This window comes from Enterobacter cloacae complex sp. IR5402 (genome assembly GCF_049238125.1).
Taxonomy (GTDB): Bacteria; Pseudomonadota; Gammaproteobacteria; order Enterobacterales; family Enterobacteriaceae; genus Enterobacter; species Enterobacter hormaechei_C.
This window is the reverse complement of the sequence record NZ_JBMKHO010000003.1, coordinates 57,672-517,754: the sequence shown is the minus strand read 5'-3', so window position 1 is coordinate 517,754 and position 460,083 is coordinate 57,672. Positions and strand designations below refer to the sequence as shown.

General features: G+C 56.6%; 418 protein-coding genes, 14 tRNA genes, 1 other RNA gene, 6 pseudogenes, 1 riboswitch and 1 other annotated feature (2 of these 441 running past the window's edge). Of the genes and pseudogenes, 212 read left to right on the top strand and 227 right to left on the bottom strand.

Annotated features, from left to right (window positions below; all coding sequences use genetic code 11):
* Together moeA and moeB are read left to right on the top strand one after the other, a co-directional pair.
* Positions 1-1,144, top strand: partial view of a molybdopterin molybdotransferase MoeA gene (moeA, locus tag ACOTXL_RS08750; RefSeq protein WP_022650670.1) — the 3' portion only. 89 nt of this gene lie to the left of the window's left edge; only the last 1,144 of its 1,233 coding nucleotides appear in the window; its start codon lies off the left edge, out of view; the stop codon is at positions 1,142-1,144.
* 1 nt (position 1,145) lies between these two features.
* The gene (moeB, locus tag ACOTXL_RS08745) at positions 1,146-1,898 is read left to right on the top strand and encodes a molybdopterin-synthase adenylyltransferase MoeB (RefSeq protein WP_032608915.1); all 753 of its coding nucleotides are present in this window, start codon (positions 1,146-1,148) and stop codon (positions 1,896-1,898) included.
* Between the two features lie 89 nt (positions 1,899-1,987).
* Here moeB and fsa read toward each other — a convergent pair whose 3' ends face one another.
* Positions 1,988-2,650, bottom strand: coding sequence for a fructose-6-phosphate aldolase (fsa, locus tag ACOTXL_RS08740; protein WP_017384896.1), 663 nt, complete (start codon positions 2,648-2,650; stop codon positions 1,988-1,990).
* A 127-nt stretch (positions 2,651-2,777) separates the two neighbouring features.
* Between fsa and ACOTXL_RS08735 the strand changes: the two genes are divergently transcribed.
* From ACOTXL_RS08735 to ACOTXL_RS08720, 4 genes are all read left to right on the top strand, one after another.
* Positions 2,778-3,677, top strand: a complete 900-nt coding sequence (locus tag ACOTXL_RS08735; RefSeq protein WP_008501194.1) for a glycyl-radical enzyme activating protein — start codon at positions 2,778-2,780, stop codon at positions 3,675-3,677.
* A gap of 4 nt (positions 3,678-3,681) precedes the next feature.
* Positions 3,682-6,114, top strand: coding sequence for a formate C-acetyltransferase/glycerol dehydratase family glycyl radical enzyme (locus tag ACOTXL_RS08730; RefSeq protein ID WP_045350688.1), 2,433 nt, complete (start codon positions 3,682-3,684; stop codon positions 6,112-6,114).
* 155 nt (positions 6,115-6,269) lie between these two features.
* Positions 6,270-7,085, top strand: a complete 816-nt coding sequence (locus ACOTXL_RS08725; protein ID WP_023324370.1) for a Cof-type HAD-IIB family hydrolase — start codon at positions 6,270-6,272, stop codon at positions 7,083-7,085.
* Between the two features lie 151 nt (positions 7,086-7,236).
* On the top strand, positions 7,237-8,493 hold the full coding sequence (locus ACOTXL_RS08720) for a DUF1479 domain-containing protein (RefSeq protein ID WP_023324369.1): 1,257 nt from the start codon (positions 7,237-7,239) through the stop codon (positions 8,491-8,493).
* Here the strand turns inward: ACOTXL_RS08720 and ACOTXL_RS08715 are convergent.
* Positions 8,490-9,563 carry a LacI family DNA-binding transcriptional regulator gene (locus tag ACOTXL_RS08715; protein ID WP_045346767.1) on the bottom strand — a complete coding sequence of 358 codons (1,074 nt, stop codon included), beginning with the start codon at positions 9,561-9,563 and terminating at the stop codon, positions 8,490-8,492. The two genes, ACOTXL_RS08720 and ACOTXL_RS08715, sit on opposite strands and share 4 nt — an antisense overlap.
* A 288-nt stretch (positions 9,564-9,851) precedes the next feature.
* Between ACOTXL_RS08715 and ACOTXL_RS08710 the strand changes: the two genes are divergently transcribed.
* Complete coding sequence (locus ACOTXL_RS08710; protein ID WP_023324367.1) at positions 9,852-11,153, top strand: MFS transporter; 1,302 nt, start codon at positions 9,852-9,854, stop codon at positions 11,151-11,153.
* 17 nt (positions 11,154-11,170) lie between these two features.
* Positions 11,171-13,534 carry a TIM-barrel domain-containing protein gene (locus ACOTXL_RS08705; RefSeq protein ID WP_045350689.1) on the top strand — a complete coding sequence of 788 codons (2,364 nt, stop codon included), beginning with the start codon at positions 11,171-11,173 and terminating at the stop codon, positions 13,532-13,534.
* 91 nt (positions 13,535-13,625) lie between these two features.
* On the opposite strand, the gene ACOTXL_RS08700 is transcribed toward ACOTXL_RS08705, so the two are convergent.
* Positions 13,626-15,221 carry an ABC-F family ATPase gene (locus ACOTXL_RS08700; protein WP_003858434.1) on the bottom strand — a complete coding sequence of 532 codons (1,596 nt, stop codon included), beginning with the start codon at positions 15,219-15,221 and terminating at the stop codon, positions 13,626-13,628.
* 222 nt (positions 15,222-15,443) lie between these two features.
* On the opposite strand from ACOTXL_RS08700, the gene ldtB reads away from it, so the two are divergent.
* Positions 15,444-16,364 (top strand): L,D-transpeptidase, encoded by a 921-nt coding sequence (gene ldtB / locus ACOTXL_RS08695; RefSeq protein WP_003858435.1) that lies wholly within the window; start codon positions 15,444-15,446, stop codon positions 16,362-16,364.
* A gap of 41 nt (positions 16,365-16,405) precedes the next feature.
* Here the strand turns inward: ldtB and ACOTXL_RS08690 are convergent, their stop codons facing one another.
* The 10 genes from ACOTXL_RS08690 to mntR form a co-directional block, all read right to left on the bottom strand.
* Positions 16,406-17,122 (bottom strand): GntR family transcriptional regulator, encoded by a 717-nt coding sequence (locus ACOTXL_RS08690; RefSeq protein WP_015571043.1) that lies wholly within the window; start codon positions 17,120-17,122, stop codon positions 16,406-16,408.
* Positions 17,123-17,137: 15 nt separating this feature from the next.
* Positions 17,138-18,460 carry a PTS sugar transporter subunit IIC gene (locus ACOTXL_RS08685; protein ID WP_023324365.1) on the bottom strand — a complete coding sequence of 441 codons (1,323 nt, stop codon included), beginning with the start codon at positions 18,458-18,460 and terminating at the stop codon, positions 17,138-17,140.
* 51 nt (positions 18,461-18,511) lie between these two features.
* On the bottom strand, positions 18,512-19,888 hold the full coding sequence (locus tag ACOTXL_RS08680; RefSeq protein ID WP_022650662.1) for a glycoside hydrolase family 1 protein: 1,377 nt from the start codon (positions 19,886-19,888) through the stop codon (positions 18,512-18,514).
* Positions 19,889-20,038: 150 nt separating this feature from the next.
* Positions 20,039-20,545, bottom strand: coding sequence for a YbjP/YqhG family protein (locus ACOTXL_RS08675; protein WP_045336966.1), 507 nt, complete (start codon positions 20,543-20,545; stop codon positions 20,039-20,041).
* The gene (locus ACOTXL_RS08670) at positions 20,545-20,913 is read right to left on the bottom strand and encodes a hypothetical protein (RefSeq protein WP_045350690.1); all 369 of its coding nucleotides are present in this window, start codon (positions 20,911-20,913) and stop codon (positions 20,545-20,547) included. The genes ACOTXL_RS08675 and ACOTXL_RS08670 overlap by 1 nt, the downstream gene beginning before the upstream one ends.
* A 164-nt stretch (positions 20,914-21,077) precedes the next feature.
* The gene (locus tag ACOTXL_RS08665) at positions 21,078-22,601 is read right to left on the bottom strand and encodes an efflux transporter outer membrane subunit (RefSeq protein WP_045343620.1); all 1,524 of its coding nucleotides are present in this window, start codon (positions 22,599-22,601) and stop codon (positions 21,078-21,080) included.
* A complete protein-coding gene (locus ACOTXL_RS08660) occupies positions 22,601-24,172 on the bottom strand; it encodes a DHA2 family efflux MFS transporter permease subunit (protein ID WP_015571056.1) in 1,572 nt (523 codons plus the stop codon). The genes ACOTXL_RS08665 and ACOTXL_RS08660 overlap by 1 nt, the downstream gene beginning before the upstream one ends.
* Entirely contained in the window at positions 24,169-25,263 is a 1,095-nt protein-coding gene (locus tag ACOTXL_RS08655) for an HlyD family secretion protein (RefSeq protein WP_023324361.1), read from the bottom strand. Before ACOTXL_RS08655 ends, ACOTXL_RS08660 begins: the two co-directional genes overlap by 4 nt.
* 101 nt (positions 25,264-25,364) lie before the next feature.
* A complete protein-coding gene (locus ACOTXL_RS08650; RefSeq protein ID WP_045350691.1) occupies positions 25,365-26,474 on the bottom strand; it encodes an anion transporter in 1,110 nt (369 codons plus the stop codon).
* A complete protein-coding gene (gene mntR / locus ACOTXL_RS08645; protein ID WP_022650657.1) occupies positions 26,471-26,944 on the bottom strand; it encodes a manganese-binding transcriptional regulator MntR in 474 nt (157 codons plus the stop codon). Before mntR ends, ACOTXL_RS08650 begins: the two co-directional genes overlap by 4 nt.
* Before the next feature lie 183 nt (positions 26,945-27,127).
* Here mntR and mntS point away from each other — a divergent pair, with 183 nt between their 5' ends.
* A complete protein-coding gene (gene mntS, locus ACOTXL_RS08640) occupies positions 27,128-27,256 on the top strand; it encodes a manganase accumulation protein MntS (protein ID WP_017384915.1) in 129 nt (42 codons plus the stop codon).
* A 269-nt stretch (positions 27,257-27,525) separates the two neighbouring features.
* Complete coding sequence (locus ACOTXL_RS08635; protein ID WP_032608903.1) at positions 27,526-29,109, top strand: phosphoethanolamine transferase; 1,584 nt, start codon at positions 27,526-27,528, stop codon at positions 29,107-29,109.
* 115 nt (positions 29,110-29,224) lie between these two features.
* Here the strand turns inward: ACOTXL_RS08635 and ompX are convergent, their stop codons facing one another.
* Complete coding sequence (gene ompX, locus ACOTXL_RS08630) at positions 29,225-29,743, bottom strand: outer membrane protein OmpX (RefSeq protein WP_003858450.1); 519 nt, start codon at positions 29,741-29,743, stop codon at positions 29,225-29,227.
* 354 nt (positions 29,744-30,097) lie between these two features.
* Here ompX and rhtA point away from each other — a divergent pair, with 354 nt between their 5' ends.
* The 6 genes from rhtA to ybiO all read left to right on the top strand — a co-directional run bounded on the left by rhtA (position 30,098) and on the right by ybiO (position 36,695).
* Positions 30,098-30,985 (top strand): threonine/homoserine exporter RhtA, encoded by an 888-nt coding sequence (gene rhtA, locus ACOTXL_RS08625; RefSeq protein WP_022650655.1) that lies wholly within the window; start codon positions 30,098-30,100, stop codon positions 30,983-30,985.
* A 298-nt stretch (positions 30,986-31,283) separates the two neighbouring features.
* Positions 31,284-31,787 (top strand): DNA starvation/stationary phase protection protein Dps, encoded by a 504-nt coding sequence (dps, locus tag ACOTXL_RS08620; protein ID WP_000100801.1) that lies wholly within the window; start codon positions 31,284-31,286, stop codon positions 31,785-31,787.
* A 361-nt stretch (positions 31,788-32,148) separates the two neighbouring features.
* Positions 32,149-32,892: a glutamine ABC transporter substrate-binding protein GlnH gene (glnH, locus tag ACOTXL_RS08615; RefSeq protein ID WP_003858455.1), complete on the top strand. Its 744-nt coding sequence runs from the start codon at positions 32,149-32,151 to the stop codon at positions 32,890-32,892.
* Positions 32,893-32,985: 93 nt separating this feature from the next.
* A complete protein-coding gene (gene glnP, locus ACOTXL_RS08610) occupies positions 32,986-33,645 on the top strand; it encodes a glutamine ABC transporter permease GlnP (protein ID WP_003858462.1) in 660 nt (219 codons plus the stop codon).
* Complete coding sequence (glnQ, locus tag ACOTXL_RS08605; RefSeq protein ID WP_003858465.1) at positions 33,642-34,364, top strand: glutamine ABC transporter ATP-binding protein GlnQ; 723 nt, start codon at positions 33,642-33,644, stop codon at positions 34,362-34,364. Before glnP ends, glnQ begins: the two co-directional genes overlap by 4 nt.
* A gap of 120 nt (positions 34,365-34,484) precedes the next feature.
* Complete coding sequence (gene ybiO, locus ACOTXL_RS08600) at positions 34,485-36,695, top strand: mechanosensitive channel protein (RefSeq protein ID WP_045350692.1); 2,211 nt, start codon at positions 34,485-34,487, stop codon at positions 36,693-36,695.
* 43 nt (positions 36,696-36,738) lie between these two features.
* Here ybiO and rlmF read toward each other — a convergent pair whose 3' ends face one another.
* Positions 36,739-37,650, bottom strand: a complete 912-nt coding sequence (rlmF, locus tag ACOTXL_RS08595; protein ID WP_023315680.1) for a 23S rRNA (adenine(1618)-N(6))-methyltransferase RlmF — start codon at positions 37,648-37,650, stop codon at positions 36,739-36,741.
* A 242-nt stretch (positions 37,651-37,892) separates the two neighbouring features.
* Between rlmF and mcbA the strand changes: the two genes are divergently transcribed.
* The 3 genes from mcbA (at position 37,893) to ybiJ (ending at position 39,092) form a co-directional block, all read left to right on the top strand.
* Entirely contained in the window at positions 37,893-38,156 is a 264-nt protein-coding gene (mcbA, locus tag ACOTXL_RS08590) for a DUF1471 family periplasmic protein McbA (RefSeq protein ID WP_003858470.1), read from the top strand.
* A 123-nt stretch (positions 38,157-38,279) separates the two neighbouring features.
* On the top strand, positions 38,280-38,546 hold the full coding sequence (locus ACOTXL_RS08585) for a DksA/TraR family C4-type zinc finger protein (protein WP_045350694.1): 267 nt from the start codon (positions 38,280-38,282) through the stop codon (positions 38,544-38,546).
* Between the two features lie 285 nt (positions 38,547-38,831).
* Positions 38,832-39,092: a DUF1471 family protein YbiJ gene (gene ybiJ / locus ACOTXL_RS08580; protein ID WP_003858474.1), complete on the top strand. Its 261-nt coding sequence runs from the start codon at positions 38,832-38,834 to the stop codon at positions 39,090-39,092.
* A 113-nt stretch (positions 39,093-39,205) separates the two neighbouring features.
* Here the strand turns inward: ybiJ and ybiB are convergent, their stop codons facing one another.
* A complete protein-coding gene (gene ybiB, locus ACOTXL_RS08575; RefSeq protein ID WP_023324357.1) occupies positions 39,206-40,168 on the bottom strand; it encodes a DNA-binding protein YbiB in 963 nt (320 codons plus the stop codon).
* Positions 40,169-40,423: 255 nt separating this feature from the next.
* Between ybiB and ACOTXL_RS08570 the strand changes: the two genes are divergently transcribed.
* From ACOTXL_RS08570 to ACOTXL_RS08550, 5 genes are all read left to right on the top strand, one after another.
* Entirely contained in the window at positions 40,424-40,960 is a 537-nt protein-coding gene (locus ACOTXL_RS08570; protein ID WP_045350695.1) for a fimbrial protein, read from the top strand.
* A gap of 69 nt (positions 40,961-41,029) precedes the next feature.
* Positions 41,030-41,704 (top strand): fimbrial biogenesis chaperone, encoded by a 675-nt coding sequence (locus ACOTXL_RS08565; protein WP_023324355.1) that lies wholly within the window; start codon positions 41,030-41,032, stop codon positions 41,702-41,704.
* 26 nt (positions 41,705-41,730) lie between these two features.
* Positions 41,731-44,274: a fimbria/pilus outer membrane usher protein gene (locus ACOTXL_RS08560; RefSeq protein WP_072223396.1), complete on the top strand. Its 2,544-nt coding sequence runs from the start codon at positions 41,731-41,733 to the stop codon at positions 44,272-44,274.
* Between the two features lie 22 nt (positions 44,275-44,296).
* Positions 44,297-45,286 carry a fimbrial protein gene (locus ACOTXL_RS08555; protein ID WP_023324353.1) on the top strand — a complete coding sequence of 330 codons (990 nt, stop codon included), beginning with the start codon at positions 44,297-44,299 and terminating at the stop codon, positions 45,284-45,286.
* Between the two features lie 5 nt (positions 45,287-45,291).
* On the top strand, positions 45,292-45,795 hold the full coding sequence (locus ACOTXL_RS08550; protein WP_045350697.1) for a fimbrial protein: 504 nt from the start codon (positions 45,292-45,294) through the stop codon (positions 45,793-45,795).
* Here ACOTXL_RS08550 and dinG read toward each other — a convergent pair.
* Complete coding sequence (dinG, locus tag ACOTXL_RS08545; protein ID WP_086531956.1) at positions 45,782-47,959, bottom strand: ATP-dependent DNA helicase DinG; 2,178 nt, start codon at positions 47,957-47,959, stop codon at positions 45,782-45,784. The two genes, ACOTXL_RS08550 and dinG, sit on opposite strands and share 14 nt — an antisense overlap.
* A 97-nt stretch (positions 47,960-48,056) precedes the next feature.
* Positions 48,057-49,439, bottom strand: coding sequence for an ATP-dependent RNA helicase RhlE (gene rhlE / locus ACOTXL_RS08540; protein ID WP_045350698.1), 1,383 nt, complete (start codon positions 49,437-49,439; stop codon positions 48,057-48,059).
* A gap of 204 nt (positions 49,440-49,643) precedes the next feature.
* Here rhlE and cecR point away from each other — a divergent pair, with 204 nt between their 5' ends.
* From cecR to ACOTXL_RS08515, 5 genes are read left to right on the top strand one after another with little or no spacing between them, the layout of a single operon-like run.
* Positions 49,644-50,321: a transcriptional regulator CecR gene (gene cecR / locus ACOTXL_RS08535; RefSeq protein ID WP_045350699.1), complete on the top strand. Its 678-nt coding sequence runs from the start codon at positions 49,644-49,646 to the stop codon at positions 50,319-50,321.
* Positions 50,318-51,313 (top strand): secretion protein HlyD, encoded by a 996-nt coding sequence (gene hlyD, locus ACOTXL_RS08530; RefSeq protein WP_023315672.1) that lies wholly within the window; start codon positions 50,318-50,320, stop codon positions 51,311-51,313. The genes cecR and hlyD overlap by 4 nt, the downstream gene beginning before the upstream one ends.
* A complete protein-coding gene (locus ACOTXL_RS08525) occupies positions 51,306-53,045 on the top strand; it encodes an ATP-binding cassette domain-containing protein (RefSeq protein WP_045350700.1) in 1,740 nt (579 codons plus the stop codon). Before hlyD ends, ACOTXL_RS08525 begins: the two co-directional genes overlap by 8 nt.
* Positions 53,035-54,168 carry an ABC transporter permease gene (locus ACOTXL_RS08520; RefSeq protein ID WP_045350701.1) on the top strand — a complete coding sequence of 378 codons (1,134 nt, stop codon included), beginning with the start codon at positions 53,035-53,037 and terminating at the stop codon, positions 54,166-54,168. The genes ACOTXL_RS08525 and ACOTXL_RS08520 overlap by 11 nt, the downstream gene beginning before the upstream one ends.
* Positions 54,169-54,177: 9 nt before the next feature.
* The gene (locus ACOTXL_RS08515) at positions 54,178-55,284 is read left to right on the top strand and encodes an ABC transporter permease (RefSeq protein ID WP_045350702.1); all 1,107 of its coding nucleotides are present in this window, start codon (positions 54,178-54,180) and stop codon (positions 55,282-55,284) included.
* Here the strand turns inward: ACOTXL_RS08515 and ACOTXL_RS08510 are convergent.
* On the bottom strand, positions 55,246-55,656 hold the full coding sequence (locus ACOTXL_RS08510; protein ID WP_003858499.1) for a YbhQ family protein: 411 nt from the start codon (positions 55,654-55,656) through the stop codon (positions 55,246-55,248). The two genes, ACOTXL_RS08515 and ACOTXL_RS08510, sit on opposite strands and share 39 nt — an antisense overlap.
* Positions 55,657-55,789: 133 nt before the next feature.
* Here ACOTXL_RS08510 and ACOTXL_RS08505 point away from each other — a divergent pair, with 133 nt between their 5' ends.
* The 3 genes from ACOTXL_RS08505 to ACOTXL_RS08495 are packed head-to-tail and all read left to right on the top strand — an operon-like array spanning position 55,790 to position 58,748.
* Positions 55,790-56,551 carry an endonuclease/exonuclease/phosphatase family protein gene (locus ACOTXL_RS08505; protein ID WP_023315668.1) on the top strand — a complete coding sequence of 254 codons (762 nt, stop codon included), beginning with the start codon at positions 55,790-55,792 and terminating at the stop codon, positions 56,549-56,551.
* The gene (gene clsB / locus ACOTXL_RS08500) at positions 56,548-57,786 is read left to right on the top strand and encodes a cardiolipin synthase ClsB (RefSeq protein WP_003858503.1); all 1,239 of its coding nucleotides are present in this window, start codon (positions 56,548-56,550) and stop codon (positions 57,784-57,786) included. Before ACOTXL_RS08505 ends, clsB begins: the two co-directional genes overlap by 4 nt.
* Positions 57,786-58,748 (top strand): lysylphosphatidylglycerol synthase domain-containing protein, encoded by a 963-nt coding sequence (locus ACOTXL_RS08495; protein WP_003858505.1) that lies wholly within the window; start codon positions 57,786-57,788, stop codon positions 58,746-58,748. The genes clsB and ACOTXL_RS08495 overlap by 1 nt, the downstream gene beginning before the upstream one ends.
* Before the next feature lie 94 nt (positions 58,749-58,842).
* Here the strand turns inward: ACOTXL_RS08495 and ACOTXL_RS08490 are convergent, their stop codons facing one another.
* The 6 genes from ACOTXL_RS08490 to moaA form a co-directional block, all read right to left on the bottom strand.
* Positions 58,843-59,550 (bottom strand): Bax inhibitor-1/YccA family protein, encoded by a 708-nt coding sequence (locus tag ACOTXL_RS08490; protein WP_003858508.1) that lies wholly within the window; start codon positions 59,548-59,550, stop codon positions 58,843-58,845.
* A 58-nt stretch (positions 59,551-59,608) separates the two neighbouring features.
* The gene (moaE, locus tag ACOTXL_RS08485; RefSeq protein WP_003858509.1) at positions 59,609-60,061 is read right to left on the bottom strand and encodes a molybdopterin synthase catalytic subunit MoaE; all 453 of its coding nucleotides are present in this window, start codon (positions 60,059-60,061) and stop codon (positions 59,609-59,611) included.
* A 1-nt stretch (position 60,062) separates the two neighbouring features.
* On the bottom strand, positions 60,063-60,308 hold the full coding sequence (moaD, locus tag ACOTXL_RS08480; protein ID WP_003858510.1) for a molybdopterin synthase sulfur carrier subunit: 246 nt from the start codon (positions 60,306-60,308) through the stop codon (positions 60,063-60,065).
* Entirely contained in the window at positions 60,301-60,786 is a 486-nt protein-coding gene (moaC, locus tag ACOTXL_RS08475) for a cyclic pyranopterin monophosphate synthase MoaC (protein WP_003858511.1), read from the bottom strand. Before moaC ends, moaD begins: the two co-directional genes overlap by 8 nt.
* Positions 60,787-60,789: 3 nt before the next feature.
* Positions 60,790-61,302: a molybdenum cofactor biosynthesis protein B gene (gene moaB / locus ACOTXL_RS08470; protein ID WP_045350704.1), complete on the bottom strand. Its 513-nt coding sequence runs from the start codon at positions 61,300-61,302 to the stop codon at positions 60,790-60,792.
* A gap of 24 nt (positions 61,303-61,326) precedes the next feature.
* Positions 61,327-62,316 (bottom strand): GTP 3',8-cyclase MoaA, encoded by a 990-nt coding sequence (gene moaA / locus ACOTXL_RS08465; protein ID WP_003858516.1) that lies wholly within the window; start codon positions 62,314-62,316, stop codon positions 61,327-61,329.
* Positions 62,304-62,437: riboswitch (molybdenum cofactor riboswitch) on the bottom strand. (Overlaps the previous gene by 13 nt.)
* 226 nt (positions 62,438-62,663) lie before the next feature.
* Between moaA and yvcK the strand changes: the two genes are divergently transcribed.
* A complete protein-coding gene (gene yvcK / locus ACOTXL_RS08460; protein WP_023299636.1) occupies positions 62,664-63,572 on the top strand; it encodes a uridine diphosphate-N-acetylglucosamine-binding protein YvcK in 909 nt (302 codons plus the stop codon).
* Positions 63,573-63,651: 79 nt separating this feature from the next.
* Here the strand turns inward: yvcK and uvrB are convergent, their stop codons facing one another.
* Positions 63,652-65,667 carry an excinuclease ABC subunit UvrB gene (gene uvrB, locus ACOTXL_RS08455; RefSeq protein ID WP_003858519.1) on the bottom strand — a complete coding sequence of 672 codons (2,016 nt, stop codon included), beginning with the start codon at positions 65,665-65,667 and terminating at the stop codon, positions 63,652-63,654.
* A 749-nt stretch (positions 65,668-66,416) separates the two neighbouring features.
* Between uvrB and ACOTXL_RS08450 the strand changes: the two genes are divergently transcribed.
* On the top strand, positions 66,417-67,139 hold the full coding sequence (locus ACOTXL_RS08450; RefSeq protein WP_045350705.1) for an ABC transporter ATP-binding protein: 723 nt from the start codon (positions 66,417-66,419) through the stop codon (positions 67,137-67,139).
* Here ACOTXL_RS08450 and bioD read toward each other — a convergent pair.
* The 4 genes from bioD to bioB are packed head-to-tail and all read right to left on the bottom strand — an operon-like array spanning position 67,102 to position 70,729.
* A complete protein-coding gene (gene bioD, locus ACOTXL_RS08445) occupies positions 67,102-67,803 on the bottom strand; it encodes a dethiobiotin synthase (RefSeq protein WP_072223407.1) in 702 nt (233 codons plus the stop codon). The genes ACOTXL_RS08450 and bioD overlap by 38 nt on opposite strands.
* Entirely contained in the window at positions 67,796-68,551 is a 756-nt protein-coding gene (bioC, locus tag ACOTXL_RS08440) for a malonyl-ACP O-methyltransferase BioC (RefSeq protein ID WP_032608895.1), read from the bottom strand. Before bioC ends, bioD begins: the two co-directional genes overlap by 8 nt.
* Complete coding sequence (gene bioF / locus ACOTXL_RS08435; RefSeq protein WP_045350707.1) at positions 68,535-69,692, bottom strand: 8-amino-7-oxononanoate synthase; 1,158 nt, start codon at positions 69,690-69,692, stop codon at positions 68,535-68,537. The genes bioC and bioF overlap by 17 nt, the downstream gene beginning before the upstream one ends.
* On the bottom strand, positions 69,689-70,729 hold the full coding sequence (bioB, locus tag ACOTXL_RS08430; protein WP_003858529.1) for a biotin synthase BioB: 1,041 nt from the start codon (positions 70,727-70,729) through the stop codon (positions 69,689-69,691). Before bioB ends, bioF begins: the two co-directional genes overlap by 4 nt.
* A gap of 86 nt (positions 70,730-70,815) precedes the next feature.
* Here bioB and bioA point away from each other — a divergent pair, with 86 nt between their 5' ends.
* Together bioA and ACOTXL_RS08420 are read left to right on the top strand one after the other, a co-directional pair.
* The gene (bioA, locus tag ACOTXL_RS08425) at positions 70,816-72,105 is read left to right on the top strand and encodes an adenosylmethionine--8-amino-7-oxononanoate transaminase (RefSeq protein ID WP_032628176.1); all 1,290 of its coding nucleotides are present in this window, start codon (positions 70,816-70,818) and stop codon (positions 72,103-72,105) included.
* A 47-nt stretch (positions 72,106-72,152) separates the two neighbouring features.
* Positions 72,153-72,629 (top strand): kinase inhibitor, encoded by a 477-nt coding sequence (locus ACOTXL_RS08420; protein WP_003858531.1) that lies wholly within the window; start codon positions 72,153-72,155, stop codon positions 72,627-72,629.
* Between the two features lie 66 nt (positions 72,630-72,695).
* Here the strand turns inward: ACOTXL_RS08420 and hutH are convergent, their stop codons facing one another.
* From hutH to hutI, 5 genes are all read right to left on the bottom strand, one after another.
* On the bottom strand, positions 72,696-74,216 hold the full coding sequence (gene hutH, locus ACOTXL_RS08415; protein WP_023324343.1) for a histidine ammonia-lyase: 1,521 nt from the start codon (positions 74,214-74,216) through the stop codon (positions 72,696-72,698).
* Entirely contained in the window at positions 74,213-75,901 is a 1,689-nt protein-coding gene (gene hutU, locus ACOTXL_RS08410; RefSeq protein ID WP_045350709.1) for a urocanate hydratase, read from the bottom strand. The genes hutH and hutU overlap by 4 nt, the downstream gene beginning before the upstream one ends.
* A 127-nt stretch (positions 75,902-76,028) precedes the next feature.
* Positions 76,029-76,763 carry a histidine utilization repressor gene (locus tag ACOTXL_RS08405; protein ID WP_045350710.1) on the bottom strand — a complete coding sequence of 245 codons (735 nt, stop codon included), beginning with the start codon at positions 76,761-76,763 and terminating at the stop codon, positions 76,029-76,031.
* A 19-nt stretch (positions 76,764-76,782) separates the two neighbouring features.
* On the bottom strand, positions 76,783-77,721 hold the full coding sequence (gene hutG / locus ACOTXL_RS08400) for a formimidoylglutamase (protein WP_003858535.1): 939 nt from the start codon (positions 77,719-77,721) through the stop codon (positions 76,783-76,785).
* Positions 77,718-78,941, bottom strand: a complete 1,224-nt coding sequence (hutI, locus tag ACOTXL_RS08395; protein WP_032657647.1) for an imidazolonepropionase — start codon at positions 78,939-78,941, stop codon at positions 77,718-77,720. Before hutI ends, hutG begins: the two co-directional genes overlap by 4 nt.
* A gap of 223 nt (positions 78,942-79,164) precedes the next feature.
* Between hutI and ACOTXL_RS08390 the strand changes: the two genes are divergently transcribed.
* Positions 79,165-80,448 (top strand): putative acyl-CoA thioester hydrolase, encoded by a 1,284-nt coding sequence (locus ACOTXL_RS08390; protein ID WP_045350711.1) that lies wholly within the window; start codon positions 79,165-79,167, stop codon positions 80,446-80,448.
* A 103-nt stretch (positions 80,449-80,551) separates the two neighbouring features.
* Here ACOTXL_RS08390 and pgl read toward each other — a convergent pair whose 3' ends face one another.
* Positions 80,552-81,547 carry a 6-phosphogluconolactonase gene (pgl, locus tag ACOTXL_RS08385; protein WP_045350712.1) on the bottom strand — a complete coding sequence of 332 codons (996 nt, stop codon included), beginning with the start codon at positions 81,545-81,547 and terminating at the stop codon, positions 80,552-80,554.
* Positions 81,548-81,666: 119 nt separating this feature from the next.
* On the opposite strand from pgl, the gene ACOTXL_RS08380 reads away from it, so the two are divergent.
* Positions 81,667-82,485 carry a pyridoxal phosphatase gene (locus ACOTXL_RS08380; protein WP_045350713.1) on the top strand — a complete coding sequence of 273 codons (819 nt, stop codon included), beginning with the start codon at positions 81,667-81,669 and terminating at the stop codon, positions 82,483-82,485.
* On the opposite strand, the gene modC is transcribed toward ACOTXL_RS08380, so the two are convergent.
* The 4 genes from modC to ACOTXL_RS08360 form a co-directional block, all read right to left on the bottom strand.
* On the bottom strand, positions 82,486-83,544 hold the full coding sequence (gene modC / locus ACOTXL_RS08375) for a molybdenum ABC transporter ATP-binding protein ModC (RefSeq protein WP_023303318.1): 1,059 nt from the start codon (positions 83,542-83,544) through the stop codon (positions 82,486-82,488).
* A complete protein-coding gene (gene modB / locus ACOTXL_RS08370) occupies positions 83,544-84,236 on the bottom strand; it encodes a molybdate ABC transporter permease subunit (RefSeq protein ID WP_003858545.1) in 693 nt (230 codons plus the stop codon). Before modB ends, modC begins: the two co-directional genes overlap by 1 nt.
* Positions 84,233-85,009, bottom strand: a complete 777-nt coding sequence (modA, locus tag ACOTXL_RS08365; RefSeq protein ID WP_022650631.1) for a molybdate ABC transporter substrate-binding protein — start codon at positions 85,007-85,009, stop codon at positions 84,233-84,235. The genes modB and modA overlap by 4 nt, the downstream gene beginning before the upstream one ends.
* A gap of 178 nt (positions 85,010-85,187) precedes the next feature.
* Complete coding sequence (locus ACOTXL_RS08360; protein ID WP_003858549.1) at positions 85,188-85,340, bottom strand: AcrZ family multidrug efflux pump-associated protein; 153 nt, start codon at positions 85,338-85,340, stop codon at positions 85,188-85,190.
* Between the two features lie 127 nt (positions 85,341-85,467).
* On the opposite strand from ACOTXL_RS08360, the gene modE reads away from it, so the two are divergent.
* The 7 genes from modE (at position 85,468) to gpmA (ending at position 93,276) form a co-directional block, all read left to right on the top strand.
* On the top strand, positions 85,468-86,256 hold the full coding sequence (gene modE, locus ACOTXL_RS08355; protein ID WP_045350714.1) for a molybdenum-dependent transcriptional regulator: 789 nt from the start codon (positions 85,468-85,470) through the stop codon (positions 86,254-86,256).
* Positions 86,257-86,323: 67 nt separating this feature from the next.
* Entirely contained in the window at positions 86,324-87,796 is a 1,473-nt protein-coding gene (modF, locus tag ACOTXL_RS08350; protein WP_045350715.1) for a molybdate ABC transporter ATP-binding protein ModF, read from the top strand.
* Between the two features lie 201 nt (positions 87,797-87,997).
* On the top strand, positions 87,998-89,014 hold the full coding sequence (gene galE / locus ACOTXL_RS08345) for a UDP-glucose 4-epimerase GalE (RefSeq protein ID WP_045350717.1): 1,017 nt from the start codon (positions 87,998-88,000) through the stop codon (positions 89,012-89,014).
* 9 nt (positions 89,015-89,023) lie between these two features.
* Positions 89,024-90,070, top strand: coding sequence for a galactose-1-phosphate uridylyltransferase (galT, locus tag ACOTXL_RS08340; protein WP_022650627.1), 1,047 nt, complete (start codon positions 89,024-89,026; stop codon positions 90,068-90,070).
* 2 nt (positions 90,071-90,072) lie between these two features.
* Positions 90,073-91,221, top strand: a complete 1,149-nt coding sequence (gene galK, locus ACOTXL_RS08335) for a galactokinase (RefSeq protein WP_003858559.1) — start codon at positions 90,073-90,075, stop codon at positions 91,219-91,221.
* On the top strand, positions 91,215-92,258 hold the full coding sequence (gene galM / locus ACOTXL_RS08330; protein WP_003858560.1) for a galactose-1-epimerase: 1,044 nt from the start codon (positions 91,215-91,217) through the stop codon (positions 92,256-92,258). The genes galK and galM overlap by 7 nt, the downstream gene beginning before the upstream one ends.
* Before the next feature lie 265 nt (positions 92,259-92,523).
* A complete protein-coding gene (gene gpmA, locus ACOTXL_RS08325; RefSeq protein WP_003858562.1) occupies positions 92,524-93,276 on the top strand; it encodes a 2,3-diphosphoglycerate-dependent phosphoglycerate mutase in 753 nt (250 codons plus the stop codon).
* A gap of 61 nt (positions 93,277-93,337) precedes the next feature.
* Here gpmA and aroG read toward each other — a convergent pair whose 3' ends face one another.
* On the bottom strand, positions 93,338-94,390 hold the full coding sequence (gene aroG, locus ACOTXL_RS08320) for a 3-deoxy-7-phosphoheptulonate synthase AroG (protein WP_003858564.1): 1,053 nt from the start codon (positions 94,388-94,390) through the stop codon (positions 93,338-93,340).
* Between the two features lie 304 nt (positions 94,391-94,694).
* On the opposite strand from aroG, the gene ACOTXL_RS08315 reads away from it, so the two are divergent.
* The gene (locus tag ACOTXL_RS08315; RefSeq protein ID WP_045350718.1) at positions 94,695-95,054 is read left to right on the top strand and encodes a protein YbgS; all 360 of its coding nucleotides are present in this window, start codon (positions 94,695-94,697) and stop codon (positions 95,052-95,054) included.
* A gap of 99 nt (positions 95,055-95,153) precedes the next feature.
* On the top strand, positions 95,154-96,092 hold the full coding sequence (gene zitB, locus ACOTXL_RS08310) for a CDF family zinc transporter ZitB (protein WP_022650624.1): 939 nt from the start codon (positions 95,154-95,156) through the stop codon (positions 96,090-96,092).
* Here the strand turns inward: zitB and pnuC are convergent.
* The 21 genes from pnuC to mngA all read right to left on the bottom strand — a co-directional run bounded on the left by pnuC (position 96,089) and on the right by mngA (position 112,949).
* Positions 96,089-96,808: a nicotinamide riboside transporter PnuC gene (gene pnuC / locus ACOTXL_RS08305; protein WP_045350719.1), complete on the bottom strand. Its 720-nt coding sequence runs from the start codon at positions 96,806-96,808 to the stop codon at positions 96,089-96,091. The two genes, zitB and pnuC, sit on opposite strands and share 4 nt — an antisense overlap.
* Before the next feature lie 22 nt (positions 96,809-96,830).
* On the bottom strand, positions 96,831-97,874 hold the full coding sequence (nadA, locus tag ACOTXL_RS08300; RefSeq protein WP_045350720.1) for a quinolinate synthase NadA: 1,044 nt from the start codon (positions 97,872-97,874) through the stop codon (positions 96,831-96,833).
* Positions 97,875-98,104: 230 nt separating this feature from the next.
* Positions 98,105-98,180: transfer RNA gene (locus ACOTXL_RS08295), tRNA-Lys, on the bottom strand.
* Positions 98,181-98,211: 31 nt separating this feature from the next.
* Positions 98,212-98,287, bottom strand: a tRNA-Lys gene (locus ACOTXL_RS08290).
* A gap of 31 nt (positions 98,288-98,318) precedes the next feature.
* A tRNA-Lys gene (locus ACOTXL_RS08285) sits at positions 98,319-98,394 on the bottom strand.
* A 41-nt stretch (positions 98,395-98,435) separates the two neighbouring features.
* Positions 98,436-98,511: transfer RNA gene (locus ACOTXL_RS08280), tRNA-Lys, on the bottom strand.
* A gap of 3 nt (positions 98,512-98,514) precedes the next feature.
* Positions 98,515-98,590, bottom strand: a tRNA-Val gene (locus ACOTXL_RS08275).
* A gap of 27 nt (positions 98,591-98,617) precedes the next feature.
* Positions 98,618-98,693: transfer RNA gene (locus tag ACOTXL_RS08270), tRNA-Lys, on the bottom strand.
* 161 nt (positions 98,694-98,854) lie between these two features.
* On the bottom strand, positions 98,855-99,643 hold the full coding sequence (cpoB, locus tag ACOTXL_RS08265) for a cell division protein CpoB (RefSeq protein ID WP_045350538.1): 789 nt from the start codon (positions 99,641-99,643) through the stop codon (positions 98,855-98,857).
* Positions 99,644-99,652: 9 nt separating this feature from the next.
* Positions 99,653-100,174 carry a peptidoglycan-associated lipoprotein Pal gene (gene pal / locus ACOTXL_RS08260; protein ID WP_003858578.1) on the bottom strand — a complete coding sequence of 174 codons (522 nt, stop codon included), beginning with the start codon at positions 100,172-100,174 and terminating at the stop codon, positions 99,653-99,655.
* Positions 100,175-100,208: 34 nt separating this feature from the next.
* Positions 100,209-101,501, bottom strand: a complete 1,293-nt coding sequence (tolB, locus tag ACOTXL_RS08255) for a Tol-Pal system beta propeller repeat protein TolB (RefSeq protein ID WP_017384962.1) — start codon at positions 101,499-101,501, stop codon at positions 100,209-100,211.
* Between the two features lie 100 nt (positions 101,502-101,601).
* The gene (gene tolA, locus ACOTXL_RS08250) at positions 101,602-102,849 is read right to left on the bottom strand and encodes a cell envelope integrity protein TolA (protein ID WP_045350539.1); all 1,248 of its coding nucleotides are present in this window, start codon (positions 102,847-102,849) and stop codon (positions 101,602-101,604) included.
* A 28-nt stretch (positions 102,850-102,877) separates the two neighbouring features.
* The gene (tolR, locus tag ACOTXL_RS08245; protein ID WP_003858589.1) at positions 102,878-103,306 is read right to left on the bottom strand and encodes a colicin uptake protein TolR; all 429 of its coding nucleotides are present in this window, start codon (positions 103,304-103,306) and stop codon (positions 102,878-102,880) included.
* A gap of 3 nt (positions 103,307-103,309) precedes the next feature.
* Complete coding sequence (tolQ, locus tag ACOTXL_RS08240; protein WP_003858590.1) at positions 103,310-104,002, bottom strand: Tol-Pal system protein TolQ; 693 nt, start codon at positions 104,000-104,002, stop codon at positions 103,310-103,312.
* Positions 103,999-104,403 carry a tol-pal system-associated acyl-CoA thioesterase gene (gene ybgC, locus ACOTXL_RS08235; protein ID WP_003858593.1) on the bottom strand — a complete coding sequence of 135 codons (405 nt, stop codon included), beginning with the start codon at positions 104,401-104,403 and terminating at the stop codon, positions 103,999-104,001. Before ybgC ends, tolQ begins: the two co-directional genes overlap by 4 nt.
* A gap of 148 nt (positions 104,404-104,551) precedes the next feature.
* Positions 104,552-104,842, bottom strand: coding sequence for a cyd operon protein YbgE (gene ybgE / locus ACOTXL_RS08230; protein WP_003858596.1), 291 nt, complete (start codon positions 104,840-104,842; stop codon positions 104,552-104,554).
* Positions 104,842-104,955 carry a cytochrome bd-I oxidase subunit CydX gene (cydX, locus tag ACOTXL_RS08225; RefSeq protein ID WP_003858598.1) on the bottom strand — a complete coding sequence of 38 codons (114 nt, stop codon included), beginning with the start codon at positions 104,953-104,955 and terminating at the stop codon, positions 104,842-104,844. Before cydX ends, ybgE begins: the two co-directional genes overlap by 1 nt.
* A gap of 14 nt (positions 104,956-104,969) precedes the next feature.
* The gene (gene cydB, locus ACOTXL_RS08220; RefSeq protein ID WP_003858599.1) at positions 104,970-106,109 is read right to left on the bottom strand and encodes a cytochrome d ubiquinol oxidase subunit II; all 1,140 of its coding nucleotides are present in this window, start codon (positions 106,107-106,109) and stop codon (positions 104,970-104,972) included.
* Between the two features lie 15 nt (positions 106,110-106,124).
* Positions 106,125-107,693: a cytochrome ubiquinol oxidase subunit I gene (gene cydA / locus ACOTXL_RS08215; RefSeq protein ID WP_003858601.1), complete on the bottom strand. Its 1,569-nt coding sequence runs from the start codon at positions 107,691-107,693 to the stop codon at positions 106,125-106,127.
* Positions 107,694-108,372: 679 nt separating this feature from the next.
* Positions 108,373-111,009: a mannosylglycerate hydrolase gene (mngB, locus tag ACOTXL_RS08210; protein WP_045350540.1), complete on the bottom strand. Its 2,637-nt coding sequence runs from the start codon at positions 111,007-111,009 to the stop codon at positions 108,373-108,375.
* Positions 111,010-111,032: 23 nt separating this feature from the next.
* On the bottom strand, positions 111,033-112,949 hold the full coding sequence (gene mngA / locus ACOTXL_RS08205) for a PTS 2-O-a-mannosyl-D-glycerate transporter subunit IIABC (RefSeq protein WP_045350541.1): 1,917 nt from the start codon (positions 112,947-112,949) through the stop codon (positions 111,033-111,035).
* Positions 112,950-113,120: 171 nt separating this feature from the next.
* Here mngA and ACOTXL_RS08200 point away from each other — a divergent pair, with 171 nt between their 5' ends.
* Positions 113,121-113,837 carry a GntR family transcriptional regulator gene (locus ACOTXL_RS08200; RefSeq protein ID WP_003858607.1) on the top strand — a complete coding sequence of 239 codons (717 nt, stop codon included), beginning with the start codon at positions 113,121-113,123 and terminating at the stop codon, positions 113,835-113,837.
* Positions 113,838-113,922: 85 nt separating this feature from the next.
* Here ACOTXL_RS08200 and sucD read toward each other — a convergent pair whose 3' ends face one another.
* The 8 genes from sucD to sdhC all read right to left on the bottom strand — a co-directional run bounded on the left by sucD (position 113,923) and on the right by sdhC (position 123,559).
* Complete coding sequence (gene sucD / locus ACOTXL_RS08195) at positions 113,923-114,792, bottom strand: succinate--CoA ligase subunit alpha (RefSeq protein ID WP_003858609.1); 870 nt, start codon at positions 114,790-114,792, stop codon at positions 113,923-113,925.
* Complete coding sequence (gene sucC / locus ACOTXL_RS08190) at positions 114,792-115,958, bottom strand: ADP-forming succinate--CoA ligase subunit beta (RefSeq protein WP_003858611.1); 1,167 nt, start codon at positions 115,956-115,958, stop codon at positions 114,792-114,794. Before sucC ends, sucD begins: the two co-directional genes overlap by 1 nt.
* 85 nt (positions 115,959-116,043) lie before the next feature.
* A complete protein-coding gene (gene odhB / locus ACOTXL_RS08185) occupies positions 116,044-117,270 on the bottom strand; it encodes a 2-oxoglutarate dehydrogenase complex dihydrolipoyllysine-residue succinyltransferase (protein WP_003858613.1) in 1,227 nt (408 codons plus the stop codon).
* A gap of 14 nt (positions 117,271-117,284) precedes the next feature.
* Complete coding sequence (sucA, locus tag ACOTXL_RS08180; protein ID WP_003858615.1) at positions 117,285-120,092, bottom strand: 2-oxoglutarate dehydrogenase E1 component; 2,808 nt, start codon at positions 120,090-120,092, stop codon at positions 117,285-117,287.
* Positions 120,093-120,315: 223 nt separating this feature from the next.
* Positions 120,316-121,032: a succinate dehydrogenase iron-sulfur subunit SdhB gene (gene sdhB / locus ACOTXL_RS08175; RefSeq protein WP_003858617.1), complete on the bottom strand. Its 717-nt coding sequence runs from the start codon at positions 121,030-121,032 to the stop codon at positions 120,316-120,318.
* A 15-nt stretch (positions 121,033-121,047) separates the two neighbouring features.
* On the bottom strand, positions 121,048-122,814 hold the full coding sequence (gene sdhA, locus ACOTXL_RS08170; RefSeq protein ID WP_003858619.1) for a succinate dehydrogenase flavoprotein subunit: 1,767 nt from the start codon (positions 122,812-122,814) through the stop codon (positions 121,048-121,050).
* Entirely contained in the window at positions 122,814-123,161 is a 348-nt protein-coding gene (sdhD, locus tag ACOTXL_RS08165; protein ID WP_003858621.1) for a succinate dehydrogenase membrane anchor subunit, read from the bottom strand. The genes sdhA and sdhD overlap by 1 nt, the downstream gene beginning before the upstream one ends.
* Positions 123,155-123,559, bottom strand: coding sequence for a succinate dehydrogenase cytochrome b556 subunit (sdhC, locus tag ACOTXL_RS08160; RefSeq protein WP_026080740.1), 405 nt, complete (start codon positions 123,557-123,559; stop codon positions 123,155-123,157). Before sdhC ends, sdhD begins: the two co-directional genes overlap by 7 nt.
* Before the next feature lie 639 nt (positions 123,560-124,198).
* On the opposite strand from sdhC, the gene ACOTXL_RS08155 reads away from it, so the two are divergent.
* Positions 124,199-125,482: a citrate synthase gene (locus ACOTXL_RS08155; protein WP_003858624.1), complete on the top strand. Its 1,284-nt coding sequence runs from the start codon at positions 124,199-124,201 to the stop codon at positions 125,480-125,482.
* An 85-nt stretch (positions 125,483-125,567) separates the two neighbouring features.
* Here ACOTXL_RS08155 and nei read toward each other — a convergent pair whose 3' ends face one another.
* From nei to ACOTXL_RS08120, 7 genes are all read right to left on the bottom strand, one after another.
* Positions 125,568-126,359, bottom strand: a complete 792-nt coding sequence (nei, locus tag ACOTXL_RS08150; protein ID WP_032657606.1) for an endonuclease VIII — start codon at positions 126,357-126,359, stop codon at positions 125,568-125,570.
* A gap of 18 nt (positions 126,360-126,377) precedes the next feature.
* A complete protein-coding gene (pxpA, locus tag ACOTXL_RS08145) occupies positions 126,378-127,118 on the bottom strand; it encodes a 5-oxoprolinase subunit PxpA (RefSeq protein WP_045350542.1) in 741 nt (246 codons plus the stop codon).
* Complete coding sequence (gene pxpC / locus ACOTXL_RS08140; RefSeq protein WP_032657603.1) at positions 127,105-128,037, bottom strand: 5-oxoprolinase subunit PxpC; 933 nt, start codon at positions 128,035-128,037, stop codon at positions 127,105-127,107. The genes pxpA and pxpC overlap by 14 nt, the downstream gene beginning before the upstream one ends.
* A complete protein-coding gene (gene pxpB, locus ACOTXL_RS08135; protein ID WP_003858633.1) occupies positions 128,031-128,687 on the bottom strand; it encodes a 5-oxoprolinase subunit PxpB in 657 nt (218 codons plus the stop codon). The genes pxpC and pxpB overlap by 7 nt, the downstream gene beginning before the upstream one ends.
* Positions 128,688-128,701: 14 nt before the next feature.
* The gene (locus ACOTXL_RS08130; protein ID WP_003858635.1) at positions 128,702-129,445 is read right to left on the bottom strand and encodes a type 2 GTP cyclohydrolase I; all 744 of its coding nucleotides are present in this window, start codon (positions 129,443-129,445) and stop codon (positions 128,702-128,704) included.
* Positions 129,446-129,455: 10 nt separating this feature from the next.
* The gene (phrB, locus tag ACOTXL_RS08125; protein ID WP_045350543.1) at positions 129,456-130,868 is read right to left on the bottom strand and encodes a deoxyribodipyrimidine photo-lyase; all 1,413 of its coding nucleotides are present in this window, start codon (positions 130,866-130,868) and stop codon (positions 129,456-129,458) included.
* 598 nt (positions 130,869-131,466) lie between these two features.
* Positions 131,467-131,673 carry a YbfA family protein gene (locus ACOTXL_RS08120; protein ID WP_003858637.1) on the bottom strand — a complete coding sequence of 69 codons (207 nt, stop codon included), beginning with the start codon at positions 131,671-131,673 and terminating at the stop codon, positions 131,467-131,469.
* A 310-nt stretch (positions 131,674-131,983) separates the two neighbouring features.
* Between ACOTXL_RS08120 and kdpF the strand changes: the two genes are divergently transcribed.
* The 9 genes from kdpF to potE all read left to right on the top strand — a co-directional run bounded on the left by kdpF (position 131,984) and on the right by potE (position 143,915).
* Positions 131,984-132,073, top strand: coding sequence for a K(+)-transporting ATPase subunit F (gene kdpF, locus ACOTXL_RS08115; protein WP_003858638.1), 90 nt, complete (start codon positions 131,984-131,986; stop codon positions 132,071-132,073).
* Positions 132,073-133,752 (top strand): potassium-transporting ATPase subunit KdpA, encoded by a 1,680-nt coding sequence (kdpA, locus tag ACOTXL_RS08110; protein WP_045350544.1) that lies wholly within the window; start codon positions 132,073-132,075, stop codon positions 133,750-133,752. Before kdpF ends, kdpA begins: the two co-directional genes overlap by 1 nt.
* 18 nt (positions 133,753-133,770) lie before the next feature.
* Positions 133,771-135,819, top strand: coding sequence for a potassium-transporting ATPase subunit KdpB (kdpB, locus tag ACOTXL_RS08105; protein ID WP_045350545.1), 2,049 nt, complete (start codon positions 133,771-133,773; stop codon positions 135,817-135,819).
* A gap of 12 nt (positions 135,820-135,831) precedes the next feature.
* The gene (kdpC, locus tag ACOTXL_RS08100; RefSeq protein WP_045350546.1) at positions 135,832-136,407 is read left to right on the top strand and encodes a potassium-transporting ATPase subunit KdpC; all 576 of its coding nucleotides are present in this window, start codon (positions 135,832-135,834) and stop codon (positions 136,405-136,407) included.
* Positions 136,408-139,095: a two-component system sensor histidine kinase KdpD gene (gene kdpD, locus ACOTXL_RS08095; protein WP_003858642.1), complete on the top strand. Its 2,688-nt coding sequence runs from the start codon at positions 136,408-136,410 to the stop codon at positions 139,093-139,095.
* Positions 139,092-139,769, top strand: coding sequence for a two-component system response regulator KdpE (gene kdpE / locus ACOTXL_RS08090; RefSeq protein WP_003858643.1), 678 nt, complete (start codon positions 139,092-139,094; stop codon positions 139,767-139,769). Before kdpD ends, kdpE begins: the two co-directional genes overlap by 4 nt.
* Positions 139,770-140,046: 277 nt before the next feature.
* A complete protein-coding gene (gene speFL / locus ACOTXL_RS08085) occupies positions 140,047-140,151 on the top strand; it encodes a leader peptide SpeFL (RefSeq protein WP_003858645.1) in 105 nt (34 codons plus the stop codon).
* A gap of 255 nt (positions 140,152-140,406) precedes the next feature.
* Positions 140,407-142,605, top strand: a complete 2,199-nt coding sequence (gene speF / locus ACOTXL_RS08080; RefSeq protein ID WP_045350547.1) for an ornithine decarboxylase SpeF — start codon at positions 140,407-140,409, stop codon at positions 142,603-142,605.
* Complete coding sequence (gene potE, locus ACOTXL_RS08075; RefSeq protein ID WP_045350548.1) at positions 142,602-143,915, top strand: putrescine-ornithine antiporter; 1,314 nt, start codon at positions 142,602-142,604, stop codon at positions 143,913-143,915. The genes speF and potE overlap by 4 nt, the downstream gene beginning before the upstream one ends.
* A gap of 103 nt (positions 143,916-144,018) precedes the next feature.
* On the opposite strand, the gene pgm is transcribed toward potE, so the two are convergent.
* Together pgm and seqA are read right to left on the bottom strand one after the other, a co-directional pair.
* Entirely contained in the window at positions 144,019-145,659 is a 1,641-nt protein-coding gene (pgm, locus tag ACOTXL_RS08070) for a phosphoglucomutase (alpha-D-glucose-1,6-bisphosphate-dependent) (RefSeq protein WP_003858649.1), read from the bottom strand.
* Between the two features lie 24 nt (positions 145,660-145,683).
* Complete coding sequence (gene seqA / locus ACOTXL_RS08065; RefSeq protein WP_003858650.1) at positions 145,684-146,229, bottom strand: replication initiation negative regulator SeqA; 546 nt, start codon at positions 146,227-146,229, stop codon at positions 145,684-145,686.
* 183 nt (positions 146,230-146,412) lie between these two features.
* Between seqA and ybfF the strand changes: the two genes are divergently transcribed.
* From ybfF to fur, 4 genes are all read left to right on the top strand, one after another.
* Complete coding sequence (gene ybfF / locus ACOTXL_RS08060) at positions 146,413-147,186, top strand: esterase (protein ID WP_003858651.1); 774 nt, start codon at positions 146,413-146,415, stop codon at positions 147,184-147,186.
* 128 nt (positions 147,187-147,314) lie between these two features.
* Positions 147,315-147,602, top strand: coding sequence for a LexA regulated protein (gene ybfE, locus ACOTXL_RS08055; RefSeq protein ID WP_003858652.1), 288 nt, complete (start codon positions 147,315-147,317; stop codon positions 147,600-147,602).
* Between the two features lie 155 nt (positions 147,603-147,757).
* Entirely contained in the window at positions 147,758-148,288 is a 531-nt protein-coding gene (fldA, locus tag ACOTXL_RS08050) for a flavodoxin FldA (RefSeq protein WP_003858653.1), read from the top strand.
* Between the two features lie 291 nt (positions 148,289-148,579).
* Positions 148,580-149,026: a ferric iron uptake transcriptional regulator gene (fur, locus tag ACOTXL_RS08045; RefSeq protein ID WP_003858655.1), complete on the top strand. Its 447-nt coding sequence runs from the start codon at positions 148,580-148,582 to the stop codon at positions 149,024-149,026.
* A gap of 142 nt (positions 149,027-149,168) precedes the next feature.
* Here the strand turns inward: fur and chiQ are convergent, their stop codons facing one another.
* From chiQ to nagE, 4 genes are all read right to left on the bottom strand, one after another.
* Positions 149,169-149,495: a ChiQ/YbfN family lipoprotein gene (gene chiQ / locus ACOTXL_RS08040; protein WP_045350624.1), complete on the bottom strand. Its 327-nt coding sequence runs from the start codon at positions 149,493-149,495 to the stop codon at positions 149,169-149,171.
* A gap of 47 nt (positions 149,496-149,542) precedes the next feature.
* Positions 149,543-150,940 (bottom strand): chitoporin ChiP, encoded by a 1,398-nt coding sequence (chiP, locus tag ACOTXL_RS08035; protein ID WP_023315635.1) that lies wholly within the window; start codon positions 150,938-150,940, stop codon positions 149,543-149,545.
* Between the two features lie 447 nt (positions 150,941-151,387).
* Positions 151,388-153,055, bottom strand: a complete 1,668-nt coding sequence (gene glnS / locus ACOTXL_RS08030; RefSeq protein WP_023315634.1) for a glutamine--tRNA ligase — start codon at positions 153,053-153,055, stop codon at positions 151,388-151,390.
* A gap of 169 nt (positions 153,056-153,224) precedes the next feature.
* Entirely contained in the window at positions 153,225-155,174 is a 1,950-nt protein-coding gene (nagE, locus tag ACOTXL_RS08025) for a PTS N-acetyl glucosamine transporter subunit IIABC (RefSeq protein ID WP_003858662.1), read from the bottom strand.
* Positions 155,175-155,499: 325 nt separating this feature from the next.
* On the opposite strand from nagE, the gene nagB reads away from it, so the two are divergent.
* The 12 genes from nagB (at position 155,500) to ACOTXL_RS07965 (ending at position 162,365) form a co-directional block, all read left to right on the top strand.
* Positions 155,500-156,300 (top strand): glucosamine-6-phosphate deaminase, encoded by an 801-nt coding sequence (nagB, locus tag ACOTXL_RS08020; RefSeq protein WP_003858663.1) that lies wholly within the window; start codon positions 155,500-155,502, stop codon positions 156,298-156,300.
* A 55-nt stretch (positions 156,301-156,355) separates the two neighbouring features.
* Positions 156,356-157,504 (top strand): N-acetylglucosamine-6-phosphate deacetylase, encoded by a 1,149-nt coding sequence (nagA, locus tag ACOTXL_RS08015; protein ID WP_045350550.1) that lies wholly within the window; start codon positions 156,356-156,358, stop codon positions 157,502-157,504.
* An 8-nt stretch (positions 157,505-157,512) separates the two neighbouring features.
* Positions 157,513-158,733 (top strand): DNA-binding transcriptional regulator NagC, encoded by a 1,221-nt coding sequence (gene nagC / locus ACOTXL_RS08010; RefSeq protein ID WP_003858665.1) that lies wholly within the window; start codon positions 157,513-157,515, stop codon positions 158,731-158,733.
* 45 nt (positions 158,734-158,778) lie between these two features.
* The gene (gene nagD, locus ACOTXL_RS08005) at positions 158,779-159,531 is read left to right on the top strand and encodes a ribonucleotide monophosphatase NagD (protein WP_003858667.1); all 753 of its coding nucleotides are present in this window, start codon (positions 158,779-158,781) and stop codon (positions 159,529-159,531) included.
* A gap of 250 nt (positions 159,532-159,781) precedes the next feature.
* Positions 159,782-161,446, top strand: a complete 1,665-nt coding sequence (gene asnB, locus ACOTXL_RS08000) for an asparagine synthase B (RefSeq protein WP_045350551.1) — start codon at positions 159,782-159,784, stop codon at positions 161,444-161,446.
* 225 nt (positions 161,447-161,671) lie between these two features.
* Positions 161,672-161,748: transfer RNA gene (locus ACOTXL_RS07995), tRNA-Met, on the top strand.
* 8 nt (positions 161,749-161,756) lie between these two features.
* A tRNA-Leu gene (locus tag ACOTXL_RS07990) sits at positions 161,757-161,841 on the top strand.
* A 23-nt stretch (positions 161,842-161,864) separates the two neighbouring features.
* Positions 161,865-161,939: transfer RNA gene (locus ACOTXL_RS07985), tRNA-Gln, on the top strand.
* 32 nt (positions 161,940-161,971) lie between these two features.
* Positions 161,972-162,046, top strand: a tRNA-Gln gene (locus ACOTXL_RS07980).
* A gap of 17 nt (positions 162,047-162,063) precedes the next feature.
* Positions 162,064-162,140: transfer RNA gene (locus ACOTXL_RS07975), tRNA-Met, on the top strand.
* Positions 162,141-162,181: 41 nt separating this feature from the next.
* A tRNA-Gln gene (locus tag ACOTXL_RS07970) sits at positions 162,182-162,256 on the top strand.
* Positions 162,257-162,290: 34 nt separating this feature from the next.
* Positions 162,291-162,365, top strand: a tRNA-Gln gene (locus ACOTXL_RS07965).
* A 108-nt stretch (positions 162,366-162,473) separates the two neighbouring features.
* On the opposite strand, the gene ubiF is transcribed toward ACOTXL_RS07965, so the two are convergent.
* Complete coding sequence (ubiF, locus tag ACOTXL_RS07960; RefSeq protein ID WP_003858670.1) at positions 162,474-163,649, bottom strand: 3-demethoxyubiquinol 3-hydroxylase; 1,176 nt, start codon at positions 163,647-163,649, stop codon at positions 162,474-162,476.
* A 135-nt stretch (positions 163,650-163,784) separates the two neighbouring features.
* Between ubiF and miaB the strand changes: the two genes are divergently transcribed.
* From miaB to ACOTXL_RS07900, 12 genes are all read left to right on the top strand, one after another.
* Positions 163,785-165,209 carry a tRNA (N6-isopentenyl adenosine(37)-C2)-methylthiotransferase MiaB gene (gene miaB / locus ACOTXL_RS07955; RefSeq protein WP_003858672.1) on the top strand — a complete coding sequence of 475 codons (1,425 nt, stop codon included), beginning with the start codon at positions 163,785-163,787 and terminating at the stop codon, positions 165,207-165,209.
* Between the two features lie 163 nt (positions 165,210-165,372).
* Complete coding sequence (locus ACOTXL_RS07950) at positions 165,373-166,419, top strand: PhoH family protein (protein ID WP_003858674.1); 1,047 nt, start codon at positions 165,373-165,375, stop codon at positions 166,417-166,419.
* Positions 166,416-166,883 (top strand): rRNA maturation RNase YbeY, encoded by a 468-nt coding sequence (ybeY, locus tag ACOTXL_RS07945; RefSeq protein WP_003858677.1) that lies wholly within the window; start codon positions 166,416-166,418, stop codon positions 166,881-166,883. The genes ACOTXL_RS07950 and ybeY overlap by 4 nt, the downstream gene beginning before the upstream one ends.
* Before the next feature lie 84 nt (positions 166,884-166,967).
* On the top strand, positions 166,968-167,846 hold the full coding sequence (corC, locus tag ACOTXL_RS07940) for a CNNM family magnesium/cobalt transport protein CorC (RefSeq protein WP_003858679.1): 879 nt from the start codon (positions 166,968-166,970) through the stop codon (positions 167,844-167,846).
* Positions 167,847-167,851: 5 nt separating this feature from the next.
* The gene (gene lnt / locus ACOTXL_RS07935; RefSeq protein ID WP_023315631.1) at positions 167,852-169,390 is read left to right on the top strand and encodes an apolipoprotein N-acyltransferase; all 1,539 of its coding nucleotides are present in this window, start codon (positions 167,852-167,854) and stop codon (positions 169,388-169,390) included.
* Positions 169,391-169,773: 383 nt separating this feature from the next.
* Positions 169,774-170,679, top strand: a complete 906-nt coding sequence (locus ACOTXL_RS07930) for an amino acid ABC transporter substrate-binding protein (RefSeq protein WP_003858681.1) — start codon at positions 169,774-169,776, stop codon at positions 170,677-170,679.
* 155 nt (positions 170,680-170,834) lie between these two features.
* Complete coding sequence (gene gltJ, locus ACOTXL_RS07925; RefSeq protein ID WP_015571133.1) at positions 170,835-171,575, top strand: glutamate/aspartate ABC transporter permease GltJ; 741 nt, start codon at positions 170,835-170,837, stop codon at positions 171,573-171,575.
* Positions 171,576-172,250, top strand: coding sequence for a glutamate/aspartate ABC transporter permease GltK (gene gltK, locus ACOTXL_RS07920; protein ID WP_003858686.1), 675 nt, complete (start codon positions 171,576-171,578; stop codon positions 172,248-172,250).
* Positions 172,250-172,975, top strand: coding sequence for an amino acid ABC transporter ATP-binding protein (locus tag ACOTXL_RS07915; RefSeq protein WP_006809622.1), 726 nt, complete (start codon positions 172,250-172,252; stop codon positions 172,973-172,975). Before gltK ends, ACOTXL_RS07915 begins: the two co-directional genes overlap by 1 nt.
* Before the next feature lie 119 nt (positions 172,976-173,094).
* Positions 173,095-174,030, top strand: a complete 936-nt coding sequence (gene rihA, locus ACOTXL_RS07910) for a pyrimidine-specific ribonucleoside hydrolase RihA (RefSeq protein ID WP_045350552.1) — start codon at positions 173,095-173,097, stop codon at positions 174,028-174,030.
* A 218-nt stretch (positions 174,031-174,248) separates the two neighbouring features.
* Positions 174,249-174,722 (top strand): hypothetical protein, encoded by a 474-nt coding sequence (locus ACOTXL_RS07905; protein ID WP_052426652.1) that lies wholly within the window; start codon positions 174,249-174,251, stop codon positions 174,720-174,722.
* A 547-nt stretch (positions 174,723-175,269) separates the two neighbouring features.
* Entirely contained in the window at positions 175,270-175,749 is a 480-nt protein-coding gene (locus ACOTXL_RS07900; protein WP_045350554.1) for an Hcp family type VI secretion system effector, read from the top strand.
* Between the two features lie 130 nt (positions 175,750-175,879).
* Here ACOTXL_RS07900 and ACOTXL_RS07895 read toward each other — a convergent pair whose 3' ends face one another.
* The gene (locus ACOTXL_RS07895; RefSeq protein WP_003858689.1) at positions 175,880-176,362 is read right to left on the bottom strand and encodes a zinc ribbon-containing protein; all 483 of its coding nucleotides are present in this window, start codon (positions 176,360-176,362) and stop codon (positions 175,880-175,882) included.
* Between the two features lie 214 nt (positions 176,363-176,576).
* Between ACOTXL_RS07895 and leuS the strand changes: the two genes are divergently transcribed.
* From leuS to lipA, 14 genes are all read left to right on the top strand, one after another.
* Positions 176,577-179,159, top strand: a complete 2,583-nt coding sequence (gene leuS / locus ACOTXL_RS07890) for a leucine--tRNA ligase (protein WP_045350555.1) — start codon at positions 176,577-176,579, stop codon at positions 179,157-179,159.
* Between the two features lie 14 nt (positions 179,160-179,173).
* Positions 179,174-179,743 carry an LPS assembly lipoprotein LptE gene (gene lptE / locus ACOTXL_RS07885; protein ID WP_022650604.1) on the top strand — a complete coding sequence of 190 codons (570 nt, stop codon included), beginning with the start codon at positions 179,174-179,176 and terminating at the stop codon, positions 179,741-179,743.
* Positions 179,743-180,774, top strand: a complete 1,032-nt coding sequence (holA, locus tag ACOTXL_RS07880) for a DNA polymerase III subunit delta (protein WP_022650603.1) — start codon at positions 179,743-179,745, stop codon at positions 180,772-180,774. Before lptE ends, holA begins: the two co-directional genes overlap by 1 nt.
* Positions 180,767-181,432, top strand: coding sequence for a nicotinate-nucleotide adenylyltransferase (gene nadD, locus ACOTXL_RS07875; RefSeq protein ID WP_045350556.1), 666 nt, complete (start codon positions 180,767-180,769; stop codon positions 181,430-181,432). Before holA ends, nadD begins: the two co-directional genes overlap by 8 nt.
* 268 nt (positions 181,433-181,700) lie before the next feature.
* On the top strand, positions 181,701-182,018 hold the full coding sequence (gene rsfS / locus ACOTXL_RS07870) for a ribosome silencing factor (protein WP_003858696.1): 318 nt from the start codon (positions 181,701-181,703) through the stop codon (positions 182,016-182,018).
* 3 nt (positions 182,019-182,021) lie between these two features.
* A complete protein-coding gene (rlmH, locus tag ACOTXL_RS07865; protein WP_045350557.1) occupies positions 182,022-182,489 on the top strand; it encodes a 23S rRNA (pseudouridine(1915)-N(3))-methyltransferase RlmH in 468 nt (155 codons plus the stop codon).
* Between the two features lie 28 nt (positions 182,490-182,517).
* Positions 182,518-184,419 (top strand): peptidoglycan DD-transpeptidase MrdA, encoded by a 1,902-nt coding sequence (gene mrdA / locus ACOTXL_RS07860; protein ID WP_015571138.1) that lies wholly within the window; start codon positions 182,518-182,520, stop codon positions 184,417-184,419.
* Between the two features lie 2 nt (positions 184,420-184,421).
* On the top strand, positions 184,422-185,534 hold the full coding sequence (gene mrdB / locus ACOTXL_RS07855; RefSeq protein WP_015571139.1) for a peptidoglycan glycosyltransferase MrdB: 1,113 nt from the start codon (positions 184,422-184,424) through the stop codon (positions 185,532-185,534).
* 16 nt (positions 185,535-185,550) lie between these two features.
* Positions 185,551-186,657 (top strand): endolytic peptidoglycan transglycosylase RlpA, encoded by a 1,107-nt coding sequence (gene rlpA, locus ACOTXL_RS07850; protein ID WP_032608855.1) that lies wholly within the window; start codon positions 185,551-185,553, stop codon positions 186,655-186,657.
* 138 nt (positions 186,658-186,795) lie between these two features.
* Positions 186,796-188,007 (top strand): D-alanyl-D-alanine carboxypeptidase DacA, encoded by a 1,212-nt coding sequence (gene dacA, locus ACOTXL_RS07845; RefSeq protein ID WP_003858714.1) that lies wholly within the window; start codon positions 186,796-186,798, stop codon positions 188,005-188,007.
* A gap of 107 nt (positions 188,008-188,114) precedes the next feature.
* Entirely contained in the window at positions 188,115-188,378 is a 264-nt protein-coding gene (gene ybeD, locus ACOTXL_RS07840) for a DUF493 family protein YbeD (RefSeq protein WP_003858718.1), read from the top strand.
* Between the two features lie 94 nt (positions 188,379-188,472).
* A complete protein-coding gene (lipB, locus tag ACOTXL_RS07835; protein WP_022650601.1) occupies positions 188,473-189,114 on the top strand; it encodes a lipoyl(octanoyl) transferase LipB in 642 nt (213 codons plus the stop codon).
* A gap of 291 nt (positions 189,115-189,405) precedes the next feature.
* Entirely contained in the window at positions 189,406-190,359 is a 954-nt protein-coding gene (locus tag ACOTXL_RS07830; protein ID WP_023315623.1) for a YbeF family transcriptional regulator, read from the top strand.
* Positions 190,360-190,566: 207 nt separating this feature from the next.
* Positions 190,567-191,532, top strand: a complete 966-nt coding sequence (lipA, locus tag ACOTXL_RS07825; protein WP_006809637.1) for a lipoyl synthase — start codon at positions 190,567-190,569, stop codon at positions 191,530-191,532.
* An 80-nt stretch (positions 191,533-191,612) separates the two neighbouring features.
* On the opposite strand, the gene tatE is transcribed toward lipA, so the two are convergent.
* The gene (gene tatE / locus ACOTXL_RS07820; RefSeq protein ID WP_003858723.1) at positions 191,613-191,816 is read right to left on the bottom strand and encodes a twin-arginine translocase subunit TatE; all 204 of its coding nucleotides are present in this window, start codon (positions 191,814-191,816) and stop codon (positions 191,613-191,615) included.
* A 125-nt stretch (positions 191,817-191,941) separates the two neighbouring features.
* Entirely contained in the window at positions 191,942-192,730 is a 789-nt protein-coding gene (locus tag ACOTXL_RS07815) for a deaminated glutathione amidase (protein WP_032608852.1), read from the bottom strand.
* Between the two features lie 67 nt (positions 192,731-192,797).
* Between ACOTXL_RS07815 and crcB the strand changes: the two genes are divergently transcribed.
* Positions 192,798-193,181, top strand: coding sequence for a fluoride efflux transporter CrcB (gene crcB, locus ACOTXL_RS07810; protein ID WP_017382474.1), 384 nt, complete (start codon positions 192,798-192,800; stop codon positions 193,179-193,181).
* 219 nt (positions 193,182-193,400) lie between these two features.
* On the opposite strand, the gene cspE is transcribed toward crcB, so the two are convergent.
* The 7 genes from cspE to ACOTXL_RS07775 all read right to left on the bottom strand — a co-directional run bounded on the left by cspE (position 193,401) and on the right by ACOTXL_RS07775 (position 200,863).
* Positions 193,401-193,610 carry a transcription antiterminator/RNA stability regulator CspE gene (gene cspE, locus ACOTXL_RS07805; protein WP_002439184.1) on the bottom strand — a complete coding sequence of 70 codons (210 nt, stop codon included), beginning with the start codon at positions 193,608-193,610 and terminating at the stop codon, positions 193,401-193,403.
* 190 nt (positions 193,611-193,800) lie between these two features.
* Positions 193,801-194,376: a lipid IV(A) palmitoyltransferase PagP gene (gene pagP / locus ACOTXL_RS07800; RefSeq protein ID WP_045342250.1), complete on the bottom strand. Its 576-nt coding sequence runs from the start codon at positions 194,374-194,376 to the stop codon at positions 193,801-193,803.
* A 161-nt stretch (positions 194,377-194,537) separates the two neighbouring features.
* Positions 194,538-197,654 carry an efflux RND transporter permease subunit gene (locus ACOTXL_RS07795; RefSeq protein WP_045350558.1) on the bottom strand — a complete coding sequence of 1,039 codons (3,117 nt, stop codon included), beginning with the start codon at positions 197,652-197,654 and terminating at the stop codon, positions 194,538-194,540.
* Positions 197,651-198,850, bottom strand: a complete 1,200-nt coding sequence (locus ACOTXL_RS07790; RefSeq protein WP_045350559.1) for an efflux RND transporter periplasmic adaptor subunit — start codon at positions 198,848-198,850, stop codon at positions 197,651-197,653. The genes ACOTXL_RS07795 and ACOTXL_RS07790 overlap by 4 nt, the downstream gene beginning before the upstream one ends.
* Positions 198,847-200,103, bottom strand: coding sequence for a TolC family protein (locus tag ACOTXL_RS07785; RefSeq protein ID WP_045332379.1), 1,257 nt, complete (start codon positions 200,101-200,103; stop codon positions 198,847-198,849). The genes ACOTXL_RS07790 and ACOTXL_RS07785 overlap by 4 nt, the downstream gene beginning before the upstream one ends.
* Before the next feature lie 77 nt (positions 200,104-200,180).
* Entirely contained in the window at positions 200,181-200,408 is a 228-nt protein-coding gene (locus ACOTXL_RS07780; RefSeq protein WP_228041295.1) for a copper-binding protein, read from the bottom strand.
* Positions 200,409-200,461: 53 nt separating this feature from the next.
* Positions 200,462-200,863 carry a hypothetical protein gene (locus tag ACOTXL_RS07775; protein ID WP_032657570.1) on the bottom strand — a complete coding sequence of 134 codons (402 nt, stop codon included), beginning with the start codon at positions 200,861-200,863 and terminating at the stop codon, positions 200,462-200,464.
* Positions 200,864-201,202: 339 nt separating this feature from the next.
* Between ACOTXL_RS07775 and dcuC the strand changes: the two genes are divergently transcribed.
* The 7 genes from dcuC (at position 201,203) to ptsP (ending at position 209,903) form a co-directional block, all read left to right on the top strand.
* On the top strand, positions 201,203-202,570 hold the full coding sequence (gene dcuC, locus ACOTXL_RS07770) for an anaerobic C4-dicarboxylate transporter DcuC (RefSeq protein ID WP_017382481.1): 1,368 nt from the start codon (positions 201,203-201,205) through the stop codon (positions 202,568-202,570).
* A gap of 94 nt (positions 202,571-202,664) precedes the next feature.
* Positions 202,665-203,474, top strand: coding sequence for a ribonuclease I (gene rna / locus ACOTXL_RS07765; RefSeq protein ID WP_023324308.1), 810 nt, complete (start codon positions 202,665-202,667; stop codon positions 203,472-203,474).
* 172 nt (positions 203,475-203,646) lie between these two features.
* Positions 203,647-203,970 carry a PTS fructose transporter subunit IIB gene (locus tag ACOTXL_RS07760; RefSeq protein WP_017382483.1) on the top strand — a complete coding sequence of 108 codons (324 nt, stop codon included), beginning with the start codon at positions 203,647-203,649 and terminating at the stop codon, positions 203,968-203,970.
* A 27-nt stretch (positions 203,971-203,997) separates the two neighbouring features.
* Positions 203,998-205,248 carry a PTS fructose transporter subunit IIC gene (locus tag ACOTXL_RS07755; protein ID WP_023315613.1) on the top strand — a complete coding sequence of 417 codons (1,251 nt, stop codon included), beginning with the start codon at positions 203,998-204,000 and terminating at the stop codon, positions 205,246-205,248.
* Positions 205,249-205,259: 11 nt separating this feature from the next.
* Positions 205,260-206,372 (top strand): aminopeptidase, encoded by a 1,113-nt coding sequence (gene ypdF, locus ACOTXL_RS07750; RefSeq protein ID WP_045350560.1) that lies wholly within the window; start codon positions 205,260-205,262, stop codon positions 206,370-206,372.
* Entirely contained in the window at positions 206,345-207,385 is a 1,041-nt protein-coding gene (gene ypdE, locus ACOTXL_RS07745) for an aminopeptidase (protein WP_045350561.1), read from the top strand. The genes ypdF and ypdE overlap by 28 nt, the downstream gene beginning before the upstream one ends.
* A 22-nt stretch (positions 207,386-207,407) precedes the next feature.
* On the top strand, positions 207,408-209,903 hold the full coding sequence (ptsP, locus tag ACOTXL_RS07740) for a phosphoenolpyruvate--protein phosphotransferase (protein WP_045350562.1): 2,496 nt from the start codon (positions 207,408-207,410) through the stop codon (positions 209,901-209,903).
* Between the two features lie 3 nt (positions 209,904-209,906).
* On the opposite strand, the gene ACOTXL_RS07735 is transcribed toward ptsP, so the two are convergent.
* Together ACOTXL_RS07735 and ACOTXL_RS07730 are read right to left on the bottom strand one after the other, a co-directional pair.
* Complete coding sequence (locus ACOTXL_RS07735; protein ID WP_045332385.1) at positions 209,907-210,761, bottom strand: helix-turn-helix domain-containing protein; 855 nt, start codon at positions 210,759-210,761, stop codon at positions 209,907-209,909.
* A 1-nt stretch (position 210,762) separates the two neighbouring features.
* On the bottom strand, positions 210,763-211,383 hold the full coding sequence (locus tag ACOTXL_RS07730) for a flavin reductase family protein (protein ID WP_003858756.1): 621 nt from the start codon (positions 211,381-211,383) through the stop codon (positions 210,763-210,765).
* A 262-nt stretch (positions 211,384-211,645) separates the two neighbouring features.
* Here ACOTXL_RS07730 and rnk point away from each other — a divergent pair, with 262 nt between their 5' ends.
* Both rnk and yldA read left to right on the top strand, forming a co-directional pair.
* Positions 211,646-212,056 (top strand): nucleoside diphosphate kinase regulator, encoded by a 411-nt coding sequence (gene rnk, locus ACOTXL_RS07725; RefSeq protein WP_006809650.1) that lies wholly within the window; start codon positions 211,646-211,648, stop codon positions 212,054-212,056.
* A 137-nt stretch (positions 212,057-212,193) separates the two neighbouring features.
* The gene (yldA, locus tag ACOTXL_RS07720; protein ID WP_015571155.1) at positions 212,194-212,283 is read left to right on the top strand and encodes a small membrane protein YldA; all 90 of its coding nucleotides are present in this window, start codon (positions 212,194-212,196) and stop codon (positions 212,281-212,283) included.
* Between the two features lie 10 nt (positions 212,284-212,293).
* Here the strand turns inward: yldA and ACOTXL_RS07715 are convergent, their stop codons facing one another.
* On the bottom strand, positions 212,294-213,532 hold the full coding sequence (locus tag ACOTXL_RS07715; protein ID WP_015571156.1) for a zinc-dependent alcohol dehydrogenase: 1,239 nt from the start codon (positions 213,530-213,532) through the stop codon (positions 212,294-212,296).
* Positions 213,533-213,713: 181 nt separating this feature from the next.
* Here ACOTXL_RS07715 and uspG point away from each other — a divergent pair, with 181 nt between their 5' ends.
* Positions 213,714-214,142: a universal stress protein UspG gene (gene uspG, locus ACOTXL_RS07710; RefSeq protein WP_022650588.1), complete on the top strand. Its 429-nt coding sequence runs from the start codon at positions 213,714-213,716 to the stop codon at positions 214,140-214,142.
* Between the two features lie 59 nt (positions 214,143-214,201).
* On the opposite strand, the gene ahpF is transcribed toward uspG, so the two are convergent.
* Positions 214,202-215,767 (bottom strand): alkyl hydroperoxide reductase subunit F, encoded by a 1,566-nt coding sequence (gene ahpF, locus ACOTXL_RS07705; RefSeq protein WP_022650587.1) that lies wholly within the window; start codon positions 215,765-215,767, stop codon positions 214,202-214,204.
* 242 nt (positions 215,768-216,009) lie between these two features.
* Complete coding sequence (gene ahpC, locus ACOTXL_RS07700) at positions 216,010-216,573, bottom strand: alkyl hydroperoxide reductase subunit C (RefSeq protein ID WP_003858764.1); 564 nt, start codon at positions 216,571-216,573, stop codon at positions 216,010-216,012.
* A 621-nt stretch (positions 216,574-217,194) separates the two neighbouring features.
* Between ahpC and citR the strand changes: the two genes are divergently transcribed.
* The 3 genes from citR (at position 217,195) to ACOTXL_RS07685 (ending at position 220,078) form a co-directional block, all read left to right on the top strand.
* Complete coding sequence (gene citR, locus ACOTXL_RS07695; RefSeq protein WP_022650586.1) at positions 217,195-218,115, top strand: DNA-binding transcriptional repressor CitR; 921 nt, start codon at positions 217,195-217,197, stop codon at positions 218,113-218,115.
* 128 nt (positions 218,116-218,243) lie between these two features.
* Positions 218,244-219,467 carry a phosphoadenosine phosphosulfate reductase gene (locus tag ACOTXL_RS07690; RefSeq protein WP_023315608.1) on the top strand — a complete coding sequence of 408 codons (1,224 nt, stop codon included), beginning with the start codon at positions 218,244-218,246 and terminating at the stop codon, positions 219,465-219,467.
* Positions 219,452-220,078, top strand: a complete 627-nt coding sequence (locus tag ACOTXL_RS07685; protein ID WP_022650584.1) for an IbrB-like domain-containing protein — start codon at positions 219,452-219,454, stop codon at positions 220,076-220,078. The genes ACOTXL_RS07690 and ACOTXL_RS07685 overlap by 16 nt, the downstream gene beginning before the upstream one ends.
* On the opposite strand, the gene ACOTXL_RS07680 is transcribed toward ACOTXL_RS07685, so the two are convergent.
* Entirely contained in the window at positions 220,079-221,239 is a 1,161-nt protein-coding gene (locus ACOTXL_RS07680; protein WP_023315606.1) for a pyridoxal phosphate-dependent aminotransferase, read from the bottom strand.
* A 122-nt stretch (positions 221,240-221,361) separates the two neighbouring features.
* On the opposite strand from ACOTXL_RS07680, the gene ACOTXL_RS07675 reads away from it, so the two are divergent.
* Genes ACOTXL_RS07675 through ACOTXL_RS07665 form a run of 3 tightly spaced genes read left to right on the top strand, consistent with a single transcriptional unit; the run spans position 221,362 to position 223,201 of the window.
* Positions 221,362-221,976: a methylthioribulose 1-phosphate dehydratase gene (locus ACOTXL_RS07675; protein WP_003858775.1), complete on the top strand. Its 615-nt coding sequence runs from the start codon at positions 221,362-221,364 to the stop codon at positions 221,974-221,976.
* Positions 221,973-222,662, top strand: coding sequence for an acireductone synthase (gene mtnC / locus ACOTXL_RS07670; RefSeq protein ID WP_006809660.1), 690 nt, complete (start codon positions 221,973-221,975; stop codon positions 222,660-222,662). Before ACOTXL_RS07675 ends, mtnC begins: the two co-directional genes overlap by 4 nt.
* Positions 222,659-223,201 carry a 1,2-dihydroxy-3-keto-5-methylthiopentene dioxygenase gene (locus ACOTXL_RS07665; RefSeq protein WP_023315605.1) on the top strand — a complete coding sequence of 181 codons (543 nt, stop codon included), beginning with the start codon at positions 222,659-222,661 and terminating at the stop codon, positions 223,199-223,201. Before mtnC ends, ACOTXL_RS07665 begins: the two co-directional genes overlap by 4 nt.
* A 53-nt stretch (positions 223,202-223,254) precedes the next feature.
* Here the strand turns inward: ACOTXL_RS07665 and ACOTXL_RS07660 are convergent, their stop codons facing one another.
* A complete protein-coding gene (locus ACOTXL_RS07660) occupies positions 223,255-223,725 on the bottom strand; it encodes an SRPBCC family protein (protein WP_023315604.1) in 471 nt (156 codons plus the stop codon).
* A 42-nt stretch (positions 223,726-223,767) separates the two neighbouring features.
* Positions 223,768-224,784, bottom strand: a complete 1,017-nt coding sequence (mtnA, locus tag ACOTXL_RS07655) for an S-methyl-5-thioribose-1-phosphate isomerase (protein ID WP_023315603.1) — start codon at positions 224,782-224,784, stop codon at positions 223,768-223,770.
* 102 nt (positions 224,785-224,886) lie between these two features.
* On the opposite strand from mtnA, the gene mtnK reads away from it, so the two are divergent.
* Entirely contained in the window at positions 224,887-226,086 is a 1,200-nt protein-coding gene (gene mtnK, locus ACOTXL_RS07650; protein ID WP_023324300.1) for an S-methyl-5-thioribose kinase, read from the top strand.
* Between the two features lie 52 nt (positions 226,087-226,138).
* Here mtnK and ACOTXL_RS07645 read toward each other — a convergent pair whose 3' ends face one another.
* The 4 genes from ACOTXL_RS07645 to ACOTXL_RS07630 are packed head-to-tail and all read right to left on the bottom strand — an operon-like array spanning position 226,139 to position 230,955.
* Complete coding sequence (locus ACOTXL_RS07645) at positions 226,139-227,380, bottom strand: LVIVD repeat-containing protein (RefSeq protein WP_045350564.1); 1,242 nt, start codon at positions 227,378-227,380, stop codon at positions 226,139-226,141.
* Entirely contained in the window at positions 227,377-228,441 is a 1,065-nt protein-coding gene (locus tag ACOTXL_RS07640) for a sugar ABC transporter substrate-binding protein (protein WP_022650577.1), read from the bottom strand. Before ACOTXL_RS07640 ends, ACOTXL_RS07645 begins: the two co-directional genes overlap by 4 nt.
* A gap of 19 nt (positions 228,442-228,460) precedes the next feature.
* Positions 228,461-229,456, bottom strand: a complete 996-nt coding sequence (locus tag ACOTXL_RS07635; RefSeq protein WP_045350565.1) for an ABC transporter permease — start codon at positions 229,454-229,456, stop codon at positions 228,461-228,463.
* The gene (locus tag ACOTXL_RS07630) at positions 229,453-230,955 is read right to left on the bottom strand and encodes a sugar ABC transporter ATP-binding protein (protein WP_023324297.1); all 1,503 of its coding nucleotides are present in this window, start codon (positions 230,953-230,955) and stop codon (positions 229,453-229,455) included. Before ACOTXL_RS07630 ends, ACOTXL_RS07635 begins: the two co-directional genes overlap by 4 nt.
* 159 nt (positions 230,956-231,114) lie before the next feature.
* On the opposite strand from ACOTXL_RS07630, the gene ACOTXL_RS07625 reads away from it, so the two are divergent.
* The 4 genes from ACOTXL_RS07625 (at position 231,115) to ACOTXL_RS07610 (ending at position 233,869) form a co-directional block, all read left to right on the top strand.
* Complete coding sequence (locus ACOTXL_RS07625; protein WP_045350566.1) at positions 231,115-232,203, top strand: oxidoreductase; 1,089 nt, start codon at positions 231,115-231,117, stop codon at positions 232,201-232,203.
* Between the two features lie 57 nt (positions 232,204-232,260).
* Entirely contained in the window at positions 232,261-233,004 is a 744-nt protein-coding gene (locus tag ACOTXL_RS07620; protein ID WP_017382507.1) for an SDR family NAD(P)-dependent oxidoreductase, read from the top strand.
* 183 nt (positions 233,005-233,187) lie between these two features.
* Positions 233,188-233,490, top strand: coding sequence for a type II toxin-antitoxin system RelE family toxin (locus ACOTXL_RS07615; protein WP_022647393.1), 303 nt, complete (start codon positions 233,188-233,190; stop codon positions 233,488-233,490).
* The gene (locus tag ACOTXL_RS07610; protein WP_023324295.1) at positions 233,465-233,869 is read left to right on the top strand and encodes a helix-turn-helix domain-containing protein; all 405 of its coding nucleotides are present in this window, start codon (positions 233,465-233,467) and stop codon (positions 233,867-233,869) included. Before ACOTXL_RS07615 ends, ACOTXL_RS07610 begins: the two co-directional genes overlap by 26 nt.
* Here ACOTXL_RS07610 and ACOTXL_RS07605 read toward each other — a convergent pair.
* The 7 genes from ACOTXL_RS07605 to entC all read right to left on the bottom strand — a co-directional run bounded on the left by ACOTXL_RS07605 (position 233,866) and on the right by entC (position 241,258).
* Complete coding sequence (locus ACOTXL_RS07605) at positions 233,866-234,063, bottom strand: YbdD/YjiX family protein (protein ID WP_006809671.1); 198 nt, start codon at positions 234,061-234,063, stop codon at positions 233,866-233,868. The two genes, ACOTXL_RS07610 and ACOTXL_RS07605, sit on opposite strands and share 4 nt — an antisense overlap.
* Positions 234,064-234,177: 114 nt before the next feature.
* Positions 234,178-236,283, bottom strand: a complete 2,106-nt coding sequence (gene cstA, locus ACOTXL_RS07600; protein WP_015571172.1) for a pyruvate/proton symporter CstA — start codon at positions 236,281-236,283, stop codon at positions 234,178-234,180.
* 149 nt (positions 236,284-236,432) lie between these two features.
* A complete protein-coding gene (gene entH / locus ACOTXL_RS07595) occupies positions 236,433-236,846 on the bottom strand; it encodes a proofreading thioesterase EntH (protein WP_015571173.1) in 414 nt (137 codons plus the stop codon).
* The gene (entA, locus tag ACOTXL_RS07590; RefSeq protein WP_023324294.1) at positions 236,846-237,598 is read right to left on the bottom strand and encodes a 2,3-dihydro-2,3-dihydroxybenzoate dehydrogenase EntA; all 753 of its coding nucleotides are present in this window, start codon (positions 237,596-237,598) and stop codon (positions 236,846-236,848) included. Before entA ends, entH begins: the two co-directional genes overlap by 1 nt.
* Complete coding sequence (locus ACOTXL_RS07585) at positions 237,598-238,452, bottom strand: isochorismatase (protein WP_017382510.1); 855 nt, start codon at positions 238,450-238,452, stop codon at positions 237,598-237,600. Before ACOTXL_RS07585 ends, entA begins: the two co-directional genes overlap by 1 nt.
* Before the next feature lie 10 nt (positions 238,453-238,462).
* Entirely contained in the window at positions 238,463-240,073 is a 1,611-nt protein-coding gene (gene entE / locus ACOTXL_RS07580; RefSeq protein ID WP_023324293.1) for a (2,3-dihydroxybenzoyl)adenylate synthase EntE, read from the bottom strand.
* A 9-nt stretch (positions 240,074-240,082) separates the two neighbouring features.
* Positions 240,083-241,258, bottom strand: coding sequence for an isochorismate synthase EntC (gene entC, locus ACOTXL_RS07575; protein ID WP_023324292.1), 1,176 nt, complete (start codon positions 241,256-241,258; stop codon positions 240,083-240,085).
* Between the two features lie 188 nt (positions 241,259-241,446).
* Here entC and fepB point away from each other — a divergent pair, with 188 nt between their 5' ends.
* Positions 241,447-242,406 carry a Fe2+-enterobactin ABC transporter substrate-binding protein gene (gene fepB, locus ACOTXL_RS07570; RefSeq protein WP_023324291.1) on the top strand — a complete coding sequence of 320 codons (960 nt, stop codon included), beginning with the start codon at positions 241,447-241,449 and terminating at the stop codon, positions 242,404-242,406.
* A 46-nt stretch (positions 242,407-242,452) separates the two neighbouring features.
* Here fepB and entS read toward each other — a convergent pair whose 3' ends face one another.
* Positions 242,453-243,700, bottom strand: a complete 1,248-nt coding sequence (entS, locus tag ACOTXL_RS07565) for an enterobactin transporter EntS (protein ID WP_022650568.1) — start codon at positions 243,698-243,700, stop codon at positions 242,453-242,455.
* A gap of 108 nt (positions 243,701-243,808) precedes the next feature.
* On the opposite strand from entS, the gene fepD reads away from it, so the two are divergent.
* From fepD to fepC, 3 genes are read left to right on the top strand one after another with little or no spacing between them, the layout of a single operon-like run.
* Entirely contained in the window at positions 243,809-244,813 is a 1,005-nt protein-coding gene (fepD, locus tag ACOTXL_RS07560; RefSeq protein WP_022650567.1) for a Fe(3+)-siderophore ABC transporter permease, read from the top strand.
* Positions 244,813-245,802 (top strand): iron-enterobactin ABC transporter permease, encoded by a 990-nt coding sequence (fepG, locus tag ACOTXL_RS07555; protein ID WP_072139725.1) that lies wholly within the window; start codon positions 244,813-244,815, stop codon positions 245,800-245,802. Before fepD ends, fepG begins: the two co-directional genes overlap by 1 nt.
* Positions 245,799-246,599 carry an iron-enterobactin ABC transporter ATP-binding protein gene (fepC, locus tag ACOTXL_RS07550; protein ID WP_022650565.1) on the top strand — a complete coding sequence of 267 codons (801 nt, stop codon included), beginning with the start codon at positions 245,799-245,801 and terminating at the stop codon, positions 246,597-246,599. The genes fepG and fepC overlap by 4 nt, the downstream gene beginning before the upstream one ends.
* A gap of 88 nt (positions 246,600-246,687) precedes the next feature.
* Here fepC and entF read toward each other — a convergent pair whose 3' ends face one another.
* From entF to fes, 3 genes are read right to left on the bottom strand one after another with little or no spacing between them, the layout of a single operon-like run.
* A complete protein-coding gene (entF, locus tag ACOTXL_RS07545; protein WP_045350567.1) occupies positions 246,688-250,545 on the bottom strand; it encodes an enterobactin non-ribosomal peptide synthetase EntF in 3,858 nt (1,285 codons plus the stop codon).
* Positions 250,542-250,754: an MbtH family protein gene (locus tag ACOTXL_RS07540; RefSeq protein WP_003858806.1), complete on the bottom strand. Its 213-nt coding sequence runs from the start codon at positions 250,752-250,754 to the stop codon at positions 250,542-250,544. The genes entF and ACOTXL_RS07540 overlap by 4 nt, the downstream gene beginning before the upstream one ends.
* A 10-nt stretch (positions 250,755-250,764) precedes the next feature.
* The gene (gene fes, locus ACOTXL_RS07535; RefSeq protein WP_045350568.1) at positions 250,765-251,964 is read right to left on the bottom strand and encodes an enterochelin esterase; all 1,200 of its coding nucleotides are present in this window, start codon (positions 251,962-251,964) and stop codon (positions 250,765-250,767) included.
* Between the two features lie 146 nt (positions 251,965-252,110).
* On the opposite strand from fes, the gene ACOTXL_RS07530 reads away from it, so the two are divergent.
* The gene (locus tag ACOTXL_RS07530) at positions 252,111-254,351 is read left to right on the top strand and encodes a TonB-dependent siderophore receptor (protein ID WP_045335846.1); all 2,241 of its coding nucleotides are present in this window, start codon (positions 252,111-252,113) and stop codon (positions 254,349-254,351) included.
* Positions 254,352-254,513: 162 nt separating this feature from the next.
* Positions 254,514-255,203, top strand: a complete 690-nt coding sequence (gene entD / locus ACOTXL_RS07525) for an enterobactin synthase subunit EntD (protein WP_045350569.1) — start codon at positions 254,514-254,516, stop codon at positions 255,201-255,203.
* On the opposite strand, the gene ACOTXL_RS07520 is transcribed toward entD, so the two are convergent.
* The 6 genes from ACOTXL_RS07520 to betT form a co-directional block, all read right to left on the bottom strand.
* Positions 255,139-255,978 carry a metal ABC transporter permease gene (locus ACOTXL_RS07520; RefSeq protein ID WP_045335851.1) on the bottom strand — a complete coding sequence of 280 codons (840 nt, stop codon included), beginning with the start codon at positions 255,976-255,978 and terminating at the stop codon, positions 255,139-255,141. The two genes, entD and ACOTXL_RS07520, sit on opposite strands and share 65 nt — an antisense overlap.
* Positions 255,975-256,823 (bottom strand): iron/manganese ABC transporter permease subunit SitC, encoded by an 849-nt coding sequence (gene sitC, locus ACOTXL_RS07515; protein ID WP_022647369.1) that lies wholly within the window; start codon positions 256,821-256,823, stop codon positions 255,975-255,977. The genes ACOTXL_RS07520 and sitC overlap by 4 nt, the downstream gene beginning before the upstream one ends.
* A complete protein-coding gene (gene sitB / locus ACOTXL_RS07510) occupies positions 256,820-257,626 on the bottom strand; it encodes an iron/manganese ABC transporter ATP-binding protein SitB (protein ID WP_045350570.1) in 807 nt (268 codons plus the stop codon). Before sitB ends, sitC begins: the two co-directional genes overlap by 4 nt.
* 2 nt (positions 257,627-257,628) lie before the next feature.
* On the bottom strand, positions 257,629-258,540 hold the full coding sequence (gene sitA / locus ACOTXL_RS07505) for an iron/manganese ABC transporter substrate-binding protein SitA (RefSeq protein WP_003858820.1): 912 nt from the start codon (positions 258,538-258,540) through the stop codon (positions 257,629-257,631).
* Between the two features lie 211 nt (positions 258,541-258,751).
* A complete protein-coding gene (nadS, locus tag ACOTXL_RS07500; protein WP_032652913.1) occupies positions 258,752-259,036 on the bottom strand; it encodes a NadS family protein in 285 nt (94 codons plus the stop codon).
* Between the two features lie 138 nt (positions 259,037-259,174).
* Complete coding sequence (betT, locus tag ACOTXL_RS07495; protein WP_045350571.1) at positions 259,175-261,208, bottom strand: choline BCCT transporter BetT; 2,034 nt, start codon at positions 261,206-261,208, stop codon at positions 259,175-259,177.
* A 128-nt stretch (positions 261,209-261,336) separates the two neighbouring features.
* On the opposite strand from betT, the gene betI reads away from it, so the two are divergent.
* From betI to betA, 3 genes are read left to right on the top strand one after another with little or no spacing between them, the layout of a single operon-like run.
* On the top strand, positions 261,337-261,924 hold the full coding sequence (gene betI / locus ACOTXL_RS07490; protein WP_003858827.1) for a transcriptional regulator BetI: 588 nt from the start codon (positions 261,337-261,339) through the stop codon (positions 261,922-261,924).
* 13 nt (positions 261,925-261,937) lie between these two features.
* A complete protein-coding gene (betB, locus tag ACOTXL_RS07485) occupies positions 261,938-263,410 on the top strand; it encodes a betaine-aldehyde dehydrogenase (RefSeq protein WP_045350572.1) in 1,473 nt (490 codons plus the stop codon).
* A gap of 13 nt (positions 263,411-263,423) precedes the next feature.
* A complete protein-coding gene (gene betA / locus ACOTXL_RS07480; protein ID WP_045350573.1) occupies positions 263,424-265,088 on the top strand; it encodes a choline dehydrogenase in 1,665 nt (554 codons plus the stop codon).
* A gap of 102 nt (positions 265,089-265,190) precedes the next feature.
* Here betA and ACOTXL_RS07475 read toward each other — a convergent pair whose 3' ends face one another.
* Entirely contained in the window at positions 265,191-265,889 is a 699-nt protein-coding gene (locus ACOTXL_RS07475; RefSeq protein ID WP_003858833.1) for a GNAT family N-acetyltransferase, read from the bottom strand.
* Positions 265,890-266,089: 200 nt separating this feature from the next.
* On the opposite strand from ACOTXL_RS07475, the gene ACOTXL_RS07470 reads away from it, so the two are divergent.
* The 5 genes from ACOTXL_RS07470 (at position 266,090) to ACOTXL_RS07450 (ending at position 271,096) form a co-directional block, all read left to right on the top strand.
* Positions 266,090-267,658, top strand: coding sequence for an ABC transporter substrate-binding protein (locus ACOTXL_RS07470; protein WP_045350574.1), 1,569 nt, complete (start codon positions 266,090-266,092; stop codon positions 267,656-267,658).
* Between the two features lie 71 nt (positions 267,659-267,729).
* Entirely contained in the window at positions 267,730-268,743 is a 1,014-nt protein-coding gene (locus tag ACOTXL_RS07465; RefSeq protein WP_022650553.1) for an ABC transporter permease, read from the top strand.
* Positions 268,743-269,576 (top strand): ABC transporter permease, encoded by an 834-nt coding sequence (locus tag ACOTXL_RS07460; protein WP_023324282.1) that lies wholly within the window; start codon positions 268,743-268,745, stop codon positions 269,574-269,576. Before ACOTXL_RS07465 ends, ACOTXL_RS07460 begins: the two co-directional genes overlap by 1 nt.
* On the top strand, positions 269,569-270,405 hold the full coding sequence (locus ACOTXL_RS07455) for an ABC transporter ATP-binding protein (RefSeq protein ID WP_032608801.1): 837 nt from the start codon (positions 269,569-269,571) through the stop codon (positions 270,403-270,405). The genes ACOTXL_RS07460 and ACOTXL_RS07455 overlap by 8 nt, the downstream gene beginning before the upstream one ends.
* Positions 270,392-271,096: an ABC transporter ATP-binding protein gene (locus tag ACOTXL_RS07450; protein ID WP_022650552.1), complete on the top strand. Its 705-nt coding sequence runs from the start codon at positions 270,392-270,394 to the stop codon at positions 271,094-271,096. The genes ACOTXL_RS07455 and ACOTXL_RS07450 overlap by 14 nt, the downstream gene beginning before the upstream one ends.
* Positions 271,097-271,165: 69 nt before the next feature.
* Here the strand turns inward: ACOTXL_RS07450 and ACOTXL_RS07445 are convergent, their stop codons facing one another.
* From ACOTXL_RS07445 to budA, 4 genes are all read right to left on the bottom strand, one after another.
* Complete coding sequence (locus tag ACOTXL_RS07445) at positions 271,166-271,639, bottom strand: cold-shock protein (protein WP_003858845.1); 474 nt, start codon at positions 271,637-271,639, stop codon at positions 271,166-271,168.
* Between the two features lie 137 nt (positions 271,640-271,776).
* A complete protein-coding gene (locus tag ACOTXL_RS07440) occupies positions 271,777-272,547 on the bottom strand; it encodes a (S)-acetoin forming diacetyl reductase (RefSeq protein WP_003858846.1) in 771 nt (256 codons plus the stop codon).
* 20 nt (positions 272,548-272,567) lie between these two features.
* Positions 272,568-274,289 carry an acetolactate synthase AlsS gene (gene alsS / locus ACOTXL_RS07435; protein WP_198925019.1) on the bottom strand — a complete coding sequence of 574 codons (1,722 nt, stop codon included), beginning with the start codon at positions 274,287-274,289 and terminating at the stop codon, positions 272,568-272,570.
* Positions 274,261-275,040: an acetolactate decarboxylase gene (budA, locus tag ACOTXL_RS07430; RefSeq protein WP_026080550.1), complete on the bottom strand. Its 780-nt coding sequence runs from the start codon at positions 275,038-275,040 to the stop codon at positions 274,261-274,263. The genes alsS and budA overlap by 29 nt, the downstream gene beginning before the upstream one ends.
* Positions 275,041-275,145: 105 nt before the next feature.
* Between budA and ACOTXL_RS07425 the strand changes: the two genes are divergently transcribed.
* Positions 275,146-276,027: a LysR family transcriptional regulator gene (locus ACOTXL_RS07425; protein WP_045350576.1), complete on the top strand. Its 882-nt coding sequence runs from the start codon at positions 275,146-275,148 to the stop codon at positions 276,025-276,027.
* A 290-nt stretch (positions 276,028-276,317) separates the two neighbouring features.
* On the top strand, positions 276,318-276,512 hold the full coding sequence (locus ACOTXL_RS07420; RefSeq protein WP_023315576.1) for a hypothetical protein: 195 nt from the start codon (positions 276,318-276,320) through the stop codon (positions 276,510-276,512).
* A 223-nt stretch (positions 276,513-276,735) separates the two neighbouring features.
* Here the strand turns inward: ACOTXL_RS07420 and ACOTXL_RS07415 are convergent, their stop codons facing one another.
* Together ACOTXL_RS07415 and ACOTXL_RS07410 are read right to left on the bottom strand one after the other, a co-directional pair.
* Positions 276,736-277,404 carry an epoxyqueuosine reductase QueH gene (locus tag ACOTXL_RS07415; RefSeq protein ID WP_410031809.1) on the bottom strand — a complete coding sequence of 223 codons (669 nt, stop codon included), beginning with the start codon at positions 277,402-277,404 and terminating at the stop codon, positions 276,736-276,738.
* Positions 277,405-277,773: 369 nt separating this feature from the next.
* Positions 277,774-277,926, bottom strand: a pseudogene (locus ACOTXL_RS07410) (ketopantoate reductase C-terminal domain-containing protein); the annotation flags it as partial.
* On the opposite strand from ACOTXL_RS07410, the pseudogene ACOTXL_RS07405 reads away from it, so the two are divergent.
* From ACOTXL_RS07405 to ACOTXL_RS07390, 4 genes and pseudogenes are all read left to right on the top strand, one after another.
* Positions 277,922-278,145 (top strand): annotated as a pseudogene (locus ACOTXL_RS07405) (glutamate-cysteine ligase family protein); the annotation flags it as partial. The pseudogenes ACOTXL_RS07410 and ACOTXL_RS07405 overlap by 5 nt on opposite strands.
* Positions 278,146-278,488: 343 nt before the next feature.
* Complete coding sequence (locus tag ACOTXL_RS07400) at positions 278,489-278,980, top strand: Hcp family type VI secretion system effector (protein WP_003858859.1); 492 nt, start codon at positions 278,489-278,491, stop codon at positions 278,978-278,980.
* A gap of 10 nt (positions 278,981-278,990) precedes the next feature.
* Positions 278,991-279,347 (top strand): tlde1 domain-containing protein, encoded by a 357-nt coding sequence (locus tag ACOTXL_RS07395; protein ID WP_006809708.1) that lies wholly within the window; start codon positions 278,991-278,993, stop codon positions 279,345-279,347.
* A complete protein-coding gene (locus tag ACOTXL_RS07390; RefSeq protein WP_045350578.1) occupies positions 279,344-279,778 on the top strand; it encodes a hypothetical protein in 435 nt (144 codons plus the stop codon). Before ACOTXL_RS07395 ends, ACOTXL_RS07390 begins: the two co-directional genes overlap by 4 nt.
* A gap of 53 nt (positions 279,779-279,831) precedes the next feature.
* On the opposite strand, the gene ACOTXL_RS07385 is transcribed toward ACOTXL_RS07390, so the two are convergent.
* Entirely contained in the window at positions 279,832-280,722 is an 891-nt protein-coding gene (locus ACOTXL_RS07385; RefSeq protein WP_045350579.1) for an oxidoreductase, read from the bottom strand.
* A 105-nt stretch (positions 280,723-280,827) separates the two neighbouring features.
* Between ACOTXL_RS07385 and ACOTXL_RS07380 the strand changes: the two genes are divergently transcribed.
* Complete coding sequence (locus ACOTXL_RS07380; protein WP_003858868.1) at positions 280,828-281,949, top strand: YbdK family carboxylate-amine ligase; 1,122 nt, start codon at positions 280,828-280,830, stop codon at positions 281,947-281,949.
* On the opposite strand, the pseudogene ACOTXL_RS07375 reads toward ACOTXL_RS07380, so the two are convergent.
* The 3 genes and pseudogenes from ACOTXL_RS07375 to ACOTXL_RS07365 form a co-directional block, all read right to left on the bottom strand.
* Positions 281,879-285,033: pseudogene (locus tag ACOTXL_RS07375) on the bottom strand (efflux RND transporter permease subunit). The gene ACOTXL_RS07380 and the pseudogene ACOTXL_RS07375 overlap by 71 nt on opposite strands.
* A 9-nt stretch (positions 285,034-285,042) precedes the next feature.
* Positions 285,043-286,107 carry an efflux RND transporter periplasmic adaptor subunit gene (locus ACOTXL_RS07370; protein ID WP_045350580.1) on the bottom strand — a complete coding sequence of 355 codons (1,065 nt, stop codon included), beginning with the start codon at positions 286,105-286,107 and terminating at the stop codon, positions 285,043-285,045.
* Positions 286,108-286,215: 108 nt separating this feature from the next.
* Positions 286,216-288,951: pseudogene (locus ACOTXL_RS07365) on the bottom strand (cation-transporting P-type ATPase).
* A gap of 488 nt (positions 288,952-289,439) precedes the next feature.
* On the opposite strand from ACOTXL_RS07365, the gene ACOTXL_RS07360 reads away from it, so the two are divergent.
* Positions 289,440-289,688: a DUF1158 domain-containing protein gene (locus tag ACOTXL_RS07360; RefSeq protein ID WP_045350582.1), complete on the top strand. Its 249-nt coding sequence runs from the start codon at positions 289,440-289,442 to the stop codon at positions 289,686-289,688.
* Here ACOTXL_RS07360 and ACOTXL_RS07355 read toward each other — a convergent pair.
* Positions 289,674-291,242, bottom strand: a complete 1,569-nt coding sequence (locus ACOTXL_RS07355) for an alpha/beta hydrolase-fold protein (RefSeq protein WP_045617523.1) — start codon at positions 291,240-291,242, stop codon at positions 289,674-289,676. The genes ACOTXL_RS07360 and ACOTXL_RS07355 overlap by 15 nt on opposite strands.
* A gap of 123 nt (positions 291,243-291,365) precedes the next feature.
* On the opposite strand from ACOTXL_RS07355, the gene ACOTXL_RS07350 reads away from it, so the two are divergent.
* Positions 291,366-293,510 carry a TonB-dependent siderophore receptor gene (locus ACOTXL_RS07350; protein WP_022650540.1) on the top strand — a complete coding sequence of 715 codons (2,145 nt, stop codon included), beginning with the start codon at positions 291,366-291,368 and terminating at the stop codon, positions 293,508-293,510.
* Positions 293,511-293,616: 106 nt separating this feature from the next.
* Here ACOTXL_RS07350 and ACOTXL_RS07345 read toward each other — a convergent pair whose 3' ends face one another.
* Positions 293,617-293,958 carry a RamA family antibiotic efflux transcriptional regulator gene (locus tag ACOTXL_RS07345; protein WP_003858880.1) on the bottom strand — a complete coding sequence of 114 codons (342 nt, stop codon included), beginning with the start codon at positions 293,956-293,958 and terminating at the stop codon, positions 293,617-293,619.
* 32 nt (positions 293,959-293,990) lie between these two features.
* Positions 293,991-295,094, bottom strand: coding sequence for a RomA family MBL fold metallo-hydrolase (locus ACOTXL_RS07340; RefSeq protein ID WP_045350584.1), 1,104 nt, complete (start codon positions 295,092-295,094; stop codon positions 293,991-293,993).
* A gap of 191 nt (positions 295,095-295,285) precedes the next feature.
* Between ACOTXL_RS07340 and ACOTXL_RS07335 the strand changes: the two genes are divergently transcribed.
* The 3 genes and pseudogenes from ACOTXL_RS07335 (at position 295,286) to nfsB (ending at position 297,008) form a co-directional block, all read left to right on the top strand.
* Positions 295,286-295,876: a TetR/AcrR family transcriptional regulator gene (locus ACOTXL_RS07335; protein ID WP_003858882.1), complete on the top strand. Its 591-nt coding sequence runs from the start codon at positions 295,286-295,288 to the stop codon at positions 295,874-295,876.
* Positions 295,866-296,234, top strand: a complete 369-nt coding sequence (locus tag ACOTXL_RS07330; RefSeq protein ID WP_003858883.1) for an MmcQ/YjbR family DNA-binding protein — start codon at positions 295,866-295,868, stop codon at positions 296,232-296,234. Before ACOTXL_RS07335 ends, ACOTXL_RS07330 begins: the two co-directional genes overlap by 11 nt.
* Before the next feature lie 120 nt (positions 296,235-296,354).
* Positions 296,355-297,008, top strand: a pseudogene (nfsB, locus tag ACOTXL_RS07325) (oxygen-insensitive NAD(P)H nitroreductase).
* Positions 297,009-297,044: 36 nt separating this feature from the next.
* Here nfsB and ACOTXL_RS07320 read toward each other — a convergent pair.
* From ACOTXL_RS07320 to ACOTXL_RS07310, 3 genes and pseudogenes are all read right to left on the bottom strand, one after another.
* A complete protein-coding gene (locus tag ACOTXL_RS07320) occupies positions 297,045-297,332 on the bottom strand; it encodes a helix-turn-helix domain-containing protein (RefSeq protein WP_003858885.1) in 288 nt (95 codons plus the stop codon).
* Positions 297,313-297,414 (bottom strand): annotated as a pseudogene (locus ACOTXL_RS07315) (type II toxin-antitoxin system RelE/ParE family toxin); the annotation flags it as partial. The gene ACOTXL_RS07320 and the pseudogene ACOTXL_RS07315, both read right to left, overlap by 20 nt.
* 191 nt (positions 297,415-297,605) lie before the next feature.
* Positions 297,606-298,475, bottom strand: coding sequence for a helix-turn-helix transcriptional regulator (locus ACOTXL_RS07310; RefSeq protein WP_003858886.1), 870 nt, complete (start codon positions 298,473-298,475; stop codon positions 297,606-297,608).
* Positions 298,476-298,582: 107 nt separating this feature from the next.
* Here ACOTXL_RS07310 and ACOTXL_RS07305 point away from each other — a divergent pair, with 107 nt between their 5' ends.
* Together ACOTXL_RS07305 and ACOTXL_RS07300 are read left to right on the top strand one after the other, a co-directional pair.
* Positions 298,583-300,019, top strand: a complete 1,437-nt coding sequence (locus ACOTXL_RS07305; RefSeq protein ID WP_022650532.1) for an MFS transporter — start codon at positions 298,583-298,585, stop codon at positions 300,017-300,019.
* Positions 300,020-300,086: 67 nt separating this feature from the next.
* Positions 300,087-301,331, top strand: coding sequence for a mechanosensitive ion channel family protein (locus ACOTXL_RS07300; RefSeq protein ID WP_023315564.1), 1,245 nt, complete (start codon positions 300,087-300,089; stop codon positions 301,329-301,331).
* On the opposite strand, the gene ACOTXL_RS07295 is transcribed toward ACOTXL_RS07300, so the two are convergent.
* The 9 genes from ACOTXL_RS07295 to ACOTXL_RS07255 form a co-directional block, all read right to left on the bottom strand.
* The gene (locus ACOTXL_RS07295) at positions 301,332-302,303 is read right to left on the bottom strand and encodes a LacI family DNA-binding transcriptional regulator (protein ID WP_045350586.1); all 972 of its coding nucleotides are present in this window, start codon (positions 302,301-302,303) and stop codon (positions 301,332-301,334) included.
* Positions 302,304-302,378: 75 nt separating this feature from the next.
* Positions 302,379-303,521 carry a Gfo/Idh/MocA family protein gene (locus tag ACOTXL_RS07290; protein ID WP_045350587.1) on the bottom strand — a complete coding sequence of 381 codons (1,143 nt, stop codon included), beginning with the start codon at positions 303,519-303,521 and terminating at the stop codon, positions 302,379-302,381.
* Complete coding sequence (locus ACOTXL_RS07285) at positions 303,514-304,539, bottom strand: sugar phosphate isomerase/epimerase family protein (protein WP_045350588.1); 1,026 nt, start codon at positions 304,537-304,539, stop codon at positions 303,514-303,516. The genes ACOTXL_RS07290 and ACOTXL_RS07285 overlap by 8 nt, the downstream gene beginning before the upstream one ends.
* A 15-nt stretch (positions 304,540-304,554) precedes the next feature.
* A complete protein-coding gene (locus ACOTXL_RS07280; protein WP_023315560.1) occupies positions 304,555-305,790 on the bottom strand; it encodes an MFS transporter in 1,236 nt (411 codons plus the stop codon).
* Between the two features lie 252 nt (positions 305,791-306,042).
* On the bottom strand, positions 306,043-307,431 hold the full coding sequence (pheP, locus tag ACOTXL_RS07275) for a phenylalanine transporter (RefSeq protein ID WP_023315559.1): 1,389 nt from the start codon (positions 307,429-307,431) through the stop codon (positions 306,043-306,045).
* Positions 307,432-307,533: 102 nt separating this feature from the next.
* Complete coding sequence (locus ACOTXL_RS07270; protein ID WP_022650528.1) at positions 307,534-309,507, bottom strand: PhoX family protein; 1,974 nt, start codon at positions 309,505-309,507, stop codon at positions 307,534-307,536.
* Positions 309,508-309,634: 127 nt separating this feature from the next.
* Positions 309,635-311,818, bottom strand: coding sequence for a TonB-dependent receptor (locus tag ACOTXL_RS07265; protein WP_023324262.1), 2,184 nt, complete (start codon positions 311,816-311,818; stop codon positions 309,635-309,637).
* Between the two features lie 200 nt (positions 311,819-312,018).
* Entirely contained in the window at positions 312,019-312,294 is a 276-nt protein-coding gene (gene yahO / locus ACOTXL_RS07260) for a DUF1471 family periplasmic protein YahO (RefSeq protein WP_003858898.1), read from the bottom strand.
* Between the two features lie 225 nt (positions 312,295-312,519).
* Positions 312,520-312,596 (bottom strand) — tRNA-Arg (locus tag ACOTXL_RS07255).
* Between the two features lie 303 nt (positions 312,597-312,899).
* On the opposite strand from ACOTXL_RS07255, the gene ACOTXL_RS07250 reads away from it, so the two are divergent.
* The 3 genes from ACOTXL_RS07250 to fimZ all read left to right on the top strand — a co-directional run bounded on the left by ACOTXL_RS07250 (position 312,900) and on the right by fimZ (position 315,745).
* Positions 312,900-313,562, top strand: a complete 663-nt coding sequence (locus ACOTXL_RS07250) for an EAL domain-containing protein (protein WP_045330287.1) — start codon at positions 312,900-312,902, stop codon at positions 313,560-313,562.
* A 24-nt stretch (positions 313,563-313,586) separates the two neighbouring features.
* Complete coding sequence (locus ACOTXL_RS07245) at positions 313,587-314,303, top strand: helix-turn-helix transcriptional regulator (RefSeq protein WP_045330167.1); 717 nt, start codon at positions 313,587-313,589, stop codon at positions 314,301-314,303.
* Positions 314,304-315,112: 809 nt separating this feature from the next.
* Entirely contained in the window at positions 315,113-315,745 is a 633-nt protein-coding gene (gene fimZ / locus ACOTXL_RS07240) for a fimbria biosynthesis transcriptional regulator FimZ (RefSeq protein ID WP_410031810.1), read from the top strand.
* Between the two features lie 50 nt (positions 315,746-315,795).
* On the opposite strand, the gene sfmF is transcribed toward fimZ, so the two are convergent.
* The 6 genes from sfmF to fimA form a co-directional block, all read right to left on the bottom strand.
* Positions 315,796-316,317 carry a fimbria assembly protein gene (sfmF, locus tag ACOTXL_RS07235; RefSeq protein ID WP_023315556.1) on the bottom strand — a complete coding sequence of 174 codons (522 nt, stop codon included), beginning with the start codon at positions 316,315-316,317 and terminating at the stop codon, positions 315,796-315,798.
* 9 nt (positions 316,318-316,326) lie between these two features.
* Complete coding sequence (gene fimH / locus ACOTXL_RS07230; protein ID WP_003858903.1) at positions 316,327-317,334, bottom strand: type 1 fimbria D-mannose specific adhesin FimH; 1,008 nt, start codon at positions 317,332-317,334, stop codon at positions 316,327-316,329.
* Positions 317,327-319,885 (bottom strand): fimbrial biogenesis usher protein, encoded by a 2,559-nt coding sequence (locus ACOTXL_RS07225; RefSeq protein ID WP_045350589.1) that lies wholly within the window; start codon positions 319,883-319,885, stop codon positions 317,327-317,329. Before ACOTXL_RS07225 ends, fimH begins: the two co-directional genes overlap by 8 nt.
* A 14-nt stretch (positions 319,886-319,899) precedes the next feature.
* The gene (fimC, locus tag ACOTXL_RS07220; RefSeq protein ID WP_022650522.1) at positions 319,900-320,592 is read right to left on the bottom strand and encodes a type 1 fimbria chaperone FimC; all 693 of its coding nucleotides are present in this window, start codon (positions 320,590-320,592) and stop codon (positions 319,900-319,902) included.
* 34 nt (positions 320,593-320,626) lie between these two features.
* Positions 320,627-321,169 (bottom strand): type 1 fimbrial protein subunit FimI, encoded by a 543-nt coding sequence (fimI, locus tag ACOTXL_RS07215; protein ID WP_045350590.1) that lies wholly within the window; start codon positions 321,167-321,169, stop codon positions 320,627-320,629.
* Positions 321,170-321,238: 69 nt separating this feature from the next.
* Positions 321,239-321,802, bottom strand: a complete 564-nt coding sequence (fimA, locus tag ACOTXL_RS07210) for a type 1 fimbrial major subunit FimA (protein WP_003858911.1) — start codon at positions 321,800-321,802, stop codon at positions 321,239-321,241.
* 310 nt (positions 321,803-322,112) lie between these two features.
* Here fimA and folD point away from each other — a divergent pair, with 310 nt between their 5' ends.
* The 5 genes from folD to ACOTXL_RS07185 all read left to right on the top strand — a co-directional run bounded on the left by folD (position 322,113) and on the right by ACOTXL_RS07185 (position 326,628).
* Positions 322,113-322,979: a bifunctional methylenetetrahydrofolate dehydrogenase/methenyltetrahydrofolate cyclohydrolase FolD gene (gene folD / locus ACOTXL_RS07205; RefSeq protein ID WP_006809817.1), complete on the top strand. Its 867-nt coding sequence runs from the start codon at positions 322,113-322,115 to the stop codon at positions 322,977-322,979.
* Positions 322,980-322,981: 2 nt separating this feature from the next.
* Positions 322,982-323,194, top strand: coding sequence for a ribosome-associated protein YbcJ (ybcJ, locus tag ACOTXL_RS07200; protein WP_022650521.1), 213 nt, complete (start codon positions 322,982-322,984; stop codon positions 323,192-323,194).
* A 233-nt stretch (positions 323,195-323,427) separates the two neighbouring features.
* Entirely contained in the window at positions 323,428-324,927 is a 1,500-nt protein-coding gene (locus ACOTXL_RS07195) for a PTS transporter subunit EIIC (RefSeq protein WP_045337207.1), read from the top strand.
* Between the two features lie 83 nt (positions 324,928-325,010).
* Positions 325,011-326,027 carry a Mal regulon transcriptional regulator MalI gene (gene malI / locus ACOTXL_RS07190; RefSeq protein ID WP_022650520.1) on the top strand — a complete coding sequence of 339 codons (1,017 nt, stop codon included), beginning with the start codon at positions 325,011-325,013 and terminating at the stop codon, positions 326,025-326,027.
* Between the two features lie 73 nt (positions 326,028-326,100).
* Complete coding sequence (locus ACOTXL_RS07185; RefSeq protein ID WP_022650519.1) at positions 326,101-326,628, top strand: metal-dependent hydrolase; 528 nt, start codon at positions 326,101-326,103, stop codon at positions 326,626-326,628.
* Between the two features lie 89 nt (positions 326,629-326,717).
* Here ACOTXL_RS07185 and cysS read toward each other — a convergent pair whose 3' ends face one another.
* Positions 326,718-328,103 (bottom strand): cysteine--tRNA ligase, encoded by a 1,386-nt coding sequence (gene cysS, locus ACOTXL_RS07180; protein ID WP_022650518.1) that lies wholly within the window; start codon positions 328,101-328,103, stop codon positions 326,718-326,720.
* Positions 328,104-328,278: 175 nt separating this feature from the next.
* On the opposite strand from cysS, the gene ppiB reads away from it, so the two are divergent.
* The 5 genes from ppiB to mnmH all read left to right on the top strand — a co-directional run bounded on the left by ppiB (position 328,279) and on the right by mnmH (position 332,346).
* Positions 328,279-328,773 (top strand): peptidylprolyl isomerase B, encoded by a 495-nt coding sequence (gene ppiB, locus ACOTXL_RS07175; protein WP_000256009.1) that lies wholly within the window; start codon positions 328,279-328,281, stop codon positions 328,771-328,773.
* Between the two features lie 3 nt (positions 328,774-328,776).
* Positions 328,777-329,499, top strand: coding sequence for a UDP-2,3-diacylglucosamine diphosphatase (gene lpxH, locus ACOTXL_RS07170; protein ID WP_022650517.1), 723 nt, complete (start codon positions 328,777-328,779; stop codon positions 329,497-329,499).
* 118 nt (positions 329,500-329,617) lie between these two features.
* Complete coding sequence (gene purE, locus ACOTXL_RS07165) at positions 329,618-330,127, top strand: 5-(carboxyamino)imidazole ribonucleotide mutase (protein WP_003858921.1); 510 nt, start codon at positions 329,618-329,620, stop codon at positions 330,125-330,127.
* Complete coding sequence (gene purK, locus ACOTXL_RS07160; protein ID WP_045350591.1) at positions 330,124-331,191, top strand: 5-(carboxyamino)imidazole ribonucleotide synthase; 1,068 nt, start codon at positions 330,124-330,126, stop codon at positions 331,189-331,191. Before purE ends, purK begins: the two co-directional genes overlap by 4 nt.
* An 84-nt stretch (positions 331,192-331,275) precedes the next feature.
* Entirely contained in the window at positions 331,276-332,346 is a 1,071-nt protein-coding gene (mnmH, locus tag ACOTXL_RS07155) for a tRNA 2-selenouridine(34) synthase MnmH (protein ID WP_022650516.1), read from the top strand.
* 125 nt (positions 332,347-332,471) lie between these two features.
* Here mnmH and ACOTXL_RS07150 read toward each other — a convergent pair whose 3' ends face one another.
* From ACOTXL_RS07150 to ybbA, 3 genes are all read right to left on the bottom strand, one after another.
* The gene (locus ACOTXL_RS07150; protein WP_045350592.1) at positions 332,472-333,617 is read right to left on the bottom strand and encodes a porin; all 1,146 of its coding nucleotides are present in this window, start codon (positions 333,615-333,617) and stop codon (positions 332,472-332,474) included.
* A gap of 182 nt (positions 333,618-333,799) precedes the next feature.
* Positions 333,800-336,214 (bottom strand): putative ABC transporter permease subunit YbbP, encoded by a 2,415-nt coding sequence (gene ybbP, locus ACOTXL_RS07145; RefSeq protein WP_045346981.1) that lies wholly within the window; start codon positions 336,212-336,214, stop codon positions 333,800-333,802.
* The gene (gene ybbA, locus ACOTXL_RS07140; protein WP_023315548.1) at positions 336,211-336,897 is read right to left on the bottom strand and encodes a putative ABC transporter ATP-binding protein YbbA; all 687 of its coding nucleotides are present in this window, start codon (positions 336,895-336,897) and stop codon (positions 336,211-336,213) included. The genes ybbP and ybbA overlap by 4 nt, the downstream gene beginning before the upstream one ends.
* On the opposite strand from ybbA, the gene tesA reads away from it, so the two are divergent.
* The 3 genes from tesA to ACOTXL_RS07125 are packed head-to-tail and all read left to right on the top strand — an operon-like array spanning position 336,868 to position 339,203.
* On the top strand, positions 336,868-337,500 hold the full coding sequence (gene tesA, locus ACOTXL_RS07135) for a multifunctional acyl-CoA thioesterase I/protease I/lysophospholipase L1 (RefSeq protein WP_045350626.1): 633 nt from the start codon (positions 336,868-336,870) through the stop codon (positions 337,498-337,500). The genes ybbA and tesA overlap by 30 nt on opposite strands.
* Positions 337,481-338,290, top strand: a complete 810-nt coding sequence (locus ACOTXL_RS07130; RefSeq protein WP_006809829.1) for an SDR family oxidoreductase — start codon at positions 337,481-337,483, stop codon at positions 338,288-338,290. The genes tesA and ACOTXL_RS07130 overlap by 20 nt, the downstream gene beginning before the upstream one ends.
* A gap of 58 nt (positions 338,291-338,348) precedes the next feature.
* Positions 338,349-339,203 (top strand): co-chaperone YbbN, encoded by an 855-nt coding sequence (locus ACOTXL_RS07125; protein WP_003858935.1) that lies wholly within the window; start codon positions 338,349-338,351, stop codon positions 339,201-339,203.
* A gap of 51 nt (positions 339,204-339,254) precedes the next feature.
* Here the strand turns inward: ACOTXL_RS07125 and fetB are convergent, their stop codons facing one another.
* Both fetB and fetA read right to left on the bottom strand, forming a co-directional pair.
* A complete protein-coding gene (gene fetB, locus ACOTXL_RS07120) occupies positions 339,255-340,037 on the bottom strand; it encodes an iron efflux ABC transporter permease subunit FetB (protein ID WP_023324253.1) in 783 nt (260 codons plus the stop codon).
* Positions 340,030-340,701, bottom strand: a complete 672-nt coding sequence (fetA, locus tag ACOTXL_RS07115) for an iron efflux ABC transporter ATP-binding subunit FetA (protein ID WP_410031811.1) — start codon at positions 340,699-340,701, stop codon at positions 340,030-340,032. Before fetA ends, fetB begins: the two co-directional genes overlap by 8 nt.
* 142 nt (positions 340,702-340,843) lie before the next feature.
* Between fetA and ACOTXL_RS07110 the strand changes: the two genes are divergently transcribed.
* The 3 genes from ACOTXL_RS07110 to ACOTXL_RS07100 all read left to right on the top strand — a co-directional run bounded on the left by ACOTXL_RS07110 (position 340,844) and on the right by ACOTXL_RS07100 (position 343,215).
* Positions 340,844-341,698, top strand: coding sequence for a hypothetical protein (locus ACOTXL_RS07110; protein WP_023324252.1), 855 nt, complete (start codon positions 340,844-340,846; stop codon positions 341,696-341,698).
* 153 nt (positions 341,699-341,851) lie between these two features.
* The gene (locus ACOTXL_RS07105; protein ID WP_003858941.1) at positions 341,852-342,766 is read left to right on the top strand and encodes an SPFH domain-containing protein; all 915 of its coding nucleotides are present in this window, start codon (positions 341,852-341,854) and stop codon (positions 342,764-342,766) included.
* Positions 342,763-343,215: an NfeD family protein gene (locus ACOTXL_RS07100; protein WP_022650512.1), complete on the top strand. Its 453-nt coding sequence runs from the start codon at positions 342,763-342,765 to the stop codon at positions 343,213-343,215. The genes ACOTXL_RS07105 and ACOTXL_RS07100 overlap by 4 nt, the downstream gene beginning before the upstream one ends.
* On the opposite strand, the gene cueR is transcribed toward ACOTXL_RS07100, so the two are convergent.
* The gene (gene cueR, locus ACOTXL_RS07095) at positions 343,212-343,622 is read right to left on the bottom strand and encodes a Cu(I)-responsive transcriptional regulator (RefSeq protein ID WP_017383222.1); all 411 of its coding nucleotides are present in this window, start codon (positions 343,620-343,622) and stop codon (positions 343,212-343,214) included. The genes ACOTXL_RS07100 and cueR overlap by 4 nt on opposite strands.
* A gap of 108 nt (positions 343,623-343,730) precedes the next feature.
* On the opposite strand from cueR, the gene copA reads away from it, so the two are divergent.
* From copA to ybaK, 3 genes are all read left to right on the top strand, one after another.
* Positions 343,731-346,229 (top strand): copper-exporting P-type ATPase CopA, encoded by a 2,499-nt coding sequence (gene copA, locus ACOTXL_RS07090; RefSeq protein ID WP_045350593.1) that lies wholly within the window; start codon positions 343,731-343,733, stop codon positions 346,227-346,229.
* Positions 346,230-346,279: 50 nt separating this feature from the next.
* Positions 346,280-347,074 carry a TraB/GumN family protein gene (locus ACOTXL_RS07085; protein ID WP_045350594.1) on the top strand — a complete coding sequence of 265 codons (795 nt, stop codon included), beginning with the start codon at positions 346,280-346,282 and terminating at the stop codon, positions 347,072-347,074.
* 198 nt (positions 347,075-347,272) lie between these two features.
* Positions 347,273-347,752 (top strand): Cys-tRNA(Pro)/Cys-tRNA(Cys) deacylase YbaK, encoded by a 480-nt coding sequence (gene ybaK, locus ACOTXL_RS07080; RefSeq protein ID WP_003858950.1) that lies wholly within the window; start codon positions 347,273-347,275, stop codon positions 347,750-347,752.
* Positions 347,753-347,872: 120 nt separating this feature from the next.
* Here ybaK and ushA read toward each other — a convergent pair whose 3' ends face one another.
* Entirely contained in the window at positions 347,873-349,525 is a 1,653-nt protein-coding gene (gene ushA, locus ACOTXL_RS07075) for a bifunctional UDP-sugar hydrolase/5'-nucleotidase UshA (protein ID WP_022650509.1), read from the bottom strand.
* 164 nt (positions 349,526-349,689) lie between these two features.
* Between ushA and ACOTXL_RS07070 the strand changes: the two genes are divergently transcribed.
* Both ACOTXL_RS07070 and ybaL read left to right on the top strand, forming a co-directional pair.
* Positions 349,690-350,910 carry an MFS transporter gene (locus ACOTXL_RS07070; RefSeq protein ID WP_045350595.1) on the top strand — a complete coding sequence of 407 codons (1,221 nt, stop codon included), beginning with the start codon at positions 349,690-349,692 and terminating at the stop codon, positions 350,908-350,910.
* 232 nt (positions 350,911-351,142) lie between these two features.
* Complete coding sequence (gene ybaL, locus ACOTXL_RS07065) at positions 351,143-352,819, top strand: YbaL family putative K(+) efflux transporter (RefSeq protein ID WP_022650507.1); 1,677 nt, start codon at positions 351,143-351,145, stop codon at positions 352,817-352,819.
* 93 nt (positions 352,820-352,912) lie between these two features.
* Here ybaL and ACOTXL_RS07060 read toward each other — a convergent pair whose 3' ends face one another.
* From ACOTXL_RS07060 to ACOTXL_RS07020, 9 genes are all read right to left on the bottom strand, one after another.
* A complete protein-coding gene (locus ACOTXL_RS07060) occupies positions 352,913-354,217 on the bottom strand; it encodes an inosine/guanosine kinase (RefSeq protein ID WP_022650506.1) in 1,305 nt (434 codons plus the stop codon).
* A gap of 62 nt (positions 354,218-354,279) precedes the next feature.
* On the bottom strand, positions 354,280-355,242 hold the full coding sequence (hemH, locus tag ACOTXL_RS07055) for a ferrochelatase (protein WP_045350596.1): 963 nt from the start codon (positions 355,240-355,242) through the stop codon (positions 354,280-354,282).
* A gap of 124 nt (positions 355,243-355,366) precedes the next feature.
* Positions 355,367-356,011 (bottom strand): adenylate kinase, encoded by a 645-nt coding sequence (adk, locus tag ACOTXL_RS07050; protein ID WP_006809841.1) that lies wholly within the window; start codon positions 356,009-356,011, stop codon positions 355,367-355,369.
* A 217-nt stretch (positions 356,012-356,228) separates the two neighbouring features.
* Positions 356,229-358,103: a molecular chaperone HtpG gene (gene htpG, locus ACOTXL_RS07045; RefSeq protein ID WP_045350597.1), complete on the bottom strand. Its 1,875-nt coding sequence runs from the start codon at positions 358,101-358,103 to the stop codon at positions 356,229-356,231.
* 110 nt (positions 358,104-358,213) lie between these two features.
* Positions 358,214-358,819 (bottom strand): recombination mediator RecR, encoded by a 606-nt coding sequence (gene recR / locus ACOTXL_RS07040; protein ID WP_006809843.1) that lies wholly within the window; start codon positions 358,817-358,819, stop codon positions 358,214-358,216.
* Positions 358,819-359,151 (bottom strand): YbaB/EbfC family nucleoid-associated protein, encoded by a 333-nt coding sequence (locus ACOTXL_RS07035; RefSeq protein WP_003858972.1) that lies wholly within the window; start codon positions 359,149-359,151, stop codon positions 358,819-358,821. Before ACOTXL_RS07035 ends, recR begins: the two co-directional genes overlap by 1 nt.
* Positions 359,152-359,204: 53 nt before the next feature.
* On the bottom strand, positions 359,205-361,133 hold the full coding sequence (dnaX, locus tag ACOTXL_RS07030) for a DNA polymerase III subunit gamma/tau (protein ID WP_045337213.1): 1,929 nt from the start codon (positions 361,131-361,133) through the stop codon (positions 359,205-359,207).
* Positions 359,811-359,875, bottom strand: a sequence feature (DnaX frameshifting element). Its footprint overlaps the gene before it by 65 nt.
* 88 nt (positions 361,134-361,221) lie before the next feature.
* The gene (gene apt, locus ACOTXL_RS07025; RefSeq protein WP_000127359.1) at positions 361,222-361,773 is read right to left on the bottom strand and encodes an adenine phosphoribosyltransferase; all 552 of its coding nucleotides are present in this window, start codon (positions 361,771-361,773) and stop codon (positions 361,222-361,224) included.
* 151 nt (positions 361,774-361,924) lie between these two features.
* Positions 361,925-362,302, bottom strand: a complete 378-nt coding sequence (locus ACOTXL_RS07020; RefSeq protein WP_015571246.1) for a DUF454 family protein — start codon at positions 362,300-362,302, stop codon at positions 361,925-361,927.
* Positions 362,303-362,352: 50 nt separating this feature from the next.
* On the opposite strand from ACOTXL_RS07020, the gene priC reads away from it, so the two are divergent.
* Positions 362,353-362,880 (top strand): primosomal replication protein N'', encoded by a 528-nt coding sequence (gene priC, locus ACOTXL_RS07015; RefSeq protein WP_022650502.1) that lies wholly within the window; start codon positions 362,353-362,355, stop codon positions 362,878-362,880.
* Between the two features lie 12 nt (positions 362,881-362,892).
* Positions 362,893-363,069, top strand: a complete 177-nt coding sequence (gene rsmS / locus ACOTXL_RS07010; RefSeq protein ID WP_023315540.1) for a pleiotropic regulatory protein RsmS — start codon at positions 362,893-362,895, stop codon at positions 363,067-363,069.
* A gap of 1 nt (position 363,070) precedes the next feature.
* On the opposite strand, the gene mscK is transcribed toward rsmS, so the two are convergent.
* Together mscK and acrR are read right to left on the bottom strand one after the other, a co-directional pair.
* Positions 363,071-366,418, bottom strand: a complete 3,348-nt coding sequence (gene mscK / locus ACOTXL_RS07005; protein WP_045350598.1) for a mechanosensitive channel MscK — start codon at positions 366,416-366,418, stop codon at positions 363,071-363,073.
* A gap of 113 nt (positions 366,419-366,531) precedes the next feature.
* Complete coding sequence (gene acrR / locus ACOTXL_RS07000) at positions 366,532-367,185, bottom strand: multidrug efflux transporter transcriptional repressor AcrR (protein ID WP_032608669.1); 654 nt, start codon at positions 367,183-367,185, stop codon at positions 366,532-366,534.
* 141 nt (positions 367,186-367,326) lie between these two features.
* Between acrR and acrA the strand changes: the two genes are divergently transcribed.
* From acrA to ACOTXL_RS06970, 6 genes are all read left to right on the top strand, one after another.
* The gene (gene acrA, locus ACOTXL_RS06995) at positions 367,327-368,520 is read left to right on the top strand and encodes a multidrug efflux RND transporter periplasmic adaptor subunit AcrA (RefSeq protein ID WP_045350599.1); all 1,194 of its coding nucleotides are present in this window, start codon (positions 367,327-367,329) and stop codon (positions 368,518-368,520) included.
* Between the two features lie 22 nt (positions 368,521-368,542).
* Positions 368,543-371,689: a multidrug efflux RND transporter permease subunit AcrB gene (gene acrB, locus ACOTXL_RS06990; RefSeq protein ID WP_022650497.1), complete on the top strand. Its 3,147-nt coding sequence runs from the start codon at positions 368,543-368,545 to the stop codon at positions 371,687-371,689.
* 510 nt (positions 371,690-372,199) lie between these two features.
* A complete protein-coding gene (gene tomB, locus ACOTXL_RS06985; protein ID WP_006809850.1) occupies positions 372,200-372,574 on the top strand; it encodes an Hha toxicity modulator TomB in 375 nt (124 codons plus the stop codon).
* Between the two features lie 27 nt (positions 372,575-372,601).
* On the top strand, positions 372,602-372,820 hold the full coding sequence (locus ACOTXL_RS06980) for an HHA domain-containing protein (protein WP_015571250.1): 219 nt from the start codon (positions 372,602-372,604) through the stop codon (positions 372,818-372,820).
* A 208-nt stretch (positions 372,821-373,028) separates the two neighbouring features.
* Positions 373,029-373,580 carry a maltose O-acetyltransferase gene (gene maa, locus ACOTXL_RS06975; protein WP_022650496.1) on the top strand — a complete coding sequence of 184 codons (552 nt, stop codon included), beginning with the start codon at positions 373,029-373,031 and terminating at the stop codon, positions 373,578-373,580.
* A gap of 116 nt (positions 373,581-373,696) precedes the next feature.
* Positions 373,697-374,164, top strand: a complete 468-nt coding sequence (locus tag ACOTXL_RS06970; RefSeq protein ID WP_022650495.1) for a YlaC family protein — start codon at positions 373,697-373,699, stop codon at positions 374,162-374,164.
* Here ACOTXL_RS06970 and ACOTXL_RS06965 read toward each other — a convergent pair.
* On the bottom strand, positions 374,136-375,596 hold the full coding sequence (locus tag ACOTXL_RS06965; protein ID WP_032608667.1) for a PLP-dependent aminotransferase family protein: 1,461 nt from the start codon (positions 375,594-375,596) through the stop codon (positions 374,136-374,138). The two genes, ACOTXL_RS06970 and ACOTXL_RS06965, sit on opposite strands and share 29 nt — an antisense overlap.
* Before the next feature lie 101 nt (positions 375,597-375,697).
* Between ACOTXL_RS06965 and ACOTXL_RS06960 the strand changes: the two genes are divergently transcribed.
* On the top strand, positions 375,698-376,408 hold the full coding sequence (locus tag ACOTXL_RS06960; RefSeq protein ID WP_022650493.1) for a GNAT family N-acetyltransferase: 711 nt from the start codon (positions 375,698-375,700) through the stop codon (positions 376,406-376,408).
* Here ACOTXL_RS06960 and ykgO read toward each other — a convergent pair.
* A complete protein-coding gene (ykgO, locus tag ACOTXL_RS06955) occupies positions 376,405-376,545 on the bottom strand; it encodes a type B 50S ribosomal protein L36 (RefSeq protein ID WP_003859006.1) in 141 nt (46 codons plus the stop codon). The genes ACOTXL_RS06960 and ykgO overlap by 4 nt on opposite strands.
* A gap of 2 nt (positions 376,546-376,547) precedes the next feature.
* Positions 376,548-376,808 (bottom strand): type B 50S ribosomal protein L31, encoded by a 261-nt coding sequence (locus ACOTXL_RS06950; RefSeq protein WP_015571255.1) that lies wholly within the window; start codon positions 376,806-376,808, stop codon positions 376,548-376,550.
* 216 nt (positions 376,809-377,024) lie between these two features.
* Here ACOTXL_RS06950 and ACOTXL_RS06945 point away from each other — a divergent pair, with 216 nt between their 5' ends.
* Positions 377,025-378,584, top strand: coding sequence for an EAL domain-containing protein (locus ACOTXL_RS06945; protein ID WP_023315534.1), 1,560 nt, complete (start codon positions 377,025-377,027; stop codon positions 378,582-378,584).
* A gap of 51 nt (positions 378,585-378,635) precedes the next feature.
* On the opposite strand, the gene ACOTXL_RS06940 is transcribed toward ACOTXL_RS06945, so the two are convergent.
* From ACOTXL_RS06940 to ACOTXL_RS06930, 3 genes are all read right to left on the bottom strand, one after another.
* Positions 378,636-381,725 carry a beta-galactosidase gene (locus ACOTXL_RS06940; RefSeq protein ID WP_045350600.1) on the bottom strand — a complete coding sequence of 1,030 codons (3,090 nt, stop codon included), beginning with the start codon at positions 381,723-381,725 and terminating at the stop codon, positions 378,636-378,638.
* A gap of 103 nt (positions 381,726-381,828) precedes the next feature.
* Complete coding sequence (locus tag ACOTXL_RS06935; protein WP_032608661.1) at positions 381,829-382,899, bottom strand: LacI family DNA-binding transcriptional regulator; 1,071 nt, start codon at positions 382,897-382,899, stop codon at positions 381,829-381,831.
* 77 nt (positions 382,900-382,976) lie between these two features.
* Positions 382,977-383,588 (bottom strand): YczE/YyaS/YitT family protein, encoded by a 612-nt coding sequence (locus ACOTXL_RS06930; protein WP_032608660.1) that lies wholly within the window; start codon positions 383,586-383,588, stop codon positions 382,977-382,979.
* Positions 383,589-383,672: 84 nt separating this feature from the next.
* Here ACOTXL_RS06930 and ACOTXL_RS06925 point away from each other — a divergent pair, with 84 nt between their 5' ends.
* Complete coding sequence (locus tag ACOTXL_RS06925; RefSeq protein ID WP_022650488.1) at positions 383,673-385,094, top strand: PLP-dependent aminotransferase family protein; 1,422 nt, start codon at positions 383,673-383,675, stop codon at positions 385,092-385,094.
* A 70-nt stretch (positions 385,095-385,164) separates the two neighbouring features.
* Here ACOTXL_RS06925 and ACOTXL_RS06920 read toward each other — a convergent pair whose 3' ends face one another.
* The 3 genes from ACOTXL_RS06920 to ffs form a co-directional block, all read right to left on the bottom strand.
* Positions 385,165-385,380 (bottom strand): hypothetical protein, encoded by a 216-nt coding sequence (locus ACOTXL_RS06920; RefSeq protein ID WP_015571263.1) that lies wholly within the window; start codon positions 385,378-385,380, stop codon positions 385,165-385,167.
* Complete coding sequence (locus tag ACOTXL_RS06915) at positions 385,377-385,628, bottom strand: hypothetical protein (protein WP_006809862.1); 252 nt, start codon at positions 385,626-385,628, stop codon at positions 385,377-385,379. The genes ACOTXL_RS06920 and ACOTXL_RS06915 overlap by 4 nt, the downstream gene beginning before the upstream one ends.
* Positions 385,629-385,874: 246 nt before the next feature.
* Positions 385,875-385,971: signal recognition particle sRNA small type (ffs, locus tag ACOTXL_RS06910), an RNA gene on the bottom strand.
* 170 nt (positions 385,972-386,141) lie between these two features.
* Between ffs and ACOTXL_RS06905 the strand changes: the two genes are divergently transcribed.
* Positions 386,142-386,453, top strand: coding sequence for an MGMT family protein (locus ACOTXL_RS06905; RefSeq protein ID WP_003859016.1), 312 nt, complete (start codon positions 386,142-386,144; stop codon positions 386,451-386,453).
* Between the two features lie 37 nt (positions 386,454-386,490).
* On the opposite strand, the gene ACOTXL_RS06900 is transcribed toward ACOTXL_RS06905, so the two are convergent.
* Positions 386,491-387,018, bottom strand: coding sequence for a YbaY family lipoprotein (locus ACOTXL_RS06900; protein WP_045350601.1), 528 nt, complete (start codon positions 387,016-387,018; stop codon positions 386,491-386,493).
* Between the two features lie 203 nt (positions 387,019-387,221).
* On the opposite strand from ACOTXL_RS06900, the gene tesB reads away from it, so the two are divergent.
* Complete coding sequence (tesB, locus tag ACOTXL_RS06895; protein ID WP_023324238.1) at positions 387,222-388,082, top strand: acyl-CoA thioesterase II; 861 nt, start codon at positions 387,222-387,224, stop codon at positions 388,080-388,082.
* Positions 388,083-388,175: 93 nt separating this feature from the next.
* On the opposite strand, the gene amtB is transcribed toward tesB, so the two are convergent.
* From amtB to ACOTXL_RS06870, 5 genes are all read right to left on the bottom strand, one after another.
* On the bottom strand, positions 388,176-389,462 hold the full coding sequence (amtB, locus tag ACOTXL_RS06890) for an ammonium transporter AmtB (protein ID WP_022650485.1): 1,287 nt from the start codon (positions 389,460-389,462) through the stop codon (positions 388,176-388,178).
* 35 nt (positions 389,463-389,497) lie between these two features.
* Positions 389,498-389,836: a P-II family nitrogen regulator gene (gene glnK / locus ACOTXL_RS06885; RefSeq protein ID WP_006809867.1), complete on the bottom strand. Its 339-nt coding sequence runs from the start codon at positions 389,834-389,836 to the stop codon at positions 389,498-389,500.
* A 212-nt stretch (positions 389,837-390,048) separates the two neighbouring features.
* Positions 390,049-391,830 (bottom strand): SmdB family multidrug efflux ABC transporter permease/ATP-binding protein, encoded by a 1,782-nt coding sequence (locus ACOTXL_RS06880; RefSeq protein ID WP_045350602.1) that lies wholly within the window; start codon positions 391,828-391,830, stop codon positions 390,049-390,051.
* Complete coding sequence (locus ACOTXL_RS06875; RefSeq protein WP_032608655.1) at positions 391,823-393,577, bottom strand: SmdA family multidrug ABC transporter permease/ATP-binding protein; 1,755 nt, start codon at positions 393,575-393,577, stop codon at positions 391,823-391,825. Before ACOTXL_RS06875 ends, ACOTXL_RS06880 begins: the two co-directional genes overlap by 8 nt.
* 30 nt (positions 393,578-393,607) lie before the next feature.
* On the bottom strand, positions 393,608-394,066 hold the full coding sequence (locus tag ACOTXL_RS06870) for an Lrp/AsnC family transcriptional regulator (RefSeq protein ID WP_015571267.1): 459 nt from the start codon (positions 394,064-394,066) through the stop codon (positions 393,608-393,610).
* Between the two features lie 115 nt (positions 394,067-394,181).
* On the opposite strand from ACOTXL_RS06870, the gene ACOTXL_RS06865 reads away from it, so the two are divergent.
* Positions 394,182-395,228, top strand: a complete 1,047-nt coding sequence (locus ACOTXL_RS06865) for a PLP-dependent cysteine synthase family protein (RefSeq protein WP_045350603.1) — start codon at positions 394,182-394,184, stop codon at positions 395,226-395,228.
* A gap of 40 nt (positions 395,229-395,268) precedes the next feature.
* Here ACOTXL_RS06865 and cof read toward each other — a convergent pair whose 3' ends face one another.
* The gene (cof, locus tag ACOTXL_RS06860; RefSeq protein WP_003859037.1) at positions 395,269-396,087 is read right to left on the bottom strand and encodes an HMP-PP phosphatase; all 819 of its coding nucleotides are present in this window, start codon (positions 396,085-396,087) and stop codon (positions 395,269-395,271) included.
* 101 nt (positions 396,088-396,188) lie between these two features.
* Between cof and ACOTXL_RS06855 the strand changes: the two genes are divergently transcribed.
* Together ACOTXL_RS06855 and queC are read left to right on the top strand one after the other, a co-directional pair.
* Complete coding sequence (locus ACOTXL_RS06855; protein ID WP_045350604.1) at positions 396,189-397,889, top strand: SgrR family transcriptional regulator; 1,701 nt, start codon at positions 396,189-396,191, stop codon at positions 397,887-397,889.
* Positions 397,890-397,955: 66 nt separating this feature from the next.
* The gene (queC, locus tag ACOTXL_RS06850; protein ID WP_015571271.1) at positions 397,956-398,651 is read left to right on the top strand and encodes a 7-cyano-7-deazaguanine synthase QueC; all 696 of its coding nucleotides are present in this window, start codon (positions 397,956-397,958) and stop codon (positions 398,649-398,651) included.
* A gap of 3 nt (positions 398,652-398,654) precedes the next feature.
* On the opposite strand, the gene ACOTXL_RS06845 is transcribed toward queC, so the two are convergent.
* The 11 genes from ACOTXL_RS06845 to bolA form a co-directional block, all read right to left on the bottom strand.
* Positions 398,655-398,984, bottom strand: a complete 330-nt coding sequence (locus ACOTXL_RS06845; RefSeq protein WP_022650480.1) for a DNA-binding protein — start codon at positions 398,982-398,984, stop codon at positions 398,655-398,657.
* Complete coding sequence (locus tag ACOTXL_RS06840) at positions 398,971-399,321, bottom strand: type II toxin-antitoxin system RelE/ParE family toxin (protein ID WP_022650479.1); 351 nt, start codon at positions 399,319-399,321, stop codon at positions 398,971-398,973. The genes ACOTXL_RS06845 and ACOTXL_RS06840 overlap by 14 nt, the downstream gene beginning before the upstream one ends.
* Positions 399,322-399,368: 47 nt before the next feature.
* Positions 399,369-399,767, bottom strand: a complete 399-nt coding sequence (locus tag ACOTXL_RS06835) for a YbgC/FadM family acyl-CoA thioesterase (protein WP_045350605.1) — start codon at positions 399,765-399,767, stop codon at positions 399,369-399,371.
* A gap of 97 nt (positions 399,768-399,864) precedes the next feature.
* Positions 399,865-400,245, bottom strand: a complete 381-nt coding sequence (locus tag ACOTXL_RS06830; protein ID WP_003859045.1) for a helix-hairpin-helix domain-containing protein — start codon at positions 400,243-400,245, stop codon at positions 399,865-399,867.
* A gap of 148 nt (positions 400,246-400,393) precedes the next feature.
* Positions 400,394-402,265 (bottom strand): peptidylprolyl isomerase, encoded by a 1,872-nt coding sequence (ppiD, locus tag ACOTXL_RS06825; RefSeq protein WP_045350606.1) that lies wholly within the window; start codon positions 402,263-402,265, stop codon positions 400,394-400,396.
* A 212-nt stretch (positions 402,266-402,477) separates the two neighbouring features.
* A complete protein-coding gene (gene hupB, locus ACOTXL_RS06820; RefSeq protein WP_002444653.1) occupies positions 402,478-402,750 on the bottom strand; it encodes a nucleoid-associated protein HU-beta in 273 nt (90 codons plus the stop codon).
* Between the two features lie 210 nt (positions 402,751-402,960).
* Complete coding sequence (gene lon / locus ACOTXL_RS06815) at positions 402,961-405,315, bottom strand: endopeptidase La (RefSeq protein WP_006809878.1); 2,355 nt, start codon at positions 405,313-405,315, stop codon at positions 402,961-402,963.
* Positions 405,316-405,499: 184 nt separating this feature from the next.
* Positions 405,500-406,774 carry an ATP-dependent protease ATP-binding subunit ClpX gene (clpX, locus tag ACOTXL_RS06810; protein ID WP_006809879.1) on the bottom strand — a complete coding sequence of 425 codons (1,275 nt, stop codon included), beginning with the start codon at positions 406,772-406,774 and terminating at the stop codon, positions 405,500-405,502.
* Positions 406,775-406,901: 127 nt separating this feature from the next.
* The gene (gene clpP / locus ACOTXL_RS06805; RefSeq protein WP_006809880.1) at positions 406,902-407,525 is read right to left on the bottom strand and encodes an ATP-dependent Clp endopeptidase proteolytic subunit ClpP; all 624 of its coding nucleotides are present in this window, start codon (positions 407,523-407,525) and stop codon (positions 406,902-406,904) included.
* A gap of 260 nt (positions 407,526-407,785) precedes the next feature.
* On the bottom strand, positions 407,786-409,084 hold the full coding sequence (gene tig, locus ACOTXL_RS06800; RefSeq protein WP_015571277.1) for a trigger factor: 1,299 nt from the start codon (positions 409,082-409,084) through the stop codon (positions 407,786-407,788).
* A gap of 331 nt (positions 409,085-409,415) precedes the next feature.
* Positions 409,416-409,733: a transcriptional regulator BolA gene (gene bolA, locus ACOTXL_RS06795; RefSeq protein ID WP_003859051.1), complete on the bottom strand. Its 318-nt coding sequence runs from the start codon at positions 409,731-409,733 to the stop codon at positions 409,416-409,418.
* Positions 409,734-410,036: 303 nt separating this feature from the next.
* Between bolA and ACOTXL_RS06790 the strand changes: the two genes are divergently transcribed.
* The 8 genes from ACOTXL_RS06790 to ACOTXL_RS06755 all read left to right on the top strand — a co-directional run bounded on the left by ACOTXL_RS06790 (position 410,037) and on the right by ACOTXL_RS06755 (position 418,911).
* Complete coding sequence (locus tag ACOTXL_RS06790; RefSeq protein WP_003859052.1) at positions 410,037-410,615, top strand: lipoprotein; 579 nt, start codon at positions 410,037-410,039, stop codon at positions 410,613-410,615.
* Between the two features lie 45 nt (positions 410,616-410,660).
* Positions 410,661-412,136 carry a muropeptide MFS transporter AmpG gene (gene ampG, locus ACOTXL_RS06785; protein ID WP_023315521.1) on the top strand — a complete coding sequence of 492 codons (1,476 nt, stop codon included), beginning with the start codon at positions 410,661-410,663 and terminating at the stop codon, positions 412,134-412,136.
* A 478-nt stretch (positions 412,137-412,614) separates the two neighbouring features.
* The gene (gene cyoA, locus ACOTXL_RS06780; RefSeq protein ID WP_003859054.1) at positions 412,615-413,562 is read left to right on the top strand and encodes a cytochrome o ubiquinol oxidase subunit II; all 948 of its coding nucleotides are present in this window, start codon (positions 412,615-412,617) and stop codon (positions 413,560-413,562) included.
* A gap of 16 nt (positions 413,563-413,578) precedes the next feature.
* The gene (gene cyoB / locus ACOTXL_RS06775; RefSeq protein WP_022650473.1) at positions 413,579-415,570 is read left to right on the top strand and encodes a cytochrome o ubiquinol oxidase subunit I; all 1,992 of its coding nucleotides are present in this window, start codon (positions 413,579-413,581) and stop codon (positions 415,568-415,570) included.
* Positions 415,560-416,174 carry a cytochrome o ubiquinol oxidase subunit III gene (locus ACOTXL_RS06770; protein ID WP_003859057.1) on the top strand — a complete coding sequence of 205 codons (615 nt, stop codon included), beginning with the start codon at positions 415,560-415,562 and terminating at the stop codon, positions 416,172-416,174. Before cyoB ends, ACOTXL_RS06770 begins: the two co-directional genes overlap by 11 nt.
* Positions 416,174-416,500, top strand: a complete 327-nt coding sequence (locus ACOTXL_RS06765) for a cytochrome o ubiquinol oxidase subunit IV (RefSeq protein WP_006809888.1) — start codon at positions 416,174-416,176, stop codon at positions 416,498-416,500. The genes ACOTXL_RS06770 and ACOTXL_RS06765 overlap by 1 nt, the downstream gene beginning before the upstream one ends.
* An 11-nt stretch (positions 416,501-416,511) precedes the next feature.
* Positions 416,512-417,399 (top strand): heme o synthase, encoded by an 888-nt coding sequence (gene cyoE, locus ACOTXL_RS06760; protein ID WP_003859062.1) that lies wholly within the window; start codon positions 416,512-416,514, stop codon positions 417,397-417,399.
* Between the two features lie 150 nt (positions 417,400-417,549).
* The gene (locus tag ACOTXL_RS06755) at positions 417,550-418,911 is read left to right on the top strand and encodes an MFS transporter (RefSeq protein ID WP_022650465.1); all 1,362 of its coding nucleotides are present in this window, start codon (positions 417,550-417,552) and stop codon (positions 418,909-418,911) included.
* Between the two features lie 32 nt (positions 418,912-418,943).
* On the opposite strand, the gene ACOTXL_RS06750 is transcribed toward ACOTXL_RS06755, so the two are convergent.
* On the bottom strand, positions 418,944-419,435 hold the full coding sequence (locus ACOTXL_RS06750) for a YajQ family cyclic di-GMP-binding protein (protein ID WP_017383179.1): 492 nt from the start codon (positions 419,433-419,435) through the stop codon (positions 418,944-418,946).
* A gap of 125 nt (positions 419,436-419,560) precedes the next feature.
* Between ACOTXL_RS06750 and panE the strand changes: the two genes are divergently transcribed.
* Together panE and yajL are read left to right on the top strand one after the other, a co-directional pair.
* Positions 419,561-420,472, top strand: a complete 912-nt coding sequence (gene panE, locus ACOTXL_RS06745) for a 2-dehydropantoate 2-reductase (protein WP_022650464.1) — start codon at positions 419,561-419,563, stop codon at positions 420,470-420,472.
* On the top strand, positions 420,435-421,025 hold the full coding sequence (yajL, locus tag ACOTXL_RS06740; protein ID WP_003859085.1) for a protein deglycase YajL: 591 nt from the start codon (positions 420,435-420,437) through the stop codon (positions 421,023-421,025). The genes panE and yajL overlap by 38 nt, the downstream gene beginning before the upstream one ends.
* A gap of 125 nt (positions 421,026-421,150) precedes the next feature.
* Here the strand turns inward: yajL and thiI are convergent, their stop codons facing one another.
* Complete coding sequence (gene thiI / locus ACOTXL_RS06735; RefSeq protein ID WP_045350607.1) at positions 421,151-422,599, bottom strand: tRNA uracil 4-sulfurtransferase ThiI; 1,449 nt, start codon at positions 422,597-422,599, stop codon at positions 421,151-421,153.
* Positions 422,600-422,777: 178 nt separating this feature from the next.
* Here thiI and xseB point away from each other — a divergent pair, with 178 nt between their 5' ends.
* The 4 genes from xseB to ACOTXL_RS06715 all read left to right on the top strand — a co-directional run bounded on the left by xseB (position 422,778) and on the right by ACOTXL_RS06715 (position 426,844).
* Complete coding sequence (xseB, locus tag ACOTXL_RS06730) at positions 422,778-423,020, top strand: exodeoxyribonuclease VII small subunit (RefSeq protein WP_045350608.1); 243 nt, start codon at positions 422,778-422,780, stop codon at positions 423,018-423,020.
* Entirely contained in the window at positions 423,021-423,920 is a 900-nt protein-coding gene (gene ispA / locus ACOTXL_RS06725; protein WP_032608639.1) for a (2E,6E)-farnesyl diphosphate synthase, read from the top strand.
* Positions 423,921-423,944: 24 nt separating this feature from the next.
* A complete protein-coding gene (dxs, locus tag ACOTXL_RS06720) occupies positions 423,945-425,807 on the top strand; it encodes a 1-deoxy-D-xylulose-5-phosphate synthase (protein ID WP_015571294.1) in 1,863 nt (620 codons plus the stop codon).
* Between the two features lie 62 nt (positions 425,808-425,869).
* On the top strand, positions 425,870-426,844 hold the full coding sequence (locus tag ACOTXL_RS06715) for an aldo/keto reductase (RefSeq protein WP_045350609.1): 975 nt from the start codon (positions 425,870-425,872) through the stop codon (positions 426,842-426,844).
* 69 nt (positions 426,845-426,913) lie between these two features.
* On the opposite strand, the gene thiL is transcribed toward ACOTXL_RS06715, so the two are convergent.
* The 5 genes from thiL to nrdR all read right to left on the bottom strand — a co-directional run bounded on the left by thiL (position 426,914) and on the right by nrdR (position 430,519).
* A complete protein-coding gene (gene thiL, locus ACOTXL_RS06710; protein WP_022650460.1) occupies positions 426,914-427,885 on the bottom strand; it encodes a thiamine-phosphate kinase in 972 nt (323 codons plus the stop codon).
* A 77-nt stretch (positions 427,886-427,962) separates the two neighbouring features.
* The gene (gene nusB, locus ACOTXL_RS06705; RefSeq protein ID WP_006809908.1) at positions 427,963-428,382 is read right to left on the bottom strand and encodes a transcription antitermination factor NusB; all 420 of its coding nucleotides are present in this window, start codon (positions 428,380-428,382) and stop codon (positions 427,963-427,965) included.
* Positions 428,383-428,403: 21 nt separating this feature from the next.
* On the bottom strand, positions 428,404-428,874 hold the full coding sequence (gene ribE, locus ACOTXL_RS06700; protein ID WP_003859098.1) for a 6,7-dimethyl-8-ribityllumazine synthase: 471 nt from the start codon (positions 428,872-428,874) through the stop codon (positions 428,404-428,406).
* 87 nt (positions 428,875-428,961) lie between these two features.
* Positions 428,962-430,065 (bottom strand): bifunctional diaminohydroxyphosphoribosylaminopyrimidine deaminase/5-amino-6-(5-phosphoribosylamino)uracil reductase RibD, encoded by a 1,104-nt coding sequence (ribD, locus tag ACOTXL_RS06695; RefSeq protein ID WP_022650459.1) that lies wholly within the window; start codon positions 430,063-430,065, stop codon positions 428,962-428,964.
* A 4-nt stretch (positions 430,066-430,069) separates the two neighbouring features.
* Positions 430,070-430,519, bottom strand: coding sequence for a transcriptional regulator NrdR (gene nrdR, locus ACOTXL_RS06690; protein ID WP_003859099.1), 450 nt, complete (start codon positions 430,517-430,519; stop codon positions 430,070-430,072).
* A 152-nt stretch (positions 430,520-430,671) separates the two neighbouring features.
* On the opposite strand from nrdR, the gene ACOTXL_RS06685 reads away from it, so the two are divergent.
* Together ACOTXL_RS06685 and ACOTXL_RS06680 are read left to right on the top strand one after the other, a co-directional pair.
* Entirely contained in the window at positions 430,672-431,211 is a 540-nt protein-coding gene (locus ACOTXL_RS06685; protein ID WP_003859100.1) for a DUF3251 domain-containing protein, read from the top strand.
* A gap of 268 nt (positions 431,212-431,479) precedes the next feature.
* Positions 431,480-432,364: a nucleoside-specific channel-forming protein Tsx gene (locus tag ACOTXL_RS06680; RefSeq protein WP_032610182.1), complete on the top strand. Its 885-nt coding sequence runs from the start codon at positions 431,480-431,482 to the stop codon at positions 432,362-432,364.
* A gap of 118 nt (positions 432,365-432,482) precedes the next feature.
* Here the strand turns inward: ACOTXL_RS06680 and ACOTXL_RS06675 are convergent, their stop codons facing one another.
* The 7 genes from ACOTXL_RS06675 to queA form a co-directional block, all read right to left on the bottom strand.
* Entirely contained in the window at positions 432,483-433,163 is a 681-nt protein-coding gene (locus tag ACOTXL_RS06675; RefSeq protein ID WP_022650457.1) for a helix-turn-helix transcriptional regulator, read from the bottom strand.
* Positions 433,164-433,173: 10 nt separating this feature from the next.
* Entirely contained in the window at positions 433,174-433,539 is a 366-nt protein-coding gene (locus ACOTXL_RS06670) for a VOC family protein (RefSeq protein WP_023315514.1), read from the bottom strand.
* A gap of 138 nt (positions 433,540-433,677) precedes the next feature.
* Positions 433,678-434,649, bottom strand: a complete 972-nt coding sequence (gene secF / locus ACOTXL_RS06665; protein WP_045350610.1) for a protein translocase subunit SecF — start codon at positions 434,647-434,649, stop codon at positions 433,678-433,680.
* A gap of 10 nt (positions 434,650-434,659) precedes the next feature.
* Complete coding sequence (gene secD / locus ACOTXL_RS06660) at positions 434,660-436,507, bottom strand: protein translocase subunit SecD (protein WP_003859106.1); 1,848 nt, start codon at positions 436,505-436,507, stop codon at positions 434,660-434,662.
* 27 nt (positions 436,508-436,534) lie between these two features.
* Positions 436,535-436,867 (bottom strand): preprotein translocase subunit YajC, encoded by a 333-nt coding sequence (gene yajC, locus ACOTXL_RS06655; RefSeq protein ID WP_003859109.1) that lies wholly within the window; start codon positions 436,865-436,867, stop codon positions 436,535-436,537.
* Positions 436,868-436,889: 22 nt separating this feature from the next.
* Positions 436,890-438,017, bottom strand: coding sequence for a tRNA guanosine(34) transglycosylase Tgt (tgt, locus tag ACOTXL_RS06650; protein WP_045350611.1), 1,128 nt, complete (start codon positions 438,015-438,017; stop codon positions 436,890-436,892).
* A 53-nt stretch (positions 438,018-438,070) separates the two neighbouring features.
* A complete protein-coding gene (gene queA, locus ACOTXL_RS06645) occupies positions 438,071-439,141 on the bottom strand; it encodes a tRNA preQ1(34) S-adenosylmethionine ribosyltransferase-isomerase QueA (protein ID WP_003859111.1) in 1,071 nt (356 codons plus the stop codon).
* A gap of 92 nt (positions 439,142-439,233) precedes the next feature.
* Here queA and acpH point away from each other — a divergent pair, with 92 nt between their 5' ends.
* Both acpH and ACOTXL_RS06635 read left to right on the top strand, forming a co-directional pair.
* Positions 439,234-439,815, top strand: coding sequence for an ACP phosphodiesterase (acpH, locus tag ACOTXL_RS06640; protein ID WP_022650455.1), 582 nt, complete (start codon positions 439,234-439,236; stop codon positions 439,813-439,815).
* A gap of 127 nt (positions 439,816-439,942) precedes the next feature.
* The gene (locus tag ACOTXL_RS06635) at positions 439,943-440,545 is read left to right on the top strand and encodes a peroxiredoxin C (protein WP_003859113.1); all 603 of its coding nucleotides are present in this window, start codon (positions 439,943-439,945) and stop codon (positions 440,543-440,545) included.
* 49 nt (positions 440,546-440,594) lie between these two features.
* On the opposite strand, the gene ACOTXL_RS06630 is transcribed toward ACOTXL_RS06635, so the two are convergent.
* The 7 genes from ACOTXL_RS06630 to phoB form a co-directional block, all read right to left on the bottom strand.
* Positions 440,595-441,974, bottom strand: a complete 1,380-nt coding sequence (locus tag ACOTXL_RS06630; protein WP_045350612.1) for a DUF3999 domain-containing protein — start codon at positions 441,972-441,974, stop codon at positions 440,595-440,597.
* Positions 441,971-444,580: a DUF2339 domain-containing protein gene (locus tag ACOTXL_RS06625; protein WP_003859115.1), complete on the bottom strand. Its 2,610-nt coding sequence runs from the start codon at positions 444,578-444,580 to the stop codon at positions 441,971-441,973. Before ACOTXL_RS06625 ends, ACOTXL_RS06630 begins: the two co-directional genes overlap by 4 nt.
* 91 nt (positions 444,581-444,671) lie before the next feature.
* On the bottom strand, positions 444,672-446,489 hold the full coding sequence (gene malZ / locus ACOTXL_RS06620) for a maltodextrin glucosidase (protein ID WP_023315506.1): 1,818 nt from the start codon (positions 446,487-446,489) through the stop codon (positions 444,672-444,674).
* Positions 446,490-446,651: 162 nt separating this feature from the next.
* Positions 446,652-448,025: a proline-specific permease ProY gene (gene proY / locus ACOTXL_RS06615; protein ID WP_003859117.1), complete on the bottom strand. Its 1,374-nt coding sequence runs from the start codon at positions 448,023-448,025 to the stop codon at positions 446,652-446,654.
* 81 nt (positions 448,026-448,106) lie between these two features.
* The gene (gene brnQ / locus ACOTXL_RS06610) at positions 448,107-449,426 is read right to left on the bottom strand and encodes a branched-chain amino acid transporter carrier protein BrnQ (RefSeq protein WP_003859118.1); all 1,320 of its coding nucleotides are present in this window, start codon (positions 449,424-449,426) and stop codon (positions 448,107-448,109) included.
* Between the two features lie 408 nt (positions 449,427-449,834).
* On the bottom strand, positions 449,835-451,130 hold the full coding sequence (gene phoR / locus ACOTXL_RS06605; protein ID WP_032657349.1) for a phosphate regulon sensor histidine kinase PhoR: 1,296 nt from the start codon (positions 451,128-451,130) through the stop codon (positions 449,835-449,837).
* Positions 451,131-451,151: 21 nt separating this feature from the next.
* Positions 451,152-451,841, bottom strand: a complete 690-nt coding sequence (phoB, locus tag ACOTXL_RS06600; RefSeq protein WP_003859122.1) for a phosphate response regulator transcription factor PhoB — start codon at positions 451,839-451,841, stop codon at positions 451,152-451,154.
* Between the two features lie 187 nt (positions 451,842-452,028).
* On the opposite strand from phoB, the gene sbcD reads away from it, so the two are divergent.
* A complete protein-coding gene (gene sbcD / locus ACOTXL_RS06595; protein WP_045350613.1) occupies positions 452,029-453,234 on the top strand; it encodes an exonuclease subunit SbcD in 1,206 nt (401 codons plus the stop codon).
* Positions 453,231-456,356 (top strand): exonuclease subunit SbcC, encoded by a 3,126-nt coding sequence (gene sbcC / locus ACOTXL_RS06590; protein WP_045350614.1) that lies wholly within the window; start codon positions 453,231-453,233, stop codon positions 456,354-456,356. The genes sbcD and sbcC overlap by 4 nt, the downstream gene beginning before the upstream one ends.
* 97 nt (positions 456,357-456,453) lie before the next feature.
* Here sbcC and mak read toward each other — a convergent pair whose 3' ends face one another.
* The gene (gene mak / locus ACOTXL_RS06585; RefSeq protein WP_045350615.1) at positions 456,454-457,359 is read right to left on the bottom strand and encodes a fructokinase; all 906 of its coding nucleotides are present in this window, start codon (positions 457,357-457,359) and stop codon (positions 456,454-456,456) included.
* A gap of 123 nt (positions 457,360-457,482) precedes the next feature.
* Here mak and rdgC point away from each other — a divergent pair, with 123 nt between their 5' ends.
* The gene (rdgC, locus tag ACOTXL_RS06580) at positions 457,483-458,397 is read left to right on the top strand and encodes a recombination-associated protein RdgC (protein ID WP_003859129.1); all 915 of its coding nucleotides are present in this window, start codon (positions 457,483-457,485) and stop codon (positions 458,395-458,397) included.
* A 47-nt stretch (positions 458,398-458,444) separates the two neighbouring features.
* On the opposite strand, the gene ppnP is transcribed toward rdgC, so the two are convergent.
* The 4 genes from ppnP to aroL form a co-directional block, all read right to left on the bottom strand.
* Positions 458,445-458,732, bottom strand: coding sequence for a pyrimidine/purine nucleoside phosphorylase (ppnP, locus tag ACOTXL_RS06575; protein WP_003859131.1), 288 nt, complete (start codon positions 458,730-458,732; stop codon positions 458,445-458,447).
* Positions 458,733-458,803: 71 nt separating this feature from the next.
* Positions 458,804-459,481 carry an AroM family protein gene (locus ACOTXL_RS06570; protein WP_003859133.1) on the bottom strand — a complete coding sequence of 226 codons (678 nt, stop codon included), beginning with the start codon at positions 459,479-459,481 and terminating at the stop codon, positions 458,804-458,806.
* Positions 459,482-459,717: 236 nt separating this feature from the next.
* Entirely contained in the window at positions 459,718-459,909 is a 192-nt protein-coding gene (gene yaiA / locus ACOTXL_RS06565) for a protein YaiA (RefSeq protein WP_003859135.1), read from the bottom strand.
* 44 nt (positions 459,910-459,953) lie between these two features.
* On the bottom strand, positions 459,954-460,083 hold the 3' end of the coding sequence (aroL, locus tag ACOTXL_RS06560) for a shikimate kinase AroL (protein WP_023315502.1). It continues 395 nt past the right edge of the window; 130 of the gene's 525 nt are visible here — the last part of the coding sequence; the start codon falls outside the window, past its right edge; the stop codon is at positions 459,954-459,956.

The following is a 460,083-nucleotide window of genomic DNA, read 5'->3' as shown; positions in this document are numbered from 1 at the left end:
GCCGCTTGTGCGCTGTTTTGGCCGTATTGCCGCGCGCGATATCGTCTCGCCGCTGAACGTGCCGGGGTTCGATAACGCGGCGATGGACGGCTATGCCGTACGTCTGGCGGATCTGCAAACGGGTCAGCCGCTGCCGGTGGCAGGTAAAGCGTTTGCCGGGCAGCCGTTCAACGGTGAGTGGCCAGCGGGCACCTGCGTGCGTATTATGACCGGCGCGCCGGTGCCAAAGGGCTGTGAAGCCGTGGTGATGCAGGAAGAGACCGAACAAACGGACGACGGCGTGCGCTTTACCGCCAGCGTCAAAGCGGGACAAAATATCCGCCACATCGGGGAAGATATTACCCTGGGCGCAACGGTCTTTGCCGCCGGGCAAAAGCTGACGGTCGCCGAACTGCCGGTGCTGGCATCGCTTGGCATCGCGGAGATTGACGTGGTCCGCAAAGTGCGCGTGGCGGTGTTCTCCACGGGAGACGAGCTACAGCTTCCGGGTCAGCCGCTGAACGAGGGGCAGATTTACGACACCAACCGTCTGGCGGTGCACCTGATGCTTGAGCAGCTGGGCTGCGAGGTGATTAACCTCGGTATCATTCCTGACGATCCGCAAAAACTGCGCGCGGCGTTTATCGACGCTGACGCCTCTGCCGACGTGGTGATCAGCTCCGGCGGCGTTTCGGTTGGCGAAGCGGATTACACCAAAACCTTGCTTGAAGAGCTGGGTGAAATCGCCTTCTGGAAGCTGGCGATTAAGCCGGGCAAACCGTTCGCGTTTGGTAAACTTCCGCACAGCTGGTTCTGTGGCCTGCCGGGTAACCCGGTCTCTGCCGCGCTGACCTTCTACCAGCTGGTGATCCCGCTGCTGGCTAAGCTTTCAGGCAACAATGCCAGCCCGCTGCCGGAACGTGTGCGCGTGCGGGCGGCAACGCGCCTCAAAAAATCACCGGGCCGTCTCGATTTCCAGCGCGGCATTCTGGCGCGCAACGCCGACGGCGAGCTGGAGGTGAGCACCACCGGGCATCAGGGTTCGCACATCTTTAGCTCCTTCAGTCAGGGTAACTGCTTTATCGTGCTGGAGCGCGATCGCGGCCACGTTGAGGCGGGCGAATGGGTTGAAGTGGAACGCTTTAACCACCTGTTCGGAGGCTGACATGACGGTGGAACTGAGCGACCCGGAGATGATGCGCTATAACCGCCAGATCGTGCTGCGCGGGTTTGATTTCGAGGGCCAGGAAGCGCTCAAGGCGGCCAGCGTGCTGGTTGTGGGTCTGGGCGGGCTGGGCTGCGCGGCAGCGCAATACCTGGCTGCGGCGGGCGTCGGCAGCATGACGCTGCTGGATTTCGACACCGTGTCGGTGTCCAACCTGCAACGCCAGACGCTGCACAGCGACGCGACGGTCGGTCAGCCTAAAGTGGAATCAGCACGCACGGCACTGGCGCGCATTAACCCCAACGTTCAGTTCACCCTGATTGACGCGATGCTGGATGACGACGCGCTGTTTGCGCAGATTGCACGGCATGACCTGGTGCTGGACTGCACCGATAACGTCGCCATTCGCAACCAGCTCAATGCGGGTTGCTTTGCCCATAAAACGCCGCTGATTTCCGGCGCGGCCATCCGCATGGAGGGGCAAATCACCGTCTTCACCTACGCTGAAGGAGAGCCCTGCTACCGCTGCCTGAGCCGTCTGTTTGGCGAGAATGCCCTCACCTGCGTCGAGGCGGGCGTAATGGCGCCGCTGGTTGGCGTTATCGGTTCCTTGCAGGCCATGGAGGCGATCAAAGTGCTGGCGCACTATGGCACGCCCGCCGCGGGTAAAATCGTGATGTATGACGCGATGACCTGCCAGTTTCGCGAGATGAAGCTAATGCGTAATCCCGGGTGTGAGGTGTGCGAAGGTTAAAGCAAACGGCAACCTTCAGGTTGCCGTTTTAGTGTTTGCTCCCTCTCCCTATGGGAGAGGGTTGGGGTGAGGGCATCAGGCCACACCCATCAAATAGACGTCCGCCCAAACGCCCCCTGCCAGTCCTGCTCAAACTTCACAATTGCCGCATCCACCGCCGGAGAGGTAATAAACTGCTGCGCCACGTCCAGCGGCAGCGTGATGGACTCGCACCCTGCCAGCAGGCAGTCCAGCGCCTGGCGCGGGGTTTTAAAGCTCGCCGCCAGCACTTTTGACTGCGGCGCGTGCAGGGTCAGCAACTGTTGCAGTTCGACCACCGTCTGGATCCCGTCCCCGCCCTGCGCGTCCACGCGGTTCACGTAAGGGGCCACATACTCAGCCCCCGCCAGTGCGGACAACATCCCCTGCGCGGCACCGTACACCGCCGTACCCAGCGTCGGGATCCCTTCCGCTTTCAGCATCTTGATCGCCGCCAGCCCTTCAGCGGTCACGGGCACTTTCACCACCAGGTCATTGATTATCGCGCGCAGCTTACGCGCGTCTTCCACCATCCCCTCGGCAGTCTTCGCCATCACCTGAGCGAACAGCCGGCCCTTGCCGCCCAGCGCGTCGTGCAGCGCGGGCAGCAGCTCTTCCAGGGGGGTTTTACCCGCCGCCACAATGCTTGGGTTAGTGGTCACGCCCGCCAGCGGGAAGATACGCGCCAGCTTTTTGACTGCCGCAACGTCAGATGTGTCGAGATAAAGTTCCATGATGTCACCCTCAAATTTAGCCTGCACTTACCCTATCACAGCAAAACCTGCTCAGGAATTGACCCATATCAAGATAACTTTCATTCGAAAGTAATTTAATCTTCATATGTAATCCGAGGGCAAAAAAATGATCTTCAATATACAGCGTTACTCCACCCACGACGGCCCAGGTATTCGAACCGTGGTATTCCTGAAAGGCTGCTCGCTGGGCTGTCGCTGGTGTCAGAACCCGGAAAGCCGCTCCCGCAGCCGGGACGTGCTGTTTGATGCGCGTCTGTGCCTGGACGGCTGCGACCTGTGCCAGCAGGCGGCACCGGGCTGCATCGAACGCGCGCTGAATGGCCTGGTCATCCACCGCGAAAAGCTGAGTGAAGAGACGCTTGATGCCCTCACCGACTGCTGCCCGACGCAGGCGCTGACCGTTTGCGGCGAAGAACAGCAGGTCGAAGAGATCATGGCGACCGTATTGCGCGATAAACCCTTCTACGACCGCAGCGGCGGCGGGATCACCCTTTCCGGCGGCGAGCCGTTTATGAATCCGGAGCTGGCGCACGCGCTGTTTAAAGCCAGCCACGACCAGGGTATCCACACCGCCGTCGAAACCTGCCTTCACGTGCCGTGGCACTATATTGAGCCGTCATTACCGTACGTCGATCTGTTCCTCGCCGACCTGAAGCATGTCGACGGAGACGTTTTCAAGCAGTGGACGGACGGTTCGGCTAAGCGCATCCTGGACAACCTGAAACGCCTGGCCGCCGCCGGGAAAACGATCACCATCCGCGTGCCGCTGATCCAGGGCTTCAACGCGGATGAAGCCTCCATCACCGCCATTACCAACTTCGCTGCCGATGAACTCGGCGTCCACGATATTCATTTTCTGCCGTATCACACGCTGGGCATGAACAAATACACCCTGCTCGGCCAACCCTACTCTGCCCCTGACAAACCGCTGGATAACCCTGCCCTGCTGGACTTCGCACAGCAGTATGCCTGCCAGAAAGGGTTAACCGCGACCTTACGAGGATAAACTTATGACCACCCTGAATCTCAACACCCTCAGCGAGCGCATCAAGGCGCACAAAACGGCTCTGGTGCATATCGTTAAGCCGCCGGTCTGTACCGAACGCGCGCAGCACTATACCGAAATGTATCAGCAGCATCTGGACAAGCCGATCCCGGTGCGCCGCGCCCTGGCGCTGGCGCATCACCTGGCCAAGCGTACCATCTGGATCAAGCACGACGAGCTGATCATCGGTAACCAGGCCAGCGAAGTGCGTGCCGCGCCGATCTTCCCGGAATATACCGTCTCCTGGATTGAGAAAGAGATTGACGATCTGGCGAACCGTCCGGGCGCGGGCTTTGCGGTGAGCGAAGAGAACAAGCGCGTGCTGCATGCGATCTGCCCGTGGTGGCGCGGCCAGACGGTGCAGGATCGCTGCTACGGCATGTTCACCGACGAGCAGAAAGGCCTGCTGGAAACCGGCATCATCAAAGCCGAAGGCAACATGACCTCCGGCGACGCGCACCTGGCGGTGAACTTCCCGCTGGTGCTGGAGAAAGGTCTCGACGGCCTGCGCGCCAAAGTGGCCGAGCGCCGCTCACGCATCAACCTGACGGTGCTGGAAGACCTGCACGGCGATCAGTTCCTGAAGGCGATCGATATCGTGCTGGAAGCGGTGAGCCTGCACATCAAACGCTTTGCCGAACTGGCGCGTGAAATGGCCTCCACCGAAACCCGCGTAAGCCGCCGCGACGAGCTGCTGGCGATGGCAGAAAACTGCGACGTGATTGCTCACGAGCCGCCAAAAACCTTCTGGCAGGCGCTACAGCTGTGCTACTTCATTCAGCTAATCCTGCAAATTGAGTCCAACGGCCACTCCGTTTCCTTCGCCCGTATGGACCAGTACCTTTACCCGTACTATCGCCGCGACGTGGAGCTGGACCAGAGCCTGGATCGCGAGCACGCCATCGAGCTGCTGCACAGCTGCTGGCTGAAGCTGCTGGAGGTGAACAAAATCCGCTCCGGCTCGCACTCTAAAGCTTCCGCCGGTAGCCCGCTGTACCAGAACGTCACCATCGGCGGCCAGAAGCTGGTTAACGGTGAGCCTATGGACGCGGTGAACCCGCTCTCCTACGCGATTCTGGAATCCTGCGGTCGCCTGCGATCCACCCAGCCTAACCTGAGCGTGCGCTACCACGCGGGCATGAGCAACGACTTCCTCGACGCCTGCGTGCAGGTGATCCGCTGCGGCTTCGGGATGCCGGCGTTCAACAACGATGAAATCGTCATTCCGGAATTCATCAAGCTCGGCGTTGAACGCGACGACGCCTACGACTACGCGGCCATTGGCTGTATCGAAACCGCGGTGGGCGGCAAATGGGGCTACCGCTGCACCGGTATGAGCTTTATCAACTTCGCCCGCGTGATGCTGGCCGCGCTGGAAGGCGGCCGCGACGCCACCAGCGGCAAGGTGTTCCTGCCGCAGGAGAAAGCCCTCTCTGCCGGTAACTTCGATAACTTCGAGGAGGTGATGGCGGCGTGGGACACCCAGATCCGCTACTACACCCGCAAATCCATCGAAATTGAATACGTGGTGGACACTATGCTGGAAGAGAACGTCCACGATATTCTCTGCTCGGCGCTGGTTGACGACTGCATCGAGCGCGCGAAAAGCATTAAGCAAGGCGGCGCGAAGTATGACTGGGTTTCCGGCCTACAGGTGGGGATCGCCAACCTCGGCAACAGCCTGGCGGCGGTGAAGAAGCTGGTGTTTGACCAGGGCGTCATCGGTCAGCAACAGCTGGCGGCGGCGCTGGCGGATGACTTCGAGGGGCTAACCCACGAGCAGCTGCGCCAGCGCCTGATCAACGGCGCGCCGAAGTACGGCAACGACGACGACAGCGTGGACCTGCTGCTGACCCGCGCCTACGAAACCTACATTGAAGAGCTGAAGCAGTATCACAACCCACGCTACGGCCGCGGCCCGATTGGGGGTAACTACTACGCGGGCACGTCGTCTATCTCAGCAAACGTGCCGTTTGGCGCAGCGACCATGGCGACGCCGGACGGGCGTAAGGCGTATACCCCTCTGGCGGAAGGGGCCAGCCCGGCTTCCGGTACCGACCACCTCGGGCCGACGGCGGTGATTGGCTCCGTGGGTAAACTGCCGACGGAAGCGATTCTTGGCGGCGTGCTGCTTAACCAGAAGCTGAACCCGTCGACGCTGGAAAACGACAGCGATCGCCAGAAGCTGATGGTGCTGCTGCGCACCTTCTTCGAGGTGCATAAGGGCTGGCATATTCAGTACAACATCGTCTCGCGCGAAACGCTGCTGGAAGCGAAGAAACACCCGGACCAGTACCGCGACCTGGTAGTGCGCGTCGCGGGCTACTCGGCGTTCTTCACCGCCCTGTCACCGGATGCGCAGGACGATATTATCGCCCGTACTGAGCATACGCTGTAATAGTGTATCCCCTCTCCCTTGAGGGAGAGGGAGAAAACACTAAAAACGGCAACCTCGGTTGCCGTTTTGCTTTTACTTTCGAATGAAATTAAATTTGTGCTCCCCGTCACCTTGTTATTAGAATGTTTCAAAACGCAGTGACCCAGGAGCATAGTATGACCGTAAAAGTTATCGTCACCGATATGGACGGAACTTTCCTTGATGATGCCAAGCAGTACGATCGTGACCGCTTCCAGGCACAGTTTAAACAGCTTAAAGCCCGCAACATTGAATTTGTTGTCGCCAGCGGCAACCAGTATTACCAGCTCATCTCGTTTTTCCCGGAACTGAAGGATCAAATCTCCTTCGTGGCGGAAAACGGCGCGCTGGTCTTCGATCACGGCGAACAGATTTTCCACGGCGAACTGACCCGCCATGAGTCGCAGATCGTGATTGGCGAACTGCTGAAAGACAAAGGGCTGAACTTCGTGGCCTGCGGGCTGGAGAGCGCCTACGTCAGCGATAAAGCGCCGGACGCGTTCGTGGCGCTAATGTCAAAGCACTACCACCGCTTAAAGCGCATCAGCGATTACCGCGACATTGACGACGTGCTGTTTAAGTTCTCCCTGAACCTGCCGGACAGCGATATTCCTAATCTGGTGGATAAACTCCACGTCTCCCTGGACGGCATCATGAAGCCGGTCACCAGCGGCTTTGGCTTTGTCGATTTAATTATCCCCGGCCTGCACAAAGCCAACGGCATCAGCCGCCTGCTGAAGCGCTGGAAAATCTCTCCGCAAGAGTGCGTGGCCATTGGCGACAGCGGCAACGATGCCGAGATGCTGAAGCTGGTGAAATATTCCTTTGCGATGGGCAACGCGGCGGAAAGCATCAAAGAAATCAGCCGCTACAGCACTGACGACAACAACCATCAGGGCGCGCTGAACGTCATTCAGGCCGTGCTCGACAACCACGCTCCTTTCGACGTCTGATCCTTTCCTCGCCGGAGTCCTGCTCCGGCACCCTCACTCATTTTCCCGTCCTGTGGCGCAGGTCAAGTTTTTAAACTTGCATTAACTTATTTTTAACTTAAAGTATCGCTTGTAGACACTTTTACTTTCGAATGAAAGATGCGAGGCAGTTATGACCTTTACCAGTGAAACCTTGCCGGCGGATCACAAAGCGGCAATCCGTCAGTTGAAACGTGAGTTACGCGCGCAGATCGGCGACGTGCAGGCGGTGTTCGACAAGCTCAGCGACAGCATTGCCACCCGCGTGGCGGAAATTAACGCCCTCAAAAATAAAGGTGAATCCGTCTGGCCGGTAATTCCGTTTAACGATGTGAAAAACGGCACGATTACCGACGCGCAGCGCGAGGCCGTTAAGCGCCGCGGCTGCGCGGTGATTAAAGGTCACTTCCCGCGCGAGCAGGCGCTGGCGTGGGATCAGTCGATGCTCGACTACCTCGATCTGAACAAGTTTGACGAGGTGTACAAAGGGCCAGGCGATAACTTCTTCGGCACCCTGACCGCCTCCCGTCCGGAGATTTACCCGATCTACTGGTCGCAGGCGCAAATGCAGGCGCGCCAGAGCGAAGAAATGGCGCAGGTGCAGTCGTTCCTGAACCGCTTATGGACGTTCGAGAGCAACGGCAAGCAGTGGTTCGACCCGGACGTGAGCGTGATTTACCCGGATCGTATCCGCCGCCGTCCGCCGGGAACCACCTCGAAGGGACTCGGCGCGCATACCGACTCCGGCGCGCTGGAGCGCTGGCTGCTGCCTGCCTACCAGCAGGTCTTTGCCCGCGTGTTTGACGGCAACGTTGAGAAATACGATCCGTGGAACGCCGCGCATCGTACCGAAGTGGAAGAGTATACCGTCGATAACACCACCAAATGCTCGGTGTTCCGCACCTTCCAGGGCTGGACGGCGCTGTCGGACATGATCCCCGGTCAGGGGCTGCTGCACGTGGTGCCGATCCCGGAAGCAATGGCCTATATTCTGCTGCGTCCGCTGCTGGACGACGTGCCGGAGGACGAGCTGTGCGGCGTGGCGCCGGGGCGCGTGCTGCCGGTTTCCGAGAAGTGGCACCCGCTGCTTATCGAGGCGCTGACCAGCATTCCTGCGCTGGAGGCGGGTGATTCGGTGTGGTGGCACTGCGATGTGATCCACTCCGTCGCGCCGGTGGATAATCAGCAGGGCTGGGGCAACGTGATGTATATCCCCGCCGCACCGATGTGCGAGAAAAACCTCGCCTACGCGAAGAAGGTCAAGGAAGCGCTGGAAACCGGCGCGTCGCCGGGAGACTTCCCGCGCGAGGATTATGAAAAAACCTGGCAGGACCGCTTTACCGTGAACGATCTCAACATCCACGGCAAACGCGCGCTGGGCATGGTCTAGCTGTCGTACAGCCCTTCCCGCTCCACGGCGGTGCGTCGTTTTCCCTGACGTATCCGCCGTACCGACTCCCGCACGGTCAGCGTGCCGTTCAGCAGCAATGTGCCTACCGGCGCGTCCGGGCGCATGAGCCGCTGCTGGAGCATGTGTACCGCTTCCGTTCCCAGCTCATCGCGGGGAACATGCACGGCCGTTAATGGAACATCCTGAATCGCCGCCAGGTTAAAGCCGTCGATGCTCATCACCGAGACGTCCTGCGGCACGCGCAGGCCGTGGTTTTTTAAGGCGCTGATGGTGCCCGCCGCCATAAAGTCGCCGCCAACCAGGAATGCCGTCGGCAGGTCTTTTCCCTGCTGCTGATTTAGCCAATCGCTCACCAGCTGCTCCGTCTCTCTGGCGCTGAAGCTTGGCACCACCAGCAGATCGCGCTTGTCGTTGAACGCCAGGTTGTGGGACTGCCACGCGTCGCGAATCCCCGACAGGCGCAGCTCCATGGTGTAGCGACGTAGGCACAGCACGTTCATCACCTCGCGGTGCCCCATCTCGAACAGGTACTCCGCCGCCCGCTCGCCGATGGCGCGGTGATCCGGCGCAACGGCAGGCAGACGCATGTGCCGGTCGCGGCAGTTAATCAGCATGCAGGGTTTGCCCACGTCCACCGCCAGATCGTGGATATGCGGATCGTCAATACCAAGAAGAATGGCCGCCTGCGTGTCCGGCTCGTTCATCCGCGCCAGAAACAGCTGGGCGTCGCTGTCGTTCTCCTCCAGCGCGCAGTAGCGCAACCGGACCTCGTGGGAGGCAAGTGCTTTGCTCACGCTCTGGATCACGCGGTAGTAAAAGATGTCGGACCGCTCGTCGAAAGCGCGCTGCGGGGCAAAAACCACCAGGCTGTTAAGCAGCAGACGCCCTGCCGCCATGCCGTCCATTACCCCCAGCTCGCGCGCGCACGCCAGCACCTTTGCACGCGCTTTTTCGCTGGTATTCGCTTTCCCCGCCAGCACCCGCGAAACGGTGCTGATGGAGAGCTGCGTACGGGCCGCGATTTCGGTGATTTTTAGCCTTTTGTCCATTTTGTGATCTGGCTCCATTTGCGAAATGAAAAAATTTTCATAGCGTGTGTGTCAGGCAATAACTGACGTGAATGCCATCATGCCAGAGTGTTTTCGTCGGTTATGAGAAATTTTGCACAAAATCCACTTTTGCCCACTCATTTTCTTCCTTAAGGTGAACTTGTCACACAGCTTCCATACTAGTTGTATAGCAACTTAAGCATTATAAGCGGATTGAAATCAAAGGCATAAAAATCTGTGTGACACCTGAACCTCCGTCCCCTTACCGTCCGTCTTGTGGAGAGTAAAATGAGTCAGGACATCAATAACACCATTGCGACAAGCAAAACCCGTCGCGTCATCAAGAACCTGCGCTGGTACGTGCTGGTGCTGTTTTTGCTGGGCGTCACCGTTAACTACATCACCCGAAATTCCTTAGGTATTCTCGCTCCGGAGCTGAAAGAGAGCCTCGGGATCACCACCGAGCAATACTCCTGGATCGTCGGCGCGTTTCAGATCGCCTATACCATTTTCCAGCCCCTGTGCGGCTGGCTGATTGACGTCATTGGCCTGAAGATTGGCTTTATGGTCTGCGCCGGGATCTGGGCGCTGATGTGTATTTTCCACGCGGGCGCCGGAAGCTGGCTGCACCTGGCCATACTGCGCTTCTTTATGGGGGCTTCAGAGGCCGCCGCCACCCCGGCGAACGCCAAAACCATCGGTGAATGGTTCCCGAAATCAGAGCGTCCCGTTGCTGCCGGCTGGGCAGGCGTGGGCTTCTCCATCGGCGCGATGCTGGCTCCGCCTATCATCTACTTTGCTCACGCCTCGTTCGGCTGGCAGGGGGCGTTCATGTTTACCGGCGTGCTGGCGCTGCTGTGGGTGATCCTCTGGTGGGCGTTCTACCACAACCCCGAGCAGCACCCGAACCTGAGCAAGGACGAGCTGGCGTTTATCAAGCAGGATAACGAACCAGCGCCGGTCAAATTGCCCTTCCTGACCGCGCTGAAAACCGTTTCAAAAAACAAACGTTTCTACGGTATCGCCATTCCGGCCTTTATGGCAGAACCCGCCTGGGCGGTGCTGAGCTTCTGGGTGCCGCTGTACCTCGCCAAAGAGCACGGCATGGACCTGAAGCAGATTGCGATGTTTGCCTGGCTGCCGTTCCTCGCCGCCGACCTCGGCAGCGTGGCGAGCGGCTACCTGACGCGTCTGTATACCCGCCTGTTCGGCTGCTCCCGCGTGAACTCGGTGGTGGCCAGCTCCGTCACAGGCGCGTTTCTGATGATTTCACTGGCGGTCGTCGCCGTAACCCGCGACCCGTATATCACCATCGTGCTGATCTCCATCGGCGGCTTCGGGCACCAGATTATCTCCTGCATGCTGAGCGCGCTGGTGGTGGAGTCCTTCGATAAGGGCCAAATGGCGACCGTCAACGGCATGCGCGGCTCGGCGGCGTGGATCGCCAGCTTCCTGTTCTCGCTGTTAATCGGGGTGACCGCCGACAAAATCGGCTTCAACCCGCTCTTTATCGCCATGGGGTTCTTTGACCTGATTGGCGCTTTCTTCCTGGTAGCATTTATTGCTGAACGTCGCGCCAAGCGCGCCTGATAGTGGATGTATTGCATATGAAAACCCTGAAAAACTGGACCCTTGATACGCAGTCGGCAAACCATCTGGAACTGCTGGTCGATAGCCAGCACCGCCTGTGCCTGTATGTGCTGGAAGAGAACCTGTTCCGCGTGCTGATCAAACGCAAGGGCGAGCTGGCGCTTGACCGCACCTGGAGCATCGCACCGGAAAAAGACGTGCCGTGGGAAGGTCGCCGTCGTGACGATATCAGCGGCTTCTCCTGCCCCGCCTGGACGCTGACGCAGCAGGACGATACGTTAACCGTGGCAACCGAGCAGCTGCGCGTCACCGTCCACCAGCCGCTGTGGCTGGAGTGGCACTACCGCAATGAGGCGGGCGAATGGCAGCCGCTGGTCAACGACCGCCCCACCAGCGCCTACCTGCTGAACGCTCACGGCGACGGCGTGGCGCACTACCTCAGCCGCCGCAAGGACGAGCGTTTCTACGGCCTGGGCGAGAAAGCGGGCGATCTGCAGCGCAACGGTAAACGCTACGAGATGCGCAACCTCGACGCCATGGGCTACAACGCCGCCAGCACCGACCCGCTCTACAAGCACATTCCGTTCACCCTTACTCGCCGCGACGACGTGAGCTACGGCCTGTTCTACGACAACCTGAGCAGCTGCTGGCTGGATCTGGGTAACGAGATCGATAACTACCACACCGCCTATCGCCGCTGGCAGGCGGAAGCGGGCGATATCGACTACTACATCTTTACCGGCAGGCGCGTGCTGGACGTCACCAAAGCCTTCGTGCGCCTGACGGGGAAAGCGCTGTTCGGACCGAAATGGAGCCTGGGCTACAGCGGCTCGACCATGCACTACACCGACGCGCCGGACGCGCAAAACCAGCTGATGAACTTCATTCGCCTGTGCGAGGAGCATGCCATTCCGTGCGACTCGTTCCAGCTCTCCTCCGGCTATACCTCGATTAACGGCAAGCGCTACGTTTTTAACTGGAACTACGACAAAGTGCCGCAGCCAAAGGTGATGAGCCAGGCGTTCCACGACGCGGGGCTGCGGCTTGCGGCCAACATCAAGCCGTGTCTGTTGCAGGATCATCCCCGCTACGGCGAAGTGGCGGAACGTGGCCTGTTCATTCGCGATTCAGAAACCGATGCGCCTGAACGTTCCAGCTTCTGGGATGACGAAGGATCGCATCTCGACTTCACCAACCCGCAGACGGTGCAGTGGTGGCAGAACGGCGTGACCACGCAGCTGCTGGAGATGGGCATCGACTCCACCTGGAACGACAACAACGAGTATGAAGTGTGGGACGGGGAAGCGCGCTGCTATGGCTTCGGCAAGGAGATAGCCATCAAGCATATTCGCCCGGTGATGCCGCTGCTGATGATGCGCGCCTCGCTGGAAGCGCAGCAGCGCTTTGCGCCGGAAAAGCGTCCGTATCTGATCTCCCGCTCCGGCTGCGCCGGGATGCAGCGCTACGTCCAGACCTGGAGCGGCGACAACCGCACCAACTGGGACACCCTGCGCTATAACATCCGCATGGGGCTGGGCATGAGCCTGTCCGGGCTGTTCAACGTCGGGCACGACGTCGGCGGTTTCTCCGGCGACAAGCCGGACGCCGAGCTGTTCGTGCGCTGGGTGCAGAACGGCGTGATGCACCCGCGCTTTACCATTCACTCGTGGAACGATGACCACACGGTGAACGAGCCGTGGATGTATCCGGGCGTCACGCCTGCCATCCGCGGCGCGATTGAGCTGCGCTACCGCCTGCTGCCGTATCTTTACACCCTGCTCTGGCAGGCGCACGCCGACGACGAACCGATGCTGCGCCCGACCTTCCTCGACCACGAGCACGATGCGCAAACCTTCAAAGAGTGCGACGACTTCCTGCTGGGCCGCGACCTGCTGGTCGCCAGCGTCGTCGAAGCCGGGCAGCGCGAGCGCCGCGTCTGGCTGCCGGATAACGAAACCGGCTGGTACGATTTTTACACCCACGCGTGGTATGCGGGCGGGCAAGCGATCGTCCTTGATGCGCCGCTGGAAAAACTGCCGCTGCTGGTGCGCGCCGGGGCCGGTCTGCCGCTCAGCGAGCGCATCCGTCACGTGAGCGCCGATAAAGACGATACCCGTGAGCTGAAGCTGTTCCCGGTGAAAGGCGTCGGCACAACCTCGGGGCTGCTGTTTGAAGACGACGGTGAAAGCTGGGGCTACCTGAACGGCAATGCGCTGTGGGTGGAATGGGAAATGGTGTGTGATGGCGCAACCATCAACCTGAAGGTGAACGCTCGCGGCGGCTATCGTCCGGCATGGAAGGCGCTGAAGGTATCATTACCGGCGGGGGAAAAACGTACGCTGCGGGTGAATGGAGTTGAAGGGGGCGAGTGGGTGGTGTAGTGCGGCCTGTAGCCCTCACCCTAACCCTCTCCCACAGGGAGAGGGGATAAAATGTAGGCCGGGTAAGGCGAAGCCGCCACCCGGCTATTTTTTAACTCTCGATACCTTTACTGCGCAGGTAATCTTCGTAGTTACCGGTGAAGTCCACCACGCGCTCTGGCGTAATTTCGATCACGCGGGTCGCCAGCGAGCTGACGAACTCACGGTCGTGAGAGACGAAGATCAGGGTGCCCTGATACATCTCCAGCGCCATGTTCAGGGATTCGATCGATTCCATATCCAGGTGGTTAGTCGGTTCGTCCATCACCAGAATATTCGGTTTTTCCATCATCAGCTTGCCGAACAACATACGGCCCTTTTCACCACCGGAGAGCACTTTGGCGGGCTTTTTGATGTCGTCCTGGCTGAACAGCAGACGCCCCAGAATGCTGCGTACCGCCTGCTCATCGTCGCCTTCCTGCTTCCACTGGCTCATCCAGTCGAAGACAGTCAGATCGTTTTCGAATTCATATTCATGGTCCTGCGCGTAGTAACCAATCTGCGCGTTTTCAGACCATTTCACGGTTCCGTTGTCCGGTTGCAGTTCACCCACCAGGGTTTTCAGCATAGTGGATTTACCCACGCCGTTGGCGCCGAGGATGGCAATCTTCTCGCCCACTTCCAGCAGCAGGTTGAAGTTTTTAAACAGCGGGCCTTCATCGAAGCCTTTGGTAAGGGCCTCCACTTCCAGCGCGTTACGGAACAGCTTCTTATCCTGCTCGAAGCGGATGAACGGGTTCTGACGGCTGGAGGCTTTAACCTCTTCCAGCTTGATTTTGTCGATCTGACGCGCACGCGAGGTCGCCTGACGCGACTTAGAGGCGTTAGCGCTGAAGCGGCTAACGAAGGACTGCAGGTCCGCAATCTGCGCTTTCTTCTTGGCGTTGTCCGCCAGCAGACGCTCGCGCGCCTGGGTGGCGGCGGTCATGTACTCGTCATAGTTGCCCGGATAGACGCGCAGCTCGCCGTAGTCCAGATCCGCCATGTGCGTACAGACCATGTTCAGGAAGTGACGGTCGTGCGAGATGATGATCATGGTGCTGTCGCGGTCGTTGAGCGTCTGCTCCAGCCAGCGGATGGTGTCGATGTCCAGGTTGTTCGTTGGTTCGTCGAGCAGCAGGATGTCCGGGTTAGAGAACAGCGCCTGAGCCAGCAGCACACGCAGCTTCCAGCCTGGCGCAACTTCGCTCATCGGGCCGTAATGCTGTTCAACCGGAATGCCGACGCCCAGCAGCAGCTCGCCCGCACGCGCTTCCGCAGAGTAGCCGTCCATTTCGCCGTATTGCGTTTCCAGGTCGGCCACTTTGTAACCGTCTTCTTCGCTCATCTCAGCGAGACCGTATATACGATCGCGCTCCTGCTTCACTTCCCACAGCTCCGCATGCCCCATGATCACGGTGTCGAGCACGGTGAACTCTTCGAAGGCGAACTGATCCTGACGCAGCTTACCGATGCGCTCGTTAGGGTCGAGCGACACGTTACCGAGCGTTGGCTCCAGGTCACCGCCGAGGATCTTCATAAAGGTGGATTTTCCGCTACCGTTGGCACCAATCAGGCCGTAACGGTTGCCGCCGCCAAATTTGACGGAAATATTTTCGAACAGCGGCTTACTGCCAAACTGCATAGTGACGTTGCTGGTAACTAACACGGAGAGATTCCTGCGAAAAGTGTGATAAACGCGGCATTATGCCACAATTCCGAATTGAGATCCCGTGTTGCGGTAATCCACTAAACTTTAACAAAATCGAAAAAAATGTGATTTCGTACACATCTGAATTCCCAGTTAACGGGAATGCACATATAATGCGCTCCCATTACTGATTCAGACTTATCAACTCATCGCCAGAATGGCTTAGATACCTCGCATAACATGAACATGAAATTAACAACGCTTTTTGCGGCGGCGTTAGCCGTAGTAGGTTTTTGTAAGACCGCGTCTGCGGTGACGTATCCCCTGCCGACAGACGGAAGCCGTCTGGTGGGTGAAAACCAGGTGGTGACGGTGCCGGAAGGTAACACTCAGCCGCTGGAATACTTCGCGGCGCAGTATCAGCTCGGCCTGTCTAACATGCTGGAAGCGAACCCGGGCGTTGACCCGTATCTGCCGAAAGCGGGTACCGTACTCAACATTCCACAGCAGCTGATCCTGCCGGATACCGTGCACGAAGGTATCGTAATTAACAGCGCCGAAATGCGTCTGTATTACTACCCGAAAGGCACCAACACCGTGATCGTTCTGCCTATCGGTATCGGTCAGCTGGGTAAAGACACCCCGCTGAACTGGACCACCAAAGTGGAGCGTAAGAAAGCGGGCCCAACCTGGACGCCGACCGCCAAAATGCACGCTGAGTACATTGCTGCCGGTGAACCGCTGCCAGCCGTTGTGCCTGCCGGCCCGGATAACCCGATGGGTCTGTACGCGCTGTACATTGGTCGTCTGTATGCCATCCACGGTACAAACGCCAACTTCGGTATCGGCCTACGCGTAAGCCACGGCTGCGTGCGTCTGCGTAATGAAGACATCAAATTCCTGTTCGATAACGTGCCGGTTGGTACGCGCGTGCAGTTCATTAACGAACCGGTGAAAGCGACGTCAGAGCCGGACGGCAGCCGTTACATTGAAGTGCATAACCCGCTGTCCACCAGCGAAGATCAGATCAACAACAACGAAATCGTACCGATTAAGCTGACCAGCGCGGTGCAATCCGTTACCTCTCAGGCGGATGTTGACACGACCATCGTTGACCAGGCGATTCAGAACCGTTCCGGTATGCCGGTGCGTTTAAACTAATCGTGATAATTAAAAAAGCGGACCTTGAAGTCCGCTTTTTTTTATCCGTTATTCACGATAACGATACCGCCATGGTCATAGCGATAGTGACAATGGGCGTACTCCAGCGGCGTACCATCTTCCAGATAGATCACCTGCTCTACCTCCAGCACCGGGTCGGTTGGCTCGCAGACAAGGTGCTGCATATCCAGCGCACTGGGCTTCAGCGCCCGCACCACCCGATACGATCCCATGATCTTCAGCCCCAGCGTCTCCTGCACATACCGGAATACCGAACTTTCAAGATGGGTTTTGTTCAGACCGGGGACCAGATTGAGCGGCATTACCGTGGCGTCCAGAGACATCGGCTCACCGTTTAGTAAACGCAGACGGATAAAGTCATAGATCGGCGTATCCGGATTTATCATCAGCGATGCCTGCTCTTTCTCGTTCGGGAAGCGCAGTTCGAAGTGCACCACCTGGCTCGTCACCGTGCCTAAATGTTCCCAGGTTTTGGTCGCCCCGAAGTAGTCGCTGCCGGAGAGATCCCACTGGGAAAGCTGGAGGAAATTTTTGCGGATGAACGTGCCCTGCCCCTGTCGGGTATAGACCAGCCCTTCAACGATCAGCTGGCGCATCGCCTGCTGAATGGTCATCCGGCTGGTGCTGAACTCCGCCGCCAGCGCGAACTGGTCCGGCAGCGGTTCATTGGCGGCGTACTGCTGGGTAATAATGCGTTTCTTAATTTCCCGCGCTATGGTGATGTACTTCGCCGCCATCTTCCTTCCTTTCAGTTAGTTTTCTATCCCGCTGTTTTTCAAGGCCACTCGCTCGGCCACCTTTAGGAAAGGCAGGTAGAAGAATACACCAAATACGATGATTGCCAACTGCACCACCACCGCCCGCCAGTCCCCCGCCGTCGCCAGCCAGGCGCTAAGGATCGGCGGGGTCGTCCACGGGATCATCACCACGCAGCGCGACATGAACCCCAGCGTGGTACAGAGCCACGCAAAGTAAATCCCGATAGCAGGCAGCAGCACAAACGGGATCATCAGCGGTAGGTTAAAGACTATCGGCAGGCCGAAAATCACCGGCTCGTTGATGTTAAACAGACCCGGCGCCAGCGACAGACGCGCCACCTGCTTCGCTGATTTCTGTCTTGAGAAGATGAAGATAGCGATCAGCAATGAGATTGTGCTGCCCGTCCCGCCCACCATGCCAAAGGTCGGCACAAAGATGTTGTTGATGATGTGCGGGATCGGCTGGCCGTTGGCGAAGGCCAGCATATTCTCATTGGTATTGATCAGCAGGAACGGCTCCAGCACCACGCTGTTGACCACCGACTGATGAATACCGAGCGTGAACAGGAAGTTACCGAAGCTGTAGATGAAAATCGTCCCGGGCAGACTGGTGTTGATCAACCGCAGCGGCTGCTGAATAAATGTCGTAATGAGATGGATCAGATCCGTGTGCAGCACGTTCGCCAGTATGGCCGCCAGCACCGCAAACAGGGAGAGCGTGAGGATCGTCGGGATCAGCGCGGTAAAGGATTTGCTCACCGCTGGCGGTACGTTCTCCCCGAGCGAAATGTGCAGCGCCTTCAGCCGTGAAATGGCGATAAACAGCTCGGTTGAGAGCAGCCCAATCAGCACCCCGGCGAAAATCCCGGTGGAGCCAATATTGGCGAACGTCAGAACCTGGGTGACGTTCACCGTGGCGTCGCTGCCGACGGGGGTAATCTGTAAGCGCATCGGCATCATGATAATGAAACTGCTGACGGCGATAACCACTGCCGAGACCGGATTGTCGAAATCTTTGTTGCGCGCCAGCGACCAGGCGATCATCGGGGCCAGCAGCAGCGCGGCGATGTTCAGCGTGCCGTTGATAATCGCCTCGCCCCACACCTTAAACTGCGTAAGCGTGTCGCCCGCAAAAATCCACGGGAACACCACGTTATTCACCAGCACCGCCAGACCGGCAAGGATGAAAATCGGCATTACCGTGGCGAAGGCATCGCGAAGGGAGCGAAGATGCACCTGGTTTGCCAGGCGCGCCGAGAACTCTACAAATTTATCGACAAAAGACTGCATGTGCGGTGTTATTTTTGTTTCAGACATAGCGGAGTGTTCCCATTAATCAGTCACAAAAACGGCCCGGCAGCGTACGGCTTACATCTCGCGTCCGTTAGTATGGATAACCTGTTTTAACCACGCGTAGCTCTTCTTCGGCACGCGCTTCAGGTCTTTCAGGTCGTGATTTTCACGGTTGACGTAGACCACGCCGTAGCGCTTGCGCATGTCACCCTGCGAGCTGAGAATGTCAATCAACCCCCAGCCGAGATAGCCCATCACCTCTGCCCCATCCTCGAATATTGCCGCTTTCATCGCCTCGATGTGCGCCCGGTGGTAGTCGATGCGGTAGGTGTCCTCAACCGGATCCACGCCATCCCAGGACTCAATCACCCCAATACCGTTCTCAATCGGGAATACCGGCATCCGCCAGTCGTTGGCGTAGCGGGTGATGATGGTGCGAAAGCCCAGCGGATCGATCTGCCAGTTCCACTCGGTGGCCTTCAGGTACGGATTGTTTTTCTCGCCGTGCAGCAGGTAATAGTTAACCGGCGTGCCTTCCGGGATGGCATCGCTGTCCAGCGTTTTGCTGGCGTAGTAGCTGAAGGCCATAAAGTCGTTCTTCGTGCGCGCAAACAGCGCGAGATCGTCTGCGCGGTAGATATCGCCGAAGCCCTCCTGCTCCACCACCGCCATTACCGCCGGGCTGTAGCCCTGGCCCGCGAAGACGCGCAGCAGGTTCTGGTTGAGGAATTCGTCGTACTGCTGGGCGCAGAAGATATCGCGCGGTTTGCAGGTGGCCGGATAAATCAGCTGGTGCGCCAGCATGCCGCCCATCAGCTTGCCCGGCTTAGTCTGGTGCAGGTATTCGGTCAGAGTCATGTGCGCCACCATCGCATGGTGCTGAAGCTCATACAGCTCGCGCAGGGTTTGCTCACCTTTCATGTAACCGGAAATGCGAAAAGCTTCCGGCATATGGAAAATGTTCTGCTCGTTGAAGGTCAGCCAGTACTTCACCCGGTCAGCGAAGCAGTCGATCATCTTTTTGCCGTAGCGGATAAAGGCGTCCACCACGCGGCGATCGTTGAAGCCGTTGTACTCCTGCGCCAGCGCCAGCGGCATATCGAAGTGGTAGAGACAGACCATCGGCTCGATACCGCGGGCGAGCAAATCGTCAATAAAGCGGTCGTAAAAGGCGATGCCCTCGTCGTTGAACTCGCCGTCACCCTGCGGGCAGATGCGGCTCCAGGAGATCTGGAAGCGGTAGCAGTTCATGCCCAGATCCTGCATCAGGTCGAAATCTTCCCGGTACCGGTGGTAGGAATCCGTGGCAACTTTCCAGTCGGAGATGTTTTCTCCCGCCTCGCGGATGTCGTAGACCGACATCCCCTTTCCGCCCTCATTCCAGGCCCCTTCCGTCTGCATGCTGGATACCGAGTTGCCCCATAAAAAGTTGGCTGGCAGTGATTTGTTCATGGTTGCTCCCTTTATGACTAGTCATTTAAATTTCATGACTAGTCATATAGGCGAAGATGAAATATCGATCAAAGGTGTGGATCGTTTTTTGTGAGGTTGATGGAAATAAAAAGCCCCGGCAGTTGCCGAGGCTAAGTTCCTGTTTAACGTTTAAAGCCCGCTTTCGGCTGCAATTTTTGCCTGGGCAATTGCTCCGGCATTGAATATGGGATGCTCGTGATTGTTCGTTAAGTCACGAACGCGGTAGATTTTCCATGCATCATCTTCACGACGAAGAAATACTTCAAGGTGAATGCTCCTCCCGCCACCTGCCCCTTCCATCACCTGGACTACTTCCCCGTTTAAAAATGGCCTTGCGTTTTCCACCCGTAACGCAGGTATCCATTCGCGGGCGTAATCCTGGGTATACGTAAAATAGTCAGACTCTATTAATTCTTGTTCCGGGATTTCCTTAATAGCACCAATGCGAGCAATAGTATCAGCAGAAACATATTTACGCAGTTCGTCGGCAGGATAGGGCCTGGCTTCATTACTGCCGAATGCACAAAGATAGGATTTATAAAATGATTCGGTAGTATCTTTCGCACTCTGATCTTGACTGGCAGCAGAACTACATCCCACCAGCAACATAGCGACTGATAAAAATATCCTTTTCATCAATGCATCCTGTAAATTTTAAATGATGGTTGCATTTTGCGGTACCCAGGCCCCGGATACATGCTTTTTTGAACAAAATCAGAAATCCACTGCGTGCCGTCATACATAGTCATGTGACCTATGCCGTTTCCTCCGGGATATGGCTGTATCACAGCCACATCGCCAGCTATTAAAGTCGAACCGGGCGGCAGCTCACGGAATCCAGCACGTAATAATTCCGCCCCATAATCTTTTGCATAATCTGTATTAGGCACCTTAACACCTCCAGCCAGAATCGCCAGACGGGTAAACTTAGCACATTCACTATAATAGTGCCTCAGCGCGTGTGAACGGAGATACGAAACAGCAACATCTTTATTCCAACTCATTCTTAGTTCCCTTAAGTAAGTAAGAACGGAATTATTGTGCCAGTCATTAACCTGATGTTGGTTAAATAATGCTTAAATTTGTCCGGCCAAAATATTACTTTCGCGCCCAATAAAAAGGCCGGATTCGCTGCGCGGATCCGGCCAGAGTCATCGCTGTTAAAAGATTATCCGCGCGGGGCGTCGCCAAAGACGCTGTAGTCTGGCAGCCGCACCTGCTGATATGGCTCCCAGCCGCCGCCGAGGGCTTTGTAGAGCGCCACCAGATCAAGCGCGCTCTGCACCTGCGCCTGCGCCCGCTGCTGTTCGGCCTGAGCGAGCTGACGCTGGGCGTCCAGCACATCAATAAAGCTGGCGATCCCCTGCCGGTAGCTGTCGCTGGCGAGATCAAAGGCGTTTTGCAGCGCGTCGATGGTTTTCGCCAGGCCCGCTTCACGCTGCTGGTCGGTGCGATAGCTCACCAGCGCGTTTTCAACGTCGCCGAGCGCCGTCAGCACCGTCTGACGATAGTCCAGCACCGCCGCCCCCTGCTGCGCGCGCGCCACCTTAACGCTGGAGACCAGCCGACCGCCCTGGAAAATCGGTATGGAAACCTGCGGGCCAAAGCTGTAGAAGTGGCTGCTCCAGTCGGTTAGCCAGTTGGATTCGCTGTTGCGCAAGCCAAACTGCCCGGAGAGGGTAAAGCTCGGGAACAGCTCTGCCACCGAGACGCCAATCTGCGCCGTGGCGGCATGGAGATTCGCCTCCGCTTCGCGCACGTCCGGGCGACGGCGCGCCAGGGTGGACGGAATACCGGTCTGCACAATATCCGGCAAGGCAGGCATCGGCTGCACGGATTGCAGTTCGGCATCCAGCGCGCCCGGCGGCTTACCAAGGAGGATCGCCAGCCCGTTCATCGCCTGGCGTTCCTGCGCCTGATACTGCGGCAACTGAGCTTCAAGATTGCCCAGCTGCGCCCGGGCGTTCTCCACGTCCATCTGCGGCGACAGCCCGCCCCGCTGGCGGCTTTCGGTCAGATCCAGCGTCTGCTGTGCGCTTTCAATTTGCGTATTAAGCGTGGCAATGATGCTCTGCGCCCCACGCAGCTGTAGCCACGCCCGCGCCACTTCGGCTTCCAGCGAGACCAGCGCATCGTTACGCTGCTCGATCGCTGCCCGCTGCTGCGCCTCGGCCGCTTCTACCTGACGGCGCACCTTGCCCCACAGGTCGATTTCCCACTGGGCGTCGAAGCTGCCCTGATAGAGGTTAATCGGCTGCGTCAGCGGGCCTAACGCGCCCCGCAGTTCAGGATCGACATTATTCAACTGGTCGTACACACCGTGGGATTTTAGCTCCCCTTCCAGCCCAAGCTGCTGGCGCGTCGCCTGCACATTGCCATTCACCGACGGGAAAAACGCCCCGCCGGCCTGGTTAATCTGTTCGCGCGCCCCGGCAATGCGTAATACGGTTTGCTGTAGCGTCAGATTTCCGGCGATGGCGCGTTCAATCAGGCTGTCGAGCTGCGGCGAGCCGAAGGTTTTCCACCAGCGCGGGTTAGTGGCGGCGGAGGAAGTTTGCGATTTCACCGCGCTGTCGCCCTTATCGTTCCAGTGCGTGGTGGCGAGCGGTGCAGGCTGTTGGTAGTCCGGCCCGACGGCGCAACCCACCAGCAGCATCATTATCATCAGGGGGTGTAAACGTCTGTGTATCATCAGTGTGCTCCTGCACTCCCCTCGCTCTTAACCGGCGAGAGCAACAAACAAAACGGAATCAGTAATAAGGCCACCGCGCTCAGAATGGTGAAGACGTCAATGTAGGCCAGAAAGCGCGACTGCTCGATCATCGTCTGGTACATCCGTCCGGTGGCAATGCCGGTCGGATCGCCCACCTGAGTGGTGAAGTTCTGGATCGCCTGGGCGCTTTCGCGAATCGCCAGCTGGAATTGCTCGTTAAACGGCGAAGCGTGGTAAGCCAGATGCGCGCTGTGCGCCTGCGAGCGCTCGGTGATCGCCGCCGTCGAGAGCGAAATCCCAATCGAGCCGGCCACGTTGCGGAACATGGTAAACAGCGCCGCCGCGTCGGCGTTAAGCCGCCTCGGGATCGAGATAAAAGCAATGGTGGTGAGGGGCACAAACAGGAACCCCAGTCCAATCGACTGAGCGCTGCGGAACAGCACCAGCGTTTCGAAATCGATATCCGGCGTCAGCGTGCGGGACCAGAAGAACGACACCGCCAGGCAGGTAAAGCCGAAGGCGATGATCCAGCGCGTCTGCACCACCGGCATCAGCTTCAGCACCAGCGGGATGGTCAGCACAATCAGCACCGCGCCGGGCGAGAGCACCAGCCCGGACCAGGTGGCGGTATAGCCCAAATCCTGCTGCGCCAGCTGCGGAATAACCACCGAACTGCCGTACAGGATCATCGCCATCCCCGCCATCAGCAGGCTGGAGATCGCAAAGTTGCGGTCCTTCATACAGTGCAGATCCACCACCGGCTTTCTGGCATACATCAGCCAGTAGATCGCGCCGATAATACCGACCAGCGTCAGTACTGCGAAGGTGCGGATAAAGTTCGAATAAAACCAGTCATCATCTTCGCCCCGGTCGAGCATCACCTGCAAACAGCCAAGACCGAGGGCGATCAGGCCGATCCCCGTCCAGTCGACGGTGAGCTTCTCTTCCGACTTTTTCTCCCACGGCGGATCTTCCAGCAGCTGATAGATGGCCAGCACCGTCACAATCCCTACCGGGATATTGATAAAGAACACCCAGCGCCAGGAGTAGTTATCGGTGATCCAGCCCCCCAGCGTGGGGCCGAGTACCGGCGCGACGATAATGGCAATGGATGAAAGGCCAAAGGCTTTGCCCCTGTCCTCCGGCTTAAAGTAGTCGAGTAGCACCGACTGCTGGGTAGGCTGCAACCCGCCGCCAAAGAACCCCTGCATCACGCGGAACAGGATGATTTGCCATAGCTCGGTGGCGATACCGCACAGGAACGAGCAGATGGTGAACATCACAATGCAGATCAGGAAGAACTGTTTGCGGCCAAACAGGCGGCTGAGAAAGGCCGAAATCGGCAGCACGATGCCGTTCGCCACCAGGTAGCTGGTGAGCACCCAGGTGGATTCGTCATAGCTGGCCGAGAGCGACCCCGCGACGTGGGGCAGCGCCACGTTGACGATGGTGGTGTCCAGAATTTCCATAAACACCGCCAGGGTGACCACAATCGCCACCGCCCACGGGTTACTGGCGGGCTTCCAGTTATCGTGGCTGTGATCCGTCATTCCACGGTGACCTTCGGTTCAACCGACAGCCCCAGCGGCAGCGGCTTGTTCGGATCCAGCCCTTTATCAATCACGATTTTCACCGGTACGCGCTGAACGATCTTCACAAAGTTACCGGTGGCGTTTTCCGACGGGAAGGCGGAGAAGCGCGAGCCGCTGCCCTGCTGGATGCTGTCGATATGGCCTTCCAGCTCCATATCCGGCCAGGCATCGACGGACACGGTCACTTTGTCGCCCGGCTTCATGCGCTCAAGCTGCGACTCCTTGAAATTCGCCACCACCCACACGTTCGGGGAAACCAGCGAGAACAGCGCCGTGCCGGCCTGCACCAGCGTACCGGGCTGGACGTTGCGTTTAGTGACGAAACCGTCGAACGGGGCGCGGACTTCGGTATAAGAGAGGTTCAGGTTGGCGGTTTCCAGCTGCGCTCTGGCCTGATCGACCTGGCGTTCGCGGGCTTCGACGTTGGTCTCCTGCTGGCGGATTTGCAGCTGGACCTGCTCCGCCACCTCCAGCTGCGCCTGGGCGCTGGCCAGCCCCGCCTGCGCGCTGCGCAGCTGAGCGTTCGCGGCATCGATACTTTGTTGCGTGGTCGCGCGCGGGTCAACGCCGCGCTGACGGCGGTACTCCGCCTGCGCGTTGGCCATATCCGCCTGGGCTTTAAGTACCTGGGCTTTGGCTTCATCACGCTGGGCGGGATATTGCACCTTCGAGAGCGCCAGCTGCGCCTGGGCCTGATGCAGCTGCGCCAGCGCCAGCCCAAGCTGGGCCTGAGCCTGATCGCGCTGGGCGGTGGTATCACGCGGATCGATCACCACCAGCACATCCCCTTTCTTCACGCGCTGGTTATCCCGTACGCGAAGTTCTGTGACGTAGCCTGCCGTTTTTGGGGCAATGGTCACTACGTCGCCGTCGGTGAAGGCGTCGTCGGTGGTCTCTTCGTTACGGGTTAAAAACCACCAGACCAGCGCCACAATCACCATCACGATGACCACGATACCAAGGATAATTAACGGTTTTTTCCCCGGGCGCTTGCGCTCGTTATTGTTTTGATCCTGCTCGTCAGCAGGTGGGTTTTGATCTTCTGCCATAGTTCAGCAACGGTCCTGTCAGTGAGCGGCATCACACTATGCCGTTCACTAAAGCTAGGACGTTGCTATACATTTGCCAGGAAAAACTGACAAATTGCGCACTATATGAGAAGGAATAGTCCGAAACCGACCGCCGCTGACCAGAGCAGCATCGGGATTGACCATAAATGGAAGCGCCACCAGATGCGGCGATCGTTGGCCATCCGCAGGGCGATGAGGTTAGCCAGCGAGCCGGGCAGCAGCCCAAAGCCGCCGACGTTGACCGCCCACGCCAGCAGTACCGTAGGGGGAACATAGTTAAGCAGCAAAATGGTGGACGGCACGTTACTGATCACCTGCGAGAGACCAATCGCCGTCAGCCATAATCCCGGCTGCGACAGACCGCCAACGCTATGGAGAACGTTCTGCAATACCGGGAGCTGGATCAGCAGATGGACGTCAATAAACATCGCCATAAACACCAGCAGCAGCGTCCAGTCAACGCTCACCAGCACCCGCCGGGCGAGGAACAGGAAGCCACACGCCACCAGCAGCGCGCCAGCCAGCGCCTGGTTTAACTCCAGCGCGATAAGAAAAACGATATACAGCCCCAGGCAGCTCCAGACGAGACGCGGCTGCCACTGGGGGCCGGTGGTGCCGCTGTGGTACTGCAACGATTTATTCGGGAAAGCAAACCAGCCCACCGCCAGCAGCGAAGCCACGATCGCCAGCGCCAACGGCGCCATCTGCCCGGTAAATGCGGTAAACGACAGGCCGGAGCGTCCCCATAGCAGAATGTTCTGCGGGTTACCGATCGGCGTGAGCAGCGAGCCCGCATTGACGGCCAGCGCTTCAAAGATAATCAGACGGGTAACCGGTATTTCACACAGCTTACGCAGCGTGAGCGTAAGCGGCACCACGATAAACAACGCCACGTCATTAGTGAGAAACGTCGACAGCAGCGCCGCCGAAAAGACCATGAACAGGGCCAGCTTGCGCTCGGTGGCGAAGCGGCGCACCATTTTGCGCCCCAGCACGTCAAAATAGCCGCTCAGCTCCACGCCTTTGGTGAGCATCATCAAACCGCTCAGGCTAATAATGGTGCGCCAGTCTATGGCCGCCGGCCAGGTGTGCGGCGTGAAGGGCACAAAGACGCTGAGCCCAACGCCAGTGATAAGTAAAAGATGGAAAAAGCGATCGCGTTTCAGGGCCTGCAAGCCGGGGATGTTCATTCAGCGGAGGGACCGTATTTGAGCGTAAATTCGCGGAACTTCACCAGCGTCTCTTCGCTGACGTGGTGTTCCATACCTTCGGCATCCCGACGGGCAATTTCCGGGCTGACGCCCAGCACCAGTAAAAAATTCTCGACGATCTGATGGCGCTCGCGGCTCTCCTGCGCCAGTTTTTCGCCTTCAGCGGTGAGAAACACCCCGCGCCAGGGGATCATCTCGATCAGCCCGACCGACGCCAGACGTTTTAACATTTTGGCAACGGTTGGCTGCGACACCCCAAGGCGTGCGGCCATATCCACCTGGCGCGCTTCTCCAACCTCACGAATCAGATCAGAGATCAGTTCGACATAATCATCAATCAGCTCCCGGCGATGCGCCTCGCGCACCTGGCGGAAGCCTTCCACATGCTCTTCAACGTTCACCAGTTGCGTCGTTTTTTTTGTTGTTGGCTTACCTGCGCGACGGTTCATTGTGCTTCCTCAATGGGGTTGACGCTTCCAGCGCCCTGTAACGGAGCGCACATTGTAAACCATAGCTCTACAAGCACAAAAAATTAACGAATTAGCCATAGCTATACAATATAGCCTGTGCTATATCTGTATGTAATGCAGTCACCCTTCACGGATCGAAGGGATCATGAATCAGGAGGTCTTATGAATGAATTCAAGAGGTGTATGAACGTGTTTACCCACTCTCCTTTTAAAGTGCGCCTGATGCTGTTGAACATGCTGTGCGATATGTTTAACGCCAAACCCCAGCAGGACGACAACTCTTCCCACTAAGCGGCGTCGCGGTACGCCGCTTCATTTTCCTGTCACACTTTCGCTGTAAGCTGGCCTGTTCCCGATTATTTTTGCGTATTTGCAGCCCCCTTCGCAAAACATCTGTTTAGCAACTGTTGACCTTAATTCACGCTCGCACTATCTTCTTGCAGCCCTGCACAATTTGCGGCTCGCTGAAGCGGACCTCTCATTCCCTTTCCACGCACTGTCCGGCAGGCTTTGACCCTTGACGCCAGGGTGAGCACATGGCGTTTTCGTGATAGTGATCTATGAACGTAACCCTGATTGATACACTTGTTACCCGCAGCCGGGGCTTAAGCCCGTGGACGGGATTCTATTTTTTGCAATCGCTGTTGATTAACTTTGCTCTTGGCTACCCCTTTAGCCTGCTTTATGCCGTCGGGTTCACCTGTATTCTTCACCTTCTCTGGCGAAGCGCACCGCGCATGCAGAAGGTGCTTATCGGGATCTGTTCTCTGGTTGCTGCCGCCTATTTCCCGTTTGGCCAGGCCTATGGCGCGCCAAACTTTAATACCCTGCTGGCGCTCCACTCCACCAATATGGAAGAGTCCACAGAGATCCTGACGATCTTTCCGTGGTACAACTACGTGGTTGGCCTTTTCATTTTTGCCCTCGGCGTGATTGCGGTTCGCCGTAAGCCCGTCGGGAAAAAGGCATGGGGTAAAATTGAAAGCCTGTGTCTGGCCTTTAGCGTGGTGACGTTTTTTGTTGCGCCGGTACAAAATCTGGCCTGGGGCGGCGTGTTTAAGCTTAAAGATACCGGGTATCCGGTGTTTCGCTTCGTCAAAGACGTGGTGGTGAATAACGAGGAAGTGCTCGACGAGCAGGCACGTATGGCCGAGCTTTCCACCATGAAAGACACCTGGAACGTGCTGGCGGTGAAACCGAAGTATCACACCTACGTGGTGGTGATCGGAGAAAGCGCGCGTCGCGATGCGCTCGGCGCGTTTGGCGGTCACTGGGATAACACGCCGTTTGCCAGCGCCGTTAACGGTACGCTGTTTACCGACTACGTGGCGGCCAGCGGCTCGACGCAGAAATCACTCGGTCTGACGCTCAACCGCGTGGTGGATGGAAAACCGCAGTTTCAGGATAATTTTGTCACCCTGGCCAACCGGGCAGGTTTTCAGACATGGTGGTTCTCTAACCAGGGACAGATCGGCGAATATGATACCGCCATCGCCAGCATCGCGAAGCGTGCCGACGAGGTACAGTTCCTGAAAAGCGGTGATTTCGAAGCCGATAAAAACACAAAAGATGAAGCGTTGCTAAAAATGACGGCGCAGGTCTTTGCCACCCAGCGCACCCAGCCGCAGCTGATTGTCCTGCACCTGATGGGGTCACACCCGCAGGCATGCGATCGTACCGGGGGAAAATATGCGGAGTTTGTGCAATCCAAAGAGACGTCCTGCTACCTCTACACCATGACGCAAACCGACGATCTGCTCAGCAAGCTGTACGGGCAGCTGCGCAACAGCGGCGACAGCTTCTCGATGGTCTATTTCTCTGACCACGGCCTGGCGTTTAAGGAGCGCGGAAAAGAGGTGCAGTATCTGGCCCACGATGACAAGTTCCAGCAGAACTTCCAGGTACCGTTTATGGTGCTGTCGAGTGATGACAAAACGCATCGCATTATAAAAGCGCGCCGTTCCGCGAACGATTTCCTGAAATTCTTCTCACAATGGACGGGGATTAAGGCGAAAGAGATAAAAAATGATTACCCGTTTATCTCCGGGAAGAAGGGCCCGCCAGTTTACATTACCAACTTTAAGTTACAGAAAGTCGACTATAACCATCTTGGGACGGATATTTTCGATATTAAGAGTAAGTAATTTCTGCCGTTTCGTGCGGGCTAATGCCCTCACCCTGGCCCTCTCCCACGGGGAGAGGGTACAAACAAAAAAATCCGCCTCAAAGGGCGGATTTTTTACTGGCTCACCGAAGTGATTAGAAGCGGTAACCTACGCCCGCGATCCAGGTGCCAACGTCAACGTTGCGGATACGGCTCTGCTCATAGGAGAAGTCCAGAGCAACGTTTTCGATTGGGTTGAACTGCATACCTGCGCCATAGGAGAAACCATAGTCGCTGTTGCTTGCAGTACGGTTCAGACCCTGGTTTTCGGTCTGCTGGAATTTACCGTAGCCAACACCTACAACACCGTAGATGCTTGCCCAGTCATTCAGGCGGTAAGCAGGACCCGCGGTGATGCCGTAGTACTGACCTTTATTGTAAGAGCCATTTTCAGTACGATCTTTCTCGGTGTAAGTGAAAGAACCGATCACACCCAGCGGGTTGTTGTCTTGCTCGTAACGGTACTTCAGGTTGAAACCGTTGGTTTTGTTCATCACGCCCTGCATATCGCTCTGAGCGTAACCACCAGTTACAGTAGAAGTTGCCGCTACAGCGGTACCTGCGGAAACAGCCAGAACAGCTGCCAGTGCTGAAAGACATGCAATTTTTTTCATAACCACCTCAAATGTGCTTCAAGTAAGTCCGTAAGTTTTAAATATATCAAAAAAATCTGTGAAACTCTTTGTCATTCACGATGTCTAATGCGACCTTTCCTGTAACAGAACATTTCCAGCACCAGCTATCTTGTTAAAATAACTCCAGATTTTCACCTTCAAACGCTAATAGTGCGCGTCATCGCCAGAAAGTTCATCCAGATTATTCCTAATCTTTCAGGCGATAAAAGCATCAACCTTTCCTCATTTTACGGATTTTCCCTGGATTTTTTTCAACAGTAGCTCAACCGTCGCAGCTTATTTCCATTACACTGCCACTTTTACCTCTTTTGACAAAAATTGACAGGAGAAAGGATGCCAGGTTTACCCCGTAAATCGTCGGTCTGGATGCCGGTGGCAGTCATACTTATCGCGATGATGTCCATACAAAGCGGCGCGTCGCTGGCAAAATCGCTGTTTCCGCTGGTTGGTGCGCCCGGCGTCACGGCGCTGCGTATCGCATTAGGCACCCTGATCCTCGTGGTTATCTTTAAACCCTGGCGGCTACGGTTTAAAAAGGAGCAGCGACTGCCTTTGCTTTTTTATGGGCTGGCACTGGGAGGGATGAACTACATGTTCTATCTCTCTATTCAGACTATCCCGCTGGGGATCGCGGTCGCGCTTGAATTTACCGGCCCGCTGGCGGTTGCCCTCTTCTCTTCTCGTCGTCCGGTAGATTTTATCTGGGTCATACTGGCCGTGCTGGGGCTATGGTTCCTGCTGCCGCTCGGGCAAAGCGTTTCACAAATCGATTTGACAGGGGCAGCTCTGGCGCTGGGCGCGGGGGCATGCTGGGCGGTGTATATTCTCACTGGCCAGCGTGCGGGCGAAGAGCACGGCCCCGCGACGGTCGCCTTAGGCTCACTAATTGCCGCCGTAATCTTTGTCCCAATCGGAATGGCACAAGCGACAGACTCAATATGGCAGTGGTCAATCCTGCCGGTTGGTCTGGCGGTTGCCATTCTCTCTACGGCCCTGCCCTACTCTCTGGAGATGATCGCCCTGACGCGCCTGCCCACGCGCATTTTTGGTACGCTCATGAGCATGGAGCCCGCGCTGGCCGCCATCTCAGGAATGATTTTCCTCGGTGAAACCCTGACCCTGGTACAAACGCTGGCGCTCTGTTCCATTATCGCGGCGTCAATGGGCTCCACCCTGACCATGCGCCCGGAACCTAAAGTGCAAAAAATCGATCTCAACTAGGCCTTAAATTCTGCATGGCTAACCCGCCATGCAGAATATACGCCTCGTCAGTACTTCAAATAATTTCTTACAAACTATCTTGTATTGCCAAAATATTTCACCTGCCCGGCTTCCCGAAGAATGAATTAAGATTGATCTGTATCAACTTTAATAAACTACTTATTTTTCAATCAGTTGATAATACAATCTTACTTTCACTATTAAACCAATAGGCAGAGCCAAACCGCAGAGAAAAAATCCGGTGCTATACTTAGTCCCGTAATTACCTGGGACACAAACATCAAGAGGATATGAGATTATGAGTACCGCTAAACTGGTGAAAACGAAAGCGTCTAATCTGCTTTATACCCGTAACGATGTATCGGATAGCGATAAAAAAGCGACCATTGAGCTGCTGAATCGCCAGGTGGTCCAGTTCATCGATCTTTCGCTGATCACCAAACAGGCTCACTGGAATATGCGCGGTGCAAACTTTATTGCCGTTCATGAAATGCTGGATGGCTTCCGCACAGCACTGGTGACTCACCTGGATACCATGGCCGAACGTGCCGTACAGCTGGGTGGCGTGGCACTGGGTACCACACAGGTGATCAACAGCAAAACGCCATTGAAAAGCTATCCGCTGGATATCCATACCGTTCAGGATCACCTGAAAGAGCTGGCGGACCGCTACGCGATTGTGGCGAATGATGTTCGTAAAGCGATTGGCGAAGCCAAAGATGAAGATACTGCTGATATCTTCACTGCCGCATCACGCGACCTGGATCAGTTCCTGTGGTTCATTGAGTCCAACATCGAATAATCCCTGCGGATTTTCCGAATAACCCTCGCCCCTGGCGGGGGTTTTGCACATTTATGGTGCGCACTTTTGCCCGCAACGGCCGCAAAAGTGAATAAAATGTAATAATCACCTCACACAACCGTTAACGGAAGATTGTTTTTTCGTCAGATTCTGCGCTAAATATCCCCCTGTCAGAAGACCTTAACGAAGCGCACCAAAACGGTGCTCCATTCTGGTGCAACCTGGCAGAATTGCCACGCTTTTCGTGCAATGCGTGACATCATCCCCTTTGCAAAACAACAGCTTGTAAAATTGGCACGATTTTTTCATTGTGCCTGAGGTTCTCGCAGGGGATCGCCCCGTGGATATAAAAGGAAATGCTATGAAGTCTGTATTAAAAGTTTCACTGGCTGCACTTACCCTGGCGTTTGCGGTGTCCTCGCAGGCTGCCGACAAACTGGTTGTGGCGACGGACACGGCGTTCGTACCGTTTGAATTTAAACAGGGTGATAAATACGTTGGTTTTGACGTGGATCTGTGGGCCGCTGTCGCAAAAGAACTCAAACTGGATTACACCCTGAAGCCAATGGACTTCAGCGGCATTATCCCGGCACTGCAAACCAAAAACGTTGACCTGGCGCTGGCAGGCATCACCATTACCGAAGAGCGTAAAAAGGCCATCGATTTCTCTGACGGCTACTACAAAAGCGGCCTGCTGGTGATGGTGAAAGCGGATAACAACGATGTGAAAAGCGTGAAAGATCTCGACGGTAAAGTGGTCGCCGTGAAGAGCGGCACTGGCTCAGTTGATTACGCGAAAGCCAACATCAAAACCAAAGACCTGCGTCAGTTCCCGAACATCGACAACGCTTACATGGAACTGGGCACCAACCGCGCGGATGCGGTGCTGCACGATACGCCTAACATCCTTTACTTCATCAAAACTGCCGGTAACGGCAAGTTCAAAGCGGTAGGTGATTCTCTGGAAGCTCAGCAGTACGGTATTGCATTCCCGAAAGGCAGCGACGACCTGCGTAACAAAGTTAACGGCGCGCTGAAAACCCTGAAAGAGAACGGCACCTATAACGAAATCTACAAAAAATGGTTCGGTACCGAGCCTAAATAATTTCACCTGACTTCAGGTTTGTAACGCCCGGTGGCGCTTACGCTTACCGGGCCTACGTTTTTCGTTTTTCACCACGGTATACAGGAATACATCATGCAGTTTGACTGGAGCGCCATCTGGCCTGCCATTCCACTCTTGCTTGAAGGCGCTAAAATGACCCTGTGGATTTCGGTCCTCGGTCTGGTTGGCGGGTTGATTATCGGTCTTGTCGCCGGTTTCGCCCGCACCTACGGTGGCTGGATTGCAAATCACATCGCACTGGTTTTCATCGAAGTGATCCGCGGCACACCCATTGTGGTGCAGGTCATGTTCATCTACTTCGCCCTGCCGATGGCCTTCACCGACCTGCGCATTGACCCGTTCAGCGCCGCCGTTGTCACCATCATGATCAACTCCGGCGCCTACATTGCGGAAATTACCCGCGGTGCGGTGCTGTCGATTCATAAAGGGTTCAGTGAAGCTGGCCTGGCGTTAGGTCTTTCCCGTCGCGAAACCATCCGTCACGTGATCCTGCCGCTGGCGCTGCGCCGCATGCTGCCGCCGCTGGGTAACCAGTGGATCATCAGCATCAAAGACACCTCGCTGTTTATTGTTATCGGCGTGGCCGAGCTGACCCGTCAGGGCCAGGAGATCATCGCGGGTAACTTCCGCGCCCTGGAAATCTGGAGTGCGGTCGCCGTTGTCTACCTGATTATCACGCTTGTCCTGAGCTTTGTTCTGCGTCGTCTTGAAAGAAGGATGAAAATCCTGTGATTGAATTTAAAAACGTTTCCAAGCACTTTGGCCCAACCCAGGTGTTGCACAATATCGATTTGAACATCAGGCAGGGCGAAGTGGTGGTGATCATCGGGCCGTCCGGTTCCGGTAAATCCACCCTGCTGCGCTGCATTAACAAGCTTGAGGAGATCACCAGCGGCGATTTGATCGTCGATGGTCTGAAGGTTAACGATCCGAAAGTGGACGAGCGCCTGATCCGCCAGGAAGCGGGCATGGTGTTCCAGCAGTTCTACCTGTTCCCGCACCTCACGGCGCTGGAAAACGTGATGTTTGGTCCTCTGCGCGTGCGCGGGGCCAGCAAAGCGGCAGCGGAAGCGCTGGCAAAAGATCTGCTGGCGAAGGTTGGTCTGGCGGAGCGTGCCCACCACTATCCTTCCGAGCTGTCCGGCGGCCAGCAGCAGCGCGTGGCCATTGCCCGTGCGCTGGCGGTGAAGCCAAAGATGATGCTGTTCGATGAGCCAACGTCGGCTCTCGACCCGGAGCTGCGTCACGAAGTGCTGAAAGTTATGCAGGATCTGGCGGAAGAAGGCATGACGATGGTCATCGTTACCCACGAAATCGGCTTTGCCGAAAAAGTGGCGTCCCGTCTGATCTTCATTGATAAGGGCCGCATCGCGGAAGACGGTAATCCGCAGACGCTGATTGCGAACCCACCAAGCCAGCGCCTTCAGGAGTTCCTGCAACACGTCTCCTGATAACCACACACAGAGCCGGGCATGCCCGGCTTTTTTATGCCGGATTGTTCCCAAAAACTCCCCTCCGCTCCGCGCGCTCTATACTTATCATTTTGCACGATATTTTTGTCGGAGGACGCCGTGCCGTGGATCCTGTTGCTCCTGTTTAGCCTGTTTAGCGCGCCATCACTTGCTGTAACCCTTCCCGGCGTCACCACCGGAGCCACCGCCAGCCAGCAAAATGCGCCGCCAGAGCCAGACGCTGAAAAGAAAAAAGCCGCTTACGGCGCGCTTGCCGACGTGCTTGAGAACGACACGTCACGGCAGGAGCTGATCGATCAGCTGAGGAAGGTGGCCGCCACGCCGCCTCAGGATCCGGTTCCTGCTATTGCGCCGCCGGAAGCCGAAGAAGAAAAAACGGTGCTGGAAAACGTCACCGACATCAGTCGCCGCTACGGGGAAGCCCTGTCGTCGCGTTTTGCCCAGCTCTATCGCAACCTGGTTGGCACCTCACATAAGCCTTTTAATCCTCACACCTTTTCCGCCGCCGCCACCCAGTTTGCTATTCTGGCTGGTGCCGTCTTCATTTTTTACTGGCTGTTGCGCCTGTCTGTCTGGCCGCTTTACCGGAAAATGGGACAGTGGGGACGCAAAAAGAATCAGCATAAAAGCAGCTGGCTGCATCTTCCGGCAATGATTACCGGGGCGTTTGTCATCGATTTGCTGCTGCTGGCCCTGACGCTGTTTGTCGGTCAGCTGCTGGCTGACCGCCTTAATACCGGAAACAAAACCATCGCGTTTCAGCAGGGACTGTTCCTCAATGCGTTTGCCCTGATTGAGTTCTTTAAAGCCCTCCTGCGGTTGATCTTCTGCCCACGCGTGCCGGACCTTCGCCCCTTCGCCATTTCGGATCAGAGCGCCAAATACTGGGCGGTGCGGCTTAGCGTGCTGAGCGGGTTGATTGGTTATGGCTTGTTGGTTGCCGTGCCGATTATTTCCAACCAGGTTAACGTGCAGTTCGGGGCGCTGGCGAACGTGCTGATCATGCTGTGCATTACCGTCTGGGCGCTGTACCTCATCTTCCACAATAAAAAAGCGATCACCGACAGCCTGCTGCACCTGGCCGATCGCTCCCTCTCCTTTTTCAGCCTCTTTATTCGCGCCTTTGCGCTGGTGTGGCACTGGCTGGCCAGCGCCTATTTTATTGTGCTCTGTTTCTTCTCCCTGTTCGACCCGGGCAATAGCCTGAAATTTATGATGGGGGCGACGTTCAAAAGCCTGGCGATTATCGGCATTGCGGCCTTTGTCTCTGGCCTGCTTTCCCGCTGGCTGTCGAAAACGATCACCCTGTCGCCGCAGGTTCAGCGTAACTACCCGGAACTGCAAAAGCGGGTGAATGGCTGGATGACCGTATCCCTGAAGATGGCGCGTATTCTGACGGTCTGCGTGGCAATTATGCTGCTGCTGAACGCGTGGGGGCTGTTTGATTTCTGGAACTGGCTGCATAACGGCGCGGGGGAAAAGACCGTTGATATTCTTATTCGTATCGCGCTGATCCTGTTTTTCTCCGCCGTCGGCTGGACGCTGCTGGCAAGCCTTATCGAAAACCGTCTGGTGTCGGATGTCCACGGCAGGCCGCTACCGAGCGCCCGCGCCCGCACGCTGCTAACCCTGTGCCGCAACGCGCTGGCGGTGATCATCAGTACCATCACCATCATGATTGTGCTGTCGGAAATCGGCGTGAATATCGCCCCGCTGCTGGCGGGTGCCGGTGCGCTGGGGCTGGCGATCTCCTTCGGTTCGCAGACGCTGGTGAAGGATATTATCACCGGCATTTTTATCCAGTTTGAGAACGGGATGAATACCGGGGATCTGGTGACCATCGGTCCGCTCACCGGCACGGTCGAGAGGATGTCCATTCGCTCCGTCGGTGTGCGTCAGGATACCGGCGCGTACCACATTATTCCGTGGTCATCGATCACCACCTTTGCCAACTTTGTGCGCGGCATTGGTTCGGTGGTGGCGAATTATGATGTCGATCGTCACGAAGATGCAGATAAGGCGAAGCAGGCGCTGCGGGATGCGGTGAACGAACTGATGGAGATGGAGGATATTCGCGGGCTGGTGATTGGTGAACCATCGTTCGCGGGCATCGTCGGGCTGACGAACACTGCCTTTACCCTGCGCGTGTCGTTCACCACCCAGCCGCTGAAGCAGTGGACGGTGCGCTTCGCCCTCGACAGCATGGTGAAAAAACACTTCGATCTGGCGAACGTGAGAGCGCCGGTGCAGACGTATCAGGTATTGTCGCCGCCCGCTTCGCCGCTCCCTCCGCAGGAGCCGACGCTGTAAACGAGCCGGGTGGCGGCTTCGCCTTACCCGGCCCGAGAAACGATTATTTGCGGCGTTTGTTATCGTCCATAAAGGACCAGGCAATAAAGCGGCTCTGCTTCTGGCCCTGCGCCATCTCTTTTTTAACCACTTTCACCGCGCCGACGTCGGTCAGCGCGCGGTAAAGTGGCGGCAGGTTATCGCCACGGGAGACCAGCGTGGTAAACCATTTCACCTGACGACCGAAGCCCTTACTCTCGGCAATCATGCGCAGAATAAATGCCACTTCCCCGCCCTCGCACCACAGCTCCTGCTGCTGGCCGCCAAAGTTCAGCGCGCCATCTTCAGCCTGGCCCAGGTTACGCCGCTTGCGTTCACTTCCCGCACGAGCAGAGGCGGCGGAGTCGTGGAATGGCGGGTTGCACAGGGTGGCATCATATTGTTCGTTCTTATGAATAATGCCGTTGAAAATAGCAGCGGCATCCTTCTGACGACGCAGACGAACGGCCCGGCTTAACCCCGGGTTAGCGTTGATAATGGCCTGCGCGCTGGCGAAGGCCTCAGCACCGATCTCGCTGCCGGTAAACCGCCACTGATATTCATGTGCGCCTATCAGGGGGTAGATCAGGTTCGCGCCCGTACCGATATCAAGCACGGTGGCCTGTTTTGGCACCACGCCGCCATTGTCATCCGCCAGCAGATCGGCAAGATGATGGACGTAATCCGCACGTCCTGGCACCGGTGGGCAGAGAAAGCCATCCGGGATGTCCCAGTGCGTAACGCCATAAAAATGGGCCAGCAGCGCTTTGTTCAGCGTCTTAACCGCCAGCGGATCGGCAAAGTTTACCGACGGTTCACCGGCTGGTGTCTGAACAATAAAATCCTGCAATTCGGGGCAGCTCAGGCACAGGGCTTTCATGTCGTAGCGGCTACGGTGGCGGTTACGCGGGTGCAATCCCGGCTTTTGGGAAGTCATGGCATTCTCCTTTAAACAGCCGCGTAAGATACCCTGTGACGGCGCGGGGGTAAATATCTGTCTGAGTCGCACAAAAAAACGACAAAAATCATCGACCTGTATGTCTATGATCTGTCAACAAATTGTCAGAATTTATCGTTCAAAAAATAAGCAGATCATCATCAAATTTTTGCGCTAAATCACACGCGTCAGGCTTCTAAACTTAAGAGGAATCACCTGTTGTTTCCCCTGAGGATGTGATTATGAAAAAATATCTGACCTTTATTATTGCGGGTGCGCTGGCAGGCGCATCTTTCTCAGCCTGGTCCGTTCAACCTCTGACCGACAGCAACGACACCAGCCAGCTACGTGCGGCGGGGACGGTCTCTGTCAGCCGGGCAAGCAACCTTGATGACCTTCAGGACAAGCTGGCCGAAAAAGCGCGTCAGGAAGGGGCTAAAGGCTTCGTGGTGAACGCTGCCGGTGGCGATAACCATATGTACGGCACCGCGACCATCTATAAATAATCGATTTCCTTCCCACACTGCATCTGCCAGGCAGATGCAGTTCTCATTCCCTTCCTTCGCCTTGACTGTGCGTTTTTTAACCCCATATTAAGATGAATGGCTTAAACAGATCAGGAGAACATGATGGCTTCCGGCTGGGCGAATGACGACGCCGTTAACGAACAGATCAACAGTACTATTGAAGATGCGGTCGCGCGTGCTCGCGGTGAAATTCCACGCGGCGAAAGTTTGACGGAATGCGAAGAGTGCGGAGATCCGATTCCTGAGGCACGGCGTAAAGCCATTCCTGGCGTACGGCTATGTATTGCCTGTCAGCAGGAGAAAGATTCGAAAAATGCGATACATTCAGGATATAATCGCAGAGGATCGAAAGACAGCCAGTTACGTTGACTTTCCTTTACCGAAGTTAACCGCGCCAGCCGTTTACTTTACGCTCACGACTTTTAGCGAAACGCGTAGCAAATCGTGCCCTTCCGATGGCTTCTGTAAAGCGCATCCACAAGAAGTGTCAATTCCGCTGCTGAATTTATTAATAATCAATAAGTTATTTGTCATTCAATTTTTTTGAGCAACCACGTCAATTCTCTTCGATTTTATCTTCCGCTAAAAACCGTGATACTTATCACATCGACGGAACATCGTCCCTTTAACAGAATAACCTGCGAGAATTGACCTATGAAAACCATCAAATATGCTGTTGCCGCTGTTGCCCTGTCCGCTCTCTCTTTCGGCGCTTTCGCCGTAGAGCCAGTCTCCTCTACTCAGGCACAGGATCTGAACAAAATCGGGGTGGTGAGTGCTGAAGGCGCGACCACGCTGGACGGTCTGGAAGCCAAACTGGCGGAAAAAGCAGCCGCTGCCGGCGCAAGTGGATACACCATCACGTCCACTAACGGTAATAACAAACTGAGCGGTACTGCGGTTATCTACAAGTAATCGAACGAATTATGCTCCACCCTCACCATACCCTCTGGTGAGATGCTCCAACCCTCATTGACCCTGTTGTTACCCTTGTTTGCCCGTCCGCCACTGGACGGGCTTTTTTTTGCTTAAAACGACTGTGCCACGCGCTGCAATCCGGCTTCCACGGATGCCACTTCCCCTGCCGCCAGCAGGCAGCAGGCCATTTGCAGCTTGATCGACTGCGGAACCGGCACCTTTCCGGCCAGACACTGTACGATCCAGTGCGCGGTGACCTGCGGATCTTTTGACTCGGGCAAGATCACATCGCAGTTCTCCTCCCCACGTTCCAGTACGACCCGCGTCCCGGCAGGCTCAATCAGCATCAGCTGTGGACAACGCTGCGGGTTGGCATAAACCTCTCCTTCCGTCCCGTGCATCAGCAGCGCCCGCCCGCCGATTTCGGCAAAAAATTGTCCGACCCGCGTCACGTACTCCGGATGGGAGACGCTGGAAAGACGTAGCGCGGCGTCTTCGGCAAACGGCGTCGCCAGCTTCGCCAGGGTGTGGGCGCTGTTACGTACTCCCATTCGCCATCGCATGTCCAGCTGCTTTTCCAGCGGCGGGCAGAGCGCGCGCACGGGAATATAGACCGGCTGGTTCCCCTCCAGTTTGGCCTGCGCCTGGCCAGCATGGAGAGTAGGTTCGATGCCTAATAATTCCAGAATGGTTTCTGTCAGCACGCGCGTTGGATCTTCGCTCACGCCATGTACCACCACCGGGAAACCGAGTTTCTGCAACAGAATAGCCAGCAGCGGCGTGAGGTTTGCCTGCTTACGCGCGCCATTGTAGGTCGGGATCACTATCGGCATCGGCTTCGTGACGGGCGGGGTTAAACGCATCGTCTGCGACTGCATGGCCTCATAAAAACCCCGCATCTCCGCCTCACCTTCCCCTTTGATGCGCAGCGCAATCAGAATGCCGCCCATTTCCAGCTCCGGCACGTCGCCATTCAGCATATGCGTGTACAACGCACGGGCCGTGTCCTGGTCCAGATCGCGAGCATGGTTTTTCCCACGCCCTACCTCTTTGATAATTTTGCGGTAATCCACGACATTTCTCCTGACAGCATCATCTTGTTAACAATATAGCCCGATGGACACGCACCCGATAGTGTTTTGTGATCATTATCAACCTGCTGTTTTCAGATAAAAAAATAAACTCAAGCATTATTTGCAATATTTGTGATTGGGACAAAAGATTCGTCTCTGTCCTTTTTTTGATTAAATAAACATCGAAAAGTCATTAAAGGTCAACGGTGAAAACGTCCAGGCAACGTTTTTGCCAGAAACATATCGGGATTTACTATGAACAAGGTTGCATTAGGGTTGTTTATCGCCGCAACGGTGGGATGTTCTGCATCTGCATTTGCGGCAACCAACGGTGAAGGGCAGATTAATTTCACCGGAGAAATTATCGATTCTGCTTGCCAGGTCGTGAATGGATTAAGTAATCCATTAGATGTTCAGTTGGGAAAAGTATCTAAAACGGTATTTACCGGTGCAGGCTCTACCAGCACATTAACGAAGTTTGATATTAAGTTAACCAATTGTCCGGAAACCGTAACCTCGGCAGCGATTAACTTCGGTGGTCCCCCGGATGCGGATAATAATGCCGCGCTGGCGTTAACGCCCGATACCGATGCGGCTACCGGTGTGGCTATTCAGCTGGTTGACACGTCCGGGCAGCCTGTCAGCCTGTATACCCCTTCGAAGCAATATCCTTTAGCCTCCGGCACGGCGGTTAACGATCTGGAGTTCGGTGCGCGTTATATTCAAACCCAGGCGGCAGTCACCGCGGGCCCTGCTAACTCTGTATCAACCTTCACCGTTATTTATAACTGATCTTATCAATCCTGAGATATTAATGCTTTTGCGAGCATTAATATCTCATCTTTTTATTGAAAAATCTTTATGCGCCACGGTTATTTACTGAGCATTCTTTTACTGGTAGCAGCCTCGGCACAGGCGGGGGTCGTGATTAATGGCACCCGGCTGGTCTATCAGGGAGATAAAAAGGAATCATCTCTCGGTCTTTCAAACCCGGATACCACGGATTATCTGGTGCAGTCCTGGGTCGATTCTGGCGGTAAAAACCAAGCCAAAGCCCCGTTCCTGATCACCCCGCCGCTTTTTCGACTGGATGCGAAAGAGGATAACGTCCTGCGCGTAGTCCGTACGGGAGGAAATTTACCGGAAGACAGGGAATCTCTGTACTGGCTGAATATTAAAGCGATCCCGTCCTCGAAGCATGTCGAAGGGGTAAATACGCTGCAAATTGCCATTAATACACGCATTAAATTGCTCTATCGCCCGTCAGCGGTAAAAGGCAGACCAGAAGATGTGGCCGATAAACTTGAATGGCATCGCGAAGGGAATGATTTAGTGGTGAATAATCCCACACCTTTCTTTATGAATTTTCAGACCGTCACCCTGAATGGACAGAAAGTCAAAAAAGCCACCTGGGCTGTGCCGAAAACTGAAACGCATTTTGCTTTACCTGGCAACGTCGGAGGTTCTACCGTCGCGTATTCCATTATTACCGATTACGGCAGCATCAGTCAGACATGGTCTAAACCCGTTCATTAATCGTATTACCCGGTAATAAAATCATCATGTACAGCCATAAAAAGCCGTTCACCTGCCGATTTTCGTCATTGCTGATGGCTATTTGTTGCCTGGCAATGGCGATCTTTGCGCAGCAGGTTTTGGCTGATGATTATTTTAACCCTGCCCTGCTGGACATTGATAACCCGCAGCAGGGAAAGACCGATCTGTCTGTCTATGAAAAAGGTCCCGGCCAGGCACCAGGTAAATATCAGGTCGCGATCTTTATCAATAACAATAAAATTGATACCCGCGACGTGACCTTCAACTTAGTTAAAGATCCACAGGGCACCAGCACGCTCCAGCCTTGTTTTACACTGGACGAATTAAAGAGCCTCGGGATCAAAACGCAAAAATATCCGCAGCTGAGAGCAGAAGGTCAGTGCGCCGATCTACACGCCATCCCTTCGGCATCCGCGACCTTTCGCGTGCGCAATCAGCAGCTGCTGCTGAGCATTCCGCAAAAGGCGCTCGGTCAGGTACCTCGCGGTTACATCGACCCGAAAGAGTTTGACGAAGGGATCAACGCGGGCCTGCTTAATTACAGCGTCAACGCCAGCCAGAGCCATGCGCGCCAGCAGGGTGAAGAGAATAGCAGCAGCCAGTACGTTAACCTGCGTCCCGGCTTCAACATCGGGGCATGGCGCGTTCGTAACTACTCCACCTGGAATCGCAGCACCACGGGTCATGAGGAGGAACAGAAATTCACCTCCGTTTATACCTATGCGCAACGCGATATTGTGGCGATGAAAAGTGACGTGACGGTGGGCCAAAGCACCTCACCTTCCGACGTTTTTGACAGCGTCCCCTATACCGGCGTGGAGCTAAAATCCGACAGCGACATGCTGCCGGACAGCGAGAAAGGCTATGCCCCTATTATTCGCGGCAGCGCCCACAGTAACGCGCAGGTGGTGGTACGCCAGAACGGTTACATCATTTATCAGAACACGGTCGCCCCCGGCGCGTTCGAAATTAACGATCTCTACCCCACCGGCAGCAGCGGCGATCTCCAGGTCACGGTGAAAGAAACAGACGGCAGCGAAAGCCACTTCGTGGTGCCGTTTGCCTCCGTGCCGGTATTGCAGCGTGAAAAAAACCTGCGCTACAGCGTAACCGCCGGGCGTTATCGCTCTTATGACAAAGACGTTGAAAAGACCCCGTTTGCCCAGGGAAGCGCCATCTACGGTTTACCCTTCGGCTTCACGGTCTACGGCGGCGTGCAGCAGAGTAACCATTATCAGTCACAGGCGATTGGCGCCGGGAAAAACATGGGCGATCTGGGGGCGTTCTCCATTGACGTAACCCGCGCCAGAGCTCTGTTGAAAAAACAGCAGTCCAGCAAGGGCCAGTCATGGCGCATCCGTTACAGCAAAGATTTCGCCGGTTCGGGCACCAACTTTACCCTTGCGGGCTATCGCTATAACAGCAAAGGGTTTTACACCCTGGACGACACCATGGAGTCATATACCCGCTCCGACAACTGGTCTGCACCGCAGCAGCGCCGCGCCCGAACCGAAGCCACCATCGACCAGACGCTGCCGGAAGGCTGGGGATCCGTCACCCTGAGCATGGTGAAAGAGACGTACTGGAGTCAGAGCCAGAACATGACCTCGATGAGCGTCAGCTACAACAATAGCTGGCACGGGGTGAGCTACAGCCTCAGCTACAGCATGAACAAAAACACCCAGGACAGCGATGAAGACGGTAACGAGGTGACAAACGACAACCAGTTCTCGCTGAGCGTCTCGGTGCCGCTGGACCGCTGGATGCATAACACCTGGGCCACCTACAACCTGAACAACACCAAAGACGGCACGACGCAGAACATCGGCCTGAACGGCACGGCGCTGAAAGAGGACAACCTGAACTGGAACATCCAGGAAGGGCTGAGCAGCACCGGCAGCGGTAACTCCACCAGCATCAACGCCGATTACAAAGCGACCTATGGCGAAGTGAGCGCAGGCGTCAGTCAGGATAAGTATCAGCAGACCCTGAACGTCGGTTTGCAGGGCGGCGTGGTTGCCCATGCGAACGGAATAACCCTGAGCCAGCCGCTCGGTGACACCATCGCGCTGGTGAAAGCGCCGGGCACGCACGGAACCCATATCACGAACCAGACGGGCGTCGAGACCGACTTCCGCGGCTACACCGTCGTGCCGTTTGTTACCGCGTATCGCCGCAACACCATCGCGCTGGATACCGAAACGCTACCGGACAACGCCGACGTCACCCACGCGGCGCAGATCGTGACGCCAACCCGCGGGGCCGTGGTGCGCGCCAGCTTTAACACCCGCGTGGGTAACCGCGTCCTGATGACGCTTACGCAAAAGGGTAAACCGCTGCCCTTCGGCGCAACGGTCACCACCGAAGATAAGGACAGCGAATTTATTGTCGGGAATGACGGCCAGACCTACCTCTCTGGTCTGCCGCAGCAAGGGCATCTCTACGTTTCCTGGGGACAGGGGGCGAACGAGCACTGCGTCGCTGACTATGCGCTAACGGATGAGAAAGAGCAAACCAGCATCATTAACGCTGCCGCGCAGTGTCACTGATCCACCGTTCAGGCTAACGATTATGCAAATGATTAAACAGTGCTTTTTCTTACTGGTTCTGGGAACCGCCGCGTTATTTATGCCGCATGCGAAGGCGACCTGCACCACGCCGGATCTGCCCAAAATGATTAACATGGCCTCCATTTCTGTCCCGACGACGCTGGCGGTTGGTGCAACCATTCCGGGTACAGAGCAGAGCGTTCATGTTGCCGGGCACTGCGATCAGAGTATCGACAGCGGACTGGAAATTGTCTCGTGTTACTACGGTACCGGAGCGGAAATTCCGGGGCTGAAGGGAGTATACGAATCCGGCGTACCGGGTGTCGGGGTCGCATTGATGAACGATCAGGGTCAGCGAATCAGCGGAGCAGGCGGAGTACAGTGCGATTCACGCGGAACGCCTGTTGGCTATGTTTCTGGCGATGGCACACAGTCGTTTAACTTTGACGTCACGCTTGAACTGGTCAAAACAAGCGACGCCGTGACCTCCGGCACGCTGGTGCAGTCTCAGACCGAATTCGGCATTGGCGTTTTCGGTCACGAAGGGATCGGCAGCCCTAACCATATTGCGTATGCAGGTAACGTCATTTTGCATCAGGTCACCTGCTCTGTTTCGCCAAAAAATCTCACCGTTAATTTGGGTGATTTTCCCGTCAGTGATTTTATGAGCGTGGGTTTTTTATCCAGCCCCGCTCAAACGTTTAATATCACCGTTAACTGTGACACAACCGTTCAGCCTGAGCTAAAAATCACCAGTGCTAACGGCTACGAGACGGCATTCGAGGGGGTGATCAAACTGACGAAGCAGACAGGCATGGCAACGGGCGTCGGGGTGAGAATGCTGTTTGATGACCGCATTGCGACCTTTGATACCTACGTCAACACTCAAAGCCAGGCCGTTGCCAATGAAACGCTGGAGATCCCCTTTCAGGTTCGCTACGAGCAGATCAGCGATGTGGTGACGCCCGGCCCCGCCAACACCGTAGCAACCATCACTCTCGCCTATAAGTGACCAACATGAAAAAGACAATCGCGTTTCTGACGATGGGCTTACTGGCCCAGGCCCACGCAGACGATATTCAGATCCAGATGACGGGAAATATTTACGCCAATACCTGCATCATTGACAGCGCCAGCCGCAACCTGACGGTGGACTTAGGCCAGACGGTGTCGGGCAGTTTTAAAGACGTGGGGGATACCGGCGAGTGGAAAGACTTTTCCCTGTCAGTATCGCACTGTCCTGCCACGCTGGCGCTTGCCACGGCCTTTTTCTATGGCCAGGCAGACAGCGTGCATCCGACCAAATTTGCCAATATCGGCAGCGCAAAGGGGCTGGCGCTTGAGCTGGCAGACCGGCAGGGCAAAATACTGATTGCCCCGCAGGCCGCCTTTAACGCCGCCATCAATCCGAGCGACCACACGGCAACCTTTCTCCTGTCCGCGCGCTACTACGCCACCTCAATGCCCGTCACTGCCGGGACGTTCAGCAGCGTGATTCAGGTGACATTCACTTACCAGTAGGACCGCGCCTCTTTGCACGGATGCTTTTTGTACGCCCGGCAGAGGGTTTTGCCGGGCGTTTTTTTACCTCCGGCACTTCTGGCTGCTCAATCGGGAAGATCGGCAGCGCATTCAGCAGCCGTTGGCCGTAGTTTTTGGTGAGCAGTCGTTTGTCATAAATCACCACCTCGCCCCAGCAGCCGTGGCTACGGATCAAGCGCCCGACCTGCTGAATAAGGTTAAACGACGCCGCAGGCAGGCTTTGCACTTCAAACGGATAACGGTTCAGGCTTTTCAGCCATTCGCCTTCGGTGATCACCACCGGGCTGTCGATGGGCGGGAAGGCAATTTTATGGATATGCACCTGCGTCAGGTAGTCACCTTTCAAATCAAGCCCTTCCGCAAAGGACTGTAACCCCACCAGCACGCTGCGCTCGCCGTTATCGATGCGTTTACGGTGGGTTTCCACCAGCCGATAGCGCGGCTGATCGCCCTGCACCAGCAGGAGCAAGCGCAGATCGGTGACGTGCTCCAGGAAGCGTTGCATCGCGCGGCCGCTGGCAAACAGCACCAGCATACCGGGGTATTTTTTACTCTCAACCTGCTCGCGGAAGTAGGCCGCCATTTCCGCAATATGCTGCTCTTCGTTATCGATAAGCGGCTCATAGTTCATGCGCGGGATCACCAGCTTGCCCTGCTCACAGTGGTTGAACGGCGAGTCCAGGGCCACAAAACGGTCCCCCGCTTTCTCTTTCAGGCAGCTCATTTCCTGCAACCTTGAGAAGCTGTTCAGTGAACGCAGGGTCGCCGATGTCACTACCACGTGCGGCACGCTGCGCCAGATCAGCTTTTCCAGCTGATCGGCCACGCGGATGCCCACGCAGTGGAAGAAAAGATGTACCTGCCCGTCTCGCACTTCGCGGGTGGCCCACTTTGTCACCGGCGCGCCGGACGCCTGCGCCATTGAGGCCAGCCGCCAGAGTTTGCTCTGCGCCTCAAACATGCCCAGCGCACGGTTCATTTGCAGCAGAATGCGGTGCAAACGCACCACGTCATGGGTACCGGTTTTCTCGCTGAGATCGTTTAAGAACATCTCCGCCAGCCCGCGCAGCTTTTCAAGGTGCTTCGCCAGCTGCTGACAAATTTCCATCACTTCCTGCGGCAACTCCCCCATCGCAAAGCGGTGTTCCGCCTCCTGTGTGGCTGGGAGATACAGGTTAAGAATATTATTCAGCGAGGCGATGAGGCCGTACACCTCTTCACAGTGCTCGCTCAACCGCTCCGGAACCGCCAGCGGCGGCGTGGTTTTCGGGCGGAACTGCTCCATGCAAGTTGCCACCAGCTTACAGAACAGATCCAGTTGCAGGCGAAACCACGGGGCGGTAATTTCCGCGCTCATCTCCAGCGCATCCCGCGCCACGTCGGGCAGATGATGACCTTCATCGAGCACCAGCAGCAGGTTTTTGGGCTCCGGCAGGACCGCTTCACTCTCCAGTGCGGCCATCACCAGCGCATGGTTGGCGACAACCACCTCCGCTTCCTGAATCTCACGCCGGGCAACAAAGAAAGGGCACTCGCGGTAGTAGTGACAGTTGCGGTTCAGGCAGCTCGCTTTATCGGTGCTGAGCCTGCGCCACAGGTCGTCGCCGATCGCCTGGCTGGTGTGATCACGCAGGCCGTCCCACCTGTAGCCGTCGAGATCGGCCTTCAGCTTTGCGCACTGCTCCTGCTCCGCCTTGTTATTTGGCGTCAGCTCGTCATCAAGAAACGCGAGCAGATCCTGCTGGGAGGGTTCACTGCTGGCCAGCGCCGCCAGATTGCGCGGGCAGACGTAGCGCCCGCGACCAAAGGCGGCGGTGAAGCGTAAATCGGGGATAATTTTGCGCAGCAGCGGCAAATCTTTGCTGAAGATCTGGTCCTGCAAGGCCACGTTGGCGGTGCTGACCACCAGCGTTTTGTCCTCCTCCCGCGCGATGGCGATGCCGGGAATGAGATACGACAGGGTTTTCCCGACGCCGGTCGGGGCTTCAATCGCCAGATGTCGCCCGTCGTCCCCGGCGAGCGTTTTTGCCACGTCGGCAATCATCTGCCGCTGCGGCGCTCGGGGGATAAAATCGGGGATCTGCTGCTGTAGCGCCTTATACCAGGCGCCTATTTGCGCTTTCAGCGCAGCGGTTAAAGCCATCGGAAAACCTGAAATACTGTATAAACAGCCACTATTGTGGCACTTTCTCTCCGCTGCCGCAAAAAGAAAAGCCCGGCTTTACGACCGGGCTTCCAGATTACTGCGGGTTAGCAGGTTTACGCGGGCGGCGTCGGCGCTGCCCCTCGCCTGCCGGTTTCCCTTCGCCGCTACGCCACGGGTTTCCACCGGCTGGTTTGCTGTCGTTATTACGACGCGGCGGTTTGCCCGAAGATTTCGGCGCGCCACCTTCTGAACGACGCGGCTGCTGACCGCGACCACCGCCGCCCTGACCGCGTCCGCCACCCTGACGACCGTTCTGAATTGGCTCGGCTTTGATCGACGGGTCCACTTCATAGCCCGGGGTTTCAATGCGCGGGATCTCTTTCTTCAGCAGGCGTTCAATGTCGCGTAGAAGCTTGTGTTCATCCACGCAAACCAGAGAGAGCGCTTCCCCGGTTGCCGCCGCACGGCCGGTACGGCCGATACGGTGAACGTAATCTTCCGGCACGTTTGGCAGCTCGTAGTTCACCACGTGCGGCAGCTCTTCGATATCCAGACCGCGTGCGGCGATGTCGGTTGCCACCAGCACGCGAATGTCGCCAGATTTAAAGTCCGCCAGCGCACGGGTACGCGCGCCCTGGCTCTTGTTGCCGTGGATCGCCGCGCTGCGGATGCCGTCTTTATTCAGCTGTTCCGCCAGGTGGTTGGCGCCGTGCTTGGTGCGGGTAAAGACCAGCACCTGCTGCCAGTTGCCCTGACCGATCATCTGGGAGAGCAGTTCCCGCTTGCGCTTCTTATCCACAAAGTGAACGTGCTGCGTCACCTGCTCGGAGGCGGTGTTGCGGCGCGCGACTTCCACTTCCAGCGGGTTATGCAGCAGCTTTTCCGCCAGCGCCTTGATCTCGTCGGAGAAGGTCGCGGAGAAGAGCAGGTTCTGACGACGCGTCGGCAGCTTCGCCAGCACGCGGCGAATGTCGTGGATGAAGCCCATGTCCAGCATACGGTCGGCTTCGTCCAGCACCAGGATTTCGATGTTATCGAGCTTCACCGCGTTCTGGTGTTCCAGATCCAGCAGACGCCCCGGTGTTGCCACCAGCACGTCCACGCCGCCGCGCAGCTTCATCATCTGCGGGTTAATGCTTACCCCGCCGAAAACTACCAGCGAACGAATGTTGAGGTAGCGGCTGTATTCACGCACGTTCTCGCCAATCTGGGCCGCCAGCTCGCGGGTTGGGGTGAGGATCAGCGCACGCACCGGACGACGGCCTTTGGCGTGCGGCTGGTTTTTTACCAACAGCTCCAGCAGCGGCAGGGTAAAGCCCGCGGTCTTACCGGTACCGGTCTGCGCGCTTGCCATCAGGTCACGGCCCTGCAAAACGGCCGGTATGGCCTGCTGCTGGATAGGGGTTGGCTCAACGTAGCCCTGCTCTGCGATGGCGCGCAGAATTTCCGGGTTCAGACCAAGGGAATCAAAAGACATAAAAACTCCGAACCGCCCCGACCATCACAGGTGTAGTTTTCAGGGAGATATAACGAATAGAAGGACAAAAACCACAATGTCGCGAAGGTGCGGAGTGTAGCAGCTTTTGTGACGTGGCGCATAAAATATCCCCGGCGATGACTCGACGTTTGCGCAAATCAGGCATAATCTTAATCAATCGATTGATTAATTTTTAATGCTGCTATGAATACAACCCCAGCGACAACCAAAGGCGAACAGGCGAAAAGTCAGCTTATCGCCGCCGCGCTGGCGCAGTTTGGCGAGTATGGTCTGCATGCCACCACGCGGGATATCGCCGCTCAGGCCGGGCAGAATATTGCGGCCATCACCTACTATTTTGGCTCAAAAGAGGATTTATACCTCGCCTGCGCCCAGTGGATCGCGGATTTTATCGGCACCAGCTTTCGCCCGCACGTGGAAGAAGCCACCGCGCTGTTCAGCCAGCCAGAGCCTGACCGGGCTGCCATCCGCCAGCTGATCCTTAACGCCTGTCACAACATGATCCGCCTGCTGACGCACGACGATACGCTGAACCTGAGCAAATTTATCTCCCGCGAGCAGCTCTCCCCCACTGCCGCGTACCAGCTGGTGCACGATCAGGTGATCGCCCCGATGCACAGCCATCTGACCCGGCTGATCGCCGCCTATACCGGACGGGACGCCAGCGATACCGACACCATTTTGCATACCCACGCCCTGCTGGGCGAAGTGCTCGCCTTCCGTCTGGGGCGTGAGACCATCCTGTTACGTACGGGCTGGACACAATTCGATGAGGATAAAGCCGCGCAAATTAGCCAGGTCATTACCTGTCACGTTGATCTGATCCTGCAAGGCTTAACGCAAAGGAGCCAGAAGTCATGAAAAAACCTGTCGCCATCATTCTGGTGGTTGTTGTCTTGCTTGCCGCGGGAACAGGCGGCTGGCTGTGGTATCAGAGCCAGCAGGATCGTGGCCTGACGCTGTATGGCAACGTGGATATCCGCACCGTGAACATGAGCTTCCGCGTTGGCGGACGGCTTGCCTCGCTGAACGTTGACGAAGGCGATGCCATCAAAGCCGGGCAGACGCTGGGGATGCTGGACAAAGCCCCGTTTGAGAACGCGCTGATGCAGGCAAAAGCAGGCGTCTCCGTCGCACAGGCGCAATACGACCTGATGCTGGCGGGCTATCGCGACGAAGAGATCTCCCAGGCGGCCGCTGCCGTTAAGCAGGCAAAAGCCGCCTATGACTATGCGCAGAATTTTTATAACCGTCAGCAAGGCTTATGGAAAAGCCGTACTATTTCCGCCAACGACCTGGAAAATGCGCGCTCATCCCGCGACCAGGCACAGGCGACGCTGAAATCTGCCCAGGATAAGCTAAGCCAGTACCGCACCGGTAACCGTGCGCAGGACATTGCCCAGGCGAAGGCCAGCCTTGAGCAGGCGCAGGCGCAGTTAGCCCAGGCGGAGCTGGATCTGCACGACACCACGTTAATCGCCCCGTCTGACGGCACGCTGATGACCCGCGCCGTGGAGCCGGGCAGCATGCTCAGCGCGGGCAGCACCGTGTTAACGCTCTCCTTAACCCGTCCGGTGTGGGTGCGCGCTTACATTGATGAGCCGAATCTTGGCCAGATGCAGCCGGGCCGCGAACTGCTGCTCTATACCGACGGTCGCCCGGACAAGCCTTATCACGGCAAAGTGGGCTTCGTCTCCCCTACCGCCGAGTTCACGCCAAAAACCGTTGAAACCCCGGACCTGCGTACCGACCTGGTGTATCGCCTGCGCATCATCGTCACCGATGCGGACGACGCGCTGCGTCAGGGCATGCCTGTTACCGTGACCTTAAACGACGGGGAACGACATGAATGACGCGATTATCCAGCTCAACAATCTGGTCAAACGCTTCCCGGGAATGGCTAAACCGGCGGTCGCACCGCTGAATTGTACGATTCAGAAAGGCTATGTGACCGGGCTGGTGGGGCCGGACGGCGCGGGTAAAACCACGCTGATGCGGATGCTGGCGGGATTGCTGAAGCCGGATGAAGGCAGTGCCAGCGTGCTTGGCCTCGATCCGATCAAAGACGACGCGGCGCTCCACGGCATGCTCGGCTATATGCCGCAGAAGTTTGGTCTGTACGAAGATCTGACGGTAATGGAAAACCTCAACCTGTACGCCGACCTGCGCAGCGTCACCGGCGAAACCCGGCAGAAAACCTTCGAGCGCCTGCTGGCGTTCACCTCCCTCGGCCCGTTCACCGAACGGCTGGCGGGCAAACTTTCCGGCGGGATGAAGCAGAAGCTGGGGCTGGCCTGCACGCTGGTGGGCGAACCGAAGGTGCTGTTGCTGGATGAACCCGGCGTCGGCGTGGACCCGATTTCCCGCCGTGAACTGTGGCAGATGGTGCACGAGCTGGCGGGTGACGGCATGCTGATCCTCTGGAGTACCTCATACCTTGATGAAGCAGAACAGTGCCGCGACGTGCTGCTGATGAATGAAGGCGAACTGCTCTATCAGGGCGAACCCACCGAGCTGACGCAAACCATGGCCGGGCGAAGTTTTCTGCTGCACAGCGCGCAGGAATCCAACCGCACGCTGCTGCAACGGGTGCTGAAGCTGCCCCAGGTGAGCGACGGGATGATTCAGGGCCGTTCGGTGCGCGTGATCCTCAAAAAAGAGGCCACCGCCGACGATATCCGGCGTGCGCAGGGGATGCCTGAGATCGACATGTCAGAGACCTCGCCGCGCTTTGAAGATGCGTTTATCGATCTGCTGGGCGGGGCGGGAACCTCAGAATCACCGCTTGGCGCCATTCTGCACACGGTGGAAGGTACGCCGGGCGAAACGGTCATTGAAGCGAAATCGCTCACCAAAAAATTCGGCGATTTCGCCGCCACCGATAACGTCAATTTTGCCGTGAAGCGCGGCGAGATATTTGGCCTGCTCGGGCCGAACGGCGCAGGAAAATCCACCACCTTTAAAATGATGTGCGGTCTGCTGGTACCGACGTCCGGCAAAGCGCTGGTGCTGAACATGGATCTCAAAGTCAGCTCCGGCAAAGCGCGCCAGCACCTGGGCTATATGGCGCAGAAGTTTTCGCTCTACGGCAACCTGACGGTGGAGCAAAATCTGCGATTTTTCTCCGGCGTCTATGGCCTGCGGGGACGGGCGCAGAACCAGAAGATCGGCCGCATGTGCGACGCCTTCGGCCTGACCGATATCGCCTCGCAGGCGACCGACGCGCTGCCGCTTGGCTTCAAACAGCGGCTGGCGCTGGCCTGCTCGTTGATGCACGAGCCGGATATCCTGTTTCTTGATGAACCGACTTCAGGCGTGGATCCCCTCACCCGCCGTGAATTCTGGTTGCATATCAATAGCATGGTGGAAAAAGGCGTGACCGTGATGGTCACCACCCACTTTATGGACGAGGCGGAGTATTGCGACCGTATCGGGCTGGTCTATCGCGGCAAGCTGATTGCCCACGGCACGCCGGATGACCTGAAAGCGCAGGCCGCCGACGACTCGCAGCCAGACCCGACCATGGAGCAGGCGTTTATCACCCTCATCCACGACTGGGATAAGGAGAATACTCATGCGCAGTAACGCCCTCTCCTGGCGCCGGGTGCGCGCCCTGTGCGTTAAAGAGACGCGTCAGATCGTGCGCGATCCCAGCAGCTGGCTGATTGCGGTGGTGATCCCCCTGCTGCTGCTGTTTATTTTCGGCTACGGGATTAACCTCGACTCCAGCAAGCTGCGGGTCGGGATTTTGCTGGAGCAGCAGAGCGAAGAGGCGCTGGACTTCACCCACGCCATGACCGGCTCGCCCTACATCGATGCCACCATCAGCGACAATCGGCAGGAACTGATCCAGAAAATGCAGGCCGGGAAGATTCGCGGTCTGATCGTCATTCCGGTGGATTTCGCGGCCAACATGGCGCGCCCGGGCGCCGATGCGCCGATCCAGGTGATTACCGACGGCAGCGAGCCGAACACCGCGAACTTTGTGCAGGGCTACGCGGAGGGGATCTGGCAGCTCTGGCAGATGCAGCGCGCCAAGGACCGGGGGGAAAAGTTTGAACCGCTGATTGACGTGCAGACACGCTACTGGTTTAACCCCGCCGCCATCAGCCAGCACTTTATTATTCCGGGCGCGGTAACGATTATTATGACGGTGATCGGCGCGATTCTGACCTCGCTGGTGATCGCCCGCGAATGGGAGCGCGGCACCATGGAGGCGCTGCTCTCGACCGAAGTGACGCGCGTCGAGCTGCTGCTCTGCAAGCTGATCCCCTACTACTTCCTCGGCATGCTGGCGATGCTGCTCTGCATGCTGGTGTCCGTCTTTATCCTCGGCGTGCCGTACCGCGGCTCGCTGGTGGTGCTGTTCTTTATCACAAGCCTGTTTTTACTCAGCACGCTGGGGATGGGGCTGCTCATCTCCACCATCACCCGCAACCAGTTTAACGCCGCGCAGGTGGCGCTGAACGCCGCTTTCCTGCCGTCAATAATGCTCTCAGGGTTTATCTTCCAGATAGACAGTATGCCTGCTGTCATCCGCGCCGTGACCTACATTATCCCGGCGCGCTACTTCGTGAGCACGCTGCAAAGCCTGTTCCTGGCGGGGAATATTCCGGTAGTGCTGATTATCAACACGCTGTTTTTAATGGCGTCGGCGGTGATGTTTATCGGGTTGACGTGGATGAAAACCAAACGGCGGTTAGATTAAGGAGCGCGCATGTTTCACCGTTTATGGACACTGATCCGCAAAGAGCTGCAATCCCTGCTGCGCGAGCCGCAGACCCGCGCCATTCTGGTGCTGCCGGTGCTGCTTCAGGTTGTACTGTTTCCGTTTGCCGCCACGCTGGAGGTCACCAACGCCACCATCGCCATTTACAACGAAGACAATGGCAAGCATTCCGTCGAGCTGACGCAGCGCTTTGCGCGTGCGAAAGCCTTTACCCACATCCTGCTGCTGCAAAGCCCGCAGGACATTCAGCCCACCATCGACACGCAAAAAGCGCTGCTGCTGGTGCGCTTCCCGGCGGATTTCTCCCGCAATCTGGATACCTTCCAGACCGCGCCGATGCAGCTGATCCTCGACGGGCGTAACTCCAACAGCGCCCAGATCGCAGCCAACTACCTCCAGCAGGTGGTGAAGGATTACCAGCAGGAGCTGATGGACGGCAAACCGAAGCCCAACAACAGCGAACTGGTGGTGCGCAACTGGTATAACCCAAATCTGGACTACAAGTGGTTTGTGGTGCCGTCGCTGATCGCCATGATCACCACCATCGGGGTGATGATCGTCACCTCCCTCTCCGTCGCTCGCGAGCGCGAACAGGGCACGCTGGATCAGCTGCTGGTCTCTCCGCTCGCCACCTGGCAAATTTTCGTCGGCAAAGCGGTGCCGGCGCTAATTGTCGCCACCTTCCAGGCCACCATCGTGCTGGGGGTGGGAATTTGGGCCTACCAGATCCCGTTCGCCGGATCGCTGGCGCTGTTTTACTTCACGATGGTGATTTACGGGCTGTCGCTGGTGGGGTTTGGGCTGCTGATCTCCGCACTATGCTCAACGCAGCAGCAGGCGTTTATTGGGGTGTTTGTCTTTATGATGCCGGCGATTTTGCTTTCTGGGTACGTTTCGCCAGTGGAGAACATGCCGGTGTGGTTACAGGATTTGACGTGGATAAACCCGATTCGTCACTTCACGGATATCACCAAGCATATCTATCTGAAGGATGCGAGTCTGGATATTGTGTGGGGAAGTTTGTGGCCGCTACTGGTCATCGCGGCCACTACGGGCTCAGTGGCCTATGCGATGTTTAGACGAAACATCGCGTAGCTTTTTCTCTTTGGTGAGCAACGACACCACCGCGGGTCCTGCGAGGATAGCCAGACCCGCCAGGGCCAGCAGCAGGTTGTTTTGCAGCACGCGTGACAACAGCCACAGGACGATCATTGCCGCACCAAAATACCAGGTGGTGGTGAGCTCTTCGAGCACATCTCCCACTTCGCGCCAGCGCGCGTCGTGATGACGCTGTAAAAACAGCATCGACAGCACGGTCACGCCGTAAACCACGCATAACCCTAAGCCAACACGCACCAGCGTGCCGCTCATCCAGCCCATCACCAGTACGGCCACGACCAGTAAATGCAACATTATCTGCCAGCAACTCAAACCGGTTGCGACACGAACGCGTTGTTGCCACTTCATGGCTTCTCTCCTGAAGGATTTTTCTCTGCTAATTCAGACTACCGCACTTTACGGAAAATTCCGTAACGCCGCATCTTTTTGTGACGCCTACTACACTTTATTTTCATCGGGATAGTCACCCAGGAAGGTGTTTATGAGCAAAAAAACGCAGCATTTCTCGCTTAAGGTGCTGACGATAAACATTCATAAGGGCTTCACAGCATTTAACCGCCGCTTCATTTTACCGGAGCTGCGCGACGCGGTGCGCACCGTCAGCGCCGATATTGTCTGCCTCCAGGAGGTCATGGGCGCGCATGAAGTGCACCCGATGCATTTCGAAAACTGGCCCGACACGCCCCACTACGAGTTTCTGGCGGATACCATGTGGAGCGATTACGCCTACGGGCGCAATGCGGTCTACCCGGAGGGGCATCACGGTAACGCGGTGCTGTCGCGTTTTCCTATCGAGCATTATGAGAACCGGGACGTCTCCGTTGGCGAGAGTGAAAAACGCGGGCTGTTATACTGTCGTATCACCCCCCCAGAGCTCGATTTTCCCATTCATGTAGGCTGTGTTCATCTTGGCCTGCGTGAAGCCCACCGTCAGGCCCAGCTACAGATGCTGGCAGACTGGACAAATGCGCTGCCGGAGGGCGAGCCCGTGGTGGTGGCCGGTGATTTCAACGACTGGCGACAGCGTGCCAACCATCCGCTGAAGGTGAATGCGGGGCTGGAGGAGATTTTTACCCGCGCACGCGGTCGTCCCGCGCGAACGTTTCCGGTGCGCTTCCCCCTGCTGCGCCTTGACCGCATCTACGTAAAAAATGCCCACGCCAGTAGCCCGACGGCGCTGGCCTTGCTCAACTGGCGACATCTCTCCGACCATGCCCCACTCAGCGCGGAGATCCACTTATGAAATGCACATGGCAGGAAGGTAACCGTATTACGCTGCTGGAAAATGGCGATAACTATTATCCGGCGGTTTTTGAGGCGATTAGCCACGCACAGCAGAAAGTCTTTCTGGAAACGTTTATCTGGTTTGAAGATGACGTGGGCAGGCAGTTGCATAGCGCACTGCTGCATGCCGCTCGTCGCGGTATAAAAATCGAGGTCCTGCTCGACGGATATGGTTCGCCGGATCTCAGCGACGAATTTGTTAACGAGCTCACCGCCGCAGGGGTGGTGTTCCGCTATTACGATCCCGGCCCGCGTCTGTTCGGCATGCGCACCAACCTGTTCCGCCGTATGCACCGCAAAATTGTGGTGGTGGATGAAACGGTGGCCTTCGTGGGCGGCATTAACTACTCCGCCGAGCATATGTCGGATTACGGTCCCGAAGCGAAACAGGACTACGCGATCCGTATCGAAGGGCCGGTAGTGCAGGACATCCAGCTGTTCGTGCTGGAAAACTTACCCGGCAAGGAGGCCGTCCGCCGCTGGTGGCGACGCCGTCACCGCCCGGAGGAGAACCGCAAGCCTGGCGAGGCGCAGGCCCTGTTCGTCTGGCGTGATAACGAGGAGCATCGGGACGATATCGAGCGTCATTACCTGAAGATGCTGGCGAACGCGAAGCGCGAGGTGATTATCGCTAACGCCTATTTCTTCCCCGGTTACCGGATTTTGCATGCCATGCGCAACGCGGCCCGACGCGGCGTGAGCGTGAAGCTTATCGTGCAGGGTGAGCCCGATATGCCGATTGTGAAGGTGGGCGCGCGTCTGCTCTATCGCTATCTGGTCAAAAGCGGCGTGCAGATCTATGAATATCGCCGCCGCCCGCTGCACGGCAAAGTCGCCGTGATGGATGACCACTGGGCGACCGTCGGCTCCAGCAACCTTGATCCGCTGAGCTTATCGCTGAATCTGGAAGCGAACCTCATCATCCACGATCGCCAGTTTAATCACACCCTGCGCGATAACCTTCAGGGTCTTATTAATAAAGACTGCGTGCGTGTGGATGAGTCCATGGTGCCGAAACGCAGCTGGTGGAACGTGGGCATCGGCGTGGTGGTGTTCCACTTCCTGCGCCACTTCCCGGCCATGGTGGGCTGGCTGCCCGCGCATACGCCGAAACTGGCGCTGGTGGATCCGCCTGTGCAACCCGAAATGGAAACCCAGGACCGCGTAGAGGCGGAAGATGGAGGGAAAACCTGATGTCAAAATCTCATCCTCGCTGGCGGCTGGCGAAAAAAATCCTGACCTGGCTGTTCTTTATTGCCGTCGCGGTCCTGCTGGTGGTGTATGCCCAGAAGGTGGACTGGGAAGAGGTGTGGAAAGTTATTCGCAACTACAACCGGACAGTCCTGCTGGGTGCCGTTGGGCTGGTGATTGTGAGCTACCTGATGTACGGCTGCTATGACCTGCTGGGACGCGCCTACTGCGGTCATAAGCTTGCCAAACGGCAGGTTATGCTGGTGTCATTCATCTGCTACGCCTTTAACCTGACGCTGAGCACCTGGGTGGGCGGGATTGGTATGCGCTATCGCCTGTACTCCCGCCTTGGCTTACCGGGCGGCACCATTACGCGTATTTTCTCCTTAAGCATCACTACCAACTGGCTGGGGTATATTCTGCTGGGCGGGGTGATTTTCACCATCGGCGTGGTGCAGCTGCCTGCGCACTGGTACATCGATGAGGCCACTCTGCGCATTCTGGGCATCGTACTGCTGCTGATCATCGCGGCCTACCTGTGGGCCTGCGCCTTTGCCAAACGTCGTCACATGACCATTAAAGGCCAGAAGCTGGTGCTGCCGTCATGGAAGTTTGCCGTCCTGCAAATGGTGGTTTCCAGCGCCAACTGGATGGCGATGGGGGCCATTATCTGGCTGTTAATTGGCGAAGATGTGAATTACTTCTTTGTGCTGGGCGTGTTGCTGGTAAGCAGTATTGCCGGGGTGATTGTGCATATTCCGGCGGGTATTGGCGTACTGGAAGCGGTGTTTATCGCGCTGCTTGCGGGGGAGCATGTGTCTCACGGGACGATTATCGCCGCCCTGCTCGCGTACCGCATGATCTACTACTTCCTGCCGCTGGCGCTGGCAACGGTCTGTTATCTGGTGCTGGAGAGTCGGGCCAAGAAGCTGCGCGCGAAGAACGAGAAGGCAATGGCAAAATAAAAGCAAAACGGCAACTTCGTTGCCGTTTTTAGGGTTTGTTCCCTCTCCCTGTGGGAGAGGGTCAGGGTGAGGGCATCAGACAGCGCCACCCTCACTAACGACGGTTGCCGAAGATACGCAGCAGCATCAGGAACAGGTTGATGAAGTCCAGATAAAGCGTCAACGCGCCCAGAATCGAGTATTTGCGCAGGTTTGAACTGTCACGAACATCAATTTGTTCACCGATGTTTTTGAGCTTCTGGGTGTCGTAGGCGGTTAAGCCCACGAAGATCACCACCCCGATATAGGTCACCGCCCACATCAGCGCGTCACTTTTCAGCCACAGGTTCACCAGCGACGCCAGCACAATCCCAATCAGCCCCATAAACAGCATGTTGCCGAAGCCGCTCAGGTCACGTTTGGTGGTGTAACCGTACAGGCTCATCACACCGAACATCCCGCCGGTCACCACAAAGGTGCTGGCGATGGAGGAGTAGGTGTAAACGATGAAAATACTGGAAAGCGTCAGCCCGGTCAGCGCCGAATAGAGCATAAACAGCGTGGTCGCCATACCCGAGCTGAGCTTGTGCACCAGCCCGGAGAGCACAAATACCAGCGCCAGTTGCGCAATAATCAGCCCAAAGAAGGTGATTTTGCTGGAGAAGATAAACATCATCAGTTCAGGCGTGTTTGCCGCATACCACGCGATAAACGCGGTAAGCAGCAGGCCAACCGTCATCCAGCCATATACCTGAGCCATGTAGGTTTGCAGCCCGCTACGGGTCTGCTGAACTATCGAATCGGAACGCGGAAATCGGTCCATGATTCACTCCTGATTAAGTAAACACACATGTTAAGACTAACACATCCACGTAAACCTGTTACCAACGGCTGGCGGCATGCTTATCGCTGTCGCGTGATTCCACCCAGCGCTCACCTTCCGGCGTCGCTTCACGTTTCCAGAACGGCGCTTTGGTTTTAAGATAATCCATGATGAACTCCCCCGCCGCAAACGCACTCCCGCGATGGGCGCTGGTGACGCCGACAAACACAATCTCTTCGCCGGGCCACATTTCGCCGATGCGATGGATAACCGTAACGCGTCCCAGCGGCCAGCGGCCTCGCGCCTCTTCGACAATGGCCGCCAGTGATTTTTCGGTCATCCCCGGATAGTGCTCCAGCGTCAGCGCTTTTACGCTGTCGCCGAGGTTGTGGTTACGCACTTTTCCGGTAAACGTCACGACCGCGCCGTCTTCATCGCGCTCTGCCAGCCAGCTGTATTCGGTACCGACGCTAAAGCGCTCAGGGCCGACCAGAATTCGGGTTTCCGTCATCTTAACCCCCTGTGACCGGCGGGAAGAAGGCCACTTCGTCCCCATCGGCCAGCGGGTGGGTCAACTCCACCAGCGTCTGATTCACGGCGGCCAGCAGTTTGCCTTCATCCAGCGCCAGCGCCCAACGGTCGCCTTGCGCCGCCAGATGCGCGCGCAGGGCGGCGACGTTTTCGAAAGAGCCGTCCAGCGTCAGGCTGTCGGTATTGACCAGCTCACGGACCTGGGCAAAAAAAAGCACCTTAATCATGGCTTTCTACCTTAAAATCGCCGGATTTGCCGCCGCTTTTTGCCAACAGACGCACCGGGCCAATCACCATATCTTTCTGCACCGCTTTACACATGTCGTAGATGGTCAGCGCCGCCACGGAGGCCGCCGTCAACGCCTCCATCTCCACGCCGGTTTTCCCGGTTAAGCGGCACAAGGACTCGATACGCACGCGATTATGCGCCGGCTGCGCCTGCAAATTTACCTCCACTTTGCTGAGCATCAGCGGATGGCAGAGCGGGATGAGGTCCCAGGTACGTTTAGCGGCCTGAATACCAGCGATACGGGCGGTGGCAAACACATCACCCTTGTGATGGCTGCCGTCGATAATCATCGCCAGCGTCTCCGGCAGCATGGTGATGAACGCTTCAGCACGCGCCTCGCGCACCGTTTCGGCTTTGGCGGAGACATCCACCATATGCGCTTCGCCAGCGGCGTTTATGTGGGTCAGTTGTGACATAGCTTATTTCTTTAAATGGGGATGGAAATTACACGGACGGGTACGAGCATCCAGCTGCGGGGCAATAATGTTTTCCCACGCGGTGCGGCAGGCTTTGGTCGACCCCGGCATGGCGAAGATCAGCGTCTTGTTCGCCACCCCCGCGACAGCACGGGACTGAAGCGTAGAGGTACCAATCTCTTCAAACGAGAGCATGCGGAACACTTCGCCGAAGCCTTCCACTTCGCGATCGAACAGCGGGAGCAGCGCTTCCGGCGCCTGGTCGCCTGCGGTAAAGCCGGTGCCGCCAGTGATCAGCACCACCTGGACGTCATCGTTCGCAATCCACTGTGAGACCTGAGCGCGAATGGCGTAACGGTTTTCTTTGACGATCGCTTTATCAACAATCTGGTGTCCGGCTTCGTGTGCCGCCTCGCGCAGCCAGTGGCCGGAGGTATCATCCTCTTCACCACGACGTTCGGAAACGGTAAGAATAGCAATGCGTGTCGGGATTAATTCCGCGCTTACTTGACTCATCTTCTGGTTCCTTCTAAAGCCTGATTACCCGCCGATATAGGACAGGTTCTGAGTAATGCCGGTGTTGCCCTGATGCAGGAAATGGGTCTGCTTTTTGTGCGTCAGCGCCTCGGAAATGCGTGCTTCAAGCGCGTCCTGTTGAGCGTCATCTTCCAGCAAATCGCGCAGATCGACGCCGCCATCCCCGAACAGGCAAAGATGGAGCTTGCCAACGGAGGAGACACGCAGGCGGTTGCAGCTGGCACAGAAGTCTTTTTCATAGGGCATGATCAGGCCGATTTCGCCTTCATAATCCGGATGACAAAAAACCTGCGCCGGGCCATCGCTGCGCTGGCGGATCTGATGGATCCAGCCGCGTTTCAGCAGCTCGTCGCGCAACACCATGCCGGAAATATGGTGACGACGGAACAGCTCGCTGCCCTCGCCCGTTTCCATCAGCTCGATAAAACGCAGTTGAATGGGACGGGATTTAATCCACGCCAGGAAGGTGTCCAACTGATGGTGGTTTACGTCGCGCATCAGCACCGTGTTGACTTTGACTTTTTCGAACCCGGCGGTAAACGCCGCATCGATGCCGTCCATCACCTGGCGGAACTTGTCCTGACCGGTAATGGCGTGAAACTGCCGGGCATCAAGGCTGTCCACGCTGACGTTGATCGCCGTCAGCCCCGCATCGCGCCAGTACGCCACGTCACGCGCCATGCGGTAACCGTTGGTGGTCACCGCGATCTGGCGGATACGTTCGTTTTCACGCACGGCGGCAATAATGTCAGGGAAATCACGACGCAGGGAGGGCTCTCCCCCGGTAAGACGCACTTTTTCCGTGCCGAGTTCCGAGAACGCACGCGTAACGCGGCGTACTTCATCCACGGAGAGAAAGCCATTATTGGTGACGCTGCCCGGCTTGTAGCCATCGGGCAGGCAGTAGGTGCAACGGAAGTTGCACACATCGGTAATCGACAGACGCAAGTAGTAAAACTTACGCGCGAAAGCATCAGTAAGTTGTGAAGCCATGTACACCTTTCCAGATCGGGAGGCACAGTCATTTCTTTCTGTACCCTGGTGGCAAATCCGCCACGGCCAGGGCGCCATATCTCTCGACACAGGCGCCAGGGCTAGAGTGTATGTTTTCAGTTTTGAAAACGTGGTTATGGCGATAGTAGCGTGGAAATCGCCACTTCGCCATTGTCGCTTTTCGCTATATAAATTTATACATAACGATGTTATCGTGCATTTTCACTACAGAATACGCAAAAACAGCGCTTTCGCATTGATATACGTCATTATGGATTGTGAGAGGCATCGTCTTTTAGGAGTAGTTGCGTTACTGTGACGCAAGCTTAACAGGATAAGGAATAGGTATGCGCAATCGCACTTTTGCGGATCTGGACCGCGTGGTCGCTCTTGGCGGAGGTCACGGGCTGGGACGGGTTATGTCGTCGTTATCGTCACTGGGCTCGCGCCTGACGGGCATCGTGACAACAACGGACAACGGCGGCTCAACCGGGCGGATCCGACGTGCTGAAGGCGGGATAGCCTGGGGCGACATGCGCAACTGCCTCAACCAGCTCATCACTGAGCCAAGCGTGGCCTCGGCGATGTTTGAGTACCGTTTTGGCGGGAATGGCGAACTTTCAGGCCATAACCTTGGAAATCTGATGTTAAAGGCGCTGGATCACCTGAGCGTGCGCCCTCTGGAAGCGATCAATTTAATTCGTAACCTGCTAAAAGTGGATGCGTTCCTGATCCCAATGTCCGAACAGCCGGTAGATTTGATGGCGATCGATGCTGACGATCACGAAGTGTATGGTGAAGTGAATATCGACCAGCTTCTTCTGCCGCCAAAAGAGCTGATGACCTACCCCAGCGTACCCGCAACGCGTGAAGCGGTAGAAGCGATTGGCGAGGCCGATCTGATCCTGATTGGGCCGGGAAGTTTTTACACCAGCCTGATGCCGATCCTGCTGGTGAAAGAGCTGGCGCAGGCGCTGCGCAGAACGCCTGCGCCCATGGTCTATATCGGTAATTTAGGCCGCGAACTCAGCCCGGCGGCGGCAAGCCTGTCGCTGGCGGATAAGCTGGACCTGATGGAACAGTACGTTGGTAAGAAAATTATCGATGGTGTCGTGGTCGGACCGAAAGTGGATGTATCAGGGATTGGCGATCGCGTGGTGGTACAGGAGCCGCTGGAAGCCAGCGATATTAAATATCGCCACGACCGCCATCTTCTACGCGAGGCGCTGGAGAAGGCGATTCAGGCATTAGGTTAGGTTCGTTTTGTGCGGCCTGATGCCCTCACCCCGGCCCTCTCCCACAGGGAGAGGGAGAAAACGCCACCGGGCAAAAAATTCACGATGCCGCAATAAACAGATCCCGCAGCTGATGCAGCTGATCGCGGATTTGCGCAGCCTCTTCGAACTCCAGGTTCTGCGCATGCTGCATCATCTGCCCTTCCAGCTCGTGGATCTTCTGCTGCAACGCTTTCGGCGTCAGCGCGACGGTATCCTCTTCCACCACTGAACGGGCCTTGCCGCGGCCTTTCGCTTTAGTCTTCGCAATGTTCTGACCCAGCGCCAGGATATCCACCACCTTCTTGTTCAACCCCTGCGGCGTGATGCCGTGCTCTTCGTTATAGCGCTGCTGCTTCTCGCGACGACGTTCCGTTTCGCCAATCGCTTTGGCCATCGACGGGGTGATTTTATCCCCGTACAGGATCGCCTTCCCGTTGACGTTACGCGCGGCGCGGCCAATGGTCTGGATCAGCGAGCGCTCGGAACGCAGGAAGCCCTCTTTGTCCGCGTCCAGAATCGCCACCAGCGACACCTCAGGCATATCCAGCCCTTCTCGCAGAAGGTTAATCCCTACCAGCACGTCGAACTCGCCCAGACGCAGATCGCGGATGATCTCCATACGCTCCACGGTATCGATATCCGAGTGCAGATACCGCACCTTCTCACCGTGTTCTTCCAGATACTCCGTCAAATCTTCCGCCATACGTTTGGTGAGCGTGGTAACCAGCACGCGCTCGTTGATGGCGGAACGGGCACGTATTTCCGAGAGCAGATCGTCCACCTGCGTCGCCACCGGACGCACCTCGATAATCGGATCCAGCAGCCCGGTCGGACGCACCACCTGGTCCACCACGTCATCACCGGATTTTTCCAGCTCGTAGTTGCCCGGCGTCGCCGATACGTAGATGGTCTGCGGAGCAAGCGCCTCAAATTCTTCAAACTTCATCGGACGGTTGTCCAGCGCTGACGGCAGTCGGAACCCGTACTCCACCAGCGTCTCTTTACGCGCGCGGTCACCGCGGTACATCCCGCCTATCTGGGGGATCGTAACGTGGGATTCGTCGATCACCAGCAGGCCGTCCGCCGGAAGGTAGTCAAACAGCGTCGGCGGCGCTTCGCCCGGCCCGCGCCCGGAGAGGTAGCGCGAGTAGTTTTCGATGCCGGAGCAGTAGCCCAGCTCGTTCATCATCTCCAGATCGAACTGGGTACGCTGGCTCAGGCGTTGCTCTTCCAGCAGCTTATTGTTCGCCAGCAGCACCTTGCGGCGGTCCGCCAGCTCAATTTTGATCTCTTCCATCGCCTGCACGATACGCTCGCGTGGCGTCACGTAGTGCGTTTTCGGGTAGATGGTGAAGCGCTGGATCACCGACTCGACGTGACCGGTCAACGGATCGAACAGCGACAGGCGTTCAACCTCTTCGTCGAACAGCTCCACGCGCAGCGCCATGTCGTCCGATTCCGCCGGGAAGATATCAATCACCTCGCCGCGCACGCGGAAGGTCCCGCGCTGGAACGCCTGATCGTTACGGGTGTACTGCAACTCCGCCAGACGGCGCAAAATCGCCCGCTGATCGATGATCATCCCCTGCGTCAGGTGCAGCATCATCTTGAGATAGAGATCCGGATCGCCCAGGCCGTAGATCGCCGACACCGAGGCCACCACCACCACATCACGACGCTCCAGCAGCGCCTTGGTCGCCGACAAACGCATCTGCTCGATATGTTCGTTCACCGAGGCATCTTTCTCGATAAACGTGTCGGAGCTGGGAACGTAGGCTTCCGGCTGGTAGTAGTCGTAGTAGGAGACGAAATACTCCACCGCGTTTTCCGGGAAGAACTCTTTCATCTCACCATACAGCTGCGCCGCCAGCGTTTTGTTCGGCGCGAGGACCATCGTCGGACGCTGGAGATCGGCAATGACGTTGGCAATGGTAAAGGTTTTGCCCGAACCGGTAACCCCCAGCAGGGTCTGGTGCGCCAGCCCGTCCTCCAGCCCCTCTTCCAGGCGACGAATAGCCTCGGGCTGATCCCCGGAAGGACGGAAAGCAGAATTCAGTTTAAACGGTTTACTCATGGGCGACGACCTGATGACAGAATAAGCGGCAGGTGAGTAATTTTACTCGTTGTGGCCAGGATTGCCAGTAAAAAACACTGGATGAAAAACCAGTAGCGTGTCAGGATATTTAGCGTAGCGCAGAGAGGATTAGTGCGTTCGCGAGCCAAATTTTGACTGTGACAAAATAAAACACCAGCCTCAGGGGGTTATCCCCAGAACTATTACTTTTTTAACATTTGTCAAGGGCGGTTATGAAAGTTTTATGGCAACAGGTGTCGCTGGCGTTGAGGGAATTGCTTTTATCTAATTCGTTAAAAAATAAAGACTAATTTATTAAGCCGCGTTTCCCATCAATTTGGTCGTAACCCGCGTATTCTCTCGCTTATCGCGTGTTTTCTAACTCTAATGCACAAGGTTATCCACAGGAATAGTGGATAACTGCCTCCAGCCCGTACAGCATGCACTTCAGCAAATTCCCGGTTTTTCCCACGAAGCGGCAGTAAAAAATTTTTATCACTCTTTTTTGCCTGGAAAACGTTCATTTTTTCATAAGCAACTGGCGAGATCTTAATCACAATTCTGTCATTTCTCCTGCACCACGATTCGACATACGCGGCACCGGGAATGTGCATTTCGTATAAACGTACAGCTTTTGATAGTGAGTTATTCCTAAAAATGGCCTTTTTTTAATCATTATGAAGTTCCTGGCAGGCGTTTTGCAGACATCACTCTGTGCATCACCCCCACACATTTTTAAGGAGAGAAAGATGTTGAGTCTGCGTGCTGTAAATCAGTTTTACGGAAGCCAACATACGCTATGGAACGTGAATATCGATTTCCCGCAAGGCATCTGTACGGGCATTGTTGGCCTGCCTGGCATGGGTAAATCCACGCTCATGAACTGCATTACCGGAAAGGTGCCCGTTGAGAGCGGCACCATCATCTGGCATGAGGCTGGCGCGCCGCCGCGTAATTTGCTCAGCCCTGCGTCAGCATTCACGGCGCCGCCGACGATAGGCTACGTCCCGCAGGATCGGCGGATATTTTCCCAGCTGACCGTCGATGAAAATCTGCATATCGCTATGCGGGCGACGGGGAAATCCGACCCGACATCAAAAAATGACGTGTACGCCCTGTTTCCGGAGCTCTATCCGCTGCGACAGAGCCGTGCCTCTGCGCTGTCCCCCGACGACCAGTATCAGCTGGCTCTCGCCAGTGCGCTGGTTAATCGCCCGCGCGTGTTGATTCTGGATGAGCCCATGTATGGCGCAGGGCACGGTTTCGCGCGCAGGCTGGGGCAGTTGCTGGTGCGGCTGAATCGGGAGCTGGGAATGACGGTGCTGTTAGCTGAGCAACAGCTGTCGTTTATCCGCCGGGTAGCGGATCGTTTCTGCATGCTCTATCGCGGGCGTAACGTGGCACAGGGCCACGTTAACGAGCTGGATGACGACCTTATTGCGCACTGGATGGCTCGGGACATAAGGCGCTAAGGTCAAGATAGCGTCCGGTTTCCGCCTGCTCTGCGCCGTCGGCAAGGCACGGGATCTCGCCGAGAAACGGCGCAGGCAGCCCCCGCTTCAGCGTCGCCAGGTACTCAGCATGACGTTTACCCGGCGCAACCACGTCATTGGCAATCCACCCTGCCAGACGCAACCCGGCCTGCTGCACGGCCTGAGCGGTCAGCATGGCGTGATTGATACAGCCAAGCTTCACGCCGACCACCAGAATGACCGGAAGCTGCTCGGCCTGCACCCAGTCAGCAAATGTCTGCTCGTCGGACAGCGGGGTAAACCAGCCGCCAGCCCCCTCCACCAGCACCCAGTCGGCCTGCGTTTCCAGGTCGCGTAACCCGGAAGAGAGCACCGAAAAATCAATCGGACGATCTTCATCGGCGCTGACGATGTGCGGCGAGGTGGGTTCAGCAAAGGTATAGGGGTTCACCGCAGAATAGGCCAGCGCAAGGCTGCTATTACGCTGTAGCGCCAGCGCATCGGTATTGCGTAAGCCTTCCGGCGTCATCTCGCTGCCGGAGGCTACGGGCTTATACCCGGCAGTTGTTTTCCCCAGCAGACGCGCCGCCTGCAACAGCGCAGCGCTGGCAACCGTTTTACCGACTTCAGTGTCCGTGCCGGTAACAAAATAACGTTCAGTCACGTTCAATAATCCCATGAAAAAGATGATAAGAGAGCGGGAACCGGCCCCGCTCCTGCGGCCAGGCCAGCTCGAGACGCTGGAGTTGGCCGCGGGTAAGGGGTTTCTTCTCCCGTCCGGCGTGCAGGTGCGTCGCGCCTATGCCCTTAAGCGATCGCATGGCGCTTAACGCATCGCTAAATTCGAGGGTGACGGTCTGGACCACGCTGCGATAGCGCCAGCCTGCCAGCGCCTGAGTGACCTGTTCGTGCGAGAGAAACCGGTTGGCATGAGGCTGTGCATCCACTGCCCTCCACGCCTGATTCAGCTCCGGCAACGAACTTTCCAGCAGGGTGGTAAAGGCCACCGCTCCGCCGGGCCGCGCCACGCGGTATAACTCGCGTAGGGCCTGCGGCAGGCTGGCGCACCACTGCACCGCCAGATGGCTCCAGACGAGGTCAAACAGCGCATCCTCCAGCGGGATGGCCTCGATATCGGCCACCAGATAACGGTCTGCTGACTGCTGCTGGCGGGCTTCATCCAGCATCTGCGCGGATAAATCCAGCGCCGTGACGTGGCTACCTGTTGCGCGCCAGTATCGGCTATTGCCGCCTGGCCCGCAGCCTGCGTCGAGCACCTGCGCAAAACGCCCGTCACCGAGCGCGGCCAGCAGCCCGCGGGCGCTCAGGCGTTGCAGCTCATCGTGCTGTGAATAGCTTTGCGCTGCCCGGCCAAACGCGGCGGCAACGGCCTGTTTATTGACGAGAGACATACAGTGCCTCCAGAAGCGTATCGATATCCTGCGGCTCATGCGCTGCCGTGAGCGTCAGACGCAAGCGCGCGGTGCCTGGTGGCACGGTGGGTGGGCGGATCGCCGTGACCCACTGCCCGCGTTCTCGTAGCGCCTGTGCCACCATCAGCGCCCGATGGTTTTCACCCACAATTACGGGCTGAATGGCGCTGTGCGAGTCGGTAAGCCGGTAAGACAGCTCGCTTATCCCCCGGCGAAAACGCTGAATATGGTCGGCCAGGCGCGCCCGGCGTTCAGCGCCGTCTTCGCCGCGGATCACCGCAAGCGACGCAGAGAGCGCCACGGCCTGCGCCGGGGGCATGCTGGTGCTGTAGATCAGGTGACGGGCGAACTGCACCAGGTAATCGGCCACCGGCTCGCTGCACAACACCGCGGCGCCGCTGACGCCGAAGCCTTTGCCGAAGGTGACCACCAGCAGTTCCGGCCTGACGCGTTGCTGGTGCGCGCTTCCGCGCCCCTCCTCGCCGGTGACGCCAATGCCGTGGGCATCGTCGACCAGCAGCCAGGCGTTCTGCTGTTTTGCGACGTCATGCAAGGTGGCAAGGGGCGCGCTGTCGCCGTCCATGCTGAATACCCCTTCCGTCACCGCCAGCTGAAGCCCAGAACAGGGTTTACCCAGCAGAACGTTCAGCTGAGAGGCATTGTTATGGGCAAAACGCCGCAGCTGCGCCGGGCTGAGACTGGCCGCTTCAAGCAGAGACGCGTGGCTCAGGCGGTCCGCGACGATGCGGTCATCTTTGCCCATCAGGGCGGCAATCACCGCCTGATTCGCGGCAAAACCGGAGATAAACAGCAGCGCCCGCGGGTAGCCCAGCCAGTCGGCCAGCTCTTCCTCCAGCGCCTGATGCGCCGTGGTGTAGCCGCTGACGAGCCCGGAGCCGCCGCTGCCCACGCCGTAACGATCCGCGCCCTGCTGCCAGGCGCGAACGATCTGCGGGTGCTGGCTCAGTCCCAGATAATCGTTGCTGGAGAAATTACAGAACCGCTCTCCTTCCCGGGTGAGAAAACGGCCTGCACCGTTTTCCACTACCCTGCGCACCCGAAACGCATCCGCCGCCCGCCGCTCGTCGAGCGCGGTCCTGATACGTGCCTGCCAGGTCATACGGCTGCCGCGTTGTAGAACTGGTCGGTGTCGGCGTTAAAAATCTGCTGCTCCAGCTGCTGCTGTTGCTCGTTATCCCCCACCTGTACCCCGGTCTGGTGTGGGTTCAGCCCCAGCTTGCGGAACAGCTGGACATCTTTGTCCTCTTCCGGGTTTGGCGTGGTCAGCAGTTTGCAGCCGTAGAAGATGGAGTTGGCCCCGGCCATGAAGCACATCGCCTGGGTCTGCTCGCTCATCTGCTCACGACCGGCAGAGAGGCGAACGTAAGAGGTCGGCATCATGATGCGCGCCACCGCGATGGTGCGGATGAAATCGAAGGCATCCACGTCCTCGTTATCCGCCAGCGGCGTGCCTTTTACCTTCACCAGCATGTTGATGGGCACGCTTTCCGGCGGGGTCGGCAGGTTTGCCAGCTGTAACAGCAGGCCGGCACGATCTTTTACCGTCTCGCCCAGTCCCACGATCCCGCCGGAACAGACCTTGATCCCCGCATCACGCACTTTATCCAGCGTGTCCAGACGCTCCTGATAGGTACGCGTGGTGATGATGTTGCCGTAGAACTCCGGCGAGGTATCAAGGTTGTGGTTGTAGTAATCCAGCCCCGCCGCCGAGAGACGCTGCGCCTGCTCTTCGTTCAGCGTACCCAGGGTCATGCAGGCTTCAAGCCCCATCTCCTTCACCCCCTTCACCATCTGCTCCAGATAGGGCATGTCGCGGTCATGCGGATTTTTCCACGCCGCGCCCATGCAGAAGCGGGTCGAGCCAGCGTTTTTGGCCTTGCGCGCGGAGTCGAGCACTTGCTCGACTTCCATCAGGCGCTCGGATTCGAGACCGGTTTTATAGCGCGCGCTTTGCGGGCAATATTTGCAGTCTTCCGGGCAAGCCCCGGTTTTGATCGACAGCAGCGTGCTGACCTGAACATGACGCGGATCGAAGTGCTGGCGGTGCACCTGTTGCGCCTCAAACATCAGCTCCAGGAAAGGTTTATTGAATAATTCAGTGACTTGCGACATCGTCCAGCGTGCGTGGTGAGCCATCGGGCTTCTCCAAAGGGTTTTGTTAATTGTCGGTTCGGTTTATACTTGTAAACCTAAAACTTTTCAAAATGGTTTACAAGTCGATTATGACCCAGGACGATCTCGCCTTCGACAAGCAGCATATCTGGCACCCTTACACCTCCACGACCCGCCCCCTTCCCGTCTATCCGGTAGCCTCTGCCCACGGCTGCGAGCTGCATCTCGCCAGCGGCGAGCGGCTTGTTGACGGGATGTCCTCCTGGTGGGCGGCGATCCATGGCTACAACCACCCGCGTCTGAACGCGGCGATGAAAGCGCAGATTGACCAGATGTCACACGTGATGTTTGGCGGGATCACGCACCAGCCCGCGGTGGATTTATGCCGTCGCCTGGTAGCGATGACGCCTGAATCGCTGGAGTGTGTTTTCCTGGCCGACTCCGGCTCGGTGGCCGTGGAAGTAGCGATGAAAATGGCGTTGCAGTACTGGCATGCGAAGGGCGAAACGCGCCAGCGGTTCCTCACCTTCCGCAACGGCTATCACGGCGACACCTTCGGGGCGATGTCGGTGTGCGATCCGGACAACTCCATGCACAGCCTGTGGAAAGGCTACCTGCCGGAAAACCTGTTTGCGCCAGCCCCGCAGAGCCGCTTCGACGGCGAATGGGACGAGATGGACATGGTGGGCTTCGCGCGGCTGATGGCGGCCCATCGCCACGAGATTGCCGCCGTTATTCTCGAACCGATTGTGCAGGGCGCGGGCGGAATGCGGATCTATCACCCCGAGTGGCTGAAGCGCATTCGGAAGATGTGCGACCGCGAAGGAATTTTGCTGATTGCCGATGAGATCGCCACCGGCTTTGGCCGTACCGGGAAGCTGTTTGCCTGCGAGCATGCGGGGATCGCGCCGGATATTCTGTGCCTGGGGAAAGCGCTCACCGGCGGCACCATGACGCTCTCCGCCACGCTTACCACGCGCCAGGTTGCCGACACCATCAGCGACGGTGACGCGGGCTGCTTTATGCACGGCCCGACGTTTATGGGCAACCCGCTGGCCTGCGCCGTGGCAAGCGAAAGCCTCGCCATTCTGGAGAGCGGCGCGTGGCAGACGCAGGTGGCGGCGATTGAGGCGCAGCTGAAGCAGCAGTTAAGCGCGGCGGCGGAGGCGGAATACGTCGCGGACGTCCGCGTACTGGGCGCCATCGGGGTAATCGAGACAACGCATCCGGTGAACATGGCCGCGTTGCAGCGCTTCTTCGTTGACCAGGGCGTGTGGGTGCGACCTTTCGGTAAGCTGATTTACCTCATGCCGCCGTACAGCATTTCTGCGGATCAGCTCCGCAAGCTGACCGGGGCAGTGGTTGAAGCCGTTAACACTTCAGCGCATTTCGCGATTTAACCCCATGCGTTACACTTTCTGAATGAGTGAGTAACGAGGAAAATCGGATGAAAATCATCAGTAAAGATTTGCGCGACGGCGAAAAGCTGCCGGAACGTCACGTGTTTAACGGGATGGGTTATCAGGGGGATAATATCTCTCCCCATCTGGCGTGGGACGATGTGCCAGCGGGAACCAAAAGTTTTGTTGTGACCTGCTACGATCCGGATGCGCCAACCGGGTCGGGCTGGTGGCACTGGATCGTGGCAAACCTGCCCGCCGACACGCGCGTATTACCGCAGGGCTCCGGTTCCGATCTGGTTGCTCTGCCTGACGGTGCGATTCAGACGCGCACTGACTTTGGCAAAGCGGGCTACGGCGGCGCGGCGCCGCCAAAAGGGGAAACGCACCGCTATATCTTCACCGTGCACGCGCTGGATGTGGACAAGATTGAGGTCGACGAAGGGGCGAGCGGCGCGATGGTAGGCTTTAACGTGCATTTCCATTCGCTGGGTAGCGCGTCGATTACGGCGATGTATTCGTAATCGTGCGGGCTGATGCCCTCACCCCGGCCCTCTCCCACAGGGAGAGGGTTAGGGTGAGGGTAAAAATCACAGCACGGAAGGCAATAACCCCACCAGCCGCCCTTCTTGCAGAAGCTGCATCGCCTTATCAATATCCGGCGCAAAGAAGCGGTCGTCATCGTAGTGCGTAACGTGCTCGCGCAGCGTATGACGCGCCTGCTCCAGCAGCGGGCTGGATGTTAGCCCTTCGCGCAAATCAATACCCTGACACGCCGCCAGCCACTCCACCGCCAGCACGCCGCGGGTGTTAGAGGCCATCTCCCACAGACGACGCCCGGCAGCCGGGGCCATCGACACGTGATCTTCCTGGTTGGCTGAGGTTGGCAGGCTGTCCACGCTGTGCGGGTGCGACAGCGCCTTGTTCTCGCTTGCCAGTGCCGCGGCGGTGACCTGGGCGATCATAAAGCCCGAGTTCACGCCGCCGTTACGCACCAGGAATGGTGGCAGCTGGGACATGTGCTTATCCATCATCAGCGCGATTCGACGCTCAGACAGCGCCCCGATTTCGGCAATCGCCAGCGCGATATTATCTGCCGCCATCGCCACCGGCTCGGCGTGGAAGTTGCCGCCAGAAACCACCTCGTTTTCCTGGGCAAACACCAGCGGGTTATCGGACACCGCATTGGCCTCCACCAGCAGCACTTCTGCCGCCTGGCGCAGCTGAGTCAGGCATGCGCCCATCACCTGCGGCTGGCAGCGCAGGGAATACGGATCCTGCACCTTCTCGCAGTTATGGTGTGATTCGGCAATGTCGCTGGTATCGGTAAGTACGTGGCGGTACATGGCAGCGGCATCAATCTGACCGCGCTGGCCGCGCACCTCGTGGATGCGGGCATCGAACGGACGACGCGAGCCGAGCACCGCCTCAGTGGTCAGTGCACCGCACACCACCGCCGAGGCGAACAGATCTTCCGCTTCAAACAGACCGCGCAGCGCGAAAGCGGTCGACGCCTGCGTGCCGTTGAGCAGCGCCAGCCCCTCTTTTGCCGCGAGGGTGATCGGCGTTAAACCGGCTTTTTTCAGCGCCTCTTTCGCAGGCAGCCACTCCCCTTGCCAGCGCGCCTGGCCTTCACCCAGCAGGAGCAGCGACATATGCGCCAGCGGCGCCAGATCGCCGGAGGCGCCGACGGAGCCCTTCGCCGGGATCCACGGATAAACTTCCGCATTGACCAGCGCCATCAGCGCCTGGATCACGCTCAGACGAATGCCGGAAAACCCACGCGCCAGGCTGTTGATTTTCAACACCATCATCAGGCGGACGATCTCATCGTCCAGCGGCTGGCCAACCCCCGCCGCGTGCGACAGCACCAGCGAACGCTGTAAATTCTCCAGATCGTGCGTGGCGATGCGGGTCTGCGCCAGCAGGCCAAACCCGGTATTGATGCCGTAGGCGGTGCGCCCCTCCGCCACAATCGCCTCCACGCAGGCCACGCTGTCGTTAATGGCACGGTGGGCGCTTTCATCAAGGGAGAGTGTCACCGGCTGACGCCAGACGTGACGCAGCTGTTTGAGCGTCAGCGAGCCGGGAGTAAGTGTTAACGCGTTCATGCAGGCTTTCCTTGTGTGGCGGGGATCATCGGCAGGTTCAGGCCCTGCTCTTTGGCACAATCAATGGCAATCTCGTAACCCGCATCCGCGTGACGCATCACGCCGGTTGCCGGGTCGTTGTGCAGCACGCGAGCGATACGCGCGGCCGCTTCATCAGTTCCGTCACAGACGATGACCATCCCGGAGTGCTGGGAGAAGCCCATCCCGACGCCGCCGCCGTGGTGCAGCGACACCCAGGTCGCGCCGCTGGCGGTGTTCAGCAGGGCATTCAGCAGCGGCCAGTCGGAGACCGCATCCGAGCCGTCGCGCATGGCTTCGGTTTCACGGTTCGGACTGGCGACAGAGCCGGAGTCCAGGTGGTCGCGGCCAATGACGACCGGCGCGGAGACTTCGCCGCTGCGCACCATTTCGTTAAAGGCGAGGCCGAGTTTTTGCCGCCACTCCAGCCCGACCCAGCAGATACGCGCCGGCAGGCCCTGGAAGTTAATGCGCTCGCGCGCCATATCCAGCCAGCGATGCAGGTGTTCGTCATCGGCGACAATCTCTTTCACTCTGGCATCGGTTTTGTAGATATCCTCCGGATCGCCGGACAGGGCAACCCAGCGGAACGGCCCAATGCCGCGGCAGAACAGAGGACGGATATAGGCGGGCACGAAGCCGGGGAAGTCAAAGGCGTTATTCACCCCCATTTCTTTCGCCATCTGGCGGATGTTATTCCCGTAATCAAAGGTCGGAATACCCATCTTACTGAAGGCCAGCATCGCGGAGACGTGTTCTGCCATGGCGCGTTTAGCCGCCAGTACCGTGCCCTCAGGATCGGTTTCTGCTTTTTGCTGGTAGTCTTCCCATGTCCAGCCTTTTGGCAGATAGCCGTGGAGCGGATCGTGAGCGCTGGTCTGGTCGGTGACCAGATCCGGACGCACGCCGCGCGCCACCAGTTCCGGCAGAATATCCGCCGCGTTGCCGCACAGGGCAACCGACACGGCTTTGCCTTCAGCGGTGTACTTTTTGATGCGCGCCAGCGCGTCATCGAGGTTGTCGGCCTGTTCATCGACATAGCGGGTACGCAGACGGAAATCGATGCGGCTCTGCTGGCACTCAATGTTTAGGGAGCACGCGCCCGCCAGCGTCGCGGCCAGCGGCTGCGCGCCGCCCATGCCGCCCAGTCCGGCGGTGAGCACCCAGCGGCCTTTCAGTGAGCCGTTATAGTGCTGACGGCCCGCTTCCACGAAGGTTTCATAGGTGCCCTGCACAATCCCCTGGCTGCCGATGTAGATCCAGCTACCGGCGGTCATCTGGCCGTACATGGCCAGCCCTTTTGCGTCCAGCTCGTTGAAGTGTTCCCACGTCGCCCAGTGCGGCACCAGGTTGGAGTTGGCAATCAGCACGCGGGGCGCATTTTTATGGGTTTTGAATACGCCAACCGGTTTGCCGGATTGCACCAGCAGCGTTTCGTCGTTTTCGAGATTCGTCAAAGACTCGACAATCGCGTCATAGCACGCCCAGTTGCGCGCGGCGCGGCCAATGCCGCCGTAGACCACCAGCTCGTGGGGATTTTCTGCTACCTCAGGATCAAGGTTGTTCATCAACATGCGCAGCGGTGCTTCGGTGAGCCAGCTTTTTGCGGTGAGCGTGGTGCCGCGCGCGGCGCGGACATCCTGCTTGCGGTATTTATCTGACGACATTGTGTGTTCCTCATAAGGGACAGATGATGCATTTAGATATACTTGTATAGACAAGCACATACAAGGTCGGATTTAACAAAAAAGATACAATTTTGCTATATTGCGTTAGCGATCACGCTTATAAAACTTATGACATAAAGTGGCCCTGCAACCGGTAGCGATTTCCCGGGAACAGCAGCTTCGCATGCGACACAATTTGCGAGGACGACCAGGTACGACGGCGGATCAGCAGGCAGGGATCGTGCTCTTTAATACGCAACAGCTCGCATTCCTGCGGCGTGGCGCGCACGGCTTCCACGATATGCTCCCCTTCCGTCAGCGGGGCGACGAGCGAGAGATACGCATGCGGTGTGGTTTGGGTGTAATCCTGATTCAGATAGTCCGGTATCCGCTCCGCATTGACGCAGCGATCTTCAATCTGGACCGGAATGTCGTTCTCATAGTGCACCATCACCGAATGGAAAATCCGGGTGCCCTCGGTAACGTTCAGCTCGATGGCCTGTTCGGCGCTGGCCTGCGTCTCTTCAAGCACCAGCACCTCGCAGTGGTGCTGATGGTTGCGGGCGGCAATTTCATCGGCAATGCTGCGGATTTCAAACAGCGCCGACTGTCCTTTTGGCTCCGCCACAAAAGTCCCGACCCCTTGCAGGCGCACCAGCAACCCTTCATCGGTCAGCTCCCGCAGCGCCCGGTTAATGGTCATTCGACTAAAGCCAAACTGCGCGACCAGTTCGGCTTCGGACGGAATGCGGTCATGCGGGCGCCAGACGCCGGCTGCGATTTTTTCGCTGATCGCCTGCTTCACCTTTTCGTAAAAAGGCGCGGGAGGGCTCGGCTTCGGCAGGGGCGAGCGTGAAAACATCATGACTCCTTGAATGTTGTTATGCCCACCAGTGAGCAATTTGCCAGGCCAGTCGGGCGGCAAGCTTCGCCCCCTGACCGTCCCGATCGTAGTGCGGATTAAATTCCACCAGATCCGCCGCCTGTAGTTTACCGCTTCGGCAGATACGCTCAATCACCGGGAACAGATCCAGCGCCGGGATCCCCAACGCCGCAGGGGCGGACACGGCGGGCATTTCTGCGGCAGGCAGCACATCGAGGTCAACGGTGAGATAAACCCGGTCTGCCTGCGTAAGCACGCTATCCAGCGCGGATAGCGCATCCCGGCGAAAATCGAGATCTTCAACCAGCGTCACGTTCAACCGCTCAGCTTCCTCCCACAGCGCCTGAGTATTCGCCGCACGGCTTACCCCCAGGCAGGCGTAGTGAAACACCCGAGACTGAGACGCGCAGTAGTGCGCCAGCTGGCGGAACGGCGTGCCGGACGTTGCCCGTTCAGCCTTGCGTAAATCGAGGTGCGCATCCAGGTTGATCACCGCAATGCGATCGTTCGGAAAGGCGTCCAGCACGCCGCGCCCGTGCGCCCAGGCGGTTTCATGTCCACCGCCGAAAACCAGAGTACGCATCCCGGATTGCTGGCACGCGGTTATGGCCTCGCTCAGCGCCTGCTGTGCCGCCTCCAGCGCGTGTCCTTCAACATAAACAGAACCCATATCCACGAGGCGCGCATGCCCCTGATGGCTCGCCATATTCGCCAGCGCGCCGCGCAACACATCGGGCGCCTGTGCAGCACCGGGCCTGCCCTGGTTACGCTTAACCCCTTCATCACATTCAAAGCCCAGCAGGGCAATGCCTGACGGCACGGGAGAAAAGTGTTCGCGCTGCTGTATGGTCTGGAAGAGACGTTTCGCGGTGCTGGACTCGGCGCTGTCGTCACGCCCCTGCCAGACCTGCGGGGAGACGGGATGCCACAGTTTCATGCTACCTGCCCCCGAAACACGCGTTGATACAAAGGATTCCGCCCCGGCTCGTAAACCATCTCAACCGGATGATTCGCCTCCCAAACGACGAAATCAGCCACATAACCGGGCTTTAACTGCCCGTGCGTCGCAGCACGTCCTAGCGCCTGCGCCGCATGCCGCGTCACGCCAGCCCAGGCCTCTTCCGGCGTGAGGCCAAACTGGACGCAGGCCATGTTCATTGCCAGATGCAGGCTGGCAAACGGACTGGTGCCCGGGTTGTAGTCGGTAGCCACCGCCATCGGCACACCCTGCTCTCTGAGCTGCGCCACCGGTGGACGCTGGCGCTCCTGAAGAAAATAGAACGCGCCGGGGAGCAATACCGCCACCGTGCCGCTTTGCGCCATCGCCTGAATACCTGCATCATCGAGATACTCAATATGATCGGCCGACAGCCCTTTATACTGGCTGACCAGCGCCGCGCCGCCAAGATTCGACAGTTGTTCTACATGCCCTTTTACCGGGATCCCGAGCGCGGCGGCGGCCCGGAACAGGCGCTCGGTTTGCGCCGGGGTAAAGCCGACATTTTCACAAAACACGTCCACCGCTTCAAATAACTCTTTTTGCCACAGCGTGGGCATGATCTGCTCACAGACCAGTGCCAGATAGGCATCCGGATCCTGTCGGTACTCGGCAGGAACGGCGTGCGCGGCCAGCAGCGTCGGGCTGATATCGACCAGATTATTCAGGCTGAGCTGGCGGGCAACCAGCAGCATTTTCTCTTCGGCTTCGGCATTCAGACCGTATCCTGATTTGATTTCAACGGTCGTTACGCCTTCATTCATCAGCCGCTGGAGTCGCTGCTGCGCCACCGTCAGGAGCGTTTCCGGCGAACTGTTGCGGGTGGCCGTGACCGTGGCGTTAATTCCGCCGCCCTGCGCGCTAATGGTCTGATATGACACGCCGTTAAGCCGTTGCTCCCATTCCGCTGCACGATCGCCGCCGAACACCAGGTGGGTGTGGCAATCGATCAGGCCGGGAGTAACCAGACGCCCGTCGAGATCGACACACTGACGATGCCCGGAGGGGATCTCGGATTCAGGAATAATGGCCAGAATCGTCTGGCCGCGCACAACGAGGGCATGTTGTTCTCTCAGGCCGTAGGGTTCCGCCTCGCCTGTCGCCAGGGTTGCCAGTCGCGCATTTCGCCATATAACATCATCGGGATTAAGCTGCTGCATGTGCCTTCCACTTGTCATGGGTTGTATAGACATTTATTTTCATCTGCCGCCTGCTGTCAACCGCATTGGGGGAAAATGTTATTTATTTGTGATGACTTTCCCGTCGCCTGCGGGCAAAAATGCAACTTTTCCGGTTTTTATCTTCCCGTTTCGCTCAACTTAGTATAAAAAAGCAGGCTATTTCGTCTATCCAGATAAGACTTGCATACCCAGGAGCATTACCTTGAATATTTCCAGGATTTCCCGTCTGGCGTTGGCACTCGCCTTTGGCGTGACTTTATCCGCTTGCAGTTCAACACCACCGGATCAGCAACCTTCTGAGCAGGTTGCTCCGGGCACCGCTTCCCGTCCGATCCTGTCAGCGGCTGAAGCGAAGAACTTCACCCGTGCGCACTATTTCTCGGCGATGGATCCCAATGCAGCCCCGTGGACGCCTTCTTCTATTAACCTGCCGAAACAGCCAGACTTCGTTGTCGGCCCGGCCGGGGCGCAGGGCGTTACACACACCTCTATTCAGGCAGCCGTTGATGCCGCAATCACCAAACACAGCGCATCTCGTCAGTACATTGCCATCCTGCCGGGTGAATACGAAGGAACCGTTTATGTTCCGGCAGCACCGGGAAGCATTACGCTTTACGGCCTGGGCGAAAAAGCGGTCGACGTAAAAATTGGCCTGGCGATTGATTCAGAGATCGACAGCACCACCTGGCGCCATCTGGTGAACCCGGCCGGTAAATACATGCCAGGTAAACCGGCGTGGTATATGTTTGATAACTGCCAGCGCAAGCGTACCGCCACCATTGGCGTGATGTGTTCGGCGGTATTCTGGTCACAAAACAATGGCCTGCAATTGCAAAACCTGACTATTCAGAACACCCTGGGCGACAGCGTTGACGCAGGTAATCATCAGGCCGTGGCGCTGCGTAGCGATGGCGACAAGGTACAGATTAACAACGTCAATATCCTGGGCCGCCAGAACACCTTCTTCGTGACCAACAGCGGCGTGCAGAATACCCTTCAGAACAACCGTCTGACGCGTACTCTGGTCACCAACAGCTACATTGAAGGCGACGTGGATATGGTCTCCGGTCGCGGCGCGGTGGTATTTGATAACACCGACTTCCGCGTGGTGAATTCACGTACGCAGCAGGAAGGTTACGTCTTTGCACCGGCCACGCAGTCTAACCTGTTCTATGGCTTCCTGACCGTGAATAGTCGCTTTACTGCTGCTGGCGATGGCGTGGCGCAGCTTGGTCGCTCTCTGGACGTGGACTCCGCCACTAACGGCCAGGTCGTTATCCGCGACAGCGTGATTAACGAAGGTTTTAACATGGCGAAACCGTGGGCGGATGCGGCTATCTCGAAACGTCCTTTCTCCGGCAACACCGGCACGGTGGATGATAAAGACAACGTGCAGCGTAACCTGAACGACGCTAACTTCAACCGCATGTGGGAATACAACAACCGCGGTCTGGGTAGCAAAGTGGTTGCTGAGCCGAAGCAGTAAAATGCCTGCTGCCGGGTGGCGGCTGCGCCTTACCCGGCCTGCCTCATGCATTAACCGCGCATAAAAAAACCTCGCATTTGCGAGGTTTTTTTTCGTCTACGGATCAGTAAGCGTTAATCACAACCCACATCGGCCCTTGTCCGACCGCATAGCGTCCTTTCTCTTCCAGTAGACCCTGCAAGCCCTGGATTTCATAGAGCGCAATGTGGTGGGATTTCTGCCCCGCCGCAATCAGGTATTTGCCGCTGTGGTCGACATTAAAGCCGCGCGGCTGGGTTTCAGTTGGCTGGAAGCCTTCAACTGCCAGAACGCTGCCGTCTTCAGAGACGCTGAAGACGGTGATCAGACTGGAGGTACGGTCACAGGCATACAGGTGACGGCCATCCGGCGTGATGTGAATGTCTGCCGCCCAGCGTGTGTCGGAGAAATCAGATGGCATCATGTCCAGCGTCTGTACGCACTCGATCTGCCCGTTAGGATCGTTCAGCTCCCACACGTCTACCGAGCTGTTCAGCTCGTTAACGACATAGGCATACTGCTGATTCGGGTGGAAGACCATGTGGCGCGGGCCTGCGCCTTCAACGGTGGTGACTTCCGCCGGGCTCTGCGCGACCAGATGGCCGTCATCGCTCAGGGTAAACAGGCAGATGCGGTCCTGCTTAAGCGCTGGCACCCACAGCGTGCGGTTATCCGGCGAAATGTTGGCTGAGTGGCAACCTTCGAGCCCTTCTACCACGTCGACGGTTTCAACGGGAATACCGTCTTCCAGGCGGGTGACGCTCACGCAGCCTGCATTGTAGGAGCCGCTGAAGATAAAGTTGCCTTTATGGTCAGTGGAAATATGGGTCGGGCTGCCCGGCAGAGGGGCTTCTGCGGTATAGGTCAGCGCGCCGTCATCCGGGGAGATGCGGTATGCCAGTACGCGGAATTCGGGGCGTACGCCGACATAAAGAAAACGTTTATCCGGGCTGACGACCATCGGCTGCACCTGGCCTGGCACATCAACAACCTGAACCAGCGTAAGCGAACCTTCTGTATTCAAACGCCAGACATGGATCTGCTGACTTTCAGGACTGGCGGTATAAACGGTTTGTTTCATGAATACTCCTGATTATTTTTAACGGTGAATGCTGAATTGTAGTCCGGGATTTTGCAGGGTTCCGCTCTCGGTGTACCATCCCGACAGACCTTAAATTCAACATTAACCCGGAAGAAAAAATGACCTCGCGAGTGATTGCCCTGGATTTAGACGGAACACTGCTTACCCCTCAGAAAACCCTGCTCCCCTCTTCTCTTGAGGCCCTCAAACGAGCCCAGGAAGCGGGGTATCAACTTCTCATCGTAACGGGTCGACATCACGTAGCCATTCATCCTTTTTATCAGGCACTGGGCTTAGATACACCTGCAATTTGTTGTAATGGCACCTATTTGTATGATTATCAGGCAAAAAAGGTTTTAGCCTCCGATCCGCTTCCCGTTACGCAGGCGCTGCAATTGATTGATTTACTGGATGAGCACGCCATTCACGGCCTGATGTATGTGGATAACGCCATGGTGTATGAACGCCCTACCGGCCATGTGATCCGCACCAGCAACTGGGCTCTGTCTCTGCCGGAAGCGCAGCGTCCGGTGTTTACTCAGGTTTCCTCCCTGCGCCAGGCGGCGGAAGACGTCGAAGCAATCTGGAAATTTGCCCTGACCGATGAAGACACCGCCAAACTGAATACCTTCGCAAAACATGTCGAGCATACGCTGGGTCTGGAATGTGAATGGTCCTGGCACGATCAGGTGGATATCGCCCGCAAAGGCAACAGCAAAGGAAGGCGTCTGACCCAGTTCGTTGAATCGCAGGGCGGATCAATGCAGGACGTAATTGCTTTCGGCGATAACTATAACGACATCAGCATGCTGGAAGCGGCCGGAACGGGCGTGGCGATGGGTAATGCCGATGACGCGGTGAAAGCGCGCGCTGACGTGGTGATTGGTGATAACACCACCGACAGCATCGCGCAGTATATCTATACCCACCTGCTGTGATCAGGCGGTTATGGAAACGCTCTTGATTTGCGCGTAAAGCCACAGGCCAGGCTTGATACCCAGCTCATCCCTGGCCCACGGGCTGATGCGCGCCCACAGCGTTCTGCTGCCCACTTCCAGCTGCACTTCCACCTGGCCGTTATCATCAAAACACTGCGCCACTTTTGCGCGCAAAATATTGCGGATACTGGTTTGCAGCGGCGGTTGCAGGACCAATGAGACATCCGACGCCTGAATGCGGATCCGTAACGTGGACTGAATCGGCGTATCGATTTTATTCACCCACAAATGCTGATCGCCCAGCGCCAGCGCGGTCATCGCGTAGTGCGGATGGTGCTCCAGCACGCTCACCTTCAGAATGCTGCTCTGCTGCTCCTTTGGCAGCCATGGATGCATAACGCTGCTGCCCCACACCTCCTCCAGATTGCCGAATGCCTTCACCCTGCCCGCTTCCAGCACCAGCACTTTGTCGGCCAGATGTAAAATCTCATCCAGCGAATGGCTGACGTAGAGCATTGGCACATTGATTTCCCGCGCCAGACGTTGCAGATACGGCAGCAGCTCGCGCTTGCGCGGAATATCCAGCGAGGCCAGCGGCTCATCCAGCAGCAGCAGTTCCGGCGCGGTTAACAGGGCGCGGCCAATCGCCACACGCTGTTTTTCACCACCCGACAGCGACGACGGCAGACGATCCAGCAGCGGTTCGATGCCCAGCAGCGCCACCAGCTTATCGAACTGTCCGGCCATGCTTTTTGCCATGCCGTAACGCAGGTTCCCGCGAACGCTGTAGTGCGGAAACAGGCGCGCATCCTGAAACACATAGCCGATACGGCGTTTGTCCGGTGACAGGCAGACCTTCTTCTCCGCGTCATTCAAGACGCGGTTATTTAACACAATACGGCCAGACTGGGGACGCGTCAGGCCGCTAATCGCATTAATCAGCGACGTTTTCCCCGCCCCGGACACGCCAAAAATGGCGGTGATACCGCTGGCAGGCAGCGTTTCGTTCAGCGTCAGGGTGTGACTGCCCAGGGTTTGCGTAAAGTTGAGTTCCAGCATCACGATTTCCCCATCCGTTCACGGCTGAGGCGCGCCAGCCATTCAGACACCAGCAGCGAGACCAGGGCGAGTACAATCGAAATAATACACAGCCGGGCCGCCGCACCTTCGCCACCCGGGGTCTGAATCAGGGTATACATGGCCGACGGGATGGTCCGCGTCTCGCCGGGAATGTTGGACACAAAGGTGATGGTCGCGCCAAACTCACCCAACGAACGGGCGAAGGCTAACACCGTACCGACGATAATGCCCGGTAACGTGAGCGGAAGCGTAATGGTCAGGAATACCCGCCAGCGGCCTGCGCCCAGCGTGCGGGCGGCCTGTTCTAACCGGATATCCACCCCTTCCAGCGCCAGGCGGATAGCGCGCACCATCAGCGGGAAGGACATTACTGCCGCGGCCAGAACCGCGCCGCGCCAGCTGAAAGCAAAGGTCAGTCCGAACCAGTCGTACAGCCATTCGCCGATAAAACCGCGTCGCCCCATGGAGATCAGCAGCAGATATCCGACCACCACAGGCGGTAAGACAAGCGGAAGATGGAGAACACTGTCGAGCAGGGCTTTGCCTGGAAACTTCACGCGAACCAGTAACCAGGCAAAGAACACCCCAAAGGGCAAACTCAGCGCAACCGCCAGGGAAGAGACTTTCAGGCTCAGCAGCACGGCCTGCCATTCAGGTTCGGTCAATATCATTCGTGAGTCGTAAATCCGTAACGTTTAAAGATAGCGGACGCTTCAGGCCCCTTCAGGTAGTCAACGAAGGCCGTCACGCTCGCATTTTTATGTCCATCAACTATCGCAACAGGATATTCCACTTTCTTATGCGAGTCTTCCGGGAAGGTGCCCACCACCTTCACACCTTTACTGGCGACGGCATCGGAGCCGTAAACGATCCCGAGTGGCGCCTCGTTACGCTCCACCAGCGCCAGCGCGCCACGCACATCTTCTGCGGGAGCCAGCTTCGGCGATAAGGTTTCCCATGCGCCAAGTTTTTGCAGCGCTTCTTTCGCATAAATCCCGGCAGGAACATGCTCCGGATCGCCCACCGCCAGACGACCACCGTTGAGCAGACGGGTCCAGTCCGTCTGTTTGTTGATGGCGATGTCGCCCTGCTTGCTGTTTGCGGGTGCAACCACCACAAGGCTATTTCCCAGCAGCGTTTCGCGGGTAGCCGTATCAACAGATTTTTTCTCCACCGCGTAATCCATCCATTTCTGATCGGCAGAGATGAACAGATCCGCGGGCGCCCCCGCTTCAATCTGGCGGGCCAGCGTGGACGAGGAGGCAAACGACGAGACCACCTCGACGTTTTTCTCTTTTTTGTATACCGCAGCAATATCCTGCATCGCGTTAGTCAGCGACGCCGCCGCAAAGACCGTGATTTTTCCTTCATCCGCCAGCGCGTGGCCGGTGAGTGAGAGAGTCAGCGTTGCCCCTGCGAAAAGGCGTACCCATGAACGTGCCATTTGAAGCTCCTGTGCGTATCGTTATATACAAACAAATATAACGATATATCGCAGGCGTTCCTAGCGCTAAATCGTACCCATTAATGCGTAAACTCAAGGAACGTTGTAAAAGATATCGGCGGGAGAGGAATAAACTTGAGAGCAAAACGCCCGGGCTGGCCGGGCGTTTTGGAGGAAATCATTGCTGCTTTTTAGGCTGGTCACGACGATGACCAATGTTCGAAAAGACGTTGAACACTTCACCCAGGCCGTAGATGGCACCGAGGATGATAGCCATCACTACTGGCACCATGATTACCGCGAATACCAGACTTTTCAACAACTCTAACATGGTTTTCTCCAGATCTTGTGAACGGCTTATTCTACCCTGAAAAGTAAGAAAAACATCCCCTTTTGTGCGGTGCGCTTTCCGCCCCCGGGCATTTGGGTCACAATAGCCTTTTTGCCGGGACACTGTTATGCAGGCCGAAATTCTCCTCACCCTACGACTTCAGCAGAAGCTTTTCGCCGATCCGCGACGTATCGCCCTGTTAAAACAAATAGAACAAACTGGCTCGATTAGCCAGGGAGCAAAAAACGCCGGCATCAGCTATAAAAGTGCCTGGGATGCGATTAACGACATGAACACCCTGAGTGAACACACGCTGGTTGAGCGCGCCACCGGCGGGAAAGGCGGCGGCGGCGCCGTGTTGACGCGTTACGGGCAACGTCTGATCCAGCTCTACGATTTACTGGCGCAGATCCAGCAAAAAGCATTTGATGTGCTGAGCGATGACGACAACCTGCCGCTGGACAGCCTGCTGGGCGCCATCTCCCGTTTCTCTTTGCAGACCAGCGCCCGTAACCAGTGGTTTGGTACGGTGACGGGGCGCGATCATTCGCAGGTGCAGGAGCATATTGAGATCCTGCTCGCGGACGGCACGACGCGCCTGAAAGCCGCCATCACCGCGCAAAGTGGTCAACGCCTTGGGCTGAACGAAGGTCAGGAGGTGCTGGTATTACTCAAAGCCCCCTGGATCGGCATCACGCTTAACCCTGAGCAGGCCGCAGAGGCCGACAACCAGCTGCGGGGACGCATCAGCCACATCGAGCGCGGCGCAGAACAGTGTGAAGTGCTGATGACCCTGCCGGATGGACAGTTGCTCTGCGCCACCGTTCCGGTGAACGACGCGACCGAATTAGACGAAGGTGCTGTGGTGACCGCATATTTCAATGCAGACAGGGTAATTATCGCCACATTGTGCTAAGCGCATTGACAACCCTGCTTACACTGAGTATCCCTGACATCTGTTGCTGCAAAAAATGGGATAACACATGTCATCATTGCATATTTCGCAAGGCACGTTTCGTCTTAGCGATACCCGTACCTTATCGCTGCCAGAGTTAACCCTTCGCGCCGGAGAAAGCTGGGCGTTTGTGGGCTCTAATGGCAGCGGAAAATCCGCGCTGGCCCGCGCTTTGGCTGGCGAAATAACCCAACTGAAGGGTGAACGTCGGTGCACCTTTACCCGGCTGACGCGCCTTTCCTTCGAACAGCTGCAAAAGCTGGTCAGCGATGAGTGGCAGCGTAACAATACCGATTTGCTCAGCCCCGGCGAAGAAGATACCGGCCGCACGACGGCGGAAATTATCCAGGATGAGATAAAAGATCCTGCCCGCTGTCAGCAGCTGGCGGAGCAATTTGGCATTACCGCCCTGCTTAACCGCCGTTTCAAATATCTTTCTACCGGCGAGACGCGCAAAACGCTGCTGTGCCAGGCGCTGATGAGCGAGCCGGAACTCTTGATCCTGGATGAACCGTTTGACGGACTGGATGTGCAGTCCCGCGCACAGCTGGCAGCGTTGCTGGCGTCGCTTAACCAGCAGGGATACACGCTTGTGCTGGTTCTTAACCGCTTTGATGAGATCCCGGATTTCGTACATTATGCAGGCGTGCTGGCGGACTGTAGCCTGACCGAAATCGGCGAGAAGGCCGTCCTGCTCCGTCAGGCGCTCATTGCACAGCTGGCCCACAGCGAGAAACTGGACGGTATTGCCCTGCCGGAGCCGGATGCGCCTTCGGCGCGCCACGGGCTGGAGCCTGACCAGCCGCGCATTGTGCTGCGCGATGGGGTGGTTGCTTACGACGATCGCCCTATTCTTAATCACCTCAGCTGGACGGTTAATCCTGGTGAGCACTGGCAGATCGTCGGCCCCAACGGGGCGGGTAAATCCACGCTGCTGAGCCTGATCACCGGGGATCACCCGCAGGGATACAGCAACGATCTCACCCTGTTCGGCCGTCGCCGCGGCAGCGGGGAAACCATCTGGGATATCAAAAAGCACATCGGCTATGTCAGCAGCAGCCTGCATCTGGACTACCGGGTGAGCACCACGGTGCGAAACGTGATCCTCTCTGGCTTCTTCGACTCCATTGGTATTTATCAGGCGGTATCCGACAAGCAGCACAAGCTGGCGCAGCAGTGGCTGGATATTCTGGGTATGGATAACCGGGTCGCCGATGCACCCTTCCACAGCCTGTCGTGGGGGCAGCAGCGGCTGGCATTGATCGTCCGCGCGCTGGTTAAGCACCCTACGCTGCTGATTCTGGATGAACCGTTGCAGGGGCTGGATCCGCTCAACCGTCAGCTGATCCGCCGCTTTGTGGATGTCCTGATTAGCGAAGGTGAAACCCAGCTGCTGTTTGTGTCCCACCATGCTGAAGATGCCCCGTCCTGCATCACCCATCGGCTGGAATTTGTGCCTGACGGCGAGCAATACCGCTACCTGCTGAACAAAATCGATTAACGCTCGGAGGGCGCTGCCCTCCGCTTTTCAGACAACCTGCAACAATACATCTCTATCTCTTTGATCTACAATGCACTCAGTCTGAGAAAAAGCGCGTGTGAAAACCAGTGTAAACGATACCACTATTTTATCCCATGTCACACTTTTCGCGTCTCTGATATGCTATGGTTAATTCATACCATAAGCCTAATGGAGCGAAATATGCGAGTTCTGGTAACAGGTGGTAGCGGTTACATAGGAAGTCATACCTGTGTGCAACTGCTGCAAAGCGGCCACGATGTTGTCATTCTTGATAACCTGTGCAACAGTAAGCGCAGCGTGCTGCCGGTCATTGAACGCCTTTCGGGTAAACAGCCGACTTTCGTTGAAGGCGATATCCGCAATGAAGCATTGATGACTGAAATCCTTCACGATCACGCGATTGAAACCGTTATCCACTTCGCGGGCCTGAAAGCGGTTGGCGAATCGGTGGCAAAACCGCTTGAGTACTATGACAACAACGTCAACGGTACCCTGCGTCTGATCTCCGCCATGCGTGCGGCCAACGTTAAAAACTTTATCTTCAGCTCTTCCGCAACCGTCTACGGCGATCAGCCAAAAATTCCTTACGTTGAAAGCTTCCCGACCGGTACGCCGCAAAGCCCGTATGGCAAAAGCAAGCTGATGGTAGAGCAGATCCTGACCGACCTGCAAAAAGCCCAGCCTGAGTGGAGCATCGCGTTGCTGCGCTACTTCAACCCGGTCGGCGCACATCCTTCAGGTGATATGGGCGAAGATCCGCAGGGCATTCCTAACAACCTGATGCCGTATATCTCGCAGGTTGCCGTAGGGCGTCGCGATTCCCTGGCGATTTTTGGTAACGATTATCCCACCGAAGATGGCACCGGCGTGCGCGATTACATTCACGTCATGGATCTGGCCGACGGCCACGTGGCGGCGATGCAGCAACTGGCGGACAAACCGGGCGTGCATATTTACAACCTCGGCGCCGGGATTGGCAGCAGCGTGCTGGATGTGGTGAATGCTTTCAGTAAAGCCTGCGGCAAGCCGGTGAAGTATCACTTCGCTCCCCGCCGTGATGGCGACCTCCCGGCTTACTGGGCCGATGCCACCAAAGCGGATAAAGAGCTCAACTGGCGTGTCACCCGCACGCTCGATGAAATGGCACAGGATACCTGGCACTGGCAATCACGCCATCCGCAGGGCTATCCGGACTAAGGATTTGTCATGACGCAATTCAATCCCGTCGATCACCCGCATCGTCGTTTTAACCCGCTCAGCGGGCAATGGATTTTAGTTTCACCGCATCGCGCCAAGCGCCCCTGGCAGGGGGCGCAAGAGACGCCTGCCAAACAGACGCTGCCGCAGCATGATCCGGACTGTTTCCTCTGCCCGGGCAATACCCGCGTGACGGGCGATAAAAACCCGGACTACAAAGGCACCTTCGTGTTTACTAACGACTTTGCCGCGCTGATGACCGATACGCCGGACGCGCCGGAAAGCCATGACCCGCTGATGCGCTGCGAAAGCGCCCGCGGCACCAGCCGCGTGATCTGCTTCTCGCCCGATCACAGCAAAACGTTGCCGGAGCTGAGCGTGGATGCCCTGAAAGAGGTGGTCAGCACCTGGCAGGTGCAAACCGCGGAGCTGGGCCAGAGCTATCCGTGGGTGCAGGTGTTTGAAAATAAAGGCGCGGCGATGGGCTGCTCCAACCCACATCCGCACGGTCAGATCTGGGCGAACAGCTTCCTGCCGAACGAAGCCGAGCGTGAGGACCGACTGCAAAAAGCGTATTTCACCCAGAACGGTTCGCCTATGCTGGTGGATTACACCCAGCGTGAGCTGGCGGATGGCAGCCGTACCGTGGTGGAAACCGAACACTGGCTTGCGGTAGTCCCTTACTGGGCGGCGTGGCCATTTGAGACGCTGCTGCTGCCGAAAGCCCATGTTCAGCGCATTACCGAACTCAGCGACGCCCAGCGTGACGACCTGGCGCTGGCGCTGAAAAAACTGACCAGCCGCTACGACAACCTCTTCCAGTGCTCCTTCCCCTACTCCATGGGCTGGCACGGCGCGCCGTTTAACGGCGAAGAGAATCAACACTGGCAGTTACATGCACACTTCTACCCGCCGCTGCTGCGCTCAGCAACGGTACGTAAATTCATGGTGGGCTATGAAATGCTGGCGGAAACCCAGCGCGACCTGACGGCGGAACAGGCGGCAGAACGTCTGCGTGCCGTTAGCGACGTCCATTACCGCGAATCAGGAGTCTAAAAATGAGTCTGAAAGATAAAACACAATCCCTGTTTGCTGAAAAATTTGGCTACCCTGCCACCCATGTTATCCAGGCGCCAGGCCGCGTTAATCTGATCGGCGAGCACACCGACTATAACGACGGTTTTGTCCTGCCGTGTGCCATCGACTACCAGACGGTGATCAGCTGTGCGAAACGCGACGATCGTCATGTGCGAGTAATCGCCGCGGATTACGGCAACGAAATTGACGAATTTTCCCTCGATGCGCCGATCGTGACCCACGACAGCCAGCAGTGGTCGAACTATGTTCGCGGCGTGGTGAAGCACTTGCAAAAGCGTAACAAGAATTTCGGCGGGGCCGATCTGGTGATCAGCGGCAACGTGCCGCAGGGGGCGGGATTAAGCTCTTCCGCATCTCTGGAAGTGGCGGTCGGCACCGTGTTCCAGCAGCTTTATCATCTGCCGCTGGACGGGGCGCAGATCGCCCTGAACGGTCAGGAAGCGGAAAACCAGTTCGTGGGCTGCAACTGCGGCATTATGGATCAGCTGATTTCCGCGCTGGGCAAGAAAGAACACGCTTTGCTGATTGACTGTCGCTCCCTCGGGACCAAAGCGGTTCCGCTGCCTAAAGGTGCGGCTGTGGTGATCATCAACAGCAACTTCAAACGCACCCTGGTGGGCAGCGAGTACAACACCCGTCGCGAACAGTGCGAAACCGGCGCGCGCTTCTTCCAGCAGCCAGCCCTGCGTGATGTCTCACTTGATGAATTTAACAAGGTCGCCCACGAGCTGGACCCGGTTGTCACGAAGCGCGTGCGCCATATACTGACCGAAAATGCCCGTACCGTAGAAGCCGCCTCCGCGCTGGCGAAAGGTGACCTGAAACGGATGGGCGAGCTGATGGCCGAATCGCATGCCTCCATGCGTGACGATTTCGAAATCACCGTGCCGCAAATCGACACCCTGGTTGAAATTGTGAAAGCCACGATTGGCGACAAAGGCGGCGTGCGTATGACCGGCGGCGGATTTGGCGGGTGCGTCGTCGCCCTCGTGCCGGAAGAGCTGGTCCCTGCCGTCCAGGACGCCGTGGCTAAGCAGTACGAAGCCAAAACGGGCATCAAAGAAACTTTCTACGTCTGTAAAGCATCACAAGGAGCCGGACAGTGCTAAACGAAATACCTACACTCGCACCGGATGGTCTGCCGTATCGCCTGTTAACCCTGCGCAACAGCGCCGGGATGGTGGTTACGCTGATGGACTGGGGCGCAACCTTACTTTCTGCCCGCGTACCGATGCCTGACGGCAGCGTGCGCGAAACCCTGCTCGGCTGCGCATCGCCGGAGCAGTATATCGAGCAGACCGCTTTTCTGGGCGCATCCATAGGCCGCTACGCTAACCGCATCGCCAGAAGCCGGTTTACGCTGGACGGCGTAACGTATTCCCTGCTTGCCAGCCAGGGCGAAAATCAGCTGCACGGCGGCCCGGAAGGGTTTGATAAACGTCGCTGGAAGATTGTGCAGCAAAATGACGGTGAGGTCTGGTTCTCTCTGGACTCCCTCGATGGAGACCAGGGTTTCCCGGGCAATCTCACCGCAACGGCGCGCTTCACCCTGACCGAAGATAATCGCATCGCCATTGAGTACCGCGCGACCGTCGATAAGCCGTGCCCGGTCAACCTGACTAACCACGCCTATTTCAACCTTGACGGTAATCAGACCGATGTCCGCAGCCACAAACTCCAGATCCTGTCGGACGAGTATCTGCCGGTCGATGAGATGGGTATCCCTTATCAGGGGCTGAAACCGGTAAGCGGTAATAGCTTTGATTTTCGTCAGCCGAAAACCATCGCCCAGGATTTCCTGAGTGATGACGATCAGCGCAAGGTGAAAGGCTACGACCACGCGTTCCTGTTGCAGGCGAAAGGCGATCTTTCTCAACCTGCCGCACAGGTCTGGTCTGCTGATGAGAAATTACAGATGACGGTCTACACCACCGCCCCCGCCCTACAGTTCTATTCCGGTAACTATCTGGAGGGTACCACGGCGCGCGAACATGACGCCTACGGCGCCTGGCAAGGCCTGGCGCTGGAGAGCGAGTTCCTGCCAGACAGTCCTAACCATCCTGAATGGCCGCAGCCGGACTGCGTGCTACGTCCGGGTGAAGAGTACGTAAGCGTCACCGAGTATCATTTCATTCCGCGCGCTTAATGTCCGGCGGCGCACGGGCCTACAAATGTAGGCCTGATAAGCGAAGCGCCATCCGGCAAAAAAGCCTGGCCCTCACCGCGAGGGCTTTTTTATCTCCGCCTTGCTGAAAATAGCGGCGATCGCAGACAAAATCATAACCCTGGATTCACATGCATCTTACACTCTCGAACTATTTTCGCTATGGTTAGGGTTAAGCGTTGCTGCTGGCACAGTCACGGCAATATAATGAGAATTGTTATCATTCAAAATGCTTGAGGAGTAAGAAATGGCTAATACTAAGCTTGTCCTGGTGCGCCACGGCGAAAGCCAGTGGAACAACGAAAACCGCTTCACCGGTTGGTATGACGTTGATCTGTCCGAGAAAGGCGTGAGCGAAGCAAAAGCGGCAGGTAAACTGCTGAAAGAAGAAGGCTTCACCTTTGACTTTGCTTACACCTCTGTGCTGAAACGTGCCATCCATACCCTGTGGAACATTCTGGACGAGCTGGATCAGGCCTGGCTGCCGGTTGAGAAATCCTGGAAACTGAACGAGCGTCACTACGGTGCGCTGCAAGGTCTGAACAAAGCGGAAACCGCAGAAAAATACGGTGACGAGCAGGTTAAGCAGTGGCGTCGTGGTTTTGCGGTTACGCCTCCAGAGCTGAGCAAAGATGACGAGCGCTACCCGGGCCACGATCCGCGTTACGCGAAGCTGACTGAGGCTGAACTGCCGCAGACCGAAAGCCTGGCGCTGACCATCGACCGCGTTGTGCCTTACTGGAACGAAACCATTCTGCCACGCCTGAAAAGCGGCGAGCGCGTCATTATCGCTGCTCACGGTAACTCCCTGCGTGCGCTGGTGAAATACCTGGACAACATGGGTGAAGATGAAATCCTCGAGCTGAACATCCCTACCGGCGTGCCGCTGGTGTACGAGTTCGACGAAAACTTCAAGCCAGTTAAACATTACTACCTAGGTAACGCCGACGAAATCGCTGCAAAAGCGGCAGCCGTGGCGAACCAGGGTAAAGCGAAGTAATATTTGCCGGACATAAAAAAAGCGTGGAGAAATCCACGCTTTTTTATTACCCGCGAAATACTTAGCCGCGACGCGCTTTAACCGCATCCGCCAGCTGACGCAGGATCGCATCGGTATCGTCCCAGCCAATGCAGGCATCCGTCACGCTCTTACCGTAGACCAGCGGCTCGCTGCCCTCCAGGTTCTGGTTGCCTTCAACCAGATGGCTCTCAATCATCACCCCAATCACTGCGCGTTCACCGCTGGCGATTTGCTGACACACATCTGCGCCGACTTCCATCTGCTTTTTGAACTGTTTGCTGGAGTTGGCATGGCTGAAATCGATCATCACCTGCGGTGCCAGACCTGCTTTCTCCAGCCCTGCTTTTACCTCCGCTACGTGTTTAGCGCTATAGTTAGGCTCTTTACCGCCGCGCAGTATGATATGGCAATCGCCATTACCGCTGGTATTCACGATAGCCGAGTGGCCCCACTTGGTCACCGACAGGAAGCAGTGCGGCGCGCCCGCCGCATTAATGGCGTCAATGGCGACCTTGATGGTGCCATCAGTGCCATTTTTGAAACCCACCGGGCATGACAGGCCAGACGCCAGCTCGCGGTGAACCTGAGATTCAGTCGTACGCGCACCAATAGCGCCCCAGCTCATCAGGTCAGCCAGATACTGCGGGGTGATCATATCGAGGAATTCTCCGGCAGCAGGCAGCCCGCTGTCGTTGATCTCCAGCAGCAGCTTACGCGCAATGCGCAGGCCGTCGTTAATCTGGAAACTGTTGTCCATATGCGGATCGTTGATTAACCCTTTCCAGCCCACGGTGGTACGCGGTTTTTCGAAATAAACGCGCATCACGATTTCCAGTTCGCCTTTCAGCTCTTCACGCAGGGCGAGCAGACGCGACGCATACTCTTTGGCCGCAGCAGGATCGTGAATGGAGCATGGCCCGATCACTACCAGAAGACGATCGTCGCTACCTTTCAGGATCTTGTGGATCGCCTTGCGGGCATGAGACACCGTGTTGGCGGCATTTTCGGTGGCGGGGAATTTTTCAAGGAGCGCTACGGGAGGTAATAACTCATTGATCTCTTTAATGCGTAAATCGTCGTTCTGATAATTCATCTTCTTTCCGGCTCTGCCATATCTTTAGTAATGAAAGCAATCCTTTCAATCTAACTTGTCGGCCACGAAGTGTAAACGGGCTTTTACACTTCGCGCAGATAATTCCTGGAATTCGCCTAAAATACGCAACAAAATAGCGAAAAATGAGATCTGGCCTAAGCTTTTTACTTGTAACGACTGTTTTTAAATATTTATACGCGATTCCATCCTGACATAATTCAGGAGTCCGGAATCTTTCGCCACTGAACAAGATGCACTGTTGGAGAATGTTATCCAGCGTAACGATAAGAACAGGAGCACCATGATGAAAATGACGAAACTGACTACGCTTTTCCTGACGGCAACCCTTACCCTGGCAAGCGGTAGCGTACTGGCTGCTGATGCAGGCTCATCCGGCAGCAACGGCGACGCGAATGCCGCTGCCGAAGCAGGCCAGGTTGCGCCGGATGCAAAACAGAATATCGCGCCAAACAATGTTGATAACAGTATTATCAACACGGGCAATACCAATACTGGCGGGACGAACACAGGCACGATGAACCATGAGGGTATGACTACCGACGAGGTGCATAAAAACTCAGTCTGTAAAGACGGGAAATGCCCGGACCCGAATGACAAAGTGGGCAGCGATGCCAATACCAAAACGGACGGTACTACCCAGTAACCTTCCATAAGGTAAAACAGGGAGAGCGAATGCTCTCCTTTTTTATTTAAGCTGTTAAAAACGCTACACTAAAAATAATAATAAATCAGGAACGATACCATGGCGCACTCCCACTCCCATTCCCACTCCACTGGCGATGAAAATGCCAAACGGCTTTTGCTGGCTTTTGGCGTCACTGCCACCTTTATGATTATTGAGGTCACAGGCGGGCTGATATCCGGATCGCTGGCGCTGCTGGCCGATGCCGGGCATATGCTGACCGACGCTGCCGCGCTCCTGTTTGCTCTGCTGGCCGTGCAGTTTGCCCGTCGCCCTCCCAATACCCGCCACACCTTTGGCTGGCTCAGACTGACCACGCTTGCCGCCTTTGTGAATGCGATTGCACTGGTGGTCATTACTATTCTTATCGTCTGGGAGGCTTTTCAGCGCTTTCGGCATCCACAACCGATAGCCGGGACGACAATGATGGTTATCGCCATTGCCGGGTTGGTCGCCAATATTCTGGCGTTCTGGATATTGCACCGCGGCAGCAGTGAAAAAAATCTGAACGTACGGGCCGCGGCGCTTCATGTGCTGGGCGATCTGCTGGGTTCTGTTGGTGCGATTGTGGCCGCGCTGATCATTATGGGCACGGGCTGGACCCCTATCGACCCGATTCTTTCCGTGCTGGTATCGTGCCTGGTATTGCGCAGCGCCTGGCGGCTACTGAAGGAGAGCGTAAATGAGCTACTGGAAGGCGCGCCCACATCACTGGATATTGGCGAACTGAAGCGCAACCTGAGTCGTTCCATTCCTGAAGTCCGTAACGTTCACCACGTTCACGTCTGGCTGGTGGGTGAGAAACCGCTGATGACGCTGCACGTTCAGGTTATTCCGCCCCACGATCACGATGCGTTGCTTGAACGTATTCGGCATTTCCTCGAGCATCACTATGAGATTGCGCACTCCACTATCCAGATGGAGTACCAGCCTTGCAGCGGGCCAGACTGCCACCTTAACGAGGCGCAGTCCGGCCACTCACACGCACATCACCATTAACGGGAAAGCGCGCGAGAGCCACGCTCACGCGCGCTGTTAATCCACATGCGGCTGCCGTTGAGAGCAATGAAGGTCAGGAGCATATACTCCAGCGACATGGCATAAACACCCTGGCGGGCAAAAATCACCACGCTAATGACATTGATGACCACCCACAGCAGCCAGTTCTCAACGTATTTACGGGTCATCAGGATCATTGCGGCAATCGACAACACCATCATGCAGGAATCCCAGAACGGGAAGGCATCCGGCTGAAGCTCAGGCATCGTCACATTTAATCCCAGACCCGACATGACCGAGACCGCCACGCGCGTCAGGAAGGCAAATACCGGATCAATAAAGACGGTCATAAAGCCGATAGCCACCACGCAGGCCGCGAACCAGGCGATGGCTTTTGGCAACGGCAGCCAGAGGATTTGCAGTTCCGCCTCCTGCTGACTGTTTTGCCGAGACCAGGCGTACCAGCCATAGATATTGGCCGCGAGGAAGAACAGCTGTAGAAGCAGGCTGGCGTAGAGCTGGATCTGGAAAAAGATGATCGCAAACAGCGTGACGTTTATCAGCCCGAACGCATAGTTGCTGATCATCTCAAGGCTGGCCAGCCAGATACAGAGTAAACCGGCCAGCGTACCCACCGCTTCAATCCACGACAGGTCATAGCCGCCCGCACCAATCGGGATATGAACCAGGATGTTCTGTGTGCTAAAAAAATCCATTTTTTCTCCGGGGCGTAATAAGTTAAGTACGTAGTGTAGCCGCAAAATCCAGCATACGGTTAAGTGGAATTAACGCGCCTTCACGCAGAGCGGCATCCACATGGATCTCATGCGCTTCGCCACCGTTCTCCAGCCCCTCCGCAATCGCTTTGAGCCCATTCATCGCCATCCACGGACAATGCGCGCAGCTTCGGCAGGTCGCCCCTTCTCCGGCGGTCGGCGCTTCGAGCAACGTTTTTTCCGGCACGGCCTGCTGCATCTTGTAGAAGATACCGCGATCGGTCGCCACAATGAGCTGCTTGTTCGGCAGGGTTTTCGCAGCATGAATAAGCTGGCTGGTTGACCCGACGGCATCCGCCATGTCGACGATGGACTGCGGGGATTCCGGGTGCACCAGAATCGCGGCGTCCGGGTATAAGCCTTTCATCCGGGTCAGCGCCTGGGTCTTGAACTCATCGTGGACGATACAGGCCCCCTGCCAGCACAGCACATCCGCACCGGTCTGTTTTTGTACGTAGTTTCCCAGGTGACGATCGGGCGCCCAGATGATTTTCTCCCCCAGGCTGTCCAGATGTTCAATCAGCTCAACGGCAATACTGGACGTCACTACCCAGTCCGCCCGGGCTTTCACCGCCGCAGACGTGTTGGCATAGACCACCACGGTACGGTCAGGGTGGGCATCACAGAAGGCGGTGAACTCATCAATCGGGCAACCGAGGTCAAGGGAGCATTCGGCATTCAGCGTCGGCATCAGTATGGTTTTTTCCGGGCTGAGAATTTTTGCCGTTTCGCCCATGAAGCGCACACCTGCAACCAGCAGCGTGGAGGCAGGATGTTTAGCACCGAAACGCGCCATGTCCAGGGAATCTGAGATACAGCCGCCCGTCTCTTCCGCCAGCTGCTGAATTTCCGGGTCGGTGTAGTAATGCGCCACCATCACCGCATCACGCTCTTTAAGCAGGCGCTTGATTTTCTCTCGATAGAACTGTTTTTCATCCCGGCTTAGCGGAGCAGGCTTTGGCGGGAAGGGATAGATTGCGGTTTCGGGATCAAACATCACACTCATTATGGCTTCTCGTTTTACTGGCTTAACAATATTGCCTTTGTTTTGCATGAGATAACAAAAATGAGGAAATGGTGTTTTGTATACTAAACAAGATAGCGAATTTGAGGGGGAATGTCATCGGGAAATGATGCCGGTAGCATCTGTCGGGTGGCGGCTTCGCCTTACCCGACCTGCAAGGCCCTGGCGAACGACAGACAGCAAAAAGGCGCCTTTAGGGCGCCTTTTTACATTGGTGGGTCGTGCAGGATTCGAACCTGCGACCAATTGATTAAAAGTCAACTGCTCTACCAACTGAGCTAACGACCCCTTACGGGATGTACTTCAAATCTATTCAGGCTGGTGGGTCGTGCAGGATTCGAACCTGCGACCAATTGATTAAAAGTCAACTGCTCTACCAACTGAGCTAACGACCCCTTACGGGATGTACTTCAAATCTATTCAGGCTGGTGGGTCGTGCAGGATTCGAACCTGCGACCAATTGATTAAAAGTCAACTGCTCTACCAACTGAGCTAACGACCCATTCGGGTGTTGCCTGAATTATCACTCGGTACCAATAAAATTGGTGGGTCGTGCAGGATTCGAACCTGCGACCAATTGATTAAAAGTCAACTGCTCTACCAACTGAGCTAACGACCCGAGTGGTGGGTGATGACGGGCTCGAACCGCCGACCCCCTCCGTGTAAAGGAGATGCTCTACCAACTGAGCTAATCACCCACTCTGTGCTGCCGGAACTGCTTTAAGTGGTGGGTCGTGCAGGATTCGAACCTGCGACCAATTGATTAAAAGTCAACTGCTCTACCAACTGAGCTAACGACCCACTTTTGCGCTGCTTTCACGTTGTTTGATATCCCGTGGCAACGGCGGCATATATTACTGATTTAAGAATTCTGCGCAACAAAAATTTCGATGAAGATCACTTAACTGCTTAGGAATCATGCTGCACGACCAGAAATAACGCGATTTCTGGTCATGCGATAATCAACCCATCGAACTCAAACGTTTTTGTGCCTGTTTGGCGCCGTCTGTACCCGGGAATTTCGCAACCACCTGCTGATAAACCGCTTTGGCTTTTGCAGTGTCGCCTTTGTCCTGCATGATCACGCCGACTTTATACATCGCATCAGGCGCTTTCGGTGATTTCGGGTAATTTTTCACCACAGAGGCAAAATAAAACGCCGCATCATCCTTTTTACCCTTGTTGTAATTCAACTGACCCAGCCAGTAGTTCGCATTTGGCTGGTAAGTGGAATCAGGGTACTTCTTAACGAAGTTCTGAAACGCAACGATAGCATCCTCCTGGCGCGATTTGTCCTGCACCAGGGCAATGGCCGCGTTGTAGTCCGTATTCGCGTCACCGCTCTGTACAGGCGCACCAGACGACGCGGAGGCATCTGCCGCAGGTGCAGGCGTCGCCGCACCGCTTTGATCGCCTGCTGCTGGCTGTGCTGCTGCTCCGCCGCTGTTCAGGCTATCCATCTGCAACAAAATTTGCTTCTGGCGCTCCACAACCTGATTAAGCTGATACTGACTCTCCTGGATCTGACCACGAAGGGAATCAATATCATTCTGGTTATCGGAAAGCTGCTGCTGGAGTTGAGTTAAAAGCTGGCTGTGAGCGTTAGAAATACGCTCGAGTTGAGTGACTCGATCTTCTACCGAGCCTGAGCCGACACTACTGATTGGTGCCTGAGCAAAAGCGGCCCAGGGGGCCGCTATTCCAACCAGTAACGACAGACTCATCAGATGATGTCTGAAGTTACTGCTCATGCAATTCTCTTAGTAAACGAGTACGGCACGACGGTTTTTGGAGTAAGCCGCTTCGTCGTGACCCAGTACTGCTGGTTTTTCTTTACCGTAAGAAACGATGGAGATCTGGTCAGCAGAAACGCCTTTACCCTGGAGGTACATTTTAACAGCGTTTGCACGACGTTCACCCAGGGAGATGTTGTACTCCGGAGTACCACGTTCGTCCGCATGACCTTCTACGGTGACTTTGTAAGACGGGTTGCTACGCAGGAAGTTTGCGTGCGCATCCAGCATTGCAGCGAAGTCAGAACGAATGTCGTATTTATCCAGATCGAAGTAAACGATGTTGTTCTGCTGTAACTGCTGCATCTGAAGACGCGCTTGCTCTTCAGAAGACATATTGCCATTGCCGTTAGCGTCCATACCGGTGCCGGCACCCATCATGCCTTCGCCGCTCTGGTCATTGCTTGCGTTCTTGTTAGAAGAACACGCTGCGATTGCCATAACAGGCAGAGCGATCATCAGCCCCTTCAGCACTTTGTTCAGTTGCATTTCTAAGATTCCTTTAGTAATCAATTAATTATTATTACAGATACGGCGACCAGGCAGGTGATTTTACCTGTCCATCAGTTGCCGGAAGACGCGCTTTGAAACGCCCATCTGTAGAAACCAGATTCAGCACGGATCCCATCCCCTGAGAAGAGCTGTAGATTACCATGGTGCCGTTAGGTGCCAGACTTGGCGTTTCATCCAGGAACGTTGACGACAGTACTTGTACGCCCCCCGTTACCAGATCTTGTTTGGCAATGTGCTGCTGACCACCCGCAGTACTGACCATTACCATTGTTTTACCATCGGCACTGACGTCAGCATCCTGGTTCTGAGAACCTTCCCAGGTAATACGCTGCGCTGCTCCGCCGTTGATATTCACTTTATAAACTTGTGGACGACCTGCCTGGTCAGACGTAAATGCCAGATTCTGGCTGTCCGGGAACCAGGTTGGCTCAGTGTTGTTGCTACGACCATCCGTGACCTGACGGATCTGACCAGAACCAATATCCATCACGTACAGGTTCAGGCTACCGGTTTTAGACAGGGCAAACGCCAGTTTGGTACCATCCGGAGAGAACGCAGGCGCACCGTTGTGACGTGGGAATGACGCAACCTGACGCACAGCACCGTTAGACAGTGTCTGGATAACCAGCGCGGAACGGCCGCTTTCGAAGGTCACGTACGCCAACTTAGAGCCATCCGGAGACCATGCCGGAGACATCAGCGGCTGTGGTGAACGGTGTACGGTGAACTGGTTGTAACCATCGTAGTCAGAGACGCGCAGCTCATAAGGGAACTGGCCGCCGTTGGTCTGTACTACGTACGCGATACGGGTACGGAACGCACCTTTAATACCGGTCAGCTTCTCAAACACTTCGTCACTCGCCGTGTGGCCTGCATAACGCAGCCACTGCTTGTTCACCTTATACGTGTTTTGAGCCAGAACGGTACCCGGCGCACCGCCAGTATCCACCAGCTGATAAGCGACGTTATAGCCGCCGTCTGGCGCAGGAGTAACCTGTCCGACAACCACGGCATCAATACCCAGTGCAGACCATGCAGCAGGTTGAACTTCCTGAGCTGTACCCGGCTGCTGCGGCAGACGAGAACGATCTAAGGGGTTAAATTTACCGCTGTTACGCAGGTCAGCTGCAACAATGCCGCCAATATCTTCAGGCGCAGCGCCCGGGCCTGCCCACTGGAACGGAACGACACCGATTGGACGCGCTGAGTCGTTCCAGTCGGTAATGTCGATGCTTACTGTGGCATGCACTGCTGACGTCAACAGTACTAAAAAACCAAAAGCTAATCGTAATGCCTGCTTCATCATATCTCCCTTATCCGAACAATAAGTCCTGGATAATTTAGCAGAAGGTTAACAAACTCAAATACACAAAACTATCAGAACCCGATAACAGCAGCTCTGCTTATGGCTTAAAGTTCAGCGAAGCGTCTTTGAACACTTCATAGACAGCCTGTGATGGAGGTTTTGGCAGTTTTGCCTGATTCACTGCCACAAGTGCAGCCTGGCATAATGCTTCATCTCCCCCTTCTGACTCAACGCTCAGCACCATACCATCCGTAGCCAGTTTAATATGCAGTCGGCACGTTTTCCCGGTATAGAGCGATTTATCGTTAAGTCTGCTGGCAATAGCCGCGGCAATCTGATTCTTATAGTCGTTGATCTCAGCGCCAGAAGCACCGTTGTTCTTAGTGTTACCACTTCCTGCCGGTGCTGCGTTACTTCCTTTCGCCCCACCGCCCGTTTTCGGTGCATTCTTACCGGAGCTCAGGTCCCCCAGCAGATCGTCAACCCCTGCGGCAGCGGCTTTTTCCGCAGCAGCGGCCTTCATAGCTGCGGCTTTTTCAGCAGCAGCTTTCTTATCAGCAGCGGCTTTCTCAGCTGCCGCTTTTTTATCAGCAGCGGCTTTTTCCGCAGCGGCGGCTTTTTCTGCCGCAGCTTTCTCGGCCGCGGCCGCTTTTTTCGCAGCATCGGCAGCCGCTTTCTTCTCTGCTTCCTGCGCAGCTTTTTTGGCGGCTTCCGCTTCGGCTTTCTTCTGTGCGTCAGCGGCAGCTTTTTTCGCCGCTTCGGCTTCTGCTTTCTTCTTCGCATCAGCAGCGGCTTTCTTCGCCGCTTCGGCTTCCGCTTTCTTCTGCGCATCAGCAGCAGCTTTCTTCGCGGCTTCTGCGGCTAACTTAGCCTGAGCATCTGCCTGCGCCTTCGCGTCTGCCGCGGCTTTGGCTGCCGCCTCTTCCGCCTGCTTCTGCTGTTCCTGAGCTTTCTTCGCTGCGGCTTCAGCCTGTTTCTGCTGCTCCGCCTGCTCTTTAGCGGCTTCCTGCGCCTGCAAACGCTCTTTCTCAAGCTGCTTCAGACGTTCCTGCTCGGCGGCCTGCTTTTCACGCAGCTCTTCCGCCTGCTGTTGCGCCTGTTTTTCACGCTGTTCTTCCGCGCGTTTTGCGCTCGCCTGCTGCTGTTGCTGGCGATTATAGTTCTGCACTACCGCACCGGGATCCACCATGACGGCGTCGATGGACGAGCCCCCATCGCCGCCTGATGCATCAAGGTGCTCATCGAACGAACTCCAGATCAGCGCTGCAAAAAGAAATACGTGCAGCACTGCGGAGACGATTATCGCTCGCTTAAGCTTGTCGTTCTGTTCGGTTGCCTTTGACACTATCGGTTCCCAAAAACTACGCAGATGATCAAATAGGCTGAGTCATTAAGCCAACTGACTTAACGCCCGCGCTATGTAGCAAGTTCAGCGCTTTGATAATTTCATCATATGGTACGTCTTTCGCACCACCGATTAAGAAGACCGTCTTCGGATTTGACTCCAGACGTCGTTGCGCTTCAGCAATAACCTGCTCTGGCGGAAGCTGATCCATACGATCTTTCTCTACCACCACGCTGTACTGCCCTACGCCGGAAACCTCAATGATGACCGGAGGATCGTCATTGGTGCTTACCGCCTGTGATTCTGTCGCATCCGGCAGATCAACTTCCACGCTCTGGGTGATGATGGGCGCTGTCGCCATAAAGATCAGCAGCAGCACCAGCAGCACGTCCAGTAACGGAACGATATTGATTTCGGACTTGAGCTCGCGACGACCTCGTCCACGCGATCTGGCCATGGTTTACCCCTTGTTGCTCTCGGTGCTGGTAAACGCCTGACGATGCAGAATCGCGGTGAACTCTTCCATAAAGTTGTCGTAGTTCAGTTCCAGTTTGTTCACGCGCTGGTTCAGACGGTTGTACGCCATTACCGCCGGAATTGCGGCGAACAGACCGATTGCGGTCGCGATCAGTGCTTCTGCGATACCCGGTGCAACCATCTGCAACGTTGCCTGCTTCACCGCCCCCAGGGCGATAAAGGCGTGCATGATCCCCCACACCGTACCAAACAGGCCGATATACGGGCTGATGGAGCCAACGGTTCCGAGGAAAGGAATATGCGTTTCAAGATTTTCCAGTTCGCGGTTCATGGAGATGCGCATCGCACGCGACGCCCCTTCTACCACGGCTTCCGGCGCATGGCTGTTAGCGCGATGTAAGCGAGCGAACTCTTTGAAACCGCTGTAGAAAATTTGTTCGGAGCCTGAAAGGTTATCACGGCGTCCCTGGCTTTCCTGGTACAGACGAGAAAGCTCAATTCCCGACCAGAACTTATCTTCAAACGCTTCGGCTTCGCGGCCGGCGGCATTAAGGATACGCGTTCTCTGGATAATGATGGCCCAGGATGCGATTGAAAAACCAATCAAAATCAACATGATAAGTTTAACCAGAAGGCTTGCCTTCAGGAACAAATCAAGGATATTCATGTCAGTCACTGCTTAAACTCCGCGACAATAGACTTAGGAAGCGCACGAGGCTTCATTATGGTTGGATCAACACAGACAATCAGGACTTCAGCTGAGTTCAGTACCGTGTTCTCTGCATTGACTATCCGCTGCGTGAAAACCAGTGAAGTTCCGCGCATTGATGTAATTTCTGTTTGAACTTCGAGCATATCGTCGAGTCTGGCAGGCGCAAAATACTCAAGCGTCATCTTGCGTACCACGAAGGCAACTCGCTCAGCCAACAGCACCTGTTGACTAAAGTGATGATGGCGCAGCATCTCTGTGCGTGCCCGTTCATAAAAAGCAACGTAGCTGGCGTGGTAGACCACACCACCGGCATCGGTATCTTCGTAATAGACACGTACCGGCCATCGAAACAGCGTTGTATTCACTTTACATCCCGGTAATACAAGAAAAGTTGGAGCTTTCAAACTTCGCTACTATACGCGCGGGAATGATGGTTTGGAATGGGGGAAAGTAAACGGAGAGTAAATTTTTATGGGCCATGGTAAGCCCATAACGTTAACGGACATTTCTTATTCAGAAGAAGAAGAAAATCAAACCGGCGAGGAGAACCAGATCGGCAATCAGTGGGCAGAAGATGCCCTGCCAGTGTAGCGCTTTCGGACGAAAGCCGACACCGTGAATCACGCCTGCGCACACCGCCCACATAATCAGGAAGCCGTGCCAGATTTCAAGCTCGCTGGTTTTCGCCGCGAAGCGCGACGGGTCCCAGAAGATACAGCCTGCCAGCAGTAATGCCATAATGAGGGAAAGCGCCCTCAGGGGGCGCTTATCCATTACCGCATATAAGGTTGCGATAATATTCATTAGTGCTTTTCTTCACCTGCTTTGGTCGCTTCTACATGCTCAAGCGCCAGGGCAGTGATGACACCAAACGCACAGGCAAGAAGCGTCCCTAAAATCCATGCGAAATACCACATATTCAGCTCCTTACTTAGTACATAGAGTGGGTGTTGCTTTCGATATGTTCTTTAGTGATGCGACCGAACATTTTCCAGTAACACCAGGTGGTGTAGAGCAGGATAATCGGTACGAACACGCAAGCAACATAGGTCATTAAGTTCAGCGTCAACTGACTGGACGTTGCATCCCACATGGTCAGGCTGGCATTCATCATGGTGCTGGATGGCATCACGAACGGGAACATCGCAATCCCCGCCGTCAGGATGATGCACGCCAGCGTCAGTGAAGAGAATACGAACGCCAGAGCGCCTTTCTCCAGACGAGACGTCAGCACGGTCAGCAGCGGCAGCAGCACACCCAGAGCCGGGATAGCCCACAGCGCAGGAGTATTGTTGAAGTTCACCAGCCATGCACCGGCCTGACGCGCCACTTCTTTGGTCAGCGGGTTAGACGGTGCAGTATGGTTGATCGCGGAGGTCACCACGTAACCATCAATACCGTACACCACCCACACGCCAGCCAGCGCGAAGCAGACCAGCGTCACCAGCGCCGCCACCTGAGCGGTAGCGCGGGAACGCAGGTGCAGTTCACCTACGGTACGCATCTGGAGATAGGTTGCGCCCTGGGTGATGATCATCGCCACGCTCACCACGCCCGCCAGCAGACCAAACGGATTCAGCAACTGGAAGAAGTTACCGGTGTAGAACAGACGCATATATTCGTCGACGTGGAACGGTACGCCCTGCAACAGGTTACCGAACGCCACACCAATGACCAGCGGTGGAACGAAGCTACCGATGAAGATGCCCCAGTCCCACATGTTACGCCAGCGGGTGTCTTCAATCTTGGAACGGTAGTCGAAACCCACCGGACGGAAGAATAAAGAGGCCAGCACCAGAATCATCGCCACATAGAAGCCGGAGAACGCAGCCGCGTAGACCATCGGCCAGGCAGCGAACAGCGCGCCGCCTGCGGTGATCAGCCACACCTGGTTACCGTCCCAGTGCGGGGCGATGGAGTTGATCATGATTCGACGCTCGGTGTCATTACGACCGAGGAAACGGGTGAGCATGCCCACGCCCATGTCGAAACCATCGGTGACCGCGAAACCAATCAGCAGAACACCGATCAGCAGCCACCAGATAAAACGCAATACTTCATAATCGATCATTTGATGACTCCTGTCTTAGCGTGCCGGCTGAGTAGTCGCAACAGACTGCTCGTAGTGATAGCGACCGGTTTTCAGGCTGCTTGGGCCAAGGCGCGCGAACTTGAACATCAGGAACAGTTCAGCCACCAGGAACAGGGTGTACAGACCGCAAATGAGCAGCATGGAGAAGATCAGGTCGCCTGCGGTCAGGGAGGAGTTCGCTACCGCTGTTGGCAGCACCTCACCGATCGCCCACGGCTGACGGCCATATTCCGCAACAAACCAGCCGGACTCGATAGCAATCCATGGCAGTGGGATACCGTAAAGCGCGGTGCGCAGCAGCCATTTTTTCTCACCGATACGGTTACGAATGACTGACCAGAACGAGGCCGCGATGATCAGCAGCATGATAATGCCGCAACCCACCATGATGCGGAACGCGAAGTACAGCGGCGCAACGCGTGGAATAGAGTCTTTGGTTGCCATCTGAATCTGCGCTTCCGTCGCGTCAGAGACGTTCGGGGTATAGCGTTTCAGCAGCAGACCGTAACCGAGGTCTTTCTTCACGTCGTTAAATTGATCGCGAACGGCCTGGTCGGTAGAGCCGGCGCGCAGCTGTTCCAGCAGCGAGTAAGCTTTCATCCCGTTACGGATACGCTCTTCATGCTGCACCATCAGATCTTTCAGGCCAGTCACCTGTTTGTCGACGGAGCGCGTGGCGATAATACCCAGAGCGTAAGGAATTTGAATGGCGAAGCGGTTTTCCTGCGCTTCCTGGTCAGGCACGCCGAACAGGGTAAACGCTGCCGGTGCCGGCTGGGTTTCCCATTCAGCTTCAATTGCGGCGAGTTTGGTTTTCTGCACGTCGCCCATTTCGTAACCGGATTCATCACCCAGAACAATAACGGACAGAATCGCGGCCATACCGAAGCTTGCTGCAATAGCAAAAGAACGCTTGGCGAACGCGAAGTCACGGCCGCGCAGCATATAGTAGGAGCTGATGCCCAGCACGAACATCGCGCCGCACACATAGCCAGACGCCACGGTGTGAACGAATTTAACCTGGGCAACCGGGTTCAGGACCAGCTCAGCGAAGCTGACCATCTCCATACGCATGGTTTCGAAGTTGAAATCAGATGCGATTGGGTTTTGCATCCAGCCGTTCGCCACCAGGATCCACAGTGCGGACAAGTTGGAGCCTAATGCCACCAGCCAGGTTACCGCCATATGCTGGACTTTACCCAGACGGTCCCAACCGAAGAAGAACAGACCTACAAAGGTGGATTCGAGGAAGAAGGCCATCAGACCTTCAATGGCCAGCGGCGCACCGAAAATATCCCCCACATAGTGGGAATAGTAAGACCAGTTTGTCCCGAACTGGAACTCCATGGTCAGACCGGTTGCCACGCCCAGCGCAAAGTTGATACCAAACAACTTGCCCCAGAACTTGGTCATATCTTTATAAATCTGTTTGCCGGAGAGGACGTAAACCGTTTCCATGATGGCCAGCAGGAACGCCATACCGAGCGTCAGCGGCACAAACAGGAAGTGGTACATCGCGGTCAAGGCAAACTGTAAGCGCGACAGTTCGACTACGTCTAACATTATGACTCCTTGCTCATCGCATGAAGACTCCGAGAGTGAACCCCGTTAGATAAGGATCCACACGCATGCCCCAATACAAAGTTATCTGCTTCCCTTCTTCGTTGCTTATTCTCTATATGAGGAAAAAGCAATGATGAAAGGTTACAAATACGTTAAGAAAAAACCAAATTGATCCCGTAAATATAATACGCTGCAAAACCCTTACAATAAACAGGTTTTTATTCAAACAGATTTACGTTTTTCGACGGCGATCAATTTATAGCAAAATTACCACTTTTCGGCCATTTTGATCGGGAACAATTTAACGCCTTTTTGAGCCTTTTTCCAAGGATTAAACATTGATTTAAATCAAAAACGGCCAGAGCTGTTAATGATGTTTCTTTGTGGTGCGGATAGTAAAAACCTTGTTAATGATATGTACATTTAAAGGCGTTGATGGTTATAAAAGCCAGAGGATAATATAAACAGTTGTGATTTTTATTAACGCGCGTGAAAAAACGCATTTTGCCGGAAGATAAACATATAATGTTATCTGCTTCACAGTATTTTTCTTTCGCTTTGCTACCTGCCGAAACGATTACATTTTATTCACTTTTAATAATCTTAAAATTAACACCCCTTCGTGACTATTTGATGAAATAAAGGCCGCAGGAATGCGGCCTTTATTTTATTTTGAGAATTACCTTTCAATTTTTATGCTGAAGGTACGTGACTGGCCTGGCCGGAAAGACCCCGTAATGGCTGAGCCCTCTTCCCCTTGCGCCTTGTACACCTCATTCATGTCCGTTTCGCAACAGGCCTGGACCTCACGGTTCACAGACAAAGCCACGTCACAGGAGCGGGTCTCCGAAGGGTTGTACAGACGAAGAATCATCTCGTCACGATCCTCCGCTTTTTTCAGCACACTGAGTACGCATCCGTTAGGCGCCAGCGTTAGCAGGCTATAGCTACGGGGTGTGGTGAAAGAGGCACGGTTAAGCTTCATCGCATCCCACGGAATTTTGTTATAACAGTGCACTGGCGTTAACCACGACTTCGCCTGCTGCGCAACGCCAGCACTGACGGGCAAACCATTAAAACTGAACAGGCTAAAGCGACAGGTTAACTGGCCCCGCATCTGCGAATCAGGCACCGGCATTTTGATCCCGGACGGTCTGCCGGGGCGCAGCAGTAAATCTTCCTTCCCAAGCACTCCCACGCCGCGAAGCAACGTCAGGGCAAACGTTTTTTGACGCTCGCCAGTCACTTCAAATTCGCGTAACCCTTCGGTAAACAGCGCCATCCCGTTACGCCGTTCCTGGAGCACCGCGTAGTTAAGCAGATTCCACACCGGCAGCGGCGCTTCCTTCCAGCCCTCCTCCTGCCAGTTCGCCATCGCTTCATCCTGTACAGGTCGCGTCAGCGAACCGAACTGGGTATCAGCTAACACCGTGTCTGTGGTGAATGGCGTCGGGATCAACACCCGAACACGGTGGTCATCCGCGTGATTTCCGAGACGCGCCTCAATGTCGATACGTCGGCTGTTATGGCTGAGCGTGACCGTGAGTTCTGCCTCAAGCGTTCCCGTCTGCTGACGCGCAGAACGTTCAGCGAGATCCGCCGGCACCGCCATGCGATGGCGGATCACCGCCCTGCTCTGCCAGACCTCGTGGATCACCTCAACCTCATGCTCGCCCTGCGCGGAAGTGAGTCTCCACTCTTCCCGTGAAGGCGAGTAGTCGTACTCATCGCCATCATCCGAGCTCTCTTCTATTTCCAGCGCGCGGTCATAGATAAGCCCGGACGCTTTATCGAGCAGACGCAGGGTGCCGTCGTCGTTTAACGTTATTTCCCAGAAAGCATTTTCCAGTAATGCCTCCGACGTTGTTTCTGGCGCCAGCAGCTTGCCAGCCACGTGCGGCTCGATATAGAGCGTGCGGTAACCCATTGATGGCAGGATCTGGTTGAGCTGGATATCAAACTCCATAAAGGGATCGTAGTTGCCGTAATGCACAATCTGCCGGTCTATTAAGCCGGGGTCGATTTCACGCGCGCTGCGCAGGCAGTAAGGGATTTCATTCCCCCTATCGTCCAGCAGGCGGAACTGGCTGGCGCGCAGACGTATCGTAGTGTTAATCACTTCCTCACGCGGCCAGGGCGTGAGGTTAAACATCACCAGTTTGTCTTCCTCGCACTGCGGCATGTTGTCGACAATCTTGCGCATATAGAAGCATGTCAGGTTATCGGCCATGTCTTCCGCCAGCTCGAAGCGTGACATCACCTCACGATGCACTTTGTCACTACAGCAGCAGCCGATACTGTCATGGGCGTGATTCTTGAGGATCTCTTTCCACATTTTTTCCAGCAAGCCGTGGTGATACTCAAAGCCCAGCGTCCAGGCAAGCGTGGCCAGCGGCTCAAGGACATTGACGATTTTATGCTCTATCCGGGCGTGGGCGATTTTGATGTCCATTCGCGTGGAGCCTATTGTCCGGTGCACCCGCATATATTTACCGTCAATAAACTCCCCTTTCAGCGTCGCCAGTTCATCGCGGTGCGCGTCAATGTGGTCAAACACCTCCTCGAAGCGGCTCATCACAAACTGACGCTGCGGATAGATTTCGCGCAGCTTATCCATCACCGCAAAGATGTTCTGCTGGAGCGGCATCTGATCATGGCCGTTAGGCAGCAAAATTTCTTTCGTCACGGAGGCTTTTTCCAGCACCTCGAAGTACGTGTCGAGCCGTTTGCGCAGCCCGGCCTCATCCTCCGGTAAGTACTTACCAATCGCGTAGCCCAGCGGTAACACCTGTGCCGTCACTTCACTGCCGTCCTGACTTTGCCAGAGAAATTCGGTTTTATCGGTACCATGCCGCTCGGAACACCCGCGCCAGAACATGGTGCGCGTGATGCCAAAACCGTTGTAAATGTGTGGCAGCTGGGAAGACATGCCGAAGGAGTCCGGCAGATAGCCAATTTTCATCGGCTCGCCAAAGGCCAGACAGTCGCGAATGCCGTACATCAGATTTCGGACAATCGACTCGCCGGAGACAAGGGTGGTGTCCGTCTGGGTATACCACGGCCCGATAATCAGCTTCCCGGCCACCACCAGCGCCTTCACGCGTGGCCTGTTTTCCGGTTTCACGGCAAAATAATCTTCCAGCACCGCCGTCTGGCCGTCGAGAACGTAGTATTTATACTCTGCGTCCTGCTCAAGACGGGTAAGGATCTCTTCCATATTATTGACCAGAAGAATACGTGACGCTTCGGTGGTGAAGTACCACTCCCGGTCCCAGTGCATATGTGGCGTGATATGAACGCGAGATACAGCTTTCATCTTCGTTTCCTGTCAGTGCGTGTTTAGGATGTTATGTCTTCAGTCACGTAGGTGCCGCTCTTCACGGCCTGGCGTCGCCAGAGGAGTAAAATGAGCGTAGAGATTGCGGCACCAATCAGCGCGGCGCCAAACCAGCCGGCAGCGGCCAGCACGCCGCCCAGCCCGGCATCATGCAGTAAGAAGAGAGAGAAAATGCCCGCGCCCGGGGTGGATAGCCCAATCCCCATCGCCCCGACAATCGCTCCGGTCGCCATTGACCCCAGAACAAATGAGCCGATGACCCGCAACGGATCCTCGATAGCCATCGGAATTGCTCCTTCGGTGATGCCCGCCAGCCCCAGCAGCCAGGTGGACTTGCCGGTTTCAATTTCGAACTGTTTGAACAGGTTCGGAGCCAGCATCGTTGATGCCGTCACGGTAAAGGCCGATACCATTTTGACGGAGGCAAAAATCGCATAAGGCCCGTATACGCCATTGGCCATCGCCCCCAGACAGAACGCGTAAGAGGCTTTGTTGACCGGACCGCCCAGATCGAACGAGCACATAAAGCCCAGGATCGCCCCCAGCAGCAGCGCGTTCGCGCCGGACAGACCGTTAAGCCAGGCGGTGAGGGCGTTATTGATCCAGGCCACCGGTTCGCCGATCACAAACAGCATCAGGCTGCCTGCGCCCAGCACGCCAATCACCGGATAAAGATAAAAGGTCAGAAAGCCGTTGTAGCGGCTACTCAGCCGGATGTGGTTTTTCACCCAGCGCATCAGGTAGCCCGCAATCAGCCCGCCGACGATGGCCCCCAGAAAGCCGGAGCCGATCATATTGGCGGCAAGACCCGCCGCAAAGCCTGGCGTTAGCGCAGGTTTATCCGCCAGCGAGTAAGCGGTGTAGGCCGCCAGAACAGGCACCATCAGAATACCGAGCATCCCGCCGCCCAGTTTGCGGTACATCCACAGCCACGAATTTTCCTGATCGAACAGATGCTGCAAGCCCAGGATTTGCGCCAGCAGTACCGACACGGCCAGCACCGTGCCGCCAGCGACAATCAGCGGCACCGCAAAGGAGATACCGCTGAGGAGCGCCTGCTTGAGTTCGGTTTTAACGCACTTTTTCGCGTCCGTGTCGACGTGCGCAGGACGCGCATCGGATACAGGCTGTAGCGCCAGCGCACGCTCAATGAGCGCTTCCGCATGGCGCAAGGGTTCCGCGACGGGCACGGAAATGGCAGGGATACCCTGAAAACGCTCGCGCTCTTTAATCGCCACTTCCGCCGCGAAGATACACGCTTTTGCCTCCTGCAACTGCTGCGCGGTGATGCGCCCCTCAATACCGTTTGCCCCCTGCTTTTCGACCACTACATTGACGCCGAGCTTACGTCCCGCTTTTTCGAGATATTCCGCTGCCATGTAGGTATGGGCGATCCCGGCCGGACAGGCGGTAACGCAGACGATCGTCGGGGCATTCTCTGCGACGGCGGTTTCTTGCGCCTCAGGCGCCGTTTCCAGCGCAGCAAGCACCGCTTCCGCGCTGGTCGCCGTCATCACGCGCGCCCTGAGATCGTCATCCGCCAGGCGAGACGTCAGTTCCGTCAGCACCTGAATATGCGTTGATCCCGCTTGTGCGGGAGGAATGGCGAGCAAAAAAATCAGCTCGACCTCCTCCGGTCCGTCCACGCCTTCCCAGGCCAGCGGCTCGCACAGTGTGGCCACGGCAAAAGCCGCTTCCTTTACCGCCGCTGATTTACCATGAGGTACGGCCAGTCCCTCGCCCAGCGCCGTCGGGCCAAGCGATTCGCGATGGAAAACCTCTGCCAGAAACGTATCGGCGCCGGCTATTTTGCCCAACGCTACCAGCCGCCTCGCAAGCTGACGGATTGCCTCATCACGGCTGGTAAACTGCGCCTGCACGCAGACAGCACGGGGGTCGGTCAGAGTCGTCAGGTTCATAAAGATCCTCACCTATCCAAAGTTATTGTCTGGGGAGGATTGTGGCAGAGCCAATAAGACATTTATGTGATCATTTTCACTAACACCGAAATTTGTATCTTATTTGTATTATTTACAAATCCGCCGCTGAAGGCATAATTCCCTGAAAACGTATTAAAAAGGCGCGACACAATGGGCAATAAACCGATGTACCGGCAGATCGCCGATGCGTTCCGCGAGAAAATTAATGCCGGTGAGTTAAAACCTGGCGACGCGCTGCCGACAGAATCCAGCCTTCAGGAGGCGTTTAGCGTCAGCCGTGTCACCGTGCGGCAGGCGTTGAAGCTGCTCGCCGACGAGCAGATCATCGAAAGTATTCAGGGCAGCGGCTCGTATGTAAAAGAGGAGCGGGTGAATTACGATATTTATCAGCTCACCGGCTTTTACGAAAAGTTAGCGGATCGCAACGTCGATACGCACAGCGACGTCAGCGTCTTCGAAGTGGTGAAAGCCGATGAGCGGCTCGCGACAAAACTGGCGCTCAATCCGGATGATAAGGTCTGGCACGTCAAGCGCGTACGCTTCATCAGGGAAAAGCCGGTGAATCTGGAAGAGACATGGATGCCGCTGGCGATGTTCCCCGACCTCACCTGGGAAGTGATGGAACAGTCGAAATACCATTACATTGAGCAGATCAAAAAGATGGTTATCGATCGCAGCGAGCAGGAGCTGGTGCCAGTCATGCCATCGGACGAGGCGATTGCCGCCCTGGCGCTCGATCCGGCGAAACCGATTCTGGAAAAAGTCTCCCGCGGCTTTCTGAAAGACGGCCGGGTATTTGAGTACAGTCGCAACGTGTTTAACTCCGACGACTATAAATTCACTCTGGTGGCTAAACGCAGACAATAAAAAAGGCCGCTTTACAGCGGCCAACCATGTCGAAACGGACATTTTTTTATACTTCAACGCGCCCCATACGGGGAGCAGAGAGGACTTACTTAATGATGGATTTCAGTGCTTCACCGATATCCGCCAGGCTGCGAACGGTTTTCACGCCTGCGGCTTCCAGTGCTGCGAATTTCTCATCAGCCGTACCTTTACCGCCTGCGATAATCGCGCCCGCGTGACCCATACGTTTGCCTTTCGGCGCGGTCACACCCGCGATGTAACCCACCACCGGCTTGGTCACATGATCTTTGATGTAAGCAGCCGCTTCTTCTTCCGCGCTACCACCGATCTCACCGATCATCACGATCGCTTCGGTCTGTGGATCTTCCTGGAACAGCTTCAGGATGTCGATGAAGTTAGAGCCCGGGATCGGGTCACCGCCGATGCCCACGCAGGTGGACTGGCCGAAACCGTAGTCGGTGGTCTGCTTAACCGCTTCATAGGTCAGGGTACCGGAACGGGACACAATGCCCACTTTGCCTGGGCGATGAATGTGGCCCGGCATGATGCCGATTTTGCATTCGCCCGGGGTGATAACGCCTGGGCAGTTCGGGCCGATCATGCGCACGCCTGCTTCGTCCAGCTTCACCTTCACGGTCAGCATATCCAGCGTCGGGATACCTTCGGTGATGGTGATGATCAGCTTAATGCCTGCGTCGATCGCTTCCAGAATGGAGTCTTTGCAGAACGGCGCCGGAACGTAGATCACGGTCGCGGTTGCGCCCGTCGCTTCTACGGCTTCACGCACGGTGTTGAACACCGGCAGGCCCAGATGCGTGGTGCCGCCTTTACCTGGCGTTACGCCGCCTACCATCTGCGTACCGTAGGCAATTGCCTGTTCGGAGTGGAAAGTCCCCTGGCTACCGGTGAAGCCCTGGCAGATAACCTTGGTATCTTTATTAATTAAAACGGACATTATTTCCCCTCCACTGCGGCAACAACCTGCTGAGCTGCATCCGTCAGACTTTTCGCTGCAATAATATTCAGGCCGCTGTCAGCCAGTTTTTTCGCGCCGAGTTCAGCGTTGTTCCCTTCCAGACGTACAACAACCGGAACGTTAACGCCCACTTCTTCTACCGCGCCGATGATACCGTCGGCGATCAGGTCGCAACGTACGATACCGCCGAAGATGTTCACCAGAACCGCTTTCACGTTGCTGTCAGAGAGAATGATTTTGAACGCTTCGGTTACGCGCTCTTTGGTTGCGCCACCGCCCACGTCGAGGAAGTTCGCTGGCTCACCGCCGTGCAGCTTAACGATGTCCATGGTGCCCATTGCCAGGCCCGCACCGTTAACCATGCAGCCGATGTTGCCATCCAGCGCCACGTAGTTCAGTTCCCACTGTGCAGCCTGCGCTTCACGCGGATCTTCCTGAGACTGGTCGCGCATTTCGCGCAGATCGGACTGGCGGAACAGCGCGTTGCCGTCAGCGCCCAGCTTGCCGTCGAGGCAGATCAGGTCGCCCTGGGTGGTGATCACCAGCGGGTTGATCTCGATCAGCGCCAGATCGCGCTCCAGGAAGATGGTCGCCAGACCCATGAAGATCTTGGTGAACTGCTGAACCAGCTTGCCTTCCAGACCCAGTTTGAACGCCAGCTCACGACCCTGGTAAGGCATTGGGCCCGCCAGCGGATCGATAGCCACTTTGTGGATCAGGTGCGGGGTCTCTTCCGCCACTTTTTCGATTTCCACACCGCCTTCGGTAGACGCCATGAACACCACGCGACGGGAGCTACGGTCTACGACTGCGCCGAGGTACAGTTCTTTCGCGATGTCGGTCGCCGCTTCAACCAGGATCTGGTTAACCGGCTGGCCGTTCGCATCTGTCTGGTAGGTTACCAGACGCTTGCCGAGCCAATGTTCAGCAAACGCACGGATCTCTTCTTTGCTCTTAACAACCTTCACACCGCCCGCTTTACCACGGCCACCAGCGTGAACCTGACATTTAACTACCCACGGGCCGGCACCGATTTTAGACGCGGCTTCTTCTGCTTCACGCGGGGTAGTACAGGCATAACCCACCGGAGCCGGTAAGCCATACCGGGCAAACAGCTGTTTGGCCTGATATTCATGTAAGTTCATGTGTTCTATCCATCCTTCAGGTAATCGTTAGGTAGTGCTTTTGTAGGCCCGGCAAGCAACGCGCCGCCGGGCAAGACTGCAAAAACTAGACGTCCAGCAGCAGACGCGTTGGATCTTCCAGCAGCTCTTTAATGGCAACCAGGAAGCCTACGGACTCGCGGCCGTCGATCAGGCGGTGATCGTAAGAGAGCGCCAGGTACATCATCGGCAGGATCTCCACTTTACCGTCTACCGCCATTGGACGATCTTTAATGGCGTGCATACCCAGGATCGCGCTCTGCGGCGGGTTGATGATCGGGGTAGACATCAGCGAGCCGAACACACCGCCGTTGGTAATGGTGAAGTTACCGCCGGTCAGGTCCTCAACGGTCAGCTTGCCGTCGCGGCCTTTCACGGCCAGCTCTTTGATTTTCTTCTCAATGTCAGCCATACCCAGGGTATCTACGTCACGCAGAACCGGGGTCACCAGGCCGCGTGGAGTAGAAACCGCCATGCTGACATCGAAGTAGTTGTGGTAAACCACGTCATCGCCATCGATAGACGCGTTCACTTCCGGGTAGCGTTTCAGCGCTTCAACTACCGCCTTCACGTAGAAGGACATAAAGCCCAGACGGATACCGTGACGTTTTTCAAACGCGTCACCGTACTGCTTGCGCAGGTCCATGATTGGTTTCATGTTGACTTCGTTGAAGGTAGTCAGCATCGCGGTGGAATTTTTCGCTTCCAGCAGACGCTCGGCCACGCGCTTACGCAGGCGGGTCATTGGCACGCGTTTTTCGCTACGTGCGCCCAGAGCTGGCTGTGCCGCTGGTGCTGCCGCAGGGGCTTTCGCTTCCGCTTTCGCCTCAGAAGGCGCTTTTGCCAGATGCTTGTCGATGTCTTCGCGCGTCAGACGGCCACCCACGCCGGTACCTTTGATGGCTGCCGGATCGAGGCTGTGCTCAGCCAGCAGGCGACGGATCGCCGGGCTGAGCGCGTCGTTGGTCTGATCGGACAGAGACGCCTGCTGGCGCTGGGCCGGGGTAGACGCTTTTTCTTCAGATTTGGCGCTGGACTCTTTGCCCGCACTATTGCCTTCACGCAGGCGCCCCAGGATCTGGCGAGAAGTGACGGTCGTACCTTCATCTTCCAGGACTGCATCCAGAATGCCATCCGCTGAAGCCGGTACTTCCAGTACCACTTTGTCAGTTTCGATTTCTACCAGCACTTCGTCACGGGTTACCGCGTCGCCTGGTTTTTTGTGCCAGGTGGCGACGGTTGCATCTGCTACGGACTCAGGCAGGTCGGGAACAAGAATATCTACGCTACTCATTATGTATCCTTTAATTAATCGACGTTCAGCGCGTCATTGACCAGATCTTGTTGCTGCTTCTGGTGAACGGACATATACCCTACCGCCGGAGAGGCGGAGGCCGGGCGACCTGCATAACGCAGGGCAGACCCAAATGGAATCACTTCACGGAAATGATGCTGGCTGCAATACCATGCGCCCTGGTTGAGCGGCTCTTCCTGGCACCAGACAAAATCATGAACGTGAGCGTACTGTTTCAGCACTTCCTGCATCGCCTGATGCGGGAACGGATAAAGCTGTTCGATACGCACGATGGCGACATCTTTCTGATCGTTCTTACGGCGCTGTTCCAGCAGGTCGTAATAAACCTTACCAGAACACATTACGACACGCTTAACGGCCTGCGGATCCAGCTCGTCAATTTCACCGATGGCCGGCAGGAAGGTGCCGTTTGCCAGCTCTTCCAGGCTGGAGACCGCCAGTGGATGGCGCAGCAGGGATTTTGGCGACATGACTACCAGCGGACGGCGCATACCGCGCAGCGCCTGACGACGCAGCATGTGGTAAACCTGAGCTGGGGTCGACGGCACGCAAACCTGCATGTTCTGCTCGGCGCAGAGTTGCAGATAACGCTCCAGACGCGCGGAGGAGTGCTCCGGCCCTTGTCCTTCATAGCCGTGCGGCAGCAGCATCACCAGACCGCACATACGGCCCCACTTCTGCTCACCGGAGGAGATGAACTGGTCGATAACCACCTGCGCACCGTTGGCGAAGTCACCGAACTGCGCTTCCCAGATTGTCAGGGTGCGGGGTTCTGCGGTGGCATAGCCGTATTCGAAGGCCAGAACCGCTTCTTCTGACAGCACGGAGTCCCAGACCTTGAACTGGCCCTGACCGTTATGCACGTGCTGAAGCGGAGTATACGTTGAACCGTTAGACTGGTTATGCACAACCGCGTGACGGTGGAAGAAGGTGCCACGACCCGCATCTTCACCGGACAGACGAACCGGAATACCTTCGTCAACCAGCGTCGCATAGGCCAGCGTTTCCGCCCCGCCCCAGTCGAACAGCTTCTCACCCGCCGCCATGGCCTGGCGATCGCCATAGATCTTGGCCACGCGGGACTGCATCTCGATCGCTTCCGGCACGGTGCTGATGCGTTTAGCCAGCTCCTGCAAACGCTTCATCTCAACCTTGTTCGGGTAGCTCTCGTCCCACTCGTGGTTGAGGTACGGCGACCAGGTAAAGGAGTGCATGTTCATTGGACGCAGCTCTTTGACCACGCATTCACCCGCGTCCAGCGCGTCGCGATAAAGATTGACCATTTCGGTCGCATCTTCAAGCGTCGCCACTTTTTCGCTTTCCAGCTTGTCAGCATAGATTTTACGCGGCGTCGGATGTTTTTTGATTTTCTGGTACATCAGCGGCTGGGTTGCACTTGGCTCATCCGCTTCGTTGTGGCCGTGACGGCGGTAGCAGAAGAGGTCAATGAACACGTCGCGCTTGAAGGTGTTACGGAAGTCCAGCGCCAGACGGGTAACGAAAGCAACGGCTTCAGGGTCATCCGCGTTAACGTGGAAAATTGGCGCCTGAACCATTTTACCGATGTCGGTGCAGTACGGGGTGGAACGCGCATCCAGCGGGTTAGAGGTGGTGAAGCCCACCTGGTTGTTGATTACGATGCGAACGGTACCGCCCACTTCATAACCACGCGCTTTCGACATGTTCAGGGTTTCCTGAACCACGCCCTGCCCTGTGACCGCCGCATCACCGTGAATGGTGATTGGCAGCACTTTATTGCTGCTCGGCTCGTCCAGACGATCCAGACGCGCACGCACGGAACCGATAACCACCGGGCTAACGATTTCCAGGTGCGACGGGTTAAATGCCAGCGCCAGGTGAACCTGACCGCCCTCGGTTTCGATATCCGACGAGAAGCCCATGTGGTACTTCACGTCACCGGTGCCGAGGTGCTCTTTATGTTTACCCGCAAATTCGTCGAACAGATCCTGCGGCTTTTTACCCAGCACGTTAACCAGCACGTTAAGGCGTCCACGGTGCGCCATGCCCAGCACCACTTCGCGCGTACCGCTCTTACCGGCATGACGAATCAGCTCTTTCAGCATCGGGACTAACGCATCGCCGCCCTCCAGTGAGAAGCGTTTTGCGCCAGGGAATTTTGCGCCCAGATAGCGCTCAAGGCCTTCCGCTGCGGTCAGTTCGCTGAGGAAACGTTTTTTCTCTTCTGCTGAGAAATTCGCGTGGCCTGCCACGGATTCGATACGCTGCTGGATCCAGCGTTTCTCTTCGGTGGAGGTAATGTGCATATATTCCGCGCCGATGGAGCCGCAGTAGGTTTGCTTGAGCGCGTCAATCAGATCGCCCAGCTTCATCGTGTCTTTGCCGATGGCAAAAGAACCTACGTTAAAGCTTTCCTGGAAATCGGCCTCGGTCAGATCGTGATAAGCCGGATCGAGATCCGCTACACGTTCCTGCTGCCACAGTCCCAGCGGATCGAGATTCGCATGCTGGTGACCACGGAAGCGATAAGCGTTGATAAGTTGCAGGACTTTTACCTGCTTCGCATTGGTGTCAGGGTCGGAAATCGCAGAAGAGTAACGTGAGGCATCCTTCGCCAGACGACGGAAATAATCACGTGTTTTTGAATGGAATTGATCCGGTTTGACCCCTGTACCAGGCAACTGCTGGAACATGGAACGCCAGTTTGCGTCCACTGAGTCAGGATCGGTTAAGAAGTCTTCATAGAGCTGTTCTATCCAGCTCTGGTTTGAACCAGAGAGGTAAGAAGAGTCCAGCCAGGCTTTCATTGCGCCGTTCTGCATCGTGATCCCTTAAGCATTTTTATGCTTACTTTCGCCGTAGAAACTACCACGCACACCACGTGTACGTGCCGGGGTTCACCTGCGAGCTCTTTTCATTTGGCCCGCGAAGGAACCTTTAGAAACTGTCTAAACTTCAGGGCAGTTTTTAAAGGTTTCTGCAATCTGTCCCCTCTCCCTTTGGGAGAGGGTTAGGGTGAGGGGAACAGCGCTCCCCTCTCACTACTTACGCACTGCGCTGCAACAACATCGACTTAATATGGCCGATGGCGCGCGTTGGGTTCAGCCCCTTAGGACACACACTGACGCAGTTCATGATGCTATGGCAGCGGAATACGCTGAAAGCGTCACTTAGCCCTTCCAGACGATTCTCGGTTTCGGTATCGCGGCTGTCGATCAGGAAGCGATAGGCAGCCAGCAGACCCGCAGGGCCGATAAATTTATCCGGATTCCACCAGAACGACGGGCATGACGTTGAACAGCATGCACAGAGAATACACTCGTACAACCCATCGAGTTTTTCACGCTGCTCAGGAGACTGTAAGTGCTCGCGAGCGGGTGGATTTTGCCCATTATTCAATAAGTAAGGCTTAATCTTCTCATATTGTGCATAGAATTGCCCCATGTCCACCACCAAATCACGCACGACCGGCAGGCCAGGCAGAGGACGGATAACAATTTTCTGGCCAGGGCGGTTTAGCGCAGAAATTGGCGTGATGCAGGCCAGGCCATTTTTGCCGTTCATGTTCACACCGTCAGAACCACACACCCCTTCACGGCAGGAGCGGCGGAACGACAGCGTAGGATCTTTCTCTTTCAGCTGGATTAAGGCATCCAGCAGCATCATGTCGCGACCTTCTTCCGCTTCGAGGGTGTAATCCTGCATACGCGGAGCATCGTCTACATCCGGGTTATAACGATAAACTGAGAATTCGAGTTTCATTATCCTGTCTCCGCATTAGTAAGTACGAATCTTCGGCGGGAACGCCGGACGCAGTTTCGGTTCCATATTAACGCTACGACGCGTCATGGTTTCCGACTCTGGCAGATACAGGGAATGGCACAGCCAGTTTTCGTCATCACGATCCGGGAAGTCGAAGCGGCTATGGGCGCCACGGCTTTCGGTACGGAAGTTTGCCGACATCGCAGTGGCGAACGCGGTTTCCATCAGGTTATCCAGCTCAAGGCACTCAACGCGCTGGGTGTTGAACTCGCTGGAGGTATCGTCCAGACGGGCATTCTTCAGACGCTCGCGAATCGCTTTCAGCTGCTCAAGCCCTTTGGCCATCGCGTCACCTTCACGGAATACCGAGAAGTTGTGCTGCATACACTCTTGCAGCGCTTTACGAATTTCCACCGGATCTTCGCCGTTACGGTTGCCGTTCCAGCGGTTGAGGCGCTCAAGAGAGGCATCGATTTCGTCGTCGGTCGCATCACGCAGCGCGCCCTGCTCGGCAATAGATTCCTGGAGATGCAGCCCCACCGCACGACCAAATACCACCAGGTCCAGCAGGGAGTTGCCGCCCAGACGGTTTGCGCCGTGCACGGATACGCAGGCTATTTCGCCTACCGCGAACAGGCCTGGGATGACCACGTCTTCGCCCTGCTCGTTCACGGTCAGCGCCTGACCGGTCACTTTGGTCGGAATACCGCCCATCATGTAGTGACAGGTTGGGATAACCGGAATTGGCTCTTTCACCGGGTCGACGTGCGCGAAGGTGCGGGACAGCTCCAGAATGCCCGGCAGACGGGATTCCAGCACTTCTTTACCCAGATGGTCGAGTTTCAGCTTCGCGTGTGGACCCCAAGGGCCGTCACAGCCGCGGCCTTCACGAATTTCGATCATGATGGAACGCGCCACCACGTCACGGCCCGCCAGGTCTTTCGCGTTTGGCGCATAACGCTCCATGAAGCGCTCGCCATGTTTGTTCAGCAGGTAGCCACCTTCACCACGGCAGCCTTCTGTCACCAGTACGCCCGCCCCGGCGATACCGGTTGGGTGGAACTGCCACATCTCCATGTCCTGCACCGGCACGCCCGCGCGGATAGCCATACCGACACCATCACCGGTGTTGATGTGGGCGTTGGTGGTGGACTGGTAAATACGGCCTGCACCGCCGGTCGCCAGCACCGTAGCGCGGGCTTTGAAGTAGACCACTTCACCAGTTTCGATGCACAGGGCGGTACAACCCACCACGGCGCCATCGGCGTTTTTCACCAGATCCAGCGCATACCACTCGGAGAAGATGGTGGTGTGGTTTTTCAGGTTCTGCTGATATAACGTGTGCAGCAGCGCGTGGCCGGTACGGTCAGCCGCCGCTGCGGTACGTGCCGCCTGCTCGCCGCCGAAGTTTTTCGACTGGCCGCCAAACGGACGCTGATAGATGGTGCCATTTTCCAGACGGGAGAACGGCAGACCCATGTGGTCCAGCTCCAGAATCGCTTCCGGGCCGGTTTTACACATATATTCGATGGCATCCTGGTCACCGATGTAATCGGAACCTTTTACCGTATCGTACATGTGCCATTCCCAGTTATCTTCATGGGAATTACCCAGCGCAACGGTGATACCGCCCTGCGCAGACACTGTGTGGGAACGGGTCGGGAATACTTTAGAGAGCAGCGCACAGGTCTGGCCGCTCTGGGAAATTTGCAGTGCGGCGCGCATACCTGCGCCACCCGCACCAATCACAACAGCATCAAATTCTCTGACTGGCAGTTTCATTACACACCCCACACCACAACAAATCCATAAATGACGTAAACCAGCAGAGCAACAACAATAATCAGTTGCAGCGGAAGGCGAATCGCCAGCGGTTTAACGTAATCGGTCAACACCTGCCACATGCCAATCCAGGCATGAATAAGGATGGAGAACAGGGCCAGCAGGGTGAACACTTTGGTGAAGGCCGATCCGAAGAAACCACTCCAGATTTCCCACGTCAGCGTCCCGCTGGTCGCGAAGAAACCGATCATATAGATGATGTAAAGGGTGAGAACGATGGCGGTAGCACGGACCAGGATGAAGTCATGTACGCCGTTGCGTCCTAATGCGGAGGCGTTGCTTACCATACGAGAACTCCTGCGAGAAGTGAAAGCACGACAGTGATCACAAATGAAATGTTAGCGGTACGTTTACCGGCCTCGAACGTCTCTTCCAGGTAGCCAAAGTCCATCAGCATATGGCGAACGCCACCAACCACGTGATAGGCCAGCGCGGTCAGAATGCCCCACATGATAAATTTCACGAAGAAGCTGTTCATGATGGCTGAGGCCTGGAGGAATCCTTCAGGGGATGAGAGGCTGGTTCCCAGTAACCACAGCAAGATACCGACCGCCACAAACGTAATCACACCAGAAACACGGTGCAGAATGGACGCTATTGCTGTTACAGGGAATCGGATCGTTTTGAGATCCAGATTGACAGGTCTTTGTTTTTTCACATTTCTTATCATGAATAACGCCCACATGCTGTTCTTATTGTTTCCTTCCTCCGGACTGCGATGCGGGTCAGACAGCGTTCCTTTTCTATAACTGCGCGTCATGCAAAACATTGCTTCCAAATGCTAAAACGACACGTTACAACGCTGGGTGGCTCGGGATTGCAGGGTGTTCCGGAGACCTGGCGGCAGTATAGGCCGTTCACAAAATCATTACAATTAACCTACATACAGTTTGTTGGGTTTTCTCTGGAACAGTGATCGGGGTCACGATAACAACATCTTTTTAAATTTTAATCATCTGATTTGACAAATGTTAAACAATATTGTTACAAACGTCATCAGAAAAGGCATATAATGCGCAAAAGTTATGAGGTCTCTCTTTCACCTGACAAATAGTTATGTAACAGTGTGATGGTATTGACCGAAGTTATCAGGACAGTTATTAGTGATATACAGGTTTGAATAATTCGGACTGCAAAAACGCTGATTTGCTGTTGTTTCACTGATATTTCATTCGTTTACCTGCAAGGCGCCATAGCTCTGTACCCTGGTTTCTCCTCGTGAGCTGAGCGGTAAGCCAAATAACAATCTGGTAACGATGATTAACAGCTGAAAGCAAATCCGGTAAAGCGCAGTCTTAAGCATAAGGCGCTAAGGAGACCGTAAATGGCTGATACAAAGGCAAAACTCACCCTAAATGGTGATGATGCTATTGAACTGGATGTGCTAAAAGGCACGCTCGGTCAGGATGTTATTGATATCCGTACGCTGGGTTCCAAAGGGGTATTCACCTTTGACCCTGGATTCACCTCCACCGCATCTTGCGAATCCAAAATCACCTACATTGACGGTGACGAAGGTATCCTGCTCCATCGCGGCTTCCCCATCGATCAGTTAGCCACCGAATCCAACTATCTGGAAGTGTGCTACATCCTGCTGAACGGCGAAAAACCGACGCAGGCTCAATACGATGAATTTAAAACCACCGTGACCCGTCACACCATGATCCATGAGCAGATTACCCGTCTGTTCCATGCGTTCCGTCGTGACTCTCATCCGATGGCGGTTATGTGCGGTATTACCGGTGCGCTGGCGGCGTTCTACCACGATTCTCTGGACGTGAATAACCCACGTCACCGTGATATTGCGGCGTTCCGTCTGCTCTCCAAAATGCCTACCATGGCGGCGATGTGTTACAAATACTCTATCGGTCAGCCGTTTGTGTATCCACGCAACGACCTCTCCTACGCGGGTAACTTCCTGCGCATGATGTTCTCCACGCCGTGCGAAGAGTATGAAGTGAACCCGGTGCTGGAACGCGCAATGGACCGTATTCTGATCCTGCACGCTGACCACGAACAGAACGCCTCGACCTCTACCGTCCGTACCGCAGGCTCTTCCGGCGCGAACCCGTTCGCCTGTATCGCTGCGGGTATCGCCTCCCTATGGGGACCGGCGCACGGCGGCGCGAACGAAGCAGCACTGAAGATGCTGGAAGAGATCAGCTCCGTTGAGCATATTCCTGAGTTCGTGCGCCGCGCGAAAGACAAGAATGACTCCTTCCGTCTGATGGGCTTCGGTCATCGTGTTTACAAAAACTACGACCCTCGCGCGACCGTCATGCGTGAGACCTGCCACGAAGTGCTGAAAGAGCTGGGCACCAAAGATGATCTGCTGGAAGTGGCGATGGAGCTGGAACACATCGCGCTGAACGACCCGTACTTCATCGAGAAGAAACTCTACCCGAACGTCGATTTCTACTCTGGCATTATTCTGAAAGCGATGGGCATTCCGTCTTCCATGTTCACCGTGATCTTCGCCATGGCGCGTACCGTGGGCTGGATTGCGCACTGGAACGAAATGCACAGCGAAGGCATGAAAATCGCCCGTCCTCGTCAGCTGTATACCGGCTACGAGCAGCGTGATTTTAAGTCTGACCTGAAGCGCTAAAAGTTAAGCCCGGTGGCGCTACCGCTTACCGGGCCTACAAATGCGAAACATAGGCCGGGTAAGGCGTAGCCGCCACCCGGCTTTTTTATTTTTGACAATGTGGACACCAGTAAAAGGGTCTCGAAGAGAGCATAATCCTGTCGATAATCCCGCCGCACCGCTCACACTTTTTACCCGCCCGATGAAACACCTTGAAGCGAAACAACGCCCCGTGATGCTTGTTCTCATCCACCATGCCGCGCGTGTTGTACGACAGCCGCGGGATGTCCAGCAGCGCGTGGGACAGCGCCTCCAGCTGTTCATCGCTCAGCTGAGAAGCTTTGTGCTGCGGTGCCAGCCCGACTTCCCAGAGGATCTCCACCCTCAGGTAGTTTCCCAGCCCCGCCAGAAATGCCTGATCGAGCAACAGCCCGGAAAACTGCCGGTTGCGGAATGTGGGCGATAGCAGTCGGGCCTTCACATCGCTCGCCGTCAGGCGCATATCCAGCACGTCCGGCCCAACCCGCTGTAAGAACGGGTGCGTGAGCAACTGCTCCGGCGTTAACATTTCGATATCAGAAGCGCTGTAGAGCAGGATCGCCTTATCCGCCGTTTGTAGCCGCACGCGCAGCACGCGGGTCGTTTGCGGCTGCTCGTCCGCTTCCACCACCCGCCAGACGCCGTAAAGCTGATTATGGCTGTATAACGTCAGGTTATGGGAAAAGTGGGTGAGTAACGCTTTGCCGCGCGTTTCAATGTGGGTCACCGTCTGTCCCACCAGCTGCGCTTCAAACGGTTTGAGTTGAGGAAAGGCAAACCAGACGTGTGTCAGAGGTTTGCCCTTTATCGCCGCCTCCAGGCTATCCGCCGCGCGGCGGATCTCCGGACCTTCTGGCATGTTATTGTCCTTTCATGATTATTCTGCGCTGACAACAATGCCCTCTTCCGAGAACGCCGCCCGCAGACGTCGCGCAAACTGGAGCGCATGCTCGCCGTCACCGTGTAAGCACACCGTATCAGCCTGAACGTTTGCCGTTGTACCCTCCGTTGAGGTTACTCGCCCGAAGCGCACCATCTCCAGCGTCTGCGCCAACGCTTTACCTTCGTCGGTGATCAGCGCACCGGCCTGCGTGCGCGGAACCAGGCTGCCGTCCGGCAGGTATCCCCGATCGGCAAACACTTCCTGCCGCGTGCTCAGCCCCAGCCGTTCGCCGGCACGGATAAGCTCGCTGCCCGCCAGGCCAACCAGAATCAGACGCGGATTGCAGTCCCGTACCGCGCGGGCAATGGCATCTGCCAGCGCCGGATCTTTCGCCGCCTGGTTATAGAGCATGCCGTGCGGCTTGACGTGGCGCAACACGCCATTCTCAGCGCGCACTATCGCCTCCAGCGCGCCGATCTGGTAGAGCATTTGCGCGTAAACCGTCTCAGGCGGCAGATCCATCGCCGTGCGGCCAAAGTTTTCCCGGTCCGGAAAGCTGGGGTGAGCGCCTATCGCCACGCCGTTTTTCATGGCATTGCGCACGCTCGCCAGCATGGTCTGCGCATCGCCGGCATGAAACCCGCAGGCGATATTCACCGAGGAGACCAGCGTCATCAGCGCCGCATCGGCGCTGCTGCCCTCTCCCAGATCGGCGTTTAAATCAATCTTTACCATCGAGCCTCCACGCCAGCTGTTCGAGATAACGCTGCTGATCCTGCCGGGCTTTCAGTGCCTCCTCCAGCGAACACTGCACAAAATGAATTGGCTGACCGAGAGGAATTTGCGCCAGATGGTAGCGATCGGCATCGATAATGCAGGCAATACGCGGATATCCTCCCGTGGTTTGCGCATCGTTCATCAGTACGATGGGCTGTCCGTTGCCTGGCACTTGAATCACCCCCGGCAACAGACCATGGGAAAGCAGCTCCCGGTCAGTCGTGCGGGTCAGCGGCTGTCCCTGAAGCCGGTAACCCATGCGGTTACTCTGCGGGCTGATCTTCCACGGCGAGCGCCAGAAAGACTCTTTCGCGGCTTCATCAAACTCCTGGTATTCCGGTCCTGGTAAGGCGCGGATCACGTTCCCCCACAGCAGCTGTTTCACGCCCTGCGTGGTGGTGAAATGGCGCGTTGAGGTCTTTATTCGCAGACGATCGCCGTCGCGCAGCAGCCGTCCTTCATGGCCGCCCATTCCCGCTTTCTGGTCGGTGCTGGATGAGCCCAGCACCTCCGGCACGTCGATCCCCCCCGCTACCGCAAGATAGCTACGCACGCCGTGCAGAGGACGCTTGAGCGTCAGACGCTGCCCGGCCTTCGCCCGCAGGCGCCAGCCGGTCCACACCGCTTTGCCGTCCAGCGTTGCGTCACAGCCCGCGCCGGTTAAGGCAAACCAGGTTTCCTGACCAAACTCAATCACGCACTGACCCAGCGTAATTTCTAACGCCGCCGTGCTGCCTGCGTTACCTACCAGCAGGTTGGCAATCTCCAGCGAGGGACGATCAAGCGCACCGCAGTAGCTCACGCCCGACTGACGCAGCCCAAAACGCCCGGCATCCTGTACCGAGGTGTAAAGCCCTGCGCGAATAAGCGTTAACATACTCCCTCCTTCTGCGGGATAAAGCGCAGCGTATCCCCCGGACGCAGGAGTATGGGCGCGTCCTGGCCTGGTTCGAATAACGGCGTGGACGTGTGCCCAATCAGCTGCCAGCCTCCCGGTGAAGCGAGCGGATAAATTCCCGTTTGCTCGCCACCAATCGCCACGCTGCCCGCCGGTACGCTCAGGCGCGGCTCAGCCCGGCGCGGCGTATGCAGCTGGGGCGATAACCCGCCCAGATAAGGGAAACCCGGCTGAAATCCCAAAAACCAGACAACATAGTCGACTGAGCTATGCAGCTCCACAACCTGCTTCTCCGTTAATCCACAGTGCTCGGCCACCACGCCAAGGTCGGGGCCTCCCTTGCCGCCATAGACAACCGGGATCTCAATCGTGCGCGATTCCGGCTCCAGCGCCTCGCTCTCCTCCCACCAGCGTTGCAGACGCTCAATGGCATCCAGCGCCCCCGTATGCGGATCACGCAGCACCACGGTGATATTATTCATACCCGGAATAGCTTCAACCACGCCGGGTAGCTCGGGCAGTCGCTGAGCCAGACGCCAGATACGCTTTTGCGTGGCAAGCGTCACCGGAGGCTCAAGTTCCAGAACCACTGCGGTTTCACCCAGAAGATAACAACGCGCTCGCTGCACTTAACTACCTCTCATCAGGCCGGATTAGGGATATCAATAAACGTCACATCCAGATCGGTATTTTCCGTCAGCCACTCGCTGAGGGCGCGGATGCCGCCACGCTCGGTGGCGTGATGGCCCGCCGCGTAAAAATGCAGGCCTTGTTCACGGGCTGAGTGAATGGTCTGCTCGGAGACTTCGCCGGTAATGAAGGCGTCGACACCAAAACGCGCCGCGCTGTCAATAAAGCCCTGGCCGCCGCCGGTGCACCATGCCACGCGCTTCACGGTATCCGGCCCGGTGTCGCCGCACCACAGCGGACGACGCCCCAGGCGCGCTTCGATCCACGAGGCCAGCTCCAGACCCGGAACCGGCATCGACAGTTCGCCCCACGGCACCAGGGGTTCAATTTCACCCATCACGGTAATCCCCAGCAGTTGCGCAAGCTGAACGTTGTTCCCCAGCTCAGGATGCGCATCGAGCGGCAGGTGATAGCCGTACAGGTTGATGTCATTCGCCAGCAGCGTTTTGAGTCGGTTGCGCTTCATGCCGCGAATAATCGGTGATTCGTTTTTCCAGAAATAACCGTGGTGGACAATCACCGCATCGGCTTCCTGACGCACCGCCTCATCCAGCAGCGCCTGGCTTGCCGTCACGCCGGTGATGATTTTTTGCACCGTCTCGCGCCCCTCCACCTGCAAGCCATTCGGGCCGTAGTCGCTAAACGAAGCCGTGTTGAGTTTTTCGTTAATCAGGCGTTCCAGTTCACTGTTTTTCATCATCATTCTCTCAAACTTTTCGGGCGGCTTCGTACGCCGCCAGCGTGGCGACGCGCGCCTGTTTATGGTCGACAATGGGACGGGGATAGTTCAGGGTAACACGCTGTTTATCCGCCCATACCCAGGGTTCATGAATGGCTTTGGCCGGGACATCCTTAAGCTCAGGCAGCCAGCGGCGGATAAACTCGCCGTCGGCGTCAAATCGTTGTCCCTGCGTGGTCGGATTGAAGATCCGAAAATAGGGAGCCGCATCCGTTCCGGTGGAGGCCGCCCACTGCCAGCCGCCGTTATTCGCCGCCAGATCGCCATCGATCAGCTGAGAGATAAAATAACGCTCTCCGGTTCGCCAGTCGATAAGCAGATCCTTCACCAGGAAGCTGGCGGTAATCATACGCAGACGGTTATGCATCCACCCGGTTTCATTGAGCTGCCGCATAGCCGCATCAACAATCGGAAAGCCGGTAAGCCCATGCTGCCATGCCTTAAGCAGATTCTCATTCGACTGCCACTGTACCTGTTCGGTCCAACGAATAAAGGGCCGATGTTTACACAAATCAGGATGATACGTCATCAGATGGCGATAGAACTCACGCCAGATCAGTTCGTTCAGCCACACTGCGCCCGCCCCCCCGTCTAACGCCTGAGGCTGTTCCGCCAGCAGGCGATGTAAACACTGGCGCGGAGAGAGCGCGCCCAGCGCTAGACAGGCCGACAAGCGGCTGGTGCCTTCAATCGCTGGAAAATCCCGACGCGCCTCGTACTCAACCGCCCCCTGCGCGCAGAACTGACGCAACCGGGCGATAGCCGCTTTCTCGCTGGCGGGGAACACTGTTTCATCGAACGACTGCTGGGGATAATTCAGCCTGATCGCCGGCAGATCCGTTATCGTTTCCCCTCTCACGGACGGGGCGGTAACGCACTCAGGTAGTCCCTCTTTCAGGCGTTTGATAAAGGCATTTTTAAACGGCGTGAAAACTTTATACATCTCGTGACTGCCGGTCATTACGCTGCCAGGCGCGAGCATCACGCTGTCATCAAAGCCTTCACAGACCACGCCCGCGAGGGATTTCTCCAGCTGACGATCCCGCTGCTGCTCGTTGAATTCATACTGATAGTTGTAATAAAGATGCGTTACTGCGTACTGCTGGCAGATTGCCTGCACCGTCTGACGCTGAGCGGCAAAATCATGGGCCTCTTTATAGATCAGCGGAATGCCTTTTTCGGCCAGTGAATGTTGCAGGTCATTCAGATACGCGCTGAGCAGTGCCGCTTGCCGGGGCGCCATGTCATGCTGCCGCCACTGTTCAGGCGTGGCGATAAACAGGGCCAGCACATTCGCGTCTTTAGCGCGGCAGGCCGCCGCGAGAGCGAAGTTGTCGTGAATGCGTATATCCGCGCGAAACCAAACCAGATGGGTGGGCATAAAACTCCTGGCAATTGTCCATTATGTCCGTAAGGGCATGCCGTAAAAGGAAAAAGGCATGCATTGAACTACTTTGCCATGAAGTGTAGACGGGATGAAATAAAAAAGGCCGCCCGAGGCGGCCTTAACGCTACTTGTCCTGCACTATCGGGGTAAAGGCAATAAACACATCCGGTTTATCACTCTTTACAACGAGTGCGCTGGCGACAATGAACGCAATGCATAAATAGCGTTTCACTATGCGGTCCCTGCTGCTAACCGCTCCACCTATCACCACCGGTGATAAATCGGTGGACACAAGCCCGGGTAGGCGGGCCGCTTTACGGCTATGGATACACCTTTCCCAGGACCGATGCCCATTTGCGAGATGGCGGAAAGGGACGTGGCATCATAATTAACACCAACGCCAAAAGTAAGTTATTTCAGTAAAATTAGGAATTTATAAAGGTGAAGTGGATTGCGAACTTTTTAAAGAAGGGTATGATAAAAATCCCGGGTAGGGGCTGCAAGATTACCCAACGGACCGCGAATCCCGAGGGACAAAAAAACCGCCACTTTGCTGTAGGCGGTTTTTTTATGGCTAAGATGTCACACCGTATCAGTAGAAATCGCAGGTTGCTTTCTCGGCCTGATCCATCCACACCGGCTTCTCGCTGGTTTTCGCCCAGACGCGATGCAGGTAACTGTAGAAACGTGCGCGATCTTTCCAGAACAGCATCACCGGCAGGGCCAGCACGCCAGCCACAACGGCGAAAGTGCGACGCATGAAAATGATATGAGCCGGAAACTCTTTATAAAGATCCATATTTTTCTCCCCTGTAGTTGGCCGGAAACCGTCTCCGGAAAATGTGAAATCTGTGACCTGGTTAAAATAATACCGCTTTGTTTGTAATTTTACTACTCATCCGACCACTTATTTTCATCCATTTCGTGAATATTTACATTCATGCCTGTAATTAAGTTACAAAAAAGTTAACGATTTACTTACCAATAGTTAAATTGTGGCTTTTCCCTTTTTTATACTTTTTTTACACCTGCCCTTCTGATTTTTGCGAAATCTTTGCGCCACAAATCCTACCGTTTGTACAACAACAAAAGTCACCCGGAGGTGGAGTGTGAGTGCAGGTCTGATTGCCGGCATCGTGCTGGTGTTCCTGTTATTGGGTTATCTGATTTATGCCCTGATTAATGCGGAGGCATTCTGATGGCTGCTCAGGCGTTTTTGCTTATTGCCAGCTTTTTACTGGTACTGTTTGTGCTCGCCAGGCCGCTGGGAACAGCGCTGGCGCGGCTGATAAACAACGTGCGATTGCCGGGCACGCGAAATATTGAAAATGTGCTCTGGCGCATTTCAGGTATCAGCGACCGGGAAATGAACTGGCGCCAATACCTGATGGCGATACTGCTTCTGAATATCGTGGGGCTTATTGCCCTCTTTACGCTGCTAATACTCCAGGGCAGTCTGCCGTTGAACCCGCAGCATTTACCGGGGTTATCCTGGCATCTGGCGCTGAACACGGCGGTCAGCTTTGTCACCAACACCAACTGGCAGTCTTACGCCGGTGAAACCACGCTCAGCTACTTCAGCCAGATGGCCGGGTTAACCGTGCAGAACTTTCTTTCTGCGGCCAGCGGTATCGCGGTGATCTTCGCCCTGACGCGCGCGTTTGCCCGTCAGAATGTCAGCACTCTCGGCAACGCCTGGGTTGATGTCACACGCATCACCCTTTGGATCCTGGTGCCTGTTGCGCTGATTATTGCCCTGTTCTTTATTCAGCAAGGCACTCTGCAAAACCTGCTGCCTTATACCCCTTTCACCTCGCTTGAAGGGGCCAGGGAACTCCTGCCAATGGGGCCGGTGGCGTCGCAGGAAGCAATCAAGATGCTGGGCACCAATGGGGGCGGCTTCTTCAACGCCAATTCATCGCACCCGTTTGAAAACCCAACGGCGTTAACCAATTTTGTACAGATGCTGGCAATCTTCCTGATCCCCACCGCGCTCTGCTTCGCCTTTGGCGATGTAGTTAACGATCGCCGCCAGGGCCGTACGCTGCTGTGGGCCATGTCGTTAATCTTCGTGGTCTGCGTAGCACTGGTGATGTGGGCCGAATGGTACGGCAACAGCCACTTTATGCAGCTGGGGGCTAACAGCAATATCAACCTGGAAGGCAAAGAGAGCCGCTTCGGCATTCTTGCCAGCAGTCTCTATGCGGTGGTCACCACGGCGGCCTCCTGCGGGGCGGTGAACGCCATGCATGACTCTTTCACCGCGCTTGGCGGCATGATCCCGATGTGGCTGATGCAGATTGGCGAGGTAGTCTTCGGTGGGGTCGGTTCGGGGCTGTACGGCATGCTGTTGTTCGTTCTGCTCGCCGTGTTTATCGCCGGGCTGATGATCGGCCGCACGCCGGAATATCTCGGCAAAAAAATCGACGTCCGCGAAATGAAATTAACCGCGCTGGCAATCCTGGTCACCCCCACCCTTGTGCTGCTCGGTACCGCCCTGGCGCTGATGACCGACGTCGGGCGCAGCGGCATCTTTAACCCGGGCATTCACGGCTTTAGCGAAGTGCTTTACGCCGTTTCGTCTGCCGCAAACAACAACGGCAGCGCCTTTGCAGGGTTAAGCGCCAACTCACCGTTCTGGAACTGTCTGCTGGCGTTCTGCATGTTCGTCGGTCGTTTCGGCGTGATTATTCCCGTCATGGCGATCGCCGGAACACTGGTGAATAAGAAGATCCAGCCGACCACCACCGGTACGTTACCGACTCACGGCGCGCTGTTCGTCGGCCTGCTGATTGGCACCGTTCTGCTGGTAGGTGCCCTGACCTTTATCCCCGCCCTCGCGTTAGGCCCGGTTGCGGAATATCTCTCTTTACGCTGATTTTGCGGAGAATTTGTCATGAGTCGTAAACAACTGGCCCTGCTCGAACCGACCTTAGTTCGTCAGGCCCTCATGGATGCGGTAAAAAAACTGAGCCCGCGCGTCCAGTGGCACAACCCGGTGATGTTTATTGTCTGGACTGGAAGTTTACTCACCACCGTACTGGCGATTGCCATGGGAACGGGACACCTTTTGGGGAATGCAACCTTTACCGGCGCCATCAGCCTGTGGCTGTGGTTTACCGTGCTGTTCGCCAACTTCGCCGAAGCGCTGGCGGAAGGCCGCAGTAAAGCGCAGGCCAACAGTCTGAAAGGGGTCAAAAAAACCGCCTTTGCGCGCAAATTACGCGAACCTAAATACGGCTCGCACATGGACCACGTACCGGCGGATGAACTGCGTAAAGGTGACGTGGTGCTGGTGGAAGCCGGCGACATCATCCCCTGCGACGGGGAAGTGATTGAGGGCGGCGCGTCGGTAGACGAAAGCGCCATTACCGGGGAATCCGCACCGGTGATCCGTGAGTCGGGCGGAGATTTCGCCTCAGTTACCGGCGGAACGCGCATTCTTTCCGACTGGCTGGTGATCCAGTGCAGCGTTAACCCGGGCGAAACCTTTCTCGACCGGATGATCGCCATGGTGGAAGGCGCACAGCGTCGTAAAACGCCGAACGAGATCGCCCTGACCATTCTGCTGGTGGCGCTCACCATTGTCTTCCTGCTGGCAACGGCGACCCTGTGGCCCTTCTCCGCCTACGGCGGTACAGCGGTCAGCATCACCGTACTGATCGCCCTGCTGGTCTGTCTGATCCCCACCACTATTGGTGGCCTGCTTTCCGCGATTGGCGTGGCGGGGATGAGCCGGATGCTGGGCGCGAACGTCATCGCCACCAGCGGACGCGCCGTTGAAGCGGCGGGGGACGTAGACGTTCTGCTGCTGGATAAAACCGGGACCATCACCCTGGGCAATCGTCAGGCCTCTGACTTTTTACCTGCTCCCGGCGTGGATGAAAAAACGCTGGCTGACGCGGCGCAGCTTTCCTCGCTGGCTGATGAAACGCCGGAAGGCCGCAGTATCGTGATCCTCGCCAAGCAGCGCTTTAACCTGCGCCAGCGCGACGTACAAAGCCTGCACGCCACGTTCGTTCCCTTCACGGCGCAAACCCGCATGAGCGGCATTAACATTCAGGACCGGATGATCCGTAAAGGGTCCGTTGATGCCATTCGCCGTCATATTGAAGCCAATAATGGACACTTCCCCTCGGAAGTCGACCATCTGGTGGAAAGCGTGGCGCGTCAGGGGGCAACCCCGCTGGTGGTGGCGGAAGGTGCAAGCGTTCTGGGGGTGATCGCTCTGAAGGATATCGTTAAAGGCGGTATAAAAGAGCGTTTCGCCCAGATGCGTAAGATGGGCATTAAAACGGTGATGATCACCGGGGATAACCGTCTGACTGCGGCGGCCATTGCCGCCGAAGCGGGCGTGGATGATTTCCTTTCCGAAGCGACGCCGGAAGCAAAGCTGGCGCTCATTCGCCAGTATCAGGCGGAAGGTCGTCTGGTGGCGATGACCGGCGACGGCACCAACGACGCCCCGGCGCTGGCGCAGGCCGACGTGGCGGTGGCAATGAACTCCGGTACCCAGGCGGCAAAAGAGGCGGGCAACATGGTGGATCTCGACTCGAACCCGACCAAGCTGATCGAGGTGGTGCACATCGGGAAGCAGATGCTGATGACGCGCGGCTCGCTGACCACGTTCAGTATCGCCAACGACGTAGCGAAGTATTTCGCCATCATTCCGGCGGCGTTTGCGGCAACCTACCCGCAGCTAAATGCCCTGAACGTGATGCACCTGCACTCTCCGGCCTCGGCCATTCTGAGCGCGGTGATCTTCAACGCGCTGATTATTGTCTTTCTTATTCCGCTGGCGCTGAAAGGGGTGAGCTATAAGCCGCTGACGGCCGCCGCCATGCTGCGCCGTAACCTGTGGATTTACGGTCTGGGTGGGCTGGTGGTGCCCTTTATTGGGATCAAGGTTATCGACATGTTGCTAACGCTGTTCGGGCTGGTTTAAAAGGTGGATCCAATGACGATGTTACGTCCCGCTATACTGTTGTTTATTCTGCTGTCTCTGATTACCGGCGGGCTTTACCCGCTGATGACTACCGCGCTGGGCCAGTGGTGGTTTCAGGATCAGGCCAACGGCTCGCTGATTATCCAGAACGGTGAAAACCGCGGCTCGCGTCTGATTGGGCAGAACTTTACGGACCCACGCTACTTCCAGGGACGCCCTTCCGCCACTGCGGAAAGCCCGTATAATCCAATGGCCTCCGGCGGCAGCAATCTGGCGGGCAGTAACCCTGACCTGGACAAAGCCATTGCTGAACGCGTTGCCGCCCTGCGCGCTGCGAATCCGCAGGCCAGCCGTAAGGTGCCGGTTGAGCTGGTCACCGCCTCCGCGAGCGGGCTGGATTACAGCCTGACGCCGGACGCGGTGGTCTGGCAGATCCCACGCGTGGCCGCCGCCCGTCAGCTGACCGTCGAGCAGGTGAGCCAGCTGGTTGCAGAACATACGCAAAAGCCGCTGGTCAGCTTCATCGGCATGCCGGTAGTGAACATTGTTGAGCTGAATCTGGCGCTGGATGCGCTAAGGAAGAACTAAATGACCGACGAGCCCATGCGCCCGGATCCGGACAGGCTGCTTGAACAGACGGCTGAAGCCCACCGTGGCAAGCTGAAAATTTTTTTCGGCGCCTGCGCGGGTGTCGGGAAAACCTTCGCCATGCTGATGGAAGCCCAGCGGCTTCGGGCGCAGGGGCTTGATATTCTCATCGGCGTGGTGGAAACCCACGGTCGCAAAGAGACGGCTGCGCTGCTGACGGGGCTGGCGACGCAGCCGCCCCAGCGTATCAGCCATCGCGGGCGGCTGGTCACGGAGTTTGATCTTGATGCCGCCCTCGCCCGCCGCCCTGCCCTGATCCTGATGGACGAACTGGCGCACAGCAATGCGCCAGGCTCCCGCCATCCGAAGCGCTGGCAGGATGTTGAGGAGCTGCTTGAGGCAGGCATTGACGTCTTCACCACGGTGAATGTTCAGCATCTGGAAAGCCTGAACGACGTGGTGAGCGGTGTAACCGGTATCCAGGTGCGTGAAACCGTCCCCGATCCGTTTTTTGATTCTGCCGATGAAGTCGTACTGGTTGACCTGCCGCCGGACGATCTGCGCCAGCGCCTGCATGAAGGCAAAGTGTATATTGCCGGCCAGGCCGAACGCGCCATCGAACATTTTTTCCGCAAAGGAAACCTGATTGCCCTGCGCGAGCTGGCCCTGCGCCGCACCGCCGATCGCGTTGATGACCAGATGCGCGCCTGGCGAGACCTACAGGGACAAGAGCGCGTCTGGCACACGCGGGACGCCATTCTGTTATGCATTGGTCACGGCAGCGGCAACGAAAAACTGGTTCGCACCGCCGCCCGGCTTGCAGCGAAGTTTGGCAGCGTCTGGCACGCGGTCTACGTCGAAACGCCGCAGCTGCATGGCCTGCCGGAAAATCAGCGCCGCGCCATTTTGAGCGCGCTGCGGCTGGCGCAGGAGCTGGGCGCCGAAACCGCAACCCTTTCCGATCCGCAGGAAGATAAAGCCATTCTGCGCTACGCGCGGGAGCACAACCTGGGCAAGATTGTCATTGGACGTCGCCAGCACCGCCGCTGGTTTAGCCGCGAATCTTTTGCCGACAGGCTGGCCCGCCGCGCGCCGGATCTTGATTTAGTCATCGTCGCGCTGGATGACAAGCCCGCCCCCCTGCCCAACCGTACGCCGGACGCTCGCACCTTTGGCGATAAATGGCGCATTCAGATCCGGGGCTGCATGGTGGCCGTGGTCCTCTGCGCCCTGATTACGGTGATTGCCAGCCAGTGGCTCATCGCCTTCGACGCCGCCAATCTGGTCATGATTTATCTGCTCGGCGTCGTTGTGGTCGCGCTCTTTTATGGCCGCTGGCCGTCGGTGCTGGCGACGGTGATCAACGTCATCAGCTTCGATCTCTTCTTTATTGCTCCGCGCGGGACGCTTGCTGTCTCGGACGTGCAGTACATTCTGACCTTTGCCGTGATGCTTACCGTCGGGCTGGTGATCGGGAATCTGACGGCAGGCGTGCGCTACCAGGCACGCATTGCCCGCTATCGCGAGCAGCGCACGCGCCATCTGTATGAAATGTCAAAATCGCTGGCGGTTGGCCGCACGCAGCGAGATATCGTGCAGACCAGCGAGCAGTTTATCCGTTCGACCTTTCATGCCAGTAACCTGATTTTGCTCCCCGACGAACAAGGGCGCCTTCGCCCGCTGACCTCCCCTTCGGGGATGACGCCCTGGGATGAAGCGATTGCCCGCTGGAGTTTCGATAAGGGTTTACCTGCCGGCGCCGGCACCGACACGCTGCCCGGCGTGCCTTACCAGATCCTGCCGCTGCGCAGCGCGGATAAAAATCACGGGCTGGTCATCGTCGAGCCGTCTAACCTGCGTCAGCTGATGATCCCCGAGCAGCAGCGCCTGCTTGAAACCTTCACCCTGCTGGTCGCCAGCGCCCTTGAACGGCTGGCGCTCACCGCCAGCGAAGAGCAGGCGCGGCTGGCAAGCGAGCGCGAAAGTATTCGCAACTCGCTGCTGGCAGCGCTGTCTCACGATTTGCGCACGCCGCTTACCGTGCTGTTTGGCCAGTCCGAAATTCTGACGCTGGATCTGGCGGCGGAAGGATCAAAGCACGCGATGCAGGCCAGCGAAATTCGCCAGCACGTGCTGAATACCACGCGCCTGGTGAACAACCTGCTGGACATGGCGCGCATTCAGTCCGGCGGGTTTAACCTCAAAAAAGAGTGGCTCACCCTTGAGGAGGTTGTCGGCAGTGCGCTGAAGATGCTGGAGCCGGGTCTCGGCGGGCGCCATATTGAGCTGGACATGCCGGAACCCCTGACGTTAATCCATGTGGATGGCCCGCTGTTTGAGCGCGTGCTGATTAATCTTCTGGAAAATGCCGCTAAATACGCCGGGGCAAAGGCCCGGCTGGGGATTTCTGCCAGGGTGGATAAACGTGTGCTGCGGCTCGACGTCTGGGATAACGGGCCGGGTATTCCGGCCGGTCAGGAGCGCGCCATATTCGAAAAATTTGCGCGCGGTAATAAGGAATCCGCCATTCCTGGCGTTGGGCTGGGGCTGGCGATCTGCCAGGCGATTGTCGACGTGCATGGCGGCACCATTTCCGCAGAGAACCGCCCGGAAGGTGGGGCACGCTTTTGTGTTACACTTCCTCTGGAAAGCCCACCAGAACTTGATGAATTACCAGAGGATTTGTGATTAACGTTCTGATTGTTGAAGATGAGCTCGCTATCAGCCGATTTCTGCGTACCGCGCTGGAAGGCGACGGTTTGCGCGTTCATGAAGCCGGAACGCTTCAACGAGGGTTGATTGAAGCCGCGACCCGCAAGCCAGATCTGGTGATCCTGGATCTGGGACTTCCGGATGGCGACGGCATCGATTTTATTCGTGAGGTGCGTCAGTGGAGCCAGATGCCTATTCTGGTGCTCTCTGCCCGCACCGAAGAGACGGATAAAATCGCCGCGCTGGATGCCGGAGCGGATGATTATCTGATCAAACCGTTTGGCATTGGCGAGTTACAGGCCCGGCTTCGTGTGGCGCTGCGTCGACACAGTGCCACCTCCCCTTCCGACCCGGTGTACGCCTTTGGCGATATCCGCGTCGATCTTGCTGCACGCCGCATCGTAAGAGGAGAAGAAGAGATCCACCTTACGCCTATTGAGTTTCGTCTGCTGGCCGTGCTGCTCAATAACCATGGTAAAGTGTTAACGCAGCGACAGCTGTTAAGCCAGGTCTGGGGGCCGAATGCTGTCGAGCATAGTCACTATTTACGCATTTATATGGGACACCTTCGCCAGAAGCTTGAAGCCGATCCCGCGCGTCCTCGTCATTTATTAACAGAAACCGGTATCGGATATCGGTTTATGATCTGAATAAGTATTCACTTTAATTTTAAATAAAAACTTACCAGCCTGAATATAGCCATGAAAATAACGATGAGATTATTTTCACGGCTATATTCGCCCTCTTTAAACACAATTAAAACATCGATTTAACACCGAACCAACAAAACAGCATTTTGATCTGTGTTATTCACTCAAAACGACTAATTATTTCTGAAATGATCGGTTATTGGTGATCTGTTTCACAGTTAATCCCTTTTCCCTGGATAAAATGACCATGCTTTCAATTACTGAAAGGAAACTGAACATGGAAAACAATAATCGTTTAATGCCCCATATAAGGCGGACAACACATATCATGATGTTTGCCCACCGAAACTGTTTTGACTTTCATCTCTTTAACGCCCGGTAGTCCTTCGACTTCTGGCGCATCTGCTTACAGGTCATCCTGAAAAACGCTATTTTACAGGCTGTTGCCTGTGAACACCTGCGCTCATTCCTTGTGATTCAGATTCTCCGCAACCGGGCGGACTGAATTCTACTCAGCAAAAAAGCAATTAACTGATTTCGTATCAGCGGACACGCTTTGCTTTTTTTTCCGGAAATAATCGATTTCTTTACCGCAAGAAGTCGAGGGCCCCATATTGCCTGAAATAAAGAGATAAAGATGAAAACGTTAAAAATTGCCGTCAGCCGTGCCTGCCCTGAATGCTTTACCACTTCGCGCGACATTGTGGATATCACCGCATCGGATTATATTGATGTGGCAGCCGTGGTTCTGGCCGTGAGCGATATTTTCAATGGCGCCATAGAAGAAATAGAAGCCACGGGATTCGGTATTCCGGTGTTTATTGCCACGCATAAAGAAGAAAGGGTTCCGGCTGAATTTCTGTCGCGTATTCACGGCGTTTTTGAGTACTCCGACACCAGCAATGCGTACTACGGACGCCAGCTTGAAGCGGCTGCGCAGAAGTACGAAACCCAGCTCCGCCCGCCGTTCTTCCGCGCGCTGGTCGATTACGTCCAGCAGGGGAACAGTGCGTTTGACTGCCCCGGACATCAGGGAGGCCAGTTCTTCCGCCGCCATCCGGCCGGAAACCAGTTTGTCGATTTCTTTGGCGAAACGCTTTTCCGCGCCGATCTGTGCAATGCCGACGTGGCAATGGGCGATCTGCTGATCCATGAAGGCGCGCCATGCATCGCCCAACAGCATGCGGCAAAAGTCTATAATGCGGATAAAACCTACTTCGTGCTGAACGGCACCTCCTCTTCCAACAAAGTGGTGCTCAATGCCCTCCTCACGCCAGGCGATCTGGTGCTGTTCGATCGCAATAACCATAAATCTAATCACCACGGAGCACTGTTACAGGCAGGCGCGACGCCGGTGTATCTGGAAACGGCGCGCAACCCGTACGGGTTTATCGGCGGTATTGACGCACACTGTTTCGACGAGAGTTACCTGCGGGAACTGGTGTCAGAGGTCGCGCCTGGTCGCGCGCGGGATGAACGTCCCTTCCGTCTGGCGGTGATCCAGCTGGGCACCTACGACGGTACCATTTATAACGCCCGTCAGGTGGTGGATAAGATTGGTCACCTGTGCGATTACATTCTGTTTGACTCCGCCTGGGTGGGTTACGAGCAGTTTATCCCGATGATGGCCGACTGCTCGCCGCTGCTGCTGGAGCTGAACGAAAACGATCCGGGCATTCTGGTTACCCAGTCGGTGCATAAGCAGCAGGCGGGCTTCTCGCAAACCTCGCAAATCCATAAGAAGGACAGCCATATAAAAGGCCAGGCGCGCTATGTCCCGCATAAGCGCCTCAACAACGCCTTTATGATGCACGCCTCCACCAGCCCGTTCTATCCGCTGTTTGCCGCCCTGGATATCAACGCCCGCATGCACGAGGGGCAAAGTGGGCGCAACATGTGGATGGACTGCGTGGTAACCGGTATCGAAGCACGGAAACTGATCCTTCAGAACTGTCAGTTTATTCGTCCGTTCGTGCCAGAGACGGTGGATGGCCGTCCATGGGAAAGCTGGGATACGGCAGAGATTGCTACCGATCTGCGCTTCTTCCATTTTGTTCCGGGCGAACGCTGGCACGCCTTTGAGGGATATGCCGAGCATCAGTATTTTATCGATCCCTGCAAACTGCTGCTGACCACGCCAGGCATCAACGCCCGCACCGGCGAGTACGATGATTTCGGCGTGCCCGCCACCATCCTCGCCAACTTCCTGCGTGAAAACGGCATCGTGCCGGAAAAATGCGACCTCAATTCCATTCTGTTCCTGCTCACCCCGGCGGAGGACATGGGCAAATTGCAGCAGCTCGTCGCCCAGCTGGTGCGCTTCGAAAAACTGCTCCAGAGCGATGTGCCGCTGAAAGAGGTTCTGCCCTCTCTTTATAAGCAACATCCGGAACGTTATGCGGATTATACCCTGCGTCAGATTTGTCAGGAGATGCACGACCTCTATGCCCGCCATAACGTGAAGCAGCTGCAAAAAGAGATGTTCCGCAGGTCTCACTTCCCGCGCGTCATGATGAACCCGCAGGAGGCGAACTATGCCTATCTGCGCGGTGAGGTCGAGCTGGTGTCCCTGCGCGACGCGGAAGGCCGTATCGCCGCGGAAGGCGCGCTGCCTTACCCACCGGGGGTGTTGTGCGTGGTTCCGGGGGAAGTCTGGGGCGGTTCCGTGCTGCGCTACTTCGCCGCGCTGGAAGACGGGATCAATCTGCTGCCGGGCTTTGCGCCGGAGTTACAGGGGGTTTACGTCGAGGAGTGTGACGGTCGCAAACAGGTGCGCTGCTACGTCATCAAACAACCTGCCGCTCAGCCATCGCTGCTGAAAGGAGAAAAATTATGAGTAAGGCCAACAAGATGGGCGTGGTGCAACTCACTATTCTCACCATGGTGAATATGATGGGTTCGGGGATCATCATGCTGCCCACCAAGCTCGCTGAAGTGGGGACGATTTCGATTATCTCCTGGCTTGTTACCGCCGTGGGTTCGATGGCGCTGGCATGGGCCTTTGCCAAGTGCGGAATGTTCAGCCGCAAGTCCGGCGGGATGGGTGGCTATGCCGAATATGCGTTCGGTAAGTCCGGTAACTTTATGGCGAACTATACCTACGGCGTGTCGCTGCTGATCGCCAACGTGGCGATTGCCATTTCCGCTGTCGGTTACAGTACGGAGCTGTTTGGGGCGACGCTGACCCCGGTGCAGATTGGGCTGGCAACCATCGGCGTGCTGTGGATCTGTACCGTCGCCAACTTTGGCGGCGCGCGCATCACCGGACAACTTAGCAGCATTACCGTCTGGGGCGTGATCATCCCGGTTGTCGGCCTGTGCATCATCGGCTGGTTCTGGTTCAGCCCGACCCTGTACGCCAACTCCTGGAATCCGCATCACGTACCGTTCTTCACTGCCGTGGGATCGTCCATCGCCATGACGCTGTGGGCCTTCCTCGGGCTGGAGTCAGCCTGTGCGAATGCGGAAGTGGTGGAAAACCCGGAGAAAAATGTGCCGATCGCGGTACTCGGCGGGACGCTGGGGGCGGCGGTGATCTATATCGTCTCGACCAACGTGATTGCGGGAATTGTGCCCAACATGGATCTGGCCAACTCCACGGCGCCGTTCGGGCTGGCGTTTGCGCAGATGTTTACGCCGGAGGTAGGGAAAGTGATCATGGGACTGATGGTGATGTCCTGCTGCGGCTCGCTGCTGGGCTGGCAGTTCACCATCGCTCAGGTGTTTAAATCCTCGGCTGACGAAGGTTATTTCCCGAAAATCTTCTCCCGCGTGACCAAAGCGGATGCGCCAGTGCAAGGGATGCTGGCGATTGTCATCTTCCAGAGTGGTTTGTCGCTGATGACCATCAGCCCGTCACTGAACAGCCAGTTTAACGTGCTGGTCAACCTGGCGGTGGTGACGAACATCATTCCGTACATTTTGTCGATGGCGGCGCTGGTGATTATTCAGAAGGTGGCGAAGGTTGATCCGCGCAAAGCCCGTGCGGCCAATATTGTGGCGCTGATTGGTGCAATTTACAGCTTCTATGCGCTCTATTCCTCCGGCCAGGAAGCGATGCTGTATGGTGCGATGGTGACCTTTATGGGCTGGACGCTGTACGGTCTGGTGTCGCCGAGATTTGAATTGAAGAACAAGCACAGTTAGGTAAAAGCAAAACGGCAACCCTGAGGTTGCCGTTTTTAGTGTTTTCTCCCTCTCCCCGTGGGAGAGGGCCGGGGTGAGGGCATCAGCCCGCACCAAACACCACTTACGCGTTTTTCAGCACTTCGCTGACAATCTCTACCGCTTCTTTCTCAATCTGCTGACGATGCTCAGCGCCGAGGAAGCTTTCGCAATAGATTTTGTACGCATCTTCCGTACCGGATGGACGCGCGGCGAACCAGCCGTTTTCGGTCATCACCTTCAGGCCGCCGATGGATGCGCCGTTACCCGGTGCCGCCGTCAGACGCGCGGTGATCGGGTCACCTGCCAGGGTGCTGGCGCTGACCATCTCCGGAGAGAGTTTTGACAGAGCTGCTTTTTGCGCAGACGTGGCGCCAGCCTGGATACGGTTATAGCTTGGCGCACCAAAACGTTCCGCCAGCTCGTTGTAATGTTCCTGCGGGTTCTTACCGGTGACCGCGGTGATTTCCGCCGCCAGCAGGCACATGATGATGCCGTCTTTATCGGTTGACCATGGGGTGCCGTCGAAGCGCAGGAAGGATGCCCCCGCGCTCTCTTCACCGCCAAAGCCGAAGCTGCCGTCGTGCAGACCGTCAACAAACCACTTGAAGCCCACCGGCACTTCCACCAGCTTGCGGCCCAGCGCATCGACCACACGGTCAATCATGGCGGAAGAGACCAGCGTTTTACCCACCGCGACCTCTTTGCCCCACTGCGGACGGTGCTGGAAAAGATAATTAATGGCCACAGCCAGGTAGTGGTTCGGGTTCATCAGCCCAGCCGGGGTGACGATACCGTGACGGTCGTAGTCCGGGTCGTTAGCAAACGCCAGATCGAACTTGTCGCGCAGCGCCAGCAGGCCAGCCATTGCGCATTCGGAGGAGCAGTCCATACGGATCGCGCCGTCTTTGTCCAGGTGCATAAAGCGGAAGGTCTGATCGACGTGATCGTTCACGATGGTCAGATCCAGCTTGTAGTGCTCGGCAATGCGTTTCCAGTATTCAATACCGGAGCCGCCCAGTGGATCCACGCCCAGCTTCAGACCGGCTTTCTGGATAGCGGCCATATCGACGATATCCGCCAGCCCTTCCACGAACGGCTGAACCAGATCCTGCTCTTTCACGTGGCCGGAGGCCATGGCTTCATCCAGTGAGATACGCTTCACGCCGTTCAGACCGTTAGCCAGTAACGCGTTGGCGCGATCTTCCACCACTTTCGTGACGTTGGTATCCGCCGGGCCACCGTTTGGTGGGTTGTACTTGATGCCGCCATCTTCCGGTGGGTTGTGGGACGGGGTGATCACAATGCCGTCAGCCTGCGCGCCACCTTTTTTGTTGTGTACCAGAATAGCGTTAGACACCGCAGGCGTTGGCGTGAAACCGTTGTTCTCCTGAACAATCACGTCTACGCCGTTCGCCGCCAGCACTTCCAGCACGGAGATAAAAGCAGGTTCAGACAGGGCGTGGGTATCTTTCCCTACATAGCACGGACCGGTGACGCCATTTTTGGCGCGCTCTTCCGCGATGGCCTGAGCAATGGCCAGAATGTGCGGTTCGTTAAAGCTGTGGCGCGCCGCGCTGCCGCGGTGGCCAGATGTACCAAACTTCACTGCGTGTTCTGCGTTGCCCACCACCGGTTTCAGCACGTAGTACTGCGCGGTCAGTTGAGCGACGTTAATCAAATCGCGTTGTTGCGCAGGTTGTCCTGCACGGCTGTGATTTGCCATTGCCTGGTCCTTCTGATGCAAGGGTTAAATTGTACCGCAAACCTTTTCGATCAATTCCGCCGGGAACTGCATGGACTGCATGATATGTTCGATCATGCTGCACTTGCGGCCCGTATTGGTATTGGTGATCACCCAGTATGGCGTACCGGGAACGTGTTTGGGTTTGGTTTGGTTGCCATTTTGCAGCAAGGTCTGCTCGTCGCCTGCGAAATAAACGCGCGTGCGACCGTGCAGCGACTCTGTCGCTTCTGCAAATGCGTTGTTATCCAGTGAGTAAAGTGTAGACAGCACCAGCATAAAGCGGTTAACGGCCTTTTTCTGCTCGGCATATTCATCGGACAGCAGCAGCTCGCGCATCGCGCGCACTTTGTCCTTTGCCGGCATGACGGCAGGTTTTACTTGTGCAACAACGCTCGGCTGAGACACGACATCTTTAGTGACAGGAGTGGGCTGTGAGGCGGCGGAAATTTTAAGCATGCGCCGTAAAATGTCGGACGCGCTCTCCCCAATATGCCGCGTCTGGCTGGCAATATACTGATAGAGTTCGTCATCAACTTCGATTGTTTTCATCTTAATCCAGTGCGATATCTTATCTGAATACAAGTCGTTGAGATTATAAGGTCAAATCCCAACAGCGGATAGCGTCAAACCAGGTTGGCGGCAAAAGTCAGATTAAACTGGATCCTTGCCCCCGGGCGGCAGAATGGTCAACATGATACCCTAACCTGACAAACCTAAAAAAAGAACTTTGCCATGAAATTGAATACCCGAGCGCAAACTGCACAATCGCCGAACAATAATTCTCCCATCGTACTGGTTCACGGCCTGTTTGGTAGCCTGGATAATCTGGGTGTGCTGGCGCGCGATTTAGTGACCGATCACGAGATCCTCCAGGTTGATATGCGCAATCACGGTCTTTCAGGGCGCTCGGAGGAGATGACATACGCAGCCATGGCGCAGGATCTGCGGGACACCCTCGATGCGAATAATATTCAGAAAGCGACGCTTATCGGGCATTCAATGGGCGGTAAAGCGGTGATGGCGCTCACTGCGCTGGCACCTGAGCGAATTTCCGGGCTGGTGGTCATCGACGTTGCGCCCGTCAATTACGACGTTCGCCGTCACGATGAGATTTTTGCCGCCATCAATGCGGTCACCGAAGCGGGTGTCGCAACCCGCCAACAGGCGGCTGCCGTTATGCGCGAGCATCTTGATGAAGAAGGCGTGGTCCAGTTCCTGCTGAAATCGTTTGTTGACGGGCAATGGCGCTTTAACGTCCCGGTGCTGTGGGATCAGTATTCGCATATTGTGGGCTGGGAAGCCGTCCCCGCCTGGCCGCACCCTACCCTTTTTATTCGCGGCGGCAACTCCCCTTACGTCACTGACGCGTACCGTGACGCGCTGCTGGCGCAATTCCCGCAGGCTCGCGCTCACGTCATTGCGGGTGCCGGGCACTGGGTACACGCGGAAAAACCGGATGCCGTCCTGCGCGCCATTCGCCGCTATCTTACTGATACAGCGAATTGATTAAAAAGCCAGCGACCGGAAGACGACGGGCTTCCAGTCGTTGGCGTGTGGATTTGGGTGATGTATGATGGCGCGCTTATCGCCCGGGCATTAGCAGGGCGGCGTGTTTCCCCCGAAGTCTCAGAATCATGGCCAAAGAACAAACGGACCGTACGACACTAGATCTGTTCGCGAATGAGCGTCGACCGGGACGACCGAAAACGAATCCGCTTTCGCGCGATGAACAGCTGCGTATCAATAAACGCAACCAGCTTAAACGCGATAAAAATCGTGGGCTTAAGCGTGTCGAACTGAAGCTGAATGCCGATGCCGTCGATGCGCTTAACGAGTTAGCTGACGCGCGCAACATCAGCCGCAGCGAACTGATCGAAGAGATGCTGATCGCCCAGCTTGAGACGTTACGCGGCAAGGCGTGAGTCAGAAAATCCCCAATATTACCTTTTTCATGTAGCACAGAGTGCAGTCCTGCGTGATAGCTGTTTCCGCAGGGTTGCCTGTTCTGCTATTATTGCCCTTATCCGTGGTCAATTTGCGCCACCATACCATTAAGTTTCAAGAGGTTATTTTACTCATGGCAATCATCGGCATTTTCTTTGGCAGTGATACCGGCAATACTGAAAATATCGCAAAAAACATTCAAAAACAGCTCGGTAAAGACGTTGCTGATGTGCATGACATCGCCAAGAGCAGCAAAGAAGATCTCGAGGGCTATGACATCCTGCTGCTGGGCATCCCCACCTGGTACTACGGTGAAGCACAGTGTGACTGGGACGATTTCTTCCCGACGCTGGAAGAAGTAGACTTCAACGGCAAGCTGGTTGCCCTGTTTGGCTGTGGCGATCAGGAAGACTATGCTGAGTATTTCTGTGATGCGCTGGGCACTATTCGCGACATCATTGAGCCACGCGGTGCGGCGATCGTCGGTCACTGGCCAACGGCGGGTTACCATTTCGAAGCTTCCAAAGGTCTGGCAGATGACGATCACTTCGTTGGCCTGGCCATTGATGAAGACCGTCAGCCAGAGCTGACCGCTGAGCGTGTAGAAAAATGGGTTAAGCAGGTTCGTGAAGAGCTGAACCTGGACGATATCCTTAACGCCTGATATCCCTGCGGCGCAACTCCGGTTGCGCCCGTTTTCCAGGTAAAACCGATTAAATTAATTGCTACAAACTTTTAACTTTTTCGCCCAGACCTGTACAATATCCCCCTGGTAAAAAGTGGGTGCCATCGAACAAGTTTGTTGGTGATACCACGTTTTTATAAGCATACTTTGCTTGAGACTTGCAGTTTTCATTTAGCCATGGCAGTTCTATAATGAGACGCATTATCCCAAGTGCATTTTCTGTCACTTCTTCTTTTGAAGTGAATCGTTTAGCAACAGGACAGATTCCGCATGACTGACAACAATACCGCATTAAAGAAAGCTGGCCTGAAAGTAACGCTTCCTCGGTTAAAAATCCTTGAAGTGCTTCAGGGGCCAGACAATCACCATGTCAGTGCGGAAGACCTTTATAAGCGTCTTATCGATATGGGTGAAGAGATTGGGCTGGCAACCGTCTATCGTGTGCTGAACCAGTTTGATGACGCGGGCATTGTTACTCGTCATAATTTCGAAGGCGGTAAATCCGTGTTCGAGCTGACTCAGCAGCACCACCACGATCACCTGATCTGCCTCGACTGTGGCAAGGTCATTGAATTTAGCGATGATTCCATTGAATCGCGCCAGCGTGAAATCGCCGCCCGTCATGGCATCCGCCTGACCAACCACAGCCTGTACCTGTACGGTCACTGCGCTGAAGGTGATTGCCGCGAAAATGAACATGCGCACGACGCAAAATAAGTGAGTGTTCATACTCTGAGCCAGCCGTGAGGTTGGCTTTTTTTTGCCTGGAAAAAGCCCAGTGGCGCTGCGCTTACCGGGCCTACGGGCTGTGACACCGTTGTAGGTCCGGTAAGCGCTGCGCCACCGGGTGTAAAGCAACTTATTTATTGTTATTGCGTATCTCGTTCCAGATCTTATCGCAACGCTTCGCCACTTCCTGATCGTTACCGGTTTTACGCGCCTGAATACAGGCCTGGTAATCCATTACGCGAACGTTTTCCTGCGTGGCGAATTGCTCATGGGCTTTGTCTTTTTTCAGCACGTTCAGCACGCTTTGACAGGCCTCAATCTTCTCAGGTGAACCCTGTGCGGTATTGATGCACGCGCTGTAGGCCTCTTTCAGACGGGAGTCCTCTTTCGGCACCTGATCCTGCGCGCATGCCACCAGCCCGAAGGTCAGCAACGCAACGATTACCCTTTTATTCATCATGTTCAGTCTCCATAACGGCGGGACACCGCCCGCCGCAGCATTCATCAGAAGATGGTAAATGGCGCAATGACCATGAATTTCACGTCACGTTCATCCTGGAAGATGTTGCCGTAGCCGCCCGCGTAGCTCGGGATATCGGAGTGGTTGTCATACTGGGTGAAGTGCAGTTTGAACATCGTGCCTTTCGCACGGCCCTCCTGAAGGGTATAAATCGCATCCAGACTGTATGAAGACTCTTTCAGACGGTAGTTCGGATCGTAGTACGCGTCTGGCGTTGCCATATCCCCGGGCTTCGCATCCCAGGCGTACGCGTAGGATGCTCCCACTGCCCAGCCGGGCAGGTTCCAGTTTTTCAGGTCATACATTGCCCCGAAGAAGACCGCCTTTTCGCCGTCGGCGTTAAAGTCAGAGCGGTTATCCCACCAGATATCCAGACGACCGTTAGAGGAGGCGTAGGTAGGCGTCATACGTTGCAGGAAGTAACCCTGCTGCCCTTCTGCCTTGACCCATGTTCCCTCCAGACGCAAATCAACCTGACCTACCTTGTAGCCGAAGGTCAGCGCCTGTAACCACGCGGTGCCGTCATAGATATCATTTACGCTGCCATCACTGACCTTGTCGCGCGTACCGTAGAACTGATAGCTGGTGCTCAGCGGGCTACCCGCGATATCAAATTTGTAGCTGGCTTTAGCAAAGTACTGATCGATATAGCCTTCAGCCTGACCAAATGCAGCTTCCAGCACCAGATCGTTTTTAAAGTCGTACTTCGCTCCCAGCGAGTGGAGATAATCAACTTTGGTTTTTTTATCGTTCTGATAGAACTTGTCCATCTCAATGTGCCACGGCGCTTTGTACTCGTTGGTCCACATATAGGAGAAGCTCAACGCCCCCGCATCGCCGTAGTCAAAATTAGCACCGGCTTCCGCCCCCTGATAGGTGCCTGGCATAAAGCTCCAGTGCGGCGCTAACAGCGTCTGACCGGTTGGCTGGATATAACCTCCGCGCGCCCAGACCGGACCATATTTGAATTTTGCAGCCGCTTTATACAGGCTGATTCCGCTTTTATCGCCGGACCAGTCTTCGTCGTAGGCTTTATTGCTGGAGGAGAACGCAATTTCGTTCGGATGGCCGCTGTCGCCATTTTCGGCCATTTCAATTGCGGTGAACGCTGCAATATCGATCCCGAACATATCGGCGGCATATCCCGACTGGAAATCAAGGTTGGCGTTCCAGGTCGAGTGAGAAAGGTTGGTTTTGTATTTATCTTCAGTGACGTCTTTACGGTCACGCTCACGCTGCCAGTAATAAATACCGCCCGTGAGGGTGGAATCTTCGATGAAACCTGCTGCTTTTGCCTCTGGCGCAACCACCAGGCCCGACATTGCTGTCACACCGGCGATAGCAAGCGCCAGCGCACTACGTTTGCCACTGAACGTACGCATAGATTATTCCTCTTTGACGAATTAAAACGCCTTAAACGGCGAAAAACAGAAAAGACCAAGTGGTCAGGGGTAGTCAGAAATACCCTCGAATTAACTACCGTCTTTAGGTTATTTTTCGCGACGCGAATTATCAATGCTTTTAATCAGGCAAAAGTCAGGATTATGACGAAGAGCACATATTTCGTAGTGCTTTGTAACATTTACCGGGAAGCGAGTACTGGCGGGGGAATGCGCTAATTTTCAGTAAGTAACATTGATATTGTGAATATATTTTTCAGTGTTTCTGTTTTTGGAAAACAACAAACTTTTTTTAAATAAAATAAGTAGCACCACATTGACCTGGAATGTTGGGTTTAAATGATTATCCCGATGCTTAACGACATGATCGTTAAATAAAAAAACGCCGCATTACGCGGCGTTTGTTTCTCATTGACCAGAGCAGCGTTATTATTCGCCGATCTTAGTCCAGGTATCACGCAGACCGACGGTACGGTTAAATACCGGTTTTTCTGCCGTGCTGTAACGGCTGTCCAGGCAGAAGTAACCCTCACGTTCAAACTGGAACGCTTTACCGGCTTCAGCGGCTTTCAGAGACGGCTCGGCATACCCCTGCTTGATAATCAGAGACTCAGGGTTAATGACCGCCAGGAAGTCCTCCGCAGCGCCTGGATTAGGCACGCTGAACAGACGATCGTAGAGACGGATCTCAACCGGCAGCGCATGCTGCGCGCTCACCCAGTGGATTACACCTTTTACTTTACGACCATCCGCCGGATCTTTACTCAGCGTCTCTGCGTCGTACGTACAGAAGATGGTCGTGATGTTACCTTCCGCATCTTTCTCTACTCGCTCTGCTTTGATCACATAGGCGTTACGCAGACGCACTTCTTTGCCCAGCACCAGACGCTTGTACTGCTTGTTCGCTTCTTCGCGGAAGTCGGCGCGATCGATCCAGATTTCACCGCTGAACGGCACGTCGCGGGTGCCCATTTCCGGTTTGTTCGGATGGTTAGGCATCGAGACCTGTTCGCTTCCGCCCTGCGGATAGTTTTCGATAACCAGTTTCACTGGATCGATCACTGCCATCGCGCGCGGCGCGTTTTCGTTCAGGTCTTCACGAATGCAGGATTCCAGAGACGCCATTTCGATGGTGTTGTCCTGCTTGGTGACGCCAATACGTTTGCAGAACTCACGAATGGACGCCGAGGTGTAGCCACGACGACGCAGGCCAGAGATGGTCGGCATACGCGGGTCGTCCCAGCCTTCAACGTGCTTGTCGGTGACCAGCAGGTTCAGCTTACGCTTGGACATCACGGTGTATTCCAGGTTCAGACGAGAGAACTCGTACTGACGCGGATGCACAGGAATGGTGATGTTATCCAGCACCCAGTCGTACAGACGACGGTTGTCCTGGAATTCCAGCGTGCACAGAGAGTGCGTAATGCCTTCCAGCGCATCGCTGATGCAGTGGGTGAAGTCGTACATCGGGTAGATGCACCACTTGTTACCGGTCTGGTGGTGTTCAGCGAACTTAATGCGGTACAGCACCGGATCGCGCATCACGATGAACGGAGACGCCATATCGATTTTGGCACGCAGACACGCTTTACCTTCTTCGAAGCCACCGGCACGCATTTTTTCAAACAGCGCCAGGTTCTCTTCCACGCTACGATCGCGGAACGGGCTGTTTTTACCAGGCTGAGTCAGCGTACCGCGGTATTCACGGATTTCGTCAGCTGACAATTCGTCGACGTATGCCAGACCTTTGTTAATCAGTTCAACCGCGTAGGCATACAGCTGATCGAAATAGTCTGAGGAGTAGCAGATATCGCCAGACCAGTTGAAGCCCAGCCATTGCACGTCGTTTTTTATCGACTCAACGTATTCGATGTCTTCTTTTACTGGGTTGGTGTCATCGAAACGCAGGTTGCACTGCCCCTGGTAATCTTGCGCAATACCAAAGTTCAGGCAGATCGATTTGGCGTGACCAATGTGCAGGTAGCCATTTGGCTCCGGCGGGAAACGCGTGTGGACTGTGGTGTGCTTACCACTGGCCAGATCTTCATCGATGATCTGACGAATAAAGTTACTCGGGCGGGCTTCTGCCTCACTCATCGTGGATTCCTCAAAGCGTAAACAACGTATAACGGCATATGATCTTATAAGCCGGACGTAGTGACAACCCTTAAAACGTCCCGGAAGAAAATAATGGGGGCAATTGCTGCAAAAAAAAGCGGCGGAGGATATCCCCCGCCACTAAAGGCATAACTCTACTCAGGAGCGATTACTTGCCTTTAATCTCATACAGTGGCGTCTGGCCTGCAACTACCTGCCCCTGCGCCTGGATCACCAGACCGCTGAAGTCGTCGATGTTGCTGCACACGACGGGGCTTATCATGGAGCGCGCGTTGGCATTCAGGAAGTCCAGATCCATTTCCAGAATCGGCTGGCCTGCCGCCACTTCAGCACCCTCTTCCACCAGGCGAGTAAAGCCCTGGCCGTTCAGCGCAACGGTATCGATACCCATATGGACAACGATCTCCGCGCCTTTTTCCGTTTCCAGGCAGAACGCATGGTTGGTGTTAAAGATTTTCACGATAGTACCGGCAGCCGGAGAGACCACGGTTTTGTCCGTTGGTTTCACCGCCACGCCGTCACCGACCGCTTTGCTGGCGAACGCTTCGTCAGGCACCTGTTCAAGCGCAACAACGTCACCTGTCACCGGAGAAACCAGCGCAGCGATGGTCACCGCGTTTGGCACAGCCTGCGGTTTTGCAACCGGCGCGTCAGCCACTGGCGCGTTATCCGTTGAGGCGGCAGCGACCGGCCCACGGGCAACCACTTTTTTCATTTCATCGCCGATAGATTCGGCCTTCGCACCCACGATAACCTGGATGGTTTGTTTGTTCAGTTTCACCACACCAGACGCACCCAGGCGTTTGCACATCGCATCGCTCACGCGCGCGGAGTCGCCTACGGTCAGACGCAGACGGGTAATACAGGCATCGATCGCTTTCAGGTTGTCGGTGCCACCCACAGCGGCAATGTAGCTGGTTGCCAGTTGGGTTAAACCCTCTTCGGTATTGCTGTTGGCTTCACTGGTCACAACATCATCTTTCGTATCTTCGCGACCAGGCGTCTTCAGGTTAAACATACGAATAACCGCGCTGAACAGAACGAAGTAGATAACGAAGAAGATCAGGCCCATCACCATCAGGATCCAGACGTTGCTGCTTGCCGCCGGCAGGTTGTACATCAACACATAGTCGATGGCGCCTGCGGAGAAGGAGAAGCCAGCATGGATACCCAGAAGGGTGGCGACGAACAGGCTGATACCGGTCAGGATCGCATGCATCAGATACAGCAGCGGAGCCAGGAACATGAACAGGAATTCCAGTGGCTCGGTCACGCCGGTCAGGAAGGCGGTGATCGCAACGGACAGCAGCATCCCGCCAACCATTGGGCGACGCGCTTTCGGCGCAGCCAGGTACATTGCCAGCGCCGCGCCAGGCAGACCAAACATCATGATTGGGAAGAAGCCAGACATGAACATGCCCGCGGTGCCGTCGCCTGCGTAGAAGCGGTTGATATCACCGTGGAATACCGCGCCGGCCGCGTTGGTGAACTCACCAATCTGGAACCAGGCGATGGTGTTCAGTACCTGATGCAGACCGGTTGGGATCAGCAGACGGTTAATGAAACCGAAGATGCCCGCGCCCATTGCGCCCGCAGACACGATCCACTCGCCACCCGCATGGATAGCATGCTGCACCGGTGGCCAAACGTAGCCAAAGATGGCGGCGAGGATCAGACAGAAAAAGCCCGTCGCAATCGGCACAAAACGTTTACCGCCGAAGAAGCTCAGGAAGTCAGGAAGTTTGATACCTGCCCAACGGTTGTACACGGCGCCACCCACCAGGCCAGTAATGATACCTGCCAGCACACCCATGTTGATTTCAGGATTGATGGTTACCATCGCTTTCGTGAGGATGAAGTAACCGACAGCCCCTGCCAGTGCCGCGGCACCCGCGCTGTCTTTTGACCAGCTTGACGCCACACCGATGGCGAAAATCAGCGCCAGGTTGTCAAAAATTGCGCCGCCTGCCTGGGCAATAAACGGCACGTTAAGAAGATCGGGTTGCCCGAATCGCAGCAGCAATGCTGCAACCGGTAGCACGGCGATAGGGAGCTGCAAAGCCCTACCGAGGCGCTGGAAAAAACCTAAAATATTCATCCTATTCCCCCTACGAGACCCTTTGTTAAGACTCGCGCATAAACTATGTTTTTATTGTGTCACGAACGATAGATACAGTTGATGATTCACTGGCAGTGTGAGTGTGTGAAAAATTAATTCGTATCGCAAATTAAACACCTATTTTTTGTGATTATTGTCACCAAATATCGTATTAAACCCTCCCTGTCACTGGCTAACGACGAAAACTTATTTTATCATTCAAAAAATCAAGACGGATTGATCCGGCCTGAAAGGTTCCAGGTTACGCTTAGTTCAGGTTGCACTAATCATCCGCCCACTTTTACTTAAACTTTAGAGGTGAATAATGAGACTGATTCCCCTGGCAACAGCTGAACAAGTCGGAAAATGGGCTGCTCGTCATATCGTTAATCGTATCAACGCGTTCAAACCAACAGCCGATCGTCCTTTCGTTCTCGGTCTTCCAACCGGCGGCACGCCCCTGACCGCTTATAAAGCTCTGGTTGAAATGCACAAAGCGGGCCAGGTTAGCTTTAAACACGTTGTGACCTTCAACATGGACGAATATGTCGGCCTGCCAAAGGAACATCCGGAAAGTTACCACAGCTTTATGCACCGTAATTTCTTCGATCACGTTGATATTCCGGCTGAAAACATTAACCTGCTGAATGGAAACGCGCCTGATATTGACGCAGAATGCCGTCAGTATGAAGAAAAAATCCGTTCCTACGGTAAAATCCACCTGTTTATGGGCGGCGTAGGCAACGATGGTCATATCGCGTTCAACGAACCGGCATCTTCACTGGCTTCCCGTACCCGTATTAAAACGCTGACCCATGATACGCGCGTGGCTAACTCCCGCTTCTTTGACGGAGACGTCAATCAGGTGCCTAAATACGCGCTGACCGTGGGCGTGGGCACGCTGCTGGATGCCGAAGAAGTGATGATTCTGGTGCTGGGCGCGGTGAAAGCGCAAGCGCTTCAGGCTGCCGTTGAAGGCAACGTGAACCATATGTGGACGATCAGCTGCTTACAGCTGCATCCAAAAGCGGTTGTCGTGTGTGACGAACCGTCCACCATGGAGCTGAAAGTGAAAACGCTGAAATACTTCAACGAGCTGGAAGCTGAGAACATCAAAGGTCTGTAATTGAATAACCGCCTCTTTTATCCGGGGCGGTCGCTTTTTTTAACCGGGGGTCGATATGTACGCTTTAACCCACGGTCGGATTTATACCGGCCATGAAATTCTGGATGACCATGCGATTGTAATCGCCAATGGCCTGATTGAACGTGTTTGCCCGCTGGCGGAACTGCCGCCGGAGATCGAACAGCGTTCACTCAATGGAGCTGTAATCTCCCCCGGTTTCATCGACGTACAGCTTAACGGCTGCGGCGGTGTCCAGTTTAACGATACCCCAGAAGCGGTGACGGTTGAAACGCTGGAAATTATGCAGAAAGCCAACGAGAAATCGGGCTGCACCAGCTATCTGCCAACGCTGATCACCAGCAGCGATGACCTGATGAAACAGGGTATCCGCGTCATGCGCGAATACCTGGCAAAACATCCGAATCAGGCGCTGGGCCTGCACCTGGAAGGGCCCTGGCTGAATATGGTCAAGAAAGGCACCCATAACCCAAACTACGTGCGCAAACCGGATGCCGAGCTGGTGGATTACATGTGCGCCAATGCCGATGTGATCACCAAAGTGACGCTGGCCCCGGAAATGACCGGCACGGACGTTATCAGCAAACTGGCCGCCGCCGGGATTGTGGTATCTGCGGGCCATTCGAACGCGACGCTGAAAGAGGCGAAGGCCGGTTTCCGCGCAGGCATTACATTTGCCACACACCTTTATAACGCGATGCCCTATATTACTGGCCGCGAACCGGGACTGGTTGGCGCAATTCTGGATGAACCAGACGTCTACTGCGGCATTATCGCCGACGGCTTGCATGTCGATTACACCAACATCCGCAACGCCAAACGCCTGAAAGGCGACAAGCTCTGCCTGGTGACGGATGCTACCGCTCCGGCAGGAGCGAATATTGACCAGTTCATTTTTGCTGGTAAAACAATATACTACCGGAATGGACTGTGTGTGGATGAGAACGGCACGCTGAGCGGTTCTTCTCTGACGATGATCGAAGGGGTACGTAATCTCGTTGAACATTGCGGCATCGCGCTTGAGGAAGTGCTGCGCATGGCCACGCTTTATCCGGCGCGCGCCATTGGCGTCGATAAACAGCTCGGTGGTATTGCGCCAGGTATGGTTGCAAACCTGACGGCGTTCACACACGATTATAAAATTATTAAGACCATCGTTAATGGTAACGAGGTCGTCACTGAGTAAGTAAAAGTATGACACCAGGCGGACAAGCTCAAATCGGTAATGTCGATCTCGTTAAACAACTTAACAGCGCGGCAGTTTATCGCCTGATTGACCAGCACGGGCCAATCTCACGCATTCAGATAGCCGAACAAAGCCAGCTTGCTCCCGCCAGCGTGACAAAAATTACACGTCAGCTTATTGAGCGCGGCCTGATCAAAGAAGTCGATCAGCAGGCCTCCACCGGGGGCCGCCGCGCGATTTCCATCGTCACGGAAACCCGCAATTTTCAGGCCATTGGCGTTCGCTTAGGACGTCATGACACCACTCTTACGCTCTACGACCTGAGCAGCAAGGCCATTGCCGAAGAGCATTACCCCCTTCCTGAGCGCACGCAGGAGACGCTTGAACATGCGTTACTGAATACCATTGCGCAGTTTATCGAAAGCTGTCAGCGCAAGATCCGTGAACTCATCGCCATCTCGGTCATTTTGCCCGGCCTGGTTGACCCGGAAAGCGGCGTTATTCGCTACATGCCGCATATTAAGGTAGAGAACTGGGGGCTGGTTGAGGCGCTGGAAAAGCGCTTCAAGCTGACCTGCTTTGTTGGTCACGATATTCGCTCGCTGGCGCTGGCGGAGCACTACTTTGGTGCGAGCCAGGACTGCGAAGACTCTATTCTGGTGCGCGTTCACCGTGGTACAGGTGCGGGCATCATCTCGAATGGCCGCATTTTTATTGGTCGTAACGGTAACGTAGGCGAGATTGGTCATATCCAGGTGGAACCGCTTGGCGAGCGTTGCCACTGCGGTAATTTTGGCTGTCTTGAAACCGTTGCCGCCAACGCCGCCATTGAACATCGCGTTCGCCATCTGCTGGAGCAGGGTTACCAGAGCCGCGTCACGCTGGACGATTGTAAGATCGGCACCATCTGCAAAGCGGCAAACAAAGGCGATGCGCTGGCTTGCGAAGTGATCGAACAGGTAGGACGCCACCTGGGTAAGACCATCGCCATTGCCATCAACCTGTTTAATCCGCAAAAGGTGGTGATTGCCGGCGAGATCGTTGAAGCCGAAAAAGTGTTACTGCCCGCCATTGAAGGCTGCATCAATACCCAGGCGCTGAAGGCATTTCGCCAGAATTTGCCGGTGGTGCGATCTACGCTCGATCACCGCTCGGCAATTGGCGCATTCGCCCTGGTAAAACGTGCCATGCTGAACGGGATCCTGCTGCAACATTTGCTGGAATCCTGATCGGATCTTATAGTAACGCCTTCTTTTTTTGATGTCGGATTGTCCATGACCATTAAGAATGTAATTTGTGATATCGACGGCGTGCTGATGCACGACAACGTTGCCGTGCCGGGTGCTGCGGAGTTTCTTCACCGCATCATCGACAAAGGAATGCCACTGGTTCTTCTCACGAACTACCCTTCACAGACTGGTCAGGATCTGGCAAACCGCTTTGCTACTGCGGGCGTCAACGTCCCGGACAGCGTGTTTTATACCTCTGCGATGGCGACCGCGGATTTCCTGAAGCGTCAGGAAGGCAAAAAAGCCTATGTCGTTGGCGAAGGTGCGCTGATCCACGAGCTGTATAAAGCGGGCTTCACCATCACCGACGTGAACCCGGACTTTGTCATCGTGGGCGAAACGCGCTCCTTTAACTGGGAGATGATGCATAAGGCAGCCTACTTTGTCGCCAACGGTGCGCGTTTTATCGCCACCAACCCGGACACGCACGGTCGCGGTTTTTATCCCGCCTGCGGTGCGCTGTGTGCCGGTATCGAAAAAATCTCGGGCCGTAAGCCGTTTGTTGTCGGTAAACCGAGCCCGTGGATTATCCGCGCCGCACTGAATACGATGCAGGCACACTCAGAAGAAACCGTCATTGTGGGCGACAACCTGCGTACCGATATTCTTGCTGGCTTCCAGGCGGGGCTTGAAACCATCCTGGTGCTTTCTGGCGTTTCACAGCTTGATGACATTGATACGATGCCGTTCCGGCCAAGCTGGATTTACCCCTCTGTCGACGAAATCGACGTTATTTGATTCAGAACCACGCCTCAGGGCGTGGTTTTTCATTTCTGCTGTCTGAAAACATCACTTCATCTAACGAAATCAGCGCTTCATTGAGAAATCATCAATAGAATCGCTTAAGGCATACTCTTTTTTTAAGATTCGGCAATTGCTATTGCACTTTTTACGTTTTCATCGGTAAAACGCTTGCGCCCCCTCCCCTTTTTGCGGCATTTTCATAAGCAAGCAACATCACAACGCAACAGGGTTAACGGAGAAGGTTATGTGTTCTATTTTTGGCGTACTGGATATTAAAACTGACGCGGGCGAACTGCGTAAAAAAGCACTCGAATTGTCCCGCCTGATGCGCCATCGCGGTCCGGACTGGTCAGGCGTTTACGCCAGCGATAAAGCGATTCTGGCTCACGAACGTCTCTCCATTGTTGATGTCAACGCTGGCGCACAGCCGCTGTATAACGAGAAAAAAACGCACGCGCTGGCTGTTAACGGTGAAATTTACAACCATCAGGCGCTGCGCGCTGAGTACGGCGATCGCTACGCGTTTCAGACCGGCTCAGACTGCGAAGTGATCCTGGCGCTGTATCAGGAGAAAGGCCCGGAGTTCCTCGACGACCTGCAAGGTATGTTCGCCTTCGCCCTGTACGACAGCGAAAAAGACGCTTACCTGATTGGCCGCGACCATATTGGTATTATCCCGCTGTACATGGGACACGATGAACACGGTAACTTCTACGTTGCCTCAGAGATGAAAGCCCTGGTACCGGTATGCCGCACCATCAAAGAGTTCCCGGCAGGTAGCTACCTGTGGAGCCAGGACGGCGAGATCCGCCCGTACTACCAGCGCGACTGGTTTGATTATGAAGCGGTGAAAGACAACGTGACGGACAAAGCGGAACTGCGTCAGGCGCTGGAAGAGTCAGTGAAAAGCCACCTGATGTCAGATGTCCCCTACGGTGTACTGCTCTCCGGCGGTCTGGACTCCTCCGTGATCTCCGCGATCACCAAGAAATTCGCCGCACGTCGCGTGGAAGATCAGGAGCGCTCTGAAGCCTGGTGGCCACAGCTGCACTCCTTTGCCGTGGGTCTGGAAGGGGCACCTGACCTGAAAGCCGCCCAGGAAGTGGCGAACCATCTTGGCACGGTGCACCATGAAATTCACTTCACCGTACAGGAAGGTCTGGATGCGATCCGCGATGTGATCTATCACATTGAAACCTATGATGTGACCACCATTCGCGCCTCCACGCCGATGTATTTGATGTCGCGGAAGATCAAAGCGATGGGCATCAAGATGGTGCTCTCCGGCGAGGGTTCTGACGAAGTGTTTGGCGGTTACCTCTATTTCCACAAAGCACCGAACGCCAAAGAGCTGCATGAAGAAACGGTGCGTAAGCTACAGGCGCTGCACATGTTTGACTGCGCGCGCGCCAACAAAGCGATGTCAGCCTGGGGTGTAGAAGCCCGCGTGCCGTTCCTCGATAAGAAATTCCTCGATGTGGCGATGCGCATCAACCCACAGGACAAAATGTGCGGCAACGGCAAAATGGAGAAATATATCCTGCGTGAATGTTTTGAATCCTACCTGCCGGCGAGCGTGGCGTGGCGTCAGAAAGAGCAGTTCTCCGATGGCGTAGGCTACAGCTGGATCGACACCCTGAAAGAGGTGGCGGCGAAACAGGTTTCTGATCAACAACTGGAAACTGCGAGCTTCCGTTTCCCGTACAACACGCCAGCCTCGAAAGAGGCGTATTTGTACCGTGAGATCTTTGAGGAGCTGTTCCCGGTTCCAAGCGCAGCCGAGTGCGTACCGGGTGGTCCTTCGGTCGCCTGCTCTTCTGCTAAAGCCATTGAATGGGATGAATCCTTCAAAGCGATGAACGATCCGTCAGGACGCGCGGTGGGCGTTCACCAGTCTGCTTATAAATAATGTCCAGACTATAATCAGGCCCTCCGGGGCCTGATTTTTTTGCCTCTCTTTTCCCTGCATAAAATCGATTAATAACCAATAATTGTCGAATATTCGGCCTCGCTGTTCGCAACCTAACCAAACAGTCACATTCCGGCTATTTTCATTGAAAAAGGTGTTGACGCTGCAAGGGTCTATACGCATAATGCGCCCCGCAACGCCGATAAGGTAACGCGAAAAAAAGATGGCTACGTAGCTCAGTTGGTTAGAGCACATCACTCATAATGATGGGGTCACAGGTTCGAATCCCGTCGTAGCCACCATCTTTTTTGCGGGAGTGGCGAAATTGGTAGACGCACCAGATTTAGGTTCTGGCGCCGCAAGGTGTGCGAGTTCAAGTCTCGCCTCCCGCACCATTCCCAGGTAAGCGTTGCACGGATGGGGTATCGCCAAGCGGTAAGGCACCGGTTTTTGATACCGGCATTCCCTGGTTCGAATCCAGGTACCCCAGCCATATTTCTTCGATCATGCGGTTCTCCGCGGTATTGGGGTATCGCCAAGCGGTAAGGCACCGGTTTTTGATACCGGCATTCCCTGGTTCGAATCCAGGTACCCCAGCCATCGAAGATTGCAGTACTGGCTACGTAGCTCAGTTGGTTAGAGCACATCACTCATAATGATGGGGTCACAGGTTCGAATCCCGTCGTAGCCACCATATTTACGTTATCGAATACGATTCGGTAAACTGAACATTGTTGGGGTATCGCCAAGCGGTAAGGCACCGGATTCTGATTCCGGCATTCCGAGGTTCGAATCCTCGTACCCCAGCCACTTTAAAGTCGTTAAGCAGTTTGTTTAACGCAATTGGGGTGTCGCCAAGCGGTAAGGCTCTGGTTTCTGATACCAGCATTCCGGGGTTCGAATCCCTGCACCCCAGCCACTTTAAACAAACAAGCCCGCTCTGCGGGCTTTTTTGTTTTTGTTGTTCAGAATAGTGCGGCCTGATGCCTTCACCCTAACCCTCTCCCACGGGGAGAGGGAATAAAGATCAGAGTCCGAGGGCGTACTTCAGGGCCTGACGCTTCAGACCACCGGCACGTTCCGCTGCCATCAATCCAATATTGCGCACTATACGCACCGGACCAACATCATTGCTGAACCCGGCATAGAACAGATCCATCCCCGACTGCATAATGAAGTTATCCGCCATACGGCGCGTCTGGTAGCGCTTCAGAACCTGATGGCTGGCCCAGGCTTCCGCGTGGGCGCGAGCGTTACCCAGCACATCCAGTAACGCATCGACGTCACGGTATCCCAGATTCACCCCCTGCCCCGCCAGCGGATGAATGGTGTGCGCCGCGTCCCCCACAAGCACCAGTCCTTCACGGGCATACTGCAACGCATGGCGTCGCATCAGCGGGAATGCGCCGGCGGCAACCGGGGTCACGTTGCCCAGACGGCTCGGGAAGTGCTGGCGGATTTCGCGCTGCAACTGATCCATGGACAGCCCCTGCAACTGTCGAATGCGCGCCGGTTTGTCGTACCACACCAGCGAAGCCCAGTTATCAAACAGCGGTAAGAATGCATGCGGGCCGTTCGGCGTAAAATGCTGCCAGGTGCTTTCGCCCGGCGCGTTTTCTGACTGAACGGTGATCAGCATGCAGGACTGCTGGTACTGCCAGGCATGGATCCCAATGCCTGCCATCTGCCTGACCTGCGAGTTCGCGCCATCCGCTCCCACCACCAGCTTTACGGCCAGCTCATCGTCGTTGTCCAGCGTCAGGAGATACCCGCCCTCATGACGATGCAGGCCTTTCAGCGAGTCCGGCACGCGCAGCGTCACCTTCGGGTGCGCCTCCAGCGCCTGCCAGAGTGCCTGCTGGAGCACGTTGTTTTCCACCATATAGCCCAGGCGCGGCAGTTTCAGCTCGGCGGCATCAAACGACACGTGAGCATTTTCCCACTCCCAGGTTTCGAGACGGCTGTAAGGATGCGCGCGCATCGCCAGCACCGCCTCCCAGACGCCCAGCCCGCGAAGCAGATCAACAGAGGCCGCGCTGATGGCGGAAATACGCACGTCCGGTTGGCTGGCAGGATCGAATGCCGGCGGAGCCGCCTGTTCAATAACGGTTACGTCAAATCCCTGCTGCGCCAGCCCCAGCGCCAGTGCGCCGCCGACCATACCGCCGCCAACAACGGCAACTTCGGTGTTCAGGAGTGTCATGGTCACTATTCCTTATTGAAGAATGCCTTAAGTTTACCGGATTTTTGCGGCCCTGAGGTTGACAACCTTCATACTGGTCACAACCGCACCAAAGCATTACAATACGCGGCTTGCAATCCTGAGCTGAGCAAGTCGATGACTAAAAAACTCCATATAAAAACCTGGGGCTGTCAGATGAACGAATACGATTCATCGAAGATGGCCGATCTGCTGGATACCACCCACGGATACCAGCTGACTGAAAATGCGAAAGAAGCCGATGTGCTGCTGCTGAACACCTGTTCAATTCGTGAAAAAGCACAGGAAAAAGTCTTTCATGTGTTAGGCCGCTGGAAGCTTCTCAAACGGAAAAATCCGGACCTGATCATTGGCGTGGGTGGCTGCGTCGCATCGCAGGAAGGTAAGCTGATCCGCCAGAGAGCCCCCTATGTGGATATCGTTTTTGGCCCTCAGACCCTGCACCGCCTGCCAGAGATGATTAATCAGGTTCGCGGCAGCCGTAGCCCGGTGGTTGACGTGAGCTTCCCGGAGATCGAGAAATTTGACCGTCTGCCAGAGCCGCGCGCTGATGGCCCGACCGCCTTCGTCTCCATCATGGAAGGCTGCAACAAATACTGTACTTACTGCGTGGTGCCTTACACCCGCGGTGAAGAAGTGAGCCGCCCGGCAGACGATATCCTGTTTGAAATCGCGCAGCTTGCCGCGCAGGGCGTTCGCGAAGTGAACCTGCTGGGGCAGAACGTGAACGCCTGGCGCGGGGAAAACTACGACGGTACCACCGGCAGCTTTGCTGAACTGCTGCGTCTGGTGGCGGCGATTGACGGCATCGACCGCATTCGTTTTACCACCAGCCATCCGATGGAATTTACCGACGACATTATTGACGTCTATCGCGATACGCCAGAGCTGGTGAGCTTCCTGCACCTGCCTATCCAGTGCGGCTCTGACCGCGTGCTGAACCTGATGGGTCGTCCACATACGGTGCTGGAGTATAAGTCCACCATCCGCAAGCTGCGTGAAGCGCGCCCGGATATCCAGATTAGCTCCGACTTTATCGTCGGCTTCCCTGGCGAAACCGCTGATGACTTCGAGCGCACCATGAAGCTCATCGGCGAGGTGAATTTCGACGTCAGCTACAGCTTTATCTTCTCTGCGCGCCCGGGCACCCCTGCGGCCGATATGGTTGATGATGTACCGGAAGAAGAGAAAAAGCAGCGTCTGTATATTCTACAGGAGCGTATCAACCAGCAGGCCAACGCCTGGAGTCGTCGCATGCTCGGCACTGTCCAGCGTATTCTGGTGGAAGGCACCTCCCGTAAGAGCATCATGGAACTGTCTGGTCGAACCGAAAATAACCGCGTGGTGAATTTTGAAGGCACCCCGGACATGATCGGTAAGTTTGTGGACGTCGAGATTGTCGAAGTGCTCACGAACTCGCTGCGCGGGAAGGTGGTACGCACTGAGGATGAAATGGGTCTGCGAATTGCACAGACTCCGGAATCCGTTATCTCTCGCACCCGCAAGGTCAACGACTCTGGCGTAGGTATTTACCAGCCGTGATCCTCCTGGCCTGCCTGTCCGGCAGGCCTTGTATTTCCTCTCATCACCCCCAATATCTACCGCAACGCTTGCGCCTTTATTCTGTGGCGTGAATAATTTCGGTAATGACCGTTTTATTACGCCGTGTGGCCACAGGTCAGTTAACCAATTAAAGAGGAACAGTTTGAACATAGATACGCGTGAAATTAGCCTTGAGCCCGCAGACAACGCTCGCCTGCTGAGCCTGTGCGGGCCGTTTGATGACAACATCAAACAACTGGAGCGACGTCTGGGTATCGAAATCAATCGTCGCGATAACCATTTCAAACTCACCGGACGCCCAATCTGCGTCAACGCCGCGGCAGATATTCTCCGCAGCCTATATGTTGATACCGCCCCGATGCGCGGTGAGATCCAGGACATTGAACCTGAACAGATCCACCTGGCCATCAAAGAGGCGCGCGTGCTTGAGCAGAGCGCGGAGAGCGTGCCGGACTATGGCAAAGCCATCAACATCAAAACTAAACGCGGCGTGATTAAGCCTCGTACCCCGAACCAGGCGCAGTACATCGCCAATATTCTCGACCATGACATCACCTTCGGCGTGGGCCCGGCGGGTACGGGTAAAACCTATCTGGCCGTTGCTGCTGCGGTCGATGCGCTTGAGCGTCAGGAGATCCGCCGTATCCTGCTGACCCGCCCTGCTGTTGAAGCCGGTGAAAAACTGGGCTTCCTGCCGGGCGATCTGAGCCAGAAGGTCGACCCGTATCTGCGCCCGCTGTATGACGCGCTGTTCGAAATGCTCGGCTTCGAGAAAGTTGAAAAGCTCATCGAGCGTAACGTGATTGAAGTGGCCCCGCTGGCCTACATGCGTGGCCGTACGCTTAACGACGCGTTCATCATTCTGGATGAGAGCCAGAACACCACTATCGAACAGATGAAGATGTTCCTGACGCGTATTGGCTTTAACTCGAAAGCGGTTATCACCGGTGACGTCACCCAGATTGACCTGCCGCGTAACACCAAATCGGGTCTGCGTCACGCCATCGAAGTCCTGGCCGAGGTAGAGGAAATCAGCTTCAACTTCTTCCACAGTGAAGACGTGGTACGCCATCCGGTGGTCGCGCGTATCGTTAACGCTTATGAGGCCTGGGAAGAGGCAGATCAGAAGCGCAGGGCCGAACTGGCCGCAGAACGTAAGCGCGAAGCGCAGGAGCATGAACAGAAATGAGTCAGGTGATCCTCGATTTACAGCTGGCCTGTGAAGATAATTCCGGCATGCCAGAAGAGGCACAGTTTCAGAAATGGCTGGATGCCGTTATCCCCCAGTTTCAGGAAGAATCAGAGGTCACGATTCGCCTGGTGGATGAAGCAGAAAGCCATGAGCTCAACCTGACCTACCGCGGGAAAGATAAGCCGACCAACGTGCTCTCTTTCCCGTTCGAAGCCCCTCCGGGCATTGAGATGCCGCTGCTGGGCGATCTGATCATCTGCCGTCAGGTGGTTGAGCAGGAAGCCAAAGAGCAGCAAAAGCCGCTGGAAGCGCACTGGGCACACATGGTGGTGCACGGTAGCCTGCATCTTCTGGGTTACGACCATATTGAAGATGACGAAGCGGAAGAGATGGAATCCCTCGAGACAGAGATAATGCTTGCTCTGGGCTATGAGGATCCGTACATTGCCGAGAAAGAATAGTCAGTCACTGACTACCATGCCGCCGCGCAGGGACATAGCGCGGCGGTTAACGTTGAACTAACAAGAGAACCCTTAACAAACGCCATGAGCGACGACAATTCACACAGTAGCGACACGACAACCACTAAAAAGGGATTTTTCTCCCTCATTCTGAACCAGCTTTTCCACGGCGAACCGAAAAACCGTGATGAACTGCTGGAGCTGATTCGTGATTCCGGGCAGAACGACCTTATCGACGAAGATACGCGCGAAATGCTCGAAGGGGTGATGGACATCGCCGACCAGCGCGTCCGCGACATCATGATCCCCCGCTCGCAGATGATTACCCTGAAACGCAACCAGACGCTGGACGAGTGCCTCGATGTGATTATCGAATCGGCTCACTCACGTTTCCCGGTCATCAGCGAAGATAAAGATCACATTGAAGGGATTTTGATGGCGAAAGATCTGCTGCCGTTTATGCGCAGCGATGCCGAAGCCTTCAGTATGGAAAAGGTGTTACGCCCGGCCGTGGTTGTGCCGGAAAGTAAGCGTGTGGATCGGATGCTGAAGGAGTTTCGCTCCCAGCGCTATCACATGGCGATTGTTATTGATGAATTTGGTGGCGTTTCCGGTCTGGTCACAATCGAAGACATCCTTGAGCTGATCGTGGGCGAAATCGAAGACGAGTATGACGAAGAAGAGGATATCGACTTCCGTCAGCTGAGCCGCCACACCTGGACCGTGCGCGCGCTGGCCTCCATTGAAGACTTCAACGATACCTTTGGCACCAGCTTCAGCGATGAAGAAGTGGACACCATTGGTGGTCTGGTGATGCAGGCCTTCGGCCATCTTCCGGCCCGCGGTGAAACCGTTGACATCGATGGTTACCAGTTCAAGGTCGCAATGGCTGACAGCCGACGTATTATTCAGGTTCACGTCAGAATGCCGGACGACTCACCGGTGCCAAAACTGGAAGATTAATGTAAATGGCATTTGCCCCACTCTTTGAACGCCAGCGCGTCCGTTTGCTGCTGGCGCTGTTACTCGGAGCCAGCGGTACGCTGGCTTTTTCTCCTTACGATATCTGGCCAGCCGCTATTCTCTCCCTGATGGGGCTACAGGGGCTTACCCTGAACCGTCGTCCGGTACAGGCCGCGGCCATCGGCTACTTCTGGGGGCTGGGACTGTTTGGCTCTGGTATCAACTGGGTCTACGTCAGTATCGCGCAATTTGGCGGAATGCCGGGGCCGGTTAACGTCTTCCTGGTTGTGCTGCTCGCCGCCTATCTTTCGCTCTACACTGGCCTGTTCGCGGGCATCCTGTCTCGCCTGTGGCCAAAAACGACCTGGCTGCGCGTGGCGATAGCGGCACCCGTTGTCTGGCAAATCACCGAATTTCTGCGCGGCTGGGTACTGACCGGCTTCCCGTGGTTGCAGTTCGGCTATAGCCAGGTAGACGGCCCGCTGAAAGGCCTGGCCCCGGTCATGGGCGTGGAAGCCATCAACTTCCTGTTGATGATCGTCAGCGGCCTGCTGGTGCTGGCCCTGGTGACACGTAACTGGAAGCCGCTGGTTGCCGCGTTAATCCTGTTTGCCCTGCCCTTCCCGCTGCGTTATATCCAGTGGTTTACGCTGGAGCCCGCGCGCGCCACGCAGGTTTCTCTGGTCCAGGGCGATATCCCGCAGTCCCTGAAATGGGATGAGAATCAGCTGCTGAACACGCTGAAAATCTACGCCAACGCCACTGAAAAGGTGATGGGCAAATCGCAGCTCATCATCTGGCCTGAGTCTGCGATCCCAGACCTGGAGATCAATCAGCAGCCCTTCCTGAAGATGATGGACGATCTGCTGCGCGCACGCGGCAGTACGCTGATCACCGGAATTGTGGATGCGCGTCTCAATCAGCAGAACCGCTATGACACGTACAACACGATCATTACGCTCGGTAAGGGCAGCGAATACAGCTATACCTCCACCAATCGTTACAACAAAAACCACCTTGTACCGTTTGGCGAATTTGTTCCGCTGGAGTCTATTCTGCGCCCACTGGCACCGTTCTTTGATTTGCCGATGTCCTCATTCAGCCGGGGCCCTTACGTTCAGCCGCAGCTGCATGCGCACGGTTTTGCCCTGACGGCCGCCATTTGCTACGAGATTATCCTCGGCGAGCAGGTGCGCGATAATTTCCGCCCGGACACCGACTATCTGCTGACCATCTCAAACGATGCGTGGTTCGGTAAATCGATTGGTCCGTGGCAGCACTTCCAGATGGCGCGAATGCGTTCTCTGGAGCTGGCGCGTCCGTTGCTGCGCAGCACCAATAACGGCATTACCGCCGTGATTGGTCCGCAGGGTGAAATCCAGGCCATGATCCCGCAATTTACCCGTGAGGTGCTGACTACTAACGTCACGCCAACTACCGGGCTCACCCCTTACGCGCGCACCGGGAACTGGCCGCTGTGGATTTTGACCGTGCTGTTCGGCTTTGGCGCAGTGCTGATGAGCCTGCGTCAGCGTCGTAAATAACCTTACCTTCTGTTGCCGGGTGGCGGCTACGCCTTACCCGGCCTGCTCTCCGGCGCCGGCGCCACCCGACAATTTCCTCCCAAACTTCAATTCTGGCACGCCTGTTGCTTTGTTTAATTACATCAACGCTGTCTGGCTTAACGTGCAACCTTGTCGCACCAGCGTAGATCATCGGTAGCACCGAAATGGTGCAACGAGGGATTATTGCCTCTGAATGGTGCGGCGCGCTTCGCAAAAATAAACAATAACGCAGCAAAATCTTTACATTAAGCCAGACTAAATGTTAACAAGCTTGCATAACACTGCACTCGCATTGCGCGAGATATAACAACATCACAATGGGTATCTATGCGTCACTGGCGCTGATAAGAAAGGAGTTGGGTATGCAATTACGTAAACTGGCCACAGCAATGCTGGTTATGGGAATGTCTGCGGGGGTTGTCCACGCTGAAGACGCTCCGGCAGCAGGAAGCACTCTCGACAAGATTGCCAAAAACGGCGTGATCGTGGTCGGCCACCGTGAATCTTCTGTCCCGTTCTCTTACTACGACAACACGCAAAAAGTCGTGGGCTATTCACAGGATTACTCCAACGCCATCGTTGAAGCCGTGAAGAAAAAGCTGAACAAACCTGACCTGCAAGTGAAGCTGATCCCCATCACTTCACAGAACCGTATTCCTCTGCTGCAAAACGGCACATTTGATTTTGAATGTGGCTCAACCACCAACAACCTTGAGCGTCAGAAACAGGCCGCTTTCTCGGACACCATCTTCGTTGTGGGCACCCGCCTGCTGACAAAGAAAGGCGGCGACATCAAAGATTTTGCTGACCTGAAAGGCAAAGCGGTTGTCGTGACCTCCGGTACCACGTCCGAAGTGCTGCTGCACAAGCTGAACGACGAAAAGAAAATGGACATGCGCATCATCAGCGCGAAAGACCATGGCGACTCCTTCCGTACCCTGGAAAGCGGCCGTGCCGTCGCGTTTATGATGGATGACGCTCTGCTGGCAGGCGAGCGCGCCAAGGCTAAGAAACCAGACAACTGGGAAATCGTCGGTACCGCCCAGTCGAAAGAAGCCTACGGCTGTATGCTGCGTAAAGGTGACGAGGACTTCAAGAAACTGATCGATGACACCATCGCTCAGGCGCAAACCTCCGGCGAAGCGGCAAAATGGTTCGACAAATGGTTCAAGAACCCAATTCCACCAAAAAACCTGAACATGAACTTTGAACTGTCTGACGACATGAAAGCGCTGTTCAAATCACCAAACGACAAAGCTCTTAACTAATTAGAACGACAGGGGCGGGATCTCCTGCCCTCTCGATTGTCGGGAAGCATGGACAGACTATACGTTGAGTGGTCGTTCCCCACTCAGCGCAAAAATTGAGCTTCTCACCAATCTTCGAGGGTAGCGCTGCTACCCTTTTTTTTCTGGAGTTTACTATGTCAATTGACTGGAACTGGGGCATCTTTCTGCAACAAGCCCCGTTCGGCAACACCACCTATCTCGGCTGGCTGTGGAGCGGCTTTCAGGTTACCGTTGCGTTATCGATAACGGCGTGGATTATCGCGTTTCTTGTCGGTTCGCTGTTCGGTATTCTGCGTACCGTCCCTAACCGTTTTCTCTCTTCAATTGGCACGCTCTATGTGGAACTGTTCCGTAACGTTCCGCTGATCGTGCAGTTCTTTACCTGGTATCTGGTGATCCCGGAACTGCTGCCGGAAGATCTCGGCATGTGGTTTAAGGCCGAGCTGGATCCTAACGTACAATTTTTTGTCTCCTCTATGCTGTGTCTGGGGCTGTTCACCGCTGCGCGCGTCTGCGAGCAGGTACGTGCCGCCATACAGTCACTGCCGCGCGGGCAAAAGAATGCGGCACTGGCGATGGGCCTGACTCTGCCTCAGGCCTACCGTTACGTACTGCTGCCGAACGCTTACCGCGTCATCGTTCCGCCGATGACGTCCGAGATGATGAACCTGGTAAAAAACTCGGCTATCGCCTCAACCATTGGTCTGGTAGATATGGCGGCGCAGGCGGGCAAACTGCTGGATTATTCCGCTCACGCATGGGAATCCTTCACGGCGATCACGCTCGCCTATGTTCTGATTAACGCATTCATCATGCTGGTGATGAACCTGGTTGAACGCAAAGTACGCCTGCCGGGCAATCTGGGGGGCAAATAAATGTACGATTTTGACTGGAGTTCCATTGTTCCCTCCATGCCCTATCTGCTGGATGGACTGGCAATCACCTTAAAGATCACCGTTATCGCCATTATCGTCGGTATTGTCTGGGGCACCCTGCTGGCTGTGATGCGCCTGTCGAGCTTTAAGCCGCTCGCCTGGTTTGCCACGGCTTACGTTAACGTGTTCCGCTCCATTCCACTGGTCATGGTGCTGCTGTGGTTTTATCTGATTGTTCCCGGCTTTTTACAGAACGTACTGGGACTGTCGCCAAAGACCGATATCCGCCTGATCTCTGCCATGGTGGCGTTTTCCATGTTTGAAGCCGCCTACTACTCAGAGATCATCCGCGCCGGTATTCAGAGTATCTCGCGCGGGCAGTCCAGCGCTGCGCTGGCGCTCGGTATGACGCACTGGCAGTCTATGAAGCTCATTATTCTGCCGCAGGCGTTTCGCGCTATGGTTCCGCTGCTGCTGACGCAGGGCATCGTCCTGTTCCAGGATACCTCCCTGGTCTACGTGCTGAGCCTGGCAGACTTCTTCCGTACCGCCTCCACCATTGGCGAACGTGACGGAACGCAGGTTGAGATGATCCTCTTCGCGGGCGGGGTCTATTTTGTGATTAGTTTAAGCGCATCGCTGTTGGTCAGCTGGCTGAAGAAAAGGACGGTATAATGATTTCCCTGAAAAATGTTTCTAAATGGTATGGGCACTTTCAGGTGCTGACCGACTGCTCAACAGAAGTGAAAAAAGGCGATGTGGTGGTGGTCTGCGGCCCGTCCGGTTCCGGTAAGTCCACGCTTATCAAAACCGTTAATGGGCTGGAACCTGTCCAGCAGGGCGAGATTGTCGTTAACGGCACCAAAGTGAATGACCGCAAAACCAACCTTGCCCAGCTTCGCTCCCACGTAGGGATGGTGTTCCAGCATTTTGAGCTGTTCCCTCACCTCTCCATCATTGAGAACCTGACGCTGGCGCAGGTGAAAGTGCTGAAGCGCGACAAAAAAGCGGCGCGCGAAAAGGGGCTGAAGTTGCTGGAACGCGTCGGGCTGTCTGCACATGCGGATAAGTTCCCGGCGCAGCTTTCGGGCGGCCAACAGCAGCGTGTGGCAATCGCGCGTGCGCTGTGCATGGATCCGGTGGCTATGCTGTTTGATGAGCCGACGTCCGCGCTCGATCCTGAGATGATCAACGAAGTGCTGGACGTCATGGTGGAGCTGGCGCACGAAGGGATGACCATGATGGTGGTGACGCACGAAATGGGCTTCGCCCGTAAAGTGGCCAACCGCGTGATCTTCATGGACGAAGGGAAAATTGTTGAAGACTCACCAAAAGAAGAGTTCTTCGCAAATCCTAAATCTGAACGTGCAAAAGACTTCCTCGCCAAAATCCTGCATTAATCTTTTTAGTGCGCAATCTGCGGATTGCGCACTGCTTCACGCTTTAGATCTCTTTTTCTATTCGGCGTCACATCGCAGCGTTAACCTTGTCACAAATAATGCTGAGAATGGAGAACGCTATGGCACAGCCAATTATTCTCGACTGCGATCCGGGTCATGATGACGCGATCGCACTCGTCCTTGCTCTTGCTTCCCCTGAACTGGACGTAAAAGCTGTCACCTCCTCCGCCGGAAACCAGACGCCGGATAAAACCTTGCGAAACGTGTTGCGCATGTTGACGCTGCTGAAACGCACCGATATTCCTGTCGCAGGTGGTGCCGTTAAGCCGCTGATGCGCGAGCTGATCATTGCGGATAACGTTCACGGTGAAAGTGGGCTGGATGGTCCGGCGCTGCCGGAGCCGGATTTCGCACCGCAAAACTGCACTGCCGTCGAGCTCATGGCGAAGGTGCTGCGTGAGAGCGCAGAGCCCGTGACGCTGGTGGCGACCGGCCCGCAGACCAACGTTGCGCTGCTGCTGAACAGCCATCCTGAACTGCACAGCAACATCGCCCGTATCGTCATCATGGGCGGGGCAATGGGGCTGGGGAACTGGACGCCAGCAGCAGAGTTCAACATCTTCGTTGACCCGGAAGCCGCGGAAATCGTCTTCCAGTCGGGCCTGCCGATTGTGATGGCGGGGCTGGACGTTACCCACCGCGCACAAATTATGGTGCAGGACATCGAACGATTTCGTACTGTGGGTAACCCGGTTGCAACGACCGTGGCAGAGCTGCTCGATTTCTTTATGGAGTATCACAAAGCCGAGAAGTGGGGCTTCCACGGCGCCCCGCTGCATGACCCATGCACCATCGCCTGGCTACTGAAGCCGGAAATGTTTACCACGGTCGAGCGTTGGGTTGGTGTGGAAACACAGGGGAAATATACCCAGGGAATGACGGTGGTGGACTATTACTCGCTAACGGGAAACAAGCCGAATACCACGGTGATGGTGGATATCGATCGGGAAGCGTTTGTGGATTTGCTGGCGGAGCGGCTGGCTTATTATATGTAGTCCGAAAAAACAGTACATTATTGGGCATTTTAGGCGGTTCTGCTGCCTAATGCCCTTATCATGCCTCCCTCATACTAAAAACTTCATTAAATAAAACAAGCAAGAAAAAACAGAACGCTTTTATTTGATAATAGCTAAACCATTAGCCCCACCCATTTGTCACAATTATTATTACTTGCTACTGATTCACTCCTCAAATAAAAACAATGAATTCTTTTATGGATACTTTCAAAAGTGAGATAAACATCACTTTGCTTGGCAAGGACATGTTCGATGATCGAATGAACATAGCAAGGGAGCACGTTATGTATTACAGCGAAGAAATTATTAAGCAACCTGGAACTGACAAAGAGCTAGCTGTGCGGTTAGATAAAGCGTTAATAGGCGTTAAAGAAGGTGTACAATATTATGTAAATGGTCTTGGCGATGCCACAACACGCTTACTTTATTATACATACTGTCTTACAGAAAATTATCAAGATGTTTGTAAAAAACTTGGTTCTGAAGATGTCAGATTTATTTGCGCTCTATATGAACTAGTCAAACATAGAAATGTTATATTTCGAATGTTGAATATATATATAGAAACCCTCTTAAAAAATAAAAGCGATGTAGAAAAGAAAACAATCCTTGAAAACTTAACGCCATTCGCCAAAAACTATCCCATTAAATACATTTCAAAAATGGTTTGATTTACTTTATAACATCATATATATGCTACGGAAACAAAATGAATTTATCTGTTCAGAATGCATTAATGAAAAAATAGGAAGCAGAGTTGGGTGGGTCATAGGAGGACTGAATATTTATGGGATTGTACAACGTGCTGCTGATAGCGCAGATAATCTAAAAAATTTCTGCCCAATATTTTATAACGCCTTATATAGAGAGGGGTTAGAAATGATGTATTTCTTGATCGAACCCATGATCATGAAGTCTTGCTATCTAAATATTAGCACAGCATCTGATGAAGAAATTGTCAGAGCACTTAAGAGAATGATGTGAAAATGCTTAATTTGATGAATAATCTATTAAGAAGATGTATCAGGCGTTTTTATAATAGTATCAAAGATGATTGCATCAACAATATTATAGGCTGTGCAATAATTTTCCTTATAGCCATAATCTCCATTTTGGTTTCTATTTTTGTCGATAATAACAAAATTGCATTTGGAATTATCGCCTTGATAGTAACACTGACATTTTCACTAATATTTTTTTACAACGGAAAAGAATGAAATGACTATCCCGGCACATATTTGGCTCATCGATGACAATGGCTCACCTTTGATAGGAGAGTGTTTAATGCCATCACGATTGGGTTCCACTGAGCTTAAGTCCTTTAATCATTCGGTATGGATTCCTACAGACCATAATACAGGGAAACTGACTGGAACACGTCTTCATGTACCGATTAGATTTAAAAAAGAGATAGACCGGCTCACACCCTATCTATTCAGAGCCGTATGCGAAGGAAGAATACTGAAAGAAGCTTTAATAAAAATGTATAAAATTAATGATGCAGGAATAGAACTGGAATATTTCAATATAAAGCTGGAAAATGTAAAGATAACTCAAATCTCCCCCGTTCTATTTCCAGTAGGTATTGCAAGTAAGCATATGGAAGAAGTTGAAATTCGCTATGAGTCTATAGAACGGAAGTACACTGAAGGAAACATAATGTACAAAGACTCGTGGAATGAAAGGGTCACAGCCTAAAGAGGGTGGAAATCTTTCGGGAAACGTTTGGATATTTACTGGCGGAGCGGCTGGCTTATTATTCTGCGGCCTGATGCCCTCACCCCGACCCTCTCCCACAGGGAGAGGGTGCAAACAGTTTTGCTTTTACCTACGGCTCAAACGGCCGACGCTGGAACTGGTCGTGCCCGCACTTCGGACACAGCGACAACACCTCCGGCGTATAAACGGCGATATGGTGGTGGCACTTCTCACACACCAGGTTCCCCAGCCCCACTACTTCGCCGCTGTGATAGACACCGTGGTGGTTTAAATCCTGGAACACCTCGCGCCACTCCAGCTGAGTTTTATCGGTAATATCCGCCAGCTCCTGCCACAGGCTCTCTTTAATTACCCGCATAAAAACACTGTCGGCGATCTCGTCCTGGCTCTCTTCATAGCTTCGCGCGAACTCCTCCAGGTCGCGGCGCACGGCGCGCGTTACCTCTTCCACTTCGGTTCGCGTTAACTCACCCGTTTGCGTCACGCGTGCGCGTGCCTGTTCGACCAGCGCGTCGATATCACGCTCGCCGTTACGCAGCCGTTCCGTCAGAGTCGCTACCAGTTCACGGTAAAATTGAGCAACCTTGTTCATCATTTTGCCTCCCGGGTAAGTAACTGTCTCTAATAATAGACCTTATTTCGTCGCCGCTTTGTCAGGTGAAGCACAGACCCGGTAAATTCCTGCAAAGTGCATTTGCGTGAAAGGCTGTTTTGACGCGGGCGTTTGGGCTATGCTATGCGGATCTGAATTACCACATCCATTGGCTACATTTGTAGCTGTATTGAACACAGGACCACTGGCTGCCATGCAAGAGCAATACCGCCCGGAAGAGATAGAATCAAAAGTCCAGCAACACTGGGACGAGAAGCGCACCTTTGAAGTAACCGAAGACGAGAGCAAAGAGAAGTATTACTGCCTGTCGATGCTTCCCTATCCTTCTGGTCGACTACACATGGGCCACGTGCGTAACTACACCATCGGTGACGTGATTGCACGCTACCAGCGCATGCTGGGCAAAAACGTTCTTCAGCCTATCGGCTGGGATGCGTTCGGCCTGCCTGCTGAAGGCGCGGCGGTGAAAAACAACACGGCACCGGCTCCGTGGACGTACGACAACATCGCGTACATGAAAAACCAGCTGAAAATGCTGGGCTTCGGCTATGACTGGAGCCGCGAGCTGGCAACCTGTACCCCGGAATACTACCGCTGGGAGCAGAAGTTCTTCACCGAGCTGTATAAAAAAGGCCTGGTGTACAAGAAGACCTCTGCCGTTAACTGGTGCCCAAATGACCAGACCGTTCTCGCGAACGAACAGGTTATCGATGGCTGCTGCTGGCGCTGCGACACCAAAGTAGAGCGTAAAGAGATCCCGCAGTGGTTTATCAAAATCACCGCCTACGCTGACGAACTGCTGAACGATCTGGACAATCTGGACCACTGGCCAGATACCGTTAAGACCATGCAGCGCAACTGGATCGGCCGTTCCGAAGGTGTGGAAATTACCTTCAACGTTGAGAACTACGATCAGACCCTGACCGTCTACACCACCCGCCCGGACACCTTCATGGGCGCGACCTACCTGGCCGTGGCCGCAGGTCACCCGCTGGCGCAGAAAGCGGCAGAAAACAATCCAGAACTGGCGACCTTTATCGACGAATGCCGCAACACGAAAGTGGCCGAAGCCGACATGGCGACGATGGAGAAAAAAGGCGTTGATACCGGCTTCAAAGCGATCCACCCGCTGACGGGCGAAGCGATCCCTGTCTGGGCCGCCAACTTCGTACTGATGGAATACGGCACAGGCGCCGTGATGGCCGTGCCGGGTCACGACCAGCGCGACTACGAATTTGCCACCAAATACGGCCTGACCATCAAGCCTGTTATTCTTGCTGCTGACGGCTCTGAACCCGATCTCTCTGAGCAAGCGCTGACTGAAAAAGGCACCCTGTTTAACTCCGGTGAGTTCAGCGGCCTGAGCTTTGAAGAGGGCTTCAACGCCATCGCCGACAAGCTGGCCTCCCTGGGCGTGGGCGAGCGTAAAGTGAACTACCGTCTGCGCGACTGGGGCGTTTCCCGTCAGCGTTACTGGGGTGCGCCAATCCCAATGGTGACGCTGGAAGATGGTACCGTGATGCCAACGCCAGAAGATCAGCTGCCGGTGATCCTGCCGGAAGACGTGGTCATGGACGGCATCACCAGCCCGATCAAAGCCGATCCTGAGTGGGCGAAAACCACCGTCAACGGTCAGCCAGCGCTGCGTGAAACCGACACCTTTGACACCTTTATGGAATCCTCCTGGTACTATGCGCGCTACACCTGCCCGCAGTACAAAGAAGGCATGCTGGATTCTGATGCAGCAAACTACTGGCTGCCGGTAGACATTTACATCGGTGGCATTGAACACGCCATCATGCACCTGCTCTACTTCCGCTTCTTCCACAAACTGATGCGTGACGCAGGCCTGGTCAACTCCGACGAGCCGGCAAAACAGCTGCTGTGTCAGGGTATGGTGCTGGCAGATGCGTTCTACTACGTTGGCGCGAACGACGAGCGTAACTGGGTTTCTCCGGTTGATGCGATTGTCGAGCGCGACGAGAAAGGCCGTATCGTGAAGGCGAAAGACGCTGAAGGTCATGAACTGGTTTATACCGGCATGAGCAAGATGTCCAAGTCTAAAAATAACGGCATCGACCCGCAGGTGATGGTTGAGCGTTATGGTGCGGATACCGTGCGTCTGTTCATGATGTTCGCCTCCCCGGCAGATATGACCCTTGAGTGGCAGGAATCCGGCGTTGAAGGGGCCAACCGCTTCCTGAAGCGCGTCTGGAAACTGGTTTACGAGCACACCTCTCAGGGCGATGCGCCAGCGCTGAACGTAGCTGCACTGACTGAAGATCAACAGGCGCTGCGTCGTGATGTTCATAAAACTATTGCGAAAGTCACCGATGATATTGGTCGTCGTCAGACCTTCAATACCGCAATTGCGGCTATTATGGAACTGATGAACAAGCTGGCGAAAGCCCCGCAGGATGGCGAGCAGGATCGCGCGTTAATGCGTGAAGCGCTGCTGGCGGTCGTTCGCATGCTGAACCCGTTCACGCCGCACGTTAGCTTTACCCTGTGGCAGGAACTGAAAGGCGAAGGCGATATCGACAATGCGCCGTGGCCAGTGGCGGATGAATCCGCTATGGTGGAAAACACCACGCTGGTGGTGGTGCAGGTTAACGGTAAAGTGCGCGGTAAAATTACCGTCGCGGTCGACGCAACCGAAGAACAGGTTCGCGAGCGCGCAGGCCAGGAGCATCTGGTCGCTAAATACCTTGAGGGCGTTACCGTACGTAAAGTGATCTACGTACCTGGTAAACTGCTGAATCTGGTCGTTGGCTAAGCGCGGGAGGAAACGTGCGACAACTGGCAACAATACTCTTATCTCTGGCGGTGCTTGTCACCGCTGGCTGCGGCTGGCACCTGCGCAACACCACGGCAGTGCCTGCGCAGATGAAAACGATGATCTTCGACTCATCCGATCCGAACGGACCGCTGAGCCGGGCCATTCGTAACCAGCTGCGTTTGAACGATGTTAAGCTGATCGAGAAGGGAACCCTACGTCAGGATGTTCCTTCGCTCCGTGTCCTGAAATCAACGCTGTCACAAGATACGGCCTCGATCTTCCAGGATGGGCGGACGGCGGAATATCAGATGGTGCTAACCGTTGATGCGGCCGTCTTGATGCCAGGTAAAGATATTTACCCTATCAATACCAAAGTCTACCGCTCGTTCTTCGATAACCCGCAGACGGCGCTGGCAAAAGACGCCGAACAGCAGATTATCATCAAGGAAATGTATGATAAGGCCGCGGAACAGCTGATCCGCAGGCTGCCTGCCATTGCCGCGTCGACGAAAAAAGGCGCTGACGTTATCGAAACACCGGATGCCAGCACGCCGGATATGCCAACGTCTCTGGGTAACTGATGATCAGGTTGTATCCTGAACAACTCCGCGCGCAGCTCAACGAAGGGCTGCGCGCGGCCTATCTGCTACTCGGCAACGACCCCCTGTTACTACAGGAAAGCCTTGATGCGGTTCGCCATGCGGCAGCCGCGCAGGGTTTCGATGAGCATCATACGTTCCAGATCGATAACAGTACCGACTGGAACGCTATCTTCTCGCTTTGTCAGGCCATGAGCCTGTTTGCCTCTCGTCAGACAATCCAGATCCTGCTGCCTGAGAATGGTCCTAACGCTGCCATCAATGAACAGCTGGCTATGCTGGTGAGTTTGTTACACGGCGATCTGCTGCTTATCGTACGCGGCAACAAACTCACAAAAGCGCAGGAAAACGCTGCCTGGTTTACCCGGCTAACCCCCAGTGCGGTGCTTGTCTCCTGCCAGACTCCAGAGCAGGCGCATCTGCCAAAATGGGTTGCCGCGCGAGCAAAGCAGCACAATTTGCAGCTGGATGAGGCCGCCAGTCAGCTCCTGTGCTACTGCTACGAAGGCAACCTTCTGGCACTGGCGCAGGCGCTGGACAGGCTCGCCCTGCTGTGGCCCGATGGCAAGCTGACGCTGCCGCGCGTGGAACAGGCGGTGAATGATGCCGCGCACTTTACCCCCTTCCACTGGGTTGATGCGCTGCTGTCGGCGAAAAGTAAACGTGCACTGCACATCCTGCAACAGCTGCGCCTGGAAGGGAGTGAGCCGGTCATCCTGCTCCGTACGCTCCAGCGCGAATTACTGCTGCTGAACAACCTTAAACGCCAGTCAGCACACACGCCCCTGCGCGCCTTATTCGACAAACATCGCGTCTGGCAAAACCGTCGGGCGATGACCACGGAGGCGATAAATCGCCTGAGCCAGGAGCAGTTGCGTCAGGCAGTGCAACTTCTGATGCGCGCCGAACTGACGTTAAAACAGGATTACGGTCAGTCTGTCTGGGCGGAGCTGGAGAGTCTCTCTTTGCTGCTCTGCCATAAGGCGCTGGCAGACGTATTTATCGATGGGTGATATGCATTCTTTACAGGCAATGTATGGCGGGACCTTCGACCCGGTGCACTATGGGCATCTTAAGCCGGTAGAAATCCTCGCGAATTTGATTGGGTTGCAGCGGGTAATCATCATGCCCAACAATGTTCCGCCGCACCGTCCTCAGCCAGAAGCAACCAGCGAGCAGCGTAAAGCGATGCTCGCGCTGGCTATCGCCGATAAGCCTCTCTTCACGCTGGATGAGTGTGAACTGCGCAGGGATACCCCTTCCTGGACATCGCAAACCCTGCGGGAGTGGCGCGCTGAGCAGGGGCCCATGAAACCGCTGGCGTTTATCATCGGCCAGGATTCCTTGCTCAACTTTCCCAGCTGGTACCAGTACGAAACCATTCTGGAAAACAGTCATCTGCTGGTCTGCCGCCGTCCGGGCTACCCGCTGACCATGCGCGACGCGCAGCATCAGCAGTGGCTTGACGCACATCTGACGGACAATATAGAAGACCTGCACAGTCTCCCCGCTGGGAAAATTTACCTCGCTGAAACGCCGTGGTTTGATATTTCCGCGACCCTCATCCGCGAGCGTCTCCAGCAGGGTTTAGACTGTGACGATCTCCTCCCCTCGCCCGTGCTGGCCTATATCCATGCGCACGGTCTGTATCAGAAAAGTACAGATGTCTGAGCATCGCCGGCGAAATTGTCCGTTAATGATTATCCTGCCTTGACAGGCTAAGCCATACTGATATCCTCCGCTGCCAGACTTTCCCGCCGATCGCTGCTTTACAGAAATTGTTTTACAAAAATGGCGATGCAATCTCAGGCGGAGGGTGGGATGATACCCGCCTTCAAAAGCCGGGCGGTGACATTTGTCCCGCGACTGGCGTCAGTTCAGGTATACTGACTGGCCACGAATTCATAGTTGTACAATCTCATTCACCCAGGGGGAAAACTTGCAGGGTAAAGCACTCCAGGATTTTGTTATCGACAAAATTGATGACCTGAAAGGTCAGGACATCATCGCTATCGACGTTAAGGGTAAATCCAGCATCACCGACTGCATGATCATCTGCACCGGCACCTCAACTCGTCACGTTGTTTCGATTGCTGACCATGTTGTTCAGGAATCGCGCGCGGCAGGGCTTCTTCCGCTGGGCGTTGAAGGTGAAGCGACCGCTGACTGGGTGGTTGTCGATCTCGGCGATGTGATTGTCCACGTCATGCAGGAAGAGAGTCGTCGCCTGTATGAGCTGGAAAAACTCTGGGGTTAATGCGTGAAGTTGCAACTGGTCGCCGTCGGCACCAAAATGCCGGACTGGGTACAAACCGGTTTTATTGAGTATCTGCGTCGTTTCCCAAAAGATATGCCGTTCGAACTGGTGGAGATCCCAGCAGGAAAGCGCGGCAAGAACGCAGATATCAAACGTATTCTCGATAAAGAGGGAGAGCTGATGCTGGCTGCCGCAGGCAAAAACCGCATCGTGACCCTCGATATCCCGGGCAAACCCTGGGATACGCCGCAGCTGGCGCACGAACTGGAGCGCTGGAAGCAGGATGGTCGGGACGTCAGTCTGTTGATTGGCGGACCAGAGGGGTTATCTCCCGCCTGCAAAGCGGCAGCAGAACAAAGTTGGTCACTCTCGGCGCTGACGCTGCCCCACCCGCTTGTACGGGTTCTCGTGGCAGAAAGTTTGTATCGCGCATGGAGCATCACTACCAACCACCCTTATCACCGCGAGTAATGACTGACCAGGGTAATTTAAGCAGCGGATGAAACTACAGAATTCTTTTCGCGACTATACGGCTGAGTCCGCGCTGTTTGTGCGCCGGGCGCTGGTCGCCTTTACGGGGATTTTGCTGCTTACCGGCGTGCTGATCGCCAACCTCTATAATCTGCAAATTGTCCGCTATACCGATTACCAGACCCGCTCAAACGAAAACCGTATCAAGCTGGTGCCCATCGCGCCCAGCCGCGGCATTATCTACGATCGTAACGGCACGCCGCTGGCGCTTAATCGCACCATCTACCAGATAGAGATGATGCCCGAGAAAGTGGATAACGTGCAGGATACCCTGAACGCGCTGAGAAGCGTTGTCGACCTGACTGATGACGATATCGCTGCGTTCAAAAAAGAGCGCGCACGTTCTCACCGCTTCACCTCCATTCCGGTAAAAACCAACCTGACGGAAGTGCAGGTCGCCCGTTTTGCCGTTAACCAGTACCGTTTCCCCGGTGTGGAAGTCAAAGGCTATAAACGCCGCTACTATCCTTACGGCTCCGCGCTGACGCACGTCATTGGTTACGTCTCCAAAATCAACGATAAAGACGTCGAACGCCTTGATAAAGATGGCAAGCTGGCTAACTACGCCGCAACCCATGATATTGGCAAGCTGGGGATCGAACGTTATTACGAAGATGTGCTGCACGGTCAGACCGGGTATGAAGAGGTTGAAGTTAACAACCGTGGCCGTGTGATCCGACAACTGAAAGAGGTGCCCCCGCAGGCGGGGCATGACGTCTATCTGACGCTCGACCTGAAGCTACAGCAGTATATCGAGACGCTGCTGGCGGGTAGCCGTGCTGCGGTTATTGTGACCGACCCGCGTACCGGCGGCATTCTGGCGATGGTTTCGATGCCAAGCTACGATCCGAACCTCTTCGTGGATGGCATCTCCAGCAAGGATTACTCCGGCCTGCTCAACGATCCAAACACGCCGCTGGTAAACCGCGCGACGCAGGGGGTTTATCCTCCAGCTTCAACGGTTAAACCGTATGTGGCCGTGTCTGCGCTGAGCGCGGGCGTCATCACCCGTAATACCAGTCTGTTTGACCCCGGCTGGTGGCAGTTGCCTGGCTCTGAGAAACGCTACCGCGACTGGAAAAAATGGGGCCACGGCCATCTGAACGTGACCAAATCACTGGAGGAGTCGGCGGATACCTTCTTCTATCAGGTCGCCTACGACATGGGTATTGACCGTCTGTCTGAATGGATGAGCAAGTTCGGCTACGGGCATTACACCGGTATAGATTTGGCGGAAGAGCGTTCCGGCAACATGCCAACCCGCGAATGGAAGCTGAAGCGCTTTAAAAAACCCTGGTATCAGGGTGACACCATTCCGGTGGGGATCGGCCAGGGCTACTGGACGGCAACGCCGCTGCAAATGAACAAGGCGATGATGATCCTCATCAACGATGGCGTCGTGAAAGTGCCGCACCTGCTGCAAAGCACCGTTGAAGACGGCAAAAAAGTGCCATGGATACAGCCGCACGAGCCGCCGGTGGGTGACATTCATTCCGGATACTGGGAAATCGCGAAAGACGGCATGTACGGTGTAGCCAACCGCCCTAACGGGACGGCGCACAAATATTTCGCTGGCGCACCGTATAAGGTAGCCGCGAAATCAGGTACGGCTCAGGTCTTCGGTCTTAAAGCGAATGAAACTTACAACGCACATAAAATTGCCGAACGTCTGCGTGACCACAAGCTCATGACGGCGTTTGCCCCTTATGATAACCCGCAGGTTGCGGTGGCGATGATTCTGGAGAACGGCGGCGCAGGCCCGGCGGTGGGTACCATCATGCGTCAAATCCTCGACCACATCATGCTGGGTGACAACAACACCGAACTCCCAGCTGAAAACCCGGCAGCCGCTGCGGCGGAGGACCAATAATCATGACGGATAATCCGAATAAAAAATCGCTGTGGGACAAGATCCACATTGACCCAGCCATGCTGCTGATTCTGCTGGCTCTGCTGGTCTATAGCGCCCTCGTTATCTGGAGCGCCAGCGGCCAGGATATCGGCATGATGGAGCGTAAAATCGGCCAGATCGCCATGGGTCTGGTTATTATGGTGGTGATGGCGCAAATACCGCCGCGCGTGTACGAGGGCTGGGCGCCCTATCTCTATATTTTCTGTATCATTTTGTTGGTGGCAGTAGATGCTTTCGGCGCCATCTCGAAGGGGGCACAGCGCTGGCTGGATCTGGGGATTGTCCGCTTCCAGCCGTCGGAAATCGCCAAAATCGCCGTCCCGCTGATGGTGGCGCGCTTTATTAACCGCGACGTCTGCCCGCCGTCGTTGAAAAATACCGCCATTGCGCTGGTGCTGATTTTCCTGCCGACGCTGCTCGTGGCCGCACAGCCGGACCTCGGCACCTCGATTCTTATCGCCCTCTCCGGCCTGTTCGTCCTGTTCCTGTCCGGCCTGAGCTGGCGTCTGATTGGTATCGCCGTGGTGCTGGTTGCCGCGTTTATCCCTATCCTCTGGTTCTTCCTGATGCATGATTACCAGCGTCAGCGCGTTATGATGCTGCTCGATCCCGAGACCGATCCGCTGGGCGCAGGCTATCATATTATTCAGTCGAAGATTGCGATTGGCTCCGGCGGCCTGCGCGGCAAAGGCTGGCTGCACGGTACGCAGTCGCAGCTCGAATTTTTACCGGAACGCCACACCGACTTTATCTTTGCCGTTCTGGCTGAGGAGTTAGGGCTGGTTGGCATCCTGGTTCTGCTTGCACTCTACGTGCTGCTGATCATGCGAGGTTTGTGGATTGCCGCACGCGCCCAAACCACCTTTGGTCGCGTGATGGCAGGCGGATTAATGTTGATTTTGTTCGTTTATGTCTTCGTAAATATTGGTATGGTGAGTGGGATTCTGCCGGTTGTCGGCGTACCGCTGCCGCTGGTGAGTTACGGGGGCTCGGCACTGATCGTGTTGATGGCCGGGTTTGGTATCGTCATGTCGATCCATACCCACAGGAAAATGTTGTCCAAAAGCGTATAAAAATAAGGGGATCGCAATGCGTAAGCAGTGGCTGGGGATCTGCATCGCAGCAAGTTTACTTGCCGCCTGTACAAGTGATGATGGTCAGCAACAGGCAACCGTCGCGCCGCCGCAGCCTGCGGTCTGTAATGGCCCGATTGTCGAGATTAGCGGTGCCGATCCCGTTTATGAACCGCTGAACGCCAGCGTGAATCAGGATTATCAGCGCGACGGTAAAAGCTATAAAATCGTTCAGGATCCTTCCCGTTTCAGCCAGGCTGGCTTTGCTGCCATCTATGACGCTGAGCCCGGTAGCAACCTGACCGCGTCGGGTGAAACCTTCGATCCGATGCAGATCACGGCGGCACACCCGACGCTGCCTGTCCCGAGCTATGCACGCATCACTAACCTGGCGAATGGCCGAATGATCGTGGTGCGTATCAACGATCGCGGTCCTTACGGCACCGATCGCGTGATCTCCCTGTCCCGCGCGGCGGCCGACCGTCTGAACACCTCAAACAATACTAAAGTGCGTATCGACCCAATTATCGTGGCGCAGGATGGTTCGCTGTCTGGCCCGGGCACGGCCTGTACCACGGTCGCGAAACAGACCTATGCCCTGCCCGCTCGCCCGGATCTGAGCGGTGGTATGGGGGGCGCTTCAACGCCGGCAGTGCCCGCGCAGCCGCAGGGTGAAGTGCGCGCCATCAGCAACGATACGCTGCAAAGTGAAGACGCGACAGGCGCCCCGGTGAAAAGCAGTGGTTTCCTTGGCGCACCCACCACGTTAGCGCCGGGCGTGATTGAATCAAATGAACCTGCCCCAGCGCCTGCGCCCGTCGTTGCTGCACCCGCTGCACAACCCGCCCCGGTGACCGCGCCTGCTGCTACGCAGACTGCGGCGCCTGCGACGGCGAGCGGCAGCTACGTGGTTCAGGTTGGCGCTGTCAGCGATCGGACCCGTGCAGAGCAATATCAGCAGCGTTTAAGCAAACAGTTTGGCGTGCCAGGCCGCGTTGAGCAAAACGGTGCGGTATGGCGTATCCAGATGGGTCCGTTTGCCAGCAAATCGCAGGCAGCATCCCTGCAACAGCGTTTGCAGAGCGAGGCGCAGCTCCAGTCGTTTATCGCTGTTGCAAAATAATTATTCGGTGGTATCCGAAATGTCAGTTTGTGTAAACCACGTTAACACTCTCATGATGAAAGTCGGATGCCTGCCCGTATAGCATTTGCTATAGTAAGGCACTTTTTTAATTCCATCACGGATGTCGTAGTTCTGACCATGAAGACCACTTTTTCTGCTCGTTTTGTGCAGCGCATGGCGCTGACCACGGCCCTTTGCGCTGCTGCGTTCTCCGCAGCTCACGCGGATGACCTGAACATCAAGACCATGATCCCTGGCGTTCCGCAGATCGACGCGGAATCCTACATCCTGATTGATTACAACTCCGGCAAAGTTCTGGCAGAACAGAACGCCGATGCCCGCCGCGATCCGGCCAGCCTGACCAAAATGATGACCAGCTATGTTATCGGCCAGGCTATGAAAGCAGGCAAATTCAAAGAAACCGACCTGGTGACTATCGGTAACGATGCGTGGGCAACCGGCAACCCCGTGTTCAAAGGTTCATCGCTGATGTTCCTGAAACCTGGCATGCAGGTTCCGGTCTCTCAGCTTATCCGTGGCATCAACTTGCAGTCCGGTAACGACGCCTGCGTGGCCATGGCTGATTTTGCCGCGGGCAGCCAGGACGCGTTTGTGGGCCTGATGAACAGCTACGTCTCCGCGCTGGGTCTGAAAAACAGCCACTTCCAGACCGTTCACGGCCTGGACGCCGAGGGTCAGTACAGCTCCGCACGTGACATGGCGCTGATCGGTCAGGCGCTGATCCGCGACGTGCCAAACGAGTACTCTATCTACAAAGAGAAAGAGTTCACCTTCAACGGCATTCGTCAGACCAACCGTAACGGCCTGCTGTGGGACAACAGCCTGAACGTCGACGGTATCAAAACCGGCCACACCGACAAAGCTGGCTATAACCTGGTGGCCTCCGCCACTGAAGGCCAGATGCGTCTGATCTCTGCCGTGATGGGGGGGCGTACGTTTAAAGGACGCGAAACGGAAAGCAAAAAACTGCTGACCTGGGGCTTCCGCTTCTTCGAAACCGTGAACCCGCTGAAAGCCGGTAAAGAATTTGCCTCTGAACCTGTCTGGTTTGGCGATAACGACCGCGCTTCCCTGGGCGTGGACAAAGATCTCTATCTGACTATCCCACGCGGTCGTATGAAAGATCTGAAAGCCAGCTATGTGCTGAATACCACCGAGCTGCACGCCCCGCTGCAAAAGAATCAGGTCGTGGGTACTATCAACTTCCAGCTGGATGGCAAAACCATCGATCAACGCCCGCTGGTGGTGCTGGAGGAGATTCCTGAAGGCAATTTCTTCGGCAAAATCATTGATTACATTAAGCTGATGTTCCATCACTGGTTTGGTTAAAAATTGAACACTTGAAAGTGTGATTTTGATCCCCATATACTACGTATCAGTAAAACTCCCGCCCCGTGGCGGGAGTTATTATTTTTTACACACACGCCGGAGCTGACATGAAAACCAAACTTAACGAACTGCTTGAATTCCCTACCCCTTTTACTTACAAAGTAATGGGTCTGGCGAAACCTGAGCTGGTTGATCAGGTGGTTGAAGTGGTACAGCGCCATGCGCCGGGCGACTACTCTCCATCAGTCAAACCGAGCAGCAAAGGTAATTACCACTCGGTCTCAATCACCATCACTGCGACACACATTGAGCAGGTTGAGACGCTGTACGAAGAGCTCGGCAATATCGAAATTGTTCGTATGGTGCTGTAGTCCCTCTGCGGTTACCCGGTTTGCCGGGTAACCCACTTCCCCGCTGTGATATACTCCGCGTTACCTATTCTCCCTTGTCTTCGGAGACGTCCTTTTGTACCAGGATAAAATTCTTGTTCGCCATCTTGGGATACAGCCTTACGAGCCAGTCTCTCAGGCTATGCATGACTTTACCGATATGCGCGATGACACCACCCCTGATGAAATCTGGCTGGTTGAACACATGCCGGTGTTTACTCAGGGCCAGGCAGGAAAAGCCGAACATTTATTGATGACGGGTGATATCCCGGTGATCCAGAGCGATCGCGGTGGACAGGTAACCTACCACGGCCCGGGCCAGCAGGTAATGTATGTCCTGCTTAACCTGAAACGCAGAAAGCTGGGCGTACGTGAGCTCGTGACCTTACTGGAACAGACCGTGGTGAACACGCTCGCTGAGTACGGTATCGACGCTCATCCTCGCGCCGATGCCCCGGGCGTCTACGTGGGAGAGAAGAAAATCTGTTCGCTGGGGCTGCGTATCCGTAAAGGCTGCTCGTTCCACGGGCTGGCGCTGAATATCAATATGGATCTGACCCCTTTCCAGCGCATCAACCCATGCGGGTATGCGGGTATGGAAATGACGCAAATGCGCCAGTGGGTCGCTACCGCCACGCCTGAGAATATCCGCCCCGTGCTTTTGAAGAAGTTTTTAGCGCTGCTTAACAATCCTGACTACGAATATATTGCTGCTTAACACACTTCCGGCAGTGGTTCGGTTATTTGACCAGCCACTGCTTAATTGCCGCATTTACGCTTTACAATAAACCGCATATTCTATATTTTCGAGTCGCCCATATATTAGCGTCCCATATTAATTAGAACCTTAATAGTACCATCACCGGGTATCGTGTAACGTGCGTGATAATCACCCAACTGCTTGTTTTCGATAAACAAGGGAAACTTACGAAACACTTTACGAATCTCTGCAAGCATAATAAATAAATTCAACTATCATTCATATTGTGAATGGATACGGAGTAAGAGCGTGGAGCCTACTAATTTACCAGCCAAACGCCTGAATGAAACCAGCGGCGAAGATAAGCCGCAAATTTTCCGGACTTTACGTAATATTGATCTCAATTTATTGACTATTTTTGAGGCGGTATATGTCCACAAAGGTATCGTTAATGCTGCGAAAATTCTTAATCTCACACCCTCTGCTATTAGCCAGTCAATTCAAAAATTGCGCGCGATATTTCCCGATCCCTTATTTATTCGTAAAGGCCAGGGCGTAACCCCCACCGCGTACGCAACCCATCTGCATGAGTACATCAGCCAGGGTCTGGAATCGATTCTGGGCGCGCTGGATCTAACCGGCAGTTACGATAAGCAACGAACCATCACCATAGGCACTTCTCCCTCTGTGGGCGTTCTGGTCATGCCCGCTATTTACCAGGCTGTTAAACAGCATGCGCCACAGCTGCTGATCCGCAATGTGCCCGTTAACGATCCGGAAACTCAGCTGGCGCAATTCCAGACGGACCTGATCATCGACAGCAACAGCTTCGCGGCCAGAGCATTAGGGCATAACGTTCTCTATACCGACTCTCTGGCGCTCGTTTGTCGTCAGAATCATCCTGTATTGAGCGCACCTTTAACGCCTGAAAATTTGCGTCATTACGAACATGCAACCTTTATGTCCGAGGGGCAGGGCCCGGATCCGCTGCGCCAGCGTATTGACGAACTGTTCCCGGACCGTCTGATCAGCTTCAGCAGTTACAATATGTTTACCCTCGCGGCCCTGATTGGCAGCAGCGATTTGCTCTGTATTATGCCTGTGCGTCTCTTCGCTTTGCTTCAAAAATGCTGGCCGCTGGAGAGCATTCCATTGAGTCAACTTACGACGGAATCTGTTGAAATCTCACTGCATTACAACAAGCTAAGCCTGCGCGATCCGGTGCTGGAAAACGTCATTAACGTGATCCGCCAGGCTTTCTGATCCCGCCTTTCAGCGCAAGCCCCTGCCGCAAGCGGGGCAAAAGGCACAAAACAACAACTATTTTACAAATTGGCGACCTGGCAGGCTGCTTTATCGCCCCTTTAAATGATATACTGCCTGTCGTTCGTTCAAAAATAGTTGATAATTACAACATTCCCTTGAATTGAAACGCTTTCCTTCGATATTCGCAACTGGAACACGCACGCTATGAGTAAACCCATTGTGATGGAACGCGGTGTTAAATACCGCGATGCCGATAAAATGGCCCTTATCCCGGTTAAAAACGTGGCTACAGAGCGCGAGGCGCTGTTAAGAAAACCGGAATGGATGAAAATCAAACTTCCGGCCGACTCTTCGCGTATCCAGGGGATCAAAGCGGCGATGCGCAAAAATGGTCTTCACTCTGTCTGTGAAGAGGCCTCGTGCCCTAACCTTGCTGAATGTTTCAATCACGGTACCGCGACATTTATGATTCTGGGTGCCATCTGCACCCGCCGCTGTCCGTTCTGTGACGTTGCCCATGGCCGTCCTGTTGCGCCAGACGCTAACGAACCGCAAAAACTGGCGCAGACGATTGCCGATATGGCGCTGCGTTATGTTGTTATTACCTCCGTTGACCGTGACGATCTGCGCGATGGCGGTGCTCAGCATTTTGCTGACTGTATTACCGCCATCCGCGAAAAAAGCCCGAACATTAAGATTGAGACGCTGGTGCCGGATTTCCGTGGCCGTATGGATCGCGCGCTCGATATCCTGACCGCGACGCCGCCAGACGTGTTCAACCACAACCTGGAGAACGTACCGCGTATCTACCGTCAGGTACGTCCCGGTGCAGACTACAACTGGTCGCTGAAGCTGCTGGAACGCTTTAAAGAAGCCCATCCGCATATTCCAACCAAGTCTGGTCTGATGGTCGGCCTGGGTGAAACCAACGCTGAGATCATTGAAGTGATGCGCGATCTGCGCCGCCACGGCGTCACCATGCTGACGCTGGGCCAGTACCTCCAGCCAAGCCGTCACCACCTGCCTGTACAGCGTTACGTAAGCCCGGATGAGTTCGATGAAATGAAAGCCGAAGCGATGGCGATGGGCTTTACCCATGCCGCGTGCGGTCCGTTTGTTCGCTCCTCTTATCACGCCGATATGCAGGCGAAGGGCGAAGAAGTGAAATAAAGCTGTAAAATTTATTTACAGTAAAACAAAAAACCGGCCTCGTGAGCCGGTTTTTTTATGCAAGCCTTGCAGCATTGCCATTACTCTTTGTGTGAAAGCTTCTGTGCAGTGATGTCATCTTCGGCACTTTTCTTCGCTGCCGCGTCGTCATCGTTCATTGCTTTCTTAAAGCCCTTAATGGCAGCACCCAGGTCTCCACCCAGCGTGCGTAACTTCTTGGTACCGAACAGCAGGACGACCAGTGCGGCAACCACCAGCAGTTTGGTAATACTAATCTCACCCATAAATACCTTCTTTACATGAAACAGGCTGCATTCCGCCAAAAAACCTGAACGTATTAACGGTCATTTGGCGCGTGCACACAATAGCAATCTGTAACAAGGTGAATCAAGCATTGTTGAAAAAAACATCACATTAATTGCGGTGGCGCAAACCTGCGGTTGCGCAGAACAGGTAATTGCTGCCGCGCAAGCGCTATTCGGGCTGAAATTATCTCCGTCAGCAATAACGCAGGCGTCTCCGCTGCCGCAACAACCGTCACCCCCAGCGGATCGACAACCCTGCTCTGCCCAATATTTTTGTTACCACATTCACCCGCGGCTACCACGTAACAGGTGGTATCCAGCGCGCGTGCTGCCAGCAGCGTCGCCCAGTGATGCTCCTTAAGCGGTCCTTTGACCCACGCGGCGGGCAGAACCAGCACCTCCGCCCCCTGCAATGCCAGGTTCAGCGCCAGCTCGGGAAAACGGATATCGTAGCAGGTCATCAGGCCAACCTTAAAACCCTCCACCTCAATCAGCGGCGGAATTACACTCCCCGGATCGACCAGGCGCGACTCCTGAACGCTGAACGCATCATACAGATGAAGTTTGGCGTAGCTCGCGACAATGGCACCCTCACGTATCGCCACCAGCGTGTTCACCGCGCGCCCCGGCGAGGACGGAATATGGACCGTCAATATGGTGGTGAGCGTGTTGCCAACGCTTTCGGCCAGCAGTCGTTTCAGAAACGCCCCTTCCAGCGTTTGCGCAGACTTTACCGACAGGTCCGGATCGCCATCATCACGGGCCAGTAACGCCTCGGGAAGTACCAGCAACGACGCCCCCTTTTGCTTCGCCGCATGCATCAGGGAGACGCATTTTTCCGCGTTTTCATTCCAGTCCGGCGTCACCGCGAACTGCCCTACTGCAACATACATAATTGTCTCCCGGTCAAAAACAGCGTTACACTCGACGCACTTACACAGCAAATAGCAGGTATTGACAGTGTTACAACTACTTATAGCCGTTTTTATTGGTGGAGGCACGGGTAGCGTTGCGCGGTGGCTCTTAAGCATGCGGTTTAACCCTCTGCATCAGGCCATTCCGATGGGGACACTGGCGGCAAATCTGATCGGGGCGTTTATTATTGGGATGGGGCTGGCCTGGTTTAATCGCATGACCAACATCGACCCTATGTGGAAGGTTCTGATTACAACCGGTTTCTGCGGCGGCTTAACAACGTTTTCTACCTTCTCTGCGGAGGTGGTGTTTCTGTTTCAGGAAGGCCGGATGGGCTGGGCGCTGACGAACATTGCCGTTAACATGCTTGGCTCGTTTGCGATGACTGCGATCGCATTCTGGTTATTTTCCTCCGCCAGCGGACATTAAGCACGGCAACCTTAATGTTGGCTTAATTTTTCTCTGTCACTCTTGGCTCAATATTGAACGAGGGTGATAGCATGAAAGAAAATCTCTTAGGCGTGGGTATGGTATTGCTAAGCGTCGCGATCGTCGCCAGCTTCCTGAAGATCTATCTTATCGGTTGATTCAGAACGAAAAAAACCCGCTCATTGAGCGGGTTTTGAAATTCTTGCTGACGCGTCTGAATTACAGAGCGATTACGTTAGCAGCAGAAGGGCCTTTGGCACCGTTAGTGATTTCGAACTCTACGCGCTGACCTTCAGCCAGAGTTTTGAAACCATTAGACTGGATTGCAGAGAAGTGTACGAACACGTCTTTGCTGCCATCTTCAGGAGTAATGAAACCGAATCCTTTGGACTCATTAAACCACTTAACGTTACCTTTAATCTTAGACATCAAAATTACCTTTACATTAAAAAACGACACAAATGCTGTGTCGGGTATCAGTACAACAATTGTGAGGCGTTTTGTCCAGCGGATCTTTGATAAAAAGTGACAAAAGTCGCGTTAATTTTCGCTGTCCGATTTTTATTCTTTACATTTCCATGTCTGTGCATTTTTTGGCCGATTTAGCAGAAAAACTCAGTTAAAACTGAAACCGCATCCAGGCAAAGTAAACGTTACCGTTGTTATAGGTACCCGGTATGTAGGTCATCTGAAACGTCGCCGGACCGTAACCAATGGAGGCAAGCGGCAGCAGTACCGGAACAGGAATGTATTTCCAGTTATCACGCGCCGTAAACCCTGCCGTATAGCCCAGCCCGAGACGGAAGTTGTCGTCTGATAACGGACGCCAGGTTTTTTCCCAGCCGTAACCGCCAATAGGCTCCCATTTATTGTAGGAGTCCTTAAACGCCATCAGGTACAGGCCATGCCAGTTACCTTTTTCATCCCAGCGAGACTGACCGAAGCCGGCCCCCCACGGACGTTCGTTATAACGGTCTGTTTTTTCTTTATCGTAGGCGAAACGTGCATGCCACGTAATGGCCGGAATATAGAGATCGTAATGCTCAGGTTCATTCCATGTTTGCGCGACGTTATCCGTGAAGGTGGTGAACCAGCCTTTATCCGCTGTATTGCTGTCTGCATTAACAGCAGACGCACACGATAACTGCCCAATAATAAACAACAAAATCAGGGGGAATTTAATTCGTACAATCACAATGCCATTACCATATTTAGTATTCGGTGCAGACCTTAACACAGAATACTTGAATGAACGCTTAACAGCATGGGTGTTATTCCTAATTACCATCCCGTTCCTGGGAATAATCTGAGGATACATAAACTGCATGCCTGAATAAGCACATGCAGTTGACATATTTAACGTTGATGTAACAATTTGTAGAGTGCGGGAATAACTAACATCGACAATAACGGTGCCGTTACCATGCCACCAATCATCGGCGCGGCAATACGTTGCATCACCTCCGAGCCACTCCCACTCCCCCACATGATGGGCAGCAGTCCTGCCATAATAGTGGCGACCGTCATCACCTTCGGACGCACGCGCAGCACGGCACCTTCGTGGATCGCTCGCATCAGCACCGTATTTCCCCCTTCTGGCTCCAGCCTGTGATATTTATCGATCGCATGATTCAAATAAAGAACCATAATTACGCCGAATTCTGCCGCCACTCCGGAAAGGGCGATAAAGCCAACGGCCCCCGCCACTGACAAATTATATTCAAGCAGCCACAATAACCACACGCCCCCAATAAGCGCGAACGGCAATACCCCCATTATTATCAGGACATTTGATATCCGCCTGAAGGTTAACCATAAAAGGACGAATATAATCATCAGCGTGACAGGTAAAACTATTTTGAGCCTCGCGGTCGCCCGTTCCAGATATTCAAACTGCCCGGACCAGGAGAGAGACACGCCCTGCGGCAATACCACCTTCTCCTCCACCCGTTTTTGCATTTCATCCACGGCGGACTTCAGATCGCGCCCGCGCAAGTCAACATAGATCCAGCTGGAAAGGCGCGCGTTTTCACTTTTTAGCATCGGTGGGCCTTCCGTCACGACGATATCGGCCAATTCCCCCAGCGCCACCTGGCTACCGCTGGCGGTCACTACCGGCAACACCCGCAACGCGTCGACGTTATCACGCAAATCGCGGGGATAACGCAGGTTGATGGGATACCGCTCGCGTCCCTGGATCACCTCGCCAATGTTATCGCCCCCGACCAGCGTGGAGACCAGGCTTTGCAGTTCATCGACGGAAACGCCGTAGCGCGCGGCTTTTTGCCGATCGATACGAATATCCACGTAGCGTCCGCCTTCCAGACGCTCCGCCAGCGCAGAGGAGACGCCAGGAACGTCCTTCACCACCTGCTCAATCTGCCGGGCCACACGCTCAATGTCGGCAATATTATTGCCGTTCACCTTAATGCCGACCGGGCTTTTGATCCCGGTTGCCAGCATGTCCAGACGGTTACGGACAGGCGGCACCCACACATTGGCAATGCCCGGCAGCGACACGGTTTTATCGAGCTCCTCCACCAGCTTTTGCGGCGTCATTCCTGGCCGCCACTGCTCGCGGGGCTTAAAGTGGATGGTTGTTTCCAGCATGGTTAATGGCGCGGGATCGGTTGCCGACTCTGCCCGACCGGCTTTGCCAAACACGCTCGCCACCTCCGGGACGCTTTTGATCAAGCGGTCCGTCTGCTGAAGCAGCCGTGATGCCTCGCGAGCAGAGATCCCCGGCAGCGTGGAGGGCATATAGAGTAAATCTCCTTCATCCAGCGGCGGCATAAATTCGCTTCCCAGGCGGCTCAGCGGCCAGAGCGTGGCGATCAGCAGCAGACATGCCAGTGCCAGCGTCGTTTTCGGGAAGGTCAGTACCTTGTCCAGCAGCGGCTCATACAGGCGGATCAGGAGGCGGTTGATCGGGTTTGCCTTCTCATCCGGGATTTTCCCGCGAATGAAAAAGCCCATTAGCACCGGCACCAGGGTGATCCCAAGCCCGGCGGCCACGGCCATCGACCAGGTTTTGGTGAACGCCAGCGGCGAGAACATTCTCCCCTCCTGCGCTTCCAGCGAAAAAACCGGTATAAATGACAGCGTGATGATTAACAGGCTGCAAAACAGCGCCGGTCCCACTTCAACCGCCGCCTTTTCCGCCAGACGCCAGTATTCCCCCGGCGCGGGCTCCTTGCCCGGATTATCATGCCGCCACTGCTCCAGCACCTTGTGCATGTTTTCAATCATCACAATTGCGGCATCCACCATCGCCCCGATGGCAATGGCGATCCCGCCGAGCGACATCATATTCGCGTTAATGCCCTGATAGTGCATCACCACAAAAGCCCCGAGGATCCCCAGCGGCAGAGAGACCATCGCCACCAGCGCGGAGCGCAGGTGGAACAGGAACAGCGCACACACCAGTACCACCACGGCAAACTCTTCGAGCAGCTTGTGCGTCAGCGTTTTGACCGAGTCCTCAATCAGCGTGGAACGATCGTAGACCGGAACAATCTCGACGCCCTGCGGCAGCGTTTTTTGCAGCTCGCTCAGTTTCGCTTTTACCGCGCGAAGGGTTTCCAGCGCGTTCTGCCCGTAGCGCATCACGATTACGCCGCCAGCAACCTCCCCTTCACCGTTAAGCTCCGCCACACCCCGGCGGATCTCCGGGCCAATGCCAATGGTGGCGACATCTTTCAGCAGGACAGGTACGCCATCGCGGGTGGCGATCACCACATTGCGAAAATCCTCCAGCGAGCGCAAATAGCCCGTTGTCCGCACCATATACTCCGCTTCGCCCATCTCCAGCAGGGCGCCGCCGCTCTCCTTATTGGCGGCCTGCACCGCGCCGGATAGCTGGCTGTGGGTAATATTCAGCGCGCGCATTTTCGCCGGGTCCGCCACGATCTGATACTGACGCACCATTCCGCCAATACTTGCCACCTCAGATACATTCGGTACCGTCTTAAGCTCGAACTTAAGCGTCCAGTCCTGTAGGGCCCGCAGATCTGCCAGGCTGTGTTTTCCACTACGGTCGATCAGTGCATATTCGTAGATCCAGCCGACGCCCGTCGCATCCGGCCCCAGCGACACCTTCACGCCCGGCGGAAACTGCGCCTGTACCTGGCTTAAATATTCCAGCACCCGGGATCGCGCCCAGTAGAGATCGGTGCCATCCTCAAACAGCACATACACATAAGCGTCACCAAACATTGAAAAACCGCGCACGGTTTTGGCGCCCGGCACAGACAACATGGAGGTTGTCAGCGGCCAGGTCACCTGATCTTCAATCACCTGCGGCGCTTTCCCGGGGTAACTCGCTTTGATAATGACCTGCACATCAGACAGATCGGGCAACGCGTCCAGCGGCGCGCGCTGCACCGCCCACCAGCCCCAGCTGGCCATCATCAGTGCGGCCAGGATCACCAGCAGGCGGTTACGCAACGAGGCGCGAATCACAGCGGCAATCATGGCGTCACCTCCGGCATCACGCTACGCAGGCTGGCTTCGGAATCAATGAGGAATTGCCCGGACGTCACCACCTTATCGCCCTGTTTGACCCCGGACAGGATCGCCGTCCAGCCCTGCGCCGTCAGGCCGGTTGTCACCGTCACAGGCCGGAAATAACCGTCCCCGGTAGCCAGCAGCAGACGCGCAGACTCTCCGCTGTTAATCACCGCCTCTTCCGGCACCGCCAGCACCGGCGGGCCTTTCATCTCTTCCGCACGCCTGACGGAGAGGTACATACCTGGCTTCAGCTTATGTGCGGAATTTTCCAGCACGATACGGGCTTTCAGGGTTCGCGTGGTCGTCTCCATCTGCGGCAGCAATTCGCTGACCGTGCCGTGGAATTGCTCCCCCGGCCAGCTTTCTGACGTTGCGACCACGTTGCTGCCCACTGCCAGAGACTGCGCCTGCGTTTGCGGGTAATCGACCACCAGCCAGACCGGATCGAGCCTGGCGATCTCAAACAGCGGCGCCGTTGCGGTGATTTGCGCCCCTTCCCGCACGTCCAGCTTCACCACATAGCCGGCCCGGTCAGCGCGCAGGATGAGCGTGGTCTGCGGCTTGCCGCTACGCTCCAGCAAACGAATGACCTCTTCCGGCATAAACTGCAACGCCAGCCGCTCGCGTGCGGCGCGGGTCAATGCGGCATCGCCAAGCTGACGAACTGCGAGATACTCCTGCTGGGCGGTGGTCCATTGCGGGATCCACAGTTGCGCCAGCGCCTCTCCGGCTTTCACCTGCTGCTGCGGTGCATTAACAAACAATTTTGACACCACGCCATTGGCCGGAGCTGACACCACCGAGACGTTACGTTCATCCGTTGCAACCGTGGCAAAGGCCGAGAACGGCGAAACCAGCTGGCGCATCTCAACGTTGGCGGTTTTCATCCCCAGGTTTTGCTGCTGTTGAGTGCTGATGGCCACGCCTGACGCCGCCTGTGCTTCATCGGCGTAGCGCGGGACCAGATCCATATCCATAAAGGGGGATTTACCCGGCTTATCGAAGCGCTGACCGGGCACCATAGGGTCGTACCAGTAAAGCACCTTACGTTCAGAGGGTTGTGCAGCCGCAGCCGGCTGATGCGTCTGCTTCTTTCCGACAAAATAGCCGCCAGCGGCAGCTATCGCGATGGCAATCGCCATTAACGTTGTTTTTTTCATTGCGCCAGCTCCTGCGGGATCAGCCAGTTCACGGCAGCCCAGGTTCGCGCCATTTCGCGCTCCGCCTGGTTCACCGCCAGTTCCGTATCCAGTACGCCACGACGCGCCTCCAGCAGGGCCGGAAGCGCCGACTGTCCAGAGCGATATTGCGCCGTCAGTACCGCCAGCCGTTGACGCTGCAACGGTAGTACCTCGTCCCGCTGTCGCTGCCACACCGTTTGCGCAGCCTGATACTGCGCCACCAGCGTTTGCACCTGGGCAATGTGTTCGCGCTTGAGCAGCGTCAGTTGATCCGCCGCCTGCATAGAGCGGGAAACATCGGCGGCGTAATCCTTGTCCTGACGTTTTGACTGGAACAGAGGCAGATCCACGCTGAACATCACGCCAGCCATATCGTCATAGCCTTCAGCGCGGTGGGCGTAATAGACCTCCACATCCACATCGGGTATCGCCGCCACGGCAGATTGCGCTGAACGTGCTTTCGCGGTCTCTGCTTCACGTCGCGCGGCCTCCACTTCCGGGTGCCTGACGATCCCCTCCTGCAACGTTTTTTCATTGGCAGGAAGACGCTGATAACGCGGCAGCGGACCGCGAACCTCCGTTATAGCGTGCCCCGTTAGCTCCAGCAGGCGGCTTTGCGCCAGCTGCACATCCCGCTGCGCCAGCGTCTCTTTGTCGCGCATGGCGCTGAGGATCATTTGCAGGGCCAGTACGCTGTCCGGCATTGCGCTTCCCGCCCCGACGCTCGCCTTCTGCACGCCGCGCTGACGTTCCGTTTCACGGACCAGCGTTCTGGCCGTGTTCAGTGCCTGCTGGGCCAGCGCCAGATCCAGCCAGGCCTGGGCGGTATCACGCTGAAGCGCGGCGCGGACGGCTTCGGATTTTGCCAGCACGCTTCGCGCCTGCGCCTGCAAGGTCTGCGCTTTACGTTCCCGCTTCTCTGAGCTGACGTAGCTTTGCATGATGCCAACCTTCTGCATGGTCATCCCTTCGCGCGTCAGCCGCCGATCGTTGCTGCCCTGTACCGGCACGTTTTCGATGCCGAATTTCAGTTTTGGGTCAGGTAATTGCGTGGCGGAAACCGCCATTGCATCCAGCGCCTGCGCTTCGTTACGGCTGGCGGAGAGTTCTGCTGAGTAGCGCTGGGCTTCGGTCAGGGTGTGTTCGAGCGTCCACGGCTCCGCCTGCGCGGCGGAGGTTAACAGGCCGAACAACACCCCACCGAGCCACAGGCTCAGTGTGTGTTGTTTCATGGTGACCTCGCTTAGCGTGCTGGCGTCAGCGAGATAATCTGGAAACCGTCACCCGCACGCTCAAGCGTAAAGGTCACTTAATCCCCCGGTTTGGCGCCATTCAGCGTGGCGCCGGCAGATAAAGTAAACGGCATGGTCATTGCTGGCCATTTTAGTTCCGGTATGGCCTCGTGCCGGAGCATGACGGCGCTGTCAGAGATCGACTGAACCACGCCGCGGCCCTGCCAGGTCTGGTTTGCCTGGGCGGTATAAGAAGCGAAAGAGACGGACGCGCCAACCAGCGCGGAAAGGAATACGGTACGCATGATAAAACTCCTGTTAAACGTTAAGTAAATAAAATCAACGAATTAACAGGTTTTTACTCCCGAAACCGGCAATAGCGGATCGTTGCCGGCGGCCCCACAGCAGGAGGGGTAACGGACCACGCAGAATGGCTTGCAGACGAGCACTCTGGGGTCGTTAAGGTCAGGGTCATGGCGGCAGGCAGCGCCACCAGATGCGGCTGGGCAGGATCTTTTTGTACCTGATCCGGCACACAATGTTTTTCACACAGCGGTGAAGCACCGGCAGCATAATGCGGCCCCGGTTGCGCCATCATCTCCATGTGCTGGATAGTGGCCACCTCACCGCGCAAATCCATTGAACATTGATGGGAGGCGACGGCCACCTGAGTCTGGATCAACAGCCAGCCAAACGCCAGCAAAAACATCAGCAGATGTTTTTTGATAAAGCGCAGGCGATATGTCCAGCTGGCGTGCATATTCAGATCGTCGGACAGGAGAAAGTGAACCGAGTATAAGCAGGCAAAAGAATGAAAGAGAAGTGGTTTTAAAGAGATTTACGTTTTAAATCGATTGTCGGCAAGTAATACTCAAAACCTTAACACTTCACCATCAATTTAATGACATATAATATCTATTCATCAGGTCAATAACGTCTTAATATAAATGACGCAGGGTTAGCAAAAATATCGTCATCAGTGCCTTTAGTAGTCTCTTTCTTGATTTTAATCAGCAAGGACTGGACATTTATTCGGCACATTTCAGCTTCTTTTTTATTGATTATTTGTCTCTCGGGCAGCAAGGAAACAGGGGAAATCATGCTTACTTTTCTCGAACTCCTCATTGGAGTCGTGGTCATTGTCGGTGTAGCACGCTACATCATTAAAGGTTACTCAGCCACCGGCGTGCTATTTGTCGGCGGCCTGACGCTGCTGATCATTAGCGCGCTAATGGGTCATCAGGTTTTACCCGCCAGCGAAGCCAGTACCGGATATACCGCTACCGATATTGTGGAATATATAAAAATTCTGCTGATGAGCCGCGGCGGCGATCTGGGCATGATGATCATGATGCTCTGCGGATTTGCTGCCTATATGACCCATATCGGCGCGAATGATATGGTGGTAAAGCTGGCTTCTAAGCCGCTGCAATATATTAACTCCCCCTATCTGCTGATGGTCGCGGCCTATTTCCTGGCCTGTCTGATGTCATTAGCCGTTTCCTCAGCAACGGGCCTTGGCGTGCTGTTAATGGCAACGTTGTTCCCGGTAATGGTTAACGTCGGGATCAGCCGTGGTGCAGCGGCGGCTATTTGCGCCTCTCCGGCGGCGATTATTCTCTCCCCTACTTCCGGTGACGTAGTGCTGGCCGCGAAAGCCGCGGAAATGTCGCTAATTGACTTCGCCTTCAAAACCACACTGCCGATCTCCATCACCGCTATTCTCGGCATGGGCGTGGCGCATTTCTTCTGGCAGCGCTATCTCGATAAGAAAGAGAACGTCAGCCACGAAATGATGGACGTCAGCGAAATCACCACTACCGCCCCGGCGTTTTATTCCATCCTGCCCTTCACGCCGATTATTGGCGTGCTTATTTTCGACGGCAAATGGGGCCCGCAGCTGCACATCATCACTATCCTGGTGATCTGTATGCTGCTGGCGGCCATCCTGGAGTTCGTTCGTGGTTTTAACACCCAGAAAGTGTTCACGGGTCTGGAAGTAGCCTTCCGCGGTATGGCGGATGCCTTCGCGGGCGTGGTGATGCTGCTGGTTGCCGCGGGGGTGTTTGCCCAGGGGCTGAGCACCATCGGCTTTATTCAGAGCCTGATCTCTATCGCCACCTCGTTCGGCTCGGCCAGCATTATCCTGATGCTGGTGCTGGTGGTGCTGACCATGCTGGCGGCGATGACCACCGGCTCCGGTAACGCGCCGTTCTACGCCTTTGTTGAGATGATCCCTAAGCTGGCACACTCCTCCGGCATCAACCCGGCTTACCTGTCCATTCCAATGCTTCAGGCCTCCAACCTGGGTCGTACCATTTCTCCGGTATCGGGCGTGGTGGTTGCGGTTGCGGGGATGGCGAAAATCTCTCCGTTTGAAGTGGTAAAACGCACGTCAGTGCCGGTGCTGGTTGGCCTGATTATCGTTATTATCGCCACCGAAGTACTGGTTCCCGGCGCTGCCTAAGCGAAATTCCTGATTTCCAAAAAGCGCCTGCGGGCGCTTTTTGTGCTTTAATAACCCCCAGAAATTAATCGCGCCCAACCAATCAGGAAAGCAAATGTTCAGGAAGGATATCGTTATCCCGTCTGGCGCAGTAGCGCTTGCACTCTGTGTCTTCTCAATTCAGGCAGATCCGCTTAAGCCAACCCAGTACGGCGATTTCGATCGCTACGTTCTGGCCCTTTCCTGGCAAACCGGATTTTGCCAGAGCATGGTCGAACGTAACCGTGACGAACCGGAAGAGTGTCGCCTGCAAAAAGAGAGCAGCAACAAAACCGATTTTCTGACCGTCCACGGCTTATGGCCAGCATTGCCGAAATCGATTGCCGCTCGCGGAGTGGATGAACGCCGCTGGATGCGCTTCGGCTGCGCCACTCGTCCGGTTCCGAATATGCCGGAAGCAAAAGCCAGCCGCAAATGTGACGCCGCAGAGACCGGACTATCGCTAACGGGCGCGGCGAAGCTGAACAGCGTGATGCCCGGCGCGGGCGGCAACTCCTGCCTTGAACGTTATGAATACGCGAAACACGGCGTCTGCTTTGGTTTTGATCCCGACGCTTACTTCGGCACCATGGTGCGCATGAACCAGGAAGTGAAGCACAGCGCGGCAGGAAAATTTCTGGCGGAAAACTATGGCAAAAGCGTCCGCCGCAGCGACTTCGATGCAGCCGTGGCCAAAAGCTGGGGAAAACAGAGCGTAAAAGCGTTCAAGCTTACCTGCCACGGCAATCCGGCTTATCTGACCGAAATGCAGATCTCGCTGAACGCCAGCACCATCAACAACCCACTCTCTGCCGGCTCCTTTGCGCCACAGCCGCATCCGGGCAACTGCGGCAAACAGTTTGTCATTGATAAAGCCGGTTACTGATGCTGCGCCGGGCAACTTTTTGCCCGGTTTTCATTGGTTTCCGTGATATGACGATTAACCTCACACTTCCGCTCACACGCATCATTTTTCCAGCAAAAGCATTATTAATCCGGTAAACATCACTGAAACCTCCCCGTCATAATCGTGGCGTTATCTACAAGAGGAATTTCACATGGCTAAAAAACTGATTGCACTGTGCGCCTGCCCGATGGGCCTGGCACATACCTTCATGGCAGCCCAGGCGCTGGAAGACGCGGCGACGGAAGCCGGTTATGAGGTAAAAATTGAAACCCAGGGCGCGGACGGGATCCAGAATCGCCTGACCCCGCAGGATATTGCCGACGCTGACATTATCATCCACGCCATCGCGATCACCCCGGAAGACAATGAACGCTTCGAAACGCGCGACGTGTATGAGATTACGCTTCAGGACGCCATTAAAAACGCGGCAGGCACCCTGAAAGAGATCGAAGAGATGATTGCAGCAGAACAATAATAATCTTCACATCCAGGGGTTTTCGTCATGGCTATTAAAAAACGCAGCGCGGTTCGCCCGGACAGTCACGAGGGTGACACACTTGCCATCAAATCCGCACCGGTTGCCGCCGGTGCGTCTTTCTGGAAAGAGCTTCCACAGCACATTATGTCGGGGATATCCCGCATGGTGCCAACACTTATCATGGGCGGGGTTATCCTCGCCATTTCACAGCTCATCGCCTACGTCTGGCTGGAGATCCCGCCTGACACCGGTATTCTCGACGCGCTTAACTCAGGCAAATTCACCGGTTTCAATCTCTCGCTATTGAAATTTGGCTATCTGACTGAATCGTTCGGCGGGCTGCTGTTCAGCTTCGCCATCCCAATGTTTGCCGCCTTTGTCGCCAACTCTATCGGCGGAAAACTGGCCTTCCCGGCCGGGTTTATCGGTGGTCTTGTCGCCACGCAGCCGACGCTGGTGCTGAACTTTGATGCGGAAAAACTGACCTGGCTTGCCACCAAACCCGTGCCCTCCACGTTTATTGGCGCGCTGATTATCGCCATAGCCGCAGGCTATCTGGTCAAATGGCTGAATAGCCGCATTAACGTTCCACAGTATCTGCTGGCCTTTAAAAGCACCTTTCTGATCCCAATCCTCTCGGCGCTGTTTGTGATGCTGGCGATGTATTACATCATCACGCCGATTGGCGGCTGGCTGAATGCAGGTATGCGGACCGTACTGCTGGCGGCGGGTCAGGCGGGCTCCATGATGTACGCCATCGGGATGGCGGCGGCCACGGCGATTGATCTTGGCGGCCCCATTAACAAAGCGGCGGGATTTGTTGGCCTGGGGCTGACAACCGATCATGTCCTGCCCATCACCTCCCGCGCCGTGGCGATTGTTATTCCGCCCATTGGTCTGGGGCTGGCCACGCTGATTGACCATCGTCTGACCGGCAAACGCCTGTTTAGTCCGCAGCTTTATCCGCAAGGCAAAACGGCCATGTTCCTCGCCTTTATGGGCATCAGTGAAGGGGCCATCCCGTTCCTGCTGGAAAATCCGCTTGCGACGCTGCCGGCGTATATGGCGGGCGCGATCGCCGGTGCAATGACCGCCACCGCGCTCGGTGCCGTGCAGTGGTTCCCTGAATCGGCGATCTGGGCGTGGCCACTGGTCACCAATCTGGGGGCGTACATGCTCAGTATTGTGGTCGGGGCGGCGATCACCGCGCTGTTGGTAGTGATTATTCGTAACAGTCTGCACAAGCGCGGGAAACTCGCTATCAACACGCTGTAACGGGGTGAAACATGGAATTACTGAGAAGGCTTCGTGCCTGGCTGGCTGCGGAAAAACTGGACGGCGTGCTCATCTCTTCGCGCCAGAATAAACAGCCGCACCTGGGCATTTCAACCGGTTCGGGCTATGTACTGGTGACACAAACCGCGGCACATATCCTGGTGGATTTCCGTTACTACAGCGATATCGCTTCACGAGCGGCGGGCTATGAGATGCATCTGCTTAACACGGAGAACCCGCTTGCGCAGGCGGTGAACCAGATTATTGCGAAGGACAATCTCGCCCGTATTGGCTTTGAGGGTGAATACGTGAGCTGGCAAACAGGCGTGCTGTGGCGCGATACGCTGAATGCCACCCTTTGCAGCACCTCGCTCGACGCGCAGCGGCAGATAAAAACCGCTGACGAAATCGACCGTATCCGTGCAGCATGCGGCATTGCCGACCGCGCCGCACAGCACATCCGGCGTTTCATTCAGCCCGGTATGCGCGAACGTGAAGTCGCTGCCGAGCTGGAGTGGTTTATGAAGCAGGAGGGTGCGGACAAGCCCTCTTTCGACACCATTGTCGCCAGCGGGCCGCGCGGTGCGCTGCCCCACGGCAAAGCCTCTGACAAAGTGATTATGCCTGGCGAGATGATCACCCTTGATTTCGGCGCCCAACACCAGGGGTATTGCTCGGATATGACAAGGACCTTTCTTGTCGCCGGGCAAAACACGCCGCCGGAGGAACACCCTCTCTATGCGGTGTACCAGATCGTTCTGGCGGCACAACAGGCAGCTATTGATGCCATCCGCCCCGGCGTTTCCTGTCATCAGATCGATAGCGCCGCACGTTCCGTGATTGAACGTGCAGGTTACGGTCCGCAGTTCGGGCATAACACCGGCCATGCCATTGGTATTGATGTTCATGAAAATCCACGTTTTTCCCCTACCGACCGCACCCCGTTGCAGCCCGGCATGGTGCTGACCGTTGAGCCGGGGATCTACCTTGAACACCTGGGCGGGGTACGAATTGAAGATGTGGTGCTGGTGACGGAAACGGGCGCCGAGGTGCTTTATACCCTCGACAAACGGCTATTGCTGACGGGAGAACAAGAGTGGACAGAGATTTACTGCGCGCCCTGAGCGAAGCAGACGCCATTGCGGCCTCAGAGCAAGAGGTGCGCGACATCCTGCTCAGTGAGGCGCAAAAATACCATAAAGAGGTTCAGTTTGATGGGCTGGGTTCCGTGCTTATCCGCGTCAACCAGAGCCGGGGCCCGAAGGTGATGGTCTGCGCCCATATGGATGAAGTCGGTTTTATGGTGCGTAGCGTCTCGCGCGAAGGGGCCATTGATGTCCTGCCCATCGGCAACGTGCGCATGATGGCCCGTACCCTTCAGCCGGTGCGCATCACCACGCGTAACGGGAAAAAAATACCGGGACTGCTGGATGGGGATCTGAAAGGAGAAAACGTTGACAATTTGCGTGTCGACATTGGCGCGACGTCGGCGGAGGAGGTGTTCGCCGCCGGTATCGACGCAGGCGACCGCGTGACGTTCGATACACCCTTTCAAATCCTTCCCCACAATCGGGTGATGGGTAAAGCCTTCGACGATCGTCTCGGCTGTTACCTGCTGATCGCGCTGCTGCGCGAGCTGCACCAGACGCCGCTCGACTGCGAGCTTTGGCTGGTGGCCAGCTCAAGTGAAGAGGTCGGCCTGCGCGGCGGCCAGACCGCCACGCGCGCCATTCATCCTGATATCGCGCTGGTGCTGGATACCGCCTGCTGGTCAAAAAATTTCGATTATGGCAGCGCCAACCATCGCCAGATCGGTGCGGGCCCGATGCTGGTGCTGTACGACAAAACGCTCATCGCCCCAGCCAAACTGATTGCGCTGGCTGAGACAATCGCGCGCTCGCAGGGGATCCTGCTGCAAAAAGACATGTTCAGCAACGGCGGAACGGACGGCGGGGCGATCCATCTCTCCGGCACTGGCGTGCCGACTCTTGTGCTTGGTCCCCCTACCCGACACGGGCACTGCGCGGCATCCATTGCCGACGAAAAAGACATTCATCACACCCAACAACTGCTTGTCGCGCTTGTGGCAGGCATGAACCGTGAGACCGTGGATCATCTGACGGACTTCAGATGCTGATCTCACGCGGCCAGGAGGAAGTATGCTTTCAATTGAATTTTTCTGCCCACTGCCCAACGGCCTGCATGCGCGTCCGGCCTGGGCGTTAAAAGAGCAGTGCAGCGCATGGCGCAGCGACATCCGTTTTATCAACAGACGGCTTCACACTCACGCGGATGCCAAAAGCTCGCTGGCGCTGATCAGTACCGGTACGCTGTTTAATGACAGCTGCGTGCTGGAAATTAACGGCAGCGACGAGGAGCAGGCCCGACGCGTGCTGGAGGCGTATCTCACCGGCGCGTTTATCGACAGCGACAGTATTCCCTCCGGCGACGCGCCGCACGTTGCGCATCCCCTGCCCCGCTCGCTTGTAAGGCTTGCTCCCCATCTTCAGCACGGCATTACGCTCGCCAGTGGCATCGGGGCTGGCACTCTGCGAGGCTGGCAGAGCGATAACCTCAAACGTTATTGTCAGATCCCCGCCTCGCCGGAAGATATTACCCGCCTGGAACACAGCCTGGCGACGCTGGCCGAACGGCTCAACCACCGCCTGCGCGGGCTCGACGGCGAGAGTAAAACCATTCTTAGCGCGCATCTTTCGCTGATCCAGGATGAGGAGTTTGGCGGCACCATACGCCGACTGATCGCCGAGGAGCGGCTAAGCCTTGCGGAGGCGATCATTCGTAATATGGAGCTGATCTGCGAAAAGCTGTCACTCTCCGCCAGCGATTACCTGCGTGAACGCGTCAGCGATATTCGCGACATCAGCGAGCAGCTTCTTAACATTACCTGGCCGGAGTTGCAGCAAACCTCCGCATTCACCCTCAGCGCCCCCACTATTCTGGTGGCGGAAGATCTGACGCCCAGCCAGTTTCTCAGCCTCGACACGCAGTACCTGAAAGGCATGGTGCTTGAAAAAACAGGCCGGACGTCGCATACGCTGATCCTGGCACGCGCGGCCTCCGTGCCTGTGCTGAGTGGTTTAACGGTCGCCTCACTGGCGCCGTTGATGGGAAAAGAGGTCATTCTGGACGGCATCTGTAGCGTGCTGGTCGTTGAACCCAACGACGCGGTGAATGATTACTACAGCGTGGCGCAGCGCCTTGCCGACCGACGCCACCAGCAGCAGATCAAAGATGCGGGTCTTCCAGCGCTCACCCGCGACAACGTACCGGTAGAGATTGCCGCCAACATCGGCAGCGCGCTGGAAGCGCCCGGGGCGTTTACCTGCGGCGCGCAGGGTATCGGGCTGTTTCGCACTGAAATGCTCTATATGGACAGAGACACCGCGCCGGACGAGCAGGAGCAATTCGAAGCCTATCAGCAGGTGCTGCTCTCCGCGCAGGGCAAGCCGGTCATCTTTCGCACAATGGACATCGGTGGCGATAAGCAGATCCCTTACCTGAACATTCCCCAGGAAGAAAACCCGTTCCTCGGCTATCGCGCCGTTCGCATTTATCCCGAATTTGCCGATCTCTTCCGCACCCAACTGCGCGCGATCTTACGCGCAGGCGCAAGCGGCAATGCGCTGTTGATGATCCCGATGGTGCACAGCCTCGATCAGATTTTATGGATCAAACAGGAGCTGCAAAACGTTCGTGACGCCCTGGCCTCACAGGGGTTACGTCACACCGCGCACCTGCCGCTGGGGATCATGGTTGAAGTGCCTTCAGTCTGCTTTATCATCGATCACTTCTGCGAAGAGGTGGATTTCTTCAGTATCGGCTCGAACGATATGACTCAGTATCTCTACGCTGTCGATCGCAACAACCCGCGCGTTTCGGGGCTGTATAACCCCATCACACCGTCTTTTTTACGCATGGTTCGCCAGATCGTCACCGCAGCGCATCGTCACGGGAAATGGGTCGGCATTTGCGGGGAACTTGGCGGAGAGCAGCGCTACCTCCCTCTTCTGCTTGGGCTGGGCTTAGATGAGTTCAGCATGAGCGGGCCGCGCATCCCTGCGGTAAAAACCCAGTTGCGTCAGCTGGACATGGCGACCTGCCGGGCGCTGGCAGATAAGGCCTGTGACAGCCGCAGCGCAGAGGAGATTGAAGTCCTGCTGGCGGATTTCACACCGGAAGCGCCGCCGCGTCCATTGCTGGCGCTGGAGACTATCGTGGTCAATGAGCCGCTGACCTCAAAAGAGCAGGTGCTTCAATTCTTATGCGGAAATCTTGCGATTCATGGCAGGACCGAAAACCCGCTCGAGCTTGAAGAAGATCTCTGGCAGCGCGAAGAGATTGTCACTACCGCCGTCGGGTTTGGCGTGGCGATCCCTCACACCAAATCGCAATGGATACGCCATTCCAGCATCAGCATTGCCCGTCTGGACAAGGCGATTGACTGGGAGTCGGATTTGGGCGACGTCGAGCTGGTGATCATGCTGACGCTCGGCGCTCAGGAAGGGATTAATCACGTGAAGGTCTTTTCCCAGCTGGCGCGGAAGCTGGTCAATAAAACATTTCGCGAGTCGCTGTTTGCAGCAACGACGCCGCAAAGTATCCTGGATCTGTTGAACGCTGAAATCACGTTCTGACTGTCACTGAAAGCGTGCGCGATACTCCCCCGGCGTCAGGCCAAACTGGCGCCGGAAAAGACGGCTAAAATAGTCGCTATCGGCATAGCCACAGCGCTTCGCCACTTCCCCCACCGGCAGGTGGTATTTTTGCAGGATGGTTCTCGCCTTCGCCATACGCACCCAACGAACGTAATCCACAAAACTCATCGTCCCCTGTTGAGAGAACAGGCGTGACAGATGGTTAGCCGAAATATTAAACAGCGAAGCGACGCTGTCCCGCGACAAGGATTCAGCATAGTTTTCCTGCACCCAGTTACAAATGCTCTGATAGAGGAAATCCCCGCGCGACACTCCCGGTTCAGGCAGCGACGACACCACTTTACGGCACCAGTGCAGCAGACTCAGCACCAGTGGTTGAATAATAGCCTGGTCCTGCGGGGAAGCGCTCAGGTGCGTCAGGGCCATCAGCATCGCGGCACACTCACCTCGTTCAGGGTGAGGAAGCTCCACGTGTCGCTGCGCAGGCACGGATCGCCCGTGCCGGGTATCATGAAACACCAGCCCCAGCCACGACGGCGCGAAAAGAATGCTCAGCAGCATGACCGGTCGTTCAAACACCGGGACGCTGGCGGCCTGGGCGGGAAGAAACAGCATTTCCCCCTGGTGGAGGGGCTGCTGCCCGGCAACCAGTCTGTTGCCATATTCCCCGCGAAGAACGACGTCAAGCCGTGGCCAGTCGCGGCTCACGCTTCCGACAGCGTCAGACGCGCCACGATGAGCAAACCAGACTCGCCCCAACTGCTGTGGGTTGAGCACCAGGCCGCTCAACAGATCGGCAAAAAACTGCTGATCGGCGGGCAACAGGGTTGCGCGCATATTACCCCCTGCGCGCATCCGGGCGTACCAGGTCGAAGCGATGGCTATCACTGATGGCATAGTAGGCCGTCGGTCCACCCGCACGCAGAATGGGCTGCGCTTTCGCGGTCTGGTAAATCCCCTCTTCCAGCAAACTCTCGGCGATATGGACGCCCACGACTTCGCCGAGCACCAGCCAGGTATCAATCGGTGTCCCATCCGCGCCGGTAAGCTGAATGCACTGTGACAATCGACACTCGAAATTCACCGGGCTTTCCGCCACGCGCGGCGAGCTCACAAGCTGGCTGGCTACGGGCGTCAGGCCGGCAAAGGTAAATTCATCCTCGCCATGAGGGAGCGTGGCGGAGGTTTCATTCATCGCCTCGGCCAGATCGCGCGTTGCGAGGTTCCAGACAAACTCCCCCGTTTCGGTAATATTCCGCACGCTATCCTTCCAGCCATTGCTGGAAAAACCAATGATCGGTGGGCGATAGTTAAAACAGTTAAAGAAGCTGTACGGGGCAAGGTTCAGTTGACCGGCCTTATCACAGGATGAGATCCAGCCAATTGGACGTGGACCGATAATGGCGTTCAGCGGGTCGTGCGGCAGGCCGTGCCCCTGAGAAGGTTGGTAAAAGTACATATCGCTCTCTCTACGCTGGGGCTGCAACGCGCATTGCCCGGGTTCAGTCTTTCCAGCGTAACGAAATTTCCGTTCAGCGTGAATCGGGACGCCGGGTTTATTGCCAAAAATTCATATGGCGCATGATTGTGACCTTCATCACTTCAAACTTACGGTTTCAGACAGTATCATCAGCTAAGTTAAACCCTCGCTGCCAGACGGCGAGGGTTTTCTTTTGGATTGGTTTCTGCGTTACACGCAGCATTAACGACATGGAGTAAAAATGTCCAGACCTACGATTATCATCAATGAACTCGACGCAGAACGTATTGACCGACTGTTGGAGAAACCAGAATTCGCCTCGCTGCCGGTAGCCGATGCGCTGAACGAAGAGCTAGACCGGGCGCAGATGTGTACGCCTGAGACCATGCCGCATGATGTGGTCACCATGAACAGCCAGGTGAAGTTCCGCAACCTGACCACCGGCGAGGAGCTCACCCGTACGCTGGTCTATCCGGCGCAGATGACCGACAGCAGCACGCAACTGTCGGTGCTGGCACCCGTGGGCGCGGCGCTGCTTGGACTGCGCACAGGCGATACTATCCACTGGGAACTCCCTGGCGGTGCCTCAGCTCACCTGGAAGTGCTTGAGCTGCTCTACCAGCCCGAAGCCGCTGGCGATTACCTGCGTTAATCCCTTCTGAACAAGCGACCCCGCTTTGCACAGAGGATGCACCCGCATCCTCTTTCCGCAAATTCACCCGATTGTGTTATATCGGACAAAAACCGCTTAATCCACGCTTACTCTGTTGTGGTGCCGTGGGGACGGTCATGGGTGAGATACTTGTTATCACACTGGTTTTTCTCATCATCCTGGCGATCCTCGTCGTGGCGGTGCTATACCTTGAGCGCCACTGGTGAGTGAGGAACCTCACACAACGCCGCCGGGGAAGGCATTCACCAGTCCCTTCACTTTCTGCTGCGCTGCCTCCGGGGTGTCTGCACCAGGCACCAGGATCACCTTGCGGCACTCCTCCTCCCGTTTTTCGAAGATTTTATAGGCGCGCTCCGCATCAGCCAGCGGAAGATAGTGGGTGACAATATCTTCCGGTGTAAGCAGCCCTTTTTCGATAAGCGGCAGCAGCTCTCCCAGCCAGGCATGGACGTGGGTCTGCCCCATCTTAAAGCTCAGCCCTTTATCGAAGGCATCGCCAAACAGGAAGCCGTGTATAAAACCGGCATACACGCCCGGCACGCTGACCACGCCTCCGCGCCGCACCGCAGCAATGCACTGGCGCAGGGCTTTGCCGCTGCTGCCTTCAATTTTCAGGTTACTGAGGATCGTTTCCGTGGTGCTGCCTTTGGCCTCAAACCCGACGGCATCAATCACCGCATCCACTCCGCGCTGTCCGGCCGTTTGCTCAATGATTTTCTCCGCCGCGTCGTTATCGTCATCAAAGTTAATCGGGATCGCGCCGTAGCGCTCCTGGGCAAACCGCAGTCGATAGGGATGATGGTCAACCACAAAAATCTGCTCTGCGCCGAGAAGCCGCGCGCAGGCAATGGTCAGTAACCCCACCGGCCCGGCCCCGAATACGGCGACGCTGGAGCCTTTCTGAATCTGCGCATTTTTCGCCGCCTGCCAGGCGGTAGGCAGAATATCTGACAGGAAAAGCGCTTTGTCGTCAGACAGCAGCTGAGGCACTTTAAACGGCCCCACGTTGCCTTTCGGGACGCGCACATACTCCGCCTGTCCGCCCGGCACGCCGCCGTAAAGATGGCTGTAGCCAAACAGCGCGGCAGGGGCGGGAATTTGCTTTTTGTTCAGCGCCGCGCCCTGCCCGCGATTCGTGTTTTCGCAGGCCGCGTACTGTTGCATCTGGCAAAAGAAGCAGTCACCGCAGGCAATTACAAACGGGATCACCACCCGGTCACCTTTCTGCACGTTCTTCACTTCGCTCCCGCACTCCACCACCTCGCCCATAAATTCATGACCAAAGATATCGCCATGCTGGACCTTGGGAATTTTTCCGCGATAAAGATGCAAATCAGAACCACAGATCGCCGTGGCCGTTACGCGCAGGATGATATCGTCAGGCTGTTCGATGCCCGGATCGGGGACATTATCGACCCGAACATGATGTGGACCGTGATAGGTGAGAGCTTTCATGCAACCTCCGAAAGGGTGTGGGTAAGCTTATAAAAGGGTAGCTACCTCTCGGGATCTGCCCCGGAATCCGGCTGTTTTGAGATTTATCCTGGCGAGATAAAAAAGTGCTGTCGGGATTACAGAAACCATTTATATTTTGTGGTTGAATGATTTCAGCGTTTATTAACAAGGAGAAACGGTTATGTATCAAACAATCATTATGCCGGTTGATGTTTTTGAAATGGAACTGAGTGATAAGGCTATACGTCACGCGGAATTTCTCGCGCAGCAGGACGGAATTATTCATCTTCTGCATGTTTTGCCGGGCTCTGCCAGCCTGAGCCTGCATCGTTTCGCTGCTGATGTGCGTCGTTTTGAAGAGCATTTACAGCACGAAGCCGAGACGCGCCTGCAAACCATGGTCGGGCACTTCAGCATCGATCCTTCCCGCATCAAAACCCACGTCCGGTTCGGTAGCGTGCGCGACGCCGTTAATGAGCTTGCCGGGGAATTAAATGCCGACGTGGTAGTGATTGGTTCACGCAACCCTTCCATCACCACTCACCTGCTGGGGTCGAACGCCTCCAGCGTGATCCGCCACACCCACATTCCGGTGATGGTCGTCAGATAAAAAAAGAGGCCGCCTTTAGGTGGCCTCTGGCATTGCAGGTGTCGTCTTGCTTTCTTTTATTATGCAGTTTTGGTGCGGATCAGGTAATCAAACGAGCTCAGCGACGCTTTCGCACCTTCACCGGTAGCGATGATGATCTGTTTGTACGGCACGGTGGTGCAGTCGCCCGCCGCAAATACGCCCTTCACGCTGGTTTCGCATTTCGCATCGATGATGATCTCGCCCATGCGGTTACGCTCAATAGCGCCTTCCAGCCAGGTGGTGTTTGGCAGCAGGCCAATCTGAACAAAGATCCCTGCCAGCGCTACGCTGTGGATATCGCCGCTCACGCGGTCACGGTATTCCAGACCAGTCACTTTGCTGCCGTCGCCTTTCACTTCTGTCGTCTGGGCATTGAGCACAATGTCGACGTTATTCAGGCTACGCACCTTATCCTGCAACACCTGGTCCGCTTTCATCTCCGGAGCGAACTCCAGCAGGGTAACGTGTTCCACAATTCCCGCCAGATCGATAGCCGCTTCCACGCCGGAGTTACCGCCGCCGATCACCGCGACGCGTTTACCTTTGAACAGCGGGCCGTCACAGTGGGGGCAATAGGTCACGCCTTTGGTGCGATACTGATCTTCGCCCGGGACGTTCATGTTGCGCCATTTCGCGCCGGTGGCAATGATCACGCTGCGCGCTTTCAGCACCGCGCCGGACGCCGTTTCAATCTGGTGCAAACCACCCTCGACCGCCGCCGGAACCAGTTTGCTGGCGCTCTGGCTGTCAATGACATCCACGTCGTAGTCGCTGACGTGCGCTTTCAACGCACCGGCCAGCTTCTGGCCTTCGGTTTTCGGCACGGAAATGTAGTTTTCAATGTCTACGGTATCCAGAACCTGACCACCGAAACGCTCGCCCATCAGACCGGTACGGATCCCTTTACGTGCGGAGTAGACCGCTGCCGCCGCGCCCGCCGGGCCTGAGCCAACAATCAGCACGTCATAAGCATCGCGTTGGTTCAGCTCTTCCGCCGCGCGTTTTTCTGCGCCGGTATCCACTTTGGCGACGATTTCGGTCAGCGTCATGCGTCCCTGGCCGAACTCCTGGCCATTCAGGTAAACCGCCGGAACGCCCATCACGTTGCGCTCGGTGATTTCGTTCTGGAACGTACCGCCGTCAATCGCCGTGTGCTTAATGCGTGGGTTGAGGACAGACATCAGGTTCAGCGCCTGCACCACGTCCGGGCAGTTGTGGCAGGAGAGCGAGTAATAGGTTTCAAACTCAAAATCACCGTCGATATCGCGGATCTGCTCCAGCAGCGCCTGCGCTTCTTTTGACGGATGACCACCGGTCCACAGCAGCGCCAGCACCAGGGACGTAAATTCGTGCCCCAGCGGAGAGCCCGCGAAACGCGGCCCCTGGTCAGACCCTGGGTTGGCGATCAGGAAAGAAGGCTTACGGACTGCCAGCGTGTTGTCTTCTTTGAAGGTCACTTTCGGCGACAGCTCAGCAATCTCTGTCAGCAGTGCTTTGATTTCTGCCGATTTCGCGCTGTCGTCCAGCGTGGCAATCAGCTCAACAGGTTTGGTCAGTTTCTCAAGGTAGGCCTTGAGCTGGGTTTTCATGTTAGTGTCGAGCATTATTCTTCCCTCTCTTAAAACGTCATCATGCAAGCCGCCTTATACGGGCTGCCTGAATGCAACTTGCATCATGGTGCTGGAATGAAATGGGCGCGGGGAGCGCCCATGACTGAAACAATTTCCAAAGTATTTCGCGTCAGAGCAAGGCGGCTAGCCTGAGAATCCCCGGGAGCTTACTGAAGTAAGTGACCGGGGTGAGCAGGCGACGCCAATGCAGCTATGGCGTGAAAAACGACGGAAATTTAGATCTTGCCGACCAGGTCCAGAGATGGCGCCAGCGTCGCTTCGCCTTCTTTCCATTTCGCCGGGCACACTTCGCCTGGGTGAGAAGCAACGTACTGAGCCGCTTTCACTTTGCGCAGCAGGTCAGATGCATCACGGCCGATACCTTCAGCGGTAACTTCGATAGCCTGGATAATGCCCTGCGGGTCAACAACGAAGGTCGCGCGGTCTGCCAGGCCTTCATCTTCACGCATGTTGTCGAAGTTACGGGTCAGGGCGCCAGTCGGGTCGCCGATCATCGCGTATTTGATTTTCGCGATAGTTTCAGAGCTGCTGTGCCACGCTTTGTGGGTGAAGTGGGTATCGGTAGAAACAGAGTAAACGTCTACGCCCAGCTTTTGCAGTTCTTCGTAGTGGTCTGCCACGTCGCCCAGTTCGGTCGGGCAAACGAAGGTGAAGTCAGCCGGATAGAAGAAGAACACGCTCCAGCGGCCTTCGATATCTTTCTCGGTTACTTCGATGAACTCACCGTTTTTGAACGCCTGGTTTTTGAAAGGTTTAATTTTAGTGTTAATCAAAGACATCTGTACTTCCTCCGTGTTTTCGTTGAGATGTAAGGTAACCAACTTTATCCATCGGGGCTAATGCGTATGCTTTATCAAATCAATCAGCCAAACCTTACAACAGCAACAAGACAGCAAGGTGAACCTTTTACAGGAAAGCCTGAAAGTAAAAAGGCCGCCTCAACGGGCGGCCCTGATACCTGAATTCCCCGCAGGTACATTCAGTGCCAGCCGAAGCTGGCGTTGCGTTGCGCTCTACATACCATGTATCAAGGCCGTAACAGCGCTTTGATTACAGCACCCCTGCGCGCATTGAGCAATGCATAAGAGGGATAGTCCTGCCTATGGCTGTGATAGGCAATATCGAAGAGGTCTCTGAAAGATTATAAATTTAATTTCATTATGGGTTTCACGCTATATATAAACACCACTTTTCATTCAAATAATTCAATCAAACTTTAAAGATAAAATTATCTTAATTAGTCTTGAAGTTATGTTTCAATAATCCAAAGCCGTGATATATTAAGATCACTTAAATTTTAAATTAAGCGAGTTATTCACACGGATTGTAAAGGGTAACTTCCCTCTGTCGTACTCCAGGATGGGATAACGACAGCAAACTCAACTCACTCAGGACGAAACATGGCAAACCTCTACGACCTAAAAAAATTCGATCTCAATCTGTTAGTCATCTTCGAATGCATTTACCAACATCTCAGTATCAGTAGGGCTGCCGAGACGCTTTATATCACGCCATCCGCCGTCAGCCAGTCGCTGCAACGCCTGCGCGGTCAGCTTAATGACCCCCTGTTTATCCGTTCAGGGAAGGGAATTACGCCAACCACGGTAGGTACCAACCTGCATCATCATCTGGAAAAAAATCTCAATCAGCTTGAGCAGACGATCAACATGATGCATCACTCGGACATCAAAAAAAAGTTCGTTATCTATTGCTCTCAAATGGTGTCTCCTGGTTCGATGCTCGAACCGTTGAAGCTGTTAATATCTGAAGAGAATTATGAGATAGAGCAAAGAGACATGCTCATTTCCTCCGAATCAGCGGAAGATTTGTTGGCCTATCGTAAGGCCGATCTCATCTTCTCTATCGCACCTATCCACAATCGCTCTGTGGTCTGCACCCACTTCACCACGGTGCCGATAGCCTTAATCTGTAGAGCAGACCACCCAAGGCTCGCTGACGCAGTCACGCTGGAAGTGCTATACCAGGAGAAATTCACTTTTTACCAGAGTGCTCATCCGGGTGTAAAAGAGTTTCAGAGTCGCGCAAATGACGCGTTTCCGGAAAGAAATATTGCTTTTCGTACGGACTCCCTTAGCTCTCTCATCTCCATGGTCTGTTCATCTGATCTGTTAGGCTTCATCCCCGTGTCGATCTATGAAACATATAAAGAACCGTTGAAATTAAAAAGGCTTGAGCCACCGTTTGAGCTGCCTGAATTAAAGATCTATATGCTCTACAGCCGTTCATCACTGAATAGCACTGTTTTTTCAACATTCATTGAAAAAATGCATAAGCTCTGCGTTTCTCCGCCGTCTGCGTAAAATACATTTGCATGGTGAATGCAAATAAGGCAACCCGAAGAAAATGCCCCCGTGAAATTAAGGACAAATAATTCCATAATATCGTTTTGTTTTTTTCCAGACATTTAACACGCAGGACGCGATTAATCATGTCGATCTATAAAATCCCTTTACAGGAAAATGTTTTAGACGCTTCTGCGGAACGCATAGACTGGACGCTTAACAATTTCTCCAGGGTCTGCGTTTCCTTTTCCGGTGGAAAAGATTCTACCGTGATGCTGCATCTCGTTGCCCAGAAAGCACGGCAATTAAAGCGAAAAATAGATGTCATCTTTCTGGACTGGGAAGCGCAATTCTCCTCAACCATTCAGCATGTTGACACGATGAGAACGCTGTATCGGGATGTTATCCATCAGTTCTGGTGGGTAGCGCTTCCGCTCACGACCCAGAACGCCCTGTCACAGTTTCAACCTGAATGGCAGTGCTGGGAACCCGGGACAAACTGGGTTCGCCAGCCACCGGAAGATGCCATTACCGATTACCACTATTTCGATTTTTATCAGCAGGGAATGACGTTTGAAGCCTTCGTGCGCGAGTTTGCCGAATGGTATGCACAAAAACGTCCTGCCGCCGTCATGGTGGGGATCCGCGCCGATGAATCTTACAACCGCTTTCTGGCTATCGCGTCGGCGCGTAAGCAGCGCTTTTCTGACGATAAACCCTGGACGACCGTCGCCCCGGGTGGGCACGCCTGGTATATCTACCCCTTGTACGACTGGAAAACCGCCGACATCTGGACGTGGTTCGCGAAATCAAAATGTTGCTATAACCCGTTATACGACCTGATGTACAAGGCGGGGGTGCCGCCGCGTTATATGCGCATCTGCGAACCGTTTGGCCCGGAACAGCGTCAGGGCTTGTGGCTCTATCATGTCATTGAACCCGAACGCTGGGCGGCGATGTGTGAACGCGCCTGCGGCGTGCGAAGCGGAGGTATTTATGCCGGGCACGATAACCATTTTTATGGCCACCGGAAGATCCTGAAACCAGACCATCTCGGCTGGCGCGAATACGCCATGCTGTTACTCGACAGCATGCCGCAAAATACGGCGGAACATTACCGCAACAAAATCGCGGTTTATCTCCACTGGTATCAAAAGCGAGGCATGAACGATATTCCCGACACGCAGGAGGGTGACATTGGTGCAAAAGATATCCCTTCCTGGCGACGCATTTGTAAGGTTTTACTCAACAATGACTATTGGTGCCGGGCACTTTCGTTTAGCCCAAATAAGCCTAAACACTATCAGCGCTACAGCGACAGAGTGAAAGCAAAACGCAAGGAATGGGGGATTTTATGCAACAACGAATAATCACCGAAATGGAAACGTACCTTCAGGCACTTTCAGAAGAAGAGCGAATAGCCGCTATTAATGCGTTTCGTCAGGCATTACATGAAATCAGCCCTTTTCGCGATCAGCCCGTCGATTGCGTATTGTGGATAAAAAAGACAAACATCACCGCTAACGATTACAACCCAAATAACGTCGCGCCGCCGGAAAAGCGGCTGCTCAGCAAGTCACTGGAGCTGGATGGATTCACACAACCTATCGTTGTGACGGAAAATGCGCCACAGCACTACGAAATTGTCGATGGTTTTCACCGTCATGATATCGGCAGTAACCGGGCGATCCTGAAGCGCCAGCTTAAAGGTTACCTCCCTGTTACCTGCCTGCGTAAAGCGCGCCAGGAAAAGTTCGATCGCATGGCGGCAACTATTCGTCACAACCGCGCGCGTGGACGCCACCAGATCAACGCCATGTCAGAAATCGTGCGAGAACTGGTGCTTATGGGCTGGAGTGAGCAGAAAATTGGCCAGGAGTTGGGTATGGACAGCGATGAAGTGCTGCGTCTGAAGCAGATCAACGGTCTGCTCGAACTCTTCGCAGACCGTCGTTTTTCAGAAGCCTGGACGGTGAAATAGTCAGAGCGTCGCCAGACGCTCTGCCGCAGCGAGCAGCGTCGATTCCTGCTTCGCAAAGCAAAGACGAATCAGCTTATGCGGGAAGGGATCGGCGCAGAACACCGACAGCGGAATGGCCGCCACTCCCACCTCTTTCGTCAACAACTGGCAGAAACTCACGTCGTCCAGATCGGAAATCGCGCTGTAGTCGGCCAGCAGGAAATAGGTTCCTTCAGACGGCAAAATTTCCAGGCGGCTTTTGCTCAGCGCCGCCACAAACAGATCCCGACGTTCACGATAGAAGTGCGGCAGCTCGCGGTAATGTCCGGGTTCCGCACGCAGCATATCCGCCAGCGCCAGCTGAGCCGGTGTGTTCACGGCAAACGTCAGGTACTGATGCACTTTGCGCAGCTCAGCGCTAATGGCCGCCGGGGCCACGCAGTACCCTACCTTCCAGCCGGTCATATGGTAGGTTTTGCCAAATGACGATACCGCGATTGCACGCTCGCGAAGTTGCGGATGCGCCAGCACGCTGGCATGCCCCTCTTCGGCGAAGCAGATATGCTCATACACCTCGTCGCTCAGAACATATATTTCACGTTCGGCGATGGCCTGCCACAGCGCAGCAAAATCGGCTTTTTGCCACACCGTCGCCGACGGATTATGCGGAGTATTCAGGATCACCAGACGGGTTTTGTCACTCAGCAGCGCAGCAAATGCCTGCCAGTCAGGGCGAAAATGCGGTGGCTGGAGCGCCACGCGCTTCACCACGCCGCCGGCCAGTTCAATCGCCGGGGCGTAGCTATCGTAGCTCGGGTCAAAACAAATCACCTCATCACCCGTACGCACCAGGGCGGTTATCGCCGCATACAGCGCTTCGGTCGCCCCTGCCGTCACCGTGATATCGCTGTTCGCGTCAGGCTTATGGCCGTATAACTCCGCCGTTTTATCCGCAATGGCTTCACGCAACGTCTGCACGCCGGTCATCGGCGCATACTGGTTGGCTCCCTGCGCAACGTGGTACGCCAGACGCTCCTGCAAATATTTCGGCCCATCAAAATCCGGGAAACCTTGTGAGAGGTTAATGGCGTTGTGCTGCTGCGCCAGGGCGCTCATCTGCGTAAAAATCGTCGTGCCGAGATTGGGAAGTTTACTCTGCGGGATCAACGGGTTATTGCTCATTGTAGTGTGCCTGCCTGTAATACTTATGTTGCTGACACTATAACACGATGTTAGTCTTTGGCAATCAAGACGCTTAGACGTCTAAACGATATAAATATTCCTGGCCGAGAGGGTAAAAGGAAATGACAGACAACCTGCAACTCACACACCTGGTCGAGGCCTGCCGCTGGATTGGCGCTAAAGGCTGGGCGCCCGCTACCGGCGGCAATATGTCCATGCGTCAGGATGAACACCTGTGCTGGCTGAGCGAATCCGGAAAAGATAAAGGTAGCCTGACCACCGCCGATTTTCTACAGGTTGAAATCGCCACCAACCGTGCGCCGTCTGGCCGTAAACCGTCGGCAGAGACCGGGCTGCATACCCTCATCTATCGCCTGTTCCCCGAAGCTAACGCTGTCCTGCACGTTCACACCGTCAATGCCACGGTGCTGTCGCGGCTGGTGAACGAGGCCGAGCTGAAGATCACCGGTTTCGAGATGCAAAAATCCCTTACCGGGCAGACCACGCATCGGGATACGGTGGCCATCCCGGTGTTTGATAACGACCAGGACATCGACGCCCTCGCCTCGCGCATCGCCCATTACGCGCAGGAACGCCCGCTTAATTATGGTTTTCTTCTGCGCGGCCATGGCTTAACCTGCTGGGGACGCGACGTGGCCGAAGCCCGCCGTCATCTGGAAGGTTTAGAATTCTTATTTGAATGCGAAATGCGTTTACGACAATGGGAGAGAGTATGATTCGCGCGATTGTGACGGATATTGAAGGGACCACCAGCGATATCCGTTTTGTCCATGATGTTTTGTTCCCCTACGCGCGTGAGCGGCTGGCGGCCTTCGTGACCGCGCAGCAGTACGCCGAGCCGGTCAAATCGATTCTGGACAACCTGCGCGATGAAATCAGCGCTCCGCATGCCAGCGTCAGCGATCTCATCAACGTGCTGTTTACCTTTATGGATGAAGACCGCAAATCGACGGCGCTCAAAGCCCTGCAAGGCATCATCTGGCAGGACGGTTACGTCAACGGTGACTTTACCGGACACCTCTATCCTGACGTACTGCCCGCGCTGGAAAAGTGGAAGGCACAAGGGATTGATCTCTATGTTTATTCCTCTGGCTCCGTCGCCGCGCAGAAACTGTTATTTGGCTACAGCGACGAAGGTGATATTACTCATCTGTTCAGCGGCTATTTTGATACCCACATTGGCGCCAAGCGCGAGGTGCAGTCTTATCAAAACATTGCGGCGCAAACGGGCATCGCCCCGTCGCAGATCCTGTTTCTGTCAGATATTCATCAGGAGCTGGACGCAGCTGAACAGGCGGGTTTTCGCACCCTGCAACTGATTCGCGGTGAAGATGACGGCGCAAGCCATCACCATCAGATCCACCAGTTTGACGAGATTAATCCGGAGCAGATCCCTTCATGAGCGCATTGACCATTTATTCCGATAAAGACGCCAGTCAGCACCAGTGGCACAGCACCGACGCCGCCGAGATTGCCCAACAGCTCAACGCAAAAGGCGTGCGGTTTGAACGCTGGGCTGCGGATCGCGATTTAGGGCACGATCCCGCGCCTGAAGCCGTGATCGCTGCGTATCAGCATGCGATCGACAAGCTGGTGGCAGAGAAAGGTTACCAGAGCTGGGATGTGATCAGCCTGCGCGCCGACAATCCGCAGAAAGAGGCGCTGCGCGCGAAGTTCCTGAACGAACACACCCACGGCGAAGACGAAGTACGTTTTTTCGTGGAAGGGGCGGGATTATTCTGCCTGCACATCGGCGATGAGGTATATCAGGTCTTGTGCGAGAAAAACGACCTGATCTCCGTGCCCGCGGGCACGCCGCACTGGTTTGATATGGGCTCAGAGCCGAACTTTACCGCCATTCGTATTTTCGATAACCCGGAGGGTTGGGTGGCGCAGTTTACCGGGGATGCGATTGCGGATGCGTATCCGCGCCTGGCCTGATCTTTTCTCCCTCTCCCTGTGGGAGAGGGTCGGGGTGAGGGCACCAACGCGCACTAAGCGTTAAGCCCTTTCACATACCCCACCAGCTGATCCAGCACAATCCCCCACCCTTCGTGAAATCCCATCTGTTCATGCTGCTCGCGGATTTCCTTCGTGGGGTGGCGCGCTATCGCCGTATAGCGGGTTTTGCCCTCCCCGGCGTCTTCCAGGAGCAAAATTGCCGTCATAAACGGCTTCTCGGCCGGCTTCCAGCCTTCGGTATAGCCGTCGGTAAAGACCAGCTTTTTCCCCGGATCGATTTCAAGGAATACGCCCCGGTTATCCATCCGCTGCCCGTCCACCTCAAACACGGTATTGAACCGCCCGCCCACGCGCAGGTCGAGGTCGCATTCGGTCACCTTATGGGGAGCAGGAATGAAGAAGTTTTTGATGTGCTCTGGCGTAGTCCAGCAGAGCCACAGCAGATCGCGCGGTGCGTCCACCACGCGCTCCAGTTTTAAGTCTGTTTCAGGATCGAGCGTCACGATGTTGTCCTCTTAAGGGAGCCCCTTAAAGGATAGCCGGACTCAGGCAAATTTCCCTTCCGCCACCTCGTCCGGAGTGACCACGCCCGTATCCAGTACCCAGCCGCTAATCAGCGAGGCGGGGGTGACGTCAAACGCCGGGTTATAGACCTGCGCGTTTTCCGGTGCCCACTGCACCGCGCCAAAGCTTCCGGCGACGCCCGTCACCTCGCTGGCGGCGCGCTGCTCAATCGGGATCGCGTCGCCGTTCGGGCAGTCCGGGTCGAGGGTCGTTTGCGGCGCGGCGACATAGAACGGAATGCCGTGGAATTTCGCCAGCACCGCCAGAGAGTAGGTGCCGATTTTGTTCGCCACGTCGCCGTTGGCGGCAATGCGGTCTGCCCCCACCCACACGGCGTCGACCTGCCCTTTTGCCATCAGGCTGGCGGCCATGGAGTCGGTAATTAGCTGATACGGCACGCCCAGCTCGCCGAGTTCCCACGCGGTCAGCCTGCCGCCCTGCAATAGCGGACGGGTTTCATCCACCCAGACGTTGCTTACCTTGCCTTCCTTATGCGCGCGAGCAATCACCCCCAGCGCGGTACCGACGCCCGCCGTCGCCAGCCCGCCGGTGTTGCAGTGGGTCAGCAGACGGCTGCCGGGCTTCACCAGCGCGCTGCCCGCTTTTGCAATCGCGTCGCAGAGCCGTTTGTCTTCGTCAATCAGGCGCAGCGCCTCAGCCACCAGCGCCGGAACGAAATCCTCTTCCCACAGCGCAAGCTTCATGCGGTCGAGGTTGTTCATCAGGTTTACCGCTGTCGGGCGGGATGCGCGCAGGGTTTCCATCGCCACCGCCAGCTCGTCGCGGCTTTTGCCGCTTTCCGCTAACAGCGCCAGCAGCAGGCTTGCAGAGAGACCAATCAACGGCGCGCCACGTACGCGCAAAGCGTGGATATGCCCGACCAGCGCCTCGACCGTCGAGGCATCCACCCACCGTTTCTCCTGCGGAAGCGCCTGTTGGTCGAGAATAAAGAGCTGATTATTCGCCACCCGCAGGCTGGTCGTCTGTAATGTCTGCATGTCGTTAATTCCCTGTTGCGTTGTTGTAGCACATTGTGTCAGGATGAAATCCAGATGTATAGACGTCTACATGTCTTAATTAGCAAAACTGAGGAGCAGGCCATGTCGCAATACCGTACCTTTACCGCTCAGGACGCCGTGGAGTATGCCAGGCAGTTTGGCGGACTTGAAGATCCGTCATCGCTGGTAGAGGCGCAGGAAGTGGGCGACGGCAACCTCAATCTGGTTTTTAAAATTTTCGACAGCGCGGGCGTCAGCCGCATCGTCGTTAAGCAGGCGCTGCCCTACGTACGCTGCGTCGGCGAATCCTGGCCGCTGACGCTGGATCGTGCCCGTCTTGAAGCGCAAACCCTGGTCGAGCATTACCAGCACAGCCCTCAGCACACCGTGAAAATCCACCACTTTGATCCGGAACTGGCGGTGATGGTGATGGAAGATCTCTCCAGCCATCGCATCTGGCGCGGCGAGCTGATCAGAAATAATTATTACCCACAGGCAGCGCGTCAGCTGGGGGAATATCTGGCTCACACCCTTTTCCACACCAGCGATTTTTATCTGCATCCGCACGAGAAAAAAGCGCAGGTGGCAAAATTCATCAACCCGGAGATGTGCGAGATCACCGAAGATCTGTTCTTCAACGATCCGTACCAGATCCACGCGCGCAACAGCTACCCGGCCGAGCTGGAAAACGATGTTGCCGCACTGCGCGACGACGCCCAGCTTAAAATCGCCGTGGCCTCCCTCAAGCACCGCTTTTTCGCGCACGCCGAAGCCCTGCTGCACGGAGACATTCACAGCGGCTCGATTTTTGTGGCCGACGGCAGCCTGAAGGCCATCGACGCTGAGTTCGGCTATTTCGGGCCGATGGGCTTTGACGTTGGCACCGCCATCGGCAACCTGCTGCTCAACTTCTGCGGCCTGCCGGGGCATCTGGGCATTCGCGATGCCGCCGCCGCGCGCGAGCAGCGCCTGACCGATATTCAGGAACTGTGGAACACCTTTGCGGAGCGCTTCCAGGTACTGGCAAACGAGAAAGCCCGCGACGCCGCACTCAGCGCACCGGGCTATGCCTCCGCATTCCTGAAAAAGGTCTGGCACGATGCCATCGGATTCTGCGGCACCGAGCTGATTCGCCGCAGCGTCGGGCTTTCCCATGTGGCGGATATCGACACCATTCAGGATGAAGCGATGCGTCACGAATGCCTGCGCCACGCGATATCCCTCGGTAAAGCGCTGATTGTGATTGCCGACCGCATCGACAGCGCGGAAGAGCTGGTGGCACGGGTGCGGCAGTACAGTTGATTTTCTCCCTCTCCCTGTGGGAGAGGGCCGGGGTGAGGGCATCAAACCGCACTCACCCCAGATACTCAATCACCGACAGCCCGCCGTTATAGTCCGTGCTGTAAATAATCCCCTGCGCGTCCACAAACACGTCACACGACTGGATCACCTGCGGGCGATTCGGCCGCGTATCCATCATCCTCTCCGGCGCCGCGGGCACCAGCGCTCCCGTTTCCACCGGGCGATACGGATTGGAAATGTCATACGCGCGCACGCCCGCGTTCTGATACGTCGCGAAGATCAGCGTGGAGCTGACAAAGCTCCCCGGCCGGTTCTCGTGCAGGTTGTGCAGGCCAAAATGCGCCCCTTTCGCCACGTAGTCGATTTCATCCGGCTGCGGGAAGGTAGAGATACTCACCGGGTTCGACGGCTCGCGAATATCAAACAGCCAGATCAGCTTCTCGCCGTCTTCCTGGTTATCGAGCACCGCTTCGTCCAGCACCACCAGCAGATCGCGGTCCGGCAGCGGCAGCGCGGTGTGCGTCCCACCGCCAAACGGCGGGCTCCAGTTACGGTGGCTAATGAGCTTAGGCTGGGTACGATCCTTCACGTCCAGCAGCGTCAGGCCGCCGTCGCGCCAGCTGCCGTACGCGGTATCCCCCGCAATAATCGCGTGGTGCAGCGCGTAGCGTTTCCCTTCCGGCCAGTCCGGCTGTTCGCCTGCGGCCTGGTTCATCCCCGGCAGCCACCAGCGCCCCGCCACCTCGGGCTTGCGCGGGTCCGCCAGGTCAATGGTCAGGAAAATGTAGTCGGTAAAACCGTCGATCAGCGCCGACACGTACGCCCAGCGGCCACCGACGTACCAGATGCGGTGAATGCCGATGCCGCTCAGCGACAGAAAGCCGATTTCGCGCGGCCTGTCCGGCGTGGAGATATCAAAAACGCGAAGCCCGGCGCTCCAGCCCCTGTCCTGAACGTCGCTGACGGTCTCTCCTACCTGACGGGTGTAGTAGACCTTCTCGTCGGCGAAGCGGGCATCGGCAAACAGATCCCGGGCGTTGATCACCAGCAGCAGGTCGTCATGCGCCTGGAGGTGCACGTTCCAGGTGCCCGGCGGCGCGGGGACATAGCCCGCGGGGTTCGGATTTTTTGGATCGCGCACGTCGACAATCGAAAAGCCCTGCGACACCATATGGCCGATATACGCAAAGCCGCGGTGCACCATCAGCTGCACGCCGTCCGGGCGACCGCCCTGGTCGCTATGGCCAATCAGCCGCATATTGCAGCTGTATTCTGGCGTAGGAAGCATGCTCATTTATTTTTCGCTTCCAGCGTCGCAAACCACGGCGCGATAAAATCTTCCGTCTGGCCCCAGCCCGGAATGATTTTGCCCAGCGACGCCACGTTCACCGCCCCCGGCTGCGCGGTCAGCAGCGCCTGCGGGATCGCAGCGGCTTTGAAGTCGTAGGTGGCAGGCGTGGCTTCACCGGCAATCTTGTTGGCGATCAGGCGTACGTTGGTCGCGCCAATCAGCTTCGGATCTACCGCCACGCTCACCTTCCACGGGCTACCCGGCTCGCGCATCAGCTGTAAATCCTGGTTGGAGATGTCGATGCTGTAGAGTTTGATCTCGGTGCGGCCGTTCTCTTTCAGCGCCTTATACGCGCCCTGGCTGAAAGCATCCCAGGTCCCCCAGATGGCGTCGATTTTGCCTTTGGGGTATTTCGCCAGGATCGCACCCACCTTGTTGGCGGTATCGCCCTGCACGTCAGAGGAGACCGCGCCGATGGACTCCAGCTCTTTAATCTCCGGGTACTGCTTTTGCAACTCTTTATACGCCGCCTGACGACGCTCCATCGGCGGGAAGCCCGCTACCCACAGCTTGACGATATTGGCCTTGCCGTTGAAATCTTTCGCCAGCTGGCCGAAGGAGAGATTGGTCAGAGAGGCATCGTCCTGTTGGGTAACGGTCACGCCCGGGATCTCGCCGTTGACGGCGGTATCAAATACGGCGACCTTGATCCCGGCATCCACCGCCTTTTTTACCAGCGCGGTGGAGTACGGATCGCGGCCCTGAGACAGGATAATCCCGTCGTACTTCTGGCTGATGGCCTGGTTCACGAAGTCCTGGAATTTGGCATCGTCCCCGTTGCTTAAAAAGGTGCTGACCTTAAAGCCGAGCTTTTTTCCTTCCTGAATGGCCCCGGCAACAAACTGCGTGGTGTTGTCGTCTGAGCCGAGGTTGCGGATCACCGCAATGCGAATGGGGCCGTCATGGTTGGCAATGGCCGCCGGGAGCGGTGCGGGCGTGGCCGCGAAACCAGGCAGAGCGGTGAATAACCCTAATGCCACCAAAGAGAGTGCAATCTTTTTCATTTTTTATCCCGTTGTGTTGTCAGCGTTTTTGTATGTAGGTAATCGCCAGCGCTACCGCGAGCACCAGCCCTTTTATAATGTCCATGGCGTAATACGGCACGGAGAGCATCACCAGCCCGTTCGACAGCACGCCGAGGATCACCGCCCCCACCAGCGTGCCCAGGGCATTCGGCTTGCCGGACCCGGCCAGCGAGAAGCCGATCCACGCCGCCGCCACCGCATCCATCAGGTAACCGCCACCCGCATTCACCTGCGACGACCCAATGCGCGAGGCCAGCAAAATCCCGCCCAGGCCCGCCAGCAGGGAGGCAATCACGTAGGCTGCCACCTTGTAGCGCGTGGTGCGAATGCCAGAGAGGCGCGCGGCTTCGGGGTTGCCGCCAATGGCGTACATCCGGCGTCCATGAGTGGTCAGCGACAGGCCCAGCTGCGCCAGAATCGTCACCATCAGCATGACGATCACAATGGTCGGCACCTGCCCCAGCAGGCTGAACGTCGCAGGGATGGTCCCTTCCGCCATGTCGCCGCTCGGCAGCACCATGTTCTCAGTAATCGACCCGCCGTAACTGTAGATCATCGCCACGCCCTGGATGACAAACAGGCTGGCAAGGGTCGCGAGCATGTCCGGAATGCGCAGGATGACGATCAGAAAGGCGTTAAACAGGCCGACCAGCGTGCAGAGCGCGAGAGTGATTACAATCGACTCGGTGGTGCCGAAGCCGTGCCAGACGAAGAGCGAAATCACCAGCGCGTTCGCCAGCGACGCGGTGGATCCCACCGAGAGATCGAACCCGCCGACGGTCAGGGAGATCGACACGCCGATGGCAATCACCGTCACGATGGCAATCGAGCGCAGAATGTTGATGATGTTGTTCGGATCGAGGAAGCTGTCCGACGCCAGGCCAAAAACGGCCACCAGCGCGACGACGGTCAGCAACATGCCCCACTTGTAGAGAAAATCGAAAATCTGCTGACGGCCAGACGCCGCCGCGCTCACTGAAAGGGCCTTGCTCACGACGCCGTTCCTCCGGTTGAATAATAAAGTAGTGTCTCTTCACGGGCCTCGGCCCCGGCGATTTCCGCCACGATGCGCCCGTCCCACAGGACGCAGATGCGGTCGCACAGCCCGACCAGTTCGGCAAATTCGCCCGAGGCGTAAATCACCCCTTTGCCCTCGCGCGCCAGGCCGTCGATAAGCTGAAACAGATCGGTTTTGGCCTTCACGTCCACGCCTTTGGTCGGCTCGTCGAATATCAGCACGCTGGCGTCATTACGCAACCATTTACCGATGGCGACCTTCTGCTGGTTGCCGCCGGAGAGACGTCGCAAAACCTGCCCGGGACCGCGGGCGCGAACGCCGACGCGGGCGATCACCTCCTCCGCCCAGCGCCACGCCTGACGATGGCCGAACAGGCTCCAGCGCGAGAAGCTGTTATCGGCGCACACGGCAAGATTCATGCTCACCGGCTCGTCGATAAAAATGCCCTCTTTGCGCCGCTCTTCCGGCACCAGCGCCAGGCCGCGCAGCACCGAGTCCGCCGGGTCGCGCGGTTTCCAGTCCTGATGGTTCAGCTCGCCGTTCGCGACGCGGCTTTTACTGGCGCCAAACAGCGCCTTACAGAGTTCTGTTTTGCCCGCGCCCGCCAGCCCGGCAATGCCGAGAATTTCGCCCTTGCGCAGGTGCAGCGAGATATCTTTCAGCAGCGCGTCGTCGTGCAGCCCTTCTACCCGCAGCAGCGTTTCGTCGCCGTGCGGCGGGCGCGCGGGCGGGTAGATATCGCTCAGCACGTGGCCGAGCATCTTCTCAACAATCTCTTCACCGCTGAGATCGGCCATCGGGCCAGACTCAATCAGCCTGCCGTCGCGCAGCACCGTGAGGGTGTCGCAGATAGCTTTTAGCTCGTGAATGCGGTGTGAGATAAACACCACGCCGATGCCCTGCTGTTGCAGACGTCTTACTACCGCAAACAGACGCTCGCTCTCGTGCGCGTCAAGCGGCGCGGTGGGTTCATCAAGAATCAAAAAACGGCAGTGATGAGATAACGCCCGCGCCAGCAAAATCTGCTGTTTTTCAGCCAGCGTGCAGCCGTCGATGGAGCGGCGAACGTCGAGCGAAACATCCAGCTGCGCCAGCGCCTGCCGCGCCTGCTGGCGGATGTCGCGCCAGCGGTAGCGGTGCCCTGGCTGCGCCAGCTGGTCGAGCATGATGTTTTCAGCAATGCTTAACCCCGGGATCAGCGCCACGTCCACCTCCTGCTGCACGAGGTGGATGCCCAGCCGTTTGGCGTCCAGCGGCTCGCGGATGCTTACCGGCTGGTTGTTAATGCAGATTTCGCCTTCATAGTGGTCGTGCGTCCCGCACAGCACCGCCATCAGCGTCGATTTCCCCGCGCCGTTGGCGCCGGTCAGCGCATGCACCGACCCGCCGTTCAGCGTGAAGTCCACGCGCGACAGCGCCTGAAAGCCGGAAAAGGCCAGGCTGATACCGCGCATCTCAAGGCGACTGGAAACCATCCGCGTAAATCCTTCATTACTCTTCTGATTTAGCGAATTTTTCACAGCTCCGGTTGACTGACAACGACGGAAAAGGCATAAGATAAAGCGAAATATTATTAGCCATCCGGATGTCCAGACATAACATCGGGTTAGCGCTTGCTAAAAAAGGACAACTTCATGAGCAACACCGATATCCGCGTCGTACCCGGCCCGGCGAACTACTTCTCTCATCCGGGAAGCCTTGCACACCTGGATAATTTCTTTACTCCGGAACAACTTTCCCGCGCGGTGTGGATCTACGGCGAGCGGGCAATCGAGGGCGCACGCCCTTATCTGCCGCAGAGTTTTAACGCGACGGGGGCAAAACATCTGTTGTTTAAGGGCCATTGCAGCGAGCGTGACGTCACTCATCTGGTAAACGAGTCGGGAAGTGAAACCAGCGTGGTGATTGGCGTGGGCGGCGGTGCGGTAATGGATACCGTCAAGGCCGTGGCGCGTTGTCTGGGCGTGCCGTTCGTGGGCATTCCCACTATCGCCGCCACCTGCGCGGCGTGGACCCCGCTCTCCGTGTGGTACAACGATGCCGGTCAGGCGCTACAGTTTGAGATTTTTGACGACGCCAACTTTCTGGTGCTGGTGGAGCCGCAGATCATCCTTAACGCCCCGGCGGAATACCTGCTGGCGGGCATCGGCGATACGCTGGCGAAGTGGTACGAAGCGGCGGTGCTCGCCCCTCAACCTGAGAGTCTGCCGCTGACCGTGCGTCTTGGCCTGAACGGTGCGCTGGCGATCCGCGACGTGCTGCTGGAACGCAGCGAAGAGGCGCTTGCAGATCAGCAGCGCGGCGAACAGACGCAGGCGTTCCGGGACGTGGTGGATGCGATTATTGCCGGAGGCGGAATGGTCGGCGGTCTGGGTGAGCGCTATACCCGCGTGGCGGCGGCGCACGCGGTGCACAACGGCTTAACCGTGCTGCCGCAGACGGAAAAATACCTGCACGGCACCAAGGTGGCCTACGGCATTCTGGTCCAGAGCGCCCTGCTCGGCCAGGACGACGTGCTGGCGCAGCTGGTGGCGGCATACCAACGCTTTAACCTGCCGATCACGCTTCGCGAGCTGGACGTTGATGTAAACAACCGCGACGAGCTGGATAAGGTCATTGCCCACACCCTGTGCCCGGTGGAGTCGATTCACTATCTGCCGGTGACGTTAACGCCTGAGGTGCTGCGCGCCGCGTTTGCGAAGGTGGAATCCTTCAGTCGTTAATTGCGCCGACGGGCTATACCTAATGATGATTCTCTCCACTCTTGCAACGAGGTCATCATGCAGATCGATTTAACAGGTAAAAAGGCGCTGGTTACCGGTGCCAGTCGTGGGCTGGGTCGGGCGATTGCGCTGTCGCTGGCGCGCGCCGGTGCCGATGTGGTTATCACCTACGAAAAATCCGTCGATAAAGCCCAGCAGGTCGTCGATGAGATCAACGCGCTGGGGCGACACGGCGAGGCGATTCAGGCCGACAGCGCCAGCGCGCAGGCGATTCAGGATGCGGTCACGCAGGCGGCGCGCTCCCTCGGCGGGCTGGATATTCTGGTCAATAACGCCGGGATTGCGCGCGGCGGCCCGCTGGAGTCCATGACCCTGGCGGACATCGACGCTCTGATCAACGTCAACATCCGCGGCGTGGTGATCGCCATTCAGGAAGCGCTGGTGCATATGTCGGACGGCGGACGCATCATCAACATCGGCAGCTGTCTGGCGAACCGCGTGGCGCAGCCGGGGATCGCCGTCTACTCGATGACCAAGTCTGCCCTTAACTCTCTCACCCGAGGTCTGGCCCGTGATTTAGGCCCGCGCGGCATTACCGTCAACCTGGTCCACCCCGGCCCGACCAACAGCGATATGAACCCGGAAGACGGCGAGCAGGCTGACTCTCAGCGTCAGCTTATTGCCCTGGGCCATTACGGCCAGCCGGAGGATATCGCAGCGGCAGTCACCTTCCTCGCCAGCCCGGCTGCGGGGCAAATTTCCGGCACCGGTCTGGATGTCGACGGCGGTCTGAACGCCTGATCGCAAATTTACTGTATGCCTCTGTCGCCCGGCAGAGGCCTGTTCGAGCCGCCTCGATGATTCGCGTTTTGCCGCTTTCTCGCGGTTATTCTCCGCTCTACAGTACCTCATTAGAAATTCGGAATTTATCTAATAGTCTTATTATTTCCTTATATTTTGTGTGGGCGTACAGTGGAGGTACGGATGAAGATTGTGTGGTCTAAAACAGCAGAGAAGCAGTTTTCTAAAATCGATCCTCGATATCAGAACCGCATTAAATTCAGGCTGGAGAAGATGGACGATAAAACATCACCTGTCGCGGATATCAAGAAATTATCTTCTCCCGAAAACCACTACAGGTTGCGATTAGGTGATTACAGGGTCATTTACACCTTCGGAGACCCGCCGGGTGATATCTGCTACGTAGTGGCAGTAAAACGCCGGACAACCACTACCTACCTTCATGAGGAGCATACGGAATATGACTATTCAGTTCATCAAGGATGAAGAAGGAAAAAAACAGTATGTTGTCATACCCTACGGTGAATATTTTCGCATGCGTTTAGCCATGCTTGAGTACGATGACGATGATGAAAACGACTGGGAAGACATCCCTTACGAATCAGACATCTACGATAACGTAGGTTTACCGGGTGAAGTGTGCGACATCATGCATAACGAGAACGTCAGCCTACAGGCCGCCTGGCGCATTTTACGCGGCATGTCCCAGCAGGAGGTGGCGGAGAAGCTTGGCATCAGCCAGTCCGCCGTGTCACAGCTGGAAGCGCTGGACTCCCGACCGCAAAAGCGCACCCGCGAAAAGCTGGCGGCACTTTACGGCTGTAAACAGGAGCAGATCAGCCTCTATTTACCGAAAGAGGGTTAACAGCACTTCGCCCCGCCCTTGCCGCCGTAGCGGGCGTCCTGACGGTCGCGGAAAAATTCTTCGTAGGTCATGGGCGTCTGGTCCGGGTGGTTGACGCGCATATGCTCGACGTAGTTGTCGTAATCCGGCACGCCAATCATCATTTTAGCGGCCTGGCCCAGGTATTTACCTGCTTTGGAAAGGGTGTCGAACATAATCAGTTTCTCGTTTGTATTCCCCTCACCCTGACCCTCTCCCCAAAGGGGAGAGGGAACTTTAACACCCTCTCCCCTTTGGGGAGAGGGCTGGGGTGAGGGGGTTTGGTAATGTTAATGCGCCCCTTTCGCCTGGGTGACAATCTCGTCCAGGTTCTCAGGCATTGGCTCATACGGCGTCTCTTTCGCCGTCGGTTTGTCGACTTTCAACGCCGCCAGCGCGGTTTTCAGAGAATACAACGCCAGCACCACAACCACCACCATAAAGAAGATGGTCAGCCCGGCGTCCAGACGGTTGTTAAACACCAGCTGCGACAGCTGAGATTCGGTGTACTGTGCCGGGATCTTACCGCTGTCGATCATCGCCTGGAACTTATTGGCGATCGCCAGGAAGCCCACCTTGTTGTCCGGGCTGAAGGCTTTCTGCCAGCCCGCGGTCAGGGTACAGATCAGCAGCCACGCCGTTGGCACCAGCGCCACCCATGCGTAACGCTGGCGCTTCATCTTGAACAGCACTACCGCGCAGAGCATCAGGGCCATGCCCGCCAGCATCTGGTTGGCGATACCGAACAGCGGCCACAGGGTGTTAATCCCGCCCAGCGGGTCGACCACGCCCTGATGCAGGAAGTAGCCCCACGCCAGCACGCACAGCGCTGTCGCCAGCAGGTTAGCCGGGAGTGAATCGGTACGTTTCAGGTTCGGGGAGATCACCCCCAGCAGATCCTGCAACATAAAGCGCGCCGCACGGGTACCGGCATCCACCGCCGTCAGAATAAACAGCGCCTCGAACAGAATGGCGAAGTGATACCAGAACGAGACATCCATCAGCCCGCCCAGCGCGCCGTGCAGGATGTAGGCCATGCCCACCGCCAGCGTTGGCGCCCCGCCTGCGCGGGAGATAATCGACTGCTCGCCGACCTCATTAGCGATATGCGTCAACGTTTCAGGGGTAATCGCAAAGCCCCAGCCGCTCACCACCTGCGCGGCAGAGGCGACCACGTCAACGGTGCCCGCCGGAGCCAGGACCGCCATCGGGCTGTTCATCGCGAAATACACGCCCGGGTCAATAATACAGGCCGAAACCAGCGCCATAATCGCCACGAAGGACTCCATCAGCATGCCGCCGTAGCCAATCAGGCAGGCCTGATTCTCATTCGCCAGCATCTTCGGCGTGGTCCCGGAGGCAATCAGCGCGTGGAAGCCCGACACCGCCCCACAGGCGATGGTGATAAACAGGAACGGGAACAGGTTGCCGGTCCAGACCGGGCCGGTACCGTCGATAAATTTGGTCAGCGCAGGCATGGTCAGGGTCGGGCGCATAATCAGAATGCCGATCGCCAGCCCGACGATGGTGCCGATTTTCAGGAAGGTAGAGAGGTAGTCACGCGGGGCCAGCAGCAGCCATACCGGCAGCACCGCCGCCACGAAGCCGTAGCCTACCAGCATCCAGGTCAGCTGCACGCCGGTGAAGTCGAAGAACGGTGCCCAGGTCGGGCTTTCCGCCACCCAGCCGCCGGAGATAATGGCGAACACGAGGAATACCAGGCCAATCACCGACACTTCACCAATGCGCCCCGGACGCAGGTAGCGAATGTAGATCCCCATGAACAGCGCCAGCGGTATGGTGAAGGCGACGGTATAGGTTCCCCACGGGCTGTGGGTCAAGGCTTTCACCACGATCATCGCCAGCACCGCGAGGATGATCACCATGATCATAAAGGTCGCCACCAGCGCAATCACCCCGGCGGTTGCCCCCATCTCTTCTTTCACCAGCTCACCCAGCGAACGACCGTCGCGACGGGTGGAGACGAACAGCACCATGAAGTCCTGCACCGCGCCCGCCAGCACCACCCCCGCGAGGATCCAGATCATCCCCGGCAGGTAGCCCATCTGCGCGGCCAGTACCGGCCCCACCAGCGGGCCTGCCCCGGCAATCGCCGCGAAATGGTGACCGAACAGCACTTTTTTATCGGTCGGCACGTAGTCCAGACCATCGTTGTGGCGCACGGCAGGCGTCATGCGCGTGCCGTCTACGCCCAGCACCGTCTTTGCGATATAGCGGCCATAAAAACGGTATGCGATCAGATAAATGCAGACGGAGGCGACGACGATCCACAGCGCGTTGATCTGCTCCCCCCGGTTGAGGGCGATATAGCCCAGGGCAAAGGCTCCCACCACGGAGAGCACCGCCCACGTAAGGTATTTCCCTGAGTTGTTCATAGTTGTTGTCCGTTGTTGTGAAACAGTGAGATGTTACATTTTGTTTCTAGAACAACGGGTAAAATTTAACAACTTTGAAACGCAATAATGCGTGGTCAAACCAGAGATTTACACCACAGTGTTAAGCCGATCACTTTCAGCTGAATGACTTACCCCAACACCATCGTACTCAACCGACAGGTACAGCACCGCCGTCCCTGCTCGTCGAACACCACGATCTCCCAGCTCTGGCTGGAACGGCCCAGATGCAGCGGCTGACACACGCCGCGTACCTTACCGTGTGAGACTGCGCGGTGGTGCGTGGCATTCAGTTCCGTACCCACCACGTTCTGCCCGTCACGGGTCATCAGAAAACCGGCCATCGAGCCCAGCGTTTCCGCCAGCGCCGCCGAGGCGCCGCCGTGCAGCAGGCCAAACGGCTGATGGGTGCGCGCATCCACCGGCATCTCCGCTTCCAGCGTATCGTCCCCGAGGCGGGTATAGACGATGCCAAGGTGCCCCACCATCGTATTCAGGCTGGTGGCGTTCAGCTCCTCGAGCGTTAAATGACGTTTCCAGATCATTACGCCCCCAGCGTGGAGCCGCCGTCCACCACGATATCCTGCAAGGTGATATGGCTGGCGGCATCGGATGCCAGGAACAGCACGGTCGCAGCAATCTCCTGCGGACGGGCAATTTTACCGAGCGGAATGCCAAGCTTGAACTGCTCGCCAAAGCCGCGAATGCGCCGCTGTTCCGCATCGTCGCTGGTCCACAGGGTGCGCTGCATGTCGGTATCCGTTGAACCCGGCGACACCAGGTTACAGCGTACGCCGCTGCCCGCCAGTTCCAGCCCGACTGTCAGCGCCAGGCTTTTCAGCGCCGCTTTCGACGCGCCGTAGGCGCTCATGCCGATGCGCGGCGTGTGCGCCGCGTCAGAGGCCACCGTCACAATCGCCCCACCCTGCTGACGACGGAACTGGCCCATCGTCTGCTGGAACAGGTTGAACGCGCCGCCGACGTTGACCGCAAAGGTCTGCTGCCAGTCCTCCGGCGAAAGCTGATCCGTCGCGCCCATACGCAGAATGCCCGCTGCGTTAACCAGCACGTCGAGCCGCTCAAGGCTGCTGAGCAAACGCCCGCAGACGTCACTCGCCTGCGCCGCATCCGCCACGTCCAGCGTTTCGGTGGCAAACGGATATTCGCCGTGAGGGAAAGCCAGATCGAACCCGGTCACCTGCGCCCCGGCCTCCACAAATGCCAGCGCGGTCGCATAGCCAATGCCCTTACCCGCGCCCGTCACCCAGACGGTTTTACCGGTAAAATCAAAAGCCATCACTTCACCTCGCGGGAGAGCAGCGCCCACCAGGCATCGAGGGTCGGATTTTTTGCCAGCATCACGAAATCAATGTCGCCGTGCACTTTGCGCCAGCGGGCGGCGAGCGCCATCATCCGTACTGAATCCAGACCGTAGTCGATCAGGTTTTCGTCATCCATCGGCTCGTCGGACTCGTCCAGCAGCGGCAGGATCAGCTCACGCAGCGCGGCTTTCGTTGCCGGAACGGACGGCAGCAGCTCGTCGGTCATCACCACGCGGCCCGAACGTCCGGCCACGTATTTCAGCGACATCAGGTGCTCGTCGCGGGTGAAATCCGCCAGCGCGTCGGCGATAAAGAACGGTTTAATGTCGCGCATAAAGGCGTCGGTGGCGGTGGTCATGCAGCCGATGTGGGCGTATACGCCGGTGATCAAAAGCTGGTTGCGCCCGGTCTCTTTCAGCATCTGCTCCAGCGGCGAGCGGTGAAACGCGCTGTAGCGCCACTTCACCAGCACGGTGTCCGCTTCATCCGGGGTCAGCTCGGCGACGATGCGCTGCTGCTCCGGCGAACGGGTCAGGCCCGGCCCCCACATGTCGTTCAGCAGGGCACGGTCTTCATCGCTCTGATCTTTCGGCTGCGCGGTGTAGTACACCGGAATATTGTGCTCTTTGCAGTACGCGCGCAGTTTAGCGATGTTCGCCACTACCTGCTGCATCATGTCGCTATTTTCGCCCCAGAAGTTCAGGAAGTACTCCTGCATATCGTGGATCAGCAGCGCGGCGCGCTCCGGTTCAAACGCCCAGTTCACTTTACTGGTCGGCAGTTCGGCGGCGGTTGGCAGCGCGTATGCGGTTAATTTAGGAATGGCCATTCTCTGTTCCTCAGCCCCGGGCGCGTTCAGCAAGCCACAGGCGCAACTGTTTCTTATCAACTTTGCCGACCGGCGTGAGCGGAAGCGCATCCACGCTCTCCACGCGGTCCGGCAGCTTAAATTCGGCAACGCCCTGCTCGCGCAGGAAGCGTCGCACCTCCACCGCGCGCAGGGGCTGTTTCACCACCAGGTACGCGCAGCTTTTTTCGCCCAGCAGGCTGTCCTCCATGCTCACCAGCGCGGCGTGGATCACCGCGTCGTGGCGCAGCAGCAGGTTTTCGATCTCTTCGGCGGCGATCTTCTCGCCACCGCGGTTGATCTGATCTTTCTCGCGCCCCTGCACGGTGATGTAACCCTGCTCGTCGATGGCGATCAGATCGCCCGAGCAGTAGAAACCGTTGGCATCAAAGGCGCTGGCGTTGTGTTCCGGGCTGTTGAAATAGCCGCGGAAGGTGTACGGGCCGCGCGTCATCAGGCGTCCGACTTCCCCGCGCGGCAGCGGGTTGCCGTCCTCGTCCGCCACCCACACTTCGTCGTCCGGGCACATCGGGCGGCCCTGGGTATTGATGATGCGCTCCGGCGCATCGTCGAGGGCGGTGTAGTTCACCAGCCCTTCCGCCATGCCAAACACCTGCTGAAGCTGGCAGCCAATTTCCGCCGGAATGCGCGCCGCAAGCGTGGCGGAGAGACGTGCGCCGCCTACCTGGAGCAGTTCGAGGGATTTCAGCTGGGCGTTCCCCGCGCCGTCGGCAATCGCCTGCAACCACAGGCTGACCGCGGGCGGCACCAGCGAGGTGACGTTGATCTGATGCTGCTCAATCAGCGGGAAGCAGAGCGTGGCGCTCGGATCGTTCGCCAGCACCACGCAGCCGCCCGCCGTGAAAACGCCTAACGATCCCGGCGAACTCATGGCGTAGTTGTGCGCCGCGGGAAGCGCGTTCAGATAGCGGGTGTGCGCAGTGATACCGCAGATTTCGTTGCTGCGGCGAATGCTGTAGTCGTAGTCGTTGTGCGTACGCGGGATCAGCTTCGGCGTGCCGGTGCTGCCGCCGGAGAGCTGGAAGAACGCCACTTCGTCGGCGGGCGTCGGGTTCGGGATGAAATTGTCCGCCGGGCGTGAAATCGCCGCCTCCAGCGCGTGTTCGCCCTTATCGCCGCGTAGCAGCACAACGCGTACCGAGCGATGCGCATCCACAAAGGTGTTGAGAAAATCATCGCCCGAGAACAGCGCGTGGTCGCGATCGGCAATCAGTACGGCGGGTTTGATCTGCTCCGCGTAGGCGTTGAGTTCACTGCGCTGATGGCTAAAGAGCGCGTTGACCGGCGCGACGCCGATTTGCAGTAGCGCGAAGAAGGTGATGTAGAACTCGGCCACGTTGCCGAGCTGCACCAGCGCGGTCTCGCCGCGATGCAGCCCCTGCGCCTGAAGGGCGGACGCCAGATTCGTCACCGCCTGATTAAACGCGCGGTAGGTAATGCGGCGATCGCCGTCAATTATCGCGACCGCATCGCTGTCCGCATGGTCCGTCAGGATGTGGGTCAGCGGCAGATCCTGCCAGTAGCCTTTTTCACGGTAGCGCCGGGCAAAATCCTCAGGCCAGCGGGTAAAAGGGATGGTCATGAGTATTCCTTAGTGCAAACCAAACACGTTGAGCATGGTGGAGAGCTTCACGCCCGTCTCGCGCCACTCGCCCACCGGGGAGGAAGCAGGCACAATGCCCGCGCCGGCAAACAGGCGAACGGTATTTTGATGCAGCCGCGCGCAGCGGATAGTTACCACCCACTCGCCGTTACCTTCGCTGTCGCACCAGCCAACAATGCCGCCGAACAGTTCGCGGTCGAAGGGCTCCAGCTCGGCAATGAGTTCTTTTGCCGCCTGATGCGGGAAACCGCTCAGGGCCGGGGTCGGGTGCAGCAGGCAGGCCAGCGTCAGGGCGTTCTCGTTTTCACGCGCGTCACCCTCAACCGGCGTGGCCAGATGCCACAGCGTTGGGGTGGTAATGAGCTGCGGGGAAGCCGGCATGCTCAAATGATGGCTGCGCGGTTCCAGAATGGTTTTCATCGCCTGGGTTACCAGGTCGTGCTCGTGACGGTCTTTTTCGGAGGCCAGCAGCTTAGTGCCCGCTTCGCGATCCAGCACATCGTCCGGCTGACGGCGCGCAGAGCCCGCCAGCGGCAGCGAACTAAAGTGCGCGCCCTCTTTACGCAGCAGCAGTTCCGGGCTGGCGCCCAGCAGCACGCCGCCGTCTTCCAGCGGTACGTGGAAGTTAAAGCTCGCCGGGTTCTGGGCGATAAGACGCTCCATCAGCGCGCTGCTATCAATCTGTTTGTCGGTGGCAATATCAATCAGGCGCGACAGCACCACCTTATTCACCTGCGGCGTGGCGGTGAGCGACGCGGCGCGGGCCACCATCTCCTCGAAAATCGGCTGCGGCGGGATCTCGGTGCGTTGTTGCACGTTCAGCGTCTGCGCGCCGGAGGCGTAGCGTGCGGACTGCTGACGCGCCGGGCGGGAGAAGGTTTGCCAGCGTTGCGGAATAAACAGCGATGACGGTTTGCGGGTATCGAAGGGGATCGCCCCTACCATCACCGGATGGGCAATGCCGCTGTTTTTCGCATTCCGGAAAGCCTGAGCTAATTTCTGCTGAAAGGGACCCGCCGGATCGTCACCGCCGACGGCGGGTTCAGAAAAACGGGCAAAACAGCCGGACGTGGTAAAACTGCGGTAAGGCGACATAAAGAAAAAGCTATCTGCTTGCAGCGTAGTCGCGGTGTGCTGAACTTCCTCAGCCAGGGACGTGTCCATATCATCCTCCTTAAAATGATAAAAGAAGCAATAATGATTATCATTTATATTTTCGTCGGCTAACCTAATCCCACATCGCCCCGCTGTCAACCGTCGGGCAAATAACTTGTGCGACAAACGCTTGCATCCCTTCCCTACAGCCCTGAAAATGAGAAGCATTATCTTCAATAAAATCAGGATGCCGCTCTGTGAAAATCGCTGCCGTTTGCCGCAATGCCCTTCTTTTAACAGGACTTTTTGTTTTAGGACTAACCTCAGCCGCCGCCGACGACTGGCCGCGCCAGGTCTCCGACAGCCGCGGCGTTCACACGCTTGAGAGCAAACCGACGCGCATTGTCTCCACCAGCGTGACCTTAACCGGCTCCCTGCTGGCCATTGACGCGCCGGTCATTGCCAGCGGAGCGACCACGCCGAACAACCGCGTGGCGGATGCGCAGGGCTTTTTACGTCAGTGGGGCGATATCGCGAAGCAGCGTAAGGTTGCCCGGCTGTACATCGGCGAGCCGAGCGCCGAAGCGGTCGCGGCCCAGATGCCGGACCTGATTTTGATCAGCGCCACAGGCGGGGATTCCGCGCTTGCGCTCTACGATCAGCTTTCCGCCATCGCGCCGACGCTTATCATCAATTACGACGACAAAAGCTGGCAGGAACTGCTGACCCAGCTGGGGACGATCACCGGGCAGGAGACACAGGCCGCAGAGCGCATCGCTGCCTTCGATAAACAGCTCGCCCAGGTGAAGCAGCAGATGAAGCTGCCGCCACAGCCGGTGAACGCCATCGTTTACACCGCCGCGGCACACACGGCGAACCTGTGGACGACAGACTCCGCGCAGGGCAAGCTGCTGCACCAGCTGGGCTTTACGCTGGCGGACCTGCCTGCCGGTTTGCAGACCTCAACAAGCCAGGGCAAGCGCCACGACATTATTCAGCTGGGTGGAGAAAATCTGGCGACGGGGCTGAACGGCGAAGGGCTGTTCGTGTTTGCCGGCGACCAGAAAGACGTGAATGCGATTTACGCCAATCCGCTGCTGGCGCATCTGCCGTCGGTGAAGAACAAGCGCGTCTGGGCGCTGGGAACGGAGACGTTCCGCCTGGATTATTACAGCGCGATGCTGGTGTTAGACAGATTGAATGCGTTGTTTAAGTAGGCATTTTTCCTCCCTCTCCCCGTGGGAGAGGGCCGGGGTGAGGGCATCAGGCCGCACCGTCGTTCAACGCAACCTCCTGCCTGAACCGCCGCAATTCCACCAGCGTCACCAGTAAGATCGCGCCAATCATCGCTAACACAAACCCGCTGCTGCTCGCCGACGCCACCGGGGTCATTATCGCCCCCATCCCGCCGAGGATCGCCGCGCCAATTGCATCGCCCGTCACGTTCTGCGCGGTCCACAGGCCGTTAATGCGCCCGAGCATCCCTTCCGGCGTCTGGGTCTGGATCAGGGTGTACTGTAAAAGCGAGCTGACCGCGCTCAGCCAGCCAAAAATCACCAGACACATCACCCCCAGCGCCCACACCGGCATCAGGCTGAAGAAACCAATCGCGATAAACGAGGCCAGCGTCGCCACCAGCATGATCAGCCCCGGTCTCGCGCTCTGCGCCAGGTTGCCGCTGGTCAGCGCCCCACACGCGGCGCCGAGCGGAATGGCGGCGTACAGCACGCCAATCTCTGAGGCGCTCATCTGCCACTCGCCCGCCAGCGCCGGGTACAGCACGCGCACGGCGCTCGCCATCGTCAGCAGGCCGCCGAGCAGCGCAATGCCGCCAATCAACGGGTTGCTGAACAGAAAACGAATCGCGGCCATCAGGGACTTCAGCGGATGCTCGCGCGGCTGCGGCGGCGGTGGCAGGAGCGGCAGACGCAGCAGCGTCAGGGTGGTGATAAAGGTTCCGGCTGCGGCAAGGCCGTAGTTCCACGCCACGTTGCCGGTCGCCAGCAGCAGACCGCCGACCATCGGCGAAATCACCGAGCCGAGGCGCACGGTGAGCATGGTGATCGCCCCCGCCTGCATCAGGTTCTCGCGCCCGACCAGCGCGGGCGTGGCCGCCAGCAGTGCCGTCACGCCTAACGAAGCAAAAAAGCCGTCCCACAATCCCAGCACGTAAATGGCCACCAGCGACGGCTCCGGCAGCATGGCGTTCAGACACAGCCCGACAAAGCCCACCCCGCAGGTGCCGCGCGCCAGCAGGATAAGCTTTTTACGCTCGTATCGGTCCGCCAGCACGCCGCCCACCATCAGGCCGATAAACATCGCCCCGCCGGTTAAGGTGACGGATAACCCTACCAGCCAGCTGGAGTGAGTGATGGTCTGGATTTGCACCGGCACGGCCACACCAAGCAAACCGAGGGACAAAATGGAGATAAAGCGAGCGATAAAAACGGCGCGATACGCCGGGTGTGTTTTGAGCAGGCTGAGGTTAAGCAGCCAGGATTTTTGATTCATGACAAAGCCTTGAGTCTATTTCTACCCATTCCATGGGCGCACATGCTAACATAGCCAAATAAGATAGATAACGATAATCACTATCATTATCAAATCATGGATGTTGCTATGTCGTTTTCCTCTTCTGCGGTGCGCGCCCTTGCCGTGCCCGTTTTATTGCTACTGCTAATCCTTGCGATTGCACTCAGCCTGCTGGTCGGCGCAAAACCGCTGCCCGCGTCCGTTATTGTCGATGCGCTATCCGGTACCTGTCAGAGCGCCGACTGCACCATCGTGCTCGACGCTCGCCTGCCCCGCACCCTTGCCGGCCTGCTGGCCGGTGGTGCGCTCGGCCTTGCCGGTGCCCTGATGCAAACCCTCACCCGCAACCCGCTGGCGGACCCTGGCATTCTCGGCGTGAACTCTGGTGCCAGTTTCGCCATTGTGCTCGGCGCGGCGCTGTTTGGTTTCACCTCTCCGTCTGAACAGCTGGTGATGGCCTTCTGCGGCGCGCTGGCCGCCTCGCTGGTGGTGGCGTTTACCGGCAGCCAGGGCGGCGGACAGCTCAGCCCGGTACGCTTAACGCTGGCGGGCGTAGCGCTCGCGGCGGTACTGGAAGGCTTGTCCAACGGCATCGCCCTGCTCAACCCGGACGTGTATGACCAGCTGCGCTTCTGGCAGGCGGGTTCGCTGGATATTCGTACCCTTGAAACCTTAAAAGTGGTGGTGATCCCGGCGAGCGTCGCTGCCGCCGTGGCGCTCTGTTTAAGCCGGGCGCTGAACAGCCTGAGCCTCGGCAGTGACACCGCGACCGCCCTCGGCAACCGCGTGGCGCGTACGCAGCTGACGGGCCTGCTTGCCATCACCGTGCTGTGCGGCAGCGCGACCGCCGTAGTCGGCCCGATTGCCTTTATCGGCCTGATGATGCCGCACATGGCGCGCTGGCTGGTGGGGGCGGATCACCGCTGGTCCCTCCCGGTAACGCTGCTGGCGACCCCTGCCCTGCTGCTGTTTGCCGACGTGCTGGGCCGCCTGCTGGTGCCGGGCGAACTGCGTGTCTCGGTGGTCAGCGCCTTTATCGGCGCGCCGGTGCTGATCTTCCTGGTACGACGCAGACGCGGGGGTGGCGCATGATGGCCCCGTCACGTCGTTTACTCACCAGCGTCGCCCTGCTGGTCGTCGCCTGTCTGCTGCTGGCGGTCTGGAGCCTGCAAAGCGGTGCCGTAACGCTTGATTTCGCGCAGGTCTTTCACGCTCTCACCGGCAGCGCGCCGCGTAACATCACCATGGTGGTCACCGAATGGCGACTGCCGCGCGTGGCAATGGCGATCCTGGTTGGCGCGGCGCTTGGCGTCAGCGGCGCGATATTCCAGTCGCTGATGCGTAACCCCCTCGGCAGCCCGGACGTGATGGGCCTGAATACCGGCGCGTGGAGCGGCGTGCTGGTGGCGATGGTGCTGTTCGGGCAGCATCTCACGGCCATTACCTTTACGGCGATGGCGGGCGGCATTCTCACCTCCCTGCTTATCTGGGCCCTGGCCTGGCGCAACGGCATCGACACCTTCCGCCTGATCATCATCGGGATCGGCATCCGCGCGATGCTGATGGCGTTTAACACCTGGCTTCTGCTACAGGCGTCGCTGGAAACCGCACTCTCCGCCGGACTGTGGTACGCCGGTTCCCTCAACGGTCTGACGTGGGTAAAAACCTGGCCCGCCGCGCCGCTGATTATCCTGATGTTTATCGGCGCGTTGCTGCTGGTCAGGCGCATGCGGCTGCTGGAGATGGGCGACGACAGCGCCTGCGCGCTGGGCGTGAGCGTAGAGCGCTCGCGCCTGATGCTGATGCTGGTGGCGGTCTTGCTGACCGCAGCGTCTACCGCCATCGCCGGGCCGATCTCGTTTATTGCCCTTGTCGCGCCGCATATCGCGCGGCGACTTAGCGGCACCGCGCGCTGGGGATTAACCCAGGCGGCGCTGTGCGGTGCAGTATTACTGCTGGCCGCCGATCTCTGCGCCCAGCGGCTGTTTACGCCTTATCAACTGCCGGTGGGCGTGGTGACCGTCAGCCTCGGCGGGATTTACCTCATCGTCTTGCTCGTTCAGGAGTCACGCAAGAAATGACAGATTTAACCACCCGCTTGCGCGGCGAAAACTTGACCCTCGGCTACGGCAAAAAAATCATTGCCCGGGACTTATCCGTCGCCATTCCGGACGGCCACTTCACCGCCATTATCGGGCCAAACGGCTGCGGCAAATCAACATTGCTGCGCACGCTGAGCCGCCTGATGTCGCCGGTTGAGGGCAGCGTGTTCCTCGACGGGGAGCAGATCCAGCGCTTCGCCAGCAAAGAGGTGGCGCGCCGAATTGGGCTGCTGGCGCAAAACGCCACCACGCCGGGGGATATTACCGTGCAGGAGCTGGTCTCCCGCGGGCGCTATCCGCACCAGCCGCTGTTTACCCGCTGGCGCAAGGAGGACGACGAGGCCGTGAAGCGCGCGATGCAGGCGACGGGCATCACCGAGCTGGCCCAGCAAAGCGTCGATACCCTCTCCGGCGGACAGCGCCAGCGCGCGTGGATCGCAATGGTGCTGGCGCAGGAAACCTCGATCATGCTGCTGGACGAGCCGACGACCTGGCTGGATATCAGCCATCAGATTGACCTGCTGGAGCTGCTGAGCGAGCTGAACCGTACGCAGGGGTACACCCTGGCGGCGGTGTTGCACGACTTAAACCAGGCGTGCCGCTACGCGACGCATCTGATTGCGCTGCGCGACGGCGAGATTGTGGCGCAGGGCGCGCCGAAGGAGATTGTTACGCCAGAGCTGATCGCGCGGATCTACGGCATGCGCTGCATGATTATTGACGATCCGGTGGCGGGTACGCCGTTGGTGGTGCCGCTTGGAAAACGTGCGGTCTGATGCCCTCACCCCGGCCCTCTCCCACAGGGAGAGGGAGCAAACCATCCCCTCTCCCCGTGGGAGAGGGTTAGGGTGAGGGGCATTTGCACTATCCTAAAATTTCCTTCAGTACCGGCCCAATTTTCTCAAACGCCTGCGGTGAAATAATATCCACGTGAGCGCAGTCCTGGCTGTAGACCTCCAGCTCGCCCACCCACGGCGCCCACGCGGCCTGAGGATCCAGGGTTCGCGTTCGCTCGGCGACAAACAGCGTCGCTTTACCGTCAAAGCGCGCGCTGTGCGCGGTGGTGAGCAGCCGCACCGCGTCGGCGTAGTTGCCCTCAATGGCGTTAAACAGCTCGCTGGAGCCCTGCCCCTGCTGGGCGGCGATAAACGCCTGACGCTCGCGCTCGATCTCTGCCAGCACCGCCGGGTCGAGGCCGTTAGCCTCTTTCTCCGCCCAGTTCTGGGTTTCCGGCGGCCAGGTATCCAGCAGGCCGAGGAACGCCACTGCTTCACCCTGCTCGCGCAGGCGGGCCGCAATGCCCTGCGCCAGCGTGCCGCCGAGGGAATAGCCGAACAGGTAATACGGCCCCTGCGGCTGCTGCTTACGCAACGTGTTCAGATGATGTTCGATCACCCCATCGAGATCCGCGCACTGCTGCATCGGGCCGTTTGGCCGCGGCGACTGAATGCCGACGATGGACCAGCGCGGGCTGAGGTAGCGCGCCAGGACGCTAAACTGCCAGGCAAAGCCGGACGCCGGATGGAAGCAGAACAGCGTCGGGCCGTTGCTTTCACGCAGCGGCAGAAGGGTTTCATACCCCAGACGCTGCGCCTGTTCGTCGCTCATCTGCGAGTCCAGCAGGGCGCTAAGCTTGCTTACCGTCGAGGCGACCATAATCTGCCCCGGCGTGACCTTACGGCTGAACGCACGGCTGAGCTGAGCCGCGAGGCGCATCGCCAGCAGCGAGTGGCCGCCGAGGGCAAAGAAATCGGCCTCGATATCGTTCACCGCGCAGCCCAGCAGGGAAGAAAACGCCTGCGCCACGGCCACTTCGGTTTGCGTCTCAGGTGCGCGACCGGAAGTTTTGCTGGTCAGCTCCGGCAGCGGCAGCGCCTTGCGATCCAGCTTGCCGTTGGCGCTTAACGGCAGCGCGCTGATTTGCAGCAGCACCACCGGCACCATATGCGGTGGCAGCTGGGCTTTGAGTGATGCAAGCAGCGCGTCGCGATCCAGCGGTAAGCCGGATTCGGAAACCACGTACCCCACCAGCTGTCGGGCATCGCCACCCGTGGCTGCCGCCTGGTTGAACACGCAGGCGTGCGCCACGGCCTGGGCCACATCCGGCAGCGCAAGCATGGCCCGGTCGATTTCACCCAGCTCGATGCGCTGGCCGCGAATTTTCAGCTGGTCGTCGCTGCGGCCCAGATATTCCACCGCGCCGTTATCCAGCCAGCGGGCAACGTCACCGGTGCGGTACATCCGCTCGCCCGGCGCGAACGGGTCGGCGATAAAGCGGCTGGCGGTAAGGTCGGGGCGTCCCAGATACCCCTGCGCCAGCTGGATGCCGGTGAGATACAGATCCCCCGCCACGCCGAACGGTACCGGGCGCATCATCGCATCCAGAATGCGCAGCCCCGTATTCCATACCGGGAAACCGATCGGCACGCTGTTGCCCTCCACCGCCGCCAGCTCGGGGCCGTACGCCGGATACCAGCTGACGTCCACCGCCGCTTCGGTCGGGCCATAGAGGTTGTGCAGCGGCGCATGGGTGAGCTGTTCCCACTCGCGACACAGCGCAGTCGGCAACGCCTCGCCGCTACAGAACACCTGCTTCAGCGTCCTGCAACAGTGGGCGTTTTCCGGCGTCAGTGAGGCGACGAACGCCGCCAGCATCGACGGCACGAAGTGGGTGGTGGTTACGCCATATTCTGCGAAGAAGCTCTGCATCGCCTGCGGATCGCGGTGCGCGTCCGGCTCGGCCATCACCAGCTTTGCCCCGGCGATAAACGGCCACCAGAACTCCCACACCGACACGTCAAAGCTGCACGGCGTTTTCTGCGCCACCACGTCATGCGCCGTCAGTGGATAATGATCCTGCATCCACTTCAGGCGGTTAACGATGGCGGTATGGCCGACCATCACCCCTTTTGGACGCCCTGTCGAACCGGAGGTAAAGATGATGTACGCGGTTTGCTCCGGCTTCGCCAGGCGCAGAGGTTCAGCATCGGTGGCCGGTAATAGTGTGTTGTAACTAAAGGTGGCGATCGGCAGATCGCTAAAGCGCGGAAGCTGCTCGTCGGTGGTAATGAGCAGGGACGGCTTCGCGTCCTCGAGCATCATCCGCAGGCGATCGTCCGGGTAGCCGGTGTCGAGCGGCAGCCACGCGGCGCCCGCCTCCACAATGCCGTGCAAGGCTAACGTCAGGAACACCGAGCGCGGCAGGGCCACCGCCACGCTGTCGCCCGGCTTCACGCCGCGCGCGCGCAGCAGGTTTGCCAGCGCGACCACCTGCTCGCGCATCTGGCGGTAGTTCAGTTCAGTATGGGCATCCGCCAGCGCGGGGGCGTCCGGCGTTTTGCTCGCCTGCTCCGCGACCAGATCCGCCAGCGTGGTGGACGGCAGCGCCAGCCCGGTATCGTTAATGCGCGCCAGCCGGGCATACTCCTGCTCTGATACGGTTTCCACGTCGCCACAGCGCAGGTCCGGGTTGGCGGCAAACTGCGTCAGCATTGCGTTCAGCCGCGCCGCGTGACCCTTTAGCGTCGCCTCGTCGTAACGCTGCCCGTTGGCGAGGATCTCAATGCTCAGTCCGCCCTGCTCGTCCGGGAACAGCGCAAGCTCCAGATCGTTCACCGGGCCGGTCGCCAGCGTGTGGGTAATGGCCTCCACGCCGTCGATATCCAGCTGATAATCGAACACCTTGACGTTCAGCACCGGACCAAGCAGGGCTTCATCGCCTGCGGCACGTCCGCTGTCGCGCACGATCTGTTCGGCGTCGTAACGCTGATGGCGACGCATCTTTTTCAGCTGGTTCGCCAGGCGCAGCGCCAGTTCCGGCAGGCTCTCGTGCGGGCGAATATTCACCGCCAGCGGCAGGACGTTGAGCACCGGTCCGGTCGCGGTCAGCGCGGCGGAGCCCATGCGGCGCATAAAGATAAACCCGGCGGCGTAGTCCAGCCGTCCGGTCAGGCGGCCCAGCCACAGCACCACCAGCGAAAGCGCCAGATCGGTACGCTGCGCCTGGCCTGCCATCTGTGCAAGCTGGCTGAAAGCACGTCCGTCCATCGCCATTTTCAGGCGCAGGATGTCGGTGGTGGCGGCGTGTCCAGGCAGGGGCGCGGAAGAGAGCGAGACCGGAGAAGGAAGCTGTTGGCGCTGTTCGGCCCAGAAAGCACCGTCGCGCTGATACGCCTCACTGTCGCGATAGCGCTGGTACTCCTCCACCACCTCGGCGAACGGGGTAAACGGGGAGGCGGGCGCGCGTTCCCCTTTCTGCCACGCAGCGTAAATGGCGGCGATCTGACGCGTAATGGCCGGGAAACTGAAGCCATCTACCACCAGATGATGATACCGCTGATACCAGTACCAGTGGCTTTCTCCCACTTGAATCAGCTGGTGAAACGCCAGCGGCTGACCGCTGTCGACGCGCAGGTTCTGCTTGAGATCGGCCTCCATCAGCGCCACGGCGGCGTCGTGGGAGTCAACGCGCACGATGGACGGCTCCGGCAGGAGCATGGCCTCATCGATCCACTGCCACACCTCACCGTTATCTTCGGCAAAACGCATCCGCAGGGTGTCGGCCTGCATCATGCCTTCAGCGATGGCTTTTGCCAGCAATGGCGCATCGATAGCGCCTTTCAGCTCGGTATAGTGCGCGACGCTCCAGGCGTTTGGCAGGGAGGAAAGCTGCTCTGCCATCCAAATCCCCGGCTGGGCGGCGACAAGAGGGAGACGGTTCATGCGCGCTCCCCCGCAAAATAAAACGGCTCAAGCGTCTGCCACTGTTCCGCCAGCCACTGCTGGCACGCCTCCTGAGATTGCGGTTCGCAGACCACGCGCCAGCCCGCGGGCAACTCGCACTGCTGCGGCCACAGGCTGTACTGCCCCTGGTCATTTTGCAAAATGGCGAACTGTCCCTGCGGATTATCGAAAGGATTGCTGAATTCCATACAGACTCCGTTATTGAATAAGCGGCTGCCAGAGGGTCATCAGCCCCTGCGTCAGCCCACCGCGCCAGCAAAGCGCATCGTGTCCGCCGTCAACCTGACGCCAGAAAACCGGTTGCTGAGTGTGTAGTTCGGCGAGGATCGCCTGGTTTGCGCGCAAAATAAGCGGCTCGTTGCGCCCGGCCTCAAGGACGATGCGCAGCCCGCGAGCGGTTTTTTCACCCGCTTTGAGTTGTTCGATGAGCAGCCCGTCCTGCTGCGCGCCGCGGTGCGGCCACCAGTAGGATCCGGACTGGCTGAGGATGCAGCCAAAACGCTGCGGCCAGTTGAGGCCCGCATAGAGGGAAGAGAGTCCGCCGAAGCTCTGACCCGCCACCACGGTATGGTCGGCGCGGTCGCTGAACGGGGCCATGCTTTTCACTTGCGGGAGAAGTTCTTCCTGCACTGCCAGCCAGAAATCAGGGTTGCACGGCAGCTCGCGGCTGCGGTGTGCGGTGTCAATGACGTCAATTAAGACATAAACCGCAGGCGGCAGTTTGCCTTCATGGGTGAGCGACGCCAGAGCAGGCCAGACGGGCATGCTTTCGGCCCAGAACTGCCCGTCAAGGAGCACCGCCAGCGGGCGCTCGGGGCTTTCATCCCCGGTGGTAAAAATCCACACGCGGCGACGGTTCTTCAGACGCGCGCTGTGCCAATCAATACAGACAGGCTTATTGTAAGGGGTATCGGGATGGTTCCAGCCGGGCTGTACGGGCGCCTCCGGCATCTCCAGCGCCGAGACGGCGTGCCCGCGCCCGCCGCGCCAGCTCTGCGGATTCAGCGGGTCGGACACCGCGTGCGGCAACAGTTTACGCCAGCCTTCGCGCAGCGCCATGCGGTCCGGCTGCTCGCCTTCAAACACTGCATCGGCAAAATCGTTTTCGTTATCGGAGGGGATAAAACAGTAGCTGCCGCGCCATTCGGGGCTGAACTCGCCCTGCCACTGCCAGACGTCGGTATCCGGGACACGTTCAAGGGATTGCGGACGGGCATTTTGATGGTGATCGGTCACGCCGGTGACGTAGAGCCAGACGCGTTTCACCGTCGAGGTTTTCTGCGTTCCCGCCGGGTCCCGCCACCAGAATGTCACGCGATAGTTTTCCTGATGACGTTCCCGTTCCGGCCCGTTTTTCGCCTGCCACCACGCTTCACTTCCGGTTGTTAACACCGTCACCCTTATAACCCCATGTTTAACAGTCTTTTTTGTTTCAGAGCAAATTTTATTGATAATATTATTGATAACTATTTGCATTTGCAATAGCGTAATGCCCGCGCTGTGGGAAGCGCGCTCATTAAATAACCATAAAAGCGGGACGTACAATGAATAAGAAGATTCACTCTCTGGCCTTGCTGGTCAATTTAGGGATTTATGGTGTCGCGCTGCCCGCCATGGCAGACGACAACACCGCCTCCGCGCAGCACGAAGACACCATGGTGATCACTGCCGCCGAGCAGAATTTGCAGGCGCCGGGCGTGTCGACCATCACCGCCGATGAGATCCGCAAAAACCCGCCAGCGCGCGACGTGGCGGAAATCATCCGCACCATGCCGGGCGTTAACCTGACCGGCAACTCCACCAGCGGCCAGCGCGGGAACAACCGTCAGATTGACATTCGCGGCATGGGCCCGGAAAACACCCTGATCCTGATTGACGGCAAGCCGGTCACCAGCCGCAACTCCATCCGTCTGGGCTGGCGCGGCGAGCGTGATACCCGCGGCGATACCGGCTGGGTCCCGCCGGAGATGATCGAGCGCATCGAAGTGATCCGTGGCCCGGCTGCTGCCCGCTACGGTAATGGTGCGGCGGGCGGCGTGGTGAACATCATCACCAAAAAATTTGACGACCAGTGGCACGGCTCCTGGAACACCTACCTGAACGCGCCAGAGCATAAAGACGAAGGTTCCACCAAACGCACCAACTTCAGCCTGAGCGGCCCGCTGGGCGGGGATTTCAGCTTCCGCATGTACGGTAACCTGGATAAAACCCAGGCCGACGCGTGGGATATCAACCAGGGTCACCAGTCTGACCGCACGGGCGCTTACGCCAACACCCTGCCCGCAGGCCGTGAAGGTGTGGAAAATAAAGACATCAACGGCGTGGTGCGCTGGGACTTCGCGCCGATGCAGTCGCTGGAGTTTGAAGCGGGCTACAGCCGCCAGAACAACCTGTATGCGGGCGACACGCAGAACACCAACAACGACAACGCGCTGGTGAAGAAGAACTACGGTAAAGAGACTAACCGTATCTATCGTCAGAACTTCGCCGTGACCTGGAACGGCGGCTGGGATAACGGCATCACCACCAGCAACTGGGCGCAGTACGAGCACACCCGCAACTCTCGTCTGGGTGAAGGGCTGGCAGGCGGTCTGGAAGGCCTGTTCAACAGCAATAAATTCACCGATACCGATCTGGCCGACGTGATGCTGCACAGCGAAATCAACCTGCCATTTGATTTCATTGTGAACCAGAACCTGACGCTCGGCACCGAGTGGAACCAGCAGCGCATGAAGGACTCAACCTCCTTTACACAAACCCAGCAGGGGGGCACCATCCCGGGCATGAGCGAAGATCGTAGCCCGTACACGTCAGCGGAGATCTTCTCCCTGTTTGCCGAAAACAACATGGAGCTGACCGACAGCACCATGCTGACCCCTGCCCTGCGCTTCGACCACCATACTATTGTGGGTAATAACTGGAGCCCGTCCCTGAACCTGTCGCAAGGTCTGGGGGATGACTTCACCCTGAAGATGGGCATCGCGCGCGCCTATAAAGCGCCAAGCCTGTATCAGACCAACCCGAACTACCTGCTGTACAGTAAAGGCCAGGGCTGCTACGCCAGCTCCGACGGCGTGGGCTGCTACATGATGGGTAACGACGATCTGAAAGCGGAAACCAGTATCAACAAAGAGATTGGCCTGGAGTGGAAACGCGACGGCTGGCTGGCTGGCGTGACCTGGTTCCGTAACGACTATCGCAACAAGATTGAAGCAGGCTACGCGCCGATTGGCCAGACGTCCACCGGCAAAGTCACCACCGACATCTACCAGTGGGAAAACGTGCCGAAGGCGGTAGTGGAAGGTCTGGAAGGCTCTCTGAACGTGCCGGTCAGCGACACCATCAACTGGACCAACAACATCACCTACATGCTGCAAAGTAAGAACAAGGAGACCGGCGATCGTCTGTCGATCATCCCGGAGTATACGCTGAACTCTACCTTGAGCTGGCAGGTACGTCAGGATGTCTCATTGCAGTCGACCTTCACCTGGTACGGCAAGCAGCAGCCGAAGAAGTACAACTACAAAGGTCAGCCGGTGACCGGGTCTGAGAAAGACGAAGTCAGCCCCTACAGCATCGTTGGCCTGAGCGCGACCTGGGACGTGACCAAAAACGTCAGCCTGACCGGCGGCGTGGACAACGTCTTCGACAAGCGCCAGTGGCGCGCGGGTAACGCCCAGACCACGGGTAATACCACGACGGGTGCGTATATGTACGGCGCGGGTGCGTATACGTATAATGAACCGGGTCGCACCTGGTACATGAGCGTAAATACGAGGTTCTGATATAGGCAGTGACTTCCCCCTCTCCCTGTGGGAGAGGGCCGGGGTGAGGGCGAGGTAAAAGCAAAACGGCAACCCCGTTGCCGTTTTTAGTGTTTGCTCCCTCTCCCTTTGGGAGAGGGCTGGGGTGAGGGCATCAGGCCGCACAATACTGAAGGGAAAACCATGCACACCACCCACAGCACATTTTCTCTCGCTGGCCACACCCTCCACCGCATCACCTTCGACCCCACCACCTTTACGGACGCCGATCTCCTCTGGCTCCCCCACCACGCCCAGTTGGCTAACGCCGGACGCAAACGCAAGGCCGACCACCTCGCAGGCCGCATCGCCGCCGCGCACGCCTTACCTGACTACACCATGCCCGCCATCGGCCCCAGCGGGGAACCGCTCTGGCCGCAAGATATTTCCGGCAGCATCACCCACAGCGGCACGCAGGCGATAGCCGTCGTCACGCAATACCCGGTGCTTATCGGCATCGATTGTGAAACGATCCTCTCCGAAAACGAAGCCAGGGAAATCAAAGACGGCATCATTGATACACAGGAAGAACCTGTGCTTTCCCGCCTGGGATACCCGTTCGCCCTCGCCCTGACGCTGGTCTTCAGCGCCAAAGAGAGCCTGTTTAAGGCCCTCTTTCCGCAGGTACAGGCCTGGATGGGTTTTGACTGCGCCCGCGTTACCATGCTCGACGATAAGACGCTTACGCTGGCATTGACCTGTCAACTAGCAGACTTTCAAGAAGGCACCGCCTTCCGCCTGCACTGGCAGCAGCACGGCGAACAGGTCATCACCCTGCTGTCACACGCTCCTGGCGACGAGCCTTCACGCTGGTCACCACAAACGTCACGATAAACACCATCGCGAACAGGATCACAATGGTCGGCGCAGGCGCGCTGTCGAGATAAAACGAGGCATAAACGCCGCTTACCGACACCAGCGCTGAAACGGCGACCGCCACCAGCAGCGCCATGTGAAAGCGTCGGGTAATCAACACCGCCACGGCGCCGGGCGCAATTAGCAGGGAAATCGACAGAATGATCCCCACCGCTTTCAGCGTCGCGACGATGGTCAGCGAAACCATGCACAGTAAGCCGTAGTGCAGCCAGCGGGTGCGCAGGCCACTCGCCTGCGCCTGCTGATAGTCAAAGCAGAACAGCAGAAAATCGCGCCACTTCAGGCCAATCACCAGCGCAATCATCCCCGCGACGAGACCGCTTTGCAGAATGTCCATCCCGTTAATACCCAGCATATCGCCGAACAGAATGTGGTCGAGATGCACCTCAGGTTTGACAGCGATATAGAGGATCAGCCCGGCGCCGAACATGCCGGAAAAGACGATCCCCATGACCGTATCCTGTTTGATGCGGCTGTTATCCTTCAGGTATCCGGTGGCGACCGCGCAGAACAGACCGGCCACGAACGCGCCCAGCGCCAGCGGCAGGCCCATCATCCAGGCCAGCACGACGCCGGGAAACACCGCGTGGCTCATGGCGTCGCCCATCAACGCCCAGCCTTTCAGCACCAGAAAAACCGACAGCAGCGCGCAGGGCACGGCCACCAGGAGTGAAATCAGCAGCGCGTTGTTCATAAACGCAAACTGGAAGGGTTCGAGGAGCAGCGTCATCATGGGTGTGCCTCCCGCGCCCGACGACGGCTGGCAAGCAGTCCGTGCTTCGGCGCAAAGACGAACGCCAGCAGAAACAGCAGCGTCTGGGCGACCACGATAATGCCGCCGGTGGCGCCGTCCAGGTAATAGCTGGCCCACGCGCCGAGGAAGCTGGTGATGCTGCCAATGGCGACGGCAATCATCAGCAGGCGCGGGAAGCGGTCGGTCAGCAGCCACGCGGTCGCGCCGGGCGTGACTACCAGACAGATCACCAGAAACGCGCCGACGGTTTGCAGCGCCGCCACGGTAGAGACCGCCAGCAGCGTGAAGAAGAGAATTTTCAGGCGTTCAGGACGCAGGCCGATGGCGCGGGCGTGGTTCTCATCAAAAAAGGTCACCATCAGATCTTTCCATTTGAACAGCAGGATAACTATCGACACCACGCCGATAATCGCCAGCTGGACGATATCTTCCGGGGCGATAGCCAGAATATTGCCGAGGACGATGGTCTGAATGTTCACCGAGGTCGGGTTGAGCGAGACCATAAACAGCCCCAGCCCGAAAAAGGAGGAGAAGATCAGCCCGATAATGGCGTCCTCCTTCAGGCGGCTGCGCTGGTTGAGAAACAGCATGCTGCCCGCCGCCAGCCCGCCCGATAAAAACGCCCCCAGCGAGAACGGCAGCCCGAGCATGTAAGCGCCCGCTACGCCCGGCACGATGGAGTGCGACAGCGCATCGCCGATCAGCGACCAGCCTTTAAGCATCAAATAGCAGGAGAGAAACGCGCACAGCCCGCCCACCATCGCCGAGACCCACATCGCGTTGAGCATGTACTCGTAGCCGAAGGGTTCGAGAAGCGCGTTCATTTGGCCTCCTGTCGGTGCGTCACGAAGGGGCGCTCGTCGTCGGTTATGATGCGATCTTCCGAGCCGCTGAGCACCACGTGGCGCAGCACGCCGCTGAAGGCGCGCTCAAGATTCTCGGCGGTAAAGGTGATATCCGTCGGGCCGCTCGCCAGCACGGTGCCTTTGACCATCACCGTGTAATCGCAGAATTCCGTGACCGAGCCCAGATTGTGGGTCGAGACCAGCATCGTTTTACCCTCGTCACGCAGCTCCCGCAGCAGGCTGATGATCCTGGCTTCGGTTTTGACGTCCACGCCGGTAAACGGCTCGTCGAGCAGGATCACCTCGCCCTGCTGGGCAATCGCACGGGCCAGAAACACGCGCTTCTTCTGCCCGCCGGACAGCTCGGCAATCTGCCGATGACGCAGCTCGAGCATATCCACACGCTTCAGGGCGTCGGTGACGATCTGCTTATCGCATTCTTTGGGACGACGCAGAAACCCCATATGCCCGTAGCGGCCCATCATCACCACGTCCTCGACGAGCACCGGAAACGACCAGTCGACCTCTTCCGACTGCGGCACGTAGGCGACCAGGTTCTGACGCAGCGCCCGGTGAGGCGGCAGCCCCAGAATGGAGATAGTGCCGCTCGCCGCCCGCACAAACCCCATCACCGCCTTAAACAGCGTGGACTTGCCGGAACCGTTCACCCCCACCAGGGCAGCAATCGATCCGCCCGGCACGCTGAACGACGCGTCGCGCAGCGCCGTGTGGCCGTTGCGGTAGGTCACGGTCACGTCGGTTACAACAATACCTTTCTGCATGATTACTCCTTCATCCCGTCGCGGATGCCCTGCACCAGCGTGCGGGTGGTGACGTTCAGCAGATCGATATAGGTTGGCACCGGGCCGTTTTCCGCGCTCAGAGAGTCGACGTACAGCACGCCGCCATAGTGGGCGCCGGTTTCACGCGCCACCTGACGGGCGGGCTTATCGGAGACCGTGCTTTCGCTGAACACCGCCGGAATGTGATGTTTTTTCACCAGATCGATAACCTTGCGCACCTGCTGGGGCGTGCCCTGCTGATCGGCGTTGATCGGCCACAGGTAAAGCTCCTTCAGGCCCAAATCCCGCGCCAGATAGGAAAAAGCCCCTTCGCTGGTCACCATCCAGCGTTTGTCTTCCGGTATCTCCGCGACCTGCTTGCGCAGCGGTTCGAGAGTGGCGGTGATCTTCTGCTTGTAAGCATCAGCGTTGCGCTGATACGTCTGTGCGTTGGCCGGATCGTACTTCACCAGCGCGTCGCGGATGTTATCGACGTAAATCAGGGCGTTGTCCGGCGACATCCACGCGTGCGGATTGGGCTTGCCGTTATAGGGCCCTTCGCTGATGCCCATCGGGGTGATGCCTTTGGTGACAATCACCTCCGGCACACCGTTCAGATGCTGATAAAAGCGCTGGAACCACAGCTCCAGATTCATGCCGTTCGCCAGGATCAGCTGTGCCTTCTGCGCGCGTTTGATATCGCCCGGGGTGGGCTGGTATTCGTGAATTTCCGCGCCCGGTTTGGTGATGGAGGTGACCTCTGCGGCATCCCCCGCCACGTTTTTCGCCATATCAGCGATAACGGTAAAAGTGGTGATGACCTGGAACTTTTCAGCCGCCAGCGCGCCCGTGGTGGTCGCGGTCATGAGCAGCGCGCCGAGTAACAGACGCTTCAATCCTTGCCGTGGATGCATCGCAGAAGTCTCCTGAGGTGATTAAAATCAAAGCAAAATTAGCCTGTGCTATAAGGTATAGCACAGGCTATATTTAAATGAAAATAATTATCATCAAAGTTGTGTCAACGGAGGGAGAGCCTGATGGCGCTTCGCTTATCAGGCCTACGGTAAAGCAGTTTTGGAGTTTTGTTGGCCGGGTAAGCGCAGCGCCACCCGGCATAAGGGCGACTCACTGCCCGGCAAGTGCCTTATAAAATGCAGGATTCTCCCGAATCACATTAAGTACCTTCGCCGCCAGCCCGGTTGGGTTGCGACGTTTGGACTCCCAGCTTTTTATAGTGTCAACGCTCGTGCCAAGCGCCTTCGCCATTTCGCATTGGGTAATATTGAGCTGTTCTCTGATTGCGCGAACATCTGCAACTTCATAGCGGGTTATTCTGGAAGCTGCTTTCCTTCCGCTGTGGATCTCAACCGCCTCTTCAAGCGAAGTTTTAAGTTCATCAAAGATGCTCATTTTATACCTCGGAACAACATAAAGGCGTACATAGTACACCTCTAGTAAAAGATATAATAAGCACTATTCGAAAAGTACAGGGCCAGATTCATAACAATCTGGCCCCTTAACTTTCACGCACTTTATTCAGATCAAACTTTAGGCATCCGGGAACATCACGCTATTCCCCGGCGCTTCCCTGTGCAGATGGATAAAGTTCAGGTGCCGTTCATACTGGTCCAGAATGTCCGTGATCACCTGCTCCTTGCTGTAATCCATCAAATCATTCCCCTGGCTGCCTTCCAGCAGGAAGGTCTCCAGCCGGTAGTAGGTCGACTTCCCGCTGCGCGCGCGGTAGGTGAACCCGGGCACCGAATACTGCTGCGGCCAGATCTGATAGACAAAGTTCTGCTCGTCGCCCATGTGCACCAGCAGATCCAGGTGCCCCAGATTTTCGCCCTCTTCCGGGGGCAGGTTTTTCAGCTCCACGTAGGCGCCACGCAGCTTCAGCTCCTGGGCCACCTCTTCCATCGCCGGGAAACAGACCGTCTCCATCATCTGTTTGGTGTAGCGCGTACCGGGGTAATTCATCAGGCGCGAGAGGCGTTTTTTCCAGCTCAGCCTGTCCTGCGCGCCCAGCGGACGCGGGGCGGTGTCGCGGCTGGCGCTGACGCGGCGGTAGTCTTCCACCTTAAGCGATTTATACAGCCCGGCCATCACGAAGAAGATCACGAAGCTGAACGGCAGGCCCATGATCACCGTCGTGTTCTGCAACGCCGAGATACCGTTGGTCATCAGCATGCCGAGCGTCAGCAGGCCGATGGCGACGGACCAGAAGATGCGCAGCCAGTTCGGCGCGTCGCTGTTAATGTCCTTGAGCTTCGAGGTGAAGTTCCCCAGCACCAGCGCGCCGGAGTCCGCCGAGGTGACATAGAACAGCAGGCCGGTGATGGTCGCTACGGACGCGCTAAAGTTGAACGCCGGGTACTGCGCCAGCAGGCTGTAGAAGCCGCGCTCCGGGTGCGCCATCGCTTCCTGGGCAAAAGTCGCATTGCCGTGGATGATCTCGTGCAGCGCGCTGTTGCCGAAAATCGACAGCCACAGCAGGGTAAAGGTGAACGGGATGATCAGCGAGCCCATCACGAACTGACGGATGGTGCGCCCACGCGAAATACGCGCCAGGAACAGGCCGACAAACGGCGACCACGCCACCCACCACGCCCAGAAGAACAGCGTCCAGTTGTTCATCCACTCTGTCGGACGGTCAAAGGCGAAGCTGTTCAGCGTCATGCCCATAAAGCGGTTCACGTAATCACCCACGTTCAGTACCAAAGCATTGAGCAGGAACGAGGTGTCGCCCATAAACAGCACGAACAGGATCAGCCCCAGCGCCAGCGCGACGTTCAGTTCGGAGAGCACGCGAATCCCTTTATCCACGCCGGAGGTCACCGAGATGGTGGCGATAATCACCGACAGCGCAATCAGCGCCGCCTTCGCCGCCATCGAATCCGGGATGTCAAACAGCACGCTCAGCCCGTAGTTGAGCTGCACCACGCCAATTCCGAGCGTGGTGGCGATGCCGAAGATGGTGCCGATCACCGCCGCAATGTCGACGCTGTGGCCAATCGGACCGTTGATCTTTTTGCCGAAAATCGGGTACAGCGCGGAGCGGATGGTAAGGGGCAAATTATAACGATAGCTAAAGTATCCGAGCGCCATGCCCATCAGGGCGTACATCGACCAGCCCGTCAGGCCGTAGTGGAACAGCGTCCAGACCATCGCCTGGCGCGCGGCCTCCATCGTCTGCCCTGCCCCTTCCGGCGGCTGCATATATTGCGTGACCGGTTCCGCCACGGAGAAGAACATCAGGTCGATGCCGATGCCTGCGGCAAACAGCATTGCGGCCCAGCTCAGCAGGCTGAACTCGGGCTTAGACTGCTCTGGCCCGAGCTTTACCGAACCGAAGCGCGAGCAGGCAATGCAGACCACGAACACGATGTAAAGCGTCGCGGCCAGCAGATAGTACCAGCCGAAGGTCTTTGACACCCAGTCCAGAGTGCGCCCAATCCACTCGGCAGAAAAATCACGAAAGAAGATGGTCGTCAGGGAAAACAACAAAATCAGCCCGGCGGACGTATAAAAAACGACCGGGTTGATTTTGTCTTTTTCTCTGTCTTGTGAAAGGTCTGTCATCCAGTATCCCCACTGTTTTTGTAACTATTGAAATCCAAAATCGCAACAATTAAGACACATTTTATATTGAACGTCCAATCAAAAACCGCTTTAATAGATTACCAACGCTGATGAATGGAGTGGCAAAAATGCCCAAAGTGGGGATGCAGCCGATCCGGCGCAGGCAGCTAATCGATGCCACGCTGGAAGCAATTAATGAAGTGGGAATGCATGACGCAACCATCGCGCAGATCGCCCGTCGGGCGGGCGTATCCACGGGGATCATCAGCCACTATTTCAAAGATAAAAACGGTCTGCTGGAAGCGACCATGCGCGACATCACCGGTCAGCTGCGCGACGCGGTATTAAGCCGTTTACGCGCCCTGCCGGACGGCAGTGCAGAGCAGCGCTTGCAGGCGATTGTCGGCGGCAATTTTGATGAAACTCAGGTTAGCGGCGCGGCGATGAAGGCCTGGCTGGCCTTCTGGGCCAGCAGCATGCATCAGCCGATGCTCTACCGTTTGCAGCAGGTCAGCAGCCGTCGGTTGCTCTCAAACCTGGTGTACGAGTTCCGCCGCGAGCTGCCGCGTGAACAGGCTGAAGAGGCGGGCTACGGGCTCGCCGCACTGATTGACGGGCTGTGGCTGCGCGCTGCGCTCAGCGGCAAACCGCTGGATAAAACCCTGGCCCAGTCGCTTACCAGCCACTTTATCAGCCAGCATTTACCGACCGACTAACCGAGGAGAATTTATGTCCCGAATGGCAGAACAGCAGCTTTATATCAATGGTGGTTATACATCCGCCACCAGCGGTCGCACCTTCGAGACCATCAACCCGGCGAACGGTGAAGTTCTGGCGACCGTGCAGGCCGCCGGGCGCGAAGACGTGGACCGCGCCGTCGAAAGCGCAAAGCGCGGGCAAAAAATCTGGGCGGCGATGACCGCCATGGAGCGCTCGCGCATCCTGCGTCGCGCCGTCGATATCCTGCGCGAGCGTAACGACGAGCTGGCAACGCTGGAAACCCTCGACACCGGTAAAGCGTATTCCGAAACCTCGACCGTCGACATCGTCACCGGCGCGGACGTGCTGGAGTACTACGCGGGGCTGATCCCGGCGCTGGAAGGCAGCCAGATCCCGCTGCGCGACACCTCATTCGTCTACACGCGCCGCGAGCCGCTGGGCGTGGTGGCGGGCATCGGCGCGTGGAACTACCCGATCCAGATCGCCCTGTGGAAATCCGCGCCGGCGCTGGCGGCGGGCAACGCAATGATCTTCAAGCCGAGCGAAGTGACGCCGCTTACCGCCCTGAAACTGGCGGAGATCTACACCGAAGCGGGCCTGCCGGACGGCGTGTTTAACGTCCTGCCGGGCGTAGGCGCGGAGACCGGCCAGTACCTGACCGAGCATCCGGGCATCGCGAAAGTCTCCTTTACCGGCGGCGTCGCCAGCGGCAAAAAGGTGATGGCCAACTCGGCGGCCTCGTCCCTGAAAGAGGTGACGATGGAGCTGGGCGGTAAATCCCCGCTGATAGTGTTTGACGATGCGGATCTGGATCTCGCGGCAGATATCGCCATGATGGCCAATTTCTTCAGCTCCGGCCAGGTGTGCACCAACGGCACCCGCGTGTTCGTGCCCGCGAAGTTCAAAGCCGCGTTTGAGCAAAAAATCGTTGAGCGCGTGGGCTGCATCCGCGCGGGCGATTTGTTCGATGAAAGCACCAACTTTGGCCCGATGGTTAGCTTCCCGCACCGGGACAGCGTGTTGCGCTACATCACCAAAGGCAAAGAGGAAGGCGCGCGCGTGCTGTGCGGCGGTGACGTGCTGAAGGGTGACGGCTTTGATAACGGCGCGTGGGTCGCCCCAACCGTGTTCACCGACTGCACCGACGAGATGACCATCGTGCGCGAAGAGATCTTCGGCCCGGTGATGTCCATCCTCACCTATGAGTCCATTGAGGAAGCGATTCGCCGCGCCAACGACACCGACTACGGGCTGGCGGCAGGCATCGTCACGACCGACCTGAACCGCGCCCACGGCGCCATTCATCAGCTCGAAGCGGGCATCTGCTGGATCAACACCTGGGGCGAATCCGCCGCAGAGATGCCGGTGGGCGGCTACAAACACTCCGGCATTGGCCGTGAGAACGGCGTCATGACGCTTCAGAGTTACACCCAGGTGAAGTCCATCCAGGTTGAGATGGGTAAATTCCAGTCCATATTTTAACCGGGAGGTTTATTTGCAATTTGACTACATCATTATCGGGGCCGGCTCTGCCGGCAACGTACTGGCAACACGACTGACTGAAGATCCAAACACCACCGTCCTGCTGCTTGAAGCGGGCGGGCCGGACTACCGCTTTGACTTCCGCACCCAGATGCCTGCCGCGCTGGCCTTCCCGCTGCAGGGCAAGCGCTACAACTGGGCGTATGAAACCGAGCCAGAGCCTTTCATGAACAACCGCCGCATGGAGTGCGGACGGGGTAAAGGGCTGGGCGGCTCGTCGCTGATCAACGGCATGTGCTACGTGCGCGGCAATGCAATGGATCTGGACCACTGGGCGAAAGAACCGGGCCTGGAGCACTGGAGCTATCTCAACTGCCTGCCCTACTACCGCAAGGCAGAGACCCGCGACGTGGGGCCGAACGACTACCACGGCGGCGACGGTCCGGTGAGCGTCACCACCTCTAAGCCGGGTGTGAACCCCCTGTTTGAAGCGATGGTGGAGGCAGGCGTGCAGGCGGGCTACCCGCGCACCGACGATCTCAACGGCTATCAACAGGAAGGCTTTGGCCCGATGGATCGCACGGTCACGCCGCAGGGCCGACGCGCCAGCACCGCGCGCGGCTATCTGGATCAGGCCAAACCGCGCCCGAATCTGACCATCCGCACCCACGCCATGACCGATCACATTATCTTTGACGGCAAGCGCGCGGTGGGCGTCGAGTGGCTGGAAGGCGAAAGCACCATTCCGTCAAAAGCGACAGCGAAGAAAGAGGTACTGTTGTGCGCGGGCGCCATCGCGTCTCCGCAGATCCTCCAGCGCTCCGGCGTGGGCAACGCTGAACTGCTGAAGCAGTTTGATATCCCGCTGGTACATGATTTACCCGGAGTGGGTGAAAACTTGCAGGATCACCTGGAGATGTATCTTCAGTATGAATGTAAGGAGCCGGTCTCCCTCTACCCTGCCCTGCAATGGTGGAACCAGCCGAAGATTGGCACGGAGTGGCTGTTTGGCGGCACGGGCGTGGGCGCGAGCAACCACTTCGAAGCAGGCGGGTTTATCCGCAGCCGCGAGGAGTTCGAGTGGCCGAACATTCAGTATCACTTCCTGCCGGTGGCGATTAACTACAACGGCTCGAACGCGGTGAAAGAGCATGGTTTTCAGTGCCACGTTGGCTCCATGCGCTCCCCGAGCCGCGGCCACGTGCGCATCAAGTCGCGCGATCCGCACCAGCATCCGGCGATCCTGTTCAACTACATGTCCCACGAGCAGGACTGGCAGGAGTTCCGCGACGCGATCCGCATCACCCGCGAGATCATGCATCAGCCGGCGCTGGACAAGTATCGCGGTCGTGAAATCAGCCCGGGCGTCGAATGCCAGACCGACGAACAGCTGGACGAGTTCGTGCGCAACCACGCCGAAACCGCCTTCCACCCGTGCGGTACCTGCAAGATGGGCTACGACGAAATGGCGGTGGTCGACGGCGAAGGCCGCGTTCACGGGCTGGAAGGGTTACGCGTAGTGGATGCGTCGATTATGCCGCAGATTATCACCGGCAACCTGAACGCCACCACCATCATGATTGGCGAAAAGATTGCCGACGCCATTCGCGGGCGCGAGCCGCTGGCGAAGAGCACGGCGGCTTATTATGTGGCGAACGGGGCGCCGGTTCGCCGCTGAGTGCGAACTTCTCCCCTCACCCTAACCCTCTCCCCAAAGGGGAGAGGGAACTTGAACACCCTCTCCCCTTTGGGGAGAGGGTTGGGGTGAGGGGTAAGGCTTTTACGTCCGAAATTCCTCTAACCGCCTGACCTGCCGCCCTTCCCCGTCAAAATTCTCCGCTGCCAGCCAGGCCCGCAGAGCCGCATCCTTTTCCGGCCATTCGCCGTCAATAATCGAAAGCATATCGCTGTCGCGGTTGCGTCCTTTGCGCACCAGCTTCTGGCGCAGCCGCCCTTCCCAGACAAACCCCAGACGCTCCGCCGCGTTGCGTGAGGCGATGTTCATCGAATCGCACTTCCACTCCAGCCGGCGATATTGATGCTCAAAGGCATTTTTCAGCAGCAGCCACACCGCTTCGGTACCCACGCGGGTGCCCTTCATTCTGCGCGACCAGGTGACGTGGCCGATCTCAACCGAGCCCTGGAAGCGTTCTATCGCCATATAGCTGACCAGCCCTACCGCCTTTTCGGTGCGCAGATCGATAACGGCAAAGGGCACCAGGTCGTCATCCAGCACCTTTCCCAGCACCCAGTGCGCAGTGGCCTCAACGCTCACAGGCTGGGTGCTGGCAAGCCACGTCCAGTCGCTGTCGTCACCCAGCGCATAGGCTTCAAACAAATCAGCCGAATGGCGGTCAGCATCCAGCGGCTCCAGGCGGCAATACTGGCCGGTGAGCAGAGTACGGGTTAACGCGCGGGCGCATTTCCAGTCCGGGACAATATCGTTAACGGTTTGACCATGTTGATTGATTTCGGGCACGGCGGTGACTCCCTGAAAGGTAAGGAGTTTGTTATAGCAGGTTAAAAAGCGAACGAAAAGAGAGGTGACTCATAACCAGACCGAATGCGTTATTCCCGGATGGCATAAGCAAAGCAGAATTTCGACTTTGAGGAAATCCTCAGCCAGCCTACCGTAACGGTGCATAAAACAATCACAATATATTTTCTTCAGGGATCGCTATGACTAAAAAACTGCTGCCGTTACTGGTGCTGGCTGCGCTCTCAAGCGCTGCTCACGCCGCTACCCCGCCCAACACGCTGGTTGTCGCCCAGGGTCTGGATGATATCGTGAGCCTTGACCCGGCCGAAGCCAACGAGCTTTCCAGCATCCAGACCGTGCCAAGCCTGTACCAGCGTCTGGTACAGCCGGACCGCGATAATCCGGAAAAAATCACGCCGGTTCTGGCAGAAAGCTGGGACGCGGACGCGGCAGCAAAAACCCTGACCATCAAGCTTAAACCCGATGCGAAATTCTCCTCCGGCAACCCGCTGCGCCCGGAAGACGTGATCTTCTCTTATACCCGCGCCGTGACGCTGAACAAATCCCCGGCGTTTATCCTCAACGTACTGGGCTGGGACGCCAGCAACATCGCCAGCCAGCTAAAGAAAGTGGACGACCATACCCTCACGCTTCACTGGACGGCCGACGTTAGCCCGTCGGTGGCGCTGAATATTCTCTCCACGCCGATTGCCTCCATCGTCGATGAAAAACAGGTTGCGGCGAACGTGAAGGATGACGACTTCGGCAACGCGTGGTTAAAAATGCACTCTGCGGGCAGCGGCGCGTTCAAAATGCGCGTTTACCAGCCGCATCAGGCCATCGTGCTGGAAGCCAACGAATCCGCGCCCGGCGGCGCGCCGAAGCTTAAAAGCATCATCATTAAAAACGTCCCCGATCCCGCTTCCCGCCGCCTGCTGATCCAGCAGGGTGATGCGGACGTGGCGCGCGATCTGGGTGCAGACCAGATAAGCGCCCTCAGCGGCAAGCCGGGCGTGAAGGTGCTTAGCATCCCTTCTGCCGAGCAAAACTATCTGGTGTTTAACACCGGCAACAGCGCTAACCCGCTGCTGAATAATCCAGCGTTCTGGGAAGCCTCGCGCTGGCTGGTGGATTATGAAGGCATCACCAAAGACCTGCTGAAAGGCCAGTATTTTGTTCATCAGAGCTTCCTGCCGGTCGGCCTGCCGGGCGCGCTGGAGGACAATCCGTTCACGTTTGACCCGGCAAAAGCAAAAGCGATCCTCGCCAAGGCGGGCATCAAAGACGCGCATTTCACGCTGGACGTGGAGAATAAACCACCGTTCATCACCATCGCGCAATCCATGCAGGCGAGCTTTGCTCAGGGTGGCGTGAAGGTGGATCTGCTGCCCGCTGCGGGTAGCCAGGTGTACGCCCGCGTGCGCGCTAAGCAGCATCAGGCGGCGATTCGTCTGTGGATCCCGGATTACTTCGATGCGCACTCCAACGCCAGCGCCTTCGCGTGGAACGACGGGAAGTCCAGCACCGTGGCCGGTCTGAACGGCTGGAAAATCCCGGAGCTGAACAAGGCCACGCTGGCGGCGGTTGCCGAGCCGGATCCGGCGAAACGTCTGGATCTGTATAAGAAGATGCAGGAACAGTTACAGCATAACTCGCCGTACGTGTTCGTTGACCAGGGCAAAACTCAGATCGTGGTGCGCGATAACGTGAAGGGGTATCAGCAGGGGCTGAACGCGGATATGGTCTGGTACGATCGCGTTATGAAGTAGCTTTTCCCCCCTCTCCCTCTCCCGTGGGAGAGGGGGTCGTTCGTGCATATTTTCAGGATAACGATTTTCCCATGCCACATCTTTCCACCCGCGTGCTTCAGGGTCTGCTGACTCTCCTGCTCACGCTGTTCGGGCTACTGCTGGTCACGTTTGCGCTCTCTGCCTTTTCCCCGGTCGATCGCGTATTGCAGATCGTCGGCGATCACGCCAGCCAGTCCACTTACGATCAGGTTCGCCAGCAGCTTGGGCTGGATCGGCCCCTGCCGGTGCAGTTCTGGCACTACCTGCAAAACCTCGCTCACGGGGATTTAGGCACCGCCAGCGCTACCGGTCAGCCGGTATTGCAGGACCTGCTGCACGCCTTTCCCGCCACGCTGGAACTGGCAACGCTGGCGCTAATTATCGGCACAGTACTCGGCGTAATTGCGGGTGTGCTGTGCGCCCGCTACGCCGGTTCGCCACTGGACTTAGCGATCAGAACGCTCACCCTGCTCGGCAATTCGGTGCCGATATTCTGGCTCGGCCTGCTGATGCTGGCTCTGTTCTACGCGAAACTACAGTGGAGCGCTGGCCCCGGCAGGCTGGACGACATCTGGCAATTCACCGTCGAGCCACGAACCGGATTTGCGCTGGTAGATACCTGGCTTTCCGGCGACCGCGAGGCGTTCCGCAACGCCATCAGCCACCTGGTGCTGCCGGTGCTGCTGCTGGCCTACTACTCGCTGGCAAGTATCACCCGCCTGACGCGCTCCGCCTGTCTGAGCGAGATGAACAAAGAGTACATATTGCTCGCCCGCGCCAAGGGCGCCGGAGAGATGACCATCCTGCTGCGTCACGTGCTGCCGAACATTCGCAGCACGCTGCTGACGGTGATTGCGCTGGCCTACACCAGCATGCTGGAGGGCGCGGTATTAACCGAAACCGTCTTCTCGTGGCCGGGCATCGGGCGCTACCTCACCACGGCCCTGTTCGCCGGTGACACCACCGCCGTGATGGGCGGCACGCTGCTGATTGGCGTCTGCTTTGTTCTGATCAATAACCTTACCGACCTGCTTGTGCGGGCGACCGATCCCAGGGTGCGCTAATGCCGTTTTATCTCTTCTTACGCCGCCTGCGCCGCTCCCCTGCCGCGTTTTGCGGGCTGATCGCCATCGCGCTGCTGGTGCTTATTGCTCTGTTCGCGCCGTGGCTTGCGCCGCAGGATCCCAACTGGCAGGACGCCGCCGCGCGTCTGCAACCGCCCAACGCGCAGCACTGGCTGGGTACTGACAGCTATGGGCGGGATCTGCTCTCCCGATTAATCTACGGCACCCGTCCGGCACTGGGGCTGGTGGCCTTAGTCACCGTTATTACCCTCCCCGCCGGTCTGCTGGTGGGGATTTTGTCAGGCTACTACGGCGGCTGGATGGAGCGCATCCTGATGCGCTTTTCCGACGTGGTGATGTCGATGCCGCGCCTGATCCTCGCCTTCGCGTTTGTGGCGATGCTCGGCCCGGGGCTGGTCAACGGCGCGCTGGCGCTGGCCTTAACGACCTGGCCTGCCTATGCGCGCCAGGCGCGCAGTGAAATCCAGCGTCTGCGCCACAGCGATTATCTGGCCGCCGCGGAGATGATGGGCATTCGCGGCCCGCGCCTGCTGGTCGGCCATATTCTGCCCCTGTGCCTGCCCTCCGCGATTGTGCGACTGGCGCTGGATCTGGCCGGGATTATTCTGGCCGCTGCCGGGCTGGGCTTCCTTGGTCTGGGCGCGCGTCCACCGATGGCGGAATGGGGCGCGATGATTGCCGACGGCATGCAGGTCATTTTTGACCAGTGGTGGATTGCCGCCATTCCAGGCGGGGCGATTCTGTTTGCCAGCCTGGCCTTTAACCTGCTGGGCGATGGCCTGCGCGACGTACTGGAGCCACAGCATGACTGAACACCGCGTCATCGTCGATGCGCTGAATATCGACTACCCCGCCGCGCGCGTGGTCAACAACCTGAGCTTTACGTTGGGCAAAGAGCGGCTGGCGCTGGTAGGAGAATCCGGCTCCGGCAAGTCCATGTCTGCCCGCGCCCTGATGGGGCTGGTGCGCAAGCCCGGCATCGTGAGCGCTAAGCGGCTTAACGTGCTTGGCAACGACCTGCTGACCCTGAACAGCCGCCGCTGGCAGGCGCTGCGCGGCAACGGCATAGCGATGGTTCTACAGGACCCGCGCTACGCGCTAAACCCGGTGAAAACCGTCTCCGCCCAGCTTGATGAGGCGCTGACCCTCCATCAGCGCCTGCCCCGCGCCGAACGACTGGCGCGCATTCACGATATCATCCGCGCCGTGGGGCTGAACGAGCACGTGCTCCAGCGCTATCCCGGCGAACTTTCCGGAGGCATGGGCCAGCGGGTGATGATTGCGATGGCGCTGATCAACAACCCGCAGGTGCTGATTGCCGACGAACCGACCTCCGCGCTGGACGCCCGCCTGCGCAACCAGATCCTCGAGCTGCTGGTGCAGCAGTGCGAAGAACGCCAGATGGCGATGCTGCTCATCAGCCACGATCTGCCGCTGGTGGCGGAGCACTGCGACCGCGTGCTGGTAATGTATCAGGGTGAGAACGTTGATGAAATGGCGGCGAGCCAGTTGCCGCAGGCAACCCATCCCTACACGCGCACGCTCTGGACCTGCCGCCCGAACGCCGGGACGTTTGGCAAGATGCTGCCGACGCTCGACCGTTCGCAACCGTGGAAGGAGGACGACAATGGCACTCGTTGAGGTTAACCAGCTCCGGGTGAGTTTTGGTGAAAAAACGGCGGTTTCCGCCGCCAGTTTTGCCATCGAAAAAGGTGAAACCTTCAGCCTGATCGGTGAATCCGGCTGCGGCAAATCGACTCTTCTGCGCGTGCTGGCGGGGCTGCTGCGCGAGTGGAATGGCCACATTTCCGTCCTCGGGGAAAATTTACGGCCAGGACGACGTTTTGAAGGCGCGCTTCGCCGCAACGTGCAGATGGTGTTCCAGGATCCGTGGGCGTCTTTGCACCCGAACCACACCATTGCCCGCACCCTGTCGGAGCCGTTAAACATCCACGGCGAAAGCCAGGTTGCCGAAAAAGTGGCGGATGCGCTGCAACAGGTAGGTCTGGCTGCCGATGCGGGCAGGCGTTACCCGCATCAGCTTTCCGGCGGACAGCGTCAGCGCGTGGCCATTGCCCGCGCGCTGCTGCTGCGCCCGCAGCTTCTGCTGCTGGATGAACCGACCTCGGCGCTGGATATGTCGGTACAGGCGGAGATCCTGAACCTGCTCAACCGCCTGAAGGCGCAGCACGGCATGACCTACCTGCTGGTGAGCCACGATGCGGACGTGATTGCGCATATGTCCGACCGGGCGGCATTTATGGCGCACGGGGAGATCCAGCGGGTATTTGACCGTGAAGCAATGTTGCGGGGCGAGCACAGGATGGGGTAAACCGTGCGGCGGCGAGTGCCGCACGCATTTTGTAGGCCGGGTAAGGCGTAACCGCCACCCGGCAAAACGTTACTTCAGCAGCTTCACCGTGGCGTCGATGTCGATCTCATCTTCAGTGAAGATCAGCGTCGTGTTCTGGAAGGTAGTGATCGCCAGCTTCTTCACCGTGCGCATTTCGCCCGGCTTTTTCTCGGATTTTGGTTTGATGCTGTTCATCAGCAGCCCCACCGACAGCACCGCGTTCTCTTTGTCGATTTTAGTATCAACGGGCTCTTCCTCGCTGAACACCACGAAGGATTTAATTGAGGTGAGCTTCACGCGCTCGCCTGCAATATAGAGGTGCTTACTTTCGGGGATCACCTTCACCGCATACGCGGAAAGGCCTTTGCTGTTGGTGGTTGGCTCGAAGGTCACCGCCGCATCTTTCTTAATCAGATCAGGGTTGGCGACCTTAATCACATGAAAGTAGCGATTGTCGCCGTTTTCATCTTTGATAAATCCAAAGCCTTTATCTTTAAACCACGTTGTGATTGTACCGTTCATCGCTGTTACCGCCTGTCAGATCTCAAGACTAAAGTTTTGCAGCGCGCAGTGTAATGCACAATGGCTGACGAGACAAAAAAAAGCCCCTGCACGGGAGCAGGGGAAAGTTCATGTCAGAGCTTTTTAGTATTGTGTATTTAGTTGAACACCATCCCACCATCAATCAGCAGCGACTGACCGGTCATGTAGTCGGAATCCGGCCCGGCGAGGTAAGAGACGCAGGCGGCCACGTCTTCCGGCTCGGACAAACGGCCAAGCGTAATGCGTTTGGCAAAGGTTTCCGTCCCGTAGCCAAGCGGTTTACCCGCCGCCTCGGAGACTTGACGGTCGATTTCCGCCCACATCGGCGTTTTGACGATGCCCGGGCAATAGGCGTTAACGGTGATCCCCAGCGGCGCGAGATCCCGCGCGGCGGTCTGGGTTAAGCCACGCACCGCGAACTTGCTGGAGCTGTAGACCGCCAGTTCCGGGTTGCCGGTATGGCCCGCCTGGGAGCAGGCGTTGATGATTTTGCCGCCGTGCCCCTCTTTGCGGAAGGCGTCAATTGCGGCCTGAATGCCCCAGATCACCCCTTTCACGTTGATGTTGTAGACCTTGTCGACAATCTCCGGCGTGATGGATTCGATGGGCGTGGACGGCGCCACCCCGGCGTTATTGACGATGACGTTAAAACCGCCCAGCGCGGTGCGGGCTTTTTCCACCGCCGCGAACACCTGCTCGCGGTCAGAGACGTCCACCTTCACGGCGACGGCCTTCCCGCCGTTGCGGGTGATCTCATCCGCGACCGCTTTCGCCGTCTCTTCGTTATAATCCGCAATAGCAACGGCAAAACCATCCTTCACCAGGCGAAGCGCAATCGCTTTGCCAATCCCCTGGCCGGAGCCGGTTACGAGAGCCACTTTTTGCATTTCTCTGTCCTTATATTGATTCACAAAATCTGGCTGAGATGGAGCTGGCCCATCAGCAGCGGGTTATCGCTGTAGTCGACGGGAATGGCCACCACGGCCGGGCCATCGACATCCATTGCGGCACGCAGCGTCGGTTCGAGCGCGTCGGCACTCTCGACGGCAAAACCTTTTGCGCCGAACGCGTCGGCATAGGCTTTGAAATCGACCGGGCCGAACTCCACGCCGGAAAGACGCTGATATTTTTTCTCTTCCTGAATGGCAACCATGTTGTAGGCGTTATCCACCCAGATGATGTGCAGCACGTTGGCGTTGAGGCGCACGGCAGTTTCCAGCTCCATGCTCGACTGCAAAAAGCCGCCGTCCCCGGAGACCGAGACCACCTTGCGCCCCGGGTTGACCAGCCACGCGCCAATCGCCCACGGCAGCGCCACGCCCATGGTCTGCTGGCCGTTGGAGATCATCACCTGACGCGCCCGGAAGCTGTAGAGGTAGCGGGCGATCCAGATGTGGAAGCTGCCCATGTCGACGGTGAGCGTCACGTCGTTGTTCACGATGTCCTGCATGGCGCGCACGATGCGCAGCGGATGCAGGGCAAACTGGTTAAGCGATGCGCCGCGACGGTCGAGGAGGTCCCGCTGATGCTGGCGATCGACAAGAATTTCCGAGGCGCGCTGGCTGAGTTCAAGTTTGTGCTCGATTCGGCTGGCAAGCAGATTCAGCGTGGCGGCAATATCCCCGACCAGTTCCAGATCGGGAACATATTTGCGCTCCTCATAGGCGGGCAGCACGTCAATGTGCACCAGGGTGGCGTCGCCGCTGTTCCACATGGACGGCTCGTATTCCACCGGGCTGTAACCGATACAGATGATCAGATCTGCCAGATGCAGCAGCCGATCGCCCGCCTGGTTGTTAAACAGACCGACGCGTCCGGCGAAGCGGGTGAAGTGTTCCTGATTCACCGCCCCGGCGGCCTGATAGGTGCTGGTGACCGGAATACGGCTTCTCTCCAGCAGCTTATGCAGCGCGGCGCTGTTGGCGGGCTGGCTGGCCATCAGGCCGAGTAAGATGACCGGGTTTTTGGCCTTCGCGATAAGCTTCGCCACCTCGTTGATGGCTGACTCCGGCGCCGGGCCCATCAGCGCCGCGGTGCTGGCGGGTAAAATCGCCCCCGTGGTGGGCTGGTCGACAATATCCTGCGGCAGGCTGACAAACGCCCCGCCCGGCCTGCCCTGCTCGGCAGCGCGAAACGCGTTCGACACCACCTCGGCAATCGCGTCAGGCGAATTGACCTCCACGGCGTATTTGGTCACCGGGCTGAACATGGCGACGGTATCCATGCTCTGGTGCACCAGCTTCGCTTTATCTGCCCGCTTCACCGCCCCGCCCAGCGCGACCACCGGGTCACCTTCGCTGTTGGCGGTGGCGATGCCGGTGATCAGGTTGGAGCAGCCCGGCCCGGATGTGACCAGCGCGACCCCGGCCTTGCCGGTTAGCCGCCCTACCGCTGCCGCCATAAACGCCGCGTTCGCCTCGTGACGCACCGGGATAATCTCGATGGAGGAGTCCAGCAGGGAGTCAAAGACCTTGTCGATTTTTGCGCCCGGTATGCCGAACACCTGCTTCACACCCTGCGCTTCCAGCTGGCCGACAACCATATCGGCGCCGTGCGCCCACTGACGTGACTGTTTCTCACTGTTCACGGTAGTTCTCCTGTTAGTTTTCGACGGCGCGGATAGCCGCATCAAGGTTGCTGGGGTGCAGATTGGCCTGTAAAAACGCGCTGTCGGCGGGCAGGTCAATCATCAGCTTGTGGATTTCGCCGAAGGTGAGCACGCCGTTCTCCAGCTGATAGTCGAGCAGGTGGCCCCCGCCCTGACGGTCGTCGGTGATAAAGTGCTCGTGATAGCCCGCCACGTTTATCCCCTGCATATGCTGCGGGGTGCGGAACCCGACCAGCACGCCCTCGCGCTGGTTAAAGCGGAACACCGGCTGGTCATCCAGCACGTCGGTCATCGCCCGGTACGGTGGCGTCTGGCGCGGTACGGTGCGGGTGTGCGCGTGGCGGAAATTGCCGTCGATGCGCAGCGCGCAGAACAGGTTATCGGAGGGGATTTGCTGGTCGATCACGTCGTGGATCTGCTGACGGCTGACCGGCCCGTCGAAGGCTTTGCGGTACTGCGGCTGGAACCAGGTCATCACCGCGAACGGCGTTTTTTGCTCCGGCTTCGCGGCGCGGGCGCTGCCGTCGGCGCGCAGCTGGTACACCTGGCTGCTGAAGGCAATCATTTCACCGTCCAGCTCGTTAAAGGTACCGAGACCAAAATCGCCGTGCGCCAGCAGGTCGGCGATGGTGGTCTCCCCTTCGTAGACGCCGCTTAGCAGGGCGCTCATTAGCGATGTCTGATAGATCACGCTGTCAGGATGCTGAGCCGAGAATCCGCGCAGGGTCTCGCATAAGCTCGCCTCACAGTCGCATGCAGATGAATGCATCATCATGCCCGTCCTCTTCAACTTTATTTATAAAGGTTAAATAAATGTTGACCCGATTCAGCAGAGAGTTCCAATATAGAATCCATGCTGGTTTGAGACGTTTTTGATATGGAACTTCGTTATCTGCGCTATTTTGTCGCGGTAGCACGCGAGCGACACTTCACCAGGGCGGCCAAAGCGCTGGGTATTTCACAGCCTCCTCTGAGTCAGCAGATCAAACGGCTCGAAGAGGAAGTGGGCACGCCGCTGTTCAGGCGCCTGACGCGGGGCGTGGAGCTGACCGAGGCGGGAGAAGCCTTCTATGAGGACGCCTGTAAGATCCTGGCGCTGAGCGACGCCGCGCTGGAGAAAGCCCGGGGCATCGCGCGCGGGCTGAACGGCAGCCTGTCGATTGGCATCACCAGTTCAGATGCTTTTCATCCCAAAATCTTCGCCCTGATTCGCCAGTTTCAGGTGCAGAACATGGCGGTGCAGGTTCACCAGGTGGAAGCCAATATGTCGTCGCTGACGACGATGCTGGCGGAGGGTGAGCTGGATATCGCCTTTGTGCGCCTGCCGTGCGAGAGCAGTAAGGTGTTCGAGCTAAAAATCCTCGACCGGGAGCCGATGGTGGTGGCGCTGCATCGCGATCATCCCCTGGCAGCGTGTGGCGATCTGGCGCTGGAGGAGCTGCGGGATAGGCCGGTGGTGCTGTTTCCCCAGGAGGTCGCGCCGGGGCTGTATGACCGCGTTTACGGCAGCTGCGAGCGGGCCGGGATCGATATGCAACACACGCTGCAATCTTCACAACTTTCCTCTTCCCTGAGCATGGTCTCCGCGGGCGGCGGGTTCGCGCTGGTGCCGAAATCCATGGCCGCTATTTCGCCGCCGAATGTCACCTACCATGCGCTGCGCTCGCCAGAGCTTTATACCGATATCGCACTCTGCTGGCGGCGATTTGAGCGTTCGCGGACGGTGAAGCGGTTTCTGGCGATGATGAGCGAGGGGTAGCTACGGTGTGGCTGTGCCCGGCGGCGCTGCGCTTGCGCGGGCCTACGGTTCGTGTCGCGGGTTGGTTGGCTTGTTGGCGGTTTTGTAGGCCGGGTAAGGCGCAGCCGCCACCCGGCAATGCCCTTTGGAAGCCGCCTCGCAAACTTTTAAGCAACCTTATGTAATTCAGGGGCATCCCTTTTCATCCCTTCTCCGCGGTCGTAAAGTGCCTGCGTTGCGGCACATCCGTAACCGGGCGTAGGAACCCGTTAGCATGACATGACATTTTTTTTGGACAACGAGGATGCTAAATGGCGACTACCCCTGGATTTTCATACGTACACGCTGAAGAAAGCGCTGTTCATCACCTTCTTCACCTGCAACTTCCCGATTCTGCGGATCTCTTTGAACTGGCTGGCACCTGTGCGGCGTACGTGAGCGTACTGGTGGAAATGGACGATGCGGTGACATTTTCTACGCTCTGTAAGCAACTGCTGGGTTGTTAGCGGAGTTTGTGAAGGAGCCTTATATAACGGCTCACTGAGTCGGCCTTACACAAAGGACAACGTTGTTTGATGAATGACGGTTAAGAGCGTTCAGCAGGCTTCGATGCCAGATCGACTTTCAGCCATCTCATGACTAAAAATTACTGTTCGTGCCGGGTGGGGCATGCAATTGTTAGAGGAATGCACAGGAAGGCGGTCACGCCACAGAGGGCGTGACATAAAATCAGGCCTGGTCGTCTTCTTTACCGTAGTAAAGCTTACCGATCTGAATGAGAGGACGGCCCTGGGATTTGCGGTGCAGGTTGCTGTCACGCAGTGAATAAACGCAGCCGCAGTATTCCTGCTGGTAGAACTGCTCGCGCTTGCTGATTTCAATCATGCGCGACGAACCGCCCTGTTTCCGCCAGTTATAGTCCCAATAGACCATACTCGGATAGTGGGCGGCGGCTCGCTGACCGCAGTCGTTGATTTGCTGCATATTTTTCCAGCGAGAGATGCCCAGTGAGCTGCTAATCACGTTGAAGCCATTTTCAGCGGCGTAAAGCGCAGTCCGCTCAAAGCGCATGTCAAAACACATGGTGCAGCGAATGCCGCGCTCGGGTTCCCATTCCATGCCTTTGGCGCGCTCAAACCAGTTATCTGTATCGTAATCCGCATCGATAAACGGTACGCCGTGCTGTTCGGCAAAGCGAATATTCTCATCCTTACGAATCAGATACTCTTTCTGCGGATGAATGTTCGGATTGTAGAAGAAGATGGTGTAGTCGATCCCTGAGGCCTGGATCGCCTCCATTACCTCACCAGAACACGGAGCGCAACAGGAGTGCAGCAGCAGTTTATCAGCCCCGTTTGGGAGTTCTAGTTTAGGGCGTTTGAAATCAGCGGTAGTCATAAATTTATTTGATGAGGTAATGAGGACTGAAAACAGTGTAGCATCAGAGCTGTGCTATCGGGAATGGCGGCCAGTCTCATACATATCCCGCAATGCCTGTTATTGACACATAGCGGACGCATCTTTCACACGTTTCTATATAACCTGGTTAGCAAAACTATCTCCGCTGCACTTCTTCTCAGCAAGCAATTCCTGAATACGCTACGCAAATTAAACAAATATTTCAGACCAAGATAGATCAGGCACGTTAACGCTGGATCATATGCGCGCTGGCGAAGCGTTTTGGTTTGCCGGTGAGTGCGTTTGTAGGGAACTGATGCGAGGTTTTCACCCAGACCAATTCCCCAGACGTTAATACCACTATCTCTCTCACCCCGGCCCCTCGCTCCCCGCCGCCAGCAGCGGCACCACCACATCGCTGACGGGCACCGCAATCCCGTGCCTGCGGCCATAGCGCTGGATCACGCCGTTGCGTATGTCCCACTCCATCAGGCGATCCGCCTGACGGTCGGACAGGATCGACAGCATTAAAGATCTGCACTGGGACATTCGCCCCAGCCCGCACATTAGCACCATGCAGGTGCGGTCGACGGATAAGCCGCTGACGCTCAACAACGCGATTAATATCGCCTGGCTGATCCAGGCCACGTCACACTGGCTGCTGACCACGCGGCCTTATAAGCATCAGGAACGGGATTTTCTGCGGTACCTCTTTACCGTTTTCAGGTGTGTCGCTACGGATAGGTGGATATTCAGACGAGCCGTTATGCGTTTTTAAACAATTAATAAAGAGTCAAATAGACAGAATACCCAATAAACATTCAAGTATTTATTACATCTTCAATTAATATTCACTTAATTATTATTTAAGCAAAACCACCGTATTAATCATTAACAATTTATCCAGATCCAAACCATAAGCCCCCATACTTTCTTAATTTGCATCAACGAAACCGCAGATCGTTTTATATCCACCCTGTACAAAATTGACGGCCAATTTTGTACGCGCTATCGTTGCACTAGTTACGTAACTAGCTAAACCATAAGGTCTTTTCAGGATTTCCTTAAATGGAGTTTTAAACAAATGGCTATTCCAGCTTATTTATGGCTTAAAGATGACGGCGGCGCCGATATAAAAGGCTCTGTCGATATATATGGACGTGAAGGTAGCATCGAGATTATCGCCTTAAATCACGGCATAATGCAGCCCACGGACAAGCATAACGGCAAGGCGACAAGTCTTCGCATCCATTCCCCCTATTCTTTCGATAAAGAGATCGACGCTTCCAGCCCCTATTTGTACAAGGCTGTTAGCACGGGCCAGAAGCTAAAATCCGCAGAGATAAAGTTTTACCGTATCAACGATGCTGGTCAGGAAGTGGAATATTTTTCCACCCTTCTGGAAGGCGTGAAGATCGCCAGCGTCTGTCCAATGATGCTTGATATCAAAGATCCTGACTATGAGAAGCATAACCATCTTGAGCTGGTAGAGCTGCTTTATGAAAAAATTACCTGGCGCTACGTGGACGGTAACATCATGCATTCAGATAGCTGGAATGACCGTAAGACGGCATAAGGAGAACGTTATGGGATGGAAGTATGAGCAATCAACTGGCAAGATGTATAAAGACGGCAAATTAATTGAGACAGGATATTCCGGTGCCCTTACCAATAAAAATAATCCGGACCGTCAGCATGTGAAGGGTCTGGGTCCATTGCCGCGCGGAACATATAAAATTGCGGGACATTCGAATTCTAAAGGACCCATTACCATTATCCTTGAGCAAACTTCGGGAGAGAGTTTTGGTCGTTCAGAGTTCCGCATTCATGGTGACCATAAGTACGGTCCAGCCGGATTTGCTTCGGAGGGGTGCATTATTCTCTCACTGTCAACGCGACGTAAAATCCTTCGTGACGGCGGTGAGCTTGAGGTAGTGCGATGAAATATCCAATCGTCCTGCTGCTTTGTGCGCTCACTGTCCCAGCCATTGCAGCCAGCACTGACTGGCCATCAGCACTTCATGGAATCGCCTCAGGTGACACACACTGGATTGAGCAAGCCCCAACGCTGGCTGCCACGGCTGACGTCAGGCAGGCGCAACTGCTGGAGGATGCTTTGGCCGCAGCGCTCACAACAAACACCAGCGCCACACTGAAAGCGCTCCAGACCATTGACGCGGGAAAGTGGCCGCACATGGTTGGCAGCGATATCGTCTGCACGCCGCCTCTAGAGAAATCCCCCGCCGAAGTCGACGCGTTCTATCAGCGCACCCGCCGGGCGCTGCTGGATACGGTTGATGGTGCTCAGTGCCTCTGGATCCTGGAAGCAACAATGGAAGAGCTAAACGCTGAGAAAGCCCGTCAGGGTAAGTAAGAGAGTTACCCGGCGCACAACGGCCGGGTCTTTCCCTTTCGCCAGCCCCTGGCTCACCCCGGCCCCTCGCTCCCCGCCGCCAGCAGCGGCACCACCACGTCGCTGACGGGCACCGCAATCCCGTGCCTGCGGCCATAGCGCTGTATCACGCCGTTGCGGATATCCCACTCCATCGGACGATCCGCCTGACGGTCGGCAAGAATCGACGTGCCCAAATCCACTGGCGCGCGCTGAAAGTTCGCCAGAATCTCCTCCGCCACCGCATCGTCCAGCTTCGCCCCTTCGGCGCGGGCGACGGTCAGCCCCTCGCGCAGGTAGGCCAGCGCCAGCTCGCTGATATCCTCGCGCCTGAACATCCCGGCGCGGCGATTGGCCAGCACCATCAGCCCGGCGACCGCGTTTTGCAGCAGCTTGCGCCAGGCGACGGTGGGGAAATCTTCCGAGAGCTCAACCGCGCAGCGCGTATCACGAAGCGCTTCGACCACCCGCTGCGCCTGCGGCACGTCCGGCAGCGTCAGGCGCGGTTTGGCGCGCAGCCAGACGGAGGCATCCGGCTCGCGCTGCGCAGGGAACCACACCACCGACGGCAGCACCGTTGCGCCATTGACCAAAGGCGCAAGCTGGGCTTTCTGCTCCACGCCGTTTTGCAGCGCGCAGACCACGGTGTGTTTATCGCACAGGGCGCGCAGCCAACCGGCGCTGTCGGCATTTTGCGTCGTTTTTACCGCCAAAAAAACGAGGTCAACGGGGCGCGTAATGACGCTGGGATCGGTGAGTACCGGACCGGGCACCACAATTTCACCCTCATCATGACGCAGGCGCAGTTCCGGATGCGCGGTGCGACCACACAGCAGCGGCGTGCGGCCCGCTTCATGCAGCACCGCGGCGATGGTGGTCCCAATCGCACCGGGTCCTGTCAGCGCAATGGTTGGATAGTCAGACATGGGTCACTCCCCTTTTGCTAAGCCTGCAATCAGTTATACCACCCTGAAAAGAGCGCGCCACGCCCATTGTCTATACTCAATTCATAACAGACAACGGAGTGCGCCATGCCTTTACCCGACTTCAAATCCTCTGAACCTTATACCCTCGGCATTGAGCTCGAACTCCAGGTGGTTAACCCGCCGGGTTACGATCTGAGCCAGGACTCCTCTGCCCTCATCGCCGCCGTCAAAGACGACATCAAAGGGGGCGAAGTCAAACACGACATTACCGAAAGCATGCTCGAAATCGCCACCGGCGTGTGCCAGACCATCGACCAGGCAGCGGCGCAGTTCTCGGTGATGCAGCAGAGCATCCTGCGCGCGGCGGCGGAGCATCACATCCAGATCTGCGGCGGCGGAACGCACCCGTTCCAGAAGTGGCAGCGTCAGGAGGTGTGTGACGACGAGCGCTATAACGTCACGCTGGAGCGCTTTGGCTATCTGATTTTGCAGGCGACGGTGTTCGGCCAGCACGTACACGTCGGCTGTCGGACCGGGGACGACGCAATTTATCTACTGCACGGCCTGTCGCGCTTTGTGCCGCACTTTATCGCCCTGGCCGCCGCATCACCGTATATGCAGGGCACGGACACGAAGTTCGCCTCATCGCGTCTCAACATCTTCTCGGGCTTCCCGGATAACGGACAGATGCCGTGGGTCAACAGCTGGCAGGAGTTCGAGGGGCTGTTCCGCCGCCTGAGCTCCACCAGCATGATCGACAGCATTAAGGATCTGCACTGGGACATCCGCCCCAGCCCGCATTTTGGCACCGTTGAGGTACGGGTGATGGATACCCCGCTGACGCTCGGCCACGCGATTAACATCGCCGGGCTTATTCAGGCGACGTCGCACTGGCTGCTGACCGCGCGGCCGTATAAGCATCAGGAACGGGATTTTCTGCTGTATCGCTTTAACCGTTTTCAGGCCTGTCGCTACGGGCTGGAAGGCATTCTGACAGACGTGCATACCGGCGAGCACAAAACCGTGGCGGAAGATATCGCCTGGCTGCTCGAGCAGGTTGCGCCGTCCGCCGAGAAGCTCGGCGCGACAAGCGCCATCAAGGAAATTGCCCTGCTGTTAAAGCAGGGCAAGAGCGAGGCGCAGCGCATGCGGGACTTTATCGCCGATGGCGGCTCGCTGATTTCTCTGGTGCAGAAGCACTGTGAGCTGTGGGCGACGAGTCCGTAAGGCCGTGGCCCCACTCGCGCAGGCGCTGGAACAGCACGAACAGCGCCGGGATGAACACTATCCCCACCACGGTCGCCACCAGCATGCCGCTGAAGACCGTAGTGCCGATGATGCGGCGGCTCTGGGCACCCGCCCCGGTCGCCAGCATCATCGGCAGGACGCCGATAATGAACGACACGGCGGTCATCATTACCGCGCGGAAGCGGCGCGATGCTCCCTCCCGTGCGGCATCGACAATCGCCATTCCGTCCATGCGCCGGGCGCGGGCAAACTCCACGATAAGAATTGCGTTCTTGGCGGCGAGGGCTATCAGTAGCACCAGACCAATCTGCACATACACGTCGTTGGCGTAGCCCGCCAGCCACAGCCAGACCAGCGCCCCGCCGATGGCGAACAGCACCGAGAGCATCACGCTCGCCGGCAGCGTCCAGCTCTCATACTGGGCGACGAGGAACAGCCACGCCATCACCACCGCCGCCAGCACAATCCATATCGCCTGATTGCCGGTCTGCTGCTCCTGATACGACATGCCGCTCCAGGCGTAGTCGTACCCGGCTGGCAGGTTTTCCGCCAGAATCTCGCCCATCGCCGCCATTGCGGTGCTGCTGCTCACCCCTTCCGCTGCCGAGCCGCTCACCGATACCGACGGGAACTGGTTGTACTGCTGAATAAATGGCGCGCCGACGGTCGGCGTGATGGTGACGAGGTTGCTCAGACGCACCCGCTCGCCGCTGTTGCTGCGCACGAACAGCTCGCTGATTTGCTCCGCGCGCTCGCGCCACTGCATCTCGTTCTGCATCACCACGTGGTAGACGCGGTTGTTGACGCTGAAATCCCCGGCGCGCGTGCCGCCAAAGGCGGTTTGCAGGCTGCTGAAGATGCGTGACACCGGCACGTCGAGGCGGGCCGCGCGCTCGCGGTCAACGGTGAGCGTCATCTGCGGCACGTTGCTGCTCCAGGTGGTGAACACGCGGCTCAGCTGCGGGTGCTGGTTGGCTTTCGCCAGCACCTCACGCGTCACGCGCTCCAGCTCCGCCGGGCTTTGCCCCGCCTGCGCCTGAATGCGCAGGTCGAAGCCGGAGGCGTTGCCCAGCCCCGGCAGCGTCGGCGGCGCAAAGGTCATGATGGTGGCTTCCGGCAGGGCCAGCAGCTGTCGCTGAAGGGTGCCCATCACCTCATCCAGCGGCGGACGCTCGCTCCAGTCTTTGAGCATGATGGAGATAAACCCGCCGTTCGATGCGCTGGTGCCGTTGAGGATGTTAAACCCGGAGACCTGAATCACGTCTTCTACCGCCGGGTTTTTAGCGATCAGCTCGCGCGCGGTGGTCATCACCGCTTCGGTGCGCTCCAGCGAGGCTGCCTCCGGCAGTTGGACGCTGGCGAAGAAGTAGCCCTGATCCTCCTGGGGCAGGAAGCCCTTTGGCATCGACATAAAGCTGAATACCACCACCGCCGCCGCGCCTGCGGTGGCCAGCAGCGCCAGCCACGGACGGAGGTTGAACACGCTCACGATCCGGGTGTAAAGCATGCGCGTGGCGTCCAGCCCGCGGTTGAACCCACGGAAAACGGCGGCGGGCTGTGCCGGACGCGGGCGCAGCAGCAGCGCGCAGAGCGCGGGCGTCAGGGTCAGCGCCACCAGGCTTGAGAGCGTGACGGCGGTCGAGAGCGTCACCGCAAACTGGCGGTATAGCTCGCCCACTATCCCTGGCAGGAGCGCCACCGGTACAAACACCGCCAGCAGCACCAGCGTGGTGGCAATCACTGGCCCGGCAATCTGGCGCAGCGCCAGCGCGGTCGCCGCCGTGCGGCTCTGCCCTTCCGCCATCAGGGTTTCGACGCTCTCCACCACCACGATGGCGTCATCCACCACCATGGTCAGCGCCAGAATGATGGCGAACAGGCTCAGCGTATTGGCGGAGTAGCCGAGCGTATAGAGCACCGCGAAGGTGCCCACCAGCGACACCGGAATGGCAAGGGCGACAATCAACGTCGCGCGCCAGCTTTGCAGGAACAGGGACACCACGACCACCACCGCCAGCATCGTCAGCGCCAGCGAGACGCCAATCTCTTTGATGGTGGCGGCCACAAACGAGGTGGTGTCGAATTTGACTTCATAGACCAGATCGTCCGGGAAGCGCGTGGATAACCGTTCCAGCTCCGCGCGCACCGCATCGGCCACGCGCAGGGCGTTAGCGGACGGCGTCGGGTAGATGCCGAGGTAGGCGGAGTCGTGCCCGTTCAGCTGCGCGCCAGAGCTGTAGCTGCGCGAGCCAAGCTCGATGGTGGCGACGTCCTTCAGGCGCACCAGCTGCCCCATCTCCCCGGCGCGGATAATGATATTGGCAAAGTCGTCGGCCTGGTTTAAGCGCCCCAGCCCGTTAATGGTCAGCGTCTGCTGCTGACCGTTAAACACCGGCGGCGTGCCGACCTGGCCCGCCGCCCCCTGCACGTTCTGCTCGCGCAGCGCCTGCGCCACGTCATCGCTGGTCACGTTCAGGGCGTTCATGCGGTCCGGCCTCAGCCAGATGCGCATGCTGTAGTCCCGTGCGCCAAACATCTGTACCTGCCCGACGCCCGGCAGACGCGACAGCGCCTCGCGCACCTGGGTGCTGGCGTAGTTGCTGACGAACAGCGGCGTGTGGGTGTTGTTCGGTGAGTAAAGGCTTACCCCCATCATCAGGTTGGTGGCCCGCTTGCGCACCTGCACGCCGTTTTGCTGCGCCTCGGTCGGCAGCTGCGCCACGGCCTGCGCCACGCGGTTCTGCACGTCGATGCGGCGAGATCCGGATCGGTGCCCGCCGCAAAGGTGATGTTCAGGCTGTAAGAGCCCTCATCCGAACTGGTGGACTCCATATAGAGCATATGATCCACCCCGTTCAGCTGCGTCTCCAGCGGCGTGGCGATGGCCTCCGCCACGTCAGCCGAGCTGGCGCCCGGCCATGACGCTGACACATTCACGACCGGCGGGGTGATCTGCGGGTACTGCTCCACCGGAATAATCCTCAGCGCGATGACCCCCAGCAGGGTGATGACAAGCGCAATCACCATCGCAAAGCGCGGGCGTTTGATGAAAAACGTCAGCATGATGGCTCCTTAATTCAATATCTGGACGGTTGCGCCTGGCTGCACGCGCTGCGCACCGTCAGTAATCGCTCGCTCACCGGGCTTCACGCCGGAGGCAATCTGGAACTGCTGGCCGATCTGCCCGGCGACCTTCAGCGGACGCATTTCGGCTTTATCCTCGGCGTTAATCACCCAGGCGAAGAACCCGTCGCCATTCTGCTGTACGGCAGCGGCGGGCAGAGTCAGCACCGGTAGCTCGCTTGCCGGACGCAGGTAAACGTTCACATTGCCGCCGGGCAGCAGCTGATGGCGCGGGTTGGTGAACTCGGCACGCAGCATCACGCTGGCGGTACGCGGGTCGATGCGGTTGTCCACGGAGGTGAGTTCCCCGCTGATGCGCTGGCCGTTGCTGTCAATCAGCGCCTGCCAGGCCTGCTTCATGGCGCTGATATCCGCATGCTGTCCGGCTTTGGTGGCAAACGCGCCCTCTTCCAGCGCAAAGGCGATGCGGATCGGATCGAGCTGCACCACCTCCACCAGCACACCGCTGGCAGGATTCACCAGGCTGCCGACGTGAAAGTTGCTGTGCCCCACGCGCCCGTCAATCGGCGAGGTGATGCGGGTGTAGTTCAGGGTGACGCTGCGGGTGTCGAGCCGGGCTTTGGCCTGCTCCAGCGCGGCGCTCGCCACGTCGCGCTGCATGCGGGCATTGTCCACGTCGTGACGGCTGATGGCGTTGCTGTTGCCCAGGCTTTCGAAGCGGGACAGCTGCTGCTGCGCCTGACGCAGCGTGGCTTCGGCGCTTTTCACTTCGGCCTGCGCCAGACGCAGGGCGGCGCGCGGCTCGGCGTCGTCCAGTTCGAACAACACGTCGCCTTTTTTCACATACTGGCCATCGCGGAAGTGGATTCTGGTGATGACGCCTTCCGTACGTGCACGCAGTTCAACGGTGTGGATAGCTTCAATGCGGCCCGGAATTTGGCGCTCGGCGGCGTGGGCGGTTTGCTCCACGGTGGCGACGCGAACGGGAATGACTGCGGCGAATGCGGGTTGCAGGGTGCAGGCGAGGAGCGCGAACAGGAGTGGGAATTTCATTAAGAAGTACCTCGGCGTTGTTTTCCCTCACCCCGGCCCTCTCCCACAGGGAGAGGGCGGTCAGGGTTCCCTCTCCCTGTGGGAGAGGGTTAGGGTGAGGGCAAAAAGTTATGCAGCCTTACGGAACCTGCGGGTCAGTCGCTTCTCGATTTCGACGACGAAGAACATCACCCCCGCCACCGCCAGCGTCACGAACCAGTAGCGCAGCGGCAGCGTCACGAACCAGTAGCGCAGCGGCAGCGCTTCGGTGCCGAACAGCATCTGCATAAACGGCAGGTAGATGATCGCCGCCTGGAGCAGGAACAGCACGCCCGTTACCAGCCAGATCCCTTTGTTCGCCAGCAGGCCGCGGTTCAGGGAGAACCCTTCGGTATTGCGGCAGTTAATCATGTACACCCACTGGGCGCAGACCAGCATCTGGAGCAGCACGGTGCGGATGAACTCCGCGCTGTGCCCGCGCGGGGCCAGCCAGGCTTCAAGCGCAAAGGCGGCGATGGCAATCATGGTGCCGACGAAGGCCACGCGCCAGACGGCGTAGGCATCCATCACGTGCTGCCCGGTCTGGCGCGGCGGGCGGCGCATGATGTTGCGCTCGGCGGCCTCAAAGGCCAGGCCGAAGGAGAGCGTGGCGGAGGTCGCCATGTTCATCCACAGAATCAGCACCGGCGTCAGCGGAATGATGTTCCCCGCCAGCAGCGCAATCACAATCAGTAGCCCCTGCGCCAGGTTGGTCGGCATGATGAACAGAATGGTCTTCTTCAGGTTGTCGTAAACGCGACGCCCCTCTTTCACCGCGCTGGCGATGGTGGCGAAGTTATCGTCCGTCAGGACCATGTCCGCCGCCTCTTTGGTCACTTCCGTGCCTTTGATGCCCATCGCGATACCCACGTCCGCCTGGCGCAGCGCCGGCGCGTCGTTCACGCCGTCACCGGTCATACCGACGATTTCGCCTTTATCCTGCAACGCTTTCACCAGGCGCAGCTTATGCTCCGGGCTGGTACGGGCGAAGATGTCATATTTTACCGCCGCTTCCTCCAGCTCGGCGTCGTCCATTGTCTCCAGCTGATAGCCGGTAACCGCCTGCTCGCTGTTGGTGATCCCCAGCATCTGGCCGATGCTCATCGCCGTCTGCGGGTGATCCCCGGTGATCATCTTCACGCGGATCCCCGCCTGCTGGCAGGCGTTAATCGCCTCAATCGCTTCCGGACGCGGCGGATCCATCATCCCGGCAATGCCGAGGAAAATCAGGCCGTGACTCAGGTCGTCGTGAGTTAATGCCTGCTCGCCGTTCGCTGGCTTGAACGCCGCGGCGACCATGCGCAGCCCCTGACGCGCATAGCGCTCCATCTCCGTTTCCCAGTACGCGCGGTCGAAGGCTTGCGCACCGTTGCGGGTCTACTGCTGCTCACACAGGGCGAAAATCACGTCCGGCGCGCCGGTGATCAAAATCTGCTCCTCACTGCCAATCTGGTAGTGGGTGCTCATGTACTTGTACTGAGAGTCGAACGGGATCTTGTTAACCAGCGTGGTCACGACCGGCTCGAGGTGGGCCTTGGCCGCCAGCACCTTCAGCGCGCCCTCGGTCGGGCCGCCGGTGATGCCCCACAGGCCGCGCTCGTCCTGAATCAGCTGGCTGTCGTTACACAGGTCGATGGTGCGCAGGTACTGCTCCAGCACGGTGCCCGGCTGGATCTGCACCGGCTCATCGCTGCCTTCGAGATAGATGTTGCCCACCGGCTCGTAGCTGTTGCCGTCCACGCGGTAGCAGGTGTCGGCGGTGATGATGGCTTTCACCGTCATCTCGTTCATGGTCAGGGTGCCGGTTTTATCCGAGCAGACCACGGTCATCGCGCCCAGGGTTTCAACCGTCGGCAGCTTGCGGATAATCGCCCGCTTGCGCGCCATCGCCTGTACGCCCAGAGAGAGGATGATGGAGATAATTGCCGGCAGACCTTCCGGTACGGAGGCGACCGCCAGGCTAATCAGGGAGAGCAGCAGCTCGCCCATCGGGATCTCGCGGAACACCAGGCTGAAGACAAACAGCGCGGCCATCATCGCCAGAATGATGGCGAAGATCGCTTTGCCCAGCTTGTCCATCTGCACCAGCAGCGGGGTGCGGTGTTTTTCAATGCCCGCCATCATCTGGTTGATGTGGCCGAGTTCGGTCTCCTGGCCCGTGGCAATGACCACGCCCACGCCGCCGCCCGCGCTGACCGTCGTACCGGAAAAGACCAGGTTCGTACGGTCGCCCAGCGGTAATTCGCCGCTCAGCGGGTTCGTGTGTTTATCCACCACGGTGGATTCACCGGTCAGAATAGCCTCTTCCACGCGTAAATTATGCGCTTCGATTAAGCGCATATCCGCCGGAATACGATCTCCTGCGCGCAACACAATAATATCGCCCGGGACGATTTCCGTCGTCGGGATAGTTTCATGGTTGCCGTTACGAATAACGCGCGCCTCGCTGGAGAGCATATTGCGAATACTCTTCAGGGATTTTTCCGCGTTACTTTCCTGAATGTGGCCAATTAAGGCATTGATTACCGCCACGCCCAGAATAACCAGCGTATCAACCCAGTGTCCCATTACTGCCGTTAATACGGCGGCTGCCAGCAGGACGTAAATCAGGACATCGTTAAAATGCGCGAGAAAACGCAGCCAGCCCGGCTTGCCTTTTTTCTCCGGCAGCGCGTTCGGGCCATGCTTCTGTAAACGCGCCTGCACCTCGGCGCGGTCCAGGCCATTAGCCTGGCTCTGCGCCTGAGCAAGCACCTGCTCTACGGTCTGCTGGTACGCCTGCCCGCCTGCGGGTGGCATATTCTGCGAGAAATTTTTTTTGGTCATGGTATTTTTCCTTCAATATCCGGTGGACGGAAGCCGGAATTCCTTTCTGGCTTTAAATAATTCATTTTTAAGTCTTGCGGGTTAAATTGATCTACCGCAATATATTGACTACCCGGTTATTCAAAACTGATTAAAATTATTTCGACGCGTTGATTTTTACAAAATATTTCTAAACCAACACTAAACGAGGAGGAAGCATGTTTGGTATTTATCGCGGACGGCGTCTGGCGTTATACATTGTCGCAGCCATTGTTATTGCGACGTTAATTGGATATAGCACCTATAGCTTTGTAAAATTATTTTCGTGAGAAAAACGTTTATTTACATAACGCGATATTAATTTAATCGCCCCGAAAATATTATCTGTTTTCTGTTATTAATTCGCAGAATAACGGTGGCCTTTCACCCAATTTTGCCAGCGGGGATGATATTGCTTTACGTTTCAGGATGCCGGACAATGACATTTTTAACTGACGATTAACATTACGATGAAACACCCGTTAGAATCGCTGCTCACCGCAGGGGGCATTTTGCTGATGGCCCTGCTCTCCTGCCTGCTGTTACCTGCGCCGTCGCTGGGTCTGGTGCTGGCGCAGAAGCTGGTTCAGACCTTTCATATGGTCGATCTGAATCAGCTGTACACCATTCTGTTCTGTCTGTGGTTTTTGGTGCTCGGCGCCATCGAATTCTTTATCCTGCGTTTCATCTGGCGCCGCTGGTATTCACTGGCGTCGTAAGCCAGTGAGATCGCGCATCCCGTGGATCAGCGCTTCACACCAGGCCGCGTAGTCGTGGCCGCTGGATGAGGGGTGGAAGCTGACGCGGTAGCCTTTTTTCCTCAGCACCTGTTCAAAATCCTGCGTGGTGCGATAGATGCCGCCGCCCGGCCCCGCGGTTTCAAACTTCCCGGCCTGTAACCAGAAGCGCACCGGATACGGTGGAGACTGTTGGTACTGACGCGTCAGCCAGCCCGGGGCGTCACCTTCCGGCGCCCACCAGTAAGAACCGGAAAGGCTCAGCACGTTGCCAAACAGGCGCGGATAGCGCAGCGCCACCCATGAAGAGGCAATTCCCCCGTAGCTGGATCCTGCCAGTACGGTTTTCTGCCGCTGCATGCCGATGCCCTTCCCCCGCAGCCACGGCAGCAGCTCGTGCGCCATAAAGTCAGCAAAATCCGGGTTCGGCGGCAGCTCGTTGCCGCGACGGGCGTGATCGAGGCTGTCGATAAACACCACGTTAATCGGCGGCAGGTGATGCCGGGCAATCAGACCGTCCAGCACGTTGGCAAAATGGTATTCGTCCTGATAAACCTGTCCGTCGAAAAGGATGAGCGTCCAGCGTGCAGGCTGTGCGCCGCGCGGTTTGTAGATCATCACGTCGCGGGCGTTGCCAAGGATGTGGCTGGAAAAAATCTGACGGCTCAACGTCCCGTGCACCAGCGGCTTTGCCGTGGCCTGAACGGAGCAGTAGCGCGCCGGGCTGAGATTGAGCAGCGAATAGCGATTCCAGCGATCGGTCTTCTGCTCCCCGAAGGTATTCGGGTTAAGCGGATCGGCCTGCGCGCTTACCAGGATGGCGCGGCGTTGATCGCGTGTGGAACCCTCGACGATCGGCACATCGGGCGCGAGCTTGTACTGCATTACCGTATCAGCGGGGACTACATAGCTGCGGAACCAGACGTCGCTGTTGCCCAGGCGGAACAGCGGATCGTGATCCCCCGCCGGCGAGCCGAGAATGAAGACGTTATCCCGCGCGCCGCGCCACAGAAAGGTCACGCGCTTATGGCTCGCATCTACCGGCTCCACCATCGGCGTTCCCTGTCGACGCTGCGCCTGCCAGAACGCCTCGGTACTTCCACCGGCAGAAATGACGCTTGCCAGCGCCTTCAGCGTCGGGCTTTCAGGCGCCAGCATCTGCACGCGTGGTAACGGAGAGGTCTCTTTCATCCGCCACTGAAAACGCCACGGCTTACCGGCTTCTCCGTGTAGCACCAGCGAGGTGTTCTGTTTCACCGGCAGGGCAAACAGCAGCGTGTGTTCCCCGTCCGCAGGACCATTTTCGATCAGCGTGCGGATGCGGCGGTTTTGCCCATCAAGCAGGCGCGCATCCGTCACGCCATTCAGCGTGGCGGAAACGTAGTTTTCACCCAGTTCAGGCAGGGAGAAGCAGACTTCGCCGCTGGCATCAAACTTTCCCTGAATATCGCCCTGCCGGGACGTCTGCTCGCACGTTGCCGCCACGGCGGGCAGCGCGCCGATCCCCAACAGCAACCCACTCCATACCCTCTTCATTACCGCTTGTTCCCCAACGAAATTTGTTAACAACGCTAATGCAAATGGTAATAATTTTCAATATCATCAACGGCGATTTACCGGTGATTTTATGGCGATAGCAACCAAGGACGTTCAATAAAAATGTTTAAAAATAATAAGATAATGCGGCTCTGGCTACTGAGTCTGGCGACGACCAGCGTCGCGGCTCAGGCAGAAACGAAAGAAGAAACGATTACGGTGACGCAGGGCGTGAGTGAAGAGCCCACTGCGCCCGTAAAAGGCATTGTGGCGACGAAAACGCTCTCCGCCACCAAGACCAGCGCGGAGATCGTGAAGACGCCGCAGTCGGTATCGGTGATTACCCGCGATCAGATGAACATGCAGGACGTCACCTCCGTTTCGCAGGCGCTGCGCTACTCGGCGGGCGTGTTTACCGAGTACCGGGGCTCGTCTAACCGTAACGACGAGGTGTTTGTGCGCGGCTTTAGCTACGTGCCGAAATTCCTCGACGGCTTAAGCTTTGGCGCAACGGCCTCATCACAGACGGGCACAGTTGACCCGTGGCTGCTGGAGCGCGTGGAGCTGGTGCGCGGCCCGGCCTCGGTCCTGTTTGGACAGGTCAATCCGGGCGGGTTAATCAGCATGACCAGCAAGCGCCCGACGGCGGAGGCCATTCACAACGTGCAGTTCCGCACCGGCAATAACGATCTCGCCGAAGGTGCGTTTGATTTCGGCGGCAGGCTGAGCGACGACGGCCGCGTGCTGTATCGCGTGAACGGTATCGCCCGTACGCAGCATAATCAGGTGGACGATTATAAAGAGACGCGGATGGCGATCGCCCCGGCAATCACCTGGTACCCGAACGATCAGACCCGCTTTACGCTGCTGACCAGCTACCAGAAAGATCCGGATGCCGGATACCGCAACTTCCTGCCCGCGTATGGCACGGTGAAAAGTGCCGACGGGAAGTACATCCCGCGCGATTTTAACGTCAGCGATCCGAATTACAATCAATCCTGGCGCGAGCAGACGATGATTGGCTACGAGCTGGAACACCAGTTCGCCGACAACCTCACCTTCCGCCAGAACGCCCGTTACGCCACCATCAAGCAGAAATATCGTTATCTGGTTTACGCCAACAGCGCGGCCAACAGCACGGTGTTGACCCGTCGCGCCCAGCGTGAAGCGCGCACGACCAACGAATTTGGCCTTGATAACCAGCTGGAATATCAGCTGGAGACCGGAAGCGTCAGCCACACCCTGCTCGGCGGGTTTGATTACAAGACCAGCAAGGATAAACAGCTGCTGGCGCGCGGGAGCGGCTCACAGTATGACCTTGACTGGACAAACCCGGTTTACGGCGTGAACGTGGATGAAAGTACCTTCAAAACGGCGTCCGACGAGCAGCAAAATCTCGACCAGATGGGCCTGTATCTTCAGGATCAGATGAGCTGGAATAACTGGGAGTGGCTGGTTTCCGGGCGCTACGACTGGAGCGAAGTGCGTACCAGCGACTTCACCGATAACAGCGTTACGCAGCAGAACGACAGCAAATTTACCTGGCGCACTGGCCTGCTGTACGCGTTTGATTCTGGCCTGTCGCCGTACATCAGCTACAGCACCTCGTTTGAACCGAACCTGCAAACCAACCGTGCGCCGGGCGTTGCGCCCTTCAGGCCTACTACCGGGGAGCAGACCGAGATTGGCGTGAAATATCAGCCGGTCGACACCACGCTGATGACCCTGGCGCTGTACGATTTAACTCAGAACAACGTCGCGACCTATAACAGCGCTGAAGGCTGGTTCGAAAATGCGGGCAAGGTGCGTTCGAAAGGCGCTGAAGCGGAAATCCACGCCACGCTGATGGATAACATAAACCTGATTGGCTCCTACACTTACACCGATGCAAAAACCGAAAGCACCACGGTGGCGGGAACTGAAGGCAAAACGCCTGCGCGCATTCCGGCACATATGGCATCGGCGTTCGCCAGCTATACCGTTCCGGGCGGCGCGCTGAAGAGCCTGACCGCTGGCGTGGGGATGCGCTACATCGGCACCAGCTACGGCGATGCGAAGAATACCTTCAAGGTGCCATCGGTGGATCTGTATGACGCGATGCTGCGCTACGACCTGGGCGAGATGAACCGCAGCCTGAAAGGGGCAAGCGCGCAGTTCAACGTCAATAACGTGGCAGACACAAAGTATGTGGCGTCGTGCGCAAGCGATACGGCGTGCTTCTACGGGATTGGCCGGACGGTGACGGCGACGGTGAATTACAGCTGGTAAGCATGGTGCGGTCTGATCCCCTCACCCTAACCCTCTCCCCATAGGGGAGAGGGGACGATTACGCCCTCGCCCCTTTGGGGACAGGGCCGGGGTGAGGGGATGTTTTTCAGTGCGCCCGACCGTGATTTTCTTTGCGGTACGCCCCGGGCGGCTGGTTGAAGGTGCGGGTAAAGATGCGGGTAAACGTCTGCTGCGAGTCAAACCCGTAGCGCAGGCAGATATCGTACACGCGCTCGTCTGACTCACGCAGATCGCGCGCCGCCATCAGCAGCTTGCGTTCGCGGATGTAGCGCCCCAGACTTTCGCCTTTGTACTGCATAAACAGCCGCTGTAAATGCCATTTTGAGTAACCCGCATGGCGGGCAATCTCTTCGATGCGTAACGGCTGGTGTAGGTTGTCATCGATCCATTCGACAATCGTATCAATGACCTGAGCGGAAATCGTCATACTGCTCTCCCCCTCTGCTTCTCGCTTAAACATTATTCCCACCACTCGCGAAATTGTTGCGTGGTATCACTCACCCGCACGGGCTCGCCCAGCTCCGGCGTCAGCAGCCGGTAGTTTTTATCCTTGCTGGCTTTCGCCAGCTGGATCAGTGGATCGTTCCAGGTATGTTTCGCCAGCACAAAACGCCCGTTATGTCCCGGTACGACCGCTTTGGCATTGAGATCTGCCGAGGCCTGCGCCGTTTCCGCCGGATGCATATGGATGTACTTCCAGTCCTGGTCGTACTGCCCGTTTTCCATAATGGCTAAGTCCACTCCGCCAAACTGCTCGCCAATAGCCTTGAAGTGCGGGCCGTAACCGGAGTCTCCGCTGTAGTAAACCTTTCGCTCTGGGGTGACAAACATAAAGCTCCCCCACAGGGTCTGGTTACGCTTAATGCCGCGCCCGGAAAAATGGCGCGCGGGCAGAACATGTACCGTCAGCGCATCGCTGATATGCACCGATTGGTTCCAGTCCCGCTCGTCGATTATCTCCGGGGTCATCCCCCAGTAGCGCAGATGCGAACCCACGCCCAGCGGCGTGACCACGCGCTTAACCTTCGGCAGCAGCGCCTTGATGGTGGCGTAATCCAGATGGTCATAGTGATCGTGGGAGATAATCAGCAGGTCGATCTCCGGCATGCTCTCCGCACGCCACGGGTACTCCCTCGCAAATGCTTTATTGAGAAACGAGAACGGTGCGGCGTAGCTACTCAGAACCGGATCGATCAGGATGCGTTTCCCTGCAAGCTGCATATACCAGGAGGAGTGGCCGAGCCACACCAGCGTGTCCTGTTCAGGCGACAGGCTCGCCAGATCGGTTTTCACCAGCGGCAGCGGCTGCGCAGGACGGGCGTTTTCGGTTTTACGGGTAAGGAACTGCCACCACGCCACCAGCATATTTTGTTGCCCGGTAAAGCCCGGCGTAGGGAGCGTGTTATGGAATTGCCCGTCGCGATAGTGCGGAGAGGCTTCCACTTCTGAGAGCTGCGCACCCTGCGGTGGCTGGCCAAATCCGGCATTCAGTACAAACGGTAAACTGGCAGCTGAAGCAATAATCATGACTAACACCACGCAGATGAATAGAGGCTTTTTCATTTCCTGACCCGCCTACGCGCCCCATCCGATGGTTTGCGCGTGTGATACTTGATTATGAGTGAGTAAGCACTCATTATAGATAGGGTGATTACGCCGTCAAGAAGGTTTTCGATCTTTGACATTCCGCGTTGCAGCGTATCAAGGCTCGTGTTTCAATCAGGGCTTTTACAATTGACGGGAGGAAAAATTTAGTGGCACGTCCGAAGAGTGAAGATAAAAAACAGGCCTTACTGGAAGCAGCAACGGCTGCGTTTGCGCAGTCAGGTATTGCCGCCTCAACGGCGTTAATTGCCCGTAATGCGGGCGTCGCTGAAGGGACACTGTTTCGCTACTTTGCTACCAAAGACGATCTGCTGAATGCCCTCTACCTGCATCTGAAGCAGGATCTCTGCCAGACCATGCTGGCGAATCTCGATCGCACCATCACCGAGCCAAAAGAGCATACCCGCAATATCTGGAACAGCTATGTGGACTGGGGCATTCGTAACCCCCTGGCGCATGCGGCTATCCGTCAGATTGGCGTCAGTGAAAAGCTGAACGCCGAAACCGAGCAGGCGGTGAAAGACATGTTCCCGGAACTGCATGAACTGTGTCGTCGTTCGATCCGCCCGGTGTTTATGTCTGACGAGTTTAAGACCTTCGGTGATGCAATGTTCTTATCGCTGGCTGAAACCACCATGGAGTTTGCCGCCCGCGATCCGTCCCGTGCCGTCGATTTTAAAGCGCTGGGCTTTGAAGCCATGTGGCGCGGGCTTGCTGAGGAAGATAACCATGGACAGTAAATCCTTGCAGGAACATGCCAGACGCGTCGCGCTGGAGATGCCTTTTACCGAACATTGCTGGCCGTTTGGCCCGGAGTATGACGTGTTTAAGGTGGGCGGGAAAATTTTTATGCTGATGGCGACCGCACACGGTCGGGCCCACGTCAGCCTGAAATCCGATCCGGAAAAATCGCTGCTCAATCAGCAGATCTACCGTGGCGTGGAGCCCGGTTACCATCTGAATAAAAAACACTGGATCTCCCTTTATGGCACGGACGACATCACGCCTGAACTGGTCACCGACCTGATTACGGATTCGTGGAATCTGGTCGTTGATAAACTGCCGAAAAAAGATCAGAAGTGGATTCGCCCAGCCTGATTGTTCGTCTCAGACGAACAGAATAAGCGCTCGAATCGCACTTATCTTTTCCCGCTTCGCGCGGTAATCTGCTTTCCTTTCACGCCCGCCCGCGGGCGAATTTCATCACCAGGAGTTGTTATGGATATTATTTCTGTCGCCCTGAAACGCCACTCTACCAAGGCGTTCGACCCAGCCAAAAAACTGACCGCAGAATAAGCGGAAAAAATCAAAACGCTGCTGCAATACAGCCCGTCCAGCACCAACTCCCAGCCGTGGCACTTTATTGTTGCCAGCACTGAAGAGGGTAAAGCGCGCGTGGCAAAATCCGCGGCGGGCACCTATGTGTTTAACGAACGCAAAATGCTGGATGCCTCTCACGTAGTGGTGTTCTGCGCGAAAACCGCGATGGACGATGCCTGGCTTGAGCGCGTTGTCGATCAGGAAGAGGCTGACGGCCGTTTCGCCACGCCAGAAGCAAAAGCCGCGAACCACAAAGGCCGCTGCTATTTTGCCGACATGCACCGCGTGGATCTGAAAGATGACGACCAGTGGATGGCGAAGCAGGTTTACCTTAACGTCGGCAACTTCCTGCTGGGCGTGGCCGCGATGGGCCTGGATGCGGTACCAATCGAAGGGTTTGACGCCGCGATCCTCGACGAAGAGTTTGGCCTGAAAGAGAAAGGCTTCACCAGCCTGGTGGTGGTCCCGGTCGGGCATCACAGCGTGGAAGATTTCAACGCCACGCTGCCGAAATCTCGCCTGCCGCTGAGCACGATTGTGACTGAGTGCTAAGCGCTTCTGGCACGCCGGCTATCGGCGTGCCCGTTTTCAGTAAAGCGTTATCTGCGGATGCTTTACCCCGCACACCAGCGCATAACGCGTTAATGTATCGAGACTCGCCCGGGTAATATTTGCTTCCATTCGTGATACCGTCGGTGCGCTGACGCCCATCCGCTCCGCCACCTGGGCGCGCGTCAGACCAGCATGATTGCGCCATTGCGCCAGCATCTCCCGCAGACGCTCCTTGCGCTCTTCTGCATCAAAGGAAGCCTGAATTTCTGAATCGCTTAACAGTTCAGCTCTGAGTTCATCCCAGTCAATAATCTTCTTGCTCATCCAACATCTCCTGTTGTCGTTTCAGTGCCAGACGGAGTTCAGCAGAGGGCGTTTTTTGCGTCTTCTTGATAAACATCCGCAGGCAATGAGAGGATCTCCTCCCTGACTGCCGCATGAACGATAAGTCTGAACACTGTATTTCATCCCTGATAATATTAGCATGTAAGGCAATTTGCATTAAAGGCTAATTTTGCCTTTCGTGATTCACCTTACCAGCTTATTCCAGGCAGGACCGGAGCAGCGTTGATTCCCTGAAAGCCCCTCGCAAAAAATTTATATCCCCTGCTCCGCCAGCCATGCCATCGCCCTCTCCCCTGCCTCATCCACGGGTAAATAGACCAGCAGCCGCGATCCGTTTCGCGGGGCGGAGTACCAGTACATCTGCTGGAGATGAAAATCCCCCAGCTCGGGATGGGTGAACAGCTTGAGCTGGTTCTCCACGCCGCGCACGTCGTTACGCTGGTGCCACAGGGTTTTGAACTCTTCGGACACCGCAAAAAAACGCGCCAGCTTCGCTTCCCAGAGCGGGTCGCCACGGTGCTCAGCCATTGCCGCGCGGAAGTAGGAGACGAAAATCGGCAGCACGTCGTCACGTTTGCCGAGCCGCGCGCGCCACGCCGGATGGGTGAGGAACAGGTAAATACAGTTGCGATCTTCCGGCGGGATAGCGTTGAAATCGACGCCCATCAGGTGTCCGAAGCTGTCGTTCCACGCCACGATATCAAAGTTCGGTTTCTGAATGCTGGCGGGTTTCGGCATCAGGGTATCCAGCAGGCGACGCGTGCCTTCGCTGATCCCCTCACAGCACACCGCCTGCGGGGCTTCGCCCGGCGGCAAACCGGCGAGCACAAAAAGATGCCGGGCTTCGGTCGGGGTGCATTGCAGCGCTTTTGCGATGGCGGCCATCACCGCGCTGGACGGATTGACGTCCCGACCCTGTTCCAGCCAGGTGTACCAGGTCACGCCGACATCCGCGAGCATCGCCACCTCTTCCCGGCGCAGGCCCGGCGTGCGGCGGCGGCCGCTGCGCGGTAAGCCGAGGCGCTGCGGATCGAGGCTTTCGCGCCGGGCACGCAAAAACGCGCCCAGCTGCTTGCGGGTGTCATCCTGGAGAGAGGTGACAGGTTCAGACATCAGCGCCATAACATCTCCTGCATGGTAGTGTCAGTACCAGTATAAGTAAGAACTGGTACCCGTTTATCAGATGATTGATGCTACGACTCTACGCTGTTTGACGCAATGGAGTCACCATGAATACGTCAGTTGTTTCACCGGGTCGTGCGGGCCTGATATTGCTGTTAACCGGCCAGATGCTGCCGTTGATTGATACCTCAATCACCAACGTGGCGCTGGATTCCATCACCCATTCGTTACACGCCACCGCCACTGAACTGGAGCTGATCGTCGCCCTCTACGGCGTGGCCTTTGCCGTCTGCCTGGCACCCGGCAGCAAGCTGGGCGATAACCTTGGCCGCCGTCGCCTGTTTATGTGGGGCGTGGCGTGTTTTGGCCTGGCCTCACTGCTGTGCGGCATGGCGGGCAATATCGAACAGTTGCTTGGCGCGCGCATTATTCAGGGTGCGGGCGCCGCGCTGATCATGCCGCAAATTCTCGCGACGTTGCATGTGACGTTAAAAGGAACGGCACACGCCAGAGCGATCAGCCTGTTCGGGGGTATCGGCGGTATTGCATTTATCGTCGGCCAGATGGGTGGCGGCTGGCTGGTGTCGGCGGACATCGCCGGGCTAGGCTGGCGCAACGCCTTCTTTATCAACGTGCCGATTTGTCTGGTGGTGCTGGCGCTGAGCCGTCGCTACGTGCCGGAAACCCGCCGCGACACGCCGTCGCGCATTGACTGGACCGGGACTGTCCTGCTGACGGCAATACTGTGCTGTCTGCTGTTCCCGATGGCGCTCGGCCCGCAGTGGCACTGGTCGTGGCCGCTGAAGGCCGCACTGCTGGCGATTGTGCCGCTGGTCTGTGTAATGGTGCTGAACGCGCGCAAAAAAGAGCGTGAGAATGCCCACCCGCTCATCGCGCCGCGCCTGTTGCAGCTGCGCAGCATCCGCTTTGGCGTGCTAATCGGGATACTCTTTTTCAGCGTCTGGTCCGGGTTCATGTTCTGTATGGCGCTGACCATGCAAAGCGGTCTGGGGATGGCGCCGTGGCAGTCCGGGAACAGCTTTATCGCGCTTGGCGTCACCTATTTTATTTCTGCCTGGTTCGCCCCACGCCTGATTGCCCGCTACAGCACCAGCGCCATCCTGCTGACCGGACTTGCGATTCAGCTTGTCGGTCTGGTGGCGTTGATCGCCACGTTCCGTCACTGGGGAATGCAGAATACCGCGCTGACGCTGGCCCCGGCCACCGGGCTGGTGGGTTACGGGCAGGCGCTGATTGTAAACAGCTTCTACCGTATCGGGATGCGTGATATTCAGCCTGACGACGCGGGGGCCGCGAGCGCGATTTTAAGCACGCTGCAACAGGCTGCGCTGGGGCTTGGCCCGGCCATTTTCGGCGCGATTTTGCTGCACGGGCTGCAAAATCATCACGGAGATTACACCCAGGCGGTCAATGTCTTCCTGATGGTGGAAACGGCCATGATGGTGGTGCTGGCGCTGGCCACGCTGCGTATGCGCCATCGTCTGTGTTTACCGGTCGTCAAGGCCTGTCCGGCGACAAAATAAAACTGCCTGAATTTGCATAATAGATCCGCAGCCGCCATTATGGGGCTGCATCAATACAGGAGACGTTATGCAGGAATTAATTGCTCAGGTTGAAGAGTTAGGGATTGAAATTAATCACACCACCTCTTTAGTGATTATCTTTGGTATTATTTTTCTTACGGCCATTATCGTTCATTTTATTCTGCACAAAGTGGTGCTGCGCGCATTCGAGAAACGCGCCCAGGCCAGCAGCCATTTATGGTTGCAGATCATTACGCAGAACAAGTTATTTCACCGTCTGGCGTTTACCCTCCAGGGGATAATCGTCAACGTTCAGGCGGTTCTGTGGCTGCAAAAAGGCAGCGAAGCGGCGGAATTACTTACCACCTGCGCGAAATTGTGGGTGATGGTTTATGCCCTGCTCTCCTTCTTCTCGTTGCTGGACGTGATTTTCAATCTGTCGCAGAAAATGGCCACCGCGTCACAGCTGCCGCTGAAGGGGATATTCCAGGGCATCAAGCTGGTAAGCGCCATTCTGGTGGGGATACTAATTATCTCCCTGCTGATCGGTCAGTCACCCGCCATTCTGATAAGCGGCCTGGGTGCGATGGCTGCCGTTCTGATGCTGGTCTTTAAAGACCCGATACTCGGCCTGGTGGCCGGTATTCAGCTCTCAGCCAACGACATGCTCAAGCTCGGCGACTGGCTGGAGATGCCGAAATACGGCGCCAACGGCACGGTGACCGACATCGGCCTGACCACCGTTAAAGTGCGCAACTTCGATAACACCATCACCACCATCCCGACCTGGGCGCTGGTGTCCGATGCGTTCATCAACTGGAGCGGCATGTCCGCCTCCGGTGGTCGCCGCATCAAGCGCAGCCTGAATATCGATACCACCAGCATTCATTTCCTCGACGAGCAGGAGCAGCAAAAACTGATTCAGGCGAAACTGCTGAAGCCGTATCTGGCGGCGCGTCATGAGGAAATTAACCTGTGGAATCAGCAGAACGGCGAAGGGGAATCGGTATTAAACCTGCGCAAGATGACCAATATCGGCACCTTCCGTGCCTACCTGAATGAATATCTGCGTAACCACCCGCGTATTCGTAAAGATATGACGCTGATGGTGCGCCAGCTCGCGCCGGATGCCAACGGGCTGCCGATTGAAATATATGCCTTTACCAACACGGTGATCTGGGCGGAATACGAAGATATTCAGGCCGACATCTTCGATCATATTTTCGCGGTGGTGGATGAATTTGGCCTGCGTATTCACCAGTCGCCAACCGGGAACGATATTCGCTCCCTGGCTGGCGTCATCGCGCAATAATCAGGTGCTGGCGCGGGAAATAAAGCGCCAGTCCATCATCACCCTTTCCGTGGGCGCGTCCGGGTTGTCGATCTTATTTAAGAGCAGATCGACCGCCTTGCGCCCGATATCCCGCGACGGCTGTTCTATGGTGGTGAGCGAAATCATGTCCGCCAGCTCCGTACCGTCAAAGCCGACCACGGCAATATCCTCCGGCACCCGAAGACCTGCCTGCTGAATGGCGCGCAGCGCGCCCGCCGCCAGCGTATCGGAAACGGCAAATACCGCATCCGGCGGATTATCTTTTAACAGGTTTTGCATCGCCGCCATGCCCGCCCCGGAGCTGAGATCGCTGGCATACTCCACCGCCTGATAGTCCAGATCCCGCAGGTGGATCACGCTCTTGTAGCCGCGTTCGCGCAGGCGGGCATATTTGTAGCTGAGATCGTGGTTGATCATCGCGATACGCTTGCGGCCGCCGTCGGCCAGCTGGCTGACGGCATGCTGTGAAGCGTCCACATCATTGATGCCGACGCAGGAGACCGCGCCCGCATCGGCATATTCGGCGCACTGCACCCACGGTGCAGAACCAATCAGCGCGGCAAGTTCCGGCAGCTTCGAGAAGGCGTCCATGGTGATAATGCCGTCGACGATTTTGCCGGAGAGCAGGCTTAAGCCCGAGCGGGAGCGCTCAATATCCGAGCCGGAGTTGCACAGCAGAATGCGATAGCCGTTCTTTTCCGCCTCGGCTTCGATACCCTTCACCACTTCGGCGCAGAACGGGTTGGCGATGTTCGAGACCATCACCAGGATCATATAGCTGCGGGCAGTGCGCAGCTGACGCGCCAGCAGATTGGGCTGGTAGTTACTCTCCTGGATCGCCTGCAAAACGCGCTCGCGGTTTTTCGCCTTTACGGTGTCGCTGTTATTCAGCACGCGGGAGACCGTCGCCACGGAGACCCCGGCCAGCTGAGCGATTTTCTGAATTGACATAGCGACGACACATCCTGCGGTTAGCGTTTTGTGCAGGCTACCATAAATTGATTGCCCGGCGAACCGGGCAATGCGTCAGTATTCCACGCGCACCCAGCGCTGCTGCTGATGACTTTTCACAATTGCATCAATGATATACATCACACTGGCGCCATCGTAAAAGGTGGCAAACTGCGGATTATCCGGCATCGCGCCCGCCTGCACGGCACGGTAAAACTGCGCCATCATATTTTTAAAGGCATCCGGCCAGCCTTCGATATGTCCGCCGGGGAAGTGGGCGCTGTCGGCCACGTCAGGGTTCATCAGGCCTGGATCGTCGGTGAGCGTCTGGTTTGCCCGGGCGCGATGGCCGATCCACAGCTGCTGCGGGATTTCCTGATCCCACGCCACCGACTGCTCGCTGCCGTTAATTTCAAAGGTCAGGCGGTTTTTTCGCCCCGCGCTCACCTGCGAGACGCTAAAGCTGCCCTTGCTGCCGTCGTCAAAGCGGAACAGCACCGAGCCAAAATCTTCGGTGGTGACCGGTTTGACTTCATACTCCGCCTGCTCGTCATGGGAGAAGGTCTGATAACCACCCGCGCTGGCCTTGCGCCTCGGCCAGACGATGGATAAATCAGCCATCACCTCGGTAATGCGCCTGCCTGTCACATACTGTACCGTATCGCACCAGTGGGAACCGATATCCGCCACCGCCCGCGACGCGCCGCCGAGCGCGGCATCCACCCGCCAGTTGTAGTCGGTTTCCAGCAGCATCCAGTCCTGCAAATAGCTGCCGTGCGAGGCGAACAGCCGCCCGAGGGTGCCCGCGCGCATCATGCTCGCCGCCTGGCGCACCATCGCAAACTGACGATAGACAAAGCTCACGCCATGCACCACGCCCGCCTGCTCTGCCAGCGCCACCAGCTCGCGCGCCTCGTCCGGCGTCATGCACAGCGGCTTTTCGGAAAACACGTGCTTGCCCGCGCGCAGGATCTGGCGGTTAATCTCCGCGTGCAGGTGGTTCGGCGTGCAGTTGTGCACCGCATGCAGATTGGGGTGCGCGAGCAGTTCTTCCACGCTGGCGTAAGCATGCGGGACATTTAGCTGGCGCGCCTTTTCCTGCGCCTTAACGAGCGAACCGTCGCAGAGCGCGACCACCTGCACAAACCCGAGACGCCTGAGCGCCTCGATGTGTGCCGGGCCAATAAACCCGCTGCCGATAATCCCGACGTTAATCATGGCTGCCCCCTGCGGCGAAATCATCAAACGCCCGTCCGGAAACGGGAATAATGTGGCGGCGGATAAATTCGCTGCCCTCACTCGCGCCGGTATCGCCATCCTTCAGGCAGCACTCCCACTCCAGCACCGCCCAGCCGTCGTAGTCGTACTGGGTCAGCTTGCTGAAGATGCCCTTAAAGTCGATTTGCCCGTCGCTGGGCGAGCGAAAGCGTCCGGCGCGGTTGATCCACGGCTGGTAGCCGCCGTAGACGCCGCTGCGCCCGCTGGGTCGGAACTCCGCGTCCTTCACGTGGAACGCTTTAATGCGCGCGTGGAAGATATCGATAAAGGCCAGATAGTCCATCTGCTGAAGCAGCATGTGGCTCGGATCGTAGAGAATGTTGCAGCGCGGATGGTTATCCACCAGCGCCAGAAAACGCTCGAAGGTCACGCCGTCGTGCAGATCTTCCCCCGGATGCAGCTCAAAGCAGACGTCCACCCCCTGCTCGCCAAAGGTATCCAGTATTGGCCGCCAGCGGGTTGCCAGCTCCTCGAACGCTTCCTGAAAACGCTGCTCGTTATGCGGCGGCCACGGATAGAAAAACGGCCACGCCAGCGAGCCGGAGAAGGTCGCGTGCGCCTTCAGCCCTAATCTGGCCGAAGCGACCGCCGCCTGCTTCAGCTTTTCCGTCGCCCACGCCCGGCGCGCCGCCTCGTTACCGCGCACGGCGGCGGGTGCGAAGTGGTCAAACGCCTCGCTGTAAACCGGATTCACCGCCACGAGCTGCCCTTCCAGATGGGTCGACAGCTCGCTGATAACCAGCCCGTGTGCGGCCAGCCTGGCGGTGATGTCGTCGCAGTAGGCCTGGCTCTCTGCGGCTTTCTCGACGTCAAAGATGTGCGGATGGTTGCAGGGGATCTGCACCGCCTTATAACCTTTACCTGCCGCCCATTCAGCAAGCCCGTCGAGCGAATTAAACGGCGCTTCTGCGCCAATAAACTGCGACAGAAAAATGCCCGGTCCTTTCATTGTCCTCATACCACCTCCTGAACGTTACGCCTTGTCATCGTCATACTTAAACGTGAGAAGGAAAATCAGCGCGATCGCCGCGGCAGCCACCGCCGGGATCCACCAGAATGTGACCCACGCCTGCGGCACGGTCTGTCCTGCCACCAGGCGGTTGTAGAGCGCGCCGGAAATCTGAGAGCCGAGCAGCATGCCGATGCCGTAGGTGAACATCACGATCATGCTCTGCGCCTGGCCTTTGACCTTTTCGCCCGCCACGCGGTCGGTATAGATAAAGCCGACGACAAAGAAGAAATCGTAGCAGACGCCGTGCAGCAGAATGCCGAGGTACAGCAGAATGCGCCCCTCTTCGCTGACGCCCAACGCGAACATGGCATAACGCACGAACCACGCCAGCATGCCGATCAGCAGCATGACTTTCACGCCCAGGCGGCGGAACAGCAGAGGAATGACCAACATGAAGACGATCTCAGACATCTGCCCGAAGGACATGGCGGTGCTGACGTCGGCAATGCCGGCATCCGCCAGATACGAGGCGGTGTAGGCGTAATAGGTGCCGAGCGGGACAGAGATCAGCATCGCGCAGACGGAGAAGACGAAGAAGTGGCGGGTTTTAAGCAGCGCGAAGGCGTCCGCGCAGAAGAGATCCCGCACCTTAACCGGCAGGCCTTTTGCCGGCGCTGGCGTGTGCGGCAGCGTCAGGCTGTAGACCGCCAGCAGCACGGAGCTGACCGCCGCCACCTGGAAGATGGTGACGCTGGACGCCACGCCGGTGACGCCGATGAAAATGCCCGCCGCGATCCAGCCGATGGTGCCGAACACGCGCACTACCGGGAAGGTTTTATCCACGTTCGCCAGGCTGTGAAACGCAATGTTGTTGGTCAGCGCCAGTGTCGGCATATAGCAGAGCGTGTAGCCAAACAGCAGGCCAATCAGCAGCGCGCCATTCTCAGCAATCAGCGCCCCCGGCACGAACCAGAGGATCACCGCGCCCGCGAGGTGCATCACCGCCATCACCTTCTGCGAGGCGAAGAAGCGGTCCACCAGCATCCCGAGCACGAACGGCGAAAGAATGGAAGCGATGGGCCCGGCAGAGAACGCGTCGCCAATCAGCAAAGACATGTTGTGCCGGGTCATCACCAGGCCAAGCGTGACCGACCAGCTACCCCAGATAAAAAATTGCAGAAACATCATCAGCGACAGACGCGGCACCAGCAGCCGGTGTTGCGTTATCGCCTTTTCACTACTCTCAGTTGACACCATGATAAGCCTCACCCGGAAAAAGTAATCGATTACAAAACAGTTCAGATAAAAAGTAATCGATTACAAAATAAAGATCCTGTGGATCGAAACGGAATTGGGAGGGGGGTCACGATAAAGGTGGAGTGATACTTTGTAGGCCCGGTAAGCGCAGCGCCACCGGGCGTGAAGGCAGGCAGTGTGGTGCGGTCTGGTTTGGTGCGGTCTGGTGCCCTCACCCCGTCCCTCTCCCACAGGGCGAGGGAGAAAACCGCGCTACTTTTTGCGCGAGAGCTTAAATGCAATAAACAGGAACACCACCCACACCGGCAGCAGCATCGCTGACAGGCGCATCTCATCCATGGTGCACATCAGCACCAGAATCAGGCCGAGGAAGGCGATACAGAGGTAGTTCCCCGCCGGATAGAGCAGCGCTTTAAACTGCGTCTCGCGCCCCTTGCGGCGCATCGCCGCGCGGAAGCGCAGGTGCGCCAGGCAGATCATGATCCAGTTAAGCAGCAGCGTGGCGACAACCAGCGCCATCAGCAGGCCAAATGCCTCTTTCGGCAGCAGATAGTTGATCAGCACCACCAGCGAGGTGATAGCGCCAGAAAGGAACAGCGAGTTGACCGGCACGCCGCGACGGCTGACGCGAGTGAGGAACTTCGGCGCGTTGCCCTGTACGGAGAGGCCAAACAGCATGCGGCTGTTGGAGTAAACCCCGCTGTTGTAGACCGACAGCGACGCCACAAGAATGACGAAGTTAAGCGCCGAAGCGACCACGTTGCTGTTCAAATCGTGGAAGATCATCACGAACGGGCTACTGTCAGATTTCACTTCCACCCACGGGTAGAGCGCCAGCAGCACCACCAGCGAGCCGATATAGAACAGCAGGATACGGTACACCACCTGGTTGACCGCTTTCGGGATGCTTTTGTGCGGATCGCGCGCTTCAGCCGCGGTGATGCCAATCAGCTCCAGCCCGCCGAAGGAGAACATAATGACCGCCAGCGAGAGGATCAGCCCTTTCCATCCAGTCGCCAGGAAGCCGCCGTGCTGCCACAGGTTATCGATCGTGGCGCGCTCGCCGCCGTGGCCGGAGAACAGCAGCCACAGGCCAAAGCCGATCATGCCGATAATCGCCAGCACCTTGATCAGCGCGAACCAGAACTCGGTCTCGCCATACAGGCGGACGTTAACAAGGTTAACGGCGTTAATGATGATGAAGAAGGCCGCGGCCCAAATCCACGTTGGCACGTCCGGGAGCCAGTACTGCATATAGATGCCGGCGGCGGTCAGCTCCGCCATCCCGACCAGCACGAACATCACCCAGTAGTTCCAGCCGGAGAGGAAACCTGCGAACGGCCCCCAGTATTTATAGGCAAAGTGTGCGAAGGAGCCGGACACCGGCTCTTCAACGACCATCTCGCCGAGCTGGCGCATGATCAGGAAGGCGATAATCCCGGCGATACCGTAACCCAGCAGAACCGCCGGGCCAGCCATCTGTATAGCGGGGCCGATGCCGAGAAACAGCCCGGTACCGATCGCGCCGCCAAGGGCAATTAACTGAATATGTCGATTTTGCAAACCACGTTGCAGCGTCGGACTCTGATCCGACGAAGCTTCAGCGCTACCATGGCCTGAAGCGGATGACGCGTCTTTCACGCCCTACCCCTGTCTCTTTTTTAGAAGGGGCACGTTTTAACACTTCATGCTGGTGGTAGCAAGCTTAACGCCGGGCCAGCGCATGCGCCCGGCGGATAAACGTCACGACCCGATGATCCCGCCGTCCGCTTTGGTAATCACCACCGTTGACGATCGCGGACGCCCGTTCGGGCTGGCGTCTGGCCAGTTGGAAACAGCGCGCGGATTGGCCGGGTCGGTAATATCATCCCCGCCCTCCCCCGGATGCTGAATGTTGATAAACAGCGTGCGGTTGTCCGGCGTAAACGCAATGCCGGTGATTTCACACCCGCGCGGCCCGGTCAGGAAACGGCGATACTCGTTGGTGCCCGGAATGGTGGCCACCATCTGGTTATTGCCCATCCCCTCGTAGGCTTTCTTATTGATGGTGCTGGAAGAGACGTCGGTCTGGATCCACAGCACGCCCTGGTGATCGAACGACAACCCATCCGGGCTGCCAAATGCCGCGCCCTGCATCGAGCCTTTGGCTTTGGGATCGTCGCCGTCGGTGCGCCCGGCCATGACCAGAATATCCCACTTAAAGCGTGCGGCGGCAGGATCGGCACCCTCTTCGTGCCAGTGCATGATGTGCCCAAACACGTTGTTGGCACGCGGGTTAGCGGCGTCGACCGGTGCCTTGCCCTCTTTACCGCGATCGCTGTTGTTGGTGAGCGTACAGTAGACGCTGCCGCTGGCGTGCGGGTCGACCGCTATCCACTCGGGGCGATCCATTTTCGTCGCCCCCACCACGTCGGCCGCCAGACGGGTTTTAATCAGCAGATCGCCCTGGCTTGCAAAACCGTTGCTTTTATCCAGGCCATTTTGTCCGAAGATCAGCGGCAGCCAGTCGCCGCTGCCGTCCTCGTTGAACCTGGCGACGTACAGCGTGCCGGACGTCAGCAGCTGCATATTGGCTTCCCGGTTCGCGGGATCGTATTTTTTGTCGGAGACAAACTTATAGATGTACTCAAACTTCTGGTCGTCCCCCATGTAGACCACCACGCGATTATCGGCGGCGAGCGTGACGGCGGCCCCCTCATGCTTGAAGCGGCCGAGCGCGGTGTGCTTGCGCGGGGTGGAGGTCGGGTTGTAGGGATCGATCTCCACCACCCAGCCGAAACGGTTGGGTTCGTTAGGGGTTTTATCAACGCTGAACCGCTCATCCACCTCGTTCCAGCGGTACGATTCATCGCTGTCGCTGATGCCGTAGCGTTTTTCCAGCGGGTTGAGATCGGCTTTTTTGACAAAAATGTCCGACCAGTTCTCCTCGCAGGTGAGATAGGTGCCCCACGGCGTGTGGCCGTTGGCGCAGTTCTGCATGGTGCCCAGAACGCGTTCCCCCTGCGGGTCGGCGGCGGTTTTCATTAAATCCTGATGCCGCGCCGGGCCGGTAAGCTGCATCGGCGTATTGACGGTAATACGCCGGGCGAAGGAAGACGGACGCACCACCTCCCAGCCGCTGCCCGTTTTTTTCACTTCCACCACCGACACGCCCATCGCGTTCTGCCCCTTGCGGGCTTTGTCGAGACTCCAGTTCGCCGTACCGTCGGTAAACAGCATTCCGTTGTCGATGTACTCATGGTTCAGCGCCAGCAGTCCATGCTCCGGGTTTTGCGCCCCCTGCGGCAGGCTAAACCACGCCATGCCGTCGTGGTGCATGCCCGCCTGCACAGCCTGTTCGTCTGTGGTATTGCTGGCGTCCGGCTTAAAGGCCGGCATGTTGTCTTTGATCCCCGTCGGATCGCCCCAGCGATAGAACGGGCGGGCGATATAACCTTCCGGCACCCTGACCGTGTCTTCCGTAGAGACGTCGATGCTGGTAAAGCCCAGGGAAACCGCTTTTGCCAGCGCGGAAGGCTTCGATACCGCGGCAATCGCATTTTCGGGTGTGATCAGATACGGGAATGATACGGCAGCCCCCGCTACGGCCCCCATCTGGAGAAAACGGCGGCGCGAGAGGAACACTTCTGCAACCTCGGAGAATACCGGGTTAGCGCTGCGGTTACTGATATCGTCGCGATGTTCTTTTTTAAATACGGATTTGAGGGGTCTGCCCATAGCGGCTTCCTGTCATTGGCCAAGAGGTAAGGTTGTGGCGACCAGTGTAAGAAGCTTTTATTACAATTTTATAACACGACAACGAAGGGATTGGGGCGTCCCTGCCCCGGATAACGAGGTGGAACGCTTAGAACTCGTAGCCAACCGAGACCTTAAAGGTACGCGGCTCGCCCTGAGTAATGTAAGTACCGGAATCGTCCACGCTTGACCAGTAGTTCTCGTTGGTCACGTTGTCGATACCTGCCCGTACGGTCATCTGATTTTCATTGTGGTTCACCGCGAAGCGATAGCGCATGCCCAGATCCAGCGTGGTGTAGCTGTCCAGCTTTTTGCTGTTCGCAAGATCGGCATACTGCGTGCCGGAGTGGTTAACGCGCGCGGTCGCCGTCAGGCCTTCAATCGGCTTGATATCGTACTCTGCGCCCAGCACGGCGTAGAAGCTCGGAATACCGATCGCATCGTTGCCCTGATTGACGCCGTTTTTGGTTTTGGTCAGCTCGGCCTGCAACCAGGTGGCGCTGGCGTTCAGACGCATCCCGAGCATTGGCTCGCCGAAGACGTTCAGCTCCACGCCGCGGTTACGCTGTTCTGCATCCAGGCCGTAGTGACCGCTGTCGTCAAGGATCGCCGACGGCATTTTGATCTCAAACAGCGCCAGGGAGCCGCCCACGCGGCCAAAGTCCGCCTTTACGCCCACTTCGTTCTGCTTAGAGTGAACGATACCGGTGCTCTGGCCGTAGTTGTTTGCTGAGCGAGGCGCGGTTTCACCGGGCTGTAACGCCTCGGTGTGGTTGGCGTAGAGGGAAATTTCCTCCCACGGTTTATAGACTACGCCGTAGGTGGGCATCCAGCGGCTGCCGTCGAAACCGTCCGCGTCGTTTTCCGCACCGGTGATTTTGTTGTACCCGCGAATCACCACTTTCTGATGCCGCGCGCCTGCGGTGAACAGCAGCTTGTCGTCCAGCACGCCCAGGGTATCGCTCAGCAGCCAACCCTGCGTGCGGGTGCGCCCGCTGGTCAGCGGATCGCTGTATTTGCCGCCTGAGCCGTTGAGGTTGGAGCTGTCCGGCATATCGACGCCGGTGTTGTGGTAGATGTTGGTGGTCGGATTATCCTTCGTCGCCGACATTTTCCACGCGATCTTTTCGTTTTTGGTCATCGCCGAATAGCCAACATTGACCTTGTGCGAGACGAATCCGGTAGTGAAGTTACCGCGAATGCCCGCCATGCCGCTGACAGAATCGCTGATGCGGTTGGTATCAAGACGGCTGACCACCGCATTACCGCTCTTATCGAGGAGCTTCGGCGCGCTGTAGATCCCTTCTTCGTGCGCGTGCTGCGCGCCGAGACCGGTATACGCCGTCCAGCTATCGGTGATGTCATACTCGCTGCGCCACATCCCGAACTCGTTTTCGATATCGCTGTAGGCCCACTTCTGCGAGAAGTTGCGATCGTTCTTCGGCGGTTCAGGCACAAAATCCACCGCCGAGATGTTGACGCTGGTCGGGCTGCCGTGGAAGGTTTTTTTCTGGTAGCCCAGGTCCAGCGAGGTGCGGAAACGGTCGCCCTTGTAATCCAGGCCGGTGGAGAGCAGCGTGGTGCGGCGGCGGTCGTTCGGCACGCCGGTTTCCCCTTCGCGATGCACGAGGTTCACCCGCGCGCCAAACTGGTCGTTATCGCCAAAGCGGCGGCCCGCATCCAGCGTGGTGCCAATCTGGGAATCCGAGGTGTAGTCCACACCCACTTTCGCCTGCGGGGTGTCGCCCGCGTGTTTAGGCTCAAGGTTGATCATCCCGCCCACGCCCGAGCTTGCGGCACCGTTCATCAGGGAGTTGGCCCCTTTGAAGATCTCGATGCGGTCGACCATCTGGGCATCCACCACCTGACGCGGCAGCACCCCGGACAATCCGCCAAAGGTCATGTCGTCGCCGTCAAACTTCAGGCCGCGAATGCGGAAGGTTTCCGCGCTGTTGCCGTAACCCTGAACGAACTGCACGCCCGCGTCGTTGGCAACCACGTCAGCAATGGTTTTTGCCTGCTGATCTTCCACCAGCTTCGAGGTGTAGCTGATGATGTTGAACGGCACGTCCATGGCGTTCTGCTGACCGAGCATACCCATGCGCCCGCCGTTCGCCACCTGCCCGTCAAGGAAGGCGGGCACCAGCTGGTCGCCGCCGGGTTTGAAATCACTCCCCGCCGTGGACTGGACGACGATGGTGTCCTCTTTTTTCTCATCCGCCGCAAAAGCGGAGTGGGTTACCGCGCCGATGGCAATCGCCAGCAGCGTTTTGTGCATTGTGGTGTTGTTCATAATGAGCTCTTAACGTGCGCGCAAAAATGACCCGTTGTCGGGCCTTAAAAGTTATTAAAAGAAATGCAAATGAGAACTATACGCATTATGTATACGTAATCAAGTGTCAACGGCCTCTCTGAGCGAGAAGCGGCAAGAAACAATGTTGGGAGGGAGGTAGGGCGCGCAACCACCCCGAAACAGGGGTGGTTACTAAGGTATTATTTTTTCTTGTAAATATCGGCGGTGCCGTGAATTTTGTTGTTTGTATTACCGGAAGTCAGCACCAGTACATCAGCACCTTCTTTATCGGCCTTTTCGACCAGCTCTTTTTTCGCATCGTCGACAGAGACTTCGTTAGCCGTGCTCACGGTACCGATTTTTTCATACTGAGACTCAACTTTCTCAAACTCGTTTTTCGTCAGCAGTTCAGCCGCAAAGGTATTGGTGGTAAACAGAAATGCAGCGCCCATCAAAATAGCAGTCGTTTTTTTCATAACCTTTTTCCTTGAGATTAATCAGCAACTACAAAAAGCCCCACGAGTGAGAGTGAGGTGATATGAGCATGGTAGAGGAATAATAAAATTGCCACAGCGTAAGAAAAATACTGTTATAACAGTCAATTGTGCTGTCAAAAATGTGCGTTAACGCTACTTTCGCGATGGGTGTTTCATGAAGAAAATCAGGCTGGCTTGAAACTGGCGTAAGCGCCTGTTTTTAAATGGCACGCCCTGTAGGATTCGAACCTACGACCTACGGCTTAGAAGGCCGTTGCTCTATCCAACTGAGCTAAGGGCGCACGGAGAAGAGTGTACTTCGCGGTGGTGAAACGCCTGGAATTATACGGTCAATGCGTAGTGAGTCAATGCCTTTTCCGCCTTCTCTGGCGATAATGACTAGCTGATTGTAAATACGGCTGTTTTTTCAACATTTATCCCTCTTTTACGGGCTGCGAAAAGGCTTAGCCGCATTTAAGTAACGCCTGCTGTTTTCCTGTTTACTTCACCTTCACACTGTCCTGCGGTATCCCGGCCGCCTGGAGGCTGGAAGTGAACAGGACGACGGAGTGACAGCGCCAGAGCAGACAGGTTTTCCCTCGTGCGTGCAGCACATCTCACACGACATTACAGGCATTAAGCTTGAACCTATTGTCGCCCTCTCCTCTTCACGCGCGGTGGGGGCCGAAGTGCTCAGCGTGCTGTCGCCGCATCAGCAAAGCGAAAGCTTTTTCCAGGACTGGTCAGCCACCCGGGCGCTTGTTTTGCTGGAAGCACAGATCGCCGCGTTAAAAAACCCCTTCCCTTGTGACAACCTTTTCATAAATTTGCCGATAACCGTTCTGACCATACCGGAAATGTTCCAGCGTTTACTGCAACTTAACAGCCCACCGCTGAACATTGAACTCGTGGAACCTGCCTCGTTCTTTTCACTCTCAGACCCGGTACGTCAGAGGGTGAGTTGTGCGCTTCAGCAGTTGACCGCGCGGGGACACCGGATCTGGCTGGATGATATTGATGAAGCGTCAGGGCAAGCATTTTTATCCTGTCGCCTGCCGTTAAGCGGAATAAAAATCGATAAGATCGCTTTCTGGCGTTTACGTGAAACGCCGGCGCTGACACAGCTGGTCACCCTTTGTTCAAAAATTGCTGCAAATGTGCTTATTGAAGGCATTGAAACAGAACGGGACCGTACATGCGCGCTTCATGCTGGCGCGCGCTTCGGTCAGGGATATTATTGGCCATCCTGGAGATGGCAGGAAGACTGAACGGTCATCGCCAAGAGGGAAGCTATGCGAATGACAGTACGCCGTTACCGGCGTCGTCGGACAGGAAGTGATTCACTGGGTTCTACGCACTCGCCTTTTGCTCTCCCATTTTTTGATCGTCTCGAATATTTGAGCCAGTCAATCAACCAGACCCGCAAAACCGATGCTCCCTTTATCATTCTGGTCACACAGGATAATTATTTCCGTTCCGGTTTTCTGAGCGGGCAGTCGCCCCTGAGCAATTGCTGCGACTATTCCACGCTGGATGCCGCTCTCAGTGATTTAAATCACTGGCCTTCATCGCGTCTGGTAGTTGACATTGAAAGCCGCGCCTCGCCGCTCATTGACCTGCTGGACCGATTACGCCGCCACAGCCTGTTCGCCCCCTACCTGACACCCTACCTGCTCGTCCGCGCCGATGATTATGATGCTCGCCTGTTTTGTAAAGCGGCTGGCCCTTTTCATGTGCTTGAACGCCAGCTTACGGCGTTGGGTATGCAACAAACCTTGCTGGAAGCACCGGCACCCGCCGGCAACCGCAAAGAGTGGTTTTCACGGGATGAATGGCCGATCTTACAGGCGCTGTCGCAGGGTAGCTCCTTGCGTCAGATCGCGCAGTTACAGAACCGCCCATATAGCCGCATTATTTACCGTCTCAGCTGCATCCTGGCGAAACTTGGACTGAATCATCGTCATGAGTTGCTACATCTTCTCAACAACCTCTCAGATTTCACGTATTAACGTATTCAGTAACTTCTTAATTCCTAAAGACCTTTAGGAAATTACTTAGGAAACATGTTAAATTTTTGTGTTTTTTAACAAAACTTTCGATTTTATAACTATTCCTAATTCTTGACCTTAAACCATGCGAAATGCTGCTGGTACGCTCAACGAGAGTGATTTTATCCATGCGTTAAGGTTCTGGCGCTTCCGTTAACAGGATGATAATGGTGTAAAAACAAGCGATTTACCTGTAAAAGAATGCGATGAGAGGTGAAGAAAACAGCAGATAGTGCTGTTCTGTTGTTGGGAACGGCAATTTGCCAGGAGACGTTTGAAACGGAGAGATGACGCACGAAATGGCGGATTTCAGGGATGGCGGGCAGGCGGGATGCTGGTTGTCACAGCCCGCTCACTGTTAACATTCATTTAACATTCAGTAAAATCGTTTATTTTTTGTTATTACATAAAGATGAAAGTGTGTGGTAAATGCAATATCAGGACATTTTTGCTAATTTTAAAAAGTTAGTGATTCAGATCCAGAACATAATAATCAGCAATATATGGATATTAATTTACAGGCTTTTCGGACAATACTTAAACGGTATAATAAGACGTGTTTGACACGCGAATAAGAAAAATCATTTTGCCATAACCAGCCTTATGAGATAACTGCGCTGAGGCATTGATATCACCACTACGTAAACAAGGATGCTTTCGCTCTTCCCAGGGACATTTACCGTACAAGGATCTGCGCAATTATCCTTCCGGCTTTTCGAGAGTTTTAACAAAACTCAGCATAACGCTTTTAACAATCTGAGGCATAAAAAATGAAACCGGCATCCGTTATCATTATGGACGAACACCCTATCGTCAGAATGTCGATAGAAGTCCTGCTACAGAAAAATAAAAACATCCAGGTCAAACTGAAGTCAGACGACAGCCACGAAGTGCTTGACTGTATACGCAACCACCCCATTGACCTGGTCATTCTCGATATTGAAATGACGGGCACGGATGGGTTCGTATTACTGAAAAGAATCAGGAACTTAAATAAAGACATTAAGGTTCTTTTCCTCTCTTCAAAATCTGAAGCCTTCTACGCAGGACGCGCCATCCGCGCCGGGGCAAATGGTTTTGTCAGTAAGCGAAAAGATCTGGGGGAAATTTATAACGCGGTGGAAATGATACTGACGGGCTATTCTTTCTTCCCTTCAGAAACATTAAGTTTTATAAACCATCTGGGGTCGCGGACGGGCGCCGCTGTTGATATGCCATTATCGAATCGTGAAGTGACGGTTCTGCGATATCTGGCGAACGGATTATCTAATAAGGAGATTGCGGATCAATTATTACTTAGCAACAAAACAATTAGTGCCCATAAGTCTAATATCTTTTCCAAGCTGGGCGTGCAAAGTATCGTTGAATTAATTGATTACGCGAAAGCGCACGAATTACTGTAATCCCTCTCTCTCCCTGCAACATATAATCGTCACAGGGAGAGTGGATACGATTAATTATAATTGATCATGAACGTTGCATCGGCGTCAGCCCGGCCCGGCTGCGGATTATCCGCCGTGGCGATATAATTGGCATAAAACGACAGTTCTGCATTTCCCTGCGCATCCACCGCCACCGTCTGGCTGGCCTGCTGCAACGCGAGGCGCGTTTTATCCCGGTCAAGGATCTCCACGGCCACGTTGCTGGCCGCGCTGGCATCATTCAGCGCCAGCAGGCTGTTATCATGCCCGTCCATCTTCCCCGTAAATGTGACCGAAGCTGCCCCCGGCGGGCATCCGGTCAGCTTCAGGGTGAACGGCACAGGCTGCGTCCGGCTCCCCGTTGTGCGGAGCTGTTTCGTGGGCCAGGTGCCGAGCGTGACGGTTTTATTGCTGTCGTCCCCCTCCGCCACGCAGGTAAAATCCACGATATTGCCGTAGAGCTGAATGTTAATTTCCCCAAGCGCCGTCTCTGCGTGTGCAGGGGAGCAAAGCGCAAAGAGCGCGACGGCTAAATACCGTATTCCGTTTCGCATATCTGCTCCTTAGTCGTAGTCGACGCGTAAATAGCCGCGAGAGGTAAAACGCCCCTCGGCAGGTTTTTTACCGGTCACGCTGACGGGCCACGCGCGGATCCCCACCTGTGCCTGAGCGCTGTCGTCCAGACGGAACGGGATTTTGCTGGTCAGGTTGTTGGGCGTCAGCGGCACGCCATTACTGTTGGCAATCACAAAACCCACATCCGCGTTATCGGAAACCAGCGTACTGCCTGAAACCTTCTCCGCTTCAACACGCATCGTGAGCATGGCGTTCGCCTCGACGTTGGTGCATTTTATGCCGATGGTTTTGCTTTGCGCTGAGATCCCCTCCGGCTTATTCCCGATGCCCGCTTTACTGAACAGGGAGGCGCCGATGTCTCCGAAATCGAACTCCACCACATTCCCGGCATTAATTTCACAGCTCTGAGGCACCTGAATGGTCCCGCTGTAGCTGATGGTATAAACCGGCGTGGTGAGCGGATCCGAGGAGGTCGTGGTGACGTAAACCCGGAACATGGTCGCCCGGGGGATCACCACCATATTAATAAAGCGTCGGGTCACCTTAAGCCGGAAGACGAGGCTGGAATCCTGTACACCAAACGGTTTGTTTTTAGACACGTTCGGATGGCTCCCCATCTGAATGTACTTTCTGGGTGGATAGAAGGTGCCAGCGTAGCTGTCGGTGATTTTCATCGCTCCGTCCAGATAGTCGTTAAGCTTCAGATACTGGTAGCCATCGCTGGTGCCCGTGACCGGGAAATCGGTAACATAGCTGCGCTTGGTGGTGTTCCCGGACGTTCCCTTAGGACAGACGGCGTTAACACCCACCCACTGAGACTTCTCGCTGAGTGTGACAATCTGCCCCACCTGGTTATTGGAGCTGTTGAATTTATCCGTCAGGTCGTAATACACCTCCGTCGGCACGCCATTTTCATTGACGCAGACGGTGGCGAACGCCTGAGATAGCGGCAAAAATGCCAGCAGGGATAGCCCCAGATAATGGATTTTATTCACAGCGGATCCCCTTAAGTGTGATCGCCTGTTGCAGGCTCTGTTCTGGCAGGCTGTAGGGCGCACGACACTGGGACTGCTTCCCGTCTCCCCACTGAATCAGCAGCTCCCCGCTCAGTGGCAGCCCGCTCAGGTAAATCTGACCGTCATCTCCCACCATGCTGGTTACGCCGCTCTGCGTCTCACGCACCACCGCCCCAAACGGCACAGGCTGGTTATCACGCTTAACGGTGAGCAACGCGCGCACGCCGATGCGGGTGTCAAAACTGGCGCGCACCAGCGCACCGTTCGTCGGCACGACGCTGGAAACGTTATTTTCAATGTCGGTGTTGTTGCTCATGGTGTTAGTGTCGAGCGCCACGCGGTTGTAACGGTACACCGTGGCGTACGGCATCACCGCATAGCCACGCCAGTCTGTTTTGACGCCGGTCTGGTTTTCGACGCTCACGCCTGACGCGCCCGGCGCTTTGATCAAGACGTTGGTATCGCCCAGCGGCTGACTGAATGTGATGCCGTCTGAATGCCCTACCACGCCGCCGGAAAGCTGCCAGTTGAGGTCGTGCTGATCCCGGGCGTAGTTGTAGCCCACGCCCAGCGTGCCGTACGTCGCCTGCCAGTTAGCGCTGGCGCTGGCGCTGGCACCGTTATTGCTGGTGTGACCCTGCGTGACGCTGTAGTTCAGGTTACGATCCTGGAGCAGCGTTCCGCTGATCCCGGTCTGCCAACTGGTATCACCGTCGCTGTTACGGCTGGCAGAGGCCGTGGCATAGGCCCGATCGATCGCGTTATCGCGACGGTAGCCGTGACGGGTGAACAGGCTGAACGGGACGGAGACGTTGAACGAGGCGATCCGGTCGGTTCCATCAATGCCGACGGCCTTGTTCCACGACCAGGATAAGGCGTAGCTGACCCCTTTCACCCCGCCCGCGTAGCCGAGCTGATACCAGACGTTGGATTCGCTGGTGCCCCAGTAATTTTGCTGGCTGCCCGACACGTACACCGAGCCGTAATCGCCAAGAGACTGGGAGATATTGAGCTGGAAACGCCCTTTTTTATTCAGCGTCAGGTTGTGATAGCTCTGCACGTCCGGCACGCCGTCATCGTCCTGATCGTCGCCATACTGGTAGCCTTCCATTGTGCGCCAGGCCACATCGTCGAGGGTGTAGAAGCCTTTGGTCGAGTAGCGATAGCCCAGCAGCTGGAAGTTGGTGCCGAATCCGTTAAGGGATTTTGCGTACAGGAACCGCAGGGACTGCCCTTCATGGCGGCTATCATCGGCAAGCTGGCTGCGGGCATGGGTGAGATCAAGTGAAACCGCCCCCCAGTCACCGAGGTTTTTACCCGCGCCAATGGCGATGGCGGTATAGCGCGAGGCCAGCTGCGTTCCGCCGTACAGCGTGTAGCCGTCGGCAAGACCCGCAATCATCGTACCCTGAGTAAAGAACGGCGTGTCCTGCTCGCTGTTGCCGCTGCGATAGTCCCCTGCCACCAGATCGTATTTCCAGCGTCCTTCACGCTGGAGCAGCGGAACGGTGGAATACGGGACGGTGTAGCGCTGCTGGCTGCCGTCCTTCTCTTCCACCGTCACCTCCAGGTCACCGCTTGAGGAGGTCGGGTTAAGATCAGTTATCGCAAAAGCCCCCGGCTGCACATAGCTCTGGTAAATCACGTATCCGTTCTGGCGGATCACCACTTTGGCAGGGGTGCGGGCGATTCCGCGCACGGTAGGCGCGTAACCTTGCAGACTGTCCGGGTACATACTGTCGGACGAATAGAGGCGACCACCGCGAAAACCGACGCTGTCGAAGACATCGTTACCGGTGTTGCTGTCGCCAAGCACCAGCTCGCTTTTCAGCGGGATGATCGTACGCTGCGCCCAGGTACCAATATTTTGCCAGCTGCTGTGCCGCTGGCCGTTGCTTTCGGTATAACGCCACGCGCCGTTATTGCGTAATCGCCAGGCGCCATAGTTCAACCCGCTTTGCAGGTTCAGATAGTAGCTGTCGTCGTCGCTGCCCCGGTTGCCGGTAAAGCTGTAGTTCAGCAGCGCGGCAGGGATGCCTTCATCCCACTGTTCAGGCGGAATATATCCGCGGGCGCTGTTTTGCATCGCCACCTGAGGCAGGCTGACGTTCAGGCGCAACGAGGCGAAGTTGAACGCCGCTTCGCTGCCGGGAATAGCCGTTGTGAGCGGAACGCAGGTATCGCCCTGCACGTTGCTCAGTTCCGGGAAGGCGGCGATATTGACGCCAAAGCGATCGAGCATCGCGCGCGTAATGCACGGCGACAAACCGCCTGCGACCGGCGGCGTGTTGTCAGCTTGCTCAAACCGCACGTCCTGCGTACCGATAAACTCATCGTTACGCCAGATATCGACGCGATAGACGCCCGGTGCCTGCTGGTGGCCTTTTTCAAAACGCGACAAATCCGCGACGTTCGCCGTGTCATCGGAAAGAAACGCCGGGTTAAAGTAGCTTTCGCCCCAGCCAGCGAGTGGCCAGAGCGTTGCCATCAGTGCCAGCGCAACCGGGCAGTAACGCCATTGAGTGTTCATCGCCCTGTCTCTGCTCACAGGCTGACGCTACGCGCCGGCGTAATGGCGCCATAGTCATTCACACTCTGCCAGGAGAGCGTGCCGCTCGTAGCGGCAGGCAGCACCTGCTGCGCCGAGCTTTTAGGAGCAACCATCAGGTTATCCAGCGTCTGTCCGCCGAGCTTCAGATTGACCAGCGTGACGTAATACGGTGAGGCATTGCTCACCTTAAGATGGTTGCCGACGCGCTCAAAGCGCAGCTGTGAGAGCGCCTCTTCCGGCGGCATCGCCAGGTTAGCCGGGCGAACAAACAGCTTGATACGTGACAGAATAGCCAGTTGCAGGACGTTGTTGCCGTCCTGATGTTTTTTGCTGACGGAGGGAATCGCTTTGACGTTCATGTAAAAGAGCGATTCGCGATCGGCAGGCAGCGCCGGGCCTGCGTAGATAATGCGCAGGGTGTTTTCGCTGGCCGGCTCGCTGACAAACAGCGGCGGCGTGACGGCAAAGGTTTTTTCCTTTTGCCCGTTGGCATTTTCTATCCACGCGTTAATTAAATAGCGCTCTTGTTTATTGCTGTTGGTGATCGCCAGCGACGTTTGTTTGGCATCGGCCGGATAAATAACGCGCGTCGCGCCCAGCGCAATTCCGCCGGACGCATTCGCGCTGGCAGAAACCATCATCAAAATAAAAGATAAAAACAGTCCAGGTTTAATCAGGGTGTTCATCACAACCGTACCTTTAATAATTAGTTCGCAGGCGTCAGGGATAAATCAACGTAAACCAGACATTCGACTGAATAGTGCCTGGTACAAGGTGTTCGGAAATTGCCCGGTAGCGGGCGCTGAAATGAAATACCAGCTCGCGGGTGTTAATGGGTAACCAGCTCACCGCCGTCGCGTTCGGGATGATCTGACGTTGCTGTTCGTCAAAAAGCGCCAGCCCGACACCACTGCTGACCGCATTTTCCCCCGGCCGCGATGTCGCCAGGAAAACCTGCGGGTCTTCTGCCGGTGTCATTCCCTGGAACTGGATCCCCACGGTGCGGGAGACGTCCACGCTGCAATCCAGCAGACGTACGGTGAACGGCACATTAACCGTGGAAAAGCTGCCGACGCCGGAAAAGGCGTTTGTGCGGTATTGCCCCATATCCACGCGCATATTCTGGCTGTCCGGGGCCACGGCGCAGCCGCCGTTAACCAGCTCTCCCCTGAGGTGTACTTTGCCGCCGTCAATAACCACGGTATGTGCGTTTACCGCTGGGGCAATCGCAAGGGCGCACAGCAGTATCCCAGTCCTTGTCATCCTTCGCTCCCGGTATAGGCGATCAAAAGACCTCTTCCCTGAGGCCAGCCACATCCCTGTACTCAGGCATTACTCGTATTTCATTACGAATGTTGCGTCCGCGTTTGCCTGGCCTGGCTCGGTGGTCGCCGCCGTGGCTTTATAGCGCGCGGTGAAGTTCAGGGTGTTAGTCCCTTCAATCAGGTTCTGCGCCGCAGAGAAGGTTGCACCGTCCGGGGTCAGCGTGGAGGATTTGCTGTCGAGGATCTCAATACCTACGCCCTTCGCGGAGTTGTCGTTGTTACCGGAGCTTACCGCCAGCAGCGTTTTGTCGGTGGCGTCGATCTGGCCGGTAAACGCGACAGCAGCGGTTTTCGCTACCGCAGGATCGCAGTCGTTCAGTTCGATGGTGAACGGAATATTGGAGGTGGTGTCACCCACTTTAGTGAATTTCGCGGTACGGTACTGGCCAAGATTAACCGTCTGCTCTGAAGAGTCAGTATTCACTGAACACGCGGCATTCACTAATTCACCTTTAAAATGCACCGTACCACCGTTTACAGATACAGGCGCTACCGGATCTTCTGCGTGAGCGGCACCCGCGACCAGGGCCAGAGTTGCAATAACAGTAGAAGCAATGTTGCTGAGTTTCATGTCTATTCCTTTAAAATGTAAATAACCCTTCCCGCGCATATTCGGGAATAAGAAATACGTTCAATTAAAAAATTGAAGGCTTATTTCGGAGAGGACAAAGTAGCTCAGGAATCTATTTTGTAATATGTCAAAACGCTGCCATTTAGCCAGGTCACATCCTAATCACCTCTAAGAAATTGACCATGCCCTGAGAAGGGATTTTGCGGGACATCGATGAAATCTCGTAAAGGGTGACTGACAGCGGCGCTCGCTTCTGACAAAATACAGGCAATCCCCCCTTTCTAACGTTACAGACGGAATCTTCTCTCTGATGGCAGCAAAGATTATTGACGGTAAAACGATTGCGCAGCAGGTGCGCTCTGAGGTTGCGGAAAAAGTGAAGGCGCGTAAAGCCGCCGGATTTCGCGCCCCCGGGCTGGCCGTTGTGCTGGTTGGCAGCAACCCGGCTTCGCAAATTTATGTCGGCAGCAAACGCAAAGCGTGTGAAGAGGTGGGGTTCGTCTCCCGCTCTTACGATCTGCCGGAAACCACCAGCGAAGCGGAACTGCTGGAATTGATCGACACCCTGAATGCCGATAAAGAGATCGACGGTATCCTGGTTCAGCTGCCGCTGCCTGCGGGCATCGACAACGTGAAGGTGCTGGAGCGTATCGCGCCGGACAAAGACGTTGACGGTTTCCATCCGTATAACGTAGGCCGCCTGTGCCAGCGCGCGCCGCGCCTGCGTCCATGCACCCCGCGCGGCATCGTGACGCTGCTGGAGCGTTATAACATCGATACCTATGGCCTGAACGCCGTGGTGATTGGCGCCTCCAACATCGTGGGCCGTCCGATGAGCATGGAGCTGCTGCTGGCGGGCTGCACCACCACCGTCACCCACCGCTTCACTAAAAACCTGCGTCACCACGTCGAAAACGCCGATCTGCTGATCGTTGCGGTCGGCAAGCCGGGCTTTATTCCGGGCGAGTGGATCAAAGAGGGCGCAATCGTCGTGGACGTGGGTATTAATCGTCTGGAAAACGGCAAAGTGGTCGGCGACGTGGTGTATGAAGATGCCGCAGCGCGCGCATCCTATATTACTCCGGTCCCGGGCGGCGTTGGCCCGATGACGGTAGCAACACTGATTCAGAATACCTTGCAGGCGTGCGAGGAGTATCACGACGTAGAGGACGCGTAATCATGGCAACTTTTTCTTTAGGTAAACACCCGCACGTTGAGCTGTGCGATCTGCTGAAGCTGGAAGGCTGGAGCGAAAGCGGCGCGCAGGCGAAAATCGTCATCGCCGACGGGCAGGTAACAGTAGACGGCGCGGTGGAAACCCGCAAGCGCTGCAAAATTGTCGCGGGTCAGACCGTGAGCTTCGCAGGTCAGAGCGTGACCGTGACGGCCTGAGCTGTCTGATGCCCTCACCCTAACCCTCTCCCACAGGGAGAGGGGATAAACATCCCCTCACACCCATCACGGTTAATTATCGATCAACTTCAAATAATCACTATTCCCTCTGGCGAAATGTGAAATTTAAGTTGCGCGATTTTCAGACTTTCCCCACGATAAGTATAACGTTCTACTAAAACGTTCTACTTACAATAACAGCGCGAAAAAAGCGCTACTCGGGGGAAATCAGCATGAGCCTGATATCAGGGTTTGTTAAATCGCTGTCTAAGTTATCGATGATTGGTCGCGCCTTAATGCTGCCAATTTCACTGCTTCCCGCTGCGGGCCTGTTGCTGGCCTTCGGCGATAAGTTCCACTTGCCGCTGATGATGAACGCCGGCGGGGTTATCTTTGATAACCTGCCAATGCTCTTCGCCATCGGCTCTGCCGTCGGACTGGCTTCGGAATCCGGCATTGCCGCTCTCTCTGCGGCGGTCTCCGTGTTTGTCACTAACATCACCATCAACACCGTGCTGAGCATTACGCCGGAAATGGCCTCCCAGGGCGGGAAATACGCCATGGTCGTCGGCATTCCGACGTTACAGATGGGCGTCTTTGGCGGCCTGATCTGCGGTATTCTTGCGGCCTGGTGTTACAACCGCTTCCACACCATGCAGCTGCCGGAATTCCTCGGCTTCTTCTCCGGCAAGCGCTTTGTGGCGATTGCGACGGCGTTTCTGTCGTTCCTGCTCGGCCTGCTGCTGCCGTACGTCTGGCAGCATATTCAGTCCGGCATCGACGCCCTGTCCGTGGTGGTGAACGGCGATAACCAGGCGGCCTCGACCTTTATCTTCGGGCTAGTGGAGCGCGCGCTGATCCCGCTCGGCCTGCACCACATCTGGTATCCCTCCTTCTGGTATTCGTTCGGGGATTACACTACCCAGGCGGGTCAGGTGATCCACGGCGACCAGACCATCTGGTTCAAGATGCTGGAAGAGGGAGTGAAATCCTTCAGCAGCGACACCTACCATAACGCCGGGAAATTCATGCAGGGCGAGTTCCCGCTGATGCTGTTCGCACTGCCCGCGGCGTGTCTGGCGATGTACCACGAAGCGCACACGAAGAATAAGAAAATCGCGGCCGGTATTCTCTTCTCCGCCGCCCTCACCTGCTTCCTGACGGGCATCACCGAGCCGGTAGAGTTCACCTTTATCTTCGTGGCGCCGATCCTTTACGTCTTCAACGCCATCATGGCAGGCCTGGCGTACATGACCATGTACCTGCTGCATGCGCATATCGCCAAGTCGTTCTCGGCGGGCTTTATCGACTACCTGTCGTTCGGGATCCTGCCGTCGTTTAACGGCTATCAGACCAACTTCCTGAGCGCCATTATCATCGGCATTCCGATGGCATTAATCTACTACTTCACCTTCCGCTTCGTGATCCGCCGTTTCGACGTGAAAACGCCGGGCCGCACCGAAGTGACCGCCAGCGCGAATGACAAGTCCGATTCCGAACTTGCCACCGAAATCATCGGCCTGCTGGGCGGTGCGCAGAACATTGATTCCGTCGGCTCCTGCATCACGCGTCTGCGTCTGGAAGTGGCGAAGAGCGAAGCGGTGGACCGGGACGGGCTGAACGGGCTTGGCGCGCGCGGCGTGGTGTTCGTGGGCGATAACGGGATACAGGTGATTTTCGGGGCCAGAGCACAGTTTATCGCCCAGACGATGTCTACGATGATTGGCAAATAATAAGATGCCTGAAGGAGGCGTCTCCTGTACGCTGGGGGTCGCCTCTTATCTGGCTGATAATCGGTAAATTTCAGGGAGCGGTTTTGAAGAAAGTCAGCATTATTGATGTCGCAAAGCATGCGGGCGTGTCGGTTTCTACCGTTTCGCTGGTGCTGCGCCAGAAAGGGAAGATCTCAGAAGCGACGATCGGGAAGGTCAATGCCGCCATCACAACGCTGGGCTATGTTCATAACGTCGCCGCTGCCAATCTTCGCGCCAACACCTCCAACTTAATCGGCCTGATCCTGCGCGACTTCAGCGACAGCTTTTCCATCAAGGTGATGGCGAGCATCGTTCAGGAGCTGGAGAAGCAGGGTTATATGGTTTTTCTCGGTCAGCCGCTGAATGACGGCGAACATCTTGAGCGTACCCTGCTCTCGTTTAAGCAGCAGGGCGTGGCGGGCGTCATCTACCTGGCGTCGGACACCCGCACCGCCTCTCTCCCGGAACACATTCGCCACTGCCCGCTGCCGCTTGTGGCGGTTTCGCAGTCGTTGCTGGAAGAGAAATGCAATCTGGTGATGCGCGATAACCGCCAGGCGGCGAACCTGGCCGCGCGTTATCTTATCGAACGCGGGCACCGCACCATCGCCTATATTGGCGGGCGCGACGGGTGCCGTATCCGCGAGCAGCGCCTGCTCGGTTTTCGCAGCGCGATGACGCAGAACGGTCTGATCTGGCGTGAGGAATATTCTCCAGCCTGCACCGATGACACGCAGGCGGCGGCCATGGCGACTCGCCAGCTGCTGGAGAAGAACAACACGATTACCGCCCTGCTCTGCCATTCACCGGACGCGATGATCGGTTCGATCTCAGGTATTCACCAGGTGGGGCGCACGGTGGGTAAAGACGTGTTTTTAACCCAGCAGGTGGCGCTGATTGGTTTTGAAGATATGCTCCACGTTAATCTCACGTCGCCGTCATTAACTTATGTTTCGTCTGCCAGCGAAGAGACCGGCCGCCAGGCGGCAGGGCTGATGATCCGCAGGCTGAAAGAGCCGGACCTGCAAACGCAGCGCATAACCCTCTCCGGGCAGCTTATCGCGCGGGAATCGGCGTAAAATCAGAATTTAGCATGGGTCTTTTAGCGCGAGATGACTGCTATATTTCCATGATTTGCCATGGATAAATGCAATGCCTACCGTTATCACCCACGCTGCCGTACCTCTGTGTCTGGGCTTAGGGCTCGGAACCAACGTCATCCCACCCCGCCTGCTGTTTGCCGGGATCGTCCTCGCCATGCTGCCCGATGCCGACGTACTGGCGTTTAAATTCGGTGTTGCCTACGGGAATATTTTCGGCCATCGAGGTTTCACTCATTCGCTACTGTTTGCCCTGGTGGTGCCGATACTCTGCGTGCTGGCAGGTCGACGATGGTTCAGGGCCAGCCTGACGCGCTGCTGGCTGTTTTTAACCGTGTCGCTGCTGTCGCACAGCCTGCTGGATTCGATCACCACCGGCGGGAAAGGCGTCGGCTGGCTGTGGCCCTGGTCAGATGAGCGCTTCTTTGCGCCGTGGCAGGTGATCAAAGTCGCGCCGTTTGCGCTGTCGCGCTATACCACGCCATACGGGCATGAGGTCATTATCTCGGAACTGCTGTGGGTGTGGCTGCCGGGGATGGTGCTGATGGGGATGTTATGGTGGAGAAAACGTGCGCGCTGATGCCCTCACCCCGGCCCTCTCCCACGTAAAGAGGGAGAAAACCTAACAATTCCCTCTCCCTGTGGGAGAGGGTTAGAGTGAGGAGAAAATTACTTACGACGCCAGGTGGTTCCCTGCGGGCCATCTTCCAGAATAATGCCCATCTCGGTCAGACGGTTACGCGCCGCATCCGCCGCCGCCCAGTCTTTCGCCTGACGCGCTTCCAGACGCGCTTTAATCAGTGCTTCAATTTCCGCCACTTCGCCGTCGTCCGCCTGCGCGCCGCTTTGCAGGAACACATCCGGCTCCTGCTCCAGCAGGCCGAGCACGGAAGAGAGCTTACGCAGATGAGACGCCAGCGCATTGGCCGCCGCCATATCTTCTGACTTCAGGCGATTCACCTCACGCGCCATGTCGAACAGCACGGAATAGGCTTCAGGGGTGTTGAAGTCGTCGTTCATGACCTCAACGAAGCGGGCTTCGAACGCCTCGCCGCCTGCGGCTGGAACAGACTTGTCGGTGCCGCGCAGTGCGGTATACAGACGCTCCAGCGCAGCGCGCGCCTGCTTCAGGTTCTCTTCGCTGTAGTTCAGCTGGCTGCGATAGTGGCCAGACATCAGGAAGTAGCGCACGGTTTCCGCGTCGTAATACTTCAGCACGTCGCGCACGGTAAAGAAGTTGCCCAGCGATTTCGACATCTTCTCGCGGTCAACCATCACCATCCCGGAGTGCATCCAGTAGTTCACGTACTCGCCGCCGTGAGCACAGGTGGACTGCGCGATTTCGTTTTCGTGGTGCGGGAACATCAGGTCTGAACCGCCGCCGTGGATGTCGAAATGGTTGCCCAGCTGCTTGCAGTTCATCGCGGAACATTCAATGTGCCAGCCCGGACGCCCTTCGCCCCACGGTGATGGCCAGCTTGGTTCGCCCGCTTTGGACATCTTCCACAGCACGAAGTCCATCGGATTACGCTTCACGTCAACCACGTCCACGCGCGCACCGGCCTGGAGCTGGTCCAGATCCTGGCGGGAAAGCGCACCGTAGGTTGGGTCCGTCGGCACCGAGAACATCACGTCGCCGTTGTCCGCCACATAGGCGTGACCGCGCTCGATCAGCTTTTGGGTGATATCAATGATTTCATGGATATGGTGGGTCGCACGCGGCTCGCTGTCCGGGCGCAGAATATTTAAGGCGTCAAAATCCTTGTGCATTTCGGCGATCATGCGATCCACCAGCGCGACAAAGCTTTCGCCATTTTCATTAGCACGTTTAATGATTTTGTCGTCGATGTCGGTGATATTGCGCACGTACTTCAGGTTGTAGCCCAGGAAGCGCAGGTAGCGTGACACCACGTCGAACGCGACAAAGGTACGGCCATGGCCGATATGACAGAGATCGTAAACCGTAATACCACACACGTACATGCCGACTTCCCCGGCATGGATAGGTTTAAATTCCTCTTTTTGGCGCGTCATTGTATTAAAGATTTTTAACATCGAAGATTCCATGTAAACACGTGTGTGGATTGTTTGTTCCTTATAATACCCATAATTCGGAGTACGGTCAGCACACAATGCAAGGTGATCGTGTCCTGTGGTTATGCTATAACAAGCCCCTATATGTGACCCGAGCACGGGTCGACGCACCACAATAACGGAACAGGATGCAAAAATGGTTACTTTCCACACTAATCATGGCGATATCGTAATCAAAACCTTTGATGACAAAGCGCCTGAAACAGTTAAAAACTTCCTGGACTACTGCCGCGAAGGTTTCTACAACAACACTATTTTCCACCGTGTGATCAACGGCTTTATGATCCAGGGCGGCGGTTTCGAGCCTGGCATGCGCCAGAAAGAGACGAAAGAAGCGATCAAAAACGAAGCGAACAACGGCCTGAAAAACACCCGTGGTACGCTGGCAATGGCCCGTACTCAGGCGCCACATTCTGCAACCGCACAGTTCTTCATCAACGTAGCGGACAACGACTTCCTGAACTTCTCTGGCGAAAGTCTGCAAGGCTGGGGCTACTGCGTATTCGCAGAAGTGGTTGAAGGGATGGACGTGGTCGATAAGATCAAAGCCGTTTCTACTGGCCGCAGCGGTATGCACCAGGACGTTCCTAAAGAAGACGTTGTGATCACAAGCGTGACCGTCAGCGAGTAATTCGTGGCGACACTCTTTATTGCGGATCTACATCTGCAAACAGAAGAACCGGCGATAACCGCCGGTTTTCTGCGTTTTTTACGCGGTGAAGCGAAAAACGCCGACGCGCTGTACATTCTGGGCGACCTGTTTGAGGCCTGGATTGGCGACGACGATCCGAACCCGCTGCACCGTGAGATGGCTGCGGCCATTAAAACGCTGGTGGATTCCGGCGTCCCCTGCTATTTCATTCACGGCAACCGTGATTTCCTGATCGGCCAGCGCTACGCCCGCGAGAGCGGCATGACGCTGCTGCCGGAAGAGCAGGTGCTAAACCTCTATGGCCGCAATATTCTGATCATGCACGGCGACACGCTCTGCACTGACGATACCGGCTACCTGGCGTTTCGCGCCAAAGTTCACACCCCGTGGATCCAGAAAGTGTTCCTCGCCCTGCCGCTGTTTATTCGCAACCGCATCGCCGCCAGAATGCGCGCGGGCAGCAAGGCCGCCAACAGCAGCAAATCGATGACCATCATGGACGTCAACCCGCAGGCGGTGGTGAAGGTGATGGAGAAGCATCGCGTTCAGTGGCTGATCCATGGCCATACCCATCGTCCCGATGTGCATTCCCTTATCGCCAACGGCGAGCCCGCCCATCGCGTGGTTTTAGGGGCCTGGCACAGCGAAGGATCGATGGTCAAAGTCACGCCGGAAGGTGTTGAACTGATCGCCTTCCCGTTTTAACCCTCCCCGTCTTTTCGCCCATTTCCCGACCACGCAACCGTTTTCCTTGCCGGTATTACATGCTATTCTCTGTGCCCTCGAAAGCAGTGTGTTCCGCACCACAGGAGTTTTAAGACGCATGTCTTCCCGCAATAATCCGGCGCGTGTCGCCATCGTGATGGGGTCCAAAAGCGACTGGGCTACCATGCAGTTCGCCGCCGAAATCTTTGAAATCCTGAATGTTCCGCACCACGTCGAAGTGGTTTCCGCGCACCGTACGCCGGATAAACTGTTCAGCTTCGCCGAAAGCGCCGAAGAGAACGGTTACGAGGTGATCATTGCCGGTGCGGGCGGCGCAGCACATCTGCCGGGCATGATTGCCGCCAAAACGCTGGTGCCGGTACTGGGTGTTCCTGTGCAAAGCGCCGCGTTAAGCGGGGTTGATAGCCTTTACTCTATCGTCCAGATGCCGCGCGGTATTCCTGTCGGTACGCTGGCGATTGGTAAAGCGGGTGCGGCAAATGCCGCCCTGCTGGCCGCGCAGATCCTGGCGACGCATGATAAAGAGTTACATCAGCGTCTGGCGGAGTGGCGTAAAGCCCAGACCGACGAGGTGCTGGATAACCCGGATCCGCGGGGTGCAGCATGAAGCAGGTTTGCGTTCTTGGTAATGGTCAGCTTGGCCGGATGCTGCGTCAGGCCGGTGAGCCGCTGGGTATTGCCGTCTGGCCCGTCGGGCTGGATGCCGAGCCGGAAGCCGTGCCGTTCCATCAGAGCGTGATCACCGCCGAAATTGAACGCTGGCCGGAAACCGCCCTGACCCGCGAGCTGGCGCGTCATAACGCCTTTGTAAACCGCGACGTCTTCCCGATCATTGCCGACCGTCTCACGCAAAAACAGCTTTTCGACAAGCTCGGCCTCGCGACCGCGCCGTGGCAGCTGCTTTCCGATAAGCGCGAATGGGATGACGTCTTTGCGATGCTGGGAGACCTGGCGATTGTGAAGCGTCGCGTCGGCGGCTACGACGGCCGCGGGCAGTGGCGCCTGCGCGCGAACGACACCGCCGAGCTGCCGGATGACTGCTACGGCGAGTGCATCGTTGAGCAGGGCATTAACTTTAGCGGTGAAGTGTCGCTGGTTGGCGCGCGCGGGAATGACGGGCACACCGTTTTTTACCCGCTAACGCATAACCTGCATCAGGACGGGATTCTGCGCACCAGCGTCGCCTTCCCGCAGGCCAATGCTGACCAGCAGGCGCAGGCGGAAGAAATGCTCTCTGCCATCATGCATGAGCTGGGCTATGTGGGCGTAATGGCGATGGAGTGTTTCGTCACGCCGTCGGGTCTGCTGATCAACGAACTTGCGCCGCGCGTGCACAACAGCGGTCACTGGACGCAAAACGGCGCCTCCATCAGCCAGTTCGAGCTGCACCTGCGCGCCATCACTGACCTGCCGCTGCCGCAGCCGGTGGTGACCAGCCCGTCGGTGATGATCAACCTGATCGGCACCGATCTGAACTACAACTGGCTGAAGCTGCCGCTGGTGCACCTGCACTGGTACGACAAAGAGGTACGTCCGGGGCGTAAGGTCGGCCACCTGAACCTGAACGATACCGACACGGACCGCCTGAGCGCTACGCTGGAAGCGATTGTTCCCCTGCTGCCGCCAGAATACGCGAGCGGCATTGTCTGGGCGCAGTCAAAACTGAAGTAAGTATCCCCCGCCGGGGAGTTGACCTTCCCCTTCCCCGGCGTACAATTCCCGCCCATTGCTGCTCAGTTTTCTTCTGGAATCACCATGAACGATGGAACGGACTATCGCGCGATCCTCGCGTCCGATACCCCTTTAATCGACGTTCGCGCGCCGATCGAATTTGCCCAGGGTGCGATGCCCGCCGCACTCAACCTGCCCTTAATGAACGACGACGAGCGTGCCGCCGTCGGCACCTGCTATAAACGCCAGGGTCCGGACGCCGCGCTGGCGCTCGGCCATAGCCTGGTCAACGGCGAGACGCGAGAGGCGCGCATCAACGCCTGGCGGGAAGCCAGCCTGGCCCATCCTGAGGGCTACCTTTGCTGCGCGCGCGGTGGCCAGCGCTCACACATCTCCCAGGCCTGGCTGAAAGAGGCGGGAATCGATTATCCGCTGATCCGCGGCGGCTATAAGGCCCTGCGTCAGACGGCGATTCAGGTGACCATTGAGCAGTCACAAAAACCGATGGTGCTTATCGGCGGCTGTACCGGAAACGGTAAAACGCTGCTGGTTAAGCAGCATGCGCAGGGCATCGATCTGGAAGGGCTGGCGCACCATCGCGGCTCATCATTTGGTCGCACGCTCACCCCGCAGCTTTCCCAGGCCAGTTTTGAAAATCACCTTGCCGTCGAACTGCTAAAAAAAGACGCCGCGCGCTGGGTGCTGGAAGATGAAGGCCGGATGATTGGCTCTAACCACCTGCCGGAATGCCTGCGCGACCGCATGGTTGACGCCCCTGTCGTTGTCGTCGAAGACCCCTTTGAAGTCCGCCTGGAGCGCCTGCGCGAAGAGTATTTCGACCATATGTGGGCCGATTTTTCTGCTGCCTACGGCGAGAAAGCGGGCTGGAAAGCGTATAGCGAATATCTGCATCACGGCCTGTACGCCATTCGTCGCCGTCTGGGGCTGCAACGCTTCGCGGAATTTACCGCCCTGCTGGATGCCGCGCTTGTCGAGCAACAGCGTACTGGCAGCACTGACGCGCACTTCAGCTGGCTTGTGCCGCTGCTGAAGGATTATTACGACCCGATGTACGGCTATCAGCTGGAGAAAAAGGCGGAGAAGATTGTGTATCGCGGGACGTACGAAGAAATTGCTGAGTGGCTCGATCGCTGAAAAATAAAGCCGGGTGGCGAGGTAAAAGCAAAACGGCAACCTGGGTTGCCGTTTTTAATGTTTTTTCCCTCTCCCCGTGGGAGAGGGTCAGGGTGAGGGCATCAGGCCGCACCCTACATGACAACTTAGAAGTCGTAACGCAGACGCACCAGGTTCATGTCGCCCAGGTTGTCGGTGCTGGAGGTGAACACGTGTTCATAATCCACGCGGAAACCGTAATCCAGCTGGAAGCTGATACCCACACCATTGTCGATGCGCTGGTAGTTACGGCCATTCACGTACTCGATACGGTCGCCCATGAAGTACGGCTGGACGGATTTCACCGCATACTGACCAACAGGGAACTTGTAACCCGCAAAGTATTCAATACCCCATGCATCACCGGCGAAGTAGTCGTTAACGGACACTTTTTTGGTGGTCAGGAAGTTTTGATACCAGCCGCCGCCTGCGGAGAAGGTCCAGTTATCCGGCGTCCAGCTCAGGGCGGTACCAAGGATGTTCTGGTCGTAGGATTTGCTGTCGCCGTTGTCCGGGTTACGCATGTCCGCGCGGGTGTAGTTCCACGCTGCGCCCCAAGTCAGATCGGTGGTCAGGTGATAATCGATACCCAGTGAACCGCCGCCTTTACGCTTGTAGCGCAGGCCGTTGCCCGGCAGGTATTCGCTGTCTTCAAACAGGTAAGAGGCGTAGATGTCAGCATCGCCCACGGTTTTCTTGTACTTCAGCATCTGGCGTGAACGGTAAGAGCCGTCGTAGTCGCCATTAATCCCGTTACCTGGCGCCTGACCAATCATGTCGTAGTCCCAGATATCGGTTTTTGCGCCCACCACGTCATAGTACACGCTGTTCTGCTGGCCGAAGGTCAGCGTACCCCAGGTGTCGCTCTTCAGACCGGTGTAGAGCATACGGCGTGAAGTATCGTGCGCGCCGTCGGCGTAGTGGTTATCCCAGTTAAACTGCGCCGGAATGTTCACACCCAGCTCGTAGTAAGTGATCCAGCTGATGTCATCGAACAGGTAGTAGTCTGCCGCGAAACGGAAGCGGGTACCGCCGTCAAAGCCGTTGCGCTTGTAGCCGTTTTTGCCGTCATCGCCGGTCATGTTCTGGAACTGAGGACGAATACTACCGCCAACGGTGAAGTTCAGGCGGCTCAGCGGGTTACCCGCCTGCGGATCCTGTTTCAGAAGAGTGATTTCCGCCTGGGATGCGAAAGAAGCCAATGCCACTGCTGCGCCGATCGTTGTCGCCAGCGCTGTTTTTCTTATAGTCATTCTTTTTCCTTGATAGACACGCTGCTAAATATTTAGCTGGTGAATATTAACCGGAAAAATTCGGGCTGTGTGGGCGGGTTTTTAATGTTTTGTGCTACTAAATGCAGGGGCATTAACGATTTGTGCCGTTAAGCAATGACGCACCAGCAGAAATGCCGGTGCGTCATCATCACGTCAGTAAACTAGCTGACAAACTGGCGGAATAGCGCTTTACCTTTCAACAGCCGGGATCCGAGCCAGCCGCCGCACAGGGACAGCAGCACGGCGCCGCAGACGGGCAGCGTGAGCCACAGCCGCCAGTCGGGCTCCCACGGGAAGTCGAAGACTTTGCTCTGGAGTACCGCCAGCGCCGTTTCCGCCCCGATGGCCGCCACCAGGCCCGCCACCAGCCCGAGCAGGGCAAATTCGCTCCACAGCGTGGCGCGCAGCAGCCGTTTACTGGCCCCCAGCGTGCGGTAGACAACCAGCTCCTGATGACGCTGACGCATGCCGACCTGCACCTGCGCCAGCAGCAGCAATATGCCACAGATCGTCACCAGCACCACCATCACCTCCAGCGCGCGGCTTACCTGCTCCAGCACCTGCCCGACCTGTTTAAGGATCGCGCCAATATCCAGCAGGCTCACCGTCGGAAATTCCCGGTTAAGCTGCGTCAGCATGCCGTTGCCGTTTTCCCAGCGGAAGCTGGTGAGCCAGCTCTGGGGCTGTCCGTCCAGCGCACCCGGCGGGAAGATGAAGAAGAAGTTTGGCCGCAGGCTTTCCCAGTCCACTTTACGCAGGCTGGTAACTTTGGCGGTGAAATCCTGGGTATCACCGGTGAAGGTCACGCTGTCGCCGAGGTTCACGTTCAGGCGTGTCGCCAGCCCCTCCTCCATCGACACTTCCCCCGCTTTCGGCGGCCAGGTGCCAGCAACGATCGGGTTATGGTCCGGACGTTTCGCCTGCCAGGTCAGGTTGAGTTCGCGGTTGAGCGATTCATCCTTATTTCCCTCCGTCGACTGGCCGTTGATCTGCGTCAGTCGGGCGCGCACGATCGGATAGAACGACTCGGGAATAATGTGATGCTCGGACAGGAAGCCCTTCAGCGGCGTCACCTGCTCGGGCGCGATGTTGATCAGGAAATAGTTCGGGCTTTCTGGCGGAAGCTGCTGCTGCCAGCGATCCAGCAGATCCCCGCGCAGCACCAGCAGAAGCGCCAGCAGCATAAACGACAGCGAAAATGCCGAGAGCTGGCTGAGGGTAGACCACGGCTGGTGCAGCAGTCGGTTAACCGCTAACCGTATGGAAAGTGATTTAACTGTCAGCTTTCTCAGCACATTAAGCAGTATCCAGCCCACTACGCCGCACAGCAGCGCCAGCACCACCGCGCCCGCCAGCACCGCCCACAGCAGCGTACTGCCGCCCATCAGCCAGGCCAGCAGCCCGACCGCCACCGCAATAATCACCGGCAGGTAGAACTTCAGCGGCCAAACGCTGGCCACCACATCGCGGCGCAGCACGCGCAGCGGCTGGGTGGCGAGCAGCAGTCGGTACGGGCGTAACCCCACCAGCAGGGAGATCGTCGTCATCGCGCCGATTGCCCACAGCCACGGCCAGAGGCTGGCAGGCGGTAATGCGGCGGGCAGTACCGGTTTGAGCAGCACCATCAGAAGCTTTTCAAACAGCAGCCCTATCGCCCCGCCGGTCAGAGCCGACAGCGCCAGCACCATCAGCCACTGGCCGACAATCAGCTTGCGCAGTTGCGCGCGGCCCGCGCCGAGGGTTTTGAGGATCGCCACCAGATCGTAACGGCTGCGGCAGTAGTGCCCCATCGCCACGGCAACCGCCGCAATGGCAAGCAGCAGGGTTAACAGCGCCGACAGCAGCAGGAACTGCTGAGAACGCTCAAGAGATTTGCCGAGCGCCCCGTCATCCTGCTCCAGCCCGTACCAGCGGTGTTCCGGCTTGAGCTGCGGCAGGAGCCATTTTTCGTACGCCTCCAGCTGAGCTGGCGTTCCGCCAAACTTATACCGCCAGGTGACACGGCTTCCCGGCTGGACGGCGTGGGTTTTCGCCACATCCGCGGTGTTCATCAGCAGGCGCGGCGCAAGCTGGAACGGATTAAATCCGGAGTCGGGCTCCTGCACCACTTCCCCAGCAATTTTGAGTGTCGCGTCGCCGACATCGATACTGTCGCCGGGTTTCAGGTTCAACAGCGCCATCAGTCGCGATGCCAGCAGGACCGTACCGGCCGTCGGTTTTAGCCCCGGCGGGCTGGTTTGTAAGTCACCGTACATCGGGTAGATGTCATCCACGGCTTTTACGCTGGCAAGCTGCGGCGTGTCGCCCGCAAAGGTCATGGTCTGAAAGGTGATCTGCTCCCCTACTTTCAGCCCCTCTGTGCGCGCTTCCTCAATCCAGCCCGGCGGCACGGGGCGAGAACTTTGCAGAGCCCGGTCCCCGGCCATAAATTCCCGACTCTGCTGGCTAAGCCCTTTCTCCATACGATCGCTGACGCTACCGAGCGCCAGCACGCAGGCCACCGCCAGGCTCAACGCCAGCCAGACAATCAGCAGCGAGGGCGAGCGCCACTCGCGCCAGAACCAGCGGGCAATCATGCTTCCTCCTGAAGAATACCGTTCACCAGCCGCAGGCGGCGGTCGCAGCGGGCGGCCAGCTGCGGGTCGTGGGTAACCAGAATCAGCGTGGTGCCGTGCTCGCGGTTGAGGGAAAACAGCAGATCGGCAATTTTGTCCCCGGTTTTACGGTCGAGATTGCCCGTTGGCTCATCGGCAAACAGCACTTCCGGGCGCCCGTTAAACGCCCTGGCCAGCGCCACGCGCTGCTGCTCACCGCCGGAAAGCTGTGCCGGAAGGTGGTCGAGACGTTTTCCCAGCCCCAGCTGTTCCAGCAACGCCTTCGCGTGATCGCGGCTTTCACGGGTATTTTCACCGCGCAGCAGGCCAGGTAGCTCAACGTTTTCCAGCGCGTTCAGCGTCGGGATCAGCATGAATGACTGAAAGACAAACCCGATATGCCGGGCTCGCAGCGCGGCGCGGGCCTCTTCATCAAGCGCGTGGAGGGGCTGGCCGACCAGGTTCACTTCCCCACTGCTGCCATCGTCCAGACCGGCGAGAATGGCCAGCAGCGTGGACTTACCGGAACCGGATTCACCAATCAGGGCGATGGTTTCGGCACGTTTGACAACGAGTTCAACTCCGGTGAGGATGGAAAGCTCGTGTTCCCCCTGACCGACGGACTTCTTAAGACGATGAACTTCAACAATGTTTTCCGCTGGCATTTGCCCTTCCTGTTTTTGATGCTGATGACCTTCCGCGCGGCGGCTGCGGACACGTTATTGATTCTGGGCGACAGCCTGAGCGCGGGCTATCGTATGGCCGCCAGTGCGGCCTGGCCCGCCCTGCTCAATGATAAATGGCAGTCCCGGGCCTCTGTCGTGAACGGCAGCATCAGCGGCGATACGTCGCAGCAAGGCTTATCGCGCCTGCCTGCCCTGCTTAAGCAGCATCAACCGCGTTGGGTGCTGGTCGAACTGGGCGGTAATGATGGTTTGCGCGGCTTCCAGCCTCAACAAACGGAGCAAACGCTGCGGACCATTTTGCAGACCATTAAGGCCGCCGATGCCCAGCCGCTGCTGATGCAAATTCGCCTGCCCGCTAACTACGGCCGTCGGTATAATGAGGCGTTTAGCGCGATCTATCCTAAGCTAGCCAAAGAGTTTGATATTCCGCTGCTGCCATTTTTCATGGAAGAGGTCTATCTGAAACCCCAGTGGATGCAGGATGATGGCATTCACCCCAATCGCGATGCCCAGCCGTTTATTGCCGACTGGATGGCAACCCGGCTGGCTCCTTTAGTAAAACATGACTCGTCAAACAGCTGAGAACCTGACAGGTAAAGTTATGCAAAAATCGGTCTTAATAACAGGATGTTCCAGCGGAATTGGCCTTGAAAGCGCCCTTGAACTGAAACGTCAGGGGTTTTGGGTGCTGGCAGCCTGCCGCAAACCCGAGGATGTCGAACGCATGCGAGGGCTGGGATTTACCGGCATTCTGCTGGATCTCGATTCGCCAGAGAGCGTAGAGCAGGCCGCCGATGAGGTTATCGCCCTGACCAACAACCGTCTTTACGGTCTGTTCAACAATGCGGGCTACGGCGTGTACGGCCCGCTACAGACTCTCTCACGGGAACAGCTGGAGCAGCAGTTCTCCGCAAACTTTTTCGGGGCGCATCAGCTTACCATGCGCCTTCTCCCGGCCATGCTGCCGCACGGCGAAGGGCGGATTGTCATGACCTCCTCGGTGATGGGCCTGATCTCCACACCGGGCCGCGGGGCTTACGCTGCCAGTAAATATGCGCTTGAAGCCTGGTCCGATGCGTTGCGCATGGAGCTGCGCCACAGCGGTATTAAGGTCAGCCTGATTGAACCCGGTCCGATCCGCACCCGCTTTACGGAAAACGTTAACCAGACGCAGGCGGATAAACCGGTCGAAAATCCCGGCATCGCGGCGCGTTTTACGCTTGGGCCAGAAGCCGTCGTTGCCAAAGTGCGCCACGCATTTGAGAGCGATACCCCTAAAATGCGCTATCCGGTCACGCTGGTGACCCATGCCGTCGGCTGGTTGAAACGCCTGCTGCCGGGGAGGATGATGGACAAAATTTTGCAGGGTTGAGTTGAAGCGACCACGCTTACCCCCATGTAAAGAGTAAACCGATAAAAGAGAATGCCGCATGTCCGTACAGAATATCGTCAACATAACTGAAGCTAACCTGCAACAGACGCTCGAACAGTCAATGACTAAACCGGTGCTGTTCTACTTCTGGTCTGAACGCAGCCAACACTGCCTGCAACTGACGCCGGTCCTGGAAAGCCTTGCCGCGCAGTACAACGGTCAGTTCATTCTGGCGAAGCTGGATTGTGACGCCGAACCGATGGTGGCTTCCCAGTTTGGCCTGCGTGCGATCCCAACCGTCTACCTGTTCCAGAACGGTCAGCCGGTGGATGGCTTCCAGGGGCCGCAGCCTGAAGAGGCGATCCGCGCCCTGCTGGATAAAGTCCTGCCGCGCGAAGAAGAGCTGAAAGCGCAGGAAGCCATGGCGCTGATGCAGGAAGGCAAGTACGACGAGGCGTTGCCGCTGTTAAAAGACGCGTGGCAGCTGTCGAACCAGAACAGCCAGATTGGTCTGCTGCTGGCAGAGACCCAGATTGCACTGCACCGCCCTGAAGACGCGGAAGCCGTGCTGAAAACGGTGCCGATGCAGGATCAGGACACCCGTTATCAGGGTCTGGTGGCGCAGATTGACCTGCTTAAACAGGCGGCGGATACCCCTGAAATTCAGCAGCTTCAGCAGCAGGTTGCGGACAACCCGCAGGATGCCGCGCTGGCAAGCCAGCTGGCGCTTCAGCTTCATCAGGTGGGGCGTAACGAAGAGGCGCTGGAGCTGCTGTTTAGCCATCTTCAAAAGGACCTGGGCGCCGCAGACGGACAGGCGCGGAAGATGTTCCAGGAGATCCTGGCCGCGCTGGGTACCGGTGACGCGCTGGCGTCGAAATATCGTCGTCAGCTGTACGCGTTGCTCTACTAGCAAAAAAATGCCCGGTGGCGCTAACGCTTACCGGGCCTATAAAAGCAGATATTACCCCGTCTTTTTCAACTGCGTCACCACCAGCTGGTGGCGCGCGTTGTAAAACTTCCGATAGGTCAGGTAGCAGGCAATGATGGTGGACAGGCTCGCCGTAGAGAGCAGCATAAACGTCACCATAATCTGGTATTTAATGGCTTTTACCGGATCGATACCGGCAAAAATCAGCCCCGACATCATGCCCGGCAGGCTCACCAGCCCCACCGTTTTGGCGGAATCCACCGTTGGGATCAGCGAAGAGCGAATGCTGTCGCGGATCAACCTCGCCGAGGCCACCTTCGGCGTCGCGCCAAGGCTTAGCTTCTCCTGAAGCTGCTGCCGTTCACTGCTGAACCGTTGCCCCAGATTGTTGTAGCACAACCCGACCGCCACCATCGCATTGCCCGCAATCATCCCGGAAATGGGGATCACCTGCATCGGCGTAAATTCTATCGAGCCGGAAAGCACCAGCACAGCCAGCGTTAACGCGGTCCCGGTAGTGATGGCGATCAACGACGAAATGAACGCTTTATCGATGTATTTACTGCGTTTCTGCGCGTTCCATGCCGCGTTAAAGCAGATAAATAGCACCATCAACAGGGTCAGCACGGCATGATTGACGTTGAAGATGTATTTCAGCACATAGCCGACGATGATGAGCTGAATGACCGCGCGGGCGATACTCCAAAGAATATCTTTTTCCAGCCCCAGCTTTTCCCGGTAGCTGACCACAATCGCCACCAGCACCAGGACCATTGACAGCGCCAGCGATTCGTTGGTTATGTTATGTTCACCCACGGTGAGCCTCCTCCATTTTCCCGCCCTGCGGCCTGAGCGTGATGATATCATCCGCATGGGTAATTTCATTTGAATCATGCGTCACCCACAGCACGGCAATATTCTGCTCCCGGGCGTAGCGATGGATAATGTCATTGACGTTGCGCTTGTTAGCGTCATCCAGCGCGCTGGTGATTTCGTCCAGCAACAGCGCCTTCGGCAAGAATTGCAGGTTACGGATCAGCGAGACGCGCTGCTTTTCCCCTCCCGACAGTTCGGCGATCGATTTGGTCAGCGTCTCCGGCGAAAGCCCGAACCGGGTCAGATCGTCGGTAAACTTTTTCGGATCAGGCGTTTGGTTGCGGATGTGCCAGGGGAAAACCAGATTGTCGTACACCGTGTCGCCAAACAGGGACGGCGTTTGCACGCAGTATGACACCTGCTGGCGATAGCTTTCCGGTGAAAGCGTGGCGATATCTTTTCCTGCAAACAGGATGGTTCCCTCCGTTGGGCTCAGTAGCGAAGCCACGATTTTCAGGAGGGTGCTTTTGCCGCAGCCGGAGGGACCGGTTATCAGTTTAAATTCGCCCGGAGAGAGACAAAAATCGACGTGCTGAAGGATGGTGTTATCACCCACACGAAAGCCAACATCCCTGATATCCAGAAGATTTTTTTTATTATTCATTCCGATTCCATTAACCGCTGTGATAAGAAGAGCCTTTAGCATAATCCTTTCCGCTACGCAGCGCGAATAGCCTTAACCTATAGCAAGTGTTAAACTTTTTGCCTGTTTATTGTCACCTCTATCACTACAGGAAGTCAGCAACATGACACATATCTTTTATGAGTTCTCCTCCCTGAAGCCTGGTGTTCCTGATGTGGAAACATTAATGGAAGTCATCAATTCTTCTGAACTCACGCGTTTTGTCATGGGTGCAGAGGTGGTCGATTTTGTTAAGAAGGCGCTCATCGTTAACACCACAATCGGTAGCTTTAAAAACTGCTATTTTGCTTTTGATGATGGGGCTTACTTTCTCGAGTTTGACGGCAAGGGTAAATCCAGACGCTTTACTGAGGTGCCTGACTGGTTCGTTTCCCCTGCGGAATTTGCCCGCTCGCAATGGCTGATTAACCATGACCTGGCCGATGTGAAGGCGACGGCGTTTATTGACGTGCTGATGTCCTACCCGCTTAAAGAGCGCCGGGCGCACTGCAATCTGCTGTTTGGTCTGGATCTGCATAAGGTCAATGTGGTTCCGGCACCTACAGCCCCTGCCGGAAAAATGGGCAATAAAAACGGAAAAACTACCAAGCCTCGCGTTACGGATCTCGGCTCTTTTGAGCTTTTTACCGCGTTCTTTGCGCGTATGAAAACCGCCGTCAATGCTAATGAATTCCCTACCCTACAGGTGCTGACCGGCCAAGAGGATCTTACAAAAGCGCCGCACAACTTAAAGCAAGGGATCAGAACCTGGTTTAAAGCGATTACTGGCGATCTGCCGCCGAACAACAAACGTGTCGGGGCGGGCAATGCGGTATTGTTCTGCGCTCCCGTTCGCGAGCAGATCCAGCAGATAGAGGCCATCGGCCTGGAAAAATACTATCAGGGCTTATCAAAAGCCATCGCTGACGCCGGGGATGGGTTTATCACTGACTTCAGCTATACCTGGTCTGAAAAGTAACGCTTTGCGCCCCGCATCCCGAACGGGGCGTTTTATTTCTGCCAGTCCGGTTCCCACCTCTTTACAGGGGCGAAATCCTGTTCGTTAGCCGATATACTTACGTTCAACAAATACGCAGTTTTCTCGTTACGGCATGCAAAACAGGAGGTTTTTATGCTCATCGTTGTTCCTGTCCTTATTTTCGTTGCGCTGGTTATCGTGGGCGCAGGCGTCAAAATTGTCCCGCAGGGTTACCAGTGGACCGTCGAACGCTTCGGTCGCTACACCAATACCCTTCAGCCGGGTTTAAGCCTGATCGTCCCGTTCATGGACAGAATTGGGCGCAAGATCAACATGATGGAGCAGGTGCTGGATATCCCTTCTCAGGAAGTCATCTCCAAGGATAACGCCAACGTCACCATCGATGCGGTGTGCTTTATTCAGGTGATTGATGCGCCAAAAGCGGCCTATGAGGTGAGCAACCTGGAGCTGGCGATCGTCAACCTGACCATGACCAACATCCGTACCGTGCTTGGCTCGATGGAGCTGGATGAAATGCTCTCCCAGCGCGACAGCATTAATACCCGCCTGCTGCACATTGTGGATGAAGCCACCAATCCGTGGGGGATCAAAGTGACACGCATTGAGATCCGCGACGTGCGCCCACCGGCAGAGCTGATTGCTTCCATGAACGCGCAGATGAAGGCCGAGCGTACCAAGCGTGCCTATATTCTTGAAGCCGAAGGGGTGCGTCAGGCTGAAATCCTGAAAGCGGAAGGGGAAAAACAGTCGCAGATCCTGAAAGCCGAGGGCGACCGTCAGTCTGCCTTCCTCCAGGCGGAAGCGCGTGAACGTTCGGCAGAAGCGGAAGCCCGCGCGACGCAAATGGTCTCCGAGGCGATTGCCGCCGGGGATATCCAGGCCGTGAACTACTTCGTCGCACAAAAATATACCGATGCGCTGAAGGAGATCGGCTCCGCGAACAACAGCAAAGTGGTGATGATGCCGCTGGATGCCAGCAGCCTGATGGGGTCTATCGCCGGAATTGCCGAACTGATCAAAGACGGCGGAAACGAGCGTAAAAAATGATTGAGCTCATCGTTGCACATCCTCATGCGTTCTGGCTAAGCCTTGGCGGACTGCTGCTGGCCGCCGAGATGCTTGGCGGCAACGGTTATCTGCTGTGGAGCGGGGTTGCCGCGGTGATTACCGGGCTGGTCGTCTGGCTGCTGCCTGTCGGCTGGGAGTGGCAGGGCGCGCTGTTTGCCGTGCTGACGCTGCTGGCCGCCTGGCTGTGGTGGCGCTGGCTGAACAAACGGGTGAAGGCGCAGAAGCCGGTCGACGCGCATCTCAACCAGCGTGGGCAGCAGATCGTGGGTAAACGCTTTACGCTTGATAACACGCTAATAAACGGACGCGGTCATATGCGCGTGGGGGACAGTTCGTGGCCGGTGGTGGCCGATGATGACCTCAGCGCCGGCACGCGGGTTGAGGTCATCGCGGTGGAAGGTATTACCCTGCGGGTTAAAGCCTGTTAGGCGTGGGTTTTACGGTGGCAGCAGCCGGAAAGATTGTCGATAATCGGGCACTCGGCGCTGTCATCTCCCGGGCAGGATTCTGCCAGCTGTAACAGTTGCTCACGCATCGCCTGTAATTCGATGATATGGCGTTCGATCTCCGCCACTTTTTCCAGCGTACGTTTTTTCACGTCGGCACTGTGGCGTTTCGGATCGTTAAACAGGTTAACCAGCTCGCCGCACTCCTCAAGGTTAAATCCTACCTGTCTTGCCTGGCGCAGTAACGTCAGTTCATCAAGATGCAGCTGCGTATAGCTGCGGTAGCCGTTCTCACTGCGCAACGGTGGCGTCACCAGCCCTTTTTCCTCATAAAAGCGAATCGCTTTGCTGGTTAAGCCGGTTTTTTTCGCAACATCGCTGATATTCACATTTCCCCCTTGACCTTCCCCTTGATGGAAGGTTTAACCTTCATAACAGTTAGCGAAAAGCAGAGTGAAGGTCAACAATTGACCAGAACATTATACGGGAGTTTTGTTATGTCTCACACTATCGACCTGACGCTGGACGGCCTCTCCTGCGGCCACTGTGTCAAACGCGTTAAAGAAAGCCTGGAGCAGCGTCCTGACGTGGAAAGCGCTGAGGTGACTATCGATCATGCCGCCGTGACCGGCAGCGCCAGCGCCGACGCGCTGATTGATACCATTAAACAGGCCGGTTACGGGGCGGAGTTAAGCCACCCAAAGGCTAAACCGCTGGCAGAATCATCATCCCCGTCGGAAGCACTGACAGCGGCCACTCCTGAGCTTCCGGTAGCTGATGACATTGATGACAGCCAACAGCTGCTGATCAACGGCATGAGCTGCGCCAGCTGCGTTTCCCGGGTACAAAACGCCTTACAGGCGGTACCGGGTGTAGCACAGGCACGGGTAAACCTGGCGGAGCGTACTGCGCTGGTGATGGGCAGCGCCTCCGCCGCAGAGTTAGTGCAGGCCGTGGAGAAAGCGGGCTACGGGGCGGAGGCCATCGAAGATGATGCCGAGCGCCGCGAGCGCCAGCAGGAAACGGCTGTCGCCACCATGAAGCGCTTCCGCTGGCAGGCGATTGTCGCCCTGCTGGTCGGTATTCCGGTGATGGTGTGGGGCATGATGGGTGACAACATGATGGTCACCGCTGACAACCGCACCCTGTGGCTGGTGATTGGTCTGATTACCCTTGCGGTGATGGTGTTTGCAGGCGGGCATTTCTATACCAGCGCCTGGAAGAGCCTGAAAAACCGCACCGCGACGATGGATACCCTGGTCGCCCTCGGGACCGGCGCGGCGTGGCTCTATTCGATGAGCGTTAACGTCTGGCCGCAGTGGTTCCCGATGGAGGCGCGCCATCTCTATTATGAAGCGAGTGCGATGATTATCGGTCTGATTAACTTAGGCCATATGCTCGAAGCCCGCGCGCGTCAGCGCTCGTCGAAAGCGCTGGAAAGATTACTCGATTTAACCCCGCCGACGGCCCTCGTGGTCACGGACGACGGGGAAAAAAGCGTTCCGCTCTCAGAGGTACAGCCGGGAATGACGCTGCGCCTGACCACCGGCGACCGCGTGCCCGTCGACGGTGAAATCACCCAGGGCGATGCCTGGCTGGATGAAGCGATGCTGACCGGCGAGCCGATTCCTCAGCAGAAATCTCAGGGCGACGCCGTGCATGCCGGTACGGTCGTGCAGGACGGCAGCGTGCTGTTCCGCGCCAGCGCGGTCGGGAGCCATACCACGCTGTCACGCATCATTCGCATGGTCCGCCAGGCGCAGAGCAGTAAGCCGGAGATTGGTCAGCTTGCCGATAAAATCTCCGCCATTTTTGTGCCGGTGGTCGTCGGTATTGCCCTGCTGAGCGCGGCAATCTGGTATTTCTTCGGCCCGGCGCCGCAGATTGTCTACACCCTGGTGATCGCCACCACGGTACTGATCATCGCCTGCCCTTGTGCCCTTGGCCTGGCCACGCCGATGTCGATTATCTCTGGCGTCGGACGCGCCGCCGAATTTGGCGTACTGGTCCGTGATGCTGACGCCCTGCAACGGGCAAGCACGCTGGACACCCTTGTTTTTGATAAAACCGGCACGCTCACCGAGGGCAAACCGCAGGTGGTGGCCGTCAGTACCGTTGGCTGTACGGAGACGGATGCCCTGCGCCTGGCCGCCGCGCTGGAACAAGGCTCCAGCCACCCGCTGGCGCGCGCCATCCTGGAGAAAGCCGGTGATGCTCGTCTACCGCAGGTAAGTAACTTCCGCACCCTGCGCGGTTTAGGGGTCAGCGGTGAAGCCGAAGGCCATACGCTGCTGCTGGGAAACCAGGCACTGCTGACTGAACACGGCGTTGATACGTCCGCGCTGGACGCTGAGCTGAACGCGCAGGCCTCTCAGGGCGCGACGCCGGTTCTGCTGGCGAGGGATGGTCAGGTGGCGGCGCTGCTGGCCGTGCGCGATCCGTTACGCCAGGACAGCGTAGATGCCTTACAGCGCCTGCACCGCGCGGGCTATCGTCTGGTGATGCTGACCGGGGACAACCCGACCACCGCTAACGCCATCGCCAAAGAAGCCGGTATTGATGAGGTGATCGCGGGCGTGCTGCCGGACGGCAAAGCGGACGCCATCAAGAACCTGCAAAGTCAGGGTCGCCAGGTGGCGATGGTGGGCGACGGCATCAACGACGCCCCGGCGCTGGCGCAGGCTGACGTAGGTATTGCGATGGGCGGCGGGAGCGATGTCGCCATTGAAACCGCGGCGATCACCCTGATGCGCCACAGCCTGATGGGCGTGGCGGACGCGCTGGCGATTTCGAAAGCCACGTTGCGCAACATGAAGCAGAACCTGCTGGGGGCGTTCGTCTATAACTCGCTCGGCATTCCGATTGCCGCCGGGATTTTGTGGCCGCTGACCGGTACCCTGCTGAACCCGGTTGTTGCGGGTGCGGCGATGGCGCTCTCGTCAATTACCGTGGTGAGCAACGCTAACCGTCTGCTGCGGTTTAAACCGAAAGATTGAACCTTGTACCCGTACGCGCTAGCATGAACCTTTCCGTTTATGGAGCGCGTATGGGTCTGTTTAATCGTATAAAAACATCGTTTCGCGCCCTTTTTCCCCGCCGTTATGCCTGGCCCGGTATGGATATTTCGCTTCTGGGCGGGCAGCATCTGCACCTGGTGGGAAGCATTCATATGGGCACGCAGGATATGTCCCCCCTGCCCTCCGGCCTGATTAAACTACTGAAGCGCGCCGACGCGCTGATCGTCGAAGCCGACATCTCCGGCCATGAATCGCCGTTTGCCGGGCTGGAAAGCGACCGCCCCCTGGCGGAACGTCTTAACGAGACGCAGCTGGCTGAGCTTACCCGTCTTGCGGATGAGACCGGCGTTTCGCTCTCTATGCTCGACACCCTGCCCCTGTGGCAAATTGCCATGGTGCTACAGGCAACCCAGGCGCAGCGCCTGGGGCTGCGCGGCGATTACGGTATCGATTATCAACTGCTGAATGCGGCAAGGGCGCGCAACCTGTCCATCATTGAACTGGAAGGCACGGACAGCCAGATTGCGCTCCTTCGCCAGCTTCCCGATGACGGCCTGATACTGCTGGATGATACCCTGACCCACTGGCACACCAACGCGCGTCTGCTGCAAACGATGATTGGCTGGTGGCTGGATGCGCCGCCCGCAGACGGTAAGCTGGCGTTACCGTCGACGTTCAGTGAATCGTTGTATGATGTGCTGATGAACGCGCGCAACCAGGCGTGGCGGGAGACGCTATATGCCCTGCCTGCCGGTCGTTATGTTGTCGCGGTTGGCGCGTTGCATTTGTACGGAGAAGGGAATTTGCCGTCGCTGCTGAAATAAAAAAATGGCCAATATTTCTATTGGCCCGTCAAAGAGGAATTTCATCGTTTTTATTATACCGAAGTGACCTTCGGCTACGCCGATTGTCGCTCAAAGTAACCATCACTGCCAATACTATTGCGCAAGATGGTGCTATTTTTTAGACAAACGTCAGGCGTATGCTGCTGGCATGAATCGTCTGTCGTAAGAAGGATAGCCATGACTCCCGCCGTTAAATTACTCGAAAAAAACAAAATTTCTTTCCGGATCCACACCTACGATCACGATCCGAACGAAACCAACTTTGGTGATGAAGTGGTGCGCAAGCTGGGGCTGAACGCGGACCAGGTCTACAAAACGCTGCTGGTCGCGGTGAACGGCGATATGAAGCACCTCGCCGTAGCAGTAACGCCCGTCGCCGGACAGCTTGATCTGAAGAAAGTGGCCAAAGCGCTGGGAGCGAAAAAGGTCGATATGGCAGACCCGATGGTTGCGCAACGCACAACGGGTTATCTGGTCGGCGGGATCAGCCCGCTCGGTCAGAAAAAGCGTCTGCCCACGCTGATCGATGCGCCTTCGCAAGAATTTGAAACGATCTATATTTCTGGCGGCAAACGCGGGCTGGATATCGAACTGTCCGCAGGCGATCTGGCGAAAATGCTGGACGCGAAATTTGCGGATATTGCGCGCCGGGATTGAGAAAATTGCCCGGTGGCGCTGCGAGGTAAAAGCAAAACGGTAACAGGCGTTACCGTTTTTTGTGTTCGCGCCCTCTCCCGGTGGGAGAGGGTTGGGGTGAGGGCATCAGGCCGCACAACACTACTGCCAGCTCACCTCACCTTTCGGCTCATACGCGTTCACGTCAATCGGTGAATTTTGCTGGATAAACTGCTTCAACACTTCCGCATCAATAAACCCGGTATTTACATAGCCCGGTTTGTTATCGATATGCGGATAGCCGTCGCCGCCGGTGGCGTTAAAGCTTAACGTTGCCAGGCGGTAGGTTTTCGCCGTATCAACCGGTTCGCCTTTGATTTTGAGATCGTTGAGCTTACCGTCCTTCGCGACGAAGCTGACGTTAGCAAACTGCGGATACGCCCCGGAATCTGGCTTCATCTGCGCCACGGCGGTCAGGTAGTCAATCACCTCCTTCCCGCTCATGTCCGCATAGACCACCACGTTGCCAAACGGCTGCACTTTGAGCACGTCTTTATAGGTGATGTCTCCGCCTTCGATGGAGTCACGAATACCGCCGCCGCTCATCACGGCGAAATCCGCATTCGTGCGCGCCATCTGCGCGGCCAGCACCAGACGCCCCATGTTGGTCTGCACGAAGCGGACTTTGCTGCGGTCCCCTTCCAGTCGTCCGTTAAGCGTGCCAATCTTCACGTCCAGCTGCGCTTTCCCTTTGCTCTGGAACGGCGTCAGCAGAGAGAGCATCTGCTGGTTTTCAGCGATCTCTGGCGTGTAGAGTACCCGCTCGCTTTTGCCGTCCGGGTAGGTCACTTTCTTCTTCAGGTTGACCGGGATGAGCTGATAGTGCACCAGCTTCATCTCGCCGTTACGGAATTCGAAATCCGCGCGGCCAACGTATTTACCCCACTCGTGGGCCTGTACAATCCAGATCCCGTTCTGACGATCCGGCGCGCACGGCGTGCCGGGCACATAATCTACCTGCTTTTTATTCTCAGAAGCCATGCAGACCGGATCCTGCGAATGACCGCCCACAATCATCGCCAGCGAGCCCGCTGGAAGGCTGCGCGCCATCTCCACGTCGCCCGGCGCGTTAGAGCCGTGCTGACCGTTATCGTAATGCCCCATGTGGGTGGTCGCGATAATCACATCCGGTTTTTCATTCTGCTGCAACTCCTGGATCACCAGCTTCGCTTCGTCCGCCGGTTTACGGAATTCGATGTCGGTGAAAAATTCAGGGTTGCCAATTTTGGCCGTATCGTCGGTGGTTAAGCCGATGACCGCGATCTTCAGATCCTGACGCTTGAACAGCGCCCACGGTTTAAACAAGCGCTCGCCGGTGCTTTTCTGATAAATATTGGCGGAAAGGAACGGGAATTTGGACCACTTCTCCTGCTGGCGCAACACGCTCAGCGGATTATCAAACTCGTGGTTTCCGACCGCCATCGCATCGTAACCAATTAAATTCATGCCGCGGAAATCAGGCTCGGCATCCTGCAAATCAGATTCCGGTACGCCGGTATTAATATCCCCGCCCGACAGCAACAGCACGCTGCCGCCCTGGGCCGCGACCTCTTTACGAATGCCGTCCACCAGCGTTTTTTGCGCCGCCAGGCCATATTCACCGTATTCGCTGCGCCAGAAATGGCCGTGATGATCGTTAGTATGCAGAATGGTAATTTTATAGGTTTTATCTTTTTCATACGCCTGCGCGGGCAGGCTTGTTAGCCCCCATGCGGCGATGAGCGCCAGCGCGACGCCACGCTTCATTAACTTCATCTTCTCTCTCCCTGACCCATAGACAAACGCAAAAATTACAGTGACTCACAAGAATAGACAAATAAGTTTTCAGAATTGCGACTTTCTTCAAATGTCACGGACGGGTATGTTAGTCGGATAATAATTACTCCCTGCATCTCTAATAACAAATCGACGTGGTATTTATGGCAATCAGTGAATCAACCCAGCCCGTCCAGGGCGCTCCGGCGTCGCCGCCGAAATCGCGCACTTCCTTTAAAGTATTAGGCGCAATCAGTCTCTCTCATCTGCTCAACGACATGATCCAGTCGCTGATTCTGGCGATCTACCCGCTGTTGCAGTCTGAGTTCTCATTAACCTTCGTGCAGATCGGAATGATCACCCTGACCTTCCAGCTGGCCTCTTCGCTGCTACAGCCGGTGGTGGGCTACTGGACGGACAAATACCCGATGCCATGGTCGCTGCCCATTGGGATGTGCTTCACCCTGAGCGGGCTAGTGCTGCTGGCCATGGCGGGCAGCTATGAGGCGGTACTGGTTGCCGTGGCGCTGGTGGGAACCGGTTCATCGGTGTTCCATCCGGAATCGTCCCGCGTGGCGCGTATGGCCTCCGGCGGACGCCACGGGCTGGCGCAATCTCTGTTCCAGGTGGGGGGGAACTTTGGTAGCTCCCTCGGTCCTCTGCTGGCGGCGGTGATTATCGCGCCCTACGGTAAAGGCAACGTGGCGTGGTTTGTGCTGGCCGCGCTGCTGGCGATTGTCGTCCTGGCGCAAATCAGCCGCTGGTATGCCGCGCAGCATCGCGTAAATAAGGGAAAACCTGCCGCGAAGATAACCAACCCCCTTCCGCGCAATAAGGTGATCCTTGCCGTCAGCGTGCTGCTGGTGCTGATTTTCTCGAAATATTTTTATATGGCGAGCATCAGCAGCTATTACACCTTCTATCTGATGCAAAAATTCGGATTATCGGTACAAAACGCCCAGTTCCACCTCTTTGCTTTCCTGTTTGCGGTGGCGGCAGGCACGGTGATTGGCGGCCCTGTGGGGGATAAAATCGGACGTAAGTATGTGATTTGGGGCTCTATCCTCGGCGTTGCGCCGTTTACGCTTGTTTTACCGTACGCAACGCTGGAATGGACCGGAATATTGACGGTGATTATTGGTTTTATTCTCGCGTCGGCGTTTTCAGCCATTCTGGTCTATGCGCAGGAACTGCTGCCGGGACGTATCGGTATGGTTTCCGGCCTCTTTTTCGGTTTTGCCTTTGGCATGGGCGGCCTTGGCGCAGCCGTGTTAGGGATGGTTGCCGACCACACCAGCATCTTCCTGGTCTATAAAATCTGCGCTTTCCTGCCACTTCTGGGGATGTTGACCATATTCCTGCCTGACAACCGCCATAAAGCGTAACTTCACGGCTGCCAAAGTTAAACTTTGGCAGCCGGATAACCTGATGTCATAAGGCTTTCCTCTCCCTCCCCTCAGCAAATTTATCAAAATCTGCCTTTTTTCATGCTTATTGCCTTTTTATTGTGTTTTCAACAATTATTCATAAACATAAGCGTAAAAATTGTCATAAACTATTAATCGGCTTTTTGGTATTTGCACCAAAAATGGATCACCCATCGCAAAAGGAGACGGAATGCACCACGCCACACCGCTTATCACCACCATTGTTGGTGGACTTGTGCTCGCTTTTATTCTCGGCATGATTGCCAATAAACTGCGTATTTCGCCCCTGGTAGGCTATTTGCTGGCGGGCGTGCTGGCAGGGCCCTTTACGCCGGGTTTTGTCGCAGATACCAAACTGGCGCCTGAGCTGGCGGAATTAGGCGTGATCCTGCTGATGTTTGGCGTCGGGCTGCATTTTTCCCTGAAGGATCTGATGGCGGTAAAGTCGATCGCCATACCGGGAGCGATCGCCCAGATAGGGGTGGCGACGCTGCTGGGCATGGCGCTTTCGGCGGTGCTGGGCTGGTCAATCATGACCGGTATCGTATTTGGGCTGTGTCTTTCAACCGCCAGTACCGTGGTGCTGCTGCGCGCGCTTGAAGAGAGGCAGCTGATAGACAGCCAGCGCGGGCAAATCGCGATAGGCTGGCTGATTGTTGAAGATCTGGTAATGGTGTTGACGCTGGTTCTGCTGCCCGCCGTCGCCGGGATGATGGAAAAAGAGAATATCGGCTTCGCCTCGCTGGCACTAGATATGAGCATTACCATCGGTAAGGTTGTGGCGTTTATCGCCATCATGATGCTGGTGGGCCGCCGTCTGGTGCCGTGGATCATGTCCCGCAGCGCCGCCACGGGCTCGCGTGAACTGTTCACGCTTTCAGTCCTTGCGCTGGCGCTGGGCATTGCCTTTGGCGCCGTCGAGCTGTTTGACGTCTCCTTTGCGCTGGGCGCGTTCTTCGCCGGGATGGTGCTGAACGAGTCCGAGCTGAGCCACCGCGCCGCGCACGATACCCTGCCGCTACGTGATGCATTCGCGGTGCTGTTCTTCGTCTCCGTCGGGATGCTGTTCGACCCGTTGATCCTCATCCAGCAGCCGCTGGCCGTGCTGGGTACGCTGGCAATCATCATCTTTGGTAAGTCCGTTGCCGCCTTCTTCCTGGTGCGGATGTTCGGTCACTCGCCGCGCACGGCGCTGACCATCGCCGCCAGCCTGGCGCAGATTGGCGAGTTCGCCTTTATTCTTGCCGGTCTGGGGATGGCCCTGAACCTGCTGCCACAGGCGGGGCAAAATCTGGTGCTGGCGGGGGCGATCCTCTCCATCATGTTGAACCCGGTATTGTTTGCCCTGCTGGAGAAATATCTCGAGAAGACCGAAACCCTCGAAGAGCTGACGCTGGAAGAGGCGACAGAAGAAGAGAAACAGATCCCGGTGGATATCTGCAACCACGCGCTGCTGGTCGGTTTTGGCCGCGTCGGCAGCCTGCTGGGTGAAAAACTGATGGCTCAGGGCATTCCACTTGTAGTGATTGAAACGTCACGCACCCGCGTCGACGAACTTCGCGAGCGCGGCATCCGCGCGGTGCTGGGCAACGCGGCTAACGAAGAGATTATGAATCTGGCGCATCTGGACTGCGCTCGCTGGCTGCTGCTCACTATCCCGAACGGTTACGAGGCTGGCGAGATTGTCGCCACAGCCCGTGAAAAATGCCCGCATATCGAAATCATTGCCCGCGCCCATTATGATGACGAAGTGGAGTACATCACCGAGCGCGGCGCGAATCAGGTGGTGATGGGTGAGCGTGAGATTGCGAATACGATGCTGACAATGCTGACGAAACCGCCGGTTGAAGAGGCAGTAACGGGGTAAGTTTTGTGCTGCCTGATGCCCTCACCCTGACCCTCTCCCGCAGGGAGAGGGAACAAACACTAAAAACGGCAACCACAGGTTGCCGTTTTACTTTTACCTGTCCCAGTACGCCTCTTCGAGGCTGTCTTCCCGTTCCGGCAGCCCCCGCGTTAAGCGCGGAGAATGCTGGTTCAGCACCTGATAACTCACGCGGTTCGCGTACTTACACACCTGCGCCAGCGAGGAATAGGTCAGCCAGTCGAAGGTATGTTTGCTGGAATTCGGCACGTTGGTTTTGTGGTAGGCGTTGGCGGTAATGTCGTGCAGCAGCGCGGCCAGCGCGCCGTCGCCCGCGCCGTTGGTGTTCATGATCTTCTCAGGGCCACCCATATACGGTGCGATGTGAGAGAAGATACGCAGCGGGTTGATGCAGTCTTTATGACGCATAGCGCGGCTGAACTCGTACTGGTTAAATTCGGCGATTGCGCCCGGCAGCAGCGGGTGCTGGGTTTTACGCTTGCTCTCTTCTTCCGTGAAGCCCGCCATGTACAGCCCGACCGGCCCGGCGGTGCAGAGCACCAGGTCCACCCAGTCCAGCGCCTTATCAGACGCCAGCAGCGGATCGCTTTCACCGGTCAGCGCTTCGGCTTCTTCTTCATTCATCGCCAGAATCGAGACGTGTTCTTTCAGGAAGGCCTGCCACCACTCCGGGTTGTCGGCAATGACGAATTTGGTGCCCAGCGTCAGAACCACAGGCACGTTGTATTTCTTCGCGTACTCAATTGCCTTCATGGTTGCGTCCGGCATTGGTTCGCCCGGCTTGCAGCGCACCAGATAGGAGGTCAGTACCAGCGCAGACGCGCCCGCGATCACCTCTTCCGGGATACTTTCAGCGCGCAGCTTATTCATATGGCCGGGGCTGATGGCAAAGGTACGCTCGCCGGAATCGCTTATCAGCGTAAAGCAGCGGCCAATCGGCCCGTCAACGCCCTGTAAATAGTTCAGATCGGTGCGGCTGGAGGTATTGCACAGGTAGCGGTAGGCGTAGCCACCGATTTCGATATTGCTGCACATCACGCCAAGCAGCACCGAGCGGTCGTCTGCCAGTACGGAGTAGTTGTGCATGGTGTTGCCGATAGTGCCGCCGGCAAACTGGTGGGTGATAAGATTTTCGCGCACCAGCTCCTGATACAGCGCTTCAGCAACGTCATCCTCAATCACCAGCGAGTGCCCGGCGCTCAGACCGTAACGTGCGACAAACGCATCATCCACTTTGGCTTCAATGTCCACCAGCGTCTGATCGATACCGACCACCCAGGCAGCGCTGGTTTCGCTTTCCTGCTGAATTTGCTGTAACAGCGGATCGCGGGCATCGACGGGGAAATAGTGTTTGGACTTACGTTTACCGGGAAATTTCATGGTCTGAACTGTGCAAAGAATACGGGCCGGGAATGGTAGCACAAACCCGGCCCGTAACGCGATCAGCGGCGGGTGGTGACCAGTGACACCATCATGTCGATGTGTTCAGGGGAGTCGTTAAGCGCAGGAATGTATTCGTATTTCGTTCCGCCCGCCTCCATAAAGAACTCTTTGTTCTGGACGGCAATTTCTTCCAGCGTTTCCAGACAGTCCGCCGAGAAGCCCGGCGACATCACCTGAATGTGCTTCACGCCCTTCTCGCCCAGCATTTTTAGCGTTTCATCAGTATACGGGGTCAGCCAAGGTTCACGGCCGAAGCGCGACTGGAAGGTCATCATCACCTTCTCAGGCGGCAGGCCGAGGGCGGAGACCAGCTCGCGGGTGGTATCGCGGCAACGCTGGGGGTAATCGTCCCCTTCGTTCGCGAAACGCTGCGGAATACCGTGATAGGAGAGCAGCAGCAGATCCGGCTCGCCGTGTTTTTCAAACGACGCGCGCGCGCTGCTGGCAAGCGCCTGAATGTACAGCTCGTTATCGGCGTAGTCGCGGATAAAGGTGATACCCGGTATACGGCGGCGGGTCGCCAGAATGCGCCCCAGTTCGTCCCAGACGGCAGCTACCGTGGAGCACGAATACTGCGGATATAGAGCCAGCACCACAATGTGTTCAACGCCCTGCGCCAGCAGAGAGTCAACGGCGCTTTCCAGGGACGGCTTACCGTAGCTCATGCCGAGCGCAACGGGCATGTCCGGCAGGCGGGCGGCCAGCGCCTTCTCCTGACGACGGCTGTACACCATCAGCGGCGAGCCCTCTTCCATCCACACGGACTGATAGAGCTTTGCCACACGCGGGGAACGAATCGGCAGAATGACGCCACGCAGCACTGGCCACCACAGCAGTCTTGGGGTATCCACGACGCGCGTGTCGCTTAAAAATTGTCGCAGGTAGCGTTTTACCGCCGCTGGAGTAGGTGCTTCTGGGGTGCCCAGATTGGCAAGCAGGATGCCGGTTTTCGCCTGACTCATTCACGCCTCTTAACCATTTGATAGGCTGTCAATTGTAGCGGAAATGCGTTTAAACGAAACCCATTGCTGCAATAGGTAAGATGAGAATTTTTCTCACCCGGGGCTCCGGGTGAGAGAGGTGCGCTTAGCCGAGAATTTTTTCCAGCTCTGCACGTACGTCAGCCACGGCTTTGGTGCCGTCCACTTTCGCGTATTTGGTGTTACCCGCCTGCGCTTCTTTGGTGTAGTAGCCGATCAGCGGTGCGGTCATCTGATGGTATTCCACCAGGCGTTTACGCACGGTTTCTTCCTGATCGTCTTTACGGGTGGTCAGCTCTTCGCCGGTCACGTCGTCTTTGCCTTCAACCTTAGGTGGGTTGAATTTAATGTGGTAAACGCGGCCAGAAGCAGCGTGTACGCGACGGCCAACGATACGGTCAACGATCAGCTCGTCCGGTACGTCGAACTCCAGCACGTAATCCACGTTGATGCCCGCTTCTTTCATGGCGTCAGCCTGAGGAATGGTGCGCGGGAAGCCGTCCAGCAGGAAACCATTGCGGCAGTCTTCCTGAGCAATGCGCTCTTTTACCAGCGCGATAACCAGTTCGTCGGTCACCAGCTTGCCTGCGTCCATGATGTCTTTAGCTTGTTTGCCCAGCTCGGAGCCAGATTTAACAGCGGCACGCAGCATGTCACCAGTAGAGATTTGCGGAATACCGTATTTCTCCATGATGAACTGAGCCTGAGTTCCCTTACCCGCGCCCGGAGCGCCAAGCAGAATAATACGCATTGCGAAAATCCCCTCAAATGTCGATTCAATTTTTCAAAAGCGCTAAACAATACCACCAGAACGGGTATCGCTCAAGGAAGGCGGGGAGGCTGAAACGGTTAATGAGGGGAGATAATTTGGGAGAGTGCGGTCTGGTGCCCTCACCCTAACCCTCTCCCACAGGGAGAGGGAACTCTTTCACCCTCTCCCTGTGGGAGAGGGTCGGGGTGAGGGAAGATTACGCCAGCAGCAGCGCATTCACACGTTTAATGAACAGGTTAGGATCTTCCAGCGTACCGCGCTCGGCCAGCAGGGACTGATCCAGCAGCAGTTCAACCCACTCCGCAAAGCGGGCGTCGTCCTGGGTATCCGCCGCGCGTTTCACCAGCGGATGATCCGGATTAAGCTCAAAGATATATTTCACTTCCGGCACGGCCTGGCCCGCCGCAGCGAACAGTTTCGCCATCTGGGTGCTCATTTCGTCCGCATCGGTGGTGACAATGGCTGGCGTATCGGTCAGACGGTGCGTGAAGCGCACCTCTTTCACGCGGTCACCCAGCAGGGTTTTCACGCGCTCAATGAACGGCTCCAGCGCCTTCTCGGCTTCTTTCGCGCTTTCGTCCACTTCATCTGCCAGCTTGTCGATGGACTCGTCAGCTTTGGCAACGGACTGGAACGCCTTACCGTCGAACTCGGTCAGGTAGTTCATCATCCATTCGTCGATGCGGTCAGACAGCAGCAGCACTTCGATGCCTTTCTTACGCAGCAGCTCCAGGTGCGGGCTGCTCTTCGCTGCCGCATAGCTGTCGGCGGTGATGTAGTAGATCTTCTCCTGCCCTTCTTTCATGCGGGAGACGTACTCTTCCAGCGACACGGTCTGGGCGGAGGAGTCGTTGTGCGTAGAGGCGAAGCGCAGCAGTTTAGCGATAGCTTCCACATTCGCGGTGTCTTCCGCCGGACCTTCTTTCAGCACCAGGCCAAACTGTTTCCAGAAGGTCTGGTATTTTTCCGCATCGTCCTTCGCCAGTTTTTCCAGCATCTGCAACGCACGTTTGGTCAGGGCGTTGCGCAGGTTACGGGTGACGGTGCTGTCCTGCAGAATTTCGCGGGAGACGTTCAGCGGCAGATCGTTGGAATCGATCAGGCCGCGCACAAAGCGCAGATAGTTCGGCATGAACTGCTCGGCGTCGTCCATAATGAACACGCGCTGCACGTACAGCTTCAGGCCGTGCTTGTGATCGCGGTTCCACATGTCCCACGGTGCCTGTGCCGGGATGTACAGCAGGCTGGTGTACTCCTGCTTACCTTCCACACGGTTGTGGCTCCAGGTCAGCGGATCGGTGAAGTCGTGGGCGATGTGCTTGTAGAATTCGTTGTACTCGTCGTCTTTAATTTCAGCTTTGTTACGCGTCCACAGCGCCTGCGCCTTGTTGATTTTCTCCCAGGAAACCACGGTTTCGCCGTCTTTCTCTTCCTGTTTTTCAATCTCAACCGGCAGCGCGATGTGGTCGGAATACTTGCTGATGATGGAGCGTACGCGCCAGTCGTTCAGGAAATCGTCTTCGCCTTCACGCAGGTGCAGGGTGATTTCGGTGCCGCGATCCGCTTTGGTGATGTCATCAACGGTGTACTCGCCTTCCCCTTTGGATTCCCACAGCACGCCGTTCTCGGCGCTGTCGCCCGCGGCGCGAGTGCGCACGGTGACTTTGTCCGCCACGATGAACGCCGAGTAGAAGCCTACGCCGAACTGACCAATCAGCTGGCTGTCTTTCGCCTGGTCAGAGCCCATGGACTCAAGGAACGCTTTGGTGCCGGATTTGGCGATGGTCCCGAGGTGGTCGAGCACCTCGTCGCGGTTCATCCCGATGCCGTTATCGGCAATCGTCAGGGTGCGGTTCTCTTTATTGAACGAGACGCGCACGCGCAGTTCGCCGTCGCCTTCATACAGATCCGGGTTAGACAGCGCGCGGAAGCGCAGCTTGTCCGCCGCATCGGAGGCGTTGGAAATCAGCTCACGCAGGAAAATTTCTTTGTTGGAATACAGGGAATGGATCATCAGGTGCAGAAGCTGTTTTACTTCTGACTGGAAACCACGGGTTTCTTGTCCTTTCATCTAAGTCGACCTCAACAATGCCATTTAATGGGGTTGTAAAACGTTGAGTGAGAGATGGGGATAAAGGGGGAAATTTTCAAGCGGAGGCCGCGCGCGCAGCCTCCGTTTGGTCAGAAAATAATCTTGTGACGTCCGGCCAGCGAGTGCGACAGCGTGGTGCCGTCGACCATCTCCAGCTCACCGCCGACCGGCACGCCGTGGGCGATGCGGCTGGCGTCAACGCCGTACTGCGCGCACAGTTCGGCGATGTAGTTGGCGGTTGCCTCCCCTTCCACCGTGGGGTTGGTGGCGAGGATCACCTCTTTGATGGTTTCCGACTCCAGGCGCTGCTCCAGACGATCGAGACCGATATCGTCCGGGCCGATGCCGTCCAGCGGGGAGAGATGCCCCATCAGCACAAAATAGCGGCCGGAAAACTGCCCGGTTTGTTCGATGGCGTAGATGTCCGCCGGACTCTCCACCACGCAAATCTGACCGTTTTCCTGACGACGCGGGTTCGTGCAGATGTTGCATACGTCCTGCTCGGTAAAGGTACGGCAATCCGCACAGTGACCAATTTCTGACATGGCGCGGGTCAGAGCCTGCGCCAGGCGCATCCCGCCGCTGCGGTCGCGCTGCAATAGCGTAAACGCCATACGCTGCGCCGACTTCGGGCCAACGCCCGGCAGGCAGCGCAGTGCTTCCATTAACTGCGTGAGCAGCGGACTGGTTTGCATCAGAATGGCATCTTAAAGCCCGGCGGCAGTTGCATACCGCTGGAAACAGAGGCCATTTTCTCTTTCTGGGTTTCGTCGATACGGCGAGCGGCATCGTTAAACGCGGCTGCAACCAGATCTTCCAGCATCTCTTTGTCGTCTTCGAGCAGGCTCGGGTCGATTTCCACGCGACGGCAGTTATGCGCACCGTTGATGGTCACCTTGACCAGACCGGCACCGGATTCACCCGTGACTTCCAGCTGAGCGATCTCTTCCTGCATCTTCTGCATTTTTTCCTGCATCTGCTGAGCCTGCTTCATCAGGCCACCCAGACCGCCTTTTCCACCAAACATAGGCTTCTCTCTTCTTTCACGTTAAGGATTACAACCGTAAGTCAGACTCACGATCAAATGGGGCGAATACTCTCTTCATCCAGATCGGCGTCGAAGAACCGGCGCAGGGTCTGGATGTTGTTATCCGCAATTATCGCCTCGCGCGCCTGCGCGAGCTTCTCTTCATAAATGGCCTGACGCCACTCGAGCGGCGTTTTCACCGCCGGATTATCATCTTCAATGATAGTCAATTCAACCGGCACACCCTGTAATGCGGTAAGCGCCTCGGCCAGCGCCTTTTGCGCGCCTGGGGAGTTGAGGTGCCGCTGGCCAGGGCGCAGGTGCAGACGCACCTGATTGCCTTCCTGCTCTTTCCAGGCATTCAGCGCGACCTGCTCCACCAGCTTCGGCAGCTGAAGTTTGCTGACCTCAGCGGCCCAGGCGTCGCGCTCGATGGACTCTTCCGCGAGCTTCGCGGACAGCTCCGGCGTTTTTTCATGCTCCAGCGCCTTTTTCAGCGCTTTTGGCGTGGCGACCACTTCCTTGACCGTTTCAACAACGGTAGTCGCCTTCCAGCGGTATGCCTCTTCTTTCGCCGGGGCTTTTTGCTCGAGCGCGGACGGTGCCGGACGCGACTGCACGCGCTCCGTTACCGAGGCCAGTCGTTCAAGCGCGGCGTTGTTCACCGGCCGCGCTCTTGCAGGCGCTGCCGGTTCACTCTTTTTTGGTTTGGTTGCTCCCTGCGCACGTTGCAACTGGCTTCGTGCGGCAAGCACCGAACTGGTGGCATCCGACAGCGGCACGTTTTGCGGCGGCGGAGATGCCGGTTGCGGTGGCACCTGCTGCGGTGACATTACCGCGGTCGGCGCAACCGGCGCAAAGGACTGCCGGGGCGTTTCCGGCTCCGGCAATGGCTTGCGCGGATGGAAGGCCAACGCACGCAGCATCGTCATTTCAACGCCCATCCGGCGATCCGGTGCAAACGGCAGCTCTTTGCGGCCGATCAGCAGCGTCTGATAATAAAGCTGAACGTCAGCCGGCGGCACGGTGCGCGCAAGTTCACGCATCCGCTGTTCAATGGTCGCCATGTCCGCGCCAATGGCCGACGGAGACAGTTGCAGCATCGCCACGCGGTGCAGCAGGCTGAGCATCTCGACCAGCAGCGCTTCCCATTCAATGCCACGGGCGGCGGCATCGTTGACGAGCGTCATCACCCGCTCACCGTTGGCGGCGATCATCGCTTCAATAAGCGACAGCGCCTGATCGTCATCCAGCGTGCCGAGCATGGTGCTGACCGCGTCGGTGGAGAGTTTACCGTCACCGCTGGCAATCGCCTGGTCGGTCAGGCTTAGCGCATCGCGCAGGCTGCCGTCCGCCGCACGGGCCAGCAGTTGCAGCGCGCGCGGTTCATGAACAATGTTCTCTTCATCGAGAATATGCTCAAGCTGAGCGCGGATCTGCTCAACGTCGAGCGCCTTCAGATGGAATTGCAGGCAGCGTGAGAGGATCGTGACCGGCAGCTTTTGCGGATCGGTGGTCGCCAGCAGGAATTTGACATGCGCAGGCGGCTCTTCCAGCGTTTTCAGCAGGGCGTTGAAGCTGTGGCGCGACAGCATGTGCACTTCATCGATCAGATAGACCTTGAAGCGGCCGCGCGCCGGGGCGTACTGCACGTTGTCGAGCAGATCGCGGGTGTCTTCCACTTTGGTGCGCGAGGCGGCGTCGATCTCAATCAGATCGACAAAACGCCCCTGCTCGATCTCACGACAGTTGTCGCACACGCCGCACGGGGTGGCGGTGATCCCGGTTTCGCAGTTCAGACCTTTTGCCAGCAGACGGGCAATAGAGGTTTTACCGACGCCGCGGGTGCCGGAAAAAAGATAGGCGTGATGGATGCGACCTAGCGACAAGCCGTTCGCCAGGGCCGTCAGCACATGTTCCTGACCGACAACGTCAGCAAAGGTTTGTGGTCGCCATTTACGGGCTAACACCTGATAACTCATGGGCAGGCTCTGCAACGCTGGAAGGTGAATTAATGGAGGGGAATGCTATCACAACCTCACCCATTGAGCGAGGTTGTGAGATACGGGATTAATGTCCCGGGAATGGCACCAGGCTGTAGCTGGTAATACCCTGTTTTTCCAGACGCTGCTCGCCGCCGAGATCGAACAGGTTGATGATGAATGCCGCGTCGGTCACTTCCCCGCCCAGACGACGGATCAGCTTCACGGTCGCTTCGATGGTGCCGCCGGTTGCCAGCAGATCGTCCACCACCAGCACTTTGTCGCCTGGCTTGATAGCATCAACGTGAATTTCCAGCTGATCGGTGCCGTATTCCAGCTCATAGCTCTCAGCAATGGTTTCACGCGGCAGTTTGCGCGGCTTACGCACCGGCACAAAACCCACGCCCATCGCCAGCGCAACCGGTGCGCCAAACAGGAAGCCACGGGCTTCAGTACCTACTACTTTGGTGATCCCGGCGTTTTTATAACGCTCAACCAGCAGTTCAATGCTGAGGGCGTACGCTTTCGGGTCTTCCAGCAAGCTGGTGACATCGCGGAAAAGAATGCCAGGTTTTGGATAGTCCTGGATACTTTTGATGCTATTTTTCAGATATTCAAGCTGCTGTGCAGTTGCGGTCATCGGTTTGTGCCTAAATGAAACAGTGTTACTCACGGCGCGCGACGAGTCGGTCAAAGTAACAGTTGTTTAACCTTTGACCAGGCGCACCTGTGCTCGAAAACGGTCGAATTTACTGGCTGTGCGCCATAATTGCAACCGCCATGATGAGGCTTCAGTGCTTTTGTTGCTTTTCATCAACCACGGGGATCCGCCACATAAAGATCAGCAGGCAAACCAGGATCGCCAGCAGCAGAATGCGCACCCACATCATTTTCACCAGCCATAACGAGACGGCGAAGGTGATCAGGATGAAGGCAATGGCGCGCGGCTTGGCCCCGGGCGGCATAGCCCGGTGTTTTTGCCAGTGCCGCAGGTAGCCGCCGAACCACGAGCGGTACAGAAGCCAGTGGTGAAAACGCGGCGACGAGCGGGCGAAGCACCAGGCGGCCAACAGGATAAACGGGGTGGTCGGCAGCAAGGGCAAAACCACACCCAGCGTACCCAGCACTACCGCGAGCCAGCCAATGATGATTAAAATAGTACGCTGCATAATGCGAATCGTTATCAAACTGAAAGGCTACTTTACCACTGGAGAGCGCCTTGAAAACAGCACTGCTTCTTGAGAGGCTGCAAAATCAGCTGATCGCGCTGCGGGCGCAGGCCACACCGCTGATGGGCCACGCCACTCTGAAACCGCGCTTTGACCGGCAGCTCTTCCGCACCCGCAGCACCGTCATTCAGGATTACCTTGCTGAAGCGCAGACCAACCTCGACGAGCTTCGCCACGCGGTTGAGAGTGAACAGCAGGAACAGGTCGCGTGGCTTGCGGAGCATCTTACCGAGCAGATCACCGCCCTGCACCGGGAAATCGCCGCCTGGCCGCTACGGGCGTGGGACAGCGCCTCGCCGGGACTGGGAAAATGGCAGCGCAAGCGGCTGGAGAACCAGGAGTTTGAGCGCCGTCTGTTTGAGATGAAGCGTGAGCGCGAAGCCCGCCTGAACACCAGCGAAACGCTGGAAGAGCAGCAGTTATTAATGCGTGAAATCAGCGCGCTGGAAGGCCGCATCGTTCGCTGCCGTCAGGCGCTGGATGAGATTGAACGCGTCATTGAACGCCTGACCCGTTAACAGGAGCCGCGGATGTCACTGGAAAATGCCCCCGATGAGGTCAAACTGGCCGTCGATTTAATTATGCTGCTGGAGAATCATGCGATCCCGGCTGAGACGGTGCTGAAAGCGCTGGAGATTGTGCGGCGGGATTTTGAGGGGAAACTCCCCCCTCACCCTGCCCTCTCCCCAGTGGGGAGAGGGAAATAATTCAGGCGGGAGTCGGGTCGTCCCCCTTAATCTCGCGCTTCACTTCCGTATGCTCGTCACCTTTCTCGTTACGCAGGTGCACTTCAAGCTGGTTGAAGGCGATATTAATGTTGTTTTCACGACACAGACGGTCAATGGTGCGATTCAGCTCATCGACGGTGTAGCTGCGATCGCGCAGTTCACGTACGTACAGGCGCAGCTCATGATCCAGCGTGCTTGGCCCGAAGGTGGTGAAGAACACGTCAGGCGCAGGATCGTGCATCACTTTAGGATGTGATTTCGCGGCTTCCAGCAGGACCTCTTTCACTTTATCCAGATCTGAACCGTAGGCCACCCCGAGTCGGATCACCACGCGGGTGGTGGTATCCGAGAGCGACCAGTTGATCAGGCGCTCGGTCACAAAGGCTTTGTTCGGGATGATCACCTCTTTACGATCGAAGTCGGTAATGGTGGTCGCACGGATGCGGATCTTGCTGACGGTCCCGGAGAAGGTGCCGATGGTGACGGTATCGCCGATACGCACCGGACGTTCGAACAGGATAATCAGGCCAGAGACAAAGTTACCGAAGATCTCCTGCAAGCCGAAGCCCAGACCCACCGACAACGCTGCCGCCAGCCACTGAAGTTTATCCCACGAGACGCCCAGCGAGCCGAATACCGTCATCGCCCCGACAATAATAATGACGTAGTTCAGGATGGTAGTAATGGCGTACGACGCCCCCTGACGCAGGTTCAGCCTCGAGAGCACCAGCACTTCCAGCAGACCCGGCAGGTTGCGGATCAACGCCCAGGCAACCACTGACGACACCAGCGCAAAGAGCAGGCTGCCCATGGTGACGCTTTTCATTACCGCAGCGCCCGCTTCGGTACCGTTGTATTGCCAGAGCGTGATACTGTCGAGGTAGGCGAAGACGGTAATTAAATCAGACCAGATGGCCCAGAACATCACCGCAAACAGGGCGATCATCACCAGCATGGTAATACGCATCGTTTGCTGGTTGACCTGCTCCAGGGCGATAGTCGGCTCTTCCTGCGGCTCTGCCCCTTCAGCCCCCTCTTTCACCTGATGCTGCCGACGGGCAACAGCACGACGATACGCAATGCGGCGCGCCGCTACGCTCAAACCACGCAGCACGGTCTGGAACAGCAGGTTCCACACAATCACCAGATAAACCGTTTCGATCCAGCGGCCTGACAGACGCAGCGTGGTATAGAAGTAACCCGTCGCCGTCAGCACCATCAGCGCCAGTGGAATGATCGCCAGCACCGTTACGGTAACCAGACGAAGATTATGGGACTCTTTATCCCGCCAGCTGTCGCGGCACATCGGCCACATAAGGACGGCAATCAGCAGCAGGTTCAGCATAATCACCAGTTGCCCCAGTACGTCATCCATCAGATGCAGCGGCGAAAGCTCGGCCACAACTGACCAGAAGTGCAGCGGCAGCAGCGCGAGGCTGATGCGTACAATCTGGCGACGCCAGTGGCTGGTGAGTTTTTCCGGCATATTGAAGTGGCGGACGGCGACGCCATCTTTTTCCAGCACTTTCCAGCACAGGCCAAACACCAGCCAGAACAGCGCCAGCTTCTTGCTGAACGCCCACAGCAGATCGCTGATATTCAACTGCATGGTCAGCAGGATCAGGCCCACGGCGAGTATCAACAGGCAGACCGGCAGAGCACGGATCAGATCGATCAGGATCGCTTTCGGGGTGTGCAGCTGGCTGTCGTTACGCAGTTGCCCCACTTCCGAGGCCAGCTTCGCCTGGTACTGTTTCAGCCATTTCAAACGCCAGCGTATTACGCCAGCGATGAGCAACAAAGGCAGTCCCGCCAGGAAGGCAATCATTACCGCAGGCCAGGCTTTCTCCCAGTTCACGGTAATTTTCATGCTTTTTATCTGGGATTTCAGCGTTTCCGGGAAAGATTTAAACCAGTCCCAGTCCATGGGTTTATTGCTGTTCACCCAGAAAATCTGCTGGGTCAGGATCTCCTGGAGGCTTTTAGAAACGCTCACCAGCTGCTGCTGGTTGATTTGCAGGTTAATCGCCATCATCAACTGGTTGCCCAGCTGCTTGTTGAGCTGATCGAGCAGTTCGCGGCGCATGTCCACCACCTGCAACAGCGCGTCGTGAACTTCAGCGTTCACTTCACCTGAATGGCCCTCTTCCACTTTGGCAACGAAGGTATCGCTCTGGAATAGCGCATCGCGCTGCTGGTTGACGTCAAACTGTTCAAGACGCAAATCCGCAATGCGATTGGTCATGTCTTCCAGCTCGTCGGCGGACGGCAGCGTCTGCTGTTGCTGGTAGAGAATGCGCGACAGCAGCAGGCTGCCCTTCAGGACGGCAATCTGCTCCTTGACGTTACGCTCGGCCTGCAACGCGCGATCCAGCCAGTTTTTGACCTTGATATTCTGCTGTACCAGCGCGCTGCCGTTTTCAGTCGCCTGGATCAGACGTTCGCTCAGCTGGTGGTTAATCTCCAGCTCCTGCTTCACCAGCGGGTTGGCCTGAATACGTGCCGTCTCGTCTGGCGAGACCGCTTCCTGGGCCGTTTTTTCAGTCAGGGTCAGGCGCTTGCTGTTTACCGCTTCCTGCAACAGCTGAAGCTGATGCTCAAGCCGGTTGATATTCGCGGTCACGTAGTCACGCTGTTTTTGCAGCGCATCCTGTAGCACCGTGTTGCCTTCCAGGCTCTTACGCTGCTGTTCAATCTCCGCGTTTAGCAGCGTCTGCTGGATATTCAGCAGCGTTTGCTGGGTGGGGCGAAGCGCCCCTTCCCCAACGGTGACGCCATTCAGACGGTTACGTATCTGCTGTAGCTGTTGCGATGCGGAGTACATGGCGTTCTGCACGCGCTCAGGCTGGGTTTGCAGCGAAACCAGCTGGCTGTTATAGGTTGAGAGATCGGACTGCGCCGTTTGCAGATCGTCCAGCAGCTGCGCCACGCGCGACTCAAGCTGGCGCAACGACAGCGTGGCAAGCGTTTTTCGGGTTTCATCGTCGTTGTCGACGTCGCTGAGCGCATTCAGCGCCTCCGTAGCCTTACGCATGTTTTCCGGCGCCTGAGCGACCTTCTGCCTCAGCTGGGCCGTTTCGGCTTTGATGCGCTCTATCTTGTCCAGCGTTTCCAGGGTTTCCATCAGGTCCTGCTGAACAAGTTTTTCCAGGGCGGACAGATCTTTCTGCTTATTCAGGGTGTCGAGTTGCGCCTGAACATCAGCACGCGTGGGAATGTCACTGCCGTTGTCTGCACGGGCCCAGGAAAGCGGCGCGGCTGCAAAGTAAAACAGCAGGATCAAAAACAGGGCCAGAACAAGATGTTGCGAGCGATTGATGTGCAGCATAGTTGTGAATGTGATGTGAGAAATGACCGGAAATAGTCGGGCATGAAGGATATCACGCCCGGCTGAAGCAGAATAGTACGACGGAAAGGGTCTACGATTTTTCCCGTACCCGATCAGGTAGAACGGGGGTGATGCTTACTTTGAAGGGTCGGACAGAGCTGGCACATCTCAAGAAAAATGTCGACATAGCTGCGCGCCTCTGATCTGAGATCGAACGACTCCGGAGCAAAAAGCCAGTTTTCCATCAGGCCGGAAATATAGCTGCGCATCAGGATCGCCGCCCGGCGGGTGAGTAAGGTAGCAGGAAGCATTTTGGCCTGCATGCACTCCGTGAGGACCTGTTCGATGCGATCGTAGCTTTCCAGACACAGGTCGCGTTGCGCCTGCTGAACCACCGCCATTTCGCCAACGAACTCACATTTATGGAAGATGATTTCCATCATCAGACGGCGGCGCTCTTCAACAACTGTCGCTTCAAGGATATATACTAGAATTTCTCTTAACACAGAGAGTGGATCGTGAGGGAATTTTGCCCGATACTCACTCTCAAGATCGCTAATGCTGGACTCTGAAAGCTCCCAGATTTCACCAAACAGATCGGACTTGTCTTTGAAATGCCAGTAAATCGCTCCCCGCGTGACGCCCGCGGCCTGAGCAATCTGTGCCAGCGAGGTTGCCGAAACACCCTGCTGTGAGAACAAACGCATTGCCACATCCAGAATGTGTTGTCGGGTTTCCAGCGCTTGTTGTTTGGTTTTTCGTGCCATACGTTGATGAATTTACAGGAGTCAGATTTACATACATTTATGAATGTATGTACCATAGCATGACGATAATATAAACGCAGCAATGGGTTTTTAGACTCAGGACCCTTGATCAATTTGAAATCGGACACTCGAGGTTTACATATGAACAAAAACAGAGGGTTAACGCCTCTGGCGGTCGTTCTGATGCTCTCAGGCAGCTTAGCGCTTACAGGATGTGACGACAAAGAGGCTCAACAAGGAGCTCAGCAGGTGCCAGAAGTTGGCGTCGTGACGCTCAAATCCGAACCGCTCCAGATGACAACAGAACTACCGGGCCGCACCAGCGCCTATCGCATTGCGGAAGTGCGTCCGCAGGTAAGCGGTATCATCCTGAAACGTAACTTCACCGAAGGCGGTGATGTCAAGGCAGGTGAGTCTCTGTATCAGATTGATCCAGCAACCTACCAGGCGTCTCATGAGAGCGCTAAAGGCGATCTGGCGAAAGCAGAAGCGGCAGCCAAAATTTCGCAGCTGACGTTGAATCGTTACAAGAAGCTGCTCGGCACGCAGTACATCAGCCAACAGGATTATGATTCAGCCCTGGCCGATGCGCAGCAAGCCAACGCGGCCGTTGTGGCGGCGAAAGCGGCGGTAGAAACCGCGCGTATTAACCTGGCCTACACCAAAGTGACCTCCCCTATCAGCGGTCGCATTGGTAAATCTGCCGTCACCGAAGGTGCACTGGTGCAAAACGGTCAGACCAACGCACTGGCCACCGTGCAGCAGCTTGACCCGATCTATGTTGACGTTACCCAGTCCAGCAACGATTTCCTGCGTCTCAAACAGGAGCTGGCAAGCGGTCAACTGAAACAGGAAAACGGTAAAGCCAAGGTTGAACTGGTTACCAACGACGGTATCGAGTTCTCGCAGACCGGTACACTGGAATTTTCTGATGTGACCGTCGATCAGACCACCGGCTCAATCACCATCCGGGCCATTTTCCCGAATCCGGATAAAACCCTGCTGCCGGGTATGTTCGTACGCGCCCGTCTTGAGGAAGGGACTAACCCAAGCGCCATTCTGGTTCCTCAGCAGGGTGTGACCCGTACGCCACGCGGCGATGCGAGCGCGCTGGTTGTGGGTGCCAATAACAAAGTCGAAATGCGCAATATCACTGCAACGCAGGCGATTGGCGATAAGTGGCTGGTGACGGAAGGTCTGAAAGATGGCGATCGCGTGATTATTACTGGTTTGCAAAAAGTTCGTCCTGGCGCGCAGGTCAAAGCGCAGGAAGTGAAATCTGACGACAAACAACAAGCGTCGGCCGCTGGCCAGTCAGAACAAACCAAGTCTTAACTTAAACAGGAGCCGTTAAGACATGCCTAATTTCTTTATCGATCGCCCCATATTTGCGTGGGTGATCGCCATTATCATCATGCTGGCCGGGGGACTTGCGATCCTGAAGCTGCCTGTTGCGCAATATCCAACGATTGCGCCACCGGCAGTAACGATCTCCGCAACCTACCCGGGCGCTGATGCGAAAACGGTGCAGGATACCGTTACGCAGGTTATCGAACAGAACATGAACGGTATCGATAACCTGATGTACATGTCCTCAAACAGTGACTCAACCGGTACGGTTCAGATCACCCTGACCTTTGAATCCGGTACGGATGCGGACATTGCGCAGGTTCAGGTGCAGAACAAATTGCAGCTGGCGATGCCTCTGCTGCCGCAGGAAGTACAACAGCAGGGCGTGAGCGTCGAGAAATCGTCCAGTAGCTTCCTGATGGTTGTCGGCGTGATCAACACCAACGGCACCATGACGCAGGAGGATATTTCCGACTACGTGGGCGCCAACATGAAGGACGCCATCAGCCGTACGTCAGGTGTGGGTGACGTTCAGCTGTTTGGTTCCCAGTACGCCATGCGTATCTGGATGGATCCGAATAAACTGAACAACTTCCAGCTGACGCCGGTTGACGTGATTAACGCCATCAAAGCGCAGAACGCCCAGGTGGCAGCCGGTCAGTTAGGCGGTACGCCGCCGGTCAAGGGCCAGCAGCTTAACGCCTCGATCATCGCGCAAACCCGTCTGACCTCCGCGGATGAGTTCAGCAAAATTCTGCTGAAAGTGAATCAGGACGGTTCGCAGGTTCGCCTGCGTGACGTAGCGAAAGTGGAGCTGGGCGGCGAGAACTACGACGTTATCGCGAAGTTCAACGGCAAGCCGGCATCTGGTCTGGGTATCAAACTGGCGACCGGCGCTAACGCCCTGGACACCGCGACGGCTATTCGTGCAGAGCTGAAGAAGATGGAACCGTTCTTCCCGTCAGGTCTGAAAATCGTTTATCCGTATGACACTACGCCGTTCGTAAAAATTTCGATTCACGAAGTGGTAAAAACCCTGGTTGAGGCGATCATCCTCGTCTTCCTGGTAATGTACCTGTTCCTGCAAAACTTCCGCGCGACGCTGATCCCAACCATCGCCGTACCGGTTGTATTGCTTGGGACCTTCGCGGTTCTGGCGATATTTGGCTACTCGATAAACACCCTGACGATGTTCGGGATGGTGCTCGCCATCGGCCTGCTGGTGGATGACGCCATCGTGGTGGTCGAAAACGTCGAGCGTGTGATGGCGGAAGAAGGCCTGCCGCCGAAGGAAGCAACCCGTAAATCTATGGGCCAGATCCAGGGCGCGCTGGTCGGTATCGCGATGGTACTGTCCGCGGTATTTATCCCGATGGCCTTCTTTGGCGGCTCTACCGGTGCGATTTACCGTCAGTTCTCCATCACCATCGTTTCGGCGATGGCGCTGTCGGTACTGGTTGCGCTGATCCTGACGCCAGCCCTGTGCGCGACGATGCTGAAGCCGATTCAGAAAGGCGGACACGGCGAGCATAAAGGGTTCTTCGGCTGGTTCAACCGCATGTTTGATAAGAGCACGCACCACTACACCGACAGCGTGGGTAACATCCTGCGCAGCACCGGTCGTTACCTGCTGCTCTATATCATCATCGTGGTGGGGATGGCATTCCTGTTCGTTCGTCTGCCAAGCTCGTTCCTGCCAGATGAAGACCAGGGCGTGTTCCTGAGTATGGCGCAGCTTCCGGCCGGTGCGACGCAAGAGCGTACGCAGAAAGTGCTGGATGAGATGACCGACTACTTCCTGACCAAAGAGAAAGACAACGTCGAATCCGTGTTTGCGGTTAACGGCTTTGGCTTCGCGGGTCGTGGTCAGAACACCGGTATCGCCTTCGTTTCTCTGAAAGACTGGTCTGAACGTCCAGGTGCAGAGAACAAGGTAGAAGCCATTACCGGCCGCGCGATGGGCACCTTCTCACAGATTAAAGATGCGATGGTCTTCGCCTTTAACCTGCCAGCGATTGTTGAACTGGGTACGGCGACCGGCTTCGACTTCCAGCTGATTGACCAGGGCGGTCTGGGCCACGAAAAACTGACGCAGGCGCGTAACCAGCTGTTTGGCGAGGTGGCAAAACACCCTGACCTGCTGGTGGGCGTACGTCCTAACGGTCTGGAAGATACGCCGCAGTACAAGATCGATATCGACCAGGAAAAAGCGCAGGCGCTGGGTGTTTCCATCAGTGACATTAATACCACGCTGGGCGCCGCCTGGGGCGGTAGCTACGTTAACGACTTCATCGACCGTGGTCGCGTGAAGAAAGTGTACGTCATGTCCGAAGCGCAGTACCGCATGCTGCCGAACGATATCAACAACTGGTACGTTCGCGGTAGCGATGGCCAGATGGTGCCGTTCTCCGCCTTCTCAACCTCGCGCTGGGAATACGGTTCGCCGCGTCTGGAACGCTATAACGGTCTGCCATCGATGGAAATCCTCGGTCAGGCAGCGCCAGGCCGAAGCACCGGTGAAGCCATGAACCTGATGGAAGAACTGGCCAGCAAACTACCTGCGGGTATCGGCTACGACTGGACCGGCATGTCCTATCAGGAACGTCTGTCCGGTAACCAGGCCCCTGCCCTGTACGCCATTTCACTGATTGTGGTGTTCCTGTGTCTGGCGGCATTGTATGAGAGCTGGTCGATTCCGTTCTCCGTTATGCTGGTGGTTCCGCTGGGGGTTATCGGTGCACTGCTTGCCGCAACCTTCCGTGGGCTGACCAACGACGTTTACTTCCAGGTGGGCCTGCTGACAACCATTGGCTTGTCGGCGAAGAACGCGATACTCATCGTCGAATTCGCCAAAGATCTGATGGAGAAAGAAGGAAAAGGCCTGATTGAAGCCACGCTGGAAGCCGTTCGTATGCGTTTGCGTCCAATCCTGATGACGTCCCTGGCGTTTATCCTCGGCGTTATGCCGCTGGTTATCAGCTCCGGCGCGGGCTCCGGCGCACAGAACGCGGTAGGTACGGGTGTAATGGGTGGTATGGTCACGGCGACCGTTCTCGCCATCTTCTTCGTACCGGTGTTCTTCGTGGTGGTTCGTCGCCGTTTCAGCCGCAAAAATGAAGATGTTGAGCACAATCATTCGGTAGAACATCACTGATACCGGTTTCACATGATAAAAAGGCCGCATTTGCGGCCTTTTTCATTTTCAGAAAAAATCATAAAATAGACCTATTGCTTTTCTATTTATTTTCTTCTTTTTAAATGAGGCCTGGCATAATAGGCCGATAACTTACACCAGGGACTCAGCCTTCTTTTATTATCATTTTGCGGCGTAAATTATTCGGACTATTCCTAAGTAACGGAAATTATCTGAAGATATCTGGTTTCGGACTTCACATGAAACTTTGCGCTAACTCAATGAATTTTAAGGAACCGATAAAAAATGTTTTTTTATTTGATTAACGTGGTTGCTGCAAAAGGTACATTTGCGTAAAGGCTCGCACAGTAACGATTTAATTGTAATTTTTCGTAATAGCGCGGTGAAATCTTGATCAGAGTGGCTTATAGTTAGAGTTATCAGGAACACAGCTCCCATGTGGCTAAGCAAGTTGTATCCATCCCGACATGATGTTCGGTGAGTAAAAAATCACTCAGAAGGGGATGCGCTATGGACGAGTACTCGCCAAAAAGGCATGATATCGCGCAGTTGAAATTTCTCTGCGAATCCTTGTACCATGACTGCCTTGCCAATCTTGAAGAAAGTAACCATGGCTGGGTGAACGATCCAACGTCTGCTATCAATTTACAGCTTAACGAGCTGATCGAGCATATCGCCACCTTCGCACTTAATTATAAAATTAAGTACAATGAAGATAATAAGTTGATAGAGCAAATTGATGAATACCTGGACGACACCTTTATGTTGTTCAGCAGCTACGGCATTAACGCACAGGATTTGCAGAAATGGCGTAAATCAGGAAACCGCCTATTTCGCTGCTTCACTAATGTCAGCAGAGCTAATCCGGTTAGTCTTTCCTGTTAAAATTATTACAATTACTAAGGTGAATTTATGTCTGATAAACCATTAACAAAAGTCGATTATTTGATGCGCCTGCGACGCTGCCAGTCAATTGACACCCTCGAACGTGTTATTGAAAAAAATAAATACGAGCTCTCTGATAATGAACTGGCGGTATTTTATTCAGCTGCCGACCATCGTCTGGCTGAACTAACCATGAATAAACTGTATGACAAGATCCCCTCTTCGGTATGGAAATTTGTTCGTTAATCGTTGAAGAGAGACTGTAAAGGCATTACGCCCGTTGTTAAGCTGAATTTACCTTTCGAATTACGCTTCAAGTGCAAACGCCAGGTTCCCGTATAAAACGTATTTATGCGCATAAATGTTGTGACTCCCGTCACAGCCGCTTTTAGGGAACGTTCCCTTTCTGGTTAATCCTCTTTACGCTGCGTAAAACGATTCCAGAGAGGTTCCCATGAGTGAAGAAAAACAGAAGATGATTGCAGGTGAATATTACCGCCCTGGCGATGACACGCTGAGGGCTGACCGTTTACGCGCGCGTCATCTTGTTCACCGCTATAACCATACCGCACCCGATGAGAAGGCCGAACGTCGCGCCTTATTAGCTGACCTGCTGGGCCAAAGCGAAGGCGCCTATATAGAACCGAGCTTCCGCTGCGACTACGGGTATAACATCTATCTGGGCAAAAATTTTTATGCCAACTTTGACTGCGTCATGCTGGATGTCTGCCCTGTCCGCATTGGCGATAACTGTATGCTTGCGCCGGGGGTGCACATTTATACGGCCACGCATCCTCTGGATGCGACCGAACGTAACAGCGGGCTGGAGTACGGTAAACCGGTCACCATTGGTGATAACGTCTGGATCGGCGGACGTGCGATCATTAACCCGGGCGTAACCATTGGCGATAATGCGGTTATCGCTTCCGGCGCGGTAGTGACCAAAGACGTGCCGGCCAATGCTGTCGTGGGCGGCAATCCGGCGAAAATCATTAAAATGCTCTAAGCGCATCCTGAGTAACTGTTATGCTTTTTCCTGGCATAACTGTTACTTTCATCGCGTAAACCCCTCTCATAAAATAAGCAGATCACCTGTATTTTCAACAATCATAAAGGCAAAAAATGACAGAGATACAGCGCCTGCTTACCGCCACCATCGACGATCTCAATACTCGCGAAAAGCGCGACAATCGCCCGCGCTTTAGCATCAGCTTTATTCGCAAACACCCCGGGTTGTTCGTCGCCATGTACGCCGCCTGGCTGGCAACGCTTATCGTCATGCTGAAGTCTGAAACGCTGGTCGATTCCGTCTGGCTGCTGGTAGTGCTGTTCGTGGTGTTTAACGCGTTTTTCTTTTTCGACGTCAATCCGCGTTACCGGTATGAAGATATCGACGTACTCGATTTCCGCGTGTGCTACAACGGGGAGTGGTACAACACGCGTTACGTGCCGAAGGAGCTGATCGACAGCATCCTGCACTCGCCGGCTGTCGAAGCCGGGCAAAAAGAGAAGTTGCAGAAAATGGTCACCACCAAGGGCCAGCTCTCTTTTTATGATGTCTTTACCCTTTCCCGCCCCACTGCTGCGTAATTAACGCCTGAAGACGTCGGATACCCGGCGCAAACTGCGAAGCAGAGGTATTGCCGTAACCTAAAACCAGACCGGTTTGCCCCTGCTTCGTCTCAAGGTAATATCCGCTCAGCGCAGCGGGTGCCAGCTGAAACGCTCTTGCCTGCTCCACCAGCCGCTGGTCGTCGATACCGTCAATCGCCAGCGCCAGGTGCATCCCTCCTTCTCCGGCAAGAACGCGATGCGGCGTATGAAGCTCTGCGCTTAGCACCTCTCGCAGTTGGCGGTATCGCTTACGATAAAGTCGGCGCATGGCGGCAAGATGTCGCGCATAGTGGCCTTCCTCAATAAACAGCGCCAGGGTGCGCTGTTCAGCGCGATGCCCGCCGCGCAGCAGCGAGCCGATGGCGGGACGTGCCGCCTTCGCCAGCGCTGGCGGTAACACCATGAACCCCATTCGGAGCGACGGAAACAGCGTTTTGCTGAACGTCCCCAGATACACAACGGGCGCGTTGTTGACCATACCCAGCATCGCCGGGACGGGCTCACCGGTATAACGGAATTCGCTGTCGTAATCGTCCTCAATGATCCACGCGTTGTGCTGCCGGGCCAGTTCCAGCAGCGCCAGACGCCGCCGCGCGCTGAGTACGCTTCCGTAAGGGAACTGATGCGATGGCGAGGTAAAAATCAGCGTGGGTGAAGGCGCACACAGCCCTTCCCAGCACATCCCCTCGTCATCCACCGGTATGCCGGTCATCGCCAGGCCGGTTTTGACAAAAGCGCTTTTGGCGCCGCTATAGCCGGGATTTTCCACCCAGGCGACATCCCCCGGCTCGCTTAACAGCATTGTGCACAGATTGACGCCCTCCAGCGCCCCTTCGGTTATCACTATCTGGCTGGCGTCACAGTCAATGCCGCGGGAGAGCGCAAGATGGCGGGCAATGGCGGCCCGTAGCGACGGCTCGCCGGCAGGGTCGCCATACCCTAACAGGGCGCTTCCCTCCTCGCGCAGGACGCGATCGTACAACCGCCGCCACAGCGGCAAGGGGAAATAGTTGATGGCAGGCGTTCCCGGCGTAAACGCCATCACCGGAGTGTCACGCGGCACAGGCGCGGGCAGCCGGGCGACACGTTTTGTCAGCCTGACGTCCGGGTCCGGTAATGTCCGGGCAATCGTACGAGGAGCGAATTGCCCCACCCGCGTGCCCTGGCGGCTACGCAGCAAATAACCTTCGAGCGTGAGCTGGTCCAGCGCCGCGTTGACGGTATTTCGGGACACCGAGATCTGATGCGCCAGCGTTCGTGAGCCGGGCAAATGGCTGCCGGACCGAAGCCTTCCGCACAGTATGGCCTCCCGCAAAGCAAGATAGAGCGCGCGCTGGAGCGTCTCTGTCCCACGTTTTTTCAGCGCAGCATGGAGCAAGGTGTATAGCTCATCACCCGGTATATTCATCATTCCTCCTTGTGGTACCAGAAAAACATAACCTGGTGGTTCTTTTTAAGGAACCAGCAATTCATTAATCTGGAGATCTTCTTAACATCATGGAAATAAAGATGAATACATTCAATGAGTTTGGTCAACCTGTAGGGGAAAGCCTTATCGACTGGCAGCCTCGGCCGCACCCGTCCCGGGTGGTACTTCAGGGTCGCTATTGTCGGCTTGAGCCGCTGCGCATGGAGCATGCCCACGCGTTGTTCTCTGCGTATTCCGTGGCCGGAGATACCCGAAGCTGGACGTGGCTGCTGCGTGAGCCCGATGCCACCGCAGAGGAGTTTGCCGAATGGGTGGCGAGCGTAAGCGAATTAGCCGATCCCATCCACTTTACCGTTATCGATAACCAGACCCAGTCTCCTGTCGGGACGCTGTCCCTGATGCGGATCGATCCTAAAAACGGCGTCGTGGAAGTGGGACATGTTCACTTCTCGTCACTGTTAAGCCGCACGCCCATGTCGACAGAAGCGCAGTATCTGCTGATGCGGTACGTGTTCGATACCCTGGGCTACCGGCGTTATGAATGGAAGTGCAATAGCCTGAACGAACCCTCCCGCAAAGCGGCCCTGCGTCTTGGCTTTCAGTTTGAAGGGCGTTTTCGCCAGGCGCTGGTCATTAAAGGCCGAAACCGGGACACCGACTGGTTTTCAATTCTCGACAAAGAGTGGCCAGCGCTGGCGAGCGCCTTTGAAAGCTGGCTTGCCACCGACAATTTTACTGCCGATGGCAAACAGAAAAGATCCCTGGAAAGCTGGCGAGAAACGCGCGTCTAGCGCCTTTTTTTACGCCCCTGCACCGCCTTAAAGCGCGGGTTAGATTTGCAAATCACGTATAAGCGTCCCTTGCGTTTGACTATCTGGCAATCCGGGTGACGCTGTTTTGCACTGCGCAATGAGTTAAGCACCTGCATGATTAGCCTCGCTTCGCATCAAGAAAGCCGCCAAAACGCTTGCGGAAGCGTGCCGCGCTGCCATCTGTCGAGAAGGTCTTCTGCTTCCCGGTGTAAAACGGATGTGATTTAGAGGAGACATCAAGAGTAACGTAAGGATACGTTTTCCCCTCAAGCTCAATTTCACGATCTGTCTTAATCGTTGAGCCAACTTTAAAATATTCATTAGCCGTGGTGTCGTGAAACACAACGGTGCGATAGGTTGGATGGATATTCGGTTTCATCTCTGGCCTTCATGTATTGTTATAACATAACAAAATACTATCTGAGCTTTGCTGCAAAAACAACCCCTGTGACGCGCAGCCTGTTTTTGAAAGGTTTATTCAGATACCTGCCTGAGACGGTTGCATGCTATAAATATATCATTTACCGATAAAAACTTTTTCCTCTGGCGCGCAAACTCCAGGCCCGGGGCGGGCATATGGGAAGGATAAAACAGCATGCGAACCCGACATCTGGTCAGCCTGGTGACAGGCGTACTGATCTTCTCTGTGCTGGTCCCTGTGTGCCTCAGTATCTGGCTGGCGCATCGTCAGGCTGAGGAGAAATTTGTGGACGCGCTGGACAGCTATGCCTCGCGTGTCCTGATCCGTACCGACAGAGTCGTTGCGCAGGCAAAACAGGCGCTCACGCACCTACAGACATTCCACGCCCCGCCCTGCACTCCCCCGCATTTACGCGAAATGCGCCGGGTCGCGTTCTCATGGCGCTATATCCAGGAAGTGATGTATATCGATAACCTGAAACCGCTCTGCTCATCGCTTGAACAATCCAGTGATACGGCGATCTTACCGCCCCCAATGCGGATCACCGAAGATGGTTATAGCGCGTGGCTCACCTCGCAAAACGACCTCGGCATTCAGCGTTATATGGCCGTTCTGGGGAAAGGACATTATCTGGTAATGGTCGATCCGGCGTCGCTTGTGGATGTTGTTCCGTTTGGTGAAATCTCAATGGATGCCGCCCTGGTGGGCAGCTCAACCCATCATATATTTGCCAGAAGCAATGTTCTCGACCCGTATATTCTCTCTGTCGTTAAGGAGCAGCAGGACGTTACGCGCGTGCAATACAACGGCTCAATGTACGTGATGAAACCTGTACCCGAACTGGGGTTTACGGTGATCGCTTGGGCGTCGTTAAAACCGCTGGCGGCTTCCTGGCACCAGCAACTGATCATCTGGCTACCGGCTGGCATACTGCTAAGCCTGGTTGCTGCCCTTATTGTCCTGCGCATTCTCCGCCGTTTGCTGTCCCCGCGTCACCGCCTGATCGACGCGATCAACAACCGGGAGATCGAGGTTCACTACCAGCCCATCGTGGCGCTGTGTAGTGGAAAACTGGTGGGTGCTGAAGCGCTGATGCGCTGGCCGCAGCCAGATGGCAGTAACCTGTCGCCTAATCTCTTTGTTCCGCTGGCTGAGCAGACAGGGCTTATTTCAACGCTGACGCGGCTAGTGGTAAATGAGGTATTTGAGGATCTAGGCGCCTGGCTACACCATCACCCGGAACTGCATATTTCTGTCAACCTTGCGCCATCGGATTTAACGTCCCCCGAGCTGCCTCGCCAGCTGAGTCAGTTGCTCAACAAATGGGGCGTCCACCCGCGCCAGATCGCCCTTGAATTAACCGAGCGCGGGTTTGCCGATCCTGCCGTCAGCGTACCTGCTATCGCTGCATTTCGCCGCGCCGGGCACGCTATCTACATTGATGATTTTGGCACGGGTTACTCCAGCCTGAGCTATTTGCAGGATCTGGATGTCGATACTCTGAAGATTGATAAATCCTTTGTGGATGCGCTGGAGTACAAGCACGTGACTCCCCACATCATCGAAATGGCCAAATCGCTTAAACTGGCGATGGTCGCAGAAGGCATTGAAACTGAAGGGCAGATCGAATGGTTGCATCGCCACGGCGTGCAGTACGGCCAGGGCTGGTATTTCAGCAAGGCGCTGCCTAAAGAGGATTTCATTCTCTGGGCCGCGCACAACCTCAGGAAATAAACCGATTGTGCGGTGTTACGTGCGGCCACGGCAGTGGCCGCACGTTTCGGCTCAGCCGTTCTGCTGCCAGCTAAACGTGTAGCGCAGCCGGCGGTTTTGCAGAATGAAGGCCGGGGCTACGCTCGGGCTCCATGAGTCGTCCCCCCCTACGCCCATGTGAAACGCATCAAGATTCAACCAGCAGCCAGCCTCTTCCCGCAGCAAGTGCTGATGCGTTGTCTCATGCAGCTGCCGCTGGCTATAACGGCTCAGGGAGAAATGGAACTGTCCCTGCAACTGATGGGAGCCAAACGTCAGCTCGCGGGTGTCGCAGCGCAAACCGTTCTCCGTCGGGAAGATATACGGCGTCTGCATCTCTTCCAGCGGTAACGCCCAGCGCCCCTGCTGCGCCGCCAGTTTTCTGTCCGGATAGTTTTCCAGCGGGCCTAGTCCCAGCCAGCGCACCGTTTCCGGGATATCCGCCAGCATAACGCTCAGGCCCACGCGAGCGGGCTCAGGAATGTCAGACGCCACCGTCACCTGCACATCACCGTGCAGCACCCCGTGGTCATCAATCCGCCAGACCTTGCAGCTTATAAACAGCGCTTTACCCTGATGCTCCCAGACGTGCTGCGTGGTCACCACCACCTCACGGTTATGCTGCTCCGCTTCACACTGGAGGAGGCGCGCAGACATCTCATACATCCCTGCCGCTTTCCAGCGTTCCACCCACGCGTTCGGATCGATGCGGGTCGCCTCGCTGACGCCAATGTCATTGTCCAGCGGCGCGCGGGTGAAGTTATCCGTTAGCGGAGAACGGAGCGTTTCAGCGCCCTCGTTCCACCACTGGGTCAAGTTTCCGGTGAGACGGCTAAACTGCCAGCGCTGCTGCTGATGAGTAATGTCCAGCGCCTCGTCCTGCACCGTTAGCTGCGGAGGGGTTCCGCCTGCTTTCGGTGGCGCAAGGTACAGCGGCGCCGGGAGCAGCCACTGATCCCAGGCACAACGGTGGCCGGGCGGCGACCACGGCGTGGCCTGCGGCTGAACGATCTCCACGTTGAGCCAGACCTCGCCCGGCTCAGCGACAAGTTCAGGCAGCGGGATCTCAACGTGCTGCGTCCCCTCGGGCGCAACAGAAAGGGGGGTTTCGCCGGAAGCCAGTACCGCACCGTCACGCGCCACCGACCATCGCAGATACTCGTTGTCAGTATGACGGAACACATAATCGCTCTGGATCTCGACGACCAGCGGAGCGGTGCTCACCAGCGTAAAGGTAAAGAACTGCTGGGCACGCTGCGCCTCGTAAAGGGCGGGATGCGGAGTGCGATCGGGAAACACCAGTCCGTTGAGGCAGAACTGACGGTCGTTGGGCTTATCGCCAAAATCGCCGCCGTAGGCCCAGAATACCGTGCCGTCTTCCGCTTTTTTCGTCAGCGCCTGATCGACCCAGTCCCAGACAAAGCCGCCCTGCAACCGGGGATGGCTGCGGAATGCCTGCCAGTAGCTGGCAAAGCCGCCAAAGCTGTTGCCCATCGCGTGGGCATACTCGCACAGGATCAGCGGACGGGTTTCGTCCGGCATACCAATCCACTTTTTAATCGACCACTTTGGCACCGCCGGGAACGGCTGATCCTGATCGACGCGAGCGTACATCGGGCAGACAATATCGGTTGCCGCCGTACTGGCGCCGCCGCCTTCATACTGCACCGGCCGCGTGGGATCGGTGGTTTTCAGCCAGCGGTACAGCGCATCGTGATTCGCCCCATGCCCGGACTCATTCCCCAGGGACCAGATGATGATGGACGGATGATTCCGGTCCCGCTGCACCATACGCGTTACGCGTTCGCTCATGGCAGGCAGCCAGCGCGGATCGTCCGCCAGGCGGCTCATTGGCACCATGCCATGGGTTTCAATATTCGCCTCATCAACCACGTACAGGCCGTAGCGATCGCAAAGCGTGTACCACAGAGGATGGTTCGGATAATGCGAGCAGCGCACGGCGTTGAAGTTATGCTGCTTCATCATTTCGATGTCGCGGCGCATGGTCGCCTCATCCATCACCTGCCCCTTCTCAGGATGATGTTCGTGACGGTTCACGCCGCGGATCAGCAGCGGTTTGCCGTTAAGCTTCAGCTGGCCGTTGCTGATTTCGACGCGTCTGAAACCGACATCGCAGGCTTCAGTCTCCAGCACGTTACCCTGCGCATCCCGAAGCGATATTGTCAGCCGATAGCATTCCGGTGTTTCAGCGCTCCATAGCGCAGGAGCGTTCACGGGTATCGCCACCCTAAGCCGTTCTGCCCAACTGCCGCGTTCGTCCACGATGGCCGATCCGGGCTGCTGCGTGGTTTGCGCGCAGGCTTCGCCGTTACGCCACAGGGTAAACGCCACCTCGCATTCGGCGTAGCGTGTGCCTTCCAGCGCAACGTCAACCCGGAGTATCGCCCGATCGCATTCGGCATTCAGATCGGTCACGATCTGATAATCGGCAATTCGCGTTTCCGGCTTGTGCAGCAGCGAGACGTCACGGAAAATGCCACTCATCCGCCACATGTCCTGATCTTCCAGATAGCTTCCGTCGCACCAGCGTAACACCATCACCGCCAGGCGGTTCTGCCCCGGTCGCAGCACCGCGCTGAGATCGAACTCCGCAGGCAGACGGCTGTCCTGCGAATAGCCCATCCACTGGCCGTTACACCACAGATGAAAAGCTGAATTCACCCCGTCAAAAATAATGCGGGTTTGCCCGCTGCACATCCAGGCGTCATCCATCTCAAATGTGAGCGAGTAACAACCGGTTGGGTTTTCAACCGGAACATAGGGCGGGTTCACATTTATCGGATAGGTGACGTTGGTATAGATGGGAGTATCAAATCCCTGCATCTGCCAGTTCGACGGCACGGGCATCTCAACGGCATCAGCCAGATCGTCCGTTATCCATGCCTCCGGAACCTGCTCTGGCGCCGGGAAAAAGCTGAATCGCCAGATGCCGTTAAGCAGACGCTTGCTCCGCGAAGGCTTATCCTCGCGGGCGAAGGTTTCATCGCGCCAGCTATGAAAAAGCGCGTGTGCGGCCAGACGATTCCACTGCGTCACACCCGGGTTTTCCCAGTCACGACGCGCCAGAAGTGCGCTGAGAGTCAGCGGCAATGTAGAAGACATATCAACCTCTTTGCGAAGCGCTCACAATTTTAGCCAACATGCCCTGGTAAACGGTAGCGGTAAAGACTTTGATCGTCACCAGGCGAGCACGATCACAAAAGTGCTAGCTGCGCGCCAGTTTCTCCGCCAGCAGCGCCAGCGTTCTGAGCTGTTGCGCAAGATCTTCACGATCGGCCTGCTGTGCGGCGCGCGGCGCGGTGGAATGACGCACGATCAACGTAACGGGAAGTTGTTCCTGCCTGCGTTCGTGGTGATGGGCAGGTGCCATCAGCCACTCCACGCTGCGCTCACCGGCCTCGCGGAACGCCTGCCGAACGGTGGTGAGCGGAGGTGAAAACCACGCGCTGTCAGCCGTATCATCAAACCCGACAACCGAGATCTGCCCCGGTACCGCAACGCCTTTTTCCGCACAGGCGCGTAAAACGCCAAGCGCCATCTGATCGTTAGCGACGAGGATCGCCTCCGGCAGCTGCGCGCCCGCCAGGAGCTGATGCCCTTTCTCATAGCCCGAAGCCGCGCTCCAGTCGCCCTGCGCCACCGCAAACGCCTCCACGTCGGCCTGAGCCAGCGTGGTTTTCCATCCCGCCAGACGAGCCCGGGCAGAGACAGAACTTTCCGGCCCGGCGAGCAGCGCAATTCGCTGGTGCCCCAGCGAAAGCAGATGCTCTGCCCCCAGGGCAGCGCCCTGTTCGGCATTGAAAACGAGACTGTTAACCCGAGCTGTGGGGGACACATCGAGAAAAAGAACCGGGGTCGGCGAGGCCATTTCCTGAAGCATTTCTGCCAGGGCATCTTCCAGCGGAACGTTCACCAGCAGCGCCTCTACGCGCTGCGCCAGTAATTCCTGCAAAGCAGCCTGACACTGCGCGGGTTGCTCCACCATGGAGATGAGTACGCTAGCCCCCTGCTCCACTGCCCGGGATTTTACAGCTGAGGCGATTTGCGACGGCGCATGTAGCGCCAGATCGCTGGTCATCAGCCCCAGCGTGCGGGTGCGTTTCCCGGCCAGCTGCTGCGCGCCACGGTTGGGCACATAGTGTAGCGCCGCCATGGCCTGCCGGACCTTTTCCCGCGTACGGGCAGAAACGTGTTCCGCGTCGTTAATCACCCGGGAAACGGTCTGATAAGAAACGCCTGCCACGCGGGCAACGTCATAAAGAGTGATCGCTTTCATACATTCTGGCGTCGTGAAAAGAGAAGTCTCTATTCTGACACAGTTACGCCATCATAGCCTGTGAGCGCTTCGCAAAATTAAACAATCCGCTCCGGCTGTGGAGCTTTCTGAATGCGCGGTCTCGGGCGAAACCACGGCAAACAAAGCTGGATCAGCGGGCCGATGGTTAATGCATACAGCACGGTTCCAACGCCAAACGCTCCCCCGAGGAGGTAGCCGACGATCAACACAGTCACCTCGATCGCGGTACGCACGCTGCGGATCGACCAGCCCAGCCGGGCGTGTATGCCGGTCATCAGGCCGTCGCGCGGGCCTGCGCCAAAACCCGCGCCGATATACATCCCGGTGGCAAGGGCGTTAACCACAATGCCGGAAACCAGCAGGGTGATGCGCACGGGCAGCGAGGTGAGCTCAGGGATCAGCGCCATTGACGCATCTGCCGCCAGACCAATACAAATCACATTACTGATAGTGCCCAGCCCCGGCAGCTGACGCAGCGGGATCCACAGCAGCAGCACCGCTGCCCCGGTTAAAATAATCACCGTGCCGATGCTCATCCCTGTCTGGATGGCGACGCCAAGGTGAAAGACATCCCAAGGGTCGACACCCAGATCCGAACGAATAAACATCGCGGTTGAAAGCCCGTACAGGCCTAAACCGACATAAAGTTGTACCAGACGACGTACCATTTTCTCTTCTCCGAAGTACCAGGTTCCATCTTCGGTGAAAATGGCACTATGATTAATGTCCAGTTTTCAAATAGTGGACTGCACATGTCATCACGTCGTTTTGGAAGCCAGTCTCTGGTACGCCTGTTAGGGCACTGGCAGCAAGCCTCTTCCCGTACCCCGCTGTGGCGCCAGCTGGCTGACGCGTTACGCCTGTTGATTCTGGATGGCAGGCTGGCGCTAAACACGCGCCTGCCCGGAGAGCGGGAGCTGGCCACCGCACTGAGCGTAAGCCGCACCACCATCAGCAGCGCGCTGGCGCATCTGCGGGAAGAAGGTTATCTGGAGAGCCGTCACGGCAGCGGTTCGCGGGCGATCCTGCCAGACAGCCGCGCCGTGCCCACGCTTTCCACAGCCAGTGCGGCGCTGGATCTCTCAACCGCCGCGCTCAACGCGGGGCCAGAGATCCACCAGGCCTACGCCCACGCGCTAACGGCCATCACGCCGAATCTGGCGCTGACCGGGTACGATCAGCTTGGGCTTCCGGCGCTGCGTGAAGCTATCGCCGCCCGCTACACCGCACGCGGTCTGCCCACCCGGGCAGACGAAGTGATGGTGGTGAACGGCGCCGTCAGCGGCTTTGCCCTGATCTTAAGAATGATGACCGGTCCCGGGGATCGCGTGGTGGTGGATCATCCCACTTACCCGCTGGCAATAGCCGCCATTCAGGGAGCACTATGCCGGCCCGTGGGCGTCTCGCTGCCTGAAACGGGTTGGGATACCGACGGTTTTGCCGCAACGCTCGCCCAGACCGCCCCGCGTCTGGCCTATCTGATGCCGGATTTTCATAATCCGACCGGGCGTTGCATGGATGCCGCGACGCGCCAGACCATAACCGACATCGCCGCGCAAACCCGCACCACGCTGGTGGTGGATGAAACCATGGTCGATCTCTGGTTCGATGCTCCCCCGCCGCCGCCGCTGGCCGCCTTTAACCCGGAGGCCGCGGTGATGACGCTGGGTTCCGCAGGCAAAAGTTTCTGGGGTGGGCTGCGTCTCGGCTGGATCCGCGCCTCGTCCCGCACTATCGCCACGCTCGCGCAGACGCGCGACACGCTGGATCTGGGTTCTCCGGTGCTGGAACAACTGGCCACGCTGTGGCTTATCGAAAACAGTGAAACCTTCCTGCCTGCCCGGCGGGAAATGCTGGCAGAACGTCGCGACCGCTGCGGCCAGATGCTGCGGGAACATTTCCCCGAATGGCGGTTTCAGGAAGCGGAGGGAGGGCTCTCATACTGGATTGAATTACCCGGCATGCTGGCGACGCAGCTGGCGGCACGCGCCGAGACGACAGGCATCATTATGGGCACCGGCACGCGCTTTGGGCTTTCAGGCGCGTTTGACCGCTATCTGCGAATGCCCTTCTCACTCAGTCCGCCAGAACTTGAAGAGGCATTATTGCGGATCAAACCGCTGTGGCGTGCGTTAAATAAAAGTGTAGCGCCAGTAAAACGGAGCCTGGTGTAAATTATTCGCCAGAAACAATAAAAACTGCTGACTGTAACGCATGCAGTCAGCAGTTTTCGTGAAGAACAGCTTAATGTTGAGGAGGAATCGGGAAGCCTTTCAGCGAAATAATGAAATTATCCCCTTCTTTCTTTATTTTTGCACCGGTATCACACCAGTCAGACGCAATTCGAAAGAACTCATCACTTCCTACATTCCAGCCAAGACGAACATGTTTCACGTAGCCGGAACGTAACAGATTGCAGGCCTCGTTGTAGTCACTGGCAGTCGATAGTTGTTGTTTCATTTTCTCTTCTTCAGAAGTTTACGTAGTGCTTTGATTTCTTTAGGAGTAAATGGAGTTACGCTCTCTTCTTCCGTATGCTGATTATCAACATCCTCTTCCGATACTCCCGCCTCTTCTACTGCTTCAAAAGCCAGCAGCAGCAGTTTCTCTGTGGTCACGCTTAAATTCTCATTATTGTCTTCCGCATAGTGGCGAAGTCTTTCTTTTAGCGCTTCATCAATTTTAACGTTTAAAACCGCAGTAACCATGATTGTCACATCCTTTCGGAACACGTGTTTAATTTAATACACGAAGATAAGTTTGTTATCCAGATATATATTTTTTAGCTTATGACAGAATAAAGGCATCCGAAAATAAAATGACAGTCTATTATTACAGGTTTATGACATTATTATTTCAGTTAAATGAAGGCTGTATTACAGAAAATACAATAGTCACATAATTTAGAAGGTTTATTCAGGGGAACAACTGAGAGGATCACAAATGGGTGGGGGCCCTGCCAGCTACATCCCGGCACCCACGTCGTCTGCCCTGGCTGCTTCCTTCCGGACCTGACCTGGTGAACAGAGTAGCGTTGCGGGAGAACCAACAGAGCCCCCATTGAGAGCGTTGATAACCAACGCGCTGGCGCATTATCCCTGTGGAGCACCTCAATTGCAAGCCGCTGGGAACCGTATGCTGGATTATTGCGCAAACTGCCCCGACAATCTTCTTTATCTTCGTATAACATTACCCTTCGCTGATTTCCCGCAGGAGAAACAATGGACGAACATGACACTTTCCCACAGCGAGTGTGGCAAATCGTGGCTTCGATTCCGGAAGGCTGTGTCACGACCTATGGGGAAGTCGCCCGGCTGGCGGGTTCTCCGCGCGCGGCGCGTCAGGTTGGAGGCGTGCTGAGAAGGCTACCGGAGGGAAGCACGTTACCGTGGCACCGGGTCGTCAATCGCCATGGTGCCATTTCCCTCACCGGGCCAGACTTGCAGCGCCAGCGTCAGGCATTACTCTCAGAAGGGGTGCAGGTGTCCGGGGCAGGACAGATTGATATGCAGAAGTATCGCTGGGAGTACTGACGCCCTCTCCCGTCAACATGGAGAGGGCGAAGGAAAATTACATCTGTGTTGGGGGTGTAGGCAGAGTCGGCTGATTGGTTTGCGTTGCAACAGGCACTTCAGTTTGCTGCACCGGTACCAGGGTCAGGTCGATTTTGGTGCCGCCTTTGTTGACCGCTTCCTGTACGGTATCGGTGATAAAGACCAGCTTATCGTTGATCGTTACCGCCGCGCTCAGGAGGATACGCGCGTTAGGCTGGACGTCAGACGGGTTGTAAGGCAGCACGAAGCTGAACGGCGCCTGTTTACCCTCTGTACGAACTGCACGCTGTGCAAGGACTTTAGACGGTGCATCCGCCAGAGACGCATCGGATAACGTGACCGTTAAAACCGCGTCCGGCGGCAGAGCGACTTTCTGTTTGATCCAGATGGTACCGGACACGTTAGGCTGTCGAATAGCTTGCTGTGAAAGGGTGTTAATCCCGTTTGGGGTCGCCGTTGGTACCGCTACATCGGCACTATTATCCGCACAGGCGGACAACGCCACCGCCATTGCAACACCGCTTAACATAGGCACGAGTTTCATTGAAGTCTCCTTATCATCAATGCACCGGCGGGATCGATCCCATCCGATGTCGTTTTATTCACATAACGTAAACAAGTGTGGCACAAATCACGGATTTATGCCTAATTTTGCCCAGGTATTAAGATTATTCTACCCATCGGACCACTATCGTTTCTGCGTTATACTCAGCGTATCTTTCGCCACGGCGTTTATTGAGGACCACTATGAGTCAGGCACTGAACAATCTGCTGACATTGCTTAACCTGGAAAAAATAGAAGAAGGGCTATTTCGCGGACAGAGCGAAGATTTAGGCTTACGCCAGGTTTTTGGCGGCCAGGTCGTGGGGCAAGCGCTGTATGCCGCCAAGGAGACCGTCCCGGCAGACCGTCTGGTGCACTCATTCCACAGCTACTTTTTACGCCCCGGTGACAGCGCTAAACCGATTGTGTACGACGTGGAAGTTCTGCGTGACGGCCAAAGCTTCAGCGCCCGTCGCGTGGCGGCCATCCAGCATGGGAAACCCATTTTCTACATGACCGCCTCCTTCCAGGCGCCAGAGCCGGGCTATGAGCATCAAAAACAGATGCCGTCTGCCCCGTCGCCGGACGATCTGAAATCGGAAACCGAAATAGCCCGCGCACTCGCGCATCTGCTGCCGCCGCAGGTAAAAGAGAAGTTTCTGTGCGATAAACCGCTGGAGATCCGCCCGGTCGAATTTCATAACCCAATGAAGGGGCATACCGCTGAGCCCACCCGCCAGGTGTGGATCCGCGCCAACGGCAGCGTACCGGCAGACTTGCGCGTGCAGCAGTATCTGCTGGGTTATGCGTCGGATTTCAACTTCCTGCCGGTTGCGCTACAGCCGCACGGTGTGGGCTTCCTCGAAAAAGGGATGCAGGTAGCCACAATTGACCATTCCATGTGGTTCCACCGTCCATTCGATATGAATGAATGGCTGCTTTACAGCGTGGAAAGTACCTCTGCGTCCAGCGCGCGCGGCTTTGTACGCGGGGAGTTTTACACTCAGGATGGCGTGCTGGTGGCATCTACCGTGCAGGAAGGTGTGATGCGTAATCGCGGGTGATGTAAAAAGCCCGGTGGCTATGCTTACCGGGCCTGCAAATTACGCTTTTTCAGGCCGGGTAAGGCGAAGCCGCCGCCCGGCAAGGCACTCAGATTATGCGTTATAGGCATTCTCGCCGTGGCTGTTGACGTCCAGGCCTTCGCGCTCCTGCTCTTCCGGCACGCGCAGCCCAACGGTCATATCAGCCAGCTTGTAACCGATAAAGGCCACAACACCCGACCAGACAACGGTGATCGCGATACTTTCCAGCTGCACCAGCACCTGATGCCCCATGGTTACGCCTTCTGCGTAACCCACACCGCCCAGAGATTGGGCAGCAAAGATACCGGTCATGATACAGCCGACAATGCCGCACACACCGTGCACGCCGAATACATCACACGGATCGTCAACGCGCAGAACACGTTTCAGTGCGGTAACGCCCCACAGCCCCGCCAGTCCTGCGACGATACCGATCAGCAGCGCACCGCCTACGCCCACGTAACCGCACGCTGGCGTAATACCTACCAGACCGGCAATCGCCCCGGAACAGGCACCCAGCAGCGATGGCTTGCCGCGAACGGCCCACTCGCCAAATACCCATGAGAGGATAGCGCCGGCGGTTGCCACAACGGTATTCACGAAGGCCAGTGCAGCGATTTCGTTAGCGGCGCTGGCTGAACCTGCGTTGAAGCCGAACCAGCCAAAGTAGAGGATGGCGGTGCCGGTAAAGACCATCGGCAGATTGTGCGGCTTGAATGCTTCCTTCCCGAAGCCCACGCGTTTGCCAATCAGGTAGGCGCCTACCAGGCCTGCTACCGCGGCGTTGATGTGCACAACGGTACCACCCGCAAAGTCCAGCGCGCCATGGGAAGCCAACAGACCACCGCCCCAGACCATATGCGCAATCGGGATATAGGAGAGCGTCAGCCAGACCACCACGAAAATCAGTACCGCAGAGAAGCGGATACGCTCAGCCAGCGCGCCCACAATCAGCCCCACGGTGATGCAGGCGAATGAGCCCTGAAACGCGACATGAATATACTGATAGAAGCTGCCCATTACCGCGGTCAGTTCGATATTTTTCAGCATCGCCCAGTTAACGTTGCCGAAGAAGGCGTTGCCCTCCCCGAAGGCCAGCGAGTAACCGTAAACCACCCACAGCACGCACACCAGCGCGAACGTGACGGCAACCTGCGTCAGCATGGAGAGTACGTTCTTGCCGCGAATCAGGCCGCCGTAAAACAGCGCGATCCCCGGAATCGTCATGAACAGCACCAGCGCGGTGCAAATCATCATAAAGGCGTTATCGGCTTTGTCTGCCACAGCAGGTGCAGCCATTGCCAGGCCCGGCAGCAGTGCCAGCGACCCCAGACCTGTTTTCATTGTTGCTTTCTTCATTTTCTCGATCCCTATCACTGTGTGCCAGGAGTTACTTACAACGCCGCTTCGTCAGATTCGCCGGTACGGATGCGAATAACGCGCTGTAGTTCGGCAACGAAAATTTTGCCGTCGCCAATTTTTCCGGTGTAGGCCGCTTTGCTGACGACATCAATCACCTCATCAAGCTGATCGTCGGCAATCGCCACATCAATTTTCACTTTTGGCAGGAAGTTAACGCTGTATTCCGCCCCGCGATAAAGCTCGGCATGACCTTTCTGACGCCCAAAGCCTTTCACTTCGGTGACAGTCAGTCCCTGAATACCCATGGAAGACAGCGCTTCACGCACGTCTTCGAGTTTGAATGGTTTGATTACCACCGTAACCAGCTTCATATATCCCCTCCAGTCAGAATTCGGTAATGGCCGCAGCTAACACGAGAGTGATATTGCAAAGGGTGTGCCAGAAGTGAAAGGTGAGGAGGAAAGCGCCGCGGCGCGCATGCGCCGGGAAAAAGTGAAAAAAAAACGCACCATGGCAGTGCAGGGTGCGTTTCAGTTTTGCACCAACGGTTAAGTCTGTTAGCGCATTGCCTTGTTATGGTGCATCAGGCGCTGAGTGACTCTTCCTCGCGCACGCTGGCGGCCAGTTCGTCGCCTGCCAGCTGCAACTGATACATCTGCCAGTAGCGTCCTTTTGCCTCAAGCAGCGCTCTGTGTGTACCCCGTTCAACGGCCTGGCCACGGTGCAGAACCAGAATGGTATCGGCATCGACGATCGTTGACAGGCGGTGGGCGATCACCACCAGCGTAGTGTGATCCCGCACGGCAGCCAGCGCCTGCTGGATCGCCTGCTCGGTACCGGAGTCAATGCTTGCTGTCGCTTCATCCAGAATTAACACCTGCGGCGTCTCAATCAGCACGCGCGCCAGCGCCAGAAGTTGCTTTTGCCCGACGGAGAGGTTGTTGCCCTGCTCACCCAGCCGGGTATTGATCCCCTCGCTTAACCCGCGCGCCAGATCTGCCAGCTGCACCGTTTCCAGCACCTCCCATACCTGCTCAGGGGTGAAAGGACGTCCCAGCGTCACGTTGGCATAAAAGGTATCCGCCAGCACCACCGGATCCTGCTGCACCATCGCGACGCCCTTACGCAACGCGTTGTGGCTAAGCGAGGCAAGCGGCCGTCCGTCCAGACGGATCTCCCCCTGCGTCAACGGATAGTAGCCCATCAGCAAACTGGCGAGCGTGCTTTTGCCGCTGCCGGTATGCCCAACCAGGGCGACAAAACCGCGCGACGGTACCTCGAGGTTGATATCCTGCAAGACAAGATGGTCGTCGCGATAGGCAAACGAGACATGATCAAACGCTATGGATCCACTTTCCAGCGGGCGTTCGTCATCGCCATAGGTCTGACGCGGCCTGTCCATGAGCTCGAATACACGTTCGCCCGCGACCACTGCCTGTTGCAGCATCGACTGCTGCGTGGTGAGTTCAATCAGCGGTTCGTTAAGGCGTCCGAGGTAACTGATAAACGCGTACAGTACCCCCACCTCGATGGTTCCGCGCGTCGTCAGGCCGAACAGCATCAGCAGTCCGCACAGCACCAGCGCCGAGAAGAGGCTCAGCAGCGGACGTAACAGGAAACCGTCCAGGCGTAACGTCTGCATCCGCGCCATATAATGCGAGCGGCTGGCTTCCCCCATTCGCTCACCAAAACGCGCCTGCTGGCGAAACTGCTGAATAACGCTCATGCCGTTGATCACTTCGTTGAAGCCATCATTGATATCTGCAAGGTAAGCGCGCACGCGGCGCACGATCGGCGTGCTGTAGCGCTGGTAAATCACCATCACGATCAGCACCGCCGGGAAAATGGTGATTGCCACCAGCGCCATCCGCCAGTCCAGGCTGAACATCGCCACCAGCATCGCGCCAATTAGCGCGGCACTGCGCAGAACCGTTGCAACAACGGTTACATAGAGGTCGCGGATCACCTCGGTGTCATTGGTGACGCGCGAAATAACCTGCCCGACCGGCTGGGTATCAAACTCGCTCAGCGGCTGGCGCAGCGCGGCATCCATCACGTCCGTGCGCAGCTGCTGCACCACGCCCACGGCGGCCCGGTTAAAGAGCAGTGACTGCGCGTAATGCAGCCCTGCAGCCGTCAGCTGTAGCCCGACGTACGCCACGCCCAGCCCGGCGACCAGGCCGAGAGGCAAATAGCCTTTCGCTACCATGTTATCGATGAAATAGCTGATAAGCAGCGGACCGGTCACCTCCGCAATCGCGGCGATCCACAGCAACAGCACGGCGATGGAAAGCGGTTTGCGCCACGGTGAGCCATAGGCCAGCAGCCGTTTTAACGTCGGCCACATCTGTCCAAACTTACGCATCGGCCACCTCCTCATCCAGCGCGGCTTCAAGCTGTTGATAGCGGTACATATCCCGATACCAGCCGGTCTGCCCGGCGAGCTGCTCATGCTGACCACGCTGGGCAATATGTCCGTGCTGAAGCACCAGAATTTCACTGGCTTCGGTAAGCGCCGACAGACGGTGCGCGCTGATGATGACCGTGCGCCCCTCTCCCCACTGGCGAAGGTTATGCAGAATTTGATGTTCAGTACGCCCGTCAACCGCGGACAGCGCATCATCCAGAATCAGGATCTCAGCGTCCAGCAGTAGCGCGCGGGCAATAGAGATACGCTGTTTTTGTCCGCCGGAGAGCATAACGCCCCGCTCACCCACTTCCGTGTCGTAGCCCTGCGGCAGGCGCAGAATATCCTCGTGGACGCTGGCCAGACGCGCCACGTGCTCGATCTGGTCCTGTGTCGCCGTCGGACACCCGAGCGCAATATTGTTGGCAATGGTGTCTGAAAACAAAAACGGCGTCTGGCTGACGACCGCCAGGCGGCTGCGCCAGTCATCCAGCAGCAGACGTGGCAGAGGGATGTCGTGGAAACGGATATCGCCTTCGCTCACGTCAAAATGGCGCTGAATCAGTGACAGAATGGTGCTTTTACCGGAACCCGTCGGGCCGCAGATGCCCAGCATCTGACCAGGACGCAGCGTGAAACTGACGTTCTCAAGCACCGGATGTTCCGTTTGCGGGTAGATAAAGGCGCGGATATCAGCCTTGAGAATACCCGGACCTTCCGGTACCGGCTCGCTGCCATCGTTCACGACCGGCACTTCCGCCAGCATGGCGCGGATACGGCTGTAAGCGGCGCTCCCACGTTCAACGATATTAAACATCCAGGCCAGCGCCAGCATCGGCCAGATCATCAGCCCAAGGTACATCGCAAAGCTGGTTAACTGCCCGAGGGTCATGGTGCCTCGCACCACCATCCAGCTGCCGCCGCCCACCGCCAGCAGGTTCGCCATACCAATCGCAATATAAATTGTCGGATCGAAACGGGCATCAATACGCGCCACGCGCATGTTTTTCGCGCCGGTATCGGCGGCGTCGGCGGCAAACAGCGCGGACTGGCGGTCTTCCAGACCAAACGCTTTGATCATGCGGATGCTGGTCATGCTCTCCTGGGTGCGATCGTTCAGCGACGAGAACGCCGCCTGCGCCAGCTTAAAGCGTTCATGGAGCTGCTCGCCGTAGCGGTTAATTGCCAGCGCCATCAGCGGCATTGGCAGCAGCGCCAGCAGCGTGAGCTCCCAGCTAATTTGCGTAGACATCACAATCAATACCGCACAGCCCATCACCAGGGAATCCACCAGCGTTAACACCCCTTCACCGGCGGCAAACACCACGCGGTCTACATCGTTAGTGGCGCGGGCGATGAGATCCCCGGTACGGTGACGCAGATAAAACTCAGGGTGCTGGCGGCTCAGCTGACGGTAAAAGTCCTCGCGCAGCTCAACGGCAAGCTGATAGGACGCACCGAACAGCAGCACGCGCCAGACATAACGCAGCAGGTAAACCACCACGGCCGTCAGCACCAGCGTACCGACCCACATTATCACCCGTGCGGCGGTGTAATGTTGTTCGGTAACGCCATCCACGACGTAGCCCACCACTTTGGGGGGGATCAGTTGCAGAATGGCAATGATAATAAGCAGGGCCACTGCGCCGAGGTAGCGTTGCCACTCCCGACGAAAGTACCAGCTTAATTGGGCAAATAATCGCACGCGGTCTTTTCCTGAAGGTATTTTAAGAAGTTATTCAATGGGTAACGCTGTGGTGTATTTAATCTGTTCCATGGCGAAGCTGGAGGTGACATCGGACAAGCCCGGTACGCTATTGACCAGCCGCTTGTAAAAATCATCGTAGCGCTTCATGTCTGCCACCTGAACGCGCATCAGATAGTCGTATTCCCCCGCCATGCGCCAGAAGCCGAGCACCTCGGGCATGTCGGAAACCTGCGTGACGAAGCGGCAGTACCATTCGCTGCTGTGATGCTGCGTTTTTATCAGGACGAAGGCGGTCAGTCCAAGCCCCAGTTTTTCGGGATCCAGCAGCGCCACACGTCCCAGCAGAATGCCATCATCTTCCAGCTTCTTGAGGCGCTTCCAGCACGGTGTGGTGGTCAGATTAACGGCATCTGCCAGCGCCTGCAAAGAGAGGGTACAGTCGCTTTGCAGCAAAGAAAGCAGCTTACGGTCAATTTTATCTAACATAGCCACCTCGAAGAGAAAATTATTCTCCTTACATTCTATTTTAAAGGTCAGATAGCAACAATTTTTTCTGTGCTTTTCGCTATGCTGGGCACAAAATGACAAACGGATAACTACGATGAATAGCACCTGGGTTAAACATGCCATCAGCGAAATAAATGCCGACTATCAGCGCTCGGCAGACACCCACTTAATCCGCCTGCCTCTGCCGGGATTTCCCGGTCTTCAGCTCTATCTGAAAGATGAAAGTACCCATCCTACCGGTAGCCTGAAGCATCGCCTGGCGCGTTCACTCTTTTTATACGGTTTATGTAACGGCTGGATTAAAGAAGGCACCACGATTATTGAATCGTCGTCCGGATCAACTGCCGTCTCCGAAGCCTACTTTGCCCGCCTGTTGGGCCTGCCGTTTATCGCCGTGATGCCCTCATGCACGGCGAAACGTAAAGTTGAACAGATCGAATTTTACGGCGGACGCTGCCACTTTGTGGACAGCGCCTGCGAAATCTATGCGGCCTCCGAAATGCTGGCCCGCGAGCTGAATGGTCACTATATGGACCAGTTCACCTTCGCCGAACGCGCCACCGACTGGCGCGGCAATAATAACATTGCGGACAGCATTTTCCGCCAGATGACCCATGAGCCGCATCCTGTCCCCTCTTACATTGTCATGAGCGCGGGCACGGGCGGAACCTCCGCCACCATCGGACGTTATATCCGCTGTCAGGGTTATGATACGCAGCTGATGGTGGTTGACCCGCAAAACTCGGTGTTCCTCGATTACTGGCAATCCCGCGATGCGAGCCTGCGCAGCCCCGTGGGGAGCAAGATCGAAGGGATTGGTCGCCCGCGCGTCGAACCCTCGTTCATTCCGGACGTTGTGGATGAGATGCTCCGCGTGCCGGATGCCGCCAGCGTCGCGACGGCGCACTGGCTGGAGACACAGCTTGGCCGTAAAGTCGGGGCTTCTACCGGCACCAATATGTGGGGCGCGCTACAGCTGGCCGCGAGGATGCGTGAAGAAGGCCGTACCGGCTCTGTCGTCACGCTGCTGTGCGACAGCGGGGAGCGATACCTGGACACCTATTACAACGCAGAATGGGTGCAGGCCAATATTGGCGATGTTGAGCCGTGGAAAGCGCAGATTTCGCAGCTGGTGAAATAAAAAAAGCCAGGCTTTAGCCTGGCTTGCTGGAAGGGTCTCACTATTCGGGGGAATATGGGAGGTTATTTTTGTCCAGCCAATGCGTCAAAAAATGGGACACCGCTTCGTTACGACAGTGTCCAATAACCGGTAAATGCGGGAGCGCGGCGATAAGCTGCGGCATCGCGTTCCCCATAATCAGCCCACGACCTACGTTGCTCAGCATCTCGTGGTCGTTCATGGCGTCACCAAAGGCCATACAGTCCTGCATCGTCAGCCCAAGATGATCGCTCAGCACCGCCAGCGCGGATCCTTTGTTACAGCCCACCGGCAGCACTTCAAGACAGTCCACCGCCGAGAAGGTCAGGTGCGCCCGTTCGCCCAGCGCCTCGTTAAGCTGAATACGCAGACGGCAGAGATCGTCGTGATCGCCACAGAAGCAGATCTTGGTCACCTTGTGTGCCGGAATGCGGCGCAAATCGATAAGCTGATATTTAAAGCCGCTGTAAACGTGAGCGTGCAGCAAGGCCGGGATCTCACGCCCGGTAAACCAGCCTTCATCATTAAAAACATGCACGCTGGCCTGCGTATCCCAGGTGCTGTGCAGGACAATGTCCGCCACCTCCGGATTCAGATCCTGACGGTGCAGCACATCGCCGTCGACGGAGTGAATGCGCGTTCCGTTGCCGGTGATCAAGAACGCATCGAGGGCAAATGTCCCCAGCAGATGGCGCATCTCCAGCACATGACGACCAGTAGCAAACGTCAGGGTAACTTCACGCTCGCGCAGGCGCTTAAGAGTGTTCAGGGTTTTCTCCCCTAAACGGTGATCCGGCATTAACAGCGTGCCGTCCATATCAAATGCAGCGAGCCGAGCCATGATTACTCCCGAAATGTGATGCGGTTAACTTGTGCATCAGTATTACGTGGGATATACGGAAGTAATAGTGAATAGATGATAATTATTGTTCCGGGTTTTTCATGCGCCAGCTTAACCGTCTTAACCAGTATCAGCGTCTGTGGCACCCGTCTGCCGGCGCACCGCAGCAGGTGACCATCAGTGAACTTGCCAGCCGCTGCTTTTGCAGCGAGCGACATGTTCGCACCCTGCTGCGCCAGGCGCAGGAGGCGGGCTGGCTAAGCTGGCACGCCCGCTCCGGACGAGGTAAGCGTGGGGAATTACGCTTTCACGTCACCCCGGATTCGTTGCGTAATACGATGATGGAAGAGGCCCTGAAAAGTGGACAGCAGCACAACGCGCTGGAGCTGGCCCAGCTCGCGCCTGAAGATTTGCGATCGCTGCTGCATCCGTTTATGGGCGGACAGTGGCAGAACGATACGCCGACGCTGCGTATTCCCTACTATCGCTCGCTGGAGCCGCTTCAGCCGGGGTTTCTCCCTGGCCGGGCGGAGCAGCATCTGGCGGGACAGGTATTCTCTGGTTTGACGCGTTTTAATGGTAACAGCAGTGAACCCACGGGCGATCTGGCGCATCACTGGGAAGTCTCTGCTAACGGCCTGCGCTGGCATTTCTACATTCGCTCCACCCTGCACTGGCATAACGGCGATAAAATAGAGACGGCACAGCTCCGGCAAAGCCTGACGGCGCTGTTATCGCAGCCCGGCATGGGCACGCTGTTCCGCAGCGTCTTACGTATCGAAACCACGCACCCGCAGTGCCTGACGTTTATTCTCCATCAACCTGACTACTGGCTGGCGCACAGGCTGGCAACCTACTGTAGCCGTCTGGCGCATCCCGATTACCCTGTGGTAGGCAGCGGTCCCTTCCGGCTAAGCGTTTTTGAGCCTGAACTGGTGCGTCTGGAAAGCCACGAGCAGTATCATCTTGGCCATCCGTTGCTTAAGGCTATCGAGTACTGGATCACGCCCCAGCTTTTTGACTACAGTCTGGGCACCAGCTGTCGCCACCCGGTGCAAATCGCCATTGGCGAGGCCGACGAGCTGGCCAGCCTGCGGCTGGTGAGTAACAGCACCAGTCTGGGCTTCTGCTACCTCACGCTGAAACAGAGTCCACGTCTAAGCGAACTTCAGGCAAAGCGGCTGATTAATATCATTCATCTCTCAACGCTGCTGCACACGCTTCCCCTGAACGAAGGGCTCATCACTCCTACCGAGGAACTGCTTCCCGGCTGGGCGATCCCCCAGTGGCCTGATTTAACCGACGTTGCGCTGCCAGAGGCATTGACGCTGGTCTACCACCTGCCGGTTGAGCTTCACACCATGGCCAGCCAGTTAAAAGCATACCTTGCGCGGCAGGGTTGTGAACTGACCGTCATCTTTCACGACGCCAAAACGTGGGACGGGTGCCAGCAGCTTGCCGATGCAGACATCATGATGGGAGACAGACTGATTGGCGAAGCGCCGGCGTACACGCTTGAGCAGTGGCTCCGCTGCGATGCGCTCTGGCCGCATCTGCTGAGCGCACCGGCATTCGCCCATTTGCAGGCCACGCTGGATGCGGTGCAGTCGCAGGCCGACGAGCGTGACCGACACGCAGGACTTCAGGCTATATTCAGCCGGTTAATGGAGACAGCCGTCCTGACGCCGCTCTTTAACTACCAGTATCAAATCAGCGCGCCTCCGGGCGTCAACGGCATATGCCTTAACACTCGCGGCTGGTTTGACTTCACCGAAGCCTGGCTTCCTCCACCAAACGCGTGAAGAAGCTGGTCGCCGCTTTAGCCAGGCGTTAACATGACGCTTTTACTGTAACTGTCGAGATGATCTATGAAACGTGCCGTCGTCGTGTTCAGCGGAGGACAAGATTCCACCACCTGCCTGATTCAGGCGCTTCACCAGTATGATGAAGTGCACTGCGTCACTTTTGATTATGGTCAGCGTCATCGCGCTGAAATCGATGTCGCTCGTGAACTGGCTCTCAAACTGGGCGCCCGCGCTCATAAAGTGCTGGACGTGACGCTGTTAAATGAACTGGCCGTCAGCAGCCTCACCCGCGACAGCATTCCGGTGCCTGATTACGAACCTGATGCCAGCGGCATTCCGAACACCTTCGTACCGGGCCGCAACATTCTCTTCCTGACCCTGACGGCAATATACGCTTATCAGGTGAAGGCCGAAGCGGTGATCACGGGCGTGTGCGAAACCGACTTCTCTGGCTACCCGGACTGCCGGGATGAATTCGTGAAAGCACTCAATCACGCCGTCGATCTGGGAATGGCAAAAGAGACCCGCTTCGAAACGCCGCTGATGTGGCTGGATAAGGCTGAAACCTGGGCGCTGGCCGACTACTGGGGCAAGCTGGATGTCGTTCGCAACGAGACCCTGACCTGCTACAACGGCATTAAAGGGGACGGCTGTGGGCAGTGTGCCGCCTGTAACCTGCGCGCGAACGGTCTGAATCATTATTTTGCGGATAAAGCGGGCGTTATGGCCGCAATGCAGAAAAAGACCGGGCTGAAATAAGGGCTACCTGACCGTGCTGTCGAACAGTTTTACACCGGCAGCACGGGTAATTTTCATCAGTGTAGTCAGCGTTGGGTTACCATTTTCGGACAGGGTACGGTATAGCTGCTGACGTGAAAGCCCCGCTTTGGCTGAAATCTCTCCAATACCGCCGCGCGCTTCGATAACGCGTCTGAGGGCAATCAAATAGGCTGGGATCCCCTGGTCCTCGTAAATTTCATCCAGTGCAATTTGCAGATAGAGTTGCGCGTAAGAAGGATTTTCGCGCAGCATTTTGACTACAGCTTCATCATGGCTGACGGTACTTGAGAATTTTCGCTCACTTTTGCTCATGGAGTTTATCCTTTTGATGATCTTTCCAGTAATCTATTGCCAGCATCACATCCGCTTTCTGGCTCTTTTTGTCACCGCCGATCAGCAACAATAAGATTTCCCGGTGCTGGACCGCAAAATAGACTCGATAACCGGGACCACAATCAACCTTCAACTCCCAGACACCCTCTCTGAGATAACGGTAATCGCCAAAATTCCCCTTCTCAGCGCGGTCGATTCGCAGAAGGATCCGAAACGCCAGCTCCGGATCCTTTCTTCTCAACTTTGCTACCCAATCCTCAAACGGTATTTTTCCGTCGCGGGTTCGGTAACGTTTAACAACGTAGTCCCTGTTCATGATTTTATCCCTGAAAACCCTTCTTGTCTTTTATAAAAGACAAAAATTTACGCGATCATCAGCTCCAGCTTTTCGCGCAACTCCCCTTCCAGCGGCAACGCTTTCTGGGTTTTGAGATCGATACAGACAAAGGTGATCAGCGCATCGGCCACAATCTGCCCTTCTGGCTCCAGCGTAACGACCTGGCTCAATACACCACTTTTGCCATTCAGTTGTTGGACCTCACTGGTCACGGTGAGCACATCCCCCAGCACAGCCGGGCGGCGGTAGTTAATGTTGATATTGACGACCACAAACGCGATGTTGTGTGCGGTTAGCCACTGGAAGCTATCGCTGTTCTCCAGGCCGTCCCAGCGAGCCTCTTCAAGAAATTCGAGGTAGCGGGCGTTATTGACGTGCTGGTAAACATCGAGGTGATAACCACGGACTTTGATTTGTGTCTGCATAGCGCAATAGCCTTTCGTTGTTATAGGTTCAGAGGTCATAACTGGTATGACCTCTTTATCCTGGCAAATTTTTGCCGCAGTGCAAGTGATTACGCGATTACAGCGTCAGGTGTGCGAGATTGCGCTCAACCAGCGCGCTGCCCATACCCGGCACCTGCTTGAGATCGTCAAGGGTTTTGAAAGGACCATACTCTTCACGATAGCTGACGATGGCCTGCGCTTTTTTGAGGCCCACGCCATTCATTACGCGGGCAAGATCGTCCGCAGAGGCAGTATTAATACTGACCCGCGTACCCTCGTCCTCAATGGCTTTCGTGCTGGCCGTCGCGTTGGCTTTAACCTGACCTTGTGACGTTGCATCGGCCTGAGTTTGTGCAGCCTGGGCTTTAGACGAGGGTGACGCCGCCAGCGCGCCCGCACTCATCCCGGAAGTGGCAATAGCCAGTGTAATTAACAGTGCTTTGATTCCACATTTCATGCTGTTTTCTCCTTGTTTGTTGACAGCCATGCCACGATAGCCGCACGGGAAAACAGGGACAAACAGCAGATTGCAGAAATGGAAAAGGCCGCGAAAGCGGCCTTTAGTTTTTGCAGAACGTTACGGAAATCTGCGAGCAGACACGTAATTATTGCTCCTGAGTGACCACATCACCCAGCTTGATTTTGGCTTCTTTACGCAGGTTGCTCATCAACGCTTCGAAAGCAATCTGGGCATTGTTCTGGGTAATTCCCTGAACCATGGCCATCTTCTGCGCGTCTGGCAGCGTGCCGGCTTTCACTTCATCCAGTGCCAGAACCACCACGTTACCCTGCATATCGGTCGTGGTGCCAAAGACAGGTTTGTCTTTCGCCGGCAGGCTCAGACCAAACGCCGCCTGGCTGACAGGATCCTGACCGGTACGGCTCAGCGTTTTTGCTTCACCAAAGCTCAGGCCAGCCGCTTTCAGCGCATCGTTCTTACCGGCTTTCAGGTCGGCCAGAATTTTCTCTGCATCCAGTTTTGCCTGCTGTGCCGCTTTGTTGTGTTTCACCAGCGCCACCACCTGATCTTTCACTTCCGCCAGGGGCTTCACTGCCTCGGCTTTGTGCTCGCTGACGCGCAGTACGAACGCACGATCACCGTCAACGGTAATAATGTCTGAGTTGCTGCCCGGCGTACCATTCTCACCGACCAGACCACCATTGAAAATGGCATCTGAAACCGGTTTGAAGTTCAGTTCTTCCGGCAGGTTTTCGTGGCTGAACCAGCCCGTCTCAACCGCTTTCACGCCAGCAGCCTGCTCAGCGCCCGCCAGTGATTCGTTGTCGTTGCTTGCGGCATCGCTCACTTTCTGTTGCAGCGCATAGAAGGCATCCAGCGCTTTCTCCTGCTTCACTTTCGCAGCGATATCATCACGAACGTCAGTCAGCGGCTTGGTTTTCGCCGCCACAACATCGTCCAGACGCGCCACCAGGAAGCCGACGGAGGATTTGATTACACCAGACAGTTGGCCTTTCTCTTTCAGGCCTGCATTTTTCAGCTCATCCGGGGTAGTTGACTCTTCCAGCCAGCCCATATCACCGCCGTTTTTGGCAGAAATAATGTCGGTAGATTTTGCTTTCGCTAAGGTGGCGAAATCAGCGCCTTTGTTCAGCTCATCCAGCACGGCTTTCGCTTCTGCTTCCGTTTTGGTCTGGATCACGCTGTAACGGTTACGCTGCGGCTGAGTAAACTGATCCTGATGCTGGTCGTAATAAGACTGGATCTCGGCGTCAGTCGCATTTTCCTGCATCGCAGCTGCATCCAGCTTGATATAGCTTACGCGGAACTGTTCCGGAGAGATGAAGTTGTTCTTGTTTTGCTCGTAGTAAGCATTAACTTCAGCGTCGCTAACCTGCTGTTTCGCTGCCAGTGCGTTGACATCAATCGTCGCTTCACGCACCACGCGTTGCTGCGCCACCAGTGCCGCCAGCTCTTCAGTTTCACCTTTCAGCATGAAATCGGTGCCCACCACCGCGTTGATCAGCTGTTGCGTGGTCAACTGGTTACGCAGTGCCTGAGCGTACTGGTCAGCCGTCATACCCATCTGGTTAACAATGCTGTTGTAACGCGCGTTGTCGAACCTCCCATTAGACTGGAAAGCCTGCGTCGAGAAGATGGCTTTTTTAACCTGCTCATCGCTGATGCCCAGACCCAGGCTTTTCGCGTACTGATCCAGCAGCGCCTCGTCAATAAGGCGGTTTAGCGTCTGCTGACGCAGGTTTTTCATATAGCCTTCGTTGGCTGCAAGTTCAGAGTATTGGTCGCCCAGCTGTTGCTGCATGCGGTTACGTTCACCAGCAAAAGCGTTCTCGAACTGCCCACGGCTAATTTCCTGGCCATTCACTTTTGCGGCGTAGTTCGCGCCACCGCCGATGAGGTAACTACTCACACCGGTCAATATGAACGACACGATAATGATACCGAAAATAATCTTGAGCACGAGACTGTTAGCAGCCGTGCGTAAGCTGTCCATCATGGTGTAACAACACTCCGCTGTAGGTGACTGGTTACCTGACGCTGACGGAAAATCCTGACCGTCGCGCGTAAAGGCGTATTGTGACAAGAAAACAGGGCAATTGTCAGCCCACAACTCGCATAAACTCGCACAAATCAGGTCTGGACAAACAAAAAAGGCACATCAAACGATGCGCCCTTGTACTTTTCAGCTTCCCTGGAGCGGGAAAGCAATCAGTTTACTGCGTCTTTCAGCGCTTTACCTGCACGGAAACCCGGCACTTTAGCGGCAGCAATGGTGATCTCTTTGCCGGTCTGAGGGTTGCGGCCAGTACGGGCTGCACGCTCTTTAACCGCAAAAGTACCGAAGCCTACCAGTGCAACGTCGTCCCCAGCTTGCAGAGATTCAGTAACAGAAGCAATTAAAGCATCTAAAGCACGTCCAGCTGCCGCTTTAGAAATATCAGCACCCGCAGCAATTTTGTCAATCAGTTGAGATTTATTCACTGTTCTCTTCCTCTCTTTATAATTTATATCGCACCTGAATCCTTCACAGCGCGACCGCGCAGCAGTTATATCAGTCCTGCTATGACCTTACAACACCCGTTGTTGATGGCTAACCCAATCAGCAATCTAAATTAGCTATACAAAAAAAGGCTGGCAAGTACGAAATGACTTACCAGCCTTGTTTTTATTGGCGCTCTTTGCGCGAGGTCACTATTTTGCGGTTACAACCTGCATTCCGGACGGTTCATTTTGCAGTGCGAGAGTCAGAACTTCCTCAATGCGTTTCACCGGATGGATCTGCAAATCGGCAATAACGTTGTCCGGAATCTCTTCCAGATCGCGTTTATTCTCGTAAGGGATCAATACGGTTTTGATCCCACCGCGGTGTGCCGCCAGCAGTTTTTCTTTTAACCCGCCGATAGGCAGTACCTGACCACGCAGCGTAATTTCACCGGTCATGGCCACATCAGCACGAACCGGATTACCTGTCAGGCAGGAAACCAGCGCAGTACACATGGCAATACCCGCGCTTGGGCCATCTTTCGGCGTCGCCCCTTCCGGAACGTGAACGTGAATGTCGCGTTTTTCGTAGAAATCCGGGTTGATACCCAGTTTTTCCGCACGCGCGCGCACCACGGTCAGCGCCGCCTGGATGGACTCCTGCATCACTTCACCCAGCGAACCGGTGTAGGTCAGCTTGCCTTTGCCCGGAACACAGGCGGTTTCGATGGTCAGCAGATCGCCGCCCACTTCCGTCCATGCCAGACCGGTCACCTGACCAACACGGTTTTCGTTGTCTGCGCGACCGTAGTCGAAGCGTTGAACGCCCAGGTACGCATGCAGATTGTCGCCGTTAATCACGATGTGCTTCAGGCTCTTATCCAGCAGCAGCTGTTTCACCGCCTTACGGCACAGCTTAGAGATCTCACGTTCGAGGCTACGCACACCCGCTTCACGGGTGTAGTAACGAATAATGCCGACAATGGCGCTGTCCTCAACGGTCAGCTCGTTGGCTTTCAGCGCGTTACGCTCAATCTGCTTCGGCAGCAGGTGCTGTTTGGCAATGTTCAGCTTCTCGTCTTCGGTATAACCTGACAGACGGATCACTTCCATACGGTCCAGCAGCGGCGCCGGAATGTTCATGGAGTTCGACGTCGCCACAAACATCACATCGCTCAGGTCGTAATCCACTTCCAGGTAGTGATCGCTAAACGCCACGTTCTGCTCTGGATCAAGCACTTCCAGTAACGCCGACGCCGGATCGCCACGCATGTCCGAAGACATTTTGTCGATCTCATCGAGCAGGAACAGCGGGTTTTTGACGCCCACTTTCGCCATTTTCTGGATAAGCTTGCCCGGCATGGAACCGATGTAGGTACGGCGGTGACCGCGGATTTCCGCTTCATCACGCACGCCGCCCAGCGCCATACGGATGTACTTACGCCCTGTCGCTTTGGCGATGGACTGGCCCAGAGAGGTTTTACCCACCCCTGGAGGCCCTACCAGGCACAGGATTGGGCCTTTGATTTTGTTCACACGGCTCTGTACCGCGAGGTACTCAAGAATGCGGTCTTTCACACGTTCCAGGCCGTAGTGGTCGGTATCCAGGATCTCCTGGGCCTGACGCAGGTCTTTTTTGACCTTGCTGCGGGCATTCCACGGAACCTGCACCATCCACTCAATGTAGCCGCGTACAACGGTCGCTTCCGCCGACATCGGAGACATCATTTTCAGCTTCTGCAACTCAGCTTCGGCTTTCTCTTTCGCCTCTTTCGGCATCTTCGCCGCGTCGATCTTACGCTTCAGCGCTTCGTTTTCATCCGGCGCATCGTCCATCTCGCCGAGCTCTTTCTGAATGGCTTTCATTTGCTCGTTCAGATAGTACTCACGCTGAGATTTTTCCATCTGCTTTTTGACGCGGTTGCGAATGCGCTTCTCAACCTGGAGCAGATCGATCTCAGACTCCATCATCGCCATCAGGTATTCCAGACGTTCGTTAACGTCGGACATTTCCAGCACGGACTGTTTGTCAGCCAGCTTCAGCGGCATATGCGCAGCGATGGTATCCGCCAGACGTGCAGGATCGTCGATGCTGTTCAGCGACGTCAGCACTTCAGGTGGGATTTTCTTATTCAGCTTGATGTAGCCTTCGAACTGGCTGATCGCGGTGCGTACCAGCACTTCCTGCTCGCGCTCATCAAGTTCCGGTGAATCAAGGTACTCTGCCTTCGCAGAGAAGTGCTCGCCATCGTCTGACAGAGTGGTAATACGCGCACGCTGTAAGCCTTCCACCAGCACCTTCACGGTGCCGTCTGGCAGCTTCAGCATCTGCAAAATAGAGGCCACGGTCCCGACGGTGAAAAGATCGTTTACACCCGGCTCATCCGTTGATGCTTCTTTCTGCGCGACCAACATGATTTTTTTATCATGATCCATGGCGGCTTCGAGGCAACGGATAGATTTTTCCCGCCCTACAAATAAGGGTATGACCATGTGCGGATAAACCACCACATCGCGCAACGGCAATACGGGGATTTCAATGCGTTCAGAACGCTCAGGATTCATAGAGCTCTCTCTTAGTTTAGTGTCCGCCAGGTAAACTGGTCATGTAACTGTGCTTCACACAACCATTAACATGTAATCCAGTATATGGGGATGTTTCCCATACATTCAACGCCATGAATACGGAAAAAGTAAAGGGGAGATAAAATCCCCCCTTTTTGATTAACTGATTGTATGAAATGGTGAATTATTCGCCAGATGCCTGCTGCGCTTCCGGTTTACCGTAAATCAGTAACGGCTTGGTCTGGCCACCAATGACGGACTCGTCGATCACGACTTTTTCGACGTCTTCCATAGAAGGAAGATCGTACATCGTGTCGAGCAATGCTGCTTCCACGATAGAACGCAGGCCACGGGCACCGGTTTTACGCGCCATCGCTTTCTTGGCAATCGCGTCCAACGCTTCGTCACGGAATTCCAGCTCAACGCCTTCCAGATTAAACAGCGCCTGATACTGCTTGGTCAGCGCGTTTTTCGGCTCTTTCAGGATCTGAATCAACGCGTCTTCGCTCAGTTCGTTCAGGGTCGCCACAACCGGCAGACGGCCGATAAATTCCGGAATCAAACCGAATTTGATCAGATCTTCCGGCTCAACCTGCGCCAGCAGCTGGCCTTCGTTTGGTTTTTCAGACGTGGCTTTCACCGTTGCGCCAAAACCAATGCCGGAGCCGGTTTCCACACGGTGAGAGATCACTTTATCCAGGCCTGCAAACGCACCACCACAGATAAACAGGATCTTAGAGGTATCAACCTGCAAGAATTCCTGCTGCGGATGTTTACGCCCACCCTGCGGTGGAACAGCCGCAACCGTACCTTCAATCAGCTTCAGGAGCGCCTGCTGCACGCCCTCGCCCGAGACGTCACGGGTGATGGACGGGTTGTCTGATTTACGAGAGATTTTGTCGATCTCATCGATATAGACGATCCCGCGCTGGGCTTTCTGTACGTCGTAATCGCACTTCTGGAGCAGCTTCTGGATAATATTTTCAACGTCTTCACCCACATAACCGGCTTCGGTCAGGGTGGTGGCATCCGCCATAGTGAACGGAACATCCAGCAGGCGCGCCAGCGTTTCTGCCAGCAGGGTTTTACCGGAACCGGTAGGCCCGATCAGCAAAATGTTACTTTTGCCCAGTTCTACGCCATTGCTGGTATCGCCGTTACGCAGACGTTTGTAGTGGTTGTATACCGCCACCGCCAGCACTTTTTTCGCCTGCTCCTGACCAATAACATAGTCGTCCAGGTGGTGGCGAATCTCGTGTGGCGTTGGTAACGCGCTGCGCTCACGGTGCGGCGCGACTTCTTTAATCTCTTCGCGAATGATGTCGTTACATAAATCGACGCATTCGTCGCAGATATACACGGACGGCCCGGCAATCAGTTTACGCACTTCATGCTGGCTTTTGCCGCAAAAAGAGCAGTACAGCAGTTTGCCCGAACCATCTTTGCGTTTATCTGTCATGAGTCCAAACCTCTTTTTAAGTTCTATGTGCCGCACATGACGACGCAAATGCCATTCTCAGACGCAAGCTGCTTACAGGCAACGTGCCGCCCTACATTAGTATAGCGGCACACTCGCGTCGCGGGCATCAATTACGATGGGTCAAAATGGAGTCGACTAAGCCGTACTCAACTGCCTCTGGCGCAGAGAGGAAGCGATCGCGCTCGGTATCGCGCTCGATCTGCTCGAGAGGTTGACCCGTATGCTGCGCCATAAGTTCATTCATGCGCGCTTTTACTTTCAGAATTTCTCGGGCGTGGATTTCAATATCCGTCGCCTGGCCCTGGTAACCACCCAGCGGCTGGTGAATCATCACGCGGGAGTTAGGCAGGCAGAAACGCTTACCTTTCGCCCCTGCGGTTAACAGGAAAGCCCCCATGGACGCCGCCTGCCCCATACAGATGGTGCTGACATCCGGCTTGATGAATTGCATGGTGTCATAAATAGACATGCCCGCCGTAATCACACCGCCCGGCGAGTTGATATACAGGTAAATGTCTTTTTCCGGGTTTTCCGCTTCCAGGAACAGCATCTGCGCCACGATCAGGTTAGCCATATGGTCTTCCACCTGGCCGGTCAGAAAGATAACGCGTTCCTTGAGCAGACGGGAATAGATATCGAAAGAACGCTCACCGCGTGAGGTCTGTTCAATAACCATTGGCACCAGCGCCATATGGGGTGCAAAGTTATCTCGTTCGCCACTGTATGACATTTCCGTCTCCTGGTTCAAAATTGAAAACACCTGCTGTACTGATTGTAACCTTATGGACGGATTATCAGCCAGTCTCAATCATCGTGATTACATACTAATGGGGGTCGCCATGCCCTATTTCAAGCATAACAACGTTTTGTTGTAACGCTAACACTGAAAGGGCGTTTTAGCACCCTTCCAGGACTAAAGCTGTGATAAAAAAAACCCGTCGCCGGAGGGCAACGGGTTTTTTGTTCAAACTTTAAACCGTTGGGGCGAAATTACGCCTGCTGGTTCATCAGTTCGGTGAAAGAGGTCTCTTTTTCGGTGACTTTCGCTTTCGCCAGTACCGCTTCTACAGCCTGCTCTTCCAGCGCGACGTTGCGCATGTTGTCCATCAGCTCTTTGTTCTTACCGTAGAACTCGATCACTTCTGATGGATCTTCGTATGCAGAAGCCATCTCTTCGATCAGGCCTTTCACACGCTCTTCGTCAGCTTTCAGCTCGTGGGTACGAATCACTTCGCCCAGCAGCAGGCCAACAACAACGCGACGTTTCGCTTGCTCTTCGAACAGCTCGCGTGGCAGTTCCATCGCTTGCTGCTGGTTGCCACCGAAGCGCTGTGCAGCCTGACGGCGCAGAACGTCGATTTCGCTGTCGATCAGGGCAGCAGGAACGTCGATGTCGTTCGCTTTCACCAGACCTTCAATCGCCTGAGACTTCACGCGGTTACGTACAGCGCCGTTCAGCTCGCGCTCCATGTTTTTACGCACTTCGGTACGCAGGCCCGCAACAGAACCGTCTTCCACGCCGAAACGCTTGATGAATTCTTCAGTCAGTTCTGGCAGTTCGCGCTCTTCCACTTTCTTCAGGTTGATAACGAACTTCGCTGCTTTACCTTTCAGGTTTTCAGCGTGGTATTCTTCAGGGAAGGTCACGTCGATGGTGAACTCTTCGCCCGCTTTGTGGCCTTTGATACCGTCTTCGAAGCCTGGGATCATACGACCCTGGCCCATCGCCAGTACGAAATCAGACGCTTTACCGCCTTCGAACTCTTCGCCGTCTACAGAACCGGTGAAGTCGATGGTTACGCGGTCTTCTGCGTCAACAGCGCCTTCTTTCTCTTTCCAGTTCGCCTGCTGCTTACGCAGGGTATCCAGCATGCCGTCAACGTCTTCGTCGGTCACGGAAACGATCGGTTTTTCAACTTCGATAGATTCCAGACCTTTCAGCTCAACTTCCGGGTACACTTCGAACTCTACGGAGTAGGTGAAGTCTTCGCCCTGCTTGTATTCGCCTGGAACGTAGTTCGGCGCACCGGCTGGATTGATTTTTTCTTTGATGATCGCGTCGATAAAGTTGCGGCTCATCAGTTCACCCAGCACATCCTGACGCACGGAAGCGCCATAACGCTGAGCAACAACATTCATTGGTACTTTGCCCTTGCGGAAGCCGTCAATACGTACTTTTTTTGCTACGTTGACCAGCTCGCTTTTCACAGCAGTTTCGATGCTGTCAGCAGCGATAGTAATCGTTACACGGCGGCCAAGGCCTTGAGTGGTTTCAACTGAAACTTGCATCTTGTTACCTCAAAAAAATCACAGTGCTCGGTCAACTCTGAATCTGTCTGTTATACCGGGATGCTCTCTTATGTGCAGATTCACATTCCCTGTCGCCAGAATCATCCCGAAGACATTCAATAAGACGCGGCATTATAGCGGCATCACTTAGGTGAGTCGAGAACGGTTGGAGCATGTTGCTGCGGCTTTTTTCACACTTTAAGGCTATTTTTAGCCTTAAAAACGCGCCATCCGCTCAAAACTCAGACAAAACAAAACGGCCCGAAGGCCGTCTTGACGAAATCTGTAAGCAACATACTGGAAAAACTCCGGCGGTTGCAAATCCGATTTATCAGGCGATGGTGCCTGCACCCCGACAAGGCGGTGATGCGAATACCGTATCCTGTAGCCCTTCCCATTCCTTAATGGTGTAGGTATGCAGCGCCAGCGCATGTACGGTTGTGGAGAGTTCTTCCGTCAAGGTGCTGTAGATCAAGCGGTGTCGGTTCAGGAAACGTTCTCCCGTGAAGCGATCGCTGACCAGAACCACTTTAAAGTGGCTTTCAGAACCTGCCGGCACGTTATGACGATAGCTTTCGTCGACAACTTCGAGAAACACAGGGTTGAACGCTGCCCTTAATTTTTCTTCTATCTGTTCACGTATCATCATGAAATCACTCCTCCGACAACGCTAAGATGTCACCCATCCCTTTAAATATTAGCCGCTTTTACCGGTTCCATTACGCCTTGACAACAAATATTTAGCTTTCGTCTGATTTTCTCACCCAAACGAATGAAGTTCACTATGTGGTTCATACGTTTTGTCACTTACAGGCAGAGAAAAGCGGAAAGGTGGTCAGTTTTCGGACAAGGCGATGAATTTACATGCGTTGACCACTTCCCCTGGCCGTTAGCGATGTTATGATGGCGGCAATTTTTCTCTTTTTGCTTACGATTCGTTGAGAACCCGAAAATGTTAAAAAAACTCTTCTTTCCGTTGGTAGCACTCTTTATGCTCGCCGGCTGCGCGACTCCGCCGACGACCATTGACGTTTCACCAAAAATTACCCTGCCTCAGCAGGATCCAAGCCTGATGGGCGTTACGGTCAGCATTAATGGCGCCGATCAGCGTCAGGACCAGGCGCTGGCGAAAGTGACTCGCGACAACCAGCAGGTCACGCTGACCGCCTCCCGCGACCTGCGCTTCCTGTTGCAGGAAGTGCTGGAGAAACAGATGACCTCCCGCGGCTACATGATTGGCCCAAGCGGCGCGGTTGATCTGCAAATCATCGTGAACAACCTGTACGCTGACGTCTCCCAGGGTAACGTTCGCTACAACATTGCGACTAAAGCCGATATCGCCATCATCGCTACCGCGAAGAACGGCAACAAAATGAACAAAAACTACCGTGCGAGCTATTCCGTTGAAGGCGCATTCCAGGCCTCCAACAAAAATATCGCTGACGCGGTTAACAGCGTGCTGACTGACACCATTGCCGACATGGCACAGGACACCAGCATTCACGACTTCATCAAGCAGAACGCCCGTTAATCCTGCTGACTGACCCGGTGCTTCACCGGGTCAGTTCATAAGAACATGTCCAGTCACTACTTACGCATTTTCCAGCAACCGAAATCAGCTATTCTGCTGATCCTTGGTTTCGCCTCCGGTTTGCCCCTTGCGCTCACCTCCGGCACGTTACAGGCGTGGATGACGGTTGAGAACATCGATCTTAAAACCATTGGTTTCTTCTCGCTCGTCGGCCAGGCTTACGTCTTTAAGTTCCTGTGGTCGCCGGTGATGGATCGCTATACCCCACCGTTCCTCGGGCGCCGTCGCGGTTGGTTAGCGATGACGCAGGTGCTGCTGTTGCTGGCCATTGCCGCAATGGGTTTCCTTGAGCCGTCAACACAGCTGCGCTGGATGGCCGCGCTTGCGGTGGTCATCGCCTTCTGCTCCGCTTCGCAGGACATTGTTTTTGACGCCTGGAAGACGGACGTCCTGCCAGCGGAAGAGCGTGGTGCCGGTGCGGCAATCAGCGTGCTTGGCTACCGCCTGGGTATGCTGGTTTCCGGCGGGCTGGCCCTCTGGCTTGCCGACCGCTATCTCGGCTGGCAGGGAATGTACTGGCTGATGGCCGCTCTGCTGATCCCCTGCATTATTGCCACGCTATTCGCGCCTGAACCGAGCGATGTGATTCCGGTTCCCCGCTCGCTGGAGCAGGCCGTCGCCGCACCGCTCCGCGACTTCTTTGGTCGCAATAATGCCTGGCTTATCCTGCTGCTGATTGTCCTTTATAAGCTCGGCGACGCTTTCGCCATGAGTCTGACCACCACCTTCCTGATCCGCGGCGTCGGGTTTGATGCGGGGGAGGTCGGCGTGGTGAACAAAACCCTGGGGCTGTTTGCCACGATCGTCGGCGCGCTTTACGGCGGCGTATTGATGCAGCGTCTGTCGCTGTTCCGTGCTCTGCTGATCTTCGGCATCCTTCAGGGCGCTTCGAATGCCGGTTACTGGCTGCTGTCGATCACCGACAAGCATATGATCAGCATGGCGACGGCGGTATTCTTTGAAAATCTGTGCGGAGGTATGGGCACAGCGGCATTTGTCGCCCTGCTGATGACGCTGTGCAATAAGTCATTTTCCGCCACGCAGTTCGCGCTGCTCTCGGCGCTCTCTGCCGTCGGGCGCGTGTACGTAGGTCCCGTCGCGGGCTGGTTTGTTGAAGCCCACGGCTGGCCGACATTTTATCTCTTCTCTGTGGTGGCGGCTGTGCCGGGGATTTTATTGTTGCTGGTCTGTCGCCAGACGCTGGAATATACCCAGCGGACGGAACACTTCATGCCGCGCACGGAATATCAGGCTGCCTACCGGTTTGCCCTGCGTCTGCTGATGGCAGGTTGTCTTGCGCTGGTAGTGTGGCTCGCGGTACTCATTATCAATGCGACGACCACCTTGTCGCTTCCTTTTGAAACCCAGCTGCTTGATGCAGGCGTGTTTCTCGCCATCGTGGGTATCCTGACCGGTGGGATGCTGGATTTCATGTCACTGCGGAAAACGCAGATGACATGAAGTAAAAAGCGAAAGGTTATTTCCCGTTGTAATAACGACACGAAATTATAACGGCGAAATAACCGCCATCGGCAAAAAAAATATTTGTTGTTTTGTGCGGGATAGCATTCGGAAATTATTGGAGCTTATTTCGCTACGCTATTTTCCGTTAAACGATTCAGCATTCGAAAGATTGAATTTTCGTTTTTTAGTTGTCTTTTTATTGATAATTAATTGTTAATTATTTGTGTATTTTCCGCAATGGTTATACCAATTGTCCCTTTTGCGGTATGCTGGGGCACCCTTTCGTTATAACGCCCACTCCGTGCGGCTTCCCCCGGAAAACGCGACATAATTTGCAACACTTGTGACATGTGCGGCAGAACCCGGTAACACCTTCCTGACACAGGGCTAATGATGTTTACAGTAATGTAACCTTCCCGTAAAATGCCCCCACACTTTAAACGCCACCAGACTCCCGTGGAATTGAGGTCGTTAAATGAGACTCAGGAAATACAATAAAAGTTTGGGATGGTTGTCATTATTCGCAGGCACTGTATTACTCAGTGGCTGCGATTCTGCACTACTAGACCCCAAAGGACAGATTGGACTGGAACAACGTTCATTGATACTGACGGCTTTTGGCCTGATGTTGATTGTGGTTATTCCTGCCATCTTGATGGCTGTTGGTTTCGCCTGGAAGTATCGTGCGAGCAATAAAGATGCGAAGTATAGCCCTAACTGGTCACACTCCAATAAAGTGGAAGCTGTGGTCTGGACGGTACCTATTCTGATCATCCTGTTCCTTGCTGTACTGACCTGGAAAACCACTCACGCACTTGAGCCGAGCAAACCGCTGGTTCACGATGAAAAACCTATTACCATTGAAGTGGTCTCCATGGACTGGAAATGGTTCTTCATCTATCCAGAACAGGGCATTGCTACCGTGAATGAAATCGCCTTCCCGGCGAACACTCCGGTTCAGTTCAAAGTGACCTCCAACTCCGTAATGAACTCCTTCTTCATCCCACGTCTGGGCAGCCAGATTTACGCGATGGCCGGTATGCAGACTAACCTGCACCTGATCGCGAATGAAGCAGGCACCTACGACGGTATCTCCGCCAGCTATAGTGGCCCGGGCTTCTCGGGTATGAAGTTCAAAGCTATCGCTACGCCAGACCGCGCGACTTTCGACCAGTGGGTTGCAAAAGCGAAGCAGTCTACCAACACCATGTCTGACATGGCGGCGTTCGAAAAAGTGGCTGCACCTAGCGAATACAACAAGGTGGAGTACTTCTCTAACGTGAAACCGAATCTGTTCAAAGATGTTATTGGCAAATTTATGGATCACGGCATGAGCATGGACATGACCCAGCCTGAAGGCGAGCACAACACGCACCAGGGTATGGAAGGCATGGACATGAGCCACGCGGAAACCGCTCACTAAGGGGCCGAGGAAGAAAATGTTCGGAAAATTGACACTGGATGCAGTGCCCTACCATGAACCGATTATTATGGTTACGGTGGCTGCAATTATCATTGGTGGCGCGGCCTTAGTTGGCCTGATCACTTACTTCGGTAAGTGGAGCTACCTGTGGAATGAGTGGCTGACTTCGGTTGACCACAAAAAACTCGGTATCATGTACTGCATCGTCGGTATCGTCATGTTAATTCGTGGCTTTGCGGATGCAATCATGATGCGTAGCCAGCAGGCGCTTGCGTCTGCGGGCGAAGCCGGCTTCCTGCCACCGCACCACTACGATCAGATCTTTACCGCCCACGGCGTTATCATGATCTTCTTCGTGGCGATGCCGCTGGTAATCGGTCTGATGAACGTGGTCGTTCCGCTGCAAATCGGCGCGCGCGACGTTGCGTTCCCGTTCCTCAACAACCTGAGCTTCTGGTTCACGGTTGTCGGCGTTATCCTGGTTAACCTGTCACTGGGTGTGGGCGAATTTGCTCAGACCGGCTGGCTGGCCTACCCGCCGCTGTCGGGAATTGAATACAGTCCGGGCGTGGGCGTTGACTACTGGATTTGGGCGCTTCAGCTCTCCGGTGTCGGTACCACTCTGACCGGTATTAACTTCTTCGTGACCATCCTGAAGATGCGTGCACCAGGTATGACGATGTTCAAGATGCCAGTATTTACCTGGGCATCTCTGTGCGCCAACGTCCTGATTATCGCGTCGTTCCCAATTCTGACCGTCACCATCGCGCTGCTGACCCTGGATCGCTATCTGGGTACCCATTTCTTCACGAATGATATGGGTGGCAACATGATGATGTACATCAACCTGATTTGGGCCTGGGGTCACCCGGAAGTGTACATCCTGGTTCTGCCGGTGTTCGGTGTGTTCTCCGAAATCGCGGCAACCTTCTCGCGTAAACGTCTGTTTGGTTACACCTCTCTGGTGTGGGCAACCGTATGTATTACCGTTCTGTCGTTCATCGTCTGGCTGCACCACTTCTTCACTATGGGTGCGGGCGCCAACGTAAACGCCTTCTTCGGTATTACCACCATGATTATCGCGATCCCGACCGGGGTTAAGATCTTCAACTGGCTGTTCACCATGTACCAGGGCCGTATCGTGTTCCACTCAGCCATGCTGTGGACCATCGGCTTCATCGTGACCTTCTCCGTAGGTGGGATGACCGGGGTACTGCTGGCGGTACCTGGTGCTGACTTCGTTCTGCACAACAGTCTGTTCCTGATTGCGCACTTCCATAACGTTATCATCGGTGGCGTGGTCTTCGGCTGCTTCGCTGGCGTAACCTACTGGTGGCCAAAAGCGTTCGGCTTCACGCTGAACGAGAAATGGGGTAAACGCGCGTTCTGGTTCTGGATCATTGGCTTCTTCGTAGCATTTATGCCGCTGTACGTGCTGGGCTTCATGGGTATGACCCGTCGTCTGAGCCAGCAGATCGATCCGCAGTTCCACCCAATGCTGATGATTGCAGCGGGCGGCGCAGCGCTGATTGCCTGCGGTATTCTGTGCCAGCTGATTCAGTACTACGTGTCTATCCGTGACCGTAACCTGAACCGCGACCTGACCGGTGACCCGTGGGGTGGCCGTACGCTGGAGTGGTCTACCTCTTCTCCACCTCCGTTCTATAACTTTGCCGTAGTGCCGCACATTCATGAGCGTGACGCATTCTGGGAAATGAAAGAAAAAGGTGAAGCGTACAAGCAACCTGAACATTACGAAGAGATCCATATGCCGAAAAACAGCGGTGCGGGCATCGTCATTGCCGCCTTCGCAACGGTATTTGGTTTCGCAATGATCTGGCACATCTGGTGGATGGCGATTGTTGGCTTCGCTGGCATCGTAATCAGCTGGATTGTGAAGAGCTTTGACGAGGACGTGGACTACTACGTACCAGTCCGTGAAGTTGAAAAGCTGGAAAACCAGCATTTTGACGAGATTTCTAAAGCGGGGCTGAAAAATGGCAACTGATACTCTGGCGCACTCGACTGCCCACGCGCATGAACATGCGCACCATGATACAGGACCGACGAAAGTCTTCGGTTTCTGGATCTACCTGATGAGCGACTGCATCCTGTTCTGCTGTCTGTTCGCAACCTATGCCGTTCTGGTGAACGGCACAGCGGGCGGCCCGACCGGTAAGGACATCTTTGAGCTGCCGTTCGTACTGGTTGAAACCGCACTGCTGTTATTCAGCTCCATCACCTACGGCATGGCGGCTATCGCCATGTACAAAAACAACAAGAGCCAGGTTGTCTCCTGGCTGGCGTTGACCTGGCTGTTTGGTGCTGGCTTTATCGGGATGGAAATCTATGAATTCCATCACCTGATCATGGAAGGTTTCGGCCCGGATCGTAGCGGCTTCCTGTCAGCGTTCTTCGCGCTGGTCGGCACCCACGGTCTGCACGTGACCTCGGGTCTGATCTGGATGGCGGTACTGATGTTCCAGATCTCCCGTCGCGGCCTGACCAGTACTAACCGTACCCGTATTATGTGCCTGAGCCTGTTCTGGCACTTCCTGGACGTGGTATGGATCTGTGTGTTCTCTGTTGTCTATCTGATGGGGGCGATGTAATGAGTCATTCTAACGATCATGGCGCTTCCCACGGCAGCGTAAAAACCTACATGACAGGTTTCATCCTGTCGATCATTCTGACGGTGATCCCGTTCTGGATGGTGATGAACGGTTCTGCATCTAAGCCGGTTATCCTGGGCGCAATCCTGGTGACCGCGGTGATTCAGATTCTGGTGCATCTGGTTTGCTTCCTGCACATGAACACCAAGTCCGATGAAGGCTGGAACATGACGGCCTTTATCTTTACCGTGATTATCATCGCTATCCTGGTAGTCGGTTCCATCTGGATTATGTGGAACCTTAACTACAACATGATGGTTCACTAAGAGCGGCGAGTATGTTTAAGCAATACCTGCAAGTCACGAAACCAGGCATCATCTTTGGCAACCTGATCTCCGTAATCGGAGGGTTCCTGCTGGCCTCTAAAGGCAGCATTGATTACACCCTCTTTATTTACACGCTGGTCGGTGTGTCACTGGTGGTTGCGTCCGGTTGTGTATTTAACAACTACATCGACATGGATATCGACAAGAAGATGGAAAGGACCAAAAATCGGGTGCTGGTTAAAGGCCTGATTGCTCCTTCCGTCTCGCTGGTGTACGCCACCTTGCTGGGTATTGCTGGCTTTATGCTGCTGTGGTTTGGTGCTAACCCGCTGGCCTGCTGGCTGGGGGTGATGGGGTTCGTGGTGTATGTGGGCGTCTACAGCCTGTATATGAAACGTCACTCCGTCTACGGCACGCTGATTGGTTCTCTCTCCGGCGCTGCGCCGCCGGTGATTGGCTATTGCGCCGTCACGAACGAGTTCGACAGCGGTGCGCTGATCCTGCTGGCTATCTTTAGCCTGTGGCAGATGCCGCACTCCTACGCCATCGCGATTTTCCGCTTTAAGGATTATCAGGCGGCGAACATTCCGGTTCTGCCGGTCGTGAAAGGCATTTCGGTTGCCAAGAACCACATCACGCTCTACATCATCGCTTTTGCCGTGGCAACGCTGATGCTCTCTCTGGGCGGTTACGCCGGATATAAATATCTGGTGGTAGCAGCTGCGGTGAGCGTCTGGTGGCTCGGTATGGCCCTGCGCGGTTACAAAGTGGAAGATGACAAGGTCTGGGCACGCAAGCTGTTTGTGTTCTCGATTGTCGCCATCACCTCCCTGTCCGTGATGATGTCCGTAGACTTCATGGTGCCTGATTCACAAAACCTGCTGACTTACGTCTGGTAAGCTATAGCAAGGACATAAAGGGGTGCTTCGGCACCCCTTTTTTATTCATGAAATCTATTAGTAACGTATGTAATATTTGTTAAATAACCGATTATTTACCCCGCCCCTTCCCCGCACTACACTATGGCCTGCTTTTGAACTGAGGTGGTAATGAACGATTATAAAATGACGCCAGGCGAACTGCGTGCGACCTGGGGTTTAGGGACTGTTTTCTCGCTGCGGATGCTTGGCATGTTTATGGTCCTGCCCGTTCTGACCACATATGGCATGGCGTTACAGGGTGCCAGCGAAGCGCTGATCGGTCTGGCGATCGGTATCTACGGCCTGGCGCAGGCAATATTCCAGATCCCCTTTGGCTTGCTCTCCGACCGAGTGGGTCGCAAACCGCTGATTGTCGGCGGGCTGCTGGTGTTTGTGCTCGGCAGCATCATCGCCGCCCTCTCCCACTCCATCTGGGGAATTATTCTTGGGCGCGCCCTGCAAGGTTCCGGGGCGATTGCCGCCGCCGTGATGGCGCTGCTGTCAGACTTAACCCGCGAGCAAAACCGCACCAAAGCCATGGCGTTTATCGGCGTCAGCTTTGGCGTCACGTTTGCCATTGCCATGGTGCTGGGGCCCGTTATCACCCATTCACTCGGCCTGCACGCCCTGTTCTGGATGATTGCGGTGCTGGCGACCATCGGGATCGCACTCACGCTGTGGGTTGTACCTGACAGTAAAAACCACGTCCTCAACCGTGAATCCGGGATGGTCAAAGGCTGCTTCAGCAAAGTCATCGCCGAGCCGCGCCTGCTTAAGCTGAACTTCGGCATTATGTGCCTGCACATTCTGCTGATGTCCACCTTTGTCGCCCTGCCCGGTCAACTGGCCTCAGCAGGTTTTCCGGCGGCAGAGCACTGGAAAATTTATCTGGTCACAATGCTGATCTCGTTTGTCTCCGTTGTGCCCTTCATTATTTACGCCGAAGTGAAGCGCAAAATGAAACGCGTCTTCGTGGGCTGCGTGGCGTTACTGCTGATTGCCGAGATTGTGCTGTGGGGCGCCGGCCCGCATTTCTGGGAGCTGATCGCGGGCGTACAACTGTTCTTCCTGGCCTTTAATCTGATGGAAGCCCTGCTGCCGTCGCTTATCAGCAAAGAGTCTCCGGCAGGATACAAAGGCACCGCGATGGGCATTTACTCCACCAGCCAGTTTCTCGGCGTGGCGATCGGCGGGTCACTCGGCGGCTGGGTGGATGGTCTGTTTGACTCCCAGACCGTTTTCCTCGCCGGTGCGCTGCTGGCGATGCTCTGGCTGTTTGTGGCCAGCACCATGAAAGAGCCGCGTTACGTGAGTAGCCTGCGGGTAGAAATTCCCGATGACGTGGCAATCGGTGACGCGTTACAACAGCGTCTGGAAGCGACAGAGGGCGTGAGCGAAGTGCTGATTGTCCCGGAAGAGCGCAGTGCGTATGTCAAAATTGACAGCAAAGTGACTAACCGCTTTGAGGTAGAGCAGGCGCTGAAGGCCTGAAAAAATGCCCGGTTTAGCCGGGCATGATTGTCTTAATCGCGGAAGTTTTTAAACTGGAATGGCTGACCGAGATCGCCGCCACGCACCAGCGCCATCACGGATTGCAGGTCATCACGGGATTTTCCGGTCACGCGGATCTCTTCCCCCTGGATCTGCGCCTGCACTTTGAGCTTACTGTCTTTGATAAGCTTCACGATTTTCTTCTGCACGGCGCTTTCAATCCCCTGCTTCAGCTTCGCTTCCACAAACCAGGTTTTGCCGCTGTGAACAAAATCTTCCGGCACATCGAGTGAGGTCCCTTCAATGCCGCGCTTGAGCAGCTTGGCGCGCAGGATATCCAGCAACTGGTTGACCTGGAAATCAGACTCGCTCAGGACTTTGATCGTCTTGTTCGCGTCGTTCAGTTCAATGGTCGCCTCAACGCCACGAAAATCGAAACGTGACTCAACCTCACGGACAGCATTTTCTACGCCGTTACGCGCTTCCTGCAAATCAACTTCAGAAACAATATCGAAAGATGGCATCTTTTCTTCTCCCTACATTTTTGTTGCGTTGCATAATACCCGCAACGAGGCATAACGAGAAGCTTAGCTGATGGCGCTATACTTAGCGTCATAGCACCTGGCGCCGTTGCAGGTGAGGAGGAACGATGAAAGTAACAGTGCTTGGATGCGGAGCCCTTGGCCAACTCTGGCTTACAGCGCTATGCAAACAGGGACACGACGTTCAGGGCTGGCTGCGAATTCCCCAGCCCTATTGCAGTGTGAACGTGATGGGTACAGACGGTTCAATTTTTAATGAGTCTTTGACGGCAAACGATCCGGAATTTCTTGCCACCAGCGATTTGCTGCTGGTCACGCTGAAGGCCTGGCAGGTCTCCGATGCGGTGAAAAGCCTGGCCGCCCAGTTACCTGAAAGCACGCCAATCCTGCTGATTCACAACGGTATGGGTACCATTGAAGAGCTAAAATCTGTCCGGCAACCGCTGCTGATGGGGACAACCACCCACGCGGCGCGTCGCGACGGTAACGTCATTATCCATGTTGCCAGTGGTATCACTCATATCGGTCCCGCGCGTGAACAGCCCGGCGATTACAGCTATCTTGCGGATACCCTGCAAAGCACGCTGCCTGACGTCGCCTGGCACAATAACATTCGCGCGGAACTGTGGCGCAAACTGGCGGTGAACTGCGCGATTAATCCGCTGACCGCCCTGCTGGATTGCCCTAACGGTGAACTGCGCCAGCATCCTGATCGGGTAGCGCTGATTTGCCGGGAAGTTGCCGCCGTCATTGAACGCGAAGGCTACCACACCTCAGAGTCCGATTTACGTTATTATGTCGACCAGGTGATTGAGAGTACGGCAGAAAATATCTCCTCAATGTTGCAGGATATCCGGGCTATGCGGCATACCGAAATTGATTACATTACCGGTTATCTGTTAAAACGCGCCCGGGCACACGGCATTACCGTTGCGGAAAATAGCCGTCTGTTTGAGTTAGTAAAACGAAAGGAGAGTGAGTATGAGCGCATCGGCACTGGTATGCCTCGCCCCTGGTAGCGAAGAGACAGAAGCGGTCACCACCATTGATTTGCTGGTACGTGGTGGTATTAAGGTTACTACCGCCAGCGTCGCCAGCGACGGAAGCCTGGCGATTACCTGCTCGCGTGGGGTGAAGATTCTGGCGGATGCACCGCTTGTACAGGTGGCGGACGGTGATTACGACATTATCGTTCTGCCGGGTGGTCTGAAGGGGGCTGAGTGTTTCCGCGACAGCCCGCTGCTGGTTGAAACCGTTCGTCAGTTTCATCTTTCCGGGCGTATCGTCGCGGCAATCTGTGCAGCCGCAGGTACGGTGCTGGTTCCGCACGACATTTTCCCCATCGGCAATATGACCGGCTTCCCTGGTCTGAAGGATACAATTCCGGAAGACCAGTGGGTGGATAAACGCGTGGTCTGGGATCCGCGCGTTAACCTGCTCACCAGCCAGGGGCCGGGCACCGCCATTGATTTTGGCCTGAAGATTATTGACCTGCTGGTTGGGCGCGAAAAAGCGTACGAAGTGGCTTCGTCGCTGGTGATGGCGGCGGGGATTTATAACTACTACGAATAAAAAAGTCGGGTGGCGCAAGGTAAAAGCAAAACGGCAACCCGAGGTTGCCGTTTTTAATGTTTGCGCCCTCTCCCTGTGGGAGAGGGACGGGGTGAGGGCATCAGGCCGCACTCCCCGACAATAAACTACGGGCGATACACCTTCACGTTCGCGAAGCCCTGCTCACGCAGATACAGCGCCTGCAAACGGCTCATGACCCCACGCTCACACCACAGCAGATACGTTTTGCTCTGGTCGAGATCGCCAAACTGGGTGCTCAGCTTGTAGAACGGCAGCGAAACCACCTCCACGCCTTCCACCTGCAACGGCTTGTCATCCTGCTCATCAACAGAACGGATATCCAGAATCGTATCGTTAGCACCAAAGCCGCTGACCGTCTCCACCTCAACCACTTCCTGCTCGGTCTCCTGGGCGATCTCACGGATATCGATGTTGGACGCTTCCGCCACCACTTTTTCCAGGATGCTGAAATCGAAGTTCTCTTCTTCCGCTTCGATCTTCGCCTTCACCGCTTTAATGGTTGGACTTTTTGAGATCACACCGCAATATTCCGGCATGGTACGGGCAAAATCTTCAGTACCGATTTTACGCGCCAGATCGATGATGTGCTCTTTATCGTGAGAGATCAGCGGGCGCAGGATCAGCGTATCAGACACGTTGTCGATAAGACGCAGGTTGGTCAGCGTCTGGCTGGAGACCTGCCCCAGCGCTTCACCGGTGACCAGCGCCTGCACGCCGTAGCGCTCAGCCACTTTGGACGCCGCGCGCACCATCATACGTTTCAGGACCACGCCCATCTGGCCGTCGTCCACTTTTTCGAGGATTTCGCCGACCACCGGCTCAAAGTTGATCGCCACAAAACGCACGCGGTGAGAGCTGCCGAAGCGGTTCCACAGGTAATGCGCCACCTGACGTACGCCGATTTCATGCGCCGCCCCGCCCAGGTTGAAGAAGCAGTAGTGCACGCGGCAGCCGCGACGCATCAGCATGTAGCTGGAGACGCCGGAGTCGAAGCCGCCCGAGATCAGCGACAGCACATCTTCCTGCGTGCCGATCGGGAAACCACCAATACCTTCATAACGACCCTTAACCAGCAGCAGACGATCGTTCTCGATCTCAAGATTAACGGTAACGTCCGGATTAGTCAGGCGCACGCGCGCCGTCTCAACGTGCTGGTTCAGACCGCCGCCAACGTAGCGCTCGACTTCAATCGAGCTGAACTCGTGTTTACCACGACGCTTCACGCGCACGCAGAACGTTTTCCCTTCGATCTGGTCGCGGTACTGTACCAGCGCCTTTTCGAAGATATCGTGCATATCGCTGAACGGAACGTCTTCCACTTCCAGAATATGATGAATACCAGGAATACGGGTCAGCGCGTCGCGAATATCAAGACGTTTGCTTTCGTCTTTCGCGCGGACTTCAACGTGGTCCCAGTGACGCACCACAGCGAGCGTTTCGTCGTAGTGTTTTAATACGTTACGAATGTTCCCGGTGAGAATTTTAATAAAGCGCAAACGCACAGATTGGCTTTTGATGGTGATTTCGGGGAACAATTTAATGATAAACTTCATGGCGGCAATGTTTCTTAGGCAAGCTTATAAAGGCTTGTAGTGGAAAATGATACAGCAGCCCACACCCGTGGCTGCATCCAGGCGCGCAAGTATACCACCATCGCGCCACTCGCGTTATTTGATAATTGCCCCGAGTCCGTTACCATGTTGGGGCGAAGAATATAAGAGTTAATTCACTATGCCGAAGAAGAACGACGCACCGGCCAGTTTTGAAACTGCGCTGAGTGAGCTTGAGCAGATTGTTACCCGCCTCGAGAGCGGCGATTTACCGCTGGAAGATGCCCTCAACGAATTTGAACGCGGTGTGCAGCTTGCGCGCCAGGGGCAGGTAAAGCTTCAGCAGGCCGAGCAGCGTGTGCAGATCCTGCTTTCCGACAGCGAAGACGCTAAAACCACGCCATTCACACCGGACCCCGAGTAAATGGATTTCTCCAACGCGCTTCAGGCGCGCGTCATCCGCGCCAACGATGCGCTGCGCCGATTCATTGAGCCGCAGCCTTTTCAGAACACTCCACTGGTTGAAGCCATGCACTATGGCGCACTCTTGGGGGGTAAACGCCTGCGTCCATTCCTGGTGTATGCCACGGGCAACATGTTCGGTATCAGCGATAACACGCTGGACGCCCCGGCAGCCGCCGTGGAGTGTATCCACGCCTATTCGCTGATCCACGATGATTTGCCAGCCATGGACGATGACGATCTGCGTCGCGGTCAGCCAACCTGCCATATCAAATTTGGCGAAGCGAATGCCATTCTGGCGGGTGATGCGCTGCAAACTCTGGCCTTCTCCATTTTGAGCGATGCGCCGATGGTTGAAGTGAGCGATCGCGATCGTCTGGCAATGGTGTCCGAACTGGCAATGGCCAGCGGCGTCGCCGGGATGTGCGGCGGCCAGGCGCTGGATTTAGAGGCTGAAGGTCGTCAGGTTACTCTGGAACAGCTGGAGCGCATCCACCGTCACAAAACGGGCGCACTGATTCGTGCAGCCGTTCGCCTGGGCGCGCTGAGCGCGGGTGAACGCGGGCGTAAAGCCCTGCCGATTCTGGACAGATACGCAGAAAGTATCGGTCTGGCATTCCAGGTTCAGGATGACATTCTGGATGTGGTGGGCGATACTGCAACATTGGGAAAACGTCAGGGTGCGGATCAGCAGCTTGGCAAAAGTACCTATCCCGCCCTGTTGGGCCTTGAGCATGCCCAACGTAAAGCCCGGGATCTGATAGACGATGCCCGCCAGTCGCTGAATGAGCTGGCCGCGCAATCGCTGGATACCTCGGCACTGGAAGCGCTAGCGGACTACATAATCCAGCGTGATAAATAAACTATAAATCTCGATGAGCCTTTGATGAGTTTTGATATTGCCAAATACCCGACACTGGCGTTAGTTGACTCCACTCAGGAGTTACGTCTGTTGCCGAAAGAGAGTCTGCCGAAGCTGTGTGACGAGCTGCGTCGCTACCTGCTCGACAGCGTTAGCCGCTCCAGCGGCCACTTCGCCTCCGGACTTGGCACGGTTGAGCTGACCGTGGCGTTGCATTACGTCTATAACACGCCGTTCGATCAGCTGATCTGGGATGTCGGCCACCAGGCCTATCCGCACAAAATTCTGACCGGACGTCGCGATAAAATTGGCACCATTCGCCAGAAAGGGGGCCTGCACCCGTTCCCGTGGCGCGGCGAGAGTGAATATGACGTGTTAAGCGTCGGCCACTCTTCCACCTCCATTTCTGCGGGCATTGGTATTGCCGTTGCCGCCGAAAAAGAGAATAAACAACGTCGCACCGTCTGCGTGATTGGCGACGGGGCGATCACCGCCGGGATGGCCTTTGAGGCCATGAACCACGCGGGCGATATCAAACCGGACATGCTGGTGATCCTCAACGATAACGAAATGTCGATCTCCGAGAACGTCGGCGCGCTGAATAACCATCTGGCGCAGCTGCTGTCCGGCAAGCTTTACTCCTCACTGCGTGAAGGCGGTAAAAAAGTCTTCTCCGGCGTACCGCCGATCAAAGAGCTGCTTAAGCGTACCGAAGAACACATCAAAGGCATGGTCGTACCGGGTACGCTGTTCGAAGAGCTGGGCTTTAATTATATCGGCCCGGTGGACGGCCACGATGTGCTGGGTCTGGTGACGACGCTTAAAAACATGCGCGACCTGAAAGGCCCTCAGTTCCTGCATATCATGACCAAAAAAGGGCGTGGTTACGAACCGGCGGAGAAAGATCCGATCACCTTCCACGCGGTGCCTAAGTTCGACCATACCAGCGGCTGCCTGCCGAAAAGCAGCGGCGGGATGCCGAGCTACTCAAAAATCTTCGGCGACTGGCTGTGCGAAACGGCGGCGAAAGACAACATGCTGATGGCGGTGACGCCTGCCATGCGTGAAGGCTCCGGCATGGTGGAGTTTTCCAAAAAATACCCGGACCAGTATTTCGACGTCGCCATTGCCGAGCAACACGCGGTAACCTTTGCTGCGGGCCTGGCGATTGGCGGCTACAAGCCGGTGGTAGCGATCTACTCTACCTTCCTGCAACGCGCCTACGATCAGGTTATCCATGACGTTGCCATTCAGAAGCTGCCGGTGCTGTTTGCTATCGATCGCGCGGGCATTGTGGGGGCTGACGGCCAGACGCACCAGGGCGCGTTTGATCTCTCCTTCCTGCGCTGTATCCCGGACATGGTGATCATGACGCCAAGCGACGAAAATGAGTGTCGTCAGATGCTGTATACCGGTTACCACTATCAGGACGGTCCCTGCGCGGTACGCTATCCACGCGGTAATGCCCTTGGCGTTGAATTACAGCCGCTGGAAAAACTGGACATCGGTAAAGGTCTGGTGAAACGTCGCGGTGAAAAAGTGGCGATCCTGAACTTTGGTACGCTGATGCCGGAAGCGGCAAAAGTCGCTGAAAACCTGAATGCAACGCTGGTCGATATGCGCTTCGTGAAGCCGCTCGATGAATCTCTGATTCTGAGCATGGCGGAAAGCCATGACGTGCTGGTCACGCTGGAAGAGAACGCCATCATGGGTGGCGCGGGTAGCGGCGTGAACGAAGTGCTGATGGCGAACCGTAAAGCCGTTCCGGTGCTTAATCTCGGCCTGCCGGACCACTTCATCCCGCAAGGCACCCAGGATGAGGCGCGCGCCGACATTGGTCTGGACGCCGCCGGTATCGAAGCCAAAATCCGCACCTGGCTGGCCTGATCCCTCCCCTTTTCTGCTCCTGCTATGCTTAAACGTATTGTTTAAACAGCAGGAGCGGAACCATGCAATACACGACATTAGGAAAAACGGACCTTAAGGTGTCCCGGCTTTGCCTGGGATGCATGACGTTTGGCGAGCCTGACCGGGGAAATCATGCCTGGACGCTGCCGGAAGAGAGCAGCCGCCCCATCATCAAGCGCGCCATTGACGGCGGCATCAACTTCTTCGATACCGCCAACAGCTACTCCGACGGCAGCAGCGAAGAGATTGTTGGCCGCGCCCTGCGAGATTTTGCCCGTCGTGATGACGTTGTGGTTGCCACTAAGGTGTACTACCCGTCAGGCGACCTGGCGGAAGGCCTTTCTCGCGCGCAGATCCTGCGTTCTATTGATGACAGCCTCAGACGCCTGAACATGGATTACGTCGACCTGCTGCAAATCCACCGCTGGGATTACAACACCCCGATCGAAGAGACGCTTGAAGCGTTGAACGACGTCGTGAAAGCCGGTAAAGCGCGCTACATCGGCGCATCGTCCATGCATGCCTCACAGTTTGCCCAGGCGCTCGATTTCCAGGCACAGCACGGCTGGGCGCGCTTTGTCACCATGCAGGATCACTACAACCTGATTTACCGGGAAGAAGAGCGCGAGATGCTGCCGCTCTGCTACCAGGAAGGCGTGGCGGTGATCCCGTGGAGCCCGCTGGCGCGCGGAAGGTTAACCCGTCCGTGGGGCGAAACCACCGCCCGGCTGGTATCGGACGAAGTGGGTAAAAACCTGTATGACGATACAGAAGCCAGCGATGCGTTAATTGCCGAACGCTTAGCCGGGATCGCCGACGATATCGGTGCAACGCGCGCGCAGGTGGCACTGGCGTGGCTGCTGAGCAAGCGCGGTGTCGCCGCGCCGATTGTGGGCACATCGCGGGAAGAACAGCTGGATGAGTTGTTGAGTGCGGTGGACTTATCGTTGACGCCGGAGCAGATTGCCGAGCTGGAGACGCCGTATCAGCAACATCCGGTGGTAGGGTTTAAATAAACAATTCAGGGAACAAAATCCGTAGGCCGGGTAAGCGCAGCGCCACCCGGCAATACAGAGCGCACAAAATTACGCGAAGTGATCGTACCCTTTCCAGTCAAGCGTAACCGGGGCGCCGTCGCGGACAAACAGCAGCCCTTCACTTTCCGGCATCACCTGCCCGATGCAGGTAAATTTCGCCCCCAGATGCGCTAACGCCACATCCAGTGTTCCGCGATTGAGCTCAGGCACTGTGAAGCACAGCTCATAATCTTCTCCACCGGATAACGCCCAGCGCAGCGCCTGCTCAGGCTCGGCATGGCGACGCAACGGCTCTGACAGAGGGAACAGATCCAGATCGATCCGCGCGCCCACGCCGCTGGCTTTCAGGATATGGCCGAGATCGGAGATCAGCCCGTCAGACAAATCGATAGCCGAACTGGCCCGCTCGCGCAGCGCCTGGCCGTGCAAAATACGCGGCGTTGGCCGCAGATGGCGCTTCACCAGGTACGCCGCATCGTCAGCATCTTCAACCGTTAAACGGTTCTGAAGGATTGCCAGCCCTGCCGCGCTATCCCCCGGCGTACCGGTCACGTAGATCCAGTCGCCCGGTTTTGCGCCCGAACGTTTCAGCGCACGCCCGGCAGGCACATAGCCGTGGATTGCCAGGGTCATCGACAGCGGACCGGCAGTGGTATCACCGCCAATCAGCTGCATATCGTAATAATTCAGCTGCTCAAACAGGGAATCGCTGAAGGCTTCAAGCCAGGCTTCATCCACCTCTGGCAAGGTCAGAGCCAGCGTCAGCCAGGCCGGGTCGGCGCCCATTGCCGCCAGATCGCTGACGTTCACCGCCAGCGCTTTATACGCCAGATCGGCAGGATCGATGTCGGGCAGGAAATGTCGCCCACACACTAAGGTGTCGGTGCTGATTGCCAGCGTCTGTTTTTCGGGAATATTGAGAAGTGCGCAGTCATCGCCAATGCCGGTTTCAACATCAAGACGAGAGGTTCTGACACGGTCGAAATAACGGGCAATCAGGGAGAATTCGCCGCATGCCATACGTTATGCCTCAGCAAATAAAAGAAAAAACCGGAGCCGCACTGCCCGTCAGGCAATGCAGAACTCCGGTTTGCGGATCACTTTTTGTGGGGACGGATCGCAGGTGCGGCTTTATCCAGCACGCCGTTAACAAACTTGTGGCTGTCTTCAGCGCCGAAGGTTTTCGCCAGTTCGATCGCTTCGTTGATGGCCACTTTGTACGGCACATCATCACGTTTAGACAGCTCAAACAGCGCGATACGCAACACTGCTTTTTCGACCTGGCCCAGCTCTTCGAGCAGACGGGACAGGTATGGCTTCATCAGACCATCGAGATACGCGCTATTAGTCGCCACTCCCGACAGCAGTTCACGGAAGTACAGAACGTCAACGTCTTTCACGTCCTGTTCTGACAGGAACTGGTATTCAACATCAGCGATGTCGTTCTGGGACAACTGCCAGGAGTAAAGTGCCTGGACGGCACATTCACGGGCGCGGCGACGAGCAGCAGGTTTCACGGAATTCCCCTTACAAAAAAATCAGGCCTTGATGGCTTTCAATACATTGATCATTTCAAGCGCGGTCAGTGCAGCTTCTGCACCTTTGTTACCGGCTTTGGTGCCAGCACGTTCGATGGCTTGTTCAATACTTTCGGTGGTCAGCACGCCGAACGCGACAGGAATTTCAGCATCCTGCGCAACGTGCGCCAGACCATTGCTTGCACCGCCCGCAACGTATTCGAAGTGCGCAGTGCCGCCACGAATAACAGTACCCAGCGCAATCACCGCGTCGTATTTACCGGTTTTCGCCAGCGCGCCCGCTGCCAGTGGCAGTTCGTAAGCACCTGGTACCCAAACGACGGTAATGTTGTCATCTTTAACCTGGCCGATACGTTTCAGGGCGTCAACCGCACCTTCCAGCAGGCTATCATTGATGAAGTTGTTGAAACGCGCAATGGTGATGGCGACGCGAGCGTCCGGGGTAGCTACAGCAGCTTCAATAATGTTCATACTCTTCCTTTACGGGTTCATTTGGCCCCGCAGGGGGGCGGATTTTATCATAATACTTTGCGTACTGCTTCCCTATTTCAGGAGCAATTACGCTGTCGTTAAATGGAGGCAGACATCCGGGCCTACCGGACGAATCTCACTGAATGAGAGTTGCGGCGCATCGGCCAGTTTTTCAAGGCCGGGCAGCACAAACAGGCCGCGCGCGTCGTTACCTAACAGTTTAGGCGCAACGTAGACGAGAAGCTCATCCACCAGCCCCGCCTGAAGCAGTGCGCCGGCGAGCGTCGGACCGGCTTCAACCCAGATGCTGTTGACCTGCTGTTTGCCGAGCAACATCATCAGCACCACGAGATCCAGATGCCCGTTATGTTCCGGCACCGTAATGCTGCGCACGCCTTGCGGCCATTCGCGCGTATCTTCTTTGGTGCGTGCAATCCAGGTTTCCCCCGGCTGCTGCACGATGCGGTGCTCCGGCGTCACGCGGTTCTGGCTATCAATAATAATGCGCAGCGGCTGACGCAGGTTCTCCTGCGGATAGAGCGCCTGCGTATCTGCATTCAGCTCTTCCCAGCGTACGGTCATGGCCGGATCGTCAGCCAGTACCGTTTCACTGCTGGTGAGAATAGCATGGCTTTGCGCGCGCAGACGTTGCACATCGCGCCTTGCCTGTGGCGAGGTGATCCACTGGCTCTCGCCGTTCGCCATCGCCGTGCGGCCATCCAGTGACGCGCCAAGCTTAAGCTGGATAAACGGGAAGCCGGTGCGCATACGCTTCAGGAAGCCTTTATTCAGGGCTTCCGCATCCTGCATCATCAGGCCGTGGCTGACGTCGATTCCTTCCTGTTGCAGACGATACAGTCCGCGGCCCGCTACCTGCGGGTTAGGATCCTGCATGGCGGCGACAACGCGCGAGACGCCCGCCGCAATCAGCGCTTCACAGCACGGCGGCGTACGCCCATGGTGGCTGCATGGCTCCAGCGTCACATAGGCCGTCGCGCCACGCGCTTTCTCCCCCGCCATGCGCAAGGCATGCACTTCAGCATGCGGCTCGCCTGCGCGATAGTGAAAACCTTCCCCCACGATCTCACCATCTTTAACAATGACGCACCCGACATTGGGGTTAGGGTGAGTGGTAAACCGACCGCGCTGCGCCAGCTTCATGGCTCGCGCCATGTACATCTCGTCGTGCATGGTCTTAATCCTGTAAGCGGGCGATCTCTTCGCCAAACTCTTTGATGTCTTCGAAGCTGCGGTAAACGGAGGCAAAGCGGATATAGGCGACTTTATCGAGCTTTTTCAGCTGTTCCATCACCAGATTGCCGATCATTTTGCTCGGCACTTCGCGCTCACCTAACCCCCGCAGATAAGATTTAATGTGGTTTAACGCCATTTCGACGTCATCGGAGCTGACGGGCCGTTTTTCCAGCGCCTTGAGCATCCCGCTACGCAGTTTTTCTTCATTGAACGGTTCGCGCACATCGTTACTTTTTACCACGCGCGGCATTACCAGCTCTGCCACCTCGAAGGTGGTAAAACGCTCGTTGCACACCAGACACTGCCGACGACGACGCACGGAAGACCCTTCGCCTACAAGACGTGAGTCGATGACTTTGGTATCCACAGCGGAGCAAAATGGGCAATGCATACGATGTCCCTGTTATCTGGTTAACTGATTTCTATTTTACCCTGAACTGGCCCGACAACAAAGGAAGAGCTTTTTGAGACAAAGGATCTATGCCTGACGGCACTATCCTGTCTACCATTGCAGCAATCTGTGATTTCAAGGAATTAAACGCAATGACAAGACGTTACCTGAAAATAGTGCTGGTGGGGAGCCTGTTCACGCTTAGCGCCTGCGCACAGCAAAGCGAAGTCCGCGAGATGAAACAAAGCGTGAATACGCTTAACGTGGCGATGGACAAACTTAATAAAGAAACCGTGAAGATTACCCAGCAGAACGCGCTGAATGCCAAATCCAGCAATGGCGTTTATTTATTGCCAGGTGCAAACACGCCCGCGCGTCTGAACAGCCAGATTGGCACGCTAAAGATGTCTCTGGTGAATGTTGCAGCGAATGCCGATGGTACTCGCGCAACATTACGCATTCAGGGTGAGTCCAACGATCCGCTGCCCGCGTTCAGCGGCACCGTAGAGTGGGGCCAGATTCAGGGCACCACGGAGAGCTATCAGGAAGTGAACGTGAAGAATCAGCTCTTCACCGCCCCCGCCAGCACGCTGGCGCCGAGCGATGTTGACATCCCGCTCCAGCTGAGCGGACTGACGCCAGAACAGCTGGGCTTTATCCGTATTCACGACATTCAACCCGCCGCGCAATAACCCGCCCTTTTAGCGGAGTGAAATGTCACTCCGCTAACATTTACATTTCGTATGGATTGGCAACATAAATGATTGCCGCTACAATCGCGCCCGTCTAAAGTACGCAAACGTGAACGCAATCGATTACGTATGTGAGAGATATGTGAAACAACACATATTTTTGTGAGCAAGGATTCCTATAATAGGCTCCGCAGAAACACGAAATATTTAGAAACGCAATTCGCGCATTTTTCACTCCCGGAAGGGAATTTCAATCAGTGGCATGATTATGAAAAAAACATTACTCGCAGCCGGTGCAGTTCTGGCACTGTCCTCCTCTTTCACTGTTAACGCAGCGGAAAACGACAAACCACAATACCTCTCCGACTGGTGGCACCAGAGCGTTAACGTGGTAGGCAGCTACCATACCCGTTTCGGACCGCAGATCCGTAACGATACTTACCTCGAGTACGAAGCATTCGCAAAAAAAGACTGGTTTGATTTCTATGGCTACATGGACGCACCGGTATTCTTCGGCGGTAACACCGACGCGAAAGGTATCTGGAACCACGGTTCCCCACTGTTCATGGAGATCGAACCACGCTTCTCCATTGATAAACTGACTGGTACCAGTCTGGCGTTTGGTCCGTTCAAAGAGTGGTATTTCGCAAACAACTACATCTACGACATGGGCCGCAACAAGTCCGGTCGCCAGAGCACCTGGTATATGGGTCTGGGTACAGACATTGAGACTGGCCTGCCGATGAGCCTGTCCATGAACGTCTACGCAAAATACCAGTGGCAGAACTACGGCGCTGCGAACGAGAACGAGTGGGATGGCTACCGTTTCAAAGTGAAATACTTTGTGCCAATTACCCAACTGTGGGGCGGCAACCTGAGCTATATCGGCTTCACCAACTTTGACTGGGGTTCAGACCTGGGCGATAACGATTTCCGCGACCTGAACGGCAGAAAAGCGCGCACTAACGACTCCATCGCGTCCAGCCACATCCTGGCGCTGAACTACGATCACTGGCACTACTCTGTTGTTGCGCGTTACTGGCACAACGGTGGTCAGTGGAACGACGACGCCAGCCTGAACTTCGGCAACGGCGACTTCAGCGTTCGTTCTACCGGTTGGGGCGGTTACCTGGTCGTGGGTTACAACTTCTAATCAGTGCGGGATTGTGCGGGCTGGTGCCCTCACCCCTTCCCTCTCCCACGGGAGAGGGCGCAAACACAAAAAACGGCAACATCGTTGCCGTTTTGCTTTTACCTCGCCACCCGGCTTTTTACTGCTTCACCTTGCGCAAAAAATCCGCCAGCGACCTGTCCGCGCTTTCGCTAAAGTGTCTTTCCGTCAGCGTAATATGCAAACACCGGTCGAGACGGAAGCAGCGATAGTCATCGCGCCGTTCACACCACGCGGCCAGCAGCCAGTGCTCACCCCAGAAGAACAGCCCCAGCGGCTGAACCTCACGCCAGGTTAACTGCCCGGCTTCATCGCGATAGTGCAGCGCCAGCACACGCAGGGCAGAAATTGCCTGGTGGATCACGTCGAAACCACTACGGGAGTGTGGCTGAAGGGCAATATCCGGCGCGTAAATTCGCGTCTGTTCAGCTTTGCGGCGGCTCTCTTCTGGCAGGATCGCCAGCACTTTTTCCTGGGCCGACTCCAGCTCGCGCGACAGCGATTCCCCGCCCCAGGTTTTGAGCAGACGGATCGCCACCATCAGCGCCTCGGACTCCTTGTTGGTCAGCATCAACGGGGGTAAATCAAAACCCGACATTAGCCGATATCCGCTTCCCGCCTCGCCTTCCACCGGCACGCCGGAAAGCGACAGGTCGCGGATATCGCGGTACACCGTGCGCTCGGACACGCCAAGCCTTTCCGCCAGATGCGCTGCCGTTGTCAGACGCCTGCCCCGCAGGATCTGCACAATCTGGAACAAACGGTCAGCGCGTCGGGTCATCGGTTTACTCTCATACCGGTTGATGGAGGCCGACGCGATTACCTTCGCTGTCGGTAAACAGGGCTATAGTGCCAATGCCTTGCGGCAGTTCCAGCGGGCCAAACACGCACTCACCGCCCGCAGAAGCAATACGATCGAGCGTGGCCGCCAGATTGTCAGTATGCAGGTAAATAATAGCGCCCTGCGAAGAAGGTGTAACGCCGTCAAATTTCGCCAGCGCGCCGCCGGTGGCCGGATCCTCGTGCGGGAAAACCGCCAGCTCAGCCACGTCCATCTTCTCGCGCCGCAGCGCGACCTGCATCACCGACTCATAAAATTTGATGGCGCGATCCATATCGGCGACCGGAATTTCAAACCAGTTAATAACACTTTTCATACGTCCTCCTGCCTGTTGTTAGGGTTCAGAAGGAGTCTACGACAGGGCTCCTGACAGCATACTGTCAGGAGTGTTTGTGAGATGCAGACAAAAAAAATCCCGGCCAGCAGGCCGGGATTTCGATACCGCATAAGACGCTTACGGCAGAATGGACGGCTGATCCGCCCCTTCTTTCTCGACTTTCTGCTGGATCAGATGCTCGCGCTTCATGCCCAGCTTCAGCGCCAGCGCGGACGCGACGTAGATAGACGAGGCCGTACCGATAGACACACCGATCAGCATGGTCAGCGAGAAGCCTTCCAGCACCGGGCCACCGAACAGGAACAGCATCAGGATCACCATCAGGGTGGTGCCGGAGGTGATCAACGTACGGTGCAGCGTCTGGGTCAACGACACGTTAAAGATTTCGTACGGCGTGCCGCGACGGATCTTACGGAAGTTTTCACGAATACGGTCAGATACCACGATACTGTCGTTCAGTGAGTAACCGATAACGGACATCAGGGATGCCACAATCGTCAGGTCAATCTCAATGTGGAAGAGGGACAGTATGCCCATGGTGATCACCACGTCGTGCGCCAGGGCGATAACCACGCCTGCCGCCAGTCGCCACTCAAAGCGGAAACCGACGTAAATCAGGATCGAGATCAGCGCCACAAGCAGCGCCATCGCACCGGTCTGCGCCAGGTCAGCACCAACGCTCGGGCCGACAAACTCAATACGCTTAACCGTTGCGTCCTGGCTGGTCGTTTCGTTAATAACCTGAACGACCTTGCTGCCCAACTCCTGGCTGCCGTTGGCATCGTGTACCGGCGGCATACGCACCATGATGTCGCGGCTGCTGCCGAAGTTCTGTAGCAGCGGCTCTTCAAAGCCCGCTTTTTGCAGAGACTCACGCATCTGGTCCATATCGACCGGTTTTTCCAGGGTAATTTCGATCACCGTACCACCGGTGAAATCCAGGCCCCAGTTAAAGCCTTTCACGCCCATAATGACGATGGACAAGATCAGCAGAAAACCTGAAATGCCGAAGGCCCAGTAGTCCCAGCGCATAAAGTCCCAGACTTTACGGCCGTAGTTCAATTGTTCAACAGTATATTCCTGTGCCACAACGCACTCCTCAGATAGACAGCTTTTTGACGCGCTTGCCGCCGTACAGCAGGTTCACGATGGCACGGGTGCCGACAATAGCGGTAAACATCGACGTTGCGACACCGATACCGGTAGTAATCGCAAAGCCTTTGATCGCGCCAGTACCCACTGCATACAGGATAAGAACCTTAATCAGTGTTGTTACGTTCGCATCGAAGATGGAGCTGAACGCCCCTTTGTAGCCTTCTTCAATCGCCTGCTGTACAGAACGACCGTTGCTCAGCTCTTCTTTGATACGTTCGTTTATCAGTACGTTGGCGTCGACCGCCACCGCAAGGGTTAGAACGATACCCGCGATACCTGGCATGGTTAGCGTCGCCCCTGGCAGCAGGGACATGATACCGATGATCAGCACCAGGTTGGCAATCAGCGCGGAGGTCGCAATCAGGCCGAACTTCTTATAGAAGAAGATCATGAAGATGATGGACACCGCCAGACCGGCCAGACACGCTTCCAGACCCTGTTTGATGTTCTGCATACCCAGGGTTGGACCGATGGTACGTTCTTCAACAATCTGAATTGGCGCAATCAGCGCACCGGCACGCAGCAGCAGAGAGAGCTGACGCGCTTCGTTCGGGTTGCTGATACCGGTAATACGGAAGCTGTTACCCAGACGAGACTGGATGTTGGCGATGTTAATCACCTCTTCCTCTTTCACCAGCACGGCACGGCCATTGGCGTCTTTCTTACCGCTGTCTTTGTACTCCACGAACAGGGTCGCCATCGGCTTGCCGATGTTGTCCTTGGTGAAGTTAGACATAATGTTGCCACCTGCGCTATCCAGCGAGATGTTAACCTGCGGCTGGTTGTACTCATCCTGGCTTGAAGTGGAGTCGGTGATATGGTCACCGGTCAGGATCACGCGTTTGTACAGCACAACCGGCTGGCCTTCGCGGGTCTGCTTCACTTCGGAATCGCCCGGCACACGGCCTGAAGCCGCAGCAGCCTGGTCAACGTTGGAGTTAACCAGACGGAACTCCAGGGTCGCCGTCGCGCCCAGAATCTCTTTCGCACGGGCGGTATCCTGGATACCCGGCAGTTCGACCACGATACGGTCAGCCCCCTGACGCTGTACCAGTGGCTCAGCCACGCCCAGCTGGTTTACACGGTTACGCAGAATGTTAATGTTCTGCTGAACGGCGTATTCACGTGCTTCACTCAGACGCGCGTCGGTCATTACCGCACGCAGCTGATTGCTGCCCTGAGAGGTGATCACCAGATCGCGGTGACGCTGAGACAGATAGGTCACAGCCTGATCGCGTGCCGCGCTGTCGCGGAACGTGATGCTCATGCCGTAGTTATCTTCTTTACGTACGGTGGTGTACGGAATGCCCTTATCGCGCAGATCGCTGCGCAGGCTGTCGATGTTCTGTTCCTGTAGCTTGCCGAGCGCGGTATCCATATCCACTTCCATCAGGAAGTGAACGCCGCCACGCAGGTCAAGACCCAGTTTCATTGGCTCTGCGTTCAGCGCAGCCAGCCAGCGTGGGGTTGCAGGAGCAAGGTTAAGCGCCACGACATATTTATCACCCAGCACGCCCATCAGCGCTTCACGTGCGCGGAGCTGCGTGTCGGTGGTGTCGAAGCGAGCAAGAATTGCGCCCTCTTCCAGTGCCACAGACTTAGCGGTAATTTTTTCTTCTTGTAACGTTTTCTGGACCTGGATCAGCGTTTGCTCACTGGCGGCGACACCGCGCGCGCCAGTGATTTGAACGGCCGGATCCTCACCATACAGGTTGGGAAGCGCGTACAGCAGGCCGACGATAATCACGACGACCAGCATGATGTACTTCCACAAAGGATAACGGTTTAACACGGCAGTTCCCTTTGGGAAAAGTTGGGATTACAGCGCCTTCATGGTGCCTTTCGGCAGAACGGCAGCTACGAAGTCACGTTTGATAACCACTTCAGTGGTGTCGTTGAGGGCGATAGCAATGTAGCCGTTTTCCGCTACTTTGGTTACGCGACCCACCAGGCCACCATTGGTCAGGACTTCATCGCCCTTCGCGATGGAGTTCATCAGGTTTTTGTGCTCTTTAGTACGCTTCTGCTGTGGACGCAGGATCATGAAGTAGAAGATCAGACCGAACACAACCAGCATCAGAATCAGAGACATCGGGCTGCCCTGCGCTGGTGCACCCGTTGCTGCTACCGCATCAGAAATAAAAAAGCTCATTCAAATTCCCTCATTATTAAAATTAATCAACGTTCAACGGTGGAACATCCCGCCCCTGACGTTGGTAGAAATCGGTCACGAAGCTCTCTAATTTACCCTCTTCGATAGCCTTACGTAAACCAGCCATTAAGCGCTGATAATAACGAAGATTATGAATGGTATTGAGACGCGCCCCCAAAATCTCGTTGCAACGATCGAGATGATGCAGGTACGCGCGAGAATAATTGCGACAGGTATAGCAATCGCACTCGGAATCGAGCGGGCTGGTGTCACTCTTATGCTTCGCGTTACGGATTTTCACCACGCCATCGGTAACGAACAGATGACCGTTACGCGCGTTTCGGGTTGGCATAACGCAGTCGAACATATCAATGCCGCGACGTACGCCTTCCACCAGATCTTCTGGTTTACCCACACCCATCAGGTATCGTGGTTTATCCGCCGGGATTTGCGGGCAGACATGCTCCAGAATGCGGTGCATATCTTCCTTCAGCTCACCCACAGCCAAACCGCCGACAGCGTAGCCATCAAAGCCTATCTCTACCAGACCTTTAACCGAGATATCGCGTAAATCTTCGTAAACGCTACCCTGGATAATGCCGAACAGCGCATTTTTGTTTTGCAGGGAGTCAAAACGGTCGCGGCTACGCTTCGCCCAACGCAGGGACATCTCCATAGAACGCTTGGCGTAGTCCCAGTCCGCCGGGTATGGCGTACATTCGTCGAAGATCATTACGATATCGGAGCCGAGATCGTACTGAATCTCCATGGATTTTTCTGGATCGAGGAAGATTGGATCGCCGTTGATCGGGTTACGGAAGTGTACGCCCTGCTCAGTGATCTTACGGATATCGCCCAGGCTGAAGACCTGGAAACCGCCGGAGTCGGTGAGGATGGGGCCTTTCCACTGCATGAAGTCGTGCAGATCGCCGTGGAGCTTCATGATCTCCTGGCCTGGACGCAGCCACAGGTGGAAGGTGTTGCCGAGGATAATCTGTGCGCCAGTGGCTTCAACTTCTTCCGGCGTCATTCCTTTTACGGTGCCGTACGTGCCCACAGGCATAAACGCGGGGGTTTCTACCACGCCGCGATCAAACACCAGACGACCGCGACGCGCGCGACCATCGGTGGTATCGAGTTCAAATTTCATTTTTTCTCCGACGTCAGAAAAACAGTCCAACGTTGTAACACAGTGCCGCGGACTTATTCCCCGACACGCTCATTCAAAGCCTGCGGATTGTACGTGATAAACATCGCGTCACCGTAGCTAAAAAAGCGATATTTTTGTTCTACCGCAGACTTGTAGGCGTTCATCGTATGCTGATACCCCGCAAACGCGGAAACCAGCATAATCAGCGTCGATTCAGGCAGATGGAAGTTGGTCACCAGCGCATCAATGACTTTGTACTGATAGCCCGGGTAGATAAAAATCTGCGTATCGCCAAAGAACGGTTCAATCAGCTCGCTTTTCGCGGCCTGCGCGGCGCTCTCAAGGGAACGTACCGACGTTGTACCGACGGCCACGACGCGGCTTCCGCGCGCTTTCGCCGCCAGCACCGCATCCACCACCTCCTGCGGCACTTCGGCGTACTCAGAGTGCATGATGTGATCTTCGATGCTGTCCACGCGTACCGGCTGGAACGTCCCCGCACCGACGTGCAGCGTCACGAAGGCCATCTCAACGCCCTTGGCGCGCAGCTTTTCCAGCAGCGGTTCATCAAAGTGCAGGCCCGCCGTTGGCGCCGCCACCGCACCCGGCTTCTGGCTGTAGACGGTCTGATATAGCTCGCGGTCGGCCTCTTCGTCCGGGCGTTCAATGTACGGCGGCAGCGGCATGTGGCCGATGGCGTTGAGGATATCAAGCACCGTGCGTTCGTCGTTGAACTCCACCTCGAACAGCGCGTCGTGACGCGCGGTCATGGTCGCTTTGATGCTCTCGTCATCCCCCAGCAGCAGCTCCGCGCCCGGCTTAGGCGCTTTGGAGGCGCGAATATGTGCCAGAATACGTTTATCATCGAGCATACGTTCGACCAGCACCTCAATCTTGCCGCCGCTGGCTTTACGGCCAAACAGACGCGCCGGGATCACGCGGGTATTATTAAAGACCAGCAGATCGCCAGGGTTGAGCTTGTCGAGCAGATCGGTGAAAGTACCGTGCGTCAGCGCGCCCGTTGGCCCGTCCAGTGACAGCAAGCGACAGCTGCTACGCTCAGGCATGGGGTAGTGTGCAATCAGGGATTCAGGTAGTTCAAAGGAGAAATCGGCGACGCGCATGACGTATACTCGTGACTTAAAAACAGGCGGCATAGTCTAGTGCTCACACCCTTTTGCTGCAACAACTAGCCGCCACCGGACAACGAAAACGCATGAATTTTCTCGCTCACCTGCATCTCGCTCACCTCGCGGACAGCTCCCTCTCCGGCAATTTGCTGGCCGATTTTGTACGCGGCAACCCGGCGGAAGCGTATTCCCCTGAGGTTGTCGACGGAATTTTTATGCACCGCCGCATCGACGTGCTGACCGATAACCTGCCGGAAGTGAGGGAAGCCAAAACCTGGTTCCGCCCCGAAACGCGACGGGTGGCGCCGATCACGCTCGACGTCATGTGGGATCATTTCCTGTCGCGCCACTGGTCGCAGCTGTCGCCTGATATGTCGCTGCCTGAGTTTGTGCGCTACGCCCACGCGCAGGTGTCGATCATTTTGCCGGACTCCCCGCCGCGCTTTGTAAATCTGAATAACTATCTCTGGTCTGAACGCTGGCTGGAGCGATACCGCGAGATGGATTTCATTCAGAACGTCCTGAACGGCATGGCGAGCCGTCGACCGCGTCTGGACGCGCTGCGCGACTCATGGCATGACCTGGATGAACATTACGATGCGCTGGAAACCCGCTTCTGGCAGTTCTACCCGCGTATGATGACGCAGGCGAAAAATAAAGAACTGTGATGCCGGTATGATTGATAGGTAAAAGCTGGTGGAACGATTGTTACCACCTCTTTGTCTTATTCCCGTACTGCCTCTATACTGGCCCGCGTTGCGTTCCAAATAACCTTAGTATCTACAGGAGAATCATATGGTTCTGGTAACTCGTCCGGCTCCGGATTTTACAGCTGCCGCCGTTCTGGGCAATGGTGAAATCGTTGAAAACTTCAACTTCAAACAGCATACCAACGGTAAAGCGACCGTTCTGTTCTTCTGGCCAATGGACTTCACTTTCGTTTGCCCGTCTGAGCTGATCGCGTTCGACAAACGTTACGAAGAATTCCAGAAGCGTGGCGTGGAAGTGGTTGGCGTCTCCTTTGACTCTGAATTTGTACACAACGCATGGCGTAACACCCCTGTCGAAAACGGCGGCATCGGTGCGGTGAAATACGCGATGGTTGCGGACATCAAACGCGAAATCCAGCAGGCTTACGGTATCGAACATCCGGACGCTGGCGTTGCACTGCGTGGTTCTTTCCTGATCGATGCAAACGGCATCGTTCGTCACCAGGTTGTGAACGATCTGCCGCTGGGTCGTAACATCGACGAAATGCTGCGCATGGTTGACGCGCTCCAGTTCCACGAAGAGCACGGTGAAGTGTGCCCGGCTCAGTGGGAAAAAGGTAAAGAAGGTATGGCGGCTTCCCCAGACGGCGTAGCTAAATACCTGTCTGAGAACGTATCCAGCCTGTAATCGGCACGGTTTACGAAAAAACCCGCGAATACGCGGGTTTTTTTATGGCTTATGCTGCGCCGTCTTTTTTTATCTCGCGCCAGATGCGCCATGCCATACCCGCAAGCACCATCACCCCCGCAATCAGTACGCCCCAGACCATCAGCGTTTTCATTCTGCTTTCCTGCTCAGCCGCAGACGTCGCGGTTAAACGCGCCTCGCCCCCCAGCGGGACAGGTTCCAGCGTATCCGCCATCGGCAAGGCTGCCAGATCGTAGGTTTTACGCAGTTCGGTCGGGATCAGCATATCCGTCTCCACGCTCGCCGGTTTCGCAGCCCCGTTCCCCCACGCGAGCAGGTACGGCCCCTTCCCCTGCGCGTTAAACACCAGATCGTAGCGCACGCGCTGCCCTATCACGCCCGGCAGGTTCTCAGGCAAACGCGCATTGAGGGTCTTGATTTTTACCGCCTCGACCAGCCCGCCAGGGAGCGGAACAGGTTCAGCCGTTTTGCCGCCGAGCTGGTAGATCACCTCTTTTTTCAGCGTATGCCATCGATCCTTGTCCGCCCCCCGCCAGGCTATTTCTGCCGGGAGAACGCCGTCGTCATTCAGCATGAAGGCGATCGCACTCAGAGGCTGCGGATGTTTCCAGCGCCACACGGCTTCACTTTCGGATAACCGCTCCCCCTCTCCCGCCAGGCTAATGTGCTCTGATTCCGGCTGCGCAGGCGCGTTAATCGCGTTGACGCCGGTTAACGTCAGGGCAGAACGTCCCGTGTTCAGCACCAGCAGCAGATAGCGATTCGCCTCAGGTGATAACACCAGATCGGTATCGATGCGGTCGAGCTTCAGGCGATCCTGTCCACTCATCACGTCCAGCAGGGGCATCTCTTCGCGCAAGGTATACCAGTTTTTCAGATCCTCGCTGTAATAGACCGATGCCGTTCCCTGCCACGAGCCCTGCGGCGTGTCCCAGAAAAGCTGGAGCTGAGAGAGCGGAACCTCCGTCGCGTTTTCCGGCAGGGTCAGCAGATAGTGCTGTCCGGCAGCCGCAGCGTGTTGCCCTTCCAGCACAATTTCCACACCGTTTCTGGCCCGTAGCATAATTTTATCGCCGCTGTCCTCTTCCCCGCCCGGCGAGGCGTTAAGCGCAAAAAGGCGCAGCGCCGTGGTGGTCGGTGCCGGCTGCGGACGCGTCGTAGTAACCAGGCTGAACGGTACAGGCTCGCCCGACTGATTAAACACGCGCACGTCGCGCAGATCGGGCGATGTGCTCTGCTGATAAATCGCCAGCGGCAGCATGACCCGATACCACGGCGAAGAGGCAGAGGTATCAAGGGACAGGCCGTAGGCATAATCCCGCGGGGATTCCGCTGGCGCGCCCTCGCTGAATGCCGGACCGGCCATGGCCAGCAGTGCTGCACAAACAACCGCATTCATCCATTTCATTTTTCTTCTCCTGCTTTAGGCGGTAGCGGCGAGAAATAGCCCACAATCAGGACCAGGATCGCCACGCCAATAAACGCGACGGCGCGCGCCAGGCCGCCACCGCCCGCGCTGTCCACCAGCATCAGTTTGAGCATCACCACCCCCAGCAGCGCCGCACCGCCAAGCCACTGCTGACGGGAGGCCTGACGGGTGGCGCGGATCATCACCACCAGCGCGCAGAACATCCAGAACAGGGCAAAGGTGGTCTGAATAAGCCGCGAATGCCACAGCGATTCCATGTTCCAGGCCACCTCGCCGTACCACGCCAGCGCACGCAGCAACGCGCCGTTGAGCCACCAGAAGCCAAGCGCCATCAGCACAACGGCGGGCCAAGGTCGGGACTGCGCAAGCGATGCCGGATAGTAGCGATCCACTGCCCGATAAAATACTACCAGCCCCAGCAGCGCGAACGCCGCCCCTTCCTCAAGCGGGTTCACCAGCGGCAGCCAGGTCTGTCGATAGACCACACCGTCCTGGAAATTGGTCACGACCAGCAATACCACCAGCGCCACAACCACAGGGATCGCGGCAAGGCAGGCGTAGAGCGCAGGCCATACCCGGAAAGGCCATCCGCGACGCCGTACGGCCGCGGAGAGCGCCATAATCACCCCACCGCCGACAGCCATCGCAATGCCGCTTCCCCAGGCCGCCATGCCCCATGGCAGGGAGCGGGCAAACCAGTAAAGCTCGGCGGCAAGGGCGAGTAAAATCATCCACAACAGCGACAGATGCAGCCCCATTGAGATGCGCGGCAGAAGTTTATCTTCGTCGCGCCGCAGCAGCATCAGGGCGGCAGGCAGCGCGATAGCCCAGGCCAGATTTGCCCAGCCGGCCGCCAGAATCTGCTGGTGCGAGACCTGATACAGCACCATCAGCAGCATCACCGGCCACAGCAGCCATTTGCTGGCATCCAGCTCCCACCATGCCAGACGAGCGGCAGCCTGCCGCCATCCCCAGGCCGACGCCGCCGTCAGCGCCAGCACGCCTGCCAGAAGCGATAACTCCTGCTTCAGGAACAACTGCGACGCGCCCAGCAACGCCACTAACCAGAACAGCAACCCACCGGCCAGCAATGCCCAGCTGCCCGGCAGCGCGATTTTCTGCCACAGCCAGGCCGCAGCCAGCCAGCAAAGACTGAGCACTGCGAAAATAAGCAGGAGGCTCAGTGAAGTGACGCCGTCCATTTGCGCCCATATCGCGCTGCCGAGCGCCAGCACCAACAACGCCGTCCCGCTATAGCTCATGCGCCGCTGCTGCTGTTGCACGCCCAACCAAAGAATACCCAGCCCTTCCAGCGCCCAGGCCATCGCCGTCCAGCGCGCTGAAAGCGCCAGCGGAATGGCAAGCGTGGCAAACCCGCCGCCGATCGCCAGCGCCGCCATAACCAGCGGTCGTCCGATGGAGGGGTAACGCCGCAGCGCGAGAAACGCCAGCGAGAGGTAAAACGCACCATAGCCCAGCGCGCTTAGCGCCGGGCCGTACGTCCAGTGAGACGTCATGCCATACTGCATCCCAAAACCAATCAGCGGCGGAGCAAACAGCAGTACGCCGTCAATAATCTGTTTGCCTTTTTCCTGCGCCCGCAGCGACAGCGCCACGCTAAACACGCCAAAAATAAGCGTATTGGCAATCAGGAACAGCTGACAAATAACATAGTCTTCCGGCTGGTAGTCGCTCAGTCCCCACACCCCGCCAACGCCAAACGTGAAGAGCAGCCCGAGCAGGTTGAGCTCGCGCCAGTGCTGCCAGATGCTGATGACGAGAATGCCGATGGACAGCAGGAGATAGAAGGAGAATAGCGCCACAAAGCTACCGCCCCCGGTAGACAGGAGCAGCGGCGCAAGATATCCGCCGAGGCTCGCCAGCATGGCAAGGCTCAGCGCCTTTTGCAACACGGCCAGCCCGACGCTCGCCGCGCAAATCACCACCAGCAGCGCAAACGCCAGCGTCATCGGCAGCATCTGCCACAGCCGGAATGCGCCAAAGACGGTCAGATAAAGCACGCCGGTCGCTCCGCCCTGGAGGATCAGCGCGTAGATCCGCTGCCTGTGCCGCAGCCGCCATCCAACGGCCAGCAGAACCATGGCAAACAGCGCCGTGGCGGCAAGACGCAGCTCAAGCGGAAACAGTGAATGTTCAACGGTATAGCGCAGCAGGAAAGAGAGTCCGAGGAAGAGCAGTACAATCCCCAGTTTTGCCAGCGGATTGCCCTGCATAAACCAGCGCGTCAGCGAGGACAGGATGCCGCCAAAGGCGGAAGGACGTTTTGCCGCCGGTACAGGCACAGGCTCTGCTTCAGTGACGGGCGGTTCGGGACGCCAGGGATCGACAGGTGCGTTAACGGCCTCTGACACCGGCGCTGGCGTCTTCACCGGCGCGGCGGTCTGCACCTGCTCCGGTGCTTTCTCAGCCACACTACGCTGCTCGAGCGCCTCAATGCGCTGGCGAAGCCGGGCGATCTCCTGCCGCGCCGCCGTGCTTCGGTTAAAGCCTATCACCGCGAGCACGGGTGCCACGACCAGCGCAAAAACCAGGAACAAACAGCCAAGGATGTAAAGCTCGTCCATGTTTCCACCTTCACCGTAAACGATCCGTTAAGATTGACACAAATCGTTGCATTTGCGCCATCTTAAAAGGTGAAAACCATTCTGCCTGCGCTTAGCTGCCGAACCAGACCGCAGCGGAGATCGCTGGCAGCGTGAGCACGCTCCCCTGGAACGTCGCTTTACCCTCTTTGCTCTTCCACATTTTACCAGCCAGCAGCGGTGAATCTTCCAGCACGACTTCACACGCCTCGCCCCGGTTGATCGCCACCAGCACGCGCTGCTGGTTATAGACGCGGACAAACACCACCACGTTATCGTGGGCGTACATCACCTGACAGCCCCCGTATCGCAGGGCCTGGCTCTGCTTGCGCAGCGTCGCCATGCGCTGGTAGAGGCTGAACAGATCCTGATCCTGCTTTTCAGGCTCCCACGGGAAGGTTTTACGGCAGAACGGATCGTTGTTGCCGTCCAGCCCGACTTCATCGCCATAGTAGATGCAGGGTACGCCCGGCCAGGTAAAGAGCCAGGTCACCGCCAGCGGCAGACGCGCCACATCCTTACCCAGCAACGATTTAAAGCGTGCGGTATCGTGGCTGTCGAGCTGGTTAAACATCCGCAGCTGCTGCTGATGCGACAGGCCAGCGCGATAGTTTTCCATCCACGCCATGCAGGTTTCGGCGTCAATATGCTGCGGATCGTAAGAGATATCGGTGTTAGCGAGGAAACCCCACAGCGGGAAGGTGAAGCCGCGATAGTTCATCGCCGCGTCTTCTGCATCAGCCTGCAACCACTGACGCGCGTCGCCAAAGTGCTCCCCGAAGACGAATGCTTCCGACCGGGCCGCTTTTGCCGACCGGGTAATGGCGGCGACATGCTGAAGGTTATTCCGCGCCCCGCCTGCTTCACCCAGCATATGCACCACGTCCAGCCGCCAGCCGTCCATGTTCCACGGCGCTTTCAGCCAGTGGCGCACGATGCTGTCGTCGCCGCCGTAGATCTCATTCACCAGCGATGGCGACTGGAAATCGAGCTTCGGCAGGCTCGGGTAGCCCAGCCAGTCCAGGGCGCGGCCATTCTCGTCAAAACTGTACCAGTCACGCTGCGGTGAGTCCGGATTATGGCATGCGCCGCCCATCGACTGATTGTGACGGTCAAACCACGCATGAGAATCACCGCTGTGATTGAACACGCCATCAAGGATCAGGCGCATACCCTCTTTTTGCGTGTTGTGCCGCAGCCGCAGCAGCGCTTCGTCACCGCCAAACTGCTCGTCAACGTGGCGGTAGTCCTGCGTATCGTATTTGTGCACGCTTGGCGCTTTAAACACCGGGTTCAGGTACAGCGCCGTCACGCCGAGCTTTTTCAGGTACGGCAGTTTTTCGCTGATACCGTCGAGATCGCCGCCGTAAAAGGTCGATCCCCCCGCCTGGGCGGTCAGCGGCTCGTCCCATTTTTTCAGAATGATGTCGTGACCGACCGCATGATGGTAATAAACCTTGTCCTGATCGACGGTGCGCTTTTCACTGCGCGCAAAGCGGTCCGGGAAAATCTGGTAAAAGACCTGATCGTTAACCCACTGCGGGCCGTTATCCGGGTGATCCACGGCAAACTGCTCCAGCCTGGCCGGAGGGAAACGGCTGAAACCCTGCGGGGTAAACCACAGCTGGCGGTTGTTCCACAGCAGCTTGAAGCCGTAGCGGCGACGCGGTTGCCCGCTGCGCAAATCGATATTTGCCCGCCACGCCGTGACGCCCGGCTGCGGCTGGCTGCGCACTTTGTGCATTTTCAGCGACGTTTCTTCGTTATCCACTTCGGCGCGCAGGGTCACACGTTCAGGCTGATTGTCCCCTGCCAGCCAGAGCGTAATCACAAGGTTGTCTTTGTTTTGCTTAACAAATGGGGCAACCGGAAGGTGCCAGGCGTTTAACATCACGAATCCCCTTTGATGAAATTGACGTCACCTTGCCACAGGGTGATTAAGGATAGCTCACCATGATGGGATTTATTGAGGGAGGAGGACGGGGGAGGAGGCATCAGTGCAGCCTGATGCCCTCACCCTAACCCTCTCCCACGGGGAGAGGGGAAAAGAATGTTACTGTGCTTCCGCCAGCTGACGATCGCGGCGACATTTAAACATCCAGCCCACCAGCAGCAGGACGATCCACGCGAAGCCCACGTACAGGGAAATACGGGTATCCGGGTGATAACCAATCAGGCCAATGATGAAGACCAGGAAGATCAGACCGACAATGGTCGTTGGCACGCCGCCCGGCACTTTAAACTTCAGCGCTTTGGCCTCTTCTGGCGACAGGCGGCGACGGAACGCAATCTGCGACAGCAGGATCATGATCCATACCCACACGGTGGCGAAGGTCGCCAGTGACGCAATCACCAGGAAGACGTTCTCCGGCATGATGTAGTTCAGGTAGACCGAGAACAGCAGCGCCACGGTCATGACCAGCACCGTTACCCACGGGGTGCCGCGACGCGACGTTTTGGCAAACACCTTCGGCGCACTGCCCTGCTCCGCCATGCCGTGCAGCATACGGCCCACGCCGAACACGTCACTGTTGATGGCCGACAGCGAGGCGGTCAGCACCACAAAGTTGAGAATGCTGGCGGCAAACGCAATGCCCATATGCTGGAAAGTCAGGACAAACGGGCTGCCGTTGGTGCCCACCTGGTTCCACGGGTAGATGGACATAATCACAAACAGCGTGCCCACGTAGAACACCAGGATACGCATCGGCACCGAGTTGATGGCGCGCGGAATAGACTTCTCCGGATCTTTCGCTTCCCCGGCGGTGATGCCGATAATCTCGATCCCGCCATAGGCGAACATGACCATCTGGAGCGACATGACCATCCCAAGCCAGCCGTTGCTAAAGAAGCCGCCGTTGCTCCACAGGTTATGGATGCCGGTTGGCTGCCCACCGTTGCCGATACCCCAGATGATGATGCCGAAACCGGCGAGGATCATGATGATAATGGTCGCGACCTTGAAGAAGGAGAACCAGAACTCCAGCTCGCCAAACACCTTCACGCTCATCAGGTTAACGGCGCAGATAATCAGCACCACGCTCAGCACCCAGATCCAGTGCGGCACGGCAGGGAACCAGACCCCCATATAGATGCCAAACGCCGTCACATCGGCAATGGCGACAATCAGGATTTCAAAGCAATAAGTCCAGCCGGTGATAAACCCGGCCAGCGGGCCTAAGTTCTCTTGTGCATAGCGTGAAAACGAGCTGGCAGACGGGTTGTGAACCGACATCTCCCCCAGCGCACGCATGATGATATAGGCCGCGGCACCGCCGATGATGTAGGCCAGCAGAACGCTTGGACCGGCCATTTTGATGGCATCTGCCGAGCCATAAAAAAGACCGGTGCCGATAGCCGAGCCCAGCGCCATAAAGCGGATGTGGCGGGTGCTCAATCCACGTTTAAGTTTGTTAGTGCTTTCCATTAAAATCTTGCCATTCAACACGAAAAAAACAAAAAACCACGGGGCCTTAAGCCCCGTGGTTAAACAATTTGTTGCCGTTGATTAATGGGCGTTGGATGTCACCTGACGCCCGGCCGCACGGTCCCAGATAATCGCAAGAACCAGCGCTACAACGGAAGGCATCAGCCAGGCCAGGCCCTGCTCGGACAGCGGCAGACGCTGTGTCCAGGCTGGCAGGATTTCTGCAAATGCTGATGCTTTGATCCCGTCAAGGATACCAAAAATCAGGCTGATAAACATGGCCGGCGCAATAATTCGCGTCGAGTTATGCCACCACGGGCGGGTGAAGCTCAGCACCACCAGCACGATACATGGCGGATAGATAGCCGTCAGCACCGGAATTGACACCTGGATCAGGTGGCTCAGACCGAGGTTTGAAACCGCCATGGAGAAGATGCCGAGGATAAACACCAGCGTGCGGTAAGAGAGCGGCAGATACTGAGCGAAGAACTCCGCGCAGGCGCAGGTCAGACCCACAGCCGTCACCAGACAGGCCAGGAAAATCAGCGCCGCCAGCAGCATGCTGCCTGCACCACCAAAGGTGTGCTGCACGTAAGCATGCAGGATCGCCGCGCCGTTTGCGCTCTGATCGACCAGCGTTGCGCTATCTGAACCCAGACGGAACAGCGCCAGATACAGCAGCGTCAGGCCGACACCGGCCATCAGGCCAGCCCAGATAGTGTAACGAGTCAGCAGGCGCGCTTCGGTCACCCCACGGGAACGCGCGGCGTTAACGATAACAATACCAAACACCATCGCGCCAAGCGTATCCATCGTCAGATAGCCGTTCACGAAACCGTTTGAGAACGCCGCGTTCTGGTAGGCGTCCATCGCGGAGCTGATGGGCCCCGCAGGCCAGACAATGGCCGCAACCGCCAGCACAATCAGCGCCACAATTTTCAGTGGTGCCAGGAAGTTACCTACGGTATCCAGCAGTTTGCCCGGATAGAGAGAAACCAGAATCACGATGGCGAAGTAAATGAGGCTGTAAATAAACAGTGGCATCGCGCCGTCACCGGTCAGCGGGGCGATACCCACTTCAAAGGAGACGGTCGCCGTGCGCGGGGTCGCGAACAGCGGGCCAACGGCCAGATAGCAGACGGTTGCCAGCAGAACGCCAGCCACTTTGCCAATCGGGGTGCTGAGGCTGTCCACACCGCCACCGACTTTCGCCAGCGCGATAACGGTCAGTACCGGCAGGCCCACGGCAGTAAGCAGGAAGCCAAACGCAGCCGTCCAGACGTGTTCACCCGCCTGTAAGCCAACCATTGGAGGAAAAATGATATTACCTGCGCCAACGAACAGCGCAAATGTCATAAAGCCCAGCGCGATAATGTCACGCGATTTCAAGTGATGGGTCATAAAACCTTACTGCCTGTGGATGTGGTGTTGAATACGTTGAGATTTTCGCCATCCCTGATGGGACGATACAGCGGAAAATTTGCTCAATTTCAGCGGGATATGCTCCCGTCCTGGCGTGGCGAAGAATAGTTTTTCGATTTACCACGCAAATACAGTCGGTCTGACAGTATATGGGGGGCAATTTAAACGCTTATAACGTTTAAAGGCAAGAAGGGATCGTAAAACCAGAACAATATGCCAGCATGAAAATCCAGACCAACATAATATGCCATGTATAAGAAAAACTCATGGCTAATCATGCGAACAAAAAAGCACCAGCCGTATAATATTCATCCGCGTTTCGCTTGACTGCAAAGCAAACGGGCCAGCAACGCTGGCCCGTGGAAAGGTAGCCTGACACACACGCTGTCAGGCGCTTTTTTTGGCAATTAATCGTTCCGGAATCACGAAGCTAAAGCGCGTGCCCTTACCGAGGGTGCTTTCGATATTGAGCCGGCTTTCGTGGTGGCTGACGGCATGCTTCACAATTGCCAGCCCCAGTCCGCTTCCGCCGGTCTGCCGCGAGCGCGCCTTATCCACCCGGTAGAACCGTTCAGTGAGACGCGGGAGGTGTTCAGGCCCAATCCCCGGCCCGTTGTCCTCGACGCTAAACTCAGCGCCCGCCGGGGTATGCTGCCAGCGCACCGCGATATGTGTCCCTTTCGGGGTGTGATTCACGGCGTTATAGATCAGGTTTGAGATAGCGCTTCGCAGCTCATCTTCACTGCCGAGCACTTTCAGCGTGTTATCAACGTCAAAACTCAGGGTGTGCTGATTATGACTCAGCGTTTGGGCTTCGCGCTCCACCACCCGCAACATCATCGGCACATCAATGATGTCATTTAGCGCCAGCGACGGGGCAGCCTCAATTTTTGAAAGCGTCAGCAGCTGTTTGACCAGCCCTTCCATGCGGAACGTCTGCTCCCGCATGGTATGCAGCGCTTTCTCACGCGGCGCCCCCTCAAGCGTTTGCTCCTGCATCATCTCCAGGTAGCCCTGAAGCACCGTCAAGGGCGTACGCAGCTCGTGGCTGACGTTGGCAAAGAAGTTACGTCTCGCGCCCTCAAGCTGGTGCATCTGGGTAACGTCCCGCGCCACCATCAGCCACTGCCGATCGCTGTAGGGCATCACGCGGATTTCCAGATGGCGACCGTTATTGAGCTTCAGATTGTGCGGGCGCGAAAAATCCCGCTTTTTCAGATACAGCGTGAACTCGGGATAACGCAGAAGGTTCAGGATGTTCTGACCATTATCATCCGGCCAGCGCAGGCCCAGCAGCTGCTGTGCGAGGCCATTGCACCAGAAGATGGTCCCTTCTTCCGTCGTCAGGATCACCGCGTCCGGCAGCGACTCCGCACCGCTACGAAAGCGTTTGATCAGGCTTCCCAGCTCACGACGGCGCTTTTTATTACGCATCTGCATCTGGTGCAGGCCGTAGAGAAGCGGTTCCCAGCTCCCGCTTCCCGGCGGAGGTGTCATACTTCTGTCGACCCACAGCCACCAGGAAAGACGCAGTAAATTCCAGAAATGCCAGACGAGCAATCCCGTCACGGCCACCAGTAAAAACCACGGCAGATAGCCAAAGATAGCCCCCAGAATGAGGGCCGGAATACAGCATAAGATCAGTTCAAAGACGAGCCTTTTCCATGACAGACGTTCCAGCACGCGTCACACTCCTGTCATTGTTCAGAAACGGGTCGAGAAGCGATAACCCGTGCCGCGGACCGTCTGTACCATGCGATCGTGGCCGCTCAGTTCCAGTGCTTTACGCAGGCGGCGAATATGGACGTCAACCGTTCGGTCTTCGACATAGACGTTAGTTCCCCAGACGTTATTCAGCAACTGTTCGCGGCTGTAAACGCGCTCCGGGTGTGTCATAAAGAAGTGCAGGAGTTTAAATTCGGTGGGGCCCATATCGAGGGGATTTTCACCGGTCATGACCCGGTGCGAGGTAGGATCCAGGCTCAGCCCCTGCATCTCAATCACCTCTTCCACCGCCATCGGTGAAATACGGCGCATCACGGCTTTGATACGCGCCACCAGCTCTTTCGGGGAGAACGGTTTGGTGATGTAATCGTCCGCGCCGGTTTCCAGACCGCGCACGCGATCCTCTTCCTCGCCGCGCGCCGTCAGCATCACCACCGGGATATCACGGGTCATCGCCTCGCGTTTGATATGCTTGATAAACTGCAATCCGGAACCGCCAGGCAGCATCCAGTCCAGCAGGATCAGATCGGGCCAGGGTTCATTCAGCTGGTTCACCGCGCTGTCATAATCTTCCGCTTCAACCGGCTGGAAGCCATTTTGTTCAAGCACGAAGCACACCATTTCACGGATCGGAGCTTCATCTTCTACGACCAGAATACGTCTCGCCATACTTTGCCCTGTCTTATCGTATTTAAGTTACAAGTCTGTAATGCGGCGTCATTATGCGTCAGATTTATGACAGATTTATGAAAAACATTACCACTATAAATGGCAAACTGTTGTTTTATTACAGCGGTTATTTTCCGTTCCACGAAAGTTTATAATCCTGCTTTCTTATTATTGCCACGGATCTTTTATGCGCATACTTCACACCTCAGACTGGCACCTGGGTCAAAATTTTTACAGCAAAAGCCGCGCCGCGGAACATGAAGCGTTCCTGAACTGGCTGCTGGAGACGGCTCAGGCTCACGAGGTGGACGCGATTATTGTGGCGGGCGACATTTTTGATACCGGATCGCCGCCGAGCTATGCGCGTGAGCTATACAACCGTTTTGTGGTCAACCTCCAGCAAACCGGTTGTCACCTGGTGATTGTCGCCGGAAATCATGACTCGGTGGCGACGCTGAATGAATCCCGCGATATTCTGGCGTTCCTCAATACCACCGTGGTGGCCAGCGCCGGGCACGCGCCGCAGATCCTGAAAAAACGCGACGGCACGCCGGGCGCGGTGCTGTGCCCAATCCCGTTTTTACGCCCGCGCGATATCGTGCAAAGCCAGGCGGGTCTGTCCGGCAGCGAAAAACAGCAGCATCTGTTGCAGGCCATCACCCGCTATTATCACCAGCAGCATACGGAAGCCTGCGCGCTGCGCGGCGATCAGGCCATTCCGATCATTGCCACCGGACACCTCACCACCGTCGGAGCCAGTAAGAGTGACGCGGTGCGCGAGATCTATATCGGTACGCTGGACGCGTTTCCAGCGCAAAACTTCCCCCCCGCCGACTACATTGCCCTCGGGCATATTCACCGGGCGCAGATCATCGGCGGCTGCGAGCATATCCGCTACTGCGGCTCGCCCATTTCGCTCAGTTTTGACGAAACGGGCAAAGCCAAATCCGTCCATCTGGTGAGCTTCACCGGGGGCAAACTCAGCGCCGTTGAGACGCTTGAGGTGCCGGTCACCCAGCCGCTGGCGGTGCTGAAAGGCGATCTGGCCGCCATTACCGCTCAGCTTGATCAGTGGCGCGGCACAGCGCTTAATCCCCCCGTCTGGCTCGATATCGAAATCACCACCGACGACTACCTGTACGATATGCAGCGTAAAATTCAGACGCTGACGGAAGACCTTCCCGTGGAAGTACTGCTGGTACGCCGCAGCCGCGAGCAGCGCGAGAAAATACTGCTCAACGCCCAGCGTGAAACGCTTAGCGAACTTCGGGTTGAAGAGGTGTTCGCGCGGCGGCTTGCGCATGAAGAGGTGGACGAGGCCAGACGCACCAGGCTTAACGAGCTGTTTGCCCAGACCCTGCACTCCCTCCATGACGAGGACGAAAACGCATGAAAATTCTGAGCCTGCGTCTGAAAAATCTGAATTCGCTAAAGGGTGAGTGGAAAATTGATTTCACCGCGGAGCCGTTCGCCAGCAACGGGCTGTTTGCCATCACCGGCGCAACCGGCGCTGGTAAAACCACGCTGCTGGATGCCATCTGCCTGGCGCTGTACCACGAAACGCCGCGTCTTAATAAGGTCTCTCAGGCGCAAAACGACCTGATGACGCGCGATACCGCCGAATGCCTTGCGGAAGTGGAATTTGAGGTCAAAGGCGTTGCTTATCGCGCTTTCTGGAGCCAGAACCGCGCCCGCAACCAGCCGGACGGGAACTTACAGGCACCGCGCGTAGAGCTGGCCCGCTGCGAAGACGGCAAAATTCTGGCCGACAAAGTCACGGATAAGCTGGAACAAACCGCCGCACTCACCGGGCTGGACTATGGTCGCTTTACCCGCTCGATGTTGCTCTCGCAGGGGCAGTTTGCCGCCTTCCTGAATGCTAAACCGAGCGATCGCGCTGAGCTGCTGGAGGAACTGACCGGCACGGAAATTTACGGCCAGATTTCCGCCATGGTTTTTGAAAAACACAAAGCGGCACGTAACGCGCTGGAGATGTGCGAAGCGCAGGCCGCAGGGGTTGTGCTGTTGAGCGAGGAACAGCAGCAGCACTTGCAGCAAAGTTTGCAGGCGCTCACTGACGAAGAGAAAATCCTGCTGGCACAGCAGCAGAGCCAACAGAAAGATTTTCAGTGGCTTACGCGTAACGACGAGCTGATACGTGAGCAGCAGCGCGCAGCCGCTTCGCAGCAGCAGGCGCAACAGGCTCTGACGGACGCCGCGCCGCAACTGGCGAAGCTCCAGCTGGCGCAACCCGCCGCCCAGCTACGTCCGCTATGGGAGCACCAGCAGGAGCAGACCGCCCGCCTGTCGCAAACCGCAGAGCGAATTGTCGAAGTAAATACTCGCTTACTCGACAGAGCGGCACAGCGCGCGTGTATCCGCAACGGTGCGCAGCGCAACCGTGAACAGTTGCAGACAGAGCACACGGCGCTGACGCAGTGGCTAACCGAACACGATCGTTTCCGTCAGTGGGGACAGGAAATTGCCGGCTGGCGGGCGCATTTTACGCAGCTGAATCGCGATAAAAATCAGCTTGTTGCCCAGGCAGCGCGCATGGCTGAGCTTCGTCAGAAGCTGGCTGAGCTGCCGGAGAGTACGCTGACGGCTGAGGATCTCGCGACGGCAATGGAGCAACAGGCACAATCGCGGGCGCTCCGCCAGCGTCTGACTGCGCTTCACGCTCGCTATCAGCCGCTGCAAAAACGGCTGCGCCAGAATGCGGAAAGCGTGCAGAAAGCGCAGGCTGAGCAGGGTAAGCTCAATGAAACGCTGATCCTGCGGCGTCAGCAGTTCAAAGAAAAAAATCAGCACTATGCCGACCTGAAAGCGCTCTGTGAGCGTGAGGCGACAATCAAGGATCTTGAGAATTATCGTGCTCAGCTGGAAGCGGGTAAGCCTTGCCCGCTCTGCGGTTCACGCGAACACCCGGCAGTTGTGCAGTATCAGGCGCTTGAACTGACTGACAATCAGCGCCGCCGCGACGCGCTGGAGAAAGAGGTTGCAGCGCTAAAAGAGGAAGGATTGCTGGTACTCGGGCAGGTGAATGCGCTGACCCAACAGATCCAGCGCGAGACTGAGGAAGCACAGGCTCTCTCTGAGGAAGAGCAAGCACTCACTAAAGAGTGGCTGGAGGTCTGCACCTCCCTGAACATAGCGCTGAATATTCAGGATGATATAGCACTCTGGATGAGCGCACAGGAGCAGTATGAACGCCAGCTGTATCAGCTCAGCCAGCGTCTGACGCTGCAAAACCAGCTCATTGAACAGGAAGGTCAGGCGCGCCAGTACCAGCAGCAGCTGACGGCGACGCGTCAGGCGCTGGCGGCCTCGCTAGAGTCGCTGTCGCTTAGCGTGCCCGATGAAGGGGCCGAAAGCGCCTGGCTGAGCGCGCGCGAAAGCGAATATACCCTGTGGCAGGAAAAACAGGCCCAGCACGGTACGATTCAGGAACGTATTAACGCCCTGATGCCAATCCTGGAGACGCTGCCGGTTACCGATGATACAGAAGCCGACGCGGTTATACCTGAGAACTGGCGCGGCATCCACGACGAATGCGTGTCGCTGCAAAGCCAGCTCACCACCCTCCAGCAGCAGGAGACGCTTGAGCGTGAACGGCTCCAGCAATCACAGGCTCAGTTCAACGCCGCGCTGACCGCGAGCTGCTTTGCCGATCGGGAGGCATTTCTCTCCGCCCTGCTGGATGAAGCGTCGATCCGCCAGCTTGAACAGCAAAAGCAGACGCTGGAAAACCAGCTCCAGCAGACCACGGCGCTTTCGGTGCAGGCAAGCCAGCAGCTTCAGGCGCATCAGGCACAGCGCCCCGAAGGGCTGGAAACCGATGCCGCAACGCTTCAGGCGCAGTTACATCAGCTGGCGCAACAGCTTCGGGACAACACCACGCATCAGGGGGAGATCCGCCAGCAGCTCAAACAGGACGCCGATAACCGTCTGCACCAGCAGGCGCTTATGCAGCAGATTGAGGAGGCGGCGCGTCAGGCCGACGACTGGGGCTATCTCAATGCGCTGATAGGCTCCAGCACCGGCGATAAATTCCGTAAATTCGCCCAAGGGCTAACGCTGGATAATCTGGTGTGGCTTGCCAACCAGCAGCTCAACCGTCTGCATGGCCGCTATCTGCTTCAGCGTAAAGCCAGCGACGCGCTGGAGCTGGAAGTGGTCGATACCTGGCAGGCCGATGCGATACGCGATACCCGTACCCTTTCCGGCGGGGAGAGTTTCCTGGTCAGTCTGGCGCTGGCTTTAGCGCTTTCCGATCTGGTCAGTCACAAAACGCGCATTGATTCGCTGTTCCTGGATGAAGGGTTCGGCACGCTCGACAGTGAAACGCTGGACACCGCGCTGGATGCGCTCGACGCACTGAACGCCACCGGGAAAACCATCGGCGTGATCAGCCACGTTGAGGCGATGAAAGAGCGTATTCCGGTGCAGATCAAGGTGAAGAAGATCAACGGGCTGGGGTATAGCAGGCTGGACAGGGAGTTTGCGGTGAATTGAATGGGGGACGGTGCGGTCTGATGCCCTCACCCTGGCCCTCTCCCTGTGGGAGAGGGTACAAACATCAAAAACGGCAACGCAAGTTACCGTTTTGCGTTTATTCCGGCCACAGCCACGCCGCACCTCGCACGCCGCTGGAGTCACCGTGGACGGCTTTGCGGATCGGTGTTTCGCACTCGCCGCCAAATACCCACTGTTTCACCAGCGTTGGCACCGTGGCGTAAAGTCGGTCGACGTTGCTCATGCCGCCGCCCAGCACAATCACGTCCGGATCGAGGATATTGATCACATGCGCCAGTGACTTAGCCAGCCGCATTTCGTAGCGGCTGAGCGCCAGTTCAGCCACCGGATCCTGCTCCTCAACCAGACGCATAATCTCGTTACCTTTCAGCGGCTGGCCGCTCAGACGATGATAATCGGTGGCAAACCCCGTACCGGAGATAAAGGTCTCTATACAGCCCTGCTTGCCACAGTAGCACGGCACTTCGGCGCGGTATTTGAGTTCATCTTCATCCATCCACGGCAGCGGGTTGTGCCCCCACTCGCCCGCGGTGCCGTTGCCGCCAATATGCGAGCGCCCTCCGAAGGCCACGCCCGCCCCGCAGCCGGTGCCGATAATTACGGCAAATACGGTCTGCGCGCCAGCCGCTGCGCCATCCACGGCCTCAGACACCGCCAGGCAGTTTGCGTCATTCGCCAGACGCACTTCCCGGTTCAGGCGTTGACTTAAGTCTTTATCAAACGGCTGACCGTTGAGCCAGGTGGAGTTGGCGTTTTTCACCACGCCGGTATACGGCGAAATGGAGCCAGGGATCCCCATCCCGACTGTGCCCGTCTCGCCCGTTGTCTGCTCTGCCATATCGACCAGGCGGGCAATCGTCTCTATGGTCTGGTGATAATCATCGCGCGGCGTAGGCAGACGGTGGCGAAACAGTTGCTCCCCCTGCTCGCTCAACGCGATGACTTCTGTTTTGGTGCCGCCCAAATCAATCCCAATACGCACAAGACACTCCTCATTATTTTGATTATCAACAGAGTAGAAGCCCGCTTCCCGATTAGCAATGCAAGCGATGCGACAATTCGTTATCATGCCCGCTGATTTAACGACAAGGCCGTGGAAATTATCATGCTGTGGTTCAAAAATTTGATGGTTTACCGTCTCAGCCGCGACGTTTCGCTGCGTGCAGAAGAGATGGAAAAACAGTTAGCCGCTTACTCCTTTACCCCTTGCGGTAGCCAGGATATGGCAAAAACCGGCTGGGTTCCGCCAATGGGTTCTCAAAGCGATGCGCTGACCCACGCCAGCAGCACGGGGCAAATCATCGTTTGCGCCCGCAAAGAAGAGAAGATCCTGCCGACGCCCGTGGTTAAGCAGGCACTCGAAGCGAAGATCTTCAAGCTGGAAGCTGAACAGGGCCGTAAGCTTAAAAAAACCGAAAAAGATTCGCTGAAGGATGAAGTGCTGCACTCGCTGCTGCCGCGCGCGTTTAGCCGCTTTAGCCAGACCATGATGTGGATCGACACCGTTAACGGGCTGATCATGGTGGACTGCGCCAGCGCCAAAAAAGCCGAAGATACGCTGGCGCTGCTGCGTAAGAGCCTTGGCTCATTACCGGTGGTACCGCTGGCGCTGGAAACGCCGATTGAGCTGACCCTGACCGAGTGGGTGCGCAGCGGGACTGCCGCGCAGGGCTTCCAGATCCTTGATGAAGCAGAGCTGAAAGCGTTGCTGGAAGATGGCGGCGTGATCCGCGCGAAGAAACAGGAACTGGTGAGCGACGAAATCGCCGTGCACATTGAAGCGGGCAAAGTGGTGACCAAACTGGCTCTCGACTGGCAGCAGCGCATTCAGTTTGTGATGTGTGATGATGGATCCGTGAAGCGCCTGAAATTCTGCGATGAACTGCGCGATCAGAACGAAGATATCGACCGCGAAGATTATGCTCAGCGCTTTGACGCAGACTTTATCCTGATGACCGGCGAGCTGGCGGCGCTGATTCAGAACCTGGTGGAAGGTCTCGGCGGCGAAGCGCAGCGCTGACAGGCAAAACGTAGGCCGGGTAAGCGAATGCGCCACCCGGCATGCTTTTATTTCAGATAGCGGCACAGATAAGAGGTTGGCTCTGCAACCTGTAAATGGAACTCGCTGTGGCCCGGCACGTTGAAGACCTGCCCGGCACTATATACTTTCCACTCCGTTTCACCCGGCAGCAGGACGTTCAGCGCGCCGCTGACCACCGTCATCTCTTCCGCTTCTGCGGTGCCAAAGGTGTATTCCCCTTCCGCCATTACGCCGACACTGGCGCGGCCAGTGCTGCTGCTGGTAAAACCAATGGATTTCACTTTACCGGAAAAGTATTCGTTACTTTGAAGCATGAACTGGCCCTTATATTTATAGAGAAAAATCCACTATAGGGGCCATGCTCATGACCTGTCACGCAAAATCATTACACCAGTAATTCTGACGCCAGACGCGCCATCAGGACGTTAGAGAGCAGCACCGGAACATCCAGCGCCTTTTGCAATAAATCACGATGCCGCTGATGGAAGCCCAGGCAGTCGAGCATCAGGACATCCGCCCCTCTGTCGATCAATTCCTGCCCAGCCGCAATCAGCTTCGCTTCGCTGTCCCAGAACGGGTTAGCCAGCGCGTACAGCGGGGTGTGCTCCAGCGCAGCCCACTTCACCGTCTGGTTATCCAGCAGTTCCTCAACGGGAACGATGACCCCAACCTGATGACCATCAACAATAGAGGCCACCAGCGGGGGGATAATCCGCATCGGTTCGAGCAGAATGGCATTACGCGCGCTGAGTCCTTTAACGGGTGCCGTGCTCATCAGCAAAATGACGTCATAGTCCTGATTGTCGAGCACTTCGATCACGCCCTGTAGCGCGCGCTCGATTTTCTGGCGCGACACATGCGCCAGTTTACCGTCACTGAGTAACGTTGCCAGGGGATCTTCCCCCTCTCCGACCGCGTAGTCTTCCATGACCTCTTCCCGACTGAGCTTCCCTAACAGACTGAGATGCGTAATTTGTTGTTCAGAGACATGCTCGGTTAAGAGCGGTAATACTTCGCTTACAGGCACCACACCAATCGTGAGGATCGCCAACGTCGCCTTCATTTTGATCGCCTTCCGTTACTACCACAACTGCCACACAGGTGCAGGCTCACTACGCTGCGCTGTTCATTTATTCAACAAAACAGCACCAAGCGTAGCAGGGGATCTCAACACCGTAGTGTAAAGATCGACTGGCCTTTCCGAATCCACCTGTAATAACTAAATATTAACTGCTGCTTAACATCAGCGATAAGTTAAAAGTGTGATTCAGGCACGGTTGTAACGAATTCGGATTCCTGTCAGGACTTCTCAGGATCCTCATAGCGCCGTTTCGCATCCAGCGCTTCCTGTTCGGTTTCATGTTCGCTGATCAGCGAATCAGGTTTAGGGTGATCGGCACGCAGCTGGTACCAGGTTACGGTTTGATCACCATTACCTTTTTCAACGGTAACGATGCGGGCTTCACGTGGATAGGGAGGTCTGGTTGGCATAGCTCATCCTTTTTTTATGTCTGAGCTATGAGTATAGACGGCTGTTAGCTGGCGCAAGCCAAACGCAGGGCGGTAATAATCTGAATCGCAACTTTTTCGGGTGACGCCGACGCATCCACAACGTGGTGTGCCGCCTCGCGGTACAGTGCATCGCGTTCGGCGAGGACCTCGCTG

Excerpts from the sequence above, each read along its gene's own strand:
- ACOTXL_RS08710 (WP_023324367.1), top strand. The coding sequence starts at position 9,852 with ATGAGTCAGGACATCAATAACACCATTGCGACAAGCAAAACCCGTCGC.
- ACOTXL_RS07320 (WP_003858885.1), bottom strand. The coding sequence starts at position 297,332 with ATGAGCAAGAAGATTATTGACTGGGATGAACTCAGAGCTGAACTGTTA.
- ACOTXL_RS07620 (WP_017382507.1), top strand. The coding sequence starts at position 232,261 with ATGCAGATCGATTTAACAGGTAAAAAGGCGCTGGTTACCGGTGCCAGT.
- alsS (WP_198925019.1), bottom strand. The coding sequence starts at position 274,289 with ATGCGGCTATCCGCGCCGTCGAAAACTAACAGGAGAACTACCGTGAAC.
- thiL (WP_022650460.1), bottom strand. The coding sequence starts at position 427,885 with ATGGCATGCGGCGAATTCTCCCTGATTGCCCGTTATTTCGACCGTGTC.
- phoB (WP_003859122.1), bottom strand. The coding sequence starts at position 451,841 with ATGGCGAGACGTATTCTGGTCGTAGAAGATGAAGCTCCGATCCGTGAA.
- ACOTXL_RS08680 (WP_022650662.1), bottom strand. The coding sequence starts at position 19,888 with ATGAACAAATCACTGCCAGCCAACTTTTTATGGGGCAACTCGGTATCC.
- ACOTXL_RS06630 (WP_045350612.1), bottom strand. The coding sequence starts at position 441,974 with ATGAAATGGATGAATGCGGTTGTTTGTGCAGCACTGCTGGCCATGGCC.
- sdhA (WP_003858619.1), bottom strand. The coding sequence starts at position 122,814 with ATGAAACTGCCAGTCAGAGAATTTGATGCTGTTGTGATTGGTGCGGGT.
- ldtB (WP_003858435.1), top strand. The coding sequence starts at position 15,444 with ATGAACATGAAATTAACAACGCTTTTTGCGGCGGCGTTAGCCGTAGTA.
- ybbA (WP_023315548.1), bottom strand. The coding sequence starts at position 336,897 with ATGCCAGCGGAAAACATTGTTGAAGTTCATCGTCTTAAGAAGTCCGTC.
- chiP (WP_023315635.1), bottom strand. The coding sequence starts at position 150,940 with ATGCGTACGTTCAGTGGCAAACGTAGTGCGCTGGCGCTTGCTATCGCC.
- tesB (WP_023324238.1), top strand. The coding sequence starts at position 387,222 with ATGAGTCAGGCACTGAACAATCTGCTGACATTGCTTAACCTGGAAAAA.
- ybaK (WP_003858950.1), top strand. The coding sequence starts at position 347,273 with ATGACTCCCGCCGTTAAATTACTCGAAAAAAACAAAATTTCTTTCCGG.
- brnQ (WP_003859118.1), bottom strand. The coding sequence starts at position 449,426 with ATGACCCATCACTTGAAATCGCGTGACATTATCGCGCTGGGCTTTATG.
- nei (WP_032657606.1), bottom strand. The coding sequence starts at position 126,359 with ATGCCAGAAGGTCCGGAGATCCGCCGCGCGGCGGATAGCCTGGAGGCG.
- mtnA (WP_023315603.1), bottom strand. The coding sequence starts at position 224,784 with ATGCAGACATTACAGACGACCAGCCTGCGGGTGGCGAATAATCAGCTC.
- ACOTXL_RS08505 (WP_023315668.1), top strand. The coding sequence starts at position 55,790 with ATGAGCAAAAAAACGCAGCATTTCTCGCTTAAGGTGCTGACGATAAAC.
- pnuC (WP_045350719.1), bottom strand. The coding sequence starts at position 96,808 with ATGGATTTTTTTAGCACACAGAACATCCTGGTTCATATCCCGATTGGT.
- ybiJ (WP_003858474.1), top strand. The coding sequence starts at position 38,832 with ATGAAAACCATCAAATATGCTGTTGCCGCTGTTGCCCTGTCCGCTCTC.
- glnH (WP_003858455.1), top strand. The coding sequence starts at position 32,149 with ATGAAGTCTGTATTAAAAGTTTCACTGGCTGCACTTACCCTGGCGTTT.
- ahpF (WP_022650587.1), bottom strand. The coding sequence starts at position 215,767 with ATGCTCGACACTAACATGAAAACCCAGCTCAAGGCCTACCTTGAGAAA.
- yaiA (WP_003859135.1), bottom strand. The coding sequence starts at position 459,909 with ATGCCAACCAGACCTCCCTATCCACGTGAAGCCCGCATCGTTACCGTT.
- ACOTXL_RS07735 (WP_045332385.1), bottom strand. The coding sequence starts at position 210,761 with ATGCGCGCAACCCTGTTGCCCGCCGATCAGCAGTTTTTTGCCGATCTG.
- fur (WP_003858655.1), top strand. The coding sequence starts at position 148,580 with ATGACTGACAACAATACCGCATTAAAGAAAGCTGGCCTGAAAGTAACG.
- ACOTXL_RS06905 (WP_003859016.1), top strand. The coding sequence starts at position 386,142 with ATGGACGAACATGACACTTTCCCACAGCGAGTGTGGCAAATCGTGGCT.
- ACOTXL_RS07540 (WP_003858806.1), bottom strand. The coding sequence starts at position 250,754 with ATGGAATTCAGCAATCCTTTCGATAATCCGCAGGGACAGTTCGCCATT.
- ACOTXL_RS07345 (WP_003858880.1), bottom strand. The coding sequence starts at position 293,958 with ATGACGATTTCCGCTCAGGTCATTGATACGATTGTCGAATGGATCGAT.
- ACOTXL_RS07370 (WP_045350580.1), bottom strand. The coding sequence starts at position 286,107 with ATGAAATTCCCACTCCTGTTCGCGCTCCTCGCCTGCACCCTGCAACCC.
- ACOTXL_RS07425 (WP_045350576.1), top strand. The coding sequence starts at position 275,146 with ATGGAACTTCGTTATCTGCGCTATTTTGTCGCGGTAGCACGCGAGCGA.
- moeB (WP_032608915.1), top strand. The coding sequence starts at position 1,146 with ATGACGGTGGAACTGAGCGACCCGGAGATGATGCGCTATAACCGCCAG.
- modB (WP_003858545.1), bottom strand. The coding sequence starts at position 84,236 with ATGATATTGACCGAACCTGAATGGCAGGCCGTGCTGCTGAGCCTGAAA.
- ypdF (WP_045350560.1), top strand. The coding sequence starts at position 205,260 with ATGGAATTACTGAGAAGGCTTCGTGCCTGGCTGGCTGCGGAAAAACTG.
- moaC (WP_003858511.1), bottom strand. The coding sequence starts at position 60,786 with ATGTCACAACTGACCCACATAAACGCCGCTGGCGAAGCGCATATGGTG.
- kdpA (WP_045350544.1), top strand. The coding sequence starts at position 132,073 with ATGGCTGCTCAGGCGTTTTTGCTTATTGCCAGCTTTTTACTGGTACTG.
- ACOTXL_RS07380 (WP_003858868.1), top strand. The coding sequence starts at position 280,828 with ATGCCTTTACCCGACTTCAAATCCTCTGAACCTTATACCCTCGGCATT.
- ACOTXL_RS07675 (WP_003858775.1), top strand. The coding sequence starts at position 221,362 with ATGACAGACAACCTGCAACTCACACACCTGGTCGAGGCCTGCCGCTGG.
- ACOTXL_RS08585 (WP_045350694.1), top strand. The coding sequence starts at position 38,280 with ATGGCTTCCGGCTGGGCGAATGACGACGCCGTTAACGAACAGATCAAC.
- ptsP (WP_045350562.1), top strand. The coding sequence starts at position 207,408 with ATGCTTTCAATTGAATTTTTCTGCCCACTGCCCAACGGCCTGCATGCG.
- moaE (WP_003858509.1), bottom strand. The coding sequence starts at position 60,061 with ATGACGGAAACCCGAATTCTGGTCGGCCCTGAGCGCTTTAGCGTCGGT.
- mntR (WP_022650657.1), bottom strand. The coding sequence starts at position 26,944 with ATGAACCGTCGCGCAGGTAAGCCAACAACAAAAAAAACGACGCAACTG.
- ACOTXL_RS08130 (WP_003858635.1), bottom strand. The coding sequence starts at position 129,445 with ATGAAAAACAGTGAACTGGAACGCCTGATTAACGAAAAACTCAACACG.
- fetA (WP_410031811.1), bottom strand. The coding sequence starts at position 340,701 with ATGAATAATAAAAAAAATCTTCTGGATATCAGGGATGTTGGCTTTCGT.
- ACOTXL_RS08360 (WP_003858549.1), bottom strand. The coding sequence starts at position 85,340 with ATGTTAGAGTTGTTGAAAAGTCTGGTATTCGCGGTAATCATGGTGCCA.
- ACOTXL_RS07390 (WP_045350578.1), top strand. The coding sequence starts at position 279,344 with ATGAAATATCCAATCGTCCTGCTGCTTTGTGCGCTCACTGTCCCAGCC.
- betB (WP_045350572.1), top strand. The coding sequence starts at position 261,938 with ATGTCCCGAATGGCAGAACAGCAGCTTTATATCAATGGTGGTTATACA.
- queC (WP_015571271.1), top strand. The coding sequence starts at position 397,956 with ATGAAACGTGCCGTCGTCGTGTTCAGCGGAGGACAAGATTCCACCACC.
- lon (WP_006809878.1), bottom strand. The coding sequence starts at position 405,315 with ATGAATCCTGAGCGTTCTGAACGCATTGAAATCCCCGTATTGCCGTTG.
- ACOTXL_RS07035 (WP_003858972.1), bottom strand. The coding sequence starts at position 359,151 with ATGTTTGGTGGAAAAGGCGGTCTGGGTGGCCTGATGAAGCAGGCTCAG.
- ACOTXL_RS08705 (WP_045350689.1), top strand. The coding sequence starts at position 11,171 with ATGAAAACCCTGAAAAACTGGACCCTTGATACGCAGTCGGCAAACCAT.
- fldA (WP_003858653.1), top strand. The coding sequence starts at position 147,758 with ATGGCAATCATCGGCATTTTCTTTGGCAGTGATACCGGCAATACTGAA.
- ACOTXL_RS06680 (WP_032610182.1), top strand. The coding sequence starts at position 431,480 with ATGAAAAAAACATTACTCGCAGCCGGTGCAGTTCTGGCACTGTCCTCC.
- galK (WP_003858559.1), top strand. The coding sequence starts at position 90,073 with ATGAGTCTGAAAGATAAAACACAATCCCTGTTTGCTGAAAAATTTGGC.
- ACOTXL_RS08405 (WP_045350710.1), bottom strand. The coding sequence starts at position 76,763 with ATGTTTTCACGCTCGCCCCTGCCGAAGCCGAGCCCTCCCGCGCCTTTT.
- tesA (WP_045350626.1), top strand. The coding sequence starts at position 336,868 with ATGAACTTCAACAATGTTTTCCGCTGGCATTTGCCCTTCCTGTTTTTG.
- ACOTXL_RS08200 (WP_003858607.1), top strand. The coding sequence starts at position 113,121 with ATGGGCAATAAACCGATGTACCGGCAGATCGCCGATGCGTTCCGCGAG.
- ACOTXL_RS07795 (WP_045350558.1), bottom strand. The coding sequence starts at position 197,654 with ATGATTGCCGCTGTGATTCGCGCCTCGTTGCGTAACCGCCTGCTGGTG.
- apt (WP_000127359.1), bottom strand. The coding sequence starts at position 361,773 with ATGACCGCAACTGCACAGCAGCTTGAATATCTGAAAAATAGCATCAAA.
- mrdA (WP_015571138.1), top strand. The coding sequence starts at position 182,518 with ATGAAACTACAGAATTCTTTTCGCGACTATACGGCTGAGTCCGCGCTG.
- sucD (WP_003858609.1), bottom strand. The coding sequence starts at position 114,792 with ATGTCCGTTTTAATTAATAAAGATACCAAGGTTATCTGCCAGGGCTTC.
- ACOTXL_RS07100 (WP_022650512.1), top strand. The coding sequence starts at position 342,763 with ATGATTGAGCTCATCGTTGCACATCCTCATGCGTTCTGGCTAAGCCTT.
- ACOTXL_RS07630 (WP_023324297.1), bottom strand. The coding sequence starts at position 230,955 with ATGGTTTCCAGTCGCCTTGAGATGCGCGGTATCAGCCTGGCCTTTTCC.
- entH (WP_015571173.1), bottom strand. The coding sequence starts at position 236,846 with ATGATCTGGAAACGTCATTTAACGCTCGAGGAGCTGAACGCCACCAGC.
- kdpD (WP_003858642.1), top strand. The coding sequence starts at position 136,408 with ATGACCGACGAGCCCATGCGCCCGGATCCGGACAGGCTGCTTGAACAG.
- nrdR (WP_003859099.1), bottom strand. The coding sequence starts at position 430,519 with ATGCATTGCCCATTTTGCTCCGCTGTGGATACCAAAGTCATCGACTCA.
- ppiD (WP_045350606.1), bottom strand. The coding sequence starts at position 402,265 with ATGATGGACAGCTTACGCACGGCTGCTAACAGTCTCGTGCTCAAGATT.
- clpX (WP_006809879.1), bottom strand. The coding sequence starts at position 406,774 with ATGACAGATAAACGCAAAGATGGTTCGGGCAAACTGCTGTACTGCTCT.
- ACOTXL_RS08730 (WP_045350688.1), top strand. The coding sequence starts at position 3,682 with ATGACCACCCTGAATCTCAACACCCTCAGCGAGCGCATCAAGGCGCAC.
- ACOTXL_RS07470 (WP_045350574.1), top strand. The coding sequence starts at position 266,090 with ATGACTAAAAAACTGCTGCCGTTACTGGTGCTGGCTGCGCTCTCAAGC.
- rhlE (WP_045350698.1), bottom strand. The coding sequence starts at position 49,439 with ATGTCTTTTGATTCCCTTGGTCTGAACCCGGAAATTCTGCGCGCCATC.
- clsB (WP_003858503.1), top strand. The coding sequence starts at position 56,548 with ATGAAATGCACATGGCAGGAAGGTAACCGTATTACGCTGCTGGAAAAT.
- sitB (WP_045350570.1), bottom strand. The coding sequence starts at position 257,626 with ATGCAGAAAGGTATTGTTGTAACCGACGTGACCGTGACCTACCGCAAC.
- cysS (WP_022650518.1), bottom strand. The coding sequence starts at position 328,103 with ATGTTAAAAATCTTTAATACAATGACGCGCCAAAAAGAGGAATTTAAA.
- ACOTXL_RS08510 (WP_003858499.1), bottom strand. The coding sequence starts at position 55,656 with ATGAAGTGGCAACAACGCGTTCGTGTCGCAACCGGTTTGAGTTGCTGG.
- ACOTXL_RS08570 (WP_045350695.1), top strand. The coding sequence starts at position 40,424 with ATGAACAAGGTTGCATTAGGGTTGTTTATCGCCGCAACGGTGGGATGT.
- ACOTXL_RS07295 (WP_045350586.1), bottom strand. The coding sequence starts at position 302,303 with ATGTCAATTCAGAAAATCGCTCAGCTGGCCGGGGTCTCCGTGGCGACG.
- galE (WP_045350717.1), top strand. The coding sequence starts at position 87,998 with ATGCGAGTTCTGGTAACAGGTGGTAGCGGTTACATAGGAAGTCATACC.
- galT (WP_022650627.1), top strand. The coding sequence starts at position 89,024 with ATGACGCAATTCAATCCCGTCGATCACCCGCATCGTCGTTTTAACCCG.
- pxpA (WP_045350542.1), bottom strand. The coding sequence starts at position 127,118 with ATGGTAAAGATTGATTTAAACGCCGATCTGGGAGAGGGCAGCAGCGCC.
- ACOTXL_RS07520 (WP_045335851.1), bottom strand. The coding sequence starts at position 255,978 with ATGATGACGCTGCTCCTCGAACCCTTCCAGTTTGCGTTTATGAACAAC.
- nagC (WP_003858665.1), top strand. The coding sequence starts at position 157,513 with ATGACACCAGGCGGACAAGCTCAAATCGGTAATGTCGATCTCGTTAAA.
- ACOTXL_RS07285 (WP_045350588.1), bottom strand. The coding sequence starts at position 304,539 with ATGAGGACAATGAAAGGACCGGGCATTTTTCTGTCGCAGTTTATTGGC.
- ACOTXL_RS06960 (WP_022650493.1), top strand. The coding sequence starts at position 375,698 with ATGAATACATTCAATGAGTTTGGTCAACCTGTAGGGGAAAGCCTTATC.
- ACOTXL_RS07715 (WP_015571156.1), bottom strand. The coding sequence starts at position 213,532 with ATGAAAGCTCTCACCTATCACGGTCCACATCATGTTCGGGTCGATAAT.
- ACOTXL_RS08420 (WP_003858531.1), top strand. The coding sequence starts at position 72,153 with ATGAAAATCATCAGTAAAGATTTGCGCGACGGCGAAAAGCTGCCGGAA.
- gltK (WP_003858686.1), top strand. The coding sequence starts at position 171,576 with ATGTACGATTTTGACTGGAGTTCCATTGTTCCCTCCATGCCCTATCTG.
- mcbA (WP_003858470.1), top strand. The coding sequence starts at position 37,893 with ATGAAAAAATATCTGACCTTTATTATTGCGGGTGCGCTGGCAGGCGCA.
- gltJ (WP_015571133.1), top strand. The coding sequence starts at position 170,835 with ATGTCAATTGACTGGAACTGGGGCATCTTTCTGCAACAAGCCCCGTTC.
- ACOTXL_RS07350 (WP_022650540.1), top strand. The coding sequence starts at position 291,366 with ATGTTTAAAAATAATAAGATAATGCGGCTCTGGCTACTGAGTCTGGCG.
- rna (WP_023324308.1), top strand. The coding sequence starts at position 202,665 with ATGTTCAGGAAGGATATCGTTATCCCGTCTGGCGCAGTAGCGCTTGCA.
- gpmA (WP_003858562.1), top strand. The coding sequence starts at position 92,524 with ATGGCTAATACTAAGCTTGTCCTGGTGCGCCACGGCGAAAGCCAGTGG.
- ACOTXL_RS07455 (WP_032608801.1), top strand. The coding sequence starts at position 269,569 with ATGACTGAACACCGCGTCATCGTCGATGCGCTGAATATCGACTACCCC.
- ACOTXL_RS06965 (WP_032608667.1), bottom strand. The coding sequence starts at position 375,596 with ATGAATATACCGGGTGATGAGCTATACACCTTGCTCCATGCTGCGCTG.
- ACOTXL_RS07440 (WP_003858846.1), bottom strand. The coding sequence starts at position 272,547 with ATGCAAAAAGTGGCTCTCGTAACCGGCTCCGGCCAGGGGATTGGCAAA.
- citR (WP_022650586.1), top strand. The coding sequence starts at position 217,195 with ATGGCAAACCTCTACGACCTAAAAAAATTCGATCTCAATCTGTTAGTC.
- xseB (WP_045350608.1), top strand. The coding sequence starts at position 422,778 with ATGCCGAAGAAGAACGACGCACCGGCCAGTTTTGAAACTGCGCTGAGT.
- speF (WP_045350547.1), top strand. The coding sequence starts at position 140,407 with ATGAAAACGTTAAAAATTGCCGTCAGCCGTGCCTGCCCTGAATGCTTT.
- maa (WP_022650496.1), top strand. The coding sequence starts at position 373,029 with ATGAGTGAAGAAAAACAGAAGATGATTGCAGGTGAATATTACCGCCCT.
- ACOTXL_RS07085 (WP_045350594.1), top strand. The coding sequence starts at position 346,280 with ATGGGTCTGTTTAATCGTATAAAAACATCGTTTCGCGCCCTTTTTCCC.
- ACOTXL_RS06625 (WP_003859115.1), bottom strand. The coding sequence starts at position 444,580 with ATGGACGAGCTTTACATCCTTGGCTGTTTGTTCCTGGTTTTTGCGCTG.
- ACOTXL_RS07645 (WP_045350564.1), bottom strand. The coding sequence starts at position 227,380 with ATGAGCATGCTTCCTACGCCAGAATACAGCTGCAATATGCGGCTGATT.
- leuS (WP_045350555.1), top strand. The coding sequence starts at position 176,577 with ATGCAAGAGCAATACCGCCCGGAAGAGATAGAATCAAAAGTCCAGCAA.
- tatE (WP_003858723.1), bottom strand. The coding sequence starts at position 191,816 with ATGGGTGAGATTAGTATTACCAAACTGCTGGTGGTTGCCGCACTGGTC.
- adk (WP_006809841.1), bottom strand. The coding sequence starts at position 356,011 with ATGCGTATTATTCTGCTTGGCGCTCCGGGCGCGGGTAAGGGAACTCAG.
- dcuC (WP_017382481.1), top strand. The coding sequence starts at position 201,203 with ATGCTTACTTTTCTCGAACTCCTCATTGGAGTCGTGGTCATTGTCGGT.
- moaA (WP_003858516.1), bottom strand. The coding sequence starts at position 62,316 with ATGGCTTCACAACTTACTGATGCTTTCGCGCGTAAGTTTTACTACTTG.
- potE (WP_045350548.1), top strand. The coding sequence starts at position 142,602 with ATGAGTAAGGCCAACAAGATGGGCGTGGTGCAACTCACTATTCTCACC.
- moaB (WP_045350704.1), bottom strand. The coding sequence starts at position 61,302 with ATGAGTCAAGTAAGCGCGGAATTAATCCCGACACGCATTGCTATTCTT.
- bolA (WP_003859051.1), bottom strand. The coding sequence starts at position 409,733 with ATGATGATACGTGAACAGATAGAAGAAAAATTAAGGGCAGCGTTCAAC.
- yahO (WP_003858898.1), bottom strand. The coding sequence starts at position 312,294 with ATGAAAAAAACGACTGCTATTTTGATGGGCGCTGCATTTCTGTTTACC.
- cecR (WP_045350699.1), top strand. The coding sequence starts at position 49,644 with ATGAATACAACCCCAGCGACAACCAAAGGCGAACAGGCGAAAAGTCAG.
- proY (WP_003859117.1), bottom strand. The coding sequence starts at position 448,025 with ATGGAAAGCACTAACAAACTTAAACGTGGATTGAGCACCCGCCACATC.
- yajC (WP_003859109.1), bottom strand. The coding sequence starts at position 436,867 with ATGAGCTTTTTTATTTCTGATGCGGTAGCAGCAACGGGTGCACCAGCG.
- ACOTXL_RS07905 (WP_052426652.1), top strand. The coding sequence starts at position 174,249 with ATGGATACTTTCAAAAGTGAGATAAACATCACTTTGCTTGGCAAGGAC.
- ACOTXL_RS07355 (WP_045617523.1), bottom strand. The coding sequence starts at position 291,242 with ATGAAGAGGGTATGGAGTGGGTTGCTGTTGGGGATCGGCGCGCTGCCC.
- entE (WP_023324293.1), bottom strand. The coding sequence starts at position 240,073 with ATGACCATCCCTTTTACCCGCTGGCCTGAGGATTTTGCCCGGCGCTAC.
- ACOTXL_RS08655 (WP_023324361.1), bottom strand. The coding sequence starts at position 25,263 with ATGGCAGAAGATCAAAACCCACCTGCTGACGAGCAGGATCAAAACAAT.
- ACOTXL_RS07110 (WP_023324252.1), top strand. The coding sequence starts at position 340,844 with ATGACACATATCTTTTATGAGTTCTCCTCCCTGAAGCCTGGTGTTCCT.
- ribD (WP_022650459.1), bottom strand. The coding sequence starts at position 430,065 with ATGCACGACGAGATGTACATGGCGCGAGCCATGAAGCTGGCGCAGCGC.
- sitA (WP_003858820.1), bottom strand. The coding sequence starts at position 258,540 with ATGCATCCACGGCAAGGATTGAAGCGTCTGTTACTCGGCGCGCTGCTC.
- ACOTXL_RS07640 (WP_022650577.1), bottom strand. The coding sequence starts at position 228,441 with ATGAAAAAGATTGCACTCTCTTTGGTGGCATTAGGGTTATTCACCGCT.
- aroG (WP_003858564.1), bottom strand. The coding sequence starts at position 94,390 with ATGAATTATCAGAACGACGATTTACGCATTAAAGAGATCAATGAGTTA.
- ribE (WP_003859098.1), bottom strand. The coding sequence starts at position 428,874 with ATGAACATTATTGAAGCTGCTGTAGCTACCCCGGACGCTCGCGTCGCC.
- thiI (WP_045350607.1), bottom strand. The coding sequence starts at position 422,599 with ATGAAGTTTATCATTAAATTGTTCCCCGAAATCACCATCAAAAGCCAA.
- rdgC (WP_003859129.1), top strand. The coding sequence starts at position 457,483 with ATGCTGTGGTTCAAAAATTTGATGGTTTACCGTCTCAGCCGCGACGTT.
- cof (WP_003859037.1), bottom strand. The coding sequence starts at position 396,087 with ATGGCTCGGCTCGCTGCATTTGATATGGACGGCACGCTGTTAATGCCG.
- ACOTXL_RS07665 (WP_023315605.1), top strand. The coding sequence starts at position 222,659 with ATGAGCGCATTGACCATTTATTCCGATAAAGACGCCAGTCAGCACCAG.
- ACOTXL_RS07780 (WP_228041295.1), bottom strand. The coding sequence starts at position 200,408 with ATGCGTACCGTATTCCTTTCCGCGCTGGTTGGCGCGTCCGTCTCTTTC.
- ACOTXL_RS06880 (WP_045350602.1), bottom strand. The coding sequence starts at position 391,830 with ATGCGTAAGTTTGGACAGATGTGGCCGACGTTAAAACGGCTGCTGGCC.
- ACOTXL_RS08550 (WP_045350697.1), top strand. The coding sequence starts at position 45,292 with ATGAAAAAGACAATCGCGTTTCTGACGATGGGCTTACTGGCCCAGGCC.
- copA (WP_045350593.1), top strand. The coding sequence starts at position 343,731 with ATGTCTCACACTATCGACCTGACGCTGGACGGCCTCTCCTGCGGCCAC.
- ACOTXL_RS06840 (WP_022650479.1), bottom strand. The coding sequence starts at position 399,321 with ATGAACAGGGACTACGTTGTTAAACGTTACCGAACCCGCGACGGAAAA.
- dacA (WP_003858714.1), top strand. The coding sequence starts at position 186,796 with ATGAAGACCACTTTTTCTGCTCGTTTTGTGCAGCGCATGGCGCTGACC.
- sdhD (WP_003858621.1), bottom strand. The coding sequence starts at position 123,161 with ATGGTAAGCAACGCCTCCGCATTAGGACGCAACGGCGTACATGACTTC.
- ACOTXL_RS08675 (WP_045336966.1), bottom strand. The coding sequence starts at position 20,545 with ATGAAAAGGATATTTTTATCAGTCGCTATGTTGCTGGTGGGATGTAGT.
- fimA (WP_003858911.1), bottom strand. The coding sequence starts at position 321,802 with ATGAAACTCAGCAACATTGCTTCTACTGTTATTGCAACTCTGGCCCTG.
- ahpC (WP_003858764.1), bottom strand. The coding sequence starts at position 216,573 with ATGTCTTTGATTAACACTAAAATTAAACCTTTCAAAAACCAGGCGTTC.
- ACOTXL_RS06830 (WP_003859045.1), bottom strand. The coding sequence starts at position 400,245 with ATGAAATGTGGAATCAAAGCACTGTTAATTACACTGGCTATTGCCACT.
- cydA (WP_003858601.1), bottom strand. The coding sequence starts at position 107,693 with ATGTTAGACGTAGTCGAACTGTCGCGCTTACAGTTTGCCTTGACCGCG.
- sitC (WP_022647369.1), bottom strand. The coding sequence starts at position 256,823 with ATGAACGCGCTTCTCGAACCCTTCGGCTACGAGTACATGCTCAACGCG.
- ubiF (WP_003858670.1), bottom strand. The coding sequence starts at position 163,649 with ATGACACTCCTGAACACCGAAGTTGCCGTTGTTGGCGGCGGTATGGTC.
- mrdB (WP_015571139.1), top strand. The coding sequence starts at position 184,422 with ATGACGGATAATCCGAATAAAAAATCGCTGTGGGACAAGATCCACATT.
- budA (WP_026080550.1), bottom strand. The coding sequence starts at position 275,040 with ATGATGCATTCATCTGCATGCGACTGTGAGGCGAGCTTATGCGAGACC.
- ACOTXL_RS07530 (WP_045335846.1), top strand. The coding sequence starts at position 252,111 with ATGAATAAGAAGATTCACTCTCTGGCCTTGCTGGTCAATTTAGGGATT.
- purE (WP_003858921.1), top strand. The coding sequence starts at position 329,618 with ATGTCTTCCCGCAATAATCCGGCGCGTGTCGCCATCGTGATGGGGTCC.
- ACOTXL_RS07610 (WP_023324295.1), top strand. The coding sequence starts at position 233,465 with ATGACTATTCAGTTCATCAAGGATGAAGAAGGAAAAAAACAGTATGTT.
- hutH (WP_023324343.1), bottom strand. The coding sequence starts at position 74,216 with ATGAACGCGTTAACACTTACTCCCGGCTCGCTGACGCTCAAACAGCTG.
- ACOTXL_RS07185 (WP_022650519.1), top strand. The coding sequence starts at position 326,101 with ATGCCTACCGTTATCACCCACGCTGCCGTACCTCTGTGTCTGGGCTTA.
- cydB (WP_003858599.1), bottom strand. The coding sequence starts at position 106,109 with ATGATCGATTATGAAGTATTGCGTTTTATCTGGTGGCTGCTGATCGGT.
- entA (WP_023324294.1), bottom strand. The coding sequence starts at position 237,598 with ATGGCTTTTGATTTTACCGGTAAAACCGTCTGGGTGACGGGCGCGGGT.
- ACOTXL_RS07625 (WP_045350566.1), top strand. The coding sequence starts at position 231,115 with ATGAGCAACACCGATATCCGCGTCGTACCCGGCCCGGCGAACTACTTC.
- yvcK (WP_023299636.1), top strand. The coding sequence starts at position 62,664 with ATGCGCAATCGCACTTTTGCGGATCTGGACCGCGTGGTCGCTCTTGGC.
- ispA (WP_032608639.1), top strand. The coding sequence starts at position 423,021 with ATGGATTTCTCCAACGCGCTTCAGGCGCGCGTCATCCGCGCCAACGAT.
- ACOTXL_RS06915 (WP_006809862.1), bottom strand. The coding sequence starts at position 385,628 with ATGGTTACTGCGGTTTTAAACGTTAAAATTGATGAAGCGCTAAAAGAA.
- ACOTXL_RS07815 (WP_032608852.1), bottom strand. The coding sequence starts at position 192,730 with ATGTATGTTGCAGTAGGGCAGTTCGCGGTGACGCCGGACTGGAATGAA.
- sucA (WP_003858615.1), bottom strand. The coding sequence starts at position 120,092 with ATGCAGAACGGCGCAATGAAAGCCTGGCTGGACTCTTCTTACCTCTCT.
- ACOTXL_RS08515 (WP_045350702.1), top strand. The coding sequence starts at position 54,178 with ATGTTTCACCGTTTATGGACACTGATCCGCAAAGAGCTGCAATCCCTG.
- ACOTXL_RS06635 (WP_003859113.1), top strand. The coding sequence starts at position 439,943 with ATGGTTCTGGTAACTCGTCCGGCTCCGGATTTTACAGCTGCCGCCGTT.
- ACOTXL_RS06855 (WP_045350604.1), top strand. The coding sequence starts at position 396,189 with ATGCGCCAGCTTAACCGTCTTAACCAGTATCAGCGTCTGTGGCACCCG.
- ACOTXL_RS06685 (WP_003859100.1), top strand. The coding sequence starts at position 430,672 with ATGACAAGACGTTACCTGAAAATAGTGCTGGTGGGGAGCCTGTTCACG.
- ACOTXL_RS06675 (WP_022650457.1), bottom strand. The coding sequence starts at position 433,163 with ATGACCCGACGCGCTGACCGTTTGTTCCAGATTGTGCAGATCCTGCGG.
- ACOTXL_RS06900 (WP_045350601.1), bottom strand. The coding sequence starts at position 387,018 with ATGAAACTCGTGCCTATGTTAAGCGGTGTTGCAATGGCGGTGGCGTTG.
- ompX (WP_003858450.1), bottom strand. The coding sequence starts at position 29,743 with ATGAAAAAAATTGCATGTCTTTCAGCACTGGCAGCTGTTCTGGCTGTT.
- ACOTXL_RS06980 (WP_015571250.1), top strand. The coding sequence starts at position 372,602 with ATGTCTGATAAACCATTAACAAAAGTCGATTATTTGATGCGCCTGCGA.
- ACOTXL_RS06950 (WP_015571255.1), bottom strand. The coding sequence starts at position 376,808 with ATGAAACCGAATATCCATCCAACCTATCGCACCGTTGTGTTTCACGAC.
- acpH (WP_022650455.1), top strand. The coding sequence starts at position 439,234 with ATGAATTTTCTCGCTCACCTGCATCTCGCTCACCTCGCGGACAGCTCC.
- ACOTXL_RS06715 (WP_045350609.1), top strand. The coding sequence starts at position 425,870 with ATGCAATACACGACATTAGGAAAAACGGACCTTAAGGTGTCCCGGCTT.
- ACOTXL_RS07445 (WP_003858845.1), bottom strand. The coding sequence starts at position 271,639 with ATGAACGGTACAATCACAACGTGGTTTAAAGATAAAGGCTTTGGATTT.
- ykgO (WP_003859006.1), bottom strand. The coding sequence starts at position 376,545 with ATGCAGGTGCTTAACTCATTGCGCAGTGCAAAACAGCGTCACCCGGAT.
- glnS (WP_023315634.1), bottom strand. The coding sequence starts at position 153,055 with ATGAGTGAGGCAGAAGCCCGCCCGAGTAACTTTATTCGTCAGATCATC.
- queA (WP_003859111.1), bottom strand. The coding sequence starts at position 439,141 with ATGCGCGTCGCCGATTTCTCCTTTGAACTACCTGAATCCCTGATTGCA.
- ACOTXL_RS07105 (WP_003858941.1), top strand. The coding sequence starts at position 341,852 with ATGCTCATCGTTGTTCCTGTCCTTATTTTCGTTGCGCTGGTTATCGTG.
- betT (WP_045350571.1), bottom strand. The coding sequence starts at position 261,208 with ATGACAGACCTTTCACAAGACAGAGAAAAAGACAAAATCAACCCGGTC.
- nadS (WP_032652913.1), bottom strand. The coding sequence starts at position 259,036 with ATGAGCATCTTTGATGAACTTAAAACTTCGCTTGAAGAGGCGGTTGAG.
- rlpA (WP_032608855.1), top strand. The coding sequence starts at position 185,551 with ATGCGTAAGCAGTGGCTGGGGATCTGCATCGCAGCAAGTTTACTTGCC.
- tolB (WP_017384962.1), bottom strand. The coding sequence starts at position 101,501 with ATGAAGCAGGCATTACGATTAGCTTTTGGTTTTTTAGTACTGTTGACG.
- ACOTXL_RS06870 (WP_015571267.1), bottom strand. The coding sequence starts at position 394,066 with ATGTTAGATAAAATTGACCGTAAGCTGCTTTCTTTGCTGCAAAGCGAC.
- ACOTXL_RS08690 (WP_015571043.1), bottom strand. The coding sequence starts at position 17,122 with ATGGCGGCGAAGTACATCACCATAGCGCGGGAAATTAAGAAACGCATT.
- ybcJ (WP_022650521.1), top strand. The coding sequence starts at position 322,982 with ATGGCAACTTTTTCTTTAGGTAAACACCCGCACGTTGAGCTGTGCGAT.
- bioA (WP_032628176.1), top strand. The coding sequence starts at position 70,816 with ATGACCCAGGACGATCTCGCCTTCGACAAGCAGCATATCTGGCACCCT.
- purK (WP_045350591.1), top strand. The coding sequence starts at position 330,124 with ATGAAGCAGGTTTGCGTTCTTGGTAATGGTCAGCTTGGCCGGATGCTG.
- ACOTXL_RS06750 (WP_017383179.1), bottom strand. The coding sequence starts at position 419,435 with ATGCCATCTTTCGATATTGTTTCTGAAGTTGATTTGCAGGAAGCGCGT.
- dnaX (WP_045337213.1), bottom strand. The coding sequence starts at position 361,133 with ATGAGTTATCAGGTGTTAGCCCGTAAATGGCGACCACAAACCTTTGCT.
- ACOTXL_RS07290 (WP_045350587.1), bottom strand. The coding sequence starts at position 303,521 with ATGATTAACGTCGGGATTATCGGCAGCGGGTTTATTGGCCCGGCACAC.
- ACOTXL_RS06925 (WP_022650488.1), top strand. The coding sequence starts at position 383,673 with ATGTCATCACGTCGTTTTGGAAGCCAGTCTCTGGTACGCCTGTTAGGG.
- ACOTXL_RS07395 (WP_006809708.1), top strand. The coding sequence starts at position 278,991 with ATGGGATGGAAGTATGAGCAATCAACTGGCAAGATGTATAAAGACGGC.
- nagB (WP_003858663.1), top strand. The coding sequence starts at position 155,500 with ATGAGACTGATTCCCCTGGCAACAGCTGAACAAGTCGGAAAATGGGCT.
- lipA (WP_006809637.1), top strand. The coding sequence starts at position 190,567 with ATGAGTAAACCCATTGTGATGGAACGCGGTGTTAAATACCGCGATGCC.
- kdpC (WP_045350546.1), top strand. The coding sequence starts at position 135,832 with ATGACGATGTTACGTCCCGCTATACTGTTGTTTATTCTGCTGTCTCTG.
- malZ (WP_023315506.1), bottom strand. The coding sequence starts at position 446,489 with ATGTTAAACGCCTGGCACCTTCCGGTTGCCCCATTTGTTAAGCAAAAC.
- ACOTXL_RS06920 (WP_015571263.1), bottom strand. The coding sequence starts at position 385,380 with ATGAAACAACAACTATCGACTGCCAGTGACTACAACGAGGCCTGCAAT.
- ACOTXL_RS08525 (WP_045350700.1), top strand. The coding sequence starts at position 51,306 with ATGAATGACGCGATTATCCAGCTCAACAATCTGGTCAAACGCTTCCCG.
- dps (WP_000100801.1), top strand. The coding sequence starts at position 31,284 with ATGAGTACCGCTAAACTGGTGAAAACGAAAGCGTCTAATCTGCTTTAT.
- ACOTXL_RS07895 (WP_003858689.1), bottom strand. The coding sequence starts at position 176,362 with ATGAACAAGGTTGCTCAATTTTACCGTGAACTGGTAGCGACTCTGACG.
- ACOTXL_RS08670 (WP_045350690.1), bottom strand. The coding sequence starts at position 20,913 with ATGAGTTGGAATAAAGATGTTGCTGTTTCGTATCTCCGTTCACACGCG.
- ACOTXL_RS08315 (WP_045350718.1), top strand. The coding sequence starts at position 94,695 with ATGAAAATGACGAAACTGACTACGCTTTTCCTGACGGCAACCCTTACC.
- glnP (WP_003858462.1), top strand. The coding sequence starts at position 32,986 with ATGCAGTTTGACTGGAGCGCCATCTGGCCTGCCATTCCACTCTTGCTT.
- ACOTXL_RS08725 (WP_023324370.1), top strand. The coding sequence starts at position 6,270 with ATGACCGTAAAAGTTATCGTCACCGATATGGACGGAACTTTCCTTGAT.
- panE (WP_022650464.1), top strand. The coding sequence starts at position 419,561 with ATGAAAGTAACAGTGCTTGGATGCGGAGCCCTTGGCCAACTCTGGCTT.
- ACOTXL_RS07385 (WP_045350579.1), bottom strand. The coding sequence starts at position 280,722 with ATGTCTGACTATCCAACCATTGCGCTGACAGGACCCGGTGCGATTGGG.
- pal (WP_003858578.1), bottom strand. The coding sequence starts at position 100,174 with ATGCAACTGAACAAAGTGCTGAAGGGGCTGATGATCGCTCTGCCTGTT.
- cpoB (WP_045350538.1), bottom strand. The coding sequence starts at position 99,643 with ATGAGCAGTAACTTCAGACATCATCTGATGAGTCTGTCGTTACTGGTT.
- bioB (WP_003858529.1), bottom strand. The coding sequence starts at position 70,729 with ATGGCTCACCACGCACGCTGGACGATGTCGCAAGTCACTGAATTATTC.
- pgm (WP_003858649.1), bottom strand. The coding sequence starts at position 145,659 with ATGGCAAATCACAGCCGTGCAGGACAACCTGCGCAACAACGCGATTTG.
- nagA (WP_045350550.1), top strand. The coding sequence starts at position 156,356 with ATGTACGCTTTAACCCACGGTCGGATTTATACCGGCCATGAAATTCTG.
- ACOTXL_RS08635 (WP_032608903.1), top strand. The coding sequence starts at position 27,526 with ATGAACGTAACCCTGATTGATACACTTGTTACCCGCAGCCGGGGCTTA.
- sfmF (WP_023315556.1), bottom strand. The coding sequence starts at position 316,317 with ATGCGAAACGGAATACGGTATTTAGCCGTCGCGCTCTTTGCGCTTTGC.
- hutI (WP_032657647.1), bottom strand. The coding sequence starts at position 78,941 with ATGCAGCAGCTTAATCCCGATGATGTTATATGGCGAAATGCGCGACTG.
- ACOTXL_RS07305 (WP_022650532.1), top strand. The coding sequence starts at position 298,583 with ATGAATACGTCAGTTGTTTCACCGGGTCGTGCGGGCCTGATATTGCTG.
- ACOTXL_RS08720 (WP_023324369.1), top strand. The coding sequence starts at position 7,237 with ATGACCTTTACCAGTGAAACCTTGCCGGCGGATCACAAAGCGGCAATC.
- ybeD (WP_003858718.1), top strand. The coding sequence starts at position 188,115 with ATGAAAACCAAACTTAACGAACTGCTTGAATTCCCTACCCCTTTTACT.
- folD (WP_006809817.1), top strand. The coding sequence starts at position 322,113 with ATGGCAGCAAAGATTATTGACGGTAAAACGATTGCGCAGCAGGTGCGC.
- cydX (WP_003858598.1), bottom strand. The coding sequence starts at position 104,955 with ATGTGGTATTTCGCATGGATTTTAGGGACGCTTCTTGCCTGTGCGTTT.
- entC (WP_023324292.1), bottom strand. The coding sequence starts at position 241,258 with ATGGACACGTCCCTGGCTGAGGAAGTTCAGCACACCGCGACTACGCTG.
- ACOTXL_RS06570 (WP_003859133.1), bottom strand. The coding sequence starts at position 459,481 with ATGAAGGCGACGTTGGCGATCCTCACGATTGGTGTGGTGCCTGTAAGC.
- pxpC (WP_032657603.1), bottom strand. The coding sequence starts at position 128,037 with ATGTTAACGCTTATTCGCGCAGGGCTTTACACCTCGGTACAGGATGCC.
- sbcD (WP_045350613.1), top strand. The coding sequence starts at position 452,029 with ATGCGCATACTTCACACCTCAGACTGGCACCTGGGTCAAAATTTTTAC.
- ACOTXL_RS07400 (WP_003858859.1), top strand. The coding sequence starts at position 278,489 with ATGGCTATTCCAGCTTATTTATGGCTTAAAGATGACGGCGGCGCCGAT.
- acrA (WP_045350599.1), top strand. The coding sequence starts at position 367,327 with ATGAACAAAAACAGAGGGTTAACGCCTCTGGCGGTCGTTCTGATGCTC.
- dinG (WP_086531956.1), bottom strand. The coding sequence starts at position 47,959 with ATGGCTTTAACCGCTGCGCTGAAAGCGCAAATAGGCGCCTGGTATAAG.
- ACOTXL_RS08120 (WP_003858637.1), bottom strand. The coding sequence starts at position 131,673 with ATGGATCTTTATAAAGAGTTTCCGGCTCATATCATTTTCATGCGTCGC.
- clpP (WP_006809880.1), bottom strand. The coding sequence starts at position 407,525 with ATGTCATACAGTGGCGAACGAGATAACTTTGCACCCCATATGGCGCTG.
- ACOTXL_RS06755 (WP_022650465.1), top strand. The coding sequence starts at position 417,550 with ATGAACGATTATAAAATGACGCCAGGCGAACTGCGTGCGACCTGGGGT.
- cyoE (WP_003859062.1), top strand. The coding sequence starts at position 416,512 with ATGTTTAAGCAATACCTGCAAGTCACGAAACCAGGCATCATCTTTGGC.
- ACOTXL_RS08520 (WP_045350701.1), top strand. The coding sequence starts at position 53,035 with ATGCGCAGTAACGCCCTCTCCTGGCGCCGGGTGCGCGCCCTGTGCGTT.
- ampG (WP_023315521.1), top strand. The coding sequence starts at position 410,661 with ATGTCCAGTCACTACTTACGCATTTTCCAGCAACCGAAATCAGCTATT.
- nadD (WP_045350556.1), top strand. The coding sequence starts at position 180,767 with ATGGGTGATATGCATTCTTTACAGGCAATGTATGGCGGGACCTTCGAC.
- corC (WP_003858679.1), top strand. The coding sequence starts at position 166,968 with ATGAGCGACGACAATTCACACAGTAGCGACACGACAACCACTAAAAAG.
- entS (WP_022650568.1), bottom strand. The coding sequence starts at position 243,700 with ATGAATCAAAAATCCTGGCTGCTTAACCTCAGCCTGCTCAAAACACAC.
- holA (WP_022650603.1), top strand. The coding sequence starts at position 179,743 with ATGATCAGGTTGTATCCTGAACAACTCCGCGCGCAGCTCAACGAAGGG.
- asnB (WP_045350551.1), top strand. The coding sequence starts at position 159,782 with ATGTGTTCTATTTTTGGCGTACTGGATATTAAAACTGACGCGGGCGAA.
- sucC (WP_003858611.1), bottom strand. The coding sequence starts at position 115,958 with ATGAACTTACATGAATATCAGGCCAAACAGCTGTTTGCCCGGTATGGC.
- ACOTXL_RS08650 (WP_045350691.1), bottom strand. The coding sequence starts at position 26,474 with ATGAACATCCCCGGCTTGCAGGCCCTGAAACGCGATCGCTTTTTCCAT.
- sdhC (WP_026080740.1), bottom strand. The coding sequence starts at position 123,559 with ATGTGGGCGTTATTCATGATAAGAAATGTGAAAAAACAAAGACCTGTC.
- entF (WP_045350567.1), bottom strand. The coding sequence starts at position 250,545 with ATGAACCGTCTCCCTCTTGTCGCCGCCCAGCCGGGGATTTGGATGGCA.
- bioF (WP_045350707.1), bottom strand. The coding sequence starts at position 69,692 with ATGACCTGGCAGGCACGTATCAGGACCGCGCTCGACGAGCGGCGGGCG.
- lnt (WP_023315631.1), top strand. The coding sequence starts at position 167,852 with ATGGCATTTGCCCCACTCTTTGAACGCCAGCGCGTCCGTTTGCTGCTG.
- ACOTXL_RS08155 (WP_003858624.1), top strand. The coding sequence starts at position 124,199 with ATGGCTGATACAAAGGCAAAACTCACCCTAAATGGTGATGATGCTATT.
- ACOTXL_RS07690 (WP_023315608.1), top strand. The coding sequence starts at position 218,244 with ATGTCGATCTATAAAATCCCTTTACAGGAAAATGTTTTAGACGCTTCT.
- ACOTXL_RS06865 (WP_045350603.1), top strand. The coding sequence starts at position 394,182 with ATGAATAGCACCTGGGTTAAACATGCCATCAGCGAAATAAATGCCGAC.
- tgt (WP_045350611.1), bottom strand. The coding sequence starts at position 438,017 with ATGAAATTTGAACTCGATACCACCGATGGTCGCGCGCGTCGCGGTCGT.
- ACOTXL_RS07460 (WP_023324282.1), top strand. The coding sequence starts at position 268,743 with ATGCCGTTTTATCTCTTCTTACGCCGCCTGCGCCGCTCCCCTGCCGCG.
- ACOTXL_RS06845 (WP_022650480.1), bottom strand. The coding sequence starts at position 398,984 with ATGAGCAAAAGTGAGCGAAAATTCTCAAGTACCGTCAGCCATGATGAA.
- moaD (WP_003858510.1), bottom strand. The coding sequence starts at position 60,308 with ATGATTAAGGTGCTTTTTTTTGCCCAGGTCCGTGAGCTGGTCAATACC.
- ACOTXL_RS07150 (WP_045350592.1), bottom strand. The coding sequence starts at position 333,617 with ATGACTATAAGAAAAACAGCGCTGGCGACAACGATCGGCGCAGCAGTG.
- odhB (WP_003858613.1), bottom strand. The coding sequence starts at position 117,270 with ATGAGTAGCGTAGATATTCTTGTTCCCGACCTGCCTGAGTCCGTAGCA.
- ACOTXL_RS08560 (WP_072223396.1), top strand. The coding sequence starts at position 41,731 with ATGTACAGCCATAAAAAGCCGTTCACCTGCCGATTTTCGTCATTGCTG.
- rlmF (WP_023315680.1), bottom strand. The coding sequence starts at position 37,650 with ATGACTTCCCAAAAGCCGGGATTGCACCCGCGTAACCGCCACCGTAGC.
- ACOTXL_RS08735 (WP_008501194.1), top strand. The coding sequence starts at position 2,778 with ATGATCTTCAATATACAGCGTTACTCCACCCACGACGGCCCAGGTATT.
- ACOTXL_RS07615 (WP_022647393.1), top strand. The coding sequence starts at position 233,188 with ATGAAGATTGTGTGGTCTAAAACAGCAGAGAAGCAGTTTTCTAAAATC.
- ACOTXL_RS07310 (WP_003858886.1), bottom strand. The coding sequence starts at position 298,475 with ATGGCGCTGATGTCTGAACCTGTCACCTCTCTCCAGGATGACACCCGC.
- ACOTXL_RS06835 (WP_045350605.1), bottom strand. The coding sequence starts at position 399,767 with ATGCAGACACAAATCAAAGTCCGTGGTTATCACCTCGATGTTTACCAG.
- ACOTXL_RS07785 (WP_045332379.1), bottom strand. The coding sequence starts at position 200,103 with ATGAAACAACACACACTGAGCCTGTGGCTCGGTGGGGTGTTGTTCGGC.
- ybfE (WP_003858652.1), top strand. The coding sequence starts at position 147,315 with ATGGCCAAAGAACAAACGGACCGTACGACACTAGATCTGTTCGCGAAT.
- ACOTXL_RS08665 (WP_045343620.1), bottom strand. The coding sequence starts at position 22,601 with ATGATACACAGACGTTTACACCCCCTGATGATAATGATGCTGCTGGTG.
- ACOTXL_RS07270 (WP_022650528.1), bottom strand. The coding sequence starts at position 309,507 with ATGGGCAGACCCCTCAAATCCGTATTTAAAAAAGAACATCGCGACGAT.
- sdhB (WP_003858617.1), bottom strand. The coding sequence starts at position 121,032 with ATGAAACTCGAATTCTCAGTTTATCGTTATAACCCGGATGTAGACGAT.
- ACOTXL_RS07060 (WP_022650506.1), bottom strand. The coding sequence starts at position 354,217 with ATGAAATTTCCCGGTAAACGTAAGTCCAAACACTATTTCCCCGTCGAT.
- ACOTXL_RS07245 (WP_045330167.1), top strand. The coding sequence starts at position 313,587 with ATGCGAATGACAGTACGCCGTTACCGGCGTCGTCGGACAGGAAGTGAT.
- mscK (WP_045350598.1), bottom strand. The coding sequence starts at position 366,418 with ATGCTGCACATCAATCGCTCGCAACATCTTGTTCTGGCCCTGTTTTTG.
- hemH (WP_045350596.1), bottom strand. The coding sequence starts at position 355,242 with ATGAGTCAGGCGAAAACCGGCATCCTGCTTGCCAATCTGGGCACCCCA.
- acrR (WP_032608669.1), bottom strand. The coding sequence starts at position 367,185 with ATGGCACGAAAAACCAAACAACAAGCGCTGGAAACCCGACAACACATT.
- ACOTXL_RS07760 (WP_017382483.1), top strand. The coding sequence starts at position 203,647 with ATGGCTAAAAAACTGATTGCACTGTGCGCCTGCCCGATGGGCCTGGCA.
- ACOTXL_RS07420 (WP_023315576.1), top strand. The coding sequence starts at position 276,318 with ATGGCGACTACCCCTGGATTTTCATACGTACACGCTGAAGAAAGCGCT.
- miaB (WP_003858672.1), top strand. The coding sequence starts at position 163,785 with ATGACTAAAAAACTCCATATAAAAACCTGGGGCTGTCAGATGAACGAA.
- entD (WP_045350569.1), top strand. The coding sequence starts at position 254,514 with ATGCACACCACCCACAGCACATTTTCTCTCGCTGGCCACACCCTCCAC.
- mtnK (WP_023324300.1), top strand. The coding sequence starts at position 224,887 with ATGTCGCAATACCGTACCTTTACCGCTCAGGACGCCGTGGAGTATGCC.
- mtnC (WP_006809660.1), top strand. The coding sequence starts at position 221,973 with ATGATTCGCGCGATTGTGACGGATATTGAAGGGACCACCAGCGATATC.
- mntS (WP_017384915.1), top strand. The coding sequence starts at position 27,128 with ATGAATGAATTCAAGAGGTGTATGAACGTGTTTACCCACTCTCCTTTT.
- rsmS (WP_023315540.1), top strand. The coding sequence starts at position 362,893 with ATGTCACTGGAAAATGCCCCCGATGAGGTCAAACTGGCCGTCGATTTA.
- betI (WP_003858827.1), top strand. The coding sequence starts at position 261,337 with ATGCCCAAAGTGGGGATGCAGCCGATCCGGCGCAGGCAGCTAATCGAT.
- ACOTXL_RS08450 (WP_045350705.1), top strand. The coding sequence starts at position 66,417 with ATGTTGAGTCTGCGTGCTGTAAATCAGTTTTACGGAAGCCAACATACG.
- zitB (WP_022650624.1), top strand. The coding sequence starts at position 95,154 with ATGGCGCACTCCCACTCCCATTCCCACTCCACTGGCGATGAAAATGCC.
- bioC (WP_032608895.1), bottom strand. The coding sequence starts at position 68,551 with ATGTCTCTCGTCAATAAACAGGCCGTTGCCGCCGCGTTTGGCCGGGCA.
- ACOTXL_RS07685 (WP_022650584.1), top strand. The coding sequence starts at position 219,452 with ATGCAACAACGAATAATCACCGAAATGGAAACGTACCTTCAGGCACTT.
- nadA (WP_045350720.1), bottom strand. The coding sequence starts at position 97,874 with ATGAGTGTGATGTTTGATCCCGAAACCGCAATCTATCCCTTCCCGCCA.
- ACOTXL_RS07225 (WP_045350589.1), bottom strand. The coding sequence starts at position 319,885 with ATGAACACTCAATGGCGTTACTGCCCGGTTGCGCTGGCACTGATGGCA.
- ACOTXL_RS07020 (WP_015571246.1), bottom strand. The coding sequence starts at position 362,302 with ATGCAGCGTACTATTTTAATCATCATTGGCTGGCTCGCGGTAGTGCTG.
- fepG (WP_072139725.1), top strand. The coding sequence starts at position 244,813 with ATGGCCCCGTCACGTCGTTTACTCACCAGCGTCGCCCTGCTGGTCGTC.
- amtB (WP_022650485.1), bottom strand. The coding sequence starts at position 389,462 with ATGAAGAAAGCAACAATGAAAACAGGTCTGGGGTCGCTGGCACTGCTG.
- cspE (WP_002439184.1), bottom strand. The coding sequence starts at position 193,610 with ATGTCTAAGATTAAAGGTAACGTTAAGTGGTTTAATGAGTCCAAAGGA.
- ACOTXL_RS08685 (WP_023324365.1), bottom strand. The coding sequence starts at position 18,460 with ATGTCTGAAACAAAAATAACACCGCACATGCAGTCTTTTGTCGATAAA.
- rihA (WP_045350552.1), top strand. The coding sequence starts at position 173,095 with ATGGCACAGCCAATTATTCTCGACTGCGATCCGGGTCATGATGACGCG.
- tig (WP_015571277.1), bottom strand. The coding sequence starts at position 409,084 with ATGCAAGTTTCAGTTGAAACCACTCAAGGCCTTGGCCGCCGTGTAACG.
- ACOTXL_RS06770 (WP_003859057.1), top strand. The coding sequence starts at position 415,560 with ATGGCAACTGATACTCTGGCGCACTCGACTGCCCACGCGCATGAACAT.
- mnmH (WP_022650516.1), top strand. The coding sequence starts at position 331,276 with ATGAACGATGGAACGGACTATCGCGCGATCCTCGCGTCCGATACCCCT.
- ACOTXL_RS08660 (WP_015571056.1), bottom strand. The coding sequence starts at position 24,172 with ATGACGGATCACAGCCACGATAACTGGAAGCCCGCCAGTAACCCGTGG.
- cyoB (WP_022650473.1), top strand. The coding sequence starts at position 413,579 with ATGTTCGGAAAATTGACACTGGATGCAGTGCCCTACCATGAACCGATT.
- hlyD (WP_023315672.1), top strand. The coding sequence starts at position 50,318 with ATGAAAAAACCTGTCGCCATCATTCTGGTGGTTGTTGTCTTGCTTGCC.
- fepC (WP_022650565.1), top strand. The coding sequence starts at position 245,799 with ATGACAGATTTAACCACCCGCTTGCGCGGCGAAAACTTGACCCTCGGC.
- ACOTXL_RS08555 (WP_023324353.1), top strand. The coding sequence starts at position 44,297 with ATGCAAATGATTAAACAGTGCTTTTTCTTACTGGTTCTGGGAACCGCC.
- yajL (WP_003859085.1), top strand. The coding sequence starts at position 420,435 with ATGAGCGCATCGGCACTGGTATGCCTCGCCCCTGGTAGCGAAGAGACA.
- ppiB (WP_000256009.1), top strand. The coding sequence starts at position 328,279 with ATGGTTACTTTCCACACTAATCATGGCGATATCGTAATCAAAACCTTT.
- ACOTXL_RS07755 (WP_023315613.1), top strand. The coding sequence starts at position 203,998 with ATGGCTATTAAAAAACGCAGCGCGGTTCGCCCGGACAGTCACGAGGGT.
- ppnP (WP_003859131.1), bottom strand. The coding sequence starts at position 458,732 with ATGCTTCAAAGTAACGAATACTTTTCCGGTAAAGTGAAATCCATTGGT.
- ACOTXL_RS06790 (WP_003859052.1), top strand. The coding sequence starts at position 410,037 with ATGTTAAAAAAACTCTTCTTTCCGTTGGTAGCACTCTTTATGCTCGCC.
- sbcC (WP_045350614.1), top strand. The coding sequence starts at position 453,231 with ATGAAAATTCTGAGCCTGCGTCTGAAAAATCTGAATTCGCTAAAGGGT.
- ACOTXL_RS07195 (WP_045337207.1), top strand. The coding sequence starts at position 323,428 with ATGAGCCTGATATCAGGGTTTGTTAAATCGCTGTCTAAGTTATCGATG.
- ACOTXL_RS07450 (WP_022650552.1), top strand. The coding sequence starts at position 270,392 with ATGGCACTCGTTGAGGTTAACCAGCTCCGGGTGAGTTTTGGTGAAAAA.
- rnk (WP_006809650.1), top strand. The coding sequence starts at position 211,646 with ATGTCCAGACCTACGATTATCATCAATGAACTCGACGCAGAACGTATT.
- ybgE (WP_003858596.1), bottom strand. The coding sequence starts at position 104,842 with ATGAATATTATCGCAACCTTATATGCGGTAATGGATAAGCGCCCCCTG.
- ACOTXL_RS07605 (WP_006809671.1), bottom strand. The coding sequence starts at position 234,063 with ATGTTCGACACCCTTTCCAAAGCAGGTAAATACCTGGGCCAGGCCGCT.
- ACOTXL_RS08715 (WP_045346767.1), bottom strand. The coding sequence starts at position 9,563 with ATGGACAAAAGGCTAAAAATCACCGAAATCGCGGCCCGTACGCAGCTC.
- ybbP (WP_045346981.1), bottom strand. The coding sequence starts at position 336,214 with ATGATTGCCCGCTGGTTCTGGCGCGAGTGGCGCTCGCCCTCGCTGCTG.
- ACOTXL_RS08380 (WP_045350713.1), top strand. The coding sequence starts at position 81,667 with ATGACCTCGCGAGTGATTGCCCTGGATTTAGACGGAACACTGCTTACC.
- pgl (WP_045350712.1), bottom strand. The coding sequence starts at position 81,547 with ATGAAACAAACCGTTTATACCGCCAGTCCTGAAAGTCAGCAGATCCAT.
- ACOTXL_RS07915 (WP_006809622.1), top strand. The coding sequence starts at position 172,250 with ATGATTTCCCTGAAAAATGTTTCTAAATGGTATGGGCACTTTCAGGTG.
- ACOTXL_RS06970 (WP_022650495.1), top strand. The coding sequence starts at position 373,697 with ATGACAGAGATACAGCGCCTGCTTACCGCCACCATCGACGATCTCAAT.
- nagE (WP_003858662.1), bottom strand. The coding sequence starts at position 155,174 with ATGAATATTTTAGGTTTTTTCCAGCGCCTCGGTAGGGCTTTGCAGCTC.
- ybfF (WP_003858651.1), top strand. The coding sequence starts at position 146,413 with ATGAAATTGAATACCCGAGCGCAAACTGCACAATCGCCGAACAATAAT.
- htpG (WP_045350597.1), bottom strand. The coding sequence starts at position 358,103 with ATGAAAGGACAAGAAACCCGTGGTTTCCAGTCAGAAGTAAAACAGCTT.
- kdpB (WP_045350545.1), top strand. The coding sequence starts at position 133,771 with ATGAGTCGTAAACAACTGGCCCTGCTCGAACCGACCTTAGTTCGTCAG.
- ACOTXL_RS07280 (WP_023315560.1), bottom strand. The coding sequence starts at position 305,790 with ATGGTGTCAACTGAGAGTAGTGAAAAGGCGATAACGCAACACCGGCTG.
- cyoA (WP_003859054.1), top strand. The coding sequence starts at position 412,615 with ATGAGACTCAGGAAATACAATAAAAGTTTGGGATGGTTGTCATTATTC.
- ACOTXL_RS06940 (WP_045350600.1), bottom strand. The coding sequence starts at position 381,725 with ATGTCTTCTACATTGCCGCTGACTCTCAGCGCACTTCTGGCGCGTCGT.
- ACOTXL_RS07415 (WP_410031809.1), bottom strand. The coding sequence starts at position 277,404 with ATGACTACCGCTGATTTCAAACGCCCTAAACTAGAACTCCCAAACGGG.
- ACOTXL_RS07265 (WP_023324262.1), bottom strand. The coding sequence starts at position 311,818 with ATGAACAACACCACAATGCACAAAACGCTGCTGGCGATTGCCATCGGC.
- ACOTXL_RS07330 (WP_003858883.1), top strand. The coding sequence starts at position 295,866 with ATGGACAGTAAATCCTTGCAGGAACATGCCAGACGCGTCGCGCTGGAG.
- mngA (WP_045350541.1), bottom strand. The coding sequence starts at position 112,949 with ATGAACCTGACGACTCTGACCGACCCCCGTGCTGTCTGCGTGCAGGCG.
- ACOTXL_RS07680 (WP_023315606.1), bottom strand. The coding sequence starts at position 221,239 with ATGAGCAATAACCCGTTGATCCCGCAGAGTAAACTTCCCAATCTCGGC.
- ACOTXL_RS06670 (WP_023315514.1), bottom strand. The coding sequence starts at position 433,539 with ATGAAAAGTGTTATTAACTGGTTTGAAATTCCGGTCGCCGATATGGAT.
- chiQ (WP_045350624.1), bottom strand. The coding sequence starts at position 149,495 with ATGAATAAAAGGGTAATCGTTGCGTTGCTGACCTTCGGGCTGGTGGCA.
- modA (WP_022650631.1), bottom strand. The coding sequence starts at position 85,009 with ATGGCACGTTCATGGGTACGCCTTTTCGCAGGGGCAACGCTGACTCTC.
- uvrB (WP_003858519.1), bottom strand. The coding sequence starts at position 65,667 with ATGAGTAAACCGTTTAAACTGAATTCTGCTTTCCGTCCTTCCGGGGAT.
- ACOTXL_RS07790 (WP_045350559.1), bottom strand. The coding sequence starts at position 198,850 with ATGAAAAAAACAACGTTAATGGCGATTGCCATCGCGATAGCTGCCGCT.
- tolR (WP_003858589.1), bottom strand. The coding sequence starts at position 103,306 with ATGGCCAGATCGCGTGGACGAGGTCGTCGCGAGCTCAAGTCCGAAATC.
- ACOTXL_RS08495 (WP_003858505.1), top strand. The coding sequence starts at position 57,786 with ATGTCAAAATCTCATCCTCGCTGGCGGCTGGCGAAAAAAATCCTGACC.
- glnK (WP_006809867.1), bottom strand. The coding sequence starts at position 389,836 with ATGAAGCTGGTTACGGTGGTAATCAAACCATTCAAACTCGAAGACGTG.
- fimZ (WP_410031810.1), top strand. The coding sequence starts at position 315,113 with ATGAAACCGGCATCCGTTATCATTATGGACGAACACCCTATCGTCAGA.
- cstA (WP_015571172.1), bottom strand. The coding sequence starts at position 236,283 with ATGAACAACTCAGGGAAATACCTTACGTGGGCGGTGCTCTCCGTGGTG.
- ACOTXL_RS07775 (WP_032657570.1), bottom strand. The coding sequence starts at position 200,863 with ATGCACGCCAGCTGGACATATCGCCTGCGCTTTATCAAAAAACATCTG.
- nagD (WP_003858667.1), top strand. The coding sequence starts at position 158,779 with ATGACCATTAAGAATGTAATTTGTGATATCGACGGCGTGCTGATGCAC.
- ACOTXL_RS07930 (WP_003858681.1), top strand. The coding sequence starts at position 169,774 with ATGCAATTACGTAAACTGGCCACAGCAATGCTGGTTATGGGAATGTCT.
- fimC (WP_022650522.1), bottom strand. The coding sequence starts at position 320,592 with ATGAACACCCTGATTAAACCTGGACTGTTTTTATCTTTTATTTTGATG.
- hutU (WP_045350709.1), bottom strand. The coding sequence starts at position 75,901 with ATGTCGTCAGATAAATACCGCAAGCAGGATGTCCGCGCCGCGCGCGGC.
- tomB (WP_006809850.1), top strand. The coding sequence starts at position 372,200 with ATGGACGAGTACTCGCCAAAAAGGCATGATATCGCGCAGTTGAAATTT.
- ACOTXL_RS07300 (WP_023315564.1), top strand. The coding sequence starts at position 300,087 with ATGCAGGAATTAATTGCTCAGGTTGAAGAGTTAGGGATTGAAATTAAT.
- fepD (WP_022650567.1), top strand. The coding sequence starts at position 243,809 with ATGTCGTTTTCCTCTTCTGCGGTGCGCGCCCTTGCCGTGCCCGTTTTA.
- ybaL (WP_022650507.1), top strand. The coding sequence starts at position 351,143 with ATGCACCACGCCACACCGCTTATCACCACCATTGTTGGTGGACTTGTG.
- acrB (WP_022650497.1), top strand. The coding sequence starts at position 368,543 with ATGCCTAATTTCTTTATCGATCGCCCCATATTTGCGTGGGTGATCGCC.
- ACOTXL_RS06945 (WP_023315534.1), top strand. The coding sequence starts at position 377,025 with ATGCGAACCCGACATCTGGTCAGCCTGGTGACAGGCGTACTGATCTTC.
- ACOTXL_RS08565 (WP_023324355.1), top strand. The coding sequence starts at position 41,030 with ATGCGCCACGGTTATTTACTGAGCATTCTTTTACTGGTAGCAGCCTCG.
- uspG (WP_022650588.1), top strand. The coding sequence starts at position 213,714 with ATGTATCAAACAATCATTATGCCGGTTGATGTTTTTGAAATGGAACTG.
- seqA (WP_003858650.1), bottom strand. The coding sequence starts at position 146,229 with ATGAAAACAATCGAAGTTGATGACGAACTCTATCAGTATATTGCCAGC.
- modC (WP_023303318.1), bottom strand. The coding sequence starts at position 83,544 with ATGCTGGAACTCAACTTTACGCAAACCCTGGGCAGTCACACCCTGACG.
- speFL (WP_003858645.1), top strand. The coding sequence starts at position 140,047 with ATGGAAAACAATAATCGTTTAATGCCCCATATAAGGCGGACAACACAT.
- yldA (WP_015571155.1), top strand. The coding sequence starts at position 212,194 with ATGGGTGAGATACTTGTTATCACACTGGTTTTTCTCATCATCCTGGCG.
- ACOTXL_RS06935 (WP_032608661.1), bottom strand. The coding sequence starts at position 382,899 with ATGAAAGCGATCACTCTTTATGACGTTGCCCGCGTGGCAGGCGTTTCT.
- ACOTXL_RS07465 (WP_022650553.1), top strand. The coding sequence starts at position 267,730 with ATGCCACATCTTTCCACCCGCGTGCTTCAGGGTCTGCTGACTCTCCTG.
- ybeY (WP_003858677.1), top strand. The coding sequence starts at position 166,416 with ATGAGTCAGGTGATCCTCGATTTACAGCTGGCCTGTGAAGATAATTCC.
- dxs (WP_015571294.1), top strand. The coding sequence starts at position 423,945 with ATGAGTTTTGATATTGCCAAATACCCGACACTGGCGTTAGTTGACTCC.
- mngB (WP_045350540.1), bottom strand. The coding sequence starts at position 111,009 with ATGAAAGCTGTATCTCGCGTTCATATCACGCCACATATGCACTGGGAC.
- phrB (WP_045350543.1), bottom strand. The coding sequence starts at position 130,868 with ATGCCCACCCATCTGGTTTGGTTTCGCGCGGATATACGCATTCACGAC.
- ACOTXL_RS07360 (WP_045350582.1), top strand. The coding sequence starts at position 289,440 with ATGAAACACCCGTTAGAATCGCTGCTCACCGCAGGGGGCATTTTGCTG.
- ACOTXL_RS07730 (WP_003858756.1), bottom strand. The coding sequence starts at position 211,383 with ATGTACTTTTACCAACCTTCTCAGGGGCACGGCCTGCCGCACGACCCG.
- ACOTXL_RS07070 (WP_045350595.1), top strand. The coding sequence starts at position 349,690 with ATGGCAATCAGTGAATCAACCCAGCCCGTCCAGGGCGCTCCGGCGTCG.
- ACOTXL_RS06765 (WP_006809888.1), top strand. The coding sequence starts at position 416,174 with ATGAGTCATTCTAACGATCATGGCGCTTCCCACGGCAGCGTAAAAACC.
- ushA (WP_022650509.1), bottom strand. The coding sequence starts at position 349,525 with ATGAAGTTAATGAAGCGTGGCGTCGCGCTGGCGCTCATCGCCGCATGG.
- hutG (WP_003858535.1), bottom strand. The coding sequence starts at position 77,721 with ATGAAACTGTGGCATCCCGTCTCCCCGCAGGTCTGGCAGGGGCGTGAC.
- ACOTXL_RS06930 (WP_032608660.1), bottom strand. The coding sequence starts at position 383,588 with ATGGTACGTCGTCTGGTACAACTTTATGTCGGTTTAGGCCTGTACGGG.
- modE (WP_045350714.1), top strand. The coding sequence starts at position 85,468 with ATGCAGGCCGAAATTCTCCTCACCCTACGACTTCAGCAGAAGCTTTTC.
- ACOTXL_RS07900 (WP_045350554.1), top strand. The coding sequence starts at position 175,270 with ATGACTATCCCGGCACATATTTGGCTCATCGATGACAATGGCTCACCT.
- ACOTXL_RS07130 (WP_006809829.1), top strand. The coding sequence starts at position 337,481 with ATGACTCGTCAAACAGCTGAGAACCTGACAGGTAAAGTTATGCAAAAA.
- ACOTXL_RS07585 (WP_017382510.1), bottom strand. The coding sequence starts at position 238,452 with ATGGCCATTCCTAAATTAACCGCATACGCGCTGCCAACCGCCGCCGAA.
- ACOTXL_RS07340 (WP_045350584.1), bottom strand. The coding sequence starts at position 295,094 with ATGAAAAAGCCTCTATTCATCTGCGTGGTGTTAGTCATGATTATTGCT.
- recR (WP_006809843.1), bottom strand. The coding sequence starts at position 358,819 with ATGCAAACCAGTCCGCTGCTCACGCAGTTAATGGAAGCACTGCGCTGC.
- fsa (WP_017384896.1), bottom strand. The coding sequence starts at position 2,650 with ATGGAACTTTATCTCGACACATCTGACGTTGCGGCAGTCAAAAAGCTG.
- ACOTXL_RS07125 (WP_003858935.1), top strand. The coding sequence starts at position 338,349 with ATGTCCGTACAGAATATCGTCAACATAACTGAAGCTAACCTGCAACAG.
- modF (WP_045350715.1), top strand. The coding sequence starts at position 86,324 with ATGTCATCATTGCATATTTCGCAAGGCACGTTTCGTCTTAGCGATACC.
- ACOTXL_RS08490 (WP_003858508.1), bottom strand. The coding sequence starts at position 59,550 with ATGGACCGATTTCCGCGTTCCGATTCGATAGTTCAGCAGACCCGTAGC.
- rhtA (WP_022650655.1), top strand. The coding sequence starts at position 30,098 with ATGCCAGGTTTACCCCGTAAATCGTCGGTCTGGATGCCGGTGGCAGTC.
- fimI (WP_045350590.1), bottom strand. The coding sequence starts at position 321,169 with ATGACAAGGACTGGGATACTGCTGTGCGCCCTTGCGATTGCCCCAGCG.